Annotated in this window: 403 protein-coding genes, 4 tRNA genes, 1 other RNA gene, 2 pseudogenes and 1 riboswitch (2 of these 411 cut by a window edge); of the genes and pseudogenes, 226 read left to right on the plus strand and 184 right to left on the minus strand. The window is 35.4% G+C overall.

What is annotated here, in order from left to right; translation table 11 throughout:
- The 22 genes from ACFQ39_RS03365 to ACFQ39_RS03470 all read left to right on the plus strand — a co-directional run.
- Nucleotides 1-985: the end of a sensor histidine kinase gene (locus ACFQ39_RS03365; protein WP_377176446.1), read on the plus strand. Its footprint begins 2,354 nt before the window's first position; only the last 985 of its 3,339 coding nucleotides appear in the window; its start codon lies beyond the left edge, outside the window; the stop codon is at nucleotides 983-985.
- 1 nt (nucleotide 986) lies between these two features.
- Complete coding sequence (locus ACFQ39_RS03370) at nucleotides 987-2,144, plus strand: FIST signal transduction protein (protein ID WP_377176448.1); 1,158 nt, start codon at nucleotides 987-989, stop codon at nucleotides 2,142-2,144.
- 18 nt (nucleotides 2,145-2,162) lie between these two features.
- Nucleotides 2,163-3,302, plus strand: a complete 1,140-nt coding sequence (locus tag ACFQ39_RS03375; RefSeq protein WP_377176451.1) for an FIST signal transduction protein — start codon at nucleotides 2,163-2,165, stop codon at nucleotides 3,300-3,302.
- Nucleotides 3,303-3,322: 20 nt separating this feature from the next.
- Nucleotides 3,323-3,646 carry an EthD family reductase gene (locus ACFQ39_RS03380; RefSeq protein WP_377176454.1) on the plus strand — a complete coding sequence of 108 codons (324 nt, stop codon included), beginning with the start codon at nucleotides 3,323-3,325 and terminating at the stop codon, nucleotides 3,644-3,646.
- A gap of 19 nt (nucleotides 3,647-3,665) precedes the next feature.
- Nucleotides 3,666-4,712, plus strand: coding sequence for a sensor histidine kinase (locus ACFQ39_RS03385; protein WP_377176456.1), 1,047 nt, complete (start codon nucleotides 3,666-3,668; stop codon nucleotides 4,710-4,712).
- Between the two features lie 3 nt (nucleotides 4,713-4,715).
- Nucleotides 4,716-6,044 (plus strand): ATP-binding protein, encoded by a 1,329-nt coding sequence (locus tag ACFQ39_RS03390; RefSeq protein WP_377176458.1) that lies wholly within the window; start codon nucleotides 4,716-4,718, stop codon nucleotides 6,042-6,044.
- A gap of 112 nt (nucleotides 6,045-6,156) precedes the next feature.
- A complete protein-coding gene (locus ACFQ39_RS03395) occupies nucleotides 6,157-7,197 on the plus strand; it encodes an adenylate/guanylate cyclase domain-containing protein (protein ID WP_377176460.1) in 1,041 nt (346 codons plus the stop codon).
- Nucleotides 7,198-7,460: 263 nt separating this feature from the next.
- Entirely contained in the window at nucleotides 7,461-11,165 is a 3,705-nt protein-coding gene (locus ACFQ39_RS03400) for a two-component regulator propeller domain-containing protein (protein ID WP_377176462.1), read from the plus strand.
- A gap of 29 nt (nucleotides 11,166-11,194) precedes the next feature.
- Nucleotides 11,195-11,569 carry a response regulator gene (locus ACFQ39_RS03405; RefSeq protein ID WP_377176464.1) on the plus strand — a complete coding sequence of 125 codons (375 nt, stop codon included), beginning with the start codon at nucleotides 11,195-11,197 and terminating at the stop codon, nucleotides 11,567-11,569.
- A 545-nt stretch (nucleotides 11,570-12,114) separates the two neighbouring features.
- A complete protein-coding gene (locus ACFQ39_RS03410; protein WP_377176466.1) occupies nucleotides 12,115-13,641 on the plus strand; it encodes a tetratricopeptide repeat protein in 1,527 nt (508 codons plus the stop codon).
- A complete protein-coding gene (locus ACFQ39_RS03415) occupies nucleotides 13,638-14,363 on the plus strand; it encodes a DUF6090 family protein (RefSeq protein ID WP_377176468.1) in 726 nt (241 codons plus the stop codon). Before ACFQ39_RS03410 ends, ACFQ39_RS03415 begins: the two co-directional genes overlap by 4 nt.
- 49 nt (nucleotides 14,364-14,412) lie before the next feature.
- Nucleotides 14,413-15,240, plus strand: coding sequence for a DUF6090 family protein (locus ACFQ39_RS03420; RefSeq protein WP_377176470.1), 828 nt, complete (start codon nucleotides 14,413-14,415; stop codon nucleotides 15,238-15,240).
- Complete coding sequence (locus ACFQ39_RS03425; protein WP_377176473.1) at nucleotides 15,237-15,950, plus strand: DUF6090 family protein; 714 nt, start codon at nucleotides 15,237-15,239, stop codon at nucleotides 15,948-15,950. The genes ACFQ39_RS03420 and ACFQ39_RS03425 overlap by 4 nt, the downstream gene beginning before the upstream one ends.
- A gap of 50 nt (nucleotides 15,951-16,000) precedes the next feature.
- Complete coding sequence (locus tag ACFQ39_RS03430; RefSeq protein ID WP_377176475.1) at nucleotides 16,001-16,660, plus strand: DUF6090 family protein; 660 nt, start codon at nucleotides 16,001-16,003, stop codon at nucleotides 16,658-16,660.
- A 50-nt stretch (nucleotides 16,661-16,710) separates the two neighbouring features.
- Nucleotides 16,711-17,400 (plus strand): DUF6090 family protein, encoded by a 690-nt coding sequence (locus ACFQ39_RS03435; protein ID WP_377176477.1) that lies wholly within the window; start codon nucleotides 16,711-16,713, stop codon nucleotides 17,398-17,400.
- Complete coding sequence (locus ACFQ39_RS03440; RefSeq protein WP_377176479.1) at nucleotides 17,393-18,172, plus strand: DUF6090 family protein; 780 nt, start codon at nucleotides 17,393-17,395, stop codon at nucleotides 18,170-18,172. Before ACFQ39_RS03435 ends, ACFQ39_RS03440 begins: the two co-directional genes overlap by 8 nt.
- A gap of 176 nt (nucleotides 18,173-18,348) precedes the next feature.
- Nucleotides 18,349-18,540, plus strand: coding sequence for a hypothetical protein (locus ACFQ39_RS03445; RefSeq protein WP_377176481.1), 192 nt, complete (start codon nucleotides 18,349-18,351; stop codon nucleotides 18,538-18,540).
- Nucleotides 18,541-18,596: 56 nt separating this feature from the next.
- On the plus strand, nucleotides 18,597-19,373 hold the full coding sequence (locus tag ACFQ39_RS03450) for a DUF6090 family protein (RefSeq protein WP_377176483.1): 777 nt from the start codon (nucleotides 18,597-18,599) through the stop codon (nucleotides 19,371-19,373).
- Between the two features lie 49 nt (nucleotides 19,374-19,422).
- Entirely contained in the window at nucleotides 19,423-19,998 is a 576-nt protein-coding gene (locus tag ACFQ39_RS03455; protein ID WP_377176485.1) for a peptidylprolyl isomerase, read from the plus strand.
- Nucleotides 19,999-20,001: 3 nt separating this feature from the next.
- Nucleotides 20,002-20,721, plus strand: coding sequence for a DUF6090 family protein (locus ACFQ39_RS03460; protein ID WP_377176487.1), 720 nt, complete (start codon nucleotides 20,002-20,004; stop codon nucleotides 20,719-20,721).
- Nucleotides 20,722-20,814: 93 nt separating this feature from the next.
- Nucleotides 20,815-21,615, plus strand: coding sequence for an aldose 1-epimerase (locus ACFQ39_RS03465; RefSeq protein WP_377176489.1), 801 nt, complete (start codon nucleotides 20,815-20,817; stop codon nucleotides 21,613-21,615).
- A 25-nt stretch (nucleotides 21,616-21,640) separates the two neighbouring features.
- The gene (locus ACFQ39_RS03470; RefSeq protein WP_377176491.1) at nucleotides 21,641-22,183 is read left to right on the plus strand and encodes a YfiT family bacillithiol transferase; all 543 of its coding nucleotides are present in this window, start codon (nucleotides 21,641-21,643) and stop codon (nucleotides 22,181-22,183) included.
- Nucleotides 22,184-22,186: 3 nt separating this feature from the next.
- On the opposite strand, the gene ACFQ39_RS03475 is transcribed toward ACFQ39_RS03470, so the two are convergent.
- From ACFQ39_RS03475 to ACFQ39_RS03505, 7 genes are all read right to left on the minus strand, one after another.
- Complete coding sequence (locus ACFQ39_RS03475; RefSeq protein ID WP_377176493.1) at nucleotides 22,187-23,572, minus strand: Gfo/Idh/MocA family protein; 1,386 nt, start codon at nucleotides 23,570-23,572, stop codon at nucleotides 22,187-22,189.
- 140 nt (nucleotides 23,573-23,712) lie between these two features.
- A complete protein-coding gene (locus ACFQ39_RS03480) occupies nucleotides 23,713-24,465 on the minus strand; it encodes a hypothetical protein (RefSeq protein WP_377176495.1) in 753 nt (250 codons plus the stop codon).
- A gap of 32 nt (nucleotides 24,466-24,497) precedes the next feature.
- The gene (locus ACFQ39_RS03485; RefSeq protein ID WP_377176497.1) at nucleotides 24,498-25,013 is read right to left on the minus strand and encodes an RICIN domain-containing protein; all 516 of its coding nucleotides are present in this window, start codon (nucleotides 25,011-25,013) and stop codon (nucleotides 24,498-24,500) included.
- An 802-nt stretch (nucleotides 25,014-25,815) separates the two neighbouring features.
- Nucleotides 25,816-25,897 (minus strand) — tRNA-Leu (locus tag ACFQ39_RS03490).
- An 80-nt stretch (nucleotides 25,898-25,977) separates the two neighbouring features.
- Nucleotides 25,978-27,033 (minus strand): phosphotransferase enzyme family protein, encoded by a 1,056-nt coding sequence (locus ACFQ39_RS03495; RefSeq protein WP_377176499.1) that lies wholly within the window; start codon nucleotides 27,031-27,033, stop codon nucleotides 25,978-25,980.
- Nucleotides 27,021-27,920 (minus strand): nucleotidyltransferase family protein, encoded by a 900-nt coding sequence (locus ACFQ39_RS03500; RefSeq protein ID WP_377176501.1) that lies wholly within the window; start codon nucleotides 27,918-27,920, stop codon nucleotides 27,021-27,023. The genes ACFQ39_RS03495 and ACFQ39_RS03500 overlap by 13 nt, the downstream gene beginning before the upstream one ends.
- Before the next feature lies 1 nt (nucleotide 27,921).
- On the minus strand, nucleotides 27,922-29,229 hold the full coding sequence (locus ACFQ39_RS03505) for a Gfo/Idh/MocA family protein (protein ID WP_377176503.1): 1,308 nt from the start codon (nucleotides 29,227-29,229) through the stop codon (nucleotides 27,922-27,924).
- A 195-nt stretch (nucleotides 29,230-29,424) separates the two neighbouring features.
- Between ACFQ39_RS03505 and ACFQ39_RS03510 the strand changes: the two genes are divergently transcribed.
- The 8 genes from ACFQ39_RS03510 (at nucleotide 29,425) to ACFQ39_RS03545 (ending at nucleotide 38,326) form a co-directional block, all read left to right on the plus strand.
- The gene (locus ACFQ39_RS03510; RefSeq protein ID WP_377176505.1) at nucleotides 29,425-30,825 is read left to right on the plus strand and encodes a dipeptidase; all 1,401 of its coding nucleotides are present in this window, start codon (nucleotides 29,425-29,427) and stop codon (nucleotides 30,823-30,825) included.
- Nucleotides 30,819-31,454 (plus strand): sulfotransferase family 2 domain-containing protein, encoded by a 636-nt coding sequence (locus ACFQ39_RS03515; RefSeq protein WP_377176507.1) that lies wholly within the window; start codon nucleotides 30,819-30,821, stop codon nucleotides 31,452-31,454. The genes ACFQ39_RS03510 and ACFQ39_RS03515 overlap by 7 nt, the downstream gene beginning before the upstream one ends.
- A gap of 82 nt (nucleotides 31,455-31,536) precedes the next feature.
- Nucleotides 31,537-32,643 (plus strand): DUF4407 domain-containing protein, encoded by a 1,107-nt coding sequence (locus ACFQ39_RS03520; protein ID WP_377177528.1) that lies wholly within the window; start codon nucleotides 31,537-31,539, stop codon nucleotides 32,641-32,643.
- A gap of 64 nt (nucleotides 32,644-32,707) precedes the next feature.
- The gene (locus tag ACFQ39_RS03525; RefSeq protein ID WP_377176509.1) at nucleotides 32,708-33,247 is read left to right on the plus strand and encodes a TlpA disulfide reductase family protein; all 540 of its coding nucleotides are present in this window, start codon (nucleotides 32,708-32,710) and stop codon (nucleotides 33,245-33,247) included.
- Nucleotides 33,248-33,250: 3 nt separating this feature from the next.
- The gene (locus ACFQ39_RS03530; RefSeq protein ID WP_377176511.1) at nucleotides 33,251-33,847 is read left to right on the plus strand and encodes a thioredoxin family protein; all 597 of its coding nucleotides are present in this window, start codon (nucleotides 33,251-33,253) and stop codon (nucleotides 33,845-33,847) included.
- Between the two features lie 15 nt (nucleotides 33,848-33,862).
- Complete coding sequence (locus tag ACFQ39_RS03535; RefSeq protein WP_377176513.1) at nucleotides 33,863-36,886, plus strand: aminotransferase class III-fold pyridoxal phosphate-dependent enzyme; 3,024 nt, start codon at nucleotides 33,863-33,865, stop codon at nucleotides 36,884-36,886.
- A 14-nt stretch (nucleotides 36,887-36,900) separates the two neighbouring features.
- A complete protein-coding gene (locus tag ACFQ39_RS03540) occupies nucleotides 36,901-37,332 on the plus strand; it encodes a YybH family protein (RefSeq protein WP_377176515.1) in 432 nt (143 codons plus the stop codon).
- Nucleotides 37,333-37,345: 13 nt separating this feature from the next.
- Nucleotides 37,346-38,326, plus strand: coding sequence for a Gfo/Idh/MocA family protein (locus ACFQ39_RS03545; protein WP_377176517.1), 981 nt, complete (start codon nucleotides 37,346-37,348; stop codon nucleotides 38,324-38,326).
- Here ACFQ39_RS03545 and ACFQ39_RS03550 read toward each other — a convergent pair whose 3' ends face one another.
- From ACFQ39_RS03550 to ACFQ39_RS03570, 5 genes are read right to left on the minus strand one after another with little or no spacing between them, the layout of a single operon-like run.
- A complete protein-coding gene (locus ACFQ39_RS03550) occupies nucleotides 38,327-39,574 on the minus strand; it encodes an NAD(P)/FAD-dependent oxidoreductase (RefSeq protein ID WP_377176519.1) in 1,248 nt (415 codons plus the stop codon).
- 1 nt (nucleotide 39,575) lies between these two features.
- Nucleotides 39,576-40,586, minus strand: a complete 1,011-nt coding sequence (locus tag ACFQ39_RS03555) for a 4-hydroxyproline epimerase (RefSeq protein WP_377176521.1) — start codon at nucleotides 40,584-40,586, stop codon at nucleotides 39,576-39,578.
- Nucleotides 40,579-42,297: a DUF885 domain-containing protein gene (locus ACFQ39_RS03560; protein ID WP_377176523.1), complete on the minus strand. Its 1,719-nt coding sequence runs from the start codon at nucleotides 42,295-42,297 to the stop codon at nucleotides 40,579-40,581. The genes ACFQ39_RS03555 and ACFQ39_RS03560 overlap by 8 nt, the downstream gene beginning before the upstream one ends.
- A 3-nt stretch (nucleotides 42,298-42,300) precedes the next feature.
- Nucleotides 42,301-43,884, minus strand: coding sequence for an aldehyde dehydrogenase (NADP(+)) (locus tag ACFQ39_RS03565; protein WP_377176525.1), 1,584 nt, complete (start codon nucleotides 43,882-43,884; stop codon nucleotides 42,301-42,303).
- Nucleotides 43,885-43,906: 22 nt separating this feature from the next.
- Nucleotides 43,907-44,815: a dihydrodipicolinate synthase family protein gene (locus ACFQ39_RS03570; protein ID WP_377176527.1), complete on the minus strand. Its 909-nt coding sequence runs from the start codon at nucleotides 44,813-44,815 to the stop codon at nucleotides 43,907-43,909.
- A gap of 129 nt (nucleotides 44,816-44,944) precedes the next feature.
- On the opposite strand from ACFQ39_RS03570, the gene ACFQ39_RS03575 reads away from it, so the two are divergent.
- A complete protein-coding gene (locus ACFQ39_RS03575) occupies nucleotides 44,945-45,805 on the plus strand; it encodes an AraC family transcriptional regulator (protein WP_377176529.1) in 861 nt (286 codons plus the stop codon).
- Here ACFQ39_RS03575 and ACFQ39_RS03580 read toward each other — a convergent pair.
- The 8 genes from ACFQ39_RS03580 to ACFQ39_RS03615 all read right to left on the minus strand — a co-directional run bounded on the left by ACFQ39_RS03580 (nucleotide 45,797) and on the right by ACFQ39_RS03615 (nucleotide 51,215).
- Nucleotides 45,797-46,153 carry an MmcQ/YjbR family DNA-binding protein gene (locus ACFQ39_RS03580; protein ID WP_377176531.1) on the minus strand — a complete coding sequence of 119 codons (357 nt, stop codon included), beginning with the start codon at nucleotides 46,151-46,153 and terminating at the stop codon, nucleotides 45,797-45,799. The genes ACFQ39_RS03575 and ACFQ39_RS03580 overlap by 9 nt on opposite strands.
- 49 nt (nucleotides 46,154-46,202) lie before the next feature.
- Nucleotides 46,203-46,580 carry an OsmC family protein gene (locus ACFQ39_RS03585; RefSeq protein ID WP_377176533.1) on the minus strand — a complete coding sequence of 126 codons (378 nt, stop codon included), beginning with the start codon at nucleotides 46,578-46,580 and terminating at the stop codon, nucleotides 46,203-46,205.
- Nucleotides 46,581-46,649: 69 nt separating this feature from the next.
- Complete coding sequence (locus tag ACFQ39_RS03590; protein WP_377176535.1) at nucleotides 46,650-47,282, minus strand: DUF4230 domain-containing protein; 633 nt, start codon at nucleotides 47,280-47,282, stop codon at nucleotides 46,650-46,652.
- A gap of 21 nt (nucleotides 47,283-47,303) precedes the next feature.
- Nucleotides 47,304-48,437, minus strand: coding sequence for a radical SAM family heme chaperone HemW (gene hemW / locus ACFQ39_RS03595; RefSeq protein ID WP_377176537.1), 1,134 nt, complete (start codon nucleotides 48,435-48,437; stop codon nucleotides 47,304-47,306).
- Nucleotides 48,437-49,051 (minus strand): hypothetical protein, encoded by a 615-nt coding sequence (locus ACFQ39_RS03600; protein ID WP_377176539.1) that lies wholly within the window; start codon nucleotides 49,049-49,051, stop codon nucleotides 48,437-48,439. Before ACFQ39_RS03600 ends, hemW begins: the two co-directional genes overlap by 1 nt.
- The gene (locus ACFQ39_RS03605; protein WP_377176541.1) at nucleotides 49,048-49,881 is read right to left on the minus strand and encodes an ABC transporter permease subunit; all 834 of its coding nucleotides are present in this window, start codon (nucleotides 49,879-49,881) and stop codon (nucleotides 49,048-49,050) included. The genes ACFQ39_RS03600 and ACFQ39_RS03605 overlap by 4 nt, the downstream gene beginning before the upstream one ends.
- Entirely contained in the window at nucleotides 49,881-50,750 is an 870-nt protein-coding gene (locus ACFQ39_RS03610) for an ABC transporter ATP-binding protein (RefSeq protein WP_377176543.1), read from the minus strand. Before ACFQ39_RS03610 ends, ACFQ39_RS03605 begins: the two co-directional genes overlap by 1 nt.
- A 3-nt stretch (nucleotides 50,751-50,753) precedes the next feature.
- The gene (locus tag ACFQ39_RS03615; RefSeq protein WP_377176545.1) at nucleotides 50,754-51,215 is read right to left on the minus strand and encodes a hypothetical protein; all 462 of its coding nucleotides are present in this window, start codon (nucleotides 51,213-51,215) and stop codon (nucleotides 50,754-50,756) included.
- Between the two features lie 199 nt (nucleotides 51,216-51,414).
- On the opposite strand from ACFQ39_RS03615, the gene ACFQ39_RS03620 reads away from it, so the two are divergent.
- Complete coding sequence (locus ACFQ39_RS03620) at nucleotides 51,415-51,702, plus strand: hypothetical protein (RefSeq protein WP_377176547.1); 288 nt, start codon at nucleotides 51,415-51,417, stop codon at nucleotides 51,700-51,702.
- Nucleotides 51,703-51,846: 144 nt separating this feature from the next.
- Here the strand turns inward: ACFQ39_RS03620 and ruvC are convergent, their stop codons facing one another.
- Nucleotides 51,847-52,401: a crossover junction endodeoxyribonuclease RuvC gene (gene ruvC / locus ACFQ39_RS03625; protein WP_377177530.1), complete on the minus strand. Its 555-nt coding sequence runs from the start codon at nucleotides 52,399-52,401 to the stop codon at nucleotides 51,847-51,849.
- A gap of 241 nt (nucleotides 52,402-52,642) precedes the next feature.
- On the opposite strand from ruvC, the gene ACFQ39_RS03630 reads away from it, so the two are divergent.
- Nucleotides 52,643-53,413: a hypothetical protein gene (locus tag ACFQ39_RS03630; RefSeq protein WP_377176548.1), complete on the plus strand. Its 771-nt coding sequence runs from the start codon at nucleotides 52,643-52,645 to the stop codon at nucleotides 53,411-53,413.
- A gap of 42 nt (nucleotides 53,414-53,455) precedes the next feature.
- A complete protein-coding gene (locus ACFQ39_RS03635) occupies nucleotides 53,456-54,541 on the plus strand; it encodes a glycosyltransferase family 2 protein (RefSeq protein ID WP_377176550.1) in 1,086 nt (361 codons plus the stop codon).
- A gap of 1 nt (nucleotide 54,542) precedes the next feature.
- On the opposite strand, the gene ACFQ39_RS03640 is transcribed toward ACFQ39_RS03635, so the two are convergent.
- Nucleotides 54,543-55,019 carry a hypothetical protein gene (locus tag ACFQ39_RS03640; RefSeq protein WP_377176552.1) on the minus strand — a complete coding sequence of 159 codons (477 nt, stop codon included), beginning with the start codon at nucleotides 55,017-55,019 and terminating at the stop codon, nucleotides 54,543-54,545.
- Nucleotides 55,020-55,221: 202 nt separating this feature from the next.
- On the opposite strand from ACFQ39_RS03640, the gene ACFQ39_RS03645 reads away from it, so the two are divergent.
- Genes ACFQ39_RS03645 through ACFQ39_RS03660 form a run of 4 tightly spaced genes read left to right on the plus strand, consistent with a single transcriptional unit; the run spans nucleotide 55,222 to nucleotide 59,847 of the window.
- Nucleotides 55,222-55,725, plus strand: a complete 504-nt coding sequence (locus tag ACFQ39_RS03645) for a DUF456 domain-containing protein (protein WP_377176554.1) — start codon at nucleotides 55,222-55,224, stop codon at nucleotides 55,723-55,725.
- Nucleotides 55,726-55,745: 20 nt separating this feature from the next.
- Nucleotides 55,746-57,389 (plus strand): FAD-dependent oxidoreductase, encoded by a 1,644-nt coding sequence (locus ACFQ39_RS03650; RefSeq protein WP_377176556.1) that lies wholly within the window; start codon nucleotides 55,746-55,748, stop codon nucleotides 57,387-57,389.
- Nucleotides 57,390-57,393: 4 nt separating this feature from the next.
- Complete coding sequence (locus tag ACFQ39_RS03655) at nucleotides 57,394-59,124, plus strand: thiamine pyrophosphate-binding protein (RefSeq protein ID WP_377176558.1); 1,731 nt, start codon at nucleotides 57,394-57,396, stop codon at nucleotides 59,122-59,124.
- 18 nt (nucleotides 59,125-59,142) lie between these two features.
- Nucleotides 59,143-59,847 (plus strand): urease accessory protein UreH domain-containing protein, encoded by a 705-nt coding sequence (locus ACFQ39_RS03660; protein WP_377176560.1) that lies wholly within the window; start codon nucleotides 59,143-59,145, stop codon nucleotides 59,845-59,847.
- Here ACFQ39_RS03660 and hypE read toward each other — a convergent pair.
- Genes hypE through ACFQ39_RS03695 form a run of 7 tightly spaced genes read right to left on the minus strand, consistent with a single transcriptional unit; the run spans nucleotide 59,830 to nucleotide 68,376 of the window.
- Complete coding sequence (hypE, locus tag ACFQ39_RS03665; RefSeq protein WP_377176562.1) at nucleotides 59,830-60,837, minus strand: hydrogenase expression/formation protein HypE; 1,008 nt, start codon at nucleotides 60,835-60,837, stop codon at nucleotides 59,830-59,832. The genes ACFQ39_RS03660 and hypE overlap by 18 nt on opposite strands.
- 3 nt (nucleotides 60,838-60,840) lie before the next feature.
- On the minus strand, nucleotides 60,841-61,923 hold the full coding sequence (gene hypD / locus ACFQ39_RS03670) for a hydrogenase formation protein HypD (protein ID WP_377176564.1): 1,083 nt from the start codon (nucleotides 61,921-61,923) through the stop codon (nucleotides 60,841-60,843).
- The gene (gene hypF, locus ACFQ39_RS03675) at nucleotides 61,920-64,184 is read right to left on the minus strand and encodes a carbamoyltransferase HypF (RefSeq protein ID WP_377176566.1); all 2,265 of its coding nucleotides are present in this window, start codon (nucleotides 64,182-64,184) and stop codon (nucleotides 61,920-61,922) included. The genes hypD and hypF overlap by 4 nt, the downstream gene beginning before the upstream one ends.
- Before the next feature lie 26 nt (nucleotides 64,185-64,210).
- Nucleotides 64,211-64,738 carry a hydrogenase maturation protease gene (locus ACFQ39_RS03680; protein WP_377176568.1) on the minus strand — a complete coding sequence of 176 codons (528 nt, stop codon included), beginning with the start codon at nucleotides 64,736-64,738 and terminating at the stop codon, nucleotides 64,211-64,213.
- Nucleotides 64,739-64,749: 11 nt separating this feature from the next.
- Entirely contained in the window at nucleotides 64,750-65,496 is a 747-nt protein-coding gene (gene cybH / locus ACFQ39_RS03685) for a Ni/Fe-hydrogenase, b-type cytochrome subunit (RefSeq protein WP_377176570.1), read from the minus strand.
- A gap of 17 nt (nucleotides 65,497-65,513) precedes the next feature.
- The gene (locus tag ACFQ39_RS03690) at nucleotides 65,514-67,241 is read right to left on the minus strand and encodes a nickel-dependent hydrogenase large subunit (protein ID WP_377176572.1); all 1,728 of its coding nucleotides are present in this window, start codon (nucleotides 67,239-67,241) and stop codon (nucleotides 65,514-65,516) included.
- Nucleotides 67,242-67,251: 10 nt separating this feature from the next.
- The gene (locus ACFQ39_RS03695) at nucleotides 67,252-68,376 is read right to left on the minus strand and encodes a hydrogenase small subunit (protein ID WP_377176574.1); all 1,125 of its coding nucleotides are present in this window, start codon (nucleotides 68,374-68,376) and stop codon (nucleotides 67,252-67,254) included.
- Nucleotides 68,377-68,595: 219 nt separating this feature from the next.
- On the opposite strand from ACFQ39_RS03695, the gene ACFQ39_RS03700 reads away from it, so the two are divergent.
- From ACFQ39_RS03700 to ACFQ39_RS03735, 8 genes are all read left to right on the plus strand, one after another.
- Nucleotides 68,596-68,937, plus strand: coding sequence for a hydrogenase maturation nickel metallochaperone HypA/HybF (locus tag ACFQ39_RS03700; protein WP_377176576.1), 342 nt, complete (start codon nucleotides 68,596-68,598; stop codon nucleotides 68,935-68,937).
- A 119-nt stretch (nucleotides 68,938-69,056) separates the two neighbouring features.
- The gene (locus ACFQ39_RS03705) at nucleotides 69,057-70,880 is read left to right on the plus strand and encodes an NAD(P)H-dependent oxidoreductase subunit E (RefSeq protein WP_377176578.1); all 1,824 of its coding nucleotides are present in this window, start codon (nucleotides 69,057-69,059) and stop codon (nucleotides 70,878-70,880) included.
- Nucleotides 70,873-72,135 (plus strand): NADH-quinone oxidoreductase subunit B family protein, encoded by a 1,263-nt coding sequence (locus tag ACFQ39_RS03710; RefSeq protein ID WP_377176580.1) that lies wholly within the window; start codon nucleotides 70,873-70,875, stop codon nucleotides 72,133-72,135. Before ACFQ39_RS03705 ends, ACFQ39_RS03710 begins: the two co-directional genes overlap by 8 nt.
- 2 nt (nucleotides 72,136-72,137) lie before the next feature.
- A complete protein-coding gene (locus tag ACFQ39_RS03715; protein WP_377176582.1) occupies nucleotides 72,138-73,586 on the plus strand; it encodes a Ni/Fe hydrogenase subunit alpha in 1,449 nt (482 codons plus the stop codon).
- Nucleotides 73,570-74,046 carry a hydrogenase maturation protease gene (locus ACFQ39_RS03720; protein WP_377176584.1) on the plus strand — a complete coding sequence of 159 codons (477 nt, stop codon included), beginning with the start codon at nucleotides 73,570-73,572 and terminating at the stop codon, nucleotides 74,044-74,046. Before ACFQ39_RS03715 ends, ACFQ39_RS03720 begins: the two co-directional genes overlap by 17 nt.
- A 60-nt stretch (nucleotides 74,047-74,106) precedes the next feature.
- On the plus strand, nucleotides 74,107-74,907 hold the full coding sequence (hypB, locus tag ACFQ39_RS03725) for a hydrogenase nickel incorporation protein HypB (protein WP_377176586.1): 801 nt from the start codon (nucleotides 74,107-74,109) through the stop codon (nucleotides 74,905-74,907).
- Nucleotides 74,908-74,911: 4 nt separating this feature from the next.
- Complete coding sequence (locus ACFQ39_RS03730; RefSeq protein WP_377176588.1) at nucleotides 74,912-75,175, plus strand: HypC/HybG/HupF family hydrogenase formation chaperone; 264 nt, start codon at nucleotides 74,912-74,914, stop codon at nucleotides 75,173-75,175.
- 33 nt (nucleotides 75,176-75,208) lie between these two features.
- Nucleotides 75,209-75,625 (plus strand): hypothetical protein, encoded by a 417-nt coding sequence (locus ACFQ39_RS03735; RefSeq protein WP_377176590.1) that lies wholly within the window; start codon nucleotides 75,209-75,211, stop codon nucleotides 75,623-75,625.
- 16 nt (nucleotides 75,626-75,641) lie between these two features.
- On the opposite strand, the gene ACFQ39_RS03740 is transcribed toward ACFQ39_RS03735, so the two are convergent.
- The 14 genes from ACFQ39_RS03740 to ACFQ39_RS03805 form a co-directional block, all read right to left on the minus strand.
- Entirely contained in the window at nucleotides 75,642-76,547 is a 906-nt protein-coding gene (locus ACFQ39_RS03740) for a TIGR01777 family oxidoreductase (RefSeq protein WP_377176592.1), read from the minus strand.
- Nucleotides 76,548-76,557: 10 nt separating this feature from the next.
- On the minus strand, nucleotides 76,558-77,457 hold the full coding sequence (locus ACFQ39_RS03745; RefSeq protein WP_377176594.1) for an aldo/keto reductase: 900 nt from the start codon (nucleotides 77,455-77,457) through the stop codon (nucleotides 76,558-76,560).
- A gap of 12 nt (nucleotides 77,458-77,469) precedes the next feature.
- Nucleotides 77,470-78,462 carry an acyl-ACP desaturase gene (locus ACFQ39_RS03750; RefSeq protein WP_377176596.1) on the minus strand — a complete coding sequence of 331 codons (993 nt, stop codon included), beginning with the start codon at nucleotides 78,460-78,462 and terminating at the stop codon, nucleotides 77,470-77,472.
- A 152-nt stretch (nucleotides 78,463-78,614) separates the two neighbouring features.
- On the minus strand, nucleotides 78,615-79,013 hold the full coding sequence (locus ACFQ39_RS03755; RefSeq protein WP_377176598.1) for a c-type cytochrome: 399 nt from the start codon (nucleotides 79,011-79,013) through the stop codon (nucleotides 78,615-78,617).
- Between the two features lie 13 nt (nucleotides 79,014-79,026).
- A complete protein-coding gene (locus tag ACFQ39_RS03760; RefSeq protein WP_377176600.1) occupies nucleotides 79,027-79,896 on the minus strand; it encodes a hypothetical protein in 870 nt (289 codons plus the stop codon).
- Nucleotides 79,893-81,209 carry an NrfD/PsrC family molybdoenzyme membrane anchor subunit gene (nrfD, locus tag ACFQ39_RS03765; protein WP_377176601.1) on the minus strand — a complete coding sequence of 439 codons (1,317 nt, stop codon included), beginning with the start codon at nucleotides 81,207-81,209 and terminating at the stop codon, nucleotides 79,893-79,895. The genes ACFQ39_RS03760 and nrfD overlap by 4 nt, the downstream gene beginning before the upstream one ends.
- The gene (locus ACFQ39_RS03770) at nucleotides 81,206-82,171 is read right to left on the minus strand and encodes a 4Fe-4S dicluster domain-containing protein (protein WP_377176603.1); all 966 of its coding nucleotides are present in this window, start codon (nucleotides 82,169-82,171) and stop codon (nucleotides 81,206-81,208) included. The genes nrfD and ACFQ39_RS03770 overlap by 4 nt, the downstream gene beginning before the upstream one ends.
- 17 nt (nucleotides 82,172-82,188) lie before the next feature.
- Nucleotides 82,189-82,455 carry a hypothetical protein gene (locus tag ACFQ39_RS03775; protein WP_377176605.1) on the minus strand — a complete coding sequence of 89 codons (267 nt, stop codon included), beginning with the start codon at nucleotides 82,453-82,455 and terminating at the stop codon, nucleotides 82,189-82,191.
- A 66-nt stretch (nucleotides 82,456-82,521) separates the two neighbouring features.
- Complete coding sequence (locus ACFQ39_RS03780; RefSeq protein WP_377176607.1) at nucleotides 82,522-83,412, minus strand: DUF5777 family beta-barrel protein; 891 nt, start codon at nucleotides 83,410-83,412, stop codon at nucleotides 82,522-82,524.
- A gap of 18 nt (nucleotides 83,413-83,430) precedes the next feature.
- Nucleotides 83,431-83,817: a c-type cytochrome gene (locus ACFQ39_RS03785; protein WP_377176608.1), complete on the minus strand. Its 387-nt coding sequence runs from the start codon at nucleotides 83,815-83,817 to the stop codon at nucleotides 83,431-83,433.
- A 143-nt stretch (nucleotides 83,818-83,960) separates the two neighbouring features.
- Nucleotides 83,961-85,031 (minus strand): multiheme c-type cytochrome, encoded by a 1,071-nt coding sequence (locus ACFQ39_RS03790; RefSeq protein ID WP_377176610.1) that lies wholly within the window; start codon nucleotides 85,029-85,031, stop codon nucleotides 83,961-83,963.
- 293 nt (nucleotides 85,032-85,324) lie between these two features.
- Nucleotides 85,325-85,798, minus strand: a complete 474-nt coding sequence (locus tag ACFQ39_RS03795) for an SRPBCC family protein (protein WP_377176612.1) — start codon at nucleotides 85,796-85,798, stop codon at nucleotides 85,325-85,327.
- A complete protein-coding gene (locus tag ACFQ39_RS03800; RefSeq protein ID WP_377176614.1) occupies nucleotides 85,798-86,010 on the minus strand; it encodes a Lacal_2735 family protein in 213 nt (70 codons plus the stop codon). Before ACFQ39_RS03800 ends, ACFQ39_RS03795 begins: the two co-directional genes overlap by 1 nt.
- A gap of 88 nt (nucleotides 86,011-86,098) precedes the next feature.
- Nucleotides 86,099-87,904, minus strand: a complete 1,806-nt coding sequence (locus ACFQ39_RS03805; RefSeq protein ID WP_377176616.1) for a fasciclin domain-containing protein — start codon at nucleotides 87,902-87,904, stop codon at nucleotides 86,099-86,101.
- A 146-nt stretch (nucleotides 87,905-88,050) separates the two neighbouring features.
- Here ACFQ39_RS03805 and ACFQ39_RS03810 point away from each other — a divergent pair, with 146 nt between their 5' ends.
- The 12 genes from ACFQ39_RS03810 to ACFQ39_RS03865 all read left to right on the plus strand — a co-directional run bounded on the left by ACFQ39_RS03810 (nucleotide 88,051) and on the right by ACFQ39_RS03865 (nucleotide 100,303).
- Nucleotides 88,051-88,944: a MerR family transcriptional regulator gene (locus ACFQ39_RS03810; protein ID WP_377176618.1), complete on the plus strand. Its 894-nt coding sequence runs from the start codon at nucleotides 88,051-88,053 to the stop codon at nucleotides 88,942-88,944.
- A 68-nt stretch (nucleotides 88,945-89,012) separates the two neighbouring features.
- On the plus strand, nucleotides 89,013-89,909 hold the full coding sequence (locus ACFQ39_RS03815) for a MerR family transcriptional regulator (protein WP_377176621.1): 897 nt from the start codon (nucleotides 89,013-89,015) through the stop codon (nucleotides 89,907-89,909).
- 117 nt (nucleotides 89,910-90,026) lie between these two features.
- A complete protein-coding gene (locus ACFQ39_RS03820) occupies nucleotides 90,027-91,514 on the plus strand; it encodes a phytoene desaturase family protein (RefSeq protein ID WP_377176623.1) in 1,488 nt (495 codons plus the stop codon).
- Complete coding sequence (locus ACFQ39_RS03825) at nucleotides 91,498-92,337, plus strand: phytoene/squalene synthase family protein (protein ID WP_377176625.1); 840 nt, start codon at nucleotides 91,498-91,500, stop codon at nucleotides 92,335-92,337. The genes ACFQ39_RS03820 and ACFQ39_RS03825 overlap by 17 nt, the downstream gene beginning before the upstream one ends.
- Nucleotides 92,337-92,834, plus strand: a complete 498-nt coding sequence (locus tag ACFQ39_RS03830; protein ID WP_377176626.1) for a hypothetical protein — start codon at nucleotides 92,337-92,339, stop codon at nucleotides 92,832-92,834. The genes ACFQ39_RS03825 and ACFQ39_RS03830 overlap by 1 nt, the downstream gene beginning before the upstream one ends.
- A gap of 83 nt (nucleotides 92,835-92,917) precedes the next feature.
- A complete protein-coding gene (locus ACFQ39_RS03835; RefSeq protein WP_377176628.1) occupies nucleotides 92,918-93,373 on the plus strand; it encodes a sterol desaturase family protein in 456 nt (151 codons plus the stop codon).
- Nucleotides 93,373-94,056, plus strand: coding sequence for a lycopene cyclase domain-containing protein (locus tag ACFQ39_RS03840; protein ID WP_377176630.1), 684 nt, complete (start codon nucleotides 93,373-93,375; stop codon nucleotides 94,054-94,056). The genes ACFQ39_RS03835 and ACFQ39_RS03840 overlap by 1 nt, the downstream gene beginning before the upstream one ends.
- A gap of 45 nt (nucleotides 94,057-94,101) precedes the next feature.
- The gene (locus ACFQ39_RS03845; protein WP_377176632.1) at nucleotides 94,102-96,477 is read left to right on the plus strand and encodes a TonB-dependent receptor; all 2,376 of its coding nucleotides are present in this window, start codon (nucleotides 94,102-94,104) and stop codon (nucleotides 96,475-96,477) included.
- 2 nt (nucleotides 96,478-96,479) lie between these two features.
- Entirely contained in the window at nucleotides 96,480-97,301 is an 822-nt protein-coding gene (locus tag ACFQ39_RS03850) for a DUF4249 family protein (RefSeq protein ID WP_377176634.1), read from the plus strand.
- An 86-nt stretch (nucleotides 97,302-97,387) separates the two neighbouring features.
- The gene (locus tag ACFQ39_RS03855) at nucleotides 97,388-98,272 is read left to right on the plus strand and encodes a carbon-nitrogen hydrolase (protein WP_377176636.1); all 885 of its coding nucleotides are present in this window, start codon (nucleotides 97,388-97,390) and stop codon (nucleotides 98,270-98,272) included.
- Nucleotides 98,272-99,309: an agmatine deiminase family protein gene (locus tag ACFQ39_RS03860; RefSeq protein WP_377176638.1), complete on the plus strand. Its 1,038-nt coding sequence runs from the start codon at nucleotides 98,272-98,274 to the stop codon at nucleotides 99,307-99,309. Before ACFQ39_RS03855 ends, ACFQ39_RS03860 begins: the two co-directional genes overlap by 1 nt.
- A 10-nt stretch (nucleotides 99,310-99,319) precedes the next feature.
- A complete protein-coding gene (locus ACFQ39_RS03865) occupies nucleotides 99,320-100,303 on the plus strand; it encodes an aldo/keto reductase (RefSeq protein WP_377176640.1) in 984 nt (327 codons plus the stop codon).
- Nucleotides 100,304-100,312: 9 nt separating this feature from the next.
- On the opposite strand, the gene ACFQ39_RS03870 is transcribed toward ACFQ39_RS03865, so the two are convergent.
- From ACFQ39_RS03870 to ACFQ39_RS03880, 3 genes are read right to left on the minus strand one after another with little or no spacing between them, the layout of a single operon-like run.
- Nucleotides 100,313-101,092 (minus strand): NAD(P)-binding domain-containing protein, encoded by a 780-nt coding sequence (locus tag ACFQ39_RS03870; protein WP_377176642.1) that lies wholly within the window; start codon nucleotides 101,090-101,092, stop codon nucleotides 100,313-100,315.
- Nucleotides 101,073-102,362 carry a cryptochrome/photolyase family protein gene (locus tag ACFQ39_RS03875; protein WP_377176644.1) on the minus strand — a complete coding sequence of 430 codons (1,290 nt, stop codon included), beginning with the start codon at nucleotides 102,360-102,362 and terminating at the stop codon, nucleotides 101,073-101,075. The genes ACFQ39_RS03870 and ACFQ39_RS03875 overlap by 20 nt, the downstream gene beginning before the upstream one ends.
- Nucleotides 102,363-102,366: 4 nt before the next feature.
- Nucleotides 102,367-103,785: an SDR family oxidoreductase gene (locus tag ACFQ39_RS03880; protein ID WP_377176646.1), complete on the minus strand. Its 1,419-nt coding sequence runs from the start codon at nucleotides 103,783-103,785 to the stop codon at nucleotides 102,367-102,369.
- Between the two features lie 214 nt (nucleotides 103,786-103,999).
- Here ACFQ39_RS03880 and meaB point away from each other — a divergent pair, with 214 nt between their 5' ends.
- Nucleotides 104,000-105,004 (plus strand): methylmalonyl Co-A mutase-associated GTPase MeaB, encoded by a 1,005-nt coding sequence (gene meaB, locus ACFQ39_RS03885; protein WP_377176648.1) that lies wholly within the window; start codon nucleotides 104,000-104,002, stop codon nucleotides 105,002-105,004.
- 59 nt (nucleotides 105,005-105,063) lie between these two features.
- On the opposite strand, the gene scpA is transcribed toward meaB, so the two are convergent.
- From scpA to mce, 8 genes are all read right to left on the minus strand, one after another.
- On the minus strand, nucleotides 105,064-107,193 hold the full coding sequence (scpA, locus tag ACFQ39_RS03890) for a methylmalonyl-CoA mutase (RefSeq protein ID WP_377176650.1): 2,130 nt from the start codon (nucleotides 107,191-107,193) through the stop codon (nucleotides 105,064-105,066).
- 59 nt (nucleotides 107,194-107,252) lie between these two features.
- The gene (locus ACFQ39_RS03895; RefSeq protein WP_377176652.1) at nucleotides 107,253-109,061 is read right to left on the minus strand and encodes a methylmalonyl-CoA mutase family protein; all 1,809 of its coding nucleotides are present in this window, start codon (nucleotides 109,059-109,061) and stop codon (nucleotides 107,253-107,255) included.
- A gap of 66 nt (nucleotides 109,062-109,127) precedes the next feature.
- A complete protein-coding gene (locus tag ACFQ39_RS03900) occupies nucleotides 109,128-110,417 on the minus strand; it encodes an acetyl-CoA hydrolase/transferase family protein (protein ID WP_377176654.1) in 1,290 nt (429 codons plus the stop codon).
- A 49-nt stretch (nucleotides 110,418-110,466) separates the two neighbouring features.
- Nucleotides 110,467-111,786, minus strand: coding sequence for a sodium ion-translocating decarboxylase subunit beta (locus ACFQ39_RS03905; RefSeq protein WP_377176655.1), 1,320 nt, complete (start codon nucleotides 111,784-111,786; stop codon nucleotides 110,467-110,469).
- Nucleotides 111,787-111,832: 46 nt separating this feature from the next.
- On the minus strand, nucleotides 111,833-112,255 hold the full coding sequence (locus ACFQ39_RS03910) for an acetyl-CoA carboxylase biotin carboxyl carrier protein subunit (protein ID WP_377176657.1): 423 nt from the start codon (nucleotides 112,253-112,255) through the stop codon (nucleotides 111,833-111,835).
- 44 nt (nucleotides 112,256-112,299) lie between these two features.
- Nucleotides 112,300-112,659 (minus strand): OadG family transporter subunit, encoded by a 360-nt coding sequence (locus tag ACFQ39_RS03915; RefSeq protein ID WP_377176658.1) that lies wholly within the window; start codon nucleotides 112,657-112,659, stop codon nucleotides 112,300-112,302.
- Nucleotides 112,660-112,661: 2 nt separating this feature from the next.
- Nucleotides 112,662-114,221 carry an acyl-CoA carboxylase subunit beta gene (locus tag ACFQ39_RS03920; RefSeq protein WP_377176660.1) on the minus strand — a complete coding sequence of 520 codons (1,560 nt, stop codon included), beginning with the start codon at nucleotides 114,219-114,221 and terminating at the stop codon, nucleotides 112,662-112,664.
- A 25-nt stretch (nucleotides 114,222-114,246) separates the two neighbouring features.
- Nucleotides 114,247-114,648, minus strand: coding sequence for a methylmalonyl-CoA epimerase (mce, locus tag ACFQ39_RS03925; protein WP_377176662.1), 402 nt, complete (start codon nucleotides 114,646-114,648; stop codon nucleotides 114,247-114,249).
- A gap of 272 nt (nucleotides 114,649-114,920) precedes the next feature.
- Here mce and ACFQ39_RS03930 point away from each other — a divergent pair, with 272 nt between their 5' ends.
- Complete coding sequence (locus tag ACFQ39_RS03930; protein WP_377176664.1) at nucleotides 114,921-116,366, plus strand: SLC13 family permease; 1,446 nt, start codon at nucleotides 114,921-114,923, stop codon at nucleotides 116,364-116,366.
- Between the two features lie 75 nt (nucleotides 116,367-116,441).
- Here ACFQ39_RS03930 and ACFQ39_RS03935 read toward each other — a convergent pair whose 3' ends face one another.
- Both ACFQ39_RS03935 and ACFQ39_RS03940 read right to left on the minus strand, forming a co-directional pair.
- Nucleotides 116,442-118,301, minus strand: coding sequence for a beta-N-acetylhexosaminidase (locus ACFQ39_RS03935; protein ID WP_377176666.1), 1,860 nt, complete (start codon nucleotides 118,299-118,301; stop codon nucleotides 116,442-116,444).
- Between the two features lie 167 nt (nucleotides 118,302-118,468).
- Complete coding sequence (locus ACFQ39_RS03940; RefSeq protein ID WP_377176668.1) at nucleotides 118,469-118,771, minus strand: T9SS type A sorting domain-containing protein; 303 nt, start codon at nucleotides 118,769-118,771, stop codon at nucleotides 118,469-118,471.
- 96 nt (nucleotides 118,772-118,867) lie between these two features.
- Here ACFQ39_RS03940 and ACFQ39_RS03945 point away from each other — a divergent pair, with 96 nt between their 5' ends.
- Nucleotides 118,868-119,290, plus strand: a complete 423-nt coding sequence (locus ACFQ39_RS03945; RefSeq protein WP_377176670.1) for a secondary thiamine-phosphate synthase enzyme YjbQ — start codon at nucleotides 118,868-118,870, stop codon at nucleotides 119,288-119,290.
- On the opposite strand, the gene ACFQ39_RS03950 is transcribed toward ACFQ39_RS03945, so the two are convergent.
- Together ACFQ39_RS03950 and ACFQ39_RS03955 are read right to left on the minus strand one after the other, a co-directional pair.
- Nucleotides 119,287-120,093, minus strand: a complete 807-nt coding sequence (locus ACFQ39_RS03950; protein ID WP_377176672.1) for an HAD family hydrolase — start codon at nucleotides 120,091-120,093, stop codon at nucleotides 119,287-119,289. The two genes, ACFQ39_RS03945 and ACFQ39_RS03950, sit on opposite strands and share 4 nt — an antisense overlap.
- Nucleotides 120,094-120,175: 82 nt before the next feature.
- The gene (locus ACFQ39_RS03955; protein WP_377176674.1) at nucleotides 120,176-120,580 is read right to left on the minus strand and encodes a hypothetical protein; all 405 of its coding nucleotides are present in this window, start codon (nucleotides 120,578-120,580) and stop codon (nucleotides 120,176-120,178) included.
- Between the two features lie 144 nt (nucleotides 120,581-120,724).
- Here ACFQ39_RS03955 and ACFQ39_RS03960 point away from each other — a divergent pair, with 144 nt between their 5' ends.
- The 5 genes from ACFQ39_RS03960 (at nucleotide 120,725) to ACFQ39_RS03980 (ending at nucleotide 126,619) form a co-directional block, all read left to right on the plus strand.
- The gene (locus ACFQ39_RS03960; protein ID WP_377176676.1) at nucleotides 120,725-121,180 is read left to right on the plus strand and encodes a hypothetical protein; all 456 of its coding nucleotides are present in this window, start codon (nucleotides 120,725-120,727) and stop codon (nucleotides 121,178-121,180) included.
- A gap of 95 nt (nucleotides 121,181-121,275) precedes the next feature.
- The gene (locus ACFQ39_RS03965; protein ID WP_377176678.1) at nucleotides 121,276-123,057 is read left to right on the plus strand and encodes an adenylate/guanylate cyclase domain-containing protein; all 1,782 of its coding nucleotides are present in this window, start codon (nucleotides 121,276-121,278) and stop codon (nucleotides 123,055-123,057) included.
- A 198-nt stretch (nucleotides 123,058-123,255) separates the two neighbouring features.
- Complete coding sequence (locus ACFQ39_RS03970; RefSeq protein ID WP_377176680.1) at nucleotides 123,256-123,717, plus strand: hypothetical protein; 462 nt, start codon at nucleotides 123,256-123,258, stop codon at nucleotides 123,715-123,717.
- Nucleotides 123,718-123,753: 36 nt separating this feature from the next.
- The gene (locus ACFQ39_RS03975) at nucleotides 123,754-125,652 is read left to right on the plus strand and encodes an adenylate/guanylate cyclase domain-containing protein (protein ID WP_377176682.1); all 1,899 of its coding nucleotides are present in this window, start codon (nucleotides 123,754-123,756) and stop codon (nucleotides 125,650-125,652) included.
- 103 nt (nucleotides 125,653-125,755) lie between these two features.
- Nucleotides 125,756-126,619, plus strand: a complete 864-nt coding sequence (locus ACFQ39_RS03980; protein WP_377176683.1) for a sugar phosphate isomerase/epimerase family protein — start codon at nucleotides 125,756-125,758, stop codon at nucleotides 126,617-126,619.
- Nucleotides 126,620-126,631: 12 nt separating this feature from the next.
- Here the strand turns inward: ACFQ39_RS03980 and ACFQ39_RS03985 are convergent, their stop codons facing one another.
- Nucleotides 126,632-127,537, minus strand: coding sequence for an MBL fold metallo-hydrolase (locus ACFQ39_RS03985; RefSeq protein ID WP_377176685.1), 906 nt, complete (start codon nucleotides 127,535-127,537; stop codon nucleotides 126,632-126,634).
- A gap of 166 nt (nucleotides 127,538-127,703) precedes the next feature.
- On the opposite strand from ACFQ39_RS03985, the gene ACFQ39_RS03990 reads away from it, so the two are divergent.
- Nucleotides 127,704-128,216, plus strand: coding sequence for a hypothetical protein (locus ACFQ39_RS03990; protein ID WP_377176687.1), 513 nt, complete (start codon nucleotides 127,704-127,706; stop codon nucleotides 128,214-128,216).
- Between the two features lie 49 nt (nucleotides 128,217-128,265).
- On the opposite strand, the gene ACFQ39_RS03995 is transcribed toward ACFQ39_RS03990, so the two are convergent.
- The 4 genes from ACFQ39_RS03995 to ACFQ39_RS04010 all read right to left on the minus strand — a co-directional run bounded on the left by ACFQ39_RS03995 (nucleotide 128,266) and on the right by ACFQ39_RS04010 (nucleotide 132,786).
- Nucleotides 128,266-129,129 (minus strand): sugar phosphate isomerase/epimerase family protein, encoded by an 864-nt coding sequence (locus tag ACFQ39_RS03995; RefSeq protein ID WP_377176689.1) that lies wholly within the window; start codon nucleotides 129,127-129,129, stop codon nucleotides 128,266-128,268.
- A 155-nt stretch (nucleotides 129,130-129,284) separates the two neighbouring features.
- The gene (locus ACFQ39_RS04000; RefSeq protein WP_377176691.1) at nucleotides 129,285-131,729 is read right to left on the minus strand and encodes a TonB-dependent receptor domain-containing protein; all 2,445 of its coding nucleotides are present in this window, start codon (nucleotides 131,727-131,729) and stop codon (nucleotides 129,285-129,287) included.
- Between the two features lie 288 nt (nucleotides 131,730-132,017).
- Nucleotides 132,018-132,473: a DUF2846 domain-containing protein gene (locus ACFQ39_RS04005; protein WP_377176693.1), complete on the minus strand. Its 456-nt coding sequence runs from the start codon at nucleotides 132,471-132,473 to the stop codon at nucleotides 132,018-132,020.
- Between the two features lie 100 nt (nucleotides 132,474-132,573).
- Nucleotides 132,574-132,786: a hypothetical protein gene (locus tag ACFQ39_RS04010; protein ID WP_377176695.1), complete on the minus strand. Its 213-nt coding sequence runs from the start codon at nucleotides 132,784-132,786 to the stop codon at nucleotides 132,574-132,576.
- A gap of 148 nt (nucleotides 132,787-132,934) precedes the next feature.
- Here ACFQ39_RS04010 and ACFQ39_RS04015 point away from each other — a divergent pair, with 148 nt between their 5' ends.
- Nucleotides 132,935-134,161, plus strand: a complete 1,227-nt coding sequence (locus ACFQ39_RS04015; protein ID WP_377176697.1) for an aminotransferase class V-fold PLP-dependent enzyme — start codon at nucleotides 132,935-132,937, stop codon at nucleotides 134,159-134,161.
- Between the two features lie 61 nt (nucleotides 134,162-134,222).
- On the plus strand, nucleotides 134,223-135,146 hold the full coding sequence (locus tag ACFQ39_RS04020) for an ABC transporter ATP-binding protein (protein WP_377176699.1): 924 nt from the start codon (nucleotides 134,223-134,225) through the stop codon (nucleotides 135,144-135,146).
- A gap of 38 nt (nucleotides 135,147-135,184) precedes the next feature.
- Here ACFQ39_RS04020 and ACFQ39_RS04025 read toward each other — a convergent pair whose 3' ends face one another.
- From ACFQ39_RS04025 to ACFQ39_RS04045, 5 genes are all read right to left on the minus strand, one after another.
- A complete protein-coding gene (locus tag ACFQ39_RS04025; RefSeq protein WP_377176701.1) occupies nucleotides 135,185-136,099 on the minus strand; it encodes a DUF6268 family outer membrane beta-barrel protein in 915 nt (304 codons plus the stop codon).
- A 128-nt stretch (nucleotides 136,100-136,227) separates the two neighbouring features.
- The gene (locus ACFQ39_RS04030) at nucleotides 136,228-137,721 is read right to left on the minus strand and encodes an SPOR domain-containing protein (RefSeq protein WP_377176703.1); all 1,494 of its coding nucleotides are present in this window, start codon (nucleotides 137,719-137,721) and stop codon (nucleotides 136,228-136,230) included.
- Nucleotides 137,722-137,886: 165 nt separating this feature from the next.
- The gene (locus ACFQ39_RS04035; protein WP_377176704.1) at nucleotides 137,887-140,625 is read right to left on the minus strand and encodes a T9SS type A sorting domain-containing protein; all 2,739 of its coding nucleotides are present in this window, start codon (nucleotides 140,623-140,625) and stop codon (nucleotides 137,887-137,889) included.
- A 268-nt stretch (nucleotides 140,626-140,893) separates the two neighbouring features.
- A complete protein-coding gene (locus ACFQ39_RS04040; protein WP_377176705.1) occupies nucleotides 140,894-143,620 on the minus strand; it encodes a phosphoenolpyruvate carboxylase in 2,727 nt (908 codons plus the stop codon).
- Between the two features lie 120 nt (nucleotides 143,621-143,740).
- Nucleotides 143,741-144,829, minus strand: a complete 1,089-nt coding sequence (locus ACFQ39_RS04045; protein ID WP_377176706.1) for an NADH:flavin oxidoreductase — start codon at nucleotides 144,827-144,829, stop codon at nucleotides 143,741-143,743.
- Between the two features lie 272 nt (nucleotides 144,830-145,101).
- On the opposite strand from ACFQ39_RS04045, the gene ACFQ39_RS04050 reads away from it, so the two are divergent.
- Nucleotides 145,102-145,836: a DUF6090 family protein gene (locus tag ACFQ39_RS04050; RefSeq protein ID WP_377176707.1), complete on the plus strand. Its 735-nt coding sequence runs from the start codon at nucleotides 145,102-145,104 to the stop codon at nucleotides 145,834-145,836.
- Between the two features lie 34 nt (nucleotides 145,837-145,870).
- Here the strand turns inward: ACFQ39_RS04050 and ACFQ39_RS04055 are convergent, their stop codons facing one another.
- Complete coding sequence (locus ACFQ39_RS04055; RefSeq protein WP_377176708.1) at nucleotides 145,871-146,794, minus strand: M64 family metallopeptidase; 924 nt, start codon at nucleotides 146,792-146,794, stop codon at nucleotides 145,871-145,873.
- A gap of 496 nt (nucleotides 146,795-147,290) precedes the next feature.
- On the minus strand, nucleotides 147,291-147,989 hold the full coding sequence (locus ACFQ39_RS04060; protein WP_377176709.1) for a fatty acid desaturase: 699 nt from the start codon (nucleotides 147,987-147,989) through the stop codon (nucleotides 147,291-147,293).
- An 805-nt stretch (nucleotides 147,990-148,794) separates the two neighbouring features.
- Here ACFQ39_RS04060 and ACFQ39_RS04065 point away from each other — a divergent pair.
- The 3 genes from ACFQ39_RS04065 to ACFQ39_RS04075 all read left to right on the plus strand — a co-directional run bounded on the left by ACFQ39_RS04065 (nucleotide 148,795) and on the right by ACFQ39_RS04075 (nucleotide 153,735).
- Nucleotides 148,795-150,891, plus strand: a complete 2,097-nt coding sequence (locus ACFQ39_RS04065) for a PQQ-dependent dehydrogenase, methanol/ethanol family (RefSeq protein WP_377176710.1) — start codon at nucleotides 148,795-148,797, stop codon at nucleotides 150,889-150,891.
- Between the two features lie 651 nt (nucleotides 150,892-151,542).
- Nucleotides 151,543-152,631 (plus strand): hypothetical protein, encoded by a 1,089-nt coding sequence (locus ACFQ39_RS04070; protein WP_377176711.1) that lies wholly within the window; start codon nucleotides 151,543-151,545, stop codon nucleotides 152,629-152,631.
- Between the two features lie 441 nt (nucleotides 152,632-153,072).
- Nucleotides 153,073-153,735, plus strand: coding sequence for a YncE family protein (locus ACFQ39_RS04075; RefSeq protein ID WP_377176712.1), 663 nt, complete (start codon nucleotides 153,073-153,075; stop codon nucleotides 153,733-153,735).
- Nucleotides 153,736-153,825: 90 nt separating this feature from the next.
- Here the strand turns inward: ACFQ39_RS04075 and ACFQ39_RS04080 are convergent, their stop codons facing one another.
- From ACFQ39_RS04080 to ACFQ39_RS04155, 16 genes and pseudogenes are all read right to left on the minus strand, one after another.
- The gene (locus ACFQ39_RS04080; RefSeq protein WP_377176713.1) at nucleotides 153,826-155,259 is read right to left on the minus strand and encodes a YfcC family protein; all 1,434 of its coding nucleotides are present in this window, start codon (nucleotides 155,257-155,259) and stop codon (nucleotides 153,826-153,828) included.
- 27 nt (nucleotides 155,260-155,286) lie between these two features.
- Nucleotides 155,287-155,988 (minus strand): hypothetical protein, encoded by a 702-nt coding sequence (locus tag ACFQ39_RS04085; protein ID WP_377176714.1) that lies wholly within the window; start codon nucleotides 155,986-155,988, stop codon nucleotides 155,287-155,289.
- 194 nt (nucleotides 155,989-156,182) lie between these two features.
- Entirely contained in the window at nucleotides 156,183-156,947 is a 765-nt protein-coding gene (locus ACFQ39_RS04090) for a DUF6090 family protein (RefSeq protein WP_377176715.1), read from the minus strand.
- 147 nt (nucleotides 156,948-157,094) lie between these two features.
- A complete protein-coding gene (locus tag ACFQ39_RS04095) occupies nucleotides 157,095-157,862 on the minus strand; it encodes a DUF6090 family protein (RefSeq protein WP_377176716.1) in 768 nt (255 codons plus the stop codon).
- 256 nt (nucleotides 157,863-158,118) lie between these two features.
- A tRNA-Asp gene (locus ACFQ39_RS04100) sits at nucleotides 158,119-158,192 on the minus strand.
- Nucleotides 158,193-158,255: 63 nt separating this feature from the next.
- Entirely contained in the window at nucleotides 158,256-159,179 is a 924-nt protein-coding gene (locus ACFQ39_RS04105; protein ID WP_377176717.1) for a DUF58 domain-containing protein, read from the minus strand.
- An 82-nt stretch (nucleotides 159,180-159,261) separates the two neighbouring features.
- On the minus strand, nucleotides 159,262-159,624 hold the full coding sequence (trxA, locus tag ACFQ39_RS04110; RefSeq protein WP_377177532.1) for a thioredoxin: 363 nt from the start codon (nucleotides 159,622-159,624) through the stop codon (nucleotides 159,262-159,264).
- A gap of 62 nt (nucleotides 159,625-159,686) precedes the next feature.
- Nucleotides 159,687-160,643: a methylenetetrahydrofolate reductase [NAD(P)H] gene (gene metF, locus ACFQ39_RS04115; protein ID WP_377176718.1), complete on the minus strand. Its 957-nt coding sequence runs from the start codon at nucleotides 160,641-160,643 to the stop codon at nucleotides 159,687-159,689.
- A 22-nt stretch (nucleotides 160,644-160,665) separates the two neighbouring features.
- Nucleotides 160,666-163,332 carry a methionine synthase gene (gene metH / locus ACFQ39_RS04120; RefSeq protein WP_377176719.1) on the minus strand — a complete coding sequence of 889 codons (2,667 nt, stop codon included), beginning with the start codon at nucleotides 163,330-163,332 and terminating at the stop codon, nucleotides 160,666-160,668.
- A 22-nt stretch (nucleotides 163,333-163,354) separates the two neighbouring features.
- Nucleotides 163,355-164,356 (minus strand): homocysteine S-methyltransferase family protein, encoded by a 1,002-nt coding sequence (locus ACFQ39_RS04125; RefSeq protein WP_377176720.1) that lies wholly within the window; start codon nucleotides 164,354-164,356, stop codon nucleotides 163,355-163,357.
- A 117-nt stretch (nucleotides 164,357-164,473) separates the two neighbouring features.
- A complete protein-coding gene (locus tag ACFQ39_RS04130) occupies nucleotides 164,474-165,094 on the minus strand; it encodes a DUF4202 domain-containing protein (RefSeq protein ID WP_377177534.1) in 621 nt (206 codons plus the stop codon).
- Nucleotides 165,071-165,643: pseudogene (locus ACFQ39_RS04135) on the minus strand (precorrin-2 dehydrogenase/sirohydrochlorin ferrochelatase family protein); the annotation flags it as partial. The gene ACFQ39_RS04130 and the pseudogene ACFQ39_RS04135, both read right to left, overlap by 24 nt.
- A gap of 20 nt (nucleotides 165,644-165,663) precedes the next feature.
- Nucleotides 165,664-166,833: a trans-sulfuration enzyme family protein gene (locus tag ACFQ39_RS04140; protein ID WP_377176721.1), complete on the minus strand. Its 1,170-nt coding sequence runs from the start codon at nucleotides 166,831-166,833 to the stop codon at nucleotides 165,664-165,666.
- A gap of 1 nt (nucleotide 166,834) precedes the next feature.
- Nucleotides 166,835-170,257: a bifunctional aspartate kinase/homoserine dehydrogenase I gene (gene thrA, locus ACFQ39_RS04145; protein ID WP_377176722.1), complete on the minus strand. Its 3,423-nt coding sequence runs from the start codon at nucleotides 170,255-170,257 to the stop codon at nucleotides 166,835-166,837.
- A gap of 58 nt (nucleotides 170,258-170,315) precedes the next feature.
- Nucleotides 170,316-170,416: riboswitch (SAM riboswitch) on the minus strand.
- 89 nt (nucleotides 170,417-170,505) lie between these two features.
- On the minus strand, nucleotides 170,506-171,798 hold the full coding sequence (locus tag ACFQ39_RS04150; protein ID WP_377176723.1) for an O-acetylhomoserine aminocarboxypropyltransferase/cysteine synthase family protein: 1,293 nt from the start codon (nucleotides 171,796-171,798) through the stop codon (nucleotides 170,506-170,508).
- 327 nt (nucleotides 171,799-172,125) lie between these two features.
- Nucleotides 172,126-172,527: a DM13 domain-containing protein gene (locus ACFQ39_RS04155; protein WP_377176724.1), complete on the minus strand. Its 402-nt coding sequence runs from the start codon at nucleotides 172,525-172,527 to the stop codon at nucleotides 172,126-172,128.
- A gap of 224 nt (nucleotides 172,528-172,751) precedes the next feature.
- Between ACFQ39_RS04155 and metK the strand changes: the two genes are divergently transcribed.
- From metK to ACFQ39_RS04170, 3 genes are all read left to right on the plus strand, one after another.
- Complete coding sequence (metK, locus tag ACFQ39_RS04160) at nucleotides 172,752-174,005, plus strand: methionine adenosyltransferase (protein ID WP_377176725.1); 1,254 nt, start codon at nucleotides 172,752-172,754, stop codon at nucleotides 174,003-174,005.
- 25 nt (nucleotides 174,006-174,030) lie between these two features.
- Nucleotides 174,031-174,831 (plus strand): hypothetical protein, encoded by an 801-nt coding sequence (locus ACFQ39_RS04165; protein ID WP_377176726.1) that lies wholly within the window; start codon nucleotides 174,031-174,033, stop codon nucleotides 174,829-174,831.
- Between the two features lie 116 nt (nucleotides 174,832-174,947).
- Nucleotides 174,948-175,562, plus strand: coding sequence for a deoxynucleoside kinase (locus ACFQ39_RS04170; RefSeq protein WP_377176727.1), 615 nt, complete (start codon nucleotides 174,948-174,950; stop codon nucleotides 175,560-175,562).
- A gap of 51 nt (nucleotides 175,563-175,613) precedes the next feature.
- Here ACFQ39_RS04170 and ACFQ39_RS04175 read toward each other — a convergent pair whose 3' ends face one another.
- Nucleotides 175,614-177,959: a sodium-translocating pyrophosphatase gene (locus ACFQ39_RS04175; protein ID WP_377176728.1), complete on the minus strand. Its 2,346-nt coding sequence runs from the start codon at nucleotides 177,957-177,959 to the stop codon at nucleotides 175,614-175,616.
- 834 nt (nucleotides 177,960-178,793) lie between these two features.
- Between ACFQ39_RS04175 and ACFQ39_RS04180 the strand changes: the two genes are divergently transcribed.
- The 4 genes from ACFQ39_RS04180 to ACFQ39_RS04195 all read left to right on the plus strand — a co-directional run bounded on the left by ACFQ39_RS04180 (nucleotide 178,794) and on the right by ACFQ39_RS04195 (nucleotide 186,169).
- On the plus strand, nucleotides 178,794-181,493 hold the full coding sequence (locus tag ACFQ39_RS04180; protein WP_377176729.1) for a LuxR C-terminal-related transcriptional regulator: 2,700 nt from the start codon (nucleotides 178,794-178,796) through the stop codon (nucleotides 181,491-181,493).
- Nucleotides 181,494-182,095: 602 nt separating this feature from the next.
- Nucleotides 182,096-183,187 (plus strand): metal-dependent hydrolase family protein, encoded by a 1,092-nt coding sequence (locus ACFQ39_RS04185; RefSeq protein WP_377176730.1) that lies wholly within the window; start codon nucleotides 182,096-182,098, stop codon nucleotides 183,185-183,187.
- 38 nt (nucleotides 183,188-183,225) lie between these two features.
- Nucleotides 183,226-184,827, plus strand: a complete 1,602-nt coding sequence (locus ACFQ39_RS04190) for an amidohydrolase family protein (RefSeq protein WP_377176731.1) — start codon at nucleotides 183,226-183,228, stop codon at nucleotides 184,825-184,827.
- Nucleotides 184,828-184,843: 16 nt separating this feature from the next.
- Nucleotides 184,844-186,169 (plus strand): DcaP family trimeric outer membrane transporter, encoded by a 1,326-nt coding sequence (locus ACFQ39_RS04195; RefSeq protein ID WP_377176732.1) that lies wholly within the window; start codon nucleotides 184,844-184,846, stop codon nucleotides 186,167-186,169.
- A gap of 166 nt (nucleotides 186,170-186,335) precedes the next feature.
- On the opposite strand, the gene ACFQ39_RS04200 is transcribed toward ACFQ39_RS04195, so the two are convergent.
- Nucleotides 186,336-186,419 (minus strand) — tRNA-Leu (locus ACFQ39_RS04200).
- A gap of 224 nt (nucleotides 186,420-186,643) precedes the next feature.
- Between ACFQ39_RS04200 and ACFQ39_RS04205 the strand changes: the two genes are divergently transcribed.
- The 3 genes from ACFQ39_RS04205 to pth all read left to right on the plus strand — a co-directional run bounded on the left by ACFQ39_RS04205 (nucleotide 186,644) and on the right by pth (nucleotide 188,864).
- Nucleotides 186,644-187,585, plus strand: coding sequence for a ribose-phosphate pyrophosphokinase (locus ACFQ39_RS04205; protein ID WP_377176733.1), 942 nt, complete (start codon nucleotides 186,644-186,646; stop codon nucleotides 187,583-187,585).
- A 14-nt stretch (nucleotides 187,586-187,599) separates the two neighbouring features.
- Nucleotides 187,600-188,217 carry a 50S ribosomal protein L25/general stress protein Ctc gene (locus tag ACFQ39_RS04210; protein ID WP_377176734.1) on the plus strand — a complete coding sequence of 206 codons (618 nt, stop codon included), beginning with the start codon at nucleotides 187,600-187,602 and terminating at the stop codon, nucleotides 188,215-188,217.
- 80 nt (nucleotides 188,218-188,297) lie between these two features.
- Entirely contained in the window at nucleotides 188,298-188,864 is a 567-nt protein-coding gene (gene pth, locus ACFQ39_RS04215; RefSeq protein WP_377176735.1) for an aminoacyl-tRNA hydrolase, read from the plus strand.
- 64 nt (nucleotides 188,865-188,928) lie between these two features.
- Here the strand turns inward: pth and ACFQ39_RS04220 are convergent.
- From ACFQ39_RS04220 to ACFQ39_RS04235, 4 genes and pseudogenes are all read right to left on the minus strand, one after another.
- Nucleotides 188,929-189,132, minus strand: a pseudogene (locus ACFQ39_RS04220) (toxin-antitoxin system YwqK family antitoxin); the annotation flags it as partial.
- A gap of 121 nt (nucleotides 189,133-189,253) precedes the next feature.
- Nucleotides 189,254-191,107: a glutamine--fructose-6-phosphate transaminase (isomerizing) gene (glmS, locus tag ACFQ39_RS04225; RefSeq protein WP_377176736.1), complete on the minus strand. Its 1,854-nt coding sequence runs from the start codon at nucleotides 191,105-191,107 to the stop codon at nucleotides 189,254-189,256.
- 46 nt (nucleotides 191,108-191,153) lie between these two features.
- Entirely contained in the window at nucleotides 191,154-192,764 is a 1,611-nt protein-coding gene (locus tag ACFQ39_RS04230) for a DUF4270 domain-containing protein (protein ID WP_377176737.1), read from the minus strand.
- A gap of 23 nt (nucleotides 192,765-192,787) precedes the next feature.
- Nucleotides 192,788-193,600: a glycogen/starch synthase gene (locus ACFQ39_RS04235; RefSeq protein ID WP_377176738.1), complete on the minus strand. Its 813-nt coding sequence runs from the start codon at nucleotides 193,598-193,600 to the stop codon at nucleotides 192,788-192,790.
- Nucleotides 193,601-193,699: 99 nt separating this feature from the next.
- Between ACFQ39_RS04235 and panC the strand changes: the two genes are divergently transcribed.
- From panC to ACFQ39_RS04260, 5 genes are read left to right on the plus strand one after another with little or no spacing between them, the layout of a single operon-like run.
- On the plus strand, nucleotides 193,700-194,539 hold the full coding sequence (gene panC / locus ACFQ39_RS04240; RefSeq protein ID WP_377176739.1) for a pantoate--beta-alanine ligase: 840 nt from the start codon (nucleotides 193,700-193,702) through the stop codon (nucleotides 194,537-194,539).
- A gap of 28 nt (nucleotides 194,540-194,567) precedes the next feature.
- A complete protein-coding gene (panD, locus tag ACFQ39_RS04245; RefSeq protein WP_377176740.1) occupies nucleotides 194,568-194,918 on the plus strand; it encodes an aspartate 1-decarboxylase in 351 nt (116 codons plus the stop codon).
- A 4-nt stretch (nucleotides 194,919-194,922) separates the two neighbouring features.
- A complete protein-coding gene (locus ACFQ39_RS04250; RefSeq protein ID WP_377176741.1) occupies nucleotides 194,923-195,897 on the plus strand; it encodes a lysylphosphatidylglycerol synthase transmembrane domain-containing protein in 975 nt (324 codons plus the stop codon).
- A gap of 3 nt (nucleotides 195,898-195,900) precedes the next feature.
- The gene (locus ACFQ39_RS04255) at nucleotides 195,901-196,809 is read left to right on the plus strand and encodes a GYDIA family GHMP kinase (protein ID WP_377176742.1); all 909 of its coding nucleotides are present in this window, start codon (nucleotides 195,901-195,903) and stop codon (nucleotides 196,807-196,809) included.
- Complete coding sequence (locus ACFQ39_RS04260) at nucleotides 196,806-198,020, plus strand: BaiN/RdsA family NAD(P)/FAD-dependent oxidoreductase (RefSeq protein ID WP_377176743.1); 1,215 nt, start codon at nucleotides 196,806-196,808, stop codon at nucleotides 198,018-198,020. The genes ACFQ39_RS04255 and ACFQ39_RS04260 overlap by 4 nt, the downstream gene beginning before the upstream one ends.
- A gap of 10 nt (nucleotides 198,021-198,030) precedes the next feature.
- On the opposite strand, the gene ACFQ39_RS04265 is transcribed toward ACFQ39_RS04260, so the two are convergent.
- Together ACFQ39_RS04265 and ACFQ39_RS04270 are read right to left on the minus strand one after the other, a co-directional pair.
- Nucleotides 198,031-198,426 (minus strand): hypothetical protein, encoded by a 396-nt coding sequence (locus tag ACFQ39_RS04265; RefSeq protein WP_377176744.1) that lies wholly within the window; start codon nucleotides 198,424-198,426, stop codon nucleotides 198,031-198,033.
- A 57-nt stretch (nucleotides 198,427-198,483) separates the two neighbouring features.
- On the minus strand, nucleotides 198,484-198,738 hold the full coding sequence (locus ACFQ39_RS04270; protein WP_377176745.1) for a hypothetical protein: 255 nt from the start codon (nucleotides 198,736-198,738) through the stop codon (nucleotides 198,484-198,486).
- A 73-nt stretch (nucleotides 198,739-198,811) separates the two neighbouring features.
- Between ACFQ39_RS04270 and mvaD the strand changes: the two genes are divergently transcribed.
- The 4 genes from mvaD (at nucleotide 198,812) to ACFQ39_RS04290 (ending at nucleotide 202,880) form a co-directional block, all read left to right on the plus strand.
- Nucleotides 198,812-199,909: a diphosphomevalonate decarboxylase gene (gene mvaD / locus ACFQ39_RS04275; protein ID WP_377176746.1), complete on the plus strand. Its 1,098-nt coding sequence runs from the start codon at nucleotides 198,812-198,814 to the stop codon at nucleotides 199,907-199,909.
- Between the two features lie 86 nt (nucleotides 199,910-199,995).
- The gene (locus ACFQ39_RS04280; RefSeq protein ID WP_377176747.1) at nucleotides 199,996-200,922 is read left to right on the plus strand and encodes a mevalonate kinase family protein; all 927 of its coding nucleotides are present in this window, start codon (nucleotides 199,996-199,998) and stop codon (nucleotides 200,920-200,922) included.
- A gap of 13 nt (nucleotides 200,923-200,935) precedes the next feature.
- Nucleotides 200,936-201,874: a geranylgeranylglycerol-phosphate geranylgeranyltransferase gene (locus tag ACFQ39_RS04285; RefSeq protein WP_377176748.1), complete on the plus strand. Its 939-nt coding sequence runs from the start codon at nucleotides 200,936-200,938 to the stop codon at nucleotides 201,872-201,874.
- 70 nt (nucleotides 201,875-201,944) lie between these two features.
- Nucleotides 201,945-202,880 (plus strand): pseudouridine synthase, encoded by a 936-nt coding sequence (locus tag ACFQ39_RS04290; RefSeq protein WP_377176749.1) that lies wholly within the window; start codon nucleotides 201,945-201,947, stop codon nucleotides 202,878-202,880.
- 500 nt (nucleotides 202,881-203,380) lie between these two features.
- On the opposite strand, the gene ACFQ39_RS04295 is transcribed toward ACFQ39_RS04290, so the two are convergent.
- From ACFQ39_RS04295 to ACFQ39_RS04310, 4 genes are all read right to left on the minus strand, one after another.
- The gene (locus tag ACFQ39_RS04295) at nucleotides 203,381-205,933 is read right to left on the minus strand and encodes an alpha-amylase family glycosyl hydrolase (protein WP_377176750.1); all 2,553 of its coding nucleotides are present in this window, start codon (nucleotides 205,931-205,933) and stop codon (nucleotides 203,381-203,383) included.
- 64 nt (nucleotides 205,934-205,997) lie between these two features.
- A complete protein-coding gene (locus tag ACFQ39_RS04300; RefSeq protein ID WP_377176751.1) occupies nucleotides 205,998-207,314 on the minus strand; it encodes a SusE domain-containing protein in 1,317 nt (438 codons plus the stop codon).
- An 18-nt stretch (nucleotides 207,315-207,332) separates the two neighbouring features.
- A complete protein-coding gene (locus tag ACFQ39_RS04305; RefSeq protein WP_377176752.1) occupies nucleotides 207,333-209,243 on the minus strand; it encodes a RagB/SusD family nutrient uptake outer membrane protein in 1,911 nt (636 codons plus the stop codon).
- 14 nt (nucleotides 209,244-209,257) lie between these two features.
- Nucleotides 209,258-212,164, minus strand: a complete 2,907-nt coding sequence (locus tag ACFQ39_RS04310; RefSeq protein ID WP_377176753.1) for a SusC/RagA family TonB-linked outer membrane protein — start codon at nucleotides 212,162-212,164, stop codon at nucleotides 209,258-209,260.
- Between the two features lie 314 nt (nucleotides 212,165-212,478).
- Here ACFQ39_RS04310 and ACFQ39_RS04315 point away from each other — a divergent pair, with 314 nt between their 5' ends.
- From ACFQ39_RS04315 to ACFQ39_RS04350, 8 genes are all read left to right on the plus strand, one after another.
- Nucleotides 212,479-213,504, plus strand: coding sequence for a LacI family DNA-binding transcriptional regulator (locus ACFQ39_RS04315; protein ID WP_377176754.1), 1,026 nt, complete (start codon nucleotides 212,479-212,481; stop codon nucleotides 213,502-213,504).
- A 123-nt stretch (nucleotides 213,505-213,627) separates the two neighbouring features.
- Entirely contained in the window at nucleotides 213,628-214,980 is a 1,353-nt protein-coding gene (locus ACFQ39_RS04320; protein ID WP_377176755.1) for an MFS transporter, read from the plus strand.
- A 6-nt stretch (nucleotides 214,981-214,986) separates the two neighbouring features.
- Nucleotides 214,987-215,640 (plus strand): beta-phosphoglucomutase, encoded by a 654-nt coding sequence (gene pgmB, locus ACFQ39_RS04325; RefSeq protein WP_377176756.1) that lies wholly within the window; start codon nucleotides 214,987-214,989, stop codon nucleotides 215,638-215,640.
- 12 nt (nucleotides 215,641-215,652) lie between these two features.
- Nucleotides 215,653-217,956, plus strand: a complete 2,304-nt coding sequence (locus ACFQ39_RS04330; protein ID WP_377176757.1) for a glycoside hydrolase family 65 protein — start codon at nucleotides 215,653-215,655, stop codon at nucleotides 217,954-217,956.
- Nucleotides 217,957-217,965: 9 nt separating this feature from the next.
- Nucleotides 217,966-219,831: a glycoside hydrolase family 13 protein gene (locus ACFQ39_RS04335; RefSeq protein ID WP_377176758.1), complete on the plus strand. Its 1,866-nt coding sequence runs from the start codon at nucleotides 217,966-217,968 to the stop codon at nucleotides 219,829-219,831.
- A gap of 46 nt (nucleotides 219,832-219,877) precedes the next feature.
- The gene (locus ACFQ39_RS04340; RefSeq protein WP_377176759.1) at nucleotides 219,878-222,247 is read left to right on the plus strand and encodes a glycoside hydrolase family 31 protein; all 2,370 of its coding nucleotides are present in this window, start codon (nucleotides 219,878-219,880) and stop codon (nucleotides 222,245-222,247) included.
- 4 nt (nucleotides 222,248-222,251) lie between these two features.
- Nucleotides 222,252-223,910, plus strand: coding sequence for an alpha-amylase family glycosyl hydrolase (locus ACFQ39_RS04345; RefSeq protein ID WP_377176760.1), 1,659 nt, complete (start codon nucleotides 222,252-222,254; stop codon nucleotides 223,908-223,910).
- Between the two features lie 7 nt (nucleotides 223,911-223,917).
- On the plus strand, nucleotides 223,918-225,795 hold the full coding sequence (locus ACFQ39_RS04350) for an alpha-amylase family protein (RefSeq protein WP_377176761.1): 1,878 nt from the start codon (nucleotides 223,918-223,920) through the stop codon (nucleotides 225,793-225,795).
- Nucleotides 225,796-225,845: 50 nt separating this feature from the next.
- On the opposite strand, the gene ACFQ39_RS04355 is transcribed toward ACFQ39_RS04350, so the two are convergent.
- The 6 genes from ACFQ39_RS04355 to ACFQ39_RS04380 all read right to left on the minus strand — a co-directional run bounded on the left by ACFQ39_RS04355 (nucleotide 225,846) and on the right by ACFQ39_RS04380 (nucleotide 230,280).
- A complete protein-coding gene (locus tag ACFQ39_RS04355) occupies nucleotides 225,846-226,283 on the minus strand; it encodes a hypothetical protein (RefSeq protein WP_377176762.1) in 438 nt (145 codons plus the stop codon).
- Nucleotides 226,284-226,337: 54 nt separating this feature from the next.
- A complete protein-coding gene (locus ACFQ39_RS04360) occupies nucleotides 226,338-226,781 on the minus strand; it encodes an Hsp20/alpha crystallin family protein (protein WP_377176763.1) in 444 nt (147 codons plus the stop codon).
- A 135-nt stretch (nucleotides 226,782-226,916) separates the two neighbouring features.
- Complete coding sequence (locus ACFQ39_RS04365) at nucleotides 226,917-227,423, minus strand: nicotinate-nucleotide adenylyltransferase (RefSeq protein ID WP_377176764.1); 507 nt, start codon at nucleotides 227,421-227,423, stop codon at nucleotides 226,917-226,919.
- 348 nt (nucleotides 227,424-227,771) lie between these two features.
- Nucleotides 227,772-228,800 (minus strand): response regulator, encoded by a 1,029-nt coding sequence (locus ACFQ39_RS04370; protein ID WP_377176765.1) that lies wholly within the window; start codon nucleotides 228,798-228,800, stop codon nucleotides 227,772-227,774.
- Between the two features lie 22 nt (nucleotides 228,801-228,822).
- A complete protein-coding gene (locus ACFQ39_RS04375) occupies nucleotides 228,823-230,058 on the minus strand; it encodes a PAS domain-containing sensor histidine kinase (protein WP_377176766.1) in 1,236 nt (411 codons plus the stop codon).
- Nucleotides 230,059-230,207: 149 nt separating this feature from the next.
- A tRNA-Phe gene (locus tag ACFQ39_RS04380) sits at nucleotides 230,208-230,280 on the minus strand.
- A gap of 62 nt (nucleotides 230,281-230,342) precedes the next feature.
- Here ACFQ39_RS04380 and ACFQ39_RS04385 point away from each other — a divergent pair.
- The 13 genes from ACFQ39_RS04385 to ACFQ39_RS04445 all read left to right on the plus strand — a co-directional run bounded on the left by ACFQ39_RS04385 (nucleotide 230,343) and on the right by ACFQ39_RS04445 (nucleotide 247,905).
- The gene (locus tag ACFQ39_RS04385) at nucleotides 230,343-231,107 is read left to right on the plus strand and encodes a type III pantothenate kinase (protein WP_377176767.1); all 765 of its coding nucleotides are present in this window, start codon (nucleotides 230,343-230,345) and stop codon (nucleotides 231,105-231,107) included.
- On the plus strand, nucleotides 231,104-232,372 hold the full coding sequence (locus tag ACFQ39_RS04390) for a hypothetical protein (RefSeq protein WP_377176768.1): 1,269 nt from the start codon (nucleotides 231,104-231,106) through the stop codon (nucleotides 232,370-232,372). Before ACFQ39_RS04385 ends, ACFQ39_RS04390 begins: the two co-directional genes overlap by 4 nt.
- 18 nt (nucleotides 232,373-232,390) lie before the next feature.
- The gene (locus ACFQ39_RS04395; RefSeq protein WP_377176769.1) at nucleotides 232,391-233,719 is read left to right on the plus strand and encodes a tetratricopeptide repeat protein; all 1,329 of its coding nucleotides are present in this window, start codon (nucleotides 232,391-232,393) and stop codon (nucleotides 233,717-233,719) included.
- 7 nt (nucleotides 233,720-233,726) lie between these two features.
- Nucleotides 233,727-234,290 (plus strand): LPS export ABC transporter periplasmic protein LptC, encoded by a 564-nt coding sequence (gene lptC / locus ACFQ39_RS04400; RefSeq protein WP_377176770.1) that lies wholly within the window; start codon nucleotides 233,727-233,729, stop codon nucleotides 234,288-234,290.
- Nucleotides 234,291-234,294: 4 nt separating this feature from the next.
- Nucleotides 234,295-234,495 carry a hypothetical protein gene (locus tag ACFQ39_RS04405; RefSeq protein ID WP_377176771.1) on the plus strand — a complete coding sequence of 67 codons (201 nt, stop codon included), beginning with the start codon at nucleotides 234,295-234,297 and terminating at the stop codon, nucleotides 234,493-234,495.
- Complete coding sequence (locus ACFQ39_RS04410; RefSeq protein WP_377176772.1) at nucleotides 234,492-235,751, plus strand: hemolysin family protein; 1,260 nt, start codon at nucleotides 234,492-234,494, stop codon at nucleotides 235,749-235,751. The genes ACFQ39_RS04405 and ACFQ39_RS04410 overlap by 4 nt, the downstream gene beginning before the upstream one ends.
- 89 nt (nucleotides 235,752-235,840) lie before the next feature.
- Nucleotides 235,841-237,985, plus strand: coding sequence for a peptidylprolyl isomerase (locus ACFQ39_RS04415; protein WP_377176773.1), 2,145 nt, complete (start codon nucleotides 235,841-235,843; stop codon nucleotides 237,983-237,985).
- A 199-nt stretch (nucleotides 237,986-238,184) separates the two neighbouring features.
- Entirely contained in the window at nucleotides 238,185-239,561 is a 1,377-nt protein-coding gene (locus ACFQ39_RS04420; RefSeq protein WP_377176774.1) for an OmpA family protein, read from the plus strand.
- A gap of 78 nt (nucleotides 239,562-239,639) precedes the next feature.
- On the plus strand, nucleotides 239,640-242,360 hold the full coding sequence (locus tag ACFQ39_RS04425; protein ID WP_377176775.1) for a PD-(D/E)XK nuclease family protein: 2,721 nt from the start codon (nucleotides 239,640-239,642) through the stop codon (nucleotides 242,358-242,360).
- The gene (locus tag ACFQ39_RS04430; RefSeq protein ID WP_377176776.1) at nucleotides 242,357-243,205 is read left to right on the plus strand and encodes an alpha/beta hydrolase family protein; all 849 of its coding nucleotides are present in this window, start codon (nucleotides 242,357-242,359) and stop codon (nucleotides 243,203-243,205) included. Before ACFQ39_RS04425 ends, ACFQ39_RS04430 begins: the two co-directional genes overlap by 4 nt.
- A 120-nt stretch (nucleotides 243,206-243,325) precedes the next feature.
- Nucleotides 243,326-244,222 carry a DUF4412 domain-containing protein gene (locus tag ACFQ39_RS04435; RefSeq protein WP_377176777.1) on the plus strand — a complete coding sequence of 299 codons (897 nt, stop codon included), beginning with the start codon at nucleotides 243,326-243,328 and terminating at the stop codon, nucleotides 244,220-244,222.
- Between the two features lie 222 nt (nucleotides 244,223-244,444).
- Entirely contained in the window at nucleotides 244,445-245,416 is a 972-nt protein-coding gene (locus ACFQ39_RS04440) for a ribonucleotide-diphosphate reductase subunit beta (protein WP_377176778.1), read from the plus strand.
- A gap of 98 nt (nucleotides 245,417-245,514) precedes the next feature.
- Complete coding sequence (locus tag ACFQ39_RS04445; RefSeq protein ID WP_377176779.1) at nucleotides 245,515-247,905, plus strand: ribonucleoside-diphosphate reductase subunit alpha; 2,391 nt, start codon at nucleotides 245,515-245,517, stop codon at nucleotides 247,903-247,905.
- 56 nt (nucleotides 247,906-247,961) lie between these two features.
- On the opposite strand, the gene ACFQ39_RS04450 is transcribed toward ACFQ39_RS04445, so the two are convergent.
- Nucleotides 247,962-248,303, minus strand: coding sequence for a carboxypeptidase-like regulatory domain-containing protein (locus tag ACFQ39_RS04450; RefSeq protein WP_377176780.1), 342 nt, complete (start codon nucleotides 248,301-248,303; stop codon nucleotides 247,962-247,964).
- Nucleotides 248,304-248,452: 149 nt separating this feature from the next.
- Between ACFQ39_RS04450 and ACFQ39_RS04455 the strand changes: the two genes are divergently transcribed.
- Nucleotides 248,453-249,796, plus strand: a complete 1,344-nt coding sequence (locus tag ACFQ39_RS04455) for a deoxyguanosinetriphosphate triphosphohydrolase (protein ID WP_377176781.1) — start codon at nucleotides 248,453-248,455, stop codon at nucleotides 249,794-249,796.
- Here ACFQ39_RS04455 and ACFQ39_RS04460 read toward each other — a convergent pair.
- Both ACFQ39_RS04460 and dxs read right to left on the minus strand, forming a co-directional pair.
- Nucleotides 249,793-251,109, minus strand: coding sequence for a DUF3078 domain-containing protein (locus tag ACFQ39_RS04460; RefSeq protein WP_377176782.1), 1,317 nt, complete (start codon nucleotides 251,107-251,109; stop codon nucleotides 249,793-249,795). The genes ACFQ39_RS04455 and ACFQ39_RS04460 overlap by 4 nt on opposite strands.
- Nucleotides 251,102-252,877, minus strand: a complete 1,776-nt coding sequence (dxs, locus tag ACFQ39_RS04465) for a 1-deoxy-D-xylulose-5-phosphate synthase (RefSeq protein ID WP_377176783.1) — start codon at nucleotides 252,875-252,877, stop codon at nucleotides 251,102-251,104. Before dxs ends, ACFQ39_RS04460 begins: the two co-directional genes overlap by 8 nt.
- Nucleotides 252,878-252,939: 62 nt before the next feature.
- Here dxs and murI point away from each other — a divergent pair, with 62 nt between their 5' ends.
- The gene (murI, locus tag ACFQ39_RS04470) at nucleotides 252,940-253,728 is read left to right on the plus strand and encodes a glutamate racemase (RefSeq protein WP_377176784.1); all 789 of its coding nucleotides are present in this window, start codon (nucleotides 252,940-252,942) and stop codon (nucleotides 253,726-253,728) included.
- Nucleotides 253,729-254,178, plus strand: coding sequence for a nucleoside deaminase (locus ACFQ39_RS04475; protein ID WP_377176785.1), 450 nt, complete (start codon nucleotides 253,729-253,731; stop codon nucleotides 254,176-254,178).
- 2 nt (nucleotides 254,179-254,180) lie between these two features.
- On the opposite strand, the gene ACFQ39_RS04480 is transcribed toward ACFQ39_RS04475, so the two are convergent.
- The 3 genes from ACFQ39_RS04480 to aspS are packed head-to-tail and all read right to left on the minus strand — an operon-like array spanning nucleotide 254,181 to nucleotide 257,998.
- Complete coding sequence (locus ACFQ39_RS04480) at nucleotides 254,181-254,417, minus strand: hypothetical protein (RefSeq protein WP_377176786.1); 237 nt, start codon at nucleotides 254,415-254,417, stop codon at nucleotides 254,181-254,183.
- 26 nt (nucleotides 254,418-254,443) lie between these two features.
- A complete protein-coding gene (locus tag ACFQ39_RS04485; RefSeq protein WP_377176787.1) occupies nucleotides 254,444-256,228 on the minus strand; it encodes a chloride channel protein in 1,785 nt (594 codons plus the stop codon).
- An 18-nt stretch (nucleotides 256,229-256,246) separates the two neighbouring features.
- A complete protein-coding gene (gene aspS, locus ACFQ39_RS04490) occupies nucleotides 256,247-257,998 on the minus strand; it encodes an aspartate--tRNA ligase (RefSeq protein ID WP_377176788.1) in 1,752 nt (583 codons plus the stop codon).
- A 133-nt stretch (nucleotides 257,999-258,131) separates the two neighbouring features.
- On the opposite strand from aspS, the gene rsmI reads away from it, so the two are divergent.
- The 3 genes from rsmI to ACFQ39_RS04505 all read left to right on the plus strand — a co-directional run bounded on the left by rsmI (nucleotide 258,132) and on the right by ACFQ39_RS04505 (nucleotide 260,329).
- Nucleotides 258,132-258,803 carry a 16S rRNA (cytidine(1402)-2'-O)-methyltransferase gene (rsmI, locus tag ACFQ39_RS04495; protein ID WP_377176789.1) on the plus strand — a complete coding sequence of 224 codons (672 nt, stop codon included), beginning with the start codon at nucleotides 258,132-258,134 and terminating at the stop codon, nucleotides 258,801-258,803.
- Nucleotides 258,804-258,872: 69 nt separating this feature from the next.
- Nucleotides 258,873-259,910, plus strand: a complete 1,038-nt coding sequence (locus tag ACFQ39_RS04500; RefSeq protein ID WP_377176790.1) for a dipeptide epimerase — start codon at nucleotides 258,873-258,875, stop codon at nucleotides 259,908-259,910.
- Nucleotides 259,907-260,329, plus strand: coding sequence for an OsmC family protein (locus ACFQ39_RS04505; RefSeq protein WP_377176791.1), 423 nt, complete (start codon nucleotides 259,907-259,909; stop codon nucleotides 260,327-260,329). Before ACFQ39_RS04500 ends, ACFQ39_RS04505 begins: the two co-directional genes overlap by 4 nt.
- A gap of 51 nt (nucleotides 260,330-260,380) precedes the next feature.
- On the opposite strand, the gene ACFQ39_RS04510 is transcribed toward ACFQ39_RS04505, so the two are convergent.
- The 3 genes from ACFQ39_RS04510 to ACFQ39_RS04520 are packed head-to-tail and all read right to left on the minus strand — an operon-like array spanning nucleotide 260,381 to nucleotide 263,118.
- Nucleotides 260,381-261,157: a polysaccharide biosynthesis/export family protein gene (locus ACFQ39_RS04510; RefSeq protein WP_377176792.1), complete on the minus strand. Its 777-nt coding sequence runs from the start codon at nucleotides 261,155-261,157 to the stop codon at nucleotides 260,381-260,383.
- Between the two features lie 30 nt (nucleotides 261,158-261,187).
- Nucleotides 261,188-262,543 carry a UDP-glucose dehydrogenase family protein gene (locus tag ACFQ39_RS04515; RefSeq protein ID WP_377176793.1) on the minus strand — a complete coding sequence of 452 codons (1,356 nt, stop codon included), beginning with the start codon at nucleotides 262,541-262,543 and terminating at the stop codon, nucleotides 261,188-261,190.
- 41 nt (nucleotides 262,544-262,584) lie between these two features.
- Nucleotides 262,585-263,118 carry a UpxY family transcription antiterminator gene (locus ACFQ39_RS04520; protein ID WP_377176794.1) on the minus strand — a complete coding sequence of 178 codons (534 nt, stop codon included), beginning with the start codon at nucleotides 263,116-263,118 and terminating at the stop codon, nucleotides 262,585-262,587.
- A gap of 144 nt (nucleotides 263,119-263,262) precedes the next feature.
- Between ACFQ39_RS04520 and ACFQ39_RS04525 the strand changes: the two genes are divergently transcribed.
- Nucleotides 263,263-264,369: a glycosyltransferase gene (locus ACFQ39_RS04525; protein WP_377176795.1), complete on the plus strand. Its 1,107-nt coding sequence runs from the start codon at nucleotides 263,263-263,265 to the stop codon at nucleotides 264,367-264,369.
- A complete protein-coding gene (locus ACFQ39_RS04530) occupies nucleotides 264,366-265,475 on the plus strand; it encodes a hypothetical protein (protein WP_377176796.1) in 1,110 nt (369 codons plus the stop codon). The genes ACFQ39_RS04525 and ACFQ39_RS04530 overlap by 4 nt, the downstream gene beginning before the upstream one ends.
- Here the strand turns inward: ACFQ39_RS04530 and ACFQ39_RS04535 are convergent.
- Entirely contained in the window at nucleotides 265,472-266,131 is a 660-nt protein-coding gene (locus ACFQ39_RS04535) for a cell division ATP-binding protein FtsE (RefSeq protein ID WP_377176797.1), read from the minus strand. The genes ACFQ39_RS04530 and ACFQ39_RS04535 overlap by 4 nt on opposite strands.
- Nucleotides 266,132-266,329: 198 nt before the next feature.
- On the opposite strand from ACFQ39_RS04535, the gene ACFQ39_RS04540 reads away from it, so the two are divergent.
- The 4 genes from ACFQ39_RS04540 to ACFQ39_RS04555 all read left to right on the plus strand — a co-directional run bounded on the left by ACFQ39_RS04540 (nucleotide 266,330) and on the right by ACFQ39_RS04555 (nucleotide 273,329).
- Nucleotides 266,330-267,556 (plus strand): peroxiredoxin family protein, encoded by a 1,227-nt coding sequence (locus tag ACFQ39_RS04540; RefSeq protein WP_377176798.1) that lies wholly within the window; start codon nucleotides 266,330-266,332, stop codon nucleotides 267,554-267,556.
- A gap of 110 nt (nucleotides 267,557-267,666) precedes the next feature.
- On the plus strand, nucleotides 267,667-270,672 hold the full coding sequence (locus ACFQ39_RS04545) for a tetratricopeptide repeat protein (RefSeq protein ID WP_377176799.1): 3,006 nt from the start codon (nucleotides 267,667-267,669) through the stop codon (nucleotides 270,670-270,672).
- A 10-nt stretch (nucleotides 270,673-270,682) separates the two neighbouring features.
- Nucleotides 270,683-272,428, plus strand: coding sequence for a hypothetical protein (locus ACFQ39_RS04550; RefSeq protein WP_377176800.1), 1,746 nt, complete (start codon nucleotides 270,683-270,685; stop codon nucleotides 272,426-272,428).
- Nucleotides 272,429-272,522: 94 nt separating this feature from the next.
- Nucleotides 272,523-273,329, plus strand: coding sequence for a ThuA domain-containing protein (locus ACFQ39_RS04555; protein ID WP_377176801.1), 807 nt, complete (start codon nucleotides 272,523-272,525; stop codon nucleotides 273,327-273,329).
- 9 nt (nucleotides 273,330-273,338) lie between these two features.
- Here ACFQ39_RS04555 and ACFQ39_RS04560 read toward each other — a convergent pair whose 3' ends face one another.
- Nucleotides 273,339-274,139 (minus strand): M48 family metallopeptidase, encoded by an 801-nt coding sequence (locus tag ACFQ39_RS04560; RefSeq protein WP_377176802.1) that lies wholly within the window; start codon nucleotides 274,137-274,139, stop codon nucleotides 273,339-273,341.
- A 173-nt stretch (nucleotides 274,140-274,312) separates the two neighbouring features.
- Complete coding sequence (locus ACFQ39_RS04565) at nucleotides 274,313-274,681, minus strand: DMT family protein (RefSeq protein ID WP_377176803.1); 369 nt, start codon at nucleotides 274,679-274,681, stop codon at nucleotides 274,313-274,315.
- Between the two features lie 283 nt (nucleotides 274,682-274,964).
- On the opposite strand from ACFQ39_RS04565, the gene ACFQ39_RS04570 reads away from it, so the two are divergent.
- Nucleotides 274,965-276,191 carry a metallophosphoesterase gene (locus ACFQ39_RS04570; RefSeq protein ID WP_377176804.1) on the plus strand — a complete coding sequence of 409 codons (1,227 nt, stop codon included), beginning with the start codon at nucleotides 274,965-274,967 and terminating at the stop codon, nucleotides 276,189-276,191.
- Here ACFQ39_RS04570 and ACFQ39_RS04575 read toward each other — a convergent pair.
- On the minus strand, nucleotides 276,188-277,183 hold the full coding sequence (locus ACFQ39_RS04575) for a Kelch repeat-containing protein (RefSeq protein WP_377176805.1): 996 nt from the start codon (nucleotides 277,181-277,183) through the stop codon (nucleotides 276,188-276,190). The two genes, ACFQ39_RS04570 and ACFQ39_RS04575, sit on opposite strands and share 4 nt — an antisense overlap.
- 175 nt (nucleotides 277,184-277,358) lie before the next feature.
- Here ACFQ39_RS04575 and ACFQ39_RS04580 point away from each other — a divergent pair, with 175 nt between their 5' ends.
- From ACFQ39_RS04580 to arsB, 6 genes are all read left to right on the plus strand, one after another.
- Nucleotides 277,359-277,784, plus strand: a complete 426-nt coding sequence (locus tag ACFQ39_RS04580; RefSeq protein WP_377176806.1) for a VOC family protein — start codon at nucleotides 277,359-277,361, stop codon at nucleotides 277,782-277,784.
- 74 nt (nucleotides 277,785-277,858) lie between these two features.
- Nucleotides 277,859-278,191, plus strand: a complete 333-nt coding sequence (locus ACFQ39_RS04585) for an ArsR/SmtB family transcription factor (RefSeq protein WP_377176807.1) — start codon at nucleotides 277,859-277,861, stop codon at nucleotides 278,189-278,191.
- A gap of 15 nt (nucleotides 278,192-278,206) precedes the next feature.
- The gene (locus tag ACFQ39_RS04590) at nucleotides 278,207-278,671 is read left to right on the plus strand and encodes a DUF6428 family protein (RefSeq protein WP_377176808.1); all 465 of its coding nucleotides are present in this window, start codon (nucleotides 278,207-278,209) and stop codon (nucleotides 278,669-278,671) included.
- A 1-nt stretch (nucleotide 278,672) separates the two neighbouring features.
- Nucleotides 278,673-279,158, plus strand: a complete 486-nt coding sequence (locus tag ACFQ39_RS04595; RefSeq protein ID WP_377176809.1) for a GNAT family N-acetyltransferase — start codon at nucleotides 278,673-278,675, stop codon at nucleotides 279,156-279,158.
- A gap of 13 nt (nucleotides 279,159-279,171) precedes the next feature.
- On the plus strand, nucleotides 279,172-279,801 hold the full coding sequence (locus ACFQ39_RS04600) for a protein-tyrosine-phosphatase (RefSeq protein WP_377176810.1): 630 nt from the start codon (nucleotides 279,172-279,174) through the stop codon (nucleotides 279,799-279,801).
- Entirely contained in the window at nucleotides 279,788-280,822 is a 1,035-nt protein-coding gene (gene arsB, locus ACFQ39_RS04605) for an ACR3 family arsenite efflux transporter (RefSeq protein ID WP_377176811.1), read from the plus strand. Before ACFQ39_RS04600 ends, arsB begins: the two co-directional genes overlap by 14 nt.
- A gap of 338 nt (nucleotides 280,823-281,160) precedes the next feature.
- Here the strand turns inward: arsB and ACFQ39_RS04610 are convergent, their stop codons facing one another.
- A complete protein-coding gene (locus tag ACFQ39_RS04610) occupies nucleotides 281,161-283,164 on the minus strand; it encodes a glycoside hydrolase family 97 protein (protein ID WP_377176812.1) in 2,004 nt (667 codons plus the stop codon).
- Between the two features lie 510 nt (nucleotides 283,165-283,674).
- Here ACFQ39_RS04610 and ACFQ39_RS04615 point away from each other — a divergent pair.
- Nucleotides 283,675-284,409: a phytanoyl-CoA dioxygenase family protein gene (locus tag ACFQ39_RS04615; protein WP_377176813.1), complete on the plus strand. Its 735-nt coding sequence runs from the start codon at nucleotides 283,675-283,677 to the stop codon at nucleotides 284,407-284,409.
- A gap of 67 nt (nucleotides 284,410-284,476) precedes the next feature.
- Nucleotides 284,477-285,388 (plus strand): ROK family protein, encoded by a 912-nt coding sequence (locus ACFQ39_RS04620; protein WP_377176814.1) that lies wholly within the window; start codon nucleotides 284,477-284,479, stop codon nucleotides 285,386-285,388.
- Nucleotides 285,389-285,406: 18 nt separating this feature from the next.
- Here ACFQ39_RS04620 and ACFQ39_RS04625 read toward each other — a convergent pair whose 3' ends face one another.
- Nucleotides 285,407-286,456 (minus strand): Gfo/Idh/MocA family oxidoreductase, encoded by a 1,050-nt coding sequence (locus tag ACFQ39_RS04625; RefSeq protein ID WP_377176815.1) that lies wholly within the window; start codon nucleotides 286,454-286,456, stop codon nucleotides 285,407-285,409.
- Between the two features lie 338 nt (nucleotides 286,457-286,794).
- On the opposite strand from ACFQ39_RS04625, the gene ACFQ39_RS04630 reads away from it, so the two are divergent.
- The 3 genes from ACFQ39_RS04630 (at nucleotide 286,795) to ACFQ39_RS04640 (ending at nucleotide 290,131) form a co-directional block, all read left to right on the plus strand.
- The gene (locus ACFQ39_RS04630; RefSeq protein WP_377176816.1) at nucleotides 286,795-287,757 is read left to right on the plus strand and encodes an alpha/beta fold hydrolase; all 963 of its coding nucleotides are present in this window, start codon (nucleotides 286,795-286,797) and stop codon (nucleotides 287,755-287,757) included.
- Between the two features lie 167 nt (nucleotides 287,758-287,924).
- Nucleotides 287,925-289,538: a thiamine pyrophosphate-dependent enzyme gene (locus tag ACFQ39_RS04635; RefSeq protein WP_377176817.1), complete on the plus strand. Its 1,614-nt coding sequence runs from the start codon at nucleotides 287,925-287,927 to the stop codon at nucleotides 289,536-289,538.
- An 11-nt stretch (nucleotides 289,539-289,549) separates the two neighbouring features.
- A complete protein-coding gene (locus tag ACFQ39_RS04640) occupies nucleotides 289,550-290,131 on the plus strand; it encodes an indolepyruvate oxidoreductase subunit beta (protein WP_377176818.1) in 582 nt (193 codons plus the stop codon).
- 19 nt (nucleotides 290,132-290,150) lie between these two features.
- Here the strand turns inward: ACFQ39_RS04640 and ACFQ39_RS04645 are convergent, their stop codons facing one another.
- Nucleotides 290,151-291,377 carry an aminotransferase-like domain-containing protein gene (locus ACFQ39_RS04645; RefSeq protein ID WP_377176819.1) on the minus strand — a complete coding sequence of 409 codons (1,227 nt, stop codon included), beginning with the start codon at nucleotides 291,375-291,377 and terminating at the stop codon, nucleotides 290,151-290,153.
- 130 nt (nucleotides 291,378-291,507) lie between these two features.
- On the opposite strand from ACFQ39_RS04645, the gene ACFQ39_RS04650 reads away from it, so the two are divergent.
- The 19 genes from ACFQ39_RS04650 to ACFQ39_RS04740 all read left to right on the plus strand — a co-directional run bounded on the left by ACFQ39_RS04650 (nucleotide 291,508) and on the right by ACFQ39_RS04740 (nucleotide 307,816).
- Nucleotides 291,508-293,565: an acetate--CoA ligase family protein gene (locus ACFQ39_RS04650; protein ID WP_377176820.1), complete on the plus strand. Its 2,058-nt coding sequence runs from the start codon at nucleotides 291,508-291,510 to the stop codon at nucleotides 293,563-293,565.
- A 131-nt stretch (nucleotides 293,566-293,696) separates the two neighbouring features.
- Nucleotides 293,697-294,548, plus strand: a complete 852-nt coding sequence (locus ACFQ39_RS04655) for a hypothetical protein (protein WP_377176821.1) — start codon at nucleotides 293,697-293,699, stop codon at nucleotides 294,546-294,548.
- A gap of 183 nt (nucleotides 294,549-294,731) precedes the next feature.
- Complete coding sequence (locus ACFQ39_RS04660; RefSeq protein ID WP_377176822.1) at nucleotides 294,732-295,208, plus strand: cupin domain-containing protein; 477 nt, start codon at nucleotides 294,732-294,734, stop codon at nucleotides 295,206-295,208.
- A gap of 155 nt (nucleotides 295,209-295,363) precedes the next feature.
- Complete coding sequence (locus ACFQ39_RS04665) at nucleotides 295,364-296,230, plus strand: GNAT family N-acetyltransferase (RefSeq protein ID WP_377176823.1); 867 nt, start codon at nucleotides 295,364-295,366, stop codon at nucleotides 296,228-296,230.
- Nucleotides 296,231-296,360: 130 nt separating this feature from the next.
- Nucleotides 296,361-296,777 (plus strand): putative quinol monooxygenase, encoded by a 417-nt coding sequence (locus ACFQ39_RS04670; protein ID WP_377176824.1) that lies wholly within the window; start codon nucleotides 296,361-296,363, stop codon nucleotides 296,775-296,777.
- A 98-nt stretch (nucleotides 296,778-296,875) separates the two neighbouring features.
- Nucleotides 296,876-297,652, plus strand: a complete 777-nt coding sequence (locus ACFQ39_RS04675; RefSeq protein WP_377176825.1) for a DUF6090 family protein — start codon at nucleotides 296,876-296,878, stop codon at nucleotides 297,650-297,652.
- Nucleotides 297,653-297,776: 124 nt separating this feature from the next.
- Nucleotides 297,777-299,525: an amidohydrolase gene (locus ACFQ39_RS04680; protein WP_377176826.1), complete on the plus strand. Its 1,749-nt coding sequence runs from the start codon at nucleotides 297,777-297,779 to the stop codon at nucleotides 299,523-299,525.
- Between the two features lie 401 nt (nucleotides 299,526-299,926).
- Nucleotides 299,927-300,367: an SRPBCC domain-containing protein gene (locus ACFQ39_RS04685; protein WP_377176827.1), complete on the plus strand. Its 441-nt coding sequence runs from the start codon at nucleotides 299,927-299,929 to the stop codon at nucleotides 300,365-300,367.
- Between the two features lie 22 nt (nucleotides 300,368-300,389).
- Nucleotides 300,390-300,755 carry a DUF2200 domain-containing protein gene (locus ACFQ39_RS04690; RefSeq protein WP_377176828.1) on the plus strand — a complete coding sequence of 122 codons (366 nt, stop codon included), beginning with the start codon at nucleotides 300,390-300,392 and terminating at the stop codon, nucleotides 300,753-300,755.
- A 4-nt stretch (nucleotides 300,756-300,759) separates the two neighbouring features.
- Nucleotides 300,760-301,239, plus strand: a complete 480-nt coding sequence (locus ACFQ39_RS04695; protein ID WP_377176829.1) for a hypothetical protein — start codon at nucleotides 300,760-300,762, stop codon at nucleotides 301,237-301,239.
- A 13-nt stretch (nucleotides 301,240-301,252) separates the two neighbouring features.
- Entirely contained in the window at nucleotides 301,253-301,591 is a 339-nt protein-coding gene (locus tag ACFQ39_RS04700; protein WP_377176830.1) for a cupin domain-containing protein, read from the plus strand.
- A gap of 45 nt (nucleotides 301,592-301,636) precedes the next feature.
- Nucleotides 301,637-302,293: a class I SAM-dependent methyltransferase gene (locus ACFQ39_RS04705; RefSeq protein ID WP_377176831.1), complete on the plus strand. Its 657-nt coding sequence runs from the start codon at nucleotides 301,637-301,639 to the stop codon at nucleotides 302,291-302,293.
- 72 nt (nucleotides 302,294-302,365) lie between these two features.
- On the plus strand, nucleotides 302,366-302,818 hold the full coding sequence (locus ACFQ39_RS04710) for a thioredoxin family protein (RefSeq protein WP_377176832.1): 453 nt from the start codon (nucleotides 302,366-302,368) through the stop codon (nucleotides 302,816-302,818).
- A complete protein-coding gene (locus ACFQ39_RS04715; protein WP_377176833.1) occupies nucleotides 302,818-303,291 on the plus strand; it encodes a hypothetical protein in 474 nt (157 codons plus the stop codon). The genes ACFQ39_RS04710 and ACFQ39_RS04715 overlap by 1 nt, the downstream gene beginning before the upstream one ends.
- Nucleotides 303,292-303,492: 201 nt before the next feature.
- The gene (locus tag ACFQ39_RS04720) at nucleotides 303,493-304,263 is read left to right on the plus strand and encodes a DUF6090 family protein (RefSeq protein ID WP_377176834.1); all 771 of its coding nucleotides are present in this window, start codon (nucleotides 303,493-303,495) and stop codon (nucleotides 304,261-304,263) included.
- Nucleotides 304,264-304,397: 134 nt separating this feature from the next.
- Nucleotides 304,398-304,928, plus strand: a complete 531-nt coding sequence (locus tag ACFQ39_RS04725) for a hypothetical protein (protein WP_377176835.1) — start codon at nucleotides 304,398-304,400, stop codon at nucleotides 304,926-304,928.
- A 133-nt stretch (nucleotides 304,929-305,061) separates the two neighbouring features.
- Nucleotides 305,062-306,234, plus strand: a complete 1,173-nt coding sequence (locus ACFQ39_RS04730; RefSeq protein ID WP_377176836.1) for a linear amide C-N hydrolase — start codon at nucleotides 305,062-305,064, stop codon at nucleotides 306,232-306,234.
- A gap of 47 nt (nucleotides 306,235-306,281) precedes the next feature.
- The gene (locus ACFQ39_RS04735) at nucleotides 306,282-307,058 is read left to right on the plus strand and encodes a DUF6090 family protein (RefSeq protein ID WP_377176837.1); all 777 of its coding nucleotides are present in this window, start codon (nucleotides 306,282-306,284) and stop codon (nucleotides 307,056-307,058) included.
- A 23-nt stretch (nucleotides 307,059-307,081) separates the two neighbouring features.
- On the plus strand, nucleotides 307,082-307,816 hold the full coding sequence (locus ACFQ39_RS04740; RefSeq protein WP_377176838.1) for a DUF6090 family protein: 735 nt from the start codon (nucleotides 307,082-307,084) through the stop codon (nucleotides 307,814-307,816).
- Between the two features lie 119 nt (nucleotides 307,817-307,935).
- Here ACFQ39_RS04740 and ACFQ39_RS04745 read toward each other — a convergent pair whose 3' ends face one another.
- From ACFQ39_RS04745 to ACFQ39_RS04755, 3 genes are all read right to left on the minus strand, one after another.
- Nucleotides 307,936-308,439 carry a hypothetical protein gene (locus ACFQ39_RS04745; protein WP_377176839.1) on the minus strand — a complete coding sequence of 168 codons (504 nt, stop codon included), beginning with the start codon at nucleotides 308,437-308,439 and terminating at the stop codon, nucleotides 307,936-307,938.
- Nucleotides 308,440-308,544: 105 nt separating this feature from the next.
- On the minus strand, nucleotides 308,545-309,021 hold the full coding sequence (locus tag ACFQ39_RS04750; protein WP_377176840.1) for an Hsp20/alpha crystallin family protein: 477 nt from the start codon (nucleotides 309,019-309,021) through the stop codon (nucleotides 308,545-308,547).
- 277 nt (nucleotides 309,022-309,298) lie between these two features.
- Nucleotides 309,299-309,868 (minus strand): hypothetical protein, encoded by a 570-nt coding sequence (locus ACFQ39_RS04755; protein WP_377176841.1) that lies wholly within the window; start codon nucleotides 309,866-309,868, stop codon nucleotides 309,299-309,301.
- A 47-nt stretch (nucleotides 309,869-309,915) separates the two neighbouring features.
- Between ACFQ39_RS04755 and ACFQ39_RS04760 the strand changes: the two genes are divergently transcribed.
- From ACFQ39_RS04760 to ACFQ39_RS04770, 3 genes are all read left to right on the plus strand, one after another.
- Nucleotides 309,916-310,521 carry a vWA domain-containing protein gene (locus ACFQ39_RS04760; protein WP_377176842.1) on the plus strand — a complete coding sequence of 202 codons (606 nt, stop codon included), beginning with the start codon at nucleotides 309,916-309,918 and terminating at the stop codon, nucleotides 310,519-310,521.
- A gap of 290 nt (nucleotides 310,522-310,811) precedes the next feature.
- Nucleotides 310,812-311,702, plus strand: coding sequence for a glycerophosphodiester phosphodiesterase (locus ACFQ39_RS04765; RefSeq protein WP_377176843.1), 891 nt, complete (start codon nucleotides 310,812-310,814; stop codon nucleotides 311,700-311,702).
- A 19-nt stretch (nucleotides 311,703-311,721) separates the two neighbouring features.
- Nucleotides 311,722-312,177: a DUF1801 domain-containing protein gene (locus tag ACFQ39_RS04770; RefSeq protein ID WP_377176844.1), complete on the plus strand. Its 456-nt coding sequence runs from the start codon at nucleotides 311,722-311,724 to the stop codon at nucleotides 312,175-312,177.
- 183 nt (nucleotides 312,178-312,360) lie between these two features.
- Here the strand turns inward: ACFQ39_RS04770 and ACFQ39_RS04775 are convergent, their stop codons facing one another.
- The gene (locus tag ACFQ39_RS04775; protein WP_377176845.1) at nucleotides 312,361-312,780 is read right to left on the minus strand and encodes a 3D domain-containing protein; all 420 of its coding nucleotides are present in this window, start codon (nucleotides 312,778-312,780) and stop codon (nucleotides 312,361-312,363) included.
- A gap of 141 nt (nucleotides 312,781-312,921) precedes the next feature.
- Between ACFQ39_RS04775 and ACFQ39_RS04780 the strand changes: the two genes are divergently transcribed.
- Nucleotides 312,922-313,110, plus strand: a complete 189-nt coding sequence (locus tag ACFQ39_RS04780) for a hypothetical protein (protein WP_377176846.1) — start codon at nucleotides 312,922-312,924, stop codon at nucleotides 313,108-313,110.
- A gap of 374 nt (nucleotides 313,111-313,484) precedes the next feature.
- Here ACFQ39_RS04780 and ssrA read toward each other — a convergent pair.
- Nucleotides 313,485-313,880, minus strand: a transfer-messenger RNA (tmRNA) gene (ssrA, locus tag ACFQ39_RS04785).
- A 121-nt stretch (nucleotides 313,881-314,001) separates the two neighbouring features.
- Between ssrA and ACFQ39_RS04790 the strand changes: the two genes are divergently transcribed.
- Both ACFQ39_RS04790 and ACFQ39_RS04795 read left to right on the plus strand, forming a co-directional pair.
- Nucleotides 314,002-315,207, plus strand: a complete 1,206-nt coding sequence (locus ACFQ39_RS04790; RefSeq protein WP_377176847.1) for an NAD(P)-dependent oxidoreductase — start codon at nucleotides 314,002-314,004, stop codon at nucleotides 315,205-315,207.
- A 202-nt stretch (nucleotides 315,208-315,409) separates the two neighbouring features.
- Nucleotides 315,410-317,962 (plus strand): adenosylcobalamin-dependent ribonucleoside-diphosphate reductase, encoded by a 2,553-nt coding sequence (locus tag ACFQ39_RS04795; protein WP_377176848.1) that lies wholly within the window; start codon nucleotides 315,410-315,412, stop codon nucleotides 317,960-317,962.
- A 70-nt stretch (nucleotides 317,963-318,032) separates the two neighbouring features.
- Here ACFQ39_RS04795 and recJ read toward each other — a convergent pair whose 3' ends face one another.
- From recJ to ACFQ39_RS04830, 7 genes are all read right to left on the minus strand, one after another.
- The gene (recJ, locus tag ACFQ39_RS04800; protein WP_377177536.1) at nucleotides 318,033-319,739 is read right to left on the minus strand and encodes a single-stranded-DNA-specific exonuclease RecJ; all 1,707 of its coding nucleotides are present in this window, start codon (nucleotides 319,737-319,739) and stop codon (nucleotides 318,033-318,035) included.
- Nucleotides 319,740-319,837: 98 nt separating this feature from the next.
- Entirely contained in the window at nucleotides 319,838-320,416 is a 579-nt protein-coding gene (gene nadD / locus ACFQ39_RS04805) for a nicotinate (nicotinamide) nucleotide adenylyltransferase (protein ID WP_377176849.1), read from the minus strand.
- A gap of 10 nt (nucleotides 320,417-320,426) precedes the next feature.
- On the minus strand, nucleotides 320,427-321,002 hold the full coding sequence (gmk, locus tag ACFQ39_RS04810; protein ID WP_377176850.1) for a guanylate kinase: 576 nt from the start codon (nucleotides 321,000-321,002) through the stop codon (nucleotides 320,427-320,429).
- Nucleotide 321,003: 1 nt separating this feature from the next.
- Entirely contained in the window at nucleotides 321,004-321,861 is an 858-nt protein-coding gene (locus ACFQ39_RS04815) for a YicC/YloC family endoribonuclease (RefSeq protein WP_377176851.1), read from the minus strand.
- 60 nt (nucleotides 321,862-321,921) lie between these two features.
- The gene (locus ACFQ39_RS04820) at nucleotides 321,922-322,824 is read right to left on the minus strand and encodes a DMT family transporter (RefSeq protein WP_377176852.1); all 903 of its coding nucleotides are present in this window, start codon (nucleotides 322,822-322,824) and stop codon (nucleotides 321,922-321,924) included.
- Between the two features lie 88 nt (nucleotides 322,825-322,912).
- Nucleotides 322,913-323,521, minus strand: coding sequence for a superoxide dismutase (locus ACFQ39_RS04825; protein ID WP_377176853.1), 609 nt, complete (start codon nucleotides 323,519-323,521; stop codon nucleotides 322,913-322,915).
- 117 nt (nucleotides 323,522-323,638) lie between these two features.
- The gene (locus ACFQ39_RS04830; RefSeq protein ID WP_377176854.1) at nucleotides 323,639-324,913 is read right to left on the minus strand and encodes a hydroxymethylglutaryl-CoA reductase, degradative; all 1,275 of its coding nucleotides are present in this window, start codon (nucleotides 324,911-324,913) and stop codon (nucleotides 323,639-323,641) included.
- Between the two features lie 133 nt (nucleotides 324,914-325,046).
- Between ACFQ39_RS04830 and ACFQ39_RS04835 the strand changes: the two genes are divergently transcribed.
- The 5 genes from ACFQ39_RS04835 to ACFQ39_RS04855 all read left to right on the plus strand — a co-directional run bounded on the left by ACFQ39_RS04835 (nucleotide 325,047) and on the right by ACFQ39_RS04855 (nucleotide 333,026).
- The gene (locus tag ACFQ39_RS04835; protein WP_377176855.1) at nucleotides 325,047-327,236 is read left to right on the plus strand and encodes a S9 family peptidase; all 2,190 of its coding nucleotides are present in this window, start codon (nucleotides 325,047-325,049) and stop codon (nucleotides 327,234-327,236) included.
- 13 nt (nucleotides 327,237-327,249) lie between these two features.
- Nucleotides 327,250-328,638, plus strand: coding sequence for a peptide MFS transporter (locus ACFQ39_RS04840; protein ID WP_377176856.1), 1,389 nt, complete (start codon nucleotides 327,250-327,252; stop codon nucleotides 328,636-328,638).
- A 60-nt stretch (nucleotides 328,639-328,698) separates the two neighbouring features.
- Nucleotides 328,699-330,459 carry a peptide MFS transporter gene (locus ACFQ39_RS04845; protein WP_377176857.1) on the plus strand — a complete coding sequence of 587 codons (1,761 nt, stop codon included), beginning with the start codon at nucleotides 328,699-328,701 and terminating at the stop codon, nucleotides 330,457-330,459.
- A 101-nt stretch (nucleotides 330,460-330,560) separates the two neighbouring features.
- Nucleotides 330,561-331,106, plus strand: a complete 546-nt coding sequence (locus ACFQ39_RS04850; protein ID WP_377176858.1) for a thioredoxin family protein — start codon at nucleotides 330,561-330,563, stop codon at nucleotides 331,104-331,106.
- A gap of 69 nt (nucleotides 331,107-331,175) precedes the next feature.
- Entirely contained in the window at nucleotides 331,176-333,026 is a 1,851-nt protein-coding gene (locus tag ACFQ39_RS04855; RefSeq protein WP_377176859.1) for an ABC-F family ATP-binding cassette domain-containing protein, read from the plus strand.
- Here the strand turns inward: ACFQ39_RS04855 and ACFQ39_RS04860 are convergent.
- The 3 genes from ACFQ39_RS04860 to ACFQ39_RS04870 form a co-directional block, all read right to left on the minus strand.
- Nucleotides 333,023-333,733, minus strand: coding sequence for a 3'-5' exonuclease (locus ACFQ39_RS04860; RefSeq protein WP_377176860.1), 711 nt, complete (start codon nucleotides 333,731-333,733; stop codon nucleotides 333,023-333,025). The genes ACFQ39_RS04855 and ACFQ39_RS04860 overlap by 4 nt on opposite strands.
- A gap of 109 nt (nucleotides 333,734-333,842) precedes the next feature.
- A complete protein-coding gene (locus ACFQ39_RS04865; protein WP_377176861.1) occupies nucleotides 333,843-336,659 on the minus strand; it encodes a TonB-dependent receptor in 2,817 nt (938 codons plus the stop codon).
- Nucleotides 336,660-336,746: 87 nt separating this feature from the next.
- Nucleotides 336,747-338,039 carry a hypothetical protein gene (locus ACFQ39_RS04870; RefSeq protein ID WP_377176862.1) on the minus strand — a complete coding sequence of 431 codons (1,293 nt, stop codon included), beginning with the start codon at nucleotides 338,037-338,039 and terminating at the stop codon, nucleotides 336,747-336,749.
- A 175-nt stretch (nucleotides 338,040-338,214) separates the two neighbouring features.
- Here ACFQ39_RS04870 and ACFQ39_RS04875 point away from each other — a divergent pair, with 175 nt between their 5' ends.
- From ACFQ39_RS04875 to ACFQ39_RS04885, 3 genes are all read left to right on the plus strand, one after another.
- Complete coding sequence (locus ACFQ39_RS04875; RefSeq protein ID WP_377176863.1) at nucleotides 338,215-338,901, plus strand: response regulator transcription factor; 687 nt, start codon at nucleotides 338,215-338,217, stop codon at nucleotides 338,899-338,901.
- 2 nt (nucleotides 338,902-338,903) lie between these two features.
- On the plus strand, nucleotides 338,904-339,935 hold the full coding sequence (locus ACFQ39_RS04880) for a sensor histidine kinase (protein WP_377176864.1): 1,032 nt from the start codon (nucleotides 338,904-338,906) through the stop codon (nucleotides 339,933-339,935).
- 84 nt (nucleotides 339,936-340,019) lie between these two features.
- Nucleotides 340,020-340,370, plus strand: coding sequence for a hypothetical protein (locus ACFQ39_RS04885; RefSeq protein WP_377176865.1), 351 nt, complete (start codon nucleotides 340,020-340,022; stop codon nucleotides 340,368-340,370).
- Between the two features lie 8 nt (nucleotides 340,371-340,378).
- Here ACFQ39_RS04885 and ACFQ39_RS04890 read toward each other — a convergent pair whose 3' ends face one another.
- Genes ACFQ39_RS04890 through rnpA form a run of 13 tightly spaced genes read right to left on the minus strand, consistent with a single transcriptional unit; the run spans nucleotide 340,379 to nucleotide 355,649 of the window.
- Entirely contained in the window at nucleotides 340,379-341,434 is a 1,056-nt protein-coding gene (locus tag ACFQ39_RS04890) for a glycosyltransferase (RefSeq protein ID WP_377176866.1), read from the minus strand.
- A gap of 21 nt (nucleotides 341,435-341,455) precedes the next feature.
- On the minus strand, nucleotides 341,456-342,727 hold the full coding sequence (gene purD, locus ACFQ39_RS04895) for a phosphoribosylamine--glycine ligase (protein WP_377176867.1): 1,272 nt from the start codon (nucleotides 342,725-342,727) through the stop codon (nucleotides 341,456-341,458).
- An 11-nt stretch (nucleotides 342,728-342,738) separates the two neighbouring features.
- Nucleotides 342,739-344,088: an undecaprenyl-phosphate glucose phosphotransferase gene (locus ACFQ39_RS04900; RefSeq protein ID WP_377176868.1), complete on the minus strand. Its 1,350-nt coding sequence runs from the start codon at nucleotides 344,086-344,088 to the stop codon at nucleotides 342,739-342,741.
- A 7-nt stretch (nucleotides 344,089-344,095) separates the two neighbouring features.
- Nucleotides 344,096-345,322, minus strand: coding sequence for an O-antigen ligase family protein (locus ACFQ39_RS04905; protein ID WP_377176869.1), 1,227 nt, complete (start codon nucleotides 345,320-345,322; stop codon nucleotides 344,096-344,098).
- Nucleotides 345,307-346,401 carry a DUF1972 domain-containing protein gene (locus ACFQ39_RS04910; protein WP_377176870.1) on the minus strand — a complete coding sequence of 365 codons (1,095 nt, stop codon included), beginning with the start codon at nucleotides 346,399-346,401 and terminating at the stop codon, nucleotides 345,307-345,309. Before ACFQ39_RS04910 ends, ACFQ39_RS04905 begins: the two co-directional genes overlap by 16 nt.
- On the minus strand, nucleotides 346,401-347,609 hold the full coding sequence (locus tag ACFQ39_RS04915) for an O-antigen ligase family protein (RefSeq protein WP_377176871.1): 1,209 nt from the start codon (nucleotides 347,607-347,609) through the stop codon (nucleotides 346,401-346,403). The genes ACFQ39_RS04910 and ACFQ39_RS04915 overlap by 1 nt, the downstream gene beginning before the upstream one ends.
- 32 nt (nucleotides 347,610-347,641) lie before the next feature.
- On the minus strand, nucleotides 347,642-348,775 hold the full coding sequence (locus tag ACFQ39_RS04920; protein WP_377176872.1) for a glycosyltransferase family 4 protein: 1,134 nt from the start codon (nucleotides 348,773-348,775) through the stop codon (nucleotides 347,642-347,644).
- Nucleotides 348,741-349,553, minus strand: coding sequence for a glycosyltransferase family 2 protein (locus tag ACFQ39_RS04925; RefSeq protein WP_377176873.1), 813 nt, complete (start codon nucleotides 349,551-349,553; stop codon nucleotides 348,741-348,743). Before ACFQ39_RS04925 ends, ACFQ39_RS04920 begins: the two co-directional genes overlap by 35 nt.
- Nucleotides 349,554-350,870: a flippase gene (locus tag ACFQ39_RS04930; protein ID WP_377177538.1), complete on the minus strand. Its 1,317-nt coding sequence runs from the start codon at nucleotides 350,868-350,870 to the stop codon at nucleotides 349,554-349,556.
- On the minus strand, nucleotides 350,830-351,885 hold the full coding sequence (locus tag ACFQ39_RS04935) for a hypothetical protein (RefSeq protein WP_377176874.1): 1,056 nt from the start codon (nucleotides 351,883-351,885) through the stop codon (nucleotides 350,830-350,832). Before ACFQ39_RS04935 ends, ACFQ39_RS04930 begins: the two co-directional genes overlap by 41 nt.
- A 33-nt stretch (nucleotides 351,886-351,918) precedes the next feature.
- Nucleotides 351,919-353,592: a DUF6909 family protein gene (locus ACFQ39_RS04940; RefSeq protein ID WP_377176875.1), complete on the minus strand. Its 1,674-nt coding sequence runs from the start codon at nucleotides 353,590-353,592 to the stop codon at nucleotides 351,919-351,921.
- Nucleotides 353,592-355,229, minus strand: a complete 1,638-nt coding sequence (locus ACFQ39_RS04945; RefSeq protein ID WP_377176876.1) for a S41 family peptidase — start codon at nucleotides 355,227-355,229, stop codon at nucleotides 353,592-353,594. The genes ACFQ39_RS04940 and ACFQ39_RS04945 overlap by 1 nt, the downstream gene beginning before the upstream one ends.
- Before the next feature lie 33 nt (nucleotides 355,230-355,262).
- On the minus strand, nucleotides 355,263-355,649 hold the full coding sequence (gene rnpA / locus ACFQ39_RS04950) for a ribonuclease P protein component (RefSeq protein ID WP_377176877.1): 387 nt from the start codon (nucleotides 355,647-355,649) through the stop codon (nucleotides 355,263-355,265).
- 100 nt (nucleotides 355,650-355,749) lie between these two features.
- Between rnpA and ACFQ39_RS04955 the strand changes: the two genes are divergently transcribed.
- The 4 genes from ACFQ39_RS04955 to ACFQ39_RS04970 all read left to right on the plus strand — a co-directional run bounded on the left by ACFQ39_RS04955 (nucleotide 355,750) and on the right by ACFQ39_RS04970 (nucleotide 359,304).
- Complete coding sequence (locus ACFQ39_RS04955) at nucleotides 355,750-356,928, plus strand: acyl-CoA dehydrogenase family protein (protein WP_377176878.1); 1,179 nt, start codon at nucleotides 355,750-355,752, stop codon at nucleotides 356,926-356,928.
- A 98-nt stretch (nucleotides 356,929-357,026) separates the two neighbouring features.
- Entirely contained in the window at nucleotides 357,027-357,500 is a 474-nt protein-coding gene (locus ACFQ39_RS04960; RefSeq protein ID WP_377176879.1) for an ATP-dependent zinc protease family protein, read from the plus strand.
- Entirely contained in the window at nucleotides 357,478-358,350 is an 873-nt protein-coding gene (gene rimK / locus ACFQ39_RS04965; protein ID WP_377176880.1) for a 30S ribosomal protein S6--L-glutamate ligase, read from the plus strand. The genes ACFQ39_RS04960 and rimK overlap by 23 nt, the downstream gene beginning before the upstream one ends.
- Before the next feature lie 6 nt (nucleotides 358,351-358,356).
- Nucleotides 358,357-359,304, plus strand: a complete 948-nt coding sequence (locus tag ACFQ39_RS04970; RefSeq protein WP_377176881.1) for a succinylglutamate desuccinylase/aspartoacylase family protein — start codon at nucleotides 358,357-358,359, stop codon at nucleotides 359,302-359,304.
- 7 nt (nucleotides 359,305-359,311) lie between these two features.
- On the opposite strand, the gene ACFQ39_RS04975 is transcribed toward ACFQ39_RS04970, so the two are convergent.
- A complete protein-coding gene (locus ACFQ39_RS04975) occupies nucleotides 359,312-360,253 on the minus strand; it encodes an endonuclease/exonuclease/phosphatase family protein (protein ID WP_377176882.1) in 942 nt (313 codons plus the stop codon).
- An 83-nt stretch (nucleotides 360,254-360,336) separates the two neighbouring features.
- On the opposite strand from ACFQ39_RS04975, the gene hflX reads away from it, so the two are divergent.
- Nucleotides 360,337-361,548, plus strand: coding sequence for a GTPase HflX (hflX, locus tag ACFQ39_RS04980; RefSeq protein WP_377176883.1), 1,212 nt, complete (start codon nucleotides 360,337-360,339; stop codon nucleotides 361,546-361,548).
- Here the strand turns inward: hflX and ACFQ39_RS04985 are convergent.
- From ACFQ39_RS04985 to ACFQ39_RS05005, 5 genes are read right to left on the minus strand one after another with little or no spacing between them, the layout of a single operon-like run.
- On the minus strand, nucleotides 361,545-362,633 hold the full coding sequence (locus ACFQ39_RS04985; protein ID WP_377176884.1) for a CNNM domain-containing protein: 1,089 nt from the start codon (nucleotides 362,631-362,633) through the stop codon (nucleotides 361,545-361,547). The genes hflX and ACFQ39_RS04985 overlap by 4 nt on opposite strands.
- Nucleotides 362,634-362,690: 57 nt before the next feature.
- Entirely contained in the window at nucleotides 362,691-363,614 is a 924-nt protein-coding gene (locus tag ACFQ39_RS04990) for a DUF3078 domain-containing protein (RefSeq protein WP_377176885.1), read from the minus strand.
- A 23-nt stretch (nucleotides 363,615-363,637) separates the two neighbouring features.
- Nucleotides 363,638-364,153, minus strand: a complete 516-nt coding sequence (locus ACFQ39_RS04995) for a DUF2480 family protein (protein ID WP_377176886.1) — start codon at nucleotides 364,151-364,153, stop codon at nucleotides 363,638-363,640.
- Nucleotides 364,154-364,160: 7 nt separating this feature from the next.
- Entirely contained in the window at nucleotides 364,161-364,481 is a 321-nt protein-coding gene (locus ACFQ39_RS05000) for an SUF system Fe-S cluster assembly protein (RefSeq protein ID WP_377176887.1), read from the minus strand.
- Nucleotides 364,482-364,526: 45 nt separating this feature from the next.
- Complete coding sequence (locus ACFQ39_RS05005; RefSeq protein ID WP_377176888.1) at nucleotides 364,527-364,949, minus strand: SufE family protein; 423 nt, start codon at nucleotides 364,947-364,949, stop codon at nucleotides 364,527-364,529.
- A 133-nt stretch (nucleotides 364,950-365,082) separates the two neighbouring features.
- Between ACFQ39_RS05005 and ACFQ39_RS05010 the strand changes: the two genes are divergently transcribed.
- From ACFQ39_RS05010 to ACFQ39_RS05020, 3 genes are read left to right on the plus strand one after another with little or no spacing between them, the layout of a single operon-like run.
- Nucleotides 365,083-366,009 (plus strand): PfkB family carbohydrate kinase, encoded by a 927-nt coding sequence (locus ACFQ39_RS05010; RefSeq protein WP_377176889.1) that lies wholly within the window; start codon nucleotides 365,083-365,085, stop codon nucleotides 366,007-366,009.
- An 18-nt stretch (nucleotides 366,010-366,027) separates the two neighbouring features.
- Entirely contained in the window at nucleotides 366,028-367,920 is a 1,893-nt protein-coding gene (locus ACFQ39_RS05015) for an amidophosphoribosyltransferase (RefSeq protein WP_377176890.1), read from the plus strand.
- A 14-nt stretch (nucleotides 367,921-367,934) separates the two neighbouring features.
- Nucleotides 367,935-368,408, plus strand: a complete 474-nt coding sequence (locus tag ACFQ39_RS05020) for a hypothetical protein (protein ID WP_377176891.1) — start codon at nucleotides 367,935-367,937, stop codon at nucleotides 368,406-368,408.
- Here ACFQ39_RS05020 and ACFQ39_RS05025 read toward each other — a convergent pair whose 3' ends face one another.
- The 5 genes from ACFQ39_RS05025 to ACFQ39_RS05045 all read right to left on the minus strand — a co-directional run bounded on the left by ACFQ39_RS05025 (nucleotide 368,409) and on the right by ACFQ39_RS05045 (nucleotide 373,189).
- Nucleotides 368,409-368,834, minus strand: a complete 426-nt coding sequence (locus ACFQ39_RS05025) for a DUF6646 family protein (protein ID WP_377176892.1) — start codon at nucleotides 368,832-368,834, stop codon at nucleotides 368,409-368,411.
- A 423-nt stretch (nucleotides 368,835-369,257) separates the two neighbouring features.
- Nucleotides 369,258-370,808, minus strand: coding sequence for an L-piperidine-6-carboxylate dehydrogenase (amaB, locus tag ACFQ39_RS05030; RefSeq protein WP_377176893.1), 1,551 nt, complete (start codon nucleotides 370,806-370,808; stop codon nucleotides 369,258-369,260).
- 137 nt (nucleotides 370,809-370,945) lie between these two features.
- Nucleotides 370,946-372,229 carry a hypothetical protein gene (locus ACFQ39_RS05035; RefSeq protein ID WP_377176894.1) on the minus strand — a complete coding sequence of 428 codons (1,284 nt, stop codon included), beginning with the start codon at nucleotides 372,227-372,229 and terminating at the stop codon, nucleotides 370,946-370,948.
- Nucleotides 372,230-372,231: 2 nt separating this feature from the next.
- Nucleotides 372,232-372,774, minus strand: a complete 543-nt coding sequence (locus tag ACFQ39_RS05040; protein ID WP_377176895.1) for an RNA polymerase sigma factor — start codon at nucleotides 372,772-372,774, stop codon at nucleotides 372,232-372,234.
- Nucleotides 372,749-373,189, minus strand: a complete 441-nt coding sequence (locus ACFQ39_RS05045) for a hypothetical protein (protein WP_377176896.1) — start codon at nucleotides 373,187-373,189, stop codon at nucleotides 372,749-372,751. The genes ACFQ39_RS05040 and ACFQ39_RS05045 overlap by 26 nt, the downstream gene beginning before the upstream one ends.
- Nucleotides 373,190-373,273: 84 nt before the next feature.
- On the opposite strand from ACFQ39_RS05045, the gene ACFQ39_RS05050 reads away from it, so the two are divergent.
- Nucleotides 373,274-374,257, plus strand: coding sequence for an acyl transferase (locus ACFQ39_RS05050; RefSeq protein WP_377176897.1), 984 nt, complete (start codon nucleotides 373,274-373,276; stop codon nucleotides 374,255-374,257).
- Here ACFQ39_RS05050 and tyrS read toward each other — a convergent pair.
- Complete coding sequence (tyrS, locus tag ACFQ39_RS05055) at nucleotides 374,252-375,550, minus strand: tyrosine--tRNA ligase (protein WP_377176898.1); 1,299 nt, start codon at nucleotides 375,548-375,550, stop codon at nucleotides 374,252-374,254. The genes ACFQ39_RS05050 and tyrS overlap by 6 nt on opposite strands.
- Before the next feature lie 137 nt (nucleotides 375,551-375,687).
- Here tyrS and ACFQ39_RS05060 point away from each other — a divergent pair, with 137 nt between their 5' ends.
- Nucleotides 375,688-376,698 carry an SDR family oxidoreductase gene (locus ACFQ39_RS05060; protein ID WP_377176899.1) on the plus strand — a complete coding sequence of 337 codons (1,011 nt, stop codon included), beginning with the start codon at nucleotides 375,688-375,690 and terminating at the stop codon, nucleotides 376,696-376,698.
- An 18-nt stretch (nucleotides 376,699-376,716) separates the two neighbouring features.
- Here the strand turns inward: ACFQ39_RS05060 and ACFQ39_RS05065 are convergent, their stop codons facing one another.
- From ACFQ39_RS05065 to ACFQ39_RS05075, 3 genes are read right to left on the minus strand one after another with little or no spacing between them, the layout of a single operon-like run.
- Nucleotides 376,717-377,112 carry a DUF4296 domain-containing protein gene (locus ACFQ39_RS05065; protein ID WP_377176900.1) on the minus strand — a complete coding sequence of 132 codons (396 nt, stop codon included), beginning with the start codon at nucleotides 377,110-377,112 and terminating at the stop codon, nucleotides 376,717-376,719.
- Entirely contained in the window at nucleotides 377,109-378,449 is a 1,341-nt protein-coding gene (locus ACFQ39_RS05070) for a dihydroorotase (RefSeq protein ID WP_377176901.1), read from the minus strand. Before ACFQ39_RS05070 ends, ACFQ39_RS05065 begins: the two co-directional genes overlap by 4 nt.
- 5 nt (nucleotides 378,450-378,454) lie before the next feature.
- On the minus strand, nucleotides 378,455-379,174 hold the full coding sequence (locus tag ACFQ39_RS05075; protein WP_377176902.1) for a polyprenol monophosphomannose synthase: 720 nt from the start codon (nucleotides 379,172-379,174) through the stop codon (nucleotides 378,455-378,457).
- Nucleotides 379,175-379,240: 66 nt separating this feature from the next.
- Between ACFQ39_RS05075 and ACFQ39_RS05080 the strand changes: the two genes are divergently transcribed.
- From ACFQ39_RS05080 to ACFQ39_RS05090, 3 genes are read left to right on the plus strand one after another with little or no spacing between them, the layout of a single operon-like run.
- Nucleotides 379,241-380,926 (plus strand): ArnT family glycosyltransferase, encoded by a 1,686-nt coding sequence (locus ACFQ39_RS05080; protein WP_377176903.1) that lies wholly within the window; start codon nucleotides 379,241-379,243, stop codon nucleotides 380,924-380,926.
- A complete protein-coding gene (locus ACFQ39_RS05085) occupies nucleotides 380,923-381,585 on the plus strand; it encodes a DUF4271 domain-containing protein (protein ID WP_377176904.1) in 663 nt (220 codons plus the stop codon). Before ACFQ39_RS05080 ends, ACFQ39_RS05085 begins: the two co-directional genes overlap by 4 nt.
- A gap of 11 nt (nucleotides 381,586-381,596) precedes the next feature.
- Nucleotides 381,597-382,337 (plus strand): uroporphyrinogen-III synthase, encoded by a 741-nt coding sequence (locus tag ACFQ39_RS05090; protein WP_377176905.1) that lies wholly within the window; start codon nucleotides 381,597-381,599, stop codon nucleotides 382,335-382,337.
- Between the two features lie 75 nt (nucleotides 382,338-382,412).
- On the opposite strand, the gene recA is transcribed toward ACFQ39_RS05090, so the two are convergent.
- Nucleotides 382,413-383,414 carry a recombinase RecA gene (recA, locus tag ACFQ39_RS05095; protein WP_377176906.1) on the minus strand — a complete coding sequence of 334 codons (1,002 nt, stop codon included), beginning with the start codon at nucleotides 383,412-383,414 and terminating at the stop codon, nucleotides 382,413-382,415.
- 171 nt (nucleotides 383,415-383,585) lie between these two features.
- Here recA and ACFQ39_RS05100 point away from each other — a divergent pair, with 171 nt between their 5' ends.
- Nucleotides 383,586-384,437, plus strand: a complete 852-nt coding sequence (locus ACFQ39_RS05100) for a fructosamine kinase family protein (RefSeq protein WP_377176907.1) — start codon at nucleotides 383,586-383,588, stop codon at nucleotides 384,435-384,437.
- Nucleotide 384,438: 1 nt separating this feature from the next.
- On the opposite strand, the gene ACFQ39_RS05105 is transcribed toward ACFQ39_RS05100, so the two are convergent.
- Nucleotides 384,439-384,954, minus strand: coding sequence for an acyl-CoA thioesterase (locus ACFQ39_RS05105; protein WP_377176908.1), 516 nt, complete (start codon nucleotides 384,952-384,954; stop codon nucleotides 384,439-384,441).
- A gap of 48 nt (nucleotides 384,955-385,002) precedes the next feature.
- Nucleotides 385,003-385,929 carry an HU domain-containing protein gene (locus ACFQ39_RS05110; RefSeq protein WP_377176909.1) on the minus strand — a complete coding sequence of 309 codons (927 nt, stop codon included), beginning with the start codon at nucleotides 385,927-385,929 and terminating at the stop codon, nucleotides 385,003-385,005.
- A gap of 110 nt (nucleotides 385,930-386,039) precedes the next feature.
- Between ACFQ39_RS05110 and dprA the strand changes: the two genes are divergently transcribed.
- Nucleotides 386,040-387,143, plus strand: coding sequence for a DNA-processing protein DprA (dprA, locus tag ACFQ39_RS05115; RefSeq protein ID WP_377176910.1), 1,104 nt, complete (start codon nucleotides 386,040-386,042; stop codon nucleotides 387,141-387,143).
- A 12-nt stretch (nucleotides 387,144-387,155) separates the two neighbouring features.
- Here the strand turns inward: dprA and ACFQ39_RS05120 are convergent, their stop codons facing one another.
- A complete protein-coding gene (locus ACFQ39_RS05120; RefSeq protein ID WP_377176911.1) occupies nucleotides 387,156-388,211 on the minus strand; it encodes a hypothetical protein in 1,056 nt (351 codons plus the stop codon).
- Between the two features lie 44 nt (nucleotides 388,212-388,255).
- Here ACFQ39_RS05120 and ACFQ39_RS05125 point away from each other — a divergent pair, with 44 nt between their 5' ends.
- From ACFQ39_RS05125 to ACFQ39_RS05135, 3 genes are all read left to right on the plus strand, one after another.
- Complete coding sequence (locus ACFQ39_RS05125; protein ID WP_377176912.1) at nucleotides 388,256-388,993, plus strand: hypothetical protein; 738 nt, start codon at nucleotides 388,256-388,258, stop codon at nucleotides 388,991-388,993.
- Between the two features lie 121 nt (nucleotides 388,994-389,114).
- Nucleotides 389,115-390,254 carry a metallophosphoesterase gene (locus ACFQ39_RS05130; RefSeq protein WP_377176913.1) on the plus strand — a complete coding sequence of 380 codons (1,140 nt, stop codon included), beginning with the start codon at nucleotides 389,115-389,117 and terminating at the stop codon, nucleotides 390,252-390,254.
- Nucleotides 390,255-390,298: 44 nt separating this feature from the next.
- Nucleotides 390,299-391,648 carry an MATE family efflux transporter gene (locus tag ACFQ39_RS05135; RefSeq protein ID WP_377176914.1) on the plus strand — a complete coding sequence of 450 codons (1,350 nt, stop codon included), beginning with the start codon at nucleotides 390,299-390,301 and terminating at the stop codon, nucleotides 391,646-391,648.
- A 4-nt stretch (nucleotides 391,649-391,652) separates the two neighbouring features.
- On the opposite strand, the gene ACFQ39_RS05140 is transcribed toward ACFQ39_RS05135, so the two are convergent.
- The gene (locus tag ACFQ39_RS05140) at nucleotides 391,653-392,435 is read right to left on the minus strand and encodes a hypothetical protein (protein WP_377176915.1); all 783 of its coding nucleotides are present in this window, start codon (nucleotides 392,433-392,435) and stop codon (nucleotides 391,653-391,655) included.
- A gap of 610 nt (nucleotides 392,436-393,045) precedes the next feature.
- On the opposite strand from ACFQ39_RS05140, the gene ACFQ39_RS05145 reads away from it, so the two are divergent.
- Complete coding sequence (locus tag ACFQ39_RS05145) at nucleotides 393,046-393,942, plus strand: serine hydrolase (protein WP_377176916.1); 897 nt, start codon at nucleotides 393,046-393,048, stop codon at nucleotides 393,940-393,942.
- 13 nt (nucleotides 393,943-393,955) lie between these two features.
- Nucleotides 393,956-396,745: an Npt1/Npt2 family nucleotide transporter gene (locus ACFQ39_RS05150; protein ID WP_377176917.1), complete on the plus strand. Its 2,790-nt coding sequence runs from the start codon at nucleotides 393,956-393,958 to the stop codon at nucleotides 396,743-396,745.
- Here the strand turns inward: ACFQ39_RS05150 and ACFQ39_RS05155 are convergent.
- The 3 genes from ACFQ39_RS05155 to ACFQ39_RS05165 form a co-directional block, all read right to left on the minus strand.
- Nucleotides 396,742-397,995 carry a serine hydrolase gene (locus ACFQ39_RS05155; protein ID WP_377176918.1) on the minus strand — a complete coding sequence of 418 codons (1,254 nt, stop codon included), beginning with the start codon at nucleotides 397,993-397,995 and terminating at the stop codon, nucleotides 396,742-396,744. The two genes, ACFQ39_RS05150 and ACFQ39_RS05155, sit on opposite strands and share 4 nt — an antisense overlap.
- A 3-nt stretch (nucleotides 397,996-397,998) precedes the next feature.
- Nucleotides 397,999-400,914 (minus strand): PEP/pyruvate-binding domain-containing protein, encoded by a 2,916-nt coding sequence (locus tag ACFQ39_RS05160; protein ID WP_377176919.1) that lies wholly within the window; start codon nucleotides 400,912-400,914, stop codon nucleotides 397,999-398,001.
- Nucleotides 400,915-401,185: 271 nt separating this feature from the next.
- Nucleotides 401,186-401,533 (minus strand): hypothetical protein, encoded by a 348-nt coding sequence (locus ACFQ39_RS05165; protein ID WP_377176920.1) that lies wholly within the window; start codon nucleotides 401,531-401,533, stop codon nucleotides 401,186-401,188.
- Nucleotides 401,534-401,648: 115 nt separating this feature from the next.
- Here ACFQ39_RS05165 and kbl point away from each other — a divergent pair, with 115 nt between their 5' ends.
- The 5 genes from kbl to ACFQ39_RS05190 are packed head-to-tail and all read left to right on the plus strand — an operon-like array spanning nucleotide 401,649 to nucleotide 407,222.
- The gene (gene kbl, locus ACFQ39_RS05170; RefSeq protein ID WP_377176921.1) at nucleotides 401,649-402,842 is read left to right on the plus strand and encodes a glycine C-acetyltransferase; all 1,194 of its coding nucleotides are present in this window, start codon (nucleotides 401,649-401,651) and stop codon (nucleotides 402,840-402,842) included.
- 8 nt (nucleotides 402,843-402,850) lie between these two features.
- Complete coding sequence (locus tag ACFQ39_RS05175; RefSeq protein ID WP_377176922.1) at nucleotides 402,851-403,312, plus strand: 6-pyruvoyl trahydropterin synthase family protein; 462 nt, start codon at nucleotides 402,851-402,853, stop codon at nucleotides 403,310-403,312.
- Nucleotides 403,313-403,316: 4 nt separating this feature from the next.
- Complete coding sequence (locus ACFQ39_RS05180; protein ID WP_377176923.1) at nucleotides 403,317-404,069, plus strand: UDP-2,3-diacylglucosamine diphosphatase; 753 nt, start codon at nucleotides 403,317-403,319, stop codon at nucleotides 404,067-404,069.
- Between the two features lies 1 nt (nucleotide 404,070).
- Nucleotides 404,071-405,426, plus strand: a complete 1,356-nt coding sequence (gene radA / locus ACFQ39_RS05185) for a DNA repair protein RadA (protein WP_377176924.1) — start codon at nucleotides 404,071-404,073, stop codon at nucleotides 405,424-405,426.
- 59 nt (nucleotides 405,427-405,485) lie between these two features.
- Nucleotides 405,486-407,222 carry an ABC transporter ATP-binding protein gene (locus ACFQ39_RS05190; protein WP_377176925.1) on the plus strand — a complete coding sequence of 579 codons (1,737 nt, stop codon included), beginning with the start codon at nucleotides 405,486-405,488 and terminating at the stop codon, nucleotides 407,220-407,222.
- 30 nt (nucleotides 407,223-407,252) lie between these two features.
- Here ACFQ39_RS05190 and ACFQ39_RS05195 read toward each other — a convergent pair whose 3' ends face one another.
- Nucleotides 407,253-408,305, minus strand: coding sequence for a DUF4421 family protein (locus ACFQ39_RS05195; protein WP_377176926.1), 1,053 nt, complete (start codon nucleotides 408,303-408,305; stop codon nucleotides 407,253-407,255).
- A gap of 133 nt (nucleotides 408,306-408,438) precedes the next feature.
- Between ACFQ39_RS05195 and ACFQ39_RS05200 the strand changes: the two genes are divergently transcribed.
- On the plus strand, nucleotides 408,439-408,795 hold the full coding sequence (locus tag ACFQ39_RS05200; RefSeq protein ID WP_377176927.1) for a toxin-antitoxin system YwqK family antitoxin: 357 nt from the start codon (nucleotides 408,439-408,441) through the stop codon (nucleotides 408,793-408,795).
- A gap of 3 nt (nucleotides 408,796-408,798) precedes the next feature.
- Here ACFQ39_RS05200 and ACFQ39_RS05205 read toward each other — a convergent pair whose 3' ends face one another.
- A complete protein-coding gene (locus tag ACFQ39_RS05205) occupies nucleotides 408,799-409,836 on the minus strand; it encodes an endonuclease/exonuclease/phosphatase family protein (RefSeq protein WP_377176928.1) in 1,038 nt (345 codons plus the stop codon).
- Nucleotides 409,837-409,964: 128 nt separating this feature from the next.
- Between ACFQ39_RS05205 and ACFQ39_RS05210 the strand changes: the two genes are divergently transcribed.
- Genes ACFQ39_RS05210 through ACFQ39_RS05220 form a run of 3 tightly spaced genes read left to right on the plus strand, consistent with a single transcriptional unit; the run spans nucleotide 409,965 to nucleotide 414,616 of the window.
- Nucleotides 409,965-412,742, plus strand: a complete 2,778-nt coding sequence (locus ACFQ39_RS05210) for a TonB-dependent receptor (protein ID WP_377176929.1) — start codon at nucleotides 409,965-409,967, stop codon at nucleotides 412,740-412,742.
- An 11-nt stretch (nucleotides 412,743-412,753) separates the two neighbouring features.
- A complete protein-coding gene (locus tag ACFQ39_RS05215) occupies nucleotides 412,754-414,118 on the plus strand; it encodes a DUF5689 domain-containing protein (protein WP_377176930.1) in 1,365 nt (454 codons plus the stop codon).
- 30 nt (nucleotides 414,119-414,148) lie between these two features.
- Nucleotides 414,149-414,616, plus strand: coding sequence for a hypothetical protein (locus tag ACFQ39_RS05220; protein ID WP_377176931.1), 468 nt, complete (start codon nucleotides 414,149-414,151; stop codon nucleotides 414,614-414,616).
- Here ACFQ39_RS05220 and ACFQ39_RS05225 read toward each other — a convergent pair.
- The 3 genes from ACFQ39_RS05225 to rpiB are packed head-to-tail and all read right to left on the minus strand — an operon-like array spanning nucleotide 414,595 to nucleotide 416,399.
- Complete coding sequence (locus tag ACFQ39_RS05225) at nucleotides 414,595-415,047, minus strand: GNAT family N-acetyltransferase (RefSeq protein ID WP_377176932.1); 453 nt, start codon at nucleotides 415,045-415,047, stop codon at nucleotides 414,595-414,597. The two genes, ACFQ39_RS05220 and ACFQ39_RS05225, sit on opposite strands and share 22 nt — an antisense overlap.
- A 2-nt stretch (nucleotides 415,048-415,049) precedes the next feature.
- Complete coding sequence (locus tag ACFQ39_RS05230) at nucleotides 415,050-415,955, minus strand: cation diffusion facilitator family transporter (RefSeq protein ID WP_377176933.1); 906 nt, start codon at nucleotides 415,953-415,955, stop codon at nucleotides 415,050-415,052.
- 9 nt (nucleotides 415,956-415,964) lie between these two features.
- Entirely contained in the window at nucleotides 415,965-416,399 is a 435-nt protein-coding gene (gene rpiB / locus ACFQ39_RS05235) for a ribose 5-phosphate isomerase B (protein WP_377176934.1), read from the minus strand.
- A gap of 828 nt (nucleotides 416,400-417,227) precedes the next feature.
- Between rpiB and rnr the strand changes: the two genes are divergently transcribed.
- Genes rnr through tatA form a run of 3 tightly spaced genes read left to right on the plus strand, consistent with a single transcriptional unit; the run spans nucleotide 417,228 to nucleotide 420,284 of the window.
- Entirely contained in the window at nucleotides 417,228-419,372 is a 2,145-nt protein-coding gene (gene rnr / locus ACFQ39_RS05240) for a ribonuclease R (RefSeq protein WP_377176935.1), read from the plus strand.
- A 9-nt stretch (nucleotides 419,373-419,381) separates the two neighbouring features.
- Nucleotides 419,382-420,044 (plus strand): head GIN domain-containing protein, encoded by a 663-nt coding sequence (locus tag ACFQ39_RS05245; RefSeq protein ID WP_377176936.1) that lies wholly within the window; start codon nucleotides 419,382-419,384, stop codon nucleotides 420,042-420,044.
- A 51-nt stretch (nucleotides 420,045-420,095) separates the two neighbouring features.
- Nucleotides 420,096-420,284, plus strand: coding sequence for a twin-arginine translocase TatA/TatE family subunit (tatA, locus tag ACFQ39_RS05250; protein ID WP_377176937.1), 189 nt, complete (start codon nucleotides 420,096-420,098; stop codon nucleotides 420,282-420,284).
- Nucleotides 420,285-420,314: 30 nt separating this feature from the next.
- Here tatA and ACFQ39_RS05255 read toward each other — a convergent pair whose 3' ends face one another.
- Nucleotides 420,315-421,235: an SPFH domain-containing protein gene (locus ACFQ39_RS05255; protein WP_377176938.1), complete on the minus strand. Its 921-nt coding sequence runs from the start codon at nucleotides 421,233-421,235 to the stop codon at nucleotides 420,315-420,317.
- A gap of 86 nt (nucleotides 421,236-421,321) precedes the next feature.
- Here ACFQ39_RS05255 and ACFQ39_RS05260 point away from each other — a divergent pair, with 86 nt between their 5' ends.
- Together ACFQ39_RS05260 and ACFQ39_RS05265 are read left to right on the plus strand one after the other, a co-directional pair.
- Nucleotides 421,322-421,675 (plus strand): 6-phosphogluconate dehydrogenase, encoded by a 354-nt coding sequence (locus ACFQ39_RS05260; RefSeq protein WP_377176939.1) that lies wholly within the window; start codon nucleotides 421,322-421,324, stop codon nucleotides 421,673-421,675.
- A complete protein-coding gene (locus ACFQ39_RS05265) occupies nucleotides 421,672-422,229 on the plus strand; it encodes an acyl-CoA thioesterase (RefSeq protein ID WP_377176940.1) in 558 nt (185 codons plus the stop codon). Before ACFQ39_RS05260 ends, ACFQ39_RS05265 begins: the two co-directional genes overlap by 4 nt.
- A gap of 2 nt (nucleotides 422,230-422,231) precedes the next feature.
- Here the strand turns inward: ACFQ39_RS05265 and gltX are convergent, their stop codons facing one another.
- Complete coding sequence (gltX, locus tag ACFQ39_RS05270) at nucleotides 422,232-423,749, minus strand: glutamate--tRNA ligase (protein ID WP_377176941.1); 1,518 nt, start codon at nucleotides 423,747-423,749, stop codon at nucleotides 422,232-422,234.
- Nucleotides 423,750-423,834: 85 nt separating this feature from the next.
- On the opposite strand from gltX, the gene ACFQ39_RS05275 reads away from it, so the two are divergent.
- From ACFQ39_RS05275 to ACFQ39_RS05355, 17 genes are all read left to right on the plus strand, one after another.
- A complete protein-coding gene (locus ACFQ39_RS05275; protein ID WP_377176942.1) occupies nucleotides 423,835-427,059 on the plus strand; it encodes a DUF4175 family protein in 3,225 nt (1,074 codons plus the stop codon).
- A complete protein-coding gene (gene ybeY, locus ACFQ39_RS05280; RefSeq protein WP_377176943.1) occupies nucleotides 427,052-427,465 on the plus strand; it encodes an rRNA maturation RNase YbeY in 414 nt (137 codons plus the stop codon). The genes ACFQ39_RS05275 and ybeY overlap by 8 nt, the downstream gene beginning before the upstream one ends.
- A gap of 36 nt (nucleotides 427,466-427,501) precedes the next feature.
- Nucleotides 427,502-429,379, plus strand: coding sequence for a tRNA uridine-5-carboxymethylaminomethyl(34) synthesis enzyme MnmG (gene mnmG, locus ACFQ39_RS05285; RefSeq protein ID WP_377176944.1), 1,878 nt, complete (start codon nucleotides 427,502-427,504; stop codon nucleotides 429,377-429,379).
- Between the two features lie 50 nt (nucleotides 429,380-429,429).
- Nucleotides 429,430-430,341 (plus strand): class I SAM-dependent methyltransferase, encoded by a 912-nt coding sequence (locus ACFQ39_RS05290; RefSeq protein ID WP_377176945.1) that lies wholly within the window; start codon nucleotides 429,430-429,432, stop codon nucleotides 430,339-430,341.
- 242 nt (nucleotides 430,342-430,583) lie between these two features.
- Entirely contained in the window at nucleotides 430,584-431,159 is a 576-nt protein-coding gene (locus ACFQ39_RS05295; protein ID WP_377176946.1) for an OmpH family outer membrane protein, read from the plus strand.
- 246 nt (nucleotides 431,160-431,405) lie between these two features.
- Nucleotides 431,406-434,207: an OmpA family protein gene (locus tag ACFQ39_RS05300; RefSeq protein WP_377176947.1), complete on the plus strand. Its 2,802-nt coding sequence runs from the start codon at nucleotides 431,406-431,408 to the stop codon at nucleotides 434,205-434,207.
- Nucleotides 434,208-434,392: 185 nt separating this feature from the next.
- On the plus strand, nucleotides 434,393-436,708 hold the full coding sequence (gene porZ / locus ACFQ39_RS05305; RefSeq protein ID WP_377176948.1) for a type IX secretion system anionic LPS delivery protein PorZ: 2,316 nt from the start codon (nucleotides 434,393-434,395) through the stop codon (nucleotides 436,706-436,708).
- Nucleotide 436,709: 1 nt separating this feature from the next.
- Nucleotides 436,710-437,426: a DNA repair protein RecO gene (gene recO, locus ACFQ39_RS05310; RefSeq protein WP_377176949.1), complete on the plus strand. Its 717-nt coding sequence runs from the start codon at nucleotides 436,710-436,712 to the stop codon at nucleotides 437,424-437,426.
- A gap of 1 nt (nucleotide 437,427) precedes the next feature.
- Nucleotides 437,428-439,881, plus strand: coding sequence for a TonB-dependent receptor plug domain-containing protein (locus ACFQ39_RS05315; protein WP_377176950.1), 2,454 nt, complete (start codon nucleotides 437,428-437,430; stop codon nucleotides 439,879-439,881).
- 79 nt (nucleotides 439,882-439,960) lie between these two features.
- On the plus strand, nucleotides 439,961-441,292 hold the full coding sequence (gene tilS / locus ACFQ39_RS05320; RefSeq protein WP_377176951.1) for a tRNA lysidine(34) synthetase TilS: 1,332 nt from the start codon (nucleotides 439,961-439,963) through the stop codon (nucleotides 441,290-441,292).
- Nucleotides 441,285-443,291, plus strand: a complete 2,007-nt coding sequence (locus ACFQ39_RS05325; RefSeq protein ID WP_377176952.1) for a protein-disulfide reductase DsbD family protein — start codon at nucleotides 441,285-441,287, stop codon at nucleotides 443,289-443,291. Before tilS ends, ACFQ39_RS05325 begins: the two co-directional genes overlap by 8 nt.
- Nucleotides 443,292-443,310: 19 nt before the next feature.
- On the plus strand, nucleotides 443,311-444,078 hold the full coding sequence (locus tag ACFQ39_RS05330; RefSeq protein ID WP_377176953.1) for a DUF3108 domain-containing protein: 768 nt from the start codon (nucleotides 443,311-443,313) through the stop codon (nucleotides 444,076-444,078).
- A 57-nt stretch (nucleotides 444,079-444,135) separates the two neighbouring features.
- Nucleotides 444,136-445,395 carry a M23 family metallopeptidase gene (locus tag ACFQ39_RS05335; RefSeq protein ID WP_377176954.1) on the plus strand — a complete coding sequence of 420 codons (1,260 nt, stop codon included), beginning with the start codon at nucleotides 444,136-444,138 and terminating at the stop codon, nucleotides 445,393-445,395.
- Nucleotides 445,396-445,404: 9 nt separating this feature from the next.
- Nucleotides 445,405-446,979 carry a glucose-6-phosphate isomerase gene (pgi, locus tag ACFQ39_RS05340; RefSeq protein ID WP_377176955.1) on the plus strand — a complete coding sequence of 525 codons (1,575 nt, stop codon included), beginning with the start codon at nucleotides 445,405-445,407 and terminating at the stop codon, nucleotides 446,977-446,979.
- A 103-nt stretch (nucleotides 446,980-447,082) separates the two neighbouring features.
- The gene (locus tag ACFQ39_RS05345; RefSeq protein ID WP_377176956.1) at nucleotides 447,083-449,722 is read left to right on the plus strand and encodes a TonB-dependent receptor; all 2,640 of its coding nucleotides are present in this window, start codon (nucleotides 447,083-447,085) and stop codon (nucleotides 449,720-449,722) included.
- Between the two features lie 99 nt (nucleotides 449,723-449,821).
- Nucleotides 449,822-450,250 (plus strand): hypothetical protein, encoded by a 429-nt coding sequence (locus ACFQ39_RS05350; RefSeq protein ID WP_377176957.1) that lies wholly within the window; start codon nucleotides 449,822-449,824, stop codon nucleotides 450,248-450,250.
- A 22-nt stretch (nucleotides 450,251-450,272) separates the two neighbouring features.
- Complete coding sequence (locus ACFQ39_RS05355) at nucleotides 450,273-451,019, plus strand: lysophospholipid acyltransferase family protein (protein WP_377176958.1); 747 nt, start codon at nucleotides 450,273-450,275, stop codon at nucleotides 451,017-451,019.
- Here ACFQ39_RS05355 and ACFQ39_RS05360 read toward each other — a convergent pair.
- From ACFQ39_RS05360 to ACFQ39_RS05385, 6 genes are all read right to left on the minus strand, one after another.
- The gene (locus ACFQ39_RS05360; RefSeq protein ID WP_377176959.1) at nucleotides 451,012-451,800 is read right to left on the minus strand and encodes an amidohydrolase; all 789 of its coding nucleotides are present in this window, start codon (nucleotides 451,798-451,800) and stop codon (nucleotides 451,012-451,014) included. The two genes, ACFQ39_RS05355 and ACFQ39_RS05360, sit on opposite strands and share 8 nt — an antisense overlap.
- Nucleotides 451,801-451,803: 3 nt before the next feature.
- Nucleotides 451,804-452,940 (minus strand): methionine aminotransferase, encoded by a 1,137-nt coding sequence (locus tag ACFQ39_RS05365; RefSeq protein ID WP_377176960.1) that lies wholly within the window; start codon nucleotides 452,938-452,940, stop codon nucleotides 451,804-451,806.
- Nucleotides 452,941-452,961: 21 nt separating this feature from the next.
- On the minus strand, nucleotides 452,962-453,600 hold the full coding sequence (gene can, locus ACFQ39_RS05370; RefSeq protein WP_377176961.1) for a carbonate dehydratase: 639 nt from the start codon (nucleotides 453,598-453,600) through the stop codon (nucleotides 452,962-452,964).
- Nucleotides 453,601-453,697: 97 nt separating this feature from the next.
- A complete protein-coding gene (locus tag ACFQ39_RS05375) occupies nucleotides 453,698-454,438 on the minus strand; it encodes a succinate dehydrogenase/fumarate reductase iron-sulfur subunit (protein WP_377176962.1) in 741 nt (246 codons plus the stop codon).
- Nucleotides 454,439-454,475: 37 nt separating this feature from the next.
- The gene (locus ACFQ39_RS05380) at nucleotides 454,476-456,476 is read right to left on the minus strand and encodes a fumarate reductase/succinate dehydrogenase flavoprotein subunit (protein WP_377176963.1); all 2,001 of its coding nucleotides are present in this window, start codon (nucleotides 456,474-456,476) and stop codon (nucleotides 454,476-454,478) included.
- Nucleotides 456,477-456,485: 9 nt separating this feature from the next.
- Nucleotides 456,486-457,121, minus strand: a complete 636-nt coding sequence (locus ACFQ39_RS05385; RefSeq protein ID WP_377176964.1) for a succinate dehydrogenase cytochrome b subunit — start codon at nucleotides 457,119-457,121, stop codon at nucleotides 456,486-456,488.
- 191 nt (nucleotides 457,122-457,312) lie between these two features.
- Between ACFQ39_RS05385 and ACFQ39_RS05390 the strand changes: the two genes are divergently transcribed.
- The 5 genes from ACFQ39_RS05390 to ACFQ39_RS05410 form a co-directional block, all read left to right on the plus strand.
- Nucleotides 457,313-457,882 carry a sigma-70 family RNA polymerase sigma factor gene (locus ACFQ39_RS05390; RefSeq protein WP_377176965.1) on the plus strand — a complete coding sequence of 190 codons (570 nt, stop codon included), beginning with the start codon at nucleotides 457,313-457,315 and terminating at the stop codon, nucleotides 457,880-457,882.
- A 10-nt stretch (nucleotides 457,883-457,892) separates the two neighbouring features.
- Complete coding sequence (locus ACFQ39_RS05395; RefSeq protein WP_377176966.1) at nucleotides 457,893-458,168, plus strand: hypothetical protein; 276 nt, start codon at nucleotides 457,893-457,895, stop codon at nucleotides 458,166-458,168.
- Between the two features lie 81 nt (nucleotides 458,169-458,249).
- On the plus strand, nucleotides 458,250-459,659 hold the full coding sequence (gene cls / locus ACFQ39_RS05400; protein WP_377176967.1) for a cardiolipin synthase: 1,410 nt from the start codon (nucleotides 458,250-458,252) through the stop codon (nucleotides 459,657-459,659).
- 9 nt (nucleotides 459,660-459,668) lie between these two features.
- Nucleotides 459,669-460,310, plus strand: a complete 642-nt coding sequence (locus tag ACFQ39_RS05405; protein WP_377176968.1) for an O-methyltransferase — start codon at nucleotides 459,669-459,671, stop codon at nucleotides 460,308-460,310.
- An 83-nt stretch (nucleotides 460,311-460,393) separates the two neighbouring features.
- Nucleotides 460,394-461,373: the beginning of a ComEC/Rec2 family competence protein gene (locus ACFQ39_RS05410; protein WP_377176969.1), read on the plus strand. It continues 1,033 nt past the right edge of the window; the window shows 980 of its 2,013 coding nt (coding positions 1-980); its start codon is at nucleotides 460,394-460,396; the stop codon falls past the right edge of the window.

Genomic DNA, 461,373 nt, shown 5'->3' on the forward strand with positions numbered 1-461,373 from the left:
AATTACGATCAAACCCCCTTGGTGGAAAACGTGGTGGGCATACAGCCTTTATGCACTTGGTTTTTTATTGATGGGAATTCTCCTGCATCGATTTTTTAAAGCAAGAACCATCCGTATAGAAAGAGAAAAATCAAAAGATAGAGAACTTAAACAAGCCAAAGAAATTGAAAAGGCCTATACCCAACTCAAAACCACCCAAACACAACTGATCCAATCCGAAAAAATGGCGAGTTTAGGTGAGCTTACGGCAGGGATAGCCCATGAAATTCAAAACCCTCTAAATTTTGTGAATAATTTTGCCGAAGTGAGTACAGAATTGATTGAAGAAGTTGAAGAAGAAATAAAAAAGAAACCTGAAGAGAGAGATGAAGGCCTGGTAACACACAACATGGTTGATCTTAAAGAGAATTTAAAGAAAATCAATCATCATGGTAAACGCGCCGGAGAAATCGTCAAAGGTATGCTCCAACATTCCAGGGCTGGTTCAGGCCAAAAAGAATGGACGGATCTCAATACATTAGCAGATGAATACTTCCGTTTGGCTTACCATGGACTTAGAGCCAAAGACAAGAGTTTTAATGCGCAAATGGAGAGTAATTTTGACGCAGATCTACCCAAAATGGAAGTGGTGCCACAGGAGTTTGGAAGAGTCTTATTGAACCTCATGACGAATGCTTTCTATGCCGTGAATGAAAGAAATAAAAAAGAAGAAGCAACTTACAAACCTACCGTTACGGTAAGCACAAAAAAAGAGGGTAGCAAAATTTTGATCAGTGTCAAAGACAACGGTGTTGGAATTCCAGATCATATTAAAGAAAAAATATTTCAACCTTTTTTTACAACCAAACCCACAGGCTCCGGAACAGGACTCGGACTTTCACTTTCCTACGACATCGTCAAAGCCCATGGAGGAGAGATCAAACTGAAATCAACACAAGACTTGGGTACAGAGTTTATTATTGAATTACCCCTAAACAAAGCATAAGATGAAAGCAAAATCAATCTACGGTAAAGACCCGGAACAGATACACAAAGCGCTAAAAAACAGCATGAATGATGGCTTTAAACCAACCTTGGCCATTGCCTTTATATCGATCAAACAAGACAGGAAAGGGATTTGCGATGTACTCAAAAAAGATAACATCGATGTATTTGGCGCTACATCCTGTGGAGAATTTACTGAATCACACCAAAGTGAAGGCGAATCTGCTATTATGCTTTTAGACATTGATCCGACATATTTTACTATTCTGATTGAAGATTTAAAAGGTAAAGAACTAGAAGACATCTCTAAGAACCTCGCGAGAAACGCCTTAAAAAAATTCAAAAACCCAGGCTTTATTTTATGCACAAATGGGATGTCTGTAGATAATATCATCTTGGATGGCAATTTAATCATCCGTTCTATAGAGAAAGTGATAGGGCCTGACGTCAATATTACAGGGGGTATGGCGGGAGATGATTGGATGTTAAAAAGCTCCTACATTTTTACCCATGACTTTGAAACAAATCTTGGAATTGCAGCGCTTGTTTTTGATCAGGAAAAAGTGAGTTTGCAGGGGATGGCCATTTCGGGTTGGAAACCCATCGGTATATCTAGGACAATTACAAAATGTGAAGGAACCTATTTGCATACAATTGATGACAAACCGGCATTAGACATGTACCTCAAGTACCTTGGAGCAAGTTATGAGGATAACCAAGATAAATACCACTTATTTGAAAATGTAGCCCAACACTACCCTTTTTTAGTAGAGCGAGAATCAGGAGCTTCTATGATGGCAACACCCATGATGGTAGACAAAGAAAGTAAAGCCCTGATTTGCGATGTTTCATTGCGTGAGGGTTCTAAGTTGAGTTTTACCATGCCACCAGACTTCGACTTTGTTGAAGAAGTATTAGATAAGGCCAGAAAGTTAAAAGATCGATCCAATTCATCAGCCGAAGCTATGCTGGTTTTTTCTTGTGCAGGCAGAGTAACCGTATTAGGGCCTCTGGCAAATATGGAGAACCAAGGCTTAGCAGAGGTTTGGCAAACACCCATGATAGGATTTTATACCTATGGTGAATTTGGAAGAGCACTTAACGAACCCCCGGAATTTCATTCTACAACCAATAGTTGGGTTGTGATTAAAGAAAAATAAATAAACTATATTCATAGCATGAAAGCTAAATCAATTAAAGGAAAAACAACCGAAGAAATTAATACTGCTTTACTAAAGAGCATGGAAGATGGGTTTCGACCCACACTTGCCCTTTGCTTTATCTCAAAAAATCAAGATAGAAAGGCCATCAGTGCGCTCTTGGATGCTGAGAGTATCTCTATCTTTGGTTGCACAACCAACGGAGAATTTATCGATGAACAAACAGAAAAGGGTTCTGCTGCGATTTTATTACTCGAAATGGATAATGATTATTTCACGGTTTACTTTGAAGAATACCCTGACAAAAATTATAGAGAAATTGCCCAGGATATTGCCAAAAGAGCAGCTAAAAAATTCTCAAAACCGGCTTTCCTCTTAGGGCTTAGCGATGCCTCTGTTGACGGTGAAGAAATTTTGTTCGGACTAGAAGATGTCGTTGGCGCCGAAGTAAATGCCTTTGGTGGAGGTGCCGGAGATGATTATTCCTTTACAGAAACCCTCGTTTTTACCAATAACCGAGAAAGTAAAGCCGGAATCGTTTGTATCGCAATCGACGAAGAGAAGGTCAAAATAAAAGGAATTGCAACCTGCGGATGGAAAGCGGTGGGTACCGAAAAAATTGTTACCAAAAGCGAAGGGAATCATGTGTACACAGTAGATAATATTCCCGCACTGGATATTACAGTGAAGTACGGCGGACTTGAAAATATAACCCCTGATAACAAAAACGCTTTAATTGAAATAGCTGCCAATTTCCCTTTGCAACTCCAAAGAGAAAAAGGTGATCCGGTCATGCGCCCGGGATTGGTTGTAGACTGGTCTGACAGATCATTTTACACAAGCGGGAAAGTTCCTCAAGGTTCAAGAGTACGCTTTTCTTTGCCTCCTGATTTTGATGTGATGGAAAAAGTAGTGCAAGGTGTTCAGCATTTAAAAGCTACAGAAATGCCAGAGGCAGATGCTTTGGTGGTATTTAGTTGTGCAGGTAGAATCTTGTCCCTAGGCCCATTGATGCCCCTAGAATTAGAGGGAATCAAAAATGTTTGGAATGTGCCCATGGCGGGCATGTTTTCCAATGCAGAATTAGGTAGAGCCACCGGAGGAAACCTTGAAATGCACAACTTAACCACTTGTTGTATAGCCTTAAAAGAAAAATAAACTATTCTAACTCCAAAACGATGAAAACCAATTTAATAAAAGTTAGCGTGTTTTATCCTAATACAGAAGGTAAAAGATTTGATATGGATTATTACCTCAATAAACACTCGGTACTCGTTTCTAAAACACTCGGCAAAGCACTAATTGATGTAAGTTATGACAAAGGTATAGGGGGAGGTGCGCCAGGCGCTTCTGCCCCATTTGTGGCCATTGCCAATCTCTATTTTAACTCAATGGAAGACTTTGGCGCCTCTTTCGGACCATCTGTACCCGTGTTTATGGCCGACATGCCCAATTATACAGATATTGAACCTGTTGTCCAAGTGAGCGAAGTAGCTGGCTGATCTAAACGAATATCTCAAAATGAACCAACACCTTCAAACAATTACCAAATTTATTGAACAGCAGGAAGACATGCCTGATGAACAAAGATCCCTTCTTTTAAAAGCTGTCAAAGATGCGGACTACGCCCTGACCATCGCTGAGTTTAAGTTGGAAAGAACTGAAAAAGTAAAACGTACCACGGCTATTTTACTGGAAGAAACCATAGAAGAATTAGAACAAAAAAGAAAAGCCATTGAACAGACCAATGAAGCATTAAATAAATCATTAGAAGAACTCAAAGCCACGCAGACCCAATTGATTCAGTCTGAAAAAATGGCTAGTTTAGGAGAGTTAACTGCCGGGATAGCCCATGAAATTCAAAACCCACTCAATTTTGTAAACAACTTTGCCGAAGTGAGTACTGAATTAATCGATGAGATCGAAGAGGAAAGACATAAGAAAAAAGAAGAAAAAGATGAAGAATTGGTTGCTGAAATTCTTGCTGATCTGAAAGAAAACCTTCTAAAAATAAATCACCACGGCAAACGCGCCGATGCCATTGTAAAAGGAATGTTAGAACATAGTAGAACAAATACAGGTGAAAAAACACTGACAGATATCAATGCTCTTGCGGAGGAATTTTTAAAACTTTCCTACCATGGTCTCCGAGCCAAAGACAAATCTTTTAATGCAGCTTTTGAAATGGAATTAGACCCAAACCTGCCAAAAATAAATGTGGTTGCACCTGATATCGGAAGGGTGCTGCTCAACCTCATCAACAATGCATTCTACGCTGTCAATGAAAGAGGAAAAACGGAAGAGGGATATAAACCTTTGGTCATATTAAAGACAAAACAAGTTGGAAATAAACTCGACATTAAAGTAGCTGATAATGGAACTGGCATTTCCCAAAACAATATAGATAAGATATTTCAACCATTTTTTACCACCAAACCAACCGGCTCTGGAACCGGTTTAGGCTTGAGCCTGAGTTATGATATCGTAAAAGCCCATGGAGGTGAATTTAAAGTTCAATCAAAAGAAAATATAGGTTCTACTTTTACCATTATCCTCCCTAAAAAATAGTGAATGGAAGCAATAAAAGATATTGAATTAGACAAGTGCCATATTAATTTTTTAAACATTTGCTTTTCAGATTTCCCAATAAAAAAGGTAAATGAAGAGGTCAGCGCTAAAATTACGGGATACGGAACCAATATTAATGAGAAGATACGCTCTTTTTCCGATTTTGTAGAACTTCTAGACATGCAAAGACAAGAGTCTGAGGGTTTGGAAATGAAATTTGACTATGATTTTATTTCCAAAACCGTTCTTGCCGAAGGCAAAGCAGCCGTTTTTGTAGATGAAGCGATCCTAACCATGAAAATAGAGGGGAATGAGCTTAAGCTCTTCTTAAGAATCAGCTCAGTGTATGAATTTTGCGAAGACAATTGGAAGGCCGTCCATTTTCACGGATCTTTACCTCAAGGAACAGAGGGACATCAGGATACCTGGACGGTAAATGAGTGGAAAAATAAAAATGCAGAACTGGAAAAGATCATTTTGGAAAAGACAAATGATCTGCAAAAATCTTTGGAAGATCTCAAAGCTACGCAAGCCCAGCTCATCCATTCAGAAAAAATGGCTAGTCTTGGTGAGCTCACCGCCGGTATCGCCCACGAGATTCAAAATCCACTCAATTTCGTAAATAATTTTGCAGAGGTGAGCAATGAGTTGATCGAAGAATTGGAAGAAGAAAGAAGCAAGGAAAATGAAACAAAAGATGAAGAATTGGTGTCTGAAATTTTGAATGATCTCAAGGAAAACTTAAAGAAGATCAATCACCATGGAAAAAGGGCAGATACCATTGTGAAAGGAATGTTGCAACACTCTCGTAAAGATGCAGGGCAAAAAGAATTGACCAATATCAATGTGCTGGCTGATGAATTTTTGCGATTAACTTATCACGGATTGAGAGCTAAAGACAAGAGTTTTAATGCTTCCCTGGAAACAGATTACGATAAACGGATCGGCAAATTAGAACTCGTTCAGCAGGATATAGGTAGAGTGCTGCTCAATCTTATTTCCAATGCATTTTATGCCGTTCAGGAAAAGTCAAAAACAGCAGACAAAAACTACCAACCTACAGTGGGTATCGTGACAAAAAAATTAAAGGATTCGGTAGAAATTATAATTTCAGACAATGGAAGTGGAATTCCTGAAGCGATAAAAGAAAAGATTTTTCAACCTTTTTTCACGACTAAACCAACAGGTTCAGGAACGGGATTAGGTTTGAGTTTGAGTTATGATATCGCCAAAGCCCACCAGGGGGAATTGAGAGTTAAAAGCGAAGAGGGTGAAGGTAGTAGCTTTATTCTTTCGTTACCAAATCATTCAGTAAATATCGGTAATATATAACTACAGAAAGATATGAGCCTTTTTTCAAAAGAAATGCGTATTTTGAGGAGGGTTTCTATGCTTCTGGTTTTACACTAAAGGACTCGTAGAGATACTAATAAAACATTAAATCATGGCAAAAATATTGGTGGTTGACGATGAAACGGATCTTGAAGTACTCATTAAACAAAAGTTCCGTAAAGAAATAAGGCAAAAAGAATATGAATTTCTCTTTGCAATTAATGGAAGGGATGCCTTGGAAAAAATACAGGCAGACCCGGAGGTTGATGTTGTACTCAGCGACATCAATATGCCTGAAATGGATGGGTTGACTTTGTTGTCCAAGTTAAACGAACTTAGTCCACTGATCAAATCGGTTATTGTTTCTGCTTATGGCGACATGGAAAATATCCGGACGGCCATGAACCGGGGCGCTTTTGATTTTATTACGAAACCGATCAATTTTGAGGATCTAACCCTTACCATGGAAAAGACCCTCAAACACGCCAAACACCTCAAAGATACACTCAAAGCCATCAGAGAAAACAACATTCTCAAAATGTATGTAGATGAAAATGTACTGAACTTCATGGGAAGTAAAGAATATGAATCTACCATGACCGATAATGAGACCATTGAAGCTACAGTGCTTTTTGTAGATATTTGCGGTTTTACAGCCATCAGTGAAAATACCAGTGCCGATTCTGTGGTAAAATTGATCAATGCCTATTTTGATGAAATGGTTAAAGAAATCATCGCCCAGGAAGGACATATCGATAAGTTTATGGGTGATGCCATCATGGCTGTTTTTAGAGGTGAATACCATTTAGACAGAGCCATTGATGCCGCATTGGCTCTACGTAATAAAATAGAGAGCCTACCTCCCTTTGGAGAAGATCAGCAATTCAAACCTAAAGTATCCATCGGCATCAAAAGTGGAGAAATGATCTCCGGAAACATTGGCTCCACCAGTTTAAAAAGATTGGATTATACTGTAATTGGAGATACTGTAAACACAGCTGCCAGATTACAGGATGCTGCACAGGAAAATCAAATTATTATTTGTGAAAGTTGCTATCAGCAAGTAAAGGAATCTTTTCGCTGTGAAAAAGTGGGAGAAATAACTGTAAAAAATAAAGCGAATCCAATTACAATTTATGAGGTCTTAGAATAAACGCAGCACGACTGAATTAAAATCATTTTTATACTGTATTTATGATTAAATAAATAATATTTTATTCAATAAGTCTATCAAATTCAAAGGTTTAGAATATTTTATTATATTTACCTAAGACTGTTTATCAAATAGATAACAATAGTGAAATAAAAATCGTTTTTCTCAAAAAGAAGAAGAATCTAGAAGAGGCAAGAGAGATGAACAACTAACCAATAATACCTAAAGATTAAAAAATTTAATCTTTAAAACTGCTCAAGCCTATGCACTGCCTAAAAAACCTTTTTCAAAAGACCCTTGTTCTCTTTTGTTTATCTCTTATCCTCCTTTCCTGTCATGGAACAAAAGAAGCGCCCCCTTTTCCGCTTCTCGAAAATGAATATGCACAACCAGAGGTCAAAGCATTAACCATCCCGAAACCCGATACAATTCAATGGGAATCAAAAGTATTACCGGGTTTAAAATCTATACCCACAACAAAATTTGATTATGATAAACTTCCTTCCAAACCCTTTGACATTGGCTTAAGCTATCCTTTAAATACACCCCTTACAACAGAGTCCTTTGACTGGAGTGCTTTACCGAACGAACCATTTTATCTAGATAGTCTTCCCAAAAAGAACCTAAAAGTTAAAGTTTCTGTCTTGGGTGAACCTAGAATTGTGAAAGCAGGAAATTTTGTAAATGCCGGCAATGCTACAAGAGGGGTAATGACTTTGGATGCCAATTTTGGTCTACCCTCCACTCCTTATTCTCAATTAATTGACAGTGAAGGATCTATATGGTTTGCACTAAGTAGCGGTATAGCGAGATATGATTCAGAAAATTTGGAGATTTACGGTGTTGAACAAGGTGTTGAAGGAAAATTCATCAATTGGATACATGAAGATGCAAAAGGAAGAATCTGGATGGTAGGGAATCAAGGCACTCTTTCTGTATTGGATAGAAAATCTAATTTAGCTTATGAACTTACTAGTTCTTTTCCAGTAACAAGAAAATTCACCATTAAAGAAGATGCAAATGGGATTTTTTGGATTACCGACAATGGAAATGGGATTTACATAGTCGATCTCGAGAACAAAATCATCAGAAACTTTGGCGTTGAAAATGGTTTATTAAGCAAATTTAATTTTGAAATACTCGTTGATTCAAAAGGAAAAATATGGATTACAACGGGCAATGGCTTTAATATGATTGATCTGGAAAATAACTTAAACACCAAATATGACTCCAAAAATCTAATATCCATTAGTGAAGATAAGAAAGAACGGATATGGCTTGTTACTGCAAATGGAATTAACATTTTAAACAAAAATAGAAATGAAGCTTCTTTTTTGTCAAAAGAAAATTTAGATCACACAAACAATTCCTTTTTAACAAGTGCCTTTGAAGATGAAAATGGGCATTTTTGGATAGGAACCAATAATGGTAACGTTTATAAATATGATGAAAAAGAACAAACATTAAATACCTATTTTGTTAAACCAACCACAAATGGCGCATGGATGTATAACTTTTTTGAAGATCAACAGGGCCAAATCTGGACGGCTTGTGGCCAAGGTGGAGTTTTTAAAATTGATAAAGATGGCTACAAACCCGGTAATTATATCACTGATGATGGGCTCGGTGATAATAATGTCTGGGCTACACTTGAGGCAAGTGATGGAATGATATGGATTGGTACCCATGGGGGTATCGACATTTATGACCCAATAAATAATTCTATTAAACATCTTGGTTTAGAACAAGGCTTGGTCCATCTCAGAAACACAAATCTTAAAGAAGATAGTAAAGGTAGGATTTGGGCAGGAGGAAATCAATCAGGGGTCAGCATCATAGACCTAAAAAATAAAACCATTCAAAAATTAACAGACGAAACTGGTATAAAAAGCCATAGAATAACCTCAACCATGGAAGGTATTGACGGTTCTATTTGGCTGAGTTCATTTATAGGGGAAATTCAAGCTATTGACCTCGACAAGGGTCTATACAAAAGATATATCGACAACGATACAATTGTCCAAAAATCGAGGAAAGATCGCATTATTCAAACCGAAAAAAACATCATTTGGGTTGCAGATCAAGAATATGGACTACATAAAATGGATTTAGAGAAAAACATGCGTTGGCGCTTTACTACGGAAAATGGCCTTATATCAAATTTACTTTATTCTATCGGGAAAGACCATAAAAATCGTATTTGGATTGCTTCAGATAAAGGTGTTCAAATCATTGATGAGAATGAATTGAACATCACAACATTTACCACCAATGAGGGTCTAGGGGCTAATGATGTCTATGATGTAATCGAAAAAGATAAAAAAATGTATTTGGGCACATCCAAGGGTTTGACCATTTTAGAAAAAGAAGAGGGAGAAACAGCCTTATGGAAGGTAAAAACCATAGGAAAAAACCAAGGTCTTGATTATATTGACTTTTGCCAAAACAGTATTTCATTCGATCGAAATGGGCGTCTATGGGCTGGTGCCGAGGGGCAGATTCTTACAGTAATGGATATTCCCAAAATTGATACTGTAAACTACGCTGTAGCTGTAACTTCAATAAATATTTTTGATGAATCCTTAAAATTTAGAGATAATGAGTTTCTTCAAAAGAAATATAATGAGATAGATACGCTCTGGCAATATGAGAAAAATGATTTTGTTTTACGACAGAAAACTGAAATAGATTCTAGTTACCAAATTACCCATAACATAACCTGGGAAACGGTTGAAGGATCATACGATCTTCCCACTAAACTCACTTTGCCTGCAGACCAGAATTACCTTAGTTTTAACTATAACGGCAGGCAGTTTAACAATCCTGATAAAGTGGTCTATAGATATATTCTGGAAGGTATAGACAAAAAATGGAGTCCGATTACAACAAATACCACCAGTGAAAATTACAGAGACCTTCCTCCTGGCGACTACACTTTTAAAGTGGCCGCCAAAGGCTTTAATGGTATTTGGAGTAAACCCGCAACTTTCTCGTTTAAAATTACACCCCCTTGGTGGCAAACCTGGTGGGCTTACACCCTTTACGCCTTACTGGGATTAACCCTTGCTTATTTCGTTCATAAAATGCAAAAAGCCCGAACGATCAGGATCGAACGTGAAAAATCAAAAGACAAAGAACTCGAACAGGCCAAAGAAATTGAAAAAGCTTATACGGAGCTCAAAGAAACCCAGAACCAACTTATCCAATCCGAAAAAATGGCAAGTTTAGGTGAGTTGACAGCAGGAATTGCCCACGAGATTCAAAACCCTATGAACTTTATCAATAACTTCTCTGAAGTGAGCTCAGAATTAATGGCTGAAATGGTGGAGGAACTCGATAAAGGAGAAATAGAAGAAGCCAAATTGATTTCTAAGGATATTATTCAAAATCTTGAAAAAATTGGACTTCACGGCAAAAGAGCAAGTAGTATTGTAAAAGGAATGCTGGAACATTCTAGAAATAGTTCCGGAAAAAAAGAGCTGATAGACATCAATGTGCTGGCAGATGAATATTTACGCTTGGCTTACCACGGCTTGAGAGCCAAAGACAAATCTTTTAACTCCGACTTTAAAACGGATTTAGATGAAAGTTTACCAAAGGTAGAAATCATTCCGCAAGATTTGGGCCGTGTGATTCTCAACCTGATCAACAATGCTTTTTATGCAGTCACCGCGAGAGCGGAAAGTGGTGAAGAAAATTACAAACCACTGGTGACTGTTACCACTAAAAATCTAAAAGACCAGGTACTTATCAAAATTAAAGACAACGGAACAGGAATTCCGCCAGAACTAAAAGATAAAATCTTTCAGCCTTTTTTTACAACCAAACCTACTGGAAAAGGAACCGGTTTAGGCTTGTCTTTGGCGTATGATATCGTAACCACAGGCCATGGTGGTGCCATCGAATTGGATACCAAAACAGGAGAGGGTACAGAATTCTCTATTTATATACCCATACAGAAAGATTAAAAAATCAATAACCCCCTAAGAAAGAAATTATGAAAATACTTGTTGTAGATGATGAAAAAGATGTGGAAATGCTCTTCCGCCAAAAATTTAGAAAAGAAATAAGAAATAATGGCCTGGATTTGGTTTTTGCATTTTCCGGACAAGAAGCTTTGGATATTCTCGAAAAAACTACCCCTCCGAAAGTAATGTATATTTTTTCTGATATCAATATGCCGGGAATGACTGGTTTGGAATTATTAGAGCAGGTAAAAAAGCGTTTTCCACAAATTAAGGTAAGCATGATTTCGGCCTATGGCGATAAAGATAATTACGATAAAGCAATTGCCTCTGGAGCAAAAGAATTTTTCACCAAACCCATCGATTTCGACTCACTTAAAAAAGAGATCAATGCCCTGATATCTTGATTTTCGATGAATTTAATCATTTAACGGACCTTTTCTGGCGATCAAATAAGTATCTATTAAATTAGACGGATCCTGTTAGGGCTTAATTTGTATATTCAGTCCATGGAAGGACTGGATGTTGTCATGGTGATTGCCATAATCTTATTTGCTCGCTTAGGGATAAGATTAATCAATTTATTTATAAAGAATAAAAAAGAACAAGAGGGAAATGGTAAAACCTAATTTGCAGCAATTGCTTTTAAATATTTGAGAAAACTATGATCAGACGATCATCAATATATCAAACAATACCGGGTTAAATATCGAAATACGAAACACGATTTGAAAGAAGACGGAACTGGCATGATCCATTCAATTCAGAATTTAATAATGTCTGAGCGGAATTTTAAGCTGCTTGAAAGGACGATACAAAATATGCTGACAGAATGACAATTAACTAAATGGTTAATGTCTTGCATTTTAGCTGTTTATCCTTTTTTTTTAACATACTTCTAACATTTGTAATGGTTTTTTGCTTATTTTCATCACATTGAATCTAAAAAATCATGAAAAAATTTCCACTGCTATTGCTTCTTGTCATCATATTTTCCTGTAAAAAAGAGAAAGTAAAGACGGATTATCTCGGGGTTGTCAATCTTGAAGTTACCGGATCTGAAAAAGCCATACCGAGTTTTGAAAAAGGACTGTTATTGTTACACAGTTTTGAATATGCCGATGCCAGAGATGAATTCTTAAAAGCACAGGAAATAGATCCTAAAATGGCGATGGCCTATTGGGGAGAAGCCATGACATACAACCATAGTTTATGGCACGAACAAGATTATGACAAAGGGACTGCAGCTCTTTTTAAGTTGAACAATTTGGAAGAAACCTTAAGCCTCTCTTCATTAGAAGAAGATTTTATAGAAGCAGCCAACACCCTCTATCAGCCCAAAATGTCTAAAAAAGATCGGGATAGGGCCTATGCCGAATATATGTCAAAGATGATGCAGACTTATCCTGACAATCATGAGGTAGCGGCATTTTATGCGCTTTCCTTACTCGGCTCAGTTGAAGATGGAAGAGATGATGAGATTTTTGGAAAAGGGGCGAAAATTGTACAGGGAATCTTAGAAGAAAACCCCAATCATCCGGGTGCCCTGCACTACCTCATCCATTCTTATGACGACCCTGACCATGCTCAATTCGCATTAAATGCAGCAGATGCCTACGCTGTTGTTGCACCGGATGCAAGTCATGCTTTGCATATGCCTTCTCATATTTACGTAGCCTTGGGCATGTGGGACAAAGTGGTGAGCAGCAATGAAAATTCTTACCAGGCCAGCCTGAATAGAATGCAAAGAAAAAATTTAAAGGATGGTCGTGGGTATCATGCCTATCATTGGCTAGAATACGGTTACTTACAACAAGAAAGAGTAGAAGATGCACAAAAATTACTAGAAGATTTGGTTGTTTTTGTACAAGAAAATCCCTCCAAATATGCACGAACACATTTGGTGTTTTTAAAAGGGACATATTTAGTAGAAACTGAAAATTGGGATAGCCCACTGGCAGATATCCCCGTTGATATTTCGGATATGAATGTAGCCATTCGTTCTCAATACCATTTTCTCGAAGGGATGAAAGCTTTTAAACAGAACGATCAAAAAGCACTTGATGAAAATATAGAGTTGATTCGAAATGATTTTGACAAGGAATCTTTTTTGGTTACATATGACGATGTTTCTTTTTGTAGCGGTGCTGATAGAGACGACACCACTCCTTCTAACTTAACAGAAACACAAGTGATGCTAGAGCAGCTACTGGCACTGAAAGCCTGGCTCAATCAAGACCCAATTGCTACAGAGGATCATTTAAAAAAATCAATTTTATTGGATGATAGTTTGAGCTACAGTTATGGTCCGCCTTTTATTCAAAAACCAACCCATGAACTATATGCAGATTGGCTCGTTTTTCAGAATAGACTTGAGGAAGCCGAAGCGCAATACGATGAAACCCTAAAAAAGGCCCCAAATAGAACACTTACCGTAAAAAGAAAGGAAAATCTTAAAACTGCTTTGGCCTCCTTATGATTTCTATATTTAGAAAACTGAGAAAATCACTATTGAGTGAGGGTAAGACTTTGAGGTATGTGAAATACGCGGTGGGAGAGATCGTGCTAGTCATGATCGGGATCTTGTTGGCCTTACAGGTAAATATTTGGAACGAAACGAGAAAAGCCCAAATCGCACAAAAAGAATTACTAAGTAATTTTTTAGAAGATTTGAATGCTGATTCGGCAGAGTTTGTTGAGTATTTGGATGAATTGGCACAGATTATCGGGGTGCATGAAAAGTTGTATGGGGTGAGAAAGGGTATTCTAAGTTCTACTGTTATAGAAAAGCCGCAGTTGCTAAGAGGATCCATCAGATACAGTTCGATTGTATTAACCAATAATCCGGATTTCGCAGCCCTCATAAAAGATAAGGAACTCAGAAAAGAAATTTTAGACTATTTCCGTTTACTTTTCCGCTTAGACAACTCCTATCTGCAATACGACAAAGTGGTAAAAGAAGTCGTTAGACCCTACCTGGCAGAAAATCTTAGCCTTAATGAAGACTTTTTATTTGATAATCCCAATGAGGAAAAATCTCCGTTAATGATGGATCATTTTTATGAAGTCATCAAACGAGATGACTTCGGACAAGTGCTTTTCGAAACAAATTTAAAAGCACGTGAATTAGTTACCGTCTTCGAAAATACCTTAAAAGCAAATGCTCAACTTCAAGAATCCATTCGAAAGAAAATTTTATGAATAAAATTCTGAACCAAACCTAAAATAAGAACGATAAAAAAATAAAAACATGGTCTTCTTTCGAAGAATAAGACAAGAATTATTTCGATTCCTTCCTTTTTGGAAGACAGGGAATAGTGCCGGGGAGCCTACCTCTCCCACAGGCAGGTATTTGACTTATGCCCTTGGAGAAATACTTTTGGTGGTTATAGGTATATTGATCGCCCTACAAGTAAACAATTGGAATGAAGGTAGAAAACAACGCCTGGAAGAAGTAAAGTATTTTAGTAATTTGATCAATGACCTTCAAGCAGATGACGAAAGATTAAATAACATGATTTTTCTTTCTGAGGCGAAGGTGAAAGCTGCTCAAGATGTTTATAAAGGAGCAAGTCTCGACTCTATTGGCTCACTTTATGATTTTTCAACCAACATGATGAGCTTAATTTTTGTAGATGAGTTCCGGCCAAATGACAATACATACGAGGAAATGAAAAGTTCAGGCAATTTTAGTATGATTAGAAATGACGACCTCAAGTTAAAATTGATGAATTTGAGAAAAACTTATATCCAATTAGCTGCTGCACATGAACATATGAGGTTTGACTTCAACATTTTTCTGGAAGATTTTGAGAAATATGTAGATTGGGGGAAATACTACAACCTTAAAAAATCGAATATTCCAAAACTAGATTTTGTTTTTGATAACCTCTATATAGAAAGTCACAAAGATATTATGGAAAAAGAGGTTCATACGCTTTACAAAAACAAGATCTTTCTCAATAACATCTTCCTATTGGAAATAAACTATACCTATGCGATTGATGCATTCAATACAACCAAAACGCAGATTCATGAGATTATTGATATTTTAAATCGAGAAATAGAACAGAAATGATCAACTTCTTCAGAAAAATCAGAAAAAAACTCCTCAGCGAAGGAAAAAAAATGAATTATATCAAATACGCCCTTGGTGAAATTATCTTAGTTGTCATAGGAATTCTGATTGCTTTGCAAGTCAACAATTGGAACGAAAATAGAAAAATGCAACAGAAGCGATTGGTATTTTTGAATAGTGTAAAACAAGACTTAACAAATGACAAAATACAATTACAAAAGATTATCGATTATCAAACCAAAAAATTAGCATTGGTGAACGAATTAAAAGATGAATTGATAGCAGATAAAAAAGATTTTAAACAGATTGAAACACTTTTTAATATCATCCAAAATACATCCAATTCAACTTTTTTTGCCAACACAGGTGCCTATTCCTCCACTGGCTCTTCGGGAATTCTGGAAGGTTTAAAACCCGAAAGTTTAAAAATAGCGATTACCACCTTATACGAAAGATATTACAAACGATTGATCTATAATGGGGAGGTCTATGATAACCGAACTGACGACATTGTCATGCAACGGGGTAAATTTTACAATAAACTAGCCTCTAGCTTAACCAATGAGGCAGTGATAGAAGATAGCGAGTTTATAAATTTAACCAGTATCGCCTTGTTTAATAATCAAAATTATGTAAACCTCAGTTCAACCACCAAAAAAGAAATAGAGAAAGTCATTGCACAAATTGAAGAAAATTTAAAGACACAATGATTAAATTCTTCCGAAAAATCAGAAAAAAATTCCTTAACGAAGGGAAAAAAATGAACTATATCAAATACGCCATCGGAGAAATTATATTAGTGGTCATCGGTATTTTAATCGCTTTACAGGTGAACAACCAGAATGAAATTCGAAAGAATAAATTATTGGAAAAAAGGTATATCACCGACTTGATTGCCGACCTTCAAAAGGATTCTATTGCACTCACTGATTTGGTGACAGAAGCAAAAGAAACAGCGCGTATTAAAAGTAAGCTAAAGCTGTACTTTAATGGACAACCTGTTCAAACAGATTCTCTAGATATTTTTTTTAAATCTCAATGGACACCATTTCGGGTTTTTACGCCAACCAAAACCACCATGGAGGAAATGAAAAATAGCGGGCGTCTTGACCTAGTATCTGATAGAGAAATCAAAAGAAAAATTATAGGATTGTATGACCAATACGATCTTTTACATCAGGATGAGTTACTTTTTATGGCTTCCACACGACAACTTCAGGAGTTGGGAAGGTCTCATCTGAATGACATTGATGCCCCAACTGAAGATGAAATAATTTCACTTTTCGGAGAAAGGGAAGTGAGAAATAATATAAGAGTAAATTATGCGACCGGTAGAAAATCGGTAACCTCCAAAACCCTTTCAGCTTGCGAATTGATGCTGAGTGATTTAAGAAAATACCTGAATAAATTGAAAAAATGATGATGACCCTTTTTAAAAAAGTGAGGCAAAATCTTCTTGAGAAAAATAAAATGAGGAACTACTTTAAATATGCCCTTGGTGAAATTATTTTGGTTGTTTTAGGAATTTTAATAGCACTTCAGGTAAATAATTGGAATGAAGACAGAAAGAAACTCCATGAAGAAAAATCAATTATAGAGGGGTTAAAATCAGAATTCGAATCAGCTAAAAAAGAAATTATTGCAGATATTGAAGATCGAAATAAATCGATTCAGGTGGTTATATCAACTTTAGAAAGACATACCGGAAAAAATCTGACAAAAATACCGCAAGATTCTGTAAAGTATTTTCTCGATGAATTGATGCAATATAGATTCTATACTCCCTCCCACCCTGTTTTAGATGATTTGCAGTCATCGGGAAGATTTAACCTTATTAAATCTGAAGAATTGCGCTTTTTAATTAGAGATTATATACAAACCAAAGAGCGTATCAAAATGCCCGAAGAAAAAGAAAGACGATTTGTTTTAGAACAAATGGCCCCTTTTTTAAGCGAAAGAATTGCCCTGGGAAAATTGTTCGAATCAGATCAATACGAATTGGATAGGGAAAAATTAGATCATTTGATGAACGATGAATTCTTTGGAAGTCTATTATACATCAGAAAGAATACCATAAAATCATCACAACAATATTCTAGAATACTTTTGAAAAACATCGAAACAATTCAATTCGAACTAAATAAGAACTTACATGATTAAGTTTTTTAGACAAATGAGGCAACAAGTATTAAAGGAAAATAGTAACAAAAGTTCTTCCGGACGTGCGGGTAGGTATCTGAAATATGCCATTGGCGAGATTATCCTTGTGGTCATTGGTATTTTAATCGCGCTTCAGGTGAATACCTGGAATGAAAACAGAAAAAATCGAAACAAAAAGGATGCCCTTCTTAAAGCGATGCAGGTAGAATTTAAGAATAACCTGAGCCAACTCGATTCTGTGATTTACTACGATAAACTCATTGTAAAAAGTTGTGAGCGGCTGTTACATATGACAGAAGCAGCGTTTTCTGCAACACCTATTGACACCATGAGAATACTCATCCAAAATACGAGCTGGCTCTGGACCTTTGATGCGAGAAACGGAGCCTTGCGATCGGGAATTTCTTCAGGCGAAATTCATTTGATCAAAAACGATTCTCTCGTAAATTTCCTATTTAGTTGGCAGGATGTGGTAGCCGATGCCAAAGAAAATGAAGATCGAACACTGGATTACCGATTGGCTTCAGACCCCATCCTAGAACGTTTTGTAAGAAAAGTGGATTACCGAAGAATTCATAGACCTGAAATGGGCATTAGTAAACACGAATCAAACTATACAGCACTGATGAATGATCCCCTTTTCGAGGATTATCTGGCAGAAAGATTAGGCCATACAGCAGATGCCTTGATTGAATTATTGATCGTTAAAGAACAGAACCAAGCTATACTTGAAATGATCGATGTTGAGTTAAATAAATTTAATGGAAAGTAACAGGAGAACATTTCGACAAAATCTACTTTATCTCATTCCACAATCCCAAAAGAAAAATGATTGGGAAAGAGTAAAACACTGCGGCAAAAGCTAAGACCGACTGCAAGAGTAGGTGGCTTTTTTTAGCTATCTTGACGAAGAATAGTAGTTTGAATAAACTTTTTAAATAAAATAATATGGGCATTTTCTGGGATTTAATACAACAAGACGAAATTCAAAAACAAAAAGACAAAGCCAATAGCATGGAAGAACGGATGGAATATCTTGAAGCAGAGTTAAAAGCCACCAAAGAATTGTTGAGAAAAACCTTGATGGAATTGGAAAAACATTTGGTAAAAGATATTGACGGTGACGGAAAATTAGGATAAATGAGAGCTTAATTTAGCGAAGGATGATTAATTTTTTTCGAAAAAACAGAAAAAAAATGGCCGATGAAAACCGCTTCGTAAAATACTGGCGGTATGCTTTGGGAGAGATTTTCTTAGTAGTGATTGGGATTCTAATCGCTCTTCAGGTAAACAATTGGAATGAAAACAGAATAGAGCAAAACCGCATTAAAAAGTACGCAAAATCAATGGTGAAGGATCTGGAACAAGATATCGACATGCTAAACATAAGTATGATTCAAGCTGAAGACGCTTATTCGAGGATCGATAGCCTAAGAAATTACGCACTTCAAACTGAAATAGAAAATTTATCTAACACATTGATCTACACCATCGCCCATGACGTCATTTACCGAACCTATTCTTGGAATAGATCCACCTTCGATGAGTTAAAAAGTTCAGGTAGCTTAAGACTTGTTCAAAATGACAGTCTAAAAAGCAAATTGGTTGCCTACATAGCTTTTTCCCAACATTTAGATGAAGATTTTACATTTGACAAAATAAATGCCGAAAAAGTAGATGCTTCTTTAGTAGAAATAATCAATCTTAATTCACCCTTTTTATCCAAAATTAAAAATTGGGAAGTAGAAAATTTTAATACAACGTTTAAAGAAAAGGTCAAAACACAGGTATTTAAAGAGTCCGTTGCTCAAGACCTGCCTTTGGTAAGTTACGATCGAGAAAAAATACTTCAATTGATAAATACCTGTATTATCGTGCAAGAGAGCTATCGTGTGCGCGCATTTATGGAAATGCCCGAAATAATAGAAGATGCCAGGGAACTTATCGAATTGTTAAAACAAGAATACGATTAATTCATCCATTTTTAATAATGATCATGACAACCCATCAAAACTTGAACCCATGATAAAAAAACTATTGCTACCTATTATTTTATTCGTCTATGCCATAGCGACTTATGCGCAAAGTGAAATTAAATGCGAAATCAATACAGCATCTGGTATGATTCTCATTGAACTCTATCCCGAAAAAGCGCCTAAAACGGTGGCTAATTTTCTGAATTATGTGCGCAACAAAGACTATGATGGAAGCACTTTTTTTCGGGTGTGTACGCCTGAAAATGAAGCAGAACGGGAAGTGCAAATTCAAGTGATACAAGGAGGTGATATGGCCGAAGAAAAACTATTTTTACCCATACAAATTGAGACAACAAAACAGACAGGTCTTAAACACCTTAGAGGAGCAATATCGATGGCCCGTGGAGAACCTAATTCAGCCCAAAGTAGTTTTTTTATATGTGTAACCGATGAACCCGAATTGGATTTTGGAGGGGAACGGAATCCCGATGGTTTTGGCTTTGCAGCTTTCGGACAGGTCACTGAAGGTATGGATATTGTTGAAAAAATTCAACAGGGAGAAAATGAACAGCAAATGTTAGTACATCCTGTAAGAATAGAAAGTATAAGAATTATAGAGTAAAAAATGATTGCATTTTTAAGAAATATGAGACAACAATTGGCGAAAGAAAATAAATTTGGACGCTATTTTCGCTATGCGATAGGTGAAATTATTCTTGTGGTGATTGGAATACTCATCGCATTACAAATCAATAATTGGAATACAAGAAAACAGGAAAGCAAACAAGAACAAAAAATATTGAACATCCTAAAATCTGAATTCACATATAATGCCGCAGAACTTCAAAGAAATATGGATAAAGCATCTTTGACGAAATCGAGAATTGACAGTTTGTTGTTCTTGATAGATCATCCTGAAATTGACATAGATGTAAATGATTTACGTGAGCTTGTTCTGAGGGTCACAGGATATTCAACTTACGATCCTTCTAATGGAGCTTTAACCAATCTTATCAGTTCAGGTCAACTTGAATTGATTAAAAATGATTCATTAAAAATTGCCCTCTCGAAATGGTTTGGCGAAGTACAAGATACCAAAGAGGATGAATTGAGATTGATCAGATTTGGCGATACACATATAGACCCAATTCGATTAGAATACATCAACTACAATGCAAACTCAAGATTTGACAGAAATAGTGCTGAGCTTTTAAATCATGCAAACTTTGAAAATATCTTACTGAGAACCTCTAGAGCTTTTGCCTATAATATCGAAAATTATGAACATCTCGGAAAAGAAATTGAAAATATTATGTCCTTGATCGATGGTGAAATCAAATTGTAATGAGGTAAAACTTAAATCCTGTGGTAAAATAAGCGGAAATTTGAATTCATGAATACTGCGATCAAAACCCCTGGTTCAATAAAAAGATGAACTATGAAAAATCTGATAAAACTGACAGATAAACAGTCAAAAGTAGTGATTGAAAATGGCGAGTTACTGAGTTATTCGATGAACGAAAAGGAATTCATTCACCAAAAAGGCAGCCCCGGTTGGCGAAATTCTGATACAGAGATGTTCCCGGTCATTGGCCCAACAGCGCAAAATAATTTTGTTGTTCCTTCACCCAAAGGTGAGAGCCTTCAAGACCAACACGGACTTTTAAGAGAATTCCCTTATACCTTGATTTCATTTGACGAAACTTCAGCCGTTTTCGAAAAAATTTATAAGGCCAATACGCCTGTTACGAATAGTAAATTTCCCAAAAAATCAAAACTTGAAATGGTTTCATGGCCCTATGATTTTCGATTTCAAAAGTCATTTACACTTTATGAAAATCGACTTATTGTTGAGTTTTACATAGCATCTGAAATCGATATGCCCTTTATGCTGGGTTATCATCCGGCTTTTCTTTTATCCGGAAACGGAAAGGAATATATTCAAGTAAAGGATAAAAAAATAACATTATCAGAAATTATAGCAGGTGGTGCAAAAGCCTTTCCGGTTTTTGATTGCGAGGATCTGTTTTTAGTTAAAACAGAAGGTTACAACCTTCATATAAAAACAACAGGATTTGGACATTTTATGTTGTGGACGGAAGTGAACAACATGTTGTGCATAGAACCGATCACGCAATACCCTTATTTGGAAAAAATGAATTTTGAGGAAAACATGTTCAAAAAGTCAAAGGGAATGAATTCTTTTTCAGTATGTATTCTGCCTGTAAAAAAATCTTAAATTGTTCTGCTTTAAATCTAATAAAATGAGTCAGCCATTAGAAGAATTAAAATATCCCATTGGCAAATACGATCCTAGCGTTGAAATAACAAACCAGCAGATACAAGATTGGATTGCAGTGATTGAAAATTTCCCACAAAAATTAGCCAGTGCCATAGAGGACCTCACCGATGAACAGTTAAAATGGGCCTATAGACCCAATGGTTGGAGTATTAAACAAGTTGTACATCATTGTGCAGATAGCCATATGAATAGTTTTATTCGATTTAAACTGGCCCTCACCGAAGAACAACCCACAATTAAACCTTACTCCGAAGACCGTTGGGCACAGCAGGCAGATTACCTCGATGTTTCACCCGACGAATCATTAAAAATTATTGAAGGTGTGCATGCACGATGGACAGTTTTACTAAAAAGCTTAAATGATAACCAACTTAACCGAACATTCATGCATCCTGAACATAGAAAAATCTTTGCGCTTGAACAAGTGATCGGCCTTTATGCCTGGCATTGTAACCACCATTTAGCACACATCGAGCAAGCGATGAATTATAACTACAGATTTTAACATTTATCTGACGAACATATGATCTGGATCCCAATGCATTACTTTTTTGCTAAAATAACTATCATTACAAAGTAAGCATGGAGCACAAGCTCGAAATCCGAACTCTGGCGGTTCAATAACCGGATTTCCATTGCGGATGCCATCAAAGAAGTCGACAAAATGATCGACATGCGCATCCTGGTCTTGAGATACAAATTTTATAGGATCTTTAACCGGTCTGGTCTTCTGAGCTTCTTTATATTTTTTGTTATACGTATCCATAATTTCCTTCTGCATGGCAATTGGATAAGTATCTAGAGCGTCCCAACCCCCAATTTCAGGGGCTTCTGCCATAATACTGTGCTGAATGGTGACAGAATTACCTGAGACTTCCATAACACCCTCATCACCGATAAACCGAACGAAATTGGTGGGTCCTTTTCCACTGGCAAAATTCACACGCAATGTCAATTGAAATTCAGGATGATGCTGACTCTGAGGATATTCCATAATAGCCGCCAAGACATCGGGTACATTTCTACCATCTTTCCAATAACTCAACTGACCCGAAGAAAATATCGTTGTAGGTCCATTCGATTCTAAGATATAATGTATCGAAGTCAAAAGATGAACAAATAAATCTCCCGCAACACCTGTACCAAATTCTTTATAATTTCTCCATCTAAAAAATTTTAACGCATCAAAAGGCTCCGCTGCCATGCCTGATAAGTAAGTATCCCAGTCTACCGTTTTTGCAGAAGCATCATTGGGTAAAGTATATTGCCAGGCTCCTTGGGCACTTTGTCGGTCGTAAGCCGCTTCGATACAATTTAAATTACCAATGGCTCCACTTTTGTAAAGTTCCTTGGCCTTAGCATAAGCCAAACCACTAATGGGCTGACTACCCACCTGAAAAACGACATTACTCTTTCTGTATTGACCAAGTAAGGGTAATCCTTCATCGATTGATTTGACCATGGGTTTTTCGCAATATACATGCTTTCCATTCTTCATGGCTTCGGTAGCGATCCGGGCATGAAAATGATCAGAGGTAGAAATGAGTACGGCATCTATGTCTTTTCTATTTAAAATTTCTCGATAATCTCGTGTTACATCGACCTGTTTACCATACTTTTCTTGAACATGTGTTAGTCGCCCGGTATAAAGATCACAGGCGGCAACCAATTCAACGCCGGGAACTTTTAGTGCCGTATCGATATTGTTGTGCCCCATAATTCCAGTGCCAATGCCGGCAATCCGAATCTTGCTATTTTCGCTTACTCTTTTATCTTTAAATAAAATTCTTTGTTCTATTTTTTCTTCTGAGTTAAAGCCCATTAGCGGTAAGGCTCCAAGCGCCAATGAAGTATTTCCTAATGATTTGATAAACTTCCTCCTGTTCGGTTTCATACGATGTTATTTTTTAAATTAAAATTATGGTCATTTAAATTTAGACATAAATACCTGAATATGAAACTTTGTATTTATTAAAATGCATAAAAAAAGCCTGTAAAAAAATACAGGCTCCAATAATTATTGTTTTGTGGTGATTAATCGCAATTATCTGATTTTTCCACTTTATAAATTTTGCCTTTATCGAGAACTGTTTTGATACACTGACCAGTTCTGTTGTTATACCAGTTGATTCTTTTTCTTCCATTTTGAGTTCTTTCATTTTGACGTACAAATCCCTCCGACTCTAATTTACGGAAGGCACTATCTGTACTTTCACCAACCAGATGATCAACGCCTACGTATGCCTGATAACCCCCATGTCCTGAATGGTAATTTGTTCTTCCATTACGTTCCTTCACTCCTTTGTTATATCCTTGTGAGTAGGCATCTTTTTCTATGTTAGAGCTATAATAATTATGATAACTTTTATTGTATAAGCCATCTTTATAGCCCTTTTCAAATGCAGCATCCTCTGCATTATCATTGTAGTGATATCCTGTATCGTGATGGTGAGCATTGTGGTTGTAATTGTAACTGTTTCCTGAATTAGGATCTGGTTGGTTACAATCAAAAGCAGGAGTGTCAACTACTGAAGCAATTCTACCGTCACTGGTTCGAGCGATCACACATTTTTTGGTATTGTAATTCCACCAATAACTATATGAATCATACCCTGATTTTTCGGTTTTCATATGCATATATCCTCTTTTTCCAAAATCCTGATCAATGTATTGGGCCTTTTCGCCAATCAGATCGGAAAATTCTCTACTGGGACTTTGAGCGAGTGCAGAAAAGGTCGTGAAAGATAAAGCAATCGCTACAAAATAAATATTTCGTATTATTTTCATATGTTATAAAGTCTTAAAGTTATTTTTATAGTTTATCTCATTTTAACGTTTTCAATAACCCATTTTTGATCGGGCCCACCGTTAGAATCGGTTAAAACCACTTCGCCGCTTTTATTGTATTGCCCATTTCTGTTGGCATCTAAAACAAAATTATTTTTGATGTTTCTGATCACATATTCATTATGCCCTACATTTTCAAATCTCCATTTTTGACCGTCGTTTCCTCCCCAATCAAATAGAGCAACGGGTTCTCCACTTTTTTTCTCCTTTTGTCTGTTTAAAGTTAGTGCATTTTTGTTCTTTTTGTTCCTGATGGAAATTTTGCCGCTGTCTAAGGTTTCGATCGACCATAATTGATTTTCTGAGCTGTTTGGCATGTGCATGACCATTTTGCAGCCTTGCTTTTTTAGATCTCCATCTTTAGCATGCAAGACTTGTCCTGACGCTACATTTCGAATTACATAGGTCTGATCCTTATTCCATTGAGCATTTAAAGATAAACTGAAGAAAAAAACAGCGATTAAGCCAGTGTAAAATTTAATTTTCATTGTGTAAGGTTTTTAAGTTATTACTCAAAAATAATAATTATTGGTCTGATAATAAAGTTGTAAAATCATTTTAGGGATAAGTATCATTGTATTTTGTTGAAAATACCGGAACAAATCATATGTAGGGATGATGTATGGATAAAGTATGGATAGTGTATGGATAGTGTATGAAAACTAATTGGTTAATTTATAGATATCATGTGAAAATGGAACAATAGCAAAAAGTTTAGCACAGGCGCCATAGATTGCAAACCAAAATCCTTGTAGACATTTTTAGCGAACGGGCCAGATGGCGCTTGGATCGCACGCCAAATTAGTTCTCGTTAAACCCATAAAATAAAAAAGCCTCTCGAAATGAGAGGCTTTTTCTTTGTGCGGGCAGGACGGAGCGTATAGAAAATGTCTAGCAGACATTTTTAGGGAACGGGCCAGATGGCGCTTGGGTCGCACGCCAAATTAGTTTTCGTTAAACCCATAAAATAAAAAAGCCTCTCGAAATGAGAAGCTTTTTCTTTGTGCGGGCAGGACGGAGCGTATAGAAAATGTCTAGTAGACATTTTTAGCGAACGGGCCAGATGGCGCTTAGATCGCACGCCAAACTAGTTTTCGACAAACCTATAAAATAAAAAAGCCTCTCGAAATGAGAGGCTTTCTCTTTGTGCGGGCAGGACGGAGCGTATAGAAAATGTCTAGCAGACATTTTTAGCGAACGGGCCAGATGGCGCTTAGATTGCACGCCAAATTAGTTCTCGTTAAACCCATAAAATAAAAAAGCCTCTCGAAATGAGAAGCTTTTTCTTTGTGCGGGCGAAAGGACTCGAACCTTCACACCGTGAGGCACCAGATCCTAAGTCTGGCGTGTCTACCAATTTCACCACGCCCGCTTTGGAGGTTGCAAATATAATTATTTTTATAAATTTTCTTGCCAAGATGAAAAAAATAAATAAACCTTTCCAATTTAGTATTAATTCTCTAATATTTCAAAGCGATTTTGGATCTCTTCTTTCATAAAATTGGTGTTTTCTACGGCTAATTCTGCAAATCTAAATAAGCTCTTACACCTGTCTAAATTCTGGTTGGCATAGGCAACTTTATAGTATTTATTTTTCTCTAGATAATCCGTGAGCGCCCTGATACCATGTAAAAAAGGCATTAATATGGCACCGAAATGCAGCGACTCCCTTTCTGTCTGTGTGAACTTTAGTCCACTTTTCTTAAGACCTTTTAAAAAAGAAGAAAACATCATTTTGTCAAACATTATAAGCGATAGATCCCTTTCATCTTCAGTAACTGGATTTACTAAGGTTCTAATCGCATCTCCAAAATCGTATAAAAAAAAACCCGGCATCAGCGTATCCAAATCTATCAAACACAAGGCCTTTTTATCGATGGAAAACAAAACATTATTGAGTTTGGTATCATTATGACAAATTCGAAGGGGTATTTTGTCAAAATCTATACTTAAAAGTGTCGAAATATTATTCTTGACAAAATCTATCTCATGATATGCTTCTTGTAAATGCGTGTCTGATGCATTTTCATAAGCTTCTAAAAACTGTGCATAGCGATATGTTAGATTGTGGAAATTTTGAATAGTAATTTCTAGTTCTTGAGGATGCAAACCTTTGACCAAATTATGAAATAAACCTAAAATTTTTCCAGTTTCAAAAGCAATTTGAACATCATTTGTAGTGTTATAAACATGACTATCTGGAATATAATTCATCAAACGCCAGATTTCATTTTCCCAATTGAGAATGGGTTTGCCGGTTTTTGTATTTATCAAATGAACTTTTTCGTAAGCTGTATGGTCTAATTGCGACAAAATAATTGCTATATTTTTGACCAATCCATTTACATTTTTAAACACCGAAGTATTTATTTTCTGCAGAATATAATTTGATTCACACCCTTCTTTGACCAAAAAAGTATCATTGATCAATCCATTGGAAATGAATTCGAATTGGTATGCTCCTTTTGGTATATCAAAATACGATAGTATTTTCCTTAATTTTTCCATAAAGGACTAGGATACTCCCCAGAAGATTTTAGTTCTACTAATTTATTTATAACCAACTCTTTATCTTTTGCGTAAGTCACTCCAAACCACGAGTCACATACATCTGTTGTCCCAACTTCAAATACTTTTTTTTGTATATATTTTTCAATCACTCGGGGAATATAGATTTCACCTTTTTCCAGTTGATCATTTTCCTTCAAAAAAACACTTATTTCTGATGATAATATGTCGAAAAAAGATGGTTGACAGATCCATATATTCATCGAAACCCTTTCTTTCCCTGTAAAGATTTGACCTGTTGATTGATCTATGATTTTATTTTCCTTCTTTTCTAACGTCAAAAATTCATTAATTGCCTTAAGCTTTTCATCCTCAAACTGACCTACTCCTCTGGCGACTGATCCGAACAAAGACAAGGTTTGATCAAGCTGATAGGGAACCATCCCATAAATACCAGTTTCTCGGTATTCCTCCATAAAATCAGAGGCGTATGCAAAGGCTTTCCTACCGTAAAAATCATCTGCATTGATTACCACAAAAGTATTTTTAATAAAGTCTCTCGCTACCCAAACAGCATGTCCGGTGCCCCATGGTTTTACTCTCTTATATGACGGAAGAGTTTCTATGGGTAGGTCGTTTAATCTTTGAGGAACTACATCTATTTTTATTTCTTTAGGCAACCTTTCTCTCAAATAATGGTCTAATTCTAAGACAAATTCTTCTTTTGTGACCAGCACAATATGATTAAATCCTGAATGAAGGGCATCAAAAATGCTGTATTCAAATAGATACTCACCCTTAGGCCCCAGCGGATCAAATTGTTTTAAAGCGCCATAACGACTGCCATTACCGCCGGCCATAATTAACAAAGTTTTATGCTCGATCATACTAATAACTGTCTTTTATCCATGGATGGGGTTTTCTATTTATCCAGTTGCCTCTGGTAAAATCAGGAAAATTTTGAGGCGCTCCGTTATTTTCAATAGACAACTCTGAAAGTGGTGTAATGGCACTCCAAGCGGCAGCATCATAAACATCAAGCGGTGGAGCAATATTTTGTTTGGCCGATTCTACAAAAGCATTCATCACAAAAAAATCCATGCCGCCATGACCGGCATCTGCAGCATATTCACCATACTTTTTCCAAAGTGGATGGTCATATTGCTTTAACCAATCATCGGCATCCTCCCATTTATGCGCTTGAGATTTCCCTTCTATATAGATCCTGTTTCCATCAACTTCCCAGATTCCTTTTGTTCCTTGCACCCGAAACCCTAGAGAATAGGGTCTGGGCAGATTGGTATCGTGCGTAACAATAATGGTTTCTCCATTGGCAGTTTCAATCGTGCTCGTTACAACATCACCCAATTTGAAATTGAGCTTGGCATTAGGGTGATTTTCACCACCAATTTCTCTGATATACTTATTTAATCCCCTACTTTTTGTGGCATGTGATGTCATGCTGACAAAGCGATTACCTCTATTGATATCGCACATGACCGCTATCGGACCAACCCCGTGGGTAGGATAAAGATCAGCATTGCGCAACAGGGAATGTTGGGTTCTCCATTTTGATTCAGAGATACCCTTTTCTCCAAATTCAGCACCCTTACCATAGGGTTCTTTTCCGTCATTGAATTTCACAAATCTCAGGTCGTGTTGATATCCACATCTAAAATGAATCAATTCTCCAAAAATATTTTGACGAACCATGTTCAGAATCGCGAGTACATCTCTTCGATAATTCACATTTTCCAAGATCATCATATGGCTGCCTGTTTCCTCATGTGTATTCACAAGATCCCAGCATTCCTCTAAGGTGTTTGCCGCCGAGACCTCAACACCCGTATATTTTCCTGCCATCATCGCATCTTTTGCCATTCTGCTATGCCAGAGCCATGGAGTGGAAATTACAACAGCATCTACTTCTTCTAAATTCAAAAGATTCTTGTAATCGAGTTCATCCCTGCCGAATACTTTGGGTTTTTCAACATTTGCTTTTGAGATCAGATCCATACACAAATCAGTCCTTGTTCTATCAATATCACAAATGGCAGTGACAAGAATATCTTTTCTTAAAAGTAAATTTTCTAAATGATTTGTCCCACGCAGTCCAACCCCAATCAAACCTATTTTTAACTTTTGTTGATTTTTGCTTTGCGCCCAAGAAAATACCGGCAAAAAAGATAAAGACATCCCTGCGAGGGTTGCGGATTTTATAAAATTTCTTCGCTTGTTCATATGATAACTAAAATTATCCCCTTATTTTTATAGTAAAAGTACTATTTTGATTAAAAATTCATTTCTTTTTAAGTAATCATTTCTTCATTGATGAACAATATCTAAATGATCTTTCTTTTTTTATCTTTGTGAGGTATCAAAAAAAAACTCATGTCTATCGCAAATAATTATATCAAAGAAAATAAGGACCGATTTATAGATGAACTCTTTGAATTGATCAAGATTCCATCCATAAGCGCTGATTCAAAATACAAGAACGATATGATCAGAACAGCTGAATTTGTCAAAGATTCGTTGATAAAAGCAGGTTGTAGTCATGTAGAAATTTGCGAAACGCCAGGTTATCCGGTTGTTTATGGAGAACACCTATTAAATGAAAAATTTCCAACAGTGTTGGTGTATGGTCATTACGATGTGCAACCGCCAGACCCCCTCAATCTTTGGGAATCTCCTCCTTTTGAACCGATAATCAAAAAAACAGAAATTCATCCGGAAGGAGCTATTTTTGCCCGTGGGGCTTGCGACGATAAAGGGCAGTTTTACATGCACGTAAAAGCTTTCGAATATTTAGTCAAGCATGATCTTTTGACTTGCAATGTAAAGTTTATGATTGAGGGAGAAGAAGAAGTAGGCTCTCCTAATTTGGGTTGGTTTGTGAAAAGAAATCACGATAAACTCAAAAATGATGTGATTTTGATTTCGGACACAGGAATGATTAGTAATCAGCAACCATCAATAACAACGGGCTTGAGAGGTTTGAGTTATGTGGAAGTGGAAGTAATAGGTCCAAATAGAGATCTGCATTCAGGTCTTTATGGGGGTGCCGTGGCAAATCCGATCAACGTACTCACCAAAATGATTGCTTCCTTACACGATGAAAACAACCATATCACCATCCCGGGTTTTTATGATAAAGTACTCGAAGTGAGCTTGGAAGAAAGGGCAGAAATGGCCAAAGCACCATTTTCATTGGAGGACTATAAAAAAGCCTTGAATATTGAAGATGTTTATGGCGAAAAGGGGTATTCTACAAATGAAAGAAATTCAATCAGGCCGACATTAGATGTCAATGGAATTTGGGGTGGTTACACGGGTGAAGGAGCAAAAACAGTGATTCCTTCTAAAGCTTTTACCAAAATATCCATGCGATTAGTACCAGATCAAGACCCGGAAGAAATTACCATGCTCTTCAAAAATCATTTTGAAAAGCTTGCCCCAAAAGGAACCAGGGTAATCGTTAAACCTCATCATGGTGGGTTTCCATATGTTACACCAATAGACAATATCGCCTACCAGGCGGCAAATGAGGCTTACTCTGAAACTTTTGGTGTAGAAGCTATTCCACAGAGATCTGGTGGATCCATTCCTATTGTCTATCTCTTTGAAAAAGAATTAAAAAGTAAATCAATTTTAATGGGCTTTGGCTTAGATAGCGATGCTATTCATTCTCCCAATGAGCATTTTGGTGTTTTTAATTACTTAAAAGGAATCGAAACAATTCCGCTATTTTACCAAAAATATGCTGAACTCTATAAATCAAATCTATGTTAATATCGGATACCCACGAATTCATTTTTGTACATGTTAGAAAATCTGCCGGTGGTAGTATTAATGAAACGCTCAAATCGATCAGTATACCGCGACCTGATGACCTTATATCCAAAGTGAGAACTAAACTCGGCTGGGAAAAAGATTATCATCACTATAGGTTTAGGCAGCATGCCACCTTATTAAATGCGAAAAAGGTTATACCCAAAGAAGTATTTGATAAATATTTTAAATTTGCTTTTGTACGAAATCCCTATACCCGTTTGGTATCTGAATATGAGTATATAAGAAGAACAAAAGATCATGGTAGGAACAAACGCGTGATGAGAATGACTTTTGATCAATATATTACTTTTCAGGCCGCTCGATACAACGGACATCAGGTAAATATGTTGGTTGATAAAAAGGGAAAGTTATTATCAGATTTTGTGGGTAAAATGGAAAATCTAGATGAAGATTGGAAAGTTGTTTGTGAGAAGTTGAAAATTCCTTTCAACGAATTACCCCACAATAAAAAAGCGAAAAAAATAAATTATGCTGAGTACTATAATGAGCACAATCTAGAATTAGTAGCAAAGCTATGGGCAAAAGATTTTGAAACATTTGGTTACCCAACCACTTTTGAACTTTAACAAAACTTTACCATAAACCGCGTCACTTTTGAGCAACATGAAGCACTAATACTGCGTTATATAATATTAAACCCTCCTCATGATGCTCAAAAAATTCTTTTGGATGTGCTCCGGCGCAGACACCGATATTTTATCTGATTGCCCAAAGTCTGAACAGGTTAAATTTGCCGGTATAGGTGGAACTGTTTTCTTCACGGCAGTTATGGCATTCCTTGCCTCCGCATATGCCTTATATACTGTTTTCGATAACTATTTTGCCGCTATTGGATTTGGTCTGATTTGGGGTTTACTTATTTTCAATCTCGACAGGTTTATAGTTTCTACCATAAAAAAACAAGGTAAGTTTTGGAAAGAATTTTTTCAAGTTGTGCCGCGAATTGTTTTGGCTATCATCATCTCTGTGGTGATCGCGAAACCATTGGAATTAAAGATTTTTGAAAAGGAAATAGACCAAGTTCTTCTCAAACAAAAAAACCAGTTAACACTTGAAAACCAAGATCAAGTTGCACAACAATTTAGCTCAGAAATCACTAGGGTCGAAGGCGAAATTAAAGCATTAAAAAATGAAATTTCAGCAAAAGAAACCGAAGTAAATAATTTATATGACACTTATATCGCTGAAGCCGAGGGTCGTGAAGGAACTTTAAAATTAGGAAAAGGACCGGTTTACAAGGAAAAGAGAGAAAAGCACGACGAATCTTTAATCGAATTACAATCGCTAAAGGAGACAAATCAGGCAAAAATTACTTCGAAAGAGGATGAATTACTTTCCCTGAGAGACAAAGAAACAGCTCAAGTAAACGCTGATCAGCCTATCATTGATGGTTTTGATGGTTTAATGGCCAGAATCAATGCCCTAGATGAACTTCCAACAATGCCTTCTCTATTTATTTTCCTCCTGTTTTTAGCCATAGAAACAGCACCCATTTTGGCCAAATTACTGAGCCCTAAAGGGGCATATGATCTCAAACTTGAAATTCAGGAATCTTCATTGCTCCTCGTTGCGGAGCAACAAAAGAATCAGCGGGAATTATTGTTAGGTACAGATAAAACACTTAACGAAAAAGTATACTACGATGTAACAGAGGATGAAGAAGTTTATGCGCACAAAAAACAAAAAGCAAAAGACCTACTCAAACTTCAAACCGACTACTTTTTTAAAAAGCAAAAAGAAGCACTTGGAAACTAGTCTGAAACTATTTTTTCAAACTAATTTTTAGAATAATAACTATATTCGTAAAAAATCAATTACGATGCGTTTATTCCAACTAGTATTCTTGTTTTTAATCATTTTATCTTGCAAGAAAGAAATTTCTGAAACTCCAGAAGAGCAGCCTAAATCTGCTGACAAACAAGAAATTATTGAAAACAACAACATTCGAACCGTAGATTATGATGGTCTTTTACCATTTCTAAGTAAAAATGATGACAAAGTATATGTTGTTAATTTTTGGGCAACCTGGTGTAAACCTTGTGTTGAAGAACTTCCTTTTTTTGAAAAAATCAATGTAGATTATAAGGACCAAAATGTAGAAGTGCTTTTGGTTAGTTTAGATTTTCCGACCCAGATCGAGGAAAAAGTAATTCCGTTTATGGAGAAAAATCAGATTCGTTCTGAGGTTATTTTAATGAGTGATCCCGATCAGAACAACTGGATTCCAAAAATTGATGAGACTTGGTCCGGTGCGATTCCAGCTACCATCATTTACAATAAAAATAAAAGAGCTTTTTTTGAAAAGGCTTTTACCTATGAAGAATTGATTACAGAATTAAACAAATTTTTAAATCCTTAAATCATGAAAACTATTAGTCTATTTTTCTTATCCCTCATTTTAACATCTTTCATAAATTCTAATCCAGGGTATGAAATCGGAGATACTGCGGAAGATTTTAACCTAAAGAACGTAGATGGCAAAATGGTTTCTTTAAATCAATTTAAGGATGCCAAAGGTTTTATCGTGATCTTTACATGTAATACTTGTCCGTATTCTGTGGCCTATGAGGATCGCATCATCAATTTAGATAAAAAATATAAAGAAAAAGGATATCCTGTTATCGCAATTAATCCAAACAATCCTGAAATTTCTAATGGCGATAGTTTTGAATTGATGCAAAAGAGAGCTAAGGAAAAAGGGTTTACTTTTCCATATTTATTTGACGATGGACAAAAGGTTTTCCCAAAATACGGAGCCACAAGAACTCCTCATGTCTTTTTGTTGAATAAGGAAAACAACCAATTAAAGGTAAAATACATTGGTGCAATAGATAATAACTCTCAGAATGCCGCTGCCGTTACAGAAAAATACGTAGAAAATGCGATTGAAGCGCTTCTTTCAAATAAGAAAATTGAACCTGCCATCACCAAAGCGATTGGTTGCGGTATTAAAAAGTAACTTCTTGGGTTCAATATGAGCGAACTTCAACAAAAAGCGAACAAAAACCTCGCTGAAAAAATACTAAAAACTAATTTTGGTATTGAAGGAGACCTCATGCAATTAGTTGGTGAAATTGATGCAAATTTTGCCGTATTAATTAATGGAGTAAAAACTTATACACTCAAAATCTCTCCGCTTGCTCATTTGGATTCGTTCAAATTTCAAACGGAGATACTGAAACATTTGCCAGACAATGATATTCAGCTAACACTTCCAAAACCTATCGCTGATGTAAAAGGTGATTTCTTGTCAGAATCCATAGAGAATGATAAAAAATATATTGCAAGATTACTGACATGGATTCCCGGAAGGCTGATGGCTCAAGTAAATCCAATTCTTCCAGAATTGTTGTACGACTTAGGAAAAAAGTCAGGTGAAATCACAAAAAAACTTCAAAATTTTAGAGATCCCTTTGATACGAGAAAATTAGATTGGGATATCGCTCAAGGTACTTGGTGTGAAAATTTTTTAGATCTATTTGAGTTTGATCAAAGAGAAATTCTACAATATTACTTAGCGCTGTTCAGAGAAAATCTAGCTACTTACAAAGAGTTAAGAAAATCTGTTGTGCATAATGACCTCAATGAAAATAATATCATTGTCTCTTATGACAAAATCCATCCTCAAGTAGTCGCCCTTATCGATTTTGGCGATGCCGTTTATACACAAACCATCAATGATCTGGCGATTGCTTGTGCTTATGGAATGATGGATTTTCCTGATCCTTTGTCATCTGGTTTAACTTTGGTAAAAGGCTATCACGAATCATTTCCACTTGAAGAGAATGAACTTGCCCATCTGTATTGTGCAGTGGCGATACGTTTGGTTATATCAGTAACAAAATCCGGGATTAATAGAAAAGAATATCCTGAAAATACTTATTTACAGATCAGCGAAAAACAGGCATGGGATTTACTTAAAAAATGGAGAAACATAGATCCTGATTTTGCTCATTACAGTTTTAGACAGGCCTGTGGTTTCGAGGCTCATCCAAACGAGAATCTTTTCAAAAATTGGGCGCGACAACAGGACTTTTCTTTGTCGGATTTATTTCCCACAACTACTTGTAAAAATATTCATTTGCTCGATCTTAGTGTTTCCAGTGAGTGGATCGGACATTTAGAAGACTACAATGATCTAGACCTTTTTCAATTTAAGATTGATCAATTACAAAAAGTAAATCCAGATAAAGTCATTGCCGGAGGATATTTGGAACCCAGACCTATTTACACTTCTGACAGTTATGATAAAATTGGCAATAACGGTAAGGAAAGCAGGACGATTCATTTGGGTATCGATTTTTGGTTGCCTGCCAGAACACCTGTAGCGGCATTATTTGACGGTGAAATTGTAACTGCTGTAAATGATGAGGGCAATAAAGAATATGGCGGCTTACTGATTTTAAAACATTGTGAGCAAAATTTGATCTTTTATACGCTCTACGGACACCTAACTGTTACTTCAGCTTTAAAATATAGCACTGGAGACCTTGTCAAAAAAGGGGAGCAAATTGCAGAATTAGGCAGTTATCCAGAAAACGGAAATTGGGCATCTCACTTACATTTCCAAATTATGCTTTCTATGCTTAATTATACGATTGATTTTCCTGGGGTAACCTATAAAAATCAATTAAATGTTTGGAAAAGCATTTGCCCAGATCCTAATCTACTCTTTCAAATAGACGGTCTAAAAACAAAATACGGCAAGGATAATGATTCTCTTCTAAGTTTTAGAAAAAAATACATTGGAAAAAGTTTGAGTCTCCAATACAAAAATCCCCTTCAGATTGTGAGAGGTCAGGGTCCTTATTTAATAGATCCTTGGGGTAAAAAATATTTAGACACCCTCAACAATGTTGCCCATGTAGGCCATGAACATATTGAAGTAGTGAATGCCGGTAGGATGCAAATGGCTTTGCTCAATACCAATACAAGGTACTTACATAAAAACATTAATGAATTAGCCGAAATACTATTATCCACATTTCCTCCCGAACTCAATGTTGTCCACTTTGTAAATTCAGGTAGTGAAGCCAATGAGTTGGCTTTGCGCATGGCTAAAACCGCAACGAACGGAAAAGGCTTTATTGCATCTGAAGTGGGGTACCATGGAAATACAAATGCCTGTATTGATATAAGCTCTTATAAATTTGATGGAAAAGGCGGAAAAGGCAAACCAGACTATGTCGAAATTTTTCCATTACCCGATGCGTTCAGAGGAAAATTTAGAGGAGAGAATACTGGAGAATTTTACGCTCAAGAAGTTGAAAAATGCATTCAAAATCTTAAAAATAAAAACATACCACTAGCGGGAATGATTATTGAATCGATTATTAGTTGCGGCGGTCAAATCGAATTACCGGAAGGATTTTTACAAAAATCATTCGACTTAGTCCGTGCACAAAAGGGTACATGCATCATCGATGAGGTCCAAGTAGGTTGCGGTAGAGTAGGTAAAACCTTTTGGGGTTTTCAATTACACAATGTCATTCCTGATATAGTAACCATTGGAAAACCCTTGGGCAACGGTCATCCGCTTGCCGCAGTAGTTTGCACCGCAGAAATTGCGGAAAAATTTGCCAACGGCATGGAGTTTTTTAACACTTTCGGAGGTAATCCTGTTTCCTGTGCCATCGGATCAGCTGTTTTAAAAATGATCAAAAACGAAAATCTCCAGGAAAATGCTTTAAAAGTAGGAGATTTTTTAAAAAATGAATTAAAACAATTGGCAAAGGATTTTCCTATCATTGGCGATGTTCGCGGACAGGGTTTATTTTTAGGATTTGAATTGGTAAATTCCCAACTTCAACCCTTAGAAGAACAAACTACCTATTTGATCAATAGGATGAAAGAATTTGGCATTTTGTTGAGTTCAGATGGACCTGACCACAACGTGATTAAAATAAAACCACCCATGGTTTTTTCAATAGAAAATGCAATAGAATTTTTATTCTACTTAAGAAAAGTCTTTGCCGAAGATTTTATGAAGCTCACCTAAATACATTATAAAAAATGAAAAAACTCATACTGATTTTATGTTTAATTATGGCCCAAAGTATATGGTCTCAATCGAAACTTGAAAAGGATAAAAAAGATATTCTGGAAGTACTCGATATGCAAACAGAAGCCTGGAATAAGAATGATCTCGAAGGTTTTATGAAAGGGTACTGGCAATCAGAAGAACTAAAATTCTTTGGCGCCAGTGGATTAACTTCCGGATGGGAAAATACCTTAAATAATTACAAAAAAGGATATCCTAGCTCAGATCATACGGGTATTTTGAATTTTAAAATTCATTCTATTTCACCCATAAATGAAGGGGCCTATTATGTGATGGGCGAATTCTTTTTGGAAAGAAAAGTGGGAGATGCCAATGGTGTTTTTATGATTATATTCAAAAAAATACAAGGGGAATGGAAAATCATAGCAGATACTTCTTGTTGATAAAATTAAAATTATGTTCGACAAAAATATTACTTGGGGAATTATCGGAGTAGGAGATGTTTGCGAAGTTAAAAGTGGTCCTGCTTACCAAAAAACAAAAGGTTTTAGTTTAAAATCAGTTATGAGGAGAGATCTTGCGAAAGCTAGAGATTTTGCTCAACGCCATGGTATTGAAAAGTACACATACAATGCAGATGAATTGATCAATGACCCTGAAATAGATGCTATATATATAGCCACACCACCACAACATCACCTATCTTTTGCGCTTAAAGTTGCAGCTGCAGATAAAATTTGTTGCGTAGAAAAACCGATGGCTAGAAATTTTGAGGAATGCAATAAAATGTTGCTACCATTCGAAAGTAAAAAACTCCCCCTGTTTGTAGCTTATTATAGAAGAACATTACCCAGATTCTTAAAAGTAAAAGAATGGATCGATCATGAAAAAATTGGAGAAATAAGACATATCCATTGGTCTTTATGTCAGCCACCAAATCCTGCTGCGGATTACCCTGATTTTTACAATTGGCGCACCGATAAACAAATCGCACCTGGGGGATATTTTGATGATTTAGCAAGTCATGGATTAGATCTATTTCATTTTTTATTAGGAAAATTTAAATCAGTTTGTGGACAATCAAATAATCAGCAAAATCTATACGCTGCGCCAGATGCCTTTACTGGTTCTTGGGTTCATGAAAATGGAATTACAGGAAGTGGATTTTGGAATTTTGGTACTTGGAAAAAAGTAGATAAAGTAGAAATTTTAGGTGAAAAAGGTAGGATTTCATTTGCTATTTTTAATGAAGAGCCTGTAAGATTAGAAACAGAGAAAGAACAATTAAGTTTAGCTATAGAGCATCCCATACATGTTCAACAGTACCATGTAGAAGCGATGAGAGATCAATTATTATATGGTAAAGCTTATTCGTCAACTGGTAAATCGGCGCTTCATACTGCATGGGTAATGGACAACATTCTGGGTGTCATTTGATCAAAATTTTCTATCTGGATGAAAAGGTGCAATATCCATGCTTGTCTTTCTCTCGCTCGATATTTCTGAAACCAGTTTCCCTGTAATCGGACCAAGACTCCATCCCATCATGGCATGACCGGTAGCAAAAATTAAGTTTTTACACTTTTCACTTTTACCGATATAAGGCAAACCATCAGGCGAACATGGCCTCAAACCACATTGCGCTTCATCTTTTTCTGTTTTACTAATTTCGATTTCCGGATAGTACTTTTTAGCCGCTTGGGCAATGGCATTCACTCGAACAGGATCGATATTGTGATTGATCCCTCCCAATTCCATTGTACCCGCAAAACGAGTAAACCCATTCATAGGTGTGACAGCAACCTTTGCCTCCAACAAAATTGTTGGCATTTTAATTTTCGTTTCTCGCTCTACATTTATTCTATAACCTTTTCCCGCTTGCAAGGATAAGTTAAGTCCTATTTTCTTTGCAAGTATCGGACTCCATGCTCCTCCGGTGAGAATAAACTCATCACCTCTGATCAATTGACTCGTAGTTTTTAAGGCTTCTATTTTTTTATTTTTAAAAACGAGATCCTCTACTTCTTCATTTAGAAGAAAACTAACTCCTTTTTGTTTTAGATCAGCAACCAATTCCTTCATAAATTCTCCAGGAGTAGAATGAGCATCGCAGCCAAAATAAACGGCTCCTTTCATATGGGTCAACACATCAGGCTCAAACTCTTTTATTTCTTGCGCATTTAATTGTTTAACTTCTAATCCCAATTGAATCGCCTTCTTGCCTACCTCCCATTCTTCTTCACCTGCTTGATTAGTTTGATAGGCCATTAATAGTCCTTTTCTGTGATAATGAAATTTAAAGGACGGCTCCTTTTTGAACTGCTCAAAAAGATCTCTGCTCAATAAATTTATTTCTTCAATAATGGGAATAGCCCTAACTACCTTAGCTGATGTTGCAGATTTTTTAAACTGCCAGGCCCAGGTCAAAAAATCAGAGTTCAATCTGGGTTTTACATAAAATGGACTCGCCGAGTTAAACATCCATTTCAAACCTTTTGTGATGATTCCGGGTGAAGACAATGGAATAATATGGCTGGGAGTGATATAACCCGCATTCACAAATGATGCTCCGCTCGTAATATCATATTGATCAATGATCGTGACACTATGACCTTCTTTTTGTAGATAATACGCAGAACACAAACCAATAATTCCGCCACCGATTATGATAACTTCTTTTTTCATTTTATATCACTTGAAATCCGTGGGCATAGGGATCATCATCGTCATCTATGATGATTTGATTATAGCCGTAAATTTTTGCCCAACCCTGAATACTGGGCACTATTGCGATCTTATCTCCTAAGGTAGTAACTCCTTCAATTCTTCCCGTAAATGTAGAACCAATGAAGCTCTCATGAACAAAATCTCCGCCTTCTTTGAGGAGACCTTTGGCAAATAACTGTGCCATTCTTGCCGATGTACCTGTTCCACAAGGAGAACGATCAATGGCCTTTTCACCATAAAAAACAGCATTTCTACCTGAACTTTTAGGATCGAGTGGTTTACCCGTCCACAATAAATGGGATACATCCCTTATGGTTGAATCATTTGGATGAACGAATCGATCAGGATACTTTTTGTTTATTTCTTTTCTGAGTTCTTGTGAAAGCCTGATCAGATCACCGGCAGAATAATGTTCAATTCCTCCAAAATTATTTTGTGGATCAACGATGGCATAAAAATTACCTCCATAAGCAACATCAAAAATGATCTCACCAAGATCACTCGACTGAATGGTTAATTCCGACTCGGCGAGATAACTTTTCACATTGGTCAACTTTACCCAGTCTACTTTTTTACACGTCTGTTGATATTCGATCAAGACCAAGCCCGCCGGCGCTTCCATCCTTATTTTACCAGGTGTCTTTGGCTTTACCAAACCTTCTTCAATGGCAACAGTAATTGTACCAATAGTGCCATGACCACACATCGGCAAACACCCAGAAGTCTCAATAAACAGGATTGAAAAATCATTTTCAGGATCATGCGGAGCATACAGTATACTTCCACTCATCATATCATGGCCTCTGGGTTCAAACATTAAACCTGTCCTGATCCAATCAAATTCTTTGAGGAAGTGTTGCCGTTTTTGACTCATCGTATCGCCGATCAATTCTGGTCCTCCTTTTGATATGACCCTTACCGGATTGCCGCAAGTATGGGCGTCAATACAAGAAAATACATTTCTACTCATTTTTTAAACGAAGGATGAAATTGTTTACGCGTTGTTCAAGAATTGATAAAGTAACCGTTCCTTGCTCTAAAATAATTTCGTGAAATTCTCGAATATCAAATTTAGAACCCAATTCAGTTTCAGCCCTTTTCCTCACTTCCCTTATTTTTAATTCACCAATTTTATAAGATAGTGCTTGTCCTGGCCAAGAAATATACCTATCAGTTTCTGTATTAATTTCGTGTATAGACAAAGCAGTATGTGAAGCCATAAATTCAACCACCTGTTCCCTTGTCCAGCCTTTGGCATGAATTCCTGTATCGACCACTAGCCTGCATGCGCGCCACATTTCGTAAGTCAACTGGCCAAATCTTTCAAATGGACTGGTATACATCCCCATTTCATTGGCTAAAAATTCTGAATAAAGACCCCAACCTTCACCATAAGCAGAAAGGTATAAATCTTTTCTAAACTGAGGAATACTGTCTCCTAACTCATTGTTCAAACTCCCCTGTAAATGATGTCCCGGAACTGCTTCATGTACAGTTAATGCAGGAAGTGTATACAAGGTTCTGCTCGGAAGATCATAGGTATTGACCCAATAATAACCCGGATCCGTACTTTCTTTGCTCGTTCCAATGTATCGACCTCCCGTGTATTTTGGTGCAATCGCATCGGGTACAGGCGCTACGCCATAAGGCTTACGCGGTAAAGTTTTAAAATATCGAGGTAATTGCGCATCTGCTCTTTTTGCAATATCTCTTGCCCTTGTCAATAGCTCGTCAGGAGATTTGGCATAAAATTGTTCATCTGTTCTCAAAAAAAGAAAAAAATCTGCAAAACTGCCTTCAAAATTCAATTCGGCAATGATCTTTTCCATTTCAGCCTTAATTCGGGCAACTTCGTTTAAACCGATTTGATGAATGTCATCAGCTGTATAGCTTGTACTTGTGGTATAATAATTAATTCTATTTTGATAAAATTCTTCTCCTTTTGGTGTATCTGAAACTCCTAAACTCGTTCTTGTTTTTGGTAAATATTCCTCTTCAAAAAAAGCCTTTATTCGGCCAAATTGAGGAATCACAATAGTCTTGATGGCCTTCTCTGCAGCTAACAAAACAGAATCTTTTTGCTCTTGGCTGAGTTCATTAGGCAAATTCTTAAATGGGGAATAAAAAAAGCTATCTTCAAAATTGTTCACTAAATGTGTATCATAGGAAGATTCATATCCTTTAAAAATAACGAGAGGTTGAGACAAACCTTTTGTAAGTCCCTCTCTTAAAAGCACAAAATGCTGGTTGACGAATTCAGGTATGGCATTTAGCAAATCAAGATAATCTTTGATCTGTTGATAATTGGTCAAGGGTCTCACCTTATACACAAGATCACTGTGAAATCCTGAATCTGAAAGCAAGGGATTCAGGTATTGTTCGAACTCGAAATAATCAATTTGCTCCTGAAGAACAAATTCGAGCAACTCTGCTGAAATCTTTTCGGTTTCATTTAAGGCTATTCTATTTATTTTAGCTAATTCATCTAATTTAATCTTTGCAAAATCAGCTTCGTTTTGATAATAATCTTTGGTAAAAACACCCAAAGGAAACTCTTTTTTATTATATCCTTCATGAGCCTGTACACTCTGTATTAAATCGTTTAATCTTTTTGAATCATCTGATTGTTTTTGAGTACAACCGATAATCAATAATCCGAAGAGCACAATTAAATACTTCATCAATTAGATTTTACTTGATGTTAAACTATTATTGACAACCCTGTAAATCCCCAAAGGATTTTCATTTTTCAGTTCATCCGGCAATAAATTATTCGGCCAGTTTTGATAACAAACCGGTCGAACCCATCTTTGTATGGCACTTGTACCTACAGAAGTAAATCTTCCATCTGTTGTCGCAGGAAAAGGACCTCCGTGCACCATGGCATGACAAACTTCAACTCCAGTCGGAACCGAGTTAAAAATAATTCTACCCACTTTGTCAGAGAGAAGAGAAATGATCTCATGGTTTGAACTCAGTTCTGCTTCATCAGCTAAAATCGTACCTGTTAATTGACCTTCTAAAACTTTTAAAATTGATATGAGCACTGCCTCGCTTTCACATCGAACCACCATAGAAAATGGACCAAAAACTTCATGATGTAGATTCTTATTGTGTAAAAAATCTTGACCCTTCACAGTTGCGATTGTCTGTCTAGCAAAATTTGTATTTTTTTGATCAGGAGCCTGGTAAAGTGGTTTTACATGGCTTTCTTTCAACATCGCATTTCTATCCTTTGAAAACTTCATCTCTATGTTAGGATGTAGCATACAACTAGCCTGAATTTCATTCATTTGAATAGATAATTCGGAACAAAAGTCATTTAGATTTTCATTTTCTAATGCGAGGATTAATCCTGGATTAGTGCAAAATTGACCGGCACCAAGTGCAATAGAATTTGCATATGCTTTTGCCCATAAATGGCTTTTTGCTTTGAGTGAACTAGGTAAAACAATAACCGGGTTTACACTTCCCATTTCTGCAAAAACAGGAATTGGATCCGGTCTTTTGGATGCCAGATCGAACAAAGCTTTTCCTCCTGCATAACTTCCCGTAAACCCAACTGCTTTTACCAAAGGGTGACTTACCAAAGCCTGACCTACTTCAAAACCGCTGCTATTTAAATGCGAAAAAACACCATTTGGAATATTAGATTTTTTAGCTGCACTGATGATTGCCGAGGCTACCAGCTCGCTTGTACCGGCATGCATAGGATGTGATTTTACAATCACCGGACAACCGGCTGCCAAAGCAGAAGCAGTATCTCCTCCTGCCGTTGAAAATGCCAAAGGAAAATTACTGGCTCCAAAAACAACTACCGGCCCAATGGGCTTATTCATTCTCCGAATATCTTCTTTTGGAGCAGGAATCCTCTCCGGATTTGCAGTATCAATTACCGCATCTACCCAATCTCCTTTTTCTAACAGATTTGCAAAACTGTTTAACTGACCAATGGTTCTTCCTCGTTCACCTAGCGCTCTACCTTCCGGCAAACCACTTTCTGTACAATACATCTTGATCAATTCATCTCCTAATTCCTCTATTTCGTTTCCAATCAATCTGAGAAAATGTGCCCTTTTATTTCCAGAAAAATCCTTGTATGTTTGGAAGGCCTTGCTGGCCATTTGAACGGCCTGATTGACTTCTTCTTCATTCGCTTCATAAAAAACACTATTATTTTCTATGTTGAGTTGGGGGTTAAATGTTTTATAAGTTTTATTTCCCTTAGCAGACAATTCACTGCCCAAAAAGTTCTTTCCTGTAATCATCCTGTATTATTTTTATTGCAAGCTATGAGAAATTAGGTAAAGTTGGACGGCTCTTTACACCTTTTTCTATAATTTGTAACACCCTTTTTCTTTCTTCCCCTGCCAGTGGCAAACGCGGTTCTCTCACAAATTCAGTTCCTATTCCTGTTGCTACTTCCGCTAATTTAATATTCTGAACGAGTTTTTTATGAATGTCCAATTCCAATAAAGGCATAAACCAACGATAAATCTCAATGGCCTCTCCTATTCTTCCTGCTTTAACCAACTCATAAATGGCCACAGTTTCTTTGGGAAAGGCACAAACTAGGCCTGCTACCCAGCCATCAGCACCCATCGCTATGCTCTCCAAAGCCAATGTGTCAACGCCACATAAAATTTTATATCGATCGCCAAATCTATTTCTTATCCGCGTTACATTGGTAATATCTCGAGTAGACTCCTTAACTGCCTGTATATTTGGAAAGGACTTTAATTCTTCGAACATATCTAAGGTCACTTCAATCCCATAATCAATGGGGTTATTATAGATCATGATTGGCATGTCTGTGCTTTCGGCAATCCGTTTGAAATAGACAGTTGTCTCTCTGTCATCTGCTTTATAACGCATAGGAGGCAATAGCATTAAGCCATGAGCTCCGTATTTCTTTGCATTCTGTGCGGCTTGAATGGCACTTTTTGTAGATTGCTCGGCAATATTAATAACAACGGGTACCTTCCCTTTAACAATTTCAACAGTTTTTTCTATGAGGATACGTTTTTCGTCATCAGTTAAAGTACTCGCTTCTCCCAATGTTCCACCCAAAATAATACCGTGTACTCCAGCTTGAAGTTGTGCCTTTATATTGACTTCGAAGGTGTTTAAATCTAATTGATCATCTTTTGTGAATTTTGTTGTCACTGCAGGCATTACGCCCTTCCATTGTAGGTTCATCTGCTAAATTTTTTATCAAAATTAGTTCTTCACTGCCAAAAAATATTCAGCTTAATTAACCTATGGTAGTATTATATTAACCACTTTTGTAATTTTATTGCTATTTTAGTATAATATAATACGTTTTATATGAAAGTATTACCTTTCAAAATAGTAAAAAGCGAACAGCATTCCATTCTGTATCAAAAGGATTGTGATGATGCTTTTTATGATGCTCTCCATAACCACAAAGAAATCCAATTGAGTCTTATACTTAAAGGTGAGGGAACTTTTGTGATTGGTGATTGTGTTGGCGACTTCAAACCCAATGACATTTTTATCATTGGAGAATATTTACCACATGTGTTTAAAAGTGATAAAATACAAGGAGAAAAATCAGAAATGATTTCTTTGTTTTTTACAGAGCAAACTTTTGGAGAATCTTTTTTTAGGATTCCGGAGTTAGCGAAATTAAATTCTCTCTTAATCAAGGCTCAACAAGGAATAAAAACATCCTATTATCCTAAAAATCTCAGGGATAAATTTATACTACACCACACTTTGGAACCTTTGTCTCAGTTTATCAATTTTATAGAAATTCTATCCATTTTATCCACTCATAAAGGTGAGAAACTGTCTTCACCAACTGTTTCCAAAAAATATTCGGATGAAGATGGTAGTAGAATGAGAGACATCTTTCAATTTACGCTAAACAATTTTAATGGGCAGATTCAACTTGATGAAGTTGCGGATTTAGCGAATATGACCATTCAAGGGTTCTGTAGATATTTTAAGAAAAGAACAAATAAAACCTACTTTAATTTTTTAATTGATATCCGCGTGGGTCATGCCTGTAAACTGTTATCAAAGGATGAATTGGATATTGCCGAAGTAGCGTATCTTTCAGGTTTTAACAATATCACCCACTTTAATAGAAAATTTAAAGAAAAAAAGAAAATGACGCCTACCGCCTACCGAAAAAATTTGAGATCAGAAAAAGTGTTACAATAAACCATATTCTAATTTCACCTTTTTGGTTAAACTTTGTAAGATCAAATCATAAGAATGATCTATCAATTGGATTAACAAATCTTTTGGAATAGAACCATCAATGATCACCGTATTCCAATGCTGTTTGTTCATATGATAGCCAGGAATTACAGCAGGGTAAGATTCTCGTAATTCAATTGCCCAATCAGGGTTACATTTTAAGTTTACTCTAAAATCCTGTTCGTCTAAACCCGTGATAGCGAAAATCTTATTGCAAACTTTAAAAACTAAGGTCACATCGTCAAAAGGAAAAGATTCTGTAACATGATTTTTTTGCAAACAATAGGCACGAAAGTTTTCTATGTTCATGCCTAAAAATACTAAAACTTTCCGAAGAAAGTTTTAGTCAGTATCAAATTTAACTGATGACCTCTTCTTCTAAATTGGCCACAACACTTACCGTTGGAGGCAAAACGAAATGCTTTTTAACCGGACATTGATCTACTACGGTTTTAATTGCTCTCTCGTATTTCGCAGGAAAGCCAGCTGGCAAATTTACCTGTATTTCAATATGTTCAACCCTGTTTTCTTCTTGATTATATTTGATCAACTCATCCAAAGTAACACCCGCTAAACTCATATTCCTTTGCTGTAAAAATGCTCTAACATAAACAGCAGAACACATTCCAACAGTAGCCAAATAAATCATGTATGGAGAATCAGTCATGCCGATTTCTTTTCCTTTATAACTGGCAATAATATTCGCTGTTTGATCAAACTGTACTTCAATTTTCATTTATGACTATTTAAAATTATAGCACAAATGTAAACTTAGAAAACCATGGAACATGTAACCTGAATTACTTTACTTGAGCAATTTTTTTGTATCCTTTTTTTCAAGCTCAATATTTTTATCGGGTAGAAGTAAATCTTGATAATCCAGGCGCCAACCAATTGTTTCTACAATGGTTTGCATCATTAAAACAGCTTGAAGCGCCTCATTTTTTGCCGTATCCAATAGGCCACTTTCCGGCACTTTCTCCAAAATATGTTCTTTGGCCTTCACATTGAGTTCCGTAAGATCGGAAGTATCAAACTTATTAAACAATCCGTCCTTTTTATCGTAATATTTAAAATCTGTATCTATACTCAATACTTCAGGTTGCGGAAATGCAGTGAGTTTGATGGTTTTTTTATCATTGACCGCCTCCATCCTAACTTTTGACAGATCATACCCAACATGCGCTTTTGCATTAATTAAGATAATGGCCTTTTTTTTACTCGAAACCATATTTAAAAAACGCTCTCTTACATTTTCATAATGATAGATTTCAGAAAATTCTCCTTCAACGGTAATGAGTTTACAAACTTTTCTGATTTTCTCCATTAAGACTACAGACTGAACATTGATCTTTTCTTTACTTTTCTGCAATTTTAAATATTGAAGAATTAAATAGGTAATAATTGCTCCAATCAATAATCCAAAAAGTGCTTCCATACGGTATTTCTTTTGGCTAATTTAGTCATTCTCATCGATAAAAAACAGATCTGCGGCAATGCCATCAGCGTAAAACTTTCCTTGTTGAGAAATCATTAACGCATCTGCCTTCTCTATTAGCATACCATCTTTTATATGCTTTGACGCAACCTTTAAAAGCGAATTCAGGTTATCTTTTCCAAATTCATTTTCAAACTCTGGTAAAGATATCCCCCAAATGGTGCGAAGGCCAATCATGATTTTTTCGTTCATTCTATCGAAAAGACTGAGCTCTTCTATTTCTAAAGGCATTTGATTGTTTTTTAGTGCTTTGACATATTTTACATTATTCGATATATTCCAACCTCTCTTTTTTCCATCATACGAATGTGCTGATGGCCCAATTCCTAAGTAGATTACTCCCTTCCAATAAGCACTGTTGTGTTGAGAAAAATAGTTTGGAAGTCCAAAATTGGAAATTTCATACTGAACATATCCTTTATTGTGAAGCATTTCACATAAGATTTGAAATTGCTCTGATGCCAATTCTTCATTTAACGGTTGATATTTACCTGACTTTATAAACCTAGCTAAAGCTGTTTTTTCTTCTACAGTGAGGGCATAACAACTCAAATGAGGAATACCTAAATCGAGTGCTGTTTGAATATTTTCAATCCAGCGCTTATTACTTAAACCGGGAATTCCATAGATCAGATCAATGGTGATATTGTCAAAATATTGTTTTGCAAAAATCAATGATTTCTTTGCCTCCTTTGCGGTATGAGCTCTATTCATATAAACAAGATCTTCATCAAAAAAAGATTGAATCCCAATACTCAAACGATTGATTTTTGTTTTTGATAGTTCAACAATTTTTTCTTTGTCTAAATCATCAGGATTAGCTTCAAGACTTATTTCCGCATTTTTTGAAACTAGGTAATTATCATAAATGATTTGGAGTAAAAAATCAATTTCATCAGCCTTTAAAAGGCTTGGCGTACCTCCGCCAAAATAAATTGTTTCTATTTCTTCATCACATTCGTTTTTCTTGAGAACGATCTCTTTAGCCAAGGCTTCGAGCAAGGGTGTTTTGTGTTTTAAAGAAGTAGAAAAATGGAAGTCACAATAAAAACAGGCCTGTTTACAAAACGGTATATGAATATAAATTCCAGCCATTACAGATAGGTATATCTAAGGGTAATTTTGCCCATTATTTTTTCATCTTTTTCAGGATAATTATTCCACTTTTGTTCCCTTCCAATAAACTTTAGGGGCACTTTAAATTTTTTAACTTCAAAAGTGATTTCTGAATGCGAAGGCAGATCCTCATTCATATATTGGTTTATGGTTTGAAAATTGCCGTATTCTTTTGTGTTTACAACCGACTCCAGAATTTGTAAATCATCTTCTACGAATTTAATATCTGCAGTAATCCAGTCCTTTTTAGGATCTAAAGAAACAAGTTTATACACCAATACATCTCCTTCTTTACCTAAAAAAATAGATTGAAATGGTGAATCAAAAAAATCAAATATTTGATTTACAGTTCCTTTTTTTGGCACAAGTGCAAGTCCTTCTCCTTTTACAACAATTTTTTTATCCTTGTCAAACTCGACATACACTTCCTTTTCGGGAATTCTAATCCCTTCCACCTCAACTTTCACTTGAATGGTACAGCTAATTTTTTCTTGGTAAGCATATTTTTGAATAAGCTTTTCAATCACCACATCATGTTGCGCAATTGAAAATTGCCATAAAAAACAAACGAAAAAAAATAAAAGAGGCTTCATTCTGTTATTTGCATTTTTTGAAACTTTCTAAAGGATAAAACTATAAAAAATAAGGCCATCAGCGTTAAAAACAAAATGGATTGGTTTATACTACTCTTAGGTACTTCATCAACAAAAAACAACTGCCACTTAGCCATATGATAGGTAAATAAAAATGGTTGCCAATGACTAAAAAATCCGAAAACAAAAGTTTGCAAAAGTGTACTCACGATAAGTAATCCTAAAACCAATAAAACAGCGGTTAAAGTATTGCGAAAATAAATGGCAAAATACATAGCCATACAGGTAAATGCAAACATACCCAGAGTGCCAAAAAATAAAGCTTTTAGGTACCTGAGCAAATAAGTTGACTCTTGTATAAATTGAATCCCATCTATAAAGACGATAACATCTCCCAATCCAAAAAAAAGTACGGAGGGAACTAAAGCCATAAAACCCGAAAGAAGCATAAAAAGTAATACGAACAATAACATAGCACCAATCTTAGCAAGGAGTAACTCTTTCCTTTTAATGGGCTGAGTTAACATGGTCCGAATTGTGCCCATTTCGAATTCTCCCGAAAAAATATAGGCGGTTACAATCACCACCAGAATTGGTAAATGAACCCATAGCGTATTTAATGCGAGGTAACTGATCAAATAGCCATTTACAATATTACCCTCGATATAAAAGTTTTCTTGGATAGATTGTAATAAAAAATCAAACAGATCTTTACCATCATTGTATAAGCCCAAATCGATAATCAACATCAACAATGCCGCTATTCCTAAAGAAGTATAGGTTCTAAAAGAACTAAACAATTTTTGTACTTCTACCTGAAATAAAAACATTATTGAGTGATTTGCATGTATTTATCTTGTAAAACTGTTCTGGTCTGCACATTAAGCGGTGTATTCCCCGAATGAACTAATTTAGAAATTGTTTCTGCAATTTTATCCGGCTTTAAATTAACCAAAACCTTTTTTTCTTGTATCTTTTCAACATGCAGTGCGGAAAACAATTCCTTTGCACTTTCAGAAATGTCCGTCTCAAAAATAAATTCCACTTTTTTAGGAATTTTTTGTAAGTCTTCTTTGGAGATCTGCATCGCAATTTTTCCTTTATGCATCAATATAAAATGAGTTGCCAGTTCTTCTAGGTCATTTAGCAGGTGAGAAGAGATGAGAATCGTTTTTCCTTCTTGATTAATTTTATGAATAAGACTTACTAAATCTTGAAATCCATTAGGGTCCAATCCATTAAATGGCTCATCTAAAATCAGTACCTGCGGATCTCTAATTAAAGTTTGCGCAATAGCAAGTCTTTGCTTCATTCCAGTTGAAAAATGTCTCACTTTTTTTTTACCTGCATCAAACAATCCTACACTATTCAATAAAGCTTGTGTGTCGATTTTGAGTTGGTTGATTCTTGCGAATAATTCTAAGTTTTGACTTGCACTTAAAAAAGGATAAAAAGCTGGAGAATCAATTAAATAACCGCAATAATTTTTTAAATCTACAAAATGGCATTTGTTCTTATTTATTAATATTTCTCCAGAATCTGGATAAACCAAATTAGCCAAAACCTTGATCAAGGAACTTTTACCTGCACCATTAGGACCAATTAATCCAATTATTTCTCCCTGATTTGCATCAAAAGAAACATCTTTTAAAATTGTTTGATTGTTTAGGGTTAAAGAGACTTTTTTTATTGAGAACATAGGTTACCATAAGAAATATTGTCGAACATATCTTTTGGTAAACAAAATATTTGTCCAAAATTTACGATGAAAAAGCACCAAAGGATTCTGTATAAATGCATCAGGTAAAATATGATACCAGCGATATCCATTTTTCTTAAAATAAGCCTTTGCCTCTTCTGTGTAACCTAAGTCTTTTGTTGCCACCAGCACAGCGTCTCTTTGGCATTTTGAATACATGAAAGGACGAATCAATCTGGTATCAAACCCTCTTTTGTAAAGCGTATCTTTTATTTGCTTATAGTTTTGATATCTGCCAAGTGCATCTGCCTCCGCAAAAAAAGCCAAGCCCAATCCATAGAAGGAAAAAAATAATGACCCAATGTTTTGATATGAAAAAAATGCTGCACCGAACAAACCTTTAAAACCCAAAAAAGCAATGAGGATCCCTATAAAGAAAAATAAATGTAAAAAATAACTTGCCATTACGTATCTAATAAACCTTTTTAAAAAGATTTCTAGTGAGAAAGACTCAGTATGTAGGGGGAAATACTTAAGCATGTCTAAAAGTATTCATTTTTTTTATAAGTTAAAAATTTACAGGGCTATTGCATAAATCACTAACATTCAGTACATTTGTTCTGAACGCTATATTGCAGAAAAATTTAAATTCCCCCAAAACCCCATGTATGTAAATATTTTATCCTTCAAAATAGATGAGAAGGATGGTATCTCAGGAAACGAACTTAGCATGTTCGAAGACAATCTGACCAAAAAACCAAAAGGACTAGATCGTTTTCACATTTTCAAGGATAAGGTAAAAGCCAATAAGTTTTATCTTATTGAATATTGGAAATCTGTTGAACACAAAGACCAAATGGAATCTAATGATAAAACAAGTGTTTTATCTAGAATTCATAAGGTTTCTCAAGATCACCGGTATAAAAAAATCGAGTGCGACGTAGTTATTTAAAAATTTCACACTAACAAACCTTAATTTTTCAACTATCCAACCGAATTGGTCGTCTTGATAATGATTACTATTTCTTTTCTGTGTTTGCCCCCCGAGTAGTAATTGTTTTTTGAGGCGATCTTTTTTTGATATTCTTTTCCAGAATTATTTGACAATGCGCTTTTCATTCTGACTAACAAAAGATGCCCATCCACTATAGCCCTTTGAATTTTCAATTTTTCCTTCATTAAAAAAGTGACAAACAGCCGCTGCTAACCCATCTGTTGCATCAAGGTTTGTTGGCAATGTTTTGATCTTTAACAATTGTTGCAGCATTTTTGCCACTTGCTCTTTACTCGCATTCCCGTTTCCCGTAATCGACATTTTAATTTTTTTAGGAGAATACTCTGTAATCGGCACATCACGACTGAGACCGGCGGCCATTGCCACACCTTGGGCCCGTCCTAGTTTAAGCATTGATTGAATGTTCTTTCCAAAAAAGGGGGCTTCTATGGCAATTTCATCTGGATGATAATTGTCTATTATCTCAATAGTTCTTTCGAATATTTTCCTCAATTTTACATAATGATCATCGTACTTTTTCAAGATTAACTCATCCATTTGGATAAGGCCCATCTGGTTATTTCTGACCAATATCAAACCGAAACCCATAATAGTAGTTCCTGGGTCAATCCCTAATATGATCTTTTCTGTTGGCAAATTCGAAGTTAATTTTAAAGAAACACTGATTAAAATATTTTGTTTCTTTGTGTAAATGTACAATAACTTATCAAAATACAAATCGGAACTCACCTGGCTGTTAAAAGCGGCAATTTTAATTTGTTCATTTGGTGTTATTGCTCTTAAAATAAAAGGAAATGACACCCTTTCTAGTCTGAATATGTCTGCCTGGCAAATCCATTTTACAAAAAATAAATTGACCCTTCTAGTTATCCTTTTTATGACTTTTTGCAATTGGTTTTTGGAAATATTTAAATGGAAAACGCTGGTGAGCAACATTCGAAATATTACATTTTTAGAAGCCCTTGAACAAAGTTTATCCTCTTTAACCGCCTCACTTTTAACGCCAAATAGAATTGGCGAGTATGGTGCTAAAGTCCTTTATTACAGACGTTGTGATAGAAAAAAAATAATGGCACTCAATTTATTGGGAAATAGTTCTCAGATGGTCATAACCCTATTTTTTGGTTTGATCGGAGTACTTTTTCTTACAGAATATTTCCTCGATTTGTATTGGATTATTGCAGGCTTTAGTCTATTCAGCCTGGTATTTTTATTATGTTACCCCTATTTGAGATCTGGACGATTCTTTCATTTTTTTCAAAAATTTTTTTCATTTTACCGGAATATGGGAATGAGGACACATCTCAATATCCTGTTTTTAAGCGTGTTTAGGTATTTGGTTTTTTCGCATCAGTTCTATTTTTTACTAGTTTTATTTGGTCTTGAACTAAATTATTTTCTAAGCATGCAAATCATTTTTTCAATGTATTTTTTTAGTTCTCTAATTCCGGGATTTGTGGCTTTGGATTTTTTGATCAAAGGATCTGTGGCGCTTACTCTTTTTGGCCTTTTTGGTGTGAATGAATCAATCATTTTAACGGTTACAACACTTATGTGGTTATTAAATTTTGCGCTACCCTCCATTTTAGGAAGCTATTATGTTTGTCGTTTTTCTTTACCTAAATCAGTTAAAGTACCCATTAAATAATTGATCCTATTTGTCTTCATCCCGCTGTTTTTTTACGTACTGATGCTCTTTTTTTTCAGTATGGGTTACAGACGACTCAGTATATTTCCCAGTTCAGAAAACATAAATGAAAGCAAATTCTCAATTTTAATCCCTTTTCGGAATGAAGGCGAACAGCTACCTGGTTTATTACAAAGTCTGGATCAATTAGATTATCCTAAAAAAAACTTTGAAGTATGGATGATCAATGATGAATCGTCTGACAATTCACTGGAAGCCATACATACCTTTACATCTGATAACCCGAATTTACAGATCCGGATTATCGACAACAATCGAAAGACGAATTCTGCAAAAAAAGATGCCATTCTATCTGGCATTGAACTGTCTAATTTTAATTGGATCATTACCACCGATGCAGACTGTCGGGTGCCAGAAAATTGGTTGAAGCTCTACGACCAAGCCATCAAAACATATGAACCTGTTCTGCTTGCTGCACCGGTTGGGTATACCAATATTAAAAACACAGTTTTAGATCAAATACAATTTTTTGAATTTTTAAGTCTTCAAATTATCACCATTGGCGCATTTGGTTTGGGTAAACCATTTATGTGCAATGGCGCTAATCTGTGTTATCATAAAACTACTTTTTTGTCTCTGAACGGATTCGAAGGAAATGAGGATTTTGCTGGCGGAGACGATCTTTTTTTGATGGAAAAAATGCTTGAACAATATCCAAAAAGTGTTCATTTTATAAAACATAAGGATTGCATGGTGAATACGAAAACAGAAAATTCTTGGAATGCCTTTTTCTCTCAGAGAATTCGCTGGGCCGCAAAGTCTGGAGGATATAAAAAAAGGATTGGTAAACTTACAGGATTGATTGTTTTTTTTGGCAACCTTACTTTGGTCGTTTTACTATTATCAGCATTTTTTTACCCTCAAATATGGGCTTTTGCCCTCCTCAGTATTATTATAAAAATACTTGCTGATCTATCCTTAATAGTTAATGGTAAAGTGTTGTTCAACAGACCCATTGTTCCACTATTTTTTTTAGTTTCTAGCTTGATTTATCCCTTCTTAAATGTGTATATAGGCTTTCAATCATTCTTTGGCTTTACATGGAAAGAGAGGCGCTATCAAAAATAAATCAAGATTTTACTTTGATGATTATAGGTAATGTAAAAACAGAATGAACAGGAATTCCTCTTTTTGTTGAAGATTGCAAAAAAGTTGGGAATTTCTCAACTTCATCCCTAAAAATAGTATCAAAATCAGGAATTTCTTTTTTCACCAGTTCGGATAATTGCAAGTCTTTAACGTACATTTTTCCTGTATTTTCAAATCCAATACGAGCGTAAATGGTGTCATTAAATTCTGTATAAACTTCAAAAACATGTTCGTTTATTCTCTCTTCCAACTCTTCCTTTAAAGTTTGCTCAAAGCAATAATTTTGGGTGGATGAATCAAAATTCTGACATGTTTCAAAAAGCGGATATACATCTACAGTAGACAAGTCTAAAATAGTGTCTAAAGTGATTTGTTGGGTAGTTTTTTGGGGATTCGAAATCATTTCGCATGAAAGCAAAGTAAGCAAAACAAGTCCAAAAAAGCCCCATTTAAACATTTGAGATGATTACAATTGGGTGAAAGTACAAATATTTTAATTGATTATTGTTTTTTGTTAAAAATGAATGATAAAATCCCAAAATAGAGCCAAATATGCCATTTTTGACATGATAATAAATCGGCCTACACCCGATTATTATCTCGATTATTCAGCTTTCAATCAAAATAAAATTCATACTTTTTAAATCTAATTTATGCTCATGGATATATTTTTACTCATCGTTGGTTTTATATTTTGTCTGATCGGAATTGTTGGTGCTCTTTTACCTGTTTTACCAGGGCCTTTTATGGGATGGATAGGTATTTTACTTCTCTATTTTACTTCGCCTATTGATATGAATTACTGGATTATAGGTATCACTTTATTTATTTCGATCCTCATACAAGTTCTAGACTATGTCATTCCGGCCATGGGTACAAAAAAATTTGGCGGTACAAAATACGGTGCATATGGAACAACCATTGGTTTGATTATAGGCCTTCTTGTTCCAATACCCTTTGGATTTGTTATTGGAGCATTCGTTGGCGCTTTTGTTGGAGAAATGATTCACGATTCTAAAAATCCAAATCGAGCTGGCAAAGCAGCCATTGGAAGTTTTCTTGGATTTTTGGCTTCTACTACTTTAAAATTGATTGTTAGTGTTGCGTTTACTGGAATTTTCATCCAACAAGCACTGACAAATTGGGATAATTTGGTAAATTAACCTCAAAGTAAAATTTTGTTTTGACTGCTCATTCTAAAAATAATTATTCAGCTGATATCGCCATTATTGGAGGTGGAATTTCAGGTATCGTAACCGCTCTTGAATTACTCGATTCGGGTAAAAAAATTATCCTCTTCGACCGGGATATTGAAGAAAATTTTGGCGGTTTAGCAAAAGAATCTTTTGGGGGAATGTTTTTTGTAAACTCTCCTCAACAACGTTTTTCGAAAATCAATGACAGTATTGAAAATGCGATAAAGGATTGGTTTTCGTTCGCAGAATTTGATCAAGATGAAAAGTGGGGAAAGCTTTGGGCTAAATCATTTATAGAAGAGAATCATTTGCTGTACCAATGGTTAAAAAATAGAAAAATCAAGTTTTTCCCCATTGTGCATTGGGTTGAAAGAGGGTTGGATGTCCCTGGAAATTCTGTTCCGAGATTTCATATGGTTTGGGGCACTGGACATGGATTGATGGAAGCAATTCTATCATCACTCAAAGCGCATATGAATTTCAAAAACTTAACCATATACTTTGAGCATTTTGTTGAAGATTTTAATCTTGCAAATGGAAAAATTTCTGCCATTAATGGTGTAAATGAAAAAACAAAGGAAGACTTCGTTTGTCATGCAGATGAATTTGTGGTAGCTACCGGCGGGATCAATGGAAATATAGAAAAGGTAAAACAGTATTGGCACAAAGAATGGAATAAACCACCGGAAAAAATTCTAAATGGTTCTCATCAATACTCTGATGGGATCATCCATGAAAAAGTAGAGAAATTAGGCGGAAATATCGTTCATTTAGATCATATGTGGAATTATGCGGCAGGCATCCCACATCCTTATCCTAAAAGAGAAAATCACGGACTCAGTTTGGTTCCACCAAAATCTGCACTTTGGTTAAATTATATGGGAGAAAGAATAGGCCCAAAACCTTTGATAACAGCTTATGACACTCGGTATTTGGTCACAAAAATTTGTGAACAAGAAAAACAATACTCTTGGCAGATCTTGAATAAAAAAATAGCTCTTAAAGAACTAGCTGTTTCGGGAGCAGAATTTAATGATGGCATAAAAAATAAAAGCCTTTTTGGTTTCTTGTCAACCATCCTTTTTGGAAATAAAAAATTGATCAGTTCGCTGGAAGAAGATTCTCCCAATTACATTGTAGCAAATAGTATCGAAGCGTTGGCAGATAAAATGAATAGCCTTACAGGTACAAATGACGTGAATGTAGACATCCTCAAGGCATCTATAAAAAGTTACGATATAAATTTTGAAAAAGGAAAAGACCCTTTAAAAGATGAGCAGATCCGATTGATTAGCAAAGCCAGAGAATATAGAGGAGATAAAGCAAGGACCTTAAAGCCTCAACCCTTAGATCAAAAAAATGCCTATCCGCTTATTGCTATTAGGGAGTTTATTCTTTCAAGAAAAAGTTTGGGTGGAATACAAACAAATTTACAATCTCAAGTATTGTCTATTCCTGATAAAAATAATGAACAAAAAGCATTTCATAATTTATACGCTGTGGGAGAAGCTGCCGGTTTTGGAGGTGGTGGATCACATGGAAAAAGAGCTTTAGAAGGAACTTTTCTAACAACTTGTATTTTTACAGCGCAAAAAGCAGCTGAACACATTACTAAAAAAATTTTAAAATAGAGCCATGCAAAAAACCGGAGCACAATTAGTTGTTTATGCCTTAGAGCAGATCGGCGTAAAATTTACATTTGGAATTCCCGGCGTACACAATATCGAATTGTACGATGAAGTAAATAATTCCGAACAGATCGAACCAATTTTGGTCACCCATGAAGGCGGTGCATCGTTTATGGCCTTGGGCTCTTCATGCACCTCAGATCAGATAGGCACTTTAATGATTGTTCCGGCGGCGGGAACAACCCATGCCATGAGCGGAATTGGCGAAGCTTTTTTAGATGGTATTCCCATGCTTGTTATTTCTGGCGGCACCAGACTAGATACCGGAAGGCATTACCAATTACATCAACTCAATCAAGGCAATTTGGTCAAAGAAATTACCAAAGCATATTTTAAAATTACTTCACACGAAGAGGCAATTTCAACGATTTATAAAGCTTTTGATATTGCTACCTCTGGTGAACCCGGACCAGTTTTTATCGAAGTTCCTACAGAGATACAAATGTTTAAAGGCGAAGTCAAATCTTTGCCTTCCTATAAGAAAAATATCACTAACCCAGAATTTGATCAAAGTGCTTTGGTTGCAGCTGCAGAACTATTAACTAAAGCAAAAAATCCAGGTATCTATATAGGTTGGGGTGCAGCAGGAGCTACCAAAGAACTTATTGAAATTGCTGAAACAATTGGCGCACCCGTATCAACAACCCTTCAGGGTAAAGCGTCCTTTCCTGCATCACACCCTTTGCACACAGGGTTTGGTTTTGGACCAAATTCAGTTCCTGCTTGTCAAAAAGCTTTTAAGAATTGTGATGCCCTATTAGCGGTTGGTGTTAGATTTTCAGAAATAGGTACGGGTAGTTTTGGCGTAAGCGTACCTGAAAACCTCATTCATATAGATATCAATCAAGCCGTTTTTCATAAGAATTATCCTGCAAAAATTGCCATTCAGGCAGATGCCAAAGAAGCTTTAGAGATGTTATCTAAAATCTTAAAAACAACTGCGATCAAAAGAGACTCAAAAGATCTTCAGGAGCTCATAAAAAAAGAAAAACAAGAATACTTTAAGGAATGGCATGTTTCTGTAAACAAAGAAAAAGTTAGTCCGGGACATTTTTTTAATTCACTGACAAAACACACCAATGACGACACTTTTTTTATTGTTGATGATGGCAAACACACTTATTTAGCCGCAGAACTTTTACCTGTAAACAAAGCCAGACATTTTGTTTCTCCTACTGATTTTAATTGTATGGGCTTTTGTGTTCCTGCCGTAATTGGTGCAAAATTGCACAATCCAAACAATCAAGTTATCGGTATAGTAGGTGATGGTGGTTTTTTAATGACCGGATTAGAAACCTTGACCGCTTCTACTCAAAGATTAGGTGTCATTTATTTTATTTTTCATGATGGCGAGTTGGGACAAATTTCTCAGTTTCAAAAAATTCCACTAAAGCGAAAAGTAGCTACGGTTATTGGAAATGTGCAGTTTAAAGGAATTGCAGATGCCGTAGGTGCAGCATATTATCCTATCCTTAATGATCTTGATTTGGAGCAGCAAATGAATGCCATTTTTAATCATCCAAACAAAGAACAACCAATTATCGTAGATGTGAAAATAGACTATTCTAAAAAAACTTATATGACAAAAGGAGTGGTAAAAGTAAACTTAGCGAGATTTAGTTTAAAAGAAAAAATACGCTTTTTAGGTAGAGCAGCAAAACGACACTTAATGGGTTAATTTTAATTAGTTTACGCTATGCAGTTTACATTTTTTGCAGGTTTGTTGGCCTCTATTTTACATGTCCTTTCTGGTCCAGATCATTTGGCAGCGGTTACTCCTTTTGCCATAGAAACAAAACGCAAGGCATGGAAAGTTGGTTTGTTTTGGGGGATTGGTCATTTAGCAGGAATGATTGTTATTGGACTCTTATTCTATTTCTTTAGAGAGCTTATCCCAGTTGAAAAAATTTCTAATTATAGCGAGCAATTGGTAGGCATTGTTCTCATATTTATCGGAATTGCTTCTTTGTACAAGATTTTTAAAGAAAAAAGAAAACATAAACACTTGCACATTCATGCCCATAATCCAAAAATACATACACATCCGCATCAACACCATGACACTACCGGACATCACCATGCACATCATTCAGAAAAGAAACAAAACTTACTTAGCTCCTTTTTGATTGGATTTTTACATGGATTGGCGGGTATTGCCCATTTCATTTTATTTTTACCTGTGTTAGGTTTTGAAAAAACAAGTGATGCATTGTTGTATATTTTTGGATTTGCGCTGGGAATATTAATTGCAATGATTGCGTATGCAGCCGTAATTGGGAGGGTTTCATCACTTGCAAAAAACGAGCACAATGATTATTTTTTCAATGGAATTCGATTGATGGGTGGCATTTTTGCACTGATTATTGGGGTCTATTGGTTGCTCTCAACAAATCCGGGGTAACTGTTCTCCGAGCAAAGGAGTGACAATTCTTTTTCCGCCAATCACACTATTCATTACTACTTTATGAGGATGGTCCTTTGTGAATTCACCAATCGTTTGACTGTTTTTACCTTTACTTTTAGATCGCAACAGGGTTAATACTGCTGATTCGATTTCTGGATCTACAATGGCCAAAAACAGACCTTCATTTGCTACATAAAGCGGATCTAAACCGAGTAATTCACATACGGCTTTTACCTGTTTATCTATGGGTAATTTATTCTCTTTTAAAGTGATTCCTAAACTGGTTTCTCCTGAAATTTCCGAAAGAACGCTGGCCACACCTCCACGCGTAGGATCTCTAAAAAGTTTGATTTTTTCACCAAATGCGTCTAACAAATCTTCCACGAGTTCATGTAAATGAGTCGTATCACTTTCAATTTCTGATTCAAAAGTGAGACCTTCTCTCTGAGACATAATGGCTATCCCGTGCTGAGCAATATTTCCATTGATAATAATTTTATCTCCCTCCTTAATTCTATCTATTGAAATATCTGCCTTAGAATGCATAGGTCCAAAACCTGTTGTATTGATAAATATTTTATCACCCTTTCCTCGTTCAACCACTTTTGTATCACCTGTTATAATTTCAACCTTACACAACGCTGCGGCTTGTTTGATGGATTGGATAATTCGCTTGAAATCCTCCATCAAAAGACCTTCTTCTATGATAAAACTGAGCGTAAGAAATTTAGGAATCGCACCACACATTGCTACATCATTCACCGTTCCGTTTATAGCCAAATCACCAATATTTCCTCCTTTAAAAAATATAGGCGAAACCACAAAACTATCTGTCGATATCGCCATTTTACCATTCAGTTTTACTACAGATCCATCATGTTTTTTATCCAAATATGGATTGGAAAATGCCTCAAAAATAAGCTCATCGAGTAATTCTTTTGTCATGATTCCTCCACTTCCATGACCTAACTGTATTCGATCTTCCATAGTTTAAAAATTTGAAAAATGATAATAGGCAGCACAGGCACCTTCTGAAGAAACCATTGGCGCACCCAAAGGATTTTTGGGATGACATCCCTTTGCAAATTCCGAACATTCATGTGGCTTCTTAATCCCCCTAAGCACTTCTCCGGCAATACATTTTGTGTTTTCGGGTGAATTGATTTCTTGCACACTAAATTTTAGCTCTGCGTCAAACCCAGAAAATTCAGGACGAAGTTTATAGCCACTTCGCGGAATTAAACCTATTCCTCGCCATTTTCTATCTGTAACTTCAAAGACTTGTGCAATGATTTTCTTTGCTGGCAAATTGCCTTCTCTATTTACAACGCGCGCGTACTGATTCTCTACTTTTGCGTCTCCTTTTTCCAACTGACAAACAGCGAGATAAATTCCCTGGACCAAATCCAAAGGTTCAAATCCGGTAATCACTATGGGTATATTATATTTTTTACTCAAAGGTTCATATTCTTTGTAACCCATGATGGCACAAACATGACCTGCCCCTAAAAACGCATCTATACTGCTAAATTCATCATCAAGAATTGCTTCCATAGCAGGAGGAACAAGCACATGTGACACCAATAAAGAAAAATTCTTGATATTTTCCTTCTGTGCATGAAGAACAGAAAGCGCATTGGCCGGTGCTGTCGTTTCAAAACCTACGGCAAAAAAAACAACTTCTTTGTCAGGATTTTCTTTCGCAATAGTTACCGCTTCTAAGGGCGAATATAAAATTCTTAAATCTCCACCTTTAGACTTGGTTTCCAGCAAACTTTTACCGCTTCCTGGTACCCGAATCATATCTCCAAATGAACATACAATGACCCCTCTTTCAAGCAACTCAATGGCCTTATCAATAAGATTTAATGGAGTGACGCAAACCGGACAACCGGGACCGTGAATCATTTGAATTTGAGGTGGTAATAGTTCAAGTAAACCATTTTTGACAAAACCATGAGTTTGACCTCCACAAATCTCCATGATCTTCCAATCTCTTGTAACGACCTCCTCAATCTTTTTTAAATAAGATTGAGTCGCTTTTAGGTTTCTATATTCGGTTAAGTGCTTCATGATCCCAATTTCTCGATGTGTAGAGCGTACATCATTTGACCAAAAGAAATATTTTCATCATTTGGAGAAAAACTTTCGTTAAAGTACAAATTATATTCTTTTCCTTTTAAATCGATCAATAAATCAACAAGGCTAGCGTTTTGAAAAACACCACCACTAAGTGCAATTTCTTTTACCTTTTGTTTTTCTGCCATGTAAAAAATGATTTTTGCCAAGGTAAACATAAACTTAGACAATATTTTTTCTTGAGAAATACCCTTTTGCAAATCTTTAAAAATCGATTTTATAATAAGTTTTGGAGAAATATTTTTGCTGTTCTTTTTAAAAGGGTAAAATTCTTCTTTATCAAAATCCAATGAAACTATATTGTTTTCCAGCAAAATGGCCGCTTCACCTACATAACTGTTTAGATCACAAATCCCTAGTAAAGACGCGACCGCATCAAAAAGCCGGCCCACAGATGATGTTTTGAGCTGATTTTTCTTGAGTATAACATGGTACAACTTTAGTTCTTCATTCGTAAATTTTGTGGCTAAAAGATCTGACATGGTTTCATCGGCCAAAGAAAGTAAAGAGAGACGGGGCTCAAGAGACATCTTATCTCCTGCCAACCAGTTAAAATATTCAAAATGTCCAACTCGTTCGATCTCTTTATTTTCATACAAAAAGAACTCACCTCCCCATATCTGAGCATCGCTTCCAAAACCTGTTCCGTCCCAAACTACACCCAAAACCCTGTCATGATCAAATAATGTATGTTCGCCTAATACCGAAGCAAAATGAGCTATATGATGTTGAACTTTGATTAAATGGCTATTAAATTTTTTAGATAATTCTTTCCCAAAAAGTGAACTTTGGTAAGCCGGATGAGCGTCAATCAATAAAAGCTCTGGTCTTTGCTCAAACAATTCCAAAAAATAAGAAGTTGTTTTTGTAAATCTTTGATAAACTTCAAAATGGTCCAAATTTCCCAAATATTGACTCACATATATATGATCGTTTGGCAGAAATGCGATGGTACTTTTTAGATGGGCGCCCAAAGCCAATATAGTTTTTTTAGACTTTTCTTTAAATCCAAAGTAACTTGGAGCTAGCCCACGTGATCTTCTAAAAATTATTTTTTGCTTGTTTTTTGAAGAATATTTAATCACAGAATCGTCTTGTGGGTTAAAAATATTTAGATCATGTACCAAAAAAAAATCTGCAACTCCGATGAGTTCTCCAAAGGCCACTCCGTTTTCTGATAGAATTGGCGACCCATGTATATTTCCACTGGTTGCAACGAGAGGTATTTGTAAAGTTTCAGATAGAAGTTTTAAAATTCCAGTATATGGCAACATGACCCCTATTTGCTTTAATCCGGGAGCAATGTGATTTAATAATAAATCATTTTTAGATTTGAGATGAGATAAAATTACGACGGGAGAAACTGAATTTCCTAAAAGTTGTTCTTCTTCATCACAGATTTTAAAATGTTCTTTAACCAACGTTAAACTTGGATAAAGAATTGCAAAGGGTTTATTTGGTCTTCTCTTTCTTTTCCTCAAATTTTGGATTGCCTCTTTATTTCTTGCATCACAACACAACAAAAAGCCAGATGTGTTTTTTAATGCTAAAATGGCTCCATCCAAAATAACTTGTCCAATTTCTGTGAAAATATTAGAAACGTTGGTTGATAATATTTCGCCATTTGTGTCTGCTAAACAGAGTTGAAACCCACAATCTGAGCAGGTGTTAGTTTGTGAATGAAATCTGCGATTGCTTGGCGCTTCATATTCCGCTGTACAATTTTCACACATCACCTTTTCAGCTAATGTTGTGTTTGCTCTATCAAATGGAAAATTCTTTGTGACAGACCATCTGGGACCGCAATTGACACAGGTTGTAAACGGATAATTAAATCGCTTATTATTTTGATCTAATAATTCAGATTGACAATCTTTACAAATAGCAAAATCAGGGGTTAGTGGAAGGTTTAATTTTTCCGACTTAGAACTCTTCAAAATTTTAAAAGAATCAAAATTAAAGTCTGGAATCTGTTTAATTGATTGGTCTTTAATCAATGCCAAAGGAGGCGGTTTAAGTATGATCTCTTGATAGAATTGATGCACCAAATTATCACATCCAGTAGCTTGAATAATCACTCCATTTTCATTATTCGAGACAAAACCTTTTAAACCGTGCTTTTTTGCTAAATTAAAAACAAAAGGTCGGAAACCGACCCCTTGTACTTGACCACTAAATGAAATTTCGAAAGTCATAAACTGATATACAAGTTTTACAATTTCTAATTTAATGTTTTACTCGTTATCTGTTGACTTAATATTTTGATTTGACTGATTAAATGAGGTATCGATTCTCTTACTTTAGGAGAAAGTCCTACTTCCATTGGCATTATTTCATCTATGGAAACTGTAAATAGGAAGAGTTCCGGAATCTTATCCATGAGATATACAGATTCTATCATATCCTTCAAACCTACATCATGAACACTTAATGCTGACGGAAAATCGCTGGCAAATCTTGGCTTTATAAGACTTATTGTCCCTGCTGGTTTTCCATCCATGGTTGCATCAACCATAATAATGATTGGATAGGTCTCAAAATAATTTAGCAATAAAAAGCCTCCAGTTCCCCCATCTAATAAGTCAATATTTTCTGGTAAATCCGTTCTGAGCAATTCTTCGATTAGATGAACACCAACACCTTCATCACCCATGAGGTAATTTCCTACACCCATTACCAAGACACTAGCTGATTTGTCTTTTTCAAAATAGTAAGCATCACTGCTCACTGCTAAAGGTTGTTCTCTCATGATACGTCAATTTATTCCTCAGGAATGATATCTTCAACTCTTGGAGAAGGTTTTGTGTCTTCGATATCTCTTTTCACTCTTTCTTCACTCACAAACTTGTAACCTCCAAACATGGAAGATACCTCTCCTCTGCCCTCCAACCAATCGTGATAAAAAACCAGATACACATGTACAAAAGTGAAAAATATAAAGCCCCACATGGCAATATGGTGTACTTGCCTTACGGCAAAATCACCGCCTAATAATGGAGTTACCCAACTAAAAAGTTTTGGTAACCACCAGGATGCTGTATCAGCGTAAAGAGCAAATCCGGTAAAAACCTGAATTAAAGCGAGAATAAAAAGTGCGATATAAGATAATGCTGCAACACTATTATGACCAATACTAATATTCTTTATATCATGGATCTTTTCATTTTGCAGGAGGATATCTATTTTCAATACATGAGAAATATTGCGCAAACCCTTTTTGTCAAAAGGTAAAAAAGCTCTCCAATTAGCATATCTATTTCCCACAAACGACCAATAAATACGTAAGATCATATTGAAAAAGAAAATATAAGCCGCAGTAAAGTGAATAAATCTGACAATACCAAATGAGTGGAGATTAGTTGCCTCTTCATTTGACAATAAAGCAGGAGGATCGGCGATAATAAAACCTGTTACCGTTAGGGCGAATATACATAGAACATTGATCCAATGAAATATTCTAACCGGTAGCTCCCAAACATAAACACGTTTAAAATTTTTGGTTTTCATGGTAATCTGTTTTAGTTCTAAGTGCAGCTCGAAATATTATTGACCTGCGAAATATGCTTCCCATGTTCGTCATATAAATGGACAGCACAAGCAATACATGGATCAAAAGAATGTATAGTTCTGATGATTTCTAAGGGTAATTCAGGATCTGCTACCGGAGTACCAATTAAAGTAGATTCATAAGCAGATCTTTGTCCGTTTGGATCTCGAGGTGAAGCATTCCAAGTTGATGGTACCACTTGCTGATAATTTTCTGTTTTACCATCCTTTATTTTGATCCAATGTGCCAAGGCACCCCTCGGAGCTTCCATATATCCTACGCCCTTAGTCTCTGCCGGCCAGGTTTTTGGATCCCAGTTTTCTGTGTTTGCCATTCTTTCATCTCCATTTCTGATATTGTTGAGCAGGCTTTTGTAAAATTCCATTGTCCAATTTGCCACCAACTGGGTTTCAATTCCTCGAGCTGCAGTTCTTCCCAAAGTAGAAAATAGTGCCTCTACAGGTACATCTAAATGAGTTAAGGCTCCATTTACAGCATCTTGAATTTCTTTGTTTCCACGACCATACCCAACGAGTAAGCGGGCTAGTGGACCAACTTCCATTGGTTTACCTCGCCAACGAGGTGTTTTAATAAAACTGTATTTTTCAGAAACATCTAAAAATTCATATGGAGGTTTTGGCCCAGTATAATTTAAATTTGTTTCTCCTTCCCACGGATGTTTTCCAACTTTATTTCCATCGGGATAATCATACCAAGAATTATTGATGAATTCTTCAATATCTCCATTTCTATGGTCGACATCGTGCACTTTACTTAAATCTCTGTTTAAAATTACACCCTGTGGAAATTTAAAGTTTGAGACGTCTGCATATCCATTCGTAGGAAAATCTCCATAAGACATATAATTTCCAAAACCTTTTCCAATGGCACCCCAATCTTTGTAAAATGATGCTATTGCCAATAAATCAGGAATATAAACTTGTTCGATAAATTCTTTTCCCTCTTGTAACAACTTCCCGACAAAAGCAAGTCTTTCTGCATTTAATCCACCTGGATTTTCAGAATTAATCGCACAAGCCATTCCACCAACTAAATAGTTTGGATGTGGATTTTTACCTCCAAAAATGGTATGTACTTTTACAATTTCCTTTTGCCAATCTAGGGCTTCCAAATAATGCGCTACTGCCAATAAATTAACCTCTGCAGGTAATTTCATTTGTGGATGTCCCCAATAGCCATTAGCAAAAATTCCCAACTGACCACTTTCTACAAATTTTTGAATCCGCTTCTGGATATCTGAAAAATACCCTGGCGAACTCTTTGGCCAATTTGAAATACTCTGTGCTATTTCTGATGTTTTTTTGGGATCAGCTTTTAACGAATTTACTACGTCTACCCAATCAAGGGCATGCAAATGATAAAAATGAACCGCATGATCATGCATATAAAGTGCTCCTTCCATAATATTTCGCACCAATTCTGCATTCTGTGGCACCGCAATGCCCAAAGCATCTTCAACGGCCCTTACAGAAGTTAGTGCATGTACCGTGGTACAAACGCCACAGGTTCTTTGCACAAAGGCCCAAACATCTCTGGGATCTCTTCCTTTTACTATATTTTCGATACCCCTTACCATGGTACTCGAGCTGTAGGCGTCTACAATTTTACCATCTTTTATTTCAGCTTCTATTCTTAAATGACCCTCGATTCTTGTAACAGGATCAACAACAATTCTATTTGACATGATATGCGTTTTAAGAGTCTAAATTATCTAAATTCGATTTTCCCCGTGAGGTTCTATCCTTCAATTCTTTACGTTTAGAAACGTTGGCAGCCACCGCGTGAAGTGCAATACCACCCGCCAAAGCTCCAGCGGCAACTTTTCCGATTTTATCCGCGTTATTTTCTATGGTAAATCCGGGAACATTAGTCAATCTTTCGTAGAAAGGACCATTATCCCAGAAATTAGCTTCACTACAACCAATGCAGCCATGACCAGATTGTATAGGATAACTCACACCGTTATTCCATTTAATTGTTCCGCAGGCATTATAAGTCATAGGACCTTTACATCCTAGTTTATATAAACAGTAACCGTCTTTCGCATTTTGGTCATCAAATGACTCAGCAAATAATCCAGCGTCGTAATAAGGTCTTCTATAGCAACTATCATGAACTCTTTTCGCATAAAATGCTTTAGGTCTTCCTAATCTGTCTAATTCCGGTAATCTTCCAAAAGCAACCACATGCACAATGACACCAGCCATTACTTCTCCAATTGGTGGACAACCAGGAACTCTTATAATAGGTTTGTTTTTAATGATCTTGTGTATGGGTGTTGCATTGGTAGGATTTGGTTTGGCAGCCTGCACACATCCATTTGAAGCACAACTTCCCCAAGCAATAATGGCTTTGGCTCCTTCGGCAGCTTCCAACAATTGATCTTTCGCAGATCTGCCTGCAATACAACAATAGTTGCCATCTGCTCCCATTGGAACAGAACCTTCCACACATAATATATATTCCCCTTTGTATTTCTCCATGGTAGCATGTTTGGCTGCTTCTGCCTGATGACCGGATGCAGCCATAAGGGTAAGGGTGTAATCCAATGAAATTTTGTCCAAGATAATATCCGCTACAATGGGATGGTTAGACCTGATAAACGATTCACTACAGCAGGTGCATTCTTGAAAATGTTCCCAAATTACTGGCAATCTATATGTAGATTCTAAAGATTTAGCCACCTGCCCTACCATAGAATTACTCAAACCCATATAGGCGGTTATATAAGTGGCAAATTTCATAAAATCACGGCGTGAGTAGCCTTGTTTGATAATGCTTTCGTAATACGTTTCCTTTACTTCTGTTTTTGTTGCCATAGCCAAGAAAATTAAAAAAGACCTTATTTTGAGGTGTGCTAATATTAGCGTACTTTAAATGTAACTAAAAATGTTAAAAAAATCAAGCTAAATACCTAATTTAGAACAAGTTAAAATAAGCTGTAAAACATGATAAATGTCATGTTTTTAATACCGATTTTATTACTTTTTTCATCTATTTATGCCTAATTTTGTAAGACCAATTTTAAATTGGACACCATGCATGAACTTTCTATTGCATTAGGTATCGTAAAAATTGCCGAACAAGAAATTGCTAAATCGGAGAAGAAAAAGATCGACACCATTGAGTTGGAAATCGGGACACTTGCCGGGATAGAATTTGACGCACTGGAGTTTGTTTGGCCCATGGCCGTTGAAAAAACTGTTTTAGAAAAATCTCAAAAAAAAATAGAAATCATAGCAGCCAAAGCAAAATGCATGGATTGTGATACTATTTTTAATTTGGACTTTATATATGATTCTTGTCCAAACTGCAATAGTCACATTAAAGCAATACTTCAAGGAAAAGAATTAAGAGTTAAAGCACTTCAGGTGTCTTAACTATTTACATATGTACGTCGCGCTGTTGTATCGAAGGGCAGCAATTGGGAACATCAGAAGGAAACAAATTATGATTAGCACATGGTTGTTGCTAGATCATATCCATATATTTATTTCTTATGGCAGTTCTAACCCCTCCTCGGCCAAAAACCGAATTGATGAATGTCTTGTGGGATATTCAACGTAAAAGACGATTTATAAGTCATGACGATATGACTAAAATCTGTGAAGAGTTTCATATGTCTCGGATGGAGCTCGAAGGTGTAATTACTTTTTATCATTTTTTTCATCGAGTGCATGCCGGTAAGTTCACTATTTATTTAAATTCTTCACTGGCTTCCAAACAAAAAAACTTCAATAAAGTAAAAAAAGCTTTTGAAAAGGAATGTGGTACGCGCTTTGAAACCGTAAGTAATGATAAAATGTTTGGTTTGTTCTTAACTTCCTGTATCGGACTGAGTGACCAGGAAACAGCTGCACTGATCAATTTTGTTCCATTTACCAATCTCACACCAAAAAAAGTAAGGGTCATTATTGAAAAACTCAAAAGAGGAGAATCATTAGACTCTTTGATCGAACTACCTGAAACAAATATTAGGTACACACCTCCACAAGAAAAAACTATTTTCTTAAAAAACTTTACTCCAGGTACATCACTAAAGAGTCTTACTAAATTTTCTCCAGAAGAAGTGATTACAATAATTAAAGATTCTCGATTAAAAGGACGTGGTGGTGCCTTTTTTCCAACTGGTCTTAAATGGGAGTTATGCAGAAATAACCCGTCAGACCAAAAGTATATCATTTGCAATGCAGACGAAGGTGAACCCGGAACATTCAAAGACAGGGTCTTACTGCAGCAATACGCTGCTCTATTGATAGAAGGAATGACTGTTGCGGGTTATGCTATTGGAGCTGACCGGGGAATTATTTACTTGAGGGCTGAGTATTTCTATTTAAAAGACCAGGTTCAAAATGCTATAGAAGAGGCACATCGAAACGCTTTATTGGGTAAAAATATCATGGGTATTGAAAACTTTAATTTTGAGATTGCTATACACATGGGCGCAGGTGCCTATATCTGCGGTGAAGAAACTGCCCTTATCCATTCTATTGAAGGGAAAAGAGGAGAACCTAGCACCAAAGAATATTTTCCTGTTGAAAAAGGATTTTTAGGAAAGCCTACGATCGTGAATAATGTTGAAACACTCTGTGCCGTACCCAGAATTCTAGAAATGGGTCTAGAAAAGTATTTGGCAATTGGAACTCCCATGACACCTGGCACAAAGTTATTAAGCGTTTCAGGTGACTGCCATAAACCTGGAATTTATGAAATTGAGTGGGGAATGAAGTTAAGAGATTTTCTAAAGCTCATTGAAGCTGAGAATCCCAGGGTGATTCTATTTAATGGTTATGCAGGAGAAATTTTGTCGAAAATAGATTTTGATAGGGAAATATCCGGCGAAAACCTCCTAGCAGAACACATTCAATTTAATTTAAATGACCCCATAGAATATTCCAGAAAAATGAGTGCGGTTGGTTTGAGAAGTGGAGGATCATTTATGGTATTCAATGAAAAAAGAGATTTGCTCGAAATACTCAAGAATATAACTGATTTCTTTGTCAAAGAATCATGTGGGGTGTGTGTTCCATGTAGAACCGGTAATTTCTTACTCACTAAAAAAATTCATAAAATAGAACTTTGTCATGCCGACAATAAGGATTTAGACGAAATAAAGGAGTGGAGTACAATCATCAAACAATCTAGTCGCTGCGGCTTAGGAAAAACATCTACCAACGCTTTATTAACCGCTCTATTAAAATTCCCTGAGGAATTTAGAAAATGTCTTTTGGCAGATAGCGACTACAATCAAGCATTTGATTTAGATAAAGCAACCAAAGAATACGAGCGCATTATAAACGAAATTGAAAATACCTATGGATAATCCTATAAACATAAAAATAGACGGCCATCATTATCAAGTAGAAAAAGGCAGAAACTTGGTCAATGCAGCCAAAGAAAACGGCATTTATATTCCAACTTTATGTCATTTTCACAACCAAAATCATCCTTTGGGAACTTGTAGAATTTGCACGATAAATGTAAACGGAAAATTTACTACAGCATGCACCACAAAGGTGCATGAAGCAATGGAGATCGAAATAAACACCCCCGAACTAATTAATACCAGAAAAGCGCTCATTGAAATGATCTATGCAGAAGGAAACCATTTTTGTCCGTCCTGCGAGAAAAGCGGCAACTGCGATCTTCAAAACTTGGCCTACGACATGGGAATTACATTTTCCCGATTTCCACATGTTTTTAGTGATAAATCAGTCGATTTTAATTCTAAACGAATGATTTTGGATTCAAACCGGTGTATCCTTTGTCAACGTTGTGTGGAAGAAATCAAATCTGAGGATGGAAAGAATATATTCTCTTTTGTAAAACGCGGTGTAAAAACAAGGGTATACATAGATTATGAACAAGAAGAAAAATTGTCAGAAGCAAAAGCCATAAAAGCTATGAACACCTGCCCTGTTGGTGCCATATTGGTAAAAGGAATGGTTTATAAACAACCCTTTGGCGAGAGTAAATATGACCTTACAGGAAAGAAAAAATTTACCCAAAATAAAAGCAACATGCGCAATGGCAAAAACAAATTCATCGTTGCAACCACCTCCTTGGCAGGATGTTTTGGTTGTCATATGTCTTTGCTCGACATCGATACAGAAATTTTAGAATTAGTAGAATTTATAGAGTTTAATAAATCTCCGCTAACAGATATCAAATCCTTTAGTAAACGTTGCGATGTTGGATTGATTGAAGGAGGATGCGCAAATTCTGAAAACATTCATGTACTAAAAGAATTTAGGAAAAAATGTGATGTTTTAATCGCTTTTGGAGAATGTGCGATTATGGGTGGAATTCCAGCAATGAGAAATTTTATTCCGCTTGAGGAGTGTTTAGAAGAGGCTTATATTCATGGTGTTACCAGCGAAATAGGCGCCAATATTATTCCGGATCATGAAGACATTCCTAAGTTACTAAATAATGTCTACCCTTGTAATGAGATCGTGAAAATTGACCATTTTATTCCAGGCTGTCCGCCAAACGCAAATCATATTTGGAAAGTGGTCAAAAACATTTTAAAGGGAGAAGAATTTACCATTGCACATGAAGAATTTAAATACGACTAACCATGAAAAAATTAGTTATAGACCCTGTTACACGTGTAGAAGGTCACGGTAAAGTAACGATACAATTAGATGAAAACAACCAGGTAAAAGATTCATATTTTCATATTGTAGAATTTAGAGGTTTTGAAAGATTTATTCAGGGCCATCCCTATTGGGAAGCTCCGGTCCTGGTACAGCGACTGTGTGGAATTTGCCCTGTCAGTCATCATTTAGCTGCAGCCAAAGCCATAGACCAAATTGTAGGAATTGATCCCGATGATCTCTCAGTACCCGCACAAAAAATTAGACGATTATTGCATTTCGGACAAGTATTTCAATCACACGCATTACATTTCTTCTATCTCGCCTCACCCGACTTACTTTTTGGGGTTGATGAAGCTCCATCCAAAAGAAATGTAGTCCAAGTTGCCATTAAAAATCCAGACTTGGCTAAGAAAGGTATTCTGATGCGAAAATTTGGTCAGGAGATCATCAGAATGATTGCCGGGAAAAGAATCCATGGAATATCTGCGGTGCCTGGTGGAGTTCACAAAAAAGTAAGTATCAAAGATCGTGACTATTTTCTTTCCGGCAAGGAGATTCCTTCCATCAATGCAATGATCAATTGGTCTAAAGAGATTATTGAATTCATGAAAGGATATCACGAAACCAATAAAAAATGGTTAGATGAGTTTGCTGCTTACGCTTCGGGTCATTTAGGTTTGGTAAATAAAAAAACTGGATTTCTAGAATTATACGACGGAAACTTACGTGCCATAGACGGAGATGGAAATCTAACACTTCATGATGTTCCGAATGATGATTATCTACAATATTTTAAAGAAGGGGTAGAAAAATGGTCTTATTTAAAATTTCCCTATCTCAAACATTTAGGAAAGGAAAAAGGTTGGAATCGAGTAGGACCTTTAGCCAGGATGAATGTCTGTTCAGGAATAGAAACCCCTTTTGCAGAAAAAGAGAGAATCATTTTTAAAATGATGACCGAAGGAAAAGTAAATAACCGAACCATGTATTCGCATTGGGCCAGATTGATAGAAATGCTCTATTGTGCGGAAATGATGAAAAATTTATTGAATGATGATGATATATTAATCAATGATCTAGTTAGAAAAGGTAATAGAAGAAATGAAGGCATTGGTATAATTGAAGCACCCAGAGGCACTTTAATTCATCATTATGAAGTGGATGAAAAGGATAGAATTACCAGATGTAATTTAATTGTTTCGACCACACACAATAATGAACCGATGAATCAGGCCGTAAAATGGGTTGCGAATCATGTCATTAATGGAAATTCGGAAATTACAGAAGGAATGATGAACCAGGTAGAAGTAGCCATAAGAGCCTATGATCCCTGTTTGAGTTGTGCTACACACGCACTTGGCGAAATGCCTTTGCATATCAGCTTATTAGATCATTTTGGAAATTTAATAGATGAACGAAAAAATTAAACAAAGTTGTTTGGTTTTGGGAATAGGTAATTCCGGAAGACAAGACGATGGTTTGGGTTGGGAGTTTTTGCATCTGCTAGAACAACAGAATTTGTCTCATGTTGTTTGTGAGTACAGGTTTCAATTACAAATAGAAGATGCAGAACTTCTCAATTCTTTTCATGATGTTATTTTTGTTGATGCATCAAGAACACATTATGACAATGGCTTTTATTGGGAAATCGCTAAACCATCAAATCAATACAGCTTTAGCACACACAGTTTAAAACCCGAAACAATTCTATTTCTTTCAGAAAACCTTTACAACCACAGACCCAACTCGTACATTTTAGGAATAGAGGGTTATGAATGGGAATTGTACAACGGAATATCAAAAAAGGCCAATGGCAATCTAAAAAAGGCCTATAATTTTTTGTTAAATGAAATTTTTATTCCTTGGCATTTATATCAGAAAGAGTAACAAATGTCATCTCTCAAAAAATGATAATTCACTATATTTGAGTAATTAAAAGCGTTTATTATGTGCGGAACATGCGGTTGCGGAAGCGAAGAAGTAAAAATATTAGATCATGAAAGTCATGGTCACCACCACCATGAACACGATCATGATCATCAACACCATGACCATACTCATCCTCATTCACATCATCACGATCACGATCACCACGATCATTCAGTTTTAAAAGTTGAAAAAGATGTGCTCTTTCACAATGATCAAATGGCCGCAAGAAATCGTGGCTTTTTTGATGGCAAACAGATTAAAGTTTTCAATTTAGTGAGTTCGCCCGGTTCAGGAAAAACTTCGGTGCTGGAAAGAACTTTACAAGACCTTAAATCAGAGCATCAATTTTACGTGATTGAAGGAGATCAGCAAACCATGAATGATTTTAATCGAATTCATGCACTAGATATCCCTGCTATTCAAATCAATACAGGAAAAGGTTGTCATTTGGAAAGTGATATGATCTATAAATCAATAAAAAAATTAGACATGAAAGACCAGTCTACACTTTTTATTGAAAACGTAGGTAACTTGGTTTGTCCATCAATGTTCGATCTGGGTGAAGATAAACGTATTGTAATTATCAGTACAACAGAGGGTGAAGATAAACCGCTCAAATATCCGGATATGTTTTACACCTCGCATGTTTGTTTGATTAATAAAATTGACTTGTTACCCTATCTTCGAACCGATCTTCAAAAAATTAAAGAAAATGCATTGAAAATCAATCCAAATCTGGTGTTTTTTGAAGTGTCTGCCACTACTGGAGAAGGAATGCAAAAGTGGTATGATTGGCTCACCAATTTTAAAAAAGATTAGACCCATGTGTTTATCAATCCCGGGAAAATTAGTTAAAATAACAGCAGAATTAGACGAAACATTTAGAACTGGCTTGGTTTCATTTGATGGCATTACCAAAGAAATTAGTCTGACTTTAGTCCCCGAGGCAAAAATTGGCGACTATGTTATGGTTCATGTGGGAGCTGCCATTGCTGTGGTTGATGAAATTGAAGCAAAAAAAACTTTTGATCTGTTAAAACAATTAGGCGAATTACACGAATTAGAAACTGACGAGCCTGAAGTATAAATTCTTTCGATTAAAAAAATAAGAAGAATTTTATTGACAAAAAAAGCCACACATATTATATACAACGAGCGGAAAAAAGCCATTGTTATTGATGACAATTCGCCACAGCAATACCAGTTCATCAGTCTTTTGCTAGGGCTAAATACGGCCAATTCATTAATTAGGCTTTACAAAATAGATGTCAGTGCCATTACACATAGTGATTATTTTTGGCTCGTAATTGGAATTTTTTCGGCAGCCGCCTTATTGTATCGATATTTAAAAAAAACATCCGCAAAAGAAATAAAGCTAGAGGAGATAGAATCTTTTAAAATTAAGCGTGTTTTTGGAAATGAAAGATATAGCCTGATTTTAAAGAATGGTAAGTCGAGAGATCTATACCTCGATTTTCTTAGTAAAAAACATTTGGATGAGCTTTTTACAGAATTAGGCATAAAGACTTTGAAATAAGAAGACTTTGTTTACCTTACAATTCCAAATCTTTTAATGCTTCCCCAAGTTTTGGAAACTGAAATTTAAAACCATTTTTTAATACCTTATTGGCTGAGACTCTGCTTCCTTCCAATATAATTACCGCTTGTTCTCCTAAGATTATTTTTAATAAAAAACTAGGAACTTTGGGCATAAAAAAAGGTTTACCAAGCACCTTTGCCATTGTTTTCATAAAAGATTGATTACTTTGAAAATCGTTGGTCACTGCATTATAGGCTCCAACCATTTTATCATCTTTCAGTGCTTTTAAATACATCTGGCATAAATCGTCGATATGAACCCAGGGCATATATTGGTTTCCTGTTCCTACCGCAGAACCAAAACCTGATTTGACCAAGGGAACTAGCTTCTTCAAAGCGCCGCCATTTTTAGCGAGTACAACTCCAGTTCTTAACTTTACTACTCGACTTCCCAATGCGTCAAACTGATCTGCGGCATCTTCCCAAACTTTACAGGTATTTCCTAAAAAATCATCGTAAAAAGGATCTGTCTCATCAAATATTTTTTCGGAAGTAATCGCACCATACCATCCTACAGCAGAGGAAGAGATAAACGCTTTTGGCTTGATATTTAACTCCTTGCATTTATCAAAAAGAAGTTGCGCCGAATCTACTCTACTGTCTACAATTACTTTTTTTCTCTGATCAGTCCATTTTTCATCACCAATTCCTGCTCCTGCTAAATGAATGATATAATCGACATTTTTTAAGGCTCCTCCTTCGATAAAACCTTTTTTAATATCCCAAACATAAGTCCGATTTCTAGATTTTGGATTTGATGTCCTGCTTAGAATACAAACTTCATATCCATTCTTTGAAAGCAAGTCACACAAACTTGTTCCAACCAGACCGCTCGCTCCAGAAATAATAACTCTTTGCATTACTATATGTCTAAGGTAATTCTTCTCCTAATCCTGCTTCGTAAATTTGAAACCATTGCTCTAAATTCAAATCAATTTCTAGCGATTTAGCCGCAGACTTCACTCTTTCAATTTTACCGGTGCCAATAACAGGGCAAATACCCACCGGATGTTTAACTAACCAAGCATAAACAACCTGATCTACACTACAGTTCAACTCCTCTCCGATTCTGTTAAGTACTTCAAGACAACTTATAATTCCCTCATCTTTCGTATTAAAAATGTTTCCTCCACCAAGTGGTGACCAAGCCATCGGTTTGATTTTATGTTTTTGAAAAAAATCTATATTTCCATTTTCAAAATGTTCTAAACAAAATGGAGAAATTTCTACCTGATTTGTCACTAAAGAATCTGACAAATAAGACTGTAACACTTCAAATTGACTGGGTTTAAAATTAGACACACCAAAATGAAGTACTTTTCCTCCTTTTTTTAGAAATTCAAAGGCCCGAGCCACCTCCTCTGCATTAAAAAAAGGTGAAGGCCTGTGCAGCAATAATAAATCTAAGCGATCTGTACGCATGTTCTTAAGCGATGTTTCAGCACTTTTTACTATATGCTCATAGCTGTAGTCGTAATGTTTTGCTTTTCGCTCCGGAAACTTATCTGAGAGTAATTTGATCCCGCATTTACTGATAATCTTTATTTCCTCGCGCAATGATGGTTTTAATTTAAGCGCCTCCCCGAACTTTTTCTCTGATTCATAATTCCCGTAAATATCTGCCTGATCAAAAGAATCTATCCCCAAACTGAGCACTTCTTCTACAAATTTGAGAAGTTGCATATCTGAATAGTTCCAGTCTGTGACACGCCATAAGCCTTGAACAATTCTTGAGATGCTTAATGTATCTGATAATTGTGCATATTCCATTTTACAACCTTTTTATAGATTATAATTGAGCCATTTAAATTCATACTGCTTTTCCGGAATAATCGATCGTTCTGCAATTCTGATCAATCTATCTGGTAATTTCATCAAATAATCTCTGGTCTTTTCTGCCGATTCATTTAATGATTTTATATTGGCGATATCCCATTCTTTAATCAACATAGATAGAATATCAATATAATCTTCTGTTGTATACACCTTTGCCCTTTGTGCTGCATCAGAAAAATAACCAAATAAAGAGCCGATTGACCCACCTGTTTCACGCATAAAATGTGCGGGCATCACAATTTTTTTCTTCATCATATCTCCAAAGGCCAACATCATTTCGCTTGGATCTAGTTCAAATATTCTCCTGATAAATTCCATATAAGCCCTGGCATGACGAGCTTCATCACTTGCTATTACCCCACACATTTTTGCCAACAAATGATTTCCTGATTGTTTTGCCTGAGTCGCTACTCTTCTATGGGAGACATTGGTAGCCATTTCTTGAAAACTGGTATAAACAAAATTTCTGTATGGATCTCCTCCCGTTTGAATATCGAAACCATCATTGATTAAATGCTGAGTGGTGACCTCCATTTCTCTCATGTTCACACGGCCGGATAAATACAAATACTTATTCAACACATCCCCATGTCTGTTTTCTTCGGCTGTCCATGCCCTTACCCATTTGGTCCAACCAGAATGATTGTATTGATCTAATCCTTCCAATCCCATCAACCAGGATTCGTAGGTTGGCAAAGCTTCTTCTGTGATGGTGTCTCCAATTAACACAGCAAAAAGATCATGATTCATTTCTTTGCACTGCCCTTGAATCTCCCTCACTTCTTCCATGAAATTATCACTGGTTGTATCAGGGAGATAATCAGAAGGTTGCCAATTTTCTTCGATCGGTTTTAAATATTTAGACAGAAATTCATTCATCGATTTTTCTAAAACCTGCATGACTTCTATACGTGTTCTTCCTTTTGCTGAAAAATTCATTCTCTTATTTTAATGATTTTGTTTTGATTTTTTTCAAAAATACAGCTATTTCATGAATGGTGATACAAATGCCTATTTTTATGTAAAGTTGTAAAACAAAAAGGGGAAGCAAAAAAGCATCCCCTTTCTAAAACATTTAAAAAAATTTACACTTACTCTTTTAAAGTTCTCATATAATTTACAATTAGCCATCTGTCTTCATCATCAGGCATTTTTTTTGTAAATTCAGGCATATCATCTCTTCCAAAGGAAGTTTTATAGAATAATTCTCCATCTGTCTGTTTTTGGTATTCAGCTGAAGAAAAGTCTCCAAGATCTCCCTTCATTTCATTTGCTTTAGGACCGTCTCCGTAACCTTCCTTTCCATGGCAAGATTTACAATGTTTATCATATAATGATTTACCAATATTTAAATCCGCCTTTGGATCCGTTGGATTTTTCATGTTGACGTACTTTTCAGGCACTATCCACTTCTCTTGCACTACAGTTGTAAAAGAATATAGAATAAAGGCAAGAACACTAACAAATGTTAACAATTTAAAGATTTTCATAATTTTATAGATTTTAAGCTTTTGATATTCTAAAAAGATTTCGAATTAGATAAACTATTGTTATCCATATACCAAATATAATAAAATTCGCAATGATTAATAAATACATCGGCGCTTTATTTTTGGGCCCCCACATCGTGCGTTGATCAAAGGTCGATTCCTGAACGACTGGTACACCCACAGGCGCATTTACCCTTGCCTTAACCGTCCCGTATTCATCACTTTCTGAAAGGACTACTTCTAATAAAAGGTTGCCATCTATGCCAGGTATATCATCCGGAATTTTCACCATGATAGACCCTTCTTCATCAGTGTTATTAAAATCTTTTCCAAATTTTAACGGTCTGATAAGCCTGTCAACTTGTGTAAATAAAGACCGATCTGCCAATAAACTGTCTGTAGCAGCATCCATTAATTGGGCTGTTATATAATTCACACTATCTTTTTCAATCACCCTTGCTATGATTTTTGCGTCTCTCACACTGATTCTTGTGCTTGCTTTCGTCAACGTGTCATTCCCTTTGTACAAAGCTCTAATAGTATATGTTGTTGTTGAGTCCATTTTTAAAGACGCCAAACTCGGAAGAACTAGGCTTCCTTGCCCATTTTCATCTGTCATAACATGACCTAATGCATACTCCTCCTCACCAACTTCATTGGATATCATTATATGAGCACCCGTAATTGCAACATTTTGTCTTCCAATCCTGGAGCTGGCTTTCAAATTAATCATGACTTCGCCATCCATAACTTTAACATATTGGCCATTTAAACGTACCTTATGCTTTTCAACGTCCTGAGCCTGTAACATTTGTACTAGAGCCAAACAAAAAACAAGGGCTAATAATTTACTGATTCTGTATATTCTTGTATAGCTTTTCATGACGCAACATTTGAATTATTCTCATTGGCTTCTTGCTCGTCTGCTGTTCTCTGAATAGGGATAACGGGTAAGTACCTAACTAACAATGTTATGATTAATAAGGCCATCGCTAGGGTAGCAAAAGTGATGATCCATTCATGTAAACTTGGATAGTATTCATGCCAGGACTCAGGCACCCCCTGAATGGGTAAAAAAGGATGTAACAAGGTAGGAGTAACAATAATGAAACGTTTCCACCAAGAGGTAACCACAACAATCAAACTAATAACGAACATGGTTTTTGGCTTTCTCCCTTTTTTAAACAGAAGTAGAAAAATTGGAATGATCAAACCACCAATGGTAACCATCCAGAATAGAGTAGCATAATGGCCTTCAAACAAGGTTTGAAGGTGCAACGCCTCATCTTTCTTAGCTGTAATAAGTGGTAAAAAATACTCATTGATCGTAAAATATAAGTAAATCATACAAGTCAATGCCAGTAATCGCCCCATCTTTTCAAAATGCATTTCTGTAATATATTCTTCTAAGCTGAGTGACTTTCTAACAACATAAATTACAGCGACAAGTGCTCCTACACCGGCAACTGCTGCTCCTGCAATGAAATAGGGAGCAAGACTGGAACTGTCCCAACCTACCCGGTAAGTTGTAGAAAATAACCAGGCATCAATCGTTTGAAGAATGATTCCCACTGGAATAATCAAAGTAGCAACTACCTTGATAGATTGCGAGAGGATTGATTTCTGTTTTGCACTTCCCTTCCAATTTAGAGCAAAAAAACCATAGACTTTACTACTTTTAGGCTTTTTATCTTTAAAATAATTCTTCAGTAAGGCCAAATCTGGAATAAGTGGAAAGAACAATAACAAGATAGCTACGGTCATAAAGGTCGGAATGATAAAAACATCCCAAGTAATTGGCGATTGAATTCTGGCATGGATGAATAGATTCAGTAAACGATCCGGACGAGCCATATCGATAATAATTGTAATCCCTGCCATGATGATGGCCGCAACCGTAATAATTTCGGCAATCCTAACAATGGGTGTTCTCCATTCTTTTCCTGTTAATCTCAATATAGCCACAGCGATTGCCCCAACAAAACTTGTAGCCACAAAATATACGAAATTCGAGATATACACACCCCAAAGCATATAATCCCTCAGATTCGTTACTTCTTGTCCTTTTATAATTTGATCAATATAGGCAATCAGTCCTGCAATGATAACCATCACCAAAAAAACAACCCATAAAATTCCCTTTTTATTAAATTCTTTGGGTGCTAAATCATTTAAAAGTTTATCGTAATTTTTCATGATTCTTCGTTTTTATCAACAGATTTAAACTCGTTGTAATTCTCCAATCCGTCTTCAAACTCCACCAAACGATCCACTGGCGGTAAATAGTAAACACTAGGTTCTGTTCCTAATCCTTCCATCAATCTGTAACCCGCCTTATCTTTTAATAGTTTACTGAAACGCAAGGTTTCTTCGCCATTAGTAACCGTATCTTCATATTTATCTCCAAAATAAAACACCCCATTTGGACAAGCCGTTACACAATGAGGTAATTTGTTCTCTTGAACAGCATGCGGGCAAAAATCACATTTATCAACTGTACCTTTGATACTGTGATGCCCCTGATGCTCAGGCGTATGTTGATGACCTGTGAGATCAATATTCAATGTAACTTCCTGATTGGGTTCGCCCCAATTGAATACACGAATAGAATATGGACAAGCAGCCATACAAAAACGGCAGCCCACACATCTTTCATTATCTATTAATACGAGACCATCCTTTCTTTTAAAGGTTGCTCCAACTGGGCAAACAGTAACACACGCAGGCTGATCGCAATGCTGGCAGGTGGTAGGCATCCAATAAGGAGCTGTGTCCTTTGTTTCCTGCATTTGATAGACTTTCAACCAAGCATTATCTCCGGTAATGTAGTGATGCTTATTGCAAGCAGATTGACAGGCAAGGGCATTTTTACATTTTGCCAGATCGATGACCATGACAAATTTTCTGTTAGGTATACCTTCTCTTACATTGTATTTATCTTCACTGTCGTGATGATGCTCTACTTCGTGTACTTCAGATGAATCTACCTGTATAAGTGTACCATCAGTGGTCATCAACTCAACAGTTTCTCCCTCATTATTGGCATTTAATTTAGAACTAAGCTTAGAAATACCTAAACCACCTACAACGGCCGCGAGCCCAAATTTAAGTCCCTTATCGAGAAAATTACGCCTCGGGTTCTTGTTCTGTTCTTCCATAATCTTTTAGATTTTTATCAAAGTTTTTTACCCAACCAATGCAAAAGTCCTTTGTTAGAAATATTCTTCTGAACTACTTTTGAATTTTTGATGGTACTGGTTCTCACTTTTACCACAGTACCGTCGGGTTTCAAAAGTGTTTGGAATTCATCCTCTTTGGTGTCTGTGGATTCCTTTTCTATTGTTTTACCTATCCCCAAAAAAGGAATAAGTAGAGTGCTTCCTAGAATCGGAAGCATACTTCTTCTAGAAAATTTGTTTTCTTTTGTCGGTTTTTTATCCATGATTTTATTTCATAAAAAACGGCAAAACAATTCCCCCCTTTTGTCTTGCCGTTTATGTTTACTGAACTAAAAATTATATACTCTCGTAATATTAAATCCTAAAAGGATATCTCCATTAAAGAAATCATTTGTGTTCCACATATAATTCTGCTGTGGAACGATACCACTTAAATTACTTACAAATATTTGAAAAGCATGCGCAGAGGTAGCAAATTCAAAGCCCAAACTCAAACCAGGGTGGTTGGAATAATTACCGTCGTCCATCACGTTGTCAAATTGAGTGATCGGTTGGCTGTAATCCACTAAAATGGCTGTTTGTGGTGATATTTTATATCTTGCCCCAAATGCAATAGCAAAACGATCATTCTCCATTCCTTCTTCTACCAAATTGTAGTGAGAAATACTGGGCGCAATTTGCATAGAGAAATTTGGACTAAATCTTCTCGAAATAATGATCTGGTGGAAATAAGAATAACGGTCCTGATCATAGTTGAAATAATCCCCTGGATTTTTTTGTTTCAAAGCGTTATAAACGAAATTACCGTAATAAGTTAGGTTAATCGGCATTTTGCCTGAACGTGTTTGTCTTAAAATCGCTGCTTTTAGGTCAAAATCTTGCAACCTTTGGTTTTTGGTTGTTCCATAACCTACGGTTAACCAATCTAAAATGGCATAAGAAAGACCTAATCTGATATTAGAAGCACCCCATATTCCGGCCATGTCATTTTCATCAAAATTGATGGTTCCGAATCTGTGATTCATTTGCACTTCCATGGTGTTTCTTTGAAATACCACATCCGTAGGATTATCAACAATAAAAGAGCTTTCAAATGCACGACGTTCAGGTTTATCTGTAACTTCTTCCTGCACTTCTTCTTTTGTTGCATCGTCATCTTGAGCCATGGCTAAAAAAGGAAATGCTAAAAAAATAAGAAGTAATGATATATATTTTTTCATGATTATCTTGCTTTATTGTTAATTATTCTTGGCTCCTTGATCGATCCAACCCTTCACCAAATTGATATTGGTACTCGATAATTTAGCGCCGGGAGGCATTAATGGAACACCATTTGTACCTAATAAAGAATGATATAACACACTGTTATCGGCATCTCCTGTTAAAACATAACCACCGTTTAACAAGGCATTATAAGAATTTGAAGGTCTCAGGTCAGGTGCCACAGCTCCTTTATGGCAATTCACGCAATAATCAGCCCAAATGGGCATGATCTGTTCGCTGTAGGATATATCGTCTGGTGGTGGGATAACTTCTCCCTCATCCACAATCACTGTGTCGTAATAACAGGATTGTAAAAAGAGCATTCCCACGCTAAACAGAACTATTTTAAATAGTTTTTTCATTTTACTCAGTTTTAATTTTAGGTTAGATTAACTCGAGTATGTTTTTAACAAAACACAAATCAATTAAATCTCTTGAATTATTTAGGTTGTTTAAAAAAAGTTCAGAAGAAAGTAAACTTCTGAACTTTTTCTTTTCCCAAATATTAGTTTTGTAAAGCCTCTATAGAGTTTTTCAATAAAGCTCTTGTGTATGCAGGATTGTGGATACCATGACTCTGATCTTCGTATACAGTTTTGTAATTCCAGATAGCAGATGCATCTTGTGCAGATACAACTAATGGATTAGAGCTACTTGCATTTTCTCCATTCGGACCTTTTACATATCCATCTTCACCTATATATCCTTTTGCCAATAACAAGTCTTCTAAAGCTTTGAAATCTGCAGTAAATCCATTGATTTCATCAGGAATTTCAGTCATATTTTCATGACAAGTTGTACAAGCATTTAATGAAACATTAAATGTATGTGATCCATTATCTTCAGTAGTACCTTCGTTCATATGACAATTGACGCAAGAAGAACCTGTTCTATGAGTTGCCGACCCCGGTGCTGGATATTGTGTTGAACCGGTAAGGTTTGCCGCCATTATACCTTGTAACATGGTTGCTTGTGGTCCGTGGTGTGGACCATATCTTTGACTTGTAATGGTTACCTCTCCTGTTCCTCCAGGAACTGGATAAGAGTTTCTTGGTTGGTGACAAGTGATACAGTTGTTACTTGTTCCACCAAAATCAATGATGGTTGCTTCGTCGATCACTAATTTAACCGGATCAAAATTTCTTAAAGCGTAATCATAGCCTTCATTTTCAAAATCAAAAGTGGTGTGTGTGTCGTGACAAGTTTTACAGTTCATTACACCTGTGTTTGCATAAGCCCCTTCCGCCTCGCTGACTGCTCCATTGTTGATGTAATCAACATATCCTAATGAACCGTGACATTGAGCACAACTTGCGCTTCTTCCTCTGGCCCATGCACCATCCATACTACCGTGACCCGACATGGCAAATTTTCCCTCTATTTCTTCTTTGTGTGCAATGGTATGACAAGTAGCACATTCCGTGGTACCATTGATACCATCCATACCATCTACTCCATCTACTCCATCAAGACCGTCTGCCCCAGGAGGTCCAGGAATTGGGTCGGTGGTACACGACATAAACATAATACTGATCGCTAATAAAACCAGTGAACTAATTGATTTAAGTGTTTTCATAATATTTGAGATTAACATATTCTTATAAATAATGAATAAATTTAAGAAGACATTAACACTAATAACATGACAAATATCATAATACAAAAATATATATATATTTGATTATCTGATGATTAAGTATTGTTTAGAATGCTTTTAAATAAAAAAAGTCCCGCAAAGGACATGTCTAAGTAACTTTTGTAACGAAGTTTTAAAAAAAATGTTCTTTTAGAAGTGAATCATTCTATGATTTTAGGAAGAATAAAAAGAGAGATTATTCTATTGCAGTATTTTGTTGGGGCCGAACCTGGTTAAGTATTTTGATAGGTACCAAATCTCTTTTCTAAGACAACTCTTCTGTAGTTGAAAATCTCATTTAGCTTTTTTTCGATCATTAAGTTTTTTGAGATGGCCCCTAAAAAACCAAATGGTGGTTGATAGGTGATAATATCTTTCATATAAACCCCTTTTTCTATGGGGATAAGATGATGTTGATGATGCCACATGGCATATGGTCCTACCCTTTGTTCATCTATAAAAAATTCTTGCTCTTTTACTTGAGTAATTTCAGTAAGCCAATCCATTTTAATCCCCATCATTGGGCTAACCTTATAACCAATAATCATACCCGCGTACATTTTTTCAGGCAAATTCGGGGTGGTTATTTCAAAACCCATATAATCCGGCGTAATTTCTTTCAAATTGGCAGGAGACGAGATAAAATCCCATAATTCTTCTACCGTACGATTAAAGCGTTGCTCTTGAAAAAATTGATAAAAGGCCATTAGGAGTTTCTTAAAAGTTTTAACTCTTGAAGCAAGTTTTTTGCTTCTTCAAATTTTTGGTCACTTTCCTTTTTGTTAGTTTGAGCTAGATCAAACCATTGTTCTATTAGGCTTTTGATCTTCGCTTTTAACTTTTCCTCACGTGACAAATAAGACTTGTTTGCTTTCATGATGCTCAAAGAAATAGGTTTGTAAGTTAATTTAAGGTTCATTTTTTTTTGATTTAAAAAAACCGGCGGTTGGGGAGCCGCCGATTTTTCGTCCTAAAATCTATGTTAACTACTTATGAAAAAAAGGGTATTATAAAGCTAGGGGTAATAAAACTTTGTCTATCACATGGATCACACCATTACTACCGTGAACATTTACTTCTACAACATTAGCATTTCTTCCACCTGAAAGATCTTGCAGAGCAACTGCACCACCTGTAATTCTTACAATTGTATTTTGTCCACTCAACATTGGAATAACTTGGTTATTTACAAGTTGAGAACTAAACACTCTACCATTCGTAGCGTGGTAAGTTAGTACCGCTGAGATCTGATCTTCAGTTAAAGTTGGAATTACCGAAGCTATTTCTGCAAAAGCCGCATCAGTTGGAGCGAATACGGTGATGTTGTTTGCTGCTTTTATAGCCGCTGTAATATCTTCGTAGGCTGGATTTGACAACAAGCTAACCAAAACTGTAAATTGAGATGCATCGCCGTTATCTGCTAATGCTGCTGCAATATCTACAATATCTCCTGCTGGTGGTACCAACGTTCTGTCGATAACATGAATCACTCCGTTATCTTTTTCAATATCAACCGCTGTAATGGTACTCAATCCATTCACTAAAACTGAATTAGTTAAGTAACCTAAATAGATGTTTTCCTCATTTAACATTTTTGCAATACCACTTGCTGGTAATTGAGATGATAAAACTTTAGCACCTAATACGTGATATAATAATACTGGTGTTAAATCATCTTTAGTCAATCCATCTAATGAAGTAATTCCTGCTTTGACAAATGCTGCATTATCTGGAGCAAATACAGTGATATTATCTGTGGTAGAAACTGCATCTAACAATTCTGCTTTTCTAAGGGCAGCAGCTAAAACCGTGAAATCTTTATTGAATAAAACTACTTCTCCAATATTTCCTACGGCGGTTGTTACATAGGAAGGTAATAATACACCATCTACACCATGGATAACACCATTGATGGCAGCTACATCGGCAGCAATTACATTTGCGTTGTCAATTTTAACACCGCTTCCACTCACATCTACAGTTACAGATTCTCCAGGTAATAATGTTGGTACATCTCCATTACTTAATTCATTTGAGAAAACAGCTCCTCCTAAAATATGGTATGTTACAATTTCTTTTAAGATTCCGGTTGGAATATCATTGATGCTGTTTTTTCCTAAGGCAGCAAGTGTTGCATCAAAAGCAGCATTAGTTGGTGCAAAAACGGTTAAATCTGCTGTAGGATCGTTAGCAGCTGCTAATAGATCAGACATTTCTGGTAAACTCAAGATCTGAACTAAAGTTGAAAAGTTTGGATTTGATGCCGCAATTTGTACAATGGTTTGTGCTGCAAAATCGTCTGGAATCAAAACTTCATCAATAATATGGATCACACCATTTGAAGCTTTAATATCAGCATCGGTTACCATAGAAGATCCGTTCAGCGTAACAGAATTACCATTCACATCCACCAAAACGGTTTGTCCAGCTAGAGCCGTATTTACTTCTCCGTCTGTCAAATCTTTAGAATACACTTTTCCATTTACAACGTGGTATTGTAACAAGGCCGTTAATAAGGTTGGGTTACCTAATATATTGTTCAGTGTCGCTGGATCTATTTTAGCGAAAGCTGCATTTGTTGGTGCAAATACGGTGAACGGTCCTGTACCTGATAAATAGCTAGTAAGTCCGGCTGCCTGAACAGCACTTACAAGTGTACTTAATTCTGCATTGCCTTGGGCTACCTCTACAATGTTTTTCGATGGTTTGTCATCGTCGTCATCACAACTAGTTGTGAATAATAATAGTCCAACCATAAGGACAGAGAGAAATAATCTCCCGGATAATTTTAAGTGGTTTGAAATTGTTTTCATGTTTAACTTTTTTTAATTATTGTTCGACAAATATAAAAACTTTTTCTATATTTGTTCAACTTTTTAAATGTTTTTTTAAACAAAAAAAGTAAAATAATTTTTAAGCATTTGATTTTAAGCATTTTACACTCGTAAAAAAATAATTTATGACATATTCTATAGCAGAAGCAGAGAGATTAACAGGTATTAAAGCACATACTTTAAGGATTTGGGAAAAGCGATATGACTTTTTAGTACCCGAAAGAACAGATACGAATATTCGATTCTTTAGTGATGACCAGCTTAGGAAACTTATTAACGTGAGTATACTTATTCAAAACAAGCATAGAATTTCAACCATTGCCAGAATGGATGATGACGAAATCAATCAAACAGTTTCTGGAATTCTAACTTCTGATGATACGAGTCATGACGAAATCATCAAGGCACTTGTAATGAGTATGCTAAAACTAGATGAGGCCGAATTTAACAACATCTTTAACAGGCAAATTTTAAAACAAGGCTTGGTAAATACCATTCTCCATATTATTTATCCATTTTTAGAGCAGGTAGGCGTACTCTGGGGAACAAACAAAGTTTTACCCGCTCAAGAACATTTTACATCCAATTTAATAAGGCAGAAACTTATATCCGCTTTTGAGAGCTTACCTCAACCGGCGCCTGATGCACCAAAAATTGTTCTATTTCTTTTGGAAGATGAAAATCATGAAATTGCGCTATTGCTCGGTGCTTTTATTGCCAAAGATTTAGGTTGGAAAGTTTATTATTTGGGACAAAATGTTCCTTCTGAAGACATAGCTACCCTAGTAGACTATTTAAACCCCAGGTTGCTGATGACCATGTTCATTATTCCCAGACCTAAAAAAAGAGATGATTCCTTTTGTGAAATGCTGGTCGAAAAAAATATGACTTTACTATATGGTGGAAATCCAAAGAGTTTTCCATGTACAATGGCTTCAGAAAATTTTGTCGCCATAAAAAATCCCAATCATTTTATAGATTTTCTAAACCACAGTCTTGCTACAATGAAAGAAGTTTAGAATAAACGGTATAAAACTTGCAACTTTGCTCATTTTGTTTAATTTTGTCCTGCACATCATTAATCAAAATGAGTATAAAGACAACCTATTCGATCAAAGATCTAGAGCACCTAAGTGGGATCAAGGCACACACCATTAGAATTTGGGAACGCCGATACAATTTATTCGAACCTAATCGAACAGATACAAACATCCGCACTTACGATCAAAAAACGCTTCAAAAATTGCTCAATGTGGTACTTTTACTCGAAAACGGTTATAAAATTTCCAAGATCTCAGAAATCAAAGAAAGCGATTTATATAGTATTACCCGAGAATTACAACTCAAAAAACACTCGAGTACTTACGCCCTGGACACTTTAAAATTAGCGATGCTAAATTTTGATAGGGTACTTTTCGAACAAGTGTACAATCAGCTGCTTGAAAAACATGATTTTAGAGAGATTTTTGTAAATTACTTTATTCCTTTTCTCAATGAAATTGGGATGCTTTGGGTCACAAAGACGATTTCGCCTGCACACGAACACTTTATTTCAAATTTAATTAAGCAGAAACTTCTTACAAATATTGAAAGGGTACAACATATGCCTTCTCAGCAAAAAGCGACATGGGTTCTTTTTCTGCCGCTCAATGAAATTCATGAATTAGGGTTGATGTATATCCATTTTGAATTATTACTCAAAGGTTACAATTCTATTTACCTGGGTATGAGTACACCCATAGAAAACTTGTTAGATTTGCAAAGCGTTTATGACGATATTACATTTGTAAGCTATTTTACGGTAGAACCTACAGAAGATAAAATTCAGAATTATTTAGCCCATCTAAACGAATTCATTTTAGAACCGAGAAATGAAAAATTACATATACTGGGAAAAAATAGCGAGTTTATTAGTGATAAAGCGCTAAATACCAGTATGATTAAGCACAAGACCTTAAAACATTTCTTAGAAGTGATAGAGTAAAATTTTACGTATTTCTTTCCAATATTTTTTATTAACTTAACCCTATCCAAAGCAGAAGCTTATTTTTTTCGTTCAAAATTTGTTTTTGTTTAACTTTTTACTACTTTTGTTAAACATATGAAACGAACTATCGCTATTGTCGGATCCGGATTCTCCTCTATCGCAGCAGCATGCTACATGGCAAAAGCTGGGTATGAAGTGACTGTCTATGAGAAAAATAAAGATCTGGGTGGGAGAGCCAGACATTTTACCCATGAAGGATTTACCTTTGATATGGGTCCAACTTGGTACTGGATGCCAGATGTTTTTGAACGTTTTTTTGGAGATTTTAATAAAAAACCATCAGATTATTACGAACTAGAAAGGCTTTCACCCGGTTATCGTGTTTATTTTGGTCAAAACGATTTTATAGATGTTGCAGCCAACATTAAACATATCATCTCAACATTTGAAGCAATAGAACCGGGAGCAGGACGTGAATTAGAAAAATTTATTGATAAAGCTGGGAAGAATTATGATGTTGCCATCAAAAACCTAGTATATAAACCCGGCCTTAGCCCCTTAGAGCTGGTATCGAAAGAAACTATTACAGAACTTAAACAATTTTACCTCACCATTAGTGATTATGTAAAAAAACATTTCAAAGACACTAGATTACAGCAAATTCTTGAGTTTCCTGTTCTCTTTTTAGGTGCTAAACCCAGTAATACTCCTCTTTTCTACAGTTTTATGAATTATGCTGATTTGTTTTTGGGAACATGGTACGCAAAAGGCGGAATGGCTTCTGTAGTTAAAGGAATGGTAGACTTGGCCATTGAACTCGGTGTTACTTTTAAAACAGATGCGAATATTTCAGCCATCAATGTGGATGAATCGGGAGCAGTATCTAGTATATATGTAAATAAAGAAATAATTCCGGTAGAAAGATTAATTTCAGGTGCCGATTACAAACATTCTGAAAGTTTATTACCCGAAGAGTTTAGAGCTTACAGTGATTCGTTTTGGAACAAAAAAATTATGGCTCCTTCCTCACTGTTGTTTTATGTTGGTTTTGACAAAAAGTTAGACAACGTCCTACACCATACCTTATTTTTTGACACTTCTTTTGAAAAACATGCTAAAGAGATATATGATAATCCTGCTTGGCCTAAAGAACCCCTTTTCTACGCTAGTTTTCCGAGTATGACCGATGAAACCGTTGCACCAGTTGGAAAAGAAGCCGCTATATTTTTAATTCCCCTTGCCCCCGATTTAGAAGATACAGAAGAACTAAGAGAAAAATATTTTCAAATCATTTTAACAAGATTAGAGAAATTAACCAACCAAACCTTATCTAATAAAATTCTCTTTAAAAAATCTTATTGTGTACAAGATTTTAAAGATGATTACAACTCATTTAAAGGCAATGCTTATGGCATGGCTAACACCCTTTTTCAAACCGCTTTTTTACGTCCAAAATTGAAAAGTAAAAAAGTGAAGAACTTATATTTTACCGGTCAACTTACTGTACCAGGACCGGGCGTACCCCCTTCCTTAATTTCAGGAAAATTAGTCTCAGAAATTGTCGTCAAACAAAACACTTTACATCATGAACCAGTTATTTAGCGATGTCGCTTATTTATGCAGCCAGTCTGTAACTTCAAATTACAGCACCTCTTTTAGCTTGGCAGTTAAAATGCTCTCGCCTAAAATTCAAAAACCGATCCATGCCATCTATGGTTTCGTTAGATTTGCCGATGAAATTGTGGACACTTTTCATGAAACGGATCAGGAATTATTGCTCAACGAATTCGAAAGGGACCTTAATAATGCCATTGAGCGTAAAATAAGCTTAAATCCAATTCTTCATTCTTTCCAAGAAGTCTATCATCAATACAACATTGACCGGGAAATGGTCGATGCCTTTTTGCACAGTATGCGCTTGGATTTACATCAAAAAAATTACAATTCTATGCAAGATTATAATGAATACATCTATGGATCTGCAGATGTGGTTGGGTTGATGTGTTTAAAAGTTTTTGTTAATGGTGATCAGGCTACGTATAATGATTTAAAAGATGAAGCAATGCGATTGGGCAGTGCATTTCAAAAAGTGAACTTTTTGCGCGATTTAAAGCAAGATTCTGATGAATTAAACAGAATTTATTTTCCGCATTTACAAGGTTCAGGATTAAACATAGAGACGAAAAAACAGATCATCGAAGAAATAGAAGAAGATTTTAGAATTGCCTATCAAGGTATAAAAAAATTACCTATCGAAGCGAAATTTGGCGTTTATACAGCCTTTATTTATTACCAGAAATTGCTGCATAAATTACAGAAAACAAATGCGGAAGAAATAAAAACCAAAAGAATTAGAATTAACAATCCTACCAAAATTAAACTTTTGCTTTCTTCTTATGTTAATTATAAATTAGATCTTATTTGATGATTAAAAAGTTTTTATTTTTTGTCTTTTTAGGACTATTAAATGTTCATGCACAACAGAATTTAGCATTTGTAAGAAATGAATTTCATAAGAATACAGAACAGTCATTAAAAAACATCTTAAACCTAACATTAACAGAAGGTGCTGAATACAACCAAATACTAGCCTATGTTGGTGCAAGTAATGCAAAAATGGCTTCTTACGTATCATCTCCGATAAGTAAATTAAAATATTTCAACAAAGGCAAAGCAAAATTAAATGAAAGTCTTTCGAACATTAAAACCGTAGAAAGTACATACTTAAGATTGCTCATTCAATTAAATGCACCTTCCTTTTTAAACTACAACGATTTTATTGAAGAAGATTTGAGCTTTTTCGAGGAGCATATCAAAACAGATCCTCTACCCAATAGTTTTAAAAAGGAAATGGTTGATAATTTAAAAGCAGGAAACACAAAAAGTGATTTGAACTCAAGACTCAATAATATTAAGTTTTAGAAATCTCTCTATTTAATGACTCTTTATTTAATGAATAAGTATCTTTGTATTGCACGCAAGCATTTAATTTAAACCAACAACTTATGACACTTTTAATTACCATTTTAATCACTTTTTTCTTGATGGAGGGAGTAGCTTGGGGTTTGCATAAATACGTCATGCATGGATTTTTTTGGAATCTACATGAAGATCATCACATAAGAACAAACCACGACTCTTTCTTTGAACGCAATGACACGTTTTTTATATTTTTCTCTATTCTTTCCATTGGTTCGTTTCTGATCTGGAAATTTTACGACTCATCAGTTTTTTTAGGCGTAGGAATTGGAATTTGTATTTATGGTGTAGTCTATTTTATTATCCATGATCTTTTTATTCATCAACGAATCAAAATATGGAGGAATACAAAAAACCCCTATTTACGCGCCATTAGACGAGCGCATAAAATGCATCATAAACATACAGGAAAATATGATGGCGAATGTTTTGGAATGCTATGGGTACCATTTAAATATTACGAATCTGAATTCAAGGCCTAATGTCGCTTTATTTTTGGATCAATCTTCTGTCGATTTCGGTTCCTTTTCTGGTCACCTTTCATCCCAGAATCAAGCTACACCATTATTGGAAAAGTTTGTTTTCGGCGATAGCTGTGAGTATGATTCCATTCATCATTTGGGACATTTATTTCACCAAGCAACAATATTGGGGCTTTAACCCTGATTATTTATCTCAAATCTACATTTTAGGACTTCCGGTAGAAGAATGGCTTTTCTTTATTTGCATCCCATATGCCTGTGTTTTTACGCATGAATCTATTTTGGCGTTCAACAGAAATATTTCCCTAAATGAAAAAACAACAAAATTAATCACATTTGGATTACTATTTTTTTTCATGGTGATGCTAATCCTGCATTATGATAAAGCCTATACTGCCGTAGATATGATTTTCGGCATCATCATTTTATCTATAGTCTATATCACTAATCTAAAATTACTGTCCTCTTATTACATCACTTTTTTAGTCATGTTGATTCCATTTTTTATTGTGAACGGCGTACTAACAGGTACCGGCATAAATGAAGAGGTGGTTTGGTACAATAACGACGAAAACCTTGGAATTAGAATATTAACAATCCCTGTAGAAGATATAGCCTATGCTTTTTCTTTACTTCTGCTCAACTTATTGCTATTTAAAAAATTCAAACAGTACGACGTGTAATTTTTAGTCTTAATTGCATATTAATTAGAAAAATAAAACATCAAAATGGATCATAAACTAAAGTTGTTTATAAGTTTCTTTATCATTTCCCTAACGACTTTATTCGCGCAGGATAAAATGACTTTGAGTGGAACAATTACTGATGCGCTCAATAATGAAACCTTAATTGGAGTAACCATTATTATTCCGGAATTAGGTACTGGTACAACAACGAATGAATACGGCTTCTATTCCATATCCATACCCGAAGGTGAGTATACCATAGAAATTAGCTACATAGGGTTCGACCCCATATCTGAAACTATATTGCTCAATGAAAATATTAGAAAGAATTTTGCTCTTAATGAATCTAGTCAGCAACTCGATGAAATTGTACTTACAGATCAAACGGTAAAAGCAGAGATTCGAAGACCCGAAATGAGTGTCAATAAACTTTCGATCAAAGAAATTAAAGAAATGCCCGTGATTTTAGGAGAAGCTGATATCCTTAAAAGTATCATTACACTTCCAGGTGTTACAAATGCCGGAGAAGGTCAATCTGGATTTAATGTTCGTGGTGGTGGTGCAGACCAGAACCTGATACTTTTAGATGAAGCGACCATTTTTAATTCGTCGCATTTATTTGGCTTTTTCTCAGTTTTTAACCCAGATGCGATAAAAGATCTCAAATTATACAAAGGAGGAATACCTGCCCGATATGGAGGAAGATTATCTTCTGTATTAGACATTTACCAAAAAGAAGGTAATAGCAACGGATTTCATATGAATGGCGGTATAGGAATTATTTCTAGTCGCTTACTGGCCGAGGGGCCAATCGTAAAAGATAGAGGATCATTCTTAGTCGCCGGAAGGGCTTCATATGCGCATCTTTTTCTGAAACTTACAGACAATCCAAACTCGGCCTACTTTTATGATCTCAATACCAAATTAAGTTATAGACTAAATGACAACAATAGCGTATTTATATCAGGATATTTTGGAAGGGATGTTTTTGATATCAACCAAAGCTTTCAAAATACCTACGGCAATGCCGTGGTCAATTTGAGGTGGAATCACCTTTTCACTGATAAATTATTCTCGAATATGTCTTTTATTTATTCGGATTACTATTACGGACTTACGCTTGATTTTGTCGGATTTAACTGGGATAGTGGCATCAAAAATTACAACTTTAAATATGATTTTAAGCACTATTTAAACGATAAAATGAAACTTACCTATGGTTTAAATTCCATTTATTACGATTTCAATCCCGGTAAAATAGAACCAAATAGTCCCAATTCTGGTATAAATCCTGATCAGTTAGACAAGAAATATGCGTTTGAACCTGCTTTTTATATAGATGCGGAGCAACAAATATCTTCCAAACTTTCAGTTTCTTACGGACTGCGTTTTAGCATGTTCTATCGTCTAGGTGAACAGAATATAAATGTGTACGAAAATGACCATGCGGTACTTTTTAATCCAGAATTCCAGATCTATGAAAAAGCAACTCCAATCGGTCAGGAATTTTATGATAAGAATGAGGTGATTGCAAACTTCAATAATTTTGAGCCTCGTCTCGCAGTTTCATATGCTATAAATGATAATCAATCTGTGAAAGCGAGTTATAACAGAATGAGTCAATATTTACATCTAATTTCTAATACCCAATCACCTACCCCATTAGATGTATGGGCTCCTGCTGATGATTTCTTAAAACCAGAAATTTTAGACCAGTTTGCCTTGGGTTATTTTCAAAATTTTAAAAATGATGTTTTCAGTTTAGAAGTGGAAACATTTTATAAAGAAATTCAAAACCGCTTGGATTATATAGATGGTGCCAACTTAATTGCCAATAATGCGATAGAAGAAGTGGTTTTAAATGGAGAAGCGCGCGCATATGGTTTAGAAGTATTATTTCGAAAAAACATAGGAAAACTGAACGGTTGGCTATCTTACACCCTTTCGAGATCAGAACAAAGAGTAGAAGGAAGAACTCCCGAAGAAACAGGTATTAACAATGGTGATTGGTACCGAACAGGTTATGATAAGTTACATGATTTATCCATGGTAGGTAATTATAGATTGAACCAAAAATGGAATTTTAGTGCAAACTTTGCTTTACAATCTGGTCAACCTGTCACCTATCCAAATGGTCAATACCAATACCAAGGAATTTCGGTTCCCAGTTTTGGTGCGCGAAATGCAGATAATTTACCCATTTATCACCACCTGGATATTTCTGCAACTCTGACACCCAAAAAAAATCTTCAAAGAAATTGGCAAGCTGAATGGGTCTTTGGAATTTACAATGTTTATAATAGGAGAAATGCAGCTTCGATTACATTTAGACAAAATCAAGAAACAGGAGCCAATGAAGCACTTCGTTTATCGATTTTTGGAATAGTCCCAAGTGTTACTTATAATTTTAAATTTTAGTTATGAAACCTCTATCTTATATAAAAATCTTAGCTATAAGTCTGTTTTTGATCAGCTGTGAAGATGTAATTGACGTCGATTTAAATACAGCACCACCAAAACTCGTTGTTGAGGCCTCTATTGAATGGCTCAGGGGGACCTCAGGTTCAAATCAGGTGATTAGATTATCAACAACTACTGATTACTATGCAACCGATATACCACCGGTCACCGGGGCAACTGTTTCTATTGAAAATTCAAAAAATGAAGTATTCGATTTTCAAGAAAACGGCTCGACGGGAGAATATATTTGTAACAATTTTGTGCCAGAACTTTTTGAAACATATACGCTCTTTATAGAATATAACGGCGAATCTTTTACAGCAGAAGAAACACTTTTACCAGTTCCAGAAATCACTCGAGTGGAACAAGTAAACGACGGAGGTTTTTCGGGTGAAGATATTGAAGTAAAATTCTTTTTTGATGATTTTAAAGATGTATCAAATTTTTATCTGAGTTCTGTTCAATCTCCTTATGTTGTTTTTCCTGAATACAGCGTTTCTAGTGATGAGTTTTTTGAAAACAACGAAATGTTCTCTCTTTATTTTAGTGAAGATATTGAAGCAGGTGATAAGCTGGATTTTGTATTAGGTGGAATTTCTGAAACCTATTTTAATTATATGAACATACTTCTTAGTCAAGGAGGCGACAGCGGTGGGGGCCCATTTCAAACTCCATCTTCAACAGTGAGAGGAAATATTATAAACCAGTCGAACTTTGATAATTTTGCCCTTGGTTTTTTTAGATTGAGTGAAACAGACGAGGAAGTTTATATTGTTCAATAACTCTTTTACCAAAATAGTTGTCTTTAAAAACCCATTTATAAAAAATAAAATAAGTGCATTATCTTTACATCATCTAAACTGATAAAATGAAAAAGAAGTTTACCATTGCACTTGTTCAAATAGGACTTAACGGCACACCAGAAAAGAACCTTGAAAAATCTTTAGATTGGGTGAGAAAAGCGGCTTCCAAAGGAGCTCAGGTTATTTGCTTACCTGAACTTTACAGCTCTTTTTACTTTTGCCAAAAAGAAGATACAGCCTACTTTTCTTTTGCGGAAGAATTATACACCACATCTTACAAAGCTTTTTCTGCTTTAGCAAAAGAATTACAAGTAGTGATTATTGTACCTTTTTTTGAAAAAAGAGCTATGGGACTATATCACAACACTGCTTATATCATAGATTCAGATGGCTCGGAAGCAGGTCTGTACAGAAAAATGCATATTCCGGATGACCCCTTGTTTTACGAAAAATTCTATTTTACTCCAGGAGATATTGGTTTTAAAGCTTTTCAGACAAAATATGGTAAAATTGGAACACTCATCTGTTGGGACCAATGGTATCCAGAGGGCGCCAGACTGACCGCTTTACAGGGAGCTGAAGTTCTCTTTTACCCTACGGCCATCGGTTGGCATCCATCAGAAAAGGCAGAACATGGAAAGAAGCAATTTGATGCATGGCAAACGGTTCAAAGAGGTCACGCTGTCGCAAATGGTATTTTTGTCGCTGCTGTAAACCGCGTCGGATTTGAGCAACCTATAAAAGAATTGGACGGACTTGAATTTTGGGGTTCTTCCTTTATTGCGGGACCACAGGGAGAAATTATCGCTCAGGCTTCTACAGATAAAGAAGAGATTTTAATGGCTGAAATTGATCGAGAACTGATGGAGGATGTTCGCCAGAATTGGCCTTTTTTACGAGATAGACGCATAGACGCTTATGGAGAAATAACCAAAAGATATATCGATTGATGAGCCTCTTTAGATTACCTGCCGAATTCGAAAAACAAGAAGCTGTATTACTTTCATTCCCGTTTCTAGGAAATGATTGGCCTGGGAAATTTGGAGCGATTCAATGGGAATTTACAGAGTTCATCAGAAAGGTTTCCTATTACGAAAAGATCTTACTGATTGTAAAATCTGAAGAGCATGGCAAAAAGGTAAAAGCAATGCTCAATCTGGCTCATGCCGATCTCGAAAATATAGAATTTATTCCGCTAAAAACGAATCGTTCATGGATGCGCGATTCAGGTCCTGTTACTGTAAAAACAATTGATGGTAAAAGAATTGCTTTACAGTTTTCTTTTACCGGGTGGGCAAAATATCCAAATCATAGGTTAGATCAAAAGATTCCCCAAAAAGTTGCTGAAACACTAAAAATTCCTGTTCAAAAAGCTACTTATAAAGAAAAACATGTGGTGCTGGAAGGTGGGGCAATCGATGTAAATGGAAAAGGAACCATGCTGACAACAAAAGAATGTTTGCTACATCCCACGATACAAATAAGAAACCAAGGATTTGAACAAAAGGATTATGAGGCAGTTTTTCAGGAATATTTCGGTATCACAAACACCATTTGGCTAAATGAAGGGATTGTTGGCGACGATACCCATGGCCATGTTGATGATATTTGCCGATTTGTAAACCCAACGACTGTAATAGCTTGTGAAGAGAAAAACACCAAAGACAAAAACCATAAAAAACTGGCAGAAAATTTAGAAATTCTCGCTGGTTCAACACTGGAAAATGGCAAAAATATTGAAGTTGTTAAAATGCCAATGCCCTCGCCTATATATTTTGATCAAATGAGATTACCTGCAAGTTATGTCAATTTTTTAATTGGGAATGGATTTGTTTTAGCACCTACTTTCAATGATAAAAATGATTATCAAGCTTTGGGAATACTGAATGAACTTTTTCCAAAAAGAGAAGTGATTGGTATCAACGCAATTCATTTGGTATGGGGATTAGGTACGCTACACTGCTTGAGTCATGAAATTCCTGCTTAACTGTTTAAAAATGAATTATAGAAGACTTGGAAAAACAAATTTTAATGTCTCTGAAATTTCGCTAGGCACTTGGCAAGTAGGCGGAAAATGGGGTTCTGGTTTTAATCAGAAAAATGCCGAGACGATTTTAGAACAAGCCATTGAAAGTGGTGTAAATTTTATAGACACGGCTGATGTCTATGAATCTGGATTAAGCGAAGCTGCAGTAGGTAAAGTAGTGCGAAGACATAAGAAAAAAATATTTGTTGCCACAAAATGTGGTAGACAAATCAACCCTCATATAAACACAAACTACCAACCCAAAGTACTTCGAAAATTTGTTGAAGACAGCCTGAGAAATACAGGTTTAGAATGCCTTGACTTAATTCAGTTGCATTGTCCGCCTACCGAGGTGTATTACCGCCCCGAAATATTTGAACTTTTTAGTCGATTAAAAGAAGAAGGTAAGATCAAAAACCTGGGTATAAGTGTAGAAAAAATTGAAGAGGCTCTCAAGGGAATCGAATATGACAATGTAACAACCGTTCAGATCATTTTTAACCTATTTAGACAAAGACCTTCGGAATTATTTTTTCATGAAGCCATGAAAAAAGATATTGGTATCATTGTGCGAGTTCCTTTGGCAAGTGGATTACTTACCGGGAAGTTTGATGAAAAATCGACATTTGAAAAGGAGGATCATCGATTCTTCAATCGAGAAGGGGCCGGATTTGACAAAGGTGAAACTTTTTCTGGCGTACCTTATGATATCGGTTTGGAGGCAGTAGACAAATTAAAGAGAATTTTTCCTGATCAAAATTTAGCCCCTATCGCTTTGCGATGGATCTTAGATTATCCTCAGGTGGGATGCATTATTCCAGGCGTTTCAAGAGTTGATCAATTAAGTTCAAATATGCTTGCATCAGCTAAACCATCCTTATCTTTAGAAGAAAGAAAAACAATGAATCAGATTTACGATGAAAATATCAAAAGACATGTACACCAGTTGTGGTAATCTCAAAACTCATTCATAAAAAATATGGGGATGAATAAATTGGTAATTGTGTACTGATTTTATTTTTGCATTACTTACCTTTTTCCATTCGAAAGAATTTCCTTCCTCAAAAACCGGCAGCTCGTTTCTGTACTCATTTATCAACTTACCGTAATATTCGCGTTTGCTCGGGTGAGCATCAGCACATGCATTATAAACATTGCCCCACAAATCATGAAAGATCAATTGTTTTATAATGGCAATACAATCTTCTCTGTGGATCATATTGACGAAATTTTCAGGGTCTCTTATCACCTTACCGTTTCTAAAAAAATTCCCAGGATGTCGATCTTCAGAAATTAAGCCTGCCAATCGAAGAATGGTTGTATTGAATTGATTACTTGAATTTAATAATCTTTCAATTTTAGCCAAAGGCGTATCCAAAACGGGAGTACTTTCAGTAACCCAATCATTAGGCAACGGATAAACTGAAGTCGAACTTATGAATAAAACCTTAGAAATATTGGAATGATCGATCTGTTCTTTTAAATACGTAAAACCTTGAATATTTTTAGAAGTTATGGCAATAATTAGGATTTCACAGACTAAAAAGTTTGACAAATCAGAAATCTCATCATCCATTTTTATGAGATAGGGCTTAATTCCCACTTCGCTAAATCTTTTGAGTTTTTCTTTTGAAGTTGTAGAGCCCTTTATCTCAAAACCTTGTTTCAATAATTCTTTTGCTAAAGGTTCCCCCAACCAACCGCATCCCAAAATACTTATTGTTCTAGTTTCTTTCAAGCCCATTTTTGTATGTTTCAATTGCCCTTATCCTTGCCATTTTATGCTCAACCATGGGCTGAGGGTATTTAAAAGTGTTCAACTCTGGCACCCACTTCTGGATATAGGTTAAATCCTTATCAAACTTTTTAACTTGTTCCGAAGGGTTAAACACTCTAAAATATGGTGCTGCATCACAACCAGTACCTGCTGCCCATTGCCAATTACCATTGTTCGATGCCAGTTCATAGTCTAACAATTTCTGGGCAAAATAAGCTTCTCCCCACTTCCAATCGATCAGTAAATGTTTACATAAAAAACTGGCGACAACCATACGCGCCCTATTATGCATAAATCCTGTTGCATTTAGTTCTCTCATTCCGGCATCTACCATTGGATAGCCCGTTTCTCCATTACACCATTTTTCAAATTCATCTCGCCTATTTCTCCAAGAAATTCCGTCGTATTGTGGCTTGAAATTTTCTGTAACAACCCTCGGGAAATGATACAAAATTTGCATAAAAAATTCTCGCCAGATCAATTCACTAAAATAAACAGCATCTTCACTTCGAAGGTTTAAAATAACTTGCCTAATACTAATAGTCCCAAATCTAAGATGCGGACCAATTCGGGTAGTCGATATCGATGGAAAATCTCGCTGACCTGCATAATTACTGATTTGATCCTGCCGAAATGACGGTACTTTAATCTTCGATGGCTCAAATCCAATCTCATCTAAAGTAGGAAATCGTTCATTTATTTGAGCATAATTTTTAAGGCTCGAAGAGTTATAAGATTTTATTCCTGACGTCTCAAAATGTGACAACCACTTGTTTTTATAAGGTGTAAAAACAGTATATGGTTTGCCATCGGCTTTAAGAACTTCATTTTTTTCAAAGATCACTTGATCTTTAAAAAAATGCATTTGAATACCTTTTTCTAAAAGAAGTTCTTTTACTTGATGGTCACGTTTTAAAGCATATGGTTCATAATCGGTATTTGTAAAAACCTCGTCAATATGAAAGGTTTTGATTAAACTTTCCCAAACATCAAATGGCTCTCCTTTTTTAACCAATAAACTACTTCCAAAGTTCTTTAAAGTTTGATCCAACGTGAGTAGTTTTTCATAAAGAAAACTAACCCTCGCATCATTTTTAGGCAATTCGCTTAAAATATGTGAATCGAAAATAAAAAGGGGGATAACATTTTTCCCACTATTTAATGCCTTAAAGAGTCCGTGATTATCTTCTAATCGTAAATCTCTTCTGAACCAAAAAACTGAAAATACTTCTTTCATACTTCTATTGCTCAGCTATTCTTTTCGCCATTGTTTTAAAAATGATTTCATGGAATGGAAGAACGCTGTACCAATACAACCTTCCCCATAATCCTTTAGGTCTAAAAGTGGCTGTTTGATGTAAAACATCATCTTGAATTTTGAATTCGAGCCAGGCTTCACCGGGTAATTTCATTTCAGCGAAAAGTAAAAGTCTCCCTTTCTCCTTATCGGCCTCTAAAACACGCCAAAAATCGATGGCATCTCCCGTTGAGAGTTCGTTTTTATGTGTCCGTCCTCTTCTTAAACCAACTCCACCAACCATTTTGTCCATAATTCCTCTTATTTCCCACAGCCAATCTCCAAAGTACCAACCTGTTTCGCCTCCAATACTCCAAATATTTTCCAACACCTTTTCTCTGTTTTTTATGGGAAATTCTCTGTGATCTATAAAAACACCATGTTCCGGCACAACAGAAAAATCGCCAATTTTATCGTGCATTAAGCCACTCACCCATGCGTCCTTCCAACTTGAGGCAATTTTATTCTCACCAATTTTATGTACGGTCCTTTTCAAGGCTTCTTCATATGGAATTGGATCTATATGAAGAATTTTGGCCAAATCATTATTTCTACAAACTACTTCTACTTTCATACTACTTACCAAAGCTGAGGCCAATTTATATGAGGTAGAAGTAACAAAATACAACCAATAGGAGGATAATTTTGGTGTCATTACCGGCACCGTAAATATAGCTCGCTTTAATCCTCTGACCTTTGCGTATCCGAGCAACATCTCTTTATAAGTTAAGATATCCGGCCCTCCAATGTCAAAATTTTTATCATAGGTTTCTTCGCAAAACAATGAACTGGTTAGAAATTTAATCACATCAACAATACCGATGGGTTGACATCTGGTATTAAGCCATTTCGGGGTAACCATAACCGGCAATTTTTCTACCAGATCTCTGATAATTTCAAATGAGGCACTACCCGAGCCGATAATAATACCTGCCCTCAGGGTAGTAAGGTGGAAATTTCCCTTTTGAAGAATCTGTTCAACCGCTTTTCGAGAACTCAAATGTTTGGATAATACTTCTTCATTTACCATCCCACTGAGGTATATAACCTGCTGTAAGCTCATTGTTTTAGTAACTTCAACAAAATTATTCGCACAGAGTTGTTCCAAAGACGCGTAATCTTCAGAGGCCGACATCGAGTGCAATAAATAATAAGCCGCATCTGCCTTTTCTGGCAAATTGATTAAGCTTTCCTTTTGGAGAAAATCTACTTCAACAACTTCAATTTTATCGAGTAGATTCTTAGCCGCATGAAAGCGCTGCTTGTCTCGAACACAACAAATCACCTCATGACCTTGTTGAATTAACTCTGGTAATAATCTTTGCCCAATATACCCAGTTGCGCCGGTGAGAAGTACTTTCATACGTTTAATTATCAAATGTAAAAATACGAAATAATAAGCACTCCCTTTTTGAGTTTAGAAGTGTATATTTTCTATTATATTGTGAATAAAATACGCTTGAATTTGTCCTATTCTACCCTAAAAACAACGATCAAAAAGCTAAATTATAATTATCTTAGCGATTTCGAATTTCTCGCTTAACACATAGTATTTGCTGGAATTACATTATCCATTCATGAAAAATTACAAACCCAAGAACCGCTTAAGTGCTCAAGCCTACATTGATGGTATTTTAAAAGGAGATCGTGTTATTCTTTCAAGAGCCATTACAGTTATTGAGAGTCAGTTAGAAAGCGATAAAAATTTAGCTAAAGAAATTATTCAAGGTATCCTACCTGCTTCAGGAAAATCGATCAGAATTGGTATTACCGGAGTTCCTGGCGTCGGTAAAAGTACCTTTATCGAAGCGTTTGGCAAGCATATTATTTCTGAGGGACATCAAGTTGCGATTCTTTCTATAGACCCAAGTAGTCAAAGGTCTAAAGGGAGCATTTTAGGCGATAAAACGCGGATGGAAGAATTAGCCAATAGGGAGGAGGCATACATAAGACCATCGGCTTCTGGGGATACACTCGGCGGAGTGGCTAATAAAACCGGTGAAACCATGCTATTGTGTGAAGCAGCAGGCTATGATGTGATTCTTATTGAAACCGTTGGGGTTGGCCAATCTGAAACGGCGGTTCATGGAATGACCGATTTCTTTTTATTATTGATGCTCGCTGGTGCCGGAGATGAATTACAGGGTATTAAAAAAGGAATTATGGAAATGGCTGATATGGTCGTGATTAATAAGGCAGATGGTGAAAATATTAAGATGAGTGAAATGGCCAAACTTCAATACCAAAATGCACTGCATATCTTTCCACAATCTGAATCAGGTTGGACTCCAGTTGTAAGTACCGCATCTGCCATAAAAAATATTGGAATAGAAACCGTTTGGAACGAAATAAAAAAGTTTAAAAAAGTGGTAGATGAAAACGGCTACTTCGAAAAAAACAGAAACTATCAAAAAATTCAGTGGATGTATAATAATATTAATGAAGAGCTCAAAAGTCTTTTCTACAAATCACCACACATAGTACAACATCTTTCTAAACTGGAAAAAGATATTTTATCCTCAAAAATTTCACCTGTGAAGGCATCGCAAAAGATCATCGAAGAATTCAAAAATTCTTTATAGGAATAAAAAAACCCTGCTTTGAAAAAAAAGCAGGGTTTCTGTATTAAACTGTAAAACTATTATTCTTGTTCTAGGTATTTTTGCATGATAGAAATAGCTGCCTCAGAAATTACGGTACCTGGTCCGAAAATTGCAGCGACCTTTCTTTCGAGCAAATAATCGTAATCTTGAGCAGGAATTACACCACCTGCAAAAACCATGATATCAGGTCTTCCTAATTTTTCCAACTCATTGATCAATTGTGGAATGAGTGTTTTGTGTCCTGCGGCCAAACTCGATGCCCCTATAAAATGAACATCATTTTCAATCGCCTGTTTGGCTACTTCTTCCGGGGTTTGGAACAATGAGCCCATATCCACATCAAAACCGAGATCAGCAAAACTGGATGCAACTACCTTTGCCCCTCTGTCATGTCCATCCTGTCCCATTTTTGCAATCATCACCCTTGGTCTTCTACCTTCTATTTCCGCAAACTTATCTGTCATTTTTTGCGCTTTGGCAAATAGATCATCGTTACTTACTTCCTTACTATACACACCACTAATCAATTTAGTATCTGCTTTATGTCTTCCAAAATGAACTTCTAAAGCATCTGATATTTCTCCTAAAGTAGCAAAATTTTCTGCCGCCTCAACAGCCAATGCCAACAAATTACATTTTCCTGTTTCTGCACATTTAGAGAGTGCAGCTAATTTGGTGTCAACTATACTTTGATCTCTATTCGCTTTTAACTTTTTCAATCGTTCGATTTGAGAATTTCTCACTACTGTATTGTCGACCTCCAAAATCTCAATTTCTGATTTTTCTTTCGTTTGGAATTTGTTCACTCCAACCAAAATATCCTGACCAGAATCTAAACGGGCTTGCTTTCGGGCAGAAGCTTCTTCGATCCTCATTTTTGGAACTCCGGTTTCAATAGCTTTAGCCATTCCTCCTAATTCTTCAACTTCTTCAATTAATTTCCAGGCTTTTTTTGCGATTTCCTGGGTTAAGTATTCTACGTAAAAACTCCCTGCCCAAGGGTCTACCGCCTTGGTCATTTGTGTTTCATCCTGAATAAAAATTTGCGTATTTCTGGCAATTCTCGCAGAAAAATCAGTGGGCAAAGCAATTGCTTCATCCAATGCATTGGTATGCAAAGATTGCGTTCCTCCTAATCCCGCTGCCATAGCTTCTATACATGTTCTAGCCACATTATTAAAAGGGTCTTGCTCACTTAAACTCCATCCGGATGTCTGGCTGTGTGTGCGCAAAGCCATCGACTTTGGGTTTTGCGGATTGAATGATTTTATGATTTTTGCCCAGAGCATACGCGCAGCACGCATTTTAGCAATTTCCATAAAATGATTCATCCCAACTGCCCAGAAAAATGACAATCTAGGTGCAAATTCATCAATTTTTAATCCTGACTTTAATCCTGTTCTGATGTATTCCAAACCATCGGCCAATGTATAAGCCAATTCAATATCTGCTGTTGCCCCAGCCTCTTGCATGTGGTATCCACTAATAGAAATTGAATTGAACTTAGGCATATTTTTAGTCGTGTAATCAAAAATATCACCTATAATGCGCATAGAAGGCAATGGCGGATAAATGTACGTATTACGGACCATGAACTCTTTCAAAATATCATTTTGAATGGTTCCGCTCAATTGGTCTAAAGCTACACCCTGTTTTCTCGCCGCAGCTATATAAAAAGCCATAATAGGTAAAACAGCGCCATTCATGGTCATTGAAACCGACATTTTATCCAATGGAATTTGATCGAATAAAATTTCCATATCCAGAATTGAATCAATGGCAACACCTGCTTTACCTACATCGCCGGTAACTCTTGGGTGATCTGAATCATATCCTCTATGCGTTGCCAAATCAAAGGCAACTGATAATCCTTTCTGACCTGCTGCTAAATTCCTTCTGTAAAATGCATTCGATTCTTCTGCAGTGGAAAAACCTGCATATTGACGAATTGTCCATGGACGCGTTACATACATTGTGCTGTAGGGTCCTCTTAAAAAAGGTGGTAAACCTGCAGCAAACTTTAGGTGTTCTGCATCTTTTATATCTTCTTTTGAAAATCGTTTTTTGACCGGAATTCCTTCTGGAGTGTTCCAAACCTCATTCTCTGCAACTACTTTTTGACCCTTTGTCGCAGAATTCAATTTTATATCTGAAAAATCTGGTTTCATGTGTTCTTGTTTATTGTTTTTCAATTGTCACATGGAATCGCAAAAGCGATTTCATATCCTTAGGCTTTTACTATTTTTTGTATTTCTTTTTGAATATCAGATAAAGTAACAATGACATCTGATCTCAAGTTTATGCAACCATTTAATCCAGCCTGGCTTAACTCCTCCAAATTTGTGGGAGCTCCTGCCAATAACAAAATTTTTTCCTTGTTTAATTTTCTGAAATTTTTTACAAACTCGAGGGCGGTTTCATCGTAATCTTGGTCTGAACTACATATTACAACGACATGAGCATCTGATTTCGCTGCTGCTATAGCACCTGACTCGAAATTGTCAAAACTTTTTTCTTGCAACACATTAAATCCGCTCACTCCAAGAAAATCATAGGCAAATCCCGCTCTCGCCTTGCGCATTGTTAAATTACCATAACTGATCAATTCTACGACAGGACGAATTCCTGTTTTTTCAATAAGATCTTCTGTTCTTTTTCTGATAGCTTCAATTTCTAAAGAAGCTCTTCTGGGTTGAAGTACTTTTGTGTTTTCAGTCTCAGTTTTGCCATTCAAAATATTGGCCGAAATGCTCTCCATTAAATTTGGATATTTATTGATTCCTACCATAGGCAATCTCCTCTGACTAATCAATTTTAGTTTTTGCAAGCGAATTTCTGCAATTTGTTGTTGAATCAATTCACTTTCAAAAGCCGCATAAAAGCCTCCATTTTCTTCAATAAACTTGAATAATTCTAAAGCCTTTTCTGCAATCTTCCCAGTTACTTCTTCGATATAAAATGATCCGTCTACCGGGTTTGCTACTTTTCCAAAGTAAGATTCTTCTCTTAGTATTGTGGTAATATTTCCGGCAATTCTGCTAGAAAAATCAGAAGGTGCTTTGAACTCTTTGTCATATGGGTCTATCAAAACCCCATCGACATTGCCCAAAATAGCCGACATAGCCTCTGTGGTTGCACGCAACATATTGGTATGTGCATCCGTTACAGATTTACTCCAGATGGAAGTTTTAGCTGAAATTGTATGGCTAAATACTCCTATTCCATATTTATTTGCTATCTCACTCAGTAAATTATTAAAAGCCCTAAATTTTCCTATCTCTACAAAATATTCTAAGCCAATGGCCAAATTGAAATTTAAGTTGTCAAAAATAGATTGAACTTCGATACCTCTTTCAGCCAGCTCATCAATCAAATACACCAAAGAATTTAATGTGTACGCCACTTCTTGTACTTGGTTGGCGCCTGAATCTAAATATTCAGTACCTGAAATAGTGACTGTTTTGAAGTTTGGAAAATCTTTTGTTAACTTGATTAATTCTGCCGATGCGTCAAAACTTTGTGCTTCAATTTTACCCGTAGTTACATAATGACTAATGATCTCAGTATTAAAATAACCTTTAACATTGGCAAAAGAAACACCGCTCTTCTGAACAAAATCGATGAAATTTTTTGCAAATTCAATTACATTTTTATTCAAAACAAATGAAACTGCAATTTGGTTCAAATCAATTCCTTTGAGAAGTTTTGCAGGAGATACTTCGTCAGAAAAACTGAAAAGTAATCCATTCATTCCTTCTTCAATCGCTTTTAGCGCTAAACGATTTCCCGCTGCTTCAGAAGTAACTTCAATATGTCGATAGTTTAACAAGGACTGAGCATTCTCTCCGGTATTCTGTAAAAATTCTATCTTATCTTCATCGTTGTAAAAAGGTTGAATCTCAATTTTACTAAAGTTCTTCCAAACCAAAGTTTTATCGAAATCTGCTCCTTTTAAATCAACTTTCACTTTTTCTATCCAATTCTCTTTAGTAACCGGACCGAATTCTGAAAAAAGTGGTTTATTTTTAGTGTTCATTCTATTTATTTTTATAATCCTTCATATTGCCTATTGTAAAAACTGACAATAGCAATTAAAATAAAACTATTTTACTATTAAACTACTTCCGAATCTCTCAAAAATAGCTTTATCTAATTCTTCCCTGTGATCGGGATGTGCTATATCTCTTAACGCCTGTGCCCTTTGTTTTAAAGTTTTACCAAACAAAAATGCTACTCCGTATTCTGTCACGACGTATCGCGCATGGGCTCTTGTTGTTACAACACCGGCACCTTGTCTTAACATAGGTACGATTTTAGAAACTCCCTTTTGCGTAGCTGAAGTGATGGCAATAATAGGTTTACCTCCTTTAGAAAGGGCAGATCCTCTCATAAAATCCATTTGTCCGCCAACTCCTGAAAACATTCTTGTCCCAATTGAATCTGCACAAACCTGACCGGTAAAATCTATTTCTATAGCAGAATTTATAGCTGTCGCTCTTGGATTCTGGCGTATGATGGCTGTATCATTTACATAGGCGATATCTTTCATTTCAATTTCAGGATTGTCATCCATAAAATCATATAAACGGCGAGTTCCCATGGCAAAACCAGATACAATTTTATAAGGATTTACTTTTTTCTTCGAGCCGTTAACAATTCCCTTTTCCACTAAATCTACAATACCTTCAGAAAACATTTCAGTGTGAATTCCTAAATTCTTGTGATTGGTTAAAAAGCTTAAAACTGCATTTGGAATTCCTCCAATTCCCATTTGAAGTGTTGCTCCATCCTCGATGATTCCAGCAATATTTTTACCGATAAGCACTTCTTCTTCCGAAGGAGCCGCTAAATTCATCTCGTGGATTTCTTCAACTACCTCAACACAGGCATCAAAATTTTTCATATGCACCAAGGCATCTCCAAAGGTTCGAGGCATTCTAGGGTTGATTTGAGCAATCACTTTTTTACCCTGCTCAACCGCAGAAATGACGATATCCACAGAAACCCCCAAAGAACAGAAACCATGTTTGTCTGGTGGTGAAACATTTACTAAAACAACATCCAAGTTCATGATTCCATTTCGGAATAAACTAGGAATATCACTTAAAAAGATAGGAATATAATCTACCGTTTGCCCAACCATTTTTCTCACATTGGCACCGATAAAAAAGGCACTGGTATGGAAACTATCACTTAGCTCAGGTGCAGTATAACCTGATTCTCCTTCGGTATGCAAATGAACCAATTCTACATTTCTCAATTCACTTGCTCGGCCTACCATAGCACGGATGAGGGCTTGAGGAGTAGCTGATCCTCCCTGTATTAATACTCTATCTCCTGATTTTATAATTTTTACAGCTTCTTCGGCTGTCATTTTATTTGGTATATTCATCTTGTTTTGATTTTAATCTTTGTTAATTTTTAAATTAAATGTGCCTAAGTTATCCAAGAAAACTTAAAATGATACCTGCTGCAACGGCTGAACCAATCACCCCTGATACGTTGGGTGCCATGGCATGCATCAATAAATAATTATTGGGATCTGCTTTTATTCCTTCTGCATGAACTACTCTTGCACTATCTGGCACCGCCGAAACACCTGCCGCACCAATAAGTGGGTTAAGCTTTTCCTCTCCTTTTAAAAATAAGTTCATGAATTTTGCAAAAAGTAATCCTCCCATAGTGGCAATCACAAATGAAATAGCTCCTAGACCAAAAATCATGAGAGAGTCTTTTGTGATGAACACATTGGCCTGTGTTGAAGCTCCAACGGTTACCCCAAGAAGTATGGTTACAATATCAATCATTTTGGTTCTTGCCGTATCGGCTAACCTTTCGGTTCTGCCAGATTCTTTCAATAAGTTACCAAAGAAAAGCATACCTAATAATGGCAAAGCACTTGGAGAAATAAACGTTGTCAATAATAATCCGGCGATAGGAAAAATCATTTTTTCTTTTTGTGAAACAGCTCTAGGCGGTTTCATTCTGATCAATCTTTCCCTTTTGCTCGTCAACAATTTCATGATTGGCGGTTGAATCACAGGTACCAAAGCCATATAGGAATAAGCTGCTATCGCGATTGGACCTATTAAATTTTTAACTGTTGTTCCATCAGGCAAAATATTAATTCCATTGGCTAATTTCGAAGATAAAAAGATAGCCGTTGGACCATCTGCTCCACCTATAATTCCAATGGCGCCTGCTTCAGGAAGATTGAAACCTAAATAAAGTGCCCCTAAAAATGTGGCGAAAACACCAATTTGTGCAGCAGCTCCTAATAACATCAATTTTGGATTAGCAATAAGCGAAGAAAAGTCTGTCATCGCACCAATTCCTAAGAAAATAAGCGGTGGATAAATACCTTTTACAACGCCAAAATAAAGGTAATTTAGAACTGAACCCGATTCGTAAATTCCCGTCTGAAATCCCGGCACAAAAGGAATGTTTCCAATCATAATCCCTGTTCCTATAGGAATCAACAATAAGGGTTCATAGTCGAACTTGATTCCAAGGTAAATAAATATGATTCCAATTAAAATCATAATTAAATTCCCCCCTGTTGCATTGGCAAATCCTGTATATTGATAAAATTGTTTAATTCCGTTAAAAGCCTCATCTACAAAACTATCCTCAGCTGATGCTTCTGTTTGCGAAACAGTTGTAGATGTCATTGAATTACTTGAGCTCATATTTAACCCCAGTACGGGTCTGATACTCACCAACATTGTGATAACCCCAAATATTAAAAATATTTTTTTCATTTTTTTATGTTTTATGATATGGCCTGATTTCTCAGGCCATTTTTCTCTACTGGGCCAATTCAATCATGACATCATTTTGCAAGACCTGCTGCCCTGGTTTTACATGAATCGCGGTAATAGTTCCAGCTTTTTCAGAGGCAATATTATTTTCCATTTTCATCGCTTCCAAAACGAGCAATCTGTCACCTATTTTTATCTCGTCACCAACTTTGACATCGACAGACAAAACTGTTCCCGGAATGGGCGCAATGATTTTCGAATTTGATGAACTAGGACTAACTTTTAACGGCTCGGAAGGTCTCTTCGAAGCTGATCGCACCAGCGTTGGAGTCTTGGTTGTTTTGACCTCATTGCTCAGTTTGACCGAATACGCAGTACCATTTACCTCCAGGTCAATTATATTATCCTCATGAGAAATGATTCTCACATTATAATTGTTGTCGTATATTCTAAATTTAAAATTTTTCATTTTTTATAATTGTTAAGTACAATTTATTCTAAACTAAAGTTTTCTTATTTGAGTGATTGATGTGTTCCATAGATTTTTGAACTCCATGGAGAATACATTTTCCTTGCTTGTTTAATCGTTAATACGGCGTTTTCACTATCGTGTTGTTCTTTTAAATACAAGTGAATGGCCGTTGAGATGGCAGCAGCTACCTCACCTGTAAATCGCTTATCGGTCTCAATCGGAATATCTTTAATCTTTTTATCTCTTCCTTTGGTAATAATTTTATAGATATATAACATTACCGGTAAAGCAAATTTGAAAAATGCCGCTAATAAAAGGAGTGCAAAAAAAACAATGGTTAGACCGGTGATCAAAATAACATATCCTTCGTCAAGTTGATCTATATATAGTTTTGTAAACATCATTATAAAGGGATATTTGAGTGTTTTCTTGGAGGATTAAGCTCTTTTTTATTTGCCAACATTTCCAATCCTCTAATAATTCTAAACCTTGTATTTCTCGGCTCGATGACATCATCAATAAAACCGTATTTTGCCGCTACATATGGATTGGCAAATTTGGTATTGTATTCATCTTCTTTTTTCTCTATGTATTCCAGTTTCTCTTCTGCATCCTCAATTTTACTTATATTCGATCCTTCCAGTACTTCAATAGCTCCTTTAGCTCCCATCACCGCAATTTCTGCCGTTGGCCATGCGTAATTCAGGTCGCCGCGCAATTGTTTACAACTCATCACATCGTGTGCTCCACCGTATGATTTGCGCAGGGTGATCGTTACTTTAGGAACTGTAGCTTCTCCATACGCAAACAATAATTTGGCTCCATGTAAAATAATACCTCCGTATTCTTGTCCGGTTCCGGGTAAAAATCCTGGAACATCAACCAAAGTGACAATAGGTATATTAAAAGCGTCACAAAAACGAACGAATCGAGCGGCTTTTCTCGAAGCCTCACTATCTAAAACCCCTGCGTAATATTTGGGTTGATTGGCCACTATCCCTACAGAACGACCATTAAAACGGGCAAACCCAACAACTATATTTCTGGCATAATTCCTATGAACTTCTGTAAATTCTCCATAATCCACTATCGTAGATATAACATCAACTATATCATAGGGTTGGTTGGCATTTTCAGGAATAATTTCATTCAATACATCATCTAATCTATCTATTGGATCGTCACAGGTAACTGTAGGTGGTTCCTCTAAATTATTAGAAGGCAGATAGCTCATCAATTTTCTGATGAGCAGCAGGTTCTCTTCATCACTATCTGCCAAGAAATGTGAAACTCCAGATTTTGTTGAATGGATTTGGGCTCCTCCTAATTGCTCTGTTGTCACTACTTCACCTGTAACCGATTGAACCACTTTAGGGCCGGTAACAAACATATAACTTGTCTGGTCAGTCATAATAGTGAAATCCGTTAAGGCCGGAGAATATACAGCTCCACCGGCACAGGGACCTAAAATGGAAGAAATTTGAGGAATTACACCTGATGCCATAATATTTCTCTGAAAGATTTCGGCATAACCCGCTAGCGATCTCACGCCTTCTTGGATACGTGCTCCCCCACTATCATTTAAACCAATCACCGGAGCACCTACTTTCATAGCCATATCCATGATCTTACAAATTTTCAAGGCATATGTTTCTGAAAGAGATCCGCCAAAAACAGTAAAATCTTGTGAAAAAACGTAGACAATTCTACCGTCTATTGTACCATGACCGGTCACAACACCATCTGACAGATAAACTTGTTTATCTAAGCCAAAAGATTTCGTTCTATGCGTTACAAACATGTCGAACTCTTCAAAACTATTCTCATCTAAAAGAATATCTATTCTTTCTCTTGCTGTTAGTTTCCCTTTTGCATGTTGTGAATCAATTCGTTTTTCACCTCCACCTAATCTCGCTTCAACTCGTTTTTGAATGAGTTCATTAATTTTATCCTGATTTGACATTTTACAAATATTTTGTTTGCTATTTTTATTTTGAACAAAGTTCTGTCAACACACCAAGTGTTGATTTAGGATGTAAAAATCCTATATTCAATCCTTCAGCTCCTTTTCTAGAAACTTTATCAACTAATTGTAATCCTTTTTCTTCAGCCTGCTTAAGTGCTTTATCCGCATCGGGAACTGCAAAGGCGATATGGTGTATCCCTTGGCCTTTTTTTTCTATAAACTTTCCTATCGGGCCATCTGGAGAAGTACTTTCTAATAATTCAATTTTTGTATTACCTACCAAAAAAAAGGCTGTCTTCACTTTTTGATCGACAACCTCTTCTATCGCATAACATTTCATGCCTAAGATCTCTTCATAGTATTTTATTGATTCTGATAAATTTTCGACTGCTATACCGATGTGTTCAATGTGTGAAATATTCATAATAAAAAATGTTTTTGTTATAGATTAGATATTGATGTCTTTTTGAATTACAGGGCAAAATTAGGGTATGTTTCAAATTCAAATCATGATAGTTATCATGTTATAAAAATCATTTAAAAGAACTCAATTAACTAGGTAAAGTTCGGTAAAAGAGGTCTCCTTTTTGAGAATAATTTAAAAAAAATACAAAATCGTTTAAGTAAAAAAAAATTTATATGTAAGATCTGTTTCGCCATTAGTGTGTAAATTTGCAACTGAAAAAAATCAATCTTATGGCCGATTCAAGAAGTGCATCCGAGAGGTACATGCAAAAATTTCAACACGTTGTTGATATTCAACAAAGAGTGATTTACTTTTTGATTAGCGTGATCTTCGCCTTTGGTCTAACTTATGCCCTTGATTCTCCAGAATTAGACCAAGCCCAGATTTATGTGCTCTTTTTGTTGTTTTTATCCATTGGTTTGTGGATTACCGAAGCGGTACCACCCTTTACGGTCGGATTACTCATTTTTGGCTTTTTGGTCTTTGCACTAGGCAAGTATTACAATGAAATAGATCCGGAAAATGCCAATAAGTACGTGCAAAAATATGTGCAGACCTGGTCTAACAGTGTAATCTGGCTTATGCTTGGCGGTTTTTTTATGGCAGAAGCACTGCAAAAAGTAGGTCTCGACAAAGCTATCTTTAAAATGACAATATCGAAATTCGGCACAAAACCAAAATATGTATTGTTGGGAATTATGTTAGTTACAGCTATTTTTTCAATGATCATGTCGAATACAGCTACTACAGCTATGATGATTGCGGCAGTCTTGCCTTTTATAAACACACTAGATGACAATGCCCCCATGACCAAAGCCATGCTCATTGGAATCCCGGCAGCAGCTTCTCTGGGGGGTATGGGTACCATTATTGGCTCGCCCCCAAACGCCATTGCCGTGGATGCTTTAAATAGTCATGGAATGCCTTTTGGCTTCCTGGAATGGATGGTCATTGGATTTCCCGTGGCAATCATTCTGGTTTTACTCATGTGGTATTTACTCACATTAAAATATGTACCTAGTGTTACTTCAATTAACTTGTCATTCCTTGAGGAGCCGGAAAGTCCCGATAATTCGAAATTATTTCTCATGAAAAAGAGAATCGTTGCTGGTGTATTAATTCTGACTTTACTTTTGTGGTTAACAGGAAATTTACACGGTATTCCGGCATCAGCTGTATCCTTGTTGCCCATTATGGTTTTAACCATGTTGAGGATCGTTACGGGAGATGACGTTAGAAATTTACCTTGGGATACGCTCATGCTTGTAGCAGGTGGACTATCATTGGGTTTAGCGATTCAAGAAACAGGTTTAGCCGAGTATTATGTCAACAAATTGCAAAATTTTGAGTTGAATTTTTATGCCCTGGTCGCTTTGTTTGCATTTTTGACTGTTATCATGTCTAATTTTATGAGTAACACGGCAACTACGACCATCTTGATTCCTATCGCTATTATTTTAGTTTCTACTCAACGAGAAATATTACCTATTGTAATCGGTCTTTGTGCCTCTACCGCTTTGTTTTTGCCAATTTCTACACCTCCAAATGCAATTGCATTTAGTACGGGAAAATTGAATCAAAAAGATTTTCGATTTGGCGGTTTAATTGCAGGCCTTTTGGGGCCCATTATTATTATCGGCTTTGTTTTGGTTTACGGCTTTTTTATATATGATTAATCTCTTCATAACATTATACAAAAAAGGATGAGTTAAATTCACTCATCCTTTGATCTAAAAGCATGCAAAAAACTGTTATTTTTTAGCACGTTTTTCTAATTCTGATCTCGAAATGATCAGTTCTCTCCCGACAGGTTCACCCTTTAAATAGGTTTGAGTTCGGAGTGATAAGTTTCCTTGAGGAATTTCGAATTCCCCTATATATTTTTTGCCAAAACCAACGGGGTAGGTGTTATCTATGGTATAATAAATTTCACTGTTTGGGATGGAATTACTCAATGTGCAGATCAACTTATCGCCTTTTAATGACACTTTTACTTCAGGGTCATATACTGCTTTTGAAATGTTTCTGCCCATCACGTCAAATCTTTCAAAATGATGTTGGGTTCTCAATACAAAATCATCATAATTCTTGTCCGATTTTTTACTCCATACACTCTCAGAAATGGCAAATGCGCGTGGGTAAGTCATATAAAATGCGAATTGCATGTTCGGAATTACCTCTGTCCATAAATTACCTTGTCCACCTAAAATAAACTTAGGATCAACTCCGTCAGGGATAGGTTCAAAGCTATATGTTTTCTCTAGTGAAAGATCTGCATATATTGGATTTTCTACAGAATGATCTCCTTGTGAATAATCTAAGTACGCATAGGTTGTAGGAGACATAACAACTTCATGGCCCATTTTGGCTGCTTCTATGCCACCTTTCATTCCTCTCCAACTCATCACCGCAGCACCATCGGCCAAACCTCCTTCTAATATTTCATCCCATCCAATCATCTTTTTACCCTTGCTACTGATAATCTTTTCAACTCTTTTTACAAAATAACTTTGTAATTCATGACTGTCTTTGATTTTGTTTTTTTTCATGAATTGCTGAACATTCTCATCTCTTTCCCAATAACCGTGATAGCATTCATCTCCTCCCATATGAATATACTCTCCGGGGAACAGGGCTGCCACTTCGGTAAATACTTTATCTAAAAATTCATAAACCTTTTCATCTGCTGGGTTCAATGTGTTTTCAACAATCATTTCAAAAGTTCCATCTCCAAACCAATTAGCAAATTTATTCCCCGGACTGACGTATTTAGGTTCTTTTTTTGTAGACAATTCAGGATAAGCCGCTAATGCCGCCATGCTATGCCCAGGAACATCAATCTCAGGAACAATGCTTATATTTCTATCTGTAGCATATTTAATTACCTCTTTGATTTGCTCTTGTGTATAATATCCTCCATAAGAAGTCTTTTCACCAGGTTTTGGTGCTTCACGTTCTTCGCCAAATCGGCCAGAACGCTCTACTCTCCATGCGCCAACTTCTGTTAGTTTTGGCAAAGATTTTATTTCAATTCTCCAACCTTGATCATCAGTTAAATGCCAATGCAAAACATTGAATTTATATTCTGCCATTTGATCAATGAATTGTTTCACATCCTCAACACTAAAAAAATGCCGACTTACATCTAGCATCAACCCTCTCCATTTAAATCTGGGATAATCGACTATTCTACATGTTTGTATTACCTTATCTTCTGAAGAAGTCGGAATAAGTTGTTTTAAAGATTGAAAAGCGTTCCATACTCCTGCGGCAGTATTGGCACCAATTTCAACACTTGTTTTGTTCAACTCTAAAACATACCCTTCATCTCCTATTTCAGTATTTTTTTTTGAGTTTAAAGATACCTTTACGGGGATAGAATTACTCAAAGAAAGTGAAAACGGGATATTTGCCTTGCTTAAAAAAGCTTTAAATTCATCTATTGTTTTTTCGACTTGACCATTTTTTGGCAATTCAAAAAACAATGGTTTATCTAATAATAGTGATCCTTCTGTTGAAGTATAATTCACCGGTTTGGGAATAATATTGTTTTGTGCTTGATTCAATTGCACAACTGCAAACAGTCCTAAAAATAATAGCTTAATTTTCATAGTAGAAATTTCAATTTATCGATCTGTGAAATTACATCATTTAAAACAATAAAATGCATCTTAGATCTAAAGTTTGGGGAGCAAATTAGTAACTAATAGTTAAAATAGTTTTACTATTATTACCAATACCTTGTATAAATTAATCAAAAAATTATTGAAATATTAGGCTAATTCTTTATCAGTTTTTTGACAAAATGACCTTTAGCTGTATGAATTTTCACCATGTAAATACCTTTGGGCAGCTCGGAAACATTGATCAGCTCATAATTATTTATAATATCACGCTCTTTCAAACCAATTAATGAATAAATCTCAACCCTGATGATGTCTATATTCTGATGTTCTATGGTAAATACGTTATTCACAGGATTAGGAAAAATCCTTATAACCGGTTCTTTAGGTTTAACTTGCGCAACACCTAAACTGATAAAAAGAAAAAAGAAGAAAGAAAATAGGTAGTTTTTCATCATAAAGGGGAAAATTAATGCAGGATAAATTTACGAATTGTATGCGAAGGAATTTGTTAATTTTACTATAATTTATACAAAATAAATAAACAAGACGGGATGAAAATTTACCAAAGAGAATTTGCTCTACCCTCTTTCACCAGAGGCTTTCATTTAATTACGCAACGTATTGAAAGTGAATTGCCTGAAATAAAAGACATGAAAATAGGCATACTTCAGGTTTTTATCAAACACACCTCTGCCAGTTTAACTATCAATGAAAATGCCGACCCAACTGTGAGATTAGATTTTGAAAGTCATTTTAATCAAACTGTGCCTGAAAATATGACATATTATAAACACGATTATGAGGGATCAGATGATATGCCTGCACATATTAAATCTTCATTACTAGGTAGTTCCGTATCAATTCCAATTTCTAATGGAAAACTAAATCTGGGAATTTGGCAGGGAATCTATTTGGGTGAACATAGAAATTTTGGTGGTAATAGAAAAATTGTATTGACAGCCTTTGGCACTTAATGCTTTGATTTGACCAATTGTTCTAAGACCAACTCTACGCCACCATGGTTGTTACTTGCTGTGCTGTAATTGGCGATTTTTTTGATGCTTGGATGTGCATTTTCCATCGCATAACTAAAATGTGCCTCACCCATCATTTCCAAGTCGTTATTATAATCCCCAAAAACCATGGTTTCTTCTTTGGTAACACCTAAATGACCTTGTAACATTTTTAAAGCAAAACCTTTATTCGCGTTATAATGTGATATATCTACCCACTTTTTTCCGGAAACTTTAATTTGAATTTCGTTTTCTAAATGAGCGATTGCAGGATAAATATTTGATTCTGAGCACTCATCATGGTATATAGCAATTTTAAAGAACTCATCATGGGTTACAGAAACAAGATCATCTACCAATTCATAAGAAGCATAATACTCCTGAAACATGGCTAGAAACATATCGTTTTTTGACTCAATATAGGCTTTGTTTTTACCGCACAAGACAATAAATGTGTTGGGAATTTTTCTTAAAATAGGAATTACTTTTGCAATTTTATCGAGTTCCATTTTTGCCACCAACAATTCAGTTTCGCCTTTTTTAGCTAAACCTCCATTTTCTGCGATAATGGTGATATCATTTTTTATTCGATCCAATTTTTTTGTGATACTGTAATATTGTCTTCCACTAGCAGCAGCAAAATGAATCCCTTTGTTTTGGAGTTCCGTAAACAATTCAAAAAATCTTTCACTTACCTCTCCATTTCCATTCAAAAGTGTCCCGTCCATATCGGTTACCACTAATTTTACTTTTGATAAACTCATCGTCTTAAATTTCAGAACAAAAATAGAGTTATTGAATTAGATTCTCTTTATATAAATGTTATTTTAAGAATAATGCAGAGACCTAATAAAAAGTTTCATAGGCGATAACAACCCCATTTTCAATTTGTGGAATTTCTATGCCGTACAAAATACCGTAATTAGGATCGTGATCTTTGGTTATACGAAAATAATGGGTCAATCCGTCTCTAAAGAATTCTAACATAAAAAAAGTCCGACCATCAACATTGAGTTCGCGCACGCTTTCTATAGGCGTTTCCAACTGTTCATAATAAAACCTGTTCTGATCAGGATAAAATAACTTGAGCTTTTTGGCCTTTAGCTCCACGCGTAATGGATACTTTAATTTTTCAGTAGCTTCACTATTTCTTCCAAGCGGCAATACCCATTTATTCGATGCGTCAAATATAATGGTCTGCCCAAAACAAAAAGTTGAAAAGAAAAATAATAGCAGAAATAATCTTATCATTTTTGGGGGAATTTCCGCCAAATATAAAAATAACTTTAAAAAATTAAAAATTGAATAGGAAAACTTTTCTGTATAAGAAGCTCATAATCAGTAGATAATTTATTATCTTAGGTTTTTAATCAATTCAACTTAAAACCGAAACTTATGAGTAACCAAGACAAAGACACCAACATTATTCTATCAATTTCAACAGCCCTAATTAATGGTAGTAATGTAGACCAATGTGTAATTTTTTCAGATGATAGAGGTGATGGTAGCAGTTCTAGTGGCAATTCTAAAAACTACATTTCGAAAGTAAATAAAGGTAAAAAAGTAAATTGGACGGCGAGCGTAAATCCCAATTCAGGCCAAAGTAATCCTGGAGATACCGTTACCGTTGTTGCGGTTTTAAAAAAACCCGATAATTTAGGAGGAGATGATATTTTGGAAAAAGATTGCTATTATCAAAATGGAAATTTGGTTGAAGGAAAGGTTAAGAGCAATGCCGAGTTAGATGCAACCGAAAACTATTTAGTAGTTTTTGCTGTAACAACGGCCTCTACAGCACAAACTACTTCCTATATTATAGATCCAAGAATTAAAATTGTAACCCAAAATTAATCACTTTATTGAGCTGTATTTTAAAAAGTAAGTGTCTTATTTCAATTGGATTGATACTTTTTGCCCAGTTTTTTTCCTATTCCCAGGATCAAAAATTGGCCGATAGTCTCATTCAAATTTACAATATTGGCAATTTTAATGGGCAAAATGAAGAATTGGAATTACTTCAGGATATTGCGCAAAACACTAATAATCCTAATATTAAACTAGAATTTTCTGAATTAATCATTGAACGAACCCGCTCAGAACAAAGTTTGGGAAATGCCTCAAATGATTCTATTTTAAAAGGCTTTTTATTTACCGGGTATTTACAAAAAGGCAATGCATATGCCTCCTTAGGCAACAATTCGTTGGCACTCGAATCTTATCTTAAAGGATTAAAATACGCTCTAGAAATAGATAAAAAAGTAAACGTTGCAGGATCTTTCATAGCAATTGCAGATACCTATGCCAGTTTAGAAAATTATGAAAACAGCAAAAGCTATTATAACAAAGCCATCAACATATTGAGAACCATAGATAATCCTACTAACTTAGCATCTGCATTATTAAATGTGGGTGATGTATTTTTTAATGAAGGACAATTAGACTCGGCTTCTGTTTATACCAAAGAGGCTGAAATCATCTTTGAAAATATTAATTCCAAAATCGGGCAGGCTTATGCCATGGGTAATATGGGAATGATCTATGCAGAACAGGGTAAAGACATTGAGGCAGAACAAAATATTACCGAAGCCATAGAAATATTGGAACAATTGGAAGATTACTACCCTATTTCGGTCTACTTAACCTATATGTCTGACATTTATCTCAAAAAAAACGACTGGAATGCGGCGGTACAATACGCCAAAAAGAGTTTAGAACTGGCGCGAAAATACGGTTTAAAAGACCAGATCAGCGATGCCAATTTAAAATTATCTGAGCTCTACGAACATGTAGAAAACTATAAAATATCTAATGCATATTATAAAGACCATATAAAATATCGAGACAGCGTACTAAATATCAAAAACATAGAGGCCATGGCGGATCTCCGCACAGACTATGAAGTTGCACAAAAACAAACTGAAGTAGATCTGCTGGAAACAAAAACACAATTGCAATCTCTTCAATCCAAAAAGCAAAGAAACTTCCTCTATGCTTCAGGAATAGGCTTATTACTTTCTTTTTTATTGGCTATGGCTTGGTTTAGACGCTACCGCTATATTAAAAAGACAAATTTGATCATTGAAGAAGAACGAAAAAAATCTGATCAACTATTGCTAAATATACTTCCCGAAGAAACCGCCTTAGAATTAAAACGAAACGGAAAGGTAAAGGCCAAAAAATTTAGCTCAGTCAGTGTTTTATTTACAGATTTTAAAGAGTTTACACAATTTGCTGACAATCTCCCTCCTGAAAAAGTAGTAGAAAGTGTGGGTTATTATTTTTCAAAATTTGATGAGATCATAGAAAAACATGGCCTCGAGAAAATAAAAACCATTGGTGATGCATATATGTGTGCAGGAGGATTACCTTACCCATCTGAAGATCACGCTTTGAAGACCGTTAAAGCTGCATTGGAAATTGTGGAATTTGTTGAGGAAAACAAACTCAGAAATGATTCCGATCAGGCACATTTTGATGTTCGTGTGGGAATCAATTCGGGTCCGGTAGTGGCAGGTGTAGTCGGAAACAAAAAATTTGCTTACGATATTTGGGGAGACACAGTAAACATTGCCGCCAGAATGGAATCATATTCAGAAGTTGGAAAAATTAATATCTCTCAACAGACCTATGCTGTAATTAAAGATGATTTTATTTGCGAATTTAGGGGAGAAATTTCGGTAAAAAATAAGGGCCTGATGGGCATGTATTTTGTAAAGAATAAGGTCTAAAGATTTACCATTGAACTAATTTATTATTCCTTTGAAGAATATTCCGTATATTTAACATAATCTAATGCCATTATACCCATTTGGCAGATGTCATTAACATTCTTTTAATGACATGGCCGATGGCAAAAATCGATAATCAGTTTTATCGTAGCCATTTTAATTCAAATAACAATTAAACTTAATCAAATAAATCAACTTATGAAATCAACTAACCGACTTTTATCATTAACCCTAATTTTACTTTTATTCGTAACTTTTAGTTATTCTCAAGAAACCCATGTGGTTACACTTTATGTGAATACTGCAGAGCTTACAAAAAACTCTATCTCTGAGCATGCTAATTTCGGGCAAACTGATGGTGTGACAAACGAGGATTTTACAACATTTGTATATGTAAATGATAATGTTGAATGGATTGGTGTTTCGACTTCTTCTGAAGAAGATGAAGTCAACATTACTAAAATTAAATATAAAAAAGGAAAAAAACTTTTGCAAAGAGATGAAAACGACGGAGTGAAGAAAGTAATGGCCAAAGTAGATAAAGGGGACTCAGGTGATGAAGAGAAGTATATTCTTTACTTCAATATTGTCAGCCAGACGAACCCTCAAAACAGAACTTTTATTATCGATCCAAAAATTCAAATTAAAACACAAGAATAACTAAAGGGCCCTATGGTTATTCAGCTTTAGCTAAAAATGAGTGTTAAAAGATTTTTTAAAATTTCAGTCTTAAAAACCTATTTTCTAATAGGTTTTTTGTTCTTGGTCTCCATTTTTTGTTTTGCCCAAGAAAAAAGTAAAGTAGATAGTTTGGAGATTCTTTATGAAAATGGAAATTATAAAGCTGAAAATCGATTAAAAATTCTTAGGCAGCTATCTACAGAACATCCTGACCCCAATAAAAAGCTAGTTTTTAGCAATCAATTAATCAAAGAAGCAAAACTCAATGATTCAACGAATCTGCTTTTTGATGGTTATTTACATAAGGGGTATGCCCTTTACCAAAAAGCAGATTTCGTAGAGGCCTTGGAAAGTTTTATAACCGCATCTAAAATTGCTTATGAGTATAATCAAGAAAGTAATTTAGCTTTAGTAAATATCCCAATTGCAGATGTCTATTCTGCCATGGAAGACCATGATAATGCAATATTGTATTATGACAGGGCACTTGATCTCTATAAAGAGGAGTTAGAATCCCATGAAAAAACCAATGACCTTTTTTCTATAGCAATCATTTCTTATAATTTGGGGGATGAATATATTAAATACAAAATGCCAGATTCTGCCTTAGTCTATCTGGAACAATCAGAACGTCTTTTTAATAAAATTAATGAGCGAGTTTATTTGCCATTTATAATTGGAAGTAAAGGACAAGCTTATGCCTTACAAAATAAGAATGAGGTCGCAACGGCAAATTTGACAATCGCTATTGATCAGTTAAAAGAATTTGAAGAGTATGAAGCCGTATCTGAATTTTTGCACTCTCTTTCAGATATATACCTCAAGCAAGGGAAACCCTCAGAAGCCATTGATTATGCCGAGGAAAGCTTGTTGTTAGGCAAAAAATTTGGTTTAAAGGATCATATCAGTAAAGCCAATTTAAAACTTGCTCAGATTTATGAAGATTTAGGAGAAACAAGTAAATCTTATCGATTTTACAAAGATCATATTGCCTATAGAGATAGTGTAAACAATCTAACAACGGTTCAAAACCTGGCCAATGTGAGAACAAATTTTGAGCTTTCCAAAAAACAAATTGAAGTAGATTTACTTGAGCAACAGAAAAAAAATCAGAAGATTCTCACTTTTTCTATAGCGCTTGCCCTGTTATTGAGTTCATTTGTGCTTGCTGGCCTTTTTAGGCGAAACAGATACATTAAAAGAACACAAAAAATCATAGAGGCAGAAAAAGAAAAATCAGATCAATTATTGTTGAATATTCTTCCCGGCGATACAGCACAAGAGCTAAAAACCAAGGGTCATGTAAAAGCTAAGAAATTTGAATCGGTGAGTGTTTTATTTACAGATTTCTTGAGTTTTACACATATCTCAGAGGATTTAACTCCTGAAGAATTGGTGAGAAGTGTAGATTTTTATTACTCAAAATTTGATGAAATTACTTCAAAATTTGGATTAGAAAAGATCAAAACATTAGGTGATTCATATATGTGTGCAGCAGGATTACCCTTTCCAGATAACAGTCATGCCATAAAAATTGTAATGGCCGCCATAGAATTCATGCAATTTGTAGAGAATTCCAAACAGTTTGAATCTGAAGAGCACACTCGTTTCGACATGCGCATTGGGATTAACTCAGGTCCGGTGGTTGCCGGTGTTGTAGGAATCAAAAAATTTGCCTTCGACATTTGGGGAGATACAGTAAATGTGGCCTCAAGAATGGAATCTATGTCGATTCCCGGAAAAATTAATATTTCAGAACACACTTATGAATTGATCAAAGACAAATTTGATTGTGAATATCGCGGTAAAATTGACGTAAAAAATAAAGGAATGATGAAGATGTATTTTGTCAATTATGGTGTGCCAAAAAATATCCAAAAAAAAGTTTGGACCGAAAAGGAAATGAACAAATAGATTTTTCTGATAACTAAAAATTGAATTATCACTGCTTTTTAGAATTATATTTTAGTGATCATTTTATTTTTAGTAAATTCCGCACTAAATAATTCCTTTGAAAATGAGAAAATTTACTTTTAACAATCATTTATACCTGTTAGTTTTTGTTTTTGTTTCCCTTCATGGTTTTGCTCAAAATAATTTTGGCGGACTTGCGCTTTATACGGTTAGAGATGACATGGGTCAGAATGCTGAGGAGACGCTAAAAAAAGTAGTAAATGCAGGGTATGCTTATATAGAAGCCGCGGGTTATAACGATGGTAAATTCTATGGAATGAGTCCTGAAGATTTTAACAAAACTGTTTCCAAATTAGGCTTAACTCCAGTAAGCACGCATCAAGGTGGTCTCACGCTCGAAAATGTAGATCAAATGATTGCTGATGTGAAAGCCGCAGGTTTTGAATATTTTGTGATTCCTGTTCCTCCTTTGGGTTATTTTAAAAGTGGCGACAAAGGAATGAGTATGAGTGGAGATATTCAGTATCTCGCCGATTTCTTCGATATGGTTGGCGAAAAATGTAAGGTTGCCGGACTAAAACTTTTATACCACAACCACGATTTTGAATTTAAGAAAGATAAAAATGGTATAATTCCAATTGAGTATTTTTTAGAAAACTGCAACCCTGAATATGTTAATTTTCAAATGGATTTATATTGGGTCACAAAGGCGGGTGCAGACCCAATCGCTTATTTTGAAAAATATCCAGGACGATTTAAAATTTGGCATGTAAAAGACATGGATAAAGATGGGCGATTTGCACCAGTAAGTAAAGGAACAATCGATTTTGGTAAAATTCTCGCTAAAAAAGATCTGTCAGGAATGATTTATTACATGGTGGAACAAGACAAAACTTTTGATGGTCAAAAACCTTTGGAAGTAATTGAAATAAGTCATGAAGGTTTACAAAAGTTTGGTTTTAGATAAGCTTTTTATATCCTATTCTTTTGACAATTCTGTATAGGCGGCAGATAAGCTTCGAGAAATTCCGTCGCCTTTCCATTCTTCAGCTCCTATAATTTCTGTAATTTTCATCACTTCTTCTTCACTCTTTCCAGACTTTATCGCTACATCTACAGTGTCCAATAATCGAGATAAATAATTCTGAAAAGCATTGATATCCGATTTTTTCCCAATAACGTCAAAACCATTGTCTGAATGTCCGAAAATAAACATGGTGTCATTATCGTAAATCTTTTGGGCATTTTCTAAAACTTGAATCCAGCTTTTAATATTTGCTCCGGCCGATTTATCAATGTAGGGATATCGCCTGTTAAAAACAAGGTCTCCGGTATGTACTATATTGGCATTCTCAAAATGAACTAAAGCATCGCCATCGGTGTGTGCAGCGCCAAAATATTTCAAACTAATGGTTTCCTTACCTACTTTACCAGACCATTCTTTTGAAAAGGTAGTTTCTGGATATAATTGGGAATCTGCTCTTTTATTTTCCTCAGCCACACGCATTTGATTCCTTTTAGAATTTTCATGTGCTACCACATTATTTACAATTCCTTTATAAGCGATATTGCCACTTGTATGGTCTCCATGATGGTGAGTATTAATCAATAAATCAAATTTTCTCAAGGATTGTTTTTGTATTTCTTCTATTAAATGCTGTGATTGTTCTGGAAATTGCGTGTCTACAACGGCAATTCCTTCCTCATCTATAAAATATCCTATGGTACCGCCTCTTTCTGTAAAATAACCTACATTGTTTCTGAGCAGAGTCATCTTATATGGTTTCTCCTGGCCTAAAAGTTGTGCAAAAAGTTGTGCGTTAGACAAGCTTAATCCGGCTCCGGTTAAAAGTGAATTTCTTAGAAAGTTACGTCTTGTTATCATGTGTTTTTTTTATAAAAATAAGAATTATATCTCATTGAATATTGATTTGAAGACAATCAGGAAAATAGAATTTCATTTTAGAATTTTTTCGTTTACATTTGACACCTAATCCTTATTAAGAATCATTAAAAATAACTAAGTTGCATTTGCACTTATAAATATGACTATGAAAAAAAGTAATTTAAACAGAAACATGAGAGTTTATCACCGATACTTAGGTTTTTTCCTGGCAGGTATTATGGCTGTATATGCCATAAGTGGTACAATTCTCATTTTTAGAAAAACTGATTTTCTCAAGGTTGAAAAAACAGTTGAAAAAACCTTAGAACAAAATTTAAATTCAGAAGAATTAGGCAAAATGCTCAGAATTAAAGAATTCAAAATTACAGCGCAGACCGGTGATGTACTTTCTTTTGAGGGTGGGAGTTACAATATCTCTACAGGTTTGGTTACTTATACCGAAAAGGATTTGCCATTTGTATTAAAAAAAATGACAGATTTACATAAAGCCACAACCGACAGACCCCTGTTTTTCTTAAATATATTTTTTGGTCTTTCCCTGCTCTTTTTTGTGATCTCGTCTTTTTGGATGTTTGTACCCAAAGCAAGTGTATTTAAAAAAGGAATCTATTTCTCTCTTGCCGGTTTAATTTTGGCACTTCTGATACTATTTATATAAAAAAACCTCAGCTTTCGCTGAGGTTTTTCTTTGGTTAAATTTATTCTGGTCAATAATTGGTTGATTTTAAAAATTCCAGACTTTTCTGGCAACTTACCAAAGGGTCAAAATTGTAGTCTTCAACTTCAACAATTCCATATTCCAAACCCGAAGCGTTTTTAGAGTTAAATATCTTTGTGAAATTCATTTTACCACTACCGAGTTCTTTCTCATCTTTGATATGCCAGAGCTTAAATCTTCCTGGATATTTGTCAAAATAATCAAGTGCATTTTTTCCTCCATGATTAATCCAATATAGATCTAACTCGAACATCACCAAATCTTGGTTAGTCAACTCAAGCATATAATCATAAACAGGTTTTCCGTCAAAAACCGTAGTAAACTCTTTATCGTGGTTGTGATAACCGAATTGAATTCCTGCAGCCTTGCACTTTTCTCCAACGGCATTAAAATAAGCGATGTAATTTTTCAATCCATCTAAACTCTGGTATCCTTCTTCTCCCATCCACGGTTGAACAATCCATTTAACACCTGCTTCCTTATGGGCTGCAATGGTCATATCCCACCATGCCATTGTTTTATTCCAATCGGCTTTGCTAGGCATATTTTGTCCGGTGTGTGATCCTAGAAATTTTAGTCCGTTGTCTTCACATAGCTTTTTAAATTCCAGAGGGCTCATTCCATAAAATTTTCCATTATCAAAGCCGGCTGTTTCGACAAAGGTATAGCCCATGGCTCCTACTTTAGCTACGGTAGCTTTTGGATCATTTTTCATGTGGTCTTTTACAGACCACAATTGCAAGCCTATCATTTTTTCTTTCGGCTTAAAGCCTAATAAAGTAAATCCCTGTATTGCTAATGCAAGGACAAAAAAGGATAACAAAATTTTACTACTCCACTTGTTTTGGTTCATATCTATTCAATTTAATCCAACTATAAATTTAAAGTGTTATTACTAAAAAATAGAACACTTATTCTTTCAAAATTAATAAATCTATTGTTTAATTCTCTTGCAAATAACGAAGAATATTGATGTAAAAATGACCATTTACAATACAAAATAATCGGTTAATTTACCCTATTACGCTCTTCCTCAGCACCAGTCTCTCTTTGTCTTGCAGATTTTAGCTTACTATTACCAAAATTCCTCGTATAAGTGAGTACAAAGGTTCTATTGCTAAAGTCTATATCGGCCCAGGCTTTGATATTTTCTTCCGGTAAATCTTGGGTTGCCTGAAATTTGAGAGAATCAAAGATGTCATTGACATTAAATCGAAGAGTTCCCCATTTTTCGCCGAATTTCTTTTGAATACCAAAATTCATAAAGAACCTGCTTTTTGCTTTTATAGCACCCGAAATACTTGGACCATTATAACTTATATTCACCTCGGAAGTCATTGTTTCACTAAATTTAAACTGTTGTGTGCTATTGATATTAAACGTATTCTGATCGTAATTATAAGTGACATCCTCAATTGTGTTTTGCACTTGGGTATTTATAAAAATAAAGGTGTTCTGAGTTTTCCACCAGTTTGTAATTTTGACTGGTAATCCAAGCGTTAAGGAAAAAGTCTTTGTTTCATCAATATTTCCTGAGACATAGATCAAACGATCATTGACCTCGTCATACTGTTGTTGAAATCTGGCGATCGTTCCATCTTCAATTGTATATTGTGCAGAAAGCAAGACAGATTTATAATTTGTTCCCAGATTAAATCCGTTGGAGATAGAAGGTTGAACCCCCGGATTTCCCGAAAAAAATGTATTGGGATCAAAAAAGATCACAAAAGGAGCCATATCATTAAAGGTGGGTCTTGAAATTCGTCTGGAGTAGGAAACATTAAAACTGAGCGAATCATTTACATTGTGTGAAAGAAAAACACTGGGAAATAATTCTCCGTAATTTCTGTCAACCACAATGCCTTCTGTATCGGAAGTCAATTTTGTGTCTGTTTGCTCAAATCTCAATCCCACTTTAGCACTCGTCTTTTCCGATAATTTATAATCGACTGAGCTATAAATGGCAAAAATCTTTTCACCTAAATCACTTCTGTTGGTTAAGGTAGGATCTTCAACAAAATCATCCCCCTTAAAATTAGCCACTACAATATCGTTTTCAAAGCTGGAAAAGGATGCCTTGGCACCTGATTCGAGTTTAATTCGCTCCGTGAGCTGATTGCTGTAATCGACATTGGTAACAAAGGTATTGAGGGGTGTTGTTTTATCAGATTTGGTCAATTCCTGATACAAAAAATTATTTTGCCCATCATAAAAATCATTCACATAATCTGTTGGATTTTCATTGTAAAAATAGAGGTAATCAATATCCATGTTGAGGTATTCTTTCTCCTTAAAATTATGTTTAAAATTAAAATTACCTCCTATATGTGACCACTGATTTCTTTCTTCCACATCCAATTCTACAAAAGACAATAGTTCATCATTTTCAGTATCATAACTTTCACTTAAGGCGTCCATAGTCCATTTTTGATCATAAGCATCTATGATGACACCCAAAATAGTTTTCTCTGTCAACTCATAATCCATTCCAAATCTTAAGCTGTGATTTCGTTGTACAGGATCTCTATAAGAAGTGGTACTTAAATCTCTTATATTACCAAATTCATCGGTAGCTTCTCTACCTAATTTAAAAATCTGTTTCTGATTTCTTCTTAGAAAGGAATAATTTCCAAATAGGTTTATCTTATTTTTTCTATAATTGAAATTTATGTTGTCTTGTGTTGTAGTACCATTTCCAATTCCAGCTGAAAGAGAATAGGATCCATTGACACCGATGTCTTGTTGTTTTTTCAAAACTATATTAATAAAACCGGCATTACCTTCTGCATCTAAATTTGCTGGTGGCGTAGTAATCAATTCGATAGACTCAATATTGTCTGAACTCATCCCTTCAAGCATTTGAACAATACTTGCCTGTGGCATATAACTTATCTTACCGTTGATCATCACCATCAAGCCTTCTTTCCCAACGAGAGATATACTATTGCTTTGCCTGTTGACCAAAACCCCCGGTGACCTTTCTAAAACCTCCAATGCCGTTGAGCCTGATGATAAAATACTGCTCTGCACATTGATCACTGTCCTGTCTACTTTTTGTACATACAAGGGTTTATCGGCCTTGATGGTAACCTCATCCAAACTTTGCCCAATATTGGTAATGGAGATAGTACCAAGGTCGATTTCTGGAACACCAGATTTTACTACTAGGTCTGCTGAATAAGTATTATAGCCAATAAACTGTACTTCAACCGTATATTGACCGGTAGGTATATTTTCAAGCTCGAAATCTCCTTGTTCTCCAGAAATGACGCCACCTATACTTTTCTTGTTCTTATCATAAATGACAACTGTGGCAAATGCAATTGTTTCTTTTGTGGATGAGTCTATTACTGTTCCTTTAATTCTACAATTCTTTTGCTGAATTAACAAAGAGGGTGTAGCAACCGCTTTTAATTGGCAAATAAGAGCAAGAAAAATAAAAAGGGCTTTCATAGAAGTCGGTTATGCAAAATGGGCAATTGACCACAAATTGGCTAAGGTTGTTAATTAGTCTAAAATTACGCACTTCACCTAAAAAAAATTTGGACAGTACTTGCAAAAACTTGGACTTTTATTGTATTGAGTACAGCTTTTCACTGTTTCATCATACAAAACAGAGTTCCTGGATATGATGGTGAATCTAGGTTTCATAAAACACACTAAGACCCCAGAAACGAAACATGGAATAATAAAAAACCCCAGTAAATTCTGGGGTTAGTCATATATCAAAAACTAAGTTTATTAATTACAATCTTGGTCTAATTTTATTTCATCATCCTTGACTAAACGCAATGCAGTATTACGTGTAATTTCAACTGCGGAAAGATCATTCACCCAAAAACTCATTTGCATAGACATTTGAATATAATAGGTCTTACCAGCTTCAATTTCAATTTCTGCTACTTCAGCCTTTTCTTTTCCTTTTTTTCCTCCAAATTGAGCTTTAAACTGATGTACTCCCGGTTCTACTTGATGTGCAGAATAACGTCTGTTGTTTAAGTTACAGACCCTTTCATCATCAATAATGGCACTAAAAGCTGTTGCTGAACCCGCGTGTCCTTTACCACGGATAAAATAAACCAATCCATAGGATGCATCTTCCGAATTCTCCTCTAATTCTTGAGCTGCCATAAACTGAATAGCGCTCATGAGAACAATGACCGTAGCTACAAATAATTTTTTAAATTTACTTTTCATCTATTTAATTTTTTAAATCGAACTTACAACAAAATTCAAATAGTTTTACGGCGATCATACACTTTATAAAAATATATTTTCGACATATCAGGGCTTGTTATTACCCATGGCTATGTGTCGCCTTAAATCGTTCTAGCAAAGACTTCAAAGTCTCCAAATATTTCACTAACTCATCCCGATTAAACAGTTTGTCACCTGATTCTGTTGATTTTACAGGTGTTTCACCCAAATACACATAAAGTTCGGGGTATTCATTTTCAATACTTTGTGTAAGTCGGAAAATCTCTTGTATCAATGTGTGATCTGTTTTCATTTTTCTCTTTAAGATACGGAATTTTGAAAAAAAATAAAAACGAGCTATCACCCACCTTTTTTGTACATATCAAACAACGAACAGAAAAAGCAAATTGATTATATTTATAGATTGTCATCTCATCTAAAAAGACTTTAAATATTATTCTATGGCCTTAGACCTTACATTTATCCGCTCACAATTTCCCGCCTTTTCAGAACCTACATTGGAAGGCTGGGCTTTCTTCGAAAATGCTGGAGGATCTTATCCTTGCCATCAGGTAGTCGATCGCTTAAACAACTTTTACACTAAAAATAAGGTTCAAGTAAATTATCCCTATCCCGCTTCTACTTTGGCCGGTAAATTAATGAACAACTCTTACAAAAGAATGGCGGATTTTTTAAACGTAGATGAATCTGAAATTCATTTTGGGCCCTCAACAACACAAAATATTTATGTCTTGGCCAATGCCATGCGCCCAATGTGGGAAAATGGTGATGAGATCATTGTTTCTTGCCAGGATCATGAAGCAAATGCAGGTGCCTGGAGAAGGCTAGCGGAAAGAGGTATCAAAATTAATGAATGGCATGTAGATCCACAAAATGGATTATTGAGCATGGTTGAACTAAAGAAACTTTTTACGAATAGAACAAAAATGGTAGCTTTTCCACATTGTTCTAATATCATAGGTCAGATAAATCCTGTTAAAGAAATTACAGATCTAGCACATAAAAACGGAGCGCTTTCTGTGATAGACGGTGTAGGTTTTGCACCCCATGGCTTTCCTGATTTAAAGGATTTAAACGCAGACATTTATCTTTTTTCTCTTTATAAAACTTTTGGAACACACCTAGGTTTAATGTATGTAAAAGATGAACTGATAAAAAAGATGGAAAACCAATCGCATTTCTTTAAAGTTGGAAATACAAGAAGTATGTTGACACCTGCAGGACCCGACCATGCACAGATTGCAGCCGCAAGTGGAATCCTCGATTATTTTGACGCTGTTTATAATCATCATTTCAAAATCGAGATAAAACCATTTCAAAAAATGAAGGCTTTGAATGATTTATTCTTTTCACATGAAAATAAATTATTAGAAAAATTACTAGCATTTTTAAGATCGCGGGATGATTTACGAATCATCGGATCTGAATCCTCAGAAAACAGAGCGCCCATTGTTTCCTTTATTCCTAAAAACAGAGACATCAAGAAAGTTTATTCTGATTTAATAGACCATAAATTAATGTTAGGCCTAGGTAACTTTTATGCTTTTAGACCTTTGATGGATATGCAAATCCCGACAGATCCAGGAGTAATTAGAATTTCTTTTGTGCATTACACCAGCAATGAAGAAATTGAACAATTGATAAAAGGTTTGAAAGCAGCTTTATAAAAACACCTTGTTCTTGCCAAAAAATTTAACTGGTTTATTATAGATCACTTATTTTTACGGCATGTTGCAAGTAAAAGAACTCACATACGCTTATCAAGCTAAAAAACCGGTTTTAAGGAATGTCAATTTCAACTTAGGCAAAGGTGAACATCTCTGTGTGATGGGTGAAAGTGGTTGCGGCAAGTCTACTTTATTAAAAGCCGTTTACGGCTTGTTGGACCTGGATAAAGGAACTGTATTTTGGGGTGATCAACAGGTTTTGGGTCCGGCTTACCATCTGATTCCTGGAATGGATTTTTTTAAATATGTTGCCCAGGATTTTGAGTTGATGCCCTTTACTAGTGTCGCAGATAATATCGCCAAATTTTTACCACGATACCATCCTGAAAAAACAAAAAAGAGAACAAAAGAATTGCTCGAGGTAATCGAAATGACATCATTTGCAGATGTTAAAGTCAAAAACCTTAGCGGCGGACAGCAGCAGCGGGTGGCTATTGCCAGGGCTTTGGCAAAAGAACCGGAATTATTATTATTAGACGAGCCTTTTGGTCAGATAGATAATTTAAAAAAGAACAGTTTGCGAAGAATACTTTTTTCTTTTCTGAAAGAGAAAAATATTTCCTGTATTGTTGCTACACATGACAGTGATGATGCCCTTTCCTTTGCCGATAAAATGATCGTCTTAAAAGATGGTAAAATAGTGGCAGAAGGAACACCTCAAAGCTTGTATAATAAACCTAAAAGCAACTATGTCGGTACTTTTTTTGATGATATAAACGAAATCAAAATCAATGGAAAAAAAGTACTTCTATTTCCACACCAAATAAAAATTGTGGGAAATTCTGCCTTAAAAGCGACCGTTTTAAAAAACTATTTTAAAGGTTTTTATTGGTTGATAGAAATGGATTTTCAAAATCAAAAAATATTTGTCAATTCAAATCAATCAATTAAAATAGGAGTGACAGTTTCACTTCATGTAGAATGATCCCAATAAGCTTTTAAATTAATTCTTATTCTAGAATTTTAATTTATTTCTATACTATACACCACTCTAAGACTCCCAATAATTCCATCTTCAAAAGATATACTTTTTGCAGTTCTATCGTCTCCAATTTCAATAAGCGGTAAACTAAAATCCATTTTTTGATCGGCATCATATTGCTTATAACTTCTTCCAAAGGCATAACCTACTCTACCTTCTAGAAAAAAATTTCCGAGTAACTGAACCCTGGCATAAAAGCTTTCATCGATACTCCTTCTTTCTATATAATCGCCTTGATAAGCATCGTCTCCTAAACGGTATGTAGTGACCAAACCGAAATGACTCCAACCGGCATCAAATCGTTCATTGAATTTATACGTCAACTTACCATAAACGGGAAACATCCCTGCCAAAGACCATTTCTGGTTGATCTTCCAATCAACATTCACCAATGGAACAAAATTAGGGCCATAGAATTCTTGGTTAAACAACAACCCAAAGCCGATTTTTAGTCCTTCATGATATTGCTTATCGTAAACAGCTATCCCTCCCCATTGAAAATGATTGGCTTCTATATTGAAAAAATCTGTCATTAGTCGTGGAGCAAAAAGTATCTGAAATGACCTTTCATCATCTAGTTCATAATATATACCAGTTCTTAAAATAAATCCATGAACCCGAATTGGATTTTGGAGTTCTTCAGATAAATTTTCATCATTGTAGACCTGCCAATACAAGTAGTTAAGACTATTGTACCAAACCAACTTTTCTGAAAGCTTTACCGGCGCGACAAGATTTGCCATCACTCCTGATTCAGTAGCTTTGCTCTGATATACAGAATCGTAGGAAGAAGGAAAACCGTAAGACCCCGATAGCGTAAATAGATCCAGTCTTTCTTGGGCATACGAACCAAATCCAACACAAAAAATTAGGATATATAAGGTCTTATTTGTCAAGGACAATATTTTTTCAGAAAAATAAATATACTCCTTTTAGGTAAGATATGTCAAACTAAAATTTCGGTCTTAGATAAATGTTTACTCAAGTTTATTATCCTGACAGATTTATTTCACTTATAACAGAACTAATCCTTTTTACTTTCTCTAGTTGGAATCACCGTGTGTGTTTCACCCTGTAAACCGACAATAAAGGCATCGTTATATCCCAATTGATTTAGGGTTCTCATATGTTCCAAAGCCTCTGAATAATTTTGAAAAACTCCAGAAAAAAACCTGTTAAATCCATCTGTGTACAAATGATTGAAAAAATTATTTATGCCATTAAATTGTTCAGTTTTAGCATTTTCTTGAAATGCACCTATTTGCACAGAAAAGACTTTTTCTCCGCTGCTAAAATCATAGGTTTGTGCAGAAGGATCCACATTGATCGACAAGACAACAGGAATTTCTGGAACATTTTTTATTTCCGTACTTGGCACTTCCCTTAAATCCATGACAATTTCCTGGGTGTTAGCCCCTAAATCATTCACTGTATGAATATTAATTTCCTCCGTCAGATATCCCTCTAGATAAGCTTTAAGCTTGTAATTTGTATTACAAAATTGATCAAAACTAAAGGTGCCATCTGTTTCATTTGATTGCAATGTTATAAGCTTTTTATTATCCTGATCAAGTAAGTCTAATCTTACATTTGATAATGACACCATCGTATCAGCATTTCTAACTTTACCCAAAACCTTTTGTTCACAATCAAAAAATAAAGGTTGAGTAGAAGCAAAAGCATAAATTTCATCAGTTCCCTTACCTGCTTTTTTTACGGAAGATAGATCGTCCTTCTCAGTAAAGACAGAAACACTTAACAATATGGGCTTCGAGACGGTATTGTCAAATATTTTGGCTGCAAATACATCCAAATCACCCTTTTCATTTAATTGATCCGATGAATAATACAAAACATTCTCCACATCAATAAAAGGAAATATTTCACGTCCTGTCGAATTGATTTTAGGGCCTAAATTTTCAGGTTTCCCATAAGTTCCATCACGGAATAATTCTACAGAAAAAATATCTGTTCTTCCTAAAGAACCGGGACCGTCTGAAACAAAATAAAGCTTTGTGTTCTCTTTGTTAAGCGTGGGTTGTCCGGTAGAAAAGCTTTCATGGTTAAAAGGCAACATTTCTAAGTTGACCCATTCACCTTTTTCATTTACCGTAGCTTTAAATAAATGAAGATTGACAGAACTTTTTGTCTTGGCATCATTCTCATTTATTTCTTTATTCTTTTTAATTTTTCTATTGACACTAAAAAAAACAGTCCTACCATCTTTTGTAAAGGTGTGCATTCCATCATAAATATTAGGATCTGTCGCCGAAAGCAATTCATCCCTAATGGAAAGTAAGTTTTTAGAAATATAGTCTTCAAATTCCGTCAATGTAAAGGTAAGGTCATTTTCCGCTTCTTTTTCGACACTTAAAGATCGTTTTTGAGAAATGTCTATTTTTAGCATGTTTTGACTGTTTGTACCGCTATAGTTTTCTGCTAAATGGTATTCTTGAGGACCTTGTGAAATGCTTATGAAAGGGATAAATCCCAAGCACAGAATCATTAATCTTTTCATCAAATTTGTTTTTAGAATATTTATTCGAAATCGAATAAAGAGGGGGAAATAAGTATTGCAAAATAGCAATTAAATCCGATGTTTCTAAAAACTAACAGACTAGTTATCAAGATATTTATTAACGATGAATTGATTTGTCTAAAAACAATTACAATCCGATTACGATTAATTCCTTATAACTTTTGAATGTAAAATCAAATTTGACTTTGTAAATATTTTAATATAGTATATGCCAGTATTGAGATTTGAAATATCAATCTGGGAGGTAGTAAACTCCTTTAGGCGTTTACCTGTTACGTTATATACATCTATTTTGACAATCTTTTGATTCGGAATATTTACGTCTATACGATCTGAAGTGGGATTTGGGAAAACAATTATTTCATCATCGGGTGAATTAAAATAAAACTCTTCATTGCTTAGTACCTTATTTATTGAGCCATACTTATGAATAAAACCCTTATACCAACTGTATTCATTATATACATAAGCTTTATTACCATGCTGACCAGCCATGATTAAATTATCCTGTTTGTCAACTTTATTTACAAACACCTTATGTAATGGTATTTGCGTGGTAAAATCATTCAAAACCTTTCCGTTATGGTCAATAATTCTAATTCTGTTATCGAAATAATTCCCAAAAAGAATATAATCTCCCCATTTCATCAAATAGGGGTAGTAGGAAGTGAGATCGTCACTATAAGATACAAATTTTAGATTTTGGTCTAAAACAATGGAATTATTCGAATCTACATATAAAAATATATTCTTGTCCTTAAAGGTTTTGGCGTGTAGAATTCTAGAGGAAGTATTGTAGTAATTATAGAAGTTATTAATATTCAATTTATTTATCCGATAGCTTGAAAAGTTGTTTGTTAAAAACATTAGTGTTCCATTTGTATCGATTTCTTCAACCGAAAGGCCATTATTGGTTGGCAAATCTCTCGTGAATAATTTTTCCCCGTTCTTATATAAATTAATCTGATTGGGCCTATCTAATACTCCACCACCGGTATAAAAGTAAATATCCTCATCCACTGCAAAAAATTCAAAGAACTTTTCAGAGTCTATTTTAGTTTCTTCCATCAGGTTACCAGTTTCTTTATCTAATTTATAAATAAAAAAATGTTTTTTGTTTGTAGTTGAATTACTAAATATGTCTGTTGAAATATAAATATAACTGCCGTGCCAAAATAATTTATAAGCGTTATATGAGTTATTTAAAAAATCAACTTTTCCTGATGGAGAAATTTTAAACAAATCATAGTTCTCGTTGTTTTCATAGTCTCTTAAATTAACATAGAGAAAATTATTTTCATCAATAAAATATTCTTTTCCAATGATGAATTTTGGCATTTGCACTTCCCAGAGTTCATTTAGATTTTGATCATATTTTAGAACCCGTATACTGAGAGGTGGATCTACACCTCCTATAGCTAAATATTCGGGACCCATCTTTTCAGCTACAAAAACGAGATAATTATTGTCATTATCTATGATAACTTCCTGAGGGATAGCTCTAGATGTTCCTTTTCCCGAAAAGAAATATTTATTCTCTATTTGACTATCAGATAATTTCTCAGCGTGAATATTAGTTTGAGAATAAAAATCGGATTTTGGAAACATTTTTTGATAACTGGTACCTACAGATGAAATGCTATTGCCATTGATTTTTGCAAAGTCAACAAGTTCATAGGTGTTTGAATTATGAAAAGATTTTAGTTCATTCAATTCTTTAGAGAATAGTCGGATATTGGAATTACTTGTAGTTATAAAAAAAGATCCATCACTATTTTTCTTAAAACCCGTTGCTAACATATTATCATGATTTACGATAGATTTCCAATCATTATTTTCATCGACAGTTAAAAAGTGAAGTGAATTTTTAGTCAGGTTATTAGCAATAACAACGTTACCATATTCTTCATGAATGAAAGAATCTATCAAATAATACCTATCGCTATCAGATGTGGTTGTAGCAATGACAATTTCATTATTGTTGTTAATCTTAGAAAAGTGGATCTTATCAAAATTTGTATTGAAATCACTGGTAGCAAAGGGACAGACCAAATAGCAGTTTTTATCGGCATCAATAGTTATTTTTACATCATCAGGTAATACCGCGCCATTATAATATGTAATAAAATTGGGGTCATCAAATTGTATACTTGTCTCAATATTTGACTCTTCAATTTTGTACAACTTAAATGCATTCTGACTTGAGTCATTCTGGGAAGGAGTTGATATTAAAAAATAGAATATTCCAGAGTCTATCTTACCTACAATTCCATTGTGTATTATTTCTTTGGTAAAGGAGTGAACCAAGTTTCCTTGATTGTCAATTTTTAAAAATATGAAATTATTTGATTCAAAATTGGCTTGATTTAATGGACTATACACAAGATTTAAAGAACCATCGGCATTTAAATCAACATCCATATACCCAAAATCAAAGTAATTAGACCCATCCAATTCGCCAATCGTTTTTTCATATAATCGCTCTCCGCTTGCACTGTATTTAACAATAAAGATTAAACCATTCCTCTTGGATTGATTAAAAGAGCTACGACCAATAATATATAATTCGTTATTGGAATTCAAAAATGATTTTAATGGAATGTCATAAGACAAATTTGTCTCAATTGAAAAAATATTTTTCCATATTAGATTATAGTTTTCATCTAGCTTTGTGGTTAAAATATCGGTAAAAGTTGAATCTCTTTCTGTGGTAGCAATAATTAAAGTGTTTTTATCAGAATCAACATGAGTAAAATATGAAACATCTCTATTCGTATGATGATTTAAACCAAAAGATGATCTAAGCTGAGGTAATAATAAGTCTTGTGAATAAGATTGAGTGAAAACGAAAAAAAACAAGCCTAATAGTAGTGATTTTATCATAAGAAAAATTGAATATTTGAAATATAAAAATAGCCAGTACTAATTAAATATCTCTGACTAATATCATAAAATCAAACAACAATTATATAAAAAAAATCTACTTCTTTACCCTTTTATCCCTTACATTTCAAAGAGTGATATTTTAAAAGCTATATCCCTTTTTGTAAGATAATAAGCCAAACAACAAGGCAGATTAACATCTAACATTGATTTTACTATTTATATTATTTGAGGCAAAGTTCCTACTATGTAAAATGGAGAATACTATTTAACCTGTATTTTTCAATCCACCAGATAAGGCATTTACGAGCAAAAGTAACTGTAAAAGATGTTGATCTGCTTCTTCTTTTGCACCCAAATTACCTCCCTCCAAAATCGCTCTCCATTTTTTCAGGTAATTGATCTGTATATCATGAAGAATGGTTAAAGAGTTGTTTCTCAGCTTATTATTTTCCAATGCCGAACGACGTCGAGCTTCAACAGAGGCTCCTAAAACCTCTTCAATTTTACCAAGGCAAGTTTGATAATCAGATAAAATCAAATCCATCAGCTCCTCTCTGGTATCTGCATCCTCGACCAATTCTGCAAAAGACTTCATGATTTCACTGTCAGAATTCAATAAATTTGACTCGATTTGTATCAAACTGTATCTCAAAAAAGGCCATTTATTCACCAACCGCTTTAAATAGTCAAAATCTTCAGGATATTGTTTTTGAAATTCGTCTAAGGCAGTACCCATGCCAAACCAACCACTTATGTTAAACCTTGACTGACTCCAACTGAACACCCAAGGAATAGAACGCAAGTCTTCCAATGATCGCTGACCCGTTCTGCGCGCGGGTCTCGAACCAATCTTACTTTGTTCTAAAACATCGATGGGCGTGGCTTTTGAATAGAAATATATAAATTTTGGATGATCGAGTAATTTTCGATAGGTTTCTCTTGCCATTCCCACCAATTGATCCATGATCTTGTATAGTCGCTCATCTTTGATCTCTTCTTCCTTAATAAGTGCTTGCCTTGCCGTTCCGGCCACAAACATTTCCAAATTATATGTCGCGGTAAGTCTATTGGCAAACATATTAGCAATGGTCTCTCCTTGCACAGTCATTTTAATATGACCGCTCATAGATCCTAGAGGCATACTGTCTAAAAAACGGTGAATTTTTCCACCACCACGACTAATGGTTCCTCCTCTTCCATGAAAAAGGCACAATTTCACACCAAATTCTCTGGCAACTTTTGTCAGGTTTTCTTCTGCTTTATAAATATTCCAACGGCTGGTCATAATCCCACCATCTTTGTTGCTATCGCTGTACCCCAACATCACTTCTTGATAAAACGACGGCTTGCTCTTTATTTGCTTTTGAACTACCGGATGTGAAAGGTAAGCGGAAAGAATTTCGGGTCCGGCAATAAGATCGTCAATGGTTTCTAGCAAAGGCACAACTGGTAGGTCTGCATCATGTAGTCCAACCTCTCTTAAAAGCAAGTGCACCAAAAGTAAGTCGCTCAAGCTTCGCGTCATACTCACGATAATCGAACCTATGCCTTCTTTTCCGTACTCATCAATATAAATCTTCACCTCACGTAAATAACCCAATACATTATCCGCTTCAGGACCGCACGCAGTTCCAGCCACTAAAAATGGCCTATTACTTTTAAGTTCTTTATTTAAAAAAGACAATCGTTTCTCTTCACTCCAAGATCCATATTCTGTATCTTTTGCTCCAGAAGTGGCCAAAATCTGACTAATGGCATTCTCATGATAGGCACTATTTTGCCGTATATCAATCTTCGATAAATGAAATCCAAAACATTGAACGATCCGCTCGATTGGAAATAGTGACTGCTTGGCTATTCTACCTGCTTTCAGATCAAACAAGAGCTGTCTCAACTTCTTCAATTCTAAAGACAAACTTTTTGCTGATTTAAAAACTTCCTCTTCTTCAAAATTTTGACCCTCTTTAAGCGTATTCGCTAAGCGTTGCAATAACAAATTAACAAATTGCCGTAGCGGTTCAGAAGGATTTCTCTCCATGGCTTTTTGCCCTTCTTCTCCCAACTTCTCAGCCTTTTCTTGAAGTTCTTTCAAAAACTTTATTGGAAAAGAAACCCGGTAAATGGAAAAACTTAATTCTTCAGCCAGATGAATCAACTGATTTTGGATCATTTGAAGTGCGGCTTGACGCTGCAAGCGCAAGGTAGAAGCTGTAAATTGAGGTGTTACAAAAGGGTGACCATCACGATCTCCACCTACCCAACTCCCAAATTGGATCATAGGAAAATGCTCTGGAGAATCTAATAATTCGGATGAAAATCCCATGGAGGTCCATGCATCTAGTAATCGCTGATCTGTTAAGCGCACAGCTTCAGGGAAAACATTCTCAAAATAATGCATCAGGTTATTGCGCTCATCTTCTAGGCGAGGTTTTTGCAAATAAATCTCTCCCGTACGCCACCATCGCTCCATCAAACTGATGATCTCTCTCTTTAGCCCGGCCTGTTCTAAAGTAGACCAATTAGGATTTTCTCTCTTTACAAGAAGCAAGTATAATTCGCGGTGTATGTCCAATACGGTGAGCCGTTTGGCTTCTGTGGGATGAGCTGTCAATACAGGCACCACCTTTATTCCGCTCAACTTTTCAGCAATTTCCCGCTCATCTAACCCTTCCTTTTTCCAGTTGTACAATGTCTCGCCCCATGAGCCTCTTGTAGATTCTAAGCCAAATGAGGTCTCTATTTTTCTTCGGTACTGGGTAGCCGCGTTTTCTTCAACTAAATTTAACAGCTCAAAACAGATCCCAATCGCCTGTGTTAATTTTTCATCAGCATGATCAATCTTTTTAGGCATTTCAGGTTTATCAAGAGGTAAACTTTTTACCAATTCTTCCTCGCCTATAGAAATAAGCATTTCGCTAAACAGAGATATTAAATAATTAAAATCAACTTTTATCTTTTCAAGACCTTCAAATTGGAGCAATTCCTTCGTCATTCATTTATATTTTGATAAATAATATGGCAAAAATACCAAATTAATTATCGAGATAAAAGTGAATCAGTCCTGTGGATGTGTGAAAACGGGTAAAGACCTAACCCTTAGTTCCTTTTACTTTCAAACTGATGAAGCTTCTACAAAATCTGGCCATCTGCCCATATAAGTAATAAAGGAATCACTTAGTCCCTCTTTGAGAAGATAGTGCTTTGATACGGGTGTTTCTATGGATTTAAAATCGGGATTCTCTATGACTTTAACCGGAAAATCATGGTGAAGAATGGCAGATCGTCCGATGCTCACAAAATCCACGCCCACATCCAAAATCTGTTTCACATCTTGTCCATTTCTAATTTTTCCAGCGACAGTAAGTTTTACATCTTTTAGATCGAGACCTGTAAAATGCTCCAGCAATGTTTGGTTTTGATATTGTTCATCTTCCGGGCGTTTAAAGAAATCCCAAAGAGAGATATCGAGAAAATCAATTTTAGCTTCTTCTGCAAATTGTAAACACAATGTTTTAATTTCTGAAAGTTCCATACCGAATTTCTCGGGTGACAGTCTCACCCCTAGCAAAAAATCCTTACCACAAGCTTCTCTGATCCCATCTACAATTTCAAACAAGAGCCTCGCTCGGTTGCCGAGAGAACCACCGTACTCATCTGTTCTATGGTTAATTTCCGCACTGATAAACTGACTGAGGATATAACCATGTGCTCCATGAACTTCTACACCGTCATAACCACTTTTTTTCGCTCTAGTAGCTGCGCGAATAAAATCATCGCGCAATTGTTTTACTTCTTCTAACCTCAAAGCCCGAGCTCCGGTTTTTTCATTTGCAGATGGACAAACCGGTGCCTGACCAATTAATTCTGAGGTCGACCGCATACCTGCGTGATGTAACTGGATCAAGGCCAAACTGCCATATTCCTTTATTTTGTTGGTTAGCCTTTGGTGCCCTTCCAAATGATCATCGCTAAAAATCCCCAATTGGCCTGAAAAGCCTTTCCCGATCTCTTGAACATGAGAAGCACAAGTCATGACCAAACCAAATTGACCTCGAGCCCTCATCGTCAGCCAGTGAAATTCTTCTTCTGATAATCTGCCGTCTTCATAACTTTGCTGATTGGTCATGGGGGCCAACATAAACCTGTTTTTCATGATTTGGCCACATTGAAAACGGAGGGGTGTATCGGGGCTATGATTCATTCTTTAAACTTTTAAATGACAGAATCGAGATTGTGATCAGACATAATTAGAATAGATCTTCCTCGGGTAGAGTACGAAGATAAGAAAAACAGCTAAGTAGTAAATGAGATGCGCCACCTTGAAACAAAAAAAGCGGTACGGACGAGTTTCCTGAAACTCAATCAACAAGCAATTTATCAGCAACCTATTTAATTTCAATAGAGGTCTATTTCTCTTTCCTGACCCGAAGGTAGTCCCATTTTTTATATATTTAAACATCAATTTCTGAACCCATGCTTCCTTTATTTCGAAAGATCCGTAAACAATATGCACATGACAATCAGTTTTTGAAGTACCTGCGATATGCCATTGGGGAGATCGTATTGGTAGTAATAGGAATATTGATCGCTTTGCAAATTAACAACTGGAACGAAAAAAAGAAGGAGGCTGATAATGAACGGTATATTCTACAGGAAGTTTTGGCCAATTTAAGGGAAGATTCGGTGCTCATAAAAGAGATCGTTATTAGGAGAAAATTAGCTCAGGCTGCCTCTTTTCATTTGTTGGACTATGTAGGAAAGGAAAAAATGAACCCCGATACGCTAAAACTGGATATGGCAAGGTTTCTGAGCTTCGAACGCTATTTCCCGATCAACAATGCCTATGAAGTGCTAAAATCCAAAGGATTGAAACTATCCAACAGAGAACTCACCACGAAACTTTCGCGCTATTACGATTTTGAACAAAAAAAAGTTACCAGTAGCATTTATGATATAGAAACCAACTTCAATAAAATATTTAGCAATCGTGAGGGTTTGCTGCCCTTTATTACAGAGATGGAACTCAATACTTTTGTCAATATCAGTGATCCCAATGATCCGGTTTTTATCGAAGAACTTAAAAATGAAGTGATGTCTTTTAAAGACAATAACGGTGGCACCATAAACAGCTTGTTGAATTTTCAAAAGATCAATGATAACCTGATCAAACTGGTAGACAACGAACTTCAAAAATTAAGTGATCGATAAGCCAATTCTTCAAAATAATGAAGATCATGATGAGCTAATTACACCCTATGGCATTTATTAACCTTTGATTCACAATTTCTCTTTGCTTCGGAGCAAATGTTGTCGCGCTTTGGTCACTTCTCATGATCGAATTTTCCCATTCCCGCCAATAACCCTTTGAAACATATCTGGCTCCTTCAAACCAATTACCAGGATTATACGTCAACACATTTTGTTTAGGCTCTTGTGGCAGGTACCAGGGTTCGTAATTTTCTATGGCACATAGTGTTGCGGACCCTTCATATTCATCATCCATATTTCCAAAAGAATGGCCAAATTCGTGCCTGATCAAATACTTAAAACCTTCACTGCCGTCATATTTTGAAACGATCATATTAGACACTTTAGGATTTATTATTGAATTGTGTTCTGTAACGCCCGGAAACTCAGCACCACCGTAGTAATCAGTGGTATTGGCTATAATGATGGTATACACATAATCTCCTGTTGCATAACTGCTAAATAACTCTTCTAACAAATCCCTTTTTACAGGTTCCATACCCGCATAATGTTGAAGGCCGACTCGATTTCCAAAAACAGACCAAGGCGTTGTTGAAGAAGTATTATTCACATCATTATTATTGCAGACACTTGTAAATTGTATAGTCTTTATACCGGAAGTAATTGAAGGGGCATTGACCCGGTAAAAGTTCAAATTTTTAGAGGCTGATGCAAAAGGTTCCATATCGAGTATGGCTTGTTTTGCGACATCGCATAATGTATTAAATTCAGTCATTTCTGATTCGATAAAACCTTCTGCCAAGAATATGATATTTGCCACACATCCTTCATTTTCTTGTCCTATGATAACTGGGCAAGGGATCGCGGAATCTATACAGCGTTCTTTACTCACGTCATCCTCACTATTGCAACTGAAAAGGGTAAAAAACAGCAAAATGAATAGAATACTTTTTTTCATAGATAACTAGCTTTAATTATTGCCACCATGTTATAACACGTCAAAAAGACCATGAACAGTATTTGTTAGAATCTTCTTAAGCACTAATTTTTAATCTTCATTTTTCTTGTTTTGCGGGGGTGAATATCATCATTTTTTGTCGAAACTTTGTCCAAAACTCGTCATAAAATAAAAAATATATATTCTGATCATCATCTCTCTTAACATCAAGAATTAATCCTTTTTATTGTTTAAACAACTCCTGATCTACCTTTTCGTGATATAGCATAAAGAAATGTCTTGTAGACCTTAATTAAGATTGTGCTTCATGGATCGAGAACATTTATGATCCTTTCTATAAATTTTATTATTATATCTAAACCATGCAGATAGCAGGTTTTATAAGATACAATATTGAATTGATAGTAATGTTAGGCTTGAAGGCAAAGGTGCCTTTTAAAATGAATCATTAGAATATATAGGTGATCATTTGTAGTTGACTTTTTCGACTTACCTTTTATTTCATCTGCCACAACCTCCACCAGGGTACACCTGGTGCATCATGGTGCTCATAATGATAGCCGAAAAAATAACAACTAAAAAAAGCTAAAAGGTGATTTTTCTCAAGTGTTCTTGATTTGTGCTTATTGTCGTGTTCATGCCCATCATTATGTGGAATAAAAGTGCCAAAATAGAATAACTGAAAGGTTGATAAGATACTTGGGAGACTCCAAAAAAGGATCAGATTCTCTAGAGGAAATATCAACCACAGCAATTGAAGACTAATCGTGATCAAAATAATTTGCCTTAGCGTAATATATCTCTTTAAAAAATTCCAATACCATAACCAGAATTTCCCTGAATCATGATAATCAGGATCTTTCTCAGTGGCTACAAATCTATGGTGTTCATGGTGTTTTACAATAAGTGCATCATAGGAATTAAAAGCGAATAAAAAAGAAGTGATATATCCAATAATATAATTCACTTTTCTGTTTTTTGAAACTGAGCCATGCATGGCATCATGTGACGTAATGAAAATTCCCGTGTACAAATGCGTTTGAATGTAAATAAAAAGGTATGTCAAAGGGTTTCTGTAGTCAATATGCCAATTGAGCAAAAATAAAAGACTCATACCCCATACTACAATTAATGAGATGCCCATGACTGTTCCTATGGGATCAACTGAAAGTGATATGAGTTTACGCGACTTCAAAATTGGTTATTTTGTTTAACAAATATAATTATTTTTTAAACAATTTTATTTATTTAACACCTCATTAACAATAAATTTAAGATAAATTATAGTTCTATTTTCCGCTTAAAGTCTTGTTTTATAATTGTTTTACACGTTTTGGCATCCATTAATTCTGTTTATTTTTTAAATCGATTAATTAGACGTTTTTAGAAAGGATTCACTAGAATATTGAAATAAAAAGGAGGATGAAGGTTTAAAAACCCCCAAAACAAAAAAACCTCAGTCCCGAGCCCTTGGGATGAAGTTTTCCATTAGCTAACCTCTTAAACCATAAAGGCTTGTGTTAACCACACAACTGTTTATTACACTTAATAGAAGCGGTCCGGACGGAATCGCTCACATTTAGTTAAAAGCTTGATTAACAGATTACTGCCCTATGATAAAAGAATCATTTCCCTTTGATCAGTATCAATATAGCATCATTTTACCTATATTTAATCATCAACAACTAAACGATGATCCCTTTCAAACAGGACAGAGCGTCAAGAGGGCAGAATGAAAAAGCCAATAATTTGGCTTTTGAATGATGAGCCAGATGAGGCGAGGCAAAGCAGACATTTTCAGCGATAGGGCAAGGTGGTACAAGGGCATAAATAATTATGGTAAAATTTTTAGACAGATCTGCCACCTGCCGCCTATACAGCTATATGCCTTATGCCCTTTTAGCAATCGTATTCGTCTAGTTGGTATATTTTACACTTCAAATCAATCTTTAAATTTAGATCAGAAAAACGTATATTTAGAATCCTAAAACCAAACTTTTATGAAATATTCCCAGTTTCTAGGAGCCGGACTGATCAGTCTTTTCCTGCTTGCCTGCAGTGAAAACAAAACCAAAACTATTATTTATGATGACCAAGCGATAGCCAATGAATCGCAAACATCTAATTGGCTTGCTTACGGTCGTACCCATAATGAACTCCGATTTAGTCCTTCAACACAAATCAATACAGCTAATGTGGCCGACCTAAAGGTAGATTGGTTTATGGATCTTCCTGATGATGTTGGACTAGTTTCAACGCCTTTGGTAATTGATGGAGTAATTTATTTCACAGGCACAATGAATGTGATAAGGGCGGTTGATGCAGTTAAGGGTAACCTACTCTGGGAATACAACCCACAAGTAGCCAAAGAAATTGAAGGAAAGCGTAAAATTGGATGGAAACACAACCGGGGAATATCTTTTTATGATGGAAAAATTTTTGCTGCTACCTGGGATGGGAGGCTCTTTGCCCTCAATGCCAAAACAGGGAAAGAAGTATGGATGGTTAGAACCTTTAGCTTAGACCGATCTTTGTATATCACAGGAGCACCAAAAGCTTTCAAAGGAAAAGTAATTATAGGAAATGGCGGTACAGAAAATGGACCTACGCGCGGCTATGTCACAGCCTATGATGCAAATACCGGAAAGGAAGCCTGGAAATTTTACATTGTGCCCGGTAACCCTGCCGATGGATTTGAAAATGAGGCGATGGAAATGGCGGCTAAAACCTGGACAGGAGAATGGTGGAAGCACGGTGGAGGCGGAAATGCCTGGCATGCTTTTACCTATGATGAAGAGCTTGATGTACTTTATATTGGCACGGGGAATGGCTCACCCTGGAATCGCAAGATTCGCAGTCCTGAAGGGGGAGATAACCTCTTTTTATGTTCCATTGTAGCCCTAAAGCCAGATACCGGAGAATACTTATGGCACTATCAAACAACTCCAGGAGAAAGTTGGGATTATAATTCCAACATGGATATTGTGCTTACGGACCTCAACATAGATGGAAAAGAAATTAAAGCGATGCTACATGCTCCAAAGAATGGATTCTTCTACGTAATAAATCGGGAAACGGGAAAACTGATTTCTGCAGAACCTTTTGTAAAAACAACCTGGGCTTCTCATATAGATTTAGAAACGGGCAGGCCTGTGGAGGTTCCTGGTGCCCGTTATGAAAACGGCCCGGCCTACATCACCCCAAGTCCATATGGAGCTCATAGTTGGTATGCCATGTCATACAATCCTCAGACTGGCCTGGTCTATTTACCGGCATTGCACTATGCCACTAAATTTACAGACGAAGGGATTGATCTTGCCAACTGGCAAGCAGAAGAGTTTGTTGGTGGATTAGGTGTGATTCCTCTCGAGGGGGAAGCCCCTGAAGACTATCCGGCTTCCTTGATTGCATGGGATCCAGTTAAACAAGAAGAAGTTTGGACAGTTCCACAAGAAATGACACCAAATGCTGGTACCCTTACCACGGCCGGAAACTTGGTTTTCCAAGGACGAGCCGATGGAAACTTACTTGCCTATGATGCAAGTACGGGCAAGATTCTTTGGACACACAACCTCGGTCTTGGTATTGCCGCACCCCCTATAACTTATGAAATTAATGGCAAGCAATACCTATCTCTTTTGGTAGGTTGGGGTGGCGGTGCTTCTGGTCTAGGTAGCTCGTTATCCTCCGAAAAAAATAACCCACAAAAACTGGGTTGGTCTTATAAAACACATATGCGTCGTTTGGTAACCTTTTCACTCGATGGAATGGCAAATATGCCAGTACTACCCCCACCTCATTTTCCCAAGCCCATCGAGGCTCCGGAATTCATAATTAATCCCACCAAAGCGGCCTTAGGAGCGCAACTCTATGGTTTCTGTGGTTCATGTCATGGCGGTGGTGCTGTGGCAGCAGGTATGGCGCCTGATTTAAGAGCATCTGAAATTCCACTTAACAAAGAAGCTTTTGCTGCTGTAGTGCGAGATGGGGCTAAAATAGAGGCAGGAATGCCCGTTCGGCCGGAAATGACAGATGAACAATTGGAGGCATTGCAACATTATATTCGACAAAGAGCGAGAGAAACCCTGCAAAAGTAGAAATCAAACCGATTTTAAAAAACTTAAAGAATCAAAAACAGAATACCCTCCATTGCCTATCAATTCCGTCCCGAGGACTTCGGGATCGGGGACGGGATGAAGCTTTTATTTAGCTAAATCTAAGCTCAAAAACAGAACTATTTATTAGGCTTAAAAAAAGCGATCTGAACGGGACATCTTAGCTCCTCATAAACACTTTATTCCGGAATGATATAAAACTACAGAAATCCCTATTTCCCATAAGATATCAGATTGCCAATTTACGCATACGTCAGCATCAACAACCAATCACATGGATCCCCTTTTTCATAAAAATCCCCAAAAAAAAAAAGCAGAAGACAACAAACCTTGAAATAAGCCAGAAATGCAATTGGAAAACTAGTCCTTCTCGTAATTGGGATCTTGATCCCACTACAGTTCAACAATTGGATCGCTGAAAGAAAGTAAAGAATGGAAGATATGAAGCTCAACTGCCAAGTATTTATAAATCTTATTGGGTTCAGCATATACTTTTTGTTTAAGAATCGAGGTACTTTAAATTATTTAAGTTCAACATTTTAAAGAGTTATTAACATTTTTTTATGTCCTGATTACCAAATGAATAATGAATATTAAATTTAATAGAATTAATCAAATCAAATTTAAAAAATCATGAAGAAAAACAACAAAACAGAAAAAGATGGAACAAACCAATTATTCTTTTCAATTGCATTTGGAAGCTTGTTTATGGCCTTACTTTTAACCTCTTGTTCAAATGAAACTTTGGAGTCTGATACAACCCGCATTGCGGAAAGTGAAATGAAGACTTTTGATCTGATCGAGAAACCCAATGAACTCATCCGTATTGAAAGTACAGCGGAAGAATCAGACAATATAGCTTTAAAAACTACAACTGCACCTGGTGATGATAAAGGTAGATTCAATATCACTCTTAAATATTTAGTCCCTGTAACTGAAAGACAGCGAGAAGTTTTTGAGTCTGCAGTTGCTCGTTGGGAGCGAATTATTATTAAAGATGTTCCTTCTTTTACAGGTACTGTCCCTTCAGCCTTTAGAGGTTTTCCTCCTGCAATAGATAACGAAACTGCGGACGATATTGTGATTGAAGTTGTGCTTGCCCCAATTGATGGGCCTGGACGAATTCTTGGACAGGCAGGACCGAGATTTTTCCGTACCAGTAACTTTTTAACCCTTACTGGGGTTATGTTTTTTGATGTTGATGATTTAGATTTCCTTGAGAGCCTTGATTTATTTGAAGAAGTCATCGTTCATGAAATGGGTCATGTATTAGGCGTTGGAACTCTTTGGAATCTTGATTTTAATTTTGAGCCATTTAACTTTACCAGAATGCTTCGGGGAGGAACCGAATCCAATCCATATTTTACCGGAAGGATGGCCAATGTTCATTGGAATGCTGAAGGTGGAACAGGCGAATTACCAATTGAAGGTGACTTTGGACCAGGAACTCGATTTTCTCATTGGGATGAGGCTACTTTAAACAATGAATTGATGACCGGATTTTTGAATTTAGGTGAGAACCCACTAAGTCGTATAACAGCTGGATCGTTGAGAGATCTGGGTTATGGTACCGCTGTTAAAGGAGAATCTTACGACCTACCTAAAGGGACACCCGGTATTGACATCAATGAAATTGCTGGCCGTGAATCTGGCCAAGGATTAAATATTGCAAAAATGGAAGAAATCCTCGAGCCTATTGGATACGTAACAGCCGAGAATTAAAAAATATATTTTAAAACCCGAGTGCTATATCATTCGGGTTTTTTTTGGTCCCACCTAGACCACAACAATATAATGTAAACCATTGATTTAAAAATACTTAAGACTTTCCTAAGTCAAACATCCCTTTTATCGCCCCTTCCACTCCAATATTGATGGCCTAAAATCTATTTGAAAAGCCCTCTAAGACCCCAAGTGCTTAAGGTTGCTTGGTGTTTTGCGAAAGAACTGGAATATTCAATATTAAGAAGTATGATTCATTAAAATTTATTTCACCAATCAAATTTTTAATACACCCTGGCAAGCAAATATTCTGATTATCAAAAAGTTATATTGAATTAAATACTAAATTTTCATTTTTTATCCTTAAATTGAAGAAAATGAATTAATAACTAAATCTATTTGATTATGAAAACCATTAAAAATCGATCTGAATAGACAACGTTGAAGCTCGCCTTTTTCGCCGTTCTTTTTATGGCCTTTTCCTGCAACGAGGATATGGCTGAGCTTGAAGCAAACCAGGATGCGGTGCAGGCCAAAAATTCGAAGGCTGTATTGAAAACCATTGCCAGGGGTGCTGAAATTCATGGAACCAACGGAATTTACTTTGGCCCGGATGACAATTTATACATCGCAAGTTTTTACGGCCAGGAAATTGTCGTGATGGACAAGCAAAATGGCAAAATCCTGAAACGATTTCCAGTGAACAGTGCTGATGATCTTGTTTTTCACCCTGATGGTGAGTCCTTTTACTTTACCGATATCCTGACCGGATTTGTAACTCGAATGGATCTGGAAGGAGGCGAAATTAAGAGCCAGTACGTTGCCCCTGGGGTGAATCCGATCACTTTCTTAGAAGATGAAGATAATCCTGAAAATCTGCGACTGTTTGTGGGGCTCGATTTTGAGGGAGACGGTCTCTATGAGTTGGATCCCAACCTGATTGATGATCCACGACCCATTGTAGAATATGCGGAAGATACTTACCCTATTGGTTTTTCAAAATTACTTGCAACGGATATCCTCACTAAAATAGTTATTTACAAATATATCATAGAGGTAAATAAGTTTGTTATACCTTTTTCTAAAAAGAGTAGAGATACTTAAAAACAAGACAATCGTGCGGGAGCAGGGGGTGTTGTGCCTACATGCGGCTGGCAGGCTTTCGTTATGTTTAATTTATTTTATAAATATCTCTTAATAGCCTATCCAAATTGCTATAGCTATAAATACTAAAGCTAAAATCATACTAGCAATAAATAATGGTAAGACTAACTTGAACCACTTCTCGTAAGAAACCTTGGCCAATCCCAACATAGCCATTAACACGCCATTTGTTGGTATAATAAGATTTGAAAGTCCGTCACCTAAAATGTACGCGAGTACTGCAGTTTGTCGTGATATCCCTAAAATATCTGCCATTGGTGTCATCAAAGGCATGGAAACTAAGGCTTGACCAGACGCTGAGGGTATGAAAAAGTTCAGTCCAGATTGAAAAAAAAACATGCCTTCAGCGGCTACTGTTTTAGACATTGACATAAGCACTTCGCTAGCGTTATATAGTAAAGTATCTATAATCATCCCTTCTTGAAGCACTACCGAGATACCACGTGCTACACCAATTACTAGTGCAGGTACAATCATAATTTGCAAGCCTTTGGTAAATGCAGCCATAGACTCATCACCTGACATACCCGCAATTTTTGTCACTACAATTAATATTCCAATAAAGCAGGCGCTCATTTCAATGAGTCCCCATCCAATAGTTTGCACGGCAATAAGAATCGCTGTATAAGACAACACGAAAAAGAGAAGTATATATATGTGTTTTTTTTCTAAATTTTCTTTATCAAACGATCCAAATTCATCCAAATTAAAGGGGTCATTTTTCATAAGACTATATGAAGATTTTTTCTTTATTCTATCACCATATCGAGTAATGAAATAAAAACCAATTGCTGCATAGACTACAAATAAAATTAGTCGAAAACCTATTCCAGATCCAATTGGTAGTTCAGCAATAATTTGGGCAATCTGTACATTAAATGGGTTCGTTACGCCAGAGCTCCAACCCAAATATACTGGTACACTTAGCAAAGCAAAACCAAATAGTCGGTCGTAACCTAAACGCTTTGATAAGAATAGAAAAACAGGAACTAAAGCAATGGTTTCAGATGCTATTCCCATAAACGATGCTCCTGAGAAAACTGTCATGTAGATTAAAAAAAGTAAAAGTTTAGGTCTATTTTTAAACTTAGCAATTAATGAAAATAGAAATGCATTAATTGTACCTGTTTGCTGAATTAATGAAAAAAGAGCACCAATTATAAAAACATAAAAAATAAGTACGGCTGAGTCTCCCAGACCTTTTGGTATTGCACTAAAAACACCTAATATAGAAACTGGCGAGGATTTCCCTTCAATGTCCTCTCCAATTATTACAGCCTTTAAAGAATAATTCTTAGAGACTACTTTATAACTATTAGGCACAACTACTGTCTGTTTCATGCTGCCATAATCTTTGGTGGTTCTTTCGAAACTACCACTAGGTATTACGTAAGAGAGTATGGAGCAAATTATTATAATCCAAAAAAGGAAAATAAAGACATGAGGGATTTTAAAGTTTTTCATTGGTTGGCAGCTGGCTTTATTTTTCCGTTATTCAGATTTTAATATTTTAAAATCTTTAAAGTAACCTTCAGTTCCAATATCCACCCATAATGCGATACTTCCTGATTGGGATTTTCCTTTCATTTCATTCACAATAAATGATGATTGTTCTTGGTCGTTCAGGTAGAGTTTGGCCACTTTTTCTTTCAACTCTACTCTAAATGTAATCCATTCGTCAAGTCCGATATCTGCATAAGTTTCAAACTCGCCCTTTGATTCCGCCCGTAATCTGTCGAACTTATAGTCTGGATACGCATAATATTGTACGGTGTGATTTCTAGCAAATTGATTATCCGACCTACCCACATTAGGTCTTAGGTATATTGATTCGAATGAAGAATTATCTCCATTTACTCTAAACGCTACGCCAATAAATCCTTGGGACCCTTTGAATGGGGATGGAGTTTGAATTCTACTCAACATTTTTACTTCAAAGACACCGTTTTGAATATCCAGATTTTTTACTTTCACATAAGTCGGCTCATCCACTGTTTTAGACAAGTTCTGCAAATCAAATGGCAAAGACTTTAAATCCCTTTCAACTTTTAGAACTTTTTCTCCCTCCAGTTCTACAATGGATGCATTCACATCGAATATTTCAAATTTTCTGCCTTCCCATTCAATTGTCTGAGCATTAGAATTTATTATAAATGATAATATGGTTACGATGGTTAAAAAAAATCTGTTCATTTATTTTAAATTAGTTCATTAGTTGTTTTTTAGCTTTTTGTCGACGGTTTGGCTATGGTTTCGTTGCGTGAAAATCTGCGAGGATTTTCCGCTGCAAACCGAAGATAGCAAATTTGCGAGAACATTCCGAAAGGAAAGTCGGAAGCAATGAATTATAGCCGGTGTTGTGGCTGTCTGCGGCTGGCAGGCTTTGTTTATTCTTTTATTTCTTTGCTAATTAGGTCTATGATCGTATCTATTTCCTTCTGCATCGTTTCTAGCCTATCGATCGTTTCAAGTTGAGATACATTTTTCCAACGATGTATGCCTTCATAAACTAAAATCAACTCCCTTAAATTTTCATCGATATGTAAAAATTCTTTCATCTTAGGTTGATTATCCAGTCGCTTTGGTAGGGTAGTTGCTCCCAACAATGAACTTAATTTTTGAGTTATTCCTCGTTGCCCGTTATCCGTTGCATCAAAACGTTGAATGGTAAGGTTTTGTATGCTTCGTAAATTCATTAGCTTATTTCTTATTAATGAAGGAATTAAGCCAATATCACCGCTACTCTGAAGCGACTCGATAGTATTTGTATTAAATATTGGCGGTGTTGAAATTAAAGAAAGTCTAGAAATCTGTTCATATGCTGTAGCAGGAGTTAAGCCTTCATGGTCATATAAACTCAGATAATCACTGTATTCTTTTTGGTGTCTGCTGAATTCTTCAATAGTATATTCGGTTGATATAATGTCACTATTCAAATCGTCTAATAATTGCACATAATAATCTTGTTTCTTGATTTCTTTTTTTTGTTCTTCATTCCAATTATTAATTTGAAGCGCTATAAGAATACCAATAACAACTAGAATAATCTCTCCGATTGCATATTTCAAGTACCTGCCTGCCGACAAGGCAGGCTTTCCAGTTTTTCCTTCTGAAAGTAAGTTTTGACGGATTTTTCTGAAAAAATTGATCATAACTTTTGTTTTTTGGGCTACTGTACCGCCTGGTTCCTTACGATCAAAGGTCTACAAACCTTTGATGGACGTTAAGTCCTCTAAAGAATTAATCATGTTCGTTATTCATACTTTATTGAATGGGTACATAAACTGTATTTGGGTTTGTTATTCAAGAATATTTTCTTCTAAAGTCATGATCTTTTCATTCAACAATTTAAGCGTCTTTTCTAAAGCAACTTTTCTGATTAGCGTGTAGTCGTATATTTCAACCAAGGTATTTCTAAATTCAATATTTTCTCTTAATTCTTCAAAATTAATAGGAACATTCAAAATAAGTCTGGTTATGTTATTTCCTTTATAATAAACACTTGATGACCTAAATTCTCTTTTTATAAAAGGCATGAGGTTATTTTTAATTAGATCATAATGATTATTTCTTCTGATGACTATATTACTAAAATATTCATCATATAAAATTGTTGCATCTTTTCTTATCTCTGAATTACTTAAAAGATTAATCCCATTCGTTTCAATAAACTTGTAGGTGGTATTAGCGCTATTGAAAACACCTATTCCCTGAATAAGTTCAAAACATTTTTGTAGTGTACTGTCTACTGGTTTGTCATTGTCGAAATAATCAAATATTTTTTCATAGGCTTCTTGTTGGGTAATCATTTGATTTAAAGTAACTTCTATTTCTTTTATATTTGAAAGATAATCTGATTTTAATTCTTTCAGTAAACTCTGCTCTTTTATGGAATCTATTCTATCTGAATTCCAATTATTAATTGATAAGGCAATCAGAATACCTATAACCACAAGTACAATTTCGCCAATAGCGTATCTGGCATACTTCAAGGGTCTGTTATCATCAGCCATTTTCCCTGCCTTTCCGGCAGGCAGATTACGGATTTTTCTGAAGAATGAAATCATAAAGTTTTGTTGGTGAATAAATATAGTTAAAATGAGGATAAGTTCTGAAGTGAGAGTAACGAACAAAAACTATAGCTATTACTCTTTTTAAAAAAGTAGAAAACTTTCCATTTGAGTGTAGAAAATAAAAAATGTCGGGAACATGTCTTGATAAAAACAAAAAAACCTCAGTGGAAACTGAAGTCTTTCATTAGCTAACTTCTTAAACCATAAAGGCTTACGTTAACAACACAACTATTTTTACTCTTAAAAGAAGCGGTCTGGACGGGACTCGAACCCGCGACCCCATGCGTGACAGGCATGTATTCTAACCAGCTGAACTACCAAACCATCGCTTAAAGCGGATGCAAATATAAGATCGTTTTTTATTTTTGCAAAATGTTTTTTCACTTTTTATAAAATTTGTTTTCTTTTCAACAAATAAGCACTCAATACCTTCTCAAAACCTTCGTGAATATCTACGGGGATATAATCTATTTTGTATTGCATACATTTCATCTTCAACTGATTAAAAAATTGTTCCATCATTCTTTTATAGTCCTCTCTGTAATTTTGAGCAAATACATTTATCTTTTCACCTGTTTCTACATCGACAAATTTTTTAGGTCTTTCATCAAAATTCAGCTCAAATTCATATTTTCCCGAGTAAACATGAAACAAAACCACCTCGTGTTTATTGTATTTTAAATGACGTAAAGCAGAGATCAACTCTCCCTCCTTTCGGTCTGATTGCAACATATCTGTAAATAAAAAGATCAAAGACCTTCTGTGAATTTTTTCTGCGATCTCGTGAAGTATCTGATAAGTATTTGTGGTTTTACTGCTCGGTTTTTGCATAAGCTTTTCGAGTTGATCCATCAACATGCGTTTTTGCCTTTCGCTTCCCTTAGCGGGGGCATAATAATCCAACTCATCAGAATAGATACTCAAACCAAAGGCATCGCGCTGCCTTTTTAAGATCTCTAATAAAGAGGCTGCAGCCAAGGCCGAAAATCCAATTTTATTGAGATTTTCCAATCTTTTGTTCTCACTTTCCGGAAATGACATCGAAGCCGAATCGTCAATAATAATTTGACAACGCAAATTGGTCTCTTCTTCATAACGCTTTACAAATAACTTCTCTGTTTTCGCAAATAATTTCCAATCGATATCTTTGATACTTTCTCCTTTATTATAAAGTCTATGTTCTGCAAACTCCACCGAAAACCCATGAAAAGGACTTTTATGCATGCCTGTGATAAATCCTTCAACCACCTGTTTGGCCAATATTTCTAGCGGCGGAATCTTTTCGAGATACTTTATTTCATTCATGCTCATAGCTCAAAAATAAGCATTTCTTACTGAGAAGGCATAAAAAAAGCCCGATTAGATCGGGCTTTTCCTTCTTGTTGTGTTGGACTTATAATAAAGCAGTTAGTTTATCTGCATATACGTTTTTAGGTGCCACACCTACTTGTTTATCAGCTATTTCACCACCTTTAAATAATAAAACGGTGGGAATATTTCTCACGCCATATTTGGCCGCGTATTCCTGATTGTTGTCTACGTCTACCTTAGCAATCACTACTTTATCTCCAAATTCTCCATTCAATTCATCAATAATGGGATGTAACATTCTGCAAGGACCGCACCATGCTGCCCAAAAATCTACCAATACGGGTTTATCTGATTTTAATACTACATCTTCAAAAGTAGCATCTGTAACTTCTATTGCCATAATAATTTGTTTTAATTCCTGTTTAGAAACACAAAAATAATCAATATTTCAATGCTTTACATCATTTATAAATTCGTTTTTCTTATAACTGCATCAGCTTTACCTATTTAAAACACTTCTGAAGCTATCGCTTTGATGTTGTCTGATTTCCCCATAGAGTAAAAATGAACCACAGGCACACCGGCTTCTACAAGTTCTTTAGACTGCTGAATTGCCCATTCTATTCCTACTTGTCTCACCTCTTTATTCGAATTGCATTTGTCTACCTCTTTTACCAGATCATCAGGTAACTCTACCCTGAAGATCTGCGGTAAAACATTCATATGCTTTTGAATTGCGATGGGTTTAATTCCTGGAATTATAGGCACCGTAATCCCCATTTCTCTTGCCTTTTCTACAAACCTGAAATATTTTTTATTGTCAAAAAACATTTGCGTAACCACATAATCTGCCCCGGCATCTACTTTTTCCTTTAACCTCCTCAAGTCGGATTCCATGCTAGGTGATTCAAAATGCTTTTCAGGATAACCTGCTACACCAATACAAAAATTCGTTTGATGACTGGCATCTACAATTTCGTGTAGATATTTTCCTCTATTGAGATCATCGATTTGCTTTACAAGGTCTACCGCATAATTATTGCCATTGTCTGTGGGAACAAAATAAGCTTCATGTTTCATGGCATCTCCGCGCAATGCCATCACATTTTCTATCCCTAGATAATGACAATCTACCAAAACGTATTCCGTTTCTTCTTTTGAAAAACCTCCACATAAAATATGCGGTACCGTGTCAACCCCGTATTTATGCATAATGGAGGCGCAAATTCCCACAGTACCCGGGCGCATTCTGGTTATTTTTCTCTCTAATAATCCGTCCTTTCTCTGGATAAATATATGCTCTTCGCGCGATGTTGTCACATCGATAAAAGGAGGCTTAAACTCCATCAAAGGATCGATATTGTCATATAAATGTTGAATATTCTGACCTTTTTGTGGTGGAACAATTTCAAAAGAAAACAAGGTCTTTCCTTTGGCTTGTTCAAAATGTTCTGATATTTTCATGCTAATGTTGTACGATTTATATTTACTCGATGATATTTGGGGAAAGCCACCTTTTAGCTTCCTCAAAAGTCATTTTTTTTCTTTTTGCGAAACTCTTAACCTGGTCTTCTTTTATTTTACCCAAACCAAAATATTTTGATTTCTCATTGGCAAAATAATAGCCCGAAACAGAAGCTGCAGGCCACATGGCCAAACTATCTGTGAGTTTAACCCCAATGTTCTCCTCTACTTTTAACAGATCCCAAATGGTCAATTTTTCGGTGTGATCCGGACAAGCGGGATAGCCAGGTGCCGGGCGAATTCCTTTGTATTTTTCTTTGATCAACTCTTCGTTGCTCAAGATTTCTTCGGGGGCATAGCCCCAATACTGACGGCGCACTTCCATATGTAAATACTCTGCCAAAGCTTCTGCCAAACGATCTGCAATTGCTTTGATCATGATCGAATGGTAATCATCATGGTCTGCCAAATATTTTTGAGATAACTCATCAGTTCCAAAACCGGCAGAAACACAAAAAGCACCCATATAATCTTCTTTTCCACCTTCTTTTGGTGCTATAAAATCCGCTAATGCTAAATTTGGAATTCCTTCCTTCTTTTTACTTTGCTGGCGCAGGGTAACAAATTTTGTTTTGACCTCTTTTCTTTCTGCATCAGTATAAACTTCAATATCATCACCAACAGCATTTACAGGAAAAAGTCCGAAAATTGCTTTCGCTGTCAAAAGGTTTTTATCAATGATTTCCTTGAGCATTTTCTTGGCATCCTTAAATAATTTCGTCGCTTCTTTTCCTACCAATTTATCTTCTAAAATAACAGGATATCTCCCGTGTAATTCCCAGGTTCTAAAAAATGGCGTCCAGTCAATATAAGGCACTACCCTTCTCAGATCAACCTCTTCAAATTGTTTAATACCCAAAAATTTAGGTATACCTATTTTCTCCTTTTCCCAATCTATTTTAAATCGATTCTTTCTCGCCTCTTCCAGAGATAGCATTTCCTTTTTTTCGTTCCTTGCAAAAAAGCCGACACGAAGCTTTTCATAATCTTCTTTGATCTCCTTTTTATAGGCTGTAGAAGTATCTTGCTGCAACAAATTTCCGACAACCGTAACGGCTTTAGAAGCATCCAAAACATGCACCACCGCATCTTGGTACTGCGGATCAATTTTTACCGCTGTATGCGCTTTGGAAGTAGTTGCACCCCCTATCAATAAAGGAACAGAAAATTTCTGCCGCTGCATTTCTTTGGCCAAATAAACCATTTCATCTAAAGAAGGTGTAATTAAACCGCTTAATCCTATCACATCAACATTTTCTGAAATAGCGGTTTCCAGGATTTTTTGCGGTGGAACCATTACGCCTAGATCAACGATTTCATAATTGTTACACCCTAAAACTACACTAACTATATTTTTACCGATATCGTGTACATCGCCTTTAACTGTAGCCAATAAGATTTTTCCTGCACCTGAACTTCCGCCGGGATTCTTTAGTTTTTCTTCTTCAATATAAGGAATCAAATAGGCAACGGCCTTTTTCATCACACGCGCTGATTTTACCACCTGTGGTAAGAACATTTTTCCCGAACCAAAAAGATCACCTACCACATTCATGCCCGCCATTAAATTGATCTCGATCACATCCAAAGGCTTATTTGCACTGGCTCTTGCCTCTTCAATATCTTCTAAGATAAATTGATCAACACCCTTTACCAAAGCATGTGTAATTCTATCTTGCAAAGATCCCTTACGCCATTCTAAATCAACTTTTTGTTCTTTTTTTGTCCCTTTAAATGTTTCCGCAAAATCCAACAACCTTTCGGTGGCATCTTCACGTCTGTTGAGGATGACGTCTTCTACTCTTTCTAAAAGATCTTTAGGAATCTCATCGTAAACTTCCAACATGGTTGGGTTCACAATTCCTATGTTCATTCCGGCTTTTATAGCATGGTATAAAAAAACCGAATGCATCGCTTCGCGAACGGCATTGTTTCCTCTAAACGAAAAAGACACATTACTCACTCCGCCACTTACACTCACTTTTGGTAAATTCTCCCTAACCCACTTCGTGGCATGGATAAAATCTAAGGCATTGTTTTTGTGTTCATCCATCCCCGTGGCAACAGGAAAAATATTGAGATCGAAAATGATATCTTCTGGATCAAAATTTACTTGATTCACTAAAATATCGTAACTCCTTTTGGCAATTTCAATTCTTCTTTCCAGATTATCTGCCTGACCTACTTCGTCGAAAGCCATGATAATTACCGCAGCACCATATCTTTTGATGAGTTTGGCTTGCCGGATAAACTCAGCCTCTCCTTCTTTTAAACTGATGCTATTGACCACACTTTTTCCCTGAACCACTTGCAATCCTGCTTCGATGATTTCCCATTTGGAACTGTCAATCATCACAGGTACACGGGCGATATCGGGTTCAGAAGCGATCAAATTCAAAAAATTCACCATGGCCTCTTTGCCATCTATTAATCCATCATCCATATTTACATCGATGATCTGTGCACCCCCATCAACTTGATCTCTAGCCACGTCTAATGCTTTGTCGAATTGCGCTTCTTTGATCAATCGCAAAAACATTTTTGAGCCGGCTACATTGGTTCGTTCGCCGACATTGATAAAATTACTTTCGGGAGTAATATATAAAGGTTCTAATCCTGATAAAAACATGTGTAAATTTTAGCGCAAAGAATTAAACTTCTTGGGCAATTTTTCTGGGTTCATATTGTTTAGCGATGGCAGCGATGGCACTGATATGCTCTGGTGTGGTTCCGCAACAACCACCAATAATATTGATTAAATGCTTGTCTAAATATTCTTTGATCTGATTTGCCATATCTTGTGGAGATTCATCATATTCGCCAAATGCATTGGGCAATCCTGCGTTGGGATGCGCGGATATACCAAAAGTCGATTTGTCAGATAAAACCTGTAAATAGGGTGTGAGTTGTTTGGCTCCAAGGGCACAATTTAACCCTACGGTAAGGAGTGGTATATGCGACACAGAGATTAGAAACGCTTCTGCAGTTTGCCCGGAAAGTGTTCTCCCACTCGCATCTGTAATGGTACCACTTACCATTATTGGAATATCAATATTTCTTTCATCTTTAACTTCTTCAATGGCAAAAAGTGCTGCTTTTGCATTTAATGTATCAAATACCGTTTCTACCAATAACAAATCCACACCACCGTCTATTAAAGCCTCTACCTGTTGTTTATAAGCCACCTTTAGATCGTCAAAAGTGACGGCCCGATAGCCTGGGTCGTTTACTTTGGGTGACATACTCGCTGTTTTATTCGTAGGACCAATCGATCCGGCCACAAAACGAGGTTTTTCGGGCTCTCTTTCTGAAAATTCATCCGCTACCTCTCTTGCCAGTTTTGCTGATTCAAAGTTCAATTCATACACCAAATCTTCCATATCATAATCTGCCATGGCAATGGTTGTGCCCGAAAAAGTATTTGTCTCAATAATATCCGCACCAGCCGCCAAATATTTAGCGTGAATTTCTTTAATGGCCACAGGTTGAGTAAGCGAAAGGAGATCGTTATTTCCTTTTAAAGATGAAGGGTAATCTTTAAATCGCTCGCCTCGATAATCCTCTTCGGTAAAATTGTATCGTTGGAGCATGGTACCCATGGCTCCGTCTAAAACCAATATTCTGTGTTGTAATATTTCTTCTATTTTATGCATTTCTTAAGCCTTTTTCTAAAACACTTGCTTATTATGATTCATTAGGTATTTGCAAAGATACTATATAACTTATGGTTTTTATAAATCATTGACAATCCTATAACATTGCTCTGCTCATCATCCAATCGGGGCAAGTGCTTTTTTTATCAGAATCTTTTCATTTTTGCTAAATTGAATTTGAAGTGCTTCTTCTTTTGCTTTTTCAGACATTTTAGCCCAAGTTTTCTGCAAAATAGAAATCACCTTTTCTTCAGGATGTTTTTTGCTAAATTCAGAAAAGTAATATTCTAAAAAGACTAAACAGGCTACATCTTCAACCATTTGAGATTCCTTATTCCTCTTTAGCTGTTTCTTTTTGATCAATGATTTAACCGTTTCTATACTTTCTTTTTTATAACCAGCTTTTTGCAGAATTTCTTGTGTTTTTTCTGCATGAAAATCTTTCAGCTCCTTTCTCCATTTTAAATAACCCTCTCGATTCATTTCATATGTTTCTCGAGGAATTTCCCACCTGCAAATATGCTGTGCTCTAATGGCCAGTTTTAAAACCTCGGAACTATCATGCCAAAATCGATCCAATACTTCTGTCATGCGTTTTGAGTACAGATACTCCTTGGGATAAAATCTACCTCCAACTTCCTCCACGGAAGGATCTTTTTGATTCTCAATATCGATCAATGAAATGGCTTTAATAAATTCCTTTGATCCTTTATTCTTTTTTATCAAACCTTTAGTCAACTCATTGAGCTGATTTACTTTTTCTTCAAAATCTCCTTTGAGGGTTTTTCTGTATGCATTGAGGTTTTCAAGCAGATCATTCATGTTATCCGGCAAAAACTCTTCAAAAAATTGTCGTAATCTTTTTGCCGTAGTTGGAGATTTTCCATTGGTAGAAATCGCAATTTTTAAATTTTCTTTGGTCACAATTCCTCCCATATAAAAATCACAAAAGGGAGGATTGTCTGCCACATTTACCAAAATTCCTTTTTCCCTGCAGTCTCTATAAACTTGCTCATTTACGGTCACATCATCTGTGGCAGCGATAACGATATGCTTCTTTTCCAAATAAGTCGGTTCATATGCATCTTTAATAAGGTCAACCTCAAAATCTTTAGCCAGTGCGACTAAGTCAGAATGAAAATCTTTTGATAAAATAGTGACCTTTGCATCGGGACTAGATTTTAATAAAAAACTGAGTTTTTCTAAGCCCACATTTCCGCCGCCAACAATCAAAACCTTTAAATTACTGACTTTTAAAAAGATGGGATATAAGTTATTTCTTTCCAATTTTATTCGCTTAAATAGGTTTATGACAAGGCTTGCTCAAAGTCTGAGATGATATCGTCTATGTGTTCCAATCCAATTGAAGTTCTCACTAAACCATCTGTAATACTTACTTCCATTCTGTCTTCTATTGAAAGTTTACTATGAGTAGTTGAAGCAGGATGTGTAACAATCGTTCTTGTATCACCCAAGTTTGCAGAGAGTGAACACATCTTAATTTTATTCAAAAAAGTGCGACCAGCTTCAATACCTCCTTTAATTTCGAAGGCGACGATATTTCCTCCAAATTTCATTTGCTTTTTGGCTACTTCATGCATTGGATGACTCTTCAAAAATGGATATTTTACCCAATTTACCTTTGGATGATTCTCTAAAAATTCTGCTACTTTTAAAGCATTTTCACAATGTTTCTCAACCCTTACTGCCAATGTTTCCAAACTTTTAGAAAGCACCCATGCATTAAAGGGAGACATGGCCGGACCTGTGTTTCGCGCAAACAAATAGATCTCTCTAATCAAATCTTCCCGGCCCACCGCCACTCCACCTAAAACTCTACCTTGTCCATCAATCAGCTTGGTTGCAGAGTGAACTACAATATCAGCCCCAAAGTGGATGGGTTTTTGAATATAGGGTGTTGCAAAACAGTTGTCGATAATCAAAATCAAATTATGTTTTTTCGCCACTTTTGATAATACTTCCAGGTCGATAATATCTACCCCCGGATTGGTTGGCGTTTCGGCATAAAGAATTTTTGTGTTGGGCTGGATCAAATCCTCGATTTGATCTACTTCTTCCACCTTAAAGTAAGAAGTGCTAATATTCCATTTTGGAAAATATTTTGTGAACAAGGTATGGGTAGAACCAAATACAGACCGAGCAGAAACAATATGATCTCCTGCAGATAACAGCGCCGCAAATGTTGCATAAATGGCCGCCATACCTGTGGCAAATGCATAACCGCTTTCGGCTCCTTCCATTTTTACGATCTTATCTATGAATTCCGTTGTATTCGGATTGGTAAACCTGCTATACAAGTTCTTTTCTTTTTCTTCGGCGAATGAAGCACGCATATCTTCGGCGTCGTCAAAAACAAAACTAGAAGTTAAAAATAAGGGTGTCGAATGTTCACTATAAGGTGTTCTATCCATTTGATTTCTAATGGCATCTGTCTCAAAATTCTTTTCTGTACGCATACTAAACTGCTTTTTCTGTTAATCTCAAAATATCTCCAAACACGCCTCTTGCGGTTACTTTTGCACCGGCTCCGGCACCTTGTATGACCAAAGGTCTTTCTCCGTAAGACTCGGTATAGATTTCAAATATGGAATCTGAACCTTGTACCTGACCCAATGAACTGCTGTTGGGTACAGATACTAATTCCACTTTTAAAATACCTTTGTCCTGACTTAAATCGCCCGATAATTCTCCAACATATCTCAGAACATGACCTGGTTTTTGATCAGCTTTAATTTGGTCATAGACCTTATCAAGTTCTTCCATTCTCTCTAAAAATGTATCCAAATTTACTGATCCTAAATTTTGCGGAATTAAATTGTGTATGCTGATATCCTGAAATTCATTTTGTAAATCCAATTCTCTTGCCAGGATCAATAATTTTCTGCCCACATCGTTTCCTCCGAGGTCTTCTCTAGGATCTGGCTCGGTAAATCCATGTTCCATAGCCTCGCGAATGATCTTGCTGAACGACTCATTTCTTACCGAAAACTGATTAAAAATATAACTCAAACTGCCTGAGAACACCCCTTTTATTTTGGTGATATTCTCACCGGAAAGGTGTAACAACTTTATGGTGTCTAACAAAGGTAAACCGGCCCCTACATTGGTTTCATATAAATAGGATTTCTCTAGCTTCTTAAGTTTTTGTCTCAGCGAAATATAGTAATCATAAGATTTTGTATTGGCAATTTTGTTTGATGATACCAGATCAAATCCATTTTCCACCAAAGGAAAGTAATTCATCACAAAACCATCACTGGCCGTATTATCTACGGCGATCAAATTTTCTAAATGATTCTTTTTAGCAAACTGAATTACATCATTGATTGTATAAGGTGTTTTTCCCTGTTCTGCCAAAACTTCTCTCCAATTTTGTTCAATGCCGTTTTTGCTGAGCAATACTTTTGTCGAATTTGCCACGGCGAAAATATTGAGTTTTAAATCCCTTCTCTTCTCAATATCTGCGCTGCTTTTTAAGATTTGATCGATCAAAGTACCACCTACCAAACCTTTGCCGAAAACGGCAATATTGATTTTGGTTGACACACCAAAAATTCGCCCGTGTATGACGTTAATAGCCTTGTTTAAATCTGTTTCTTTGAGTAATAAAGAAATATTTTTCCCAGTAACAGTATTGTTGATCAAGATAGGTGAGATACCATTTTTCATCAAAGCATTGTAAGAAAAGTGAAAATGATCTAAACTTTGACCAATGATAGAGACAATCACTAAATCTTTCATGATGTGCACTCTATTCACATCTTTCGTTTCAAATTCTTTAGCAAACTCCTTTTCCAATGCTTGTTTTGCAAATTTTGCATCGGAACTGCTCACCACAAAACCGATCCCCCTTTCAGAAGATCCCTGTGAAATAATACTTACACTGATATGCTCCTTCGCCAAAGCAGAAAAAATTCTCGCATCAACACCTGCTTTACCCAATAATCCTCTACCCTCTAAACTAATTAAAGAAACATTTTCCTGAACAGTGACAGAACGGATACCTTCACTTTTCACTTCCGATTTAATCAGAGTTCCTTTATTCTCAGGCTCAAAAGTATTCAATAACCTCAGTGGGATATTTTTTTCGACCAAAGGTATAATCGTTTTGGCATGCAAAATAGTTGCGCCAAAATTGGCCAGCTCATTGGCTTCCTGAAAAGTGAGCTCTTCAATTTTTTGTGCATCTTGCACCAACTCAGGATTTGCGGTATAAATTCCGTTAACATGCGTATAATTTTCCAATTCCAGAGCTTCGAGATAATTAGCCAATAAGGCCGCCGAATAGTTACTTCCATTTCTTCCCAAAGTAGTTGTGTCGCCATCTAAATTTGAAGCAATAAAACCGGTAACCACTTGAATTTCATTGCCTTTATCTTTAAAATGCCTAATCACATTTTCTCGAGAAACTTTCTGGATAGGAATGGCCTCACCAAAAGTATCATCTGTTTTTATCAATTTTCGAGAATCTACCGCGTTGGCCTGCAAGCCAGCTTTACTGAGTAAATTAGCCAACATTTTAACCGAAATAATTTCACCCTGTGCAACAACTTTATCCTTAATTTTTTCGCTGTAATCTCCTAAAAGCTGAACACCGTCATATACTTTTTTTAGCAAGTCAAATTCGTGTGAAAGATCTAATGTTGGATCAGGGAAACTTTGATAGTTTTTAAACGCTTCAAATTTGTCTTGAAAATCCTCGCCTATTTTTGCTAAATTGAGCATATCGATTAACTCATCCGTAGCATTTCCACGCGCCGATGCAACAATGGCAATTTTTTCATCTGATTCTATTTTTTTCTTGACAATGGAGAGTACATAGTCTAATCCCTTGCCATTACCGAGAGATTTCCCTCCAAACTTAAGCACCTTTATCTTTTGCTTGTTTTTTGGCTTTGCTTTGGGCGATTTAAAAAGTGGTGTTAAAAATTCTGACAACTGTTCATATTCAATCAAAAAAGCATCGTGACCGTGTATTGATTTGATCTCTTCGTAAGAATTCTCTATGCCTGCCCTCGTCAATACCTTTTGCGTATCTTTTATTTCTTGTGGCACAAAAAAGAAATCTGAATCTACACCGATTTGAAAAACACGCGCTTTTAACCTGCTCAGTACCTCTTCAAATGTTCCTCGATCTCTAGAAACATCAACTGTACTCAGCAAATGATTGAGCATTTTATAGGCTTGTAGTGTAAATCTGTTCTCTAGCTGTTTCCCGTGGTACAACAACCAGCTTTCGGTATTAAAGGTGCCTTGTTCCGTATTTTTTGTGCGATTAAACTTTTGTTTAAAAGAATCTGCCGTACGGTAAAATAACATGGCCATCATTCTGGCATCGTGCACGGGCTGTGAAGAATTAGACAAAATTTGCAATTGGGTCTTGTTATGCGCCAAGATCCAATCTGAAGCTTTCCAATCTGAAGCAACAGGAATCAAATTCTCGATCAGATCCGGAAAAGAAAAAGCCATTTCCCAGGCAATTCCGCCACCCAGCGAACCACCGATTGCAGCGTATAATTTATCAATACCCAATTGCGCCAGTGCTCTTCCATAAAGCTCTGCTATATCCCGGGCATTAAAATCTTCGTAATTCTCTATGAGATTTTCAGGTTTTTCGTCATAACCGTTTCCTGGTACATTAAATGCTATGACTGCATAATGATTGGTATCTATTACTTTTCCTGGACCGATCAAAGAGTTCCACCAACCATCTTTCCCCGCCACGTTTGAATTTCCTGTCAAAGCATGATTGACCAATACATTGGGTGCCGTATTAATTGGCTGGCCAAATACTTGATAACTCAATTCAAAAGATGGGTAATAATAACCACTTTCTGTGGTTACATCTTTTATATCAATAAAGTTTAATTCTTTTTTCAATTTCTTTCGTTTTTAAGCACAACTAGAGAAATTGTTATTGAAAAGTGGAAGTTCTTAACTGTTATCTATCCAAACTTGGTAGAATTTAGCACCTTCTTTACTATGAAAGGGTTGCTAAGGCTTCACAGGGTCTAATCCCTCCGCCTTTCCGGATAACGATTTCTTTGTTTATAATGAACGTGTGGCAAAAGTAATATTTTACCTGTACTTTACAATAACAATTTCTGGCTAATTCTCTTTGGGTTTAATTAATTTTCAACTAGTGAAGAAACTTTTTTAAACGCTTCCTTTAAATCAGTTTTTAAATCTTTCAAATCCTCTAATCCTACAGATAATCTGATTAAATCTTGAGATACGCCTGTCTTATGCTGATCTTGTTCACTTAACTGTTGATGAGTTGTACTGGCGGGATGGATAATGAGTGATTTTGTGTCTCCTATATTTGCCAAAAGCGAGAAGATTTTTACCGAATCAACCACTTTTTGTGCAGCTTCATATCCATCTTTCAAACCGAAAGTGACCAAGCCACTTTGGCCTTTAGGTAAGTATTTTTTTGCTAATCCATTGTATTTAGAAGATTTTAAGCCAGGATAATTTACCCAACTCACCACTTCTTGTTTTTCTAACCATTGGGCTAATTTTAAGGCACTTTTGCTGTGCTTTTTAATTCGGACAGCAAGTGTTTCTAATCCTTGAATAATTTGAAAAGCATTAAACGGACTCAAAGTCCCACCAAAATCTCTTAACCCCTCCAATCTAATCTTGGCAATATAAGCTGCATCTCCCAATGCATCACTGTAAACCAATCCGTGATATCCTTTTGAAGGCTCTGTAAATTCAGGAAATTTTCCACTGCTCCAATCAAAATTTCCACCATCAACAATAGCCCCTCCAAGCGAATTACCTTGTCCGCCAATATATTTTGTCAATGAATATAAAACGATATTTGCCCCATGTTCAATAGGGTTTAACAAATAAGGTGTAGCAACTGTATTGTCTACCAAAAGTGGAATTTTAAAATGTTCCGTCACCTTTGAAATTGCCCTGATATCAAGCACGTCCAATTTAGGATTTCCTATGGATTCAATAAAAACTGCTCGCGTATTTTCTAGAATAGCATTTTGAACATTCTCAATATCACCGGCATCTACAAAAGTGGTTTCTATGCCCAGTCTGGGTAAAGTTACTGAGAGCAAATTAAATGTGCCTCCATACAAAGAATTTGATGCAACTATATGATCTCCTGCTTTGAGTAAGGTTAACAGGGCAGTAGATATAGCCGCGGTACCCGAGGCAAAAACAGCTGCACCAATTCCTCCATCTAAAGCCGCTAATCTTTTCTCTAAAATATCATTGGTTGGATTATTGAGTCGGGTATAAATAAACCCCGGTTCTTTTAAAGAAAATAAATCCGCTGCATGTTTGGTATTCTTAAATACATAAGAAGTGGTTTGATAGATGGGCACTGCTCTAGTTCCTGAAGTTTCTGTCGTATCGTGACCGGCGTGTAAAGCGTTTGTTGAAAATTTTGTGTTACTCATGATTTTTTGTTTTAAAATGAAAAAGTCCCTATGGTTTTGGTATTACCACAGGGACTTAAATTTTCTTTCATTCTAGTGTTGGCAATACCTAATCATGTTCTGTGACATCATTTTTTGCATCATGCTACTATTTAAATTCAATTTCTTCATTCTGTGTAAAAAAAAAGCCTCTGAAAATTCAGAGGCTTATGTATATCTTTTAACTTTAAACAATACTATCCTCTGCTCCTTTTAAAGTGCATCATCATGTACATATTGTTTAAACTTTTTTTCATTTTGTTACGTTTCGAGCAACAAATGTATGCATTTTTTTAAAATAACCTAATCTTATTTTAATTCTGCATGTCCGAAGCTCACAGAAAACTCTACACACCAAATCACGACAAATTTATATTCTGAAAGATTTACATTTTCTGGTAGGTCATGGGTAAAATCACCTTCAATCCCTTTTAATTCTCCTAAATTGATATAATTATCCGGGTTAGATTCTTTTGATAAATACACATCTAATTTCGGACCGTCATCTGTTTTAAAATTTTTAAATTCCAACATTGTTTTTTCTTTGTTGGTACTGGCAATCCCAGAAGTTGGATGGGCCACAGAGATAAAATTACCTTGATAGATTTTTTCATCTTCTATCATTGACATTTCATCCATCTCGGAATTATCTGAGCTACAAGATGTTAGAACACCCATCAAAACGAATAAAAGTATTGTAAACTGTTTCATAAATTTATGGTTTGATCATTTGGTCTGGTTTTTATTGGAACCTTACAAATTATTTTTGCTTTATTTAACTTTTAATCAATCGCTTTTAATTAAATTTGCGCCATAAATCCGAGGAAAGATTTGAACTGATTGCAACCTCATTAAAAAATGCTAAAGCAGTATCTACACTCCTTTAGTCATTCCTGTTGTCTAAGTTCAAAAACCTCTAAAAAATTATTAGAGAAATGTCATATTTATTCACATCAGAATCTGTTTCAGAGGGACATCCCGACAAGGTTGCAGATCAGATTTCAGATAGTTTATTAGACGCATTTTTGGCTTTTGATCCAGAAGCTAAAGTAGCTTGCGAAACACTTGTTACAACAGGGCAAGTAGTCTTGGCCGGAGAAGTGCATACCACTACTTATATTGATGTAGCTAAAATAGCGAGAGAAACTATCAACAAGATTGGATATACCAAGGGTGCATATCAGTTTGAAGGAGATAGTTGCGGGGTTATATCCCTTATCCATGAGCAATCTCAAGACATTAACCAAGGGGTTGATCGCGGTACAAAAGAAGAGCAGGGAGCTGGCGATCAAGGAATGATGTTTGGTTATGCCACAAAAGAAACCCAAAACTACATGCCTCTGGCCTTAGATTTAAGTCATAAAATTTTGTTTGAATTGGCGGCATTGAGAAGAGAAAATTCAGATATCACTTATCTCAGACCCGATGCGAAAAGTCAGGTAACCGTAGAATATTCTGATGACAACGTACCACTCAGAATTGACACCATCGTTTTATCTACCCAGCACGACGAATTTGACGAAGATGAAGCCATGTTAAAGAAAATCGCTGATGATGTCAAAAACATTCTGATTCCAAGGGTAAAAGCAACTTTACCCGAACACATTCAGCAACTTTTTAAAGGTGATATTACCTATCATATCAACCCTACAGGTAAATTTGTAATTGGCGGACCTCACGGTGATACAGGTTTAACAGGAAGAAAGATTATCGTTGATACCTATGGAGGAAAAGGAGCTCATGGCGGCGGTGCCTTTAGTGGAAAAGATCCCAGTAAAGTAGATAGATCTGCAGCCTATGCAGCCCGTCATATCGCAAAAAACATGGTGGCTGCGGGAATTTGCGATGAAGTTTTAGTACAAATTTCTTATGCCATCGGTGTTGTAAAACCTACATCGGTTAATGTAAACACATATGGTACATCAAAAATTGGTTTAACAGATGGAGAAATTTCAAAAAAAATCGAACAAATTTTCGATCTAAGACCTTCAGCCATTGAAAAGCGCTTAAAATTAAGAAATCCCATTTATCTGGAAACAGCGGCTTACGGACATATGGGTCGTGATCCGAGAATAGTAACTAAAACATTTACTTCGCAATATTTTGACCCAATTACCTTGGAAGTTGAGTTGTTTACTTGGGAAAAACTGGATTTCGTTGAAAAACTAAAAGAAGAGTTTAGCCTTTAACCGAAACAAACATGCATAAAAAAGCTTGAGATATCTCAAGCTTTTTTATTTTTATGCCATGCGATGGATTCTTTTATTTTTTTTGTCTTCCTCTGGTTTGGTATCTCAAAATGTAATTGCCACCTTAGAAAGTACCCAAAGCCTTGATGCCGATACTTTTATAGGAAGAGATGCCTTGGCTAACATTTATTACGTAAAGAATAATATCTTTTTCAAAAAATCTGAAAAATTCACCCTAAATTATCAAAATCCGGATTTAGGCACTTTATCTTCTGTAGATATCACAAATCCATTCAAAATCATATTATTCTACAAAGATTTTAATACCGTTATTATTTTAGATAACAACCTCAACCCTCATATTGCTGCAATCGGACTTCAGGGCGTCAATTATTCTCTGGTAAGTTTTGCTTCAGAAAATAACTTATGGCTGTATAGCACAGAAAATAACATGCTAGAATTGTATGATTATCAATTAAATAGAACTAGAATTGTTTCTCAACCCTTGTATTTTTATCAAAAGAACTTTTTGGCAAAAGAGATGATTAGTACCAACCAATATGTCTATTTGCTCGGAACAACTGGGGTCTTGGCCTTTAATCAATATGGTAGTTTTATGGAATTTAAAATGCATATCGATTTTTCAGATCTCACAATCTGGGGAAAAGAAAGAGTAATGATGAAAAACAATAGGCTTTTTTTAGCAAATGATGATGAAATTCCTATTCTGATAAAAGAACCCGTAGAGATCAAAGATTTTTATTTTTCGTCAAATTCATTACAAATCTTTGATGGAAAACAATTATGGCAATTTAAAATAGAATAAAATGTTAGGAATTGCCTCTTAGGACATATCAAGCCCATAAAAATGCATCCTTAAACCTCTATTAGTCGCTATATTTTTTTATTTTCGCTTAGATATTCATCAGTAAAATAAAATCTATGCACGTTGCCATCGCCGGAAATATAGGAGCAGGTAAAACTACCCTGACAGAATTATTGGCTAAACACTATAAATGGGAACCGCATTTTGAATCTGTCTCAGAAAATCCATATTTAGATGATTTTTATGGATCTATGGAACGCTGGTCTTTTAACCTGCAAATTTTCTTTCTGAATAGTCGTTTCAGACAAATTTTAGAAATTCATGAAAGTGGCAAAAACGTAATTCAGGATAGAACTATTTATGAGGATGCACATATTTTTGCACCCAATTTACATTCAATGGGTTTGATGACCAATCGAGATTTTAAGAATTATATTTCTCTATTTGAATTAATGGAACGCTTGGTTTCACCTCCGGATTTATTAATTTATTTGCGCTCGAGTATTTCGACACTAGTTGGTCAGATTCACCGAAGAGGTAGAGAATATGAAAATTCTATTAGTATCGACTATTTAAGCAGATTAAATGAACGCTACGAGGCCTGGATTTCTCAATATACCAAAGGAAATTTGTTGATTATTGATGTGGATAACCTGAATATTGTAGATAAAAAAGAAGATTTGGGCTATGTCATCGATAAAATCGACGCGCAAATTCACGGTTTGTTCTAAAAAAAAGCTCCCATAAAAATGAGAGCTTTTAACCATTCAACTGAAATAATATTATTCCTTTTTTTCTTTCATTAACTTTTCAACCTCATCACCTTTTAAAGTTTCTGTTTCAACTACATCTTTACCGTCAATGGTTGTTGTCGTAGTTATTTCAGCAACTTTTTCACCGTTTTCATCAGTGGTTATGCGAACCTCCTTTTCAACTTTCTTCTCTATAGAAGTTGTTTCATGCAGTTCTATGGCAGTTGCGCTTTTCGCTTCCATTTTGTCGATGTCTAAAGCAATACTCGGTGCAATGACTAAGGCAACAACCGACATCAATTTTAATAGTATATTTAAAGAAGGACCCGAAGTATCTTTAAAAGGATCACCAACGGTATCCCCTACCACAGCAGCCTTGTGAGCAGCACTTCCTTTTCTTCCGTCTGCCTCGATCATTTTTTTAGCATTATCCCAAGCTCCACCTGCGTTCGATTGGAAAATCGCCATTAAAACTCCAGAAGTTGTAACGCCTGCAAGTAATCCACCGAGCATTTGAGCTCCACCTATAAAGCCGATAGCTACAGGAACTAACAATGCCAATAATCCAGGTAAAATCATTTCGCGAATTGAAGCTTCTGTAGAAATTTCTACACATTTTTCATATTCTGCATAACCATCCGCCTCATCAAATATTTTTCTATCTTCTTTCGATGCTTTGGACATATCGGAATCATATTTCCTCATAATTTCCAATGCAGCTTTTAATTGTGGAATGTCATTAAATTGACGACGAACCTCTTCAATCATAGCCATTGCGGCACGCCCCACTGCTTTCATCGATAAAGCAGAGAAAACAAAAGGTAACATTCCACCTATGAGCAGCCCAGCCATGATATCTGGTTGAGAAACATCGATAGTGGTTACGTTAGCTGTTTTCATAAATGCAGCAAAAAGGGCTAAGGCAGTAAGCGCAGCAGAAGCAATAGCAAATCCTTTTCCAATTGCTGCAGTGGTATTTCCAACAGCATCTAACTGGTCTGTTCTTTCACGAACCTCTTTAGGCAATTCAGCCATTTCGGCGATACCTCCTGCATTATCAGAAATAGGTCCGTAAGCATCAACAGCAAGTTGAATACCTGTATTCGCTAACATTCCGACCGCGGCAATCGCAATACCATATAAACCTGCGAAATAATGAGATACGATAATGCCTGTCGCAATCAGTAAAATCGGAATTGCTGTAGACATCATACCCACACCTAAACCGGCAATAATATTTGTTGCAGAACCTGTTTCAGACTGCTTTACAATAGAAGTTACAGGTTTTGTACCAGTACCGGTATAATATTCTGTGACTTTACCTACCAAGAAACCAGCGATCAAACCTGCTAATGTAGCAAAGAAAACTCCGTTAGCACCAAAAGGCAAACCTTCAACACTATCAGGAATCATTGCTTGAATGATAAAATACGATGCGATGATCATAAATAATCCTGATCCAAATTCACCTAAATTTAATGCCTTATGAGGGCTACCCCCTTCTTTTACTCTAACAAAAAATGTACCTATAATAGACATAACAATTCCGACAGCCGCTAGTACCAAGGGTAAATAAACGGCACCTAGTCCACCAAAATCTGGTGTAATAATTAAAGCACCTAATACCATAGTTCCGATGATCGAACCTACATAAGATTCAAATAAATCCGCTCCCATACCGGCAACATCTCCAACATTATCCCCAACATTATCTGCAATTGTAGCAGGGTTTAGTGGATGATCTTCCGGAATTCCCGCTTCAACTTTTCCTACTAGATCAGCACCTACATCAGCTGCCTTGGTATAAATACCACCACCCACACGGGCAAATAAAGCAATTGAGGAAGCTCCTAATGAAAATCCTGATAAGACGTTAAGCACCATTGGCAGATTTTCTGCTCCTGGCCACATCCATTGGTAAAGCATAAACAACGAACTCAATCCTAATACACCGAGCCCAACAACTCCTAATCCCATAACAGATCCTCCGGCAAAAGCAACTTCAAGGGCTTTCCCTAAAGACTCTCTTGCAGCATTTGTTGTTCTAACATTGGCTTTGGTGGCTACACGCATACCTATAAAACCCGCCAAAGCAGAACAAATAGCCCCAACAACAAAAGAAAAAGCTACGAGACCGTTTGATCCAGCTTCTGAGGCTCCTTTAAAATAAAGTAGTATAGCGACAGCTACAACAAAGACGGCTAAAATCTTATATTCAGCCTTTAAAAAAGACATTGCACCATCGGCAATGTGTTTAGCAATACTTGACATTTTTTCATTCCCAGTGGTCTGCTTGGAAACCCATTGATTTTTTAAAAAAACAAATAGCAATGCCAATAAGCCAAAGAATGGCAAATAGTTAATAATAAATTCCATTTCGTTATAATTAATTTTTAGTGGGGATAAAAGTAAGAATTAAAAAGAGATAAAAAAACATATACAAACAATAACATTATTCGACAAAAATGTAAATAGGCTTTTATAAATGCTATTAAAATATTTAAGTTTAACATGATCATGGGATAATCAACAGAATCTATATAAATAACATTGATTGAATAATTTGACCAGATTAAGAATCAATTTGTCCTGACTGTAAATCATTATCTGTTTATCAATTGTATCAACATTGATAAACTTAATAATCTCTTCCTATATATCCTGTTTAAACACTGTAACTAGTCATAATTTAAAGGTGAAATCTTACATTGGCAATGAATCAAATTGAGTTAAACTAGAGGGTCTGTGATATTCACAAATTAGATTCAATACTAAATCTTGCTGACATCAATACCCTGATTTTAAAAAAACACCGAACAATACAGATTTGAGAGATGTATGATAGAGTAATTAAGGATGGTATCTCGGTTGAAACAGATCTTACTCATTGTTGAGATAATCTTAAAAATCGTGTAAATTAAATAGAATTGTTATAATTGAAAATTTGCTCTAAAAAAACAAACCATAGGCAGTTAGCAGGCCAATTTGCTATTTTTTATATGCCTAGTATTTGATTTCTTCAATGATTACGTTCATCCCTAATAGTTTTCTGGAAGGATATACCTAAATAATTTGTATTTTCGAAAACCAGTAAACTTATATAGGATGTCATTAATCACTTCAGAATCCCTTTGAGGAAAATATTGTTTTAGGAAGATGGCAACTCCATTACATGAATTATTCTAAGTTATTTCTTAAAATTCATCAAAATTGATTCAGAGAACAAGACTCGTTAAACCAAAAATGCACGATGGTTATGTCGAGAGAAAAAGACTGTTTAAATTAATTGGTGACAATTGGCAGCGGCCATTTCACCAAATAGTGGCTCCAGCTGGTTACGGCAAATCATCCTTAATGAGCTTATGGCTTGATCGAATAAACGATTCTTACTCTTGGCTTACCATCGATGATGAATTTAACGATTTAAGGATTTTTCTTTCTTATTTTGGTGAATTTCTAAATAGTAATAAAAAATCATTAGGTTCGGAATTATCCGAAATAGCCAGATCCCATCAACTTCCAGAAATTAGCTTTTTAAAACAAAAAGTGCTTCAGGCCATCAGCCATTCGGAGCCTTCTCATGTTTTTGTTATTGATGACTATCATCTAATTCAAAATGAGGACATTCATTCCTTAATGAATGCCATTATCAAAAACTTTTCTTCAGAGCTCAAGCTTGTCATTCTGTCAAGATCTTATGTCAACCTGAATTTTTACAAAGCAGAGGTGTATGACCAGTTAAATAGTATTGATTTAAACGATTTAAAGTTTTTATCTGGAGAAATTCAGCTTCTTTCTTCAGAGGTGTTTAGAATGCCCGTAGATAATAAGACTGCACAACATATCTATGATGCTACGGAAGGTTGGATTATTCCAATTCGATTGATTTTAAAGGCGTACAATCAAGGAATTGCCCCAATTGAAATGATTGACGGAATGAGATTACAGTCCACAAAAATGACAGATTATCTACTGGAAGAAGTTTTGAATTTTGAAAGCAACGATATCCAAGAGTTAGTGATGGTCGTAAGTCTTCTAGAAAGGTTTAATCTCGAAATTATTTGTTTGATTGTTTCAAGTGATTGTGAAAAAACTCCTAACGAGAAAGCTCTTGTCATGAATCAAATAAAGGAATTCATATCTCGTTCCCTTTTTATCATTACAATGGACCAATCGGGCACCTGGTATCGCTTTCATGAACTCGTCGCTAGGTTTTTAAAAATAAGATCAACACAATTTTTAAGTACTAAGAGGAGAAATGAAATAATCAAAACAATCAGCAATTATTTAGAAAAACAAAAGTTTTTCGAGGAGGCTTTAAGATTGAATTTAAAATACGACAATTATACACCTGCCATTGAAATATTGGTAAGGAATCGAGACCGGTATTTGAACTTTAATCGATTTGACATAATTGAAAAATGGCTTGATATATTCCCTCCTGCAATTGTAGGACAGGAACCCGAACTGCTTTTGATGAAAATGTACTTGTGCGAGCTTTCAAGTGATTTTGATTGTATAAAACTCTATTCTGAACGTCTAAAAAAATTGATTTCGCAATCAAAATATTCTTCAGAATTATCAGATAAATACTGGGCGGAGTATCATTGTCTGACCTCGGTAGTTGCAGTATATCACGGGGCTTTGGATAAGGGTCTGGAAAAAATGACCCTTGCAATGAATTTGGCCACGAGAGATCAAACTTATGTTCTCGGATTTTGTCTCATATTTAAAACCTTGGTTTTAACTTCCTCAGGGAGACAAAGGGAAGCTCGATTATTGCTTAAGAGTAACAGAAATGAAATCAGTCATAAAGACCCTATATTGCTTTCGCAAAATCTCGTTGCTCGTGCTTTTGTTGAATATATGAGTGGCCAATTAAAGGCTCTGAAATATGAAGCATCTGCAATCTTAAAGCTCGCCATCCCAAACAACTATTACGCAATTTTCACAATGGCGAACTATTATGCTGCTATTTCAGATTATTTTCAGAACAAGCTAGAAAAGATTCAAGAATACCTTGACCCGCCCTTGAACCATAAATATAAATCAAGACCAGGCTGGATATTACACATATTTTATCTTAAAGGAATGTATTTGGCAGCCGAATGCAGAGATGATGAGCTGCTCAAGTGTATTGAAGAGATGAAAGAGTATGATCATACTCTCTCTCATCTGGACTTCTCCAATGATATAAGAATTATGCAATGTGAACTCTATATTCTGATGGGAAACATTAAAAAAGCATGGAATATTTCACTAAAAACTGATTTTCAGAAAAAAGGAGTAACACATCGCTATTTCTGTCCGCGTTTGACTCAAATAAAAATATTAATCTTTAAAGGTGGCTCCAAATTCCTCAAAATAGCTGGGAAGCTAATTTTGGAATTTGAGAACGAGTCGAGGATTCCTCAAAGTCAGATTTTAATTTTACAGATCAGGAGTCTCAAAATACTACTCATTGCCAAGCAGGGAGATATTTACGGAGCAATTGATTTACTGAAAACCCTGCTTACTGAGACTAAAAAAGAGAATATAATTAGATTATATAGCGATCTGGGAGAGGAGATGAGAAAATTACTTAATCAAATTAATGATCCTGGTCAATTGGAATCACATCTTTTTCAGATATTAAAGAGTTTTTATGAAAAAGACAATTTTATCAAATTGAAAAAACAAAAGGCACGTAGCCAAGAAATTTTTCAATTTTTCAATTCCCTGTCGGCAGGTGAGCTGAAGGTATTAGAATTGATGTCCCAAGGAATGAGAAATAAGGAGATCGCCGATGACATGCATTACTCCGTTGGAACTGTTAAAACGTATTTGTATAATATTTATAAAAAGATAGAAGTGAACAATAGAACCAATGCGATTTTATTGTATAAGGACTACAAAAATAGTTCAAGTTAGTATCCGTATGGGATTGAGAATTCTACATGACTTACGAACTCTAAATTATTCTCGTATACATTTTTATTTAATCAATCTACTACTTATTTTTCATCCAACTTCTCAAGATCAAATGTTTAATTGAAAGCACACAATTCTTACCATGTGGTTATTGTTGTATCTCTTGAACAAACCTATAATTTATAGTCTTTCCCAATTTTTCAAATAGATTATTTAAAGATATTTATAACGTTTCATTCAGACATATTGACTTTTTTATTGACTTTAGTCAATAAAGTATTCATAAAATATATACCATCTTTATCTTATAATTTATTTACAACATTCTTAATTCACATAATACTCCTTTCATGATGAAAACGAAATCTATTCTGCTATCCTTTGCAGCCATCTGCTTATTCTCTTTTTTTAGCTTCGGTCAATCAGAAGCCCCTAGTCAGATAGTCATAAAAAATGTTCGTGTTTTTGACGGGACCAGTGACAAGCTAACCGGCTCTACGGAGGTTTTTGTTGAAGGCAACAAAATCAAGGCAATTGGACCAAGCGCCGGCAAAGGTGCTTCAGAAAAAGCAACCATAATTGATGGTGGAGGTCGTATATTGATGCCAGGGCTTTCAGATACCCACACGCACATCATGTTTGCTTCGCTCCCACAGGCAGCACTTATGTTTGGTGAGCCCAATTTCAACGTAATCTATGCTACTAAGGATGCTGAAGCTATGCTGATGCGCGGTATAACCACGATAAGAGACTTAAGCGGTAATACCTTTGGCTTGAAAAAGGCCATCGATGAGGGAATGATTCCCGGACCTCGAATTTATCCTTCCGGTGGAATGATCAGTCAGACCGCAGGTCATGGAGACTTTCGAATACCTAATCAGAAACATCCGGCTTATGGCGGAGGATGGCCGGCACTGTATGAGCAGGGCCATGGGTTTTTAGCAGACGGGCCAACTGAGGTCATGAGAGCTGCTCGCGAGAACTTACGAAATGGTGCCTCGCAGATCAAACTGGCGACCGGAGGAGGTTATTCCTCTCCTGCAGACCCACTATTGGGCATTCAGTTTACGCATGAGGAGGTAAAAGCAGCGGTTGATGTAGCTAAAAACTGGGGGACCTATGTGACCATACATTCATATTTTCCAGCATCCATCAACATGGCTATTGATGCTGGTATCAAAGATGTTGCTCACGGTCAGTTGTTGGATAAGCCCACCTTAGAGCGTATGGCCAAGGAAGGAGTGTTTTTAAGCACCCAAGCCTTTACCCTTTGCAGTGAACCACAGAATTCCGATTTTTCAAATCAAAAGTTGGCCATTGTATGTCAGGGCACCAAAAAAATGTACCAATGGGCCTCTGAAATTCCCAATTTAAAAGTAACCTGGGGAACGGATATGTTCTTTGTTCCTGAAGATATATACGCTGGACAAACCAAGCAGCTAGAACGCTTGTTGCCTTGGTTTAAGCCAGTAGAGATTCTTAAAATGGCTACCGGAAATGCAGGTGAATTGTATAAAATGAGCGGACCTCTTATGAACCCCTATCCTGGTGATTTAGGTGTTATTAAGGAAGGCGCATATGCTGATATGTTGTTGGTAGAGGGAAACCCGCTTGAAAATCTTGAAGCGGTGACCAATACTGATAATCTTAAGATCATTATGAAAGATGGTAAGATCTTTAAAAACAAATTATAATCATAATCTAACGGTTAGTTAGATTTTATTCTAGAATCATGATGAACAAAATCATAATACAACGTGTATTTTTTATACTCTTAATTGGACTATCCATGATTGCCTGTCAACAGGCTCAGGAGCAAAGCGCTAAGAACGATAACGAATTCAGAGCTCTTAAAGATGAGACTGAATTTGATCTGGTTATCCTTAATGGCCGGGTAATGGATCCTGAAACCAATTTTGATGGTATACGAAATGTTGGGGTTAAAGATGGGGTGATTGGTCTCATTACTAAAAAAGACATCTCAGGGAAAAGAGTGATAGACGCCAGCGGTCATGTCGTGGCACCGGGGTTTATAGACTATCACTCCCATGCTCAGGAACCTTATGGGCATAAACTTTATGTTCGGGATGGTGTTACTACACCACTAGATTTGGAAGTGGGTGCATTCCCTGTCAATGATTTTTATGAATTCTGGGAAGGAAAAGCTATCGTTAATTATGGTACCAATGTAGCTCATGTTGGGGCAAGATTGGCTTTACTGGATGGCCAGGAACCTGATGGAAGAGTTCTGTACAGTGCTGCAATGGGAAGGGCAATGAACGATGGGTCTCAGTTTAAAACAAAATTATATGATCCAAAGGATGAAAAAGCTATTGTCGATGTAGTTGAAAGGGAAATCAAGCAAGGAGCTATTGGTATTGCATATCCCATTGGCTACTACACAGTAGTTGGCAGCCCTGAAATATATGCCGTATCCGCACTAGCTGGTAAGTACAATTTACCAATAACTACGCATGTGCGTTATCTCTCCCAAATACCACCGAGTGGCTTTATTGGTATTACAGAAATGCTGACCATCGCTAGGGAGAACAATGCGCCATTACTTATTCATCACGTACAGAGCAACTGCCTAGGCTTAACTGGTCCTTGTCTTGATATAATCGATGATGCTCGAGCCAATGGTCAAAAGGTGGTTGGTGAGTTTTATCCATATCAATACGCCGGAACATACGTGGATGCTGATTATAACAGGCCAGGTTTTGAACAACGTATGGGAATTAAAGCTTCAGATTATGTAATTACTGCAACAGGCGAACACCTAACACCAAAAAAACTAGATAGTCTGCGTGTCGCCGCACCCGGAACAAACTTATTGATGTATACCATGAAAGAAGAATACATCATGGAAGCATTTAAAAGGCCAGGGACGATCGTAGGTTCTGATGGCATGCCTTGGATTGTTGAAGGTGATGAATCTGGATTTAATGCAACATTTGATACTCCTTATGGAGCAGGAAACGGTCACGCCCGTGGTGCTGGCACTCATGCACGTATTCTTCGAATGGTACGAGAAACAAAGGCCATAACACTAATGGAGGCTATTTCCAAAATGACCTATGGACCTGCAATCTTTCTCGAGGATCATGTGCCTCAGATGAAGATACGTGGCCGCGTTCAGGAAGGCTCTGCAGCTGATATAACTATTTTCAACCCGGAGACCGTTACTGATAATGCTTCCCCTAAAATTGGTGAAAATTCGCTTCCTTCTACCGGTATTCCGTATGTCATTGTCAATGGTCATGTAGTAGTGGATGGCTCAAAGGTTCAAAATGTACCCGCTGGAGTAGCTATTCGAAATAAAACATTTTTATAAACTATTTTTAAGAAATATGAACTTATTGAAAACATTCTCTCTTAAATTAGTTCTAGCATTGTTCTTGATTCTCTCCTCCCTTGTTGTAATCGGACAGAATACAAAGGATATAGATTCTAGTTTCTCAACGGATACAATCGCTCCTGGTATCCAGGGTTCGATTAACCCATTAACCGATAATACACCCATTCTGTCGGGAGAAGAATTAATCGATGATTCATTTCCTAATTCTCTTCCAATTTTTGGATCCAATGTAAGAATGAAAATAGGTGGTTACGTAAAAGCCGATTTTATTCATGACTTCGATTATGTTGGAGACCGTTGGGAATTTGAACTGGGAAGCATAGCCGTTGAAGGAAGTCCCGAAAGAGAATTGGGAGGTATAACTACCTTCCATGTAAAACAGACGAGGATCAACTTTGACTTTAGATCGCAAGCCAAGTGGAAGAATGGAAAGGAGTTCCCTATGCAGGTGTTTGTTGAATTTGACTGGTTCTTTGATTCGGATGGATTAAGATTTGTTCCCCGTATGCGTCATGCTTATGGTGTGATCGGTAGATTGTTGATTGGAAGGAGCTGGACAAATTCGGGTGACCTTTCTACGCTACCTGGAACAATAGATTTCTCTAGTGGAGACGCACTCTACGGAGGTAGAGTAACCCAAATTAGATGGCAGGACAAAATCGGAACGAACTTTTCCTATACCGTTGCTCTTGAGGAGACAGGAGGTCAGATTGCAAATCCTGAAAATCTGGATGGCGCCTTCAGGCCGTTATATCCGAATTTGGCAGGAAATATACGTTATGGCTCAACCAATGGTTCCTCATTTCAATTGGGCTTTGACCTCTTTGCATTGAGTTGGAAAGGCTCCACAACCACACCCGATGTTACCAGGGCGGGCTATGCAATCACAGGAACAGGAAGATATGCCTTCAAGGTTGCTCACTTCACGGACTCATTTATGTACGGAGGTGGATTTGGTCAGGGGCAGGGTCATCGCATTATAGCCTTTTCCTGGGACGGAAAAGCATCCGGAATAATTACTGAAGAAGGTGGAATGGACCTTAATCCTTCATGGTTTGTATTTGCTGGATACAATCATTACTGGAACAAAAGTTTCAATTCAACCATTTCGACGCATTGGGCTGGAACTGATCTGTCTGTAAATCATTCGGATGATACCATTAAAAAGGCAGGTTCTTTTCATGCAAATCTAATCTGGTTCCCTTATCCAAGGATATCGACTGGAATTGAATATATGTGGGGATTACGAGAAAATAAAATCGGAATCAAAGGAACGGCATCTCGTATCCAGTTTATGGCCAAATTTAAGTTTAACTAAAAAACTGTCAACACATAAATATTTCAAAAATGTTCAAAAAATCACAAAATGATTAAGTCAAATTTTAGAGGTTTTTAATCGACCACGGGATTTTTGGTCAAGGGTGATTGAAAAAAAAGAAAAAAGCTTAACAGTTTATCATTAATCTGTTAAGCTTTTAACATTGTACCTTGGGTGGGAATCGAACCCACACGATATTGCTATCACTGGATTTTGAATCCAGCGCGTCTACCAATTCCGCCACCAAGGCAAAAATTGCGTGGGCAAATATAGCAATAAATCGCTATTTGCAAATAAAAATGGTTCAATTTATGCGATAATTAAAAAAGCCCGAAAAAATCCGTTCTATGATTCCGCCAAATACATCAGATTTGAACTTTTACCCGATGAAGCATAGGTCCTTTTGAAATATTTTGCGTATTTTTGCTTGCTACTAGCATAATAACTCAACACACTAAATATCAGCAACTTATAATGAAACTTAAACTTCCTGATCCAAAAATTTTTGCCTGTTCTCAAAGCGTCACCTTAGCACAAGATATTGCCAATTCTTATGGTTTAGAATTGGGAAAAATGCAAAAAAATGTTTTTAGTGACGGTGAATACCAAATTTCTTTTGAAGAAACAATTCGCGGTAGAAGAATATTTTTAATTGGTTCCACTTTTCCACCAACAGATAACTTGATGGAATTACTATTGATGATCGATGCTGCAAAACGTGCTTCGGCCAGACATATTACAGCTGTCATGCCTTATTATGGCTGGGCTCGTCAAGACAGAAAAGACAAACCTCGTGTTCCTATAGCAGCAAAGATGGTAGCAAAATTACTGCAAAGCGCAGGGGCCACCAGGGTCATTACCATGGATTTACACGCCGATCAAATTCAAGGTTTTTTCGAAGTACCCGTAGACCATCTTTATGCCTCTACGATTTTAGTCCCTTATGTTAAAAACCTCAATTTAGAAGATATTACAATTGCCTCTCCAGATATGGGAGGATCAAAAAGAGCTTATGCCTATTCAAAATTTTTGAATAGTGAAGTTGTGATCTGCTACAAGGAGCGAAAAAAGGCCAATGTGATTGAGCATATGGAACTCATTGGAGAAGTAGAAGGAAGAAATGTAATCATCGTGGATGATATGGTAGACACTGCCGGAACATTAACAAAAGCGGCCGAACTGATGATGGAACGCGGCGCAAAGAGTGTTAGAGCATTGGCAACGCATGGAATTTTATCAGGAAAAGCGATAGAAAGAATAGAACAGTCTCATTTAGAGGAACTTATAATTACAGATTCTATTCCATTAAAACGAACAACTTCTAAAATAAAAGTTGTAACTTGCGCCCCTTTATTTGCAGATGTGATGCATAGAGTTCAAAACAATAAATCCATCGGCGATCAATTTTTAATTTAAATAAATTTTACACAATGAAATCAATTACGATCAAAGGATCTAAAAGAGAAAGCGTGGGTAAGTCATCGACTAAAGCCTTACGTAATGCTGGAAAGGTTCCTTGCGTGTTATACGGAGGAGAACAACCATTGCACTTTGCAGCAGACGAAATCGAGTTTAAAAACTTGGTGTACACTCCAAACGTTTACACTGCCTTGATTGAGCTAGAAAGCGGAGAAAAATTGAATGCTGTTTTACAGGACATTCAATTTCACCCTGTTTCTGACAAAATTTTACATGTAGACTTCTATCAGTTGTTTAGCGATAAAGAAGTGACCATGAATATTCCTGTTAGACTAGATGGTGTATCACCAGGGGTTAGAAACGGTGGAGTTTTAAGGTTCCCTAATAGAACTTTAAAAGTAAAGGCTTTGCCTGATAACCTACCAGATTTTATCACTGTTGATATTTCTAAACTTAAAATCGGTGATAAAGTTTTTGTAACTGCCGCTCAAAATGATGCATACACAATCTTACATCCAGACAATACAGTCATTGCACAAGTTAGAATGTCTCGTGCAGTTGTTGTTGCTGATGAAGAAGAAGAGGAAGAAGAAGCTGCTGCAGAGACACCTGAAGCATCAAATGAATAATCTTATTTAAGCATAAATAAAAAAAGCTTTTCGAATTCGGAAAGCTTTTTTTATATCTTGACATTTGAAAGAATAAGACAATGAAAAAATTCTTGATTATAGGTCTTGGGAATATTGGAAGCGAATACCAAAATACCCGTCATAACATCGGTTTTAAAGCATTAGATGATTTGGCTTCCAAAAATGACCTCAATTTTGAAACAAAAAAACTAGGTGATCTCACCGAACTTAAAATAAAAGGCAGAACATTTATCTTGCTAAAACCCAATACTTATATGAATCTTAGCGGAAAAGCTATAAAGTATTGGATGGAAAAAGAAAATATTCCAATTGAAAATATTTTGGTGATTACAGACGATCTCAATCTGCCTTTTGGGTCGATCAGAATAAAAACAAAAGGAAGTGCTGGAGGGCATAACGGGCTCCAAAACATTCAGGATGTTCTTGAAACTACAAATTACAATCGACTGCGTTTCGGTATTGGAGATGAATTCCATAAAGGAAGTCAGGTAAATTATGTTCTAGGCCAATGGACAGAAGATGAAAATAAGCTTTTACCAGAAAGAATTGAAAAAATTCAAGAAGCGATCCGCTCTTTTGGTCTTGCGGGTATAAATACAACGATGAACGAGTATAATAATAAATAGGATTTAATTTAAAAATAAAAAAGCCCTAGTCTTTTACCAGGGCTTTTACTTTTTGTATAGTGAATTAAACGATTTCTCCATTTTTAAATACTCCTTTATACTCTAGAGTTCCGTCTTCCGTATTTTGTTCAAACGGTCCTTCTTCCACTCCATCGACAAAAGTACATTTTAGACTTACAACTCCATTGTCAAAAAACTCAATAAAATCACCGTGCTTTTTTCCTTTTTTAAAGGTTCCCCTTTGGTATAACTGACCGTTCTCATGATATTACTCAAAACGATCGTCATATTTTCCGTGAACATTATAATCTTTGTAACTCATTTTTTAAGGTTTTAGTTTCTATCTGTTTATCACAAAGTTAACCAAAAGTCTCACAAAAAAAAGTCTATTATTCCACCGTAACAGATTTAGCCAAATTTCTCGGTTGATCTACATTACAACCTCTCATTACCGCAATATGATAAGAAAGTAACTGCAAGGGTATTGTGGTTAATAAAGGTGAAAAAGCTTCTTCCACATAAGGAATTTCAATGACATGATCGGCCAAATTTTTTACTACATGGTCTCCTTCAGTAACAATCGCAATAATCTTTCCTTTTCTAGATTTGATTTCCTGGATATTACTTACGATCTTTTCGTAATGCTCAGAATCTGTTGCAATTACGATAACCGGCATATTTTCATCGATCAATGCAATAGGACCGTGTTTCATTTCCGCTGCCGGATAACCCTCTGCATGGATATAAGAAATCTCCTTTAATTTGAGTGCTCCTTCCAGCGCAACCGGAAAGTTGAATCCTCTACCTAAGTAGAGACAGTTAGGTACATGCTGATAGATTTCTGCAATTTCTTTTACTTTTTCATCTACCTTTAATAAACGCTCTATTTTTGCAGGAATCAACTCAATTTCTTGAAGGTATAAACGATATTTTGAACTGCTCATCGTTCCTTTAGCCCTAGCCAAACGCAAAGCCATTAAAGCCAAAACTGTAATCTGTGTTGTAAACGCTTTTGTAGAAGCTACTCCTATTTCCGGACCAGCATGGGTATAAGCACCTGCATCAGTTTCTCTCGCAATAGAGGAACCTACCACATTACATACACCAAAGACAAATGCCCCTTTAGATTTAGCTAATTTAATTGCCGCCAAGGTATCAGCCGTTTCACCAGATTGAGAAATAGCGATAAGCACATCCTTTTCAGAAATAACCGGATTTCTGTATCTAAATTCTGAAGCGTATTCTACCTCAACCGGTATTCTAGCAAATTCTTCAAAAATATATTCTGCCACTAGCCCAGCATGCCATGAAGTTCCGCAAGCTGCGATAATAATTCTGTCAGCATTGAGGAGTTTTTTCATATTATCCTCAACCCCTGACATTTTAATAATACCTTCTGAACGCAGCAATCGCCCTCTAAACGTATCTATAATTGCCCTTGGCTGCTCGTGAATTTCCTTCAACATAAAATGGTCGTAACCACCTTTTTCAATTTGCTCTAGGTTGAGTTTTAACTCGTGTATCTGAGGATCAACGAATGAATCATCTTTTATTTTTCTTACATGAACTTTTCTGCCCTTTTTTATAATGGCCATCTCCTCATCTTCTAAATAAATGGCATCTTTTGTATATTCTATAAAGGGGGATGCATCAGATGCGACAAAATATTCTTGAAATTCTTTGCCAACACCAATGGCTATTGGGCTACCTAGCCTGGCAACTACCATTTCATCTGGTTTATTCCTATCAAAAACAGCAATCGCATAAGCTCCCACCACCTGGTTCAAAGCGATTTGAACAGCCTGACCTAATTTTACTTTGTTTTTCTTTTTTATCTCTTCAATTAGATTGACGAGTACTTCAGTATCCGTATCGCTTTTAAAGACATAACCTCTTGTTTGAAGTTCCTTTTTAATGGAATCATAATTTTCTATAATTCCATTATGCACAATCACCAATTCACCTGAAGCGGAAATGTGAGGATGCGAATTAACATCATTTGGCACACCATGAGTAGCCCAACGTGTATGACCAATACCTATGTTCCCATCAGCAATAATTTGCTCTGCAACTCTTTCTTCTAAGTCCGAAACTTTTCCTTTTGTCTTTGCTACATTAATATTTGTTCCATCAAAAAGCATTACTCCGGCACTGTCATAACCTCGGTATTCTAATCTTTTAAGTCCATTGATAATAATTGGATAGGCATTTCGGTAGCCTATATAGCCAGTAATTCCACACACGATTTTTGAGATTTTAGTTTGTTAAATGTTTGTGGTAAAGATAACCCTATTTTGAATAAAATATTTCGAGTTTAAGTCGTTTATCACTTAATTGGGGTAAGTTACCATTTAAAGTTACTCCTTTTGGAATCCAGCTATAATCTGCAACAAGTGTGTCTAAATTAGTAAATGGATCATCCGTTCTATGGTAAGTTTTCAGTGCTAACTTGGCATCAGAATATCCCGATTCACTTAAAATTCTACTCACAAATCGTGTAATTCTAAATTTATATTTTTCAGGATTTCCATCAGAATCATAGCTTAGACTTCCATCAAAAACATCAAATCCATCCAAACGCAAATCACGTAAAACACTATTTTCAGTATAATTATACAAAAACAACCTGGATGGTAGCTTTCCTGACTGTTTTATATCATCGACATAAAATGTAAGGTTAGCTTCGTTAATCAACAGACCTTGGCTTCTGAGATCTTCTAAACTTTCTTCAGTAAATAACTGAATAATGGCCTCCGAACCCGCAGCGCCTTGAACATATAATGTTGATTCTCCCTCCACTTTATTTGGTGTAGACATAGCCATCCCGGCTGGAGAGCTGCTATAATCTCTTTGGTAAACCCCCGATCTTGCACCACCAATATCGAATTTCATACTGGATTTAGTTTTTACCAAGACATCAGTTTCACCGGTCACTCCGTTATAATTAAGATCTTCGCCCGTTGATTCATCCTTTATTTCTTCAAAAGTGTAATAAATGGTCATTCCACCATTTGTGATCGGAAGATTCATTAAGCTTCCATCCGGACCAATTGATTCAATGTATATTCCTTTAAAATAGCGAACAAAATTCTCAAAATTGTCGAAAAAGGGTGAATCATCTTGATCTACAAATCTCGTTTTGAAAAAATCCTTGTTCAGCTCAAATTTGATGGAAGGATTTGCCGTTTCTGTTTTGATCGTATCAATATCGTTCACCGTAGAAGGGTCTCCGTCTAAATATCTCCTTTCAACATAGAGAACTGTATCATTTCTATTTGGCTTAAATTCACCGTAAAACAATTCATCCAACACCGTATAATCTCTGTTAGAATAATATTTTTTGGGTTGGGTAGGATTTTCTGGATCCAACACATTTAAAAAAGTTCCTAATTCTGAAATCCTGATTTGGTAGGGTAAATCTTTATTTCCATAAATTGAATCTAAGGAAAAACTGGGTGCAACTATTGGATTACCATCTGAATCTTTTATTTCTTCTCCTGTTAACGGATCTTTAGCATATTGAATTGTATCTCTGGTAGAATAATACGGAATGTCCAAAACCACCATATCTATGATCGCATTATCTCCAAAATTTACCCCTAAACTGGGAAGTCTAAATTGTGTAACCAAATTAGATTTTAAATATCCAAAATTTTGATTGTTATTAACCCCAATGAGATAACCCGGCTGACCCAAAACCTCATTATTGTCTACGCGCGAAGAGTCTACATTTATTGTGTAAGCCACCACTTCAAAAACGGTATCTCCCACTTGAAACCTGCCATTATTCACCAAATCAACACCAACATTTTCTATATCCTTCTCACACGAGTAAACACCCAATAAGAATAGTGAAACGACAAGAAAATACAAAGTTCTGGCAATTCTATTTTTAACCATAAAAGTTGAGCAATTGAATCTAATTATTTTGATATGGTGTTGAGGTAAAAGCCTGAGTAAGCTTCAGGCATATTTTCAGGCGCTTGAAAGTCAAGAACTGGTACATCCAAACTTGAAACATATTTTTGTAATTCGTCGTTTAAAGTTTCGCTACCTATAATTACTCCGTCAGAATTATCCATGGCGATTTTTAACATCGCATCAGAACTAATACTTTCCAATTCTTGTAATTTTTCATCACTTAACTGATCGAATTTTATTTTTTCAATCAATTTCTCTTTGTCCAAACCACCTTTAAAAGATTTATTATACACGGAAGTGATGATCTTGCTGTTCGCAAAAAGCGGATCATTCTTGTAAAATTCTTTGATATACAAAGGCACCAATGAAGCTAACCAACCAGAAACATGTACAATGTCTGGTGCCCATTTTAACTTTTTAACCGTTTCCACAATCCCTTTGGCAAAGAAAATAGCCCTTTCGTCATTGTCTGCAAACAATTCATCATCTTCATTCAAATAAACGGCCTTCCTCTTAAAATATTCATCGTTATCTATAAAATAGACCTGCATTCTTTCTTTTGGAATTGATGCTACTTTAATGATCAATGGCATGTCCATATCATTGACAATCAAATTCATCCCAGATAATCTAATCACTTCATGCAACTGATGTCTCCTCTCATTAATTACGCCAAATCTTGGCATAAACATCCTTATTTGGCCGCCTAGTTCTTGCATTGCTTTAGGCACTTCAAAAGCCATTTTCGAAGCCTCGGTTTTAGGTAAATAAGGTATTAATTCAGAAGAAACATAGAGTATTCTCTTGTCTTTCATTCATCGTTCTTTTTGGAATGGGGCAAAATTACGAAAATATATGTAAATTTCGCGCCATTTTTAACAGTAATCCTCGCATTAACATTATTTAACAAGATCATGAAAGTATTTTATACAGTTTCTGAACTCCAATCTTATCTCGCTCAGTATAAACAGAATAATTCGATTGGCTTTGTTCCTACAATGGGTGCATTACATGCGGGGCATATTTCTCTGATCAAAAGGGCAAAACTGGAAAATGATCTGAATGTGGCAAGTATTTTTGTTAATCCTACACAGTTCGATAAAGAGGATGACTTGGCAAAGTACCCCAAAACACTTGATTCTGATCTCAATAAATTACAAGGAAATTGCGACATCATATTTGTGCCAGAGGTAACTGAGGTTTATCCCAAATTGGTGACATCACAAATATTTAACTTTGATGGTCTAGACAAAACCATGGAAGGAGCCTTTAGAAAAGGACACTTCGATGGGGTAGGAACTGTGGTAAAGCGTTTGTTTGAAATTGTTGAGCCAAACAGAGCTTACTTTGGCGAAAAAGATTTTCAACAATTAACCATCATTAAAAAAATGGTTGAGTTAGAAAATTTACCTGTAGAAATAGTGAATTGTCCAATTGAAAGAGAAAAAGATGGTTTGGCGATGAGCTCAAGAAACCAAAGACTCACAGATGATCAACGAAATGAATCTCCACTGATATACAAAACATTGCAAAAAGCACAGTCAATGTTTGCCGAAAATGACATACCAACCATAAAAAAAATGGTGGAGGATACCTTTAAAAATAATCAAATTCTCGACTTAGAATATTTTGAAATTGCTGATATAGAAACACTCCAGCCTACCCTTCAAAAAATTGAAAATAAAACTTATCGAGCCTTTATTGCAGTCTTTGCAGATGCCGTTAGACTCATAGACAACATCGCTTTAAATTGATTATCTTTGCAGCAAATTTTGACTTAAAATGAACATCGAAGTTGTAAAATCAAAAATACATAGAGTATCGATAACGGGTTCTGAACTGAATTATATAGGAAGTATCACCATCGATGAGGATTTAATGGATGCCTCAAATTTAATTGAAGGCGAAAAAGTTCATATTGTAAATATTAATAATGGTGAACGTTTTGTTACTTATGTAATTACCGGTGAACGCAAAAAGGGAGAGATCATCTTAAACGGACCCGCTGCCAGAAGGGTTGCGAAAGGGGATATTATCATTATTATTTCTTACGCATCCATGCCTTTTGAAGAAGCCAAAAAATTTAAACCAACCATTATTTTTCCGAACGAAATAACCAATTCATTAGACTAATTTCTTGAATATAAAACTCAAAAAAACACTTTTCACCTTATTACCTGTCGCAATAGGGATTGGCTTAATTTTGTTTTCTATATCGAAATTAACTCCGGAAGATAAGCAGGCAATACAATCATCTTTTCAATCTGCCAATTATTCTTGGATTTTTCTTTCATTACTCTTGGCCATATTGAGTCATTTGTCAAGAGCATACCGTTGGCAGTTCTTATTGGCTCCACTAGGTTATAAACCAAGATTTGCCAACAGTGTAATGGCCGTATTAGTGGCTTATTTGGTAAACTTATTGGTGCCAAGAGCAGGAGAAATCGCCAGAGCTACAACCATTTCAAAATATGAAAAAATCCCTTTTGAGAAGGCATTTGGCACCATCGTCTCAGAAAGAATTGCTGATGTCATTATTTTATTAGGTATAACACTATTGGCTTTTATTTTACAAACCGAGCTCATCTCTGCCTATTTATTCAATGAGGGTGGCGAAAGTTCTAATCTCAAATATTATATACTCATTGGTTTGGGTATTTTCGGATTTATATTTTATCGTTTAATTAAACGCTCTTCCAACCCTATCATACAAAAGATCCAAAAGTTTCTGCACGGACTCATTCAAGGTGCTATCAGTATTTTTAGAATGAAGAATAAATGGTCGTTTATTTTCCACACCCTTTTTATCTGGTTGATGTATGTATTGATGTTTTATGTGGTGACTTTCGCTATTCCAGAGACGCAAAACTTGCCTTTTGGCGCCATCATTGTTGGATTTGTCGTTGGAGGAATTAGTATGGCACTAACCAATGGCGGACTAGGAACTTATCCTATTTTTGTGGCAAGTGCCTTGGCCTTATACAAAGTTCCTCTCAATCCCGCTTTAGCATTTGGCTGGATTATGTGGACCGCCCAAACCCTTATGGTGCTGGTTTTTGGCGGATTATCTTTTTTGTTCTTGCCTATTTATAACAGAAATCTCAAAAAATAAACCATGTCCCAGTTTTACAGTCATGGAAAATTATTGATAACCGGTGAATATCTTGTACTTGACGGTGCTGAAGCCCTTGCCGTACCAACCAAATTCGGTCAAGATTTGAGAGTCAAGAAAAATACATCTAATAAAATTCACTGGAAAAGTTTTGACAATAATGGAAAAGTCTGGTTTCAAACAGAACTCGATTCTAATACATTAACTAGTACAATTGTTAAAGAACAAACAGAAATTGAGAATAGACTGATTCAAATCTTGCAAGAAACAAAAAAATTAAACACAAATTTTCTCGTCGACAACTTGGGCTATGATGTAGAAACACATCTAGAATTTGATCGAAACTGGGGATTGGGCACTTCATCTTCCCTCATCAATAACATTGCTTCATGGGCGCAAATTGATCCATTCAAACTTTTAAAGCAGACCATGGGAGGAAGCGGATATGATATTGCCTGCGCCCAAAATGCGCATCCTATTTTGTATAAATTAAGAGATGGTTTACCCGAAATTTCATTAGCTGATTTTACACCTCCCTTTGAAGAAAATTTGTTTTTTGTATTTCTCAATCAAAAACAAAACAGCAGAGAGGGTATCGCTAAGTATCGATCAAATCTCGACATTTCAAAACAAGTATTTTCCGAGATTGATAACATTACCAAAGAACTTATTCTTAGCAAAGAGCTAAAATATTTTGATCAATTATTGGCAGAACACGAAAAGATCATCTCATCCATCATTAAAATCGAGCCTGTACAAAATAAGTTGTTCAAAGACTATTTCGGACAAACCAAAAGTTTGGGTGCTTGGGGTGGAGATTTTATTTTAGCTACAGGAAATGAAAACACCCCAGGTTATTTTAATAGTAAAGGTTTTGAAACGGTAATTCCTTATCGAGAAATGGTTCTATGAAAAAAAATGTAATTATTATTGGAGGAGGAGCAGCCGGCTTTTTTGCCGCTGTAAATATGGCTGAATTCAATCCGTATTTGCAGGTTACCATACTTGAAAAGGGTGGCCGTGTTTTGGAAAAAGTAAAAGTTTCCGGAGGTGGCCGCTGCAATGTAACACACGCTTGTTTTGAACCGAAAGAATTGATTAAGTATTACCCTAGAGGAAAAAAAGAGTTGCTAGGGCCCTTTCATCAATTTATGACTGGTGATACAATGGAATGGTTTGAAAACAGAGGTGTTGAATTAAAAATTGAAGAAGACGGAAGGGTTTTCCCAGTTTCTAATTCCTCCCTATCAATCATTGATTGTTTGGAAAATCACGCTAAACGACTTGGAGTAAACGTTAAATTACATACAAAAGTGGATTCCGTGGAAGCTTTTGGAGAAACATTTCATATCAAAACAGAAAATGAACTTTTTGTTGCTGACAAACTATTAATAGCAACCGGCAGTAATTCTAAAATCTGGGATTTGGCGAATAAGCTTGGTCATACTATCGTAAAACCAGTACCCTCTCTTTTTACATTCAAAATAAATGATTCTTTAATCAAAGATTTACCCGGACTTTCGGTTCCAAAAGCTACAGTTTCTCTACCTGAAAAAAAACTGGAAAGCTCTGGGCCAATATTGATTACCCACTGGGGACTAAGCGGACCGGCAATTTTAAAGCTTTCGGCCATTGCGGCCATTTATTTTGCCGAACAAAACTATCACTTACCTGTTCTTGTTAATTGGCTTTCTGAACCCTATGATCAAATTTTCGAAAATCTACTACAATTGAAACGTAAATTTTCAAAAAGACAAATCGGTTTGAAATCCGTTTTCGAGCAATTACCTAATCGACTTTGGCAGAACTTTATTTCTGCAAGTAACATCAACAGTGAATTGCGCTGGGCAGATGTGAGCAACAAAAGCTTAGAAGTTTTAGCACAAAAAATGACTCGAAGTGAGTTTATGGTGGATGGAAAAACAACTTTTAAAGAAGAATTTGTTACCGCTGGAGGAATTGATTTAAAGGAAATCGACTTTAAACGATTTGAAAGTAAAATTCATCCCAACCTTTTTTTTGCCGGAGAAACTTTGAATATCGATGCAGTGACAGGAGGTTTTAATTTCCAAAATGCATGGACAGGAGGCTACATCGCCGCAAGAGCGATTGCTGAAGTTTAAAAAATATATGCTATTGAGAGGATTCAGAAGTCACTTGCTTCTTGCCAGTAGTATTAAAAGAATAGCCCATTCCACTTACCTCTCCATTAAATTCTTCTCCTACAATAGATCCGCTCAAATTAAATTCAGAACCTTCATAATCAAAATAAGCACTCATATTTCCAGAAATTATTTGAAGGTTTTGAAGTTCTATTGCACCTGAATCAGAAATAAGCTTTCCAACATAATTGTTATCTACCTTTTCAATATTGATCACTCCATTTATTGTTCCCATCGGAGTATCATTCACAACAATTTCCCAATTTCCTACATTTGGATCAGTAATCTCTGCAGTCTTTTTTGATGTGCCACAACTCATTGATATCAATAAGATCATTACAGTACAATGGGATAAAAGTGTTTTCATACCTTGGATATTTTTTCGAAATGTAATTAATTTTCTGTAATCAAAAAAGTAGTTTTCTTACTTTTCATCATTAGGTTTTGCTACTTCGCCCCGATGCGGTCTTAAAGCGTCTCTTACCGCCATCATATCAGATTCATTGACCACCAGAGAAGCCGTGCTATAAAATTCTTCTATAAACTGTGATCGAATTTCTTCAATCCTTACAGAGGATTTTTCTCTAAATTCTTCTAAATGAATACAATGATGTTCGGCGATTTGTTGGGCATCATGACCGCGAAAATCCCAGATCAGCCTGATTCTTCGGTTTGACATAAACTAAAATTATTGAGCAAACAAACTAAAAAAACTAGAAGTAAAAAAATTTATCTTTGCACAAACCTAAAACATGCTTCAAAACAAAGATTTCATTTTTACCGGCAACCTAACTTCTTTGCCCGATAAAACAAGTTTTTCATGGAAAAGTCCCAGTAATATTGCACTGATTAAATATTGGGGTAAAACAGATCCTCAGATGCCAAAAAATGCATCAATTTCTTTTACTTTAACCAAATCTTACACAGAGACAAAAGTCTATTTCACTAAAAATTACCTAAAAAAGAAAAGTGATATTTCTGTGACGCTTGATGGACAAAAAATGGATTCATTCGTTCCTAAAATTGAACAATTTCTGGAGCGGATCAATTATTTTACTCCGTATTTATCACAATACAATTTAGAAATTATAACCAAAAATTCCTTTCCACATAGCAGTGGCATTGCCTCGTCGGCGAGCGGAATGAGTGCTTTGGCACTATGTATAATGAGTTTAGAGAAAGAGTTAAACCCTTTTTTGGTTGAATCTTTTTTTAAACAAAAAGCTTCATTTTTAGCGAGGCTGGGTTCGGGTAGCGCCTGCAGAAGCGTAGAGGGTGAATTGGTGGTTTGGGGAAAACATAAGGATATCGACCATTCTTCTGATCTATTTGGAATTAAATTTTCCGAAGAAACAGATCCGGTTTTTCAGGCTTATCAAGATTGTATTTTACTAGTTGATAAAGGTGAAAAAGTAGTATCGAGCACTGTAGGGCATAACCTAATGATTGATCATCCTTATGCAGAACAAAGGTTTAATCAAGCAAATCAAAACCTTGCTCGTTTAGTTTCTGTCTTGAAAAGTGGCGATTTAGAGAACTTTATATCTATTGTTGAATCTGAAGCACTGTCGCTGCATGCCATGATGCTCACTTCAAATCCTTATTTCATATTGATGAAACCAAATACATTAAAAGTGATTGAAAAAATTTGGAGATACAGAAAAGACACAGGTGTTCCTGTTTGCTTTACGCTGGATGCCGGAGCAAATGTGCATGTTTTGTATCCTAAAAAGTGGAAAGAGGACGTTAATCAGTTTATTGAATTAGAATTGGCAAAGTATTGTCAAAATAATCATATGATATGGGATCAAGCCGGTATGGGAGCTGCACCTGTTTCTCCCATTTTTTAGTTTTTTTTAGGCAAAATTCAGTTTTGTTGACGTAATTGTAGTATTTCGTATATTTGTAAAACCTAATTGCTTAATTTTCAATTGTTATGAGAGGACCTCTTTTTTACGCAAAAATTCTTTTGTTCGGAGAATATGGCATTATCAAAGATTCAAAAGGATTGGCGATTCCATACAATTCTTATCAAGGAGCTTTGAAGCTGAGTAAAGAACCTAATGAATTAGCAAAGAGTTCAAATCAAAAACTAAAAAACTATTTAAGCTATTTAAAAACCTTGCAATATGAAGGACTCTTATTACGCTTAGACGAACTCGAAAAAGATATTGAGGATGGTATGTATTTCGACTCGAGCATTCCGCAAGGATATGGTGTAGGAAGTTCCGGTGCTTTGGTTGCTGCGATATACGACAAGTATGCTGATCAAAAAATTACTGTACTAGAAAATTTAACCAGAGACAAATTATTAAAATTAAAGGGGATTTTTTCACTCATGGAATCTCATTTTCATGGAAAAAGTTCAGGATTAGATCCCTTAAATTCTTATTTGAGTTTACCTATCCTGATCAATTCTAAAGACAATATTGAGCCAACTGGTATTCCTTCACAAAAAGAAGGAAAAGGAGCAGTTTTCTTGCTAGATTCTGAAATTATTGGTGAGACCGAACCTATGGTCAATATTTTCATGAATAAAATGAAAAATGAAGGTTTTAGAAAAATGATTGATGAAGATTTTGCTAAAATAACCGATGTGTGTATCCATGATTTTTTAAACGGAGATGCAAAATCCTTATTCAAAAATGTAAAAAAACTATCAAAAGTAGTGCTTAAACACTTCAAACCAATGATTCCAGATTCTTTTCATCATATTTGGCAAGAAGGAATTAAAACAAACGACTATTATCTTAAATTATGTGGCTCTGGTGGAGGTGGATATATTCTTGGTTTTACCAAAGATTACGAAAAAACGAAAGAAATTCTAAAAGCTCATAAACTGGAATTGGTTTATCGCTTTTAACAATCCATTCAAAATGGATCTATTAAAAATGGCTGAAGAAAATACGCCTAAAACACCTGTTAAACACTCCTTCCTGTTTAAATTTTTGAGTCTACTTTCTGTTGTGAGGGGCTATAATATTTTTATTATGGTTATGGCGCAATACTTGGCTGCCATTTTCATCTTTGCGCCAGAAAAATCTCTAAAAGACGTTTTGCTCGACCTAGATCTATATCTTATCGTTCTGGCAACCGTCTGCTCTATTGCTTCCGGATACATCATCAACAATTTTTACGACGCTAAAAAAGATGCGATTAATAGACCTATTAAATCAAAAATAGATAGTCTAGTTGCGCAGAATACCAAACTAAAAATTTACTTTTTACTCAATTTTATTGCCGTAATGTGTGGTTTAATGGTCTCTTGGCGTGCAGCTATGTTTTTTTCAGTTTATATCTTTTTGATTTGGATATATTCTCATAAACTAAAAAAGTACCCTTTAAGCAGATTAATTTCGGCATCAGTATTAACCTTACTTCCTTTTTTCGCCATTTTCGTTTATTTCAAAAATTTCTCCAATATCATTTTTACCCATGCCTTGTTCCTATTTTTAGTATTGATGATTAAAGAATTAATGAAAGATTTAGAGAATATCAAAGGGGACATTGCGCAAAATTATCTAACTATCCCTATCAAATACGGCGAAAGGTTTACGAAGATTCTCACATTTATTTTGGTTCTTTTTACACTAGACCCCATTTATTTTTTATGGAAATATCCGGAAATGGGTCTTATGAAATATTATTTTTACTTTACTGGAATAGTCTTCCTCATTTTTCTCTATCTCTTGTATAAAGCTAATTCAAAAAAGGATTACCTTATTCTACACAATATCGTTAAATTGATTATTGTAATTGGTGTTTTAAGCCTAGTGCTGATAGACACATCTGTCATCTTGCAAAGAATCCTTTAACCTTTATAATATTTACGCCTAACATTCTGTGTTAGAATTGTTTTTGTACTTTTGCAAAAAATTTAAAACAATGGCAACAGAAAAAAAATCGTCGGGAGGACGACAACAAAAATCGGGACCAGCGCCCATTAAAAGAAATTTAGCTGCTAGAAAAAATAAAGATTCCAAAACATCTACTCCAGAAAGAAAAGGACCTTCAGGAGAGAAAAAAGATAAGAACTTTAGGCCACACCCGGAAAAAATCAAGAACTTTAAGGTAAAGACGGAAAACAAACCCACCGCTCCAAAAGTTGAAAAAGAGACAATACGCTTGAATAAATATATTTCCAATTCCGGAATTTGCTCCAGAAGAGAGGCTGATACCTTTATCAAATCGGGAAATGTAAAAGTGAATGGCATCATTGTTACCGAAATGGGCTTTCAGGTTAAACCAGGCGATGAAGTTAGATTTGACGATTCTGTGATTTCACAAGAAACTAAAAGATACATCCTTCTCAATAAACCCAAAAATTTCATTACCACCATGGATGATGAAAAAGGGAGAAAAACGGTCATGGATTTGGTAGCGAACGCCGCCAAAGAAAGAATTTACCCTGTGGGAAGACTCGATAAAAATACTACCGGCTTGCTACTTTTTACCAATGATGGAGAATTGGCAAAAAAATTGACACATCCTAAATTTGAAGTGAAAAAAATCTACCATGTTTCACTGGATAAAAAACTAGCTTTAAGTGACTTACAAAAAATTGCAGCTAATTTTGTTTTAGAAGGGAAAATGGTTTTTGTAGACAACATTTCCTATATCGAAGGAAAATCGCATGACGAAGTTGGGATAGAAATCCATTCTGGAAGAAATCGAATTGTAAGAAAGATATTTGAACATTTTGGTTACGTGGTGACTAAATTAGACAGGGTCTATTTTGCCGGGTTGACGAAGAAAAACCTCGCCCGAGGTGTCTGGCGCCCACTTACACAGCAAGAAATCATTAATTTAAAAATGATCTGAGCGAAATCAAAGACTGTCTAAAATGACAGTCTTTTTTTTTAGTGGTTTATGTCCGTTTAGTAAAAAATACAGAGCCATAAAATATGGCTCCCTCTATTCTCACTGGTTCAGTAAAAATCCTTTCTTTAAAAATACTGGAGAGCGCACTGAAAGCGCACTGAAAGCGCACTGAGATTGCACTGAGACCACACTGAGATTGTATGGTGATTGCATTTAGTCATCACTGTAATAGTATTATAACATAGACTTAAATGCCATTATAGTGTCTTCTCATAGGTAAATCATAGCTGTTATAAGGCATTAACCATAGCCTAGCGATATGCTGATCAGCACTTTCGCTTATTCGTGAGTAATCAAATTGGCTTAGAAGGAAGTAGCGGTAAGTTATGGAGTATAAGGACCAAGATCATAATGGCCAAGACCTGAACAGATTACATTTTACATTCGGCCTCAATAAAAAAAGCCATCTAAAAATAACGCTTTAGATGGCTTCATATGGCTTATTGTATGATCAACTGCCTACTTTCACTGGCTTGATCCTTATAAATTTTTAACCAGTAAAGAGCGGGTTTTAATTGACTTGTATCAAATCTGTGATCGGCATTAAAATCTCCTTCAAACTGCATCACTTTTCTTCCGAGCATATCATAAATTTCCACTTTATCCACCTCATTCCCTACTCTAAAAAAGTTGGTTGAGGGATTAGGAAATAAGGTCGAAAACTGCTCATTTACAAAGATTTCTGAAGACAAGGTCACTTGACTACTTCCGTAGATTTTATATTCACCAGGAGCGAGGCTAATGGGTGTAGATACATTTGAAACATTGATTGTAGCTTCTGTCATCAAGTCATACCAGGTACCTGTTTTTTGAAAATTTGGTGTTATGCTCTGAGTTGTTACGCCAAAATTTCCTAAAATGGTAATATATTCAACCTCCGGATTCTGACTTTTATCTCTTAATTGAATTTTTTTAAGTCCTGTACTCGCAGCAACATCCAAAGTAAAGTCATCGGTTTGAAAAATACTCAATTGATTTTTCATTTTCAACATTTTGGTCCAAGCATCATACAAAGCCTTTCTATTAACATCATCAAAATACTCCCATTTAATGGGTTTGTTGCTCACACGACAGTTGTTGTTAATTGTTCCATCCGGGCATGTGTTGATACTTAAATCATACCCCAGTTCACCGAACTGCCAAATCATTTTTGGCCCCGGAACTGTAAAGTAAAATGCCCCTGCCAATTCATTTCTTTTTAAGGCCGTATTGAGATCCTTCACATTATAACTTCCACTTGAATTTCCAAAACTGATATTTTTATACATCAAACGTTCTTCATCGTGGCTTTCCATATAAGCTATATTGGCAGGTACTGTCCATCCTCGTCTTAGATAAGAAATCCAAGAAAAATCTGATTTTCCATTAGAATTAAAGCCCATAGTTCCTTCATTGTAACTACCATTAAGATTGCTCCACACCATAATCCCCTTTCCTTCATTCAATCTGTAGTTGACCCATTCAGTCTCTTCCTGATTAGTGCCTAAATGTTCAAAGATTACGTAAAAATTAGGATCGATTTCCCATTGGTAATCAGCATATTTTTTTAATACGGCTACGCGATCGGCTTGATACGCATTGGTACAGGTCTCGTTGGAAGCGCTGCAGTTCTGCGTAAATCCTTTGGTAAGATCCCATCTGAATCCATCTATTTTATATTCGTCTATCCAAAACTGTGTGGTGCGCTTTACATAATCCTGAGTTGAAGTCTTACTATGATTAAAATCGTTAAATACGCTATAGCTATGTGTTGCAGCGCGGTTAAAAAATGGATTTTCAGTGGTTGCTTCTCCAGTATATCCGCCATTACTTGTATTCCACATACGGAAATAAGGGTGCTGACCTGTAGCATGGTTATAGACAACATCCAGAATTACCGCCATACCACGTTTATGACATTCATCTATCAGTTGCTTGAATGCATTTGGGGTGCCATAATACTTGTCTAAAGCCATATGAAACGCAGGGTTATATCCCCAGGATTCATTTCCGTCAAATTCACTCACAGGCATTAGTTCTATAGTGTTGACACCCAGTTCAACCAGATAATCTAATCTCTCTTTGACCGCATTAAAACTGTGCAAGACATCAAAATCACGAAGCAATAATTCATAGATGACCAGATCTGTTTTGGCAGGCTTTTGAAAATCTTTAATCTGCCAGTTAAAAGGAGTATCTCCTATTCTAAACAGACTGACTGCATGACTTGTCTTTCCGGTTGGATACGAGGGTAAGTTTGGATATGTGACTTCGTCAATAAACTTATCATTATTCTCATCTAAAATAGTCGTAGAATACGGATCCGCAATTCTGATTACACCATCTACCAAATATTGGTACCGAATATTAGTTTTGGATGTTAATCCAGAAATCTCTAACCAAAATCGGTTCTTACCGCTGTCTTTTTTAAGCAGATAATTGTTGTTCTTCTCCCAATTGTTAAAATCACCCAAGAGATAAACAAACTCCTTTTGTGCAGCAAAAAGCACAAAAGTGACTTTTGAAGGATCATTTGGATTTATATTTATCCCATCTACTAACCCTGCGGGAAGAGGTGCTTCTGTTAAAGGGGGAACTTCTATGGAACCAACTTGTGCGACATAATCTTGTGATTTTTTCTCACCTGTTCCGTTCTTGGCCTTGACCAAAAATCCGATCGACTCCAACCCTGTTCTGGCGTAAAAGGTGGTAGGCACAAAACTAATAGAATAGGTTCCATTTCCGTTATTAGTCATTTTTTGCACCTCATTTGAATTTTCCCAGGTACCATTCGTGGGTGAATTCACATCATTTGAATCTGAAGATTTTCTAGACCAGGCCCAAAGATAGATATCTGTAACACCCCATAAAGAAGGATTGACATTGGAAACTGTAATGGTAATTTGTTCATCCTCGTTAAAAGGATCAGGTTCGACTTTAAAGGTCACATTTTGCACTTGTGCAAAAACGCTACTCACAACAATAAGGAAAAATAAAAGTAAAAGTTTTTTCATAAGTCGAATTTTAAAAGACAAAAAGGCTGTTGTTACACAGCCTTTTTTACTCAATTAACAAAAATTATTTAGCTGTAATGCTATATGTAGGATTATCCGGATTTGATAGATCCATGATAATACTGTAGGTTCCAGCGGTACTTGGAATATTAGCCCCATCAGGTTCTAATGTTCCATCTCCTCCATCATCACCATAATTGCCAGGCCAATCATTGTTCGGTCTGAACTTAATTTCACCTGTTAGTAGGGTAATAGAACTAATATAGTATACCCCTTCTTGACTGAAATCAGGAGTAAATGGGAAATCAGGTCCTGCAGCTCCCCAATCGTTATATCCTGAACCTACAACTCCCCAAATATCGGTTTCCTCGATGGAGTATGTCAAGTTGTTCAAATCCATAGTGATTAAGTAATTTCCTTTGCTTACAGGGATGTTATCACCGCCGGCGTCTAAAATACCGTCTAAGCCTGTATCTCCATAATTGGTACCCCAATCATTATTGAATCTAAATTTCATTTCGCCATCAGCTAATGTAACTACAGCTTTCCAAGTATCAGAGAATGAATCATACATCATTGGCATATCGGGACCATCCCAACCATTCGTTGTAGCAGATCCGACCAGACCCCAAGTATACTTTTCAACTGTATAGGTCGACGCATTCTCATTGAAAGTCACTTTATAGGTTCCGGCAGTAGCCACTATATTGGCACCACCTGGCTCTAAAGTACCGTCAGCACCATCGTCCCCATAATTCACAGCCCAGTCATTGTCTTTTCTGATCTTCCACTCACCATCTGTTAGCGTAACATAGGCCACATAGACCCCTGCCTCATCAGTCTTATAAAAAGGTACATCTGGTCCGTCCCATCCATTGGGTGTCGCACTACCCACCAGACCCCAAGGTGTAGAAAGATCCAATACATCTGCATAGGCTGTAGCCATTAAATTGTTGATGTTTGAATCTATACCATATCCAGTCCTGTCATTTAATACCGCCTTAACTTTTACTTGTATTTCAGCTGCTTGTCCTGGTTCCAAATCTAAGTTAAGCAAAATTTTGTTTAACTCTTCATTTTTAAAAGTTTTAGAAAAAGCTCTTCCACCATTACTAGACTGAGCATTGGTAAAATTACCTCCAACCTTATCAAAATAGATCATATAATTCGCAGAAGCCGCGTAGCCGAAATCCGGCTCTGTCCATGTTACAGTTAATACATCCATCCCTGCATTGTCTTTCTCAAGGACAACCTCACTGGTTGAGAGTTGAGAACTTGTTGACGCAGCCGGATTAAGTACCACCTGATCATCCTCTGAACAAGATCCTCCAATAAGGGATATTGCCAGCAAAATCAAAATTTTATTTATAAATACTTTCATCATGTTCTTGTTTTAATATTAATATCCAGGATTCTGTACCAATGTTGGATTGGCAATCAAATCAGAGGATGGAATTGGATAAATGTCTCTGAAAGCTTCAGTTGTTTTACCCTCCATTACACCGCCTTTCCAAGGCCAAATTCCTTGTGTAGAGAATTGACCAAAGCGAATCAAATCTGTTCTTCTATGTCCTTCCCAGAATAATTCTCTAGACCTTTCATCTAAAATAAAATTCAAAGTTAAATTACCGGAAGAAATATTTCCACTACCACTGCCATAAGCTCTTTCTCTTAACATGTTGATATAACTCACTGCTGAATTAGCATCTCCTCCTCCACCTTTTAAAAAGGCTTCAGCATACATCAAATAGGCATCTGCCAACCTGAACATTGGAAAATCGATATCTACGAATTCTCCGGCATTGTCATTCCCTCTATTTCCATTAACATCCACATTTCTATACTTAGCAATGGCATAACCATCAGTAAAATTAAATGGATCTTCAATTTCCAGGGTTTGTCCTTCACTAAACAACATATTACGGCTATCGCCAGAAAATGTTAGTGTATATTTATTGGTATTTAGATCCATTGTTACGTAATAGATTCCTGCAGATGAGACGGCAATGTTCGCTCCACCTGACTCCAAATTTCCGTTATTACCACCGTAATTATTACCCCAATCTTCATCAAATCTAAATTTGATTTCACCAGCTTTTAAGTCTGCATAAAGTGCATAAGTGTTTGTGCCTGTAGATCTCATTTCCATGTCAGGGCCATCCCAACCATTGGTTGTTGCACTACCTACTAATCCCCAATCTGTTGCAGCGCCTAAAGCTGTATTTAAAGATGCAAGATCAGGTTTTTCATCAAATTTTTTAACAAGATTTTTAGTTGTTCTGATACCTGCCCATCCACCATTGATTCCAAACTCAGCTGCATCCATTTCTCCACCAACAGCTGCATGGGTCAAGAAAGTGGTGCCACCATAACCCAATGTGCTCACTCCGTCAAAACGCACGGTGAAAATGGTTTCATTTTGCGCACCGTTTCTGTCATTATCAGCTAAGAATAGTTTTTGATAATCATCGACTAAACTATAACCACCTTCGTTGATCACTTTATTAATATAGGTCATAGCCTCAGTATATCTTCCACTTCCGGTATATACCTCTGCATTCAAATACAATTTTGCCAATAACATCCATGCCGCACCTTTATCTGCTCTTCCCAAATCATTCTGACGAGCACCTTTCAAGGTACCTTCTATCGCCAATAATTCTGACTCGATAAAAGAAAATAGATCTGGTCTCGAAATCTGCGCAGGAAAGAAGTTTCCTACTATATCGTCCTCAGTTACAAAAGGTACGTTGCCGTAAAAATCGAGGGCATGCCAATAGCTCAAAGCTCTCATAAAACGCGCTTCAGCTCTAAAAACTTCCACTTCTTCTCTTAAAGTACCATCCACGCCTCTTCCGTCTAATTTTTCAGCAGTGGTCTCTCTCAAAAACTGATTTGTGATACCAACCTGAAAATAAATACGGTCGTACATCGCTCTGACAAATTCGTTCGAGGGAGTCCATACCTGATTGTGAAGGTCATGAATAGTTCCATCTTTCCAGGCGATGATCGCCTCATCTGTTGTTAATTCCTGATGTTTCCAAAATTGACGAATATAATTTGAGAATCCTTCATCAATTCCCTGAATATCAGGTTGTCCCGCAGGACCTTGCTGACCACTTACAGCCAGACCTGCATACACTCTTGCCATAAATTGCTCATAAGAATCAGGATCGCTAAATACCTGAGCCTCCGTCAATTCTGTGATCGGCTCTTTGTCTAATTCACTCTCACAAGAGGTGAAAACAAGCATGAACATTACAATGACAACGCTCAAGCTAATTTTTGTTTTGTTTATAAATACTTTCATTATCAATGTATTTTTTAAAAGTTAACATTAAATCCGAACAACAAAGTCTGTGGACGTGGATAGAAGTTATTATCTATACCTCCATTTATTTCCGGATCTAAACCATCGTAATCTGTAATGGTAAATACGTTTTGAACTGTTGAATAAATTCTCAATCTCACATCGCCATTTTTAAGATTTGAAAAATTATATCCTAATGTGATATTATCCATTCTTAAAAATGAGGCGTCTTGCACGTAATAATCAGACCAGTACTGTGGGTTTCTAAAATTAGTGTCTAATATAGAAGAATGCGCATTTCGAATTGTTCCTAAATCATAAAGGTTATCTTGATTTCCATTCGCAGAAGCAACGTTGTTGTATGCATAATTACCTAAACTGGCTCTCATAGTGAAATTCAAATCAAAATTTCTATAGTTCATGTAAGATGATAGACCTAACAACCAATCAGGGTTTGGACTATTGAAGATTCTTTTGTCAGCATCCGTAATTGCTCCGTCTTCATTTGTATCAACGTATACACCTTCAATAGGGTTTCCGTCATTATCATATACTTGTTGGTATACTAAAAATGAACTTTGTGGATACCCAACTTTATGCGTTTGAATGGTATTACCAACACCTCCACTGATACCTCCGGTAGCCAAACCTGGTGAAGTTGGATCATCAACTGCATTCAACTTTTTAATTTCATTTTCTAACCAAGTAGCATTGAACATTAAATTCCAAGTGAAATTCTCACTCTGAACCACATCTCCATTTAATGTAAATTCAACCCCTTGCTTGTCCAAATCTCCAATATTGGTATACAAGCTGTTCGAAAGGTTAGATCCTGCAGGAGGAGCAACTGTGTTTAAAATATCTGTAGACTCAGATTTAAAATATTCTATCGAACCGGTAACTCTGTCCATAAAAAATCCATAATCCAAACCAATGTTGTAAGTTGCTGTTTCTTCCCATTTGATACCAGCGTCATATCCTGCTGGTCTCAAAGTATTGATGTATGTATCTCCAAAAGGATATCTCACGTTATCCTGACCTTGAAGATAAACGGGTAAATAACCAAAATCACTACCTATTTCTTGTTGACCGGTTTCACCGTATCCCAAACGTAATTTTAAAGTAGAAATGGTCTCAGAATCTTGCAAAAAGGCTTCCTCAGTAATATTCCAAGCCAAGGCACCAGAATAGAAATTACCCCAACGATTTTCAGGAGCAAATCTTGAAGAACCATCTCGTCTGTAAGTGAACGTCAATAAATAACGATTATCATAACCGTAGTTCAAACGGGCGATATAACCTAGTAATGCATTGGTTGAAGCATATTGGCTTTCTCTTACTGTACCATCTCCATCTCTATTAAAGCTACTGTTTTCGCGATAAAAATCTTGAAATGATTGACCTAACATGATGTCGAATCTATGCACATCATTAAAAGTTTGTACATAGTTCAAATAAACGTCAGCAAGTGTATTTCTTCTCATGCTGTCGTAAACTCCCCTTGTACCACCATTGTAAAAGCCACTGGCAGAAGAAGCTAGAGTTTGATTGTTGCCATCTACTTCTGAGTAGTCGAAACCAAAATTGGCCACAATACTTAAACCTTCTAGAAACCAAAAAGAATAATCAAACTTTGCATTTCCAATAAAACGATCTGTTCCGGCATGACTTTCAAACTGATTCAAAAGTCCTAATGGGTTTCTAGGAGAAAGGTTATTAGGTGATCCATTGGCATTTAACCATTCCCAATAGCCACCGTAATTGTCATTACCACTAAAAACCGGTTTAGTAGGATCCATGGATACAGAAGAACCTATGGCACCTTCGTTGGCGAATTCGTCTTGAGCGAATGAACCTCGAATGTTAAAATCCATCTTCAAACTATTGTCAAAAAGGTTTTGACGGAAATTTAAAGCTGCGGTCTTTCTGTTGTATTCTGAAGTTTTCAATATACCTTCTTGAAGAAAGTATCCCATTGAAATTCTGTAGGAACTATTTTCAAAACCTTCAGAAAACGACAAGTTATTATCTGTACCAAATGCTGTTTGATAGATTTGATCTTGCCAATCTGTTTCATCATCCGTTAATAAGGCAGCAGCTTCAGGTACATTAAGCCCATTAATTGCATTAATAAACTCCTCTTTATTTAATAGGTCCACTTTGTTTTCAGCTCGACCCCATGAAAATTTACTATCAAGACTAATATTAAAATCTTGATGCATTTTTCCTGACTTTGTAGTAATCAAAATAACACCATTACTCGCTCTAGATCCATAGATTGCTGTTGCTGAAGCGTCCTTTAAAATGTTGAAGCTTTCAATGTCATTTGGGTTGATCGTATTAAGTGCAGGCCCATCTTGGTCAACAGGTACACCGTCTATAACGATCAAAGGGCTGTTACTTGCACTCAAAGAAGAAACACCACCTCTAATTTTGATCGTACCTCCTTCACCAGGTCTACCACTTGGCGGAACTACGTTCACACCCGCAGATTTACCTGTAATTAACTGTTCAGGAGAAGCTATTGCCCCAGGGTTGAATTCCTCTGAAGATACGCGTTCAACTGCTCCAGTTGCGTCTTTTTTAGTGGTCTGACCATAACCGATCAAAATCACTTCTTCTAAACTTTCTGCAGATTCTTCCATCAACACATTCATGTTTTGAGAAGCTGTCATTTCCACATTGTTGTATCCAACATAAGAGAATACAATCACAGCATTTGGATCATCTACAGATAATTCAAAATTACCGTCAAAATCTGTGGCAGTACCCGTGCTTGAACCTTTTACCAAAACAGTCACACCGGGTAGTTCGGATCCTGTAAGTCTGTCTGTTACTTTTCCACTAATCACATCTTGTGCAGACATCATTACAGGAAACAATAACACCAAACTGAGGATTAATTGTCTAAATTGTTTCATAAATTACATTAATTTTTAGCACTAATTATTTTAAAAAAACTTGCCTTTCTTTAAAATTTCGTGGCGTGAATTTACATATTTAACATGCATTTAACATTGATTAAAATCAGTCAAAAAGTTACGAAAACGTTTGCGTGTTGATAAGTTTCTCAACTCCAACGTTTGCGTAAATCGTATTTTTTTGAGTTCAAATTCAATTTTTTGCATTTTTAGGTCTTTAAATTAGCGATTTAACAAAATCAACCATTGCATTTTTTATCTCGTTCAACACAAAAAAGGGTATATAATCAGTAGATATTCCATATATTTAGCCTATGAAATCGAAGATTACCTTAAAGAAAATTGCGAAAGAGTTCGATGTCTCGATTTCTACCGTTTCCAAGGCTTTAAAAAACAGTCATGAGATAAGCGAAGAGTTACGCGAAAAAATTCAGGCTTTTGCCAATTACTATCATTACAAACCCAACAGTTTAGCTTTAAATTTAAGAAGTCAGAAGACAAAAACGATTGGTATTATTATTCCCGAAATTGTTCATCATTTTTTTACAACCGTGATCAGTGGAATTGAACATATAGCAAACGAAAAAGGTTACAATGTGATGATATGCGTTTCAAATGAATCTTTTGAAAAAGAGTTGTTAAACATGGAAATGCTTGCCAATGGAATTGTTGATGGAATCATTGTATCACCCTCAAAAGAAACGTTGAGAAAAAAAGATTTTAAACATTTCGAGGCACTTATAGCGAATGGTATGCCCTTGGTGATGTTCGATAGAACCATAGACGAAGTTAAATGCAGTAAGGTAATTGTTGATGATGAAGGAGGTGGATACTTAGCCACCAAACACCTCATCGATATTGGATGTAAAAAAATAGCCATAATCACCACAGAAGATTTTCTGACAGTTGGATCGCAAAGAACCAAAGGCTATCTCAAAGCTATTAAGGAATCCGATTTAGCAGTTCGAGAGAATTTTATTATTTGCATTGATGACAAACACGACATGAACGAACAAATCGCTCAGCTCTTTTCTCTAAGTGATCCGCCAGACGGCATTTTTGCTGTGAATGAAATTTATGCCGCCACAACAATGAAAATTGCTCAGAAATTAGGTTGGAATATACCTGATGAGCTTGCCATTATTGGCTTTACCGATGGTTTCATTTCAGAATTTACCAACCCTCCCCTTTCAACGGTAGCCCAACACGGTTTTAGGATGGGATTGAAATCATTTGAACTTTTATTGGATGAAATCGAGCACCAGGAAGAAGGTTATAGCCATCGTATTGAAAAGATTAGCACAGACCTGATTCTGCGAAAATCTACCATCAAAGAGTAATTGTTTTTATTTTTTTTATACATTTGCACACTTGCCTTTTTTAAAATTTCACAAGAAAGCGCTTTAGGCGCCTGTAAAATCATTAAATGTATTTCTTAAAGAGTACATTAAAAAACTGATCTTGTGGAAAAAAGAAAACTTAGCTTTTTAGAAATTTGGAACCTTAGTTTTGGGTTTCTCGGCATTCAAATGGGTTTTGCCCTACAGAATGCAAATGCCAGTCGAGTGCTTCAGATCTTCGGAGCAGATGTTCATGAACTTTCCTGGTTTTGGATAGTGGCACCTTTAACAGGTTTGATTGTTCAACCCATTATAGGACATTATAGCGATAAAACCTGGACTAGATTAGGTAGAAGAAGACCCTATTTTCTGGTTGGTGCGATCCTTGCCTCAATTGGTCTGGTGCTTTTGCCAAATGCCAGCATGTTCACCGCTTTTTTACCGGCCTTGTGGATTGGCGCAGGGATGTTAATGATCATGGATGCCTCTTTTAACATCGCCATGGAGCCCTTCAGAGCACTAGTTGCAGATGTTTTGCCAAGTGATCAAAGAACACTTGGCTTCAGCATTCAAACTGTACTAATTGGTATTGGAGCAGTCATAGGCTCTTGGTTACCATATGCCCTAACTAACTGGTTTGGTGTTTCGAATGTTTCTGCAAAAGGTGAGGTCCCTCTAAACTTGTTGTTGTCGTTTATCATTGGTGCAGCTGTACTTATCATAAGCATCTTAATTACAGTCTTTAACACAAAAGAATACTCTCCAGAAGAAATGGAGGCGTTTAACGGTAAAGAAGAAATAGGTGAAAATGCAAAAGAATCTAGCTTACTCAATATTTTCACAGATTTTAAAGAAATGCCTACAACCATGCGGCAATTGAGTTGGGTTCAATTTTTTTCATGGTTTGGCTTATTTGGTATGTGGGTATTTAGCTTGCCCGCTATAGCACACCATGTATACGGACTTCCTTTAGACGATAATAACAGTGAATCTTATCAGAATGCAGGTGATTGGCTCGGTATTCTTTTCGGAATTTACAATCTCGTCTCTGCTATTTATGCCTTCTTTTTACCTGCAATTGCCAAAAAAATTGGGCGTAAAAAAACGCATGCGGTTTCTTTGATCGTTGGTGGTTTAGGACTTTTATCAATCTATTTCGTGCCTAATGAAAATTGGTTAATTCTCTCTATGATAGGTATCGGAATTGCTTGGGCCAGTATTTTGGCTATGCCTTATGCTATTCTTGCAGGGTCTATTCCACCGAGAAAAATGGGCGTATATATGGGAATATTTAACTTTTTTATTGTGTTACCCCAAATCATTAATGCAATTATTGGTGGTCCAATGGTAAAACATCTCTATGGTGGAAATCCAGTATATGCTTTAGTCGTTAGCGGATTTTCTTTTTTATTGGCGGCAGCTTTAGTTTTTAAGGTGAAAGATGTTGACGATGAAGTTGAATTAATTAAAGAATAATTGAAAATGAATAAAAACGCATTTATATTCGATCTTGACGGTGTGATTGTAGATACGGCTAAGTTTCATTATTTGGCCTGGAAACAATTGGCCAATGAACTGGGTTTTGAATTTACCGAAGATCAAAATGAGCAATTAAAAGGAGTGAGCAGAGTAAAATCTTTAGAAATTCTCTTAAAGATTGGAAATGTAAGCTTAGATCAAGATCGTAAGGAACGACTAATGTTCGAGAAAAACGAAAGATATTTATCCTATGTGGCAAATCTTGATGAAAGTGAAATCCTTCCCGGAATTAAAAACTTACTTCTGTTTTTAAAAGATAAAAACATTCCTATTGCTTTAGGGTCAGCAAGCAAAAATGCCATACCAATTCTTAAGAGTTTGGCGCTCTTTGATTTTTTTGACACCATTGTTGATGGGAATGATGTAAGCAATGCAAAACCAGACCCAGAAGTTTTCCTACTGGCTGCCAAACAGCTTAACATTGAGCCCAAATACTGTTTTGTAGTAGAAGACTCACTGGCAGGTATTCAAGCGGCAAATTCTGTGCATATGGTTAGCATAGGTATCGGAGAAAAAGAAAACTTGCCTGGTGCAAACCACATATTCAACTCTACTCAAGACCTGACTGTTGATTTCGTAGAGACCATTTTAAATTAATACTGATTACTAATGAATAAGAATTATATAGTTCCTAATGAATGGAATATCATTGAAGAAGGCTTCGATGCGGAAAATGTAACCTCATCTGAAAGTATTTTTAGTTTGGGGAATGGTGCCATGGGGCAAAGAGCTAATTTTGAAGAAAAATACTCAGGGGATACTTTTCAGGGTAGTTATATAGGCGGGATCTATTATCCGGATAAAACCAGAGTTGGCTGGTGGAAAAATGGTTATCCGGAATACTTTGCCAAAGTGCTTAATGCTCCAAACTGGATCGGAATAAGGGTAATTATCGGACAAACTGAACTCGATTTAAATCATTGTAAAGTCACTGATTTCAAAAGAGTGCTCAATATGAAAGAAGGCTTTCTTCAAAGGTCTTTTAAGGCAGAATTATCTTCTGGTGATCAGATAAAAGTAGAAGTAATCAGGTTCTTGAGTTTAGACATTAATGAAGTGGGTGCTATTAAATACACCGTAACACCTTTAAACTTTGACGGAGAAATTACGTTCATTCCTTATATCGATGCAGGCATTGTGAACGAAGATTCTAATTACGACGAATTCTTTTGGGAAATCGAAAATATCAGAGAAGGCAAAGACGAAGCTTTTATACTGTCAAAAACCTTAAAAACAGGATTTTACGTAAGTACAGGGATGAAAATGGCCTTTTCTTTGAACGATATAGAAATTCCTTTAGAAAGTGAAATTCAAAAAGAAGAAAAAAGCATTGCTTATACCTATAAATCCTTCGTAAAAAAGAATGATTCTTTTACCATTTATAAATTTGGAGGATATACCCAATCTATGAATTATCCCAAAGAAGAATTGTTGTTTGCTTCGCAAAAAGCACTTCAAAAGGCGGTGATTATCGGTTTTGACAATTTATTGGAAAAGCAAAAACTGGCATGGGAGAAAATTTGGGATACAGCAGATATTGTTATTGAAGGAGATCTGCTAGGTCAACAAGCCATCAGATTCAATATTTTTCAACTTAACCAGACGTATAATGGTGAAGACGCAAGATTAAATATTGGACCAAAAGGCTTTACCGGCGAAAAATATGGTGGAAGTACCTATTGGGATACAGAGGCATATTGCATACCTTTTTACATGAGTACCAAGCACAAAGAAGTTGCCAAAAATTTATTGGTTTACAGATATAATCATTTGCAGAAAGCCATAGAAAATGCAGCGAAATTAGGTTTTTCTGACGGTGCGGCATTATATCCTATGGTAACGATGAATGGCGAAGAATGTCATAACGAATGGGAAATTACCTTTGAAGAAATTCACAGAAACGGATCGATGATTTATGCCATTTACAATTATGTGAATTATACCGGAGACTACAGTTATATTCCTGAATACGGAATGGAAGTTATGATTGGAGTATCCAGATTTTGGCATCAAAGAGCAAATTTATCGACCGAAAAAAATAAATATGTTATTTTAGGTGTTACTGGTCCAAATGAATACGAAAATAACGTAAACAATAACTGGTATACAAATTATATTGCCAAATGGTGTATTGATTATACCATTGAAAACATTGATAAACTCAAAAAAGAATTTAAAAGTGATTTCGACAGAATATTGGCAAAAACAAATCTTAAAGAAGAGGAAATAAAAAGTTGGAAGGAAGTTGCGGATAAAATGTATTTCCCATATGATGAAAAAAGAGAAATTTACCTACAACAAGACGGTTTCTTAGACAAACACTTGCTTACGGTCGATAAACTTCCAAAATCTGAAAGACCCATTAATCAAAAATGGTCATGGGATAGAATTTTAAGAAGTCCTTATATCAAACAAGCAGATGTTTTACAGGGTATTTATTTCTTCGAGAATCATTTTGATCTGGATACCATAGAAAAGCATTTCAACTATTATGAGCCTTTTACGGTACATGAGTCATCACTATCACCTTGTGTTCATTCTATCCTGGCAGCTAAAATAAATAGAATTGAAAAAGCCTATGAGATGTACCTCAGAACCTCTCGTTTAGATTTAGACGATTACAACCACGAGGTTCATGAAGGTTTACACATTACGAGCATGGCTGGAACCTGGCTTTCTGTAGTTCAAGGTTTTGGAGGAATGAGGAATTTTGATAATCAGCTTTGTTTTGATCCGCAAATTCCCGAAAAATGGACATCTTACTCCTTCAAAATAAATTATCGAGGAGGAACCTTAAAAATTCAAAAAGGACATAAATCCTGTGAATTTTTTAATGAATCGGATCAACCGATAGATATTTATGTGAGTGGTCAAAAAATCACAATACCGGCATCAGGATCAGCAAATGTTTAATTTAATAAGATGAAAAACAGTATAGTCACATCTTTTTTAGGATTATTTTTTATGATTGGTTATGGACAACAAGTAAAAATTGAACCTCCAAATTGGTGGGTTGGAATGAAACATAATACCATTCAACTCATGCTTCATCGCGAAAATATTTCAGCATACGATGTGACGATCAAAAGCAATGAAGTAAAGCTATTGAAATCCCAGAAAACCGATAATCCCAATTATCTGTTTCTCACCTTAGATTTGAGCAAATTAACAGGAGCTGGTCAAATTCCTTTACATTTCAGCGCTAAAACGGAAAAAGATTTTGTTTTGAATTATGAAATAAAAGAAAGGGAGGACAAGGCTTTACAAATAAAAGGATTTGATGCTTCTGATGTGATTTATTTAATTACGCCAGATCGTTTTGCCAATGGAGATCCGTCTAACGACATTGTGAAAGGATTAAATGAAACCCAGATCGACCGCAAAGATGATTACGGCAGGCATGGTGGAGACTTAAAAGGTATCATAGATCATTTAGATTACATTGAAGAAATGGGTTTTACAGCTATTTGGCCCACTCCGCTGTTGATCAATGATATGAAAAGTAGCTCTTATCACGGTTATGCCATTACTGATCTGTACGCGGTAGACCCTCGTTTTGGAACTTTGGAGGAATACATTGATCTCTCAAGAAAAGCAAAAGAAAAAGGGATTAAACTTGTGATGGATCAAGTTGCTAATCATATTGGCAGAGAACATTGGTGGATGAAGGATCTGCCGTCTAAAGATTGGGTAAATTATCAAGACGAATTTTTAAACGATAGTACAGTTGTTACAAACCACAGAAGAACCGTAAATCAGGATATCTACGCATCAGAAAAAGACAAAAAGCTAATGGCCGAAGGATGGTTTGTTCCGAGTATGCCTGATATGAATCAGAAAAATCCACTTTTGGCAGAATATCTTATCCAAAATAGCATTTGGTGGATAGAAACGTTACAATTAGGTGGTATAAGACAAGATACTTATCCGTATCCCGATAAAGAGTTTATGTCTGACTGGGCCGGCAGTATTATGAAAGAATATCCAGAGTTCAGCATAGTGGGTGAAGAATGGAGTTATAACCCATTGTTGGTGGGTTATTGGCAACAAGGAGCAAAAAATAAGGATGGATACGAATCAAATTTAACCTCAACCATGGACTTCCCCTTGCAAAAGGCAATTGTAGATGGAGTGAACGAGGAGGAAAGTTGGGGAACAGGTTTAGTGAAAATTTATGAAGGTTTAGCCAATGATTTCGCTTATGCACATCCCGAGAAAATTATGGCATTTTTGGATAACCATGATATGGATCGCGCTTTTACTCAACTTAAAAAAGATCCTGTAAAACTCAAAATGGCACTTGGCTATTTGCTCGCATTGCCAAGAATCCCACAAATCTATTATGGCACTGAGGTGCTGATAGAAAACTCAGCTAAACCGGGAGACCACGGCCTCATAAGAACTGATTTTCCAGGAGGATGGAAAGGAGATAAAGTAAATGCTTTTACAGGAAATGGATTGTCTAAAGATCAGTTAGAGATGCAGTCATTTTTGAAAAATGTTTTGCGATACAGAAAAAACAGTCAGGCTATTCACCAGGGGAAATTAATCCATTTTGGACCGGAGAACGGTGTTTACGCCTTGTTTAGAATCAGCGAAGAAGAAACCTATATTGTTATTCTAAACAAAAATGAAAAAGCCATTGAACTCGATTTAAGCAGGTTTGAAGAAATAGGTTTAAATGATAAAAAAGTTAGAGACATTATATCTGGCAGTACAAAAACTTGGAATAAATCTCTCAAAATTGGACAAAAAGGAATCACTTTGTTATCTACCAAACTGAACTAATTGACGGCTATTTACAAATTGGATTTTTAATAAAATTGGGGTTTAGATGAAAAAAATAATTTTTTTAATTTTTTTTCACTTCGTTTTTTTTGGACATACTCAAAACTCAGAAAGGACTTTTTTAAGTTTAGAAAAGAATAATTACGGAGCTAAATTGACAACCAATGATGGTGTTTACCACTTTGTTTTTTTTAATGACAGAATTGTAGAAACTAAATTTACACCACAAAATGAGCAGTTTTCTTCCAATTCACACGCTGTGGTTTTAACACCTAAAATAACTTCATTAGATATTCTTGAAACCTCAGATCAAGTTATTTTAAATACTTCAGGCTTAAAAGTGATCGTTGAAAAAAGTCCGTTTCAAATAAGTTATTTATACAAAGAGAATTATTTGATCTCAGAAAAACTGGGTTACGTAAAAACTGACTCTTTAGAGACCATTGAATTTAATCTTACTCCTGATGAAATTTTATATGGTGGAGGCGAGCGGGTATTGGGAATGAATCGCAGAGGACATCATTTAGAATTATATAATAAAGCGCATTACGGTTATGAAAATCATTCAGAACTGATGAATTATACCATGCCCTTGGTCCTTTCCTCTCAATTATACATGCTTCATTTTGACAATGCACCCATCGGATTTTTAGATCTGGACAGTCAAAAAAATAATACCCTTTCTTACAAAACCATCAAAGGCAGAAAAGCATATCAAGTAATCGCAGGAAGTGCTTGGGAAGAAATAATCGATCAGTATACCCAACTCACCGGGAGACAACCTCTTCCACCGAGATGGGCTTTGGGTAATTTTTCCAGTAGATTCGGATACCACTCAGAAAAAGAAGTTCGGAATACCGTTCAAAAATTTCTCGATGAAAAGATCCCTTTAGATGCCGTTGTAATTGATATTTATTGGTTTGGTAAAGACATTAAAGGCCATATGGGAAATCTCTCTTTTCTCAAAGATTCGTTTCCATCGCCAAAGAAAATGATTCGTGATTTTAAAAAGAAAGGTGTTAAAACAATTTTAGTTACTGAACCATTTATTTTAACTACTTCGAAGCGCTGGGAAGAGGCTTCAAAAAATAACTATTTGGGAAAAGATGTAAAGGGAGATCCCTTTGTTTATGATTTCTATTTTGGCAATACCGGACTCATTGATATTTTTGATCCGAAGGCCGGACGGTGGTTTTGGAATATCTATAAAGATTTAACCAAAGATGGTGTTTCCGGTTGGTGGGGAGACCTTGGCGAGCCAGAGGTTCATCCTTCAGATTTAATTCATGCAACTGGAACAGCAGATGAAGTACATAATATTTACGGTCACGAGTGGGCAAAACTCATCTACAATGGTTTTCAAAAAGATTTTCCCAATGAAAGGCCTTTTATTTTAATGCGCTCAGGGTATTCAGGCTCTCAAAGATATGGACTGATTCCATGGTCTGGAGATGTGAGCAGATCATGGGGCGGATTACAAGCTCAACCGGAAATTGCTTTACAAATGGGCATGCAAGGTCTAGGTTACATGCATTCAGACTTAGGTGGATTTGCTGGAGCCGAAACTTTTGACCCTGAACTTTATACACGGTGGCTTCAATATGGTGTTTTTCAACCTGTTTTTAGACCACATGCGCAGGAGCATATTGCTGCAGAACCCGTATTTCACGATGATAAAACCAAACTGCTCGCCAAAAAAGCAATTGAATTGAGGTATTCCTTATTACCTTATAATTATACCATGGCGTTCAAAAATAATCAAACCGGAATACCTCTCATGAGACCAGTTTTTTTCGAGGAACCAAAGAATAAAAATCTTCTAGTTAATTCTCAAACTTATTTATGGGGAGATCATTTTTTAGTTTACCCTGTGCTCGAATCTAAAAAAGCAACAACAGATATCTATTTTCCAAATACAAGTAATTGGTTTGATTTTTACACCGATGAAAAATATGAAAAAGGCAAGTCCTATTCCATCAAAATAAAAGAAGATCAGATACCCGTTTTCGTAAGAGGAGGAGCTTTTATCCCAATGATTAAACCCATTCAAAGTACAGATCTTTATGAAATAAAAGAATTCGAACTTCATTTCTTTTTTGATCCAACTGTTGCACAAGGTGAAGATTTTCTCTATCATGATGACGGTAAATCAACCCAAACTTTTGAAGCTGGGAAATTTGAAAAGATTCATTTCAAAAGCACCTATACCGCAAACGAATTAAAAATCTCTATTACTGAGGAAATTGGCAAATATTTTAATTCGAACAAAAAAACAGCTGAATTAATCATTCATCAAATAAGCCAGCCTACAGAAGTTATAGGAGGTGCTTTTAAGTACGATTTAGCCACATCGAAACTTATATTAAAAATTGATTTAAAAAAATCAACGCAGAATTTAATCACCATAAAACTTTAGTTCTATGATCAAATATATTGTACTCTTTTTATTCATTGCATTACAAATCCAATGCACCAAAAAAATAGAGGAAAAACCGGAAAAAATCAAAACCGAATCCCCCTTTGTCTGGGAAGCAGCCAATTTATATTTTTTGATGACCGACAGATTCAATAACGGTAATACAGAAAATGACGTCAATTTTGACCGAACAAAAGAAACCGGAAAATTACGTGGATTTGAAGGTGGAGACCTTCTTGGAATTATCCAAAAAATAGAGGACGACTATTTTACTGATCTTGGTATCAATGCCATTTGGTTTACACCTGTTGTTGAGCAAATACATGGTTTTGTGGATGAAGGAACTGGCGTATCATATGGTTTTCACGGATATTGGACAAAAGATTGGACGGCACTTGACCCCAACTTTGGTACAAAAGAAGATCTAAAAAAACTAGTGGAGGCTGCACATAAAAAAGGAATTCGGATTGTTTTAGACGGCGTGATAAATCATACAGGACCTGTAACTGAGCAAGATCCCGTATGGCCTGAGGATTGGGTAAGAACAGATCCTACTTGTACATATCAGTCTTTTGAAACTACGACGGCCTGTACACTTGTTAAAAATTTACCCGATCTAAAAACGGAAACAGAAAAAGAAGTTGACATTCCAGCTGCTTTGGCTGAAAAATGGAAAGCCGAAGGAAGGTATGAGCAAGAAATGAAAGAATTAGATGAGTTTTTTGAAAGAACCGGATACAAAAGAACACCCACAAATTATATCATAAAATGGTTAACCGATTATATTTTAGAATTCGGTATAGATGGGTATCGCGCAGACACTGTAAAACATACAGAACCAGAAATTTGGCTAACATTTAAAAACGAATGTGATTATGCTTTTGAATTTTGGAAACAGAACAATCCGGAGCTCGTTTTGGATGATAATGATTTTTACATGGTCGGCGAAGTATATAATTATGCCATTAGTAATGGAAAGCTATTTGATTTTGGCGACAAAAAAGTAAACTATTTTGAAAATGGTTTTAGAAGTTTGATCAATTTTGAATTTAAGAGTGATGCCAACAAGTCATATGAGGAACTTTTCTCTAAGTATGATAGCCTTTTACACCATCAATTAGCAGGTTTTGGAACAATGAATTATGTTTCTTCTCATGATGACAGTGGTCCCTTTGATAAAGAAAGAAAAAGAGCAATAGAAGCCGGAACTAAACTGCTGCTTTGCCCGGGCACGACCCAAGTTTATTACGGAGACGAATCTGCTCGCAGTTTAGTGATTGAAGGAACCCAAGGAGATGCTACCCTGCGATCTTTTATGAATTGGGAGGAAATATCAACTAATCCTCAAACAAAAGAGGTATTAGCTCATTGGCAAAAGCTAGGAAAATTTCGTGCAAATCATCCAGCAATTGGAGCTGGCAAACATGAACTAGTTAGTGAAAAACCCTATTTCTTTAAAAGAACTTATACTTCCGGTAATTATGTTGATGAGGTTCTCATTGGCTTAGATTTAAACGAAGGAGAAAAAGAAATTCAAGTAGCCGGAATTTTTAATGAAGGTGAGACTTTAATCGATGCATATTCCAATAGCACAGCCGAGGTAAAAGACGGTAAAATCACCATTAACTCACCTTTTGGAATTGTATTATTAGAATTAAAATAGCTTAGGTATGAAAAATATTCTTTCACTTGCAGTATTTTTGATGACCCTAACTTTTATTGGGTGTCAAAAAACAGAAATCGAGAAAACCAAACAAGAAGCAACAATGACAAAACCTCAGAAAAAAGTTATTTATCAAGTTTTCACCCGTCTTTTTGGGAATACAAATACAATCAATAAACCTTGGGGCACTATAGAAGAAAACGGTGTTGGAAAGTTTGCAGATTTTGATGAAAAAGCCTTAAAAGAAATCAAAGATCTGGGGGTTACGCATATTTGGTACACAGGTGTACCGCATCATGCCACAGTTACTGATTATACAGAGTTCGGTATTTCTAATGACGATCCTGATGTAGTAAAAGGGAGAGCCGGTTCACCCTATGCTGTGAAAGACTATTACAATGTTAACCCTGATTTGGCCGTCGATCCGGAAAAAAGATTAGAGGAATTTGAAAGTCTGATCAAAAGAACACATGAAGCGGGTCTTAAAGTAATCATTGATATTGTCCCCAACCATGTTGCCAGGAAATATATAGGGAAATCAAATCCCGAAGGCGTTGTAGATTTCGGTGCAAAGGATAATTCTCAAGTTGTTTACGATAAAAATAACAACTTCTATTATGTGGTTGGCGAATCATTCAAAGTACCGCATTGGGAAAATAATTATTTGCCTTTAGGAGGTGAAAAACATACCTTGGCTGATGGAAAATTTGAAGAAAATCCGGCGAAATGGACAGGCAATGGAGCACGCACAGCGCAACCAGGGTTTTATGACTGGTATGAAACGGTGAAAATAAATTACGGAATAAGTGAATCTGGAAATAAAGATTTTGATGAGCTGCCTTCAGATTTTGATTTGGTACCCTATCAGGAACATTTTGCTTTTTGGAAAGACAAAACTGTCCCTGACTCATGGAAAAAATTTAGAGATATCGCGTTATATTGGATAGAAAAAGGAGTTGACGGTTTTCGATATGATATGGCGGAAATGGTTCCTGTTGAGTTTTGGAGTTATATGAACTCTTCTATTAAAATGAAGAATCCCGAAGCTTTGTTATTGGCAGAAGTATACAACCCGTCTTTATATAGAGAATATATTTTTAAAGGAAAAATGGATTACTTGTACGATAAAGTTGCTTTGTACGATAGTATCAAAGGTATCATGCAGGGCTGGGGCTCTACTGATAATTTACCGGGAGTTCAGGATCAGGTGAAGGATATTGAGCACAATATGCTCCATTTTTTAGAAAATCATGACGAACAACGCATTGCCAGTACGGAGTTTGCAGGCTCGGCGAAGAAAGGAAAACCGGCAATGCTAGTTTCTGCAGCCATTAGCACCTCCCCAACCATGATATATTTTGGACAAGAAGTGGGCGAGCCTGGAGCAGAAGATGCCGGGTTTGGTTCTCCTTCAAGAACATCTATTTTTGACTATATCGGGGTACCCCATCACCAAAGGTGGATGAACGATAAAAAGTTTGACGGTGGACAACTATCTGAGGATGAAAAGGAGTTAAGAACTTTTTATTCAAAATTACTGAATTTCACTTTAGATCATACCGCTATGATGGGTAACTACCAAGACATTCATCTTTATAATCGTGAGCATACTGATAATTATTACAAAACCCTCTATTCATTTGTCCGATGGGATGAACAGGAGAAATTTGTAATTGTAGCCAATTTCGATGAAAACATTCATTACGCTATCGACCTTAAAATTCCGGCCGACATAATCAGTAAATGGAAATTAAGTGATGGTCAATATCAGGTAAATCCATTCTTAGATCACCATAAACCAACTAAATTACTCGTGAAGGAAGGTGTGGGTATTATTCAATTAGAAATCGAGCCCTTAGGATCCTATATTTTTGGTTTAGAATAAAAAGAAAGGCCATTGTTAAAATAATCAACAGCCTTTCTTGGGGGAATATGCTAAACTTGAGGGGACACTCCAATAAGGAGCTTTTGTTTATGCGATTTTAAAATATCTTTGATTACTCTGAAAATTTTCTTTTTTGTGTATTTAAAATTTAGTTCCAACAACTTCACTTCTTTGTCGCATTCATCATGCTCTTTTATTAATTTTTGAAGATCTTCTTCTTTAAAAGATTTGAATAGTTTGGCAATATTTTGATCATGTACTAATATTCTGGCTTGAATTTCTTTCCGTTTTTGTTCCGTAGCTTTTAATAGTTCTATTTTCTTTTTCGTCAATTCATAAGAACTTTTTGAACTCAATTCCAAAAAGTGCGTACTTAATAATTGTTTCAAAAAAAGATGTTCATCTTTTACAAAATCCAATTCCGCTATCCAAAGTTGTACCTGGTCATGGAGTTCATTCTTTTTTTGTTCATTTTGATAACTAGTCATTTTCCTTTCATTTTTTTGATAAGGGAGGATTACTCCTCCCTTTCATAGGTTTGATTACTCAATTTCAATTACTCTTTTATGAGTAAGTACATCTGCAGGAAGTTTAGTGAGTACAATATTCAAAATGCCATTTTTGTAATTAGCTTTGATTTTTTCGTCCTCATTCACATTTTCAGGTAAAGTAAAAGAACGAGTAAAACCATTGTAATTAAACTCTTTTCTTGTAAAGTTTTCTGCAGTTTCCTCTTTCTTTGCTTCTCTCTCAGCGGCGATATGTAAAACACCGTTTTCGATGACAACATTAAAATCTTTTTTACTAAAACCAGGAACAGCCACATCAATAACAAAATTTTCATCTGTTTCTTTAATGTTCATGGCTGGTACCCATTTGTCATCTAGTAAAAAATCTTTGGTAAATAATCTATCTGTTCCCAATAAATCGGTGAACATGGTATCATACCAAGGTAAGCGGGGGGATTTAAATTTTACTAAGGTCATGATCTTAAGATTTAAGGTTAATAATAATTTTGTTTAAAGTTAATATGGAACGTGAGTCTAAATCAATGACTCAAATCATCAAAATGAGTGATTCCAATCAACATTCTTATTTTTGAACTTTTAAATAAAACTTATTTATAAAAACGCACCATTTTCATCTAATTTCACGCGCATTTTTTTATCTCCATTTACAAGGGTGAGTTTATAAGACTTTTTGGCCCCGTTGTCTTGATTGTAGGTAATTCTGTATACGTCTTCATGAATACCCCAACCTGGAAACCTTTTAACTACTGCATTTCGCACATCTACCGGTAAAGAAACATTGTTGTATTTTTCAATGGTTCTCAAAATATGACCATCTTTATCATATGCGGCTACAACTTTTCCGTCAGGAATAAAGAAATTGACTGTATAAAAGTCGTAATCATCTTGATAGAAATCCGCTTCTTGAAGGTCATAATTTGCGACTTCTTTCTGAAGTAAATTCACAGAAACAGCAGCATCACGCGTGCCAGTTTCATTTAAATATTTATAATTTGTGGCTTTAACCACAACTTCATCTAACATACCATCATTTATAACTTGTGAGAAAAGGGGGATGGTTAACCCAAATACGAATAAACCAATGATTAATTTTTTCATGATGATAGAGTTTAGGATTAATGTCTGATGAATTTACTTATACCCTAAACATTATGCAATGATACCCATCAACTGAAAATATGATCTTGCTCAATAAAAAAGAACAGAAAGCGTTACTTTCTGTTCTCCAAAAGGCAGATCTTCAATCTTTATTCACGTTTCGCAATTTTTAATTGTACTTGACGAGAATTACTTTGTTGTGAGATCCACTTTTTAATACTTAAATCTAATTAAAAAATCAATCTTATTAATTCATAGAATTATTTTACAATTATTTGAGTTAAAAGTAGGTTGACTATAATTACTTTTTGATGACCAAGATCAATAAAAAGAATGATTGTCGTCAATCTAGCGCATATTCATCAATTTGGCTCGGTTGATAATTTTTATAGCCTTTCTGCTTGTTTGAATTGCCTGTTCATCGCGCAATTCTGTTAAGGTCCGAATTAATGTTTCTTTGGCAATCCCTATTAAATTTGCCAAATTATTTCTGGAAATTTCAATTACGTTTGATTCTTCATTATAACTGTCTAATTCTAAAAGCATTTCTGCTGTTTTTTTTCTAACCGAATCATATACCAAATGCAACATATGATTTTTGAGTAAATCTAGATTTTGTATCAGCAGATCCATAAACTGAATCGCCAAATTTGGATTCTCTTTGAATATACCACCCAATTCATGTTTGTTTATTTTGATCAGCTTAACGCTGGTAAGGGCGACAGCATTTTCTGTATAATACTGATTTTCATTGAATTGGGTAAAGCCAAAAAACTCACCTTCATTTATTAAATTAACGATCAATTCTTTCCCATATTCGTGGTTCTTAAAAATTTTCACTTCACCTTCGAGCAAGAAATAAATCGAATGACCCGAACTTTCCTCAGCGTAAATCACACTTCCCTTTTTAAAATATTGCACTGTTTTGTCTTCAGTCAATTGCTCTATGGCATCGCGCAACAATTCAAACGAATTTACATCTGCTGTTTTTCTTCTGGCCATTTCGGGTTGGTGTAATTTGATTCTTGTTTCAATGGTACTCAGAAGTTCAGATTCGTTAAAGGGTTTTGTTAAGTAGTCACTTGCCCCCATGTTCATTCCTTTTCTGATATCGGTATGATCAATTTTTGCTGTCATAAAAACAAAAGGGATCCCTTTTAATTTTTCATTTCTCATTACAATTTGTAAAACCCCATACCCATCCAAAACAGGCATAAGAATATCACATAAAATGAGATCGGGAAGTAACTGTACTGCTTTATCAATGCCAATTTTACCATCTTCGGCTGTAAACACATGATAGTTGGCCAAACGCAATAATTCAGCTGTATTCTCTCTAACAATCTGATCGTCTTCTATAATGAGAATTCTTTTCATGGGCTCTATTAGATTTTATAAACTACCTCCCGCATGGTATCTGAATGGTAAATCTGGATCCTTTATGTTCTTCGCTTTCGAAACTTATTTTCCCACCTATTTCCTCTAAATGATGCTTTACCATATTCAACCCAATACCCGAGCCTTGCAAAAACAAGGCGTTTGAGGCACGGAAGAATCTTTCAAATAAATGCTTTTGCTCTGGCTTTGGTATGCCAATTCCACTATCGATTATTTCCAGGTGTAGCTCATTATCTGTCCAAAGAGCAACCTCTATTTTATTGTTTTCTTCCGAATACTTAATGGCGTTTGAAAGAAGATTTCTATAAATAAAATCGACTATGGTTCTATCTTGATAAATAATAATTTCCTTCTCCGGACACTCAAATTCAATATACTGACCAGATTTTAATATGTTTTCTAAATCTTGATTTGCTTCATGGATGAGCTCGCATATATCAAATTCCAATTTGGTATATACCATTTTATAAGAGTCACTTTTTTCTAAAAATAGAAAATCATTTAACACGTTGTTCAGCTGAAATATCAGCCTATTGATGGTTTCAATATGTTTATCGAGAGGGGCCTGGTTTAAATTTTCTGTATACTTTTTTATTAGAGATATGGACGTGAGCATTCCACTCAAAGGTGTTTTAAACTCATGTGAAACCATCGATAAAAATTTGGTCTGAAGTAAATGAAGCTCTTTTTCTTTTTTTAGCGCCTGCTTGGCCTGAATTTCGGCTAATTCTTTTTGCTTAACCTCTTTCACCAGCGCTTTATTAGATTTTTGCAATTCAGAAACTAACTTTCGCAATTCTAGGGTTTGCTTTGCTACAGCCCCTTTGAGTTCTCTATTCAGCCCTACAATTTCAAACTCTTTTTGTTTTCTATTGCTAATATCCGTAACAGAGGTTTTTGTATAGACATTGCCATTAAATTCCAATTGATTTAAACCAATTTCGACGTATACAGATGAACCATCCTTCTTTAGGGCTCTAAATTCTCTTCCCTGCCTTTTTTTAAAAGTAACAGGTGACTTATAAAAATTTCTAAGATGCTCTTGATGTAACTTTCTTGATTCTATAGGAATTAAAATGTCTATGGATTGATCTATTAATTCATCGCGATCAAAGCCAAAAATCTCTTCAAAAGATTTATTGTTACGAATTATTTTTCCTGATTGGTCAATAATACATATTCCTTCCAGCATCGTATCAAAACACTGAATACATAATTTCTGATCGTTTTCAAACATAATTTTTTGTTTAAAAAACAATAAAATGGGATATGAAGTTACAAAACATCAGGCAATTACTTCGCTAATTTTAAGAAAAGAATTTTAATTTTATGAGCGAAAAAAGATTCAAATAAAAAAGCCCAAACTATAAAGTTCGGGCTTTAAGGTGGTGCCTCCAGGAATCGAACCAGGGACACAAGGATTTTCAGTCCTTTGCTCTACCAACTGAGCTAAGGCACCATCGCAATTAGCGGCTGCAAATATAATTTTAAAATTAAAATCAACCAAAAAAAAATGCAAAAATGTATGTATTTTTGCCTCTCACTTTTTTTTATCCTATGAACCTAATCATCGATATTGGAAATACACTTGTTAAAACTGCTGTTTTTGAACGAGATAGCCTAAAATATAAAAGTGTATTCAACAAAGATAATTTAGCAGATGGATTGATTCAAGCATACAATGAATTTGACATTTCACATGTAATTATGTCGAATGTTTCACATTTTCCCAAAGATTTTTCTACCCTATTGCCAAAAAACGTCAATATTCTGATTTTAGATCAAAACACAAAAGTTCCTTTTAATAATTTTTACAAAACACCACAGACATTGGGTGTTGACAGAATCGCCTTAATGGCAGGAGCAGCTCTTCAATATTCTGCAAAAAATTGTTTGGTTATAGACGCTGGTTCTTGCATTACCTATGATTTTTTGGATCAAAACAATAATTATTACGGAGGGGCTATTTCTCCCGGTATAGAAATGCGGTATAAAGCTTTGCACCAACAAACGGCAAAATTACCCCATTTAAAACCAATCAATGAGATTCCTGTGACAGGAAATTCTACCGAAAATGCAATTCATTTAGGTGTATTAAATGGAGTTATTCAAGAAATTGAAGGAATTATTGCACAATATTTAGAGATTTATGAAAATTTTACCACGATTTTAACGGGGGGTGATGCAAATTTCTTGTCCAAAAACCTAAAAAGTACCATATTTGCCAAGCCAAATTTTTTGTTGGAAGGACTAAATGGCATTTTGATCCATAATTTAGACGAATGAGTAAAAAAATTTTTGCAGTAATTGCAATTTTTTGTGGAATGATGGGAATCGCGCAAAAAAATAATTCATCACCCTATTCTTACTTTGGTATTGGAGATCAGGTTACGTTAAAAAGCGTGGAAGAAATGAGTATGGGTAGAATTGGTGTCTCAAACGACAGTCCTTTTCAATTGAGCCTAACAAATCCCGCCTCTTATGGATCACTTCTTTATACTACTTATGTTTTTTCTGGTGGAAATAAGATGACGAAATTTGAAGACGATAATGATAGCCAGACTAGTTCGCATGCCGGATTCACTTATCTTGCTTTAGGCATTCCTCTTGGAGAAAATCAGGGGATGGCTTTGGGTTTGCAATTAAACACATCTGTGGGCTACTCTCTGCTATCCTATTCATTAGATGCTGAGGAAAATATCATTCAGGTAGAAGAGTTTCAGGGATCTGGTGGAACAAACAGAGTTTTTTTAGGCTATGGGTATAAACTTCCTTTTGGGTTAAGTCTTGGCGTAGAAGCCGCTTATATATTTGGCTCAATCGAAAATAGCATTCGAGATAGAAGAGCAGGGGTACAATTGGCTACAAAATATCGCGTAGATAGCTGGGTTGATGGCTTTGAGTTTAAAACAGGGGCACAATATACAGCCTCCCTTCCTCAAGAATTGAAATTAAAATTGGGTGTATCCGCTGTTTTAGGAAATGATCTAACCGAAGACAGTGATGAAATTTTATATTCACTCAACAACTCTCCTTCTAGCACAGAGGTTATTGTTGATACGCTCTACACTAATAATTACAGATCTAATATCAATTTTCCTCTAAAAACAGTTTTTGGTGGTGGCATCGGTAAGGATAATGTGTGGTTTGCAGGTGTAGAATACGAATTTATGGATGCCATTTCTTTAGAAGGCGATTTTTATGAACAACAAACAACTTACCAATATACAGAATCTAATCGCTTATCAGTAGGGGGTTCATTTATTCCAAACTTCAATGCAATAAGCAAGTATTGGCAAAGAATTGAATATCGCGCTGGTTTTAACTACAAAAAGCTCGGTTTAAACATCAATGATACAGATATTGATGATTATGGCATTACTTTTGGAGTAGGCTTACCTGTAGGATTTCAACTTTCACGCGTCAACTTAGGATTCGAACTAGGAACCAGAGGGGATAACAAAGATAATTTGGTGAAAGAAAATTATTTTAATTTTAGATTAAGTTTATCTTTGAGCGATAAATGGTTTAGAAAAAGGCAACTGAATTAATAACTAAATATTTTAATTATGAAACTTAAATTACGTTTGGGAGCGGTTTTTATCTTGTTTTTAGGATTGATCGCCAATGCACAGGATAAATATGGGAGCGAACCTGATAAATGTAAAACGAATCTCTCCATTTTTTATGAATATGCAAAAGTTAAAAATTATACTTCGGCATACGAGCCATGGAAATGGTGTATTGAGAATTGTCCTCAATCTTCCTTAAACCTTTATAAGTATGGTCTTTTAATGGAAGAAGATCTTATGAATAAAGCAGTTGCTGCAGGAAATTATGCGGAATTTGATAAGAAAGCAGCAGAGATTGATAAGTTATACGAAATGCGTATAAAATATTATCCTGATAATTTAGGTAAAGTATACAGTGATTGGGCAAATTCTATTTTTGATAGAGCAGAGGCAGATAAAAGAGGAACTAAGGTTTACAAAGAAGAAATTTATGATAAATTAAAACTTTCTTTTCAAGCTGACCCTTCCGGTATGAGCGTAAAAAACCTTGCCTATTATTTTCAGGAGTTTACGAATGCCAATAAAGACAATAATGCTCAGGCCGTTTTTGATACCTACGATGAGATCATGGAAGCCGTTGGTAAGGATAAAAAAACAAAACAGGCGAGTGAAATTAATTTAACAGCACTTGGTCAGGTTCAAGTTTACCTAGACAACACATTGAGTTCTGTAGCGACTTGCGATAGATTAATTCCGCTGTATTCAGGGAATTTTGAAAAACATAAAACAGATGTCGTTTGGCTAAAAAGAGCTGTTTCTCGTCTGAATGATAAAGAATGTACAGAAGATCCTCTTTATCCTAAAATGGTAGAAGCCTATGTAAATGCTGCTCCATCCTCAGACGCTTATGTTTTTTACGCAGGTATTTTGTTAGATCAGGGACAGGATAATAAAGCCGTAGAATATTTTGATAAAGCCATCAATTTAGAAACAGACAACTATAAAAAAGCAAAGTATTATTATCGTTTAGCTTTGATCATGAAAAGCAAAGGGCAATTGAGTAAATCCAGAGATTACGCGAAAAAAGCTATTCAGCAAAGACCGAGTTATGGTGCAGCGTACTTATTGATTTCAAACCTTTATGCAGGAAGCGCCAATAATTGTGGTACTGACGAATTTAGTAAGCGTATGGTTTATGTAGCTGCAGCAGATCAAGCGAGAAGAGCAAAAGCAGTTGACCCAGGTATTTCGGCTACTGCCAACAAATATATCGAGAGTTACATGGCTAGTGCACCCTCTAAAAAACTAATTTTTACGGAAGGTAAAGCTTCAGGAACACCATATACCATAGGTTGTTGGATTAACGAAACAGCTAAGATTCCATAATTGAAGAATGAACAGATTAAGTTTTCATAATTTCAAAAACATTGCTGCCCTTCTTTTGGCGGCAATGTTTTTTTCATGCGGAAACGAACTAAAAGAAATTCAAGATTTTTTAGCTGAAAAAAACCTACCCATAGGTACTGTTGAGGATGTAAGGTTAATTCATACCGATTCGGGTAGAGTGGTAACGAAGTTAATCGCGCCGAAAATGAATGATTTCGCCAATAGAACAGACCATCCCTTTACTGAGTTTCCGCAAGGTTTAGCCGTAACCACCTATGATAAAAACGGAGATTCAGTCACCATGAAAGCAAATTACGCTATCAATTTTAATAAAACCAATATTTCTGAAGCTAAAGAAGGAGTGACAATCCAGAACTATGCCGAAAAATCGATTTTAAAAACCGACCAACTTTTTTGGGATGCAAATGTGCATTATATTTACACAGAAAAAGAATTCACACTAATTACCAAATCAGATACCATCACCGGAAAGGGGTTTGAAGCAAATGAAGATCTCTCTAAAGTGATTATGAAATCTGTAAGTGGAATTATTTACGTTAACGAAGAGTAAAATCATGACAAAATATTTTAAGTTTTTCGAAGTGGCCTATTTGGTGATTGCAATTGTTTTTGTAGTTGAGACTTTTTTGAATTGGAATACCCAAAGAGAAAAGGCCTATTTATATTTGGTCTTTTCCCTATTAGCTGTTTTCATGTATTTATTCAGAAGAAAGTACCGTAAAAAGTTCGAAAATAAAGACAATTATAAAAAATGATCTTTCATCTCGTTGTCATCTTTTTGTCGCTGTTGTTTTCAGCATTCTTTTCCGGTATGGAAATAGCTTTTGTCTCGGCAAACAAAATGCATATCGAAATTGAAAAAAAGAAAGATACATTTCTTGCTGAGATCCTTACCCGACTTACTAAAAAACCCTCCAAATTTATTACCACTATGTTGGTGGGAAATAATATCTCTCTTGTAGTTTACGGCTATTTCATGGGAGAATTATTAATGCAGATCTTATCGCCATATCTTTCAAACGATTTTACCATTTTACTTGTGCAAACGATTGTTTCTACGCTCATAATTTTGGTAACTGCAGAATTTATGCCTAAGGCCATTTTTAGAATTTATGCCAACGAAACATTAAAAATATTCGCTATACCTGTTTATATTTTTTATCTACTTATTTATTTCATTTCTGATTTTATCATTTTTATTTCAGATTTTATTCTTAGAGTTTTCTTTAATATCAAGCAAGACCAAGTACAATTGGTTTTTAGCAAAGCCGAATTAGGAAACTTTATTACAGAACAGATCGAGTCTGCAGAAGATGATATGGATGCAGAAATTCAGATTTTTCAGAATGCTTTAGAATTTCACAATGTTCGCGCAAGAGAAGCTATGATTCCAAGGACAGAGATCGTCGCAGTTGAATTACATGAGTCGCTTAGAAACCTGAAACAACTTTTTGTTGAAACCGGATATTCGAAAATTATGGTTTACAACAATTCATTTGATGATATAATCGGTTATGTCCATGTTTTTGATATGTTTCAAAAACCCAAAAATATCCGCTCGGTTTTGATGCCTATTGAAATTGTTCCGGAAACCATGATGATTAATGATATTTTGAATGAGTTGATTAAAAAAAGTAAAAGTGTTGCTATCGTTATTGATGAATACGGCGGTACCTCAGGACTTATCACAGTAGAAGACATTATTGAAGAACTCTTTGGTGACATTGAAGATGAACACGATACAGTAACTTTTTTAGAAGAAAAGATTGGCCCTTTCGAATATAAATTTTCTACTCGTTTAGAAGTTGATTATATCAATGAAACCTATGATCTAAATTTAAAAGAGGACAATTCTTACGAAACATTAGGAGGTTTGATCATGGACCACACTGAAAACATTCCAGAACAAGATGAAGTGATTCTAATAGACAACTTCGAATTCACAATTCTAAAAGTTTCAGCCAGTAAAATTGAAGAGGTTAAACTCAAAATTTTAAGTACGGAAACCTAATAAAATCAGCCGTTTAAATTTAGTGAAAACTACTTTTTTTATTAAAAGGTATATTGTATTTTCGCAGCCTAAATTTTAAAGAAAGGAAAATGGCAGTATTATCTAAGATTAGAGAACGTTCGGTTTTTTTGATTATCATTATTGCACTAGCTCTTTTTTCATTTGTTCTCAGCGGAATTTTCGACAGTAATTCTCCGCTTTTCAATAAGAACGTAGAAAATATTGGTGAAGTGAATGGTGATCCTATTACAAGAGAAGAATTTGCTCAGGAGGTTGAGCTGATCAGATCTCGAAGTAACGGCCGTTCTAATGAAATGATGAATGTAGATATCGCTTGGAATAATTTAGTAAGACAAAAATTGTACAAGTCACAATTAGACAAATCAGGTATTGTTGTTGGTGAAAAAGATATTTGGGATGCAATTGTCGCACAAGTTCAATTGCAAAACAGTCCGATGTTCATGAATGAAGTAGGGATGTTCGATGAGGAAAAGCTCAAAGAATATGTAGCAACCCTAAAAGAAAGTGCAAACGATAGTGAACAAGATAAATTGGCTTGGTTAAACTGGCTCAATTATGAAAAAAATGTGAAAGCCAATTTAGAGCAGAACACATACAATTCACTTGTAAATGCCGGTTTGACAAGCACAACAAAAGAAGCTGAAAGAGATTACACATTTAAAAATACAAATGTAGATATTGATTATGTTTATGTTCCATTTAGCAATATACCAGATAGTCTCGTAAATATTACTGAAGGAGATATCAAATCCTATATTAAAGCGCATGCGAAAGATTACCCCACAGATGCTTCAAGAGATATTCAATTTGTAAGTTTTAATGTTGCTCCATCCGCAGAAGATGAAGCTGCCCTCAAACAAGAACTAATTGATTTGATTAGTAATAGAGAAGAATACAGTAATGCTGCTAAAACTACGGTTACATTGACAGGTTTTTCTGAAGCGACTAATCTCAATGATTTTTTTAGCACGAACAGTTCAGATACTCCCTTAGACCAGAATTTTTATACTTCCACAAAACTTACACCTACTCTTAGAGATTCTTTATTTAACAGGGATCTTAACAAGGTGTACGGACCTTATAAAGAAAATGGATTTTACAAGTTGTCAAAAGTAACAGGAGTTAAACAATTACCCGATTCTGTGAAGGCGAGTCATATTTTAATTCCATTTGTCGGTTCGGCTATAGCAGATCCCACTGTTACAATGAATGATGAAGATGCAAAAGTTTATGCAGATAGCCTTTTTAACGTTGTAAAAACAGATAAGGCTAAATTTGAAAATATTGCCAAAGAATTATCTGCGGATAAAGTAAGTGGTGAAAAAGGAGGTGATCTTGGGTGGTTTGTTTATACAACCATGATTCCTGAGTTTAGAGATTATGTTTTCGAAAATAAAGTAGGTGATGTTGGTGTTGTAAAATCACAATTTGGATATCATATTATCCGAATAGACGGTCAGAAAAATCCACAAAAAAATGTACAGATCGCTACTTTTACCAGAAGAATAGAGCCTTCTGAAGCAACAGAAAATGACTTTTTTGAAAAAGCGGAAACTTTTGCTTCAGACCTTACTTCGGGTAAAGACATCACGGAACTTGCAAAAGAGAAAGGATATTTTGTAATGCCGGTGATGAATCTCAAAGAATTTGACCACAATGTATCAAGTTTAGGATCTCAAAGACAAATTGTAAGATGGTTGTATGAAGAAGGGACAAAAGAAAATGATGTTAAGCGATTTGACATAGAAAATGGATATGCAGTAGTTAAGTTGAATAAGATCAATAAAAAAGGTTCTCATTCTGCCTCAACAGTTCAGGCTGTTAGAGCGAAATTAATTAACGACAAGAAAGTTGAAATTATTAAAGAACGTTCTAACGGTGCACTTGATGATATTGCAAAACAAAATAATACAGAGGTGAAGTCTGCTATGGCTGTGTCTCCTGCAAGTCCTGTTCTACCTGGCGAAGGTAGATTTGTAAATGTAGCAGGGGTTGCTACTCAATTAAACGAAAACAGTGAGCCTTATACGGTAACAGATCAAACTGGAGTCGTCTTTGTAAAAGTAAACAAGAAAACCACCCCAACAATACTAGAAAATTACATGAATAACAAGCAAATACTTGAAAGACAGCTCAAATCAAGAAATGCTCAAGTGTATAACTCTATCAAGGAGAATGCAGAAATTGAGGATAACCGAGCTGTATTTTATTAATAAAAATTGTATTATTTTTGTAAAACCTTTAGTACAGCTAAAGCATAATCAAATATTTTAAGACAAAAGTGCGTATTATATGAACTTTTTATATATTTGTTTATTGGTAAAGTATTAAAGAACCAAACCATTTTAAACTGAAAATTATTAATTTAAATTAATTACAATGAAACATTTTAAAAGTTTTCTATTCATTTTTTTGATCGTAGCGGGCGTTAGTACAGCAATTGCCCAAGACGAAGACAACCCATGGGCTATCGAAATCGGTACCAATGCGGTTGATTTTTATCCAACCGGTGCTGACTTCAACCCAAATGCGGTTGGTGGAGTAGATCCTGGTTTTTCTGTTGATCCAAATGCACCTTACCTAGGTGACATGTTTGATGATTTCTTTAACGTTGAAGATCACTGGAATACAGCCTCTGTTATTTCAAGAATTAGAGTTGGTCGTTACCTTGGTTCAGGTTTTGCTTTAGGTTTAGCAGGATCTTTTAACCAAATTGACAAAGTAGGAGACTACAAAACAAATGACCTTTCATATTTCGGATTAGATTTAGATGTAAGATGGAGTTTCTTGCACGGTTGGTTTGATCCATATTTATTAGTAGGTGGAGGTTACACTTGGATTGATGAAGAAGGAAACGGAACTCTTAACGGTGGTTTAGGAATGAACTTCTGGTTTAATGACTTTATTGGTGCTAACGTTCAAACTATGTACAAGCACTCATTTGACGAAGATGCTATGTTACCTCATTGGCAACACGCTTTAGGTGTTACCTTCAAATTTGGTGGAAAAGATACTGACGGTGACGGTATTTATGATAAATATGATGCTTGTCCAGATGTTGCTGGTATCGAAGCTTTCAACGGTTGTCCTGATACTGACGGTGATGGTATCCAAGATTCTGAAGACGCTTGTCCTATGGAAGCTGGTTTAGCTTCTTTAAACGGATGTCCTGATAGAGATGGTGACGGTGTTGCAGATAAAGATGATTTATGTCCAGATGTTGCTGGTTTAGCTTCATTAAACGGATGTCCAGATGCTGATGGCGACGGTGTTGCAGATAAAGATGACAATTGTCCAAATGTAGCTGGTCCTGCTGAAAACAGTGGTTGTCCTTGGCCAGATACAGACGGTGACGGCGTTCTTGATAAAGATGACCAATGTCCAAATATCGCTGGTCCTGCTGAAAATAATGGTTGTCCAATTGTAACTGAAGAAGTTCAAAAACAAATTACTGACTTAGCGAGAGCTATTTACTTCAACACAGGTAAATATACATTTACTGATGAGACTAAAGTAAGATTAGAGCAATTGACTGAAATTCTTGCCAATTACAAAACTTTAAACTTTAGAGTTGAAGGTCACACAGATAGTACTGGTAGTGCTAAGATCAATGATAAATTATCTCAAGAACGTGCAGATGCTGTTAGAAATTATTTAATTGAAAACGGATTCCCAGCTGCACAATTAAGAGCTGTAGGATACGGTTCTTCTAACCCAATTGGAGATAACAAAACTAGCAAAGGAAGACAAGCCAACCGTAGAGTTGATATTTTCCAAGATAGAGACTAATTCTCTTCTAAAGTATAGTAATAAAGCCATCCTAACCGATGGCTTTTTTTTATTTTAGTACTCGAAACTATTATAAGCATGCAATCCTTTATATCAAATGTAGTACAAGAAGAAATATTGAATCGAAAAGACTTTTCAAGTCTAGTCTATATTTTGCCAAGTAATAGATCTGTACTTTTTTTTCAAAAAGAATTAATTCATCAATTATCAAAAGAAGTAATTCTTCCTAAAATACAAACCATTGAAAACCTTATAGAAGAAATTTCGGGCCTTCAAAGAATTGACCAATTAAGTCTAATTTTTGAATTTTATACTATTTATAAAAATTACAAAAAAGAAGAAAGTGATAGTTTTGAGCAATTTATGCAATGGGCATCTATTCTACTTTCCGATTTTAACGAAATTGACAGTAACCTTGCTAATGCTCCAGAGGTTTTTTCCTATCTCGCTGATTTAACTAGAATAGACAATTCATTTAAATTAGAGAACCTTCCCTCTGCAAGCCAAAATTATCTCAAGTTTGTTGAATCCTTTAACTTCTATTATAGAAGCCTTGTCAGCGCTTTAAAACAGGCAAAGAAAGGATACGCTGGTTTACTTTATAGAGAAGCAAATACCAAATTAGATAATTACTTAAACTCGAACAACAGATCCTATATATTCATCGGGTTTAATGCATTGAATAAAGCTGAAGAATCCATTTTTCAAAAATTATTGACTGTTGACGGAAGTAAAATTTACTGGGACTATGACCAATTCTATTTGAATTCTAATATCGGTGATTTTCAAAGGAGTCAACGAAAATGGACATATTACAACAATCATTCTTTTGATTGGATAGGCCAAGATTTCAATCAACCAAAACAAATTGAAGTACTTGCTACTCCTCAAGATATAGGTCAAATAAAGCTTGTTGGAGAAATATTAAAAAAATCTTCAGATAAACACAATAACTATCGCCATACTGCCATTGTTTTAGCCGATGAAAAACTATTACCTGTGTTGTTAAATTCTTTACCGCCAGAAGTAAAGAATGTCAATATCACCATGGGCTTGAATCTTAATTATGTCGAATTTGGCAACCTCATTCAAATCTTTTTCAAATTACATCAAAACAACCGAGACAACTATTTCAGGTTTAAAGATATTTACCAACTACTCGGGCACCATTCTCTTTCTAATTTGTTTGATAAACAAGCTGTATTCGATTTCCAACAAAATTGCCTTTCAAACAACAAAAACTATGTTTCAATAAATGAACTCCAAAAATGGCTAATAGAAAGACCCATTGAAGAATTTTCAATTCTCTTTTACAGATTTAGTTCTGTTGAAGATTTCATAGCCAGAATTGAAAGATTGATTGAGCTTATCGCGGAATCAACAACTTTAAGCCTTTTAGAAAAAGAGTATTTAAAGAGATTTACACAAATTTTTCGCCAATTAGGCCTTTATCAATCAGAATATAAGGCCATAGACGGATTAAAATCGCTTTTCGCTATTTTTAAAATATTGCTCAAACAGGAGAAAATTTCGTTTAAAGGTGAACCGTTGACTGGATTACAAATACTCGGAGTATTAGAAACGCGTGTTTTGGATTTCGATGAGGTCATAATGACCTCATTAAACGAAGGAATTTTGCCCTCCGGTAAAACAGATCAGAGTTTTTTAACTTTTGAAACAAAAACTCATTTTCAGCTACCAACATATCGAGAAAAAGACAAAATTTTTGGTTATCATTTCTACAGACTTTTACAAAGGGCAAAAAGATCCTATCTCATTACTAATTCCTCAACGTCAAATTTTGGGGCAGGAGAACAAAGTCATTTTATAACTCAATTAGAAATCGTTCATGAATCAGGAGCATTGCCAAATCTGACGTTTGACAAAAAATTGATCACTCCAAATAATTCAAACGCTTCAATCTCTCTTAAATCAATAGCAAAATCACCAGAATTAATCTCAAGATTAGAAGAGATCTCAGAAAAGGGTTTCTCCCCTTCCGCCCTCACCTCTTATGTTCGAAATCCACTTGATTTTTACAAACAAAAAGTACTAAAACTTAAAGAGCTAGATGAATTGGAAGAAAATATTGCACACAATACCTTTGGCACTATAGTTCATGAAGCATTGTACAGTCTTTATTTGCCATTTCTAGGAAAAAACCTTACTGTAAAAGGATTAAGACAAATGTTAGTTGAGATTCCAAAAGCCGTACAAAAACAATTTTTAGAATTCTTTTCAGCCGAAGACTTTAGAAACGGACAAAATTTCATTAATTACACCGTAGCCGTAAAATATATCGAAAAATTTGTTCTTTCTGAATTAAAGGAAGTTGAGTCAGGATGTAATATTAAAATATTGTCTCTAGAAGAGGAATTAAAATTGAATTACTTCTGTGGCCCTTTAAAGAAAACTATTGTTTTAAAAGGATTTGTTGATCGAATAGATGAAAAAGACAAGGTGATCAGAATTGTTGATTATAAAACAGGCTCTGTCTCTAAAACTGATCTTAAAATAAACGACTGGAATCTTTTAATCAGGGATGAAAAATACAACAAATGTTTCCAGGTTTTGTTCTATGCCTATATTTACAAATATAACAACGACTTTAGTGGTGAGATGGAAAGCGGAATATATTCCTTTAAAAAACTTAACAGTGGCTTTTTAAAATTCAACGATTCCATTCTTGAGCAAAGTTATTTTGATGAATTTATAGCCCAATTAGATTTACTGTTTCTAGAATTATTTAATCCTGAATTTCGCTTTGAAGAAAAGGAAATTAAATCCTATTTTACATGATAACCCTTGAAAATATTCAAATAAAAGGAAAGCATCAACGACCTATTTTATTAGATTTAGTTTACCCGCAATCAAATCAAAAAAAACCTTTGGTTATCTTCTGTCATGGATACAAAGGTTTTAAAGATTGGGGGCCTTGGAATTTAGTGGCTCAAAATTTTGCTGCTGCAGGTTTTACTTTTGCCAAATTTAACTTTTCTCATAATGGAGGAACCGTAGAGCAACCTATAGACTTTCCGGACTTAGAGGCATTCGGTCAAAATAATTTCATCAAAGAGTTAGACGATGTAGCCTCTGTATTAGATTGGCTATTGGAATCTCCTGATCTTACCAACGAAATCGATGAAAAAAGAATTGCATTAATCGGTCATTCAAGAGGAGGTGCCATTGCGACGATTAAAGCCAGTGAAGACAAGAGGGTAAGTCACATTGTCTCTTGGGCAGGTGTTTCTGACTTCGCCGTTAGGTTTCCAAAAGGGGAGCCATTAGAAAACTGGAAGTCAAATGGTGTTGCTTACATAGAAAATCTCAGAACAAAACAAAAAATGCCCCATTACATTCAGTTTTATGAAAACTTCAAAGAAAATGAAGAACGACTTACCATTAAAAACGCAGTGCAAAAGCTCAGTATTCCTCACCTGATTGTTCAAGGGACAGAAGACGAAAATGTGAGAATAGAAGAAGGGAAAAATCTTCACCATTGGAATCCAAAAAGCGAACTTTTATTGGTAGAAAACGGTAACCATACCTTTAATTCTGCTCACCCCTATCACTCGGATAAATTAAATAAAGAGCTATTATGGGTTGTACAGCAAACCATAGATTTTATAACGGATAAAATATAATTGATTTTAAGGCTAAGCCTTCGTTTTCCATCAAATTTACACTCCCCTTATCACCAATGAAAAAGACAATTGATATTGGCTTTTTTTGATTAAATTTACTTCTCCTTAAACTCCCCCATTATGAAAATTATCACTTTCATCCCGTTTCTTATATTTTTATTTCTCTTTCAAATAAATTCGATTCAAGGTCAAATTCTCAAAAAGCTTAAAAATAAAGTTCAACAAGCTGCTGAAGAATCGGTGCTAAATAAACTTGGCGAAAAAGTTTATCAAAAAACCGATAAACAAATGGATAGTTTGTTAAATATAGATCCAAATTATCAGTCTCAAACCAATGAAAAATTGGGGAAATTGTTAGAGGGGTCGAATATACCGGTAGCAGATCAATACCGTTTTGATACACGTGTTATTTACGATCTAGAAACGACACATAAAAAAGAAAAAACCACAATGGAGAATACTTTTTGGCTTTCAAATAGCGGTCAATATTTTGGAAGCGCAATAAAAATGAATGAAGTAAAGCAAGAAGGTGAATTGCCCGAAATTTTTACAATTTTAGATGAAGAACATGAGGCCATACTTATTTTTATGGAAGAGCAAAAAATTGTGCAAACCATGTCCATGAAATCTATTTCTGATTTGGTAGAAGAAGATGAGTCTATAGATCAAACCATAAACATCAAACAAACTGGTAATACCAAAACGATTTTAGGTTATACCTGTGAAGAATTTGTTTCTGAAACGCCTGATGCCAAAACAACCATGTGGATTACACAGGATCTCGAGTTATTTAAAAAGAATATGTTTTACAATTTAAACAAATCTTTAGGAGGGAATAAATTGATCATTCCTGAGGCCGCAAAAGGAATGATGATGGAAATGACCATGGTAGGTTTAAGCAAGGATACGCAAGGTGACATTACAAAAATGACTGTCAGACAGATAGATGCGAAAGAGAAAGCGATAGATCTAAAAAACTATCAAAAAATGAATTTGGGCAATATGATGAATCGCTAATGCATTTATTTAGTCTTCCAATTTTAGACTTTATTTATTTATAATCCTTCCCAAAGCCATATAATTAATGGATTTCAATAGGCTTATAAACAATAGCGCTTCAGTTATTAACGATGTGTGAATAAATATATCTTTTAAATCCGGAATTAAATCGAAATCTTTGCCTCATCATTTTCCCCAAAAATTCTATTTCATTTTTAACCAAATATACCTTAGAAAAACATGTCTAGTATTGAACCTATTTTGCAACCCAATAAAGACCGATTTGTTATTTTTCCTATTCAACATCCAGATATTTGGGATTGGTACAAAAGACAAGAAGCAAGTTTTTGGACCGCGGAAGAGATTGATTTAGAACAAGATATAATTGATTGGGAAAATAAGTTAAATGATGATGAAAGATATTTTTTAAAGCATATCCTGGCCTTTTTTGCAGCTTCTGATGGTATTGTAAATGAAAACTTGGCTGAAAATTTCGTTAGCGAAGTTCAATATACCGAAGCAAAATTTTTCTACGGTTTTCAATTGATGATGGAAAATATACATTCAGAAGTATATTCATTGCTTATTGATACCTACATCAAAAATGAAAAAGAAAAAAATGAGTTGTTTAAGGCAATCGAGGTATTTCCAGCTATCAAGGAAAAAGCTGAATGGGCTTTAAAATGGGTGGAAAGTGACAGCTTTGCCGAAAGAATTATCGCTTTTTCTGCGGTTGAAGGCATATTTTTTTCTGGAAGTTTCTGTGCCATCTTTTGGATGAAAAAAAGAGGACTTTTACCTGGATTGACATTTTCAAATGAATTGATTAATCGTGATGAAGGTTTACACGCAGATTTTGCAGTGTTTTTACATCAGAATCACATTCAAAATAAAGTACCAAAAGAAAGAATTACTCAGATTTTGGTAGATGCACTAAATATAGAACGCTCTTTTATAACTGAATCATTACCCGTTAGCTTAATCGGAATGAATTCAAAATTAATGACGCAATATTTAGAATTTGTAACCGACAGACTTTTGGTTGAATACGGTTGTGAAAAAGTCTATAATGTAAAAAATCCTTTCGATTTCATGGAAATGATCTCTTTGGAAGGTAAAACAAACTTCTTTGAAAAAAGAGTTTCTGAATATCAAAAGGCAGGCGTAAAATCGGGGGGAACAGGAAACATCGTATTCGATGCCGATTTTTAACATGTATTTATAAACATAGAAGTTTTATAACTTCTTAATAAAATTTTCTCTGAACTTGTTCAGCTGAGGTTATTTTGTGTAATTTTTAAAAAAAAAGTATGTACGTAATTAAGAGAGACGGTAGGCAAGAACCGATCATGTTCGATAAAATCACTGCGAGAGTAAAAAAATTGTGTTATGGCTTAAACGATTTAGTAGATCCTATTAAAGTTGCAATGCGCGTGATTGAAGGGATTTATGAAGGAGTAACTACATCAGAATTAGATAATTTAGCCGCAGAAATTGCTGCTACACTAACTACCTCACATCCTGATTATGCAGTTTTGGCTGCACGAATTGCCGTTTCCAACTTACACAAGAACACAAAAAAATCCTTTTCTCAAACCGTGACAGATTTGTACGAATATGTCAATCCGAGAACAGGAAAAAAAGCTCCTATGATTGCGGATGATGTTTACAAAATCATCATGGAGCATAAAGATAAACTCGATTCTACAATTATTTACAGCCGTGATTTTGGTTACGATTATTTCGGCTTTAAAACTTTAGAAAGATCTTACTTGCTAAAAATCAATGGTCAAATTGTGGAGCGCCCCCAACATATGCTCATGCGCGTATCTATCGGCATTCATAAAGAAGATGTAGATGCGGCAATAGAAACTTATGAGTTAATGAGTAAGCGTTATTTTACACATGCCACTCCTACCCTTTTCAATGCTGGAACGCCAAAACCACAAATGTCTTCTTGTTTTTTATTGCAAATGCAAGATGACAGTATAGACGGTATTTACGATACGTTAAAACAAACTGCAAAGATTTCCCAATCGGCAGGAGGCATTGGTCTTTCTATCCACAATGTTCGTGCAACGGGTTCGTATATTCGAGGTACAAATGGTACATCTAACGGAATTGTCCCAATGTTGCGCGTATTTAATGACACAGCGAGATATGTAGATCAGGGTGGAGGCAAAAGAAAAGGTTCTTTCGCTATTTATATGGAACCTTGGCATGCCGATATCATGCAATTCTTAGATCTAAAAAAGAACCATGGTAAGGAAGAGATGCGTGCCAGAGATCTTTTCTATGCGATGTGGATTTCAGATCTTTTTATGAAAAGAGTTCAGGAAGATGGATCGTGGACCTTGATGTGTCCAAATGAATGTCCCAATTTATATGATACCTATGGAGACGAGTTTGAAAAACTCTATACCTCATATGAAGCACAGGGAAAAGGGAGAAAAACGATTAAAGCGCGTGAGCTATGGGAAAAAATTCTGGAATCTCAAATTGAAACCGGAACACCCTACATGCTCTATAAAGATGCAGCCAATAGAAAATCTAACCAAAAGAATTTAGGTACCATTAGATCATCGAATTTGTGTACAGAAATTTTGGAATACACCGCGAAAGACGAAGTAGCCGTATGTAATTTGGCCTCTATCGCTTTGCCGATGTTTATTGCTGAAGACACAGAAGGTAAATTGATTTTTGACCATAAAAAATTGTTCAAAGTAGTAAAAAAAGTGACCAAAAACTTAGACTCGGTTATCGATCAAAACTATTACCCGGTCAAAGAAGCTGAAAATTCTAATTTTAGACACCGACCTGTTGGATTGGGAGTTCAAGGTTTGGCAGATGCCTTCATCGCATTGAGAATGCCATTTACCAGTGACGAAGCAAAAAAATTGAACGAAGAAATTTTCGAAACCATTTATTATGGTGCCGTGACAGCTTCTATGGAGTTGGCCAAAGAAAAAGGAGCTTATTCTTCTTATAAAGGTTCGCCCATATCTCAAGGTTTGTTCCAGTTTAATTTGTGGAATATAAGCGAAGAAGACCTAAGTGGTAGATGGGATTGGGTAAAACTGCGCAGTCAGATTATGGAATTCGGTGTGAGAAATTCATTATTGGTTGCCCCTATGCCAACAGCCTCTACTTCGCAAATTCTAGGTAATAATGAAGCTTTTGAACCTTATACATCTAATATTTATACAAGACGCGTGCTTTCAGGGGAGTTTATCGTCGTAAACAAACATTTACTTAAAGACCTTGTAAAATTAGGACTATGGAATAATGACATGAAAGAGGAAATCATGCGTGCAAATGGTTCAATCCAACATATCGACAGTATTCCTCAAGATATCAAAGACCTCTATAAGACTGTGTGGGAATTGAGCATGAAGGATATCATCGATATGGCAAGACAAAGAGGTTATTTTATCGATCAATCTCAATCTCTCAATCTATTCCTACAAGATCCTGATTATGGAAAACTCACTTCAATGCATTTTTACGCTTGGAAATCAGGACTTAAAACAGGAATGTATTATTTAAGAACAAAATCTGCTGTAAATGCGATTCAATTTACTTTATCAAACGAAAGTAAAAAGAAAGTAACAGAAGAGGAGCCACTTACAGCCGATGAATTAAAAAATATGATTCTGAAAGCCAAAGACAATCCTGATGATTGTTTGATGTGCGGATCATAAAAAGAAAACCCGAAATTTAAATTTCGGGTTTTTTTATGTTTGTAAATTATTCCTCCTTATTCGTTCATCGCTAATGATGGTGGCGACTCTATTTGATAGGCCTTCATGACAACAGGACTAAGCAACAAGTCTTTCTCTACTATATTAGCTTTTACTTCAACGGGGCTATATCCAACAAAATCGTAGACCAAAGTATAGGTTCCAGGAACTATTTCTAAGTCAAAATTTCCTTCGAGATCTGTATTCACTTCTATATTCAATTCCTTCACGCGCACACTTGCAAAAGCCAAAGCAGCATTTTCATTCTCTGCATCCATAACATTACCGGTAACTTTTACTTCTTGAGCAAATGCAAAAGTTGACAATCCAAAAGCCAATAAAAACAATAATTTTTTCATTTCTAAAAAATTTATACAAAGTAACTATCCAAATCCATTTTAAAAGTTAAGCCTGCGTTAAGTAATTGATATGAATTGGTTAAAACAGTTTCCAAATACATTTGTCCGATAAACTTTGAACAAATGGTATATTAGCAAAAATTTTAAGCATGAATTGGGAAGATTTATTATCGTTGAAACGTTTTGGAGATCGTCAAAAAAGATTGAGAAATAAGCAGGATGAAACGAGGTTGGGTTTTGAAGTAGATTATGACCGAATCATTTTTTCAAATTCTTTTAGAAGTCTACAAGACAAAACCCAAGTGGTTCCTCTTTCAAAAACAGATTTTGTGCATACCCGATTAACCCACAGTTTAGAAGTTTCTGTTGTGGCCAGATCACTCGGGCGCAAAGTAGGTCAATTTTTGCTTTCTAAATATCCTAATTTGGTTGAAAAAGGATACCAAATGAATGATTTTGGGGCTATCGTTGCGGCGGCAGCTCTTTCTCATGACATTGGAAATCCTCCCTTCGGACATAGCGGAGAAAAAGCGATTGGTGATTTTTTTAAAACAGGAAACGGTAAAGTTTTTAAAGATCAACTCAACGAAAAAGAGTGGCAAGATCTTATTGATTTTGAAGGAAATGCAAACGGCTTTAAAATACTCACAGAATCTAAAAACGGCATTGAAGGCGGCTTGCGCTTATCTTATGCCACACTCGGCGCCTTTACCAAATATCCCAAAGAATCTTTACCCAAGAAACCCAGTCAGCAGATTTCTGATAAGAAGTTCGGTTTTTTTCAAACTGAAAAAGATTTTTTTACAGAAGTTGCTTCAGAGTTAGGATTGATCTCAAATGGAAAAAATGGAGATATTTCATATCTGAGACATCCGCTGGCATTTTTGGTAGAAGCGGCAGATGATATTTGTTACACCATCATTGATTTTGAAGATGGTATTAATATGGGTTGGATTTCTGAAGATTACGCCTTGGAATATCTAATCAATTTAGTGCGTGACAATATCAATACTAAAAAATATCACCAACTTTCAAATACAAAAGAGCGTGTCAGTTATTTAAGAGCTTTGGCAATTGGTAATTTAATAGAAGAAGCCGCTAAGGTTTTTATAGATAATGAAGCGCTTATTCTAGATGGCAAATTCCATCGTTCATTATTAGAAAAATGTAAATATGAAGCTCAGCTCAATGATATCATCACTTTAAGTGTAGAGAAAATCTACCAAAGTAAGGAAGTAGTCGAAAAAGAAATTGCTGGTTACCAGGTGATTGCAGATTTATTAGAAACTTTTATTACCGCCGTTAATCATGCAAATGAGCAAAACTTAAGCAATTTTGATAAACTCATATTTTTGCTATTACCAAATGAATTTAAAGACATTAAAACGACACTTTACGAAAGAATTATTCATGTATGCAGCTTTGTAGCAACTTTTTCTGATAGTTACGCTATCCAATTACATCGTAAAATAAAAGGAATTGATATACATTAGAAGTTTAGGGAAAGTCCAACATTAAACACCTGTTTGAACTGAACCCTTGGACCCAAAGTTTCAAGATTTCCATCACCATCAGTGTCTTCTTTAATCTTAATGTCATTGTCGTATATTAAATGGCCACCTAAATTAGCTTTGATCCATTTGTTCACACTTAATTTAAAATCAATTGCCCAATCTACATCAATATTACCAAAATCATTTAGATAATCTGTATAAAGCCCCAACCGATTGTTCATCGTGACATTTTTCATTACTTCCGTTTCCCATGAGGCTTCCGTAAATATACCAAATTCCACCCTTGATCTTTCTCCGGGCTCTACTCCAAAAGCACCTTCCGCTGATAATTTATCATCGAAAACAAATGTAGATTTTACGGTGAGGGGTGACATATACACGGATAATTTTTCCTTTTTGACATTATATTCTGTTCCGGCTCCAAAAAATAAATAGGCCGGCGCAAAAAATCGTGAAATAGGATCGTCTGTATTTGGGTAATTGAAACCGTCCGTAAACTGCGTTTTAAAATTGAATTTTGCAGAATAATACCAATGAGAAATTGTATCACTTCGATAACCAAAAGTAGAGTTTAATTGTATTCTATCTTCTGTTTTGCGCAAACCTCGCTCTTCTGTATTGTTTAACCCATAGCTAAGAAAAAGTTCATTATTCCAAAGTGTAAAAAGTTTTTGATATTTTCTCACCATGGAAAGTTTTGCTAAACCTGCGATAGAATTATTACCTCCGGCGTTCCAATTAATAAAGGCAGCTTCGCTTACGGCTAAAGTAAAAACATCTTCATTTTTCCACCAAACCGGAGCATTTAACTTTTGAAGTCGGTCAACATTTTGCTGGTTTACTTGCTGTTCTATTTGCACAGGTTGAAAGCGATATATTCTTTTGGTAACCAAGTGCTCGCTTTCTTTTGGTAAAGGCACAAACAGCGTATCTCCGTTTACCTGTCTAATTCGCATTCTATATTTGGGTTGGATCACAGAATCCAATCCTGCCGAATCTATTCTGTAGGTATAAAAGGGTTTTAACAGAGAATCTAATAAAGATTTTTTTAAACTGATATATGGCTCTGGAATACTGTTGTTTTCAATATTCATCAAGTCTATGATACTTTGGTCTTGCAGGACTTCTTTTTTTATGGTGTCGGTAGAAGTTACCGGTAGAATTGTGTCTACAGAATTTCCATAATCATAGGTTGTTGTAATTTGTGCAAATGAGCTTGAAAAATATAAAATCGAAAAAAATAGACCCAGGCCCTTCCCCCATTTCGACTTTTGCGAAGTGCTTTTAATCATTTAAAAAATCCTTTATTTCCTTTTTAATTCCTTTAAAATCAAGTCCTAACAGTGCTAACAATTCGCTTACAGAGCCTTGTTCAATAAACTCATCGGGAATACCTAACCTTTTAATTTTTAATTGTGTAAGTCCTTGCTCTTGATAATATTCTAAAATTGCGCTACCAAACCCACCTTGAAGAACCCCTTCTTCAATAATCAATATTTTAGCAAATTTGCCTGAAATATAATTCAATAATTTTTTATCCAAAGGTTTTACAAAACGCATATCGAAATGAGCAATACTATTCGACTTTAAATCGTCCAAAACAGTACAAACGGTTTCACCTATAGTGCCAATACTCAATACGGCCATATCTTTTCCATCACGTATCATTCTTCCTTTTCCTATCTCAATTATAGAAAAAGGTTTTTGCCAATCTTTATAAAAACCCTTCCCCCTTGGATATCGAATCGCAATAGGATGTGATAATTGCTCTTGAGCAGTAAACATAATATTTCGCAATTCAATTTCATTCATCGGAGCTGAAATCACCATATTTGGGATCAACCTTAAAAAAGCCATGTCAAAAACACCGTGATGCGTAGGACCATCATCACCCACTAAACCGGCCCGGTCTAAGCAAAAAATAACTGGTAAATTTTGTAGCGCTATATCGTGTATAATTTGATCATAGGCTCTTTGCAAAAAAGTGGAGTAAATGGCGCAAAAAGGGATATACCCTTCTGTAGCCAATCCGGCGGCCATTGTAACGGCATGCTGTTCGGCAATCCCCACATCAAAGGCTCGATCAGGTATTTCTTCCAACATATATTTGATGGAGGTCCCCGTTGGCATTGCTGCCGTAATTCCAATAATTTTTTCGTTTTTCTTTGCCAATTCCACCAAGGTTTTGCCAAAAACATCCTGAAATTTTGGTGGCTCAGATAAATCTTCAAATTCAAGTAAGTCTCCGGTTTGCTTGTCAAATTTGCCAGGAGCATGATAGGTTACTTGGTTTTGTTCTGCTTGCTTTAATCCTTTCCCTTTTTTGGTAATAACATGCAAAAACTTGGGACCCTTTTGCTGCTTAAGATCTTTTAAGGTTTTAATTAAAGTAGGCAAATCATGTCCATCAATGGGTCCGTTATAAGAAAAATTGAGTGCTTCAAAAATATTTTTCTGCATTTTTTGATCCGACTTGACAGATGTTAAATATTGTTTTAAAGCCCCTACATTTGGATCGATACCCATTTCATTGTCATTGAGCACAATTAAGATATTCGATTTTGCTACTCCTGCATGATTCAATCCTTCAAAAGCCATTCCACCTGCTATACTTGCATCTCCTATAACGGCAATATGCTGTTTATTATCATCTCCGCTCAGACGAGAAGCGATTGCCATTCCAAGGGCAGCTGAAATTGAAGTTGAGGCATGACCAACGCCAAATGCATCGTATTTACTTTCCTTTCTGCTCGGAAAACCAGAAATCCCATTGAGCTGTCTGTTGGTGTGAAAAAGCTCTCTTCTGCCTGTCAAAATTTTATGAGGATAAGCTTGATGACCCACATCCCAAACCAATAAATCCCTTGGGGTATCAAATACATAGTGCAGTGCTATAGTCAATTCAATTACGCCTAAACTGGAGCCCAAATGTCCTTTTTTTACCGAAACAACATCAATGATAAACTCTCTTAATTCCTGAGCCAAATCCTTGAGTTGATCTACATTTAAATTTTTGAGATCATCCGGATTGTTGATATGTTGTAGGTAATTTTTTTTCACAAACACAAAACTACAATTATCTTTGAAGTTAGGAGAATTTTTTCATTCCCATTAAGACATAAATGAATAAACAACCCATTGGAATTTTTGATTCTGGTCTAGGCGGCCTTACCGTTTGGAGAGAGGTTCATCGCCTTTTGCCAAATGAGGATATGATTTATTTGGCCGATAGCAGAAATGCACCATACGGAGAAAAATCCAAACAAGATATTATAGACTTGTGCTTTAAGAATACAGAATACCTCCTGAGTAAAGGTTGCAAATTAATTGTAGTGGCATGTAATACTGCTTCTACCAATGCGGTGGCAGAATTAAGAGCTCATTATTCGATTCCGTTTATCCGCATTCAACCGGCTATAAAACCTGCAGCTCTGCAAACCAAAACCAAATCAATCGGGATACTTGCAACCAAAGGAACACTTACAAGTGAATTGTTCTACGAAAACACGAAAAAATTTGCCCAAGGGGTCACAGTTGTAGAACAAGTTGGCAACGGCATAGTAGCTTTAATGGAAGCCGGAAAGATGCATTCAGAAGAAATGGAATTACTGTTAAAAAAATACTTATATCCAATGCTAGAAATGAAAGTAGACCATGTTGTATTGGGTTGTACACATTATCCTTTTTTAATTCCGCAGATCAAAGAAATTATCGGTTATCAAGTTGCGGTTTTAGATACTGGTGAACCTGTTGCCAGACAAACCAGGAATATTCTAACACAAGAAAATCTGCTCAACGAAACTGAATCACCTGGCAAGCAGACTTTTTATGTGAACAAAAATCCTGAAGTTTTTCAAAGTTTCTTAGATAAATTTGAATTGAATTTTAAAGCCGAAGAAATAGATTTTTAGATGATACAGCCTTTTAATGATGAATATTTTATGAAAAAAGCCCTATTTGAGGCAGAAATTGCTTTTGAAAAGGGGGAAGTTCCGATTGGGGCAGTCATCGTAATCAATCAACAAATTATTGCTCGCGCTCATAACCTTACAGAAACACTACGCGATGTCACTGCGCACGCAGAAATGCAATGTTTTACTGCAGCTGCAGATTATTTAGGAGGAAAATATCTCAAAAAATGCACCCTTTTTGTTACCCTAGAACCTTGTCAGATGTGTGCAGGGGCTAGTTATTGGTCACAAATAGATAGAATCGTTTTTGGCGCCACAGATCCTACGCGTGGTTTCCAACATTTTAAAACGACCTTACATCCGAAAACAAGAGTTGAAGGAGGGATTTTAGAAGATCAATGTTCGACTTTATTAAAAAGATTCTTTATTGAAAAAAGAAATTTGAATTGATACTATTTTTCAGGATTATTGTGTTTATTTTCCCTAAAATATTGATCGATGCTGTATTTAGATAAATCCTTTCCCTTGTACCTATGGTAAATAAATAATGGCATAAGAATAAAGGCAAAGATCAAAACACCAATACCTATATAAATTTCTCCTTGGCCAGAATTGATGAAATTCATTATTGTACCACCCGCAATTAGCAAGATCACAATAAACAATATTATTCTAAGCAAATATTTCATTTTAGATTTATTTCAATATCTTAAAATTATGAAGTAACCATGATCAATTTACGACGGTAAGCGGTTAACAACTTTGATTTAGAGATAAACCCCTCGTACTTTCCGTCTTTTAAAACAGGTAAATTCCAAGCTCCACTATCTTGAAATTTTTTCATCACCTCATTCATATTATCGGCCTCATAATTAATCACTTCAGGAGCCGCTTGCATAAAATCATCAACAGTTGTCGTTTCATATAATTCTTCATTAAACATGCTTGACCTTATGTTGTCTAACAAAACAATTCCGATAAAATTATTTTCATCATCAACAACAGGAAAAATATTTCTGTTTGAATTGACCACACAATTCTTTAACATATCTCCGAATTTCATGTTTGGTGATAGACTGATAAAATTCTGTTCAATTAATTTATCAAATTCCATCAAAGCCAATACCGCTTTGTCTTTATCATGTGTAATCAGCTCTCCTCTTTCGGCTAAATGAGTGGCATAAATATTAAAAGGAACATATTTTTTCGTAATAATAAACGAGATTAGTGCCACAATCATGAGTGGAACGAATAATTCATATCCTCCGGTAATTTCAGCAATTAGGAAGATCGCTGTCAAAGGCGCATGCAGCACTCCTGCCATCAATCCAGCCATACCTACCAAAGCAAAATTGCTATTTGAAAGTTGATGTTCAAAAATATTTAAATAATTTACAAATTTGGCAAAAACATATCCTGTGATACTTCCTGTAAATAAGGTAGGTGCAAAAACACCGCCTACACCACCTGCTCCAAAAGTAATTGAAGTAGCAAACACTTTTAATAAAACCAATCCGGATAACATCATCAGTATCATTACAGAATTGTCTGTTGGGATGTTAAAGAAATTGTATTTCAGCACCCCGGAGTAATTATCTTTTAACAAGTTATTGATTACTTCATATCCTTCACCAAAAAGTGGTGGTACAAAATATACAATTACACCAAGAGCGACTCCACCGACTAACAATCTTTTGAATGGATGGCCGAGTTTCTTAAAAAAATCACCTACAAAAAAATATACTTTACTAAAGTAAATGGATGTTAATGCTGTAATTCCGCCCAATAAAAGAAAAAATCCAACATCAATTAACCTAAATTTATCTTGTAATTGAAAGTGAAAAAGTACGTCATTTCCAGAAAAAAAATAGGACGTAAGGATTGCTGTAATCGAAGCTAAAATCAATGGAATTATTGAGGCTAATGTGAGGTCTAAGCTAAATATTTCAACGGCAAAAAGTATGGCGGCAATGGGAGCTTTAAAAATGGACGACATCGCACCAGCGGCTGCGGCACCAATTAAAAGCGTTCTTGTTGCTTGATTTAAATGAAATGTATTCCCGAAATTAGAACCCAAGGCAGCACCTGTTGCCACAGTAGGGCCCTCTAATCCAACAGAGCCCCCAAAACCAACGGTAATTGGAGCCGTAATTAAAGAAGACCACATTTGATGTCTTGGCAAGATGCTTTTCAGCTTTGAAATGGCATAAAGCGTTGATGGTATACCATGCCCAACTGGTTTTCTAATCACATATTTCTTAACTAGAAAAACAAGTAAGAGTCCGATAATCGGAAAAACAAAATAAAAGGCCTTATGAAACTCAAATACAAATTTGCCTTCCAACAATACCTGAATAAAATGTGTGAGATTTTTCAATGTCACGGCACCTAAACCAGCTAAAAGGCCGATGATTGCACTGGCGATATTCCTAAACTGACTTTGCGTAAAATATTTATACCGCCATCTTAAAAATTTAGTAAGTGCAACTTTAAAGTCCATCAAAGTAATATCAACTGGTTACTTAATTTCTACTTTCAGAGAAAGCTCATTCAATTGTTCTTGGTCAATTACTGATGGCGCATCAATCATGACATCTCTTCCTGCGTTGTTTTTTGGAAACGCAATAAAATCCCTGATCGTTTCTTGTCCGCCTAAAATCGATACCAACCTATCTAATCCAAAAGCAATTCCTCCATGGGGTGGAGCGCCAAACTGAAAGGCATCCATCAAAAATCCAAATTGATCTTGAGCTTGTTCATCTGTAAAACCTAACAACTGAAACATTCTTTTTTGGGTAGCTTTGTCGTGAATTCTGATCGATCCTCCGCCAATTTCATTTCCGTTTAACACCAAATCATAAGCATTTGCTCTCACCTTTCCGGGTGTTGCCTCTAACAAATGTAAGTCTTCAGGTTTTGGTGAGGTGAAGGGATGATGCATGGCATGGAAACGATTTGTTTCTTCATCCCATTCCAACAAAGGAAAATCGACCACCCAAAGTGGGGCAAATTCATTCTTTTTACGCAGACCTAATTTTTCTGCCATATGCATACGTAAGGTACTTAATTGCGATCTTGTTTTATCGGTTCCTCCAGCCATTACCAACATTAAATCTCCTGGATTTGTTCTTAATCTTTCAGCCCATAGGCCTAGATCTTCTTCTGAGAAAAACTTGTCAACAGAAGATTTTAAAGTACCATCTTCACTATATTTTACCCAGACCAAACCATTGGCGCCAATTTGAGGTTTCTTCACAAAATCGATCAAAGCATCAATTTCCTTCCTAGAATATCCGGCACAAGCAGGAACAGAAATTCCTACCACTAGTTCTTGTTGATCAAAAACTTGAAATCCTTTATTTTGAGCCAAATCATTTAATTCTCCGAATTTCATGTCAAAACGGATATCCGGTTTGTCATTGCCATAAGTTTTCATGGCGTCTTCATAAGACATGCGTGGAAATTTGGATATTTCCACACCATTGATTTCTTTTAATAAATGTCTTGTCAATCCTTCAAAAACATCCAAAATATCTTCTTGTTCTACAAAAGCCATTTCACAGTCGATCTGCGTAAATTCAGGTTGTCTGTCTGCCCTAAGATCTTCATCCCGAAAACATTTCACAATTTGATAATACTTATCCAAACCACCCACCATCAACAATTGTTTGAAAGTTTGCGGAGACTGAGGTAAGGCATAAAACTGGCCTGCATTCATCCTTGAGGGCACCACAAAATCTCTAGCTCCTTCAGGTGTTGATTTGATCAAATAAGGTGTTTCTACATCAATAAATCCTTGATCCGAAAGATACTTTCTTACCTCCATATTTACTTTCGCACGAAAAATCAAATTATTGCGAACTGGTGTTCTTCTGATATCCAGGTAGCGATATTTCATCCGAAGTTCATCTCCTCCATCGGTTTCATCCTCAATGGTAAATGGAGGAAGTTGAGCCTTATTTAAAACTTTTAATTCTTTTACAAGTATTTCAATTTCTCCTGTTGGAATATTTTTATTCTTAGCTTCCCGTTCAATTACCTTTCCCTTCACCTGAATAACAAATTCTCTTCCCAAAGTTCGGGCAAGTTCGAAAACTTCTTTATCAGTTCTTTCTTCGTCAAATATTAATTGAGTAACACCATATCTATCTCGTAAATCAACCCAAATCATAAAACCTTTGTCTCTTGATTTTTGCACCCATCCTGCTAAAGTTACCTCCTGATTGACATGTTCTAATCTTAATTCTCCGTTCGTTCTATTTCTATACATTGTTCGAATTTTAATGTGCAAATTTAATCAATTAGGCTACAGTTTATCCTTAATTTCAACATATTTTTAGAATAGAAATAGATCGAAAAAAAGAATTGATTTGTTGTAACTTTGAAATGTAAACCATTGTTGAATGAAACTATACCTAGTACCCACACCTATTGGAAATTTGGACGACATGACAATTCGGGCGATCAATGTTTTAAAAGAAGTGGATTTGATCTTGGCCGAAGACACAAGAACTTCGGGAAAATTACTAAAACATTTTGAAATTAATACGCCTATGCAAAGCCATCATATGCATAACGAACATAAAACGACAGACCATATTGTTTCAAAAATAATGAATGGAATTTCCGTTGCTCTAATTTCTGATGCTGGTACTCCTGCTATTTCAGACCCTGGATTTCTTCTTACAAGAGCATGCATAGAAAAAGGAATTGAAGTGGATTGTTTGCCTGGAGCCACAGCATTTGTTCCTGCCTTGGTCAATTCAGGATTGCCGAATGATCGGTTTGTTTTTGAGGGATTCTTACCCTTAAAAAAGGGTCGACAAACACGCTTTTTAGAATTAGTAGAAGAAAAAAGGACCATGGTTTTTTACGAATCTCCACATAAAATTATCAAAACTTTGGAGCAAATGAAGGAGTATTTCGGAGAAGATAGAAGGGCTTCTATCTCGAGAGAGATTACAAAAATGTTCGAAGAAACTCTACGCGGCACCATTTCAAGCTTAATTAAACATTTCGAAGCTCATCCGCCGAAGGGAGAATTCGTCTTGATTATTGAAGGAAAACAGAAATGATAATTCATAAGATTTAGTCTTTAGATTAGATTGCTTTTTTTACTTTTGACGGGTATTAAAATCTTATATATGCAATTAAGACTTAGATCTTTTGATCTTGAATTGACCCATACTTTTTCCATTTCCAGACAATCTTTTAACCATAAACCTACTTTAATTGTGGAATTAAAAGATGGTAAATTTAGTGGTTTTGGAGAATCATCTGAAAACCCTTATTACCATAAAACGGTAGAAATGATGATTGATGATTTGCTTAAGTGTAAAGACATTATAGAGCAATCCTCAAATGAAACACCAGAAGAATTTTGGCAAAAAATGTACCCGATGTTAAAGCATGATATGTTTGCTTTGTGCGCATTAGACATTGCTTTTAACGATCTTTTTGCTAGAAAAAAAGGAGTGAAGTTATATGAATTATGGGATTTAGATCTAACTAAAAATCCGCTTACCAATTACACATTAGGTATAGATACCATCGAGAAAATGGTGGTAAAAATGAAAGAAACGCCTTGGCCTATTTACAAAATAAAATTAGGCACCAAAGATGATATTGCCATTGTGAAAGAATTGAGAAAACATTCTGACGCTATTTTTAGAATTGATGCAAACTGTGCATGGGGAGTAGATGAAACTTTGAAGAACGCCGAAGTATTTAAAACTTTAGGAGTTGAATTTATAGAACAACCTATGCCGGCAGAGAACTGGGATGATGCAAAGATTGTTTATGAAAAATCGGTTTTGCCGATTGTAGCGGATGAAAGTTGTCAAATTGAAAGTGACGTTTTGAAATGTGTGGGACATTTTCACGGCGTAAATATTAAATTGGCCAAATGTGGCGGAATTACACCTGCCAGAAGAATGTTGTTTGAAGCAGAGAAAAACGGTCTAAAGAAAATGGTCGGATGTATGACGGAGTCTACCGTGGGAATGTCGGCTATTGCACATTTACTTCCCTATTTAGATTATGTAGATATGGATGGTCAATTACTGATGAAACATGACATTGCTGACGGAACTACTTTAGAATTTGGTAAAATACTTTATGCCCAAGGGAATGGGACCGGAGTAAAACTAAAAAATATTAGCCCTAAAATAGATTTAAAATGAAAAACGAAATTAAAACTTCATGGAAAGGTAACATGTTGTTTAAAGCTGAAACCCTTGGCGGAACAGTGCTAATTGATACAGCTGAAGAGAACGGTGGGCAAGGTTTAGGTGTTCGACCCAAAGCACTCATGTTAACCGCCTTGGCAGGATGTACTGGAATGGATATTGCTTCTTTGTTCAAAAAAATGAGGGTCGAGGTAGACGACATTGATATTGATGTAGAGGCAGATCTTACAGATGAGCATCCAAAATTTTATGACAAAGTAAAAGTGATTTATCGCTTTTACGGAAAGAATTTAGACAAGGATAAAATTGAAAAAGCGGTGACATTGTCTCAAGAAAAGTATTGCGGCGTCAGCGAAATGTTCAGAAAGTTTTCAGATTTAACCCACGAAATACATTACCTCGAAAAAAAATAACACGCAAATGCGTGTTATTTTTAAAATATGCTTCAAGGAATTTTCTACCGGTTAGTTGTTGAGGATTGTAACGACTAGTGTAGCTACAGAAATCAATATACCCACTATTGAAATTGTTACACCCGTTGCAGCACCAATAGATGAATTTCTTGCTCTTGTATTATTAGGTTCAACGTAAACAACATCGTTTTGAGCCAAATAATAAGCGGGTGAATCAAACAAATTCTTATCTTTTAGATTAACACGGGTAAATGTTTTTTCTCCGTCGTAATCGTGTATGACCAAGACATTTTCTCTTTCTCCGTAAATTGTCAAATCACCTGCCAATCCCAATGCATCGATCAATGTAATTCGCTCATTTGTAGCAGTATAAGTTCCTGGTCTGTTAACCTCACCCAATACTGTGATACGATAATTAACTGTTCTAATGTTAACAATTGGATCCTTAATATAGTCTTTTAACTTTTCCCTTAGAAGGTTAGTAGCTTGATCTCTATTTAAACCAGCTATTTTTATTTTTCCCAAGACAGGAAAATCAATTTCTCCCTCAGAATCTACAATGTAGGTTTGAAGCCTCTCCTGACCTCTAGCTATATTAATGTCGGAATTAAAAGCAGTTGCTGTTAAATTAAAAGGTTTTGCAGCCTCTGCATCAATAGCATTAACAACAATTATCAGCTCGTCATTGTTGTGATAGACAGGCATATACGTATCTATCCCTGTAATATTATCCGTTAAATTTATTCCATTAAAATAAACCACATCTTCCCTTGAGGCACAAGACACCAAGAATAGGGATGAAATCAAAAAGTAAAAAATCTTTTTCATTATTTTTTCTTATAAAAGTAATAATTATTTTTAATGTTCGTTAAAAATCATGTTTTTAACATTTTTAACACCTATTTGATAATATTCAAATCCCTTCTCTTCCAGGTTAAACACACCATACTGATTTCTGCCATCAAATATGATAGGTAATTTCATTTTTTCTTTTAGTTCTCCAAAATCGGGAGACCTAAATTCTTTCCACTCTGTCAATAATATCAAAGCGTCGGCATCTGGCACACAAGCATACTTGGAATTGAGATAGCTTATACCCTTAACTCCTTTTAAGTAAAAATGTTGTGATTCATCCATTGCTTTGGGATCATAAGCTTTTATTGTTGCACCTCTTTTTACTAATTCTTTAATGATATAAATTGCGGGAGCCTCTCTCATATCATCAGTCCCTGGCTTAAACGCCAGTCCCCACACAGCAAAAGTTTTTCCCGAAAGATCTTCGCCAAATCTTCTGATTATTTTATGAGCGACAACTAGTTTTTGCCTATCATTGACCTCCTCAACAGCTTTGATTAACTCGGGTTCATAATTATTCTCTTGCGCAATTTTCTTAAGTGCTTTTACATCTTTTGGAAAACATGAACCCCCATAACCACTTCCGGGATAAATGAAACTGTAACCAATTCTGGAATCAGATCCAATTCCAATTCTCACCTTATTTACATCGGCACCCACTAATTCACAGATATTGGCCACCTCATTCATAAAGGATATTTTGGTTGCCAACATTGCATTTGCCACATATTTTGTCATTTCGGCTGAACGAATATCCATGGTAATGATTCGGTCATGACTATGCGTAAATGGGTGATATAAATCTCTCATAACTTTCATCGCGATTTCATTTTCTGCCCCAATCACTACTCTATCTGGTTTCATAAAGTCCTCAATGGCAGCACCCTCTTTTAAAAATTCAGGATTCGACACCACATGAAATTCAATTTTCACTCCTCGCTTGTCTAATTCTTCTTGAATCGCATCCCTCACCTTTTCTGCAGTACCTACCGGTACAGTAGATTTATCAACCACAATAACTGAATGATCCATTTCTCTGCCTATTTGATGAGCTACGGAAGTGACGTATTGTAAATCTGCAGAGCCATCTTCCCCCATAGGTGTTCCAACGGCTATAAATACAATATCTGCATTCTTTAACCCATCTTTTAATTCGGTACTAAAATGAAGGCAATTATTCGCCACATTTTTCGCAACCATTGCCTCGAGACCTGGTTCAAAAATCGGAATAATTCCTTTTCTGAGCTTTTCTATTTTACTTTTATCAACATCAATACAAGTCACATTGTTTCCCATCTCAGAAAAACAAGTTCCGCTTACGAGACCTACATATCCGGTTCCTACAACAGTTAAATTCATTGAAAAATATTTGACAGAGTCTTTCTATGACTCAAAATTGATTACACCGCTATTTTTTGAATTCTTTCTAAATGGCTCAAAGGAATATCTACTGAGAAACAGCTACCCGTAAGATTTAATTGTACCACAACTCTATGTTTATTCCCATCTTTTACACATGTGCCAATTAACCCCATAAAAGGGCCCTTGGTCACTTCTACAGCATCACCTTTTAACACCCTTATGCCTGTTATTATGCTATTTGAATCAGCATTGTCACTAAGTATCCTCAAATTTTCAATTTCTTGTTCCTGAATAACAGCGGGTTTACCCAAGTGTTTTAATACGGCGATCGTACCCGGAATAGGCAAGGTTTTATTGAGCTCTTTTTCATACATATGTACAAAAACATAAGACGGAATGAGCGGTAGTTTTAGGGTTTTTTTTCTATCACTCCATTGTCGCACCGTTTTAATGAGGGGAAGAAACGATTCAATTTCGTGTTCTTCAAATCTATCATGCACTTTTTTTTCTGATCTGGGCTTAGTAAATACTGCAAACCACTTTTTTTCCATTTCAGGTCTAATCACTTCCATTTTATTCATTTTGATATATCAACACCGACAAGTGAATTCTAGGTTAGTAGGGCAAATATAATATTTAATACATTTGTAACGAATTGAAGTGCCATATATTTTATTTTCAAATTTTTTTCTTTTTTCAACTAAAATCCCACCATCTTGCCCAAAATTATTGTTTCTGTATCCAATGATTTAAGTACCGATCAACGTTTAAAAAAAGTATGTGAAACGTTACAAAAGTCTGGTTTTGAAATTGTTTTGGTAGGGCGAAAACTACCTAATAGTATGGCGCTCGTTAGATCCTATCAGACCATAAGAATAAATAATTTTTTTAACAAGGGATTCCTCTTTTATGCAGAATTTAATTTGCGCCTTTTTTTTAAGTTGATGAAGCTGAATGGAGATATTTTATTGTCCAATGATCTTGATACACTTTTACCTAATTATATTGTTAGTAAACTAAACACCAACAAATTGGTGTATGATAGTCATGAGATATTTACAGAAGTTCCCGAATTGAACAACAGGCCCTTTGTAAAAAGGTTTTGGTTAAAACTTGAGCAAAGACTTTTGCCTCGTTTGACGTTCATGTACACTGTAAATAGTCAGTTAGCTCATTATTTTAGCAATAAGTACCATATTCCTGTTGATATAGTTTTAAATGTCCCCAATAGAATCGATCAAATTCATTCGGACCAATCCTTTGTAGACAAGGTGAAAGCCGGAAAAAAAATGCTGATTATTCAAGGAAGAGGCCTAAATATAGACCGTGGATTGGAAGAATCTGTCTTAATGATGAAATACCTGGATGGTTGCATCCTGTATATCATAGGAGATGGCGACGTTATTTCGAAAATCAGAAAAATGATAAAAGATCAAGAACTTCAAGATAAGGTGATCTTACTCCCAACGATGAATTACGATGAACTTATAAAATACACATCCATCGCTGATTTAGGATTAACCTTAGACAAACCCACATGCCTCAATTATGAATGGAGTTTACCCAATAAACTTTTTGATTATATACAATGTAGAGTTCCCATACTTGCATCTAACAGAAAATTGGTATCAGAAATTGTTCTAAAACATGATATTGGCATGGTAGTAAATTCTTTTGATCCGGAATACCTTTCCACACAAGTTTCACATATATTTGCCAACGAAAAACTATCCCAACAATGGCGTGCAAATCTTGAAAAGATAGCACCAAATTACACTTGGGAAAATCAAGAAAAAAAACTGGTTCAAATTTTTACATCGTGAAAACGCTACATATCGTCTCATTCGAAGTGCCTTATCCCCCAAACTATGGCGGTGTGGTCGATATTTTTTATAAAATCAAAGCATTACGAGAACTTGGTGTAGATATTTATCTACATGCATTCGAAAGTAGAAACTTAAAAAATAAGGATATTGAGGCCTATTGTAAAGAAGTTTTCTATTACGAACGTCAAAATACTGCCTTAAAAACTCTCTCTTTAAGACCTTTTATTGTTTCTTCAAGATCGAATAAAACCTTAGTGAAGAATTTAGAGATGATCAATGCCCCTATTTTATTTGAAGGATTACACACAACATATCCTTTGGTAAAAAGTTCGTTCAAAGACAGAAAAATTCTCATCAGAACACACAATATTGAACACCATTATTACCAGGGATTGGTTAAAAATGAAACCAATATTTTTACAAGAGCATTTTTCTATGTAGAAGCGCTAAAGCTGCAATATTTTGAGAGGATTCTAAAAAAAGCAAATCATATCCTGACGATTTCTAAGGCCGACGAGCAATATTTTCGTCAAAAATTTGGAGATTCTGTCTCGTTTCTCCCACCATTTCATCCAAATAAAAGTGTAAGCCATCCTTCAAAAAAAGGTTATTTCGCTTTATTTCATGGCGATTTTAGAATTGCCGAAAACCAAAGATCAATTAGCTATTTATATGAAATTTTCAAAAAAGTAGATTACCCATTGGTTATTGCGGGTGATTTAGACTACTCACCTATTGATATTAAAACTTCAACAAATAAAAAGATTTCTTTCATTCAATTAGAAAATGAAGATCAGCTAAAAGAATTATTAAAGCGCGCTCATGTAAATATTTTTCCTGCCTTTCAAAAAGCAGGCATTAAATTAAAGCTTATCAACGCGCTATTTTTAAGCCGTTTTTGCCTCTGTCATCCAAATATAGTCGAGGGAACAGGATTAGAAAATCTTTGTCAAATTGCAAATAACAAATCTGAATTTATCAAACAGATGTACAGGTTAATCGACGAAGAATACACTGAAGAAGAAGTACAAAAAAGAGAAGAAACTTTAAGAGAATACAATTGCCAAAATAACGCCCAACGCCTTATTGATTTAATTGCTTAAACCACTTCAAAAACAATTCCTCCTTCACATTTGATTGTTTTATGTGGAAATTTTAAAATCAGCGCATAATCATGCGTAGCCATTAGGATAGTTATTCCTTGTTTGTTTATTTCTTCCAACACATGCATGATTTCTATAGATGTTTTTGGATCTAAATTACCAGTAGGCTCATCGGCCAATATCATTTCAGGATTATTCAATAAAGCCCTCGCTATAGCCACTCTTTGTTGCTCTCCCCCAGAAAGTTGAAAAGGCATTTTAAAACCTTTCGATTTCATATCTACCTTTTCTAAAACAGCGTTGATTTTTAAATCCATTTCGCCTTTATTCTTCCATCCCGTTGCTTTGAGTACAAAAAGTAAATTATCATATACCGTTCTGTCATTTAGCAAATTAAAATCCTGAAAAACAATGCCAATCTTCCTTCTCAAAAACGGAATATCTTTTTCTCTAAGCTTTTTTAAATCAAATCCAACAATAGAGCCTGTTCCCTGTTGCAAGGGCAAATCGCCATAAAGCGTTTTCATTAAGCTGCTTTTTCCACTTCCCGTTTTCCCAATTAAATAGTTAAAGTCGCCTTTCTTAATAAACAGATTGATGTTAGAAAGGATCAAATTTTCTCGTTGAAAAATAGAAACCTCATTGAGCTGTACCATAAAGAATTGATTAATTGTGCATGCAAACTTACAGTTAAAATTTTAGATTTTAAAGGTCAACTTCGTCAAAAAAAGTCAAAAAAATCGCAAAAATTCAATCCTTTTATTTGATAAATTATGATTAGTTTAACTAATTAATTAGTTCATTTAAAGCCGACCTTTGGTTTAATTTTTATCTTTGACTGTTAAAAAAAAATCATGCTCAAAAAAATACTTATTATAATTTTTCTTGTTACAACCTTGAGCAGCTGTAAAAAAGAAACTCCTCCAACCATTCTTAAAACAGGGGTTTGGAGAGGGAATCTCAAGATTCAAGGACAAGATTTACCATTTAATTTTGAAGTAAACAAAGACCGTGATCGGTTTGAAATTGATTTAATAAATGGCGACGAAAGGCTTTCTATTGATAAGGTGTACTTATTTGGTGATAGTTTGGCCTTTAATCTTCATATTTTCGATATAGAAATCAGAGCAAAAATCAAAAACGACAGCCTTATCGGGACATACACAAAAAATTATGCAGAAGGTTATGTCTTACCTTTTTATGCTGTACATGGCAAAAATGGGAGATTTGACAATATGAAAGCCCACCATCGATTTGATGGAAAATGGGAAACCTATTTTATGAATGCCGATGGTAAAAAAACCTTGAGTATTGGTGTGTTTCAATCTAAAGATTCTGTTTTAACGGGCACCTTTCTCAACACCACAGGAGATTATCGTTATTTAGATGGTTACACTTCTCTGGACACGATGTATTTATATTCTTTTGACGGAAATCACTTGTATAAATTTAAGGGTGTTTTGGAAAACGAAAGTATCATCAATGGTACATTTTGGTCTGGTAAAACCGGATACAAGAATTTTGTTTCAAAAAGAAATGACTCCATTGAATTACCCGATCCTCATAGTCTTACCTATTTAAAAGAAGGGTATGATAAAGTCTCTTTTAGTTTTAAGAATGTTGATGGGAAAGAGGTGAGTATAGACGATCCTGCTTTCAAAAACAAAGTAGTTGTTTTACAAATTTTAGGTACCTGGTGCCCCAATTGTATGGATGAAACGAGGTTTTTAGCAGATTGGTATAAAAAAAATAAGGACCGTGGCGTAGAAATCATTGGTTTGGCGTATGAAATTAAACCAGAATTTACTTATGCCAAGGATCGAATAAAAACAATGAAGACCCAAATGCGTGTAGACTATGAAGTTTTAGTTGCTGGCCTGTCCACAACAAAGTCCGCCTCAGAATCCTTGCCCATGCTCAACGAAGTTATTTCTTTTCCAACAACCATTATCATTGATAAATTTGGCAAAGTCAGACAGATACACACAGGATTTTCAGGTCCTGCAACCGGCGAATACTACGACCAATATGTAAAAGATTTCAACCAGTTAATGGATGAGCTCCTGGAAGAAACCATTTAATTGGCAATACTTTTCAACAATTGCAACGACTATTCAACAATTTCTAATTTTAATACTTTTCCCTCGTTCATTTAGTAAATAGACTCTTAATTTTGGTAAAAATTTCACTCATGCCTTTGCTACAAAAAACTGTTTTTTGGTTTGTTTTTTTGATCACTACTTTTGTGGTGGCTCAAAAATCTGAAATTTACACAGATGAACTCGCTCCTTACAATCACGCCGTTCAATTGTACCAAAACAAAGATTATTATGCGGCGCAGTTGCTCTTTAAAAACCTCAAAAATACTTTTGATGATTCATCAGAGCTAAAAGCGAGATGTTATTACTACGAAGCCTTTTGCTCCATTAAAACTGGTTACGATGACGGAGAAGCCTTGATGAAAGCATTTGTAGATAGATTTCCAACCAGCACCAAAAGAAACCATGCATTCCTGGAAGTGGGCGATTACTATTTTGCAAATGCCAATTATCCCTACGCACTGAAATGGTATTCGAGGGTAAATGAAAAGAATCTTTATCCTGAACAAAAAGAAGATTTTCAATTCCGTTTTGCTTATGGTCTTTTTGCAACTAGAAATTATGAGAAATCCAAAAGCTATTTCTCACCTCTACTCAATTCGCCCAAGTACGGTTCAGATGCCAAATATTATTATGGATATATGGCCTACCGAGATGACGATTACGTAAATGCAGACAAATATCTAAGTCAGGCAGCCGAAGATAAAAAAGATAAAGACATACCTTATTTCATGGCCAATATTAAATTCAAAACAGGCAAATTTGAAGAAGCGATAGAATTGGGCGTACCTCTTTACACAGAATCAAACGGAATTCAAAAATCTGAGCTGGCTAAGATCATCGGTGAAAGCTATTTTAATTTAGAAGTTTACGACAAAGCAATTCCTTATCTAGAGAGTTATGAAGGCAAAAAAGGCAGATTAAACAATACCGATTACTATCTGCTCGGTTATGCTTATTACAAACAAAAGGACTACAACACAGCCATCTCTTATTTCAATAAAATCATTGATGGTAATAATTCTGTTTCTCAAAATGCCTATTACCATTTAGGGGAATGTTATTTGCGGGCAGAAAGTAAACCTGAAGCATTAAATGCCTTCAGAAATGCCTCTCAAATGGATTTTGATAAAACCATTCAGCAGGACGCAGCACTTAACTATGCTAAACTGAGTTATGATATAGGAAATCCTTATCAAAGTGTTGCCAAAGTGATTCAGGATTATTTGAATAAATATCCGACTGATGCCAATAAAGACGAATTGAATAGTTTGATCGTCAATTCTTATATTTCCTCCAAAGATTATCAAGGAGCACTTAATTTTCTGGAAGATAATCCGGAATCAGAGGATTTTTTAAAAGTGGCTTATTTAAGAGGAACTCAATTATTCAAACAAGAAAATTATAGTCAGGCAAAACAACTTTTTGAAATGGCGCAGAAAAAGGATAATCCTTTTTTGCCAGAGACTATATTTTGGCATGCAGAAAGCGATTTTAGATTGGGCAATTATGAAAAAGCACTGGAAGGTTTTGAAAAATTCGAACTTAATCCTGACGCCGCAAAAACAACTGAATATAAATTAATTAATTACCACAAAGCATACGCCTATTTTAATTTGAAAGATTACAACCAGGCCGGAGGACATTTTGATAAATTCATCGAATCTAACCCTAAAAATAGTGAATTATTAAGTGATGCCTATCTGCGCTTGGGTGATTGCTATTTTAGTATGAGCAATTACTACAAAGCGTTAAAACCCTATCAACTTGCAGTTGCAGAGAACAATCAGGATGCCGATAAAGCTTCTTTCAAAATTGCGATGTCACAGGGTTTAATGGGTGAAAACAAGCAAAAAATTGACGAATTAAACAATTTATTAAATACCTATTTAAGATCTCCTTTACGAGACGATGCACTCTTTGAATTAGGCAATACCTATACATCTATCAATCAAAATAGCAAAGCCATCGAAGCCTATGACGATCTTATCAAGCAATTCCCTAATTCCAATTTAGTTTCAAAAAGTATGGTGAAGCAGGGATTGATCTATTACAATACAGATCAAAACGACCTGGCATTAGCGAAATATAAAAAGGTAGTTCAAGATTTTCCCAATACTCCTGAAGCCCGAGAAGCCATTACCAACGCAAGACAAGTTTATGTTGATTTGGGTAGAGTATCGGAATATGAAAAATTAATAAAAGGAATCGATTATATTGATGTTTCCAGCAGCGATATTGAAAACACACTTTACGAATCTGCCGAGAAACAGTTAGTATCTAACAATACAAAAAAAGCAATTCAAGGCTTTGAAGATTATCTAAAACGCTTCCCAAAAGGTCAATATGCCTTGCCTGCTCATTACAATTTGGCCAATATTTATGAAAAAGAAGGGGATAAAAAGAAAGCGATATCTCATTTTACCATACTCGTGCAAGGGGCTGCTTCCGATTATTCTGAAAATGCACTTTTGCGTTTATCCGAAATCTATTTAAAAGATAATAATTTTAATGAAGCCATGCCCTTGTTACAAAGACTGGAAAAAGAAGGGTCTACCACAACAAATATTGATTTTGCGAAAAGTAATTTGATGAAAGGAAATTATGCCCTGAACAATTATGATGAAGCATTAAACTATGCAAATGCCATTCTTGAAAATCCTGAATTAGATCCAAAAATTAAATCGGATGCCGAAATTATCATCGCAAGATCTGCCTTTAAATCTGGCGATTTTATAACTGCCCAAGATGCTTTTAAACGCGTTGAGGAGACCGCAACAGGCGAATTGAAAGCAGAAGCAATCTACTACGATGGTTACTTTTTACATCAAGAAGGGAACTATAAAAACTCGAATCAAGTCATACAAAAACTCGCTTCAGAATATGCTAGTTATAAATATTGGGGTGCTAAAGGTCTGGTCATCATGGCAAAGAATTTTTATGCTCTAGAAGATTTATATCAAGCTACCTACATCTTAGAAAGTGTGATCAAAAATTTCTCCAATTTCACAGATGTAACAGAAGAAGCAAAAGTTGAACTTCAAAAAATTAAAACTGAGGCAAAAAAAACAAATGAATCCGTTATTCAAAATAATTAATCAAATTTTCATGAAAAAGCAACTGTTCTTTTTGTTTTTACTTAGTATTTACGGAGTAGCTTTTTCTCAAAAAAAAGACACGCTAAAGACAGAGGTGGTAAGGGTTGTTAAACCTTTTGCCCCCACCGTAGGAGATGCAGATAAAATTAAACAGGAACCCAAGATTGACTCAATTGCCATCGATCAAAAAAAAGAAGTTAAATACAACTTCAATTCTGTTCCTGTTGCTTCAACTTTTATCCCTGAAAAAGGAGCTGCCAGATCCATCGCTAGAACGCCTAAAGAAAGGTTTTATAACAATTATGTTTCTTTAGGTTTTGGCAATTACCTCACGCCATACGCAGAAATATTTGCACATAGCAACATAACTAAATCAAGTGATTTTGGCGGTTTATTAAAGTATCAGGCATCATTTGGCGACATCGATGGAGTTGAACTTTCAAGTGGATATACAGATTTAACCGCCGATCTTTTTTACAAACAAACTGAGCGGTATTTTGACTGGCAGGTTTTAGCCGGAATCAAAAGTGAAACAATGAACTGGTATGGTTTGTCTGATGAAATAAACTTTACATCGAATACCATTAATTCGATCGATCCCAAACAATCTTATGGCACTATTTATTTGGGCGGTGAAGTAAATTTTGAAGAGGCTTTGGTACACAACGGATCCTTAAAAATCATAAATTTTATAGATGATTTTAACAGTTCTGAGTTCTATGTAAATACCAACGCGAATATAGAATTCCCCGTTTGGGAATTGTTGATGAACAGTTTTATAACACTCGAATATGTAAGAGGTAGTTTTGAAGAAGACTTCCAAAATGAAGCTATCAATTACAATTATTTTAACCTTGGTTTTAGTCCGAATTTCTCGTTTTACAATGAATATCTTTCCTTGAATGTAGGTGCAAACTTATGGTATAGCATGACAAATAACCGCGATGAATCAAGTAAATTTTATGCCTTTCCCAATGTAACCGCATCTTACTCAGTAACCGAGGATAATTTAATTGCCTATGCAGGAGTAACGGGTGATCTGCAACAAAATACTTATCGAGATTTTGTCGATGAAAATCCATTTGTCTCGCCTACTTTACAGATTCAGAGAACAAGCCAACCATATTTTGGCTACCTAGGCGCCAAAGGAAAAATTTTATCTGATTTGAGCTTTAATGTAAAAGCAGGTTATGGCAGCGAAAAAGATAAGCCGCTATTCAAACTAAATACAGCAAAAACAAACGGAAATATTGCCTTAGATGACGGCTATTCGGCTGGAAATTCTTTTAAAGTTGTCTATGACGACGTAAATACCATTCATTTATTTGGTGAAGTGATTTATGATTTCGATAATCATTTTAAAATAGGAGGTAATTTTGAGTTCAATAGCTACGATACTGATTTAGAAGAATCCGCTTGGAATTTACCCATGTTCAAAGCCGCTATTATTTCAAAATACCTCAGAAAGAAATGGTATGCAGGAGCCGAACTTTATTTTCATAGCGACAGGAAAGATGAATTAATTATCGATGATGCGATTGTTACCCTGCCAACAGGATTACAACGAGTGACGCCAATAACCAACAGCGCCTTTGTCGATCTTAACTTTAATGCAGGTTATTATTTTAATGACCGTTGGTCTACTTTCCTTAAACTAAATAATGTTTTGAACCAGAATTATCAAGACTTTACAAATTTTGAGGTGCAAGGATTTCAAGTTTTAGGTGGGTTTACTTACCGCTTTGATTTTGATTAAATTTTAATTTTCGATGAAGTACTTATTATAAATGTTTTTTTGATAATTACATCAAAATCATTACTTTACTGCTCGAATTGTTCAACCGATTGTTATGTTTAAAAAACTTTATGTTTTCGTTCTGTTTATTCTTATTACCTCTCAAACATTATGGGCGCAACAAGATTTTAAAGATCTTCCTACTTTAAAAAATAAGCATATTTTGATGGTCTGGGGAGGTTGGGAAGGACATAAACCCAAAGAATTTACAGACCGTGTGGCAAAATGGTTAAGCTCACAAGGTGCCAATGTCCTTATTTTCGATACCCTTTCTGTTTATACCGATTCTCTTTTACTTGCCAAACAAGACCTTATTATCCAATACCACACCATGGGGTCTATTACAAAAGACCAAAACAAAGGTTTGTTAACCGCTGTAAAAAATGGGATAGGAATTGCAGGTTGTCATGGAGGACTGGGCGATTCGTTCAGACAGGAGACCCATTACCAATACATGGTTGGCGGACAGTGGGTTGAGCATCCTGGTGGAAAAATTAATTACAAAGTAGATATTACCAATCAGAATGACCCTGTAACGGCTGGTTTAAAAGATTTCGATATTCAGGATACCGAACAATACTTTATGCATGTCGATCCAAATGTAAAAGTTCTAGCAACTACAACATTTAATGATGAATTCGATTCTTGGATTAAAGGTGCAGTCATGCCCGTTTCATGGAAAAAATACTACGGTAAAGGCAGAGTTTTTTATCTATCTATCGGTCATAACCCGAAAGATTTTGATAATGCTTCTGCTTGGGCCTTACTCACACGAGGAATTGCTTGGGCAAGCGACAGTAGAAAGGGGCCAACAGAAAAATGGCTCTCACCTCTTTACCCCAGTCATACAAAGCTTAAATAAATAATTTACTTATTTCCCCTTTGATTTTAAATAAGGTTGTGGAGATTTTGTTTTATATACTTCTTTTGCAATGGGCATCAACTGATTCAATTCCCTAATTCTTGTCCCAGAACTTGGGTGTGTAGATAAAAACTCAGGTGGACTTCCCCCTCCGTCTTCTTTTCCTTTGGCTTCCATTCTTTTCCAGAATTCTGGTGCATGTACAGGATCATATCCTGCCAAGGCCATAAATAACAAACCCATTTCATCCGCTTCAGATTCGTGCTTTCGGCTATAGGTAAGCAAACCTAAACTTGCCCCAGTTCCATAGGCTTGTAAGATCAATTCTGTAGAAGAAGAACTCACACCACCTGCTCCTAGAGCAATAGCCCCAGCCGCAGCAATTGCATTTTTGATATTGTCCTGACTCATTCTTTCTGCCCCATGATTTGCAACTGCATGCGCAATTTCATGGCCCATCACCACAGCCACACCATTATCATCTTGGCAAACCGGCAAAATACCGGTATAAAAAGCCACCTTACCTCCAGGCATACACCAAGCATTTAGTTTATCGCTTTCTATCACCTTGTATTCCCATTCATATCCCTCCAAATAATTGGGCATACCGGCTTGTTTAAAAAACTCTTCTACAGCAGTTTGTATTCTTTTTCCTACGCGCAAAACCTGATCATTGTATACTTTGTTTGATGAAAGCTTTTCTGTTTTTAATGTCTCCTGATAGGCCGCAAAAGATTGTGGAAATAATGCTTCGTTAGATACCATGCTCGCCTGTTTTCTTCCCGTAACAGGGTTTACAGCACAAGACATCAAAAAAATTTGTATGAATAAAAAAATAATTAGGAACCGGATCTTCATTTTATAAAAGACTTTAAAAAATATTTTTATTGAAAAATATGACACTTTTTTAAGTTTTCAAAATTTATCCTTTATTAGAGGTCATTTAAACAGTATGCTTAAAAGGCAAATCATTTGTGTAAAACTCATTTTTTAAACATAAAATAAACAGCCAAAATTAAACATAGAAAGGAGATGACATGATTTATTCTAAAGGTTTCCGTTTTAAAAACAATCAAAGTAAAAATGGCAAAAACAACCAGTGTAATCACTTCCTGAATTACCTTTAGTTCGATCAGTGAAAAAGGTCCTCCATTCGCTTTAAAGCCAATTTTATTTGCCGGAACTTGGAACATATATTCAAAAAGGGCGATCCCCCAACTAATAAATACGATAGAGATCAGGCCCAATTTACTAAACCATTTCCATTCAGAAAATTTCAAATGTCCATACCATGCGATGACCATAAAGGTGTTACTCAAAATCAGAAGTCCGATTGTCAATATTGCTTTCATATTGTGCCAATTGTAATATTCTCAGTAAAGTTTTTGAAAAAGATAGAGTCAAAATTACTTAAAATGGTGATGCCTTTTTAGCATAGAATATAAATATGAGTTAACATATCTGAGAATAATTATCTTCTTGTTTGTGTTAGGTTTTTCTTAAAAAAGCAAAATTGAAAAAATATTGGGTTTTTGATTCGTATTTTTGCCAAGCTTTGAGTTTGCCCCAGATAAGTATAATTTTGTAACGAATTCGGGCCGCTTACGTCAATTAAATCAAACAACATATTTTTTTATGCGCTTTTTAATTCCTTTTGCACTTTTTATCCTAGTAGATTTTTATCTCTATCAGGCTGTTTTGAAGAGCACGAAAAACCTTAGCAGAAAAAAACAAAATTGGATAAAATACATTTATTGGTCCATCCCCCTTGTTTTTAGTGTCCTTATTGGCATCGCCTTCGCCACAGAAAGTCGTACTTTGTTCTATCCTATCTTGGTATTTATACTGATCTATTTGTCAAAATTATTGGGCGTTTTAATCCTAAGTTTAGAAGACTTGACCAGAGGTGTTAGATGGTTGTTTGCAAAAATTAAAACACTTATTTCTCCGCCTAAAAAAGAGTTTCCTGGAACAAAAATTTCACGTTCTACTTTTATCTCACAGACGGCATTGGCGGCAACTGCCGTTCATACAGGTGCTTTTGGTTGGGGCATTCTTTCTGGTGCTCACGATTATACCATTCATCGGGTTAGTTTGCCTCTTAAGAATTTACCCTCGGCTTTTGACGGTATGGTCATCGGACAGTTATCTGATATTCATTCGGGAAGTTTTTACAAGAAAACGGCTGTACAAGGTGGGGTAGACATGCTCCTTCAGCAAAAACCTGATTTGGTTTTTTTTACAGGAGATCTGGTAAACAATGAGGCCAAAGAATTGACCGAGTATTTCGATATCTTTAAACAAGTTAAAGCGCCTATGGGCGTTTATTCTGTGATGGGTAACCACGATTATGGAGACTATCACCGTTGGGAAAATGATGCTGCAAAGCAAAAAAACCTGGAGATGCTCAAAAAAGGCCACCAAACCTTAGGCTGGGATTTACTTTTAGATGAACATAGGAGTCTTAAAATAGGGAATGAAGCTATTGGGATTTTGGGTATTCAAAATTGGGGAGAAGGGGGTTTTGCCAAATATGGAGATCTGGACAAGGCCCTTAAAAACACAGATGATTTTGCTGTAAAACTTTTACTTTCTCATGATCCTTCTCATTGGCGGGCACAAGTTTTGGGAAAAACGAATATCGATGCAGCTTTTGCAGGGCATACACATGGTATGCAATACGGTGTTGAGTTAGGTGGTTTTAAGTTTTCTCCTGCTCAATTGCGCTATAAAGAATGGGCTGGTTTATATACAGAAAAGGAACAGAACCTATATGTCAATCGAGGATTTGGTTATTTAGGGTATCCCGGAAGAGTGGGTATTTTACCCGAAATTACTCTAATCGAATTAAAAAAGGCCTAATCTTTATTTATTATCAATTTTTCCATGCTTTGAAGTTCGGGCGAACCTCCTCGTTTACCGCTACCTGAAGCCAGGTACAAAGCATTATTATAAAAAACAATCCCAGTGCCATGACGACCATGAATTAATTTTGGATAAGTTTCCCAAACATGGCTCTCTACATCTAAAACCTCCACTTCTGCATGTGCTTTTTCTTGAGTAATAGATTCCCCCCCAATGACAAAGATCCTTTTACCCAATGGAAAGACCATATTTCCAGCTCTTTGGGTTGGTATTTTGAGAGTTGAGTCCTCCCAACTTTCTAGTTGTAAATCAAAAACATCAATAGTAGAAATTGTTTCGGAAAAAGTTTTATCCGGGGCTTTTGATAACCTACCACCAACAAGATATACTTTTTGGTCGATCACTGCTGCTTGAAAATGATCTCTGGATTCTGGCGCATCTACATATATCTCCCACTTTCGGGTTTTGAAATCATAGCTGTCTGTCCATTTTTTATGGTCCCCTCTATGTCCATCTTTGATGCCACAGAAAATATAAACTTTATCTTTTACGACAACATTTCCCGTAGATCCTCTTTGTCTATCATTGGGAATGGCTGCTACTTTTTCCCAATGATCTGTTTGTGGATCATAACTATAAATATGCTCTACGGGAGTTTCGGCTGGATATTTTCCGGTTAAAGCCCCAATTACATAGACTTTATTTTCATAAACAACTGGTTGAAAATGATGCAATTCTATGGGTGGTTTTTGTCCTTCTGTCCAAATCGAAGTTTTGACATCGAAAATACTAATGGGTTTTATTCCTCTGCCTCCCAACAAAAAAAACTTATCCCCTACAGCTACAAAAGCGGCTTCATGTCTGGGGATTAAATTAGTCCCCTCGGCGCAAGAGACCTCTTCCCATACCTGCTGTATAGCTTCTGACGTTTGAGCTTTACAGAACACTGTAAAGAACATAAAAACACAGAACAATCCTTTTTTAAACATACCAATAAAATTTGAAGATCAACGAAAGTACAATATATGATAAATAGCGCTCCTATATCTCTTTGATTATCAGTTTTTGTATCTTGTAGGAGGTCTAACCATAAATCATTATAAGATTCGTATTTTGGATAGGCTAATTTAGCTTTTCAATTAATTTTTACTAATAATAAAAGGTATGAAAGAACAAGAACCCAAAGTAACCGGTATTGGTGGAATCTTTTTTAGAACAAAAAACCCCGAGAAAACCAATGCTTGGTATGGCGAGAATTTAGGTCTGGCCATTACAAATTACGGCTCATCTTTTGAATTTAGAAATGCCCATCGACCAGAAGAAATCAATTATTTACAATGGAGTACTTTTCCTGAGAAAACTGATTATTTTAATCCTTCCGAAAAGGAATTTATGATCAATTACAGAGTTCAAAATTTAGAAGGTCTGATTGAAAAATTACGCAAGAATGGCGTTGAGATTGTGGATAAAATAGAAACTTATGATTATGGAAAATTTGTTCATATCATGGATCCCGAAGGAAATAAAATTGAACTGTGGGAACCCATAGATAAAGTTTTCACAGAGATGGGAGGAGCAACAACGAAATAAATAAAATGCAAAAAATTTCTCAAGTTGTTTGTTCGTTTATTCTTTTATCGTAATATTGCAATTAAAAGAACTATATGGGCTCTATCAAATCTGAAATCTACACTGACCAACAGAATGTAATTTCATCCTGGGCAAAAGTTTTAGGTCATCCCGCCAGAATTGGAATATTACAACATCTTCTAAAAATAAATGCTTGTATTTGTGGTGATTTGGTCGAAGAAATTGGTTTGGCACAAGCTACCATATCCCAGCATTTAAAAGAACTAAAAAATATGGGGCTAATTCAAGGAAAGATAGAAGGAACCAGTGTTTGCTATTGTATCAACGAAGCAAAATGGACTGAAATGAAAAAGATATTAACCCTTTTTTTAGAACAAAATACGAACAATAAAACCACCTGTTGCTAATTAAATCTTTTAGGTATGAAACTTTCAGAATTAAAACAATCACTGTCTAAATTAGACAAAATCGCTTTTCAATTGCCCGATGGAACTTTTGTTCCGAGGCATTTTCATGTAACTGAAGTTGGTCAGATTTCCAAACGATTTATCGATTGTGGTGGGACACTGCGTAAGGAGGAAAAAGTAAGTTTGCAATTATGGAATGAAAACGACTATGACCATAGATTACATCCTGAAAAGCTTTTACACATCTTAGAACTTTCTGAAAAAAGCCTTTCACTGGAAGATTCAGAGATCGAAGTAGAGTATCAGGGAGAAACTATTCAAAAGTTTGGTCTTGAATTGGATGGAGACAATTTTATACTCTCAACAAAACAAACCGATTGCCTGGCCAAGGAAAAATGTGCTATTCCATCAGTTAAACCAAAACTAGAACTAGCTGATTTAGGTGCTTCTTGTTGTTCACCAAATTCTACTTGTTGTTGAGATGAAAATTGTTGAAATCAATTCTTCAAATTATCCCATTGTCGCTCAAATTTATCAAGAAGGTATCGAAACAGGCATGGCTACCTTCGAAGAAATTGTCCCAGATTGGCATGTGTGGAGTAATAATCACCTACCCTATGGAAATATAGCGCTCGAAGTACAAAACGAACTTGTTGCTTGGGCTTCCTTGGCACCCACATCCAAAAGAAGTGCTTATCGCGGAGTGGCAGAAGTAAGTGTTTACGTTTCTAAAATGCATCAAAATAAAGGGTATGGTAAGGGTTTATTACATGAGTTAATAGCAATAAGTGAGAAAAACGGCATTTGGACATTACAGGCGGGAATTATGAGAGAAAATGAAGTGAGCATCAAACTTCATAAAAAATGCGGATTTCGTGAGATCGGTTACCGAGAAAAGATAGCTAAACTCAAAGGAGTCTGGAGAGATAATATTCTATTGGAAAGGAGAAGTCCAATTTTAATTTAAGCAATCAGTTTACATGGAATTATTCAAAAAAATTCAATTGGCCATCAATTCGATTGATGGTTCGGAAATTACAGAGCAACGAAAAGAGGTCCTTCAACCGCTTATTGATCATATTCAAGAAAAAATTAACCGAAGAAAAGAAATACGACTCAATTTTATCTGTACCCATAATTCGCGAAGGAGTCATTTGTCTCAGATATGGGCACAAACATTAGCATCGCATTTTGAGATCCCCAATTTTTCGGCTTATTCGGGCGGAACAGAAGCAACTGCTCTTTTTCCGATGGTGGCACAGGTTTTAAGTGAAATCGGCTTCGATATTCATCAACTTTCTGAAGGGAAAAATCCTGTTTACAGTATAAAGTATGCGGAAAACGAATTACCTGTAATCGGTTTTTCAAAAAAATATGATCACCCATTTAACCCCTTATCAGATTTTACCGCTGTTTTAACTTGTGACCATGCAGATGAGAACTGCCCATTTATTCCTGGAGCAGAAAAGCGTATTCCGATCACTTTTGAAGATCCGAAAATTTTTGATCATACCCCTATGCAAAAGGAAAAATACACCGAAAGGAGTGAGCAAATTATGACAGAATTAAGCTATGTTTTTTCCAAAATTCAACACTATGGCAACAACTAAAAAACTCAGTTTTCTAGATCACTATTTAACCCTCTGGATTTTTTTAGCCATGGCAATTGGTGTTGGTATAGGCTATTTTTTTCCTCAATTTCCCGATTTAATAAATTCTTTTCAAAAAGGTTCTACCAATATTCCCATTGCTATCGGACTAATTTTGATGATGTATCCTCCCTTAGCAAAAGTAAATTACGCCCTGTTGCCGCAAGTTTTTAAAGACACAAAAGTTCTAACCATTTCGCTTTTACTAAACTGGGTTATTGGTCCGATTTTGATGTTTTTACTCGCGATCATTTTTTTACGCGATTATCCTGAATACATGGTTGGCTTAATCCTGATTGGCTTGGCTCGATGTATTGCCATGGTCTTGGTGTGGAATGATTTGGCAGATGGAAGCAGTGAATACGGAGCCGGACTTGTTGCGCTGAACAGCATTTTTCAAGTCTTTGCCTATAGCTTTTATGCCTGGTTGTTTATTACCAAATTACCCCCCCTTTTTGGATTTGAAGGGGCGATTGTCGATATATCTATTGCGACAATAGCTGAAAGTGTAGCGATCTATTTAGGTATTCCTTTTGTTTTGGGTTATTTATCTAGAATAGTTTTGGTGAAATTAAAAGGAGAAGAGTGGTATAACAAGATCTTTATTCCAAAAATATCTCCACTCACATTAATTGCCTTGCTTTTTACAATTATAATCATGTTCAGTTTAAAGGGGGAGCTCATTGTCGAAATTCCAAAAGATGTTTTATTGATCGCAATTCCTTTGGTCATCTATTTTGCCATTATGTTTTTCATCGCATTTTATAGCAGTAGAGCAAGTGGTGCAAAATATCCCGTAAATGCAGCAGTCTCATTTACGGCCGCTGGAAATAATTTTGAATTGGCCATTGCGGTGGCCATTGCTGTTTTCGGCTTAAATTCTGGACAAGCCTTTGCCGGCGTTATAGGACCCTTGGTAGAAGTGCCGGCACTAATTCTTCTGGTTCGAGTTGCTGAAGGTTTGAGAAAAAAATATTACTAACAGAAAAAATTCTTGTTTATATTAGACTGAATATTAAACAAATAACGGTTTGATATTCAGTTTTATCATTTTTTTGATAAAAAACTGACAATTGTTTGTTTTTATAAGGGTACTTTTTACTATTTTTGAATTCGTTAGGACAAATTCTTGTTTGTGTTTAACTTTTAAGGTTTAATAAGGGGGAAAATTAAACTTTGGCCATAGTAGTCTTTCTGCTATGGTTTTTTTCATTTAAGACGATAATGTTCATTAAAAAAAAGTAAATTTTTTCATGATTATTCCTTCTTGAAAATGAGTTCATTTTCTGTATTCAAAAAAAATAATCATAAGATATTCCTTTATTTCTTGACAAATCTAATGGCGGTTCCTCCACCTTCCGCAAGCACAAGATCTAATTTGTCTTTGCTTGTTACCTCTTTAGATGATATGTTAATTTGAGTTGCATTGGTGTTCCAACTAATTCCTTCCGCATCCTCATAAATCTGAGCCTCATAAACAGCATTATCATTTAAAAAAGAAAGATCTATTGTAAACTTTCTGCTTTTTTCATTGGTCAGGCTACCCAAATACCAATCTTCACTCTTTCTGTCTTTTCGAACAGTGGTAATAAACTCACCAATTTCACCGTTCAACACTTGGGTATCTTCCCAATCTGTAGGTACATCTTGCAAAAATTTAAAAGCAGGATGCCCATCATAATTTTCAGGTAAATCGGCGAGCATTTGAATGGGTGAATACAGTACGACATACAAAGCCAATTGTTTAGCTGCTGTGGTGTGTACATCTCTTCCTTCAAAACCTTGCTTGATCTCAACATCCAAAACTCCGGGTGTAAAATCCATCGGACCTGAAAGCATTCTGGTAAAAGGGATGGTGGCAGTATGACTTGGCGGATTCCCTTCACTCCAGGCATTGTATTCCTGACCTCTTGCGCCCTCTCGCGACATCATATTCGGAAAAGTTCTACGCTCACCCGTATCTTTGATGGGTTCATGAAAATTGACCGTTAATTGGTGTTTGGCGGCTTCTTTTAGTACATAGCGATAATAATTCACCCCAAACTGACCGTGATGCCATTCTTTCATATTCAGCCTGGATCCTACCTGTCCGATCTTCACATCGTGAATGCCCATTTTTTGATACAAAGCCATTCCTTCATCAATCTGTTTTAAGTAATTGATGATATTTGATCCTGTTTCATGGTAGCCGATAAGGCTCACACCGTTCTCTTTTGCATAATCCGTTACTTTTTTAAGATCAAAACCTTCTGCCTCTTGGGTAAAACTGAACATATGCATCGTATTTTCATACCAGGCTGGTGTCCATCCTTTGTTCCATCCTTCGATGAGTAAATGGTCTATCTCGAATTTTTTGCAATAATCTATATAAGTAAAAGCATTTTCTGTAGTTGCACCTTGGGTCGGACTTTCCCAAAACGTATATTTTCCGATATGCATTCCCCACCAAATACCCAAATACTTATGTGGTTTTATCCAGCTTGTGTCCTCAAAAGAATTTGGATCATTGAGGTTGAGAATCAAATAAGACATGATCAGATCCCCAGGCTTTTCTGCTATTTGAATGGTTCTCCAAGGGCTTACAAAACTACCTTCGGTTTTCACCTTGTCTCCGTCTGACCAGGGTACTAAATCACATTTCAAATTTGTCCCCGAAGTACGTGTAAGCGTCATGCTGGCAAAATCTTTTAAATTCGCTTCGTGAAAACTCAAGTACAATCCTTTATCTGTTTTAAGAGTTAAAGGAGTAACAACTGTATCTAAACTACTAATTTTGGATTTTTCTGTGAGATATTCGTAGCGATTGTCTTGATATGCTCCAATCCACCAAGCCTCTCCATCTTGTGCTAAATTGAACTCAGTCAATTCGTCAGCAATGATCAGACTATCCTTTTTACCTTGTTTCGGATACACATAACGCAAAGCAATTCCATCATCATAAGCTCTGAATTGAATTTCCAGTTTTCTTTTTTCCCCTGAATTTTCTTGTAAAAAAGCAGATAACTGTTTGTAATGGTTTCGAATAAAACGTTTTTCTCCCCAAACTTGCTCCCAGGTTTCATCAAAGTATGTCGTATCTATTTTTACGATCGTAAAATTTTTATTTAATGAATCATGCCCTTTAAAGACAAAACCTAATTTTGACGGCTCGATAACCTCTTCCTCGCCGCGATTGACGGAATAATAAGGAATCGATTCTTTTAATTCAAATTTGATTGTGTGGATCCCGTTTGGAGATGTTAACTGATGTATTTCTTCTTTTTTGAATTCTGAACAAGAAAAAATAACCAAACAAAGCAGTAGGGTAATGATTTTATAAGCCATAAGAAAAGTTGTTTTAATTCTGCTTAGGTGTGAATTGCAGGGGCTTAGGGGAGCTTGTAGCGAAAATCGGCAAACACAAGTAAAAAGCATTTCAATTCGGATTAATCAAGCTTAAAACTAAGGATTTATAAATAGAAAATTGTATTTCTGCCAAAGAATTTCTGTAGCATAAAAAGCAACAAATTCAAGTAAAGGATTTGATAAAAATTGAAGTGGGAAACGACTCCTAAACATAAAGTTTTGCAGTTCATTTTAACTTATTTTTTCTTGTCTCTATTTTGTCGATCTCAAGTTTATTCAATGATCAAAAAGATTTGGTATATAAACCTAATTAGAAAGGAATTTGGTAAGTAAGAGAAAGATATTCATACCTTCATTTCATGATGATGATGTTTTTAAATTATTTTAAATGAGTATATTATTTAACATTTACCTTATTAAACTAAGCTTTTTATTTCATCGAATTTCCCAATTTTTATCTAAGTTTGATTATATCAATCTTGTCAGTCCATGCTATCAGCAAAAGAAATAACCTTTTATAAAGAACAAGGATACCTTTTACCTAAAGAACCTCTATTTTCTGAAGAAAAACAAATTGCCCTTTCTGCCATTTTTGAAGAACATTTGGCGGCTAAAGGCGAAAAACTATCCGATGAATTAGATACACCTCATTTTAGAGATCACAGATTGTTTGATTTTTTGCTTGCTCCTGAGGTATTAAAGGTTGTAGAAGATATCATCGGGCCAAATATAGGCTTGTGGAGCAGTCATTTTATATCGAAAGAACCGGGTAAAGGAAGAAGAACACCATGGCACGAAGACAGTGCCTATTGGAAAGGTAAATTTGATCAACTGGATAAAATTGTGACTATTTGGCTCGCCATAGACGATTCTACCCTAGAAAACGGTTGTATGGGGGTGGTACCCGGAACCCACACCAACGGATTTTCTGAATATGAAACTGTACAAAAAGATGACAATAGCACCTTTCAAACTGAAATAAAAAAAGGAACATTTAAGCAGGAGGATGTGGTGTGGTTCGAATTAAAAAAAGGACATTATTCTTTACATGATGCGCGAATTATTCACGGTGCCAATGCCAATACATCTCCAAACAGAAGGTGTGGTTATACCATGCGATATTTTTCTTTAGACATGAAATTCAATGAAGAATTAAATCCCGGACATCTAATTTATTACGCCCAAGGCGAAAATTTGGCAAAGAACCCTTTGGTGTATGTATAGAAGCAATTAAATTTGAACGATTCAGAAATGATTTTTCTACTTTTAAAAAATGTATAAAATTACTCAAATGAAAATACTTTGCGGAATTGATTTGGGCGGAACAAAAATAGAAGGTGTTCTACTCACCCTCTCAGACAAAGGTTTTGATGTGCTTGAACGTCATAGGATTCCGACTGAAGCAGAAAAGGGATACGAACACATCCTTCAACAAATTAAAAAAATTGTAGGTCATCTGGAAGAAAAAGGGTCTATTAAAATTGACACTTTAGGAATTGGAACACCCGGTACATTGGATCCACATACACAAACCCTAAAAAATTGTAATGCCGTTTGTTTGAATAGACAGCCCTTTAAAAAGGATCTTGAAAAAGTATTAGGTATCCCCATCGAAATCGCCAATGATGCCAATTGCTTTGCCTTGGCCGAGGCAACTTTAGGTGCTGTCCCTGAAAAAGTACCCCATGCCCAGGTTGTTTTTGGCATTATCATGGGCACCGGTGTAGGTGGAGGAATCGTCATCAACGGGAAAGTACTGCAAGGCAAACACGGAATTGGCGGTGAGTGGGGGCATAATTTTTTACACGAGTCAGGTGGACCTTGTTATTGCGGACAAATTGGCTGCGTAGAAACAATCATTTCCGGTACGGGTCTTGAAAAATTTTATTTTCAACAGACTGGCACAAAACGGAATTTAAAAGAAATTTTAGAGCGATTTAAAGTCGGGAACGACCCCATTGCTAAAAAAACTATGGAAAGACTCATCCACTATTTTGGAAAAGGAATCGCTTCTATTATTAATGTGCTAGACCCCGATGCCATCGTTATTGGCGGAGGCGTTGGAAATATAGATCTATTGTACAAAGAAGGAGTTGAAAGTGCTAAAAATTACATTTTTAATACCAGCATAGATACGGTATTCTTAAAACCTAAACTAGGCGATAGCGCCGGTGTATTTGGTGCCGCCATGCTGGTGAACTAGATTCATTAGTCTTAAAATTTATATTTTGAGGTCGATCACTTTTCTTTCTGTGTTACTTTTTATGGCGGCTTCAATTACTTTTATCACTTTCAAACCATCTAAACCTGTAACGGGCAAATCCATGCCCTCCCTAATGGAGTTATAAATTTGATCGTAATAGCGCATATAATCTCCTCTTTCTGTGGGAATATATTCCTTTATTACTTTTCCATTTATTTCTGCATGCAGCAAGCCTCTTTCGTTTTCGGGCTCAATTCCCCAATCTGGACTACTGGGAATTTTTCCTGACTGAAGATCTTTCTCTTGCACATCTGCATTTGATTTGATAAACGACCCTTTTTTACCGTGAAAGATATTCCCTGGCAAGGGCTCTCTAACAAAATAACTGGATTTAAGTGTCACCTTATGGCTTTCATAAAATAGCTTGACATCAAAATAATCGATCACCTTAGAATTTGGTCTGTGTGAAGCAAAATCAGCATAAACCGAATGTGGCATTCCAAACAAGACCAAAGACTGATCGATCAAATGCGAACCCAAATCGTATAAATTTCCCACCGCAGGGGTAGGTGTTTCTTTGTGGACTTTATAACTGAGTTCTGGCACGTATCTATCAAAGTGCATTTCAACATCTACCAATTCTCCCAACAAACTTTTTTCAAGTACTTTTTTCGCTGTTCTAAAACCACTATCATATCGTCTGTTATGATAAACGGAAAGCTTTACGCCGTATTTATCTGCCAGGGCTATTAATTCTTCTGCCTCATGAACGGTTGCTGTAAATGGTTTTTCTACAACGAGGTGTTTACCTGCCTGAATCACTTTTTTTGCATATTCAAAATGGGTAATATTAGGCGTATTCACAATTACCAATTCGAGGTCATCATCGGCCAAAAGTTCATCTAAATTGCTATATGATTGAATCTCCGGATACTTTTTATGGGCGATACGATTCGTCCGCTCTAACACAGCTTTTAACTGAAATTTGGGGTGAACATCAATAAAAGGTGCATGAAATAACATTCCACTCATTCCGAAAGAACACAACGCTGTTTGTATGGTTTGCATAAATTTAAGTTAATAAACTCTCTAAAGTTATCCAAAATACTCAACATACCTAAAATGTTTTGGTGAGGTATAGTCAACTTGCTTAAGAATATATTTATACTGTCATAACAATACAAAACAGTATGATGCTTTATTTGAATAAATAAAAGAAGCGAATAAAATTATATTTTCTCTCTAACAAAAATCAAATAGAAATGATCTGTTGCCGTAATCTAAAACTCCTATTTCACAGCTTCAAACCAAAGAAATTTTGTCTTAAAAAAAGGTTTTAAACGTCAAAAAATAGGGCCTAAACAAATATATTTGCCAATCATCAAATACCTGGAGATTTATAAGAAATGAAAAAAAGAATTACCATTTTACTCACCTTCATTTTATCAATTACTCTTTTACTGATCTCATGTGAAAAGAGTCAAAAATCAAAGCCAGAAAATATTCAACGCTACTTTTATACGGCGGAACAATATAAATTTACCAGTATCGACAAAGGTATTCAAATGGCCTATTTAGATATTGGACAAGCTGAGGATCCGATTGTTCTTTTGTTGCATGGTGAACCGAACAGTTCATTTGTATATCGACATATTGCCCCACTTTTATTGAAACAAAACTTCAGAGTCATTATCCCGGATCTCGTGGGATTCGGATATTCGGATAAACCCAAGAATCCGGAACAGATCAGTTATACAAATCAAACAAAATGGCTCAATGCTTTTATGGATCAATTGGAATTACAAAATATAAATTTGTTTGCCCATGATTGGGGAGGGATGATTGCCTTGCGCATCGTGGCTAACCGACAAGACCTTTTTAGTAAAGTTGCTATTTCATATAGTTATTTGTTTGAGGGAGATGAAATAATTCCGGAAAGTTTTAATGGTTTTAAGCATTACGCCCAAAATGAACCCAATTTCTCACCGGGAAATATTATGGATTGGGGTACGAAAACAAAATTACCGGATTCTGTTAAAGCAAAATATGACAGTCCTTTTCAACAACCCTCCGATTTCTATTTCGTTCGGAAATTTCCTTCTTTGATCCCCACAACAAAAGAAGATCCTGAGGCTGTTTTAAATAAGGAGCTGAATGAAAAATTAAAATTATTTTCAAAGCCATTCATCACCATCTGGGGAGACCATGAAGATTTAATGTGGAAAGATAAAGACAGTCTATTACAAGTAAATATTTTAGGGGCACAAAACCAATCTCATTATCTATTGGATTCTGGCCACTTTATACAAGAAGACAAGCCCATTGAACTCGCTCAAATTCTGATCGCTTTTTTTAAAGGAAACACTTGATCAATTCTTTTTTTTCTCGAATTATTTTAAGCTGAATCCCTTGTCAAATTCTCATCACTAGAGATGAATTCTCCCTTATTTCTTTTCCCAGAATCACATGACCGAAGTCATAAAAAAAATCAACTGCTTCTCCTAATTTTAAGGTTTGTAATATAAACGGCAAAGTGATGAAGAAGCACCTGGTATTAGGAAATGAGGCTTTGGCTCAAGGGGCCATAGATGCCGGAATCTCTGGCGTATACGCTTATCCCGGAACACCTTCTACAGAAATCACAGAATATATTCAACGATCTGTAAGGGCCAAAAATCTATCTATTCATACCACCTGGTCTGTGAATGAGAAAACAGCCATGGAATCTGCCTTGGGCATGTCTTATGCGGGAAAAAGGGCCATTGCGGTGATGAAGCACGTAGGTCTGAATGTGGCCTCTGATGTTTTTATGAATATGGCTGTTTCGGGAATTAACGGCGGATTGGTGGTGGTGGTGGCAGACGATCCTTCCATGCATTCTTCCCAAAACGAACAGGATTCCCGCTTTTATGGAAAATTTGCTTCCGTACCCATTCTGGAACCGTCCGATCAACAGGAAGCGTATGACCTTATGCATTATGCCTTCGACCTTTCAGAAGAAGTTCAATTACCTGTATTAGTAAGAATGGTTACCCGACTTTCCCATTCAAGATCCGGAGTTGTCTTTAGAGAAAGTAGGGAACAAAACAACATAGACCTGCCGGATAACACCAAACGATTTGCCCTCATTCCGGCCTTTGCCAAAGAAGGATTTAAAAATTTACTTAAAAAAAGGTCTCTTTTAGCCGAATTTTCAGAAAAATCCGATTTCAATACACTCCAATTAGAAAGTAAGCCTTTGGGAATTGTAGCCTGCGGCATAGCCCGTAATTATGTCTTGGAGAATATAGAAATGATGGAAAACAAGCCATCTATCTTGAAAATTTCTCAATACCCTCTTCCTAAAGAAAAACTAAAAATACTTTTCAAACATTGCGACAAAGTACTGGTGGTTGAAGAAGGATATCCCTTGGTGGAAGAGGTCCTCCACGACTATTTTAATATCGATCAAAAGGTAATTGGTAAAATATCCGGCCATTTACCCATGACGGGAGAACTTACGCCTAACCTCGTAGGTAAGGCTTTGGGATTGAAGCAAGAAGAATTGATCGAAATTCCTGATATCGTCACAAGTCGCCCTCCTCGGTTATGTGAGGGCTGTGGACATACCGATCTCTTTAATGCCATCAATGAGCTCATCCCCGAAATTGGGAATAAAAAGGTTTTTGGAGATATCGGTTGTTATGCCCTTGGCGTATTACCTCCACTCAACACCATCAATACACTCATTGATATGGGTGCCTCGATCACAATGGCCAAAGGTGCCGCTGATGCGGGATTAAAGAATGTGATTGCCGTGATTGGTGATTCTACTTTTACGCATTCCGGGATGACCGGTTTGTTAGATGCAGTTTATGAAAACAGTCCTATCACAGTGATTATCTCAGATAATTCAGCTGTCGCTATGACCGGAGGACAAGATTCTACAGCGGTAGGCAGACTTAAAAACATTTGTCTAGGACTTGGAGTAGCACCAGAACATGTCAGAGAAATAGTCCCACTAAAGAAAAATCATGAAAAGAATGTGGGTGTTATTCGCGAAGAACTTAACCATCAAGGCGTTTCGGTCATAATTTCCGAAAGACCCTGTGTAAGGCTATCAAGAGAAAAGAAAGAAGAAATCAAAGAACGAATTGCTTCCTTGTATTAAAAAGCTATTCTATGAAAACTAATATCATTATCGCCGGAGTGGGTGGTCAGGGCATTTTAACCATTGCAGCAGTGCTCGATACCGCAGCCCTCAACGAAAATTTATATGTCAAACAATCCGAGGTACATGGCATGAGCCAGAGAGGAGGGGCCGTTGAATCGCACGTGCGTATTTCAGACAGCCAAGTACATTCAGATCTCATTCCGGAAGGAAAAGCAGATCTTATCGTAGCGGTAGAACCCATGGAGTCTCTGAGACATTTACCTTTCCTCAAAAAGGGCGGGACACTCATAACTGATGCCCAGACATTTGTGAATATGGATAATTATCCTGAGAAAAAAGCCTTGTATAAAACCATTCAAAAGTATCCGCACCATTTGATAATAAACGCTACAGAAATGGCTAAAGCACTTGGAAACTCGAAGGTGGCGAATATAATTTTACTAGGTGCAGCTTCTGTACTTCTCCCGCTTTCAGAAAAAAGTCTGATCCGAGCCATCGAAAGTATGTTCTCATCAAAAGGTGAAAAAATTCTGGCCCTTAATTTAGAGGCATTTTATAAAGGAAAAGAACTGGCACTCCAAATGGTATAATTGTTTTAGTAAAAAGCTTTTATGAAATCGTATTAAACTTGTCTCGTTTGGTCATTGTTTTCTTCAACGCTTCGGCGAGTATACCTATACCCTTGTCGATTTCATTTTTTGGGACATTGGCAAAAGACAAACGAAGAAACCGATCTCCTTTGCCTTTGGGATCAAATGTTCTGCCGGTAACAAATACCACTCCTTTTTTTACACTTTCCCTAAAAACATTTTTAGACCTGATCCCGGCTGGGAGCTTTACCCAAATATAAAAACCTCCTTTTGGTTCGTGCCAATCCACGCCTTCCGGCATATGTTTTTCTAAACTTTGAATCATCAAATCCTTTCTCATCCTATATTCTTTTCTCAGAAATACCAGATAATTTTCCAAAGCTCCCTGCGCTAAAAACTGTTGAGCCAATATTTGGCAAAAATTTGAGGTACAAGCGTCTAAGGCCTGCTTGATGGTTTCTGCTTTATCGAAGATATCAGGAGAAGCGAGCATGTAACCCAGGCGAAATCCAGGTCCGAGAATTTTTGAGAAAGAACCGGTATAGATTACATCCACATCACTTTTGTTCAAAGCTTTCATGGGCAGTTTGAAGTGCTTGTCTCCTTGTTCAAAATATAAATCGCTGTACGCATCGTCTTCCAATAACAAAATTCCCTTTCCTGCTAAGGTTTCCAGCAATTCATTTTTGCGCTCTAAAGAATATATGATCCCCGCAGGATTGTGAAAATTAGGCGTGACATATAGAAACTTTGGTTTTTTTGGCAATTTTTTGAGCACAGCTTTTAGCTCGTCAATCACAATCCCGTTTTCATCGACAGGAATGCCAATGATTTTTGCTCCATAGGTTTCAAAAACCGTTAAAGCCCCTACAAAACATGGTTTTTCTGTGAGAATGATGTCTCCTTTATTGACAAATTCCTGGGTAATGATACTGATGGCCTGAAGCGAGCCTGTCGTAATCAGGATTTTATTTTCTTCTACCGGTAAGCTCTTTTTCTCAAGGTAACTTTTAAGCGCCTTGATGAGTGGTGGATATCCGGCGGTAGGTCCGTATTGAAAACAAAGTTTTTTTAGATCAGGAGGAAGTGCGTGAAAAATATCTTCAATCTCTTTTAAAGGAAAAAGGTCATTATTTGGCATTCCACCGGCAAAGGAGATCATGTCTTTTCCTGAGGATTGTTTCATCAGTAATTTTACATCCTTCGCATGCATGGAATGGACCATATGCGAAAACGAATATGCCATAAAAAGCTTCTTTGAATCAAAGTAAGGTATTTTTATTCATTTATATATTGATAAAAATCAGTCTATTAAACAGATTTTTTCTCTTATTTTATAAAGAAATAAGGAAGTTTTTCTCATATCCGCAAAAAATATGATCCATCACAAAATCTTAAACCCCAAAAGTATTGTTGTTATTGGAGGTTCTGAAAATCTGGAAAATCCGGGGGGCAGGGTACTTTATAACCTACTCGAGCACCAATATAAAGGAAAGCTCTATGTTGTGAATCCCAAAGGAGGAGAGATTCAAGGTCAAAAGACCTTTCTAAGGGCAGAGGAATTGCCTCAAGTTGATCTCGCCATTATTGCCATTCCTGCTGCTCAGGTACCCGAAGTGATGCAGATCTTGACAGAAGATAAAAATACCAAGGGCTTTATTATTTTTTCGGCCGGCTTTGCAGAAAAAGATCAAAAAGGAGCCGAATTAGAGCAAGAAATAAAAGAGCTGGTCGAAAAAGCGGGTGCTACCCTGCTTGGACCAAACAATATTGGCCTTATCAATAGAAAATATGCCGGGGTTTTTACCCAGCCAGTGCCTAAATTCGATCCCGATGGGGTAGAGTTTCTGTCGGCTTCAGGAGCTACAGCGGTTTTTGTCATGGAAACAGCCTTAGCCATGGGATTAACATTCTCCAATGTCTACACTTTTGGAAACAGCGCCCAAACTTGTATAGAGGATATGCTGGAATATCTGGACGAACACTATATCGCGGGAGAAAGTGCCAAGGTAAAATTACTGTACATCGAAAGTTTTAAAGATCCTGCTCGTTTTTTAAAACATGCCTCCTCTTTAATTCGAAAAGGTTGTAAACTGGCAGCCATTAAGGCAGGCAGAACTGAAGCGGGTAGTAGGGCAGCCTCTTCACATACCGGGGCGATGGCCAGCCCAGATGTTTTTACAGAAGCACTTTTTGAAAAGGCGGGTATCATCAGATGTTTTGGCAGAACAGAGCTCGTTACTGTTGCAGGCATCCTGCTTCAAAAAGAAAGTAAAGGGAAAAATCTAGCCATCATCACACATGCAGGCGGACCCGGCGTAATGCTTACAGATGTACTCTCTAAAAAAGGACTGCAAGTGCCGCAGATCAAAAGAAAAGATAGCCAAAATCTGCTTTCAGAATTATACGATGGTGCGTCTGCCAATAATCCTATAGACCTGTTGGCCACGGGTACCGCAGATCAGCTTGGTAAAGTAATCGACTATTGTGAGAATAATTTATCGGAAATTGATGCTATGGCCGTGATATTTGGTAGTCCCGGTTTAAAAAAAGTCGCTGAAGTGTACCAATTGTTAAGCGATAAGATCCATCGCTGTTCTAAACCTATTTATGCTATCCTCCCTTCTGTTTTGAATGCTAAAGAAGAAATTTCAGCCTTCTTATCAATGGGAAATATTGCTTTTTTTGATGAAGTCCTGTTTGGAGAAGCTTTGGCTAAAGTATATCACCAGAAAAGGGTTTGCAGAACGGAAAAGCATAGCTTCGAGATTGATACAACCCCCATAAAAGAACTCATTTCTCATTGCCAAAATGGATATCTTTCTCCTGAAAAAGCCATGGATGTTTTGCGATGGGCCGGTATTGCGGTGGTACAAACTTATCTCATAAAAGAAGAGAAGAATCTGCTAAAAATGACCGATACACTTCCCTTTCCTGTGGCTCAAAAAGTAATAGGACCCACACATAAATCAGACCTGGGTGGTGTGAAATTAAATGTAAGCAACAAAAAGGACTTCTTGAACAATTTTAGAGAACTGATGGCCATCCCCGGGGCGCAGGGTGTTCTGGTACAGCCCATGATCAAAGGCCATGAGATCTTTATAGGTGCCAAAAGGGAAGGAAACTTTCCTCCTATTGTGCTTTTCGGGTCTGGGGGAATCTATGTGGAAGTGCTAAAAGATCTTCGCAGTGCAATGAACCCTGTTTCAACCTCAGAGGCATTTGAGTTGATCTCTCAGTTACATTCGTATCCTTTGCTAAAAGGAATACGCGGACAAAAAGGGATTCATTTGACTTTATTTGCTGAATATATTTCTCGGGTTTCGGCACTTATGGACGGTGTACCTGAGATCAAAGAACTCGATATCAATCCTTGTATGGCTTTTGAGAAAGAATTGTTGGCGGTAGATGTGCGGATCAGAATTGAAAAATAGAAACAGAATAAATTTCTGTCAGCTAATGTCTAACAAACACTTTTTTAGGTTTGGAAAAGCAATTTTTTCTGTATTTTAAAGTCATAAATTTTTAAATTAGTGATTATATAACACGTTAGCCAAAAGCTGAAATGAACGAAGTACAAATTTTGATTGACAGACTTAAAGAATTAAAAGCAGAAAACTCTTCTGAGAGTTACACTCATATCAAAAACATATTATCTCATCAGATTTTACCAATTCCTTTAGCGACCTATAAACCTCTCAGGCTTATAAGAACAAGAAGTCATAGAAAAGGCGAAATCTTTTTTGAGAAAATAGATGATTTGACCTTTAGAAAAGATATTCTAAATATTAACCATTTTGGTAGAGCTAATGAACCTGGACAAGGTTTCTTTTATTGTAACGACAACCTAAATGAAGGAACTGGTTTTTCAGAGTCAATGAACGTTTTTCGAAATAATCCAGACAGCAGAAATGAAATTATAACCATTGGTGCTTGGGACGTTACGCGTGAATTAAACCTTGCCGTTGTTTTACCTTCCGAATATAAAGAAGTTGATAACAGCCTTCTTAATTGGGCAAAGGAATCATATAATGTTCTAAATGATGGAAGTTCAAACTTTAAGCAACTCAAGATTATGCTCGAATTCATAGCTAACGAATTCACATTAGATAAAGAAAAAGATAGTTCTAATTATAAGATAACCTGTGCTTTTGTAAATTATATAAAAGATAATTTCCCAAGTTTGGACGGAGTTGTATATGCAAGTGTAAAATCAGCTTTAAAAGGCGAAAACATAGTGCTTTGGAAAGAAGTTGCTGAAGATTGCTTAAAATTAATTGGAGCACGAAAAAGAACATTTGAACTAATGGGAAATAAGAATTTTGTCGAAACAGAATACTGTGACACCGAACAAATAGATTACGAAAAAGGAATAATTAAATGGAAAAAGCCTGTGGCTAACATTGGCTATAAGTAATTGCTTCTTCTCGCCTATTTCTGAAAATCCTATCGGATTTTCAGTTTGGTATGTGCTTGCAAAGTTAAGTGCCAACCCGAGTAATTACCAATAGTCGAGACCGATAAGAAGAAAAATGACCCGCCCAAAACGAATTAAAGATGTAAATAATTGGAAAATGTTATAACTACTAAAACCTATAAAATGAAACAGAAATTAAAGTTACCCGGTTTTATCCTGAGTTTAGTCTTTTTGGGATGTACACAATTGACTGCGCAAGTAGGAGAAATGATATTTCCCGAAGGAAAGGTTCAACATGTTGTTCTTGCCAAGGAGATGCAATGGAAACCATGTCCGCCAAACCTGCCAAAGGGTTGTGAGATGGCTGTTCTTGAAGGCAACCCAAAAGGTAACGACTTCTTTACGGTTCGTTTTAAAATAATTGGTGAATTTATTATGCCTCCACATACACACCCCAAAGATGAACGTGTGACCATACTGCAAGGGAAGGCATATGTCGCTTTTGGAGAGGATGCAACACAGAAAGAAGCGAAAGAATTTGGGCCGGGAGATTACTATGTCAATGCAAGAAACGCCATTCACACAGTTTGGGCTGATCCATCAACAATTATTCAGATTACCGGTATTGGTCCCTGGGAAGTGGATTTTATTGAAAAATAAATGATTTCTACCACAAACACTGGGTTTAATGAATGGCTCGTACACCCTAATCACGAAAATTCTTGCAGCATTTCTATTCGGTTTGTCATGGCTATATAAGGAATATAAAGATGACTAATCTTATACAAACCCTTAATTGAAATTTAAGAACATAGATGGAAATTAAAAGCTTAGAAAAAGTAAACAGTAAAGATATTTTGAATGTCTTCAACGCATCTTTTTCTGACTATTTTGTTCCATTTAAATTGACGGAAGAGCAATTAATGTCAAAAATGAGGGCCGATAAAATTGACCTTACATTGTCTGTTGGCGTTTTTGAAAATCAAAGACTAATTGCTTTTATTCTGCACGGATTTGATATCATCGACAATCAAAAAGTCGCTTACAACGGAGGGACGGGGGTTATTCCTGAAAAAAGAGGTTCTGGATTAACAAAAAAAATGTATGAAGCTTGTTTGCCCATTTTAGAACAAAAAGGAATTGATATTATTTTTCTTGAAGTAATAACCCAAAATATCCAGGCCATAAGATCTTATGAAAAAATTGGCTTTAAAACCACAAGAACATTGGGCTGTTTTAAAGGAAATTTTAAGCCAATTAAATCCTATCAGATCGCAGACATTAAAGAACAGGATCTCTATGAATGGAATCTAATGGAATCATTTTGGGATATAAATCCCACATGGCAGAACTCAAAAAATGTGTTGAATAGATCAAAGTTAGAAAATGATTCATTTGGAGCCTACATTGATAACCAATTAGTTGCTTATGTTATTTATAATTCGAAAAGTAGAAGAATTCAACAAATTGCGGTACATAAAGAATATAGAAAAAGAGGAATAGGCACGAAATTAATATCTGAATTAGCAAAAAAGCACGGAAACTGGTTTTCGATAATTAATGTAGACAAGAAAGCTAAAAACGTGACCAATTTTTTTAACTTATCAGGGTTTGAAAATTATATAGACCAGATAGAAATGGAATTGAAACTTAGTAAAAACTCAAGTAAATATATTGTATAAATATGAGCGGTTTAAGGAATAAAACGAATAAAGAAACACAAAACAACCTTTGGTATAGAACTCGAAAAATTTGTGAGTAGAAGTATGACATAACGCTCATAAACAAAACCACAAGCTGAAAAATAAGCAGATGAAAAAAATTACACTCATGTTATTTTCCTTACTTTTTTACATGTCTTGTGGAAAAGTTGAACGGACACAAGATAAAATTAATTCAGACAAAATGATGGTGAGGTTATCGGAAATCGAAATAGAACCCGAATTTCTTGAAGAATATGTGGCCATATTAAAAGAGGAATCCAGAGCTTCTGTTGCATTGGAAGCTGGTGTAATTTCCATTTATCCAATGTTCCAAAAAGAAAACCCGACCGAAATTAGAATATTGGAAATTTATTCAAACAAAAAAGCATACGAAAGTCATTTGGAAACTCCCCACTTCAAACATTATAAAACTTCGACTTTAAAAATGGTAAAATCCTTGAAATTAATTGATATGAAAACAATAGATGAAGAATCTATGCCAATGATATTTAAGAAAATAAATTGACAATGAAAAAAAGCCGGCTCAAAACAATGCCTAAAAAAGTCTATGTGCAAACCTGCTTATCATTAAACCGTTCTATGCAATTTGACAAACTTTAAACCATGATTAAATTCTTCAGACAAATCCGCCAGGAACTACTTTCAGAAAATAAAATTTGGAAATATCTGAAATACGCCTTAGGTGAAATTGTGCTTGTTGTTATCGGGATTTTGATCGCGTTACAAATTAATAACTGGAATGATAACAGGAAAGAATTAATGAGATCAAAAGAATATCTTGAAGAAATTGTAAAAGACCTAAAATTGGATACAACAAATTATAACTTCTCAATAGCGAAGTTGTCATCAGATATTGCAATTGAAGAATGGGCACTTAGTCAATCTACCTATTCTATCAATCAAATGGATAGTGTCTGGAAAAGTTTTGGAGGATTCTATTGGGAAAATCCCATGAATGATAGAACCTTTCAAAAAATTCAAAATTCTGGAAACAGCACATTACTTGGTTTTGAACCACTATCAGATGAGCTTACCTTTTACTATACTGAAATGAGAAACTTACTTGATTCATACACAACTTGGGATAAAAGAGAAGTTACACAACGGCAGGAATATATGAGAGATTTAGAGCATGTGATAGAAATAAGTAATTATCAACTCGCGATCCTAGGTAAAGGTCTTGTTAAAAAGAACTTTGAAACAAGACAGGATTCGTTGCAGATCAAGAGTCTATCAATTGATTTCATCAATTCAACCAGAGGTAGGAATCATTTAAAAAACAATTATACAAGGCATTTGAGATTAAAGAATGTATTTGAAAGATTAAACCAAAATGCCCTAAGTTTAATTGCAAAAATAGAAGTTGAATTAGCTGATTAAATAAAGAAAGAACAACAATGGCCAAAAGCAATTCTACAATTTAATTATCGTTTTGCAGACAATAAAGTGCCCAAAAATCAAATACTAAATATAGTCAAGACCCTTTAATAATATTTAAAAAAATATGAAACTACTTATTACATTTCAATTTGTCCTCATGGCAATATTGAGTTTATCTTGCAATCAAGCAAAAAAGCAAGAAGACAATTCAAAATCTGCAAATCTTGAATCCAACACAATCTATTTTAATGGAGACATTATCACGATGGAAGGTGAACAGCCTCAATATGTTGAAGCTGTGGTAGAAGCTGAAGGAAAAATTATTTATGCAGGAAATTTAAAATCCGCAGAAAAAAACTATACAAATGCTTCAAAGTTTGATTTGGACGGCAAAGTACTTTTGCCTGGTTTTATTGAACCTCATTTGCATCCATCCATTGCTGCCATTATGTTGCCGAACGTTACCATCGCTCCACATGATTGGAATAAACCCGATGGTGTTTCAAAAGCAGCTAAAACACCTGAAGAATATAGAAAAAGACTTGCCGAAGCCATTAATAAAAATACAAAAACAGATGAAATGTTTTTTATCTGGGGTTATCATCAATTATGGCATGGAGAATTGTCGAGAGAAATGCTCAATAAATTGTCTCCGGATAAGCCTGTAGGTGTTATACATAGATCTTTTCATGAAATTTATATCAATGATAAGGCCATAGAACTTTTTAAAATAAAAGAAGATAATTTTAAAAACAACCCACAAGTTGATTGGAATAAAGGGCATTTCTTTGAAGGCGGTTGGCTGGCTTTGGTTCCAATTATTGGTCCGCAATTAATTAATCCTGATACCTACAGAGATGGTTTGCGTAAAATGACGCAATTGATGCTTCGTAATGGCATCACTACTATTAATGAACCTGGATTTCCCAGTTCCAACTTTGAACTGGAATATAGTTTACTCAAAGAAGAAATGGACAAAAATCCACCTTATGATGTTTATCTCATTCCCAATGGCACTCAATTATATGGTATGAATGGTAATAGTAACGAGAAGACTTTAGCGATGATAGAATCTTTACCCGCCAAGTACAATTCGTCAAATATTACCTTTTTACCAAAACAAATAAAACTTTTTTCTGATGGTGCTATTTATTCTTTGGCAATGCAAATGAAAGAACCTTATTTGAGTAAAGACTTTAAAGGCGAATGGATGACGCTTCCGCTTTCCTTATTTCAAGAACAATTGAGTTTTTATTGGAATAATGACTTTAAAATTCATGTGCATTCTAATGGCGATTTAGGTATACAACAGGTAATTGACTTCAATAAAGTAGACCAAAAAAGATATCCTCGAGTAAATCACAGATTTACTTTGCATCACATGGGATATTTTGATGTAGATATTGCGCAACAAATAAAAGATCTTGGTATGGAATCCTCCGTAAACCCCTATTATTTATGGGCACTGGCCGATAAATATTCTGAATATGGACTGGGAAAAGAAAGAGCAGAAAATTTGGTGAGAATAAAAGAACTGACCGACAGAGATGTACCAGTGTCTTTCCATTCAGATTTCGCCATGGCTCCGGCTGAACCATTAACCCTGGCATGGACAGCAATAAATAGAGAAACAGCCGAACACAGTAAGTTTTCACAAGATCAACGCATAGATGTTTACACCGCTTTAAAAGGTATTACTATTTCTGCTGCAAGAACCTTAAATCTTGAAGATGCCATAGGTTCTATTAAGGTGGGTAAGCGAGCTAATTTTACTGTTCTTAAAGAAAATCCATTCAAAATAGATCCCATTAAAATCAAAGATATTGAAATTGATGGAATCATCTATCATGGTGTTTACCATAAATCTAATTAACGGCAATTGACGGGAGTTTGAAAAGATGTTGAAAACAAATAAAAGATAAATTACCATTATCTTTTGAAATACCAATTCATCTAGATATTTGATCACCTCAGGTCTGGTAAATTCTTTGGGTAAAAATTATAATGACAATGAGCCTTTGATTATTGAGAAGGAACCTTTTTGACCATGTAGAATAATTTGGTTAATGGGTTTATTATGGTCTTAATCGAACAAAAAAGCTATCCGTAGAAATGATCCATAAAATTGATTGGCTCACTTTAATTCATTAAACTTTTTATACTAATCCTACAAACTTCCTCAATTAATCTTCATAAATAATTATTTTAGTGCAAGCATAGCTAGTGCAAAACCTGTTGCAGACCAGATTTATCCAACAACGAAAGGATTTTCATATGACATTAGAAACGAATTCATCCATACAAATTCAAAAACCTGTAGAAGAAGTTTTTGAAGGTATCGTAAACCCCGAAAAAATGACCAAATATTTCATTTCTGAAAGTAGTGGAAGATTGGTTACAGGAAAAGAAGTGATTTGGAAATTTCCTGAATTTGAGGATAAGTTTCCCATCACAGACATTAAAATAGAAACCAATCGTTCAATTTTCTTTGTTTGGGATCCTGAAACTGTTGTAAAAATTACATTAGAAAAATTAGCAGACCAAAGTACCCTGGTAAGGGTAAACGAAAACGGAAAGGAATTCAATGAAGATAACCTGAAATGGGCTTTAGACAATTCAGGAGGATGGGCAAATTTTCTGGCTTGTTTGAAAGCCTATTTAGAATATGGCATACAACTGCGGAAAGGTGCATTTGATTTTATGCGAAATAAATAAGTCAAATTAAACAATTGTCAACATGAAAACGACACCAGAACACGATGAACGTATTGCAAAAATGACCTTTGGATCAGTTTATCCACATTATGTGACTAAAATAGAAAAGAAAGGAAGAACAAGGAACGAACTTTTACAGGTGATAGAATGGTTAACGGGTTATAGCGAAATGGAAGTACAAACCTTTATTGATGAAAAGGTCACTTTCAAAGAATTCTTCGAAAAAGCAAAATTAAACCCCAATGCACACTTCATTAAAGGAGTGATTTGTGGTTATAGAATTGAGGAATTAGACAATCCCCTGACCCAGCAAGTTCGGTTTTTAGACAAATTAGTAGATGAACTGGCAAAAGGAAGAAAAATGGATAAAATTTTACGAAAAGCATAAATAAATGGAATACTTTACTTTGGCGCGAGTCATACATGTCATTGCTGTTATTTTATGGATTGGTGGTGTTTCTATGGTGACAACTGTTCTTATCCCTGCCGTCAAAAGAATGAAATCAAAGGAAGAACAAATTGAAACTTTTGAAACCATTGAAGGGAATTTTGCCATTCAAGCAAAAATCACGACGGTATTAACAGGTCTTTCTGGTTTTTATATGCTATACGAACTGAACGCGTGGAACAGGTACCTCGATTACCGATTTTGGTGGATCCACGCCATGACTTTGGTATGGATCATATTTACTTTGATTCTTTTTATCCTTGAACCATTTATTCTTCATAAATTGTTTAAAAAACACGCAAACAGCAATCCGGAAAAGACTTTTAGGATCATGCACAGGCTACATTGGGTATTGCTGATGCTCAGTTTAATCACCACGGCAGGCGCAGTAGCCGGAAGTCATGGTTGGTTTTGGATAAAATAAATAATAAAAACAGATGAAACAGAATGTAGATTTCGCGCAAGTATGCACATTAAAAGAAAGCATAGACTATTCACCAGGTGCTACAGTAAGCAAAATAGTTACGAAGAATAAATGTGGCTCTACCACACTTTTTTCTTTTGATAAGGGTCAAAACATTAGTGAACATACTGCACCTTTTGATGCGGTAGTGGTCATTTTGGAGGGTAAATGCGAGATTACCATTGCCGGGAAGCAAAATTTTCTGTCTGAAGGACAAATGATTTTAATGCCTGCCAATATTCCGCATGCCTTAGAAGCTACCGAAGCATTTAAAATGATGCTGATCATGATCAAAGCCTCACCGGAGAATTGAAAGCATAAAAATCGGCAGAATTATAGCTGACAACTTACATACCTTATGAGCGAAAAAGACAAATCACAAAAGCCCGACTTACCTCCTATGGGTGCACAAGACTTCTCAGAGATAGAAGACTGGCCAGGATATTTCAATGCCGTTCTTGGAAAGGGAGCAAGAGATACCCTTCTTACAGCCCTTGATTCTTTCGAGCAGGAAGGCTTTTTAAAAGGATTTGCGGTCGATGTAGCTGCTGGAGAAGGACGTGATTCGCTTGAACTACTCCGCAGGAACTGGAGGGTATTGGCAACCGATAATCACCCGGAAGCATTCGCGCATTTATGGACAAGAGTTCCAGAGAAAATGAAGCCCCAATTGACAACAGCAGCAGTGAACTTCTGCGATATGAAGTTTCCCAATAATGATATGGTTAACGCTAGTTTTGCTTTGCCGTTTTGCGAACCAAAACATTTTGAAGTGCTATGGAATAAAATCGTTGAATCGATCCGCCCGGGAGGCAGGTTTGCCGGTCAGTTTTTTGGAAGTAGAGATACCTGGGCATCACTTCCTAATCGTTCTCATCACTCACTTGAAGAAGTTTTAAAGTTGTTGCAAGGCTTTTCCATAGAGATGATGAAGGAAGAAGAACGAGACGATCCGCCAGAACTCAGGAAACCAAAGCATTGGCAAATATTCCATGTTGTGGCGAGGAAAAATTAAAGATGGAAGGAAGATGAATCAACCTATACAGTAACATTGAATTTTTAATTAATAAAAAACCTTATATACTCGATGGATCAAGTAAAAAAATCAGCTAAAGAGAAGTCTCATCCATTTTGGCAGTGGTTTTGGCTTACATTTCTTGCAGTATCTCTTTTTTATGCATGGTATTCATTTTATGCTCCTTCCAATGATGTTAAATGGGTCAACAACATTACTTCTGTAAAAGAACTTACCAAAAACTCCAGCAAGAACACACTTCTTTTTTTCACAGGGAAATGGTGTTCGCCTTGCCGAATTATGAAACGGGAAGTTTTTTCGGACAATGAAGTTGAAAGATTTATAAATTTACAATTTACACCTGTGATGGTTGATATTGACAATCCAGATACCAAAGAACTTGTAGAGCATTTTAAGGTGGGCATAACCCCAACAACCATTATTCTTGATGCTCAAGGAAAAGTACTTGATTACGCAGTGGGAAAGATTGGAAAAGAGGAATTTCTTGAAATGCTCAGCAAATAATGTATAATCGTCAGCATAAATTAGGTCTATCACTCTACCTCATCTTTGTTTTGATTGCGCTTGTAATTATCACTGATTTTATTTTGCCAGGAAGAATTTTAAACGATAATATTGTCAATTTAAAGAAAGAGCGGCAACAATATTACAATGCCGCTAGAAACTACCATTATACATATAGCGTAGTCACGAGTAAAGATGAATTTTTAGTTTCAAAAGATTTTGCGCAACTAGAATTGGTCAATGAAAAAATCGAATACTCAATCTCACCAATTTTTAAAGAAGTAAACTGGTATAAATTGCTTTTAGCGCAAAATAAATCCTATTATTCATTAAGAATTGCATCAGGATTAATCCTTCCATTGCTCAATGTGATATCGGTTATTGTAGCTTTTCGATACCCAGAGAAAATAGACAACATAGTTTTTATCCTTCAGATATTATTGATAGTAGATCTGATATTTTTAATGAAATAAAGAAAGGAAGTTGCCAGCAAGAATAAGAATATATTTAGTGCAAAAAATATAATGAAGTAAAAAAATAATGAAATTAAAAAAATTTCGGTGTGCAACAAGAACTAAACTTGGCGCTGTATCCAAAATGGCCAAAATCAACCAAAGGGCTATTCTATCTGGTGCGGAGAATGCCACTATTCGATAAAATTAAATGCGATGGATATGATTAAATTCTTCAGAAACATCCGGCAACAACTCCTTTCAGAAGGAAAAACAGACAGGCCTTCTTGGACTGTAGGGCGGTATTTTAAATACGCGATTGGTGAAATTATACTGGTGGTGATTGGAATATTGATCGCCTTGCAGATCAATAATTGGAACGAGGAAAAAAAAGCGCGAGTTTATGAAAAGAAAATGCTAATTGAAATCAAACATGCCTTGGTAAAAGATGTTGAGTTTTTCAAAAACCATTTAATGGGAAATCGATTAACTCGAATACAAAATGCTTGTCGGTTTTTTGAAGACTATCTCATCACAGATTCTATAAACAAGGACAGTATAAATTATCATTACGACGGATTGACAAATGGTTTACAAGTAACTTATAACAAAGGACCCTATGAAGCTTTGAAATCAACTGGAATTGATAGAGTGATCAATGATTCTTTGAGGAATATGATTATAGAACTATATGAATTTAAATTGCCCAGACAAACAGGGTTGATATCAATTTATATGGATAGATATATGACGAGTACCGAAAAGTACGATGAAGAATTAAGAGATGATTTACAATTAGAAATTCAAAATGGTAAGGTTATATACCATTATATGAGGATGAAAGAAGTCGACTTGAAAACAGACCAATCATTCTTGACTTTACTTTCTTGGGGTTCTAGTAGTTCTAAAGCTGTAATTTATTTGTTTAACTCTATCATACCTGATATGGAAAATTTAATTACTGAATTAAATCAAGAAATCGATCAAACATGACGGAAGTTTAATAACATGCCTAAAAGATTGTTCGCACACACGACTACACTTAATCAAAAATATTATAATTCATCCCGAGCACTCGGGAGAAACCGCTAAGCCATGATTCTAATTGTTTAAAATCTGAAAATATTATGCAAAACGAAAAAAAAGTTCTTATCACTACCCTAATCTCTTTATTCTTCTTCAGTAACTTTATTTATAGTCAAAGTAAGAGTAAAGAAGATCTGGGAAATTTATTAGTAGAAAGTATTGTAAGCAATGACATCAACAGTTTTAAATCAGCATTATTACCAAAGAAAGTAGTTTTGGAATTCCAGGAAAACAATACCCCTGAAAATAAGGGCAAAGAAGAAAGAGATTCCTTAATGATCCAACAAGAGGTTGCTTATGATCAATTGGTTATGCCCCAATTAGAACAAAACTTTCTGGATCTTGTAAAGCTGAATGAAACCTACGAAATAGATTGGAATCAACTAAAATTTGTGCTGTTATATAAAGGTTCATCAAAAGACGAGCAATATGTTCCCTTTTTTATTCATTCAAAATTGAACAACTCAGATTTTAATCACTTTTATTTCGGCGCAGTAAGATATAAAGGAGCGTGGTATTTGACAGGTGATATGGAAATTACAAAAGACGAAAAATATGCACCATATGATTAAATTGATCAAATGAAAAATAATTCTACTGACTTACAATTGGCCAAGGCACTATAAGCGGTATGAACATTAGTCCATTTGATTTTTACCAAAGCTCGTATTATATATCGAACATTTAGCATAAAACAAATATCTCATGAAACATGTGTTTTTTATTTACATCACGATCGTTTTGTTAATTCCCACAACAGGAACGGCCTGCAGTATGTATAAGCTTACCAAAAATGGAAGAACTATTGTAGGGAATAATGAAGATTATTTTAGCCCTAACAGTCAATTTTGGTTCGAAACAGGAACTAAAAATACTTTTGGTGTTATGTATATGGGACTGCTCAACAACTTTGCACAAGGTGCAATGAATGAATCAGGTTTAGTTTTTGATGGATTTTGGGAACCATATCTGGAGGTAAAGAATATAGATGGAAAATTAGAGATCCCAATAGCAGACGCAATAAGAAATGTGATGCAAACCATGACCCATGTTGAAGATGTTAAAAAATATCTGCAGACAATTAATTTATATTCATTGGCCAATGGTCAGCTGGTCTTTGTAGATAAATCGGGTACTTATTTGATCGTAGAGGGCGATGAAATGTTTATGGGTGATGAATCCGAAAAAACATTTTCAAATTTCTACTATTCACAAATAGAATCTTTAGGTGACGTAAAGCTGGATTATTTTCAAAAAGGACAAAATTTTATTCATTCGACCGAGACAAAACCCACTCTTGAATATTGTTCAAATGCCATGCAGAACTTTGCACAATCTAGATTAGCACCTACGCAATATTCTACAATTTATGATTTAAAAACGCTAAAAATAAGGGTATATCTTTATCATGATTTTTCGGAATTCATAGAATTGGATTTAAAAAAAGAGTTGAAGAAAGGGAATCATCGTACAATGATTGCAGAACTTTTTCCGAAAAACTCAAAGGGATATTTACATTACAAAAAGTATAACAACCCCGAAAATCCAGTCTTATTTCTACAGGAATATTTAGGGGATAATGAAATAACAGAGCAGGAGTTTTTGAATAATGGTTTTGACAATGTTATTAACGAAATAGGATATGAATGGATGAACGATATAAAAAATCCCAATGGAGCCATAAAAGTGTTTGAATATGGAGTAGAAATTATGCCAAATAATTCAAATTTATACGACAGCCTGGGAGAAGCCCATTTCATCAAGAAAGATTGGAATAACGCGATAAAGAATTATGCCAAATCCCTGTTTCTTAATCCTGAAAACAAAAATGCGATAAAAAAGATTGCTGAAATTAACCAATTGAGGGAAATGAGATAGAAAACTGTTGCTTACCTGCACCGTATATCTATTAAAAAAAAAACGAAATGATCAAATTCTTTAGACACATCCGCAAACAACTATTCTCAGAAGAGAAAACGGGCAGGTTCAGCAAATATTTGCTTTATGCATTTGGAGAGATTTTTCTTGTCGTGATAGGCATATTGATTGCCATACAACTAAACACTTTGAAATCAAAGGCTGATGATGAAGCTAAGGTTTTAAAATATATGGATGGCCTTTACCATGACTTAAATCAAGATCTAGAGCGGATGAATGAATTATTTACCTTCTATTCAGATAATACCAGTTCCATTCAGTTTTTACTCAAATCAGCTGACCAAAAATTGACATTATCAAATGATGAATTGGGAACCTTGTTTAATTCAGCTTTAGATTATAGAAAATATACAAATAAAAAAAGCACCTATCTTTCATTGATAAATGATGGATTTATAAATAAAATAAATGATGAAGACCTTATAAATGCTATCATAGTATATTATGAAACCCCATACCTGGCATGGTCAACTGAAATCTACGGAAATATTGCGGAATCAATAGATTTTAATACAAGTGATATATACGATTCGAGGGATGGCCTTATTGGATTGAACGAATCTAATTCAATTCCCAATTGGCAAATGACCAACAATCAATATCATACTAACTATAGCGAATTGATTAATTCCACTTGGGGAATCAATATTTTAACAAGATTTCTTAAACAGAGCCATTTCATTTTTATAAATCTCGAAACATATAAGTTAAAGAATGCCCATTTGAGAAATGAAATTGAGAATTATAAAAAAGTCAATTCCTAGCCGGATAATAAAATGTAACACTTATGATCAAATTCTTTAGAAATATCCGAAAACAACTCATCTTAGGTGGAAAAACGGCCAGGTATTTGAAATACGCTATCGGAGAAATTGTACTAGTTATGATTGGTATTCTTCTAGCCTTACAAGTCAATAATTGGAATGAACAAAGAAAAATAAGGCAGAAAGAGGTTCAGATGCTCATTGCTTTAAAAGAAGATATGCAAGCAAACATTGACAACTTACAAGAAGGTATTAGAACGATTAATGAAGTAAATCAAAATAATTTAAAGATCATTTCATTTTTTGAAGATAAAACACCGCATGATGCAAGTATGAATGAATATTTTACAAACTTTTGGGGTTTTTGGGACCCGGATTTTTCTTATGCTTCTTATGAAAATTTAAAGAGTCAGGGGCTCGATTTGATTTCAAACAGTGACTTGAGAAAAGCGATTGTAAATCTATTCGATGTAGAAATGGATATGTTGGATATAGCCGAGATGGAAAGAATGAATATTCTATTTGAGAATATGTCTGTTCCTATGTACAGAAAATACCTCTACAGAGACTACACAAAAGAGCCCTGGCCTTATGTACCATTCGACTATACAAACATGATGAAGGATATGGAATTTTATACTGTTTGTACAGAAATAGCTTTTAGACAGGCTCGCTCAATTGAGCGATTTAAAGCGTTTAATATCTTATCCGCAAATATCATTGCGCAAATTGATTCAGAAATAATAAGGCCAAATTAAGTACTACGATAACAAAACCCTAGTTAGGGAGCAGTATCGCATCAAACTAACCGTAGAAATGTTAAGTCAGTGAAACAACAAAATAACAAAGCCAACACCTTAAGTGCAACCTCGTCATTTCATATCTCAGCTCTTGATTTTTTATCTTCTTGGGGTTTTGTATATTCTGACTGATATTTTTCTAAAAACATTTTCTGACGCTCAAGCATTTGTTGTCTTATTTTATCAATATCCATAAAATCCTTTCCAAAATCACTTTCAAAAAAATCGTCATCAAAAAACTGTTTACTAAAAAGTGAATCGTCAGAAAACAAATCTTCAAAACCCTGATTTTTAAGACCTGAAAAATTGGTAAAAAATCTAGATTTAAATGATTGTATCAAACTATCTCTTTCGATGGTTGAAAGATTACCCAAATTACCGGAAGACCAAGAATAAATACTGTCATATCTGATCAAGTTTCCGTTTTCATCAAATTCTTTATTTACTTCCCAGCTTCCTTTAGGCCCTTGGACCATACTATTATCCTTTTCCTTTATTTGAGCTTCTTTGGTCTCCCTTTCTTGCCCCGAGCAACTTATACTCATTAAAACTGCACTGAACAATACAATATACTTTTTCATTTTTTTAGTATTACAAATTGACATCTAGAATCAAAAGAAAAATAGCAACGGAAGATGAGGCTTTAATTACAGCCTCATCTTTCACATAGATGCATTTTAAAATTTTTAAGAAATTTTAATCGATCTGGCTGGCTTTTGCTTCGCCTCTTCCTTTTTAGGTAAATGAATACTTAAAATGCCTTCGCTGTAATTTGCCTTTATTTTTTCTTCATCTACGGTTTCCGGCAAACTAAAGGTTCTTTTGAAAGAGGCGTATCCGAACTCCCTGCGGGTATAGTTGACATCTTTCTCTTCTGTTTCTTCTTTTGTTTCAGTAGAAATTGATAATACCTGGTTATCGAGGTCAATATGGAAATCTGTTTTTTTAAGACCGGGAACCGCCATTTCTACCATATAGGCATCAGGATTTTCTTTGATATTTACTTTTGGCAAAGTTATTCCTGTATTAAAATTTGAAGGAAATACAGAAGGTAGGTCTCTGTTAAAAATATCATCTATCCAATGAGACCAAGTTGGGAAGTTTATATTTGAATTTGTCTTCACTAAACTTCCGGTTTTAGGAACATTAACTAAATTGCTCATCATTTAAAAATTTAGGTTAAACATTATTTCAAATTTGAAATCATTGTAGATTTCATAGCCAGATATACAAATAAAATACCAATTTGAATGAATCACAATTTATGCCCTTATTTCATGGATATCACGCTATAAAATGTCAAAAATTCAGAATAATTATGTCTTTTTCAATCAAATAAATGTCATTTTGACACTGCGCTTTTTCTTTAAAAGTATTGCGATTAAATCACATTAAACAGGCAAGTAAAAATTGAAAGTAACCAACGAAAACCTGAGGAAATTAATATAATCCCTCAAAAAAAGTTCCCCAAGAAAGGTAGGGTTCATTTAATGAAAAACTGATCGACTCCAGCACTTCATCTGTTTTATCCTGATACAAAATCGGCTCCATGAGCTCCGTTTTTTGCACGGCCTTGTACATGTCTTCCTCCTCTACTCCCGTCATCTCTTTTAACCTTTCGATCAATTGTAACAGTTCGGGATTCTTAAAATTCTTTTGTTCTTTGATCAACAATTCAGTTAGTGTGGTCAATAAGTCGAGGTCATTTACGGTTGTATTAAAAATGCTGTATTTCGGATCTTCATACGAATACACGCCATTCGACACAACGATAGGCGCATCAAATCCCAATGCGTTGCTGCGCATTACCCTGATATCATCCCTGATCGTTCTTTCCGAAACCAGTTTATAGACCCCTCTGTGCTCGGCCAACTGCGCAGAACATTTTTTTTGAAGCACATCAATGGTTGCTTTGAGATAAGGATTTCGCAAACAGAGATCTATTTGTTTGTATCGGATAAGGGCATTTAAATTTTGCGGCATTTTTTTGAGTTGCAGAAAGACTGCCATTGATGGGATTAAACTTGTAACGAATTTAATCAAAAAACAGAAAGATCATGAAAAATTACACAGACATCACCATTCTTTTAGATCGCTCAGGTTCTATGGAAACCATTAAAAAAGCAACCATCAAAGCGTTCAACAGTTTTTTATTGGAACAAAACCAAGCCAATATTCAGGCCAAATTATCCCTCATCCAATTTGACGATCAATACGAAGTTTTGTACACTGCCGAAAACATCAAAAATGCGAAAAAATTGAGCCGTAAGAATTTTGAGCCACGAGGCACAACTGCCCTTTTCGATGCTATTGGTATCTTGATAGGGCAAACAACAGCTAGATTACAACAAACGAAACCTAAACCCAATAAAGTGCTGATCGTTATTCTAACGGATGGTCAGGAAAACGCCAGCAGAGAATTTTCAGAAAAACAAATTAAAAAGCAGATCACAGCGCTTGAAAAGCAGCAGAACTGGCATTTTATTTATTTGGCAGCGAATCAAGATGCCATTGTGGAAGGGGCTAAATTTGGTATTGAACAAAAAAAAGTGCTCACTTTTGAAGCCAGCGATAGAGGTGTCTCTGAGGTCCTTTTCCAAATGTCTAGTGCGATAAAAGAATCTGCCAATTCTGAATACTTTGACTTAAAGAAGAAAAATTAAAAAAAATTTATTGCATGTTAACTTTTATTCCAAACAGTCATTAACCCATACCCCCTCTTAGAATAGTCTTTTATTCGGCCACCCTTCGGGGTGGTTTTTTACGTTTCCCGATCTGTATTACATAACCCTTTTCAAATTACTTAAAATAAGCCGTATCCAAACAGTTCTTCTTGTGATCGGATTTAGCTAAAAATATCAGTATTTTTATATCACAGAAACCCAGTTCATTTCTTAAAGCTAAATAATGAAGTGTTATCTCCTCTGCGCGACAAACCAAAAAAATGAAAAAAATGATTCTCCTTATCATGCTCCTCACACACACTTTTTCGCAGAGCCAGTATAAAATAGATCTCCAAGGACATAGAGGTTGCCGTGGGTTGATGCCCGAGAATACAATTGCAGCTTTTATAAAGGCCTTGGAAATTGGGGTAACTACACTGGAAATGGATATTGCTCTTTCTAAAGACCTACAGGTTGTTGTTTCACATGAACCCTATTTTTCGCATAACATTGCTACGGACCCTAACGGAGAATTTATTACCCGAAATACCGAAAAGCAATACAACTTATACCTGCTTACATATGAGGATATAGTAAAATATGATGTGGGGCTTAAACCACATCCCCACTTCCCTGAACAAGAAAAAATACCGGCGGTCAAACCTTTACTTCAACAAGTGGTTGAAGAAGTAGAAAGTTTTACCAAAACTCGTCAGAGCAAAAAACCTTTGTACAGCATAGAAATAAAACGAAATCCAAAATGGGATGGTATTTTTCATCCGCCTGTGCAAGAGTTTGTGCAACTTGTTCTCGAACAGATAAAAATACTTCACATAGAAGAAAGGACAACCATTCAGTCTTTTGATCATGAAACGCTGCAGATCATCAGAAAACTGGCTCCTGAGATTCCATTGGCCCTTCTCGTCGAGAATGTGGGTTCCGTAGAAAAAAACATCAAAAAATTGGGCTTTACCCCCGAAATCTATAGTCCTTATTATCGATTGGTCCAAGCTAAATCTGTCAGGTATTGTAAAGAAAATAATCTACAGATCATTCCTTGGACTGTCAACAAAGAAAAAGATATTTTATCCATGATAAAATTAGGTGTTGACGGTATGATTTCCGACTATCCAGACAGGGTAAAGAAAATCGTAGATCAGCAACATATAACTATACAATAAATGATTAAATGATAAATCTATGAAATACGAAGCATCTACACCGGACGAATACATAAATCAACTTCCTGAAGACAGAAAAGTAGCCATTAAAAAACTGCGCGAGGTAATCTTGGACAATTTACCCAAAGGATTTGAAGAAGGAATAAATTATGGGATGATTGGATATTATGTTCCTCATGCTATCTACGCTGCTGGTTATCATTGCTCTCCCGAATTGCCACTACCCTTTATGAATATTGCTTCTCAAAAAAACTCTATCAATGTGTATCATAGCGGAATTTATGCAGATAAAGGATTGTATGATTGGTTTGTGAGTGAATTTCCAAAACATTCAAACCGCAAATTAGATATGGGTAAAAGCTGTATGCGATTTAATAAAATCGATGACATCCCGTATGGATTAATCGGAGAACTATGCACAAAACTATCTGTCGAGGAATGGATAAAGATGTATGAAAACAACATTAAAAAATAAAAGAGGATCAACACCACAAAAATCCATCGAATTCAAAAGACTCATACAGCCCCTTAAAACCCAAAAAAAACGCATAAATGATCGCAACCTTTAAATAGGATATTTGATGAAGCGTAACTCATTAGAAAAGTAGACCTGTATAGCAGAAACTGATAAGGGGCAAAAGAGGTGATGATATGACCACTATTTTTTTTCTTTTTCCCAGCTAATGGTCACTTTTTTCTTCCCCCAGTTTCTTGCCGCAGTGATGTCGTTACCCATATAGATATCGATCCTTTTTTGCCACTTCCTATGCATTTTATCCAGCACTTTATAAGTGCCGGGAAGCCCCGATATCTTCACTTCGGTATTGTGTTTAAGTCCTAAAACAATGAGGTCTCTCGACACGGCAATACATTTCATCCCTGGTTTTAATTCATCACCCCAGGCGGTCGTTGTGGGATGGTCAGGATTGGTTTGGGCTTTCGTTGAGTTATAAGCGGAGGCAGTCACTTCCATGGTAACCGTCTCCGTCTTCTCACATCCGATCAATAAAAAAAGTACGAGCAAAAAATGGAGAGTGATTAATGACCGATTAAAGGTTTTTTGTCGCATATTTTTCATATTACTTCTGTTAAAAATTTACAATTCCCAACCCTAACCCGAGGATAAAGCAAGAATACAACCCAACCTTTTCAGCAAACTTAGAGGACCTTGGCCTAAAGTTATTGAATTAAAAAAAGGAGTGCAACCTTTTTTAATAAAATGGTCTGTCAAGAATTAATTTTACCCACACCTGCATATTGGGATTTTAGTATTGAGAGATTAGATCTTCGAAAGATAAAACATCCTAGCTTGGCAGCGGATGAATTACAACTTACTGAGCCAAAATTGCGAAGTAGACAGAGTGTCAAAAATATGCTCTACATGATATTAGTGATGGGTCGGGTATAACAGAGCAAAGATCTGGTTAACCGAAATTTACTGCTGCATGTATAGAACGGTTTAACGCAGCTAAAATTCATCAGAATTGGGACCATTTGCGAATACAAAAGCCTATTGATAAAGAAATGAAAAGCACTAAAAGCAAGATGAAAAGAAAATGTTTATAACCAAAAGACATCCAAATTCTCATTGCAAAAACAGAAGCATTTACTGGCCACAATAGAAGAGTTTTATAACTATTTAAACATCCAATAACACGCAATGATAGACCCTATATAATAGGGTTGAATCTATCAAAACACAATAATTCTGGTGGATATATGGGTTTGATTTACAATAAAAAAAACCGTAGATAATTATTTTATATTACCTACGGTTGATAAAAGTGGAGATGGAGGGACTCGAACCCTCGTCCAAACAAGCAACCAAATTACTTTCTACATGCTTAGTTTTTATTTGATTTTCTGCCGGTGGCCGACTAAAAACATTCTACCACAAGCCTAGCTTCATAGAGTTTCAAAATACAAAAGAAGCCATTGTATTTCTAGGTTTACTTTCACGATGCCTCTATACAGATTGCCGTATACCAGGGCCCTCTAGAGACATTTAGCTTTTCCGCCTTGCGGAACGAGGCTCATCCTACTGTGAATTCAGATTAAGCAGCTAAAGCGTAGTTATCTTCGCCGTTTATAGTTGTGAAATCGCGTTTTACGAGATCTATTTCATGACTCGACATGCTTATAATCCGACTGATCTTGCAGTCAAAACCGGTCATCCCCAAAATTGTAAAGAACTTAATTGACAAAGGTATAAAAATCTCATGCATTAATTTGAATATATTGCCAAAACCAAATACTTTTGAGCAAATTCTATACCAATTTTTACTATAACTCTTTGCCTATGAAGTTCGCCATTATTAAAGAAAGAAAAAATCCACCCGACAAAAGAGCGGTTTTATCTCCCAATGCAGCAGATGAGCTTCAACAAATGTTTCCTCAGGCTAGGGTAATTGTTGAAAGTGATACCAATCGAACTTTTTCTGATCAGGAATACCGACAAAAAGGTGTTGAAGTAAAAGATCAAATAGAAGATTGTGATGTGTTTTTAGGCGTAAAAGAAGTGCCGGTTGAAGCCCTAATTCCAAATAAAAAATATTTTTTCTTTTCACATACCATCAAGAAACAACCTTATAACAGAAAGTTATTAAAGGCAATCCTAGAAAAGAATATAGAATTATATGACCATGAAGTGATCACTTATCCCAATGGTGTCAGAGTAGTGGCTTTTGGAAGATATGCAGGAATTGTAGGCGCTTATAATAGTCTGCGTACCTTAGGTCTAAAAACTAAATCATATGTCTTACCTCGAGCAAATTTGTTAAAAGATCAGGCGGAATTGATTACGGAACTCAATAAAATTAGTTTTCCAAAGGTTAAGATCGTATTGACAGGGAAAGGTAGAGTTGGAAATGCCGCTAAAGAAATTTTGGCCGCAGCATCCATTAAAGAGGTAGCCCCGGAAGATTTTCTCAACAAAGATTTTGACGGAGCCGTTTTTACACAGATCGATGTATTGGATTATAATAAAAGAAAAGATGGCAAGGTATTAAACATGCAAGATTTTTTTGATCATCCTGAACAATACGACAGTGATTTTATGAAATTCGCAAAGGTGAGCGATGTTTTTATCGCCGGACATTTTTATGGAGATGGCGCACCCTATTTATTTACGCGAGAAGATGCCCGAAGACCTGATTTTAAAATCAAAGTAGTAGGAGATATCAGTTGTGATATAGACGGACCTGTTGCTTCTACTTTACGCGCTTGTACCATTGCAGATCCGAATTACGGTTATGACCCCAAAACCGAGTCTGAAGTAGATTTTATGCAAGCCGGTGCCATTGCAGTAATGGCTGTTGATACACTTCCTTCAGAACTCCCAAGAGATGCTTCTGAAGGTTTTGGGGAAAGCTTTTTAAAGGAAGTCATTCCCGCTTTTTTTAACGGAGATAAGGACGGCATCTTACAGAGGGCACAAATGACAAAAAATGGAAAGTTGACAGAAAAATTCAAGTACTTACAAAAATATGTCGACGGAATCGAATAACTTATTACCATCATAATGAATTATTTATGCTATAAACCCAATTCTATTGGGTTTTTTAATTTAACATCAATTTTATTTCCCTCTTTTCTTCAAAAAAAATATTAACTGTAATTTGTTAATAAGAATCTGCGTGTTAAAAAAAATGAAAAATGAATTGTTCTAATTTTAAGCATCGATTTAAAAAACCAAAATTTATTTGAGAATGACTGAAGAGAAAGTACAGCTGGACAAATTTACTTATGATGAAGTATTAGAGGCCTCGATGGCCTATTTTAATGGCGATGAATTAGCAGCCACCACATGGATCAATAAATATGCTATAAAAGACCATGAGGGCAATTTTTCAGAAAAAAGTCCGGATGATATGCATCGTAGAATGGCAAAAGAATTTGGGAGAATTGAATCTAAATATGCACAAACAACCTTTAATAAAGAGCTGCTTTCAGACTACGGAAAGAAGAGAGAAGAATTAAGAGAGCAAGACATTTACCAGCTTTTTAAAGATTTCAAATACGTTATTCCTCAAGGGAGTGTGATGTACGGTTTAGGTAATAAAAAAGTAATTGCCTCTTTGTCTAACTGCATCGTTATTCCACCTACATATGATTCTTATGGTGGAGTTTTTAGAACCGATCAGCAAATGGCCCAATTATTCAAAAGACGTTGTGGAGTTGGCGTGGATATTTCTCAGTTAAGACCAAAGAATGCTGAAGTATCTAACGCCGCAGGAACAACTACAGGTGCGGTATCTTTTATGCATAGATTTTCAAATACCACACGAGAAGTTGCCCAAAATGGTAGAAGAGGTGCTTTGATGTTGACAATGGACATCGCACATCCCGATATTGAAGATTTTATCACGGTAAAACAAGACCTCACCAAAGTAACCGGAGCCAATATCTCCATTCGTTTATCAGACGAGTTTATGCAGGCGGTAGAAAATGACAGTGAATTTACCTTGCGTTGGCCCATTGATTCTAAATCGCCAAAATATACCAAAACGATACAGGCCAAAGAGTTGTGGAATACCATCATAAAAAGCGCCCATAACACAGCAGAACCAGGATTGATTTTTTGGGACAGACAGCATTATTACTCAACTTCTTCCTTATATCCCGGCTTTAAAAATTCATCTACAAATCCTTGTTCTGAAATCGCCATGCAGGGTGGAGACAGTTGTAGATTAATTGCCATCAATTTGTACAATTTTGTAGAAAACCCCTTTACCGCTAAAGCAAAATTTAATTATAAAAAGTTCTATGAGGTGGTTTATGAATCACAAAGATTGATGGATGATTTGGTTGATCTGGAATTAGAAGCGGTAGATAGAATTTTAGATAAAATCGCTAATGATCCGGAGCCTGATTTTATCAAACAAACAGAGGTAGATACCTGGAAATTATTACAAGAAACAGGTAAAAAAGGAAGAAGAACCGGTTTAGGCTTTACAGCACTAGGCGATGCAATCGCTGCATTGGGGATTAAATTTGACAGTGAAGATGCCTTAAAAACCGCTGAAAAAATGATGCGTACAAAACTTTCTGGCGAATTCGACAGCAGTATCGATATGGCCATAGAAAGAGGAGCGTTCGAAGTATTTAACAGAAATATTGAAGACAAGTCGGAATTTGTTCAAATGATGAAGGCCGAATTCCCTGAAATCTATCATCGTATGATGGAATACGGGAGAAGAAATATCTCTATCAGTACGGTGGCACCAACAGGATCGCTAAGTATGCTTGCTCAGGTATCATCTGGAATAGAGCCAGTCTTTTTACTCTCTTATAAGCGAAGAAGAAAGATCAACTCGGCAAATCAAAATGCTTCGGTAGATTTTGTGGATGATTTAGGTGATGCTTTTGAAGAGTTTACTGTGTACCACCAGAAATTAAAAACCTGGATGGAAGTAACCGGTGAAACCGATGAAACAAAGAGTCCTTATTTTGGTGCTACAGCCCCTGAAATCAACTGGGAAAAAAGAGTTGAATTACAGGCAATGGTACAAAAATATACAACCCATTCCATCAGCTCTACGATTAATTTAGCCAGTGATGTACCTGAAGAACTAGTAGGTGATATTTATCTAGATTCTTGGAGAAAGGGGTTAAAGGGTATTACCGTTTACCGCGATGGATCTCGAAGTGGAATTCTTGTTTCTAATAAAGAAAAGAAAAAAACTGAGGAAAAACCAACGTCTTATAAAGATACAGCATTTCCAAAACGACCAAAGAAAATTGAGGCAGCGGTTATTCGCTTTCACAACGAATCAGAAAAGTGGCTGGCTGTTGTGGGTCTTATCAATAATCGCCCCTATGAAATTTTTACCGGTAAAATGAAAGATTCTTTCAATTTACCACAATGGGTAGAAAAAGGTTGGGTTCTCAAAAAACGTACAGGCGAAAAAAATGCCAGATATGATTTTCAGTATGTTGATAAAGAAGGTTATAAAACAACCATAGAAGGTTTGTCAAGATCTTTCGACAAAGAATATTGGAATTATGCCAAATTAATCTCTGGGGTATTGCGCCATGGAATGCCGATGCCTTATGTCGTAGATTTAATTCAGAATTTAAGCCTTTACGACGAACACATCAACACCTGGAAGAACGGAGTTTCAAGGGCTTTAAAAAGATTTGTACCTGAAGGTGCAGAAGCGGCAGATAAAAAATGTCAGGAATGTGGTGATCCCGAAGGCTTAATCTATGCCGAAGGTTGTTTAACCTGTAAAAGTTGCGGACATTCGAAGTGTGGATAAGAAAATATTGATTTTAAATTAAAGTGTTTCATGTTTAAGAACGCCTGTTGAGTTTTTCAATAGGCGTTTTTTATGATAAATCTTCCGCACAGATATCTTTTAAATTGAGCTGTAAACTCACCTGTCCGTTAAAATGATTTTCTTCAATGGTAAACACCGCGTCAAAAGGTTTTCCGCTGCAAATCACAGGATATTTATGACCCAAACCAAAACCAATGGCACCATAGGTTTGCCCTTCTCCTCCACCGATGACATTTACTTTTAAATGTTTTTCATCTGCCCCAACTTTTCTGCCATACCCATTGTCTCTTAGGCCAGTAGTTAAAAATACAGGTTTCATATTCATCGGACCAAAAGGACCAAATTGCTTTAATACCCGATAAAATTTGGGCGTAATCTCGGTTAGGTCGATTTCTGAATCTACCAAAATTTGAGGCTCCAATGAAGTTTCTGGAATTGAATTCTTCACTACTTCTTCAAATTTTCTTTTGAAATGATCATAATTTTCAGGTAAAAGTGTGAGTCCAGCTGCGTATTTATGTCCCCCAAATTGTTCAATAAATTCAGCACATTCTTCCAAAGCATTATACACATCAAAACCTGAAACCGATCTTGCCGAAGCCGCTAATTTCCCATTGCTCGAGGTAAATACGAGTGTAGGTCTGTAATAATTTTCTATAAGTCTGGAAGCGACAATCCCAATAACGCCTTTATGCCAATGTTCGGCATAAACCACGGTAGAGAATTGGTTTTCCTCCTGAAGTTCTATTATTTGTGCAAGTGCTTCTTTTTCTATCTCTTGCTCGACCGCCCTTCTATCTTGGTTGTTTATTTCAATTACTTCAGCGTATTTTTGAGCTTTGTCAATGTTTCTTTCTGTCAAAATTTCTACGGCATATCGGCCGTGTTTCATTCTACCCGCCGCATTGATCCTTGGAGCAAGGGTAAAGACCAGATCTGTGATGGTATAATGTGATTTGGTCGAGCTTTTAAGCATAGCTTCAATTCCGGGCCGAGGATTCTCATTGATCATTTTCAGACCGTAAGTAGCCAAAATTCTGTTTTCTCCTGTAACCGGAACGATGTCCGCGGCAATCGCAATGGCGACTAGATCTAAATATTCATAGAGGGCCTTTTGAGCAAGTCCTCTCGCAAACTGCAATGCCTGAATTAATTTAAACCCGACACCACACCCACAAAGTTCATCGTATGGATAAGGGCAATCTGTCCGTTTAGGATCTAAAACAGCTGCAGCAGCAGGGATAGTCTCACCAGGTCTATGATGATCGCAAATAATAAAATCAATTCCTTTTTCTTTAGCGTATAACACTTTATCGATGGCTTTTATCCCACAGTCTAATGCGATGATCAATGTAATTTCATTATCCGATGCAAAATCAATTCCTTGAAATGAAATCCCATAACCCTCCTCATATCTGTCAGGTATATAAGTAGCTACTTTAGGATAAAATTCTCGTAAATAAGAATAAACCAATGAAACTGCGGTAGTTCCATCTACATCATAATCACCATAGATCAAAATCGCTTCCTCCTTTTGAATCGCCAATAGTATTCTATCAACGGCTTTTTGCATGTCCTTCATCAAAAAAGGATCGTGTAAATCATTTAGGGTTGGCCTAAAAAATTTCTTCGCTTTTTCAAAATCATCAATGCCTCTCATCACCAATAATTTTGAGAGTGTTTTATCTATCCCCAGTTCAAAAGACAATTGCTCTATTTTTTTGTTTTCCGGAGATTGTTTAGAGATCCATTTCATCATAAATTTGTCAAAACCTATCTATTAATGTCATAAGATAAAAAGGTAAACATCTTTTTTGTGTTTTAAGAATCTTATGGGAAGTTAAAAATAGTTACCTATTTATAGAAATTCATTTGATCGATATATTTCCATACCCTTTCAGGTAACATAGGGCGGATATCTTTTTTTTGTTTAATTGCTTTGCGGATAAAAGTAGATGAAATTTCTACAATGGGCGCATCGATTAATTTGTATTTCCCTTTATAGTTTACAAAATTGGCCTGCTTTTCTGAAAACATTCTGGGATATACGTAAAGACTGTAATTCTCTAAAAGCACCTCGAAATTCTTCCATTTGTGCAAAGATTGGAGATTGTCTTCTCCCATAATCAAACAAAACTCTTCCTCAGGATATTTCTCTTGTAAATAGGCCAATGTATTCACAGTATAATTAGGTTGAGGAAGGCCGAATTCTATATTTGATGGTTTGAGTTTTGAAAAGTCTTCTGTCGCCTCTTCCACCATTCTGTATCTATGCAAATCGGCCAATAAAGAGTTTTTCTTTTTGAGTGGATTATGTGGAGTAACCACAAACCAAACCTCATCCAAGTCAGAATATTCTGCCATATAATTTCCAATAATCATATGTCCCATGTGGATAGGATTAAAGGTGCCAAAAAAAAGTCCGATTTTCATTTCTGTAAGCCTAGCTTTTTATAAAATCTGATACAATTTTCTCTGCTTCTATCTTTGCGCTTTCCAAATTATCATTGACCAACACATAATCGAAATCCTTTGCAAATTCTAATTCTTTGCCTGCCTTTTCCAAACGCTCTTTGATCTTCTCTTCTGAATCTGTCTTTCTATTTCGCAACCTGGTTTCCATTACTTCTATGCTTGGAGGTTGCACAAATACAGCCAATGTATTCTGAGGAAATTTTTCTTTGATGTGAAGTCCACCCACGACATCAATATCAAAAATAGCCACTTTCCCATTTTGCCAAATCTTTTCTACCTCAGACAAAAGTGTGCCGTAAAAATTGTCTGTATATACCTCTTCCCACTCTAAAAAATCGTCGTTTTTAATATGTTCCTGAAATCTTTCTTTTGAAATAAAATGATAGTCTTTACCATCAATTTCTTGTCCGCGTTTGGGTCTTGATGTAGCAGAGATAGAAAATTCTAATCCTAGTTTTTCCTGATTCAATAAATGGTGAACGAGGGTAGTTTTACCCGAGCCGGAAGGTGCAGAAAAAACAATGAGTTTTCCTTTTTTTGTCATGCTATAAAATATTGAGCAATTGCTCTTTTATTTTTTCCAGTTCGTCTTTCATTTGAACCACCAAATTTTGCATGGGGGCAAAGTTCGCTTTTGATCCAATGGTATTTATTTCTCGACCGATTTCTTGTGAAATAAACCCTAACTTCTTTCCATTAGAAAGTTGGGTTTTCATTTCTTTTTTGAAATAATCCAAATGGTTGGTCAATCTTGTTTTTTCTTCGGTAATGTCGAGTTTTTCTAAGTAATAGATCAATTCCTGTTCAAATCGATTTTCATCCACGGTAACCGTCAGTTCAGAAATAGCTTTACGCAATCTTTCTCTAACTAAAACCAATCGCTCCTCATCTAAGGCTATAACTTCGTCAAGTAGTTTTTCTATGGTTTCTATTCTCAAAATTAAATCTGCTTCAAGAAACTTTCCTTCTTCCAGCCTGAATTCAGTTAAGCCTTTAACAGCATCTTCAATGGTAGCTGTTACGCCTTCCCATTCTTCTATGTCTAGTTCTTCTCTTTCAGTTTTTAAGACATCAGGTAACCGCATGGCAATCGACAAATAGTCTTCTTCTATTCCGTCATTGATCTGTTTTAGCTGTCCGATATAATTTCGCACCAATAATTCGTTAATCCGAGTACTTTGCTCTTCTTCTGTTTGTTCTATATAAATGCTCAGATCAATTTTACCTCTTTCTAATGATTTTGACAAAAGTCTGCGAATGTCACCTTCTTTCTCTCGATAAAGTGAAGGAATTCTTGCGTTTACATCAAGGTTTTTACTGTTTAATGATTTTACTTCTACAGTTACTTTTTTTGAAGGCAATTGTAATATCGACTTGCCAAAACCAGTCATGGAATAGATCATAGAGAAAATTTAATTTGCGCAAAGTTAATCAATTTCGAGCTTTTGAAATCAGAGCAAATTTTAAGTCGTTTCACGCGTTTTTGTTTTTGGCTTGGAAGTGACCAAATAAACACCCGTAAAAATGAGTATCGTAGCCAATACTTTAATTAAATTCAAAGAATCGCTTCCCACAAGAATGGCATAAATACTAGCGATTACCGGTTGTAAATAAATAAAAATACTCAGGGTGGTTGCTTTTAGTTCGCGCAGTGCAAACATATTGAACATATAGGTTAAAAATGTTGTTATTAGAACAATGTAACCCATTCCAATCCATGCTGCATTGGGCAATGCCTGCCAGTTTACTTGTTTGAGTTCTGCAAAACCAAAAGGAAGAACCAGAAAAAATCCAAAGAGGTAAATCCATTTTGCAAACGTTAGGGGGTGGTATTTTTGGGTAAGATTTCTGATTAAAATGAGGTAGAGAGCATAAGAGGCCGCATTGAAAAAAACCAAGAAATTACCCATCATTCCACTTTTGCCAAGTTCTAATTTCTGACCGTATAAAATCAGCAACAAGGTGCCGCTTAAACCAATAAAAATACCGAGAATTTTAAGCGGTGTTGTTTTTTCTTTGAGGATCAATGCCGAAAAACTCAATACCAAAACTGGAGTAATCACCATGATCACTGCTGCGCTTATGGGTGTTGTCATACTCAATCCTTTAAAAAAAGTAAGCATGTTTAAAGCACAGCCGAAAAAGGCAGCCAAAAAGATTCTGATAAAATCTCTGGTCTGAATTTTCTCTTTTTTAATCGTCAAACCTACAAGCCAAAAAAGAAGACCGGCTACAGAAACCCTAAGTAAAATAAAGCCAAATGGCTTTATGTAAGTGGGCATAACATCTTTGGCAACCGTAAATGCCGCACCATAAAAAAGTGAGGCTAAAAAGGCAAAAATAAAAGCAATTTTTCTGGAGCTCACGAAACTCTATTTAGAAGAACAAAAGTAGTCTTTAAAAAACAAGAACCACGGAAAATTCCGTGGTTCCATTTAATTTATGTACTACCTTTTATTTACCTGCTCCGTATCTTTTTGATACTTCTGCCCAATTGATCACATTAAAAAATGCGTTGATATAATCAGGACGTCTGTTTTGATAATTCAAATAGTAAGCGTGCTCCCAAACATCTAATCCTAAAATCGGTGTTCCTGCACAACCAATTCCGGGCATAAGGGGATTGTCTTGATTAGCAGTAGAACAAACTTCTACTTTTCCACCCTTGTGTACACACAACCAGGCCCAACCAGATCCAAATCTTGTGGCTGCTGCTTTTGAGAAGGCATCTTTAAAACCGTCGAAACTTCCAAAAGCATCGTTAATTGCTTTAGCCAAATCTCCGGTAGGTAGGCCTCCTCCGTCTGGTGACATCACCAACCAAAAAAGATCATGGTTATAAAAACCTCCTCCATTATTTCTAACAGCAGCATTGTTCAGATCTAATCCCGTTAGTATATCTTCTATTGATTTTCCTTCAAGATCTGTTCCTGCAATAGCATTATTTAGGTTCGTTGTATATCCGTTATGATGCTTTGTATGATGAATTTCCATAGTTCTCGCATCAATATGTGGCTCAAGAGCATCGTATGCGTAGGGTAATTTTGGCAATTGAAATGACATAATTTATTCGTTTTAGTGGTTATTTTTTAATTTAATCAAAGATACACAGAATTCTGCAGTTTTTTTTCTTCAACCATAGATTCTCTGTATCGTTAGATAGTTATTGATTATGATTTTTTATGCTAATCTGAGTTTGTGCAAGGCATTTGCTACCTCATTATATGAAACTGTTTTTCCTCTAAACTGATCGACAAGGATTTTCTTTTCATGTACATTCGCCTCTAATTGGTTCAGGATATTATTGAGGTGCATTTTCATATGACCTTCTTGAATTCCTGTAGTTGTCAAAGCTTTTATTGCGGCAAAATTTTGTGCCAAACCTGCAACGGCTACAATTTGCATCAGTTCTTCTGCCGAGGGTTGATGCAACATTTCAAGTGATAGTTTTGCCAAAGGATGCAATTTTGTCAATCCGCCAACTGTACCCAGAGCCAAAGGAATTTCTATCCAAAAACGAAATTCATCGCCCTCAATTTTTGCATGCGTCAAACTTCTATATTGACCATCTCTTGCCGCATATGCATGAATTCCAGCCGCAACTGCCCTAAAATCATTGCCTGTAGCCAAAACAACGGCGTCTATTCCATTCATGATACCTTTATTATGGGTAACCGCTCTATATGGTTCAACCTCCGCAATTTGGACCGCCTGCACAAATTTTTGTGCATAAAACCTAGGGTTTTCGTCAAAAAAGTCCTCTATTTTGCAGCTGACTTCTGCACGTACCAAACACTCTGGAACATAATTAGATAAAATACTCATAACAATTTGTATTTCATCATTTTTAATCGTGTTGGCCATCTTTTCCAAGCATGAATTTATAAAATTTGCACCCATGCTGTCTTTGGTCTCAAAAGTGACGTATAATTGATAATAGTCTTTTAAATCAGATGTTTTGTCTATTAGTTCTATATCTAAAATTCCCCCTCCTCGCTTTCGCATGTTTTCAGTAATCGCCGCGGTTTCTTCAAAGAGTTTGGGTTTGATCTGTTTAAAAGTTCTCTGCAATTCCTCTTTGTCTCCGGCGTACATAAAATGAACATGTCCAACTTTTGTGGTAGAAAGAACTTTGGCCTTAAAACCTCCGCGAGAACTCCAAAATTTAGCCACCAATGACGCTGCTGCCACCACAGAACTTTCTTCAATGCTCATCGGTATTGTATAAGTCTTCCCATTAATAATAAAGTTAGGTGCTATGGCATAAGGAACGTAAAAATTGGAAATGGTGTTTTCGATAAATTCATCATGAAGAGACTGGAGCTTTTCATCCGCATTCCAATATTTTTTTAAAACTTCTATTCCTTTTTCCTTTTCTTGAAAGAAATTTTCTGCCAGCCAATCTATTTTCTGCTGTTTACTAAACTTGGAAAAACCCGCAATTAATTTTGTCATTTATATAGAAAATAAGTGAAATACAAAGATAATGCATCAGCTTAGTTAAAGTAATTAAAAGATGATAAAATGCTGCTTCCAATCCATAATTTTTCCGTAAAATTGGCAGCTAAAAGCAGATAATTTCATATCAATGAGAAAAATTAGTATTCTTTTTTTGCTTGTTTTTTCATTTTTGCAAGCACAACAAAAAATTACCTTAGAAGATATATTTACCGATGCAACTTTTAGTGAAAACAGTTTGGAAGCCTTTCATTCTATGCAAAATGGAGACTTTTTTACACTGCTGAATTACTATAGAAATGGCATAAGCTTAGATAAATTTGATTATGCCACACTTTCAAAAATAGAAACGATTGTATCGAGCGAGGACTTAGGATTACCCTCATTTGATAATTATGTTTTTAACCGTGACGAAACCAAAGTTATCATAGGAACAGACACTGAAAGTGTTTTTAGACATTCTGAACTGGGCATTTTCTATGTCTATGAAATTGCTACTAAAAAAATCGAAAAAATTAGCGATCATAAAATTCAAGAGCCCACTTTTTCTCCCGATGGCAGCAAAGTAGCTTATGCTTTGAATAACAATTTATTCGTTAAAGATTTGTCAGGTGGAAAAACCACTCAGATCACGAAGGATGGAGAACGAAATAAAATTATTAATGGTATCACAGATTGGGTGTATGAAGAAGAGTTTTCTTTTGTGAGGGCTTTTGAATGGAATGGAAATTCTGATAAGATTGCCTTTATACGCTTTGATGAAACTGATGTGCCTGAGTTTTCTATGGACATATATGGCGATCAACTTTACCCCGATCAATTGACTTTTAAATATCCTAAAGCCGGAGAGAATAATTCATTGGTGAGTTTACACCTTTATGATTTGTCTTCCAATCAGCTAAAAAAAGTGGCACTTGGTGAAGATCAGCAATATTATCTTCCCAGAATTCAATGGACCAATGAACCAAACACGCTTTCTGTGACCACGTTAAACAGACATCAGAACAACCTTAATTTAATTTTTGTGGATGGAAAGTCATTAAAATCCAAAGTAATTTTAAATGAGAAAGACAATGCCTATGTAGATATTAATGATGAACTTACATTTTTGGGTGACAACAGTTTTATATGGATGAGTGAAAGAGATGGTTTTTATCACTTGTACCATTATAATAGCCAAGGAAAATTGATTAATCAAATTACCAAAGGAGATTGGGAGGTGACCAACTATTACGGTTTTGACGAAAAATCTAAAACTGTTTTTTACCAATCTACTGAAGAAGGTTCAGTGAACAGAAGTGTTTATTCCATAAAAATAAATGGCAGCGACAAGAGGAAACTCAGTGAGAAAGTTGGAACAAATGATGCTTTCTTTAGCAATAGTTTCAATTATTATGTCAATGAATTCTCTAACGTAAACTCTGCCACATCTTACACTTTAAATGATGCCAAATCTGGAATAATTCTGAAATCGATTGTAGACAATTCAGAACTAGAGAAAAAAAACCTGGACTATAAAATACCAAATAAAGAGATTTCAGAGTTGAAAACCAAAAATGGAACATACAATATGTTCATCATGAAACCGATAGATTTTGATCCTTCAAAAAAATATCCTTTGTTGATGTATCAATACTCCGGACCCGGTTCTCAATCGGTGAGCAATTCTTGGTTTAATTACCGAGATTATTACCATGCCATGCTGGTACAAAACGGATTTATTGTAGCTGTTGTAGATGGACGTGGTACAGGATTTAAGGGGCGTGATTTCAAGAAGGTAACTTATAAAGAGTTAGGAAAATACGAAATTGCTGATCAGATAGAAGCTGCCCTTGAACTAGGTAAACTAAATTATATCGATCAAAACAGAATTGGTATTTGGGGTTGGAGCTATGGTGGTTATATGAGTTCTTTGGCCATTACCAAAGGGGCTGATGTGTTCAAAATGGCGATTGCAGTGGCACCTGTAACTTCCTGGCGATTTTATGACGCTGTGTATACAGAACGCTATATGCAAACACCTCAAGAAAATGCAAATGGTTACGATCAAAACTCGCCCCTCAATTTTGCACACCTGCTAAAAGGAGACTATTTATTGATCCACGGTTCAGGCGATGACAATGTACATGTCCAAAATTCTATGCGAATGGTAAATGCCTTGATAAAAGAAAATAAAGATTTTGACTTCTTTATTTATCCTGATCGCTCACATGGTATTAATGAGGGTGAAAACACGCGATTACATTTGTTTGAAAAAATGACTAAATTTATCCGTGAATCACTCGGAAAAACCGAAGGTTTTTCATCTACAAACCCTTAAAATAGCTTAAATCATGTATGATGCTAATGCAAAAGCTCCAGAACAACAAGAACTTTTTGGACATCCAAAAGGTCTATTCATTCTATTCTTTACCGAAATGTGGGAACGTTTTTCTTATTACGGAATGCGAGCCATATTGGTTTTATACTTGGTACAAAAGACAACTGATGCCAACCCAGGTTTAGGATGGACAAATACTGAAGCACTTGCTCTTTATGGTTGGTATACGATGCTTGTTTACTTAGCTTCTATACCCGGAGGTTGGATTGCAGATAAATACTTGGGGCAAAAAAAATCTGTACTATACGGAGGTATTTTACTGGTTGCGGGTCATGGAATTCTTGCCGTTCAGGCAATGTGGGCATTTTATACCGGTCTTGCCTTAATTATTTTAGGAGTGGGTATGTTAAAACCAAATATTTCAACCATGGTTGGAGGACTTTATCCCAAAGGGGATATTAGAAGAGACAAAGGATTTACGATCTTTTATATCGGAATTAATATTGGTGCTTTTTTATCGAGTTTAATAGTAGGTTATGTGGGCGAAGTACACGGTTGGCACTATGGATTTGGTCTCGCCGGAATTGGAATGGCATTAGGATTATTTCAATATTTATACGGACAAAAATACCTCAAGAATGTGGGTAATTTTATTGGTGTTTCAAAAGATCCCGAAGAACAAGCTGCACTTAAAAGACCGCTCACCAAAATTGAAAAAGACCGATTAGTTGTACTTTTTATATCATTTTTGCTGGTCATTGTGTTTTGGGGTGCCTTTGAGCAGGCCGGTGGTTTGATGAATATCTATGCCAAAGAAAAAACAGACCGGGTTCTTTTAGGTTTTGAAATACCTGCCTCAACATTTCAATCACTCAATGCCTTTTTTATTATCATTTTGGGTACTGTTGTTGCTGCCTTTTGGGCCAATAGAAAATTAAAAGGCAAAAAAGCTTCCTCTATTTTTAAAATGATCATTGGTCTCATTGTGATGGGAATAGGTTTCTTTTTTATGTCAGCAGCATCCGCACAATTTGAAGCAAATGGTTCTTCGGCTATGTATTGGCTCGTACTTGCTTATTTGTTTCATACACTCGGAGAACTTTCATTGTCTCCAGTCGCCTTATCTTTTATTACCAAATTAGCACCTCTAAAATACGCCTCCATAATGATGGGTATTTATTTCGCAACAACTGGTTTAGGTAATAAAGTAGCAGGTCTTTTAGGAGAATCGGCCTCTGAATTAGGTGAGTTTACTGTATTTACAGGAATTGCTATTTTCTGCGTTGCTTTTGGTCTGCTGGTCATGTTGTTTATTAATAAACTCGAAGCACTAACACATGGCGCGGAAGACAATGAGCATATAGTAACAGATAAAGAAAAAGAAGAACTAGCCTCCCATTAAATAATACGCCTCAAAGACATTTGGCTTTGAGGTTTTTTTATGATTTGAAAATTACTATTTATGAATACAGATGTTGAAAACCTATTTAAAGACAAGGTAATAGGTCACCCTGCAGGGTTATTTATCCTATTTTTTACAGAAATGTGGGAGCGTTTTAGCTATTACGGTATGCGCGCGCTTTTGGTTATGTTCTTTACCGCCGCTCTCATTGATGGTGGCTGGGGTTGGCCCAGAGAGCATGCTTTTGCTATTTTCGGTACCTATACCTCACTTGTTTATCTATCAACATTATTAGGTGGTTATTTTGCAGATAAAATTATAGGTTTTAGATGGGCTGTGGTTGTTGGAGCATTACTCATGACCTTAGGTCATGCCAGTATGGCTTTAGAAACACCATTCTTTATCTACACAGGTTTAACACTATTGGTCTTTGGATCCGGTTTTTTTAAACCCAATATGACTTCGATTATTTCGGAGATGTACAAAGAAAAACCCGAAAAGAAAGATGGTGCGTATACCATTTTTTATATGGGTGTAAATGCCGGAGCTTTTTTAGGAATCCTTTTATGTGGTTACCTGGGTGAAAAAGTAGGTTGGAGCTGGGGATTTGGACTGGCAGGAATCTTTATGTTTTTTGGCTTGTTACAATTTTGGTTTGCTCAAAATATTTTTGGTGATATCGGTAAAAAGCCAATTAAAGTTGAAAAAGATGACAAAAACGCTTTAGCATCAGTTGATGAAAATGGAGATAAACTAAATCCTTTTACTAACTTTCAGTTGGTTTTAATCTTTGTGGCAGCGGCACTCGGTCTTGCCTGGATTTTAAATGATCCGGTGTCTAAAATATCAGAAGGCGCCTATAACCTCTTCAATTTTTCAATTTTTGGTTTGGATGGCCCTAATTTTATTATTCTTTTAGCCCTTGCCTTGTTTATCTTATTGTTGTTCATACGAATCCCAAAATATAGCAAAGTAACACGCGATAGAATGTTGGCGGTTATCTTTTTTGCATTTATTACTATATTCTTTTGGGCCATTTTTGAGCAAGCTCCTGGTTCTTTAACTATTTTTGCCCGTGATTATACACAACGTGTTTTGGAGGGTAGTTCTGGCTTTACCTTTAAAATAGTAAACTCTTTGATGACAATTGTTCCTCTTGGAATTATCACCTGGGTTTTATTACAATTATTCAAAAAAACCTTTAAAAAATATGCACTTTCAAACATCATTTTATCCTTCAGTTTTGTCATCATATGGGCCATTGCTATCTGGATGCTAAGTGAAGAGTTTAAAAAAGATGTTGCCGAAGTTCCAGCTTCATGGTTTGGCGTTTTAAATTCATTGTTTATTATTACCCTTGCTCCTTTATTTTCAAGATGGTGGGAGAGTAAATACAATCCTAATGCCAACATGAAATATGCCATTGGGATGATCTTATTGGGCTTGGGTATGGCTTGGGTAGCCATTGGCTCCGCCTCTATTCCGGCGGGTGCAAAAACAGCTTCAGTAAGTATGATTTGGCTTATTCTAGTTTATTTATTCCATACCATGGGAGAACTATGTGTTTCTCCGGTAGCCTTATCTTATGTGAGTAAGTTGGTGCCTGGGAGAATGATTGCCATGATGTTTGGTATTTGGTATTTAGCCGTTGCGATTGGAATGAAAATGGCCGGTATTTTTGGTGAAACGTCTGAAGCAATTGCCCAAGAAAAAGGATTAAGTCATTTCTTTTGGTTACTTACGGGTATTGCCATTGGTTTGGGTGTGCTATCCGCAGTACTTTATCCAGTGATCAAAAAATTAATGCACGGTGTACGATAAGTAATTAATGTTACCCAAGGAGATCTTAAAACGATGGAAATACAATAAATTGGTATTTTTGGCATTCTTATTGTTCCCAGTAGGGTTAAAATGGTTTTAAAATGAAGAATTGGATTTTTATCGGTATGCTATTTATCTTTTTGGGTATCAAAGCTCAAGAAAATAAAATCAATTGGATGTCTTTACCAGAAGCCATTGAGGCGCAAAAAACAAATCCGAAAAAAATAATGATGGACGTTTATACAACGTGGTGTGGTCCTTGTAAAATGTTGGATAAGAATACATTTCAAAATAAAGACGTCAGTGATTTTGTAAATAAAAACTTTTATGCAGTAAAATTTAACGCTGAAGGAAATGAAAATCTGAGTTATCAAGATCAGGCTTTTAGCAATCCCGATTTTAATCCTTCGAGTACGGGGCGAAACGCGCAACATCAATTAGCACAAGCCCTTCAAATTACCGCTTATCCAACCATTTACTTCTTTGATGAGCAAGGCTTGCCCATTATGCCCATTCCGGGATATCATACACCTAAACAATTAGAATTGTATCTCAAACTTTTTTTGAATGACGATCATAAAAAGATCGAAACGAAAGAAGAATGGGAAAATTATCAGACTACCTTTCAATTTGAATTTGAAGGATAGTTTTATTTGAATCTTTTTTAGGTGTCTGCAAATGTGCAAAATTGACTTACTTTTGCACAAATCTTTGTTGTGAACTACTTATCTGTTGAAAATATATCCAAATCGTTTGGAGAACGTGTCCTTTTTGAAAACCTGTCTTTTGGTATCAATAAAGACCAGAAAATTGCTTTGGTCGCCAAAAATGGGACAGGGAAAACAACACTGTTGAATATCGTTGCTGGTTTAGATGAGCCTGATACGGGAAATGTGGTTTCCAGAAACGGTTTAAGAATTGCCTATTTATCGCAAAAAGATGCTTTGGATACGGCTTTAACCATAGAGGAAACGATATTGTCCGCAGAAAATGAAACTTTGAGAATTATTGCCCAGTACGAACATGCCCTTGAAAATCCAAATGACGCAGAAGCTTACCAAAAAGCTTTTGAATTAATGGAACTTCACCAAGCTTGGGATTATGAAACAACATACAAGCAGATTCTATTTAAACTAGGTTTATCAGACATTCATCAATTGATTAAAAACCTATCTGGAGGTCAGAAAAAACGTCTTGCCTTAGCCATTGCTTTGCTCAACCAACCTGACCTGCTTATTTTGGATGAACCTACAAACCATTTAGACCTAGAAATGATTGAATGGTTAGAAAAATACCTCCACAAAGAAAATATGACTTTGTTTATGGTAACGCACGACAGGTATTTTCTGGAACGGGTTTGTAATGATATTATCGAATTAGATAACGGGCAATTATATCGCTACAAAGGAAACTATTCTTATTTCTTACAAAAGAAAGAGGAGCGCGAAATGAACGAACAAACAACCGTAGAAAAAGCCAAAAGTTTGTTTAAAGATGAATTGGAATGGATGCGACGACAGCCAAAAGCTCGTACCACGAAATCCAAATCGAGAATTGATGACTTTTTTAAGATCAAAGAAGTAGCTTCTCAAAGAAGAAAAGACCATCGCGTACAATTGGAAATCAATATGGAACGTTTAGGTTCTAAAAACGTAGAACTTCATAAAGTTTCTAAATCGTTCGGAGACCTTGTCTTGCTTGATAAATACGATTATAACTTTTTGCGAGGGGAACGAATTGGCATCATTGGAAAAAACGGAACAGGGAAATCTACTTTTTTAAACATCATTACGGGTCAGATTCCTTTAGATTCAGGTAAAGTATCCATCGGAGAAACAGTCAAATTTGGTTATTACCGTCAAGCAGGATTAGAAGTAATTCCGGGTGAAAAAGTGATCGAAGTGATTCAAAAATTTGGTGAATATATTCCACTGACCAAAGGCCGAAAAATTAGTGCCGGACAGCTTTTAGAAAGATTTTTGTTCGACAGAAAAAAACAATACGATTTTGTAGAAAAACTGTCGGGAGGAGAAATTAAGCGACTATTTTTATGTACGGTTTTAATTCAAAATCCAAACTTTCTGATTTTAGATGAGCCCACCAATGATTTGGATATTGTTACGCTGCAGGTACTAGAAGATTTCTTGCTCGATTTCCCGGGAAATTTGTTAGTGGTCTCACATGACAGATATTTTATGGATAAAATTGTAGACCATTTATTTGTTTTTGAAGGAAATGGAAATGTACTCGATTTTCCTGGTAATTATTCCGATTATCGCGCTTATGAAGATTCAAGCCCTTCAGAAAACACCTCATCAAAACCCTCAGAAAAAACGGTAGAAAAAAAGTCTGTCTTGTCTTATTCTGATAAGAAAGAATTTGGCCGACTGGAAAATGAAATTGCAAAACTCGAGAAGCGAAAAAAAGAAATAGAAAACCTCTTTGCAGAAAATAAAGTGCCGGAAAATGAGATTGGTGAAAAGTCTGTTTTACTGCAAACGGTTATGGAAGAACTAGCGCAAAAAGAGAATCGTTGGCTGGAAATATCTATGAAACTGGAAGATTAATTTTCTACAAACAAAACCTGATCTTCCTCTAATATGGGTTGATGAGTTAATCGTAAATATACCTGAGCTACTGCCAAAGTGTCTCGTTCACAATATTTTACGATTCGAAGTAAGTCTTGATCTTCGTAATACACCTTCGCCACCTGACTTCCATCGATATCTTCTTTTGGGGACGGGATTCCCAAAATATTTGTGAGTAGATTGAGGGAAGTGTAATGTTTAAAATCTCCGAATTTCCACATTTCCATGGTGTCGAGATGCGCCACCTCCCAAGGTTTTTTGCCAAATAGTTGTAGTTTTTCGGGTAAAGCTATCGAGTGCACGATCATCCGCCTTGCGATAAAAGGAAAGTCGAATTCTTTGCCATTATGAGCACAAAGTACCTGTTCGGGTTTCGAAAAAAACTTGTCGAGGAGGTTTTTAAACGCCAATAAAATTTTTCGTTCGTCATCTCCAAAAAAAGACTTGATCCTAAATGCTGGTTTTTCCGAATGGAGATCAAAAAAACCGACAGAGATACATATAATCTTTCCAAATTCTGCCCAAATACCGGCGCGTTCATAGAACTCATCTGCCGTTATTTCATCTTTTCTTTGATAAGCTGTTTTCTTTGAAAAGAGTTCTTGCTTAAGGGGATCTAATTCTGCAAAACTCTGGGTTTCAGGAACAGTTTCAATGTCCAAAAACAAAATATTTTTTATGTTCATGAGGGCTATTTTAATTTTTATGAAAATAATCCTCAAAAGTAAACATAAAAAAGGCTACCCAATTCTCGACAAAAAATCGGATAGCCAGAAAAGAAATAAAAATTATCTTTTAGAATTTATAAGCATAGCCGAGAGAGATACCTCTACCTGGGCTCAATCTTGAAAAGATCTGATCCTGTGCTTTGAAGGATTGATATTTACTTTCCAAATCATCATCGAGGATATTTTTTATACCGAAATTGATGCTGGAATTTAATTCTTTCCCAAAAGATTTTGTGAGGTTAAAATTTAAGCTATGAAATGGCATAGTATACACATCTGGTACGTCTCCCGTTCCAACAACCTCTAGTGTTTCTCCTTGCATATTATAAAATAAACCCGCTTGCCAACCTCCTTCGTCATTACCATAACTAAATCCAAAATTTACCAAATAGGGCGATTGTCCCTGCAATTCTCTTGTCTTTTCAAGTCTCTCACCATCTCTTAAACTCAATCTTCTGGCTTCTAATTCTTCTTCACTCATTTCCAATTCAGATTTAATGAGAGATAAATTCATGCTAAAATTCAAATCCTCCCAAGCTTCGCCAAAAAAGCCAAAATCCTTTCTCACTTCAAACTCTGCACCATAAACAATCGCATTTCCAAGGTTTTTGGGTTGTAATTGATCTGTCGCAGACAAGAAATAGGTCAACTCAATAGGATCTGTGAAGTTTTTAAAGAATCCACTTACAGCAAACATCTGAGTATTCGTTCCAAACCTTTCATAACGTAAATCCATATTGTCTACATAAGTAGGTTGAAGATCTATATTCCCGTTAAACGTCAAACTTGAAAGCGGGTCAAAAATTTGAACAATAGAGGCTTCTTTAAAAGAGGGTCTTGCGGTTGTTCTCGCATAAGACATTCTCAAATTTGTATGATCTGTTACGCCGTAAATTAAGTTCAGCGATGGGAAAAAATCGGCCTTATCAAGTACCTTTTGATTGTCATATACCACATCTCCAAAGTTATTTTGCCCGGTATAATAGTGATCGAATTTCTCAAATCTTACTCCTAAAATCGATTTCAATTTTTCTGTGATCTGAAACTCTTCGGAAACAAAAACTGCAGCAACCGTTTGGGTAGCATCATAAGTATTTGCCGGTTCGAAGTTTCCTTCTACATAAGATCCAATACCTGATTTAACCGTCCAAATATTCTCAGGTTCTAACAAAGCATCTGCATTTCCCCTAAATTCTTGTCCAGCCCCACCTTGTAGTCTTATTCTGTAATTATCGATGCTAAAATCTCTGTTTTTGAAAGTATATGCACCTCCAAAAATAAGTTTTGCTTGCTTGTTAAATAAAGTGTGTCTTTTTTGCACATTGACATTTCCAACCGCATTGATCTCCTCTAAATTTCTCCAGATTCTAGAAGGGTTACCGGCAGAACTCGGACTTATACTATAAATATCTGTATCAGGTTCGTATCTAAATGGCGTAACCCGTACATCTTTATCATCAATTCTTGAATAGGTTGGAGATAATTTCCATTCTGTCACCCAAGATCCATCCTCGTTAGAATGTTTTCCTGTGAGCAGAGCGTTGGAAATTTGACTTTGTTTGTATTCAATATTGTCTTTAAAAACCTCGACAGCATCAGCAAAAAGAATTCTTTGTTGCAAATAACCTGCTGTAGACAAACCATTTTGAATATGCATAAAATTGAGTTTGTACTTACTTTTTGTGGTTTTTAAAGTTAATCCTGCCAAACCACTCCAAAGAATATTGTTTCTTCCCACATCTCCTATCTGCCCTGTGGCTAATTCGAGCTCATTAACAGATTTGTCAGAGGATTTTCGGTAATAACCATTTTCAAAATTTTCGTAAAAAATATACTGTTCACGGTAAGAAAAAGATGCCAAATAGCCCAATTTTTTATCTTCCCCGATATTGAACTGATTTCCGGCAGTGAAACCAAAATTCGTATCCATATAACTGTCCTTTCTTTTAGCCTTCATTTCGGGATTGAATTGTTCTGTAATAACAGTCAATAATGGATTTTTATCAGATGGTGTTGGAATATATTGCTGACGATTTATTGGTAAGGTTCTCAATCCACTATCAAAACCAAATTTATCTCCATTACTTCCTTGTGAGCTCAAAAAGTTCGAATTAAAACTCATATTAGGATTGTATTGAATCCCAAGCGAGACACTGTACTCTTCACTATTTGGTAATTCTTTGGTTATAATATTGACCATACCACCCGTAAAATCTGCAGGCAGATCTGCCGTAGACGATTTTACAACTTGAACATTCTCCAAAATATTGGTAGGAAAAATATCCATTTGAACTGTATTTCTATCAGGGTCTAATCCAGGAATATCAACTCCATTAAGGATTGATTTGGTATATCTATCTCCCAAACCCCTAACGTATACATATTTTCCACCTTGAACAGATACACCGGGAACATTTCTAACGGCAGAAGCAAGGTTACTGGCCCCTACCTTTTTAAAACTCTGCGCCGACATCCCATCGAGTAAATTTACAGAACGTCTTTGTACATCTAACATAGATGCTTCGGTATTTTCTGCTGTTTTAACAGATACAACTACCTCATCTAGTTGATTTGATAATGGCCCCAAAGAAGTATTTAGTTCTGTTACTTTGCCTGGATTTATTACAACATCCGTAACTTCAATGGTTTCATAACCAATAAATGAAAAAACGATCACATAATTTCCAGGTTCTAGCGTAAGCTCATAGGCTCCTTCAAAATCTGTAGTAGTCCCGCTGTTTGTTCCTTTTACAATTACATTGGCGAAGGGAAGTACGTCATTAAATTCTTTGTCTTGTATTACCCCGGTCAAAGTACCTTTTTGGGCTAAAATTGTTCCCGTGATCATCATTAGAAGGATCACAATTGTCGATTTCAACTTCATCTTTTTATTTCTTTTCTTATTTCTAATCTAAAAAATCAGAACCCAACACATAAAGTCTTGGATTCTGATCTTCATTTCATTTGTTTCTTAATATCCGTTTACGCTATTTGCATAGGTCCAATCAAACACAGATAAGTCTGCTCCAACTGTTTGACTTCCAGCGGTAACAGCAACTGCGCTATCTCCAAAACCAGAAACAGATACATTTTCAGCTTTATTTGCGAAAATAGTTTTCACATCACTTACACCTGTTGGCAATACGATTTCCCATGTTCCGAAAGTCAATTTTCCATTGTTGAAGTTTGTCGCTACTCCATCATTGTCTAACTCTACGTCGGATACATCTTTAAATCCGTATGCATAAACATTATTTGATGCTCCCATAGCGCGATCTCTATAATCTGCATATTCACCCTCCGGGGTAATTGTATTTCCTTGGAGTGTTATATTATTTAACGTAAAGCCGGCTTCATAAGCTCCTTCAGGACCGTCAATTTCTAGACCGTGGTCTGAAATGGCGCCAATGATCACAAATGAATTTGAAATTGTCCCTGCATAGGCCTGGTCAATATCCAAACCATCATCTCCAACAGCGTAAACTATGAGGTTTTTTGCGTTTACGGTACCACCAAAAAATTCGATACCATCATCAAAATTAGCCACTACTTCAATGTTTTCTATGAGTGTTCCGCTTCCTACAGCACCTAAAGTAAGTCCATTGATCTCATTTCCTTCTCCAATATCAGTACCCCCATGTCTTATAGAAATATATTTCATGATTCCTGAATTGTCATCATCATCATTTCCTCCATAAAGTCCGAAAGAATCACTGGCAGGAATTCCTTCAATCTGAACTTCGGTAACATCACCTTTAAAAGAGCCCTTTGCTTTTCCTAAAACCATTAATCCGCCCCACAGACCATTATCATCAATGGTTAAATTCGTACCTGCTGTTTGACCTATTTCTATATTATCTTTGATTGAGGTCATGATTATGGGTTTTTCAGCGGTTCCTTGTGCATCAATTTTAGCCCCTCTGGCAATAATTAAGGCAGACGCTAAAGAACCTTGCCCTTCTTTCCCTTTTATAATTGTCCCTGGTTCTATGGTTAAGGTAACTCCATTGTCAACTACAACTTTACCATTCAAAATGTATACGTTGTCACTAGTCCAAGTGGTGTTTGAAGTAATCAAACCACTCACATTCTCAACTCCTGTGCAAGGTCCGCAACTGCCTCCGCAGTCGATACCAGTTTCATCTCCATTTTGAATACCATCATTACAAGTTGGTAATACAACAATTGGATCTGGTGAGTCACTTCCACAACTCGTCAAACTTAATGTCAGAATTCCTAAGACAATTAAAATAGATTTTTTCATTTTTAGATTTTGTTAATTATTACGCTGCAAAATTGAAGCGGTAGTGTTAAGTGGTTGTTAACCCTAATTTATGATTGTATCAAGGTTCTAGAGATTAGCTGCTATTAGGTTAATAAATGGTTAAGCAAGTAGAAGTGAGGTTTTTTTAATTATTTTTGATAAAAATTCCTCTAAAATGGATACTGAAAATATTAAAATTTTATTAGTAGATGATGAACCGGATATTCTAGAATTAGTTGGTTATCATCTTAAAAAGGAAGGTTTTCAAGTAAAAACAGCTCAGAATGGATTTGAGGCCTTAGATGTTGCCGATGATTTTATGCCTCATCTTATATTATTAGACATTATGATGCCTGAAATGGATGGGATGGAAACCTGTGAAAGAATTCGTAATTCAGAAAAATTAAAAAATGTACTCATTGTATTTTTTACCGCAAGGGGTGAAGATTATTCGCAAGTAGCGGGCTTTGATGCAGGGGCAGATGATTATATTACAAAACCCATTAAACCAAGAGTATTAGTAAGTAAAGTAAAGGCTTTGTTGCGCAGACTAGGGACTTCTGTTCAAAATGATGAAGACGTATTAGAGTTTAATGATTTCACCATTTTTAAAAATGAGTACTATCTTTTAAAAAATGGAGAGCAAATTGTTCTGCCAAAAAAAGAGTTTGAATTGTTAGTTTTATTGGCCAGTTCTCCCAATAAAGTTTTAAATAGAGAACATATTTTGAGAAGTGTTTGGGGGCATGATGTCGTTGTAGGTGGAAGAACTATTGACGTACATATAAGAAAACTACGAGAAAAAATCGGCGACCACTATATCGATACCATTAAAGGAGTAGGTTATAAATTCATAGACTAATTTTGAAATTCAATTCGGCTCACAAAATAGCGATCAAGGTTGCTGCCTTAACAACGCTGCTTATATCAATTTTACTTATTTCTTTTCTTTTCTCCTATCCATGGAATTATGGCTTTCTATTTATTCCTGGAGCAACTTTTTTAATTACCTATTTTACCGCTAAATTATCTTTTAGATCTTATTTAAAAAAAGAGGTCCAAAGCTTATTGGGTTCTGATATATTTAATAACGAAATAGAAATAACTGACGATTTAAATGATCTTGACTTTGAAAAAATTATAAGAAATATCAAGCAATTTGTAGATAAGAAAATGCTTGAAATTGAAAAGCTTCATTCAAGAGATGATTTTAGAAAGGAGTTTTTAGGCAATGTTTCACACGAACTCAAGACACCCATTTTTACCGCGCAGGGCTATATTCTTACGCTTCTTGGGGAATCTATGGATGATGAAGAATTAAAACAAAAGTATCTAGACCGAGCTAATAAAAGTATAGAAAGGCTTAGTTCCATAGTGAAAGACCTGGACATGATCTCTAAGTTAGAAATGGGCGGAACAAAACTAGAAGAAAGCACTTTCAATATTGTGGGATTAGTTAATGATGTGTTTGAAATTCTCGAGATCAAAGCCGCAAAACGAAAAATAACCCTTTCTTTCGATAAAATATATGAGTATCCTTTGTATGCCAAAGGAGATTTTGAAAAGATTCAGCAAGTCCTTATAAATCTTATTACCAATTCAATCAACTACGGGAAATTGGGAGGAACTACAATCGTTAGTATCAGTTCATTTGATAAGCAAAAATACATTGTCAAAGTTCAGGACAATGGGATAGGTATACACGAGAAGCACATACCTAGATTATTTGAACGATTTTATCGCGTAGATAAAAGCCGGTCCAGAGAACATGGTGGCTCAGGACTTGGTTTGGCCATCGTAAAACACACCATTGAGGCCCATGACCAGGAACTTTTCGTAGAAAGTGAATTAGGTCATGGTTCCGCCTTTTCATTCACCCTAAAAAAAGTAGTATAGCTATTTCCAATGTTAAGTTATTGTTAAGCGTTTGTTTATTTTATGTAAATATTTTTATATTTACTCCAATAAAACACAAATGATATGAGAAATAATGTATTAGTATTGGCTTTATGTTTGCTTTTTATAGGAATAGGATATGCACAAAAAGTTGAACCTAAATATGAAAAACAAGATGACTTAGTAAAAGTTTCTTATTTTTTCGATAATGGGGATTTAAAAGAGGTTGGTTATTTTAAAGAAAATAAATTACACGGTCAGTGGATTGCTTTTAATGAGGAAGGAAAAAAAGTGACTGTAGCCAATTATGAAGAAGGAAAAAAAGTGGGTACTTGGTATGTAGTAACGAATGATTCTGTAAAAGAATTGGTTTATGATGCCAATAAGTTGGTAAGTGTAAAAGATATTAATACAACTGAAATAACCTTTATATAGTCTCTGAACTAGCTATTAAAAACATCAAATGAAAGCATTTCAGCATTTTCATTTGATGTTTTTTTTATGGGAAAACCTTGGGTTTGCAATCCTTCCTTTAATTTGCAAAGAGTGAAATTTTTTTGAAATGAGAAATTCGCAATTCCCCTTTTTCTCAAATGAATCGCCAATAGGATCTGCTCAAATTGTCCTGGGGTTGGTATAAAAAAAGCTTTAGACCTGAGTGCTTCCATATCCATGATGGTGGTATAACCCGATCGGGAAATGATTAATTCACTTCTCAAAATTGCTGCTTCCAATTCTTCTTTAAGCATATAGTTCACAATTTCAATTGAATCTAAAAACTCACGTTTTTGGTCTTGCTCAAGTATTCCTCGTACAATTAACACCTTACCGTCAAACTCCTTAAACTTTTCAATCATTTTTTCTTCAAAAATAGATCGTTGTGGTTCCGGACCAGAAATAATCACAAGTATATCATAGACTTTCACAAAAGCTTTGTAATCAAATCTGCTCAACGGTTTGATATACCTTATTTGTATTTTTTTCGGTGGAGGAAAGGAAAGGCTACCTGCGAGATTATCATATCCTTCATAATCAGGCACCCAGCATTCGTCAAATTTAGAAATCAGTTTATGATGAATTTTTGAAGCCATCCTGGTAAATACGCCAAAAGGTACATTGAGTTGGTGTGTGATATAAACGGAAGGAACTTTTTTCGAGTAAACGCCAAAGCGATTGTCGGAAATAATCCCATCTAACTTCAATTCAGCTACCAATTTGTCAACACAGTTATACTCTTTTTCAGCAGCTCTCCTTATCTTTTGAGATTGACCTAGCAAGCCCAGAGCCAAAAGATTTCCATTTTTGGTGTATTTAATATGATATGAAGGCAATTCAATTGAGACAAGCGCAGGAAACTCTTTTTTGAGCAATTCTAGAGCTTGTCCATCACTGGCTAATACAGGTTCAAAACCCTGCTCTAATAATGCTCCTACAACAGGAATACACCTTGTTGCATGACCAAGCCCCCAATTTAAAGGTGCCACTAAAATTCTTTTCATGACACTAATTTTATTTTCCTACTAAAGGTCGAAACCGATATCCTTTCTAAAATACATCTGATCAAAACATATTTTATCAATGCTTTGATAGGATTTTTTTAAAGCCTCATTTTTATCCTTTCCAAAAGAAGTCAAAGCTATAACCCGACCACCGGAGGTAAGAATTTTGTCTGAACTTTTATCCGTTCCTGCATGAAAAACAATAGAATCTTTTATTTGATCCAAACCATGAATTTCTTTCCCCTTTTCATAGCTTTCCGGATAGCCTCCAGAAACCACCATTACCGTTGTAGCCGTATCCGGATTAATTTCTAATTTAACTTTATTCAATTCTCTTTTTGCGGCACTATTTAATAAATCGATAAAGTCATTTTTAATTCTAGGAATCACCACTTCCGTCTCTGGATCTCCCATCCTTACATTGTATTCGATCACTTTGGGTTCTCCTTTAACCTTGATCAAACCGATAAAAATAAAACCCACATACGGAATTCCGTCATTCTTCAATCCATCCACAGTAGGTTTGATAATTCTATCTTCGACCTTTTTTAAAAAAGTTTCATCTGCAAAAGGAACTGGTGAAATAGCGCCCATACCTCCGGTATTCAAACCTTTATCTCCTTCTCCAATTCTCTTGTAATCTTTGGCGTTAGGCAAGACAAGATAATTTTCTCCATCCGTAAAGACAAAAGAACTCATTTCGATACCGTCTAAAAATTCTTCTATGACCACTTTTGCACTGGCTTTTCCAAATTTTTGATGGGCGAGCATTTCTTTGAGTTCCTGCTTAGCCTCCTCAATATGATCTAAAATCAAAACTCCCTTTCCTGCTGCCAAACCATCCGCTTTTAAAACATAGGGAGGGCTTAGTGTTTCTAAAAAAGCATATCCTTTTTCTAATGTTTCAGGAGTAAAACTTTCATATTTCGCGGTTGGAATCTGATGCTTATACATAAATTCTTTCGCAAATTCTTTGCTTCCTTCCAACTGAGCGGCAAATTTTTGTGGACCAATTACAGGAATGTTTTTTAGGAGTGAATCATTTAAAAAATAATCGTGGATACCGTTAACCAATGGATCTTCGGGCCCCACAAGTACCAATTCAATTTGATTTTCAATCACTACCTCTTTGACCTTTTCAAAATCGTTAGGGTTGATCTTTAAATTTTTTCCATAAACCGAAGTGCCCGCATTTCCCGGAGCAATAAACAACTTTCCTAATTGTTTACTTTGTGCTATTTTCCAGGCAAAAGTACATTCTCTACCTCCCGAACCTAAAATTAAAATATTCATTTCTTTATTTTTTAATATGCTTTTATATCACCACGCAATGCGTTATACACGGTTTTAGCCATGATCTTTAGATCGAGTAAAAACGACCAATTCTCTATATAAAAAATATCGAATCGTACACGATTTGACATGTCTGCATTTTTTTCTATTTCTCCGCGATAACCACTTGTTTGCGCCAAACCCGTGATACCGGGTTTCACCATATGCCTCACCATAAATTTATCTACAATTTTGGCATACTTCTCTGTTTGACTTAACATATGCGGTCGTGGACCAACAATACTCATTTCTCCTTTTAAAACATTTATAAATTGTGGTAATTCATCAATACTTGTTTTTCGTAGAAATTTCCCAATTGTCGTAACCCGACAGTCACTTTTTGTAGCTGGTTCTGCTTCCGAAGTGTCATTGACAAACATAGAACGAAACTTGTAACAGATAAATTGATTACCCTTTAAGCCATGTCTTTGTTGCTTAAAAAATAAGGGGCCTTTTGATTCTAATTTGATTAAAACAAATAATAACGGTGTTAGCCAAGATAAAACAAAAACTATGATAAACATAGAAAAAAGGACGTCAAAAGATCGCTTAAATAATTGATTTACAGGATTATCAAAAGGTATTTTTCTAAGTGACAATACCGGAATACAATCGAAATATTCCACTTCCATTTTGGTGGTATAGATCTTGTCGGAATCCGGTAAAAACTTCAATACCCTTAAATTATTATCTGCAAAATGGATTAGTTTCTCAATCTGGTCCTTGCTTAGATCGTTAATGGAGCAAATAATTTCATCCACATCATTCTTTAACATATAACTGAAGGAGGATTCTATTTTTCCCAGATAATTTTTCATGGGTAATTCAGTGTCATTGAAAAATCCCATGACCTGATATCCCATTTCAGGATGTTTTCCTAGAAAATAACTAAAGTTCATGATATTCACTCCGTTTCCCATTAAGACAACCTTCCTATAATTTCCTCCTAATGCTCTATACTTTTGTAAAGCAGCAAAATAAAAGCTGCGAAACGTAGCAATCGCCAACAAAATCAACAGTAGTACTCTGAGATGAGATTCAACTAAAATCTCTTTAGAAGTAAGCGTAAAATAGGCAAAGTATGCAATGCTAAACAATAAAAATTGAAGAAAAATATGTTTGTATACGTCCAATACACGACTATGCCTTTTGAACTTGTAAAAATTTGTAAAATAGGCACTTGCTAACCAAACTGAATTAACAACCAAGTAATACTCCCCACCGAAACTATTTTCAAAAAAAAGAAAAAGTACACTATTGACAATCAATAAATTGACAAAAAGAGCAATTGGGGCGATGTATTTTGAATAACGTTTTTTCAAAACTGAGTTAGTTGCTGGTTCTTTGAAGTGGTTGTAAATAAAGCAGGCAATATAGGGTTACAAAAAAAACCATACCCCACTGTCGCCACAACACAGATTCTGTTATGCAAATTAAGGTCATTAATAGAATAAAGACAAAAAATAGGGGGCTTTTCTCGGTAAGTGCCCGTTTAAATCCCATTAGAAGCAGAAACAACATCATTACCAAGCCAAATAAGCCTAAATCGGCAGTTGTTTGGAGGTATTGGTTATGAAAATTATAGCTGAAAAAATCAGGATAAAGATCATATTCTTGATACTTCTCGGTCAATTTTTCTTGTGAGGCCAAAAAACCATAACCTTGTATGTATTTTTTATCTCTATCAAATAACTCATAAAAACATTTTGCTTGAAACAATCTTAATCCGAAACCGGTCCAATGATAAACCTGTCCGAATTTTTCTGTAGTTAAAACTTCATTGACATTTGTTTTTTCAACTTCTAAAATAACTCTTTGTTGGATCTGATCTGAAGAAAAACTCTTCCAAAGCATCACTAGAACCAAAGGAATAAATAAGATTAGAGCTTTGTATTTCTTTCTTTTGAGTTGATCCGCGATAAGAATTAAAAAAGTTGATACAACCAATACTTTTGATGAAAGTAAAATGATCATGACGAGAAGAAAAAATAGTAAAACTTTATTCTGCCAACTTTTGAACGGCGCTTGGTAGTAAAGAAAGAAAAAAGAAAACGCAATAAAAAGTGACATGTAAATTGCGCTCATCCCGAATAAAGGTTCGCTCAAATAGTGATAAAAAAAATACGATCTATCCTTTGTTTCAATAAAGTTTATATTGGCAAATAATAGACAGTAAATTGAGCATATTACCATCCCAAGAGAAAAATAGGACAATATTTTCGTTGTCCATTTGGTTGATTTCTGATCGACAAATTGAATTGAAATCGGGAGGAGTAAAAATGGCAATAACTTTCTAAATGCTTTCAACGATTCTTGCTGATCATCGGACCAAAAAAAAGATAAGCAGGCCCAAACAAAAAAGCCAATAAATGCCCAAAATACAGGAGTCATTTTAGCTTTCTCTTGGGTACCAAACCATTGAAATAATGCCAAAACAGACAAAAATAGAATGGAAAAACTGTTTAAGTTATTTTTAAGAGGAAGTGTAACTAGTACTAAAGATACAGCTACTAAAGAAATAGAAAATAAACGTTGGTGTGTTAAGATTTTTTGCACGCTGTTTCAAAAAGATTTAAATACGCCTGATGAATTTTTTCAAGACTGTATTGCTCTTTAACTTTTTGTAGATTTTTATTTACAAAATGAAGATAATTCTTTTTTTCAACAGTTAAGCTGTAATCTGCTACCTCCTCAACATTCTTAAAATAAAAGGCATCATCATTTAAAACAGCTTTATTAAAAACATTGTTATGCGCAATGACAAAAGCTTGAGAAGCCATCGCTTCTATCAAAGAAGGATTCGTCCCACCAACAGAATGACCATGAAAATAAGCCCGTGCATAAAACCTCAAATTATTCAAATCCTCTTGGTTATAATTTTGTCCAAGAAAACGAATTTGACTGTTTGCCTTAAATTTATTGATTAAATATCTCCCGAAAGAATTTCCTTCAGCATCGCCAATGACTATAAATGGTTTCTCCGAGCCACCTTTAACATAGCCGTCTAAGATCATTTCGATATTATTTTCCTTTTCCATTCTGGCAATAAGCATACTGTAGCCATAAGGTTCTACTTCATACTTTTTTAAGAAAGATGCCTCCGGTTGTTCGAAAGGAACTGCTCCGTATGCAATAAAAGCAGTGTCAATTTTGTACTTGTTGCGTAAATACTTTTTAATTTCAATTGAATCTGAGATACATATATCGCTACTCTTTACCGCTAAATACTCGGCTATTCTTAAAAATCTCCTCACAAAATAGTTGTATTTCACTCTTTGCCATTCCAAACCATCCATATTACTTAGTACAACAGCATTTTTAGGTAGTAAAAACCACCAAATTGTATTGCTTGTATACCCCAGTTGAAGCAATATATCAAAGTCAGCCTTTCTGGCATGTCTTAAACAATGGAAATCATAAATAAACTGCCCTGAGGGACCTAAAAAAGATGGTTCAGTTTTAAATACCAAGTTAACTCCTTTGTATATTTTGCTTTTATATGATTGGTGATTAGGACAATAGACCGTTACAGAATGTCCTTTTTCTACCAAATAAACTGACAAGAATTCTGCAAATTGTTCGAACCCGCCATATCTGTTTGGAATCCCTTTGGTGCCTATAATTCCTATATTCATCAATCTTTTTCCTTTTGCTGTAAGTGGAATAAAAAGCCACCCAAAAAAAACATGTAAAACTCATGTTCGTTATAAATACCTGTAGTAATAAGGGATGAAAAAATGAAGAAAAGACCGATGCCTGCAACTAAATTCTGTGTGTTTTTCTTCAAAAGGGTATCGCTTTTATTATAAGATTGCAAATATAGGAAGCTAAGTAAAATGAGATAGATTAATAAAGCAAAAATTCCAGTTTTATAAAGAACATAAATATATCCGTTATGGATATGTGGAATATACCTCATTCCCTTTTCGTTTACAGGGGCTATAAAATCGAGATCTATCAATGATCCAAACCCTTTGCCAAAAAAGTAATTGAGCGGTTTCCTATTTAATTCATCAATAGCTCTATGGGCTTCATAAGCTCGCCAGTGATCCCATAATTCTGCATGATTTTTTTCATTGATCTCTTCTGCAGGCACAAAAATCTCTGAAGGTGCAATCTTCATTTTATATAAAAAAGATTGTAGTCCGGGTTCATCACGCCTGATTTCAGCATTGAATAAATAGACGTAAAATAGTGTAATAGCAACAAGTAATACTGAAAAATAGCTAAATCCTTTTTTTGTCAATTTCGCTACACCGGTAAACGCCAAAACCAATAAAATGATCCCTACGAACATCATTCTTGAAAAATACAGTGTAAAAGAAATGCCAATGATGATCGTTGCTAGAAAAGTGAAATATTCATGCTTGAACACTTTAAAAAAAGAATTTTTAAAGGAGGAAATCAAGATTGCCAATGCAAATAATTCAAGTAAATTATCTATTCCATTTTTTCTAATGGTCTCTACATTTACATCGGAAAGGTTTAAATGAAAAAGTATTTTTAAGCTATGGTAAATGGCAAACCCCAAAGCCACAAGTATGATAGTTCTAAAAATGAATTGAATATTGTTGATTCTTTTTACCAATCCATAACCCAGTAATAGACCCAATATAGGCTTTGAAAAATAAAGTAAATCTTTTAAACGATCATAAAAATCCGCTTGGTTAAATATGGATGTAACAAGGCCAATTAAAACAATACTTACTAGCGTTAAACTAAGCTGTATTGCGGTTTTGGATAAACGACTTTTTGGGACAAAAACAAAAGGTATACCCAGTAAAAAGAGTACAAAATGAACCTCAAAACTTGTAAAAGCCGTGAGTAGGATGAGGTAAACCATCCATAACGTTTTAAAAAAAATGGATCCTTTTATCACTTTTTGTTACTTAGAAGAATTATTGAAAACTTTTCCGCACTTTCCTCCCACCTATATCGCTTCTTAATTTCCGTTCTAATCACTTCCAATTCTTTTTGAGATCTAGAATGAGTAAAGATTGAGAAGACTTTTTTAAAATCATTTTCATTCGCTACATCACAAAAATAGGGTTTAAAAAAATCGTACGCCTCCATCGCCGTATTATTTGAACATAAAACAGGAATTGCACAGCTTCCTGCTTCTAAAGGAGGAATTCCAAAACCTTCTGCCATAGATGGATAAATGAATCCCTCTGCACCTCGGTATATTTTTAACAACGCATGATCTCCTATTTCAGCTATAAAATGAACGCACTTTATTTGCTGGGTTGATAAACTTGTCATCATCTTCTCCAATTGCTTATATTTTATAGACTTGGCTCCCACAAATACCAACTGAAAACCACTTTCATCCCATTTTTGCTCGAAAAAAGTTTGTAAAACAAGGGCTTGATTTTTTCTTGGCTCAATGCGACTCACCATCAATAAATACTTTTCGAGACCAAATTCTGATTTAACTTCAGATTTAATATTGGTTGAATCATACTCCTCAAAAAATTTTGCGGAAATACCATTTGAAATTACTTTTATTTTTCGCTTATCTATTTCAAAATGTTGTTCAATTGCCCTTTTTGAATATTCCGAAACGGTAAGTAAAACATCGCATTTTATTGCACTTCTTTTAAACAACAGCCTCCTCACCCATCTGTAATTTAGTGGAAAATACTCCGGAAAATCCATAAAAAGGACGTCGTGAATTGTATTGATATAAACACAATGCTCATACTTCTTAAGCGGGATTACGTACTGAAAATGGGCAAAATCGAATTTATAGTGGGCTATGATATGAGGAATTTCATGGAGCATTCTCTTTATCCTGGAAGGGTTTTTATAGTATATATAATGTACATTTTCCAGAGAATCCAGTTCCTCAGCCTTGAACTGATTCATGCAACCAAAATAAAAATCTATTTCCGGGTTTTGTCTTACTACTGCCGCATACAGTCCTTTTAAATATGTGACCGTTCCTTGAGGCTCTTTGTTCAATAAATAAGCGTCAACGAAGACCTTTAAACCATTTCTTGACTGCATAATTAATGTTTAAACATGTTCTCGCAATTGCAAACTCAACTCCGGTAAAATACTTTTCGATATAAATTTCAAATCCTTTTAAAAGCATTATTTCTCTGGTTTTATTAAACCCCACGAAATGAACAAAACAAATAGAAGGTAAAAAAAGAATTTCTTTACCCATTAAAGTTAATCTTTTACAAAAATCAACATCTTCGACATACATAAAATACGCCTCGTCTAAACCCCCGGCTTTTTGATAATCTTCCTTTCTCGTGAGCAGGAAAGCACCCGTGATCCAATCTACTTTGAGAGAAACATTGGGGTTTTTAAAATTGCCCGTCACAAACGCTTCCCTTTTTTCTTGAAAGGAAGAAAATTTAATGAATTGCCAAGGTTTAGGGTACCTGCCAACAGAAGGAATATAGCTTTTCTCTCCATTCAACATTTTTATCCCAACAGCTCCTATGTTCAACTCATTTTCTATCAATTCGAACGCCGGTTTTAGACTATTTAGTAAAATGGTATCATGATTTAACAGCAATACATATTCACCTTTAGCTTGATTGACAGCCAAATTATTTGCTTTCGCGAAACCTAAGTTTTCCTTATTCTGTAGGATCAAAACATTGCTAAATTCCTTAGCAATTTCAATCGTATTATCAGTAGAATTATTGTCAGATATCCATATTTCGTACGGTAAAAAGGAGCAAAATTGTTCTATGGATGCAAGACAATCTTTGAGATATCGACCGCTATTAAACGTAACAATAATGATGGATAATTTGATTTTTCCCATTTAACCAAATGTATAAAAACCTAATTTCTTTTTGATGATATAGATACTTGAAAGGTTAAGTATGACTGTTGTCATCAAACTTGCCATCGCAGCACCATTTATTCCGTATTTTGGAATTAAAATGAAATTTAAAATTACATTTAAGAGTATACATAGCAATGATAAGTTGCGCATAGTGACCTGTTGATTGGTCATATTTAATATTTGATCAACATTTCCCGAAATCGCATTGATTAGCACACCCAGACTCAGTATTATTAATGCTGTTCTTCCTTCTGTAAAATCTTCACCGAACAGACCCAATAAAGTATCATTAAACAGCATAATTCCCAAAATAATTGGAATTGTGCACAGAGAGATTAGCCGAGTAGCTCCTTGAATATATTTCTTTAATTTTTCTTTTTGATTTTGCTGATAATACAAAGCTATTTGTGGTGCTATGATCACATTGAAAACAATAAGTATCAACAAGCCTAACGAAGCTATTTTGAAGGCCACATTATAAACCCCCACCTCTTGCATGGGCCTGAAATAACCAAGCATAAAAACGTCTGTCCAGTTGAGCAAAAAAAGCACTGCATTGCTCATCATCATGGGCAAAGACAATTTCAACAGCTTTTTAATAGAGAACTTATTTTTTACAACTTTACTAAAGGGCTTAATTCTTACCAACTCGATCAAAAAAATAATTGAAATAGCGAAGCCAAAGGCGTAGATAGTTCTTTCCTGGCCCGGAATAAAATTTGCAATCCCAAAATAAATAAGAATAAAAAATATTGGAGGCAGCAAAAATAAAAATAAGTTGTACTGATTAAAGAAGGAGCGCCCCCTAAAATATCCTAAAAAAATTTCATGGAACATCATTGGTATAACAAAACACGAAGCTATTTGCAGGTACAATTCAAGTTCTGAATCTTTAAAAAAAGATGATGCTAAAGCAGGCGCTAAAAAATATAAGCCCAGGGAAAGAAGTACTCCTGACAGGAAAACAATCTTTAAAATTGACTCAATAAAATCAGTTTTTGGTTTTACAACAAAATGACTTCTATCTGCGATCAGCCTGACTAATGCACTAGGGAACCCAAAAGTAAAAACAATGGTAATAAGGCTTAAAATCGTAATAACAATAGAATACCTTCCAAAAACCTCTGAGCCAAAATGATGCGTTATCAAAAGCATAACGACATAAGAAAACGCTAAGCCGATTATCTTAAAAAAAAAGGTTTTGCCTCCCTGAATAAAAAATGATCGAATTTCTTTGCCTTCAAAGAGACCTTTAAATATTTCGATTGGTTTTATAGCGATTAAGGTATTTATTTAGGGCGTTTAACAAAATAATAAATAATGCTCCTATTGAAAAAATAAGGGCAAGTCTGACTGAATACCTTTGTCTAAGATTTCTGTCAATTACACCTTCTTCGGCAAAATCTGAAACGATATTCACAACAGATGCTTTTTCTATAATATCATCATTTAGCCAGGCCATTTGTTTACTAATCTGATCCGTAAGGTCAAAAAGTGGTAAGTCTTTGTTTACCTCCTCTAACTGTTTTGAATCGATGGTTAAAGTAGCTTTTTCATCCCCTTTTTGCGCATTTAATAATGCCACTTTTTTATATAAATTTCTTAGTGAATCAATCTGTGCTAAATTGTCTTTTAAGATTAATTTACGAGACATTAATTCATCCATTCTAATCCTGCGAATATTTTCAAAATAATCTGTGGCAACCAAATGGGTTAATTCTTTAGTAATTTTGGTAAATACCGAATTCGATGTAGATCTAACTCTTATTTGATGGTATCTAAAATTGTCTTCACTTAATCTATTGATGAAATCATCATAAGTCGTGTGTTTTAAAATAATAGAATCTGAGGTTCTTAAAAAACGTTCATACTCTAACCTAAGATTTCTGCTTTTTTCAAAAACTTTCGCATGGATCGAAGTTATTGATTGAGCATCTTCTCTCGAAATTTTTAATACTTGGGCTAAAGTTTCACTATTATTTTGCTGAACAAGCTCATCCAAATAATCTACCACCTTATAAAGTTGGGCTCCACTTCCATAATTTGTTTCTAAAATCAAATCAGAAACATAGGTTTTCGCCTTTGTAAGATCAAGTCCTAACCCTAAAAGGAAACCAACTAAAGCAGAGCCTAAAATTTTAAGCCAATGTTTCCTTAGAAACAGCAGAAAAAGGATGAATGAGTGAAAAATAGCTTCTAAAACATCGCTAATCCAGCGAAAGAAATTCTTAATTCCCTTGCCAATAGAGGTAAACAGATTGCCCAAATCAACCTCATCTTCGGGACTATTTTTTTCTTTTGAATTCATATCTTACAGACAAATATAATCGAATCGTATCGATTAGAGAATTTGCTCCAATATTTTTTGAGTAATGAGATAGGTTGGTTTTACTCCCGTTGTTCCTAACCCACCAGAGGCTAAAGTACTTCCGGTTTCTAAAGGGTTGTCAGATGCATAATAGGCATAGCGCACATCTACTTTTTTACTGATGTTTCCTCTAATTCTCGAAGCAGCTTGAATAGCCTTTTGATAATGCGCCCCTTCCATTTCTAAACCAATAACTTTCCAGGATGAATTGTAAAAAAATTCTAACAGATCCTTGTTTTGCAGAGAAGTTCCTAAAACCGTGACCATTGTTCCTTTATAAACATCAATACCATATCCACTTAAATCCTCTTTTTTGAGTTTGTTTTTAAATGGATAATTGTCTGCCGTACCTTCAAAAACATGCGCTGTTGGGATCATAATATCTCCTTTGCCCCCTTCTAAAATTCCTGCTTTTCCCATGATGGACACAGAATGAACATTTAAATACTTAAGCAGTCCATTTTCAAATTGATAGGGTTTGAGCAATTCATCCAGAGTTTCATAGGCCTGCTCACCAAAAGCATAATCCATTACGATGATCACTGGTTTATTCTCTTCACTTTTGTTAGAGCTGAAATTGGTTTTACTCAAATCTACTTTGGCTGTATCAATTATTTGCACATCAATGTTGGTACCTGATGTGTCATCCACAAAAACAAGTCCATTTTTAGCCGCATATTTCCTGATCTTTTCTTGAAGTCCGCTATTTTCTGACTTGCTTAAATTTTCAAAAATGGCTCCGTTTTCCATCGCTTCAAACTCCTTTGGCAAAGCTTGAGAAACATATAATGTGTTCATCACGCTGTGCATATTCGCGCTGATGATGTGCAATTCTCTGTGCAGTAAATTGTTTTTTTTAAGTTGATCTTTGATATTCTTCGCCCAAATATCTCCGTAAATATGATGGCCTATTCGTTCTCTTAAAATCGGACTAAAATTAATGACATGCTTTTTGTCTTCCAGCAATTCTTTAAGGGCTAGATTACCCATCCAATAGACAATCTCAAAGAAACGATTAGGATTTTCTTTGGTCTGAAATTTCTTATAAAAAATTTGAATTTCACTAAAAGTACGACCCATTAAAACAGAGAGGTAAGAAAAGATGACTTCCTTTTCATTTTCTGTCAATTTTTTGTGGTCCAAAATCGCATTTTCCAATACGCGCCATTCTCTACTTAAACTTCCTTCCTCATTGAGTAAAATTCTTTTGGCAATTTTTTCTGCTTCGATATATAAAAAAGTTAGGTGAGTAAGCACGTCATAAATATCTGATCTCCCCCTTGTGATCTCAATATTCATTTGATTTTTATCAATTCTAAAGCAATTTCTTCTCCTTTTTGAAGGAACAATGGCCTTAAAATGAGAATTTGAAAGACCTTCTTCTGCAGTTAACTGAATAAATTGGCATTCAGCAATTCCTTCTGGAAGCCTTTCAATGACATACAGCAAACCATTTAATTCAGATTTTTCTTCGGCAATAGAACCATAAATTTCAGGTCTTAAGGTAAGCAGGGCTTCCCTTAATGTCTTTCCCGAAACTCCCATCGGTTTGTAAAATCCGCGATTAAACAAATGGCGCATGGTAATATACATCCGCTCGATGGCATTGGATGATTCTTGGGATTTGGTACGTTTAATGTCGTTCATTAGGGTTTTAGTATTTTTTTATAACGGTCTAAATCTTTTAATAAGCTTACTGCCTCCTGTACATAAGGGCTTTTGTACAAATGATTCTGATATGTTCCCTTTTCGAAATAATAGCGCTTAATAATTTCATCTGATAACTCTTGCATGATGAGAATCTTGTTTATTTCAAGTTCCTGTAATTTTTTCTTTTGAATTTTTTGATTTAGACTTTTAATCTCAGGACTTATAAAATCTTTATAATCCTCCTTTTCAGAGGCTACTATTCCTGCGTCAAAAATCTTTTCAGACTGTATTTTAAATTTTGACGAATTTTCTGATACAAATTTGATAAAGTCCTCATAATCTGATGAAGTTAATTTAAAATCTTCAGGATTTGCAATACTTGGATGGCTGTAATAATAATTATTTACATAAGAAAATATGAGGTCAGACTCTAAAAGTGCTTCCGTAGAAAGTGTTTCTTTTTGCTTGCTCAATTTAATATCTGGTTCAATTCCTCCACCATCATATACAGTGCGTCCATTTTTGGTTTTAAAAGAATTTCTCTTTTCTTCTGAGAATTTTGGAACATCTCTTCCAGAACGATGGGTATAATCTAATTCTTGAATATTTCTTCCACTTGGCGTGTAATATTTTGATATGGTGATCTTTAACTTTGTGCCATAAGACAAATCTATATATCTCTGAACCAGTCCTTTCCCAAAAGAACGATCACCCATTACCACCGCCCTATCAAGGTCTTGTAAAGAACCCGCCACAATTTCAGAAGCTGAAGCAGAATTCCTGTCGATGAGCACTACAATTGGAATCTCAGTATCTATGGGCTCATTTTTTGTTCGGTAGGTTTCACTCAATTTTGTCAGTTTCCCTTTTGTCGTTACCACAACTTCCCCTTTTGGAATAAAAAAATTTGTGATATCAACTGCTTCATTCAACAAACCTCCTGGATTATCTCTTAAATCCAGTACAAGCCTGTCCATTCCGGCATCTTTTAAATCTTCAAAGGCATTTTTAATGGCTTTTGATCCTTTTGAGTTAAATCGACTAAAGGCGATATATCCAATTTTATCATCTATCATCTGATAATGTGGAACGGGATCTGCTTCAATTTTTGTTCGTTCAACATTAAATTCTAATTTATTGTTCTGTCTTAAAATTTGAAGGTCAATCGCAGATCCCTCTGCGCCTTGCATGAGGGAGGAGATTTCTTGAATATTACCCTCTTTAACTTCTAAACCATTCACTTGAATAATTTCATCTCCAACTTTTATCCCGGCCTTCTCCGCAGGAAGATCTTTAAAAAGTTCATAGATAAAGAATTTATTATCGATGAATTTTGTGCTAGCACCAATACCACTAAAATCTCCTGTAGCGTTAATCTTGGCATCCTCAACTCCCTGCTCATCATAAAACTTTGTGTATGGATCGAGTTCATCTAGCATGTTATCAATAGCCGTTTCAGTTAATTCTGCCGGATTGATCTCATCAATATAATTCATATTTAACTCTTTGAACAAAGTTGAGTAAATCTCTAATTGTTTGGCAATCTCAAAATAATCTGTTCTAAAAGCAAAAAAGGTAAAAACCGTTGCCAATAACCCAAATATGACGAGACCTTTCTTTATATAAATTTTCATGTTTTTCGAAATTTTTGATGATAAAATTATTTTTTAAGCGGAAGCCGAATGCTGTTTTTCTCGAAACTTTTCTATCAACTGATCTATTTTTGACTGAAGAAGTTCCATTTTTTCTTCCTTTTTACCCACATACATTAACATCATTACATACTTTTTATTATCTAAACAGCTGTAAATCTCGTGCTTATTTAACCTGAACAATTCTCTCAACATTCTCTTAATTCTGTTTCTATCAACCGCTTTTTTAAAATTTCTCTTTGAAGCAGAAACTGCCATTTTTACCAAATGGGTATCAGAAAAACTGCTCTCCATGAAGATTAACTTTAATGGAAAAACCGAAACTGATGCTCCTTCTAAAAAAAGTTTAGAAATTTCCTTTTCATTTTTTAATTTTTCCGATTTGGCAAAAGTATATCGCATCGGTACAAAATTAGACAAATAAAATTAAGTTTTTTTGCGGTTTTTTTCTGAATTATCATGCCATAACTGTACATTTGTCATTACTAAAATTTCAACAAAAATGGCACAAGATTTATTCCAGGCACCCGATTATTATTTATTAGATGATTTGTTGACGGATGAGCACAAGTTAGTGAGAGATGCTGCAAGAGAATGGGTAAAAAGAGAAGTGAGTCCAATTATTGAAGATGCTGCGCAGAAGGCTGAATTTCCCAAGCAAATTATTAATGGTTTGGCTGAAATAGGTGCTTTTGGACCTTACATTCCGGTTGAATACGGTGGTGCAGGTTTAGATCAAATCTCTTACGGATTGATCATGCAAGAAATAGAAAGAGGGGATTCTGGCGTCCGTTCTACGGCTTCAGTTCAATCTTCATTGGTCATGTATCCCATCTGGAAATATGGAACTGAAGAACAAAGGCAAAAGTATTTGCCCAAATTGGCGAGTGGCGAAATGATGGGTTGTTTTGGCCTTACAGAGCCCAATCACGGTTCTAATCCGGGTGGTATGGAGACGAAATATAAAGATATGGGCGACCATTATTTATTAAATGGTGCTAAACTTTGGATCTCAAATTCTCCTTTTGCAGACATTGCAGTGGTATGGGCTAAAAATGAGGAAGGGAGAATTCATGGATTGATTGTTGAAAGAGGAATGGAAGGATTTTCTACTCCGGAGACCCACCATAAATGGTCTTTACGAGCTTCTGCAACAGGAGAATTGATTTTTGAGAATGTAAAAGTTCCAAAAGAAAATCTTTTGCCCGGAAAATCAGGTTTAGGAGCTCCCCTAGGTTGTTTAGATTCTGCCAGATATGGTATCGCTTGGGGCGCAATAGGCGCAGCCATGGATTGTTATGATACGGCACTTAGATATGCAAAAGAAAGAGTACAATTTGGAAAACCAATTGCTGCCTTTCAATTACAACAGAAAAAGTTAGCAGAAATGATTACTGAAATCACCAAAGCGCAATTACTCACTTGGAGACTAGGTGTTTTACGTAATGAAGATAGAGCTACTTCGGCACAAATATCTATGGCCAAAAGAAACAATGTTGAAATGGCGCTGAATATTGCTCGCGAGGCTCGTCAGATTCTCGGCGCAATGGGAATTACAGGTGACTACTCGATTATGCGACACATGATGAACTTAGAATCTGTTATTACCTATGAAGGCACACATGATATCCATCTACTTATAACAGGTATGGATATTACCGGAATTGCAGCATTTAGTTAGATTATTGAAAAAAGACTAAATCAAAACTTATAAATCTAAAGACAAACAGTTATTTTGTTGATTTATAGTATTTTTGCACAAAGTGTAAAAGAACCCAGATGTCGAAATTATTTATTGGAAGAAAAGATTTTGCCGATTTTCCTGAATTTGGCTTAGAAAATATTGCCGTGAAAACGGATACCGGGGCCTATTCATCCTCCATTCATTGTCATCATATTGAATTGGTCGAAAAAGAGGGCGTAAAAGCAATTCAATTTAGATTACTGGATCCCAACCATGAGGAGTACAATGAAAAATTATTTTGTACTAAAAACTACAAAGTCAAAACCATCAAAAATTCATTTGGAGGTACAGAAGATCGATATATTATTGATACAACAATCGTTCTGTTCGGTAATATTTATCCTATTAAATTGTCCTTAAGCGAGAGAGGCGAGATGAAATACCCTGTTTTATTAGGACGTGAACTTCTAAATAAAACCTTCAATGTAGATACAGATAGAACAAATCTATCATTTAAAAATAAACAAAAAAGCAAAAAGAATAATAATGAAAATAGCAATACTATCTAGAAATCCCAAACTTTATTCTACCAAAAGGTTGGTAGAGGCCGCTGAAAAAAAAGGTCATGAAGCCGTGGTAATAGATCATTTAAAATGTAATATAGAAATTGAAAAAAGAAAGCCAAAAATATATTACATCGATCATTACTTAGAAGGTTTTGATGCCGTGATTCCTAGAATTGGTGCATCCGTAACATTTTATGGTACGGCAGTAGTTCGACAATTTGAAATGATGAAAGTCTTTACTGCTGTAGAATCTGTTGCTTTGGTGAGATCCAGAGATAAATTGCGAAGCTTACAAATCTTATCTAGAGCCAGTGTTGGAATGCCAAAAACAGTCTTTACCAATTATTCAAAAGATGTAGATCATTTGGTTGATGCAGTTGGAGGGACACCGTTAGTTTTGAAACTTTTAGAAGGGACACAAGGCTTAGGGGTTGTATTGGCAGAATCGAAAAATGCTGCAAAATCTATTATTGAAGCTTTTAACGGGTTGCAAGCCAGGGTTGTTGTTCAGGAGTTTATAGAAGAATCTGGTGGAGCAGATATCCGAGCTTTTGTAGTAGACGGAGTCGTTGTTGGCGCGATGAAACGACAGGGCAAAGAAGGAGAATTTAGATCTAATTTACACCGCGGAGGAACTGCCAGTTTGGTAGAACTTACAGATGAAGAAGAAATTACAGCCGTAAAAGCAGCTCGGGCTCTAGGTTTAGGTGTAGCAGGCGTAGATATGGTTCAGTCAAACAGAGGTCCTTTGGTTTTAGAAGTAAATTCTTCTCCCGGACTAGAGGGGATAGAAAGAGCAACAGGTAAAAATATTGCCAGAGAAATTATCAAATTTGTTGAAAGACATGTATAGATTTCTATGAAATTATTGGGTGCAGAAATCAAACTAGGAGAGAGCAAAATTATTGAACTTGAGCTCGCCAAACTACATACTAGAAATAACCTTTACGTTCCTATCATTGTTGAACGAGCCAAAGCAAAAGGTCCTGTACTTTTATTGATTGGCGGCATTCACGGCGATGAAGTAAACGGTGTGGCGATCATTAGAAAAATGATCAAATATGGTATCAATAAACCTACATCAGGTACGGTTATATGTATTCCTGTTTTTAATATTTTTGGTTATCTCAACCAAACCAGACAATTCCCTGATGGGAGAGATTTAAATCGTGTATTCCCCGGTTCTCCAAATGGCTCTTTAGCAAGTCAGTTCGCAAATCAATTTGTAAAAGAGATTGGTCCGGTTGTAGATTATGTCATCGATTTTCATACCGGAAGTGCCGACAGAGATAATGTACCTCAGGTGAGGTGTGTTCTATCAGAAGAGAAGTCTTTTGAGTTAGCTCAAGTTTTTGGTGCACCTATGATTGTACACAGTAATTACATCAATAAATCCATAAGGGAAGCGCTCTTTAAATTGGGCAAAACAACACTTCTTTTTGAAGGTGGAAAATCTAAAAATATTGATCCTAAAGTAGTAGAAAGCGGTGTGAACGGGGTACGAAATGTCATGTCATTTCTAAAAATGAGCCCTGATATCAAGCCTCTTCAAAAGAGCAAAGTCATTATAAAAAAATCACATTGGATTAGAGCCAAACATTCCGGTATGTTGCACTTAAAAGCTACAAATGGTGGGTTTGTTAAGAAAAATGAAGTTTTAGCAAATATTACAGATCCTTTTGGCGAATTTGAAAAAAGGGTAACTGCAACGAATGATGGTTATGTTATTTGTGTAAATACCTCCCCAATTGTGAATCGGGGCGATGCGCTTTTTCATTTGAGTATAGAGCATTCTATCATTACTTAGAAAAATTCTATTTCTTTTTAAAAATAGCATAAACAGGATAGTGATCGCTGTAACCTCCCACATATCTGCTGCCATTATAAGTTCTAAAAGGACCTCCCTTGCCCCTGCCATTTTTCTCAATCAAAAAATCGGGACTAAAAATATGGGCAGACACAAAAGTGCTTTGATCGCTGTTTAAAACATTTTTATTGAACATAATCTGGTCAAAGAGGTGCCATTTCCCTAGATGGATTAAACTTCCTAAACCACTTTTTTGCATGTCTAACATGGGATTGATCAAGTTATTCTGATTGACGAGCTGAATGATAGAATGATTTTTTGGGCTGTCGTTAAAATCGCCCATAACAATTACTTTTGCATCTTTTGTCTCTTCATAAACCTGATTCATAATTTCCTTGACCTTTTTAGCGCCCGAAATTCTTTTATTTTCGGTATAGCTCTTCCCATTGCTTCTCGATGGCCAATGATTGATAATGACATATATTTTTTCACCAAATAATTTTCCGCAAATCAATAAAATATCACGGGTATAATCTCTGGCCTGACCTTGTTCATAAATCAACAAAGGGTAAACATCAGAATAAATCAATTCAAAAAAATCCTTTCTGTATAAAAAGGCCACATCAACGCCGCGTTCATCTGGAGATTCGTAATGAACAAAATCATAATTAAATGGGGCTAATTCCTTCTGACTAAGTAAATCGAGTAATACTTTATCATTTTCTACCTCCGCCAAACCTATTAAAACAGGTGGCTGATTCGTTTCATTCAGTCCGATTCCAGCAATTGTTTCAGCAATTCGATGTAATTTAAATTGATACTTTTCCTTGTTCCACTCCAGTTTGCCGTCAGGAGTAAAATCTTCATCCAAAGTAAAATCAGTATGTTCAGCATCGAATAAGTTTTCAACATTGTAAAAGGCTATCGAGAAGTAATCTTGTGTATCCAACAATTCAAATTTCAAATAATTTGGCAATGTACAAATTTATGTTTCTGTGAATAGAAATGGAATGGACTTTGTAAATTTGTGCCATGATAGAAAAAAAGCAAACGGAAATAGAAAATGTTGTTTTAGTTGGAATTATTACCAAAGAACAAAATGAAGAAAAGGCTGAGGAGTATTTAGATGAGCTTGAATTTCTGACATTTACAGCAGGTGGAGAAACCAAAAAAAGGTTTATACAGAGGCTAGAATATCCAGATCCAAGAACTTTTATTGGCTCAGGAAAATTGAATGAAGTAAAAACATATATTGACGAAAACGATATCAATACTGCTATTTTTGATGATGAATTGAGTCCTGCACAATTGCGAAATATTGAGAAAGTTTTGAACATAAAGGTATTAGACAGAACCAATCTCATTCTCGATATTTTTGCCCAAAGAGCGCAAACATCTTATGCAAGAACTCAAGTAGAATTAGCGCAATGCCAATATTTGCTCCCCCGACTTACCAGAATGTGGACTCACCTCGAAAGACAAAAAGGTGGAATTGGAATGAGAGGTCCGGGTGAGACAGAAATCGAAACTGATAGACGTATTATTCGTGATAAAATTTCGCTTTTAAAAGCAAAATTGAAAACCATTGATAAGCAAATGGCTGTTCAAAGGAAGAATCGCGGAAAACTTGTTCGTGTTGCTTTGGTAGGTTATACCAATGTTGGAAAATCTACTCTGATGAATGTAATTAGTAAAAGTGATGTTTTTGCTGAAAACAAGTTATTTGCCACTTTAGACACAACAGTGAGAAAGGTGGTAATTAAAAATATTCCCTTTTTACTAACAGATACGGTTGGTTTTATCAGAAAATTACCTACACAATTGGTTGAATCATTTAAGTCTACTTTAGATGAAGTAAGAGAAGCCGATTTACTCTTGCATGTAGTAGATATTTCTCATAAGAACTTTGAAGACCACATTCATTCTGTAAATACTATTTTACAAGAAATTAAAAGTGCCGATAAACCTGTAGTGATGGTTTTTAATAAAATTGATGCTTATGATCCTGAAACAATTGAGGAGGATGATCTGATAACCGAAAAAACTAAAGCACATTTTACGCTAGAAGAATGGGAACGGACTTGGATGAAAAAAATGAATGGTCATTGTATTTTTATCTCTGCCCTAAACCAAGAAAATATGGAAGAGTTCAGAGAACTGGTATATGAAGAAGTGAAAAAAATCCACATCACCAGATTTCCTTATAACGACTTTCTTTACCAAGAATTCGATTCTGAAAACTAGTTTTTATTCTTTCTACTAGATTGTTGGATTGCGGTATTTTTTAGGCCAAGGTTTTTTGCTCTTATATCCCAAAGATTTTTTGCGAATGATTGCATGTCCTCAACACTATCAATTTCATCTATAATTTCAAACCCTAAAAGCGTTTCAATAATATCTTCTTGAGTAACGATTCCACTAACTGAACCATACTCATCAACAATTAAAGAGATATGTTCATTATTGGTTGTCAATTTTTCAAACAATTCAGGTATCGGTGTATTTCTATCATACACCAAAATGTCCCTTTTGATACTTGCTAATGGTTCCTCTCCTTTCCCTTGAATCATGGCGTTTAACATCTCATCTTTTAAAAAATACCCGGTTATATCATCTGTTGATTTATCATATACCGGAATCCGAGAATGATTTAAATGACCATATTTTTTATAAAAATCTGTAATTTTTACATGTTCTGATGCGCTTTGCAAAACTGTTCTAGGCGTCATAATTTGTTTTGCTTTTACTTGCTCAAAATTGATGAGATTTTTAATGATCGCGCTCTCTTTGGTATCAAAAACACCCTGATCTTCAGCAATATCAGTCATTGCTGCTAACTCTTCTTTGCTCATCACCACATGCTCAGATTTTCCTATCAGCCTGGTAGTTTGCTTTAATAACCACAATATTCCAGTATATTTTAAAGGAAACATTAAAACTTTAATGGCGACCGCCGAAAAACCTGCTAATTGCTGCCAAAGTGTTGCCCCAATCGTTTTAGGAATAATTTCTGATACTACCAGAATTAAAATGGTCATAATCGCAGAAACTATGCCTACAGCATTATTTCCCGAGCCAAAAGTTTTTTCCGCCTGAACTCCCACCAAAATCGCTCCAACGGTGTGCGCAACAGTATTGATTGTAAGTATCGTGATTAAAGGCTCATCTATATCCTCTTTTAGCTTCTCCAAAACAGCGGCATAACTTTTACCTTCATTCTTTTTAACCGCGACAAATGTTGGTGTAACGCTTAATAAAACCGCTTCAAGAACAGAACACAAAAAGGAGAAAAAAATAGAAACAGTGGCATAAATGATCAACAAGGTCATTTGAAAAGATTTTAGCTAAAATAAGAAATATGCCTTAATCTATTAAATTACTTGAGATTATTTCAAATTATATGTTAAACCAAATAACCAATAAGATTGTAACTTATTATCTGCATCAGGTAATTCAAGGCCTGGATTGTCAATTCTCTGGTAGTTAAATGCTTCTTGTTTGTTCTTTCTCAAACCCAGATCAAAACCTAAACCTAGGTTCTTCCATACGTTATAATTTACAGAGTTGGTCCAGGTATAATTAGAGTAATCTCCATCTTCGTAACTTAAGAAAACAGATAGGTTAGATTTAACATTTAAGGCTCCAAATTTTTTATTGTAATCAGCGACTATTTTAGCACCTAAACTAGATTGGTAATCTACTCCTGAGCTGCTAAAAACGAAGTTATAGTTTAAAGGATGAATGACCACAACTAATTCATTAAATGGCGTCCAAGTACCCCCAACACCAAGATCCAAAAACCCGGGATCGTTAAAATTATTAACCAAAGTAGACCTGTACTCGCCAAAAGCTGAAACAGCAAAACTCTTTGTAAGTTTAAATCCATACAGTGAGGAGAGATTTAATACGTCTGTAGCTACTTCATAATCTTCACTGTCGTTCGGATCATCTTTATCATCACTCTTTACCCAACTAATGTTAAGGTTCATTGCATTTTTCCAAAAATATTTGTCTTCAATTTTGTCTGCAGAAGCATTTATATTAAAACCAAAGTTTCCAACAGAGGAGTTTGGCGTTTCTTTACCATACCAGTTATTAAAACCGGAAAGACTACCTCCAACCGTACCAAAAGCATTAAAACGCCAACCTGGTAAAGCATCTATCTGGCTTTGAATGGCACTTGTTCGTTTTTTTAATACATCCAAAGAGTCTTGAGCAGCAGCTTTTTTACTTTCTAATTCTTCTTTTGTTTGTGCTGTGGCAGAAAATGCCATAAGTAAGACAATAAAAAATAGGGGGATTCTTTTCATTATAAAAAAATTAAGTTGTAGCGTTATGTAGTTTTGTTTTTCTTGTATAAAGGTACATTAGAACAAGCCTCACCATACATTAAAGATCGTACAACGGGCTTAAGTTTTTGAATAAGTAGGGTGTAGGCAGAATCCGGAATTGGTTTTTCTGAGCAACCTTTAAGAATAACGGGCTTATCTTGAACGTAATCAACCGAAAAATTACTAATAATTTCAGTAAAAAGAACTGTTTCCAATAAATTCAAATCACCAACAACTACCTTTTTAGCAAATGGTTCTAAATAAGTTGTGACGAGTAAATAAGCCCATGAAGGAATGATTGCATCGACAGAGCATTGAATGGCAACAAAAGCATGTTGATATTGATTCCAATCATGTTCAGCTAATTTTTGTCTGAAATCTTTCTCAATTAAAATCTGTTCTTCAAAAAGCCAGTCTTTTAAATCAATCTGAAATCTATTTCCTTCAGGATAAAAATCTTCTAAATCTATGGTAACCAAAGCACTATTGGCTACTCTGTTTAAAATCTCTTCCGCCATTTTAATCTTATAAAAATCCTAACTCAAGTTTGGCCTCTTCACTCATCATATCTTGGGTCCAAGGTGGATCAAAAGTAATTTCAACCTCTGCATTTCGAACCTCATCTATAGATCTTACTTTTTCTTCTACCTCTACCGGTAGTGTCTCGGCCACCGGACAATTTGGCGAAGTCAGGGTCATTAAAATTTTTACATCATGTTTTTCATTTACAAAAACATCATAAATCAAACCCAATTCATAAATATCTACTGGAATTTCAGGATCAAAAATCGACTTTAATTTCTCCACAATTTTTTCACCCAATACATCTGTGTTTACTCCGCTCATTTTTTTCGTTTAAAATGATTCTAAATAAGTGCAAATATACAATATTTAGGATAATTTGGTTTGATAGGCCAAGGCGTACAATTTAAATTGTTTGATCATAGAAACAAGTCCGTTGGCACGTGTTGGAGAAAGATGTTCTTTGAGACCGATTTGATCGATAAAGAATAAATCATTGTTTAAAATATCCTGAGGTGTTTGATCGGAATAAACCCTTAATAAAAGCGCAACAATTCCTTTTGTTAAAATGGCGTCACTATCTGCAAAAAAATGAAGTTTATCTCCTTGCATTTCTGAATGGACCCAAACTTTTGACTGGCAACCTTTGATGAGGTTTTCATTTCCTTTGAGCGATTCTTCCATTTCTGGTAAAGATTTGCCCAATTCTATCATATAATCATATCTTTCCATCCAATCTTCAAAAGATTCAAACTCATCAATAATCTCTTCTTGTATTTCTTTAATCGTCATATACTTTTATAATTAACCTAATTTTGTACTCTTTTGGTTTTCATTAACACACTTAGAAAAGCTTTTACTCAAGGCTATGAGCTATTTCTTATTAATAAGTATTACTTTTGCAAAAGTAATCAATTAGCGTTTAATGAGTAAGCTTTTAATCGTAGGAACAGTTGCTTTTGATGCAATCGAAACCCCATTTGGGAAGACAGAAAAAATAATTGGTGGGGCTGCGACCTATTTGTCTTTAGCAGCTTCGCAATTTAAAGTAGATTCGTGTATAGTGTCTGTTATCGGAAATGATTTTCCAAAAGAATATCTCGAATTTTTGGAAGATCGAAACATTGACACCTCTGGAATTGAAATTGTACCTGAAGGAAAAACTTTTTTTTGGAGTGGAAAATACCACAACGATCTCAATACACGTGATACCCTAGCTACTGAGTTAAATGTATTGGCCAACTTTCAGCCTAAAGTTCCTGAAAAATTTAAGGAACCCGACTTTTTAATGTTGGGGAATTTACATCCTTCGGTTCAGATGGCAGTTATTCAGCAAATTCCAAAAAGACCAAAGTTGGTCGTATTAGATACCATGAATTACTGGATGGATAATGCTTGGGATGAATTGATGGAAGTATTAAAGAAAGTAGATGTGATCACAATTAATGATGAAGAAGCCAGGCAATTAAGTGGTGAATATTCTCTTGTGAAAGCTGCTCAAAAGATTTATTCCATGGGTCCGAAATACGTGGTTATTAAAAAAGGAGAACATGGCGCGCTTCTTTTTTATGATGGAAAAGTCTTTTTTGCTCCTGCCCTTCCCCTGGAGGAAGTTTTTGATCCTACAGGTGCTGGCGATACTTTTGCAGGAGGATTTATAGGTTATTTGGCTGGAACCCACGACATCAATTTTGAAAACATGAAAAGAGCGGTTATCTATGGTTCAAATTTGGCTTCTTTTAGTGTGGAAAAATTTGGAACGAGAAGGATGGAATATCTCACCAAAGATGAAATCAACCGTAGGTTGCAGGAATTTAAGCAACTAACCCAATTTGATATAGAGTTAAACTAAAGAATATTCTGTTTAGATATGAGTGATGCGATTAAACACGAATGCGGAATTGCAATGGTTCGGCTATTAAAGCCTCTGTCTTTTTATAGAGAAAAATACGGCACTGCGTTTTACGGAATCAATAAGATGTATTTATTGATGGAAAAACAACACAATCGAGGGCAAGATGGAGCGGGATTTGCGAGCATCAAATTCGACGTAGAGCCGGGTACGCGATTTATGAGCAGAATTAGATCCAATGATGCACAACCGATTCAAGACATTTTTACAAAAATTAACGAAAGGTTAAACGGAGTATTAGAACAAAATCCAGACAAAATAGATGACTTAGAATGGCAAATGAACAATATGCCCTATCTAGGGAATGTCTATTTGGGTCATGTAAGGTATGGAACTTTTGGTAAAAACAGTATTGAAAGCGTTCATCCTTTTTTACGACAGAACAATTGGCAGCACAAAAACCTCATTGTGGCCGGTAATTTTAACATGACCAATTCTATGCAGTTACTCAACGAGTTAATTGCCCTTGGTCAGCATCCAAAAGAAAATACTGATACCGTAACCATTATGGAAAAGATCGGACATTTTTTGGATGATGAAGTTCAACATTTATACGATCATTTCAAAGAAAAAGGAATTACAAAAAAAGAGGCTTCGCCACTAATTGCTCAACATGTAGATATTCAAAATATACTCAAAAGAGCCTCAAAAAATTGGGATGGCGGTTATGCCATGGCAGGTCTATTAGGTCATGGAGACGCTTTTGTTTTTAGAGATCCCAATGGTATAAGACCTGCATTTTATTACAAAGATGATGAAGTTGTTGTTGTAGCTTCAGAACGTCCTGTGATACAAACGGTTTTCAACGTACATATTGACAAAGTAAAAGAACTCACAAGAGGTTCTGCATTAATTTTGAAGAAAAATGGATCTTTATCCATTGATGAAATAAAAGCTCCTTTGGAAAACAAATCCTGCTCATTTGAAAGGATTTACTTTTCAAGAGGCTCTGATGCAGATATTTATCAGGAAAGAAAAAAACTCGGAAAATATATTTTTCCAAAAGTGTTAGAAACGATTAACTATGATATAGAAAACACTGTCTTTTCCTACATTCCGAATACAGCAGAAACCTCTTTTTACGGACTTTCGGAAGCTGCAGAGGATTATTTAAACCAGGAAAAATTAAAAGTAATACTGGCAGGTAAAAGAAGTATTTCTGCAGAAAAGTTAACCACTCTTTTATCTGTTAGACCTAGAATTGAAAAAATTGCCATCAAAGATGCGAAGTTGAGAACATTTATCTCTGATGGAAACAGTCGTAACGATTTGGTAGCACACGTCTATGATGTAACCTACGGCGTGATTAAACCCAATGACAATTTGGTCATTATTGATGATAGTATTGTGCGAGGAACTACTTTGAAACAAAGTATTATTAGAATTATGAATCGATTAAATCCTAAAAAATTGATCATCGTTTCTTCCGCACCACAAATAAGATATCCGGATTGTTATGGCATAGACATGGCGAATTTGGACGAATTTATTGCTTTTAAAGCCACTCTGGAGCTTTTAAAAGACACAAATCAATATGGCATAATTGATCGTGTATACGAAAAGTGTAAAGCCAATATTGAAAACCCTCATCAAGAAAATTATGTAAAAGAAGTTTACGCTCCTTTTACTCCAGACGAAATATCAAATAAGATTGCCCAATTATTAAAGACCGATGAGATCCAAACCGATGTACGAATCATATTTCAGTCTATTTCAAATCTGCATAAAGCCTGTCCAAATCATCCCGGCGATTGGTATTTTACCGGAGACTATCCCACCCCAGGTGGTATGCGCGTAGTAAATAAAGCTTTCATGAACTTCTATGAAGGCAAAAAAGAAAGAGCCTATTAAAAAGATTATTATCGATGAAAAAAATTCTTTTATTGACACTAGCTACCATTGTTTTGAATGCTTGCAAGGTGAATTCAGAAGTAGCAGGCCAGCCTCCTTTTAAATTTAACAAAAAAACTTACCAGGAATATACTGTTCCCTATGAAGGTAAAAAAGGTATTACACTTTATTTTCAAGGAGAATTGATACAACCAAATGTCTATTTTGAATCTGTTTTTTTTAGAGATAAAGAAATAAAATTAGCTCCATTGTTTAGCGGAAATAATTTTGAATTTACAGCGGATTATTCTATTGGCTACCAAGATAAAGAAGATCGACAAATGATCAATACTGCTCGCGGTGAATATGGCAACAAGCCTCCTGTAAAATCTGATAATCCATTTGATCTACAAGAAAACGAAGCAGTTATTTTGTATAACGTAAAAGGAAAACAGCGTTATTACAAAGTTAGTGATTTGCAAATGTTAGATAAAAAAGAAATTAAGTAGCTAGAAAGCGAAACAGATACCCGCATTTCCGTTATTTCCCAGTTCCGCAAAGACACCAAAGTTTTCCGAAAAGAAATACCTCGCTCCGATGAAAGCTGTAAAGCCTACGTCTCCGCGTTCTAAATAACCAATTTCAATCCCCGGATACAAATCGAAACAAGTATCGAAGTCCATCACATTTCCAAAATGAAAAGCGGTTCTTGCAAAAAGAAAGTAATCACTATCAGAGTCAAAATAGTAAGAAGCTCCAAATCCTAGTGAAAACATGTCGTGTATTCCGTAATCAAAAGTTGCTTTTATTCCTTCACCATAACTGTAAATATCATAACCAATATTTAACTTTTTATCCCCTCTCCCGTCAAATGACTGAGAAAAAACAGATGCAGATAAGGTAATAAGAACAATAAATAGAGATAATTTTTTCATAGCCCAAAAATTAACATTCATTGATATTAATTAAACGTTAAAATTGAGTTTTTCTTATGCTTTTAGAGAATTAAATTTCAAAAATTATTGCACACTAAAAATTAAATATTACTTTTGTATCGAATTTTCTTTTACAGTTTTTTTCTGAGCAAATTTTAATGTTTTATCCTTCCCCCACAAAAGCTCAAAATTTAAGAAAATTTTAATTTTACCCCCGATTTTTGGCACGAATATTGACTTATTGTTAATAATTTTACTTGCGAAAAAGTGATTAAATACATTTTCTAGTAAGGCAACAAAAAGATGAAAATTACGTTTTAGAAGTAACTTAAAACGAATTAAAAATAAGGTTTGGTTAGTTGATTTTGGTTGATTTATTTCAACCAATCGCCGCCCCGAGTTCTCGGGGCGGTTTTTTTATGGTCAAAAATCAAATTTAATGCCTTGCGCAAGGGGTAAGGCTGTACCGTAGTTAACTGTACTCGTTTGTCTTCTCATATAAACTTTCCAAGCATCTGAGCCAGATTCTCTTCCACCACCTGTTTCTTTTTCACCTCCAAAAGCTCCTCCAATTTCAGCTCCGGAAGTACCTACATTTACATTGGCAATGCCGCAATCAGAACCTGCACTTGACACAAATATTTCTGCTTCTCTTACATTCAAAGTAAAGCAACAAGAAGAAAGTCCTTGAGGCACATCATTCTGAATAGCGATGGCGTCGTAAATATCTCCAGCGTATTTGATCAAATACACGATCGGCGCAAAAGTTTCCTCTTGTACAATGCTGTAATGATTTTCGGCCTCAGCAATACAAGGCATTACGTAATTTCCAGATTCAAATCCTTTACCAGTTAATTTTTCACCACCAAATAAAATTTTGCCTCCTTCTTCTTGCACGCGTTTTACTGCGTTCAAAAAGTTGATTACAGAACCTTGATCAATCAATGGGCCAACCAAAAACTTTTCGTCTAATGGACTTCCAACCCTGTCTTTGATTTTATGATACGCATTAACTAGTTTTTCCTTTACTTCTTCGTAAATACTTTCATGTATAATTATTCTTCGGGTTGAGGTACAACGCTGGCCGGCAGTGCCAACGGTACCAAAAACAGTTGAACTTAAAGCCATCGGAATATCTGCACTTGGCGTAATAATTACGGCGTTGTTTCCTCCTAATTCTAATATGGTTTTACCCAATCTTTTACCTACTATTTCTCCTACTCTTTTGCCGACCGCAGAAGAGCCAGTAACAGACATCAAAGGAATTCTGTGGTCATTTAAGAATTGATCTCCCATGACAGAAGATTTTGCCACTATTAAATTAAATACACCTTCGGGTACATCATTCTCCTTTAGAACTTTTTGAATTAATTTTTGTGTAGCGATAGCAGACAAAGGTGTTTTAGATGAAGGTTTCCAAATGACCACATCTCCGGCTATTGCAGCTAGTGCTGTATTCCATGCCCAAACAGCCACAGGAAAATTAAACGACGTTACTATACCTACAACGCCTAGCGGTTGGTATTGTTCAAAAAGTCTGTGATCTACTCTCTCTGATTGTAAAGAAACTCCATTGATCAGCCTAGATTGTCCAACTGCAAAATCACAGATATCAATCATTTCTTGCACTTCACCTTTTCCTTCCTGAAAAATTTTCCCCATTTCATAACTAACCAATGCGCCTAGATCATCTTTGTGTTTGCGCAATTCTAATCCTATTTGCCTAATTACCTCTCCTCTTATAGGTGCCGGAACTTTTCTCCAAATAACAAAAGCTTTTTGTGCCTTTGTTATGAGTTTTTCATAATCATCCCAAGTAGCGTTTTTTACTTTACCAATTAATTCCCCATCAATTGGGGAGTAAGATGCTGTTGTATCACCTGCCGTGTCAAACCATTTTGTTCCAGATGAAACTCCTTGATTGACTTGATCAATACCTAAATTCTTTAGGACCTGTTTTATATCAATTGCCATATTATATGTTTTTATGTAAACTTAGTATTTTAAAATCTCAGCTAATTTAAGTGTAAATATTGTCATAGAACAATAATTAAGAACCAAAAAAAAGCCGGGCAAATAGCCGGCTTTTAAGTTTTTCTGTTTATGATAAATTAAAATCTATAATTAACTCCGGAGTAAACCCCAAAATAATAAGGTTGAAAATTACCAGAGCTGTTTGAGAAAGTGTTAAATTGGTACTTCACCATTGGTGTGACGTTTAAAAACCAATCTTGAGTAATTTTATAATCTATATCAAAACCTAAATTTCCACTAAAATTGAATGAGTTTAGGTTATTCGCTTCTCCTATCTTCGTTTCATTGAGGTTGGGTAAAACAAACGACACTTGATTATCAGTCAAAATATATGTACTAAAACCTCCCACCAAATTAAGACCAACTTTGCTTTCAAACAAATTGTATTTCATTTCTATAGGGATTTCTAAGTATTCAAAAGACTGATTCAATTCTCCCTCTACGTCAGTTTTACCGGCAACTGTTGAGGATTCTATATTGGGTCTTGAATTCTGAGAAGATGATAAATAAATCGCAGAATTTTTGGAATCTAGATTGTTATTTGAATATTTTGACGATGAAATTGCAAGATTAACATCCTTTGTATTATATCCCAATTCTAATCGGTTTAAACCTGACTGAATATTGATTTTTTCTGTTAATTGGTAATTTACCTTTACACCATAAGAGAAAGCCTCGTCTGTACTTATTGAGTTATTTTTTAAATTCTCACTTATAGGTGATCCTTGCTGAAGTGAGTTTAAATATACAGGAGCAACTGTTGGACCAATAGACCATTTCTTATCCGTTTCCTGCTTAATGTTGATTTTTTCATTAGATGAAATGGCTGTTTCGATACTTGTCTGAAGAAATTCTTTGTTTCCGTTTGAAGTTTTTTCAACAATTTCTTCGTCTTTCTTATTTATTTCGTTATTGACAATGGCATTACCTTTATCATCAGCAAACTTGAAATCATTCTTTTCAGATTCAACCGATATCGGAGTTTCTAAATTTACTACCTTTCCTTTCTTGATCTTTTTACCAACAACACTAGACACAGCCACTGTTTTCTCCTTCTCATTTTCACTGCCTGTATTTATTATAGTACTCGCGTTTGTGTTGTTCTCACTATTTTGAATGGCGCCCCTATTGTTTAACAAGGTCTCTTTTTTCCATGGTTTAAAATATCCTAGACCAAGTGAAAAGAGCAATAACGCCGCCACAGCAACTCCGCTTAACTTCCTGAATAACGGAGCAACCCTGGTGCGAGATCTGCCCTGCAATTGCATTTCAATATTATTCCAAACCCTATCAGGAGGAAAAACTTCCATTTCTTTGAAGTTTTCCTGAAAAAGCCTGTCTATGTTTTTATACTCTTTCATTATTAAAATAATCCAGCATTTCTTTTTTGCTGACTCAATTCTACTTTTTCTTTTAAAATCAATCTAGCGCGAGACAAATTTGATTTAGATGTTCCTTCTGCAATTCCGAGAAGCTTCGAAATTTCCTTATGAGAAAAACCATCTAAAACATATAGGTTAAAAACCATTCTATATCTTTCTGGTAATTCTTGAACTATTTTTAACAAAAAGTCCAAGGTAATTTCATCTTCTACGACCTCTACATCTACCTCATCTGGCAAATTATACTCTACTAAATTCAAAACATTCTTTTGTCGGTAACTTTGTAAAGTTGTATTGATCACAACCCTTTTCATCCAACCCTCAAAGGAACCTTTGAACTTAAATTGATCTATTTTTTCAAATATCGTAATAAAGGCATCTTGAAGGTTATCTTCTGCTTCTTGGGTATTTCTTGAATATTTCAAGCTTACTGCAAACATCTTACCCGCAAACAACTGATAGACCTCAGATTGGGCCTTTCTATCTCTTTTTTTACATTTAAGTATGAGTTTCTTTAAACCCATGTTCTACTTTATTGTTTAAGTTAACCACCGGAACAATGACTTCTTCGTAAATTGAATCGCCATCTTCATCTTCTCCTTTCCACAGTCTAAAAATATAATCTTCTGTCTGAAGTGCATGAACTCTAAAAACATAATTATAAAGCACGTCCTCAGCCGAACAACTATTTTTATCCACAAATGTTCCAACAATCGCTACGTTTCTGGCGTCTTGATCATATTCGTAAATCAAATCAGGATACAAGAAGCAATTATCTGAAACTTTGTATTGAACGGAGACTTCATATACTTTACCAAATTCAAAAGTTTCAGGGAAATCTGAACTTTCTATAGGCACTAATTGGTAATAATAATTGTCTCCATCACTGCAACAGGTGGTTAAAATTACAATAAAAAATAATACAATAAATCTTTTCATCGTTTTCGAATGATGTTGATTGTATATTTCTAGATGCTTAAATAAGTATTGGGTTGCGTTATTTGACTTACTTTTGCTAATGAAATGAGCTTAGATTACACTTCTTTTTTTAAAATTAGATCGAGTTATGAGTTTGAACACACCGCCATTGAGGTTTTCAAAATTCAAGCGGTGCAAAATCCTGTTTATCATAATTTTATAAAGCTGTTAGGTGTAAATCCTACAAAAGTCAATTCGATTGCTCAAATCCCTTTTCTACCCATATCCTTTTTCAAAACAGAAAATATTGTTAGTTCGACAAAATTACCTGAGCTTGTTTTTACCAGTAGTGGTACCACAGGAACAGAACAAAGTAAACATTTTGTCAGTGACATTCAATTATACAAAGACAGTTTTACTTGTGGTTTTAATCATTTTTATGGCTCCCCAGCTGACTTTACCTTTCTGGCTCTTTTACCTGGATACTTAGAAAGAACAGGGTCGTCTTTGATTTATATGATGAAAGACCTTATTATGCTTTCAGGCACGCCTGAGAGCGGTTTCTATCTAAATGACCATGAAAAACTCGCCCGTATAATTACCGAGCTAGAGTCAAAAAATAGAAAAACAATATTAATTGGAGTTTCCTTTGCTTTGCTCGATTTTATCGAAAATTATCATTTCAACCTTCAAAATACCATCGTTATGGAAACGGGAGGAATGAAAGGAAGAAGAAAGGAATTGGTGCGCGAAGAATTACACGGCTTACTAAAAAAGGGGTTTGGTGTAAACCAAATTCATTCAGAATACGGTATGACGGAATTACTTTCTCAAGCTTATTCAAAAGGCGAGGGTCGATTTTACTGTCCTCCGTGGATGAAAGTATCAATTAGAGATACAGAAGATCCATTGAGTTTATTGCCAAAAGGTAAATCAGGAGGCATTAATGTCATCGATCTTGCAAATCTTAACTCATGTAGTTTTATCGCCACACAAGATTTAGGTAAAACCTATGAAGATGGCTCTTTTGAAATCCTAGGAAGATTTGACAATTCTGATATTCGTGGCTGTAACTTGATGGTATTATGATACGACTCTAAGCAAAAAGTAATTGCGTTTTCCTCTCTGTAACAGCACAAATTGGTTATCTATTAAATCATTTTTCGACAATCGAAATTCTTCTTTAACCTTTTCCTTGTTCACCGAAATAGAATTTTCCTTCAAAGCCCTTCTCGCCTCACCATTTGATTTTAAAAACCCAGATTTTTCATTTAACGCATCAACAATATCAATTCCCTCTTCGATATCCAATTTGGAAATTTCAGCTTGAGGGACACCCTCAAAAACATCTAAAAAAGTCTGCTCATCTAATTTTCTCAAATCACTGGCAGTTGAATTACCAAACAAAATAGATGAAGCCATAATGGCGTTTTCAAGTGCTTGTTCTCCATGAGTCATGCGCGTAACCTCTTCTCCAACTTTTTTCTGTAGTATTCTTAAATGAGGAGCTTCTTTATGCTCTTCTATGAGTTTCTCAACAGTTGACTTGTCTAAAAAGGTAAATATCTTGATGTATTTTTCTGCGTCTTCATCACTGGCATTTACCCAATATTGATAAAATTTATACGGTGAGGTTCTACTTGCATCCAACCAAACATTACCCCCTTCAGTTTTACCGAATTTTGTTCCATCTGCCTTTGTAACTAACGGACTGGTTAAGGCAAATGCTTTGCCTTGTAATTTTCTTCTGATCAATTCTGTACCGGTTGTAATGTTTCCCCATTGATCACTACCTCCAATTTGCAACTTACAATTCTTGTGTTCATAAAGATGAAGAAAGTCATAACCCTGAACCAATTGGTAAGTAAATTCTGTAAAGCTCATTCCTTCTTTAGCATCAGGATTTAAACGATTTTTTACAGAGTCTTTGGACATCATATAATTTACGGTAATATGTTTTCCAATATCTCTGGCAAAATCCAAAAAGGATAAATTTTTCATCCAATCATAATTATTTACCAATTCTGCCCGGTTGTTTTGATTTCCGGAGAAATCAATAAACCTCTCAAGTGTTCTTTTAACACCTGTTATGTTTTTCGCTAATGTTTCTTCATCCAGTAAGTTTCGCTCGGCAGATTTTCCAGAGGGATCTCCAATCATTCCTGTTGCTCCTCCAACCAATGCAATCGGTTTATGGCCAGCTCTTTGAAAGTGCATTAACAACATAATTTGAACCAAACTTCCAATGTGCAAGGTATCTGCTGTTGGGTCGAAACCGATATAAGCAGTGGTCATTTCCTTCTGTAATTGTTCTTCTGTTCCGGGCATGATATCATGAATCAAACCTCTCCATTGCAATTCTTCAACAAAATTATTTGCCATACTTTCAAATTTTGGGCAAAGATAAAAAAGAATGCTTACTGGCTCAATAAAAACTGTTTTCAATATGTAGAAAGGAAGTTCGCGAATAAATTCTTTAAATTAAGTGTTTTGATCTGGGGAATATTTATTTTTACTTCATGATTTTAGTTACCGGCGGAACAGGTTTTGTAGGAGCGCATTTGCTCTATCATTTGACTTTACAGGAAAAGGAGATTAGGGCAATTTATCGCAATAAGTCTAGATTGAAAAATGTAAAACGGGTTTTTCAATATTATTCGAATGAAGCGGAGATGTACTACCAAAAAATCAATTGGGTTCACGCAGATATTACGGTTATTGAAGATTTAAAAAGCATTTTTGACAATGTTGATGTTGTTTATCATTGTGCAGCCCTGGTATCTTTTTCATCTCGTGATTACCAGGAAATGAGAAAGGTAAATATTGAAGGAACCCAAAACATAGTTAATGTTTCCATCGAAAAAAAGATTAAAAAATTGTGTTTTGTTAGCTCCATTGCAACCCTTGAAAATACATATCAAACGGATTATATTGATGAACAATGTTTTTGGACAACAAACAAAAACAAGAGTGATTATGCCATCACAAAACGAGCTGCAGAAATGGAAGTTTGGCGTGCAAGTCAGGAAGGGGTTAATTGTATCGTTGTAAATCCCGGTGTAATTATTGGCCCAGGTTTTTGGAAGAACGGAACTGGAAATTTATTTGAGCAAATTAAAAATGGGATGAGTTATTACTCTTCAGGGAGTTCTGGATTTGTTGACGTTAGAGATGTGTCAAAGTCAATGATTGTTTTAATGGAAAGTGATATTATTAATGAAGCTTTTGTTTTAGTGGCAGAAAACAGATCATTTAAAGACTTATTTACACAAATCAGCCAATCAATTAAAGCGAAAACACCATCTAAAGAAATTGGAAAAACCGGTTTGGAAATTGCATGGAGATTAGCTTGGTTAAAAAGTTTATTTACCCGTTCTAAACCATCATTAACAAGAAATTCTGCAAAAGCCGCTTATGGTCAAAAAAAATACACTTCGGAAAAAATTAGGCGGGTATTAAATTATTCTTTTATTCCGTTTAACGAGACAATTCAGTTTACTGGAAAATTGTTCCAAAAAGACAAAAACTAAGTAAGTTTTGTTTGTTCTTTATTCGTAATCATCTTCAAATTCTGGTACAGACTCATCCTCTCCTCTTATCGAGTCCATTTCAAATCTAACTAATTCTCGGTCTTCTTCTAACCTCTTTTTTACATTCTCGAGTATTCTGCGATATTCATCCACCTGAGATGTGTAGTATTCATTACTAATGGCAAATTGTACACTATCAATTTGGTATTTTAAACTAATAAAAGACATGTATTTTATGTTTTTATCTCCATTTTTATTTTCTGCACTCACAGCGCCATTTGCGACATACATATCATACAACAGATTTTCCATTTTTTCCGGTGGAATTAAATTTTCCGGTTTTGGAATATGTGTTTTGCCTTGGCAAGCCAAAATCAAAACAAATAAAAGAAATGTCAAAGGATTTATTTTCATCGATCAAATTTTAGTCTTTTCCCTTTTGGTTCAGGTAATACATTTTTACCGTCAAAAACTAAATGTCCATTTACAAACGTATGGGTTATCTTGTTGTGAAAAAATTTTCCTTCAAATGGAGACCAGCCACATTTATACAAAAGGCTTTCTTTAGTTACCTCTTGTTCACAGGCCAAATCAACTAAAACTAAATCGGCAAAATAACCCTCACGAATGTATCCTCTGTTGTACACTTTAAACAAAATGGCTGGGTTATGACACATTTTCTCCACAATCTTTTCTAAGCTTATTCTTCCTTCCTTGTAAAATTCCAACATCGCGGGCAGCGCATGTTGTACCAATGGTCCGCCACTCGGAGCTTTTGTATACACCTGATTTTTTTCTTTTAAAGTATGAGGAGCATGGTCTGTTGCGATTACATCAATTCGATCATCCAAAAGGGCTTTCCACAAACCTTCTCTATCTTTCTCCGTTTTTACCGCAGGATTCCATTTGATAAAAGTTCCTTTGGAGGCATAGTCTTTATCATCGAAAGTTAGGTGATGAATACAAACTTCTGCAGTGATCATCTTCTCTTCAAGCGGAATATCATTCCTGAAAAGATTTGTTTCTTTGGCGGTACTCAAATGAAACACATGCAGTCTGGCTCCGGTCCTTCTAGCCAAGGCAATGGCTTTTGAAGATGATAGATAACATGCTTCTTCACTTCTGATTATTGGGTGACGAGCAATTGGAATGTCTTCTCCGTAAGTTTCTAAATCAGCTTCAAAATTCTTTTTGATTGTATTTTCATCTTCGCAATGTACGGCGATGACCATATTTGTTGAAGAAAAAATTTTTTCTAAAACTTCCTCATCATCTACCAACATGTTTCCTGTAGAAGAACCCAAAAACAATTTGATTGCTGCAACATTTTTAGGATCTGTTTGGATTAATTCTTCCAAATTGTCATTTGTGCCTCCAAACATAAAAGAAAAATTCGCAAATGCCCTACCATCAGCCATTTCAAATTTTTCTTTCAAAAGCTTTTGAGTAACGGTTTGCGGATTTGTATTTGGCATTTCTATAAATGAAGTAATTCCTCCAGCAACGGCAGCTCTAGATTCAGAAGAAATATCGCCCTTATGAGTTAATCCGGGCTCTCTAAAGTGTACTTGATCATCAATTACTCCGGGAAGTAAATATTTTCCTTTGGCATCAATTATTGAAGTACTTTCTGGCACATCATCGATATGATCAGCAATCCTATCTATGTACTCTCCAACAATCAATACATCTTTTTGTTGGATCATTCCTTCATTAACGATTTGTGCATTTTTTATTAAAACTGTTTTCATCTTTTTTATTTTGGAAGTCCTTTTAACCTCATCGAAATAATTCCGAATATGGCTTCAGTAATAATCGTTTTACTCATTTTTGATTCTCCCTCTGTACGGTCTGTAAAAATCACTGAAACTTCTTTTAAAGTAAAACCATGTTTCCATGCTTTGTATTTCATCTCAATTTGAAAAGCATAGCCAACAAATCTAATTTTATCCAATTTAATGGTTTCCAATACACGCCTTTTGTAGCATACAAAACCAGCAGTTGTGTCGTGAATTGGGATCCCAGTAACAATTTTTACATATCGAGAAGCGAAATAGGACAGTAAAACACGTTTCATTGGCCAGTTTACCACGTTGACTCCTTTTGAATATCTCGAACCAATAGAAAGATCAGCTCCTTCAATAGCGCAAGCTTCATATAGCCTTTCTAGGTCTTCAGGATTATGAGAAAAATCAGCGTCCATTTCTATAATGTAGTCATAACCTTTTTTTAAGGCCCATTTAAACCCGTGAATATATGCCGCACCCAAACCATTCTTTTCCTTTCTGACTTGTAAACACAAACTCTTAGGAAATTCTTTTTGCAACTCTTTTACGATTCTTGCAGTTCCATCTGGAGAACTGTCGTCTACAATCAATATGTCGAATGCTTTTTTTTGTGAAAAAGTAGCACGGATGATTTTTTCAATATTCTCCTTTTCGTTGTAGGTAGGTATGATAACAAGCGTATCTTGCATACGATGATTTTAGGACACCAAAGTTAAGATTTTTTATTTCTAAATTTGTATGAATAAAACTTACCTATGAAATACCTGAAACGGCCTGAATTTCAATTTGCCCTATTGATTTTATTCTTTTTTGTAATTAATCTTTGTCAAGGTTATTTTACCAGACTGTTTGAGGATGAAGCCTATTATTTTGTTTGGTCTAAAGACTTAGCTTTTGGTTATTTTGACCACCCTCCACTTGTTGCTTTATGGGTGAAATTCAGTAGCTTTTTTTTTCAAAATGAACTTGGCGTACGTTTTTTTTCTGTTCTTAGCTTCACTGTTCTCCTTATTATGGTATGGAAACTTATTGAACACCCTAAAAAAAGTGAGTTTGTTTGGCTGTACTTTGCGTTAATCTTTTCTGTTGCATTTTTACAGGTCTTTGGATTTATTACGACACCGGATACTCCATTACTCATGTTTACCGCTCTATTCTTTTACTTTTATAAACGTTTTTTAGTAAAAGTGAATTGGTTCTCAATTATTGGCTTGGGTCTAACGATGTCAGGCATGTTATACAGTAAATATCATGGTTTACTGGTGATCATTTTTGTTGTGCTTTCAAACCTGAAATTATTGACAAATTTTAGATTCTGGACTGCTGTCCTTATCGCTTTTATTGCGTTTACACCGCATTTATTTTGGCAATACCAAAATGATTTTCCATCCATCAGATATCATTTACTCGAAAGAGCTAAAAAGCCTTATAGTTTAGATAAAACTTTACTTCATTTTGTAAATCAGATCGCCATAGTCGGACTAACTTTTCCAGTCGTATATGCTGCTTTTTTCAAACAAAAAGCGAGAAACAAATTCGAAAGAGCTTTAAAGTTTGTTTGGTTTGGCTTCTTCTTCTTTTTTCTGTACAGCACTTTGAACACAACGCCACAAGCCCAATGGACCGTTGTTGGTTTAATTTCTTTAATCGTTATTACCTTTCCTTTTTTTGTCGAAAATGAACAATGGAGAAAATGGTTACTTATTCTAGCAGGAATAAACTTTTTGGTAATTATCATTGCGCGAATTTTATTGATGGCTCCTTCGATTTCACCCATTGAGCTAGAACCTCAATGGTCTGAAAATTGGGTGGAAGAAGTAAAAGAGAAAACACAAGGAAAACCCTTGGTTTTTGTCAATTCATATCGTGGAGCTTCCATTTACAATTTTTACACAGGCATAAAAACCCATTCATATAGCATTTTAAAAGGAAGAAAGAGCCAGTATGATTTAAGCCATTTTGAGGATCATATGCAGCATGAAAATGTTTTTGCAGTTGGCACTTTGATTGAAGGTACTCCGGCGGCAAAAAGAAATAGCTCAAGCGACAAATGGATCAATATCATACCCATTGAGAATTATCAGACCTATCAGAAACTTCAATGTATCATCGAGATTCCTTCATTTGAATTGAAGGAAAATGAACGTTTTGAGTTTTCGTTAGTTGTAAAGAGCATTTACCCTGAAAGTGTTGACTGGAGTAATACAGTATTTTTTGGTGTTTTTCAGGGAGAAAAAAACAAAATACTTGCAAAAATTCCATTAATTATTGAATCTTTGCCTGTATTAAAACAGGCTGATACTTTTCTTTTATCTGCAAGTTTCATTGTTCCAACAATTGTAGAAAAAGAAGATGTTACATTTAGGGTAGGCCTTGGTTTTTATGATTTACCTGAAGGTTTCCAAGGAAATAAAATTCCAGTTGAGTTTATAAGTAAATGATAGGTGTAGAAGAAAGAATGGTTTTTTCCCCAGATTGGATTACGATCTTTTTCTTGATCGTGATTGTGCTTTTAGCTGCCATCAAATATCATTTTAATGATAGACTTTCAGCTATGATGTCATTAATTTATTCTGAAAAGTATTTTACAGAGTATGCTAAAACGAAACCCGTTCTATTTAACGGTTATAATATTCTTTTTTTTATCGTCTTCTTTATTACTTTTTCATTGCTCATTTTCTATGGGCTAAATGCATTTGTTAATAATGGATTTCAAATTGAATTATCCTATTTTTCCATAATTTTATTGGGCCTATTCTCATTTTTAGTTTTAAGAATGATCCTTGGATCTCTATTGGCTTTTATTTTTGAAGTACAGGATGAATACATATATTTTTCATTAATAAAAATCAGCAATTTATATCTAATCAGTATCTATACATTACCCATACTCTTGTTGGTTGCTTATGCCAATACAAAGTATTATAAAATCCTTATCGGTCTGGCCATAATTTTTGCTAGTGTATTGATTTTAGTACGGTATTTCAGATCGTTACAGAATGATCGAATCAACTTTACTAGTATTTTCTATTTATTTTTGTATCTTTGCGCGCTGGAAATAGCACCAATTATATTGGTATATAAATTAATTGTTAGTTAACGGAAAAGACTATGAAAATTAAAAGTATTCTCGTTTCCCAACCAGCTCCCACTAAACAGTCTCCTTATCACGATCTTTCTGAAAAACAAAAAGTAAAAATTGATTTCAGATCGTTTATACATGTAGAAGGAGAGTCAGCGAGAAGCGTTAGGGAGCAAAAAATTGATTTTTCAAAATTTACAGCCATCATTTTTACTAGTCGAAATGCCGTGGATAATTTCTTCAGATTAGCCGAAGAAATGCGCTGTAAAATCTCGGACGACTTGCGCTACTTTTGCCAGTCGGAAGCAATTGCCTACTATCTACAGAAATATGTTGTGTACAGAAAACGCAAAATATATGTAGGTAAAAATCATTTTGAAGATTTAGTGCCATTGATCAAAAAGCATAAAGATGAAAAATTTATGCTTCCTTCATCTGATAAATTAAAACCTACAATTCCACCTATTTTAGATGAACTAGGCATTGATTGGACTCAAGCTGTTTTATACAGAACAGTAATTAGTGATCTAAGTGATCTCGAAAACGTTTTCTATGATATCTTGGTTTTTTTCAGTCCAACAGGTATAGAATCACTATTTAAGAATTTTCCAAATTTTAAACAAAATGCAACCAAAATTGCAGTTTTTGGTAATTCTACCGTGAAAGCAGCAGAAGAAGCCGGATTAAAAATAGACATTGCGGCTCCAACAAAAGAAACTCCTTCGATGACCATGGCTTTGGAAAAATTTATTAAAGAAATGAATAAATAATTACTTTATAACACCTATTAAAAAAGCTCGATTTAATAAGTTAAATCGAGCTTTTTTATGTAATTCATTTCCTATTTATCCTGCAATTGCTTCTTTAATTTTTATTTCTAATTCTTCTGCCAATTCAGGATTATCGGCAATCAATGATTTTACAGCGTCCCTACCTTGACCCAACTTCGTATCTCCATAACTAAACCAAGATCCACTTTTATTGATAATACCATAATCTACACCCAGATCCAAGATTTCTCCAACCTTTGATATTCCCTGACCATACATGATATCAAATTCAGCGGTTTGGAAAGGTGGCGCTACTTTATTCTTCACTATTTTTACTTTGGTTCTGTTACCAATCACTTTATCCCCATCTTTAATTTGAGTGCTTCTTCGGATATCCACCCGAACGGATGAGTAAAACTTAAGTGCGTTTCCTCCTGTTGTTGTTTCCGGATTTCCGAACATAATGCCAATTTTTTCCCTCAATTGATTGATAAAAATAACTGTACAATGGGTTTTGCTTATACTTGCAGTTAGTTTTCTAAGGGCTTGAGACATAAGTCTGGCTTGTAAACCCATTTTAGAATCGCCCATCTCACCCTCAATCTCACTTTTGGGTGTCAACGCTGCAACCGAATCAATAATCATTATATCAATGGCTCCAGAACTGATCAAATTATCTGCAATTTCTAAAGCCTGTTCTCCGTAATCAGGTTGTGAAATAATCAAATTATCAATATCCACTCCTAAATTTTGGGCATAGTACCTGTCAAAAGCGTGTTCTGCATCGATAAAAGCGGCGATACCACCTGCTTTCTGAGCTTCGGCAATGGCATGGATGGCCAATGTTGTTTTACCTGAAGACTCTGGTCCATAAATTTCTATAATTCTCCCCTTTGGATATCCACCAATTCCCAAAGCCACATCAATTCCTAATGAACCTGATGCAATGGCAGCAACATCATTAGGAGCTACATCTCCCATTTTCATTACAGAACCTTTTCCGTATGTCTTATCCAATTTATCTAGCGTAAGTTGCAGTGCTTTTAACTTAGCTTCTTTTTCTTTATCGTTTGCCATAATTTATTTTGCATTTGATTTGGGCTAAAATACAAAAAGTATCTCGACCATTGTTTTGTTTGATTTTACAAAAATGCTAAAAATATTAGCAAAACCTTGCTCAAATCATGAGCAAAATATAAATTCTTTTTATTTCTAATTATCTTTAAATTTGAGTGAAATCTTCTCATTTTGAATATTAAATCAATCGTTTCTTCATTTATAAATAGAAAAATCAAAAAAGTTGAACCACTTTTTGGAGGCGATATTAATCGTGCTTATCGGATAACAACAATGAATGAAATTTTTGTGCTCAAGCAAAATTCTTCAAAACGATTTCCCGAAATGTTCAAAAAAGAGAAAGTTGGTTTATCGCTATTATCCTTGGCCGGGGCGAACGTTCCTAAAATTAACTGTGTTTTTGATTTTGATGACCAACAATTTATTTTAATGGAGTTTATTGAGCGGGAGAAGAATATCGAGCGTGATTTCTGGATAAATTTCGGTACTTCTCTAGCACAAATTCACTTAAAAAGTAACACACATTTTGGACTAGTATTCGATAATTTCATAGGCTCTTTACAGCAACAGAACACTTTTGAAAATAATTGGACTACTTTTTTTATTGAACATCGACTACAACCTTTAGTTTCCAATAGCTATGACTTGGGTTTATTAAAAGATTCACACCTAAGAAATTTTGACGGACTTTTAAAACAACTAGACCAACTTATCCCAAAAGAAAAACCCTCTCTTTTACACGGCGATTTATGGTCTGGAAACATACTCTGTGGACCTCAACAAACTGCTTATTTTATTGATCCTGCCGTTTATTTTGGTCATAGGGAAGTTGACATTGCGATGTCATTTTTGTTTGGTGGTTTCGACACTGATTATCTCAATTCTTATCAAGAAGTCTATCCTCTAGAACCTGATTGGAAAGCCCGAATCGAACTCCATAATCTTTATCCGAGGTTAGTTCATTTATTGTTGTTTGGAAGTAGTTATTTACAGGGAATAGAAAAGGTGATTCGAAAATTTTGAGCTAGATAAATAGGGCCTTTAATTCTGTGGCATCATGTGGATCTAACTTCTTTGCTAAAACCAAACTCAACTGCTTTCTTCTCAAAGCGCCATCATATCGCTCTTTTTCTAAGTCGGTTTCGGGTAGTATTGGGGGTACACTCACTGGTGTACCCATATCATTAACTGCGACAAAAGTGTAAATGCCTTCATTTACTTTAGATTTTTCTCCTGTCTCCCTGTCTTCAATCCAAACATCAACAAAAATCTCCATAGAACTCTTAAACGCTCTAGACACTTTTGCTTCAATAGTCAAAACACTACCTACTGGAACCGCTTTCGTAAAAGCCACATGATTCACCGAAGCAGTTACCACAATTCTTTTGCAATGTCTTCTTGCCGCAATACTAGAAGCCCTATCCATTCTCGCTAATAATTCTCCTCCAAACAGATTATCTAATGGATTTGTTTCTCCAGGTAAAACAAGATCAGTTAATATCGTTAAAGACTCTTTTGGAGTTTTAGGTTGAACAGCCATAGTATTGCTTTAGTTCCTACAAAAATAGCAAATGTGAAGTAGAAAATTTTATAATTCTTGGAACAAAATCCAAGCATCTTTTTCTTCGTTTTTCTGAATTTGTTCTAATTGAACTTCAGATTCTTCTCGCGTTTTGAAACTATCAAAAGAAACAATGGTTAATCCCCATTTATTAACACCTAAAATTTTAGCATTAAATCCTTCAGCCTTTAATTGCTCAACTCTAACATTGGCATTTTCAGGATACCTAAACGCTCCGGCAATAACATGAAAGTTCTTTTTTTGTGCTGTTATTTCAACTTTAATAGCAGGGAGTGTCTTAGAAATTTCGAACGTAGCTTTTTCAATTCTTTGCTCTAAATTATTCTGCTCTACTTCAATAACCGTAGCCATTTGATTTTCCTGATAATCTCGATATATTTTTCCTCCGAAACCGATTGCAGAAATTCCGATGATAAATGCAGCAGCATATTTTAAATAATTTGGTGCTTTTTTGCTTTCAGGAGTAAAAGTAATCGGTGCTCTTTCCTCGAGATCTTCAACTTGCTTTTTAAGTACTTCTCTTTTTACTTCCTGACAAGTAAATTCTGATAAACCGAAAGATGAAGTTAAAAAATTTACTTTCTCATTGGGTTCAAAAATAAGTTTGTCATTTACTTCTGAAATTGTACCGATACTATCTATTTCAATTTCCTGAGTTTTTAGCCTCTTTCTCCATTCCTCTATTTCAAATTTGATATAATTAACCGCACATTCATATTTAATGTTGTCTGTTGAAGCTATGTAGTTTGCCAACAAACCATCATTATCTGTTAATTGAGAGTTAAAGCTAATTTGCTTGTAAGGTGGGTAAAAAGTATTGGAAAATGCATCTATTCTTGCCGATTTTTGATTTGTTACAAAACCTCCGAAAGTCGGTACAATTACGCAATCGTAGCGGTATAATAAATCGGAAATGTAATTTGCAAGTTTCAAAGGTGCCAGGGATTCTCTTTAAGACAAAGCTAAAAAAAAAGATTTTTTGTTAACCTTTTACCTTTCTTTTTTATTAACAATATACTGTTAACTGAACCTAAGGACTTTATATGGATAATTCTGAGAAAATTTACCTCCTTGCTCTGCATAAAGCATTTGGAATTGGTGATATAACGGCAAAAAAACTTTTTCAAGCTTGTGGAAGTGCCGAAGCCATTTTTAAAGAAAAGAGGGAAAAGCTTCAAAAAATTTATGGTATTGGTAAAGCAACAATAGATGGTTTAATGAAGAGTTCATTACTTCAAAACGCAGAAAAAGAACTGATCTTTTGTGATAAAAACAACATAGAGGTTCATGGGTTTTTAGATCAAACCTACCCTGAAAAATTAAAACATTGTTCAGATGGTCCACTTCTAATTTTTACAAAAGGGAATGTCTATTTTGAAAAGCAAAGGAGCGTTAGCATCATCGGGACAAGAATGATGACCAATTACGGAAAATCTTTTTTGGAAGAATTTATGGCAGAAATTAAAATACACAATCCAATAATTATTAGCGGCTTGGCCTATGGCGTTGATATTTATGCGCATAAATTAGCTCTAGAACACAATTTGCAAACCATTGCCGTTCTAGCACATGGTTTAGACGTAATTTATCCAAAGATCCATCAAAAATACGCCGACCAAATGCAGGAATACGGAGGAATCATTTCTGATTTTTGGTCGAAAACAAATCCCGATAGAGAAAATTTTATCAAAAGAAATCGCATCGTAGCCGGAATTTCTGAAGCGACTATCGTGATTGAGTCAGCTAAAAAAGGAGGCTCTTTAATCACCGCCGACATTGCAAATTCTTATCATAGAGATGTGTTTGCAGTTCCCGGAAGAGTTACTGATACTTATAGCCAAGGCTGTAATGAACTTATCAAACAAAACAAAGCCGCTCTTTTGAGTTCTGTTTCTGATTTGGTATACTTTTTAAATTGGGACATTCAAGATAATAAGCCAAAAACTATTCAGAAGCAACTGTTCTTAGAACTTTCAGACATTGAACAAACTATTTATCAGTTTTTACTTGAAAATGGAAAGCAAACACTAGATCATATTTCACTTCATTGTGAAATTCCTATATTTAAAACAGCGCCTATTTTACTTGACCTAGAACTTAAGGGTGCGTTAAGGCCCCATCCGGGAAAAATCTTTGAGGCAATCTGATCGCCTTTACTGCTATTTATCCCTCAATTTATTTATAATTTCACGATTAAATTTGCTTTCATCTTGTAAAACATCGAAAAAATCATTGACATACTTAATCGTTGATTCAAAACTTTTATTGTCCTCAAAATCATTTTCCATTGATTGAATCAGGTCAAAAATATCATTTTTGTGAGATAAATATTTGTCTCTAACTTCTTGTATATCCGACTGTTCTCTTTTAAACCCCCTATATAACCTTTCTCGAACAGAACTCAAGTTTAGCTGTTGATCTCCAATTTGCGAAACTACAGCATATGAGGTATTGACAAAACCAGACATGTCGAAATCATAGGGAATCGGAATTACTTTTTTGTCAGCAAACATAAGTTTTTCGTTATGTTGGACAGCAGTAGAAAAATCTGTATTTCCCACTAAATATTGAAAAAACGAATTTTGGATAGATGAAATAGGGTCCATTACCAGGGGGTGAAAATTTCTTTCCAATATTTTTCCGTTGTACCTTTCGGCCATATCGTCAGGATCCTCAATTAAAATTCCTTTTAAATTGTGCTCCCTAGTTTTATTTCCTTTAATTTCATTGTAATCTATGGCAACAAGTCTCACTTTAAAATGATAATCTCCTACTATTTCATAAACTTTATAGGCCAAATACTCCTTTATGATATAATCATTTTTATTTTTTTCGAGCATACATGGTAAGACTATCTTCAAACTTCTACTTCCCTTAAATAAAGTGCCTTTCGCATCATTTTTGGTTATTTTCATCTTAACCGGAGGGAAATAACAATTCTTAAGGCGGTAATTTCCTCTTGTTCTGAGTTCAACGGGGATAGTTTTCCAAACTCCTGGTTCCTCCGAATAAGAGAGTTCTGTTTGAATAAAAGTGCTGTCTTTTGTATTTTCTTTGATATTCTTATGGGAATAGCTTAATTTTAGAGGAAGTATGTCCTGTTTTTGAAAAAGTTTTGCAACATCCTTTGTTTTAGTATCTTTAGATTCTTGGCCAAATAAGGTGAGCGTTAGAAAAACGAATAACAGGAGCAACAGAGGTTTAGACCTTTTCATGGTTTTTTTGAGTTATTTTTTAGCAATGTTACTAAATCATATGTATGAATAAATTCTTGACCATAATCAATTACAGAACTGCAATTGCCTTAACTATTGCACTTTTTATGCTGTTTTTTTCATTTACGTATAATATATCTTACAACATTGACCTTACTTTGTTGAGCATCGCCATTATTTTTCCATTGGTATTTAATATAAGGGGCTCATTTCGCCGAAGAGAAAAGGCCTTGGAACATCTGAGCCAATTTCGAGGCGCCCTTAAAACAATTAGTTATTATTTTCAAAGTGCCACAAAACTTTCTGAAATAGAAAAAACTGAAATAGCCTCTAAACTCAAACAGGTAAGTGATAGTTTTGTTTCTCATTTAGGAAATAACGACTACAACACAACAGTGGTTGATGAAAAAATAGATCAAATATCAGCATACACTATTTCCAAAGATACATTAATTTCAAGAGGATTAAAAGATAAAATCTTTCGCATGCTCAACAGTCTGCATGAAGCGATAGAAAATGTTCACGCAATTCATGTCCATAGAACTCCGGTAAGTTTAAAGGCTTATTGCGAATACTTTATCTATGCTTTCCCAATCATTTATGTGCCCGCAATTATTTATAAAGTTGGACTGGATTCTCCGAAATGGATTACTGTTTTAGTTGTACTTTTTAGTCAGTTTATACTTATCTCATTGTACAATATTCAAGACGATTTAGAATATCCTTTTGATAATATTGGACTTGATGATATTAATCTCAATCAGTTCAAGTTAGACCGCTAAATTATTTTTTGATTGTAAAATGCCTTATCGAAAACATATAAAATTTGAACTGTTCATCACATTGTTGGGCATGTTATTTATTGTTTTGGGTTTTCGCTCTACTAAGTTAAATCTATCTGAAATGTTTGATCAAAATGAGTATGATTTTACCGGGACTCAAGGTTTGTATCTCGAATTTAACGACGGACTTCAAATAAATTGGATTACCAAAAACAAGGAAGCTGGTGTTTATGAATTAACCAATGCTAAAAACCATGTCTTATCAAAAGGTGAAACTTCTGAAAATCAAATTCATAAAGTTCAAATTAACGACTTCCAAACGGAAGAATTTACACTTATGTTTGGCGGTAAAACGGAAGGATTACATAAAATCAACATAAGATCTACGCCAGATTTGGCGCCTTCCATTTTTAAAAATGTCGATTCTGTTTATGTGTTAGGAGATGTGCATGGAAGATATTCAATTCTTAGTCAATTGCTTCAAAAAGCCAAAGTAATTGATGAAAATAACAAATGGATCGCCGGTACAGCGCATTTGGTATTTCTCGGGGATCTTTTTGATCGAGGTGACGAAGTAACAAAATTATTGTGGTTTATATATGAGCTTGAAGATCAAGCAAAAATTGCAGGAGGAAAGGTGCATTTGGTTATAGGTAATCACGAAATCATGTGCATGACAGGTGATTTACGTTATGTTTCCAAAAAGGAAAATATCATTGCCTCTGTGCATGGAAAGAAATATGATGAATTATTTCATCCTAAAAAATCTGTTTTAGGACGATGGCTGGTCTCAAAACCTTCTGTCATCAAAATCAACAAAAATATTTTTGCACATGGAGGTATAATCGATCTGGGTACTCCCTCGATCGAAGATTACAACAATTATGTGTATACTCAAATGCAAGATCCTGTTTTTTTGGAATTACTGAACGATACACCTGATAGCACTAAATATGACCCTAAAAAATGGAGAGATATGCAATCCTTTTTTTACAATCAGCAGGGGCCTTATTGGTTCAGAGGTTATGTACTTAGTGATACACTTGGAAATTTACTCGATGCCATGTTAAAAAAATACAGATCTGATATTCATGTGGTTGCCCATACCACAGTACCCACGATGAGAACAGAATATGAAGGAAAACTAATCGCTACAGATCTAGATGATGCGGCCACAGAGGTTCTGCTCATGATCCAAGAAAAAAAGAACGTACAAAAGTTTAAGATCAATCTAAATGGAGAACAGATTGAAATAGAATGAAATTTTCTCTTTTAATTTGATAAAAAAGAGGTTGTTTTGTAGAAATGTCTGAATCCAAATACAAAAGTCTATCATTTCAATCCATAAACAGACTAGCCATTCCGGCAATTATTTCGGGAATAGCTGAACCTTTGCTCTCGATTACAGATACGGCAATTATTGGAAATTTATCCGTCAATGCGACAGAGAGTTTAGCTGCAGTGGGTATTGCCGGTTCTTTTATCTCAGCTATCGTGTGGATTCTGGCACAAACCCGTTCTGCGATTTCGGCCATCGTTGCAAGATATTTTGGTGCAGAGAATCTCCAATCCATAGAATTTCTGCCTTCACAAATCATCTTTATCAATATATTATTGAGCCTTATTATTTATGTTGTTACCGTTGGATTTGCTTCAGAAATATTTCACCTCTATCAGGCACAAGGACTCATCCATGAATTCTCTGTGTCTTATTATAAAATCAGGGCAATGGGAATTCCGCTTACACTTTTTGTCTTTAGTGTTTTTGGTGTCTTCAGAGGTTTGCAAAATACCTATTGGCCAATGGTCATCAGTATTGTTGGTGCCTTACTCAATGTAGGACTAGATTTTTTATTGGTCTTCGGTTTCAAAGATATCATTCCTGCTATGGGAATTGAGGGTGCGGCTTATGCCAGCCTACTTGCTCAATTAGTAATGGCAGTCATGTCTGTTTATTTGTTGCTGACAAAAACCCCGTTTAAATTTAGCTTCAATTTTAACTTTCATCCAGAAATTAAAAGAATATTGAGTTTGAGTTTTAATTTGATCATTCGCGCATTAAGCTTAAACTTTGCACTTTATTTGGCTAATGCCTATGCTACAGGATATGGAAATGCACATATTGCAGCTCAAACGATTGCATTTCAAATATGGCTGTTCTTTGCCTTTTTTATTGATGGCTATGCCAGTGTAGGGAATATCATGTCGGGTAAATTTTTGGGACAAGAAAAACCCGAAACTATAACTGTGCTAAGTAGAACCTTGGTAAAATTCACTATTTTCATCACACTTATTATTGGGGCTTTTTGTTTTATTTTTTATAAAAATATCGGTTTGATTTTCAGCAAAGAGGCTGATGTGTTAACCCTTTTTTATGAGATTTTCTGGCTGGTGATCTTGATGCAGCCCATCAATGCTATAGCCTTTGTGTTCGACGGAATTTTTAAAGGTATGGCCGAAGCTGTCACCCTTAGAAATACGCTTCTTATAGCCACATTTATAGGGTTTACCCCTACTCTATTTCTCGCTGATTATTTCGGACTGGAACTTTACGGTATTTGGATTGCCTTTTGGGTTTGGATGTTATTAAGAGGCGGTATTTTGATCGTCATTTATAATCGAAAATATCTCAATTTTTCGAAAATAATTTCATAGTCCATTAATCATTGAGATTGTTTTCCTTGTAGTTATTCCGTTCTTTGAAAAGTACATCAACCACCTCAACTTTTCGCCCAACAACATATAAATGATCAATACCTCTTGAGGTACAAAAAAGTATAAAATCGTCTATTTTCTCTTTTGGAATTTTTAATGTGTCCACAAAAAACAGATCGCCAAATTCTTTGCGGATTTCTTCGGGTGCTTTCTGTAATTTTAATCTATATTGATGTTCAATCTCTTTACCTCTCGCTTTATCTTTATCGGTAAACAGCTTACTTGCATAAAAAACTAAATTTAAAAGATTTCCGCCACTCATAACAAAATATGGACTATTAGGATCGTCAAATCGAATCATAGAAAAGTCTAGGGCCTCTCTATTTACCACATCAACTGAATCGCGAGCTTTAATCACGTCTACACTTAATCTACCAGTCAATTGATGCTGTTTAAGACTTATTTCCTCCAAATATTCCGTAGAAGAAATCAAATGTACAAGTACGTATCCCTTCTCCAAAATTTTTTCTGTGATGACTATCTGTCGATTGATTACATTGATAGCCGAGAAAAATAGCGTGTCGTTCAATGAAACCGGTATTTCAAATATTCCTAATTCATTTGAAGTAGTCCCTCTCCTTGAAGTTAAATTGATGATGTGAATATTTTCTGCGGTAGTGCTATCGACAAAAATCCTTCCAGAAAGTTCTACATATTTCCTTTCTTGGGCATATGAAATTGCAGAAAAACTCAAAAACAACAAAAGAGCAAATAACTTAAGAAACAAAAAAGTTTTAACGGAAATAAGGCTTGTATTAATAGTTTGGCTCAGCATTTATATGATCTACTAAACAATAGTAAAACAATGTTTTCAGTTATTGAAAATGTTTAAGATTCATTAACAGGTTTTAGTAGTTTTTAACTCAATCTGTCTGCTCCAATTATATAATTTAAAAACCCTTCTTTTCAAAATACATCACAATCGCTTCTTTCATTAAAACCGATTGTTCCCCGGGTTTAAGGTAGGGTAGTTCGTCTAACACCTTAAAGTGTGGCCAGCCGTCCTTATCAGAATTATCAAATTCAAAAAACTCACTTTACATGATAGTATATCTGCTTTATCCTTTTCAGCAGGCAATATACAGAATGCCCTCATACGTCCAATTGCTGGGGCGTTGAAATAATCAATTGCGCCTCTTTTTACATCGAATTTGGCACTTTTTTAGGACTTTTATTGCTTGTAAGTATTAATTACATAATGTAACAGGGACAGCTCCCGACTCAATCTCAAACTCCATTGCATTGAAGCATCTTCTGTGAAACTTATTCTTCGCTTTCTTGAAAATTAGATATCTTTACTAAAACAAACCTATCTTCTTGTGATCAAAAATTTGACCTTGACTTTTTTCCTTTTTCAATTCCTCGCTTTCTGGCATATCGGGGCACAAGAATCTCTGCCCTTAAATTTTAATGGCCCTTTGCCTAAAGTTCAGTCGCTCCGTTGCCATAAAATGCAGGAGATCCTGAAATCTGAGATCGATCAAAATAAACGATGGAAAAAATTGATCTCAAATAAAAAAATGTCCATTTCCATCGTCGATTTGCACGATCCAAATCAAGTGACCTATGCAGGATTAAACGACAATCAGATGATGTATGCTGCAAGTTTACCAAAAATTGCCGTGTTGTTAGCCGCCATGGATGCCATCAATAATCATGAAATTGTTGAAACAGATGCCATGAGAAAGGACATGAAATTGATGATCAGCAAATCAAATAACCAAGCCACTACCAGAATTATAGACCTGCTTGGATTTGAAAAAATAGAATCCTCTCTCAGAAATGCCAACCACAAATTGTATGATGAAACGACCGGAGGTGGACTTTGGGTTGGGAAACGCTATGCTTCCACGGGAAAACGCTACCCAGACCCATTAAAGGGCCTTAGTCATGGTGCAACCTCTGCCCAGGTCGCAAGTTTCTATTACCAGCTGGTCTTCGGACGTCTGATCAACCAAGAGCAATCAAAAAGGATGCTCGAAGTGTTGAAAGATCCGGCACTCACCCATAAATTTGTGAACACACTGAAGAAAATTGCGCCCGAATCAACTGTTTATCGAAAATCAGGGTCCTGGAAAACCTATCATTCCGATTCTGTTTTGGTCTGGGGAAAAGATCGAAAATATATCCTTGTCGCCCTTATAGATGATGGAGGTGGTGAGCAAATTATCAGGGATCTCGTTGTACCGCTTGAATCCGTTATTTCAAAATCAAGGAAATACTCCTGTAATTAATCCTAATATAACCATGGTCAAGCGTTTTCTCAAAAAAACCTTTAATCTCCATGAGGGTGAGCTAAAAGTATCGTTGCTCATGCAATTGTATATTTTTTTGGTCATCACAGTTTTATTGATGGTTAAGCCATCGGTCAATGCCATTTTTCTTTCTCAATTAGGGCCTGAAAATTTACCCTATGCCTATCTGCTCGTTGCGCTCATTGCTGTTTTATCTTCCATTTTCTATAACAAATTAGTCGAGCGTTACTCGATTAAAATTATGGCAATTGCTTCTATCATCATTTTTAGTTCATGTTTCTTTTTACTCTCCTTTGTCATCAAATACAAGGTTTTTGACGCCTGGATCTTGTATTTCTATTATTTGAGCTTATCTCTCTTCGCCGTACTGGTCACTTCCCAGTTTTGGATCATTGCAAACATGGTTTACGACGTGCGTGAAGCCAAACGATTATTTGGATTTATTGGTGCAGGAGCCATTGCCGGAGGTATTTTTGGGGGTTATCTAACAACATTTCTTGCAAATTTTTTTGGTGCTGGAATGGTTGTTTTTATAGCGGCGATTTTATTGGCTTGTTGTATTCCCATCATATTTATAGTCTGGGAGATCAAGATAAAAAAGATCAGTGCGTTTGACGTTGTTAAAAGAAAGTCACCAAAAAGTAAAGTGTCTAAATCCTCCTGGAAAGTTGTTTTTAGTTCAAAACATCTCACACTTTTATCTGCTATCATGGGAATCAGCGTACTCGTGGCAAAATTAGTTGATTATCAATTCAGCGACTTCTCTCATAAAGCCTATACAAATGCTGATGATTTGAGTTCATTTTTTGGATTCTGGTTTTCTACTTTTAATGTTGTCGCTCTTTTTGTTCAGCTTTTCCTGACGAATCGGTTGTTATCATTTTTAGGTGTTACAGGAAACCTTTTGATTTTACCTTTAGGTATCGCTGTGGGCTGTGTCTTGTTTCTGTTTTTTCCTGAATTATGGGTATTGGTACTGATCAAAGGTGTTGATGGCAGTTGTAAGCAATCGGTCAATAAAGCTGCATTCGAACTTTCTATTTTGCCCATAGATTTTGATATAAAAAAGCAGGCAAAACCTTTTATTGATGTAGTTATAGACAGTATTGCAACGGGATTGGCAGGATTCATGTTGCTTTTTGTCATCAAAGAGCTAAATGTTTCTCCCAAAATAATTACCCTGATTATTTTGGTTAGTCTTTTCGTCTGGGTTGTTTTGATAGTGATGCTCAGAAGCACCTATTTTGATTCATTCAGAGAAAATATCAAAGCTTCAATTGAAGCAGCAAACAAAAAAAACAGCAAGAAAAGTAAGCGAAAATTGACCAAATCTTCGATCAAGGAAATTCTTAGCGAGGGGGAAGAAAAAGAAATTATATCCTTGTTAAAACACGATGGATTTCCTTTTATAAAAGTTTTCAAATCACAAATGATCAATCTTATAGACCACCCTTCCAATAGGGTCAAAGCTGCTGCCATTAGAGAAATATCCGGGTTTAAAAATAAAATAACCACCCAAAAGATCAGAGAATTACTAGATAACTCAACAGATGATGAAGTTGTATTTGAAGCTTTGTCTTATATCTTCTCGCATGCGCCGAGCAAAGAAAACCAGTTGTTCAAATCCTATTTAGATCATGAGCAAGATTATAAAAAGAACGCAGCCCTATTATTCCTGGCTATCTCTGGAAGAAACAATCCATCCCTGTCTAAAAAATTTGAACTCGACAGAAGAATAGAGGAACAAATCACAGAATTTACCGATTTTGAGCATGAACAAAGATGGGAAGAAATCGCTGCATTATTGATTACCATTGGCTATGCCGGCAACAAAAAGTATTATCCTTTTATTGATAAATACCTCAAAAGTAAGAATTCAGACCTCCAGAATATGGCTATCAAAGCGACGGGGCTTACATTGAGCGAGCAATTTGTTCCGAAATTAATTGATTTATCGACGAACAAAACCCTGAGAAAAAATGTTGTTGAAGCCTTAAAAAACTACGGACCATCCATTACAAAAAAATTGATGGAACTAGAGGCTTCCGGAGAACTTGATGAGTTTGAAGAACAACAAATTCCTGAAATCATCGGATCATTTCACACAAAAAACGCACATCAAACACTACTGAGATTATTGCGCAGCAGGGATGCTACGGTAAGAAGTAAAGCAGCCTATTTTCTCGATTCTTTAGAAGAAAAAAATGAGAAATTTGAGATCCCGAAAAAATTGATCACTCGATTTATATTGAACGAATCTGCCTATTTCAGAAGGACGATAAGAGCCCGGATTAGCATTGAAAAAGCCATTAAAGAAAATGCAAAGGATGCCTCCAATAAAGAAAGGGAGAATTTGCTAAAGGAGATAAACAACCAATTGCACCGCAGTGTTGAAACTATATTCAACCTTTTAAGTTTGAAATTCGAAAACTCAGACATGCAGGTTGCCTTCCAGGGCATCATTAATGAAATGGAAGAGTCCCGAATCAACAGCATCGAATTTCTAGACAATTTATTGTCTTCAGACCTCAGGAGGGTGATTTTACCCCTTTTAGAATATCAGTATTTACCTGGTCAGGAGAACGACATTAAAGTAGCACCAATTGACGAGGACAAATGTCTAAATGAATTGCTCAGAACCCATGGTTCAGCCACTTCTTTAAAAGTCTTACAACTGATAAAAGAAAAAGGAGGAGACAAGTTTAAGCGAGAACTCCTCAGGCTAAAGAAAAATAATCATGGCAAAATCAATAAACTGGTCAATGAGATTCTCTCGGCTTAGGTGTCCTTTTTGTTGATAATTCCATCTATTTCTCCGGCCATGTAATAATGATCATTTGCAGAGTTTTTGTTCAGCACATTCGACATCAAACAAACAATGTATTTTATTCCATTGGGTTGCTCAACGATGATGACCGAATTCATATAATTAAAAACATTGCCCTGATAGTCACCGCAATTCGGATTTTTATCGCGATCACATTTATAGTAACTTCCAGATTTATAATAAACTGCTGCGTCGTCTAATTTTGGAGATTTGGCATATCGGATCCTTCTATCTGTCAGATAAAGGATTCTTTTCATTTCTAAACTAGAATTTTCATCAACAACATTCCCTTGTTCAAGTTGAACCAAAAACTTCATCAGTCCTTTTGGCGAAGCGTTGCTTCCTCCTTTTCGTCCAACGTGTTTTCCCGATGCGGTTGTAAACATCCCTCCCAGCCGCCATTCGTCATTGGAGATACCCATGTTATTCAAAGGTGAATTCACCACATCATGCGCAACATTTGTTAAACTGTCTTTAGAAACACTGTCAAAATACTTTTCAGCAGCATCATCTGTTAAACTCGGATAGGCTTGTCCAAACTGTCTCATTAAAATAGCCTCACGAAAAACCACGGATGCGGCGCCGTTATTACTTACTGAGACCATATGATCTAACCATTCATAAAGTGAAAAGACATCCGAGGCCTGTACTTTTCTTCGGGTCAGTTTATCGCTTTCAATATCGTACACCGGAATTGTGTGGTGGTCTCCTGTTCCCCAATATCTGGCAGAAACCCTTCTGTTTTTTAAAAGTTCTATTTTCTTCTCCCAAGAATCGGGGTAAACTTTTTTTAATTCAGTAAAAAATCCTATCAAAACGGCTAATTTACCAACTGAACCCGGCTGGTAACCTACATCTTCTTTATATGCCGCATATTTCATCTTGTCTGGGTCCGACATATCCAATGCCACAAGTGAATAATTCCCCTGTGGAATTACTGACTTGATCTTTGCGGAAAAATCAGGGTCTTCCGTCAAAATAGCGTCGAGTCCCGTTGATTGTACACTTTTTAAATTGAGTTTGATCGAAGCCAAAGAATGCATCGCACCGGGAGGAATTCGGGTCATTTTCTCTCCCTTTTCCACCGATCTCTGCAATTGTAATAAACGTGCAATTTTTGTCGAACCATAACCATCAATTGGATAAAACGCAAATGAACTCGCAATGGCCAAACAAATTCCTAATAAGATTATTGCTTTCTTCATAACTTAAATTTTTTCTGATAATGAGACTTTCTTATTCATGTCCATTTGTGGCGAAATCGAATCCAGATAACCTGAACTTTTTGCCTTTTTATTCTCTACAAAGGGTCGAATTTGAAACAACCAAAGTTTATCGTTCTCAAAGCCCATTTCCATATCATATGCTCCCTGGTAATCGGGATCTGTTCTCTCCGGAACTTTAGTTCTCACTTCATCCACAATTCGCCTAATTGACTGAATATTATTCTCGTTTAGAATTGGTTTGTCAAAAGAAGTAAACCGTTTTTCTGAACCACCTTTTTTAGATAAATAAACATAGCTCGGCTCCCTCGATGGTGATAATAACTCATTTTCCGCTTTTGTCACAAGCCTTGTCTCTGCCGACTGACCGTCAACTGCACCCCCGGCACCTCTGCTAAAAGCAACTGTAAGATCATCCTTTCCGCCCTTGTTTATTCCCGTCGTAATCACAACCCCAGAATAATCGACGTTTACACCTGGAATAACCAGAATGGAAGGAAAAACGTATTCCGGATTCAGCAAATATTTCTGCCTCCATTTTAAACTTCTCTCTGTATAAGGCGAGGCCCAGACCCTTTTGATTCCATTCATGATTTCGTCCTTTTTCAAAATATTGAATAACGTGAGGTTTAAGCCGGCCCCGGTAAATTCTTTTAAGTCTTCCATATTCGTATCACTGCGCAGGAAAACTGGGACAGAGCCCAAAGAGCTTCCAAAAACTTTTTTGAATTCTGTTTCCAACTGAGCAACAAAATCTTTATTCAATTCCATTTTTTCAATGGCAGTTCTCAAGGTACTCATCCTCTCTAGCTGATATTTTTCAATCTCATTGTCATTTTTATTCGCCTTCTTCATCTCCTCTGCCTGATTATAAGTCGCATTCAAATATTCCCAGTAAGAAACAGACTGACCCGGCATCTTGTTATCCAGATGATTTCTAAATATGCCAAAGGGAATGATAAGACCTTCGACCACATGGTCTGGAAACAGCGATTTTAGCTGACCAAGATTGGCCGCTTTTGGACCGCAAATTTTCCCTGAATCATCGGCATTCACTTCTCTCATATTGATCACGTTTGTTTCATCGAGTTGAATGCGATCTACAGGCACTTTAATTTTATTGGTATTTCTCTGTTCAGCAGAAAACAATCCCAACTCTTCCTTGCTCATGTCCTTTTCCAATTTCATCAAAACATTTCCCTTTCCGGTTACTGCATAGAAAACCTTCTGACCTTTATATTTTAAAAGATCCTTGAGATTTTCACCTGATATTGCGGCATTGGGAATACCCAGGTTTCTCGCGAGCAATTGTACATGAGAAACAAGGTTCCCTTCTGAAATGGTCATGATTCCTGCTACCGGTTTTAATCCGGAAGGAGGTCTTTCAAAAACATAAATTTTGTCTTTTTCAAAATCCGTTTCTTCAACTGATCCTCGTACAACCTCGAGTTCACCATAGGCATATCCAGGATTTAATCCCCTGATTGTGGATTCACCTGAAATTCCCATGACATCATTTTCAAGAGAGGACTGTTTAGAAATAATTGATCCCAATTGACTCACGCTCTTTCCCAGATCTAAAACTACAGAAGAGCGAATTCTATCATCAATGAACTGATAAGATTTGGGTTCGAACAAGCTATACCTGGCTACATCTTCTCCATAAACCGCCTTAACCATGGCTGTACTCCATTCTACAATTCCTCTTGAGCTATTTAAAAACTCCTGCAATTCACCCAGGCTCATCGACTCAGGTAAAGATCGATACGCCAAAATACCTTTTACCTCTTCCCATTCCCAAAGCTCGATCAATCCGGATCCCAATGCGGCATAACTGAGCACCTGAATTTTTTTCATCAATTCATTGAGGTTTGAGGGCTTCCATTCTTGCGATTGTATGAATAAAATATTTTCGGTCTTGTTGGACAGATCGAGTAGGCCCAACTTGCTTTCAGCACTTTTAACTTTAGGTAATTCAAATCTTATATTACAGAGAATTTCTGCCAAAGAATGACACTTATCCGCCGCAAAGACTTCTCTTTCATACCCTTTTAAAAGTGCAGACAATGATTTCTTAAGGTCCTCATTCCCCTGGATTGAGCTCACTTCCTTCAATAATTCTTCTGTACTTACCGGTGTATAATAGGTATTCATGGTTTGCAAAAGCTCGTCCAATTTCCTTTTTTGATCTGAGCTTAAACTGCTGCCATTTTTCTTTAAAAAATCATTTACAACAGCGATATCGGTCTTATCCGGATTTCCGTGAATTTTGATCCTGACATCCATAAAGGTTGGCACTTCTTCAGCAATTACTTTAGACTGACTTCTCATGAGTTGCGCGATATTCGAATCTCCCGAATGAGGCAAATCCTTCAACGACTGTTTGATCAAATAATATTGCTCATCTAAGTTTTTTTGGTCTTTTAAAATTTCCTTGTAAAATTCTATCCCCCATTCTTCTTCATCTTCAGATTGCATGGCTCCTCTATAAAACTGTCCTTTTTCATAAATCCAGCCGTTATCTACAGTGATCAGATACTTTACAATCTCATATTGTTTTAATCGGCTATGGTTATTTTGCGCATCCCAAAATTCTTCGATTTTATTATACGACAAAATATTACCAAAATACAGTTGATGGTTAGTGGCTAGTGCATCCACTTCCGGTTTATAGGAGGCGTGTTGGATACCTCCTCCGATCGATTCAGGGCAAGATTCTTTTGGATCTCTTACGGAACCATCTTTACAGAACCATTTAATTCTGTAATAAGGACCTCTTTCATCTTTTTTAAAAGATTGGATTTGTTTTTTAATGGTACTGACCGGAATTTCTTGAGCAGTTAAAAGGGAACCGTTCAAAAAAATTCCAATGAACAAAACAAGCATCGCTGATTTAATCATCTGCATAATAAGGGGTTTAGGTAGTTAATTCTTATTGCAAACTAAATTAAGAAAAAATATTGTTAACCTAACTAAAGGTGTCATCAACATGGTCTTAAAAAAATTGAGCAAAAAATTTTATGTCCATAAAAGGACCGGGCAAGAATTACATTGCAAACATACTGCAAACTTAATTTGACAAATTAATTTGGTGACTTTGCAATTCAATTCTCAAGAATGAGCTGATGAATCATCACAGTGGGCCAGGGAAATAAGAAATTTTTTTCTTCTGCTAAAAACTCCTCTTTTCAAAATACATCACAATCGCTTCTTTCATTAAAACCGATTGTTCCCCGGGTTTAAGGTAGGGTAGTTCGTCTAACACCTTAAAGTGTGGCCAGCCGTCCTTATCAAAATAATCGAACTCGTAATAGCCAAAAGGTTCTAACAAAGTACATATGGCAATGTGCATGATATCGAGCTTTTCGTCTTTCTTAAACTTTCTGTATCCTTGCCCTAATTCTTGGACTCCGATTAAATAAATGATGCCATCTACGTCTAAAATTTCACCTCCGCCAAAAAGTTTAGATAATTTCGCTTGAACTTCTTCCCATTGTAATTTTAGTTTTTCGTCTCTCACTTTTTCGTTTTTAATGAGGTCAAAATTAATCTAATCATGTCGAATAACCTTCACTTTCTCAAAATCTATCCAAACAGAATTGCTTACTTTTGCATATTCCAAAAATAAACTTATTATGTACGGCAAGGTCAAAGCACATCTTACAGAAGAATTGGCTTCTATCGAAGAGGCAGGTCTTTACAAAAAGGAAAGGATCATCACAAGTGCTCAAGACGCTGTGATTAAAATTTCTACGGGAGAAGAAGTCATCAATTTTTGCGCGAACAATTATCTCGGTCTTTCAAATCATCCGGAAGTAATTCAAGCAGCAAAAGATACCATGGACACGCATGGCTTTGGCATGTCGTCTGTTCGTTTTATTTGCGGAACCCAAGATATTCATAAAGCATTGGAGCAACGTATCGCGCGTTTTTATAAAACTGAAGACACAATCTTATACGCTGCTGCATTTGACGCGAATGGCGGTGTTTTTGAACCTCTTTTGTCGTCTGAAGATGCGATTATTTCTGATTCTTTAAATCACGCCTCGATTATTGATGGGGTGCGTTTGTGTAAGGCAGCTAGATATCGATATGAAAATAACGATATGGCAGATCTTGAAAAGCAATTGATAGATGCGAATAAAAAGAATTATCGATTCAAAATTATCGTAACAGATGGTGTTTTTTCTATGGATGGTATTGTGGCTCAGTTAGATAAAATTTGTGATCTGGCAGATAAATACAATGCGATGGTGATGGTAGATGAATGTCATGCAGCAGGTTTTATTGGAAAAACAGGTCGAGGTACTGTAGAACTGAAAAATGTGATGGATCGCGTCGATATTGTTACGGGCACACTCGGCAAAGCTTTAGGCGGAGCAATGGGCGGATATACGACAGGAAAAAAGGAAATTATAGATTTACTTAGACAACGTTCAAGACCCTATTTGTTTTCAAATTCTCTTGCACCTGCTATCGTTGGAGCATCTTTAAAAGTTTTTGACTTGATAGAAAACGATGTTAGCTTAAGGGATAAATTAGAAGAAAATACCCGCTATTTCCGCAGTAAAATGGAATCAGCAGGCTTTGATTTGGTGGGAGCTGATGCCGCTATTGTACCAGTGATGCTATACGATGCCAAACTGGCGCAAACCATGGCCAATGAATTGCTAAAAGAAGGTATTTATGTTATTGGTTTCTTTTTCCCGGTTGTGCCCAAAGAAAAAGCGAGAATTCGCGTTCAATTGAGCGCAGCACATAGCAAAGAACACATCGATAAAGCAGTAGCCGCTTTTATAAAAGTAGGAAAAAAATTAAATGTTATTTGAGATCGGCCATGCAAAAGAAAGTAATAAGGATCACCAAACATTTTGATTTCGAATCTGCCCATGCTTTGTATGGTTATGACGGAAAATGTAAGAACATTCACGGGCATAGCTACCATTTGTACGTTACCGTAATTGGTACGCCCATAAACGATTTGAATCATGTCAAGAACGGAATGGTTTTAGATTTTGGCGATCTTAAAAAGATTGTCAAAGATGAAATTGTTGATGTATTTGATCATGCTACAATTCTAAATAAAAATTCACCACATGCCGAGTTGGCAAAAGATTTAGAAGGGCATGCGCATAGACTCGTTATGGTACCCTACCAACCTACTAGTGAAAATATGCTTTTCGATTTTGCAGAAAGGATTAAAAAACAATTACCTCAAAATGTTTCCTTACATTCGTTAAAACTATTTGAAACAGCAAATTCTTATGCGGAATGGTTTGCTGCAGACCAAGTTGAATAATCAGATGAATTTAAGTAAAGCCAAAAAAATATATTTCGCCTCAGATCAGCATTTCGGAATTCCATCCACAGAGAAAAGCAAAATCAGAGAACTAAAATTTATTGAATGGCTGGATACGATCAAAAAAGATGCCGATGCTATTTTTCTACTGGGCGATCTTTTTGACTTTTGGTTTGAATATCAAAAAGTAATTCCAAAAGGGTATGTCAGAGTTTTAGGAAAACTGGCTGAAATTAGAGACAGTGGAATTCCTATTATGTTTTTCGTCGGCAATCACGATTTATGGATGGAGGATTACTTTCAAACCGAACTCAATATTCCGGTTTTCAGAACTCCCCAGCAATACACGTTTCAGGGAAAGCATTTTTTAATTGGTCATGGAGACGGTTTAGGCCCAGGAGATAAGGGGTATAAAAGGATGAAAAAAGTATTTACAAACCCTTTTTCAAAATGGCTTTTTAGATGGTTTCATCCTGATTTAGGGGTAAAATTTGCTCAATACCTTTCAACCCAAAATAAATTAATTTCGGGTGATGAAGATGTGATATTCTTAGGTGAGGAAAATGAGTGGCTCGTTCAATACGCCAAGAAAAAACTTGAAACAAAACATTTTGATTTCTTTATTTTTGGACATAGACATCTGCCTATGGAAATAAAAATCGGGGAGAGTTTATATATCAATACAGGTGATTGGATTCGCCATTTTACCTATGCAGAATTTGATGGAGAGCAATTGTCATTAAAAAAATTCTTGTGAGATGGCGAAAGTAAAATCCAGTTTCTTTTGTCAAAATTGTGGCGCCCAATTTCCAAAATGGGCAGGCAAATGTACTTCTTGTCATGAGTGGAACACCATTGTAGAAGAGATTATTCAAAAAGAGGAAAAAAGAAATTGGAAATCTTCAAATAGTGCCAAAAGAGTAAATAAAGCCCTTCAAATACATGAGATTTCTACCTTACAAGAAGATAGAATCCACACAAATAACCACGAACTCAATCGCGTTTTAGGTGGTGGTTTGGTTCAAGGGTCCGTCGTGCTGTTAGGAGGAGAACCCGGTATTGGTAAATCTACCCTTTTATTGCAAATCGCCTTGTTGATGAAACAAAAAGTGCTGTATGTTTCTGGTGAAGAAAGCCAATCTCAGATCAAGCTTCGGGCAGAACGATTAAAAGGAATTAATCCCAATTGTTTGATCCTGACAGAAACAAAAACACAAAATATTTTTAAAACTATGGAAGAGATTGTACCAGATGTCTTGGTCATCGATTCTATACAAACCCTTCATACCGATTTTATAGAAGCTTCTCCCGGCAGTATTTCTCAGATACGTGAAACGACAGCTGAACTTATCAAATTTGCCAAAGAAACCAATACTCCTGTCGTGCTTATTGGTCATATTACCAAAGAAGGTACAATTGCAGGACCAAAAATTTTAGAACATATGGTCGATGTCGTTTTGCAGTTCGAAGGGGATAGAAACCATACTTATAGAATTTTAAGGGCACAAAAAAATAGGTTTGGTTCAACGGCAGAGTTAGGCATCTATGAAATGCAAAGTACGGGCTTGAGAGAGGTGACTAATCCTTCCGAAGTATTAATTTCAGAAAAAGACACAGACCTTACAGGGACTTCTATTGCGGCGACTTTGGAGGGAATGCGTCCTTTGATGATAGAAGTACAGGCATTGGTGAGTACAGCGGTTTATGGAACACCTCAACGCTCTTCTACAGGGTATAATTTAAAAAGATTGAACATGCTTTTGGCAGTTCTTGAAAAACGAGCCGGATTTAGATTGGGTGCAAAAGACGTTTTTTTGAATATCGCCGGCGGTCTGAATGTAGAAGATCCTGCCATAGACCTCGCTGTAGTATGTGCCATTTTATCTTCAAATGAAGACGTGGCTATCCCTCAAAATTTTTGTTTTGCGGCAGAAGTTGGACTTTCAGGAGAAATTAGAGCCGTGAACCGCGTAGAACAAAGAATTATTGAAGCTGAAAAATTGGGTTTTGAAAAAATAATCCTATCTAAATTCAATAAAATTCCTTCAAAAAATCACAAAATCGAATTGATTAAAGTGTCTAAGATAGAGGATGTTGTCAAGGTTCTTTTTTAGAAGTATATGTCTATTTGTCTGGATTTTAAATTTGGCTCGATAATGGCCAAGCAAACAACATGAGCAAGAAAAAAGTATCGTATAAATGGGCTTTTAAGGAATTTATCTGGCCCAGAAAAGGAATCGTATTAGTAGGATTGATTTTGATTATTTTCAAAAGTTTGTCGGGTTTGGTATTGCCTTATGCCAGTAAGAACCTGATAGACGAGGTAATTCCTAACAGAGATATGAAGGCGCTTTCTTTGCTCCTGGCCGCAGTTTGTTTTGCGATATTAATTCAAGCGGTAACATCTTTTTTATTGACAAAAATTTTGAGTGTGGAAGCGCAGCATCTGATCTCCAAACTAAGGGCTCAAGTACAAAAGAAATTACTAAAACTACCTGTCAGTTTTTTTGATAATCAAAAGTCAGGAGCCTTGGTTTCAAGGGTTATGACAGATGTTGAAGGTGTAAGAAATTTGGTAGGTACGGGTCTGGTTCAACTCATAGGAGGTTCAATTACAGCAATAATTTCCTTGATTATTCTGTTAAAAATTAATGCAACCATGACTTTTTTTGTTTTGGTTCCCGTTTCACTTTTCGCTTTTATAGCACTTAAAGCTTTTGGAAAAATTCGTCCCATCTTTAGAGAAAGAGGAAAAATTAATGCCGAAGTTACAGGCAGATTGACAGAAACATTGAACGGAATTCGTGTAATAAAAGGGTTTAATGCCGAAAATCAAGAAAGTAAAACTTTTGAAGACGGTGTGGAAAAACTCTTTTTGAACGTAAAAAAAAGTTTGACAGCAACGGCATTGATTACGAGTTCATCGGCATTCTTATTGGGATTGGCCTCTGCAGGAATCATGGGAATTGGTGGTTATTTTATCATGAATGAAAGCATGACCTATGGTGAATTTGTATCATTTACACTTTTCTTAGGTTTTATGATCGCTCCGATTGTTCAAATGAGTAACATAGGTTCTCAGCTCACAGAAGCCATGGCCGGCTTAGACAGAACCCAAGAATTGATGGAAATGGCAGAAGAACAAGATCCCTTAAATAGAAATATCGTTTTACAAGAAATTAAAGGCGATCTAAAGTATAAAGACGTCTCTTTCTCTTATGAAAAGGGAAAAGAAGTACTGCACAGTATTTCTTTTGATGCTCCGGCTGGAAGCGTAACTGCCTTGGTAGGTTCATCTGGTTCAGGAAAGTCGACCATTGCGGGTCTAGCAGCCACTTATTTAAATCCCAATAGCGGTTTAATTACCATTGATGGCATTGACTTAACTAAGGTCGATTTGTCGAGCTATAGAAGTCAGCTAGGGGTAGTTCTTCAAGACGACTTTTTGTTTGAAGGTACTATTCGTGAGAATATTTTATTTCCAAGACCAGAGGCCAGTGAAGAGCAGTTATTGGCGGCAGTGAAAGGAGCTTATGTAAATGAATTTACTGAAAGATTTGAGGAAGGTTTGGATACAGTAATCGGAGAACGAGGGGTAAAACTCTCGGGGGGCCAAAGACAAAGAATTTCTATTGCAAGAGCTATTTTGGCCAATCCTAAAATTATTTTGTTAGATGAAGCAACGTCGAATCTAGACACTGAAAGTGAGATGTTTATTCAAAAAAGTTTGCATTCACTTATGCAAAATAGAACGACTTTAGTCATCGCTCACCGCTTGAGTACAATCAAACAAGCTGACCAAATTTTGGTGATAGAAAATGGAAATATTGCCGAAAGAGGAAATCATGAAGAACTCATTGAGAAAAAGGGAAGATATTATGATTTATATACCTACCAAAGTAAAATTTAATGTTGTATAACATGCTGAATTAATTTTTTTTTAAAGTGGAAGTAACTCCTCTATTTGATCTACTGTTTTTTTTAAGAATTTTGGCGTTTTGAATCTGTATCCTATAAAAATTTGGTAAGTAAGATTGTTTGTTTGAATTGTCATGGTTTTATTGTTTTCATTTCTAAAAGATTCATAACCCTTTATTTCAGCCCCACCAAAAATCCGTTCAGAATTATATCCAAGACCCAAATGTGCATTCAATCTATAAATGGGATTAGAATATGTTGTTCTAACATTTCCTTCTGGAAACCTTGTGAGTAGATTGGTATAATTTACACCTAAACTGGGGCTTAGGCCAAGAGAGGCATACCAACTGCTTTTAAGAACATAAGTGTAATAATAAGCTATATCTAATAGAAATTCAAAAGATTTGGAGTTTTGACTGCTCGTCTGCTCTGGATTATTACTTCTGTTGTCTATGTCGTAATAATTGTACAATAAACCAGGTATAAAACTCCCTGCATTTCGCTTTTGAATTTCTGTCTGTGTTGAAATTGCGCGTAAAGAAAAATTAGGATTAAACTTATACCCTGTAGATCCTTGAAAAGAAATTACTCCTAAATCCGGGAATTTAATATATGGCTCACCTTCTTCCCAATCCGGTAAAAAATTCTTTGTGTTTTCCAAATAATATCCATTAACTTTTGAATATTTCAAGCCTTGAACCCAATGGTCAAAAATTAGATTTAAGTTCAATCCAAATCCATTCGTTTTACCTTTGAGATCATCGTCATTATTGCCCGGTAGGAATTTCGGAATATATCCTACGCTAAAAGAAATAAACTTGTAGTTAAAGGAAATTTTACTCTTTATAGATACATTTGGCCGGATATCAGTGCTGTAGTTATTGGGTCCTTTTAGTATAAAGCTTTCTATTTCACTATCTAAATCGAATTTTACATTTATTCTATCAAAATTTTTAAAAATATAGGACGAACTCTCTGTTTTAATCAAGCTATCCTTTACTGCAATCTGACCCGTAGAAAAAACATAAGTAAGACAAAAAAATAAAAGTAAGGTATAATTCTTTTTTAAAACCATTGTTTTTTCATCGATTTTACAAAATCCTCAAAGTTCGTTTAATTTATTAAATATCCTATTGACTGATTTAAATCATTATGCCCTTCTGCATAAAGAGTTAACTTTGAGAATAGTAAACAATAAGATATTGATCATGAAAACTTTACTTTTTTCAGTTTTAACTTTTTTTATTTGTCTGAATGCCTATGCACAAAAGAAAAATCAAACAATTACACCGGTTGGAGATCTTTTCGAAGTGACTATTTATTATAATGATGGAAGTATTATGCAAAAGGGATTCTTAAATCAAGAAAATCAATTACACGCCTCTTGGGAGAGCTTTTTTGAAAATGGAGATCGCAAATGTGTGGCCACCTATGAAAACGGTAAAAAAGTAGGCGTATGGTATTATTGGGATTTGAACGGGAAAAAGACAAAAGTGATCTATCAAGACAATAAGGTTGTATCAACTGAAGAGGTAACTTTAAACAAAGAGCCTGATTTACAATAAAAATTATAGGGTTTTTCTCTTCAATAAACTGATATAAACAGGGTAATGATCGCTATAACCATTTGCAAATTTGTTATTGATAAAACTTCTTTTCGGATATCCTTTATATTTTCCTGATAAATTTGATATATAGGGAGGGTTGTAAATATTTGCTTTTAGAAAGAATAATTGATTCTTATTTTTCTTTAATGGTAAAAAGGACTTGCTAACCAATACTTGATCGAACAAATGCAATTGATCCCAGTGAGCCAAGGTATTATATCCTATCTTATACATTTTTTCAAAAGGATTAAAGAACTCATCTAATTCTACTTCCTGCATTGAGCCTTTTGAGGCAAGAACTTCTTTTATTCCTTCATCCGTTGGGTTATCATTAAAATCACCCAAAACAATAATTTTAGCATCCACATTATCACTTTGAATTTCTTCTATTTTCCTTTTTAAAACATATGCTGCCTTGATTCTTTTGCTCTCACTAATTTCTTCTCCCCCTCTTCTTGAGGGCCAATGGTTTACAAAAACATGAATTTCTTCATCGGCCAAAATTCCAGAGATATAAAGAATATCTCTCGTAAAAATACGCATACCGGATTCATCCCAAATTTTAACTTCAATTGCTTCTTGAAAAATCGGTTTAAACTTTTTCTTTTGATAGAGTAATGCCACATCAATGCCTCGTAAATCAGGAGAATCAAACTGAATAAAACCATATTGAAAAGGAGATAAAAATGATGTATTTACAAGATCTTGCAGTACAGCCGAATTCTCAATTTCTGCCAGACCTACCAGCACTGGAGCTTGATTATATCCAATTTCTGAAATGACTTGAGCAATGTTTTTCATTTTTTTGTCATAATCCTTTCCGCTGAATTTCAGTTTACCCTCAGGCGTAAAATCTTCATCAAAGGTGTTTAGATCATCTATTGTATCGTATAAGTTTTCCACATTATAAAAGGCAATTGTATGTATATCATAAGTATCAAGCTGAGAGAAACCGAGAAATGGCATCATACTAAAGAATAATCGAACAACTTTTTTCATACAAACTATCGGTTTACATTTTTGTGAAAAAAGTGTCATAAAGTCAACATGTAAAAAAACAAAATTTGATGTTAACCTATTTGCTTCTTCTTTCATAAAAAATTGTCATTTAACCAATTCTTTATTGAATGAAAGCTGCCCTTTTGTACTTGTTCATTTATTTCTCTTATCATGCAAATGCTCAAAATACTGTTGTTTTTGGCCAAGTATTAGACGATAGTGACGAATCTCTTTCTGGAATTGAAATTTATTTCAAACAAAACAAGGTGGCACATTCTGATACGGAGGGATTGTTTTTCTTCTCTTTAAAGTCGGGTCAGTCTTATTCGGTCAGTTTCGAATCGCAGGAGTTCAATCGAAAAAAGGTTAATTTTTTCATTGAAAATAAACAAGATAGTCTAGATCTGGGAAGAATTCTTCTTCAGAAGAAAGATGAATTTTTAGCATTGATGGATTTCGATGAACTACTGTTAGAAGATGAAAATAATTCACAAATTACCGGCTTTTTAAACAGTAGTCGAGATCTGTTTTCCAGAACCGTTGCTTTTCAATTCAGTTCGGCATTTTTTAGACCCCGAAGTCTTGGTACTGACCAAACTACTGTATTGTTTAACGGTAATGAGATGAACAAAATGTGGAACGGCAGGGCTAATTGGAACCAATGGGGAGGTTTAAATGATGTGACTCGTCATCAAATATTTTATCCAAATTCTGAACCAAATCCCTCTTCTTTTGGTGCAATAGGTGGAGCAATTTTTATTAGCTCAAAACCTTCTGATTATCGCAAAGGAATAAAGGCTTCCTATGCCCTCGCCAACAGAACTTATAACCATAGAACGTTATTTACATATCACTCAGGATCTCTTAAAAACAATTGGATGATCATGGGAGCTTTAGGCCTTCGGGAAGGAAAAAATGGTTACAAAGAAGGAGCTCCTTATGCTTCACAATCATATTTTTTATCGGTTGAAAAACTCATATCAGATAATCAAAGCCTTTATTTTACAGGTTTTTTGGTAAATACAAACAGAGGAAAAGTGGCGCCAATAAAAGAGGAGGTTTTTGATTTAAAAAATGACCGATACAATGCTTATTGGGGTTCTCAAAATAATCAAATTAGAAATGCAAGAATGCAATCTGTGGCCGAGCCAACTTTAATGCTCAACTACGATTGGCAAATCAATAGAACAGTTGAGTTACGTTCCTCCATGAGTTATCAGTTTGGTAAAAACGGGCATAGTAGGCTTGATTATAACGGAAATTCTTTAGAATTTGATGAAAACGGTGAGCCATTTCTAATCGGTGGTGGGACAAATCCCGATCCTACCTACTACCAAAAATTGCCCAGTTATTATTTGCGATTTCCAGATCATCCTGATTACACAAAAGCCTATTTGGCAGAACAAAAATTTTTATCCGATGGCCAGATCAATTGGGAAGAAATGTACGACGCAAATATTAATTCGGGTCAACCACAATCAATCTATGCTTTGTATGAAGATAGAACAGATGATCAATTCTTTCAATTTAACACAAACTTGAGTATCCAGCCAAAAAAATATTGGTATATCAATACCTCTTTAAGGTTAAAATATTTAATTTCTGATAACTATGCAAATGTGCTCGATTTGTTAGGTGGTGAGGGTTATTTAGATGTTTACAGCTATTCTGAAGATCTTGAAGAAGCGCAAAACGATCTGCAAAACCCAAATAGAATTGTACAAAAAGGAGATGTTTTTAAGTATCATTTTAAACTGTATAACACTGTTGCGGAAGGATTTGGTCAACTAGAATACAAAAGAGACAAAGTGGAATTCTACACGGGTTTAAACCTAAAACACAATAGTTTCTATAGAGAAGGATTGTATGAAAATGGTAGATATCCGGGTGAAGCTTCTCTAGGGAAAAGTGAAGTCTTGCGTTTTTTAGGATATGGTTTAAAAACTGGTCTAACTTATAAGCTAACCGGTAGACATTTGATTTCTACAAACCTATTATACTTAAGCGACTCCCCAAAGCTGCAAAACTCCTTCATAAATATGAAGGAAAACAATCAAACTATAACAAATATTGAAAATCCATTGTACTACAGTGCAGATATCAATTATATGTTGAGGATGCCAAGACTGAATGTAAAATTGAGCAGCTATTATCTAGGTCAGGAGAATGGAAGCTCAATAAGATTTTATTATGCCGATGGATTGACAATCATAGACCAAGACCAAAGAAACGCCTTTGTTCAAGAAATTATGACAAATATCTCAACCTGTCATATGGGCCTGGAGGCAGCTTTGAATTATACGGTCTTGAGTGGTTTACAACTCAATGCAGTTGCTGCCGCGGGCAAAGCCATATATGCTAAACCTGCAAATATTTCTCTTAGTTCTGATGATTTTAAAGATGCTATAAATTTTGGCAAATCATACCTCAAAAACTATCACCTGTCTAATGGTCCACAACAAGCCTTTTCTTTAGGATTGAGTTACAATAGTCCACATTTTTGGTGGTTGAACCTGGCTGCAAATTATTTTGACGAAAACTATATTTCGGTTGCACCCTTATTGAGGACCACTAATTTTTTGACTGATGTTGATGGTCTTCCTATAGAAAATTTTGATTCAGAAACAGCCAGATCACTCTTAAAACAAAAAAAGATCGATCCATACTATACACTCAATTTAACGGTTGGAAAATCATGGCGTATTAAAAAGCATACCCTCGGAACTTTTTTAATTGCTTCAAATCTATCAAATTCTATTTATCAAACGGGTGGTTTTGAACAATCCAGAAATGCCAACTATCAAACACTTTTACAAGATCAACAAAGAGAAAAACCCTTGTTTTCACCAAAATATTGGTACGGATATGGTCAAAATTATTTCCTCTCTGTTTATTGGAGAATTTAAACACACAGCTTATGAAAAACATCTTTTATTTCTTTGCTTTTTTACTATTGAATTCATGTGAACCCGAAGAGTTCTCTATCCCCGTTCCGGATAGAATTGAAACAGAAATGGTGTCAAATTCCAAAATAGATGTTATTAAAAATATCTTGTTACAATCTGGTGAAACAATCTATGAGTTTCCATTAGAGGACAATACTGTCGTAGAAGGCTATGTCATATCAAGCGACGAAACAGGAAATTTTTATAAAAGTTTAATCATTCAAGATAAAATTGAAAACCCAACTTGTGGAGTCGAAATTCTTTTGGATAAGAACGATTTATTTACCCTTTATAATCCGGGACGAAAAATTTATTTAAAATTAGCGGGATTGGCCATTAGCCAAAATAATGGAAACTTTTTTCTAGGATATTTAAACCTATCTGAAGTTGTAAGTATACCTGAAAGTCTTATTCATCAACATTTGATTCGATCGTTACAAACTGAAGAAATTCAACCTAAAAAAATTGATATAGATGATTTTGATCTATTTAAAATAAACACCTTCGTTCAATTGGAAAATGTTCAATTTAGTCTTGATGAATTAGGAAAAAGTTATGCCGGAGAAATTTTTGATCAATATTCGGGTGAAAGAGAAATAATTCAATGTAACAATAAACTATCTGCTTTTGTTAGTACTAGCAGTTTCGCCAACTTTAGATCTCATATCGTTCCAAATGGCACAGGAACAATTTCAGGAATTTTAAGAAAAGATTATTACGGAGAAAAATATGTTATCGTACTAAACAATCCATCTTACCTCAATTTCAATAGTGAAAGTCGCTGCGATCCAGTTTATTTCAATTGTCAATTATCTAAAGAAAACAATAAAAACATACTATTCTTTGAAAATTTTGAGGAAATAAAAAATGCCAAAGAACTCACAGAAAAGGGTTGGATCAATGAAAATATCTTTTTAGGAAATGGAAAATTCGAAAGAAAAGTAAGTGATGGAAATGCATTTATGAGAATATCTGCCTATGGTACAGGTGAAAATACGCTTGAAGCTTGGTTGGTTAGTCCGAAAATTGATGCTACACTCAAAGAAAATAGCCAATTATCCTTTCAAACACGTGCAAATTTTGACAACGCGAAGCTTCTATCTGTTTGGATATCAACTAATTTTGAAGGAAATATAACATCTGCTGACTGGGAGCAACTCGATGTAAAAATATCAGTTGGTCCCAGAGGAGGAACAAATATTCATTTTGTTTCATCAGGTCAAATTTCACTGTCATGTTTACAAAAATCATTTGTTATTGGTTTTAAATATGTAGGTTCAGATCCCTCAAAAACGACAACTTATGATTTGGATCAGATTTTAATAACATCGGATTAGTTAGTTTTGAATCTTCTAAATAATATTTTAATGGTGAAAGCTTTATTTACCCTTTTAATGCCTTTTTTAATTTTAAAATGTAGTACGAATGATTGTGAAGAAATGATCTGTTTTACCCCACCACAAGCATTTCAATTTGAGATTATCGATGTAAACTCTAGCCAAAATTTGTATACTCTAGGATTATTGTTTAAAAAGGATTTAAAAATTTACGAAACGAAAACTGGTATTTCCAGAGAGTTTAGTTTTATAAATGAAAATGATTTAAATATTATCACTGTCAATTCTATTGGTTGGAAAAATGAAAAAGTAGAACTCACCATTGAACTAAAAAAAAATCTAAATTTTACACTTTATGTAGACGCTCAAAGAAAGAATGAAAATTGTTGTTCTTTTAAAACAATGAATGAAATCATCATTCAACCTTTTGAATATAAGCCAGATCAATCAAAAGAACTATATCAAATTTATATTCCCTACTCCTCTTTGATCATATGAATATGAGGAATCCCATCTTCTAAATACCCCTCACCTATTTGATTAAAACCATGTGATTCGTAAAATTTTTTAAGATAGGTTTGGGCACCAATTTTAATTATTTTTGTTTTAAACAGCGTTTCTATTTCAGAAATAGATCTTTTGATTAACTCATGTCCTAACATCTTACCCCTAAAATTTTTATCCACCACTACCCTGCCAATTGCAGCAAAATTGTAATAATCACCTGGTGCAAACAATCGGGTATAGGCAACAACTTTTAATGGATTTTCCTCGAAAACAGCAAAGAAATGTAAGGCATCTTTATCTTTATTATCCAATTCTGGATAAGGGCAATTTTGTTCTACTACAAAAATGTTGATGCGTAATTTCAGAATCTCGTGAAATTCGTCGACAGATAATTCTTCAAACTTTTTTAATACCCATTTCATACCTAATCTTGAATGATAAAATCTTTTATATCTTCCCTGTCGTATTCAGGTTGCAGATATGAATGATGAATGTGAAACTTTTCTGCTAGAATTTTCTCTACCTCTTTACAAATTGAATCGAATTCTGAAAGTAATATATCATGTTTAAATTCGATGTGTGCTTCAAAATGAAAATCACTATCGTTTAGTTGCCAAATATGCACATGGTGAATATTTCTGATCTTATCAATTTTTATTAATTCTTCTTGAATATCCTCAATTTTAATATTTTTCGGTGCAAAAAGCATCAGAATTTGAAGTGAATCTTTAAATATATGCCAACTCATAAATAACAAATACACAGAAATGGCAATCGTTAAAACTCCGTCTAACCAATAGACTTGGTAATATTTCATTAAAATACCACCAATCAAAACTACAACGGATGTAAGCATATCACTTATTAAATGGAGATAAGCTGCCTTCATATTTAAATTGTGGTGAGCATCATTTTTGAGTAATAGAACACTTATTCCGTTGGCTATAATGGCTAACAAGGCTAACCAAATCACTAAATTACTTTCTAACTCCGGTGGATTTTGCAACCTCTTAACTGCTTCAATACCGAGAAAAACAGCAATGATGATTAATGAAGAAGAGTTGATAAATGCCGCAATAATTTCTGCCCTTTTGTAGCCAAACGTATGATGTATAGTTTGTTTTTTTTTATTTGTTAATAAATTAGCTACATAACTGATAATTAGAGATATAACATCAGAAAAATTATGTACCGCATCTGAAATTAAAGCTAAACTACCTGAAATAATACCTCCAATGAATTGAGCAAGGGTTATGGTTACGTTGAGAACAATGGATATAAAAAGTTTCCTGCCTGAAAGTTGATGTGAATGATGATGTGAATGTCCCATACCTAAAACTTATTTTGGTACAGGTATTTTTTTAATTCTATTAAGATGTCTACCCCCTTCAAAATGAGTATTTAAAAAAATATCTACAAACTTTAATGCTTGTTCTTCACTAACAAACCTTGCAGGAATACTTAAAATATTAGCATCGTTATGTTGTCTGGCAAGTTCAACTATTTCTTCATTCCATACCAATGCTGCCCTAATTTTATCATGATGGTTTGCCGTAATGGCAGCACCATTACCACTCCCACAAATAATAATACCATAATCTGCCTGACCTGATTCTACCGCTTCAGCAACCGGGTGAACGGTATCGGCATAATCCATACTTTCATCTGTATCGGTTCCAAAATTAATAACCTCAATTCCTTTTTGTTGAAGAGCTTCAACTATCGAAAATTTATATTTCGTACCTGCGTGATCATTACCAATGGCTATTTTCATGTCTTAAATTTTTACAAAATTACATTTTTTGGGTTTTATAAACACGTAAATAATTATATGTTAATAGTAATATCGAACAGATTGTCATTCAACTGTTTAGCATGTTACTAAATTGTTAATATAATTTAAGTTTAATCTTAAAACATTATTTTGATTTATCATAAAAAAATATAAAGCAGTTTTAATTTATATTGTCACATATAAACTTGTATGATTTTACACTATAGTTATTAACAAAAAAATGAATAGTTATTAAAAAATATATAGTGGTTTTTTATGAGTAAAGTAGTGGTTTTTGGTTATAAACATTATGTGGATAAAGTATATAATAATACATCAAATCAACCTTTTATAATTGTAAAACATGTTCATTATTTTTTATAACTCTATAAAGCAAATAAAAATTGATAAACTTAATATACAAATGAACAAGCTATAATAACAACCATTTCATTTAAATTTAAATTTTATAAAAAAAATATAATAATATATATTGTTGATAAGATAATTTTTATACCTGCTTGGTTTGTGTAAGAATAAGTGTTGATACAGAATCTTTAGAAGCAGACACACACTCAGATTTTCTAAAAGAATGATCTATACTGAGTTTAGTAGCAAGAATTCCTAATGAAAATAGGAGTAGGAAAATGATCATTATTTTAAAGAAAAACTTCATAAGGATTTAAAGGTTATATAGTCAAAGACGAATAAAGTTTCAAAATGTTACAAAAAAGTTAAATTTTAAGATTTTCTTTCCTGATTGTTTATATGGGCTTAATTTTTAAGTATGCATTTTATCGTACATTTACTCAATAATAAGCTCATTAAATGACAAAAAAGAATAAAATAGGTCAAAAAAAAAGTAAGAATATTTCAAAAACAGTTTTACAGGTTTTTGTTAGTAATTCATCTAAATCATTTAATTATAAGCAAGTAGCATCCAAATTAAACCTGAACGACAGTAAAAGTAGAAATGAGGTAATCCAAGCAATTGCTGAGTTAAAAGCGATGAGTAAGATTGAAGAAGTTGAACGCGGTAAATATAGAGTTGTGCCAGAAAGTGACTATTATACGGGTAGAATAGAAATTACCGCCAATGGAAACGGTTATGTAATTTGTGATGAATTAGAGCATGATATTTATATCCCTTCGCGAAATGTAAACAAAGCACTAAACAATGATTTAGTTAAAGTATATGTATACAGCCGAAAGAAAAACAGAAAACAGGAAGGTGATGTTATAGAGATTCTAAAAAGGTCAAAAACAGAATTTGTAGGCGTTACTGAGTTGCACGAAAATTTTGCTTTTGTTATTCCTGATGATGCCAAGATGTATTGTGATATTTTTATTGCAAAAGAAAATGTAGTTGATGTAGAAGATGGAGACAAAGTATTGGCAAGTATCATAGATTGGCCAGAGAAATCTAAAAATCCTTTTGGAAAAATTATGCAGGTTCTGGGTAAACCTGGTGACCATGATACAGAAATGCATTCTATTTTATTAGAATACGGGTTACCCTATAAATTTCCTGATGAAGTAGAAAAATTTGCCGAAAATATTCCTATTGAAATTTCGGAAGAAGAAGTAAAGAAAAGAAAGGATTTTAGAGAAATACTAACCTTTACAATAGATCCTAAAGATGCCAAAGATTTTGATGATGCGCTTTCTTTTGAAGTATTAGAAAACGGAAATTTTAAAATTGGAATTCATATTGCAGATGTCTCACATTATGTAAAAGAGAAAACACTTTTAGACGATGAAGCTTATAATCGGGGAACCTCTGTATATTTAGTTGATAGGGTAGTACCCATGTTACCGGAAATTTTATCAAATAATGTTTGTTCTCTGCGACCAAATGAAGAAAAACTTACTTTTTCTGCTGTTTTTGAAATGGATACCAAAGCTCATTTAGTAAATCAGTGGTTTGGAAGAACGGTTATTTTATCTGATCATAGATTTACCTATGAAGAAGCACAAGAAATAATTGAAGATTCTAGTGAACTGAATAATAAAGACCTTACAAATGCAGTTTTAGAACTAGATAAGTTGGCTAAAATTTTGCGTAAGCAAAGAATGAATAAGGGTGCGATTTCATTTGATAAAACAGAAGTAAAATTTGATTTAGATGAAAATTTTGAACCAATAGGAGTTTATATCAAAGAATCAAAAGATGCCAATAAATTAATAGAAGAATTTATGTTGTTGGCTAATAAAAAGGTAGCAGAATTTATAGGTCAAAAGGGAGGAAATCCAACGAAAAAAACTTTTGTTTACAGGGTTCACGATGAACCAAATATTGACAAATTATTTGCTTTAAACGGAATAATTCACAAGTTTGGTTATAGCATTGATATGCGTAATAAGAAGGGAATTACACAATCTTTGAATAAATTACTTTCTGATGTGCATGGTAAAAGTGAATCGAATATGATAGAAACTTTAACAATTCGATCTATGAGCAAGGCCGAGTATACCACAGAAAATATTGGGCATTACGGTTTAGCATTTGATTACTACACACATTTTACTTCTCCTATACGACGTTATCCTGATGTAATGGTACACAGATTATTACAACATTATTTAGATGGAGGAAAATCTCCGGACCAGGAAATGTATGAAGTACATTGTCAACATTCTTCAGAACGAGAAGTAATGGCTACGAGAGCTGAAAGAGATTCTATAAAATACATGCAGGTAAAATATATGCAAGACCATGATAATCAAGAATTTGAAGGGGTAATATCTGGTGTAACGGAATGGGGATTATACATAGAAATTATTGAAAATAAATGTGAAGGTTTGGTAAGAATTAAAGATATACAAAGTGATTTTTATATATTTGACGAAAAACAATACGCTTTGGTAGGTCAAAGCACAAAGGAAATGTACCAATTAGGAGACCTCGTAAAGGTTAAGGTAAAAAATACCGATCTCGAGAAAAAACAATTGGATTTTTATTTAATTGAATAATAAAAAAAGATGTTTAAACGCATATTAATTTTTGTTTTGTTTTGTCAAACTTTGATGGCTCAAAATGAAATTACCAGTAATTTAGGTGATTTTAACGAAATAAAGTCATACAGAGGATTAACGGTTAAACTCGTTAAAAGTGATGAACAAAAAATTGTAATTCAAGGAGAAAAAGCCAGTGATGTTATCGTAAAAAATATCAATGGTGTTCTAAAAATTACCATGTCCATCATTGAAACCTTTTCTGCGGAACAAGTAAATGTAACTGTTTATTATAAAAATTTGGAAATTTTAGATGCAAATGAAGGTTCTAAGATTACTTCAGATAAGGTTTTTGAACAGAATAAAATAACGACAAAATCACAAGAAGGAGGAATTATTGAAGTAGATATTAAAACTGAATACCTCGATGTCAAAGCAATAACAGGTGGGATAGTAAAACTCAAAGGATCTTCAACCAATCAGAATGTAATTATTAATTCGGGAGGAAATTACTACGGAGATAATTTAGTGACAGAATACACAAATGTATCTGCATCTACAGGTTCAAATTGTACTGTAAATGCTACAAAGATGGTTGATGCCAATGCTAAAATTGGGGCAACGATTACAGTAAAAGGAGATCCAAAAGAGATAAAGAAAACAGAATCACTTGGCGGATACATTCGTTAATAAGTGTTTATTTACAATTAATTACTAACTTTGCTCCAAAATGTTACAAACATGTTACAGTTAATTTTTTTAGGATTTGTTGGTCCTTGGCAATGGATAATTATTGGTCTAGCCATTCTGTTGCTTTTTGGAGGTAAAAAATTACCAGAATTAATGAAGGGTCTCGGAACTGGCATTAAAGAATTTAAAGATGCCACAAATGCCGATGACGAAAAAGAAAAGAGTAAAAAAGCAGAATGATTAACAAGATAAAAACCTAAAATACAAATTTTAGGTTTTTTTATGAGTACTGTTTTTTTCCATATCCGTTATCTTATTTGCAGCTAGAAGAGAAGCCGTCATATCATTCAGCATTGTACTTGCTACATTAGGATTATTAGGTAATAAAATCAAGTTACTATTATTTTCTGTTCCAATGGCCTGTAATGTGTCGTAATGTTGGGTAATGACAATTAAGGCAGAGGCTTCTTGAGGATTAATTCCGGCATTATTTAACGTATCAACACTTTCTTCTAAACCACGTGCAATTTCCCTTCTTTGATCGGCAATACCTTTACCTTGCAACCTTTTACTTTCTGCTTCAGCTTTAGCTCTTTCAACAATTAAAATTCTTTGTGCATCACCTTCATGTTGGGCTGCAATTTTTTCTCTTTCAGCAGCATTAATCCTATTCATAGCCTCTTTTACGGATGCATCTGGATCAATATCCGTAACCAAAGCTTTAATGATGTCATAACCATAAGCCAACATCGCATCATTTAATTCTCTTCTGATGGCAAGTGCGATATCATCTTTTTTCTCAAATACATCATCCAAAATCATTTTAGGAACTTCTGCTCTAACCAAATCAAATACATAAGCTGTAATTTGTTCTTTTGGATTTTGTAATTCGTAAAAAGCTTCATAAACTTTGTTTTTCAAGATCTGATATTGCACAGAAATCTTTAAATGAACAAAAACATCATCTTTTGTTTTTGTTTCTATGATCACATCTAATTGCTGAATTTTTAAACTCACTTTTGCCGCGATTCTATCAATTAAAGGTATTTTAAATTGCAAGCCTGCAGTTCTTACACTTTGAAATTTACCAAAACGTTCAATAATAACCGCGGTTTGTTGTTTGACTATAAATGCAGCTAAAAAGATTATTAAAACGAATAAAACAACGAAAAAAGGAAGAACTGAAAACATAATTTACAGGTTTAAAGTATAAATTTACAAATTAAAAGCACGTTTACCTATTTTTATATTTTGTTATATATTTAAAAAAAATAATCATGAAGAAATTTTTAACCATCAGTCTTATTGTTGGAATTTTAGTCTTATTAGGATATTTTTTATTTGTGTACTACGTACCGTATAGCGAAGGTTACAGATCTGGTGAATTGGTGAAAATTTCCAATAGAGGAGTAGTTTTTAAAACTTGGGAAGGCAGATTAAGCCAGGGTGTTTCTGAATCGCAACACTTTGATTTTTCTGTAGAAGAAAAAGAAAAAGTAGTTTTGGAGCAATTAAAAGAGTTACAAGGGCATCACGTGAAGTTGACCTATATTGAAAGGTTTGGTACTTTCCCTTGGATGGGGGACACAAAGTATTATATCACTTCGGTTGAAAAAACAAGCAAAGAATGAGTAAAGGATTCAAAACAACTTCAGAATCTGATATCATTTTGACCGAATTAATGCTTCCTTCTTATGCTAATTTTAGTGGCAAAATTCATGGTGGTTTTGTTTTGTCCTTAATGGATAAAGCTGCGTTTGCTTGTGCATCTAAGTTTTCAGAAGAATATTGTGTAACAGCCTCGGTAAATCGAGTAGATTTTTTGAATTCTATTGAGGTTGGTGAATTGGTAACGCTTAAAGCAAGAGTTAACTACGTCGGGACATCCTCAATGGTGGTGGGTATTAAAGTAGTATCTCAAAATATAAGAACTGGGATGGAAAAGCATTGTAATTCCTCTTATTTTTCTATGGTTGCCATGGATGAGAATGGGAAAAAGACCAAAGTTCCAGGGCTAACCTTGTCGAACAAAGATGATGTGAGAAGATTTTTAAGATCTATCAAACACATCAAAATGAGAAATGAAAGAAAAATAGAATTTAGCGAGGATATTTTTATTCCGATCAATTACAATTATAAAGATATTTTAAAAGGTTACAATGTTCAGTTAAAGAAAATCGATTAATTCTAACCCATTTTCTCAATGCCATTTTTAATTCTTAAAATAGTTTCTTCTTTTCCAATAATATCCATAATATCAAAAAGATGGGCTCCTTTTAAGGCACCCACAAGAGATAGCCTCAGCGGTTGCATTATTTTGCCAAAACCAATTTCTTTTTGCTCAATCCATGCTTTAACTTCCTTTTCTAGTGATTCAGAATCGAATTTTTCTGAATTTTGAAGCAGGATCATTAATTCTTGCATTAAGTTGGCGGTATCTTCTTTCCAATTCTTTTTTACGGCTTTTTCCTCATAGGTTGAAGGCGCAGTAAAAAAATAATCACTTAATTCTTCCAAGTCTTTGACGAAAACAGCTCTCTCTTTAACAGATTGTACGATTTTTAATAATTTTTCATCAGAAACAACAATATTTTTTTTAGCTAATAATTCTTTAAAATCAGAGGTAACATGTTCATTTGAAGCACTTTTGAGATACTGTTGCTGAAACCATTTTGTTTTTTCGGGATCGAATTTTGCACCGGATTTATTGACTTTTTCAAGTTCAAATGTCTTTATTAGTTGATCCATATTGAATATTTCCTGTTCTGTACCAGGATTCCAACCCAATAAGGCCAACATGTTTACAAACGCCTCCTTATAATAGCCATCTTCTTTATAACCCCTTGAAACTTCTCCGGTTTCTTCGTTGGTATATGCCAAAGGGAAAACAGGAAAACCTTCTTTATCGCCATCTCTTTTACTTAATTTTCCTTTACCTGTAGGTTTTAAAATTAACGGTAAATGAGCAAATTGAGGAGCTTCCCAGCCAAAAGCACTGTACAATAATTCGTGTAGAGCCATACTAGGTAACCATTCTTCTCCTCTAATAACATGTGTTATCTCCATCAAATGATCATCTACGATATTTGCCAAATGGTAAGTTGGCATACCATCCGATTTGTACAAAACTTTATCGTCTAAAGTATTTGTGTTTATTTTAATTTCACCTCGAATTAAATCGTTGAGCGTCAATATTTCATTCTCAGGTATTTTAAAACGAATAACATATTTTTCTCCGTTTTCTATCTTATGCTTTACCTCTTCTGGAGATAATTTCAATGAGTTGTTTAAACTATTTCTATTGTGAAAATTGTATATAAAAGTTTCTCCTTTCTGCTCGTAAGAGGCTCTCAAATCCTCAAGTTCTTCGGCGGTATCAAAAGCATAGTAGGCTTTACCTTTTTTAACGAGTTCCTCGGCGTATTGCTTATAAATCTCTTTGCGCTCAGACTGTCTGTAAGGACCAAATTTACCTTCTTTTCCCGGACCTTCATCAAAGGGTATTTCTGCCCAATTTAGAGAATCTATAATATATTTTTCTGCATTGGCAACATACCTGTTTTGATCTGTATCTTCAATTCGAAGAACGAATGTACCTTGGTGCTTTTTTGCAAATAAATAGTTAAAAAGTGCAGTTCTTACACCTCCAATATGTAGAGGTCCGGTGGGACTTGGTGCAAAACGCACCCTTACAGGATGATTCATTTGGTTTAATTTTTGTGCAAAGATAATCGCTTAAAAGAGAAAACAGAAATTAGTCGTATTTTTATCCAATACCAATATATTGCGGATGGATCACGTCAAAGAAATAGAATTAAAATTAATTCAGTTTATCAGAAAGTTTCATGTAAATGAGATCATCAAAGGTGTGATTTTATTTACTGCCTTAGGCTTATTGTATTTTCTTCTCACCCTTGTTTTAGAATATTATTTGTGGCTTCAACCTCGCTTTAGATCTATTTTGTTTTGGAGTTTTATTGTGGTAGAGCTTATTTTACTCACATACTATGTGCTCATTCCACTTTTTAAATTATTTGGTTTTAGAAATGGAATATCCAAAGAAGAGGCATCGAGTATTATTGGTAAACATTTTGATGAAATAGATGATAAGTTATTGAATATTATTCAGTTAAAGAATCAGGAACCTACAGAGTTGGTTCTTGCCAGTATTGAACAAAAAGCATTGCAACTTAAACCATTTACTTTTAAAAATGCCATAAATTTTGCCTCAAATAAGGTATACTTAAAATTTTTAGGTGTCCCGGTTTTGGTTTTCTTTATAGCTAACTTAATTGGAGAAAAACAATTATTTTCTAGTAGTTTAAATAGAGTAGTTCATTACAACAAAGCGTATGAACCCCCAGCTCCCTTTTACTTTGAACTGAAGGATACTAAATTAGAAGTAATTCAGGGAAATGACCTAAAAGTGTTGATTCAACCCATCGGTGACCTAATACCCAATCAGCTGACAATAAGCTTTGAAGGTCAATCTTCTCTCATGAAAAATGAGGGAACATCGTTTTCATATTTATTTGAGAATATAGACCATTCATTTTCCTTTTATACCGAAGCAAATGGCGTAAAATCGGAAAATTTTGAAATTACTTTGATTGAAGCACCTAGTATTATTGATTTTTCTTTAGAATTAGTTTTTCCGGATTATTTAAAAAGGTCGATTGAGCAAATTAATAATACCGGAAACATTACTGTACCGGAGGGTACAAATGTTATTTGGAAAATTAGAACTAAATCAACGGATGAAATTACGTTTAAATCAGATGTCGAAACTGAGTTTGACAAGGTTAAACCAAATTATTTCGAATTTAAAAGAATTATTAGGAATGATTTAAAGTATCAAGTGTTTTCTTCAAATAAAAATTTGAAAGCTTACGAAAAATTGAGTTTCGAAATCGATGTTGTTAAAGATGAGTTCCCTGTGATTGAGGTGAAATCGGATATTGATTCAATCAGTAGAGGTGATGCACATTTTTTAGGATTAATAACGGATGATTACGGAATTTCGACTTTGGAATTTTGGTATAAAAGGTTAAATGATTCCATTTATACAAAACGGAATTTAACAATTCGATCCGATGTTTTAATTGAGTTTTTCCATTCTTTTCCAGAAGATATAGTTTTAGAACCCAAAGAGAATTATGAGTTGTTTTTTGTGGCCTATGACAATGATGGCGTAAATGGTAAAAAACTATCGCGATCAAATATTTTTTATTATCGTCAAAAATCAGAAGAAGAAGTACAGCGAGAATTGTATAAAGAGCAGCAGGGAAATATTGATTTATTTAAGTCAAATAATGAACGAATAAAAGATCTTAACGATGACTTAAATAACCTGAATAAATCTTTGCAATCTGAAGAGGGTTTAAACTGGAATAAAGAAAAGGAATTGGAAAAATATTTAGAAAAACAGACCAAACAACAAGAACTATTGAATAAAAATGCCGATCAACTAAAAAAGGATTTAGATGGAATCAAGGAGAATGGTTTTTTGGAGGATGAAAAGGAAGAAATCAAAAAGAGATTGGAAGAAGTAAGTGAGTCAGAAAAAAAGAGAAAACTATTAGAAGATCTTAAAAAATTGGCTGAGAAACTAAATAAGGAAGGATTGTTAGATCAGATGGATAAATTAAACAAATTGAATGAACAACAAGAAAAATCTTTAGAGAGAATTCTTGAGATGACAAAACAGTTCTATGTAGATCGGAAGATGGATCAAATTCAAAAGTCCTTGGATAATTTGGAAAAGGAACAAGGCGATTTGCTTAATAATGGCCAAGATTATGAAAAGCAAAAAGAGATAAACGAGAAATTTGAGGAGATTAAAAAGGAAACGGAAAGTTTAAAAGACCAAAATAATGAATTAAAGAATCCTCGGAATATACCCATTGAAGAAAAGGAAATGAATGAAATTTCTGAGGATTTAAAGAATGCCTTGGATAAATTGGAGAATAATTCTGGGGCTGCGAAAGAGAATCAAAAGAAGGCCCAAAGAAAAATGAAGGAGATATCTGAAAAGATGAAAGCAGGTATGGATGGTATGCAAATGGAGCGGATCGAGGAGAACATTGAAGATTTGGAACGAATTCTAAATAATTTGCTTATATTTTCTTATGATCAAGAGGACCTAATGAATGGATTTAAATCTAGTGAAGCTTTGCGTTCTGACTTTCCTGAAAAAATAAAAAAACAATATGTACTCAAAGAAAATTTTGAACATATTGATGATAGTTTGTATGCACTGTCGTTGAGGGTAGTGCAGATTAGCTCAAAAATTCAAGAAAATCTATCTGAGGCGCATTACAATTTGGATAAGTCGCTTGAAAATTTGGCCGAGAATAGAATAAATCAAGGCATTTCGAATCAACAATATACCATGACTGCAGCAAATGATTTAGCTGATTTACTGAGCAATGTTTTAGATAACTTGCAACAACAAAGTCAATCGCAGGGTTCTGGTAAAAGCAAAAGTGGGGAGTCCATAAGTTTGCCTGACATTATTAAAAAGCAGGAAGAGTTATTGAATCGTATGAATAATAATATGCCGACTAAGGATGGAAATGGAGAGAATGAATCTGAAAGTTTAAGTGGTGAACAATTTGAAATTTATAGGGAGCAGGTAAAATTGAGGAGACAATTAGAAAAGATCTTAAAAGAGAAAGGTTTGAATCAAAATAGTTATAATAAGACGAAGTCTGATATGGATAAATTAGAAGATTTATTATTGAATAAGGGTTTAAATAATGAGGCTAAAAGACAAATGGAAATATTAAAATATGAGTTGTTAAAATTGGAATCTGCGGCAGCCAAACAGGGTGAAGAAAATAATAGGGAGTCAACTGAAAACGAAACATTATTTAATAACGGGAAGGAGGGTTCTATGATTGAATTCAAGAAATTTAATATCACTGAAGAATTCTTAATGAGAAGAAACTTACCTTTGCAACCTTTTTATCAAGAAAAAGTAAATAATTATTTTAATAATGTGAAAAATGATTAGATTTTTTGAAGAAGGGAACATTAGGTTAACGAATAAAAGATTGATTAAAAATTGGTTAACAAGTTGTGTTGAAAGTGAAGGGAAATATTTACAGGATATAAATTTTGTTTTCTGTAATGATGATGAATTGCTCGACAAGAATATTAAGTATCTGAAACACAATACATTAACTGATGTTATTACGTTTGATTATTCTGAAAATGATCTTATTTCGGGTGAAGTGTATATTTCTGTCGATAGAATACAGGAAAATGCATCATTATTAAATGTAAAGTTTAGTGATGAATTGAATAGGGTCATGATACATGGAGTATTACATCTGCTTGGATATACGGATAAAACAAAGCTTGAGAAAGTGGAAATGCGAAAAAAGGAAGATGATTACCTTGCTTTAAGAAATTTTTGAAATGAAATTGTTTCACGTGGAACATAATTGAGTACTATGCAATTGAATGGATTTATATATGATGTAATTGTAGTAGGAGGTGGTCATGCTGGAAGTGAGGCTGCTGCTGCTGCTGCAAATATGGGGGCAAGAACATTGTTGATTACAATGAATTTGCAGAATATTGCTCAGATGAGCTGTAATCCAGCCATGGGAGGAATCGCAAAAGGACAAATAGTAAGAGAAATTGATGCCTTGGGTGGGTATAGTGGTATTATTACAGATAAGACGGCTATACAATTTAAAATGCTCAATAAATCAAAAGGACCTGCTATGTGGAGCCCAAGGGCTCAAAGTGATAGAATGAGATTTGCGGAAGCGTGGCGTCTACAATTGGAAAGTCTTCCTAACCTTGATATGTACCAGGAATCTGTGAATGGTTTGCTCATCGAGAATGATCATATTGTTGGGGTGAGAACAACACTTGGATTAGAAATTAAGTCACGTACGGTAATTATTACAGCAGGTACTTTTTTGAATGGCCAAATCCATATAGGTAATCAAACATTTGGAGGAGGTAGGGCAGGAGAAAATTCTTCAAAAGGCATTACGGAAGATCTTGTCAAATTTGGCTTTGAGGCTGGTAGAATGAAGACAGGCACACCACCTAGGGTAGATGGAAGGTCGTTGGACTATACTAAAATGATAGAGCAGCCGGGTGATGAAGTACCTTATAAATTTTCTTATTTGCCATCTGTAAAGCCATTGACAAAGCAAAGATCTTGTTATATGACCTATACATCAGCATCTGTACATGAAGTTTTAAGAGAGGGGTTTGAGGATTCTCCTATGTTTTCTGGAAGAATTCAAGGTGTGGGCCCAAGATATTGTCCATCGATTGAGGATAAAATAGATCGATTTGCAAGTAAAGAAAGGCATCAAATATTTGTTGAACCTGAGGGTTGGGATACTTATGAAGTTTATGTAAATGGGTTTTCTACCAGTTTACCATACGAAGTTCAGTCCAAAGCATTAAAACTAATTGACGGCTTTGAAAATGTAAATATTTTAAGATTTGGCTATGCAATAGAATATGACTATTTCCCTCCAACTCAATTAAAACATACGTTAGAAACAAAGTTGATTGAGAATTTGTATTTCGCGGGCCAAATTAATGGTACCACTGGATATGAAGAGGCGGCAGCACAAGGTTTAATGGCGGGTATAAATGCCGTATTAAAATTACAACAACGAGAATCTTTTGTTTTACAAAGAGATGAAGCTTATATAGGTGTTTTAATTGATGATTTAATTACCAAAGGAACCGAAGAGCCATACAGAATGTTTACTTCAAGGGCAGAATACCGTACACTTTTAAGGCAAGATAATGCGGATATTAGATTAACGCCAATGAGTTATAATATGGGATTAGCTTCAAAGGACAGATATGAAAGGGTTTTAAAAAAGCAGGAAAAAACGGATGTGCTAATTGACTTTTTGCAGCAGACAAGTATAAAACCTGAGGAAGTGAATGATCTATTAGTTCAGGTAGATTCTGCGCCTATTAACCAATCTATGAAAATGTATAAAGTCGCTGCACGGCCACAGTTAACATTTAAAGATGTTGAAACCTTTCCGAATGTGAAGGAATTTATAGATTTAAATGAATTAGATGAAGAGGTGCTTGAGCAGGCTGAAATACATATTAAATATGCCGGCTATATTGAAAAGGAAAAGAACAATGCAGACAAATTGAATCGCTTAGAAAATATTAAAATACCCGATAATTTTGATTATCATAGAATAAAGTCCATGTCTTATGAGGCGCGTGAAAAGCTTTCTAAAATAAGACCGGTATCTATATCTCAAGCGGCAAGAATCTCAGGCGTATCACCAAGTGATATTTCTATTCTGTTGGTTTATATGGGGCGTTAAGTTCAAAATGTTTCACGTGAAACATTAATCCAATAAGCATATTATTGTCTATGAAAAACGAAAATGTACAATCATTCTTGAGTAATCAAAAATTAGAATTGTTTTTAAAGAGTAAAGATTATTCTGTTTCTCAGGAATCATTTTCTTTAATGCTTGACCCAAGTTCAGATTTACTCATTACATATCCACAACCCGATGAGGTTGATTTACCAAAATACTACCAAAGCGATGCTTATATTTCGCATACGGACGGTAGTCGAGGTTTCTTAGAAAAGGCTTACCAATTTGTTAAAAAAATAACCATTCGCAATAAAGTTAAATTGATTAGCCCATGGATGGAGGAGTCTTCATATGTCTTAGATCTAGGTTGTGGAACAGGAGATTTTTTAAAAGCATGTGCAGAAAATAATTGGAAGGTTGTGGGCGTAGAGCCAAACAACATTGCAAGAAATTTAGCAGAAAAAAAAATAGACCTTCAAAAGGGTAAAGTAATTTATAAGTCCTTAGAAAAATTAAATGAGGATGTAGCTAAAGAATTAAATCAAAAATTTTCAATTATTACGCTTTGGCATGTTTTAGAACATGTTCCAGACCCTTTGTTATACTTAAGCACGTTAAAGGATCTGCTAGAACCTAATGGTAGAATAATTTTAGCTTTGCCAAATTTTAATAGTCACGATGCCCAGCATTATCAAAAATTTTGGGCGGCCTATGATTTGCCGAGACACCTTTGGCATTTTTCAAAAAAGGCAGTTTCGAGTTTGGCAAATGCAGTCGGCATGGAAACTGAAAAAATTTTACCGATGCCATTTGATGCATTTTATGTGAGTTTATTGTCAGAGAAATATGCCTATGGACAAACCAATTATCTTTCCGCTTTGTATAGAGGGTTAAAATCTAATAGCATGGCAAAATCGTCTGGAGAGTATTCTTCCCTTATATACATCCTTAAAAACAATTAAAATGCATTTTAAAACGATTTAAGAGTGCTTTTGGTTTAAAACGATTGTTGGGCTAGATCTCTAAAAACAAATCGCCTAAGCGCCTTTAAATAAGTCAGAGATTATAGGTAAATCTTATTGCAATAAATGTTTCATAAGTATTTCTTATAATGCACTTTTGAGTAAAAATCAAAATTTCTAACTAATTGTGTTTTGCGTAATTCAATTTTTTACATTTGCGGACTAAACTTAAATTATTTATAATGAAAAAATTATTGGGTGTTTTAATGTTATTGGTTTTTTTCACTTCTTGTAACCAACAGAAAATAGCGTATGTAGATTTTGAAAAGATCGTGAAGGAATACAATGGGTCAATAGAAGCCGAAAAGGAAATGCAAGCTGAATCTGACCAACTCTCTGCAGGGCTTGATCAAATGGCTAGTGAGTTTCAGGCAAATGTGCAAAACTATCAGCAAAAAATGCAAGGACTATCTGCTACAGCAAAAGCTGAGCAAGAGCAAGTTCTAATGCAACAGCAACAGCGTTTGCAACAACAACAACAAATGGCTCAACAGCAGCTGCAAACAAAAGGGCAAGAAAAGATGGATAAAATTAATGATGAGATTGAAGCCTATATCAAAGAATATGCACTAAAGAATGGTTATAGTTTTATCTTGGGAACTTCAGACATGACGAATACAGTTTTATTCGGAGATGAAAAACTTGATTTGACAGAAGTAGTCATTGAGAATTTAAATAAACTATCCGAAGTTTCTGAAACCCCAGTAGAGGAGGCGGTGGAAGAAATGAGCGAAGAAGAACCAGCTTCTAACAACTAAATAACTGAAAAACAAATGTTTATGAATTGATATTTTGTTTTTTCACAATTCGAGCCGGACAATTTGTCCGGCTTTTTTGTTTTTTGGAATTAATTATTCATCTGTATACTTATTCTTTAAAATCAACGTTATTAACATACTGTTGATTACTTTTTTTCTCCCCTGTTTTGTTTTAATTGATAGTCTGTAAAATTTATTAAAGGGATTTAAAGTATTAATATAGAAATGTTTAACAAGATTTTGGTTATGAAAAAGTTTATTCTATCACTTCTCATTTGTTTTGGATATGTATCACTAAATGCTCAATCAAATGGAAATTATCAAATTAAATTTTTAGAAGTCAATAGAGATAATTCTGATTATGCAGTTGCATTATTAGACGAAAATAAAATTGTTTTTACCTCAGAAGGTAACCGTGATTCAGAGAAAGGAAATAGAAATCCTCGTAAAAAACTTTTTGTAGGGGATATGGATTTTGATGGAGAAATACTTAACGTTACAAAAGTAAATAAAGACGAATCTAATAAATACAATACAACCGGCGTATCGTATACCAAAGATCAGAAAACCGTTTATTTCAGCAGAAACAGGCATGCCAGAAGTAAATCGAAACAAAGAAAGTCAAAAAATCAACGCATGGAAATTTTTCGTGCTAGGGTAGATGAAAACGGAAAATGGACTGACATAGAGAAATTGCCTTTTAATGATAAAAAAACTTCTGCCGGCTACCCAGCATTAAGCGCAGATGGAACAAAACTGTATTTTGTATCTAATAGATTACCTTCTTCAGGGGGTAATGATATTTTCGTAGTGAACATTAACAATGAAACTGAATTTGGTGAACCTCAAAATTTAGGCAAGACGATAAATACACCTGGAAACGAAACAACTCCATTTATAAATTCCAATAATGTTCTGTATTTCGCAAGTGACGGGCATAAAGGCAAAGGAGGATTGGATATTTTTGCTGCAGAAGTATTTGATAATCACGTATCAGATGTATATCACTTAGAGGAGCCAATTAATAGTTTGAACGATGATTTTGCCTATATTATAAATGACCAAACCAATACCGGATATTTTACATCAAACCGTTTACAAGGAAATGAAAATAATGATTTATATGCTTTCAATTTAGAGAAAGATAAATCTCTTGAAGATTGTTTTATCACAGTTGAAGGCTTAGTGAAAGACAAAAACACGCAAGCTTTACTTAAAAACGCAAATGTTGAATTATTTGATCTGAACAATAACTTGATTGAATCCATTCAAACAGCAGATGACGGTTTCTATTCGTTTAAAGTTCCTTGTAGCGAAGAGTACAATTTAGTTGGAAATTCTACCAATTACAAAGAACAAAAACAAAGAATTGAAATACTTGAGAATAATTACCACAAGATCTTACATTCTAATTTGAACTTGACTAAGTTGATGAAAAATGAAGTGGATGAGAGCAAAGATCTTTCTAAAATTTTAAACTTAGCACCGATCTATTTCGACTTTGATAAAGTAACAATTCGATCGGATGCGCGTTCAGAATTAGATAAGATCGTTAAAATTATGAAAGAGTATCCCGAAATTACAGTTGAAGCCAATGCGCATACAGATTCTTGGGGTCCTGCAGCATATAATAAGATATTATCAGAAAAAAGAGCTAAATCTACCGTAAATTATATAATTTCTCAAGGTATTGATCCATCCAGAATCATAGGAAAAGGGTTCGGTGAAGAAAGATTGTTGAACGATTGTGAAGATCCTTCACAATGTTCTAGGGCACAGAACCAGCTCAACAGAAGAACTGAGTTTATCATTACAAGCGCAGCCACGAGTATCCGACTTGATATTCACAAGAAAATCAAGAAAGAAGTTGTTGACAACAAGACTAAAACAGTAATGGAGATAACCGACAATTCTGTTGCGAGGGTAAATACAGATAGAGAAATTAAGAAAGTTGAGTTAAAAAAATCAACCAAAGCAATTGATACTTCTGAAAAATCTGTCGCAGATGTAAAAGTAAAAAGTGAAATTGAAAAAGTGGAGCCAAAAGAATCAGCTAAAAAAATGATTGCCGAGAGAGCGGCTCCTGAAACTTTGATTGAACCAAAAAGAATTGATCATAATAAGACTGAGAAATTGGTTGCAAGAAATAAAAAAGAACCGGTAAAAGTAGATAGAATTGATTTTGCTGATCTAGAGAATTCAACAACTGAAATGGCGTCTATAAATCCAAATGTAAAACCAACGAAAATAGAACCAAAAGAAGCAGAGACGGTTCTTGATGACAATGTTGAAATTTTGAGTGAGAAGTGGGTGACACAAGAGGAGGAGAAAAAACCAAAAACTATCGCAAAAGTAACGGTTACAAATGCCTCAGCAGAACCGAATAGATCAAAGAACAAAGCTTTAAATCACATAGATAGCGAAAAGTCTAAAATTGATGAAAAACTTAAAACGCTAGAACAAAAATACGATGAAGTACTCGCTAACAATCCAAGTAAAAAGCAATCCTATTTTCTGGAGAAAGAGAAGATCAGTGCTTTGAGAAAGGAAGTTAGTGAGGCGAACGATATCGGGTTCTCAAATATCATACAATACAACAATCAAATCATTTCATTTAATAAAACCTATCAACGTTTGCAGGGTGCAGAAAATAAAAAGGTACCCACAGAAAATGAGAATATCATCATTATTTCAGAATCTGTTCCTACAAAAAAAGATGACAAAAGCAATGTAACGGCCTTTATGGAAGAGCAAAAGGAGATAACTATTGAAAAATTGAATGACATTGAAAAAAAGTTTGTCCACGCAAAAAACATGAAACCTGAATATGCAGAAAATTGTTTGCAAGAGATAGAGAAAATTGATGCTTTTAGAAAGGAAGTTAAAAGTAACCCTTTGCCAAATTGGGATAATATTGTGGCTTACAAACAAACCATTAATACTTTTCATAAGAGCTATAAAGAATTAATGCTTCAAGCCAATGGTGGAATTTCTGCCAGAAACGCCAGGTTTAAAGATAATTCTGTTGCGAGTACAAGAACGCCATAAATTGAATTAAGTAAGAAAATATAAAAGCAAAACCAAGATTATTAAGTCGTCCCAAAAATGGGAAAATTGTGCTATTGAAAAAGAGTTGGTTTTATTTTGGTAACCCCGAGCATATTGCTCGGGGTTTTTTGTTTTAAATTGAAAGAGCTTCCATCGAATATAATATCTTTGAAAAAAATATAAGATTGGTACATCTAAGGTTTTTTATTTGTTTAAACACATTTCTTTTTTCCGCATTAGTTTTTTCCCAAGAAGATTTTAGCAATCTCTGGGAAGATCACTATTCTTATAATAATGTAAAGGATTTGGTAATTCGGGAAGACCAAATTTTTGCTGCTGCTGATAATGCTGCCTTTATTTACAACGAAGACAGTGGTTCAACAAAAAAGTTCTCTTCAGTATTTGGATTATCGGGTAAAACAACTACATCAATAATTTTTAGCGAAATTGCAGATAGTTTTGTTTTAGGTTATGAAACAGGTTTGATTGAAATAGTAGACAATAACGGAAATATCAGACTGGCCAACGACATAGAAAGATTAGATATTTCCGGACAAAAACAGATCAACCATATCGCAGAATTTGAAAATCTTCTCTATTTATCTACTCCTTTTGGCATTGTTGAATACAATATGAAAAATCTTCGTTTTGGGGATACTTTTTATATTGGGGCAGGGTCAGTTCCTGTATTTGTCAATGAAACAACTGTTTTTAACAAGACAATTTTTGCCGCAACAACGGACGGAATCTTCTCGGCAAATGTTGAGAATCCAAATTTGATCGATTTCAATAATTGGAAGCAACCTACAGGAGAATTACTTGGTAATTTTTCATCTATTACAGTATTTAATAACAGGCCGTTTACCGCAAAAGGAAATATTCTTTATGAAATGTTAGACAATGTTTTAATTCCGAGGCAAACATTTGATGAGAATATTTTAGCACTTAGAGCTTCAGACCAATTTCTTAGTGTAACACTAAATAATATGGCAATTGTTTTAAGTACAAATCTCCAGACGATCGATAGAGCAGGGAGTAGCAATGATTATCGTTTTAGCTTAAATACTTCTTTTACTCAAAAAAACGAAATTTATTTGGGCACGAAAGAATTTGGGATTCTTAAAAAGAAGTTCTTTTCCGATGTTTATGAAGAGATTCATCCTGTTGGACCTACTTCTAATGAAGTATTTTCTATCACAGCTCAAAACGGAGATGTATGGGTTGTTTATGGCGGTTATGATGCAGCTTTTACGCCGCTTAATAAACGCGCTGGCTTTAGTCATTACAGAGAATCTGAAAACAGTTGGTTCAATCAAGGTTTCGACCCCACATTTCCTGCTTTGGATTTGGTTAATATTACACTAGATCCAATGATAGAAGGAAAGGCTTATTTAAGTTCTTGGAACAGCGGAATATTGGTGCTTGAAAATGATGAACCTGTAGTGCTTTGGAACGATACGAATAGCGGTTTAGAAGATCTTTATCCACCCGGAAACCCTAATTCAAGTATTCGGATCAACGGAACTGCTTTTGATTATTCCGGCAATTTGTGGGTTGCGAACGCATGGGTTCCGAATCGATTGAAAAAATTAGAAACCAATGGCAACTGGAAGAGTGTAAATTTAAGTTCGATTATAACAAACGAGGCTTTTGGTTTAACAGAACTTGTTGTTGATAGAAGCAACAATATTTGGATCGGCTCAAGAAGAAATGGGGCCTTAGTATATCGTGAAAATGGAGATTTAAAAAAAGCTTTAATTACAGAAACTTCGAAGGGAAATTTACCAGATTTAAATGTAATAAGCCTGGCCGTAGATAGAAATAATCGTGTTTGGTTGGGAACAAGAAAAGGATTAGTGGTTTTTTCAAATCCGTCAAGTCTATTTTCAGAAGACATTTATGCCGCTGAACCAATTATCGTAGAGGATGATGGTATCCCAAAACGATTACTCGGAGATCAGCCAATAAACACAATAGCGATAGACGGCGCAGATAATAAATGGTTTGGAACAGATACGGGTGGTGTTTTATGTACAAATGGGTCAGGACAGGAGACACTGTATAGTTTTAACAAAGATAATTCTCCTCTTGCCTCAAATAGAATATTAAAAATTTCAATTGATGATTCCTCGGGGAAGGTTTACATCGCTACAGACAAAGGAATTGTCGCTTTTAAAAATAACGTTTCTCCTTACGGAGAAGCACTTGATGAGGTTTATGCTTACCCAAATCCCGCAAAAAGCGAACACGAAACGATTACCATTGATGGAAGAAATGGAACACATTTACCCAGAGGAACAAATGTAAAAATCTTAGATGTCGCAGGGCGTCTTGTTTTTGAAACGAATGTAATTGAAAGTCAATCTCCAAATGGAGGAAAAGTGGTTTGGAATAAGAAAAACTTGGCCGGTAGGACGGTCGCATCTGGAGTTTATCTTGTTCTTTTAACCTTACCTGATACCTCTGAAACATCAATTACGAAAATAGCCATCATCAATTGATATGATTTCAAAAACAAAAGCGATTGTAATATCATCAGTCAAATATGGCGACAGCGATTTGATTGTGAAATGTTTCACTCCTAATGGTTTAAGATCCTATTTACTTCGGCGTATTTATTCGAGTAAAAACAAACAAATTTCAATTGCATATTTCCAGGCCTTGAACCTCTTAGAGATTTCAGGAAGTGATAAAAAGAACGGTCAATTAAACACGATTAAAGAAGTAAATATTGACGTAGTATATCACAGTATCCATGGAAATATATACAAACAAAGTACGGCCATTTTTATGGCAGAAGTCTTGTCTTCTGTAATATGGGAAGAAAGTGATAGTCAATCCCTATTCGATTTTTTACATACCGCTTTTCAGTGGTTCGACGAACATCAAAATACCGCTAATTTTCATTTGGTTTTTCTCTTAAAGTTAACCCAGTACTTAGGTTTTTATCCTGAAGTAAAAAACAGCGACCTCAAATATTTTAATTTACAAGATGGAATTTTCACAAACGTCTATGAGAAAGAGAGTTGCATTGAGGGAAACATTTTAAATGTTTTTAAAGCCTTAATCGGCATAAATTTTGATAGTTTGGAAGAATTAAAATTAAGCTCAGGTTCACGACAAATAATTTTAGAAGTTTTAATGAAATATTTTCAAATCCATTTGACCGGTTTTAGGAAACCAAAATCATTAGAAATCTTCAAGGAGTTGTTTCACTAATATGAAAAATCAAGTCTCTTTTCTACTCTTTTTTATGGGTCAATTGTTGGTGGCACAACATTGTTTTGTGTTCGATAAAGACAGTGGTTTCCCAATACAAAACGTGTCGATTTTCAATGAAATGAATGATAAAGTTGTATTGACAGATAAAAATGGTAGAGCCGATTTGTCTTCTTTTTCTGAAATGGATATTTTGTTTTTTACCCACATTTCTTATGTAGAATTGGAAGTCTTGAAAAAACATGTTGTCAATACAGATTTAAAAGTTTTTATGCAGTTTAAAGCAGAGTCTTTAGATGAAGTTTTTTTGTCCGTCACTAAAAAATCTGAAAGTCGATCGAGAATTGCAGAACAAGTAGCTGTCTTTTCAATCAAAGATATTCAAAGGTTTTCTCCTCAGAATTCTGCAGACATGTTGAGTGATATTCCGGGCATCAGAGTCCAGAGAACTCAATTTGGAGGAGGAAGTCCGGTTTTAAGGGGGATGGAATCGAACAGGGTTTTATTGGTTGTTGATGGAGTAAGAATGAACAATGCAGTTTATCGAAAGGGCCATCTTCAAAATTCGATAACCGTTTCACCAAATATTTTAGAAAGAACGGAGGTCATTTTTGGGCCATCTTCGGTTATTTATGGTTCGGATGCTTTGGGTGGCGTAATTCATTATTATACCCGAAAACCTCATATTAGTGAAATTCACAGGGCAAATGTAGATTTTATGACCCGTTATAGCTCTGTAAACGATGAGTTTACATCATATGGTGGTGTTGAACTTCAGTTTCCGAAATTTGCATCTTTTACAGCAATAACCTACAGTAATTTTGGGGATCTTAGAATGGGTAAAAATAGAAGACACGGATTTGATGATTGGGGAAAACAGTTTTATTATTCTGATAATACAGATCGATATTACAATCCTTACCCTATAGAAAATGACAATACAAGTATTCAACGAAATATAGGATATGAACAATTAGATATTTTGCAAAAGGTAATTTTGCCGGTATCAAAAAACACAGATATTTTATTCAATTTGCAGTACAGTACTTCCTCAGATATCCCTAGATATGACAAATTAAATGAATATGGTGACGACGGTTTAAAGTATGCGGAATGGCACTATGGCCCGCAAAATAGATTTTTGTTATCAACTCAATTGTTGCTCAATCCGAACAAGTCATATATGAAAACTGGGGCGATTACTTTGGCCTATCAAGATATTGAAGAATCTAATGTGGAAAGAAGGTTTTCTAATTTAGACAGAAGTTCCGAACTTGACAATATAGATGTATTTAGTATTAACGCAGATTTTAGCACACCATTGAACAACGAGTCAAAACGCGTATTTTCTTATGGAGCTGAAATGGCATATAACGATGTTACTTCTACATCTTTGGGTGAAACTTTAGAAGTTGAAGGGAATAAAATCACAGGTGTTTCTGCATACTATAACACGCCGACAAGATATCCTGATGGTGGAAGTAATTACACCAGTTTGGCCGCATATGTTGATTTTAGGCAAGATCTATCTCCGCAATCTACTCTAAATACCGGAGTGAGACTAACCCATACAGACCTCAACGCGAAATGGATAGATTCTACTTTTTTTGATTTACCATATGACAAAGTGCACCTAAGAAATACAGCGGTAACACTAACGGCGGGATATGTGTTTAAGCCAACACAAGATTGGCAAATAAATACTGTTTTTTCTTCAGGATTTAGATCGCCGAATATTGATGATATAGGAAAAGTGAGAGAAAAAAGGGGTAAGGTTTCGGTACCTAATACAAACCTCAGACCAGAATATGCCTATAATTTTGAATTAGGGATCAATAAATATTTCTTTAGTCGAAATTATTATGTGAGCTTAACAGGCTACTATACGTTGCTAGATGATTATATCTATCGTGCTCCTCATGAAATCAATGGAAGTAATACCATTATTTACGAAGGCGAAGAACTGGAAATGACGGCCAATGTAAATATGGATAAGGCATACGTGATTGGAAGCACCTTACTATTTAGAGGAAATTTCACAAATACTTTAACAGGGAATGCGTCGTTGACCCTTACAAAAGGGAAAGCATACGACACAGGAGAACCTATGTCTTCTATACCACCCATTTTTGGAAATGTCGGATTAGACTATAACAAAAACCGATGGGATTCTGGCCTATACTTCCGCTTTAATGGTAGAAAAAAACTGGAAGATTTTAATTTGGATGAGGGAATAGATAACGTCGAAGAAACACCATTTATAGTAGAAACACAATCCTATTATGGCACTCCTTCATGGATGACTTTAGATTATTACCTTAGATATAGAATTACAAATCAAATTCATTTACAGGCTGGTGTCGATAATATTTTTGATGAACATTACAAAGAATTCGCCTCGGGAATAAGCGCCCCCGGAAGAAATTATGCCCTAACTCTTTCGGCCAGTTTTTAAACATTTTATCATGATACTTTACTGCTTAGCCTTGAGATAATTAAAAGTAATACTTTTGTATTCATAAACGCTCATTATTGTGTTACAAGAATTTAGAGATCATATACAATCTCAATTTCCTGAATTCACTGGGAAAAAACTACTACTCGCAATTTCAGGAGGGATAGATAGTATTGTTTTGGCGGATTTACTCCAAAAGATCAAACTGGATTTTTCATTTGCACATTGTAATTTTCAATTAAGAGCTACAGAATCTGAAGGCGATGAAGCTTTCGTAAAAGATTTGGCAAAAAAGTATAACCTTACCTGTTTTACTAAAAGATTTGACACAAATAAATACGCTAAAGAATTTGGACTTTCTACCCAAATGGCTGCCAGAGAATTACGGTATACTTGGTTTAAAAATTTAATGGAAACCCAAAAGTGCGATTATTTGCTTACTGCCCATCATGCTGATGATGAATTAGAAACCTTTTTCATTCATTTTTTAAGAGGTACTGGGCTAGATGGTTTTTTGGGAATTCCTCCCAAAAACGAATACATCAGAAGACCATTACTTCCATTCAGCAGAAACGATATAGAAATTTATGCTGAAGAGCAGCAATTAAATTGGAGAGAAGACGCCTCAAATGCTGAATTGAAATATGAACGAAATAGAATTAGGCATATCATCATTCCAGAACTCCTCAAAATGCAACCTCAATTACACAAAGTTTTTAATAGAACTCAGCAGCATTTAAAGCAAAGTAGATCTTTGATCGATCAGTTCATGGATAAAGCAAAAGCACAGATCTGTCAATGGGATGAGAATAATTATTTGAAAATCAATTTAGAACAATTAGACAATTTTTCAGATTCCAATGCTGTCTTATATGAAATATTGAAAAATTTTGGTTTCAAAGATTGGAAAAGCATCAAAGATTTAAGAACAGCACCCTCTGGCAAAAGGATTTTTTCGAATAATTATATTTTACTGAAGAACAGGAAAGAATTAATTCTCTATCCTATGACTAATGAGCCGGATCAACCCGAAATTAGCATACCCAACTTACCGGTTTACCATACCTTTGGGAAAAAAGTTTTAAAAAGCGAAAAGATTAGAGACGGACTTAAAATGCTATCTAATCTCACTAAAAACCAGATCATTATTGATACAGATAAGTTAAAGTTTCCTTTATCCGTAAGAAAATGGCAAAAAGGCGACTACTTTTATCCCATCGGACTAAATGGTTCTAAAAAATTAAGTGATTTTTTTAAAGACCTCAAGCTTTCTTCAATCGAAAAAGAAAATATTTGGTTACTTTGTTCCGAGAATAAAATTGTTTGGGTGATTGGCGAAAGAATGGATGACCGTTTTAAAATAGACTCAGACACAAAAAATAGTATAAAATTTGACATCAGTAATGGTTAAAAAGCACCTTTTTTTTCTTCTGTTATTCTTTTCCTTTTTTGCTCTTCAAGCACAAATATTTGATCCTGTAAAATGGGAAACATCGGTAAATAAAATTTCCGACAACGAGTATGATTTAACTTTAAAAGCCCAATTAGAATCTAATTGGCATTTGTATGCTCAGAAAATTCCAGATAATGGACCTATTCCTACAACCATTAGTTTTGAGGGGGCAGGAAAAGATTTTGAGTTAATAGGTGAAACCCAAGAAGGGGAAGGCCATGAAGCTTATGATGAGGTCTTTGAAATGGACATCAAATTTTTTGAAGAAGAAGCTGTATTTGTTCAAAAAGTGAGGTTAATAAACTCAGACATCACTTTAATCAAAGGGTCCGTTGAGTTTATGGTTTGTGATGATAAGAATTGTCTACCTCCAACTTCTGAGCAAATCCTTTTTCAATTAAAGTTAAGCCCTCAAACTTCGCCAATTATTTCAGATAAGAATAATAACACGGTCAGCGGTATGGCAGGTTCTGAGGATAAAGAGGAGAATAAGGTCAAAAAAGAAATCAAACCCCAAAACACCAAAAAAGATAAGAGCAGTTTATGGCAGTTGTTCTTTCTTTCTTTTATCGCCGGATTCGCAGCACTGCTTACACCCTGTGTTTTCCCAATGATTCCAATGACGGTAAGCTTTTTTACAAAACAAAGTAAAAACCGAGCCATGGGAATCAGAAATGCGATTATTTACGGAATTTCGATCATTGTGCTTTACGTAGGTTTAGGAACTATTATCACGGCTATCTTCGGTGCAGATTCTTTAAATGCGCTATCTACAAATGTTTGGTTTAACATTATTTTCTTTGTTTTATTGGTGGTTTTTGCTATCTCCTTTTTAGGGGCGTTCGAAATTACTTTACCCAGCTCGTGGGGAACAAAAGTGGACTCACAGGCAGATAGAGGAGGATTTGTAGGCATATTTTTTATGGCCTTGGCACTTGCCATTGTTTCTTTTTCATGTACAGGCCCAATTGTTGGTACAGCTCTCGTAGCTGCAGCAGCTCAAGGTGGAATTGCGCCAGTAATCAGTATGTTCGGTTTTTCTTTGGCTATTGCATTGCCTTTTGCACTTTTTGCGGCTTTTCCCGGATGGCTTAATTCGCTACCAAAATCGGGAGGTTGGTTAAATACGGTGAAAGTGGTTTTAGGATTTTTAGAGCTGGCCCTGGCTTTTAAATTTTTGTCGAATGCAGACTTGGTTTTACAAGCCCATTGGTTGGAACGCGAAGTGTTCTTAGCCATTTGGATTGCAATTTTTGGAGCCCTAGCCTTATATCTATTGGGAAAAATCAAATTACCACACGATTCAGATCAAAATCATATTTCGGTCGGAAGACTTTCTTTTGGATTAGTTGTATTGGCCTTTACTATTTATATGGTTCCAGGTTTATGGGGAGCTCCACTAAAATTGATTAGTGGGTTTCCACCTCCGATGCAATACAGCGAATCACCCAACGGTATTGGAACGGGTTCAATTGTAACAGAATTAGGAGATGATTTGCCTAAAAGTGCGCATATTGGTCCACATGGAATTATCGCCTTTTTAGATTATGAAGAAGGATTGGCCTTTGCCAAAAAAGTAAATAAACCTGCCATGATAGATTTTACGGGGCATGCTTGTGTGAATTGTAGAAAAATGGAAGAGAAAGTATGGTCAGATCCCGAAGTACTGAATGTCTTAAAGAATGATCTTGTTTTGATTTCGCTTTATGTTGATGATAAACGAGAATTACCCGAAGATGAGCAATACGAATCAGACATTACGAATAAAAGAATTGAAACCATAGGGAATAAATGGAGTGAGTTTCAAATAAAAAAGTATGCAGCAAATGCACAGCCTTATTACGTTTTAATCGATCATAATGGAGAAAATTTAAATGAGTATTCTGCCTATAACCCTGATATCGATGAATATTTGGCCTGGCTAAATGAAGGAATCGGCAATTTTAAATCAAATTGATTTTTAGTGACCTAGAATAATGAAAAGACTTGTTTTCCTTTTCCTGTTTTATTCATTTGTCCTGAAGGCACAAAATAAACTTCCCTTTAAACAGGGGGAATTCCTGTCTTATCAGGTTTCTTATGGCTTAGTTACTGCTGGGGTTGCCAATCTAGAATTAAAGAATCCCTCTTTAAAAGGCAAGAATTATCTCCACATTATTGGAACTGGTGTTTCTACTGGAATTACAGATTTCTTTTTCAAAGTCGAGGATAGATATGAGTCATATTTTGATGCTGAAACCCTAAGACCCCATAGATTTATTCGCAAGATTAAAGAGGGAGGACATTCAAAAGACAAAGAAATTTTTTTTGATTTTAATAGAAAGGAAGCAAAAGTTATCAATCATAAAAAAAATAGAACAGAATTCTTTCCTATTGAAAAAGATGTTCTGGATATGCTTTTGTCCGTTTACTATTTTAGAGCGATGGATTTTTCAAAACTGGAAGATAATGAAGTAATAAACATGAAAATGTTCTATGATGAAACAACACACCCATTTCAACTTAAAGTACTTGGAAGAGAAATGGTGAACACAAAATTTGGAAGAATAAATTGTTTGAAGGTTGTCCCGATGGTAGAAAAGGGAAGAGTTTTTAAAGAAAATGAAAGCTTGACCATTTGGTTTTCTGATGATCAAAATAAAATACCGATCAAATTGAAAGCGTCAATTTTAGTTGGAAGCATCAAAATGGAATTAGATAATTATACCGGTTTGGCCTATCCGCACAGCACTATTTTTAACTAAATTATAAGTCTAAATGTGTATAAATTAATTAGTTTTGCACAAAAATACTTGGGGAAGTTGAAAAAGATAATTGTTATTAGTTTGGCCTTTGTGGCTCTTTTTTCCTGCAAAAGAGATCAGGAAGAAAAAAATGAAATGGTAGAAGTAGTAGAAGAAGCTTTACCGGAAATCATTGAAGAATTTGGCTATATTCTCAACGATTTTAAAGTAATAAAAGATACTATCCGCTCCGGAGAGACCTTTGGAGAAATTTTATACAGAAATCATGTCGATCATCCAGAGATTTTTAAAATAGCCGAAAGAGCAAAGGACACTTTTGATATCAGAAAACTTGTTGCTGGAAAACCCTATACAATTTTAGCTAAAAAAGATACAACAGAAAAAGCCCAGGTTTTTATATACGAACCCAATAGGATAGAGTATCTTATTGTTGATTTTAGAGACAGTGTACATACAAAATTTGGAAGAAAGGAAGTTAAGATCATAACAAAAACAGCTTCGGGTGTCATCAACTCATCCTTATCAGAAGCCATGGAAGCTCAAGGGCTAAATTATATTTTGGCACACGAAATGTCTGATATTTACGCTTGGACCATCGACTTTTTTCACCTTCAAAAGGGAGATAAATTTAAACTGATTTACGAAGAAAAATATATTCAGGACACAATCCCAGTGGGAATTGGAGCAATTAAAGCAGCCTATTTTGAACACAAAGAAAAACCGATATACGCGTTTAATTTTGTGACAGATTCTACAAAAAACACCTATGACTATTACGATGAACAAGCTAAAACACTTCGCAGACAATTTCTAAAGGCTCCTTTAAAGTTTAGTAGAATTTCATCGAGATATAATCCAAACAGGCGAATAAAGTATTATGGGTATAAATTAAAACCTCATTTAGGAACTGATTTTGCCGCACCGACAGGGACACCCATTTTAAGCACCGCAAATGGGACAGTGATCGCTTCAACCTATAATCCTGCAAATGGGAATTATGTAAAAATCAAACATAACGCAACTTACACTACTCAATATTTGCACATGAGTAAAAGAAAGGTGAGAAAGGGAGATTTTGTAAAGCAAGGCGATGTGATTGGATATATTGGAATGACAGGAAATACTTCTGGCCCACATGTGTGTTATCGTTTTTGGAAAAACGGGAAACAGGTAGACCCGCTTCGCGAAAAACTGCCCTCAGCTGAACCAATAAAAGAAAGTATCAAAGGTCAATACATGGCCTATATAGAACCTATAAAAACTACATTGGATCAGATTCCGGTAAAAACGGAAGAAATGGCCATGATAAACGAATAAATCAGAAGCATGTCACTCAAAAATATCAACCCAACACAGACAAAATCTTGGAAATCGTTAGAAGCACATTACCAATTGGTCAAAGATGTGCCAATGAAAAAACTTTTTCAACAAGATAAAGACAGAACAGAAAAATTCACGGCTTCTTTTGAGGATATTGATCTAGATTTTTCTAAAAATAGGATAGATGATAAGACCTTGGAATTACTTCTTCAGTTAACCAAAGAAACTGATCTGAAGGATGCCGTTGAAAAATTTTTTGCAGGAGAGAAAATCAATACGACAGAAAACAGGGCTGTTTTGCACACGGCACTCAGAAATCAGAATACAAATAAAATTTTGGTCGATGGTGTCGATGTAATGCCAGAAGTGAAAAGTACCCTGGAAAAAATGAAAACTTTTTCTGAAAAAATTATAGGAGGAGACTTAAAAGGTTATTCAGGAAAGAATTTTACCGATGTTGTGAATATTGGCATTGGTGGATCCGACTTAGGACCCAGAATGGTAGTAGAGGGATTACAGTTTTACAAAAACCATTTAAATACTCATTTTGTTTCGAACATAGATGGAGATCATGTATATGAAACCTTAAAAAAACTCAATCCGGAAACAACACTTTTTGTCATTGTCTCCAAAACTTTTACCACCCAAGAGACACTTACGAATGCGGAAACTATTCAAGCATGGTTTTTAGAAAAGGCAAAAAGATCTGATATTAAACACAACTTTGTCGCTGTTTCTACGAATCTTCAGAAGGTGATCGATTTTGGTATTGCCGAAGAAAATATTTTCACCATGTGGGATTGGGTTGGAGGACGATATTCGTTGTGGAGTGCAGTTGGACTATCTATTAGTTTGTCGATTGGCTTTGATCAATTCCAAAAATTTTTAGAAGGAGGATTTGCCATGGACGAACATTTCAAAAATGCTTCTTATGACAAAAACTTACCTGTTTTACTAGCATTAATTACAATATGGTACAATAATTTTTGTGGTTCTGAATCTGAAGTTGTTATTCCTTATACCCAATATTTAGAGAATTTTGCACCGTTTTTACAACAGTTATCGATGGAAAGTAACGGGAAATCGGTCGATAGAGGCGGCAATCAGGTAAACTATCAAACGGGAAATATTATTTGGGGAAATACAGGAACAAATGTTCAGCATGCTTTTATGCAATTGTTGCATCAAGGAACAAAAATTATTCCTGTTGATTTTATTGGTTTTAAAGAATCTTTATTTGGGAACCAAGACCACCATAAAAAACTGATGGCCAACTTTTCAGCACAAGCCGAAGCTTTGTATAAAGGTAAATCCAAAGATGAGGTTTACTTGGACATGAAGCTCAATAATCAGCTAGATAAAGTTGAACAATTATTACCCTTTAAAGTGTTCGAAGGAAATAAGCCATCAAATACCTTGTTGGTAAAAAAGTTAACACCCTATAATTTAGGTGCACTCATTGCCATGTATGAACACAAAACCTTCGTTCAAGGTGTCATTTGGAATATTTTTAGCTTCGATCAATTTGGGGTAGAACTCGGAAAGGAATTAGCCAATAAATTACTGACAGTAAATAGTTAAAAATTGTTAACTATTTCTTAACTAAACGAACCATTATTTTAACAAAATAATGGTTTTTTATTGTAATTTTGCGCCGTTAAATAAAAATACAAAAACAAACTTTATGAAAAATTTCACAAAATTTTTTACTGTTATTTTGTTTTTTACCGGTACAGTTTTATTCGCACAAACAACAATTACGGGATCGGTAAAAGACGAAAATGGTTCGCTTCCTGGAGCGAACGTTGTCGTTAAAGGAACGTCAAATGGAACTACAACTGATTTTGATGGAAACTTTTCCTTGGAAGTAAATAATGGAAAAGGAGCACTAGAGATTTCATTTATCGGATTGGCCACAAAATCTGTCTCTTTCAATGCTACAGGCCAGCCAATTAATTTAGGTGCAATTCTTTTAAGTGCAGACGACAATGTATTACAAGAAGTAGTATTAGTTGGTACAGGGGTTATTGACTTAGCAGAGGGAAGAGAAACTCCAATTGCAGTGTCAACGATTAAAATTAAAGAAATCCAAACCAAAATAGGTGCGCAAGATATTACCGCATCAATGGTAAATACTCCATCGGTATATGTGGCCGGTCAAGCAGGAGGTTTTGGTGATTCTAGAATCGCAGTTCGTGGATTTGGACAAGACAATACGGCATTCTTATTAAACGGACAACCAATCAACGGAATGGAAGACGGGTTGATGTATTGGTCAAACTGGTCAGGAATGTCCGATATCGCCAATGGAATTCAGATACAAAGAGGTTTGGGTTCATCAAAATTAGCAATCTCTTCTGTGGGAGGTACTGTTAACTTTGTGACAAAGGCCACTGAACAAAGAGAAGGAGGCTTTTTTCAAACAGGGATAGCAAATGACAGTTATTTTAAGAATACATTAGGATATAGCACTGGTATTTTAGACAATGGCTGGGGTGTAACAGCAATGCTAACACATTGGCAAGGAGATGGTTATAATGACGGAACAAAAGGTCAAGGACAAAACTATTTTCTTTCTATTGGATATAAATTGAGCGAAAGTCATAATTTTAACTTTTTGATTACTGGAGCCCCACAATGGCACGATCAAAACTTTACAAAATCTATTTCAACATATTTGGAGTACGGGAAAAAGTATAATAATAACTGGGGTACTTTAAACGGAAAGTATGAAACAGAAAGAAGAAACTTCTATCATAAACCGGTTGCTAACCTAAACTGGGACTGGAAAATTGATGAAACTTCAAATTTGTCAACCGTGCTTTATGCCTCTTGGGGTAGAGGAGGTGGAACTGGAAATTATGGTTCAAGAGTTAGAACAGAAGATGGTCTTGTAGATTTTGATGCAATCGTTGCCAACAACAATGCCGCAGGTGGAGAGGGAATGTTTGGTAATGGAACCTATTTAGTGAGGGCTTCTATGAACAACCATAACTGGTATGGTTTAGTTTCTAACTACGAGAAAGAATTAAATGAAAATTTGACTTTAAATGTTGGAGCAGACCTAAGAACTTATTACGGTACCCACTTTAGACAAGTTGAAAACTTTTTAGAATTGAATAGTTGGACTGAAAGTCGTAGTCTAAGAGATGATACGCACCAAAGAGTAACAGATCCTGTTTTTAATACAGTAACTGAATCTTTTGCTGCAAACCCATGGACGGCCACTTTTAACACCATGCCGGAAGATCAAAGAATTGATTATGACAATAGCGAGCGTATTTCTTATGGTGGTATTTTTGGTCAATTAGAATATGCCAATGAAATTTTCTCTGCATTCTTTCAAGGAGCCGTTTCTACGCAAAGTCACCAAAGATTCGACAGATATGATTATTTGCCAGAATATGAAGATTCAGAAAAAGTAAATAATGTAGGATATAACCTAAAAGGTGGAGGTAGCTTTAGAATTAATGATCAAAACCAAGTGTATGCAAACACTGGATATTATTCTCGTCAGCCTTACCATGACAATATTTATTTGGACTTTACTAACGAAATCAACCCTTTGACCGAAAACGAAAAAATATTTGGTCTTGAAGCGGGATATTCATTTAGAAGCAGAATTTTCAATGCCAATGTGAACTTGTATAGAACTTCTTGGAAAGACAGAGTTACTACGAACTCAAGAATTACTCAGGGTGAAGAAACCATCGGTGGAATTGTTGTACCGGAAGGCACACAAATTTTTATTACCAATGAAGGTGTAGAACAATTGCACACAGGTCTTGAATTGGACTTTGGTGTGAGACCAATTGATAATTTAAATGTAAGAGGGTTTTTATCTGTAGGAAATTGGGAATATAAAGGAGAAGTGTTTACAACCATTCGCGATGAGGATCGCAACGTGTTAGATCGTGATGGACAAGATGTTGATGGCGGTAAAGTTGGTGATGCAGCTCAATTTACAGCAGGTTTGGGATTGAATTATCGAATTATCGAAAGATTATCGGTTGATTTTGACTGGAGATATTATGACAATCTTTACGCAACAGTTAGCGCGAGAAAGAAGAATTTAGAATTGCCTTCTTATAATTTGGCAGATTTTGGTATCTCTTACGGATTGCCATTAGGAAGTTCAGGTAAAAAATCAATAGATTTTAGAGTAAACGTAAACAACGTTTTTGATACGGAATATCTGTCAGAATTAAGATCAGCTAATTTTGCTGAAGCAGGTGATGAAACTTACAAAGGAATCAATGTTTCTAACCAAGGATATTTTGGTTGGGGAAGAACATGGAATGCTTCTGCGAGATTCAACTTCTAAAATTTTTATCATAAAAGTAGAAAAACCCATTTCCATTGCGAATGGGTTTTTTTATTTGTTTTAATTCTTAAATTTGCTTCCAACAAAAAAATACTACTCATGTTAAAAATGCTACACTCAGGTTGGGCGTATATCGCTTTAATCGTCTTAGTTGTTGCTGTTGTCAATGCCGCAATTGGTTTCTTCTCCAAAAAAAGTTTCCAAGAAAAAGATCTTCGTATTCCATTATTCACGCTTATTGTTTACCATATTCAATTAATAATCGGTTTGATTGCCTACTTTGTCTCAGCTCAATTTGCTTATGTCAGACAAAATGGAATGGGTGCCGCCATGGGAGAACCTGAGATTAGAATGGTCATAATGGAGCATCCCTTAATGATGATTTTAGCGATTGTTTTAATCACCATGGGCTTTTCTAAACATAAAAAACAAGTAACAGATAATGGGAAATTCAAAACAATATTTATTTATTATGGAATTGCTTTGTTATTCGTTTTAAGCAGAATTCCTTGGAGTCAATGGTTTTAATTTCTTTTATTAGAAAATAAGTATGTCAATTTTAGAAAAGCTTATTTCTTATCCCTTAAGTATTTTACATTACTTTTTTTTCGGGTTGGTTTTAGTGATTTTTTGGCCAATTCAATGGGTGAGTCTTAAGTTAGGAGGATATCAAGGGCACAAAAAGTCTGTTGATATCATGAGTTTTTTCTTGGTAGGCACCCTATATGTATTGGGAACAAGGGTGAGCTTTAGAAATAAGCAAAATTTACCTCTGGGAGTTCCCTTAATTTTTGCATCAAACCATCAGAGTATGCATGATATTCCTGCTCTAGGCTTCTTTTTGCGAAAATATCATCCAAAATTTGTGTCAAAAATTGAGTTGGGAAGAGGTATCCCCAGTATCTCTTTTAATTTAAGACATGGAGGATCGGTTTTAATCGATAGAAAAGATGCAAAACAATCCCTCGGCGCACTCATGAAATTTGGGAAATATCTAGAAGACAATAATAGATCCGCTATCATTTTCCCGGAAGGAACAAGAAGCAGAGACGGAGTACCAAAAAGATTTTCTGAAAATGGATTAAAAATGATGATAAAAAAAGCCCCGTCATCATACGTTGTCCCCATTACGATCAATAATTCCTGGAGAATTGTTCGCTTTGGGAATTTTCCTCTAGGAGTTTTTGATCACCTTACTTTTGATGTACACGAACCTATCAAATCAGACAGTATGCCTTTTGAAGAATTGTTTCTAAAGGTGGAAAAATCCGTGAAAGATGCCGTTGTAGTTAATTGAGGTTTAAATGAAACTCGTCTCGGTCTTCTAAAAAAGAAAACCTTTTCCGAGTAGTGATGAGATGTTCTTTTTCTAAGGTAACTGATTTTATTCCTTCTACATTCTCTTCAAATGAAAGTAGAGTAGCTCCGAAAGCATCGTAGACAGCAGAGTGCCCGGTATAAATGAGATCATTATCATCAACACCAACCCTATTTAACCCAATCGTATAACACAAATTTTCAATACTGCGGGCTTTTAATAGCGTATCCCAGGCATTTATCCGTGCATTGGGCCAGTTGGCCACAAAGAGCAAAATATCGTAATCTGAGTCATTTCTAGCCCATACGGGGAAGCGCAGATCATAACAGATCAATGGGAAAATTTTAAAGCCTTTGTATTCAAAAGTTATTCTTTTTCTCCCGGCTTCAAAAACAGTGTGCTCTCCGGCGTAAGAAAATAGATGTCGTTTATCGTAAAAAATCGTCTTACCATTAGGGAAAGCAACAACCAGCCTATTATAACATTTTTCATTTTCTTTAATTAATACAGATCCTATGACCACGGCATTTTTCTGCTCTGCTTTTTTGAGCATCCATTGTACGGTCGGTCCTTCCATGGTTTCTGCCAAATGATTGGCATTCATGCTAAATCCGGTACTGAATAACTCAGGCAATAGAATCATATCCGTTTGCTCGCGTATAGAATCTATCTTTTGTTCAAAATGAATTCTATTTTCCTCTAACTTTTCCCAATATATATCGGTTTGAACAAGGGTTACTTTAAGGGTGCTATTATTCATATGTCATAATTTTCTGAGTATATCCGCTGCTTTTTCAAGCGTATCATTTTTCTTGGCAAAACAAAAGCGCAGCAGTTTAAGATCCTTTTTAGGCTTATAAAAAACAGAGATAGGAATGGAAGCAATTTTGTGATCAACTGTTAAATGCTCTGCATATTTTTCATCGTTCAGGTCTGTGAGTTCTGCATAGTTGAGCAATTGAAAATAAGTTCCTTTAGATGGAGTAAAGGTAAACCGGGAATCTTTGATTAAAGACAAAAATGTATCTCTCTTTTGTTGATAAAACTGGGGTACTGATAAATAATTACTTTCTTTTTTTAAAAACTCGGCTAAAGCCTTTTGTATGGGATGGTTTACACTAAAAACTACGAACTGATGGATTTTTCTAAATTCGTGCATTAGTCTCTCGGGAGAGGCACAATAACCCATTTTCCATCCTGTGTTGTGAAATGTTTTTCCGAATGAGCCCACCACAAACGATCTGCTAGCCAAAGAAGGAAAACGGCTAACACTATGATGAATTTCGTTATCAAAAATAATATGTTCATAGACCTCATCACTCAAAATCAAAATATTCGTTCCCTCAACAAATCCCTCTAATTTTTTCATGTCCCCCAGGCTCAAAATTGTACCCGTTGGATTATGTGGAGAATTAATTATAATCATTTTGGTTTTATTATTCTTAACAGCCTGGACTTCTTCCCAAGGAATAGAATAATCTGGCGCTTTTAGAGCTATTTCTCTAACGATTCCGCCCTGAGCTAAAATTGTTGGAGCATAACTGTCATAGGCAGGGGCAAAAACAATTACCTCATCACCAGAGAAAATAAAGGATGATAAAATGGTGTAAATGGCTTGCGTAGCGCCACAAGTTACCGTAATCTCAGAGTCTGGATGATAATAATATTGATGAAGAAGTTCTATTTTTTGCGAAATAGCCTCTCTCAATTCTATCAAACCGGGCATGGGTGCATATTGATTATAGCCCTCTTTCATCGCCTTCGTTACCAAATTGATCAATTCGGGAGAAGAAGGAAAGTCGGGAAAGCCCTGAGAAAGATTTATGGCATTTTGTTCCGCTGCCAATTGACTCATTTTGGCAAAAATACTTGTAGGGATATCCGGAAGTTTACTGCGCATATATGAAATCCAACCTCTGTATTAGAAGTCTAATTGATAGTTTTCAGACAATTCGTCGTCATCGGTAAAATTAATGCCAAGGTCTTGAATGATTCCATCATTTAGATCATATACCCAACCGTGTATAGCTAAGAATTGACCTTTTCGCCATGCGTTTTGAACGATACTCGTTTTGGCTAAATCGTAAACTTGTTCTTTTACATTCAGCTCCACAAAACGATTAAATTTCTTTTGCTCATCCTTGATTGCGTCCAGATCTTTTTGATGAAATCGATACACATCCTTTAAATGTCTGATCCAGTTATCTATGATTCCATAAGAATGGTTACCCATCGCAGCTTTCACTCCTCCGCAACCGTAATGTCCGCAAACAATAATGTGCTTTACTTCTAAAACATTTACGGCATAATCCAATACAGAAAGCATATTCATATCGGTATGAATGACCATATTTGCGATGTTACGGTGAACAAAAACTTCACCTGCTTGTGCACCTATAATCTCATTGGCAGGCACCCTTGAATCCGCACATCCGATCCATAGTAATGGTGGTTTTTGGCCTTCGGCTAGCCGTTTAAAAAATTCTGGATCGAGGTTTAATTTTTCTTGAACCCATTGTTTATTGTTGTCTAGCAAGGACTGGTAAAAATCTGTTGACATCTCTTTTTTTTTATAAATATAAGGCAAAAAGCGTTGTATATGAAAACAAAAAAACCGTTAAGAAAACTTAACGGTTAGTTTTTTGATTTAAAGTTTTTTAGATGCTTGCCTTCAAATACTCTCTATTCATTCTGGCAATATTATCCAGAGAAATACCTTTCGGACATTCTACTTCACAGGCTCCAGTGTTGGTACAGTTACCAAAACCTTCTTCGTCCATTTGCCTAACCATATTTAAAACCCTGTCCGCTGCTTCAATCTTTCCTTGGGGGAGTAAGGCAAATTGAGAAACTTTTGCCGAAACAAATAACATGGCACTTGAGTTCTTACAAGACGCGACACAAGCTCCACAGCCGATGCAAGCTGCAGCATCCATAGATAGGTCTGCATCTTTTTTAGGGATAGGAATAGCATTGGCATCTTGAGTATTTCCTGAAGTATTCACAGAAATATACCCTCCTGCTTGTTGTATTCTTTCAAAAGCTGTACGATCGACGATCAAATCTTTGATGACCGGAAAAGCTTTCGCTCTAAAAGGTTCAATATATATAGTATCACCATCGTTAAACATTCTCATATGCAACTGGCAGGTTGTTATGCCTCGATCAGGACCATGTGCTTCGCCGTTGATGTACATAGAGCAAGTGCCGCAAATGCCTTCTCTACAATCATGATCAAAAGCAACGGGCTCTTCACCTTTCGCGACCAGGCTTTCATTGAGAATATCCATCATTTCTAAAAATGACATGTGGCCTTCTATATCGGAGATTTTATAATCGACTAATTTACCTTTGTCTTGGGCATTTTTCTGTCTCCAAATTTTTAATGTAAGATTCATCTTTCCAAATAGTTTAAATTCAGACAATAAGTCTAAGTTATTTATAAGACCTTGTTTTTAATTCAATGTCTTTAAATTCGAGATTTTCTTTGTGTAAAATAGCTTCACTAGGTTTACCAGTATATTCCCATGCAGCAACATAAGCGTAATTCTTATCATCTCTTAGTGCTTCTCCCTCAGGGGTTTGATATTCTTCTCTAAAATGACCTCCACAAGATTCATTTCTTTCAAGGGCATCTTTCGCAAATAACTCACCTAACTCTAAGAAATCAGCTACTCTTCCTGCTTTTTCAAGCTCAGGATTCAATTCATGAATACCTCCGGGAACTCTAACATTTTTCCAAAAATCATCTCTGATCTCTTGAATTTCTTTAATGGCCTCTTTTAGTCCTTTTTCATTTCTCGCCATTCCAACTTTATCCCACATTATTTTACCTAGTTTTTTGTGGTAATAATCTACGGAGTGTGTTCCCTTATTATTTACAAAAAACTCTAATTGTTGCTTGGCTTCTTTTTCGGCCTGTTCAAATTCGGGCCCATCAGTTGGGATAGTTCCGGTTCTAATGTCCTTTGAAAGATAATCGCCTATGGTATAAGGTAAAACAAAATAACCATCGGCTAGACCTTGCATTAGGGCAGAAGCTCCTAAACGGTTTGCTCCGTGATCTGAGAAATTCGCCTCACCGATACAATACAATCCTTCTACGGTAGTCATTAAATTGTAATCTACCCACACGCCTCCCATGGTATAATGCGTAGCTGGATAAATCATCATCGGTGTTTTGTATGGATTTTCATCGACAATTTTTTCATACATCTGAAATAAGTTTCCGTACTTTTCTTCGATGATTTTTTCTCCTAACTCAGTGATTTTTTCTTTAGAGGCATTATCAATACCCTGAATTTTTGCCTGTGTTTTTCCATAGCGTTCTATCGCAGAGGCAAAATCGAGGTAAACAGCTTCTCCTGTTTTATTGACACCAAAACCTGCGTCACATCTTTCTTTTGCCGCTCTAGAGGCAACATCCCGAGGAACAAGGTTACCAAAAGCAGGATATCTTCGCTCTAAGAAATAATCTCTGTCCTCTTCTTTCAACTGAGTGGGTTTTAATTTTCCCTCACGAATGGCTTTTGCATCTTCTAATTTATTCGGTACCCAAATACGACCGTCATTACGCAAAGATTCTGACATCAAAGTTAATTTTGACTGGTAATCTCCACTTCTCGGTATACAAGTTGGGTGAATTTGAGTAAAGCAAGGATTGGCAAAAAACGCACCTTTTTTATGAATTTTCCATGCGGCAGTCACATTAGAACCCATAGCATTGGTAGATAAGAAATAGACATTGCCATAACCGCCTGTAGCAATAACAACAGCATGTGCAGAATGCCTTTCCAATTCTCCTGTCACTAAATCTCTGGCAATAATTCCTCTGGCTTTTCCGCCAATTTTCACAACATCCAACATTTCATGTCGGTTGTACATGGTAATTTTTCCACGAGCAATTTGTCGGTTCATGGCCGAATAGGCACCCAACAATAATTGTTGCCCGGTTTGTCCCTTTGCGTAAAAAGTTCTCGAAACCAACACACCCCCAAAAGAACGGTTATCTAATAATCCGCCATAATCTCTCGCAAAAGGAACACCCTGAGCTACGCACTGGTCGATAATATTTGTCGAAACTTCAGCCAGTCTATAAACATTTGCTTCTCTCGAACGATAATCTCCTCCTTTAACAGTATCATAAAATAAACGGTAATCAGAATCACCGTCTCCCATATAATTTTTTGAGGCATTAATTCCTCCCTGAGCGGCAATTGAATGCGCTCTTCTGGGCGAATCTTGGTAGGCAAAAGCTTTAACGTTGTATCCTAATTCTGCTAAAGTAGCAGCTGCCGAACCGCCTGCAAGACCTGTACCTACAACAATAATGTCAATATTTCGTTTGTTGGCCGGATTAACGAGGTCGATTTTGTTTTTATAATTTGTCCATTTGTCTTTAATAGGACCTTCTGGAACTTTAGAGTCTAATTTCATAACTGTTGTTTAATTAGCAAAATAAAAATAGATGGCGATGACTGAGAAGCCTAGTGCGATAAAATAGCTATAGGCCACACCTAGATTTTTAACACATTTCAAATATTTGGGAGATCTGGCACCAACACTTGTAAAAGATGATTGGAAACCATGACTTAAATGGATTCCCAACATAACAAATGAAATGACATAAAGCACCACATATATTGGATTTTTAAAAAGTTGAGTAACTAATTCATAGTCATCAGGAACTTCTCCGAATTTGATTTCAACAAAGAAATCCTTAATGTGTAGAATCAAAAAAAGCAAGATAATAACGCCGGTAACAATCATGTTTCTAGATGCCCAACCCGCATTGGCTGCAGGATTGTTCTTTGCGTATTTGATTGGTCTTGAAGCCTTATTTTTCAATTCAAGTTTAATACCCATAATAATATGAATGATAAAACCTGCGGCCAATACATATTGCATAACCTGAATTAGTGGGTTATGACCCATAAAGTGCGATGCTGCATTAAACGTTTCTTGTCCGGCAAAGAGCGTTAAGTTTACGCCCAAATGCACCAATAAGAAAATGATCAAGAACAAACCTGACAAAGACATCACGACTTTTCTGCCTAAAGATGAAGATAAAAATCCACTCATTTTTGTTATAAATTTTGAAAGTACAAATATAAAATTTGATTTATGGATTATCAACAATTAGAAAATTTAAAATCGAACGCCTGTTAATTTAGATTCGTTTTAAATAAGGCTATTTTTTTGCCATTCTTGCGCAACTTTAAAAGATTTTTGACATTGAGGAGATTTGTATATTTACAAGCTAAATTGAGTTCATGACCGAACAAAAAACACATGAATTGAACCCAGAGAAATGGGTACAATTACATTCTGATTTTCTTTTTCAATATGCAGTTGCGAGAGTTAGTAATCACGATATGGCCAAAGATTTGGTGCAAGAAACCTTTTTTTCTGGCTTAAAAGGATTGGAAGGCTTTCGAGGTCAGGCTTCAGAGCGCACATGGTTGATTTCCATTTTAAAACGAAAAATCATCGATTACTACAGAAAAATAAATTCAGATAAAGGAAAAAGAGAAATCAATATGAGCTTTTTTGAGGAGGGTGAAAATCAGGGTGGCTGGATCGAAGCATTGGCACCAAAATCTTGGGATAACTTTGCTGATAAAGACATTGAAAATACTGAATTGGGAAAAGTGCTTAACGATTGTATCCAGAGGTTGCCGGAAAAATACAAAATTGTTTTTTTATTAAAAACGGAAAGTCAATATGAATCTGAAGATATTTGTAATGAACTGGGCATCAGTGCGTCAAACCTATGGGTAATCATACATCGCGCTCGAGTACAGCTCAGAAAATGTATAGAAACGAATTGGTTTAATAAATAAATGGTTAGAAATGTTTAAAAGATTTATTATTTCCTGCAATGAGGCAACAACCATTTGTGATAAAAACCAGTACGGAGAGGCCACAATTTTTGAGAAAATTAAATTGAGTTTGCACATTTTTGTTTGTGCTTATTGTAAAAAGTATACCGAGCAAAATTCTTTAATGACACATTTTTTTAATTCATATTTAGAAAATCCATGTAAAGGCAATCATTTAGAAGAATCAGAAAAAGCTGAATTAGAAAAAACCCTGTTAGATGAAATTAAAAAGTCACAAAAAAAGTAGGAATACTTCAATTTAAAATAACCGACGAACATTTTCACTATTTTTGATCAATGAGTCAATTTTATGGACGAATTTCTGAGCATGAATAGTGTATTCATCATTTTTTATTACCTGGCAGTTAGTGTTCTTGTGGTTGTCATCATTTTAGAACATCGAAATCCGGGGAAAGCTTTTGCCTACATTTTCTTGCTCCTTCTATTCCCTGTAATTGGTTTAATACTGTACTTCATCTTCGGCTTTCATTACCAGAAAAAAGTACTCTATAAGCGACTTCGAAATTATCACAACGACTTTCTAAAAACCATCGATGCAAAGAGAAAGTTTCCGAAAAAGGAATTTGAGGGTACACTGGAAAAACTCTCAGAACTTTTTTACAACATAGACCGAGTGCAATTTTCTGAAAAGAATGAAGTGCAAATTTTATTTAACGGAGAAAAAAAATTTCCAGTTGTCTTGGAAGAAATTGAAAAAGCGAAAGAATTTATTTACCTAGATTATTATATCATAAATGATGACAATATTGGAAATGATATTTTTGATTTACTCTTGAAAAAATCAAAAGAAGGATTAAAAGTAAAGGTCTTGTACGATGATGTTGGGAGCTCTATAAAGAGAAAGAGAAAAACAGAATTGAGGTCTGCCGGAATCGAAATACACGCTTATATGCCTGTTCTGTTCAGTCAATTTGCACACAAAGCAAACTATAGAAATCACAGAAAAATAATTATTATCGACGGATTTACCGGGTTTTTAGGCGGAATAAACATTTCGGACGTATATATAAATTCGGATGCAAACAAGCTTTTTTGGAGGGATACGCATGTAATGATAAAAGGGGAAGCAACAATTGAATTGCAATTTTTGTTTATCAATGATTGGTTTTATGCGACAGGGAAAAAGGTAAGCCCGGTGTTGGATATTAATTTTTCTGCAATAAAACAAAAAACCTACGCTTGTGTTTTAGGAAGTGAGTACGGATCTAATTTTGAAACCATTATGGAGGCTTTTGTAGGTCTGATCAGCCTGGCAAAAAAAGAAATAGTTATCAACACACCTTACTTTGTTCCGCCAGTTACGATTCTTCAGTTGTTAAAAATTAAGGCAAAATGCGGTATAAAAATTAAGTTATTGGTTCCAAGAAAACCCGATATCAAAACTGCTTTTTACGCTTCATATTCTTATATTTTGGAACTTATAGAAAGTGGAGTGGAGGTTTATGCCTATACCAAAGGAATGATGCATGCCAAAACCATGGTTATAGACAAGAAAATTTGTACCATTGGAACATCTAATTTTGATCACAGAAGTTTTAGTTTGAATTCTGAAGTGAATGCTTTTTTTATTGACGAAGACCTATGTATTGAGCTTCTCCAACAATTTGAAGAGGATGTAAAAAATGCATATCTTATTGATTTGAAATCATTAAAAAACAGGCCCTGGTATAAAAAAGGAATAAGCGCAGCCGCCAGACTTTTAGCGCCAATTTTGTAATTTTGTCAAATGGAATTTATCAGTAAAGAATTAGACGTATATGTGGTGAATCACAGTGAGGATGAACCTGAGCTATTGAGTGAATTGAGCAAAGAAACCTGGCAAAAAGTATTGGCGCCAAGAATGTTAAGCGGACATTATCAGGGAAGGTTACTCTCACTTATCTCAAAAATGATTCATCCCAAAACCATTCTTGAAATCGGAACCTATACGGGTTATTCTGCTCTTTGTCTGGCCGAAGGTTTAAAGCAAAACGGCATTTTACACACGATAGATAAAAATGAAGAGTTAGCCGATTTTCAACAACGCTTTTTCGACCAATCGCCCTACAAAGATCAAATTGTAAAACACATGGGTGATGCTCTTGAGATTATCCCTATGCTCAAAGAAAAGTTTGATCTGGTCTTTATTGATGCTGATAAAAGTAATTATTCCAACTATTTTGATTTGGTCATTGATAAAATGAATCGAGGGGGAATTATATTGTCGGATAATGTACTATGGAGCGGAAAAGTTTTAGAAAAAGTGGAGGAAAATGATATTGATACTGAACAGATCATCCTCTTCAATCAGAAGGTCAAAGAAGATAACAGAGTTGAAACCATTTTATTGCCAATTCGCGATGGGCTATCGCTTTGCCGAGTGAAATAGAAAAGCTATATCAGCTTTAAACTAAATATTTTTTAGTCAGATGTTTACCATATTGTGCGGTTTGCATAAAGGGGTAAAAAGTTTTGGTAAGATTTGACTATATCCCAACTTGGCTGAGTCTATTTTTAATCCTTGGAATTTTATGCGGAAAAGAGTTTAACCTTTCTTCTTCAACCTTGTTTTTCAGCTCTTTGGGTTTGATAATTGGCTTAGGCTTTTTTTTGTTTAGAAGTCATCGGAAGATTGGAAGGAATAACTTTTTTTTGCTCTTTTCAGCATTGACTTTTTTCATTATCGGAGTAAATTCCTATTTCATTCATCAAATTGTCAATCAAAAAGCGCATTATAAAAACCATGTAACAGATTCTTCCGCAATTCTTTTAGAGATAGAGAAGGAATTAAAACCTTCACAAAACAACCATAAATACATAGCCATTGTTCGTCAAATCGATCAAACTGCAGTTCGGGGTAAAGTAGTATTGTTCGTACCAAAAAAGGAATTTTCGTTAGCTCCGGGAGATCGATTGTTGACAAAAACAACTTTGGTGCCTATTCATACAGCCTTAAATCCGAATGATTTTGATTATAGGAAGTATATGCAAAATGAACAGATTAGCGAGCAAATTTTTATCAGCGAAAACAACTCAATCGAGCTATCGCCGAATAAAAATCTTGGAAGAAGCGCTTTTTTGATGAGAGAAAAAATTTCGAACTCATTGCTCATAAACGATTTTCAGGCATCCCTATTACCTCTGGTTCAGACCCTGTTTCTAGGGCAAAAACAAGATCTGTCTTCAGATGTTTTTGATGAATTTAGGCGTGCCGGTGTCGTTCATATTTTGGCGATATCCGGTTTGCATATCAGTATACTCATCGGTTTTTTATTTCTTGTTTTTCAACCAATAACAAAATTTAAAAAAGGGATGACCATTCGGTTAATGTTGGTGCTTTTCGTTTTATGGTTGTATGTTTTTTTGGTTGGTTATTCGGCCTCTGTGGTAAGAGCTGCAACCATGTTTACGGCTATTTCGATTGGATTGTACAGCAAAAAGAAGATCAATGT

It is taken from the genome of Namhaeicola litoreus (assembly GCF_042679565.1).
GTDB lineage: Bacteria > Bacteroidota > Bacteroidia > Flavobacteriales > Flavobacteriaceae > Namhaeicola > Namhaeicola litoreus.

Coding starts and splice junctions, on each gene's coding strand:
- ACFQ39_RS03540 (WP_377176515.1), top strand. CDS start 36,901: ATGAAAAAACTCATACTGATTTTATGTTTAATTATGGCCCAAAGTATA.
- ACFQ39_RS03845 (WP_377176632.1), top strand. CDS start 94,102: ATGGATCATAAACTAAAGTTGTTTATAAGTTTCTTTATCATTTCCCTA.
- ACFQ39_RS04435 (WP_377176777.1), top strand. CDS start 243,326: ATGAAAATTATCACTTTCATCCCGTTTCTTATATTTTTATTTCTCTTT.
- ACFQ39_RS04505 (WP_377176791.1), top strand. CDS start 259,907: ATGAAAAACGAAATTAAAACTTCATGGAAAGGTAACATGTTGTTTAAA.
- ACFQ39_RS03960 (WP_377176676.1), top strand. CDS start 120,725: ATGAGTAACCAAGACAAAGACACCAACATTATTCTATCAATTTCAACA.
- ACFQ39_RS04850 (WP_377176858.1), top strand. CDS start 330,561: ATGAAGAATTGGATTTTTATCGGTATGCTATTTATCTTTTTGGGTATC.
- ACFQ39_RS04475 (WP_377176785.1), top strand. CDS start 253,729: ATGATACAGCCTTTTAATGATGAATATTTTATGAAAAAAGCCCTATTT.
- ACFQ39_RS05005 (WP_377176888.1), bottom strand. CDS start 364,949: ATGACGATTAAAGAAATACAAGAAGAGATTATTGATGAGTTTGAATCT.
- ACFQ39_RS05135 (WP_377176914.1), top strand. CDS start 390,299: ATGTCTGAATCCAAATACAAAAGTCTATCATTTCAATCCATAAACAGA.
- ACFQ39_RS03855 (WP_377176636.1), top strand. CDS start 97,388: ATGAAAAAGAAGTTTACCATTGCACTTGTTCAAATAGGACTTAACGGC.
- ACFQ39_RS04935 (WP_377176874.1), bottom strand. CDS start 351,885: ATGAATTCAAAAGAAAAAAATAGTCCCGAAGATGAGGTTGATTTGGGC.
- ACFQ39_RS03655 (WP_377176558.1), top strand. CDS start 57,394: ATGCAAAAAACCGGAGCACAATTAGTTGTTTATGCCTTAGAGCAGATC.
- ACFQ39_RS04870 (WP_377176862.1), bottom strand. CDS start 338,039: ATGAAAAAATCTATTTTAATTGTCTTAGGAATTCTGACATTAAGTTTG.
- ACFQ39_RS04235 (WP_377176738.1), bottom strand. CDS start 193,600: ATGAAAGACAAGAGAATACTCTATGTTTCTTCTGAATTAATACCTTAT.
- ACFQ39_RS04310 (WP_377176753.1), bottom strand. CDS start 212,164: ATGAAACAATTTAGACAATTAATCCTCAGTTTGGTGTTATTGTTTCCT.
- ACFQ39_RS04535 (WP_377176797.1), bottom strand. CDS start 266,131: ATGGTACAGCTCAATGAGGTTTCTATTTTTCAACGAGAAAATTTGATC.
- ACFQ39_RS03430 (WP_377176475.1), top strand. CDS start 16,001: ATGAACTATATCAAATACGCCATCGGAGAAATTATATTAGTGGTCATC.
- ACFQ39_RS04210 (WP_377176734.1), top strand. CDS start 187,600: ATGAAATCAATTACGATCAAAGGATCTAAAAGAGAAAGCGTGGGTAAG.
- ACFQ39_RS05195 (WP_377176926.1), bottom strand. CDS start 408,305: ATGGTTTTAAAAAAGAATTATACCTTACTTTTATTTTTTTGTCTTACT.
- ACFQ39_RS04920 (WP_377176872.1), bottom strand. CDS start 348,775: ATGCAGTCAAGAAATGGTTTAAAGGTCTTCGTTGACGCTTATTTATTG.
- ACFQ39_RS04000 (WP_377176691.1), bottom strand. CDS start 131,729: ATGAAAGCCCTTTTTATTTTTCTTGCTCTTATTTGCCAATTAAAAGCG.
- pgi (WP_377176955.1), top strand. CDS start 445,405: ATGTCACTCAAAAATATCAACCCAACACAGACAAAATCTTGGAAATCG.
- hypF (WP_377176566.1), bottom strand. CDS start 64,184: ATGACTTTCGAAATTTCATTTAGTGGTCAAGTACAAGGGGTCGGTTTC.
- ACFQ39_RS04395 (WP_377176769.1), top strand. CDS start 232,391: ATGAAACTTAAATTACGTTTGGGAGCGGTTTTTATCTTGTTTTTAGGA.
- ACFQ39_RS04960 (WP_377176879.1), top strand. CDS start 357,027: ATGTCGAAATTATTTATTGGAAGAAAAGATTTTGCCGATTTTCCTGAA.
- gmk (WP_377176850.1), bottom strand. CDS start 321,002: ATGACAAAAAAAGGAAAACTCATTGTTTTTTCTGCACCTTCCGGCTCG.
- ACFQ39_RS04315 (WP_377176754.1), top strand. CDS start 212,479: ATGAAATCGAAGATTACCTTAAAGAAAATTGCGAAAGAGTTCGATGTC.
- ACFQ39_RS05065 (WP_377176900.1), bottom strand. CDS start 377,112: ATGAAAATAAATCCTTTGACATTTCTTTTATTTGTTTTGATTTTGGCT.
- ACFQ39_RS04565 (WP_377176803.1), bottom strand. CDS start 274,681: ATGAAAGCAATATTGACAATCGGACTTCTGATTTTGAGTAACACCTTT.
- ACFQ39_RS05315 (WP_377176950.1), top strand. CDS start 437,428: ATGAAAAATCAAGTCTCTTTTCTACTCTTTTTTATGGGTCAATTGTTG.
- ACFQ39_RS03480 (WP_377176495.1), bottom strand. CDS start 24,465: ATGAAAATAATACGAAATATTTATTTTGTAGCGATTGCTTTATCTTTC.
- ACFQ39_RS05155 (WP_377176918.1), bottom strand. CDS start 397,995: ATGAAGAAAGCAATAATCTTATTAGGAATTTGTTTGGCCATTGCGAGT.
- ACFQ39_RS04755 (WP_377176841.1), bottom strand. CDS start 309,868: ATGGCAGTCTTTCTGCAACTCAAAAAAATGCCGCAAAATTTAAATGCC.
- ACFQ39_RS04140 (WP_377176721.1), bottom strand. CDS start 166,833: ATGCGTACAGAAAAGAATTTTGAGACAGATGCCATTAGAAATCAAATG.
- hflX (WP_377176883.1), top strand. CDS start 360,337: ATGATAGAAAAAAAGCAAACGGAAATAGAAAATGTTGTTTTAGTTGGA.
- ACFQ39_RS04340 (WP_377176759.1), top strand. CDS start 219,878: ATGAAAAAAATAATTTTTTTAATTTTTTTTCACTTCGTTTTTTTTGGA.
- aspS (WP_377176788.1), bottom strand. CDS start 257,998: ATGTATAGAAATAGAACGAACGGAGAATTAAGATTAGAACATGTCAAT.
- ACFQ39_RS04270 (WP_377176745.1), bottom strand. CDS start 198,738: ATGTCAAACCGAAGAATCAGGCTGATCTGGGATTTTCGCGGTCATGAT.
- ACFQ39_RS04875 (WP_377176863.1), top strand. CDS start 338,215: ATGGATACTGAAAATATTAAAATTTTATTAGTAGATGATGAACCGGAT.
- ACFQ39_RS04385 (WP_377176767.1), top strand. CDS start 230,343: ATGTATGTATTTTTGCCTCTCACTTTTTTTTATCCTATGAACCTAATC.
- ACFQ39_RS04285 (WP_377176748.1), top strand. CDS start 200,936: ATGGATCTATTAAAAATGGCTGAAGAAAATACGCCTAAAACACCTGTT.
- ACFQ39_RS03835 (WP_377176628.1), top strand. CDS start 92,918: ATGACACTTTTAATTACCATTTTAATCACTTTTTTCTTGATGGAGGGA.
- ACFQ39_RS05090 (WP_377176905.1), top strand. CDS start 381,597: ATGAAAATTAAAAGTATTCTCGTTTCCCAACCAGCTCCCACTAAACAG.
- ACFQ39_RS05355 (WP_377176958.1), top strand. CDS start 450,273: ATGTCAATTTTAGAAAAGCTTATTTCTTATCCCTTAAGTATTTTACAT.
- ACFQ39_RS03370 (WP_377176448.1), top strand. CDS start 987: ATGAAAGCAAAATCAATCTACGGTAAAGACCCGGAACAGATACACAAA.
- ACFQ39_RS03435 (WP_377176477.1), top strand. CDS start 16,711: ATGAGGAACTACTTTAAATATGCCCTTGGTGAAATTATTTTGGTTGTT.
- ACFQ39_RS04345 (WP_377176760.1), top strand. CDS start 222,252: ATGATCAAATATATTGTACTCTTTTTATTCATTGCATTACAAATCCAA.
- ACFQ39_RS04280 (WP_377176747.1), top strand. CDS start 199,996: ATGAGAGGACCTCTTTTTTACGCAAAAATTCTTTTGTTCGGAGAATAT.
- ACFQ39_RS04580 (WP_377176806.1), top strand. CDS start 277,359: ATGAAAGAACAAGAACCCAAAGTAACCGGTATTGGTGGAATCTTTTTT.
- ACFQ39_RS03375 (WP_377176451.1), top strand. CDS start 2,163: ATGAAAGCTAAATCAATTAAAGGAAAAACAACCGAAGAAATTAATACT.
- ACFQ39_RS03785 (WP_377176608.1), bottom strand. CDS start 83,817: ATGAAAAAACTATTTAAAATAGTTCTGTTTAGCGTGGGAATGCTCTTT.
- ACFQ39_RS04730 (WP_377176836.1), top strand. CDS start 305,062: ATGAAACATGTGTTTTTTATTTACATCACGATCGTTTTGTTAATTCCC.
- panD (WP_377176740.1), top strand. CDS start 194,568: ATGAACATCGAAGTTGTAAAATCAAAAATACATAGAGTATCGATAACG.
- ACFQ39_RS04665 (WP_377176823.1), top strand. CDS start 295,364: ATGGAAATTAAAAGCTTAGAAAAAGTAAACAGTAAAGATATTTTGAAT.
- ACFQ39_RS03555 (WP_377176521.1), bottom strand. CDS start 40,586: ATGAGTAGAAATGTATTTTCTTGTATTGACGCCCATACTTGCGGCAAT.
- ACFQ39_RS04035 (WP_377176704.1), bottom strand. CDS start 140,625: ATGATAAAATCACTACTATTAGGCTTGTTTTTTTTCGTTTTCACTCAA.
- ACFQ39_RS04940 (WP_377176875.1), bottom strand. CDS start 353,592: ATGAACGACATTAAACGTACCAAATCCCAAGAATCATCCAATGCCATC.
- ACFQ39_RS03385 (WP_377176456.1), top strand. CDS start 3,666: ATGAACCAACACCTTCAAACAATTACCAAATTTATTGAACAGCAGGAA.
- ACFQ39_RS03470 (WP_377176491.1), top strand. CDS start 21,641: ATGAGTCAGCCATTAGAAGAATTAAAATATCCCATTGGCAAATACGAT.
- ACFQ39_RS03410 (WP_377176466.1), top strand. CDS start 12,115: ATGAAAAAATTTCCACTGCTATTGCTTCTTGTCATCATATTTTCCTGT.
- ACFQ39_RS04835 (WP_377176855.1), top strand. CDS start 325,047: ATGAGAAAAATTAGTATTCTTTTTTTGCTTGTTTTTTCATTTTTGCAA.
- ACFQ39_RS03610 (WP_377176543.1), bottom strand. CDS start 50,750: ATGTTCTCAATAAAAAAAGTCTCTTTAACCCTAAACAATCAAACAATT.
- hypD (WP_377176564.1), bottom strand. CDS start 61,923: ATGAAGCACTTAACCGAATATAGAAACCTAAAAGCGACTCAATCTTAT.
- ACFQ39_RS03565 (WP_377176525.1), bottom strand. CDS start 43,884: ATGATTACAGGAAAGAACTTTTTGGGCAGTGAATTGTCTGCTAAGGGA.
- ACFQ39_RS04590 (WP_377176808.1), top strand. CDS start 278,207: ATGAAACTTTCAGAATTAAAACAATCACTGTCTAAATTAGACAAAATC.
- ACFQ39_RS05255 (WP_377176938.1), bottom strand. CDS start 421,235: ATGTTTTCAGTTCTTCCTTTTTTCGTTGTTTTATTCGTTTTAATAATC.
- dprA (WP_377176910.1), top strand. CDS start 386,040: ATGGATAATTCTGAGAAAATTTACCTCCTTGCTCTGCATAAAGCATTT.
- nrfD (WP_377176601.1), bottom strand. CDS start 81,209: ATGAAAAATTACGATAAACTTTTAAATGATTTAGCACCCAAAGAATTT.
- ACFQ39_RS04705 (WP_377176831.1), top strand. CDS start 301,637: ATGAGCGAAAAAGACAAATCACAAAAGCCCGACTTACCTCCTATGGGT.
- ACFQ39_RS05350 (WP_377176957.1), top strand. CDS start 449,822: ATGTTAAAAATGCTACACTCAGGTTGGGCGTATATCGCTTTAATCGTC.
- ACFQ39_RS03640 (WP_377176552.1), bottom strand. CDS start 55,019: ATGTTTAAATGGGGCTTTTTTGGACTTGTTTTGCTTACTTTGCTTTCA.
- ACFQ39_RS04365 (WP_377176764.1), bottom strand. CDS start 227,423: ATGAAAAAATTAATCATTGGTTTATTCGTATTTGGGTTAACCATCCCC.
- can (WP_377176961.1), bottom strand. CDS start 453,600: ATGTCAACAGATTTTTACCAGTCCTTGCTAGACAACAATAAACAATGG.
- ACFQ39_RS03395 (WP_377176460.1), top strand. CDS start 6,157: ATGGCAAAAATATTGGTGGTTGACGATGAAACGGATCTTGAAGTACTC.
- ACFQ39_RS03905 (WP_377176655.1), bottom strand. CDS start 111,786: ATGAAAAAAATATTTTTAATATTTGGGGTTATCACAATGTTGGTGAGT.
- ACFQ39_RS03525 (WP_377176509.1), top strand. CDS start 32,708: ATGCGTTTATTCCAACTAGTATTCTTGTTTTTAATCATTTTATCTTGC.
- pgmB (WP_377176756.1), top strand. CDS start 214,987: ATGAATAAAAACGCATTTATATTCGATCTTGACGGTGTGATTGTAGAT.
- ACFQ39_RS04005 (WP_377176693.1), bottom strand. CDS start 132,473: ATGAAAAGTAAATTTAAAAAATTATTTGTAGCTACGGTCATTGTTCTC.
- ACFQ39_RS04485 (WP_377176787.1), bottom strand. CDS start 256,228: ATGGACTTTAAAGTTGCACTTACTAAATTTTTAAGATGGCGGTATAAA.
- ACFQ39_RS05275 (WP_377176942.1), top strand. CDS start 423,835: ATGGATCACGTCAAAGAAATAGAATTAAAATTAATTCAGTTTATCAGA.
- ACFQ39_RS03425 (WP_377176473.1), top strand. CDS start 15,237: ATGATCAACTTCTTCAGAAAAATCAGAAAAAAACTCCTCAGCGAAGGA.
- ACFQ39_RS04700 (WP_377176830.1), top strand. CDS start 301,253: ATGAAACAGAATGTAGATTTCGCGCAAGTATGCACATTAAAAGAAAGC.
- ACFQ39_RS03995 (WP_377176689.1), bottom strand. CDS start 129,129: ATGAACCAAAACAAGTGGAGTAGTAAAATTTTGTTATCCTTTTTTGTC.
- ACFQ39_RS03510 (WP_377176505.1), top strand. CDS start 29,425: ATGTCTATCGCAAATAATTATATCAAAGAAAATAAGGACCGATTTATA.
- ACFQ39_RS04830 (WP_377176854.1), bottom strand. CDS start 324,913: ATGACAAAATTAATTGCGGGTTTTTCCAAGTTTAGTAAACAGCAGAAA.
- ACFQ39_RS03590 (WP_377176535.1), bottom strand. CDS start 47,282: ATGGAAGCACTTTTTGGATTATTGATTGGAGCAATTATTACCTATTTA.
- ACFQ39_RS03530 (WP_377176511.1), top strand. CDS start 33,251: ATGAAAACTATTAGTCTATTTTTCTTATCCCTCATTTTAACATCTTTC.
- ACFQ39_RS04765 (WP_377176843.1), top strand. CDS start 310,812: ATGATTCTCCTTATCATGCTCCTCACACACACTTTTTCGCAGAGCCAG.
- ACFQ39_RS04305 (WP_377176752.1), bottom strand. CDS start 209,243: ATGAAAGTATTTATAAACAAAACAAAAATTAGCTTGAGCGTTGTCATT.
- ACFQ39_RS04715 (WP_377176833.1), top strand. CDS start 302,818: ATGTATAATCGTCAGCATAAATTAGGTCTATCACTCTACCTCATCTTT.
- ACFQ39_RS04790 (WP_377176847.1), top strand. CDS start 314,002: ATGAAGTTCGCCATTATTAAAGAAAGAAAAAATCCACCCGACAAAAGA.
- ACFQ39_RS05025 (WP_377176892.1), bottom strand. CDS start 368,834: ATGAAAAAATTATCTCTATTTATTGTTCTTATTACCTTATCTGCATCT.
- ACFQ39_RS04430 (WP_377176776.1), top strand. CDS start 242,357: ATGATAACCCTTGAAAATATTCAAATAAAAGGAAAGCATCAACGACCT.
- ACFQ39_RS04040 (WP_377176705.1), bottom strand. CDS start 143,620: ATGACGAAGGAATTGCTCCAATTTGAAGGTCTTGAAAAGATAAAAGTT.
- ACFQ39_RS05075 (WP_377176902.1), bottom strand. CDS start 379,174: ATGCAAGATACGCTTGTTATCATACCTACCTACAACGAAAAGGAGAAT.
- ACFQ39_RS04425 (WP_377176775.1), top strand. CDS start 239,640: ATGCAATCCTTTATATCAAATGTAGTACAAGAAGAAATATTGAATCGA.
- ACFQ39_RS03420 (WP_377176470.1), top strand. CDS start 14,413: ATGGTCTTCTTTCGAAGAATAAGACAAGAATTATTTCGATTCCTTCCT.
- ACFQ39_RS05000 (WP_377176887.1), bottom strand. CDS start 364,481: ATGAGCGGAGTAAACACAGATGTATTGGGTGAAAAAATTGTGGAGAAA.
- ACFQ39_RS04735 (WP_377176837.1), top strand. CDS start 306,282: ATGATCAAATTCTTTAGACACATCCGCAAACAACTATTCTCAGAAGAG.
- ACFQ39_RS04500 (WP_377176790.1), top strand. CDS start 258,873: ATGCAATTAAGACTTAGATCTTTTGATCTTGAATTGACCCATACTTTT.
- ACFQ39_RS03790 (WP_377176610.1), bottom strand. CDS start 85,031: ATGAAAACACTTAAATCAATTAGTTCACTGGTTTTATTAGCGATCAGT.
- ACFQ39_RS04670 (WP_377176824.1), top strand. CDS start 296,361: ATGAAAAAAATTACACTCATGTTATTTTCCTTACTTTTTTACATGTCT.
- ACFQ39_RS04610 (WP_377176812.1), bottom strand. CDS start 283,164: ATGGCTTATAAAATCATTACCCTACTGCTTTGTTTGGTTATTTTTTCT.
- ACFQ39_RS04190 (WP_377176731.1), top strand. CDS start 183,226: ATGATGAACAAAATCATAATACAACGTGTATTTTTTATACTCTTAATT.
- ACFQ39_RS03920 (WP_377176660.1), bottom strand. CDS start 114,221: ATGTCAAATCAGGATAAAATTAATGAACTCATTCAAAAACGAGTTGAA.
- ACFQ39_RS03800 (WP_377176614.1), bottom strand. CDS start 86,010: ATGAACCTTAAATTAACTTACAAACCTATTTCTTTGAGCATCATGAAA.
- ACFQ39_RS05200 (WP_377176927.1), top strand. CDS start 408,439: ATGAAAACTTTACTTTTTTCAGTTTTAACTTTTTTTATTTGTCTGAAT.
- ACFQ39_RS03445 (WP_377176481.1), top strand. CDS start 18,349: ATGGGCATTTTCTGGGATTTAATACAACAAGACGAAATTCAAAAACAA.
- ACFQ39_RS04260 (WP_377176743.1), top strand. CDS start 196,806: ATGAAAAAAAATGTAATTATTATTGGAGGAGGAGCAGCCGGCTTTTTT.
- ACFQ39_RS04055 (WP_377176708.1), bottom strand. CDS start 146,794: ATGAAAAAAAGTATTCTATTCATTTTGCTGTTTTTTACCCTTTTCAGT.
- kbl (WP_377176921.1), top strand. CDS start 401,649: ATGTACGGCAAGGTCAAAGCACATCTTACAGAAGAATTGGCTTCTATC.
- ACFQ39_RS04085 (WP_377176714.1), bottom strand. CDS start 155,988: ATGAACAGATTTTTTTTAACCATCGTAACCATATTATCATTTATAATA.
- hemW (WP_377176537.1), bottom strand. CDS start 48,437: ATGGCTGGAATTTATATTCATATACCGTTTTGTAAACAGGCCTGTTTT.
- ACFQ39_RS05160 (WP_377176919.1), bottom strand. CDS start 400,914: ATGATTAAATCAGCGATGCTTGTTTTGTTCATTGGAATTTTTTTGAAC.
- ACFQ39_RS03745 (WP_377176594.1), bottom strand. CDS start 77,457: ATGGAATATGCACAATTATCAGATACATTAAGCATCTCAAGAATTGTT.
- ACFQ39_RS03860 (WP_377176638.1), top strand. CDS start 98,272: ATGAGCCTCTTTAGATTACCTGCCGAATTCGAAAAACAAGAAGCTGTA.
- ACFQ39_RS05375 (WP_377176962.1), bottom strand. CDS start 454,438: ATGAATCTTACATTAAAAATTTGGAGACAGAAAAATGCCCAAGACAAA.
- rimK (WP_377176880.1), top strand. CDS start 357,478: ATGAAAATAGCAATACTATCTAGAAATCCCAAACTTTATTCTACCAAA.
- ACFQ39_RS04185 (WP_377176730.1), top strand. CDS start 182,096: ATGCCAGGGCTTTCAGATACCCACACGCACATCATGTTTGCTTCGCTC.
- ACFQ39_RS04595 (WP_377176809.1), top strand. CDS start 278,673: ATGAAAATTGTTGAAATCAATTCTTCAAATTATCCCATTGTCGCTCAA.
- ACFQ39_RS04020 (WP_377176699.1), top strand. CDS start 134,223: ATGTTGCAAGTAAAAGAACTCACATACGCTTATCAAGCTAAAAAACCG.
- ACFQ39_RS03600 (WP_377176539.1), bottom strand. CDS start 49,051: ATGAAGCCTCTTTTATTTTTTTTCGTTTGTTTTTTATGGCAATTTTCA.
- ACFQ39_RS04600 (WP_377176810.1), top strand. CDS start 279,172: ATGGAATTATTCAAAAAAATTCAATTGGCCATCAATTCGATTGATGGT.
- ACFQ39_RS04205 (WP_377176733.1), top strand. CDS start 186,644: ATGAAACTTAAACTTCCTGATCCAAAAATTTTTGCCTGTTCTCAAAGC.
- ACFQ39_RS03720 (WP_377176584.1), top strand. CDS start 73,570: ATGAACGAAAAAATTAAACAAAGTTGTTTGGTTTTGGGAATAGGTAAT.
- rnr (WP_377176935.1), top strand. CDS start 417,228: ATGACAAAAAAGAATAAAATAGGTCAAAAAAAAAGTAAGAATATTTCA.
- lptC (WP_377176770.1), top strand. CDS start 233,727: ATGAACAGATTAAGTTTTCATAATTTCAAAAACATTGCTGCCCTTCTT.
- ACFQ39_RS03940 (WP_377176668.1), bottom strand. CDS start 118,771: ATGATGAAAAACTACCTATTTTCTTTCTTCTTTTTTCTTTTTATCAGT.
- ACFQ39_RS04585 (WP_377176807.1), top strand. CDS start 277,859: ATGGGCTCTATCAAATCTGAAATCTACACTGACCAACAGAATGTAATT.
- ACFQ39_RS05070 (WP_377176901.1), bottom strand. CDS start 378,449: ATGAAAACAGTTTTAATAAAAAATGCACAAATCGTTAATGAAGGAATG.
- ACFQ39_RS04405 (WP_377176771.1), top strand. CDS start 234,295: ATGACAAAATATTTTAAGTTTTTCGAAGTGGCCTATTTGGTGATTGCA.
- ACFQ39_RS04125 (WP_377176720.1), bottom strand. CDS start 164,356: ATGCATAAAATAGAAGAAATATTACAACACAGAATATTGGTTTTAGAC.
- ACFQ39_RS05265 (WP_377176940.1), top strand. CDS start 421,672: ATGAGTAAAGGATTCAAAACAACTTCAGAATCTGATATCATTTTGACC.
- ACFQ39_RS05260 (WP_377176939.1), top strand. CDS start 421,322: ATGAAGAAATTTTTAACCATCAGTCTTATTGTTGGAATTTTAGTCTTA.
- ACFQ39_RS03895 (WP_377176652.1), bottom strand. CDS start 109,061: ATGAACACTAAAAATAAACCACTTTTTTCAGAATTCGGTCCGGTTACT.
- ACFQ39_RS04515 (WP_377176793.1), bottom strand. CDS start 262,543: ATGAATTTAACTGTTGTAGGAACCGGATATGTAGGTCTCGTAAGCGGA.
- ACFQ39_RS05385 (WP_377176964.1), bottom strand. CDS start 457,121: ATGAGTGGATTTTTATCTTCATCTTTAGGCAGAAAAGTCGTGATGTCT.
- ACFQ39_RS04575 (WP_377176805.1), bottom strand. CDS start 277,183: ATGTTTAAAAAAGGATTGTTCTGTGTTTTTATGTTCTTTACAGTGTTC.
- ACFQ39_RS03820 (WP_377176623.1), top strand. CDS start 90,027: ATGAAACGAACTATCGCTATTGTCGGATCCGGATTCTCCTCTATCGCA.
- ACFQ39_RS05150 (WP_377176917.1), top strand. CDS start 393,956: ATGGTCAAGCGTTTTCTCAAAAAAACCTTTAATCTCCATGAGGGTGAG.
- hypB (WP_377176586.1), top strand. CDS start 74,107: ATGTGCGGAACATGCGGTTGCGGAAGCGAAGAAGTAAAAATATTAGAT.
- ACFQ39_RS03400 (WP_377176462.1), top strand. CDS start 7,461: ATGCACTGCCTAAAAAACCTTTTTCAAAAGACCCTTGTTCTCTTTTGT.
- ACFQ39_RS03730 (WP_377176588.1), top strand. CDS start 74,912: ATGTGTTTATCAATCCCGGGAAAATTAGTTAAAATAACAGCAGAATTA.
- ACFQ39_RS03750 (WP_377176596.1), bottom strand. CDS start 78,462: ATGAATTTTTCAGCAAAAGGAAGAACACGTATAGAAGTCATGCAGGTT.
- ACFQ39_RS04050 (WP_377176707.1), top strand. CDS start 145,102: ATGCTTCCTTTATTTCGAAAGATCCGTAAACAATATGCACATGACAAT.
- metF (WP_377176718.1), bottom strand. CDS start 160,643: ATGAAAATATCAGAACATTTTGAACAAGCCAAAGGAAAGACCTTGTTT.
- ACFQ39_RS04645 (WP_377176819.1), bottom strand. CDS start 291,377: ATGGCATATTCGTTTTCGCATATGGTCCATTCCATGCATGCGAAGGAT.
- ACFQ39_RS05245 (WP_377176936.1), top strand. CDS start 419,382: ATGTTTAAACGCATATTAATTTTTGTTTTGTTTTGTCAAACTTTGATG.
- ACFQ39_RS05405 (WP_377176968.1), top strand. CDS start 459,669: ATGGAATTTATCAGTAAAGAATTAGACGTATATGTGGTGAATCACAGT.
- ACFQ39_RS04630 (WP_377176816.1), top strand. CDS start 286,795: ATGAAAAAAAGAATTACCATTTTACTCACCTTCATTTTATCAATTACT.
- ACFQ39_RS05295 (WP_377176946.1), top strand. CDS start 430,584: ATGAAAAAATTATTGGGTGTTTTAATGTTATTGGTTTTTTTCACTTCT.
- ACFQ39_RS03805 (WP_377176616.1), bottom strand. CDS start 87,904: ATGAAAACAATTTCAAACCACTTAAAATTATCCGGGAGATTATTTCTC.
- ACFQ39_RS04090 (WP_377176715.1), bottom strand. CDS start 156,947: ATGATCAATTTTTTCAGAAAAATCCGTCAAAACTTACTTTCAGAAGGA.
- ACFQ39_RS04615 (WP_377176813.1), top strand. CDS start 283,675: ATGCTATCAGCAAAAGAAATAACCTTTTATAAAGAACAAGGATACCTT.
- ACFQ39_RS04105 (WP_377176717.1), bottom strand. CDS start 159,179: ATGAGCATGAATGAAATAAAGTATCTCGAAAAGATTCCGCCGCTAGAA.
- ACFQ39_RS03710 (WP_377176580.1), top strand. CDS start 70,873: ATGGATAATCCTATAAACATAAAAATAGACGGCCATCATTATCAAGTA.
- ACFQ39_RS05210 (WP_377176929.1), top strand. CDS start 409,965: ATGAAAGCTGCCCTTTTGTACTTGTTCATTTATTTCTCTTATCATGCA.
- ACFQ39_RS03760 (WP_377176600.1), bottom strand. CDS start 79,896: ATGAAAAGCTATACAAGAATATACAGAATCAGTAAATTATTAGCCCTT.
- ACFQ39_RS04170 (WP_377176727.1), top strand. CDS start 174,948: ATGCACGTTGCCATCGCCGGAAATATAGGAGCAGGTAAAACTACCCTG.
- ACFQ39_RS05010 (WP_377176889.1), top strand. CDS start 365,083: ATGAGTAAGCTTTTAATCGTAGGAACAGTTGCTTTTGATGCAATCGAA.
- ACFQ39_RS04660 (WP_377176822.1), top strand. CDS start 294,732: ATGAAACAGAAATTAAAGTTACCCGGTTTTATCCTGAGTTTAGTCTTT.
- ACFQ39_RS05345 (WP_377176956.1), top strand. CDS start 447,083: ATGAAAAATTTCACAAAATTTTTTACTGTTATTTTGTTTTTTACCGGT.
- metK (WP_377176725.1), top strand. CDS start 172,752: ATGTCATATTTATTCACATCAGAATCTGTTTCAGAGGGACATCCCGAC.
- radA (WP_377176924.1), top strand. CDS start 404,071: ATGGCGAAAGTAAAATCCAGTTTCTTTTGTCAAAATTGTGGCGCCCAA.
- ACFQ39_RS05380 (WP_377176963.1), bottom strand. CDS start 456,476: ATGAAATTAGACTCTAAAGTTCCAGAAGGTCCTATTAAAGACAAATGG.
- ACFQ39_RS05225 (WP_377176932.1), bottom strand. CDS start 415,047: ATGAAATGGGTATTAAAAAAGTTTGAAGAATTATCTGTCGACGAATTT.
- ACFQ39_RS04455 (WP_377176781.1), top strand. CDS start 248,453: ATGAATTGGGAAGATTTATTATCGTTGAAACGTTTTGGAGATCGTCAA.
- ACFQ39_RS04680 (WP_377176826.1), top strand. CDS start 297,777: ATGAAACTACTTATTACATTTCAATTTGTCCTCATGGCAATATTGAGT.
- cybH (WP_377176570.1), bottom strand. CDS start 65,496: ATGAAAACCAAAAATTTTAAACGTGTTTATGTTTGGGAGCTACCGGTT.
- ACFQ39_RS03585 (WP_377176533.1), bottom strand. CDS start 46,580: ATGAAAATTGAAGTACAGTTTGATCAAACAGCGAATATTATTGCCAGT.
- ACFQ39_RS04030 (WP_377176703.1), bottom strand. CDS start 137,721: ATGAAAAGATTAATGATTCTGTGCTTGGGATTTATCCCTTTCATAAGC.
- ACFQ39_RS04740 (WP_377176838.1), top strand. CDS start 307,082: ATGATCAAATTCTTTAGAAATATCCGAAAACAACTCATCTTAGGTGGA.
- ACFQ39_RS04290 (WP_377176749.1), top strand. CDS start 201,945: ATGGCAACAGAAAAAAAATCGTCGGGAGGACGACAACAAAAATCGGGA.
- ACFQ39_RS04355 (WP_377176762.1), bottom strand. CDS start 226,283: ATGACTAGTTATCAAAATGAACAAAAAAAGAATGAACTCCATGACCAG.
- ACFQ39_RS04945 (WP_377176876.1), bottom strand. CDS start 355,229: ATGAAAATTTATATAAAGAAAGGTCTCGTCATATTTGGGTTATTGGCA.
- ACFQ39_RS05220 (WP_377176931.1), top strand. CDS start 414,149: ATGGTGAAAGCTTTATTTACCCTTTTAATGCCTTTTTTAATTTTAAAA.
- ACFQ39_RS05060 (WP_377176899.1), top strand. CDS start 375,688: ATGATTTTAGTTACCGGCGGAACAGGTTTTGTAGGAGCGCATTTGCTC.
- ACFQ39_RS04925 (WP_377176873.1), bottom strand. CDS start 349,553: ATGGGAAAAATCAAATTATCCATCATTATTGTTACGTTTAATAGCGGT.
- ACFQ39_RS03415 (WP_377176468.1), top strand. CDS start 13,638: ATGATTTCTATATTTAGAAAACTGAGAAAATCACTATTGAGTGAGGGT.
- ACFQ39_RS04520 (WP_377176794.1), bottom strand. CDS start 263,118: ATGGAAGTGATTAGACCTGAAATGGAAAAAAAGTGGTTTGCAGTATTT.
- ACFQ39_RS04710 (WP_377176832.1), top strand. CDS start 302,366: ATGGATCAAGTAAAAAAATCAGCTAAAGAGAAGTCTCATCCATTTTGG.
- ACFQ39_RS05015 (WP_377176890.1), top strand. CDS start 366,028: ATGAGTGATGCGATTAAACACGAATGCGGAATTGCAATGGTTCGGCTA.
- ACFQ39_RS03390 (WP_377176458.1), top strand. CDS start 4,716: ATGGAAGCAATAAAAGATATTGAATTAGACAAGTGCCATATTAATTTT.
- ACFQ39_RS03605 (WP_377176541.1), bottom strand. CDS start 49,881: ATGTTTTTATTTCAGGTAGAAGTACAAAAATTGTTTAGTTCTTTTAGA.
- ACFQ39_RS03915 (WP_377176658.1), bottom strand. CDS start 112,659: ATGTTTACAAAACTATATATAGATCAACTTGACGAAGGATATGTTATT.
- ACFQ39_RS04815 (WP_377176851.1), bottom strand. CDS start 321,861: ATGATCTATTCCATGACTGGTTTTGGCAAGTCGATATTACAATTGCCT.
- ACFQ39_RS03520 (WP_377177528.1), top strand. CDS start 31,537: ATGCTCAAAAAATTCTTTTGGATGTGCTCCGGCGCAGACACCGATATT.
- ACFQ39_RS05085 (WP_377176904.1), top strand. CDS start 380,923: ATGATAGGTGTAGAAGAAAGAATGGTTTTTTCCCCAGATTGGATTACG.
- ACFQ39_RS04620 (WP_377176814.1), top strand. CDS start 284,477: ATGAAAATACTTTGCGGAATTGATTTGGGCGGAACAAAAATAGAAGGT.
- ACFQ39_RS04545 (WP_377176799.1), top strand. CDS start 267,667: ATGCCTTTGCTACAAAAAACTGTTTTTTGGTTTGTTTTTTTGATCACT.
- ACFQ39_RS05300 (WP_377176947.1), top strand. CDS start 431,406: ATGAAAAAGTTTATTCTATCACTTCTCATTTGTTTTGGATATGTATCA.
- ACFQ39_RS03975 (WP_377176682.1), top strand. CDS start 123,754: ATGAGTGTTAAAAGATTTTTTAAAATTTCAGTCTTAAAAACCTATTTT.
- cls (WP_377176967.1), top strand. CDS start 458,250: ATGAATAGTGTATTCATCATTTTTTATTACCTGGCAGTTAGTGTTCTT.
- ACFQ39_RS03560 (WP_377176523.1), bottom strand. CDS start 42,297: ATGAAGTATTTAATTGTGCTCTTCGGATTATTGATTATCGGTTGTACT.
- ACFQ39_RS04725 (WP_377176835.1), top strand. CDS start 304,398: ATGCAAAACGAAAAAAAAGTTCTTATCACTACCCTAATCTCTTTATTC.
- ACFQ39_RS04415 (WP_377176773.1), top strand. CDS start 235,841: ATGGCAGTATTATCTAAGATTAGAGAACGTTCGGTTTTTTTGATTATC.
- ACFQ39_RS04095 (WP_377176716.1), bottom strand. CDS start 157,862: ATGATTTCATTCTTCAGAAAAATCCGTAATCTGCCTGCCGGAAAGGCA.
- ACFQ39_RS04560 (WP_377176802.1), bottom strand. CDS start 274,139: ATGTCTTGTGCTGTAAACCCTGTTACGGGAAGAAAACAGGCGAGCATG.
- purD (WP_377176867.1), bottom strand. CDS start 342,727: ATGAATATTTTAATTTTAGGTTCGGGAGGTAGAGAATGTACTTTTGCC.
- ACFQ39_RS04910 (WP_377176870.1), bottom strand. CDS start 346,401: ATGAATATAGGAATTATAGGCACCAAAGGGATTCCAAACAGATATGGC.
- ACFQ39_RS04255 (WP_377176742.1), top strand. CDS start 195,901: ATGTCCCAGTTTTACAGTCATGGAAAATTATTGATAACCGGTGAATAT.
- ACFQ39_RS04175 (WP_377176728.1), bottom strand. CDS start 177,959: ATGGAATTTATTATTAACTATTTGCCATTCTTTGGCTTATTGGCATTG.
- ybeY (WP_377176943.1), top strand. CDS start 427,052: ATGATTAGATTTTTTGAAGAAGGGAACATTAGGTTAACGAATAAAAGA.
- ACFQ39_RS03575 (WP_377176529.1), top strand. CDS start 44,945: ATGAAAGTATTACCTTTCAAAATAGTAAAAAGCGAACAGCATTCCATT.
- ACFQ39_RS04370 (WP_377176765.1), bottom strand. CDS start 228,800: ATGAAAAGAATTCTCATTATAGAAGACGATCAGATTGTTAGAGAGAAT.
- rpiB (WP_377176934.1), bottom strand. CDS start 416,399: ATGAAAATAGCCATTGGTAATGATCACGCAGGTACGAAATATAAATTT.
- ACFQ39_RS05020 (WP_377176891.1), top strand. CDS start 367,935: ATGAAAAAAATTCTTTTATTGACACTAGCTACCATTGTTTTGAATGCT.
- ACFQ39_RS03840 (WP_377176630.1), top strand. CDS start 93,373: ATGTCGCTTTATTTTTGGATCAATCTTCTGTCGATTTCGGTTCCTTTT.
- rsmI (WP_377176789.1), top strand. CDS start 258,132: ATGAAACTATACCTAGTACCCACACCTATTGGAAATTTGGACGACATG.
- ACFQ39_RS04985 (WP_377176884.1), bottom strand. CDS start 362,633: ATGACCTTGTTGATCATTTATGCCACTGTTTCTATTTTTTTCTCCTTT.
- ACFQ39_RS03815 (WP_377176621.1), top strand. CDS start 89,013: ATGAGTATAAAGACAACCTATTCGATCAAAGATCTAGAGCACCTAAGT.
- ACFQ39_RS04650 (WP_377176820.1), top strand. CDS start 291,508: ATGATCCATCACAAAATCTTAAACCCCAAAAGTATTGTTGTTATTGGA.
- ACFQ39_RS04080 (WP_377176713.1), bottom strand. CDS start 155,259: ATGAAAAACTTTAAAATCCCTCATGTCTTTATTTTCCTTTTTTGGATT.
- ACFQ39_RS04295 (WP_377176750.1), bottom strand. CDS start 205,933: ATGAAAAAACTTTTACTTTTATTTTTCCTTATTGTTGTGAGTAGCGTT.
- ACFQ39_RS05175 (WP_377176922.1), top strand. CDS start 402,851: ATGCAAAAGAAAGTAATAAGGATCACCAAACATTTTGATTTCGAATCT.
- scpA (WP_377176650.1), bottom strand. CDS start 107,193: ATGAAACCAGATTTTTCAGATATAAAATTGAATTCTGCGACAAAGGGT.
- ACFQ39_RS03830 (WP_377176626.1), top strand. CDS start 92,337: ATGATTAAAAAGTTTTTATTTTTTGTCTTTTTAGGACTATTAAATGTT.
- ACFQ39_RS03810 (WP_377176618.1), top strand. CDS start 88,051: ATGACATATTCTATAGCAGAAGCAGAGAGATTAACAGGTATTAAAGCA.
- ACFQ39_RS05045 (WP_377176896.1), bottom strand. CDS start 373,189: ATGAAAAGATTTATTGTATTATTTTTTATTGTAATTTTAACCACCTGT.
- ACFQ39_RS05290 (WP_377176945.1), top strand. CDS start 429,430: ATGAAAAACGAAAATGTACAATCATTCTTGAGTAATCAAAAATTAGAA.
- ACFQ39_RS03500 (WP_377176501.1), bottom strand. CDS start 27,920: ATGATCGAGCATAAAACTTTGTTAATTATGGCCGGCGGTAATGGCAGT.
- tatA (WP_377176937.1), top strand. CDS start 420,096: ATGTTACAGTTAATTTTTTTAGGATTTGTTGGTCCTTGGCAATGGATA.
- ACFQ39_RS04695 (WP_377176829.1), top strand. CDS start 300,760: ATGGAATACTTTACTTTGGCGCGAGTCATACATGTCATTGCTGTTATT.
- ACFQ39_RS04745 (WP_377176839.1), bottom strand. CDS start 308,439: ATGAAAAAGTATATTGTATTGTTCAGTGCAGTTTTAATGAGTATAAGT.
- ACFQ39_RS04775 (WP_377176845.1), bottom strand. CDS start 312,780: ATGAAAAATATGCGACAAAAAACCTTTAATCGGTCATTAATCACTCTC.
- ACFQ39_RS04550 (WP_377176800.1), top strand. CDS start 270,683: ATGAAAAAGCAACTGTTCTTTTTGTTTTTACTTAGTATTTACGGAGTA.
- ACFQ39_RS05120 (WP_377176911.1), bottom strand. CDS start 388,211: ATGAAAAGGTCTAAACCTCTGTTGCTCCTGTTATTCGTTTTTCTAACG.
- ACFQ39_RS03450 (WP_377176483.1), top strand. CDS start 18,597: ATGGCCGATGAAAACCGCTTCGTAAAATACTGGCGGTATGCTTTGGGA.
- ACFQ39_RS05050 (WP_377176897.1), top strand. CDS start 373,274: ATGAGCTTAGATTACACTTCTTTTTTTAAAATTAGATCGAGTTATGAG.
- ACFQ39_RS04045 (WP_377176706.1), bottom strand. CDS start 144,829: ATGAATCATAGCCCCGATACACCCCTCCGTTTTCAATGTGGCCAAATC.
- ACFQ39_RS03570 (WP_377176527.1), bottom strand. CDS start 44,815: ATGAACCTACAATGGAAGGGCGTAATGCCTGCAGTGACAACAAAATTC.
- ACFQ39_RS04350 (WP_377176761.1), top strand. CDS start 223,918: ATGAAAAATATTCTTTCACTTGCAGTATTTTTGATGACCCTAACTTTT.
- ACFQ39_RS04335 (WP_377176758.1), top strand. CDS start 217,966: ATGAAAAACAGTATAGTCACATCTTTTTTAGGATTATTTTTTATGATT.
- ACFQ39_RS03440 (WP_377176479.1), top strand. CDS start 17,393: ATGATTAAGTTTTTTAGACAAATGAGGCAACAAGTATTAAAGGAAAAT.
- ACFQ39_RS03465 (WP_377176489.1), top strand. CDS start 20,815: ATGAAAAATCTGATAAAACTGACAGATAAACAGTCAAAAGTAGTGATT.
- ACFQ39_RS04720 (WP_377176834.1), top strand. CDS start 303,493: ATGATTAAATTCTTCAGAAACATCCGGCAACAACTCCTTTCAGAAGGA.
- ACFQ39_RS05360 (WP_377176959.1), bottom strand. CDS start 451,800: ATGAATAATAGCACCCTTAAAGTAACCCTTGTTCAAACCGATATATAT.
- gltX (WP_377176941.1), bottom strand. CDS start 423,749: ATGAATCATCCTGTAAGGGTGCGTTTTGCACCAAGTCCCACCGGACCT.
- ACFQ39_RS04885 (WP_377176865.1), top strand. CDS start 340,020: ATGAGAAATAATGTATTAGTATTGGCTTTATGTTTGCTTTTTATAGGA.
- ACFQ39_RS03455 (WP_377176485.1), top strand. CDS start 19,423: ATGATAAAAAAACTATTGCTACCTATTATTTTATTCGTCTATGCCATA.
- ACFQ39_RS04540 (WP_377176798.1), top strand. CDS start 266,330: ATGCTCAAAAAAATACTTATTATAATTTTTCTTGTTACAACCTTGAGC.
- mvaD (WP_377176746.1), top strand. CDS start 198,812: ATGCTTCAAAACAAAGATTTCATTTTTACCGGCAACCTAACTTCTTTG.
- ACFQ39_RS03910 (WP_377176657.1), bottom strand. CDS start 112,255: ATGAAAAATTTTAAATTTAGAATATACGACAACAATTATAATGTGAGA.
- panC (WP_377176739.1), top strand. CDS start 193,700: ATGAAAGTATTTTATACAGTTTCTGAACTCCAATCTTATCTCGCTCAG.
- ACFQ39_RS04390 (WP_377176768.1), top strand. CDS start 231,104: ATGAGTAAAAAAATTTTTGCAGTAATTGCAATTTTTTGTGGAATGATG.
- ACFQ39_RS03875 (WP_377176644.1), bottom strand. CDS start 102,362: ATGAAAGAAGTATTTTCAGTTTTTTGGTTCAGAAGAGATTTACGATTA.
- ACFQ39_RS04860 (WP_377176860.1), bottom strand. CDS start 333,733: ATGAACATAAAAAATATTTTGTTTTTGGACATTGAAACTGTTCCTGAA.
- ACFQ39_RS04865 (WP_377176861.1), bottom strand. CDS start 336,659: ATGAAGTTGAAATCGACAATTGTGATCCTTCTAATGATGATCACGGGA.
- ACFQ39_RS05035 (WP_377176894.1), bottom strand. CDS start 372,229: ATGAAAGAGTATAAAAACATAGACAGGCTTTTTCAGGAAAACTTCAAA.
- ACFQ39_RS04330 (WP_377176757.1), top strand. CDS start 215,653: ATGAATAAGAATTATATAGTTCCTAATGAATGGAATATCATTGAAGAA.
- ACFQ39_RS04440 (WP_377176778.1), top strand. CDS start 244,445: ATGTCTAGTATTGAACCTATTTTGCAACCCAATAAAGACCGATTTGTT.
- metH (WP_377176719.1), bottom strand. CDS start 163,332: ATGTTTTTATCAGGATTAGAACCTTTATATATTACTCCCGAAAGTAAT.
- ACFQ39_RS04625 (WP_377176815.1), bottom strand. CDS start 286,456: ATGCAAACCATACAAACAGCGTTGTGTTCTTTCGGAATGAGTGGAATG.
- hypE (WP_377176562.1), bottom strand. CDS start 60,837: ATGGAAGATCGAATACAGTTAGGTCATGGAAGTGGAGGAATCATGACA.
- ACFQ39_RS04970 (WP_377176881.1), top strand. CDS start 358,357: ATGAAATTATTGGGTGCAGAAATCAAACTAGGAGAGAGCAAAATTATT.
- ACFQ39_RS03985 (WP_377176685.1), bottom strand. CDS start 127,537: ATGATAACAAGACGTAACTTTCTAAGAAATTCACTTTTAACCGGAGCC.
- ACFQ39_RS03615 (WP_377176545.1), bottom strand. CDS start 51,215: ATGGCAAGTTATTTTTTACATTTATTTTTCTTTATAGGGATCCTCATT.
- ACFQ39_RS04155 (WP_377176724.1), bottom strand. CDS start 172,527: ATGAAACAGTTTACAATACTTTTATTCGTTTTGATGGGTGTTCTAACA.
- ACFQ39_RS05130 (WP_377176913.1), top strand. CDS start 389,115: ATGTTTGATCAAAATGAGTATGATTTTACCGGGACTCAAGGTTTGTAT.
- ACFQ39_RS03550 (WP_377176519.1), bottom strand. CDS start 39,574: ATGAAAAAAGAAGTTATCATAATCGGTGGCGGAATTATTGGTTTGTGT.
- ACFQ39_RS04635 (WP_377176817.1), top strand. CDS start 287,925: ATGAAGAAGCACCTGGTATTAGGAAATGAGGCTTTGGCTCAAGGGGCC.
- ACFQ39_RS03535 (WP_377176513.1), top strand. CDS start 33,863: ATGAGCGAACTTCAACAAAAAGCGAACAAAAACCTCGCTGAAAAAATA.
- ACFQ39_RS04990 (WP_377176885.1), bottom strand. CDS start 363,614: ATGAAAAGAATCCCCCTATTTTTTATTGTCTTACTTATGGCATTTTCT.
- ACFQ39_RS05190 (WP_377176925.1), top strand. CDS start 405,486: ATGAGCAAGAAAAAAGTATCGTATAAATGGGCTTTTAAGGAATTTATC.
- ACFQ39_RS03380 (WP_377176454.1), top strand. CDS start 3,323: ATGAAAACCAATTTAATAAAAGTTAGCGTGTTTTATCCTAATACAGAA.
- recO (WP_377176949.1), top strand. CDS start 436,710: ATGATTTCAAAAACAAAAGCGATTGTAATATCATCAGTCAAATATGGC.
- ACFQ39_RS05180 (WP_377176923.1), top strand. CDS start 403,317: ATGAATTTAAGTAAAGCCAAAAAAATATATTTCGCCTCAGATCAGCAT.
- ACFQ39_RS03945 (WP_377176670.1), top strand. CDS start 118,868: ATGAAAATTTACCAAAGAGAATTTGCTCTACCCTCTTTCACCAGAGGC.
- ACFQ39_RS03635 (WP_377176550.1), top strand. CDS start 53,456: ATGCTCTTTTTTTTCAGTATGGGTTACAGACGACTCAGTATATTTCCC.
- ACFQ39_RS03870 (WP_377176642.1), bottom strand. CDS start 101,092: ATGGGCTTGAAAGAAACTAGAACAATAAGTATTTTGGGATGCGGTTGG.
- ACFQ39_RS03630 (WP_377176548.1), top strand. CDS start 52,643: ATGACTTTTTGCAATTGGTTTTTGGAAATATTTAAATGGAAAACGCTG.
- ACFQ39_RS03690 (WP_377176572.1), bottom strand. CDS start 67,241: ATGTCAAATAGAATTGTTGTTGATCCTGTTACAAGAATCGAGGGTCAT.
- ACFQ39_RS04845 (WP_377176857.1), top strand. CDS start 328,699: ATGAATACAGATGTTGAAAACCTATTTAAAGACAAGGTAATAGGTCAC.
- ACFQ39_RS05080 (WP_377176903.1), top strand. CDS start 379,241: ATGAAATACCTGAAACGGCCTGAATTTCAATTTGCCCTATTGATTTTA.
- ACFQ39_RS04230 (WP_377176737.1), bottom strand. CDS start 192,764: ATGGTTAAAAATAGAATTGCCAGAACTTTGTATTTTCTTGTCGTTTCA.
- ACFQ39_RS03645 (WP_377176554.1), top strand. CDS start 55,222: ATGGATATATTTTTACTCATCGTTGGTTTTATATTTTGTCTGATCGGA.
- ACFQ39_RS04445 (WP_377176779.1), top strand. CDS start 245,515: ATGTACGTAATTAAGAGAGACGGTAGGCAAGAACCGATCATGTTCGAT.
- ACFQ39_RS03545 (WP_377176517.1), top strand. CDS start 37,346: ATGTTCGACAAAAATATTACTTGGGGAATTATCGGAGTAGGAGATGTT.
- ACFQ39_RS05230 (WP_377176933.1), bottom strand. CDS start 415,955: ATGGGACATTCACATCATCATTCACATCAACTTTCAGGCAGGAAACTT.
- ACFQ39_RS05205 (WP_377176928.1), bottom strand. CDS start 409,836: ATGAAAAAAGTTGTTCGATTATTCTTTAGTATGATGCCATTTCTCGGT.
- ACFQ39_RS04460 (WP_377176782.1), bottom strand. CDS start 251,109: ATGATTAAAAGCACTTCGCAAAAGTCGAAATGGGGGAAGGGCCTGGGT.
- ACFQ39_RS03475 (WP_377176493.1), bottom strand. CDS start 23,572: ATGAAACCGAACAGGAGGAAGTTTATCAAATCATTAGGAAATACTTCA.
- ACFQ39_RS04825 (WP_377176853.1), bottom strand. CDS start 323,521: ATGTCATTTCAATTGCCAAAATTACCCTACGCATACGATGCTCTTGAG.
- ACFQ39_RS04410 (WP_377176772.1), top strand. CDS start 234,492: ATGATCTTTCATCTCGTTGTCATCTTTTTGTCGCTGTTGTTTTCAGCA.
- mnmG (WP_377176944.1), top strand. CDS start 427,502: ATGCAATTGAATGGATTTATATATGATGTAATTGTAGTAGGAGGTGGT.
- ACFQ39_RS03865 (WP_377176640.1), top strand. CDS start 99,320: ATGAATTATAGAAGACTTGGAAAAACAAATTTTAATGTCTCTGAAATT.
- meaB (WP_377176648.1), top strand. CDS start 104,000: ATGAAAAATTACAAACCCAAGAACCGCTTAAGTGCTCAAGCCTACATT.
- ACFQ39_RS03900 (WP_377176654.1), bottom strand. CDS start 110,417: ATGAATATACCAAATAAAATGACAGCCGAAGAAGCTGTAAAAATTATA.
- ACFQ39_RS04780 (WP_377176846.1), top strand. CDS start 312,922: ATGGTCTGTCAAGAATTAATTTTACCCACACCTGCATATTGGGATTTT.
- ACFQ39_RS03755 (WP_377176598.1), bottom strand. CDS start 79,013: ATGAAAATCTTTAAATTGTTAACATTTGTTAGTGTTCTTGCCTTTATT.
- ACFQ39_RS03930 (WP_377176664.1), top strand. CDS start 114,921: ATGGCCGATTCAAGAAGTGCATCCGAGAGGTACATGCAAAAATTTCAA.
- ACFQ39_RS04570 (WP_377176804.1), top strand. CDS start 274,965: ATGCGCTTTTTAATTCCTTTTGCACTTTTTATCCTAGTAGATTTTTAT.
- ACFQ39_RS04375 (WP_377176766.1), bottom strand. CDS start 230,058: ATGTTTGAAAACGATCAGAAATTATGTATTCAGTGTTTTGATACGATG.
- ACFQ39_RS04690 (WP_377176828.1), top strand. CDS start 300,390: ATGAAAACGACACCAGAACACGATGAACGTATTGCAAAAATGACCTTT.
- ACFQ39_RS03740 (WP_377176592.1), bottom strand. CDS start 76,547: ATGCAAAGAGTTATTATTTCTGGAGCGAGCGGTCTGGTTGGAACAAGT.
- ACFQ39_RS04150 (WP_377176723.1), bottom strand. CDS start 171,798: ATGAGTAACACAAAATTTTCAACAAACGCTTTACACGCCGGTCACGAT.
- nadD (WP_377176849.1), bottom strand. CDS start 320,416: ATGAAAATCGGACTTTTTTTTGGCACCTTTAATCCTATCCACATGGGA.
- ACFQ39_RS04065 (WP_377176710.1), top strand. CDS start 148,795: ATGAAATATTCCCAGTTTCTAGGAGCCGGACTGATCAGTCTTTTCCTG.
- ACFQ39_RS05330 (WP_377176953.1), top strand. CDS start 443,311: ATGAAAAGACTTGTTTTCCTTTTCCTGTTTTATTCATTTGTCCTGAAG.
- ACFQ39_RS04480 (WP_377176786.1), bottom strand. CDS start 254,417: ATGAAATATTTGCTTAGAATAATATTGTTTATTGTGATCTTGCTAATT.
- ACFQ39_RS03795 (WP_377176612.1), bottom strand. CDS start 85,798: ATGGCCTTTTATCAATTTTTTCAAGAGCAACGCTTTAATCGTACGGTA.
- ACFQ39_RS04655 (WP_377176821.1), top strand. CDS start 293,697: ATGAACGAAGTACAAATTTTGATTGACAGACTTAAAGAATTAAAAGCA.
- ACFQ39_RS04675 (WP_377176825.1), top strand. CDS start 296,876: ATGATTAAATTCTTCAGACAAATCCGCCAGGAACTACTTTCAGAAAAT.
- ACFQ39_RS03460 (WP_377176487.1), top strand. CDS start 20,002: ATGATTGCATTTTTAAGAAATATGAGACAACAATTGGCGAAAGAAAAT.
- mce (WP_377176662.1), bottom strand. CDS start 114,648: ATGAATATTTCACACATTGAACACATCGGTATAGCAGTCGAAAATTTA.
- ACFQ39_RS04070 (WP_377176711.1), top strand. CDS start 151,543: ATGAAGAAAAACAACAAAACAGAAAAAGATGGAACAAACCAATTATTC.
- murI (WP_377176784.1), top strand. CDS start 252,940: ATGAATAAACAACCCATTGGAATTTTTGATTCTGGTCTAGGCGGCCTT.
- arsB (WP_377176811.1), top strand. CDS start 279,788: ATGGCAACAACTAAAAAACTCAGTTTTCTAGATCACTATTTAACCCTC.
- ACFQ39_RS04955 (WP_377176878.1), top strand. CDS start 355,750: ATGGCACAAGATTTATTCCAGGCACCCGATTATTATTTATTAGATGAT.
- ACFQ39_RS05215 (WP_377176930.1), top strand. CDS start 412,754: ATGAAAAACATCTTTTATTTCTTTGCTTTTTTACTATTGAATTCATGT.
- ACFQ39_RS04995 (WP_377176886.1), bottom strand. CDS start 364,153: ATGGCGGAAGAGATTTTAAACAGAGTAGCCAATAGTGCTTTGGTTACC.
- ACFQ39_RS03775 (WP_377176605.1), bottom strand. CDS start 82,455: ATGGATAAAAAACCGACAAAAGAAAACAAATTTTCTAGAAGAAGTATG.
- ACFQ39_RS03990 (WP_377176687.1), top strand. CDS start 127,704: ATGAAAAAAAGTAATTTAAACAGAAACATGAGAGTTTATCACCGATAC.
- ACFQ39_RS05365 (WP_377176960.1), bottom strand. CDS start 452,940: ATGCGCAGTAAACTTCCGGATATCCCTACAAGTATTTTTGCCAAAATG.
- ACFQ39_RS03955 (WP_377176674.1), bottom strand. CDS start 120,580: ATGATAAGATTATTTCTGCTATTATTTTTCTTTTCAACTTTTTGTTTT.
- ACFQ39_RS04795 (WP_377176848.1), top strand. CDS start 315,410: ATGACTGAAGAGAAAGTACAGCTGGACAAATTTACTTATGATGAAGTA.
- ACFQ39_RS03850 (WP_377176634.1), top strand. CDS start 96,480: ATGAAACCTCTATCTTATATAAAAATCTTAGCTATAAGTCTGTTTTTG.
- ACFQ39_RS03515 (WP_377176507.1), top strand. CDS start 30,819: ATGTTAATATCGGATACCCACGAATTCATTTTTGTACATGTTAGAAAA.
- ACFQ39_RS03770 (WP_377176603.1), bottom strand. CDS start 82,171: ATGGAAGAACAGAACAAGAACCCGAGGCGTAATTTTCTCGATAAGGGA.
- ACFQ39_RS03880 (WP_377176646.1), bottom strand. CDS start 103,785: ATGAAAGTACTTCTCACCGGCGCAACTGGGTATATTGGGCAAAGATTA.
- ACFQ39_RS03505 (WP_377176503.1), bottom strand. CDS start 29,229: ATGTCTTTATCTTTTTTGCCGGTATTTTCTTGGGCGCAAAGCAAAAAT.
- ACFQ39_RS04750 (WP_377176840.1), bottom strand. CDS start 309,021: ATGAGCAATTTAGTTAATGTTCCTAAAACCGGAAGTTTAGTGAAGACA.
- ACFQ39_RS05040 (WP_377176895.1), bottom strand. CDS start 372,774: ATGGGTTTAAAGAAACTCATACTTAAATGTAAAAAAAGAGATAGAAAG.
- ACFQ39_RS03715 (WP_377176582.1), top strand. CDS start 72,138: ATGAAAAAATTAGTTATAGACCCTGTTACACGTGTAGAAGGTCACGGT.
- ACFQ39_RS04890 (WP_377176866.1), bottom strand. CDS start 341,434: ATGAAAAGAATTTTAGTGGCACCTTTAAATTGGGGGCTTGGTCATGCA.
- ACFQ39_RS03950 (WP_377176672.1), bottom strand. CDS start 120,093: ATGAGTTTATCAAAAGTAAAATTAGTGGTAACCGATATGGACGGGACA.
- ACFQ39_RS04300 (WP_377176751.1), bottom strand. CDS start 207,314: ATGAAAGTATTTATAAATAAAATTTTGATTTTGCTGGCAATATCCCTT.
- ACFQ39_RS03825 (WP_377176625.1), top strand. CDS start 91,498: ATGAACCAGTTATTTAGCGATGTCGCTTATTTATGCAGCCAGTCTGTA.
- ACFQ39_RS03580 (WP_377176531.1), bottom strand. CDS start 46,153: ATGAACATAGAAAACTTTCGTGCCTATTGTTTGCAAAAAAATCATGTT.
- ACFQ39_RS03970 (WP_377176680.1), top strand. CDS start 123,256: ATGAAATCAACTAACCGACTTTTATCATTAACCCTAATTTTACTTTTA.
- ACFQ39_RS03660 (WP_377176560.1), top strand. CDS start 59,143: ATGCAGTTTACATTTTTTGCAGGTTTGTTGGCCTCTATTTTACATGTC.
- ACFQ39_RS05390 (WP_377176965.1), top strand. CDS start 457,313: ATGACCGAACAAAAAACACATGAATTGAACCCAGAGAAATGGGTACAA.
- amaB (WP_377176893.1), bottom strand. CDS start 370,808: ATGGCAATTGATATAAAACAGGTCCTAAAGAATTTAGGTATTGATCAA.
- rnpA (WP_377176877.1), bottom strand. CDS start 355,649: ATGCGATATACTTTTGCCAAATCGGAAAAATTAAAAAATGAAAAGGAA.
- ACFQ39_RS04770 (WP_377176844.1), top strand. CDS start 311,722: ATGAAATACGAAGCATCTACACCGGACGAATACATAAATCAACTTCCT.
- ACFQ39_RS04760 (WP_377176842.1), top strand. CDS start 309,916: ATGAAAAATTACACAGACATCACCATTCTTTTAGATCGCTCAGGTTCT.
- ACFQ39_RS04360 (WP_377176763.1), bottom strand. CDS start 226,781: ATGACCTTAGTAAAATTTAAATCCCCCCGCTTACCTTGGTATGATACC.
- ACFQ39_RS03935 (WP_377176666.1), bottom strand. CDS start 118,301: ATGAAAATTAAGCTATTATTTTTAGGACTGTTTGCAGTTGTGCAATTG.
- ACFQ39_RS05105 (WP_377176908.1), bottom strand. CDS start 384,954: ATGGCTGTTCAACCTAAAACTCCAAAAGAGTCTTTAACGATATTAACT.
- tyrS (WP_377176898.1), bottom strand. CDS start 375,550: ATGGCAAATAATTTTGTTGAAGAATTGCAATGGAGAGGTTTGATTCAT.
- ACFQ39_RS04840 (WP_377176856.1), top strand. CDS start 327,250: ATGTATGATGCTAATGCAAAAGCTCCAGAACAACAAGAACTTTTTGGA.
- ACFQ39_RS04555 (WP_377176801.1), top strand. CDS start 272,523: ATGTTTAAAAAACTTTATGTTTTCGTTCTGTTTATTCTTATTACCTCT.
- recJ (WP_377177536.1), bottom strand. CDS start 319,739: ATGAAATGGATCTCTAAACAATCTCCGGAAAACAAAAAAATAGAGCAA.
- ACFQ39_RS04640 (WP_377176818.1), top strand. CDS start 289,550: ATGAAAACTAATATCATTATCGCCGGAGTGGGTGGTCAGGGCATTTTA.
- ACFQ39_RS03405 (WP_377176464.1), top strand. CDS start 11,195: ATGAAAATACTTGTTGTAGATGATGAAAAAGATGTGGAAATGCTCTTC.
- ACFQ39_RS04510 (WP_377176792.1), bottom strand. CDS start 261,157: ATGAAAAAGATTTTTTACTTTTTGATTTCATCCCTATTCTTGGTGTCT.
- recA (WP_377176906.1), bottom strand. CDS start 383,414: ATGGCAAACGATAAAGAAAAAGAAGCTAAGTTAAAAGCACTGCAACTT.
- ACFQ39_RS04010 (WP_377176695.1), bottom strand. CDS start 132,786: ATGAAAACAGATCACACATTGATACAAGAGATTTTCCGACTTACACAA.
- ACFQ39_RS03780 (WP_377176607.1), bottom strand. CDS start 83,412: ATGAAAAAATATATATCATTACTTCTTATTTTTTTAGCATTTCCTTTT.
- ACFQ39_RS05125 (WP_377176912.1), top strand. CDS start 388,256: ATGAATAAATTCTTGACCATAATCAATTACAGAACTGCAATTGCCTTA.
- ACFQ39_RS03495 (WP_377176499.1), bottom strand. CDS start 27,033: ATGGAAAAATTAAGGAAAATACTATCGTATTTTGATATACCAAAAGGA.
- pth (WP_377176735.1), top strand. CDS start 188,298: ATGAAAAAATTCTTGATTATAGGTCTTGGGAATATTGGAAGCGAATAC.
- ACFQ39_RS03700 (WP_377176576.1), top strand. CDS start 68,596: ATGCATGAACTTTCTATTGCATTAGGTATCGTAAAAATTGCCGAACAA.
- ACFQ39_RS04450 (WP_377176780.1), bottom strand. CDS start 248,303: ATGAAAAAATTATTGTTTTTATTGGCTTTTGGATTGTCAACTTTTGCA.
- ACFQ39_RS04685 (WP_377176827.1), top strand. CDS start 299,927: ATGACATTAGAAACGAATTCATCCATACAAATTCAAAAACCTGTAGAA.
- ACFQ39_RS03705 (WP_377176578.1), top strand. CDS start 69,057: ATGGCAGTTCTAACCCCTCCTCGGCCAAAAACCGAATTGATGAATGTC.
- ACFQ39_RS03680 (WP_377176568.1), bottom strand. CDS start 64,738: ATGAGAGAACAACCTTTAGCAGTGAGCAGTGATGCTTACTATTTTGAA.
- ACFQ39_RS04195 (WP_377176732.1), top strand. CDS start 184,844: ATGAACTTATTGAAAACATTCTCTCTTAAATTAGTTCTAGCATTGTTC.
- ACFQ39_RS03695 (WP_377176574.1), bottom strand. CDS start 68,376: ATGGCAACAAAAACAGAAGTAAAGGAAACGTATTACGAAAGCATTATC.
- ACFQ39_RS03980 (WP_377176683.1), top strand. CDS start 125,756: ATGAGAAAATTTACTTTTAACAATCATTTATACCTGTTAGTTTTTGTT.
- ACFQ39_RS05325 (WP_377176952.1), top strand. CDS start 441,285: ATGGTTAAAAAGCACCTTTTTTTTCTTCTGTTATTCTTTTCCTTTTTT.
- ACFQ39_RS04915 (WP_377176871.1), bottom strand. CDS start 347,609: ATGGTTTACCTCATCCTACTCACGGCTTTTACAAGTTTTGAGGTTCAT.
- ACFQ39_RS04015 (WP_377176697.1), top strand. CDS start 132,935: ATGGCCTTAGACCTTACATTTATCCGCTCACAATTTCCCGCCTTTTCA.
- ACFQ39_RS05395 (WP_377176966.1), top strand. CDS start 457,893: ATGTTTAAAAGATTTATTATTTCCTGCAATGAGGCAACAACCATTTGT.
- ACFQ39_RS03485 (WP_377176497.1), bottom strand. CDS start 25,013: ATGAAAATTAAATTTTACACTGGCTTAATCGCTGTTTTTTTCTTCAGT.
- ACFQ39_RS03620 (WP_377176547.1), top strand. CDS start 51,415: ATGTATGTAAATATTTTATCCTTCAAAATAGATGAGAAGGATGGTATC.
- ACFQ39_RS04265 (WP_377176744.1), bottom strand. CDS start 198,426: ATGAAAACACTTTTATCCCATTGTACTGTAATGATCTTATTGATATCA.